At 37.6% G+C, this 461,373-nt stretch carries 411 protein-coding genes, 2 tRNA genes, 1 other RNA gene and 1 pseudogene (2 of these 415 running past the window's edge); 194 read left to right on the top strand and 221 right to left on the bottom strand.

The genetic code is table 11. From position 1 onward, the window contains the following. The 10 genes from P176_RS0116935 to P176_RS0116890 all read left to right on the top strand — a co-directional run. A protein-coding gene (locus tag P176_RS0116935; RefSeq protein ID WP_026755814.1) for an aldehyde dehydrogenase family protein crosses the window boundary here: on the top strand, positions 1–375 show its 3' portion. The gene continues 1,125 nt to the left of window position 1, outside the view; only the last 375 of its 1,500 coding nucleotides appear in the window; its start codon lies off the left edge, out of view; the stop codon is at positions 373–375. Positions 376–440: 65 nt separating this feature from the next. Then, the gene (locus P176_RS0116930) at positions 441–794 is read left to right on the top strand and encodes a DUF779 domain-containing protein (RefSeq protein ID WP_026755813.1); all 354 of its coding nucleotides are present in this window, start codon (positions 441–443) and stop codon (positions 792–794) included. 136 nt (positions 795–930) lie between these two features. Then, entirely contained in the window at positions 931–1,839 is a 909-nt protein-coding gene (locus tag P176_RS0116925; protein ID WP_026755812.1) for a hypothetical protein, read from the top strand. A gap of 99 nt (positions 1,840–1,938) precedes the next feature. Next, positions 1,939–2,613: a tRNA (guanosine(37)-N1)-methyltransferase TrmD gene (gene trmD / locus P176_RS0116920; RefSeq protein WP_026755811.1), complete on the top strand. Its 675-nt coding sequence runs from the start codon at positions 1,939–1,941 to the stop codon at positions 2,611–2,613. 192 nt (positions 2,614–2,805) lie between these two features. Then, complete coding sequence (rplS, locus tag P176_RS0116915; RefSeq protein WP_026755810.1) at positions 2,806–3,156, top strand: 50S ribosomal protein L19; 351 nt, start codon at positions 2,806–2,808, stop codon at positions 3,154–3,156. An 817-nt stretch (positions 3,157–3,973) separates the two neighbouring features. Next, positions 3,974–6,196 (top strand): NADP-dependent isocitrate dehydrogenase, encoded by a 2,223-nt coding sequence (locus P176_RS0116910; protein WP_026755809.1) that lies wholly within the window; start codon positions 3,974–3,976, stop codon positions 6,194–6,196. 99 nt (positions 6,197–6,295) lie between these two features. Continuing rightward, positions 6,296–8,650, top strand: a complete 2,355-nt coding sequence (locus P176_RS0116905) for a TonB-dependent receptor (RefSeq protein WP_156033251.1) — start codon at positions 6,296–6,298, stop codon at positions 8,648–8,650. A 4-nt stretch (positions 8,651–8,654) separates the two neighbouring features. Further along, positions 8,655–9,467 (top strand): DUF4249 domain-containing protein, encoded by an 813-nt coding sequence (locus tag P176_RS0116900; protein WP_026755807.1) that lies wholly within the window; start codon positions 8,655–8,657, stop codon positions 9,465–9,467. A gap of 51 nt (positions 9,468–9,518) precedes the next feature. Continuing rightward, positions 9,519–10,334, top strand: a complete 816-nt coding sequence (gene murQ / locus P176_RS0116895; RefSeq protein ID WP_026755806.1) for an N-acetylmuramic acid 6-phosphate etherase — start codon at positions 9,519–9,521, stop codon at positions 10,332–10,334. Further along, complete coding sequence (locus P176_RS0116890) at positions 10,327–10,560, top strand: DUF6095 family protein (RefSeq protein ID WP_026755805.1); 234 nt, start codon at positions 10,327–10,329, stop codon at positions 10,558–10,560. Before murQ ends, P176_RS0116890 begins: the two co-directional genes overlap by 8 nt. Before the next feature lie 9 nt (positions 10,561–10,569). Here the strand turns inward: P176_RS0116890 and glyA are convergent, their stop codons facing one another. Further along, a complete protein-coding gene (glyA, locus tag P176_RS0116885) occupies positions 10,570–11,844 on the bottom strand; it encodes a serine hydroxymethyltransferase (RefSeq protein WP_026755804.1) in 1,275 nt (424 codons plus the stop codon). Positions 11,845–12,080: 236 nt separating this feature from the next. Here glyA and fahA point away from each other — a divergent pair, with 236 nt between their 5' ends. The 4 genes from fahA to P176_RS0116860 all read left to right on the top strand — a co-directional run bounded on the left by fahA (position 12,081) and on the right by P176_RS0116860 (position 17,105). After that, positions 12,081–13,373 carry a fumarylacetoacetase gene (gene fahA / locus P176_RS0116875; RefSeq protein WP_026755803.1) on the top strand — a complete coding sequence of 431 codons (1,293 nt, stop codon included), beginning with the start codon at positions 12,081–12,083 and terminating at the stop codon, positions 13,371–13,373. A 65-nt stretch (positions 13,374–13,438) separates the two neighbouring features. Beyond that, positions 13,439–14,014: a non-canonical purine NTP diphosphatase gene (locus P176_RS0116870; RefSeq protein ID WP_026755802.1), complete on the top strand. Its 576-nt coding sequence runs from the start codon at positions 13,439–13,441 to the stop codon at positions 14,012–14,014. A gap of 256 nt (positions 14,015–14,270) precedes the next feature. After that, on the top strand, positions 14,271–16,127 hold the full coding sequence (locus tag P176_RS0116865; protein ID WP_026755801.1) for a DEAD/DEAH box helicase: 1,857 nt from the start codon (positions 14,271–14,273) through the stop codon (positions 16,125–16,127). Between the two features lie 195 nt (positions 16,128–16,322). Next, positions 16,323–17,105 carry a carboxypeptidase-like regulatory domain-containing protein gene (locus P176_RS0116860; RefSeq protein WP_026755800.1) on the top strand — a complete coding sequence of 261 codons (783 nt, stop codon included), beginning with the start codon at positions 16,323–16,325 and terminating at the stop codon, positions 17,103–17,105. A gap of 54 nt (positions 17,106–17,159) precedes the next feature. Here the strand turns inward: P176_RS0116860 and P176_RS0116855 are convergent, their stop codons facing one another. Both P176_RS0116855 and P176_RS0116850 read right to left on the bottom strand, forming a co-directional pair. After that, a complete protein-coding gene (locus P176_RS0116855) occupies positions 17,160–17,816 on the bottom strand; it encodes an RNA methyltransferase (RefSeq protein WP_026755799.1) in 657 nt (218 codons plus the stop codon). 177 nt (positions 17,817–17,993) lie between these two features. Next, entirely contained in the window at positions 17,994–18,833 is an 840-nt protein-coding gene (locus P176_RS0116850; protein ID WP_026755798.1) for a CHRD domain-containing protein, read from the bottom strand. A 122-nt stretch (positions 18,834–18,955) separates the two neighbouring features. Here P176_RS0116850 and P176_RS0116845 point away from each other — a divergent pair, with 122 nt between their 5' ends. Next, a complete protein-coding gene (locus tag P176_RS0116845; protein ID WP_026755797.1) occupies positions 18,956–19,636 on the top strand; it encodes an NAD-dependent deacylase in 681 nt (226 codons plus the stop codon). A gap of 228 nt (positions 19,637–19,864) precedes the next feature. Here the strand turns inward: P176_RS0116845 and mazG are convergent, their stop codons facing one another. Genes mazG through ruvX form a run of 4 tightly spaced genes read right to left on the bottom strand, consistent with a single transcriptional unit; the run spans position 19,865 to position 22,207 of the window. Then, complete coding sequence (gene mazG, locus P176_RS0116840; protein WP_026755796.1) at positions 19,865–20,638, bottom strand: nucleoside triphosphate pyrophosphohydrolase; 774 nt, start codon at positions 20,636–20,638, stop codon at positions 19,865–19,867. Positions 20,639–20,663: 25 nt separating this feature from the next. Further along, a complete protein-coding gene (locus tag P176_RS0116835; RefSeq protein WP_026755795.1) occupies positions 20,664–21,092 on the bottom strand; it encodes a DUF5606 domain-containing protein in 429 nt (142 codons plus the stop codon). 56 nt (positions 21,093–21,148) lie between these two features. Next, entirely contained in the window at positions 21,149–21,739 is a 591-nt protein-coding gene (gene def / locus P176_RS0116830; RefSeq protein WP_026755794.1) for a peptide deformylase, read from the bottom strand. Between the two features lie 54 nt (positions 21,740–21,793). Further along, positions 21,794–22,207: a Holliday junction resolvase RuvX gene (ruvX, locus tag P176_RS0116825; protein ID WP_026755793.1), complete on the bottom strand. Its 414-nt coding sequence runs from the start codon at positions 22,205–22,207 to the stop codon at positions 21,794–21,796. Between the two features lie 92 nt (positions 22,208–22,299). Here ruvX and P176_RS0116820 point away from each other — a divergent pair, with 92 nt between their 5' ends. The 3 genes from P176_RS0116820 (at position 22,300) to P176_RS0116810 (ending at position 25,341) form a co-directional block, all read left to right on the top strand. Continuing rightward, positions 22,300–23,118, top strand: coding sequence for a 2,3,4,5-tetrahydropyridine-2,6-dicarboxylate N-succinyltransferase (locus P176_RS0116820; protein ID WP_026755792.1), 819 nt, complete (start codon positions 22,300–22,302; stop codon positions 23,116–23,118). A gap of 97 nt (positions 23,119–23,215) precedes the next feature. After that, complete coding sequence (locus P176_RS0116815; protein WP_026755791.1) at positions 23,216–24,262, top strand: glycosyltransferase family 9 protein; 1,047 nt, start codon at positions 23,216–23,218, stop codon at positions 24,260–24,262. Further along, positions 24,262–25,341, top strand: a complete 1,080-nt coding sequence (locus tag P176_RS0116810) for a CDP-glycerol glycerophosphotransferase family protein (protein ID WP_026755790.1) — start codon at positions 24,262–24,264, stop codon at positions 25,339–25,341. Before P176_RS0116815 ends, P176_RS0116810 begins: the two co-directional genes overlap by 1 nt. Here P176_RS0116810 and P176_RS0116805 read toward each other — a convergent pair. Then, entirely contained in the window at positions 25,336–26,163 is an 828-nt protein-coding gene (locus tag P176_RS0116805) for a glycosyltransferase family 2 protein (protein ID WP_026755789.1), read from the bottom strand. The genes P176_RS0116810 and P176_RS0116805 overlap by 6 nt on opposite strands. 50 nt (positions 26,164–26,213) lie before the next feature. On the opposite strand from P176_RS0116805, the gene P176_RS0116800 reads away from it, so the two are divergent. Then, a complete protein-coding gene (locus P176_RS0116800; RefSeq protein WP_026755788.1) occupies positions 26,214–26,987 on the top strand; it encodes a glycosyltransferase family 2 protein in 774 nt (257 codons plus the stop codon). Here P176_RS0116800 and P176_RS0116795 read toward each other — a convergent pair. Both P176_RS0116795 and P176_RS0116790 read right to left on the bottom strand, forming a co-directional pair. Further along, complete coding sequence (locus P176_RS0116795) at positions 26,964–27,734, bottom strand: hypothetical protein (RefSeq protein WP_026755787.1); 771 nt, start codon at positions 27,732–27,734, stop codon at positions 26,964–26,966. The genes P176_RS0116800 and P176_RS0116795 overlap by 24 nt on opposite strands. Then, on the bottom strand, positions 27,727–28,536 hold the full coding sequence (locus P176_RS0116790; RefSeq protein WP_037349017.1) for a glycosyltransferase family 2 protein: 810 nt from the start codon (positions 28,534–28,536) through the stop codon (positions 27,727–27,729). Before P176_RS0116790 ends, P176_RS0116795 begins: the two co-directional genes overlap by 8 nt. 101 nt (positions 28,537–28,637) lie before the next feature. Between P176_RS0116790 and P176_RS0116785 the strand changes: the two genes are divergently transcribed. The 17 genes from P176_RS0116785 to P176_RS0116705 all read left to right on the top strand — a co-directional run bounded on the left by P176_RS0116785 (position 28,638) and on the right by P176_RS0116705 (position 52,832). Next, complete coding sequence (locus tag P176_RS0116785) at positions 28,638–29,753, top strand: glycosyltransferase family 4 protein (RefSeq protein WP_026755785.1); 1,116 nt, start codon at positions 28,638–28,640, stop codon at positions 29,751–29,753. Positions 29,754–29,761: 8 nt separating this feature from the next. Continuing rightward, on the top strand, positions 29,762–30,946 hold the full coding sequence (locus P176_RS0116780) for a glycosyltransferase family 4 protein (protein ID WP_026755784.1): 1,185 nt from the start codon (positions 29,762–29,764) through the stop codon (positions 30,944–30,946). Positions 30,947–31,009: 63 nt separating this feature from the next. Continuing rightward, positions 31,010–32,197, top strand: coding sequence for a UDP-N-acetylglucosamine 4,6-dehydratase (locus P176_RS0116775; protein ID WP_026755783.1), 1,188 nt, complete (start codon positions 31,010–31,012; stop codon positions 32,195–32,197). Between the two features lie 3 nt (positions 32,198–32,200). Further along, entirely contained in the window at positions 32,201–33,361 is a 1,161-nt protein-coding gene (locus P176_RS0116770) for a LegC family aminotransferase (RefSeq protein WP_026755782.1), read from the top strand. Between the two features lie 24 nt (positions 33,362–33,385). Beyond that, a complete protein-coding gene (locus P176_RS19725; RefSeq protein WP_197022181.1) occupies positions 33,386–34,123 on the top strand; it encodes a sugar phosphate nucleotidyltransferase in 738 nt (245 codons plus the stop codon). Beyond that, positions 34,120–34,680 carry an L-threonylcarbamoyladenylate synthase gene (locus P176_RS0116760; RefSeq protein ID WP_026755781.1) on the top strand — a complete coding sequence of 187 codons (561 nt, stop codon included), beginning with the start codon at positions 34,120–34,122 and terminating at the stop codon, positions 34,678–34,680. The genes P176_RS19725 and P176_RS0116760 overlap by 4 nt, the downstream gene beginning before the upstream one ends. A gap of 78 nt (positions 34,681–34,758) precedes the next feature. After that, the gene (locus P176_RS0116755; RefSeq protein ID WP_026755780.1) at positions 34,759–36,177 is read left to right on the top strand and encodes a CCA tRNA nucleotidyltransferase; all 1,419 of its coding nucleotides are present in this window, start codon (positions 34,759–34,761) and stop codon (positions 36,175–36,177) included. Continuing rightward, complete coding sequence (locus P176_RS0116750; protein ID WP_037349016.1) at positions 36,174–37,223, top strand: heme A synthase; 1,050 nt, start codon at positions 36,174–36,176, stop codon at positions 37,221–37,223. The genes P176_RS0116755 and P176_RS0116750 overlap by 4 nt, the downstream gene beginning before the upstream one ends. 30 nt (positions 37,224–37,253) lie before the next feature. Next, positions 37,254–37,772 carry a hypothetical protein gene (locus tag P176_RS0116745; protein WP_026755778.1) on the top strand — a complete coding sequence of 173 codons (519 nt, stop codon included), beginning with the start codon at positions 37,254–37,256 and terminating at the stop codon, positions 37,770–37,772. A 104-nt stretch (positions 37,773–37,876) separates the two neighbouring features. Further along, on the top strand, positions 37,877–41,824 hold the full coding sequence (locus P176_RS20140; protein ID WP_051605549.1) for a metallophosphoesterase: 3,948 nt from the start codon (positions 37,877–37,879) through the stop codon (positions 41,822–41,824). Between the two features lie 73 nt (positions 41,825–41,897). Next, entirely contained in the window at positions 41,898–42,380 is a 483-nt protein-coding gene (locus P176_RS0116735) for a DUF6702 family protein (protein ID WP_037349014.1), read from the top strand. After that, positions 42,373–42,945 (top strand): HupE/UreJ family protein, encoded by a 573-nt coding sequence (locus P176_RS0116730; protein WP_026755776.1) that lies wholly within the window; start codon positions 42,373–42,375, stop codon positions 42,943–42,945. The genes P176_RS0116735 and P176_RS0116730 overlap by 8 nt, the downstream gene beginning before the upstream one ends. 215 nt (positions 42,946–43,160) lie before the next feature. After that, on the top strand, positions 43,161–44,060 hold the full coding sequence (locus tag P176_RS0116725) for an ABC transporter ATP-binding protein (protein WP_026755775.1): 900 nt from the start codon (positions 43,161–43,163) through the stop codon (positions 44,058–44,060). Positions 44,061–44,130: 70 nt separating this feature from the next. Further along, positions 44,131–44,955 carry an ABC transporter permease gene (locus P176_RS0116720; RefSeq protein ID WP_026755774.1) on the top strand — a complete coding sequence of 275 codons (825 nt, stop codon included), beginning with the start codon at positions 44,131–44,133 and terminating at the stop codon, positions 44,953–44,955. A 137-nt stretch (positions 44,956–45,092) separates the two neighbouring features. After that, positions 45,093–48,533 carry a T9SS type B sorting domain-containing protein gene (locus tag P176_RS0116715; RefSeq protein ID WP_026755773.1) on the top strand — a complete coding sequence of 1,147 codons (3,441 nt, stop codon included), beginning with the start codon at positions 45,093–45,095 and terminating at the stop codon, positions 48,531–48,533. 8 nt (positions 48,534–48,541) lie between these two features. Further along, a complete protein-coding gene (locus tag P176_RS0116710) occupies positions 48,542–51,010 on the top strand; it encodes a T9SS type B sorting domain-containing protein (protein WP_026755772.1) in 2,469 nt (822 codons plus the stop codon). A gap of 43 nt (positions 51,011–51,053) precedes the next feature. Continuing rightward, complete coding sequence (locus tag P176_RS0116705; protein WP_037349012.1) at positions 51,054–52,832, top strand: gliding motility-associated C-terminal domain-containing protein; 1,779 nt, start codon at positions 51,054–51,056, stop codon at positions 52,830–52,832. Here P176_RS0116705 and P176_RS0116700 read toward each other — a convergent pair. From P176_RS0116700 to P176_RS0116685, 4 genes are all read right to left on the bottom strand, one after another. Continuing rightward, positions 52,826–54,103: a hypothetical protein gene (locus tag P176_RS0116700; RefSeq protein ID WP_026755770.1), complete on the bottom strand. Its 1,278-nt coding sequence runs from the start codon at positions 54,101–54,103 to the stop codon at positions 52,826–52,828. The two genes, P176_RS0116705 and P176_RS0116700, sit on opposite strands and share 7 nt — an antisense overlap. A gap of 87 nt (positions 54,104–54,190) precedes the next feature. Continuing rightward, a complete protein-coding gene (locus tag P176_RS0116695) occupies positions 54,191–55,138 on the bottom strand; it encodes a nitronate monooxygenase family protein (protein WP_026755769.1) in 948 nt (315 codons plus the stop codon). A gap of 84 nt (positions 55,139–55,222) precedes the next feature. Then, on the bottom strand, positions 55,223–56,455 hold the full coding sequence (locus tag P176_RS0116690; protein ID WP_026755768.1) for a class I SAM-dependent rRNA methyltransferase: 1,233 nt from the start codon (positions 56,453–56,455) through the stop codon (positions 55,223–55,225). 125 nt (positions 56,456–56,580) lie between these two features. Next, positions 56,581–57,315 (bottom strand): bacteriorhodopsin-like, encoded by a 735-nt coding sequence (locus P176_RS0116685; RefSeq protein WP_026755767.1) that lies wholly within the window; start codon positions 57,313–57,315, stop codon positions 56,581–56,583. Between the two features lie 110 nt (positions 57,316–57,425). On the opposite strand from P176_RS0116685, the gene P176_RS0116680 reads away from it, so the two are divergent. Further along, positions 57,426–58,334, top strand: a complete 909-nt coding sequence (locus tag P176_RS0116680) for a Brp/Blh family beta-carotene 15,15'-dioxygenase (RefSeq protein WP_037349011.1) — start codon at positions 57,426–57,428, stop codon at positions 58,332–58,334. Between the two features lie 995 nt (positions 58,335–59,329). On the opposite strand, the gene P176_RS0116660 is transcribed toward P176_RS0116680, so the two are convergent. The 8 genes from P176_RS0116660 to P176_RS20135 form a co-directional block, all read right to left on the bottom strand. Next, the gene (locus P176_RS0116660; protein ID WP_026755765.1) at positions 59,330–59,971 is read right to left on the bottom strand and encodes a peroxiredoxin; all 642 of its coding nucleotides are present in this window, start codon (positions 59,969–59,971) and stop codon (positions 59,330–59,332) included. A gap of 427 nt (positions 59,972–60,398) precedes the next feature. Further along, positions 60,399–63,455: a type I restriction endonuclease subunit R gene (locus P176_RS0116655; RefSeq protein ID WP_026755764.1), complete on the bottom strand. Its 3,057-nt coding sequence runs from the start codon at positions 63,453–63,455 to the stop codon at positions 60,399–60,401. Next, positions 63,456–64,298 (bottom strand): hypothetical protein, encoded by an 843-nt coding sequence (locus P176_RS0116650; RefSeq protein WP_026755763.1) that lies wholly within the window; start codon positions 64,296–64,298, stop codon positions 63,456–63,458. It abuts the gene before it with no gap. A 3-nt stretch (positions 64,299–64,301) separates the two neighbouring features. Further along, positions 64,302–65,387 (bottom strand): DUF3696 domain-containing protein, encoded by a 1,086-nt coding sequence (locus P176_RS19715; RefSeq protein WP_231481283.1) that lies wholly within the window; start codon positions 65,385–65,387, stop codon positions 64,302–64,304. A 66-nt stretch (positions 65,388–65,453) separates the two neighbouring features. Then, positions 65,454–66,608: a DUF262 domain-containing protein gene (locus tag P176_RS0116640; protein WP_037349009.1), complete on the bottom strand. Its 1,155-nt coding sequence runs from the start codon at positions 66,606–66,608 to the stop codon at positions 65,454–65,456. 43 nt (positions 66,609–66,651) lie between these two features. Then, positions 66,652–67,998 (bottom strand): restriction endonuclease subunit S, encoded by a 1,347-nt coding sequence (locus tag P176_RS0116635; RefSeq protein WP_026755761.1) that lies wholly within the window; start codon positions 67,996–67,998, stop codon positions 66,652–66,654. Further along, the gene (locus P176_RS0116630) at positions 67,998–70,346 is read right to left on the bottom strand and encodes a class I SAM-dependent DNA methyltransferase (protein WP_026755760.1); all 2,349 of its coding nucleotides are present in this window, start codon (positions 70,344–70,346) and stop codon (positions 67,998–68,000) included. The genes P176_RS0116635 and P176_RS0116630 overlap by 1 nt, the downstream gene beginning before the upstream one ends. Positions 70,347–70,631: 285 nt before the next feature. Further along, complete coding sequence (locus P176_RS20135; RefSeq protein WP_156033151.1) at positions 70,632–71,432, bottom strand: hypothetical protein; 801 nt, start codon at positions 71,430–71,432, stop codon at positions 70,632–70,634. A gap of 550 nt (positions 71,433–71,982) precedes the next feature. On the opposite strand from P176_RS20135, the gene P176_RS0116620 reads away from it, so the two are divergent. From P176_RS0116620 to P176_RS20470, 6 genes are all read left to right on the top strand, one after another. Then, positions 71,983–72,282, top strand: coding sequence for a hypothetical protein (locus tag P176_RS0116620; RefSeq protein WP_156033149.1), 300 nt, complete (start codon positions 71,983–71,985; stop codon positions 72,280–72,282). A 22-nt stretch (positions 72,283–72,304) separates the two neighbouring features. Further along, a complete protein-coding gene (locus P176_RS0116615; protein WP_156033147.1) occupies positions 72,305–72,538 on the top strand; it encodes a hypothetical protein in 234 nt (77 codons plus the stop codon). Between the two features lie 87 nt (positions 72,539–72,625). Then, on the top strand, positions 72,626–72,859 hold the full coding sequence (locus tag P176_RS0116610) for a hypothetical protein (RefSeq protein ID WP_156033145.1): 234 nt from the start codon (positions 72,626–72,628) through the stop codon (positions 72,857–72,859). Between the two features lie 1,313 nt (positions 72,860–74,172). Continuing rightward, on the top strand, positions 74,173–78,354 hold the full coding sequence (locus P176_RS0116595; RefSeq protein ID WP_026755756.1) for a T9SS type A sorting domain-containing protein: 4,182 nt from the start codon (positions 74,173–74,175) through the stop codon (positions 78,352–78,354). Positions 78,355–78,994: 640 nt separating this feature from the next. After that, positions 78,995–79,294 carry a hypothetical protein gene (locus P176_RS20475; RefSeq protein ID WP_156033143.1) on the top strand — a complete coding sequence of 100 codons (300 nt, stop codon included), beginning with the start codon at positions 78,995–78,997 and terminating at the stop codon, positions 79,292–79,294. 447 nt (positions 79,295–79,741) lie between these two features. Further along, positions 79,742–79,945, top strand: a complete 204-nt coding sequence (locus tag P176_RS20470; protein WP_156033141.1) for a hypothetical protein — start codon at positions 79,742–79,744, stop codon at positions 79,943–79,945. Between the two features lie 222 nt (positions 79,946–80,167). On the opposite strand, the gene P176_RS0116565 is transcribed toward P176_RS20470, so the two are convergent. Next, positions 80,168–80,770, bottom strand: a complete 603-nt coding sequence (locus P176_RS0116565; protein ID WP_026755754.1) for a YkgJ family cysteine cluster protein — start codon at positions 80,768–80,770, stop codon at positions 80,168–80,170. A gap of 1,240 nt (positions 80,771–82,010) precedes the next feature. On the opposite strand from P176_RS0116565, the gene P176_RS0116555 reads away from it, so the two are divergent. Further along, a complete protein-coding gene (locus P176_RS0116555; RefSeq protein ID WP_026755753.1) occupies positions 82,011–84,806 on the top strand; it encodes a T9SS type A sorting domain-containing protein in 2,796 nt (931 codons plus the stop codon). A gap of 802 nt (positions 84,807–85,608) precedes the next feature. Here the strand turns inward: P176_RS0116555 and P176_RS0116550 are convergent. The 5 genes from P176_RS0116550 to P176_RS0116525 all read right to left on the bottom strand — a co-directional run bounded on the left by P176_RS0116550 (position 85,609) and on the right by P176_RS0116525 (position 90,473). Continuing rightward, positions 85,609–85,884, bottom strand: a complete 276-nt coding sequence (locus P176_RS0116550) for a hypothetical protein (RefSeq protein WP_026755752.1) — start codon at positions 85,882–85,884, stop codon at positions 85,609–85,611. A 391-nt stretch (positions 85,885–86,275) separates the two neighbouring features. Next, positions 86,276–86,965, bottom strand: a complete 690-nt coding sequence (locus P176_RS0116540; RefSeq protein WP_026755751.1) for a response regulator transcription factor — start codon at positions 86,963–86,965, stop codon at positions 86,276–86,278. A gap of 14 nt (positions 86,966–86,979) precedes the next feature. Continuing rightward, complete coding sequence (locus P176_RS0116535) at positions 86,980–88,908, bottom strand: sensor histidine kinase (RefSeq protein WP_037349005.1); 1,929 nt, start codon at positions 88,906–88,908, stop codon at positions 86,980–86,982. A gap of 242 nt (positions 88,909–89,150) precedes the next feature. After that, complete coding sequence (locus tag P176_RS20795) at positions 89,151–89,279, bottom strand: hypothetical protein (RefSeq protein ID WP_026755749.1); 129 nt, start codon at positions 89,277–89,279, stop codon at positions 89,151–89,153. A gap of 246 nt (positions 89,280–89,525) precedes the next feature. Next, on the bottom strand, positions 89,526–90,473 hold the full coding sequence (locus P176_RS0116525; protein ID WP_026755748.1) for a hypothetical protein: 948 nt from the start codon (positions 90,471–90,473) through the stop codon (positions 89,526–89,528). A gap of 17 nt (positions 90,474–90,490) precedes the next feature. On the opposite strand from P176_RS0116525, the gene P176_RS20465 reads away from it, so the two are divergent. Next, positions 90,491–90,664: a hypothetical protein gene (locus P176_RS20465; RefSeq protein ID WP_156033139.1), complete on the top strand. Its 174-nt coding sequence runs from the start codon at positions 90,491–90,493 to the stop codon at positions 90,662–90,664. Between the two features lie 405 nt (positions 90,665–91,069). Here the strand turns inward: P176_RS20465 and dnaK are convergent, their stop codons facing one another. Then, complete coding sequence (dnaK, locus tag P176_RS0116515; RefSeq protein ID WP_026755747.1) at positions 91,070–92,986, bottom strand: molecular chaperone DnaK; 1,917 nt, start codon at positions 92,984–92,986, stop codon at positions 91,070–91,072. Between the two features lie 428 nt (positions 92,987–93,414). On the opposite strand from dnaK, the gene P176_RS0116510 reads away from it, so the two are divergent. Both P176_RS0116510 and P176_RS0116505 read left to right on the top strand, forming a co-directional pair. Then, positions 93,415–93,918: a hypothetical protein gene (locus tag P176_RS0116510; protein WP_026755746.1), complete on the top strand. Its 504-nt coding sequence runs from the start codon at positions 93,415–93,417 to the stop codon at positions 93,916–93,918. Between the two features lie 126 nt (positions 93,919–94,044). Beyond that, the gene (locus tag P176_RS0116505) at positions 94,045–95,472 is read left to right on the top strand and encodes an L-serine ammonia-lyase (protein ID WP_026755745.1); all 1,428 of its coding nucleotides are present in this window, start codon (positions 94,045–94,047) and stop codon (positions 95,470–95,472) included. A 71-nt stretch (positions 95,473–95,543) separates the two neighbouring features. Here the strand turns inward: P176_RS0116505 and P176_RS0116500 are convergent, their stop codons facing one another. Next, on the bottom strand, positions 95,544–96,017 hold the full coding sequence (locus tag P176_RS0116500) for a hypothetical protein (RefSeq protein ID WP_026755744.1): 474 nt from the start codon (positions 96,015–96,017) through the stop codon (positions 95,544–95,546). A gap of 106 nt (positions 96,018–96,123) precedes the next feature. Between P176_RS0116500 and panB the strand changes: the two genes are divergently transcribed. Continuing rightward, positions 96,124–96,942, top strand: a complete 819-nt coding sequence (gene panB, locus P176_RS0116495; RefSeq protein ID WP_026755743.1) for a 3-methyl-2-oxobutanoate hydroxymethyltransferase — start codon at positions 96,124–96,126, stop codon at positions 96,940–96,942. Between the two features lie 76 nt (positions 96,943–97,018). Further along, on the top strand, positions 97,019–97,717 hold the full coding sequence (locus P176_RS0116490; protein ID WP_026755742.1) for an RluA family pseudouridine synthase: 699 nt from the start codon (positions 97,019–97,021) through the stop codon (positions 97,715–97,717). A gap of 136 nt (positions 97,718–97,853) precedes the next feature. Here P176_RS0116490 and P176_RS0116485 read toward each other — a convergent pair whose 3' ends face one another. From P176_RS0116485 to P176_RS0116445, 8 genes and pseudogenes are all read right to left on the bottom strand, one after another. Next, positions 97,854–98,681 carry a sensor histidine kinase gene (locus P176_RS0116485; RefSeq protein WP_081820739.1) on the bottom strand — a complete coding sequence of 276 codons (828 nt, stop codon included), beginning with the start codon at positions 98,679–98,681 and terminating at the stop codon, positions 97,854–97,856. Between the two features lie 671 nt (positions 98,682–99,352). Further along, on the bottom strand, positions 99,353–99,874 hold the full coding sequence (locus P176_RS0116475; RefSeq protein ID WP_026755739.1) for a hypothetical protein: 522 nt from the start codon (positions 99,872–99,874) through the stop codon (positions 99,353–99,355). 83 nt (positions 99,875–99,957) lie between these two features. Then, the gene (locus P176_RS0116470; protein ID WP_026755738.1) at positions 99,958–100,809 is read right to left on the bottom strand and encodes a biotin-dependent carboxyltransferase family protein; all 852 of its coding nucleotides are present in this window, start codon (positions 100,807–100,809) and stop codon (positions 99,958–99,960) included. Beyond that, on the bottom strand, positions 100,802–101,536 hold the full coding sequence (gene pxpB / locus P176_RS0116465; RefSeq protein ID WP_026755737.1) for a 5-oxoprolinase subunit PxpB: 735 nt from the start codon (positions 101,534–101,536) through the stop codon (positions 100,802–100,804). The genes P176_RS0116470 and pxpB overlap by 8 nt, the downstream gene beginning before the upstream one ends. Before the next feature lie 11 nt (positions 101,537–101,547). Then, positions 101,548–102,282, bottom strand: a complete 735-nt coding sequence (gene pxpA / locus P176_RS0116460; RefSeq protein WP_026755736.1) for a 5-oxoprolinase subunit PxpA — start codon at positions 102,280–102,282, stop codon at positions 101,548–101,550. A 103-nt stretch (positions 102,283–102,385) separates the two neighbouring features. After that, positions 102,386–103,603 (bottom strand): Nramp family divalent metal transporter, encoded by a 1,218-nt coding sequence (locus P176_RS0116455; protein ID WP_026755735.1) that lies wholly within the window; start codon positions 103,601–103,603, stop codon positions 102,386–102,388. Further along, the gene (locus P176_RS0116450) at positions 103,596–104,714 is read right to left on the bottom strand and encodes a DUF2891 domain-containing protein (RefSeq protein WP_026755734.1); all 1,119 of its coding nucleotides are present in this window, start codon (positions 104,712–104,714) and stop codon (positions 103,596–103,598) included. The genes P176_RS0116455 and P176_RS0116450 overlap by 8 nt, the downstream gene beginning before the upstream one ends. A 173-nt stretch (positions 104,715–104,887) precedes the next feature. After that, positions 104,888–105,037, bottom strand: a pseudogene (locus tag P176_RS0116445) (ATP-binding protein); the annotation flags it as partial. Positions 105,038–105,137: 100 nt separating this feature from the next. Between P176_RS0116445 and P176_RS0116440 the strand changes: the two are divergent. Then, a complete protein-coding gene (locus P176_RS0116440) occupies positions 105,138–106,016 on the top strand; it encodes a hypothetical protein (RefSeq protein ID WP_026755732.1) in 879 nt (292 codons plus the stop codon). A 1-nt stretch (position 106,017) separates the two neighbouring features. Here the strand turns inward: P176_RS0116440 and P176_RS0116435 are convergent, their stop codons facing one another. Together P176_RS0116435 and P176_RS0116430 are read right to left on the bottom strand one after the other, a co-directional pair. Then, a complete protein-coding gene (locus P176_RS0116435) occupies positions 106,018–107,556 on the bottom strand; it encodes a YifB family Mg chelatase-like AAA ATPase (protein WP_026755731.1) in 1,539 nt (512 codons plus the stop codon). 113 nt (positions 107,557–107,669) lie between these two features. Continuing rightward, positions 107,670–109,016 carry a carboxypeptidase-like regulatory domain-containing protein gene (locus P176_RS0116430; RefSeq protein ID WP_037349004.1) on the bottom strand — a complete coding sequence of 449 codons (1,347 nt, stop codon included), beginning with the start codon at positions 109,014–109,016 and terminating at the stop codon, positions 107,670–107,672. Positions 109,017–109,222: 206 nt separating this feature from the next. Between P176_RS0116430 and P176_RS0116425 the strand changes: the two genes are divergently transcribed. Then, a complete protein-coding gene (locus tag P176_RS0116425) occupies positions 109,223–110,692 on the top strand; it encodes a DASS family sodium-coupled anion symporter (protein WP_026755729.1) in 1,470 nt (489 codons plus the stop codon). Here P176_RS0116425 and P176_RS0116420 read toward each other — a convergent pair whose 3' ends face one another. From P176_RS0116420 to P176_RS0116385, 7 genes are all read right to left on the bottom strand, one after another. After that, positions 110,693–111,676 (bottom strand): aldose epimerase family protein, encoded by a 984-nt coding sequence (locus P176_RS0116420; RefSeq protein ID WP_026755728.1) that lies wholly within the window; start codon positions 111,674–111,676, stop codon positions 110,693–110,695. It abuts the gene before it with no gap. Then, entirely contained in the window at positions 111,677–115,222 is a 3,546-nt protein-coding gene (locus P176_RS0116415) for a T9SS type A sorting domain-containing protein (RefSeq protein WP_026755727.1), read from the bottom strand. A 12-nt stretch (positions 115,223–115,234) separates the two neighbouring features. Continuing rightward, entirely contained in the window at positions 115,235–116,212 is a 978-nt protein-coding gene (locus P176_RS0116410) for a YheT family hydrolase (RefSeq protein ID WP_026755726.1), read from the bottom strand. A 110-nt stretch (positions 116,213–116,322) separates the two neighbouring features. Beyond that, entirely contained in the window at positions 116,323–118,194 is a 1,872-nt protein-coding gene (locus P176_RS0116400) for a CocE/NonD family hydrolase (protein ID WP_026755725.1), read from the bottom strand. A gap of 87 nt (positions 118,195–118,281) precedes the next feature. After that, positions 118,282–119,904, bottom strand: a complete 1,623-nt coding sequence (gene ade / locus P176_RS0116395) for an adenine deaminase (RefSeq protein WP_026755724.1) — start codon at positions 119,902–119,904, stop codon at positions 118,282–118,284. A 47-nt stretch (positions 119,905–119,951) separates the two neighbouring features. Continuing rightward, on the bottom strand, positions 119,952–121,271 hold the full coding sequence (tilS, locus tag P176_RS0116390) for a tRNA lysidine(34) synthetase TilS (protein WP_026755723.1): 1,320 nt from the start codon (positions 121,269–121,271) through the stop codon (positions 119,952–119,954). A 163-nt stretch (positions 121,272–121,434) separates the two neighbouring features. After that, entirely contained in the window at positions 121,435–122,739 is a 1,305-nt protein-coding gene (locus P176_RS0116385; RefSeq protein WP_026755722.1) for an anthranilate synthase component I family protein, read from the bottom strand. Between the two features lie 233 nt (positions 122,740–122,972). Here P176_RS0116385 and P176_RS0116380 point away from each other — a divergent pair, with 233 nt between their 5' ends. The 7 genes from P176_RS0116380 to P176_RS0116345 all read left to right on the top strand — a co-directional run bounded on the left by P176_RS0116380 (position 122,973) and on the right by P176_RS0116345 (position 128,706). After that, positions 122,973–123,569 (top strand): outer membrane beta-barrel protein, encoded by a 597-nt coding sequence (locus tag P176_RS0116380; RefSeq protein ID WP_026755721.1) that lies wholly within the window; start codon positions 122,973–122,975, stop codon positions 123,567–123,569. A gap of 368 nt (positions 123,570–123,937) precedes the next feature. Further along, entirely contained in the window at positions 123,938–124,579 is a 642-nt protein-coding gene (locus P176_RS0116375; RefSeq protein WP_037349002.1) for a hypothetical protein, read from the top strand. Between the two features lie 49 nt (positions 124,580–124,628). Further along, positions 124,629–125,990, top strand: coding sequence for a DEAD/DEAH box helicase (locus P176_RS0116370; RefSeq protein WP_026755719.1), 1,362 nt, complete (start codon positions 124,629–124,631; stop codon positions 125,988–125,990). Positions 125,991–126,065: 75 nt separating this feature from the next. Beyond that, complete coding sequence (locus P176_RS0116365; protein ID WP_026755718.1) at positions 126,066–126,848, top strand: S1/P1 nuclease; 783 nt, start codon at positions 126,066–126,068, stop codon at positions 126,846–126,848. Between the two features lie 323 nt (positions 126,849–127,171). After that, positions 127,172–127,426, top strand: a complete 255-nt coding sequence (locus P176_RS0116355; protein WP_026755717.1) for a type II toxin-antitoxin system Phd/YefM family antitoxin — start codon at positions 127,172–127,174, stop codon at positions 127,424–127,426. A gap of 1 nt (position 127,427) precedes the next feature. Next, positions 127,428–127,685 (top strand): Txe/YoeB family addiction module toxin, encoded by a 258-nt coding sequence (locus P176_RS0116350; RefSeq protein WP_026755716.1) that lies wholly within the window; start codon positions 127,428–127,430, stop codon positions 127,683–127,685. Positions 127,686–128,115: 430 nt separating this feature from the next. Continuing rightward, positions 128,116–128,706 carry a hypothetical protein gene (locus tag P176_RS0116345; protein WP_026755715.1) on the top strand — a complete coding sequence of 197 codons (591 nt, stop codon included), beginning with the start codon at positions 128,116–128,118 and terminating at the stop codon, positions 128,704–128,706. 135 nt (positions 128,707–128,841) lie between these two features. Here the strand turns inward: P176_RS0116345 and lpdA are convergent, their stop codons facing one another. Then, on the bottom strand, positions 128,842–130,242 hold the full coding sequence (lpdA, locus tag P176_RS0116340) for a dihydrolipoyl dehydrogenase (RefSeq protein ID WP_026755714.1): 1,401 nt from the start codon (positions 130,240–130,242) through the stop codon (positions 128,842–128,844). Between the two features lie 498 nt (positions 130,243–130,740). On the opposite strand from lpdA, the gene P176_RS0116335 reads away from it, so the two are divergent. From P176_RS0116335 to P176_RS0116320, 4 genes are read left to right on the top strand one after another with little or no spacing between them, the layout of a single operon-like run. Then, positions 130,741–132,666: a BatA domain-containing protein gene (locus P176_RS0116335; RefSeq protein ID WP_026755713.1), complete on the top strand. Its 1,926-nt coding sequence runs from the start codon at positions 130,741–130,743 to the stop codon at positions 132,664–132,666. Beyond that, positions 132,663–133,916 (top strand): dihydroorotase family protein, encoded by a 1,254-nt coding sequence (locus P176_RS0116330; protein ID WP_026755712.1) that lies wholly within the window; start codon positions 132,663–132,665, stop codon positions 133,914–133,916. The genes P176_RS0116335 and P176_RS0116330 overlap by 4 nt, the downstream gene beginning before the upstream one ends. 9 nt (positions 133,917–133,925) lie before the next feature. Next, positions 133,926–134,258, top strand: coding sequence for a membrane protein (locus P176_RS0116325; protein WP_026755711.1), 333 nt, complete (start codon positions 133,926–133,928; stop codon positions 134,256–134,258). Positions 134,259–134,266: 8 nt separating this feature from the next. Beyond that, a complete protein-coding gene (locus P176_RS0116320) occupies positions 134,267–134,914 on the top strand; it encodes an alpha/beta hydrolase (RefSeq protein ID WP_026755710.1) in 648 nt (215 codons plus the stop codon). 16 nt (positions 134,915–134,930) lie between these two features. On the opposite strand, the gene P176_RS0116315 is transcribed toward P176_RS0116320, so the two are convergent. From P176_RS0116315 to P176_RS0116305, 3 genes are all read right to left on the bottom strand, one after another. Continuing rightward, a complete protein-coding gene (locus tag P176_RS0116315) occupies positions 134,931–135,557 on the bottom strand; it encodes a LysE family translocator (RefSeq protein ID WP_026755709.1) in 627 nt (208 codons plus the stop codon). Positions 135,558–135,853: 296 nt separating this feature from the next. Further along, positions 135,854–136,624 carry a TIGR03915 family putative DNA repair protein gene (locus tag P176_RS0116310; RefSeq protein ID WP_026755708.1) on the bottom strand — a complete coding sequence of 257 codons (771 nt, stop codon included), beginning with the start codon at positions 136,622–136,624 and terminating at the stop codon, positions 135,854–135,856. Continuing rightward, on the bottom strand, positions 136,624–137,886 hold the full coding sequence (locus P176_RS0116305; protein WP_026755707.1) for a putative DNA modification/repair radical SAM protein: 1,263 nt from the start codon (positions 137,884–137,886) through the stop codon (positions 136,624–136,626). Before P176_RS0116305 ends, P176_RS0116310 begins: the two co-directional genes overlap by 1 nt. A gap of 153 nt (positions 137,887–138,039) precedes the next feature. Here P176_RS0116305 and P176_RS0116300 point away from each other — a divergent pair, with 153 nt between their 5' ends. Next, entirely contained in the window at positions 138,040–138,645 is a 606-nt protein-coding gene (locus P176_RS0116300) for a hypothetical protein (protein WP_231481281.1), read from the top strand. 28 nt (positions 138,646–138,673) lie between these two features. Here the strand turns inward: P176_RS0116300 and P176_RS0116295 are convergent, their stop codons facing one another. Continuing rightward, complete coding sequence (locus P176_RS0116295; RefSeq protein WP_026755705.1) at positions 138,674–140,197, bottom strand: GH3 auxin-responsive promoter family protein; 1,524 nt, start codon at positions 140,195–140,197, stop codon at positions 138,674–138,676. A gap of 171 nt (positions 140,198–140,368) precedes the next feature. Between P176_RS0116295 and P176_RS0116290 the strand changes: the two genes are divergently transcribed. Both P176_RS0116290 and P176_RS0116285 read left to right on the top strand, forming a co-directional pair. Then, positions 140,369–141,439 carry an endonuclease/exonuclease/phosphatase family protein gene (locus tag P176_RS0116290; protein WP_037349000.1) on the top strand — a complete coding sequence of 357 codons (1,071 nt, stop codon included), beginning with the start codon at positions 140,369–140,371 and terminating at the stop codon, positions 141,437–141,439. 12 nt (positions 141,440–141,451) lie between these two features. Further along, a complete protein-coding gene (locus P176_RS0116285; RefSeq protein ID WP_037348999.1) occupies positions 141,452–141,961 on the top strand; it encodes a DUF421 domain-containing protein in 510 nt (169 codons plus the stop codon). On the opposite strand, the gene bshA is transcribed toward P176_RS0116285, so the two are convergent. The 13 genes from bshA to P176_RS0116220 all read right to left on the bottom strand — a co-directional run bounded on the left by bshA (position 141,958) and on the right by P176_RS0116220 (position 155,467). Beyond that, positions 141,958–143,094, bottom strand: coding sequence for an N-acetyl-alpha-D-glucosaminyl L-malate synthase BshA (gene bshA / locus P176_RS0116280; protein WP_026755702.1), 1,137 nt, complete (start codon positions 143,092–143,094; stop codon positions 141,958–141,960). The two genes, P176_RS0116285 and bshA, sit on opposite strands and share 4 nt — an antisense overlap. 38 nt (positions 143,095–143,132) lie before the next feature. Next, entirely contained in the window at positions 143,133–146,051 is a 2,919-nt protein-coding gene (locus P176_RS0116275) for a glycoside hydrolase family 3 N-terminal domain-containing protein (RefSeq protein ID WP_026755701.1), read from the bottom strand. A gap of 131 nt (positions 146,052–146,182) precedes the next feature. Next, positions 146,183–146,668 (bottom strand): hypothetical protein, encoded by a 486-nt coding sequence (locus P176_RS0116270; RefSeq protein WP_026755700.1) that lies wholly within the window; start codon positions 146,666–146,668, stop codon positions 146,183–146,185. Between the two features lie 33 nt (positions 146,669–146,701). Next, positions 146,702–148,201 carry a PH domain-containing protein gene (locus tag P176_RS0116265; RefSeq protein WP_026755699.1) on the bottom strand — a complete coding sequence of 500 codons (1,500 nt, stop codon included), beginning with the start codon at positions 148,199–148,201 and terminating at the stop codon, positions 146,702–146,704. After that, positions 148,188–148,703 (bottom strand): PH domain-containing protein, encoded by a 516-nt coding sequence (locus P176_RS0116260; RefSeq protein WP_026755698.1) that lies wholly within the window; start codon positions 148,701–148,703, stop codon positions 148,188–148,190. Before P176_RS0116260 ends, P176_RS0116265 begins: the two co-directional genes overlap by 14 nt. Positions 148,704–148,706: 3 nt before the next feature. After that, positions 148,707–148,898 carry a hypothetical protein gene (locus tag P176_RS0116255; protein WP_156033137.1) on the bottom strand — a complete coding sequence of 64 codons (192 nt, stop codon included), beginning with the start codon at positions 148,896–148,898 and terminating at the stop codon, positions 148,707–148,709. Between the two features lie 302 nt (positions 148,899–149,200). Further along, positions 149,201–150,100 carry a hypothetical protein gene (locus P176_RS0116250; protein WP_026755696.1) on the bottom strand — a complete coding sequence of 300 codons (900 nt, stop codon included), beginning with the start codon at positions 150,098–150,100 and terminating at the stop codon, positions 149,201–149,203. Then, complete coding sequence (locus tag P176_RS0116245) at positions 150,097–150,888, bottom strand: (Fe-S)-binding protein (protein WP_026755695.1); 792 nt, start codon at positions 150,886–150,888, stop codon at positions 150,097–150,099. The genes P176_RS0116250 and P176_RS0116245 overlap by 4 nt, the downstream gene beginning before the upstream one ends. 99 nt (positions 150,889–150,987) lie before the next feature. Then, entirely contained in the window at positions 150,988–151,434 is a 447-nt protein-coding gene (locus P176_RS0116240) for a phosphoheptose isomerase (protein WP_026755694.1), read from the bottom strand. Positions 151,435–151,479: 45 nt separating this feature from the next. Next, positions 151,480–151,833, bottom strand: a complete 354-nt coding sequence (locus P176_RS0116235; protein ID WP_231481279.1) for a hypothetical protein — start codon at positions 151,831–151,833, stop codon at positions 151,480–151,482. A 3-nt stretch (positions 151,834–151,836) separates the two neighbouring features. Then, on the bottom strand, positions 151,837–153,174 hold the full coding sequence (locus tag P176_RS0116230; protein ID WP_026755692.1) for a (Fe-S)-binding protein: 1,338 nt from the start codon (positions 153,172–153,174) through the stop codon (positions 151,837–151,839). A gap of 14 nt (positions 153,175–153,188) precedes the next feature. Further along, a complete protein-coding gene (locus P176_RS0116225) occupies positions 153,189–154,151 on the bottom strand; it encodes an MlaD family protein (protein WP_026755691.1) in 963 nt (320 codons plus the stop codon). Between the two features lie 197 nt (positions 154,152–154,348). Beyond that, positions 154,349–155,467 (bottom strand): N-acetylmuramoyl-L-alanine amidase, encoded by a 1,119-nt coding sequence (locus tag P176_RS0116220; protein ID WP_026755690.1) that lies wholly within the window; start codon positions 155,465–155,467, stop codon positions 154,349–154,351. A gap of 124 nt (positions 155,468–155,591) precedes the next feature. Here P176_RS0116220 and P176_RS0116215 point away from each other — a divergent pair, with 124 nt between their 5' ends. The 8 genes from P176_RS0116215 to P176_RS0116180 all read left to right on the top strand — a co-directional run bounded on the left by P176_RS0116215 (position 155,592) and on the right by P176_RS0116180 (position 163,885). Continuing rightward, on the top strand, positions 155,592–158,375 hold the full coding sequence (locus P176_RS0116215; RefSeq protein WP_026755689.1) for a putative LPS assembly protein LptD: 2,784 nt from the start codon (positions 155,592–155,594) through the stop codon (positions 158,373–158,375). A gap of 56 nt (positions 158,376–158,431) precedes the next feature. Then, on the top strand, positions 158,432–158,812 hold the full coding sequence (locus P176_RS0116210) for a Rid family detoxifying hydrolase (RefSeq protein ID WP_026755688.1): 381 nt from the start codon (positions 158,432–158,434) through the stop codon (positions 158,810–158,812). A gap of 141 nt (positions 158,813–158,953) precedes the next feature. Continuing rightward, entirely contained in the window at positions 158,954–159,595 is a 642-nt protein-coding gene (locus P176_RS0116205) for a peptidylprolyl isomerase (protein ID WP_026755687.1), read from the top strand. Beyond that, positions 159,595–160,302, top strand: a complete 708-nt coding sequence (locus P176_RS0116200; RefSeq protein ID WP_026755686.1) for a 16S rRNA (uracil(1498)-N(3))-methyltransferase — start codon at positions 159,595–159,597, stop codon at positions 160,300–160,302. Before P176_RS0116205 ends, P176_RS0116200 begins: the two co-directional genes overlap by 1 nt. Before the next feature lie 61 nt (positions 160,303–160,363). Beyond that, the gene (locus P176_RS0116195) at positions 160,364–161,035 is read left to right on the top strand and encodes a DUF4159 domain-containing protein (protein WP_051605546.1); all 672 of its coding nucleotides are present in this window, start codon (positions 160,364–160,366) and stop codon (positions 161,033–161,035) included. Between the two features lie 35 nt (positions 161,036–161,070). Then, on the top strand, positions 161,071–161,571 hold the full coding sequence (locus P176_RS0116190; RefSeq protein ID WP_026755684.1) for a TrmH family RNA methyltransferase: 501 nt from the start codon (positions 161,071–161,073) through the stop codon (positions 161,569–161,571). A 34-nt stretch (positions 161,572–161,605) separates the two neighbouring features. Further along, positions 161,606–162,694, top strand: coding sequence for an AI-2E family transporter (locus P176_RS0116185; RefSeq protein WP_026755683.1), 1,089 nt, complete (start codon positions 161,606–161,608; stop codon positions 162,692–162,694). A gap of 9 nt (positions 162,695–162,703) precedes the next feature. Continuing rightward, complete coding sequence (locus tag P176_RS0116180) at positions 162,704–163,885, top strand: class I SAM-dependent methyltransferase (RefSeq protein ID WP_026755682.1); 1,182 nt, start codon at positions 162,704–162,706, stop codon at positions 163,883–163,885. A 17-nt stretch (positions 163,886–163,902) separates the two neighbouring features. Here the strand turns inward: P176_RS0116180 and P176_RS0116175 are convergent, their stop codons facing one another. Next, positions 163,903–164,445, bottom strand: a complete 543-nt coding sequence (locus P176_RS0116175; protein WP_156033135.1) for a hypothetical protein — start codon at positions 164,443–164,445, stop codon at positions 163,903–163,905. 77 nt (positions 164,446–164,522) lie between these two features. Then, positions 164,523–165,179, bottom strand: coding sequence for an endonuclease III (nth, locus tag P176_RS0116170; protein ID WP_026755680.1), 657 nt, complete (start codon positions 165,177–165,179; stop codon positions 164,523–164,525). A 45-nt stretch (positions 165,180–165,224) separates the two neighbouring features. Here nth and bcp point away from each other — a divergent pair, with 45 nt between their 5' ends. Continuing rightward, on the top strand, positions 165,225–165,680 hold the full coding sequence (bcp, locus tag P176_RS0116165) for a thioredoxin-dependent thiol peroxidase (protein ID WP_026755679.1): 456 nt from the start codon (positions 165,225–165,227) through the stop codon (positions 165,678–165,680). 106 nt (positions 165,681–165,786) lie between these two features. After that, on the top strand, positions 165,787–167,061 hold the full coding sequence (hutI, locus tag P176_RS19700) for an imidazolonepropionase (protein WP_051605545.1): 1,275 nt from the start codon (positions 165,787–165,789) through the stop codon (positions 167,059–167,061). Between the two features lie 77 nt (positions 167,062–167,138). On the opposite strand, the gene P176_RS0116155 is transcribed toward hutI, so the two are convergent. Further along, positions 167,139–168,020, bottom strand: a complete 882-nt coding sequence (locus P176_RS0116155) for a hypothetical protein (RefSeq protein WP_026755678.1) — start codon at positions 168,018–168,020, stop codon at positions 167,139–167,141. Positions 168,021–168,107: 87 nt separating this feature from the next. Between P176_RS0116155 and P176_RS0116150 the strand changes: the two genes are divergently transcribed. Continuing rightward, positions 168,108–169,157, top strand: coding sequence for a formimidoylglutamase (locus P176_RS0116150; RefSeq protein WP_026755677.1), 1,050 nt, complete (start codon positions 168,108–168,110; stop codon positions 169,155–169,157). Positions 169,158–169,201: 44 nt separating this feature from the next. Here the strand turns inward: P176_RS0116150 and P176_RS0116145 are convergent, their stop codons facing one another. From P176_RS0116145 to P176_RS0116105, 9 genes are all read right to left on the bottom strand, one after another. Further along, complete coding sequence (locus P176_RS0116145; RefSeq protein WP_026755676.1) at positions 169,202–169,693, bottom strand: hypothetical protein; 492 nt, start codon at positions 169,691–169,693, stop codon at positions 169,202–169,204. 154 nt (positions 169,694–169,847) lie between these two features. Further along, on the bottom strand, positions 169,848–171,542 hold the full coding sequence (locus P176_RS0116140) for a DUF998 domain-containing protein (RefSeq protein WP_026755675.1): 1,695 nt from the start codon (positions 171,540–171,542) through the stop codon (positions 169,848–169,850). A 157-nt stretch (positions 171,543–171,699) separates the two neighbouring features. Beyond that, a complete protein-coding gene (locus P176_RS20460) occupies positions 171,700–171,993 on the bottom strand; it encodes a hypothetical protein (RefSeq protein ID WP_156033133.1) in 294 nt (97 codons plus the stop codon). 29 nt (positions 171,994–172,022) lie between these two features. Next, positions 172,023–172,559, bottom strand: a complete 537-nt coding sequence (locus tag P176_RS0116130) for a hypothetical protein (protein WP_026755673.1) — start codon at positions 172,557–172,559, stop codon at positions 172,023–172,025. A 246-nt stretch (positions 172,560–172,805) separates the two neighbouring features. Beyond that, positions 172,806–174,041 carry a DUF6638 family protein gene (locus P176_RS0116125; protein ID WP_026755672.1) on the bottom strand — a complete coding sequence of 412 codons (1,236 nt, stop codon included), beginning with the start codon at positions 174,039–174,041 and terminating at the stop codon, positions 172,806–172,808. Further along, positions 174,041–174,619, bottom strand: a complete 579-nt coding sequence (locus P176_RS0116120; protein ID WP_026755671.1) for an NUDIX domain-containing protein — start codon at positions 174,617–174,619, stop codon at positions 174,041–174,043. The genes P176_RS0116125 and P176_RS0116120 overlap by 1 nt, the downstream gene beginning before the upstream one ends. A gap of 71 nt (positions 174,620–174,690) precedes the next feature. Next, positions 174,691–176,652: an AAA family ATPase gene (locus P176_RS0116115; RefSeq protein WP_026755670.1), complete on the bottom strand. Its 1,962-nt coding sequence runs from the start codon at positions 176,650–176,652 to the stop codon at positions 174,691–174,693. Between the two features lie 57 nt (positions 176,653–176,709). Continuing rightward, the gene (locus tag P176_RS0116110) at positions 176,710–177,756 is read right to left on the bottom strand and encodes a hypothetical protein (protein ID WP_026755669.1); all 1,047 of its coding nucleotides are present in this window, start codon (positions 177,754–177,756) and stop codon (positions 176,710–176,712) included. A gap of 148 nt (positions 177,757–177,904) precedes the next feature. Continuing rightward, positions 177,905–179,245, bottom strand: a complete 1,341-nt coding sequence (locus P176_RS0116105) for a hypothetical protein (protein WP_026755668.1) — start codon at positions 179,243–179,245, stop codon at positions 177,905–177,907. A gap of 184 nt (positions 179,246–179,429) precedes the next feature. On the opposite strand from P176_RS0116105, the gene P176_RS0116100 reads away from it, so the two are divergent. Continuing rightward, a complete protein-coding gene (locus tag P176_RS0116100) occupies positions 179,430–180,227 on the top strand; it encodes an MBL fold metallo-hydrolase (protein ID WP_026755667.1) in 798 nt (265 codons plus the stop codon). Between the two features lie 113 nt (positions 180,228–180,340). Then, positions 180,341–180,577 (top strand): hypothetical protein, encoded by a 237-nt coding sequence (locus P176_RS0116095; protein WP_026755666.1) that lies wholly within the window; start codon positions 180,341–180,343, stop codon positions 180,575–180,577. Between the two features lie 76 nt (positions 180,578–180,653). Here P176_RS0116095 and ettA read toward each other — a convergent pair whose 3' ends face one another. The 5 genes from ettA to P176_RS0116070 form a co-directional block, all read right to left on the bottom strand. Then, a complete protein-coding gene (gene ettA / locus P176_RS0116090) occupies positions 180,654–182,345 on the bottom strand; it encodes an energy-dependent translational throttle protein EttA (RefSeq protein WP_026755665.1) in 1,692 nt (563 codons plus the stop codon). A gap of 79 nt (positions 182,346–182,424) precedes the next feature. After that, positions 182,425–182,856, bottom strand: a complete 432-nt coding sequence (locus P176_RS20130) for a hypothetical protein (protein ID WP_026755664.1) — start codon at positions 182,854–182,856, stop codon at positions 182,425–182,427. Between the two features lie 77 nt (positions 182,857–182,933). Continuing rightward, the gene (gene aroQ / locus P176_RS0116080) at positions 182,934–183,350 is read right to left on the bottom strand and encodes a type II 3-dehydroquinate dehydratase (RefSeq protein WP_026755663.1); all 417 of its coding nucleotides are present in this window, start codon (positions 183,348–183,350) and stop codon (positions 182,934–182,936) included. Positions 183,351–183,429: 79 nt separating this feature from the next. Continuing rightward, the gene (locus tag P176_RS0116075) at positions 183,430–184,041 is read right to left on the bottom strand and encodes an OmpW family outer membrane protein (protein WP_026755662.1); all 612 of its coding nucleotides are present in this window, start codon (positions 184,039–184,041) and stop codon (positions 183,430–183,432) included. Positions 184,042–184,242: 201 nt separating this feature from the next. Next, on the bottom strand, positions 184,243–184,749 hold the full coding sequence (locus P176_RS0116070; protein WP_026755661.1) for an outer membrane beta-barrel protein: 507 nt from the start codon (positions 184,747–184,749) through the stop codon (positions 184,243–184,245). Between the two features lie 958 nt (positions 184,750–185,707). Here P176_RS0116070 and P176_RS20745 point away from each other — a divergent pair. Continuing rightward, entirely contained in the window at positions 185,708–185,893 is a 186-nt protein-coding gene (locus P176_RS20745) for a TM2 domain-containing protein (protein WP_231481277.1), read from the top strand. Between the two features lie 101 nt (positions 185,894–185,994). Here P176_RS20745 and P176_RS0116060 read toward each other — a convergent pair whose 3' ends face one another. Continuing rightward, positions 185,995–186,519, bottom strand: a complete 525-nt coding sequence (locus P176_RS0116060; RefSeq protein WP_026755660.1) for a porin family protein — start codon at positions 186,517–186,519, stop codon at positions 185,995–185,997. Positions 186,520–186,588: 69 nt separating this feature from the next. Here P176_RS0116060 and xerA point away from each other — a divergent pair, with 69 nt between their 5' ends. Continuing rightward, positions 186,589–187,503, top strand: a complete 915-nt coding sequence (gene xerA, locus P176_RS0116055) for a site-specific tyrosine recombinase/integron integrase (protein ID WP_026755659.1) — start codon at positions 186,589–186,591, stop codon at positions 187,501–187,503. Positions 187,504–187,511: 8 nt separating this feature from the next. Here the strand turns inward: xerA and P176_RS0116050 are convergent, their stop codons facing one another. From P176_RS0116050 to P176_RS0116030, 6 genes are all read right to left on the bottom strand, one after another. Next, positions 187,512–188,396: a pentapeptide repeat-containing protein gene (locus P176_RS0116050; protein WP_026755658.1), complete on the bottom strand. Its 885-nt coding sequence runs from the start codon at positions 188,394–188,396 to the stop codon at positions 187,512–187,514. A 76-nt stretch (positions 188,397–188,472) separates the two neighbouring features. Continuing rightward, positions 188,473–190,161 carry a C1 family peptidase gene (locus tag P176_RS0116045; RefSeq protein ID WP_026755657.1) on the bottom strand — a complete coding sequence of 563 codons (1,689 nt, stop codon included), beginning with the start codon at positions 190,159–190,161 and terminating at the stop codon, positions 188,473–188,475. 201 nt (positions 190,162–190,362) lie between these two features. Next, entirely contained in the window at positions 190,363–191,940 is a 1,578-nt protein-coding gene (gene rny / locus P176_RS0116040; RefSeq protein WP_026755656.1) for a ribonuclease Y, read from the bottom strand. Positions 191,941–192,062: 122 nt separating this feature from the next. Beyond that, positions 192,063–192,206, bottom strand: a non-coding RNA gene (gene ssrS, locus P176_RS20295) — 6S RNA. A 54-nt stretch (positions 192,207–192,260) separates the two neighbouring features. Continuing rightward, positions 192,261–192,554 (bottom strand): cell division protein ZapA, encoded by a 294-nt coding sequence (locus tag P176_RS0116035; RefSeq protein ID WP_026755655.1) that lies wholly within the window; start codon positions 192,552–192,554, stop codon positions 192,261–192,263. A gap of 20 nt (positions 192,555–192,574) precedes the next feature. Next, positions 192,575–192,865, bottom strand: coding sequence for a hypothetical protein (locus P176_RS0116030; protein ID WP_026755654.1), 291 nt, complete (start codon positions 192,863–192,865; stop codon positions 192,575–192,577). A gap of 180 nt (positions 192,866–193,045) precedes the next feature. Between P176_RS0116030 and P176_RS0116025 the strand changes: the two genes are divergently transcribed. From P176_RS0116025 to P176_RS0116015, 3 genes are all read left to right on the top strand, one after another. Beyond that, positions 193,046–194,731, top strand: coding sequence for a M23 family metallopeptidase (locus tag P176_RS0116025; RefSeq protein ID WP_026755653.1), 1,686 nt, complete (start codon positions 193,046–193,048; stop codon positions 194,729–194,731). Between the two features lie 11 nt (positions 194,732–194,742). Further along, complete coding sequence (locus tag P176_RS0116020; RefSeq protein ID WP_051605543.1) at positions 194,743–197,220, top strand: carboxypeptidase-like regulatory domain-containing protein; 2,478 nt, start codon at positions 194,743–194,745, stop codon at positions 197,218–197,220. A gap of 116 nt (positions 197,221–197,336) precedes the next feature. Further along, positions 197,337–197,705, top strand: a complete 369-nt coding sequence (locus P176_RS0116015) for a DUF2306 domain-containing protein (RefSeq protein WP_231481275.1) — start codon at positions 197,337–197,339, stop codon at positions 197,703–197,705. Positions 197,706–197,714: 9 nt separating this feature from the next. Here the strand turns inward: P176_RS0116015 and P176_RS0116010 are convergent, their stop codons facing one another. Beyond that, a complete protein-coding gene (locus P176_RS0116010; protein WP_026755650.1) occupies positions 197,715–198,860 on the bottom strand; it encodes a cysteine desulfurase family protein in 1,146 nt (381 codons plus the stop codon). 134 nt (positions 198,861–198,994) lie between these two features. Here P176_RS0116010 and P176_RS20125 point away from each other — a divergent pair, with 134 nt between their 5' ends. Beyond that, positions 198,995–199,912 carry a hypothetical protein gene (locus tag P176_RS20125; protein ID WP_051605542.1) on the top strand — a complete coding sequence of 306 codons (918 nt, stop codon included), beginning with the start codon at positions 198,995–198,997 and terminating at the stop codon, positions 199,910–199,912. A gap of 2 nt (positions 199,913–199,914) precedes the next feature. Here P176_RS20125 and P176_RS0116000 read toward each other — a convergent pair whose 3' ends face one another. Together P176_RS0116000 and P176_RS19680 are read right to left on the bottom strand one after the other, a co-directional pair. After that, complete coding sequence (locus P176_RS0116000; RefSeq protein ID WP_026755649.1) at positions 199,915–200,472, bottom strand: DNA mismatch repair protein MutS; 558 nt, start codon at positions 200,470–200,472, stop codon at positions 199,915–199,917. Next, complete coding sequence (locus P176_RS19680; RefSeq protein ID WP_037348994.1) at positions 200,472–200,666, bottom strand: hypothetical protein; 195 nt, start codon at positions 200,664–200,666, stop codon at positions 200,472–200,474. Before P176_RS19680 ends, P176_RS0116000 begins: the two co-directional genes overlap by 1 nt. 135 nt (positions 200,667–200,801) lie before the next feature. Here P176_RS19680 and P176_RS0115990 point away from each other — a divergent pair, with 135 nt between their 5' ends. Both P176_RS0115990 and P176_RS0115985 read left to right on the top strand, forming a co-directional pair. Continuing rightward, a complete protein-coding gene (locus tag P176_RS0115990; RefSeq protein WP_026755648.1) occupies positions 200,802–201,089 on the top strand; it encodes a DUF2752 domain-containing protein in 288 nt (95 codons plus the stop codon). 25 nt (positions 201,090–201,114) lie between these two features. Next, positions 201,115–201,453: a CCC motif membrane protein gene (locus tag P176_RS0115985; protein ID WP_026755647.1), complete on the top strand. Its 339-nt coding sequence runs from the start codon at positions 201,115–201,117 to the stop codon at positions 201,451–201,453. 75 nt (positions 201,454–201,528) lie between these two features. Here P176_RS0115985 and rocD read toward each other — a convergent pair whose 3' ends face one another. Then, complete coding sequence (rocD, locus tag P176_RS0115980; protein ID WP_026755646.1) at positions 201,529–202,812, bottom strand: ornithine--oxo-acid transaminase; 1,284 nt, start codon at positions 202,810–202,812, stop codon at positions 201,529–201,531. 221 nt (positions 202,813–203,033) lie between these two features. Between rocD and rlmD the strand changes: the two genes are divergently transcribed. The 3 genes from rlmD to P176_RS0115965 are packed head-to-tail and all read left to right on the top strand — an operon-like array spanning position 203,034 to position 205,759. Further along, complete coding sequence (gene rlmD / locus P176_RS0115975) at positions 203,034–204,446, top strand: 23S rRNA (uracil(1939)-C(5))-methyltransferase RlmD (protein WP_026755645.1); 1,413 nt, start codon at positions 203,034–203,036, stop codon at positions 204,444–204,446. 31 nt (positions 204,447–204,477) lie between these two features. Next, positions 204,478–205,038: a hypothetical protein gene (locus P176_RS20120; RefSeq protein ID WP_051605541.1), complete on the top strand. Its 561-nt coding sequence runs from the start codon at positions 204,478–204,480 to the stop codon at positions 205,036–205,038. Then, positions 205,010–205,759, top strand: coding sequence for a DUF6048 family protein (locus tag P176_RS0115965; RefSeq protein ID WP_026755644.1), 750 nt, complete (start codon positions 205,010–205,012; stop codon positions 205,757–205,759). The genes P176_RS20120 and P176_RS0115965 overlap by 29 nt, the downstream gene beginning before the upstream one ends. Before the next feature lie 48 nt (positions 205,760–205,807). Here P176_RS0115965 and P176_RS0115960 read toward each other — a convergent pair whose 3' ends face one another. Continuing rightward, on the bottom strand, positions 205,808–206,968 hold the full coding sequence (locus P176_RS0115960) for a class I SAM-dependent RNA methyltransferase (protein ID WP_026755643.1): 1,161 nt from the start codon (positions 206,966–206,968) through the stop codon (positions 205,808–205,810). 91 nt (positions 206,969–207,059) lie between these two features. Here P176_RS0115960 and P176_RS0115955 point away from each other — a divergent pair, with 91 nt between their 5' ends. From P176_RS0115955 to P176_RS0115940, 4 genes are all read left to right on the top strand, one after another. Beyond that, entirely contained in the window at positions 207,060–207,791 is a 732-nt protein-coding gene (locus P176_RS0115955; RefSeq protein ID WP_026755642.1) for a bifunctional 2-polyprenyl-6-hydroxyphenol methylase/3-demethylubiquinol 3-O-methyltransferase UbiG, read from the top strand. Continuing rightward, positions 207,791–208,465, top strand: a complete 675-nt coding sequence (locus P176_RS0115950; protein WP_026755641.1) for a ZIP family metal transporter — start codon at positions 207,791–207,793, stop codon at positions 208,463–208,465. Before P176_RS0115955 ends, P176_RS0115950 begins: the two co-directional genes overlap by 1 nt. A gap of 74 nt (positions 208,466–208,539) precedes the next feature. After that, positions 208,540–208,836: a DUF1456 family protein gene (locus P176_RS0115945; protein WP_369793778.1), complete on the top strand. Its 297-nt coding sequence runs from the start codon at positions 208,540–208,542 to the stop codon at positions 208,834–208,836. 60 nt (positions 208,837–208,896) lie between these two features. Beyond that, entirely contained in the window at positions 208,897–209,598 is a 702-nt protein-coding gene (locus P176_RS0115940) for a phosphoadenylyl-sulfate reductase (protein WP_051605540.1), read from the top strand. Positions 209,599–209,632: 34 nt separating this feature from the next. Here P176_RS0115940 and P176_RS0115935 read toward each other — a convergent pair whose 3' ends face one another. From P176_RS0115935 to sucC, 16 genes are all read right to left on the bottom strand, one after another. Beyond that, positions 209,633–210,214, bottom strand: coding sequence for a hypothetical protein (locus P176_RS0115935; protein ID WP_026755638.1), 582 nt, complete (start codon positions 210,212–210,214; stop codon positions 209,633–209,635). A 32-nt stretch (positions 210,215–210,246) separates the two neighbouring features. Further along, positions 210,247–210,651, bottom strand: coding sequence for a lipocalin family protein (locus P176_RS19670; protein WP_051605539.1), 405 nt, complete (start codon positions 210,649–210,651; stop codon positions 210,247–210,249). Positions 210,652–210,840: 189 nt separating this feature from the next. After that, positions 210,841–211,455, bottom strand: coding sequence for a hypothetical protein (locus P176_RS0115925; RefSeq protein WP_026755637.1), 615 nt, complete (start codon positions 211,453–211,455; stop codon positions 210,841–210,843). A gap of 10 nt (positions 211,456–211,465) precedes the next feature. Next, positions 211,466–212,008, bottom strand: coding sequence for a hypothetical protein (locus P176_RS0115920; protein ID WP_026755636.1), 543 nt, complete (start codon positions 212,006–212,008; stop codon positions 211,466–211,468). A 74-nt stretch (positions 212,009–212,082) separates the two neighbouring features. After that, on the bottom strand, positions 212,083–212,658 hold the full coding sequence (locus P176_RS0115915) for a collagen-like protein (RefSeq protein WP_156033131.1): 576 nt from the start codon (positions 212,656–212,658) through the stop codon (positions 212,083–212,085). Positions 212,659–212,780: 122 nt separating this feature from the next. Further along, on the bottom strand, positions 212,781–213,386 hold the full coding sequence (locus P176_RS0115910) for an autotransporter outer membrane beta-barrel domain-containing protein (RefSeq protein WP_081820737.1): 606 nt from the start codon (positions 213,384–213,386) through the stop codon (positions 212,781–212,783). Between the two features lie 46 nt (positions 213,387–213,432). Continuing rightward, entirely contained in the window at positions 213,433–214,101 is a 669-nt protein-coding gene (locus tag P176_RS0115905) for a hypothetical protein (protein WP_026755633.1), read from the bottom strand. 24 nt (positions 214,102–214,125) lie between these two features. Continuing rightward, positions 214,126–214,812: a hypothetical protein gene (locus P176_RS0115900; RefSeq protein WP_026755632.1), complete on the bottom strand. Its 687-nt coding sequence runs from the start codon at positions 214,810–214,812 to the stop codon at positions 214,126–214,128. 4 nt (positions 214,813–214,816) lie between these two features. Then, complete coding sequence (locus tag P176_RS0115895) at positions 214,817–216,094, bottom strand: OmpA family protein (protein ID WP_081820736.1); 1,278 nt, start codon at positions 216,092–216,094, stop codon at positions 214,817–214,819. Between the two features lies 1 nt (position 216,095). Next, complete coding sequence (locus P176_RS0115890) at positions 216,096–216,464, bottom strand: hypothetical protein (protein ID WP_026755630.1); 369 nt, start codon at positions 216,462–216,464, stop codon at positions 216,096–216,098. Between the two features lie 20 nt (positions 216,465–216,484). Continuing rightward, positions 216,485–216,988, bottom strand: a complete 504-nt coding sequence (locus P176_RS0115885) for a hypothetical protein (RefSeq protein WP_026755629.1) — start codon at positions 216,986–216,988, stop codon at positions 216,485–216,487. A gap of 20 nt (positions 216,989–217,008) precedes the next feature. Then, positions 217,009–218,265 (bottom strand): hypothetical protein, encoded by a 1,257-nt coding sequence (locus tag P176_RS0115880; RefSeq protein WP_026755628.1) that lies wholly within the window; start codon positions 218,263–218,265, stop codon positions 217,009–217,011. Between the two features lie 56 nt (positions 218,266–218,321). Next, complete coding sequence (locus P176_RS0115875) at positions 218,322–219,335, bottom strand: hypothetical protein (RefSeq protein WP_026755627.1); 1,014 nt, start codon at positions 219,333–219,335, stop codon at positions 218,322–218,324. Between the two features lie 2 nt (positions 219,336–219,337). After that, complete coding sequence (locus P176_RS0115870; protein WP_026755626.1) at positions 219,338–220,324, bottom strand: kelch repeat-containing protein; 987 nt, start codon at positions 220,322–220,324, stop codon at positions 219,338–219,340. A gap of 523 nt (positions 220,325–220,847) precedes the next feature. Then, entirely contained in the window at positions 220,848–223,769 is a 2,922-nt protein-coding gene (locus P176_RS20115) for a response regulator (protein WP_197022180.1), read from the bottom strand. Between the two features lie 399 nt (positions 223,770–224,168). Further along, positions 224,169–225,359 carry an ADP-forming succinate--CoA ligase subunit beta gene (gene sucC, locus P176_RS0115855; RefSeq protein ID WP_026755625.1) on the bottom strand — a complete coding sequence of 397 codons (1,191 nt, stop codon included), beginning with the start codon at positions 225,357–225,359 and terminating at the stop codon, positions 224,169–224,171. A gap of 215 nt (positions 225,360–225,574) precedes the next feature. Here sucC and lysA point away from each other — a divergent pair, with 215 nt between their 5' ends. The 5 genes from lysA (at position 225,575) to P176_RS20455 (ending at position 230,381) form a co-directional block, all read left to right on the top strand. After that, positions 225,575–226,780, top strand: a complete 1,206-nt coding sequence (gene lysA / locus P176_RS0115850) for a diaminopimelate decarboxylase (protein ID WP_026755624.1) — start codon at positions 225,575–225,577, stop codon at positions 226,778–226,780. Positions 226,781–226,877: 97 nt separating this feature from the next. Beyond that, a complete protein-coding gene (locus tag P176_RS0115845; protein WP_026755623.1) occupies positions 226,878–227,915 on the top strand; it encodes an AI-2E family transporter in 1,038 nt (345 codons plus the stop codon). 295 nt (positions 227,916–228,210) lie between these two features. Continuing rightward, on the top strand, positions 228,211–229,719 hold the full coding sequence (locus P176_RS0115840) for a PAS domain-containing sensor histidine kinase (protein WP_051605536.1): 1,509 nt from the start codon (positions 228,211–228,213) through the stop codon (positions 229,717–229,719). After that, positions 229,712–230,107, top strand: coding sequence for a response regulator (locus tag P176_RS0115835; protein WP_026755621.1), 396 nt, complete (start codon positions 229,712–229,714; stop codon positions 230,105–230,107). The genes P176_RS0115840 and P176_RS0115835 overlap by 8 nt, the downstream gene beginning before the upstream one ends. 124 nt (positions 230,108–230,231) lie before the next feature. After that, a complete protein-coding gene (locus tag P176_RS20455; protein ID WP_156033129.1) occupies positions 230,232–230,381 on the top strand; it encodes a hypothetical protein in 150 nt (49 codons plus the stop codon). Between the two features lie 3 nt (positions 230,382–230,384). Here the strand turns inward: P176_RS20455 and P176_RS0115825 are convergent, their stop codons facing one another. Together P176_RS0115825 and P176_RS0115820 are read right to left on the bottom strand one after the other, a co-directional pair. Beyond that, positions 230,385–231,440, bottom strand: coding sequence for a M23 family metallopeptidase (locus P176_RS0115825; RefSeq protein ID WP_197022179.1), 1,056 nt, complete (start codon positions 231,438–231,440; stop codon positions 230,385–230,387). Positions 231,441–231,540: 100 nt separating this feature from the next. Then, positions 231,541–232,944, bottom strand: coding sequence for a M20/M25/M40 family metallo-hydrolase (locus P176_RS0115820; RefSeq protein ID WP_026755619.1), 1,404 nt, complete (start codon positions 232,942–232,944; stop codon positions 231,541–231,543). A 152-nt stretch (positions 232,945–233,096) separates the two neighbouring features. Here P176_RS0115820 and P176_RS20110 point away from each other — a divergent pair, with 152 nt between their 5' ends. Both P176_RS20110 and P176_RS0115810 read left to right on the top strand, forming a co-directional pair. Beyond that, entirely contained in the window at positions 233,097–234,983 is a 1,887-nt protein-coding gene (locus P176_RS20110; RefSeq protein ID WP_026755618.1) for a histidine kinase dimerization/phosphoacceptor domain -containing protein, read from the top strand. Then, a complete protein-coding gene (locus P176_RS0115810; RefSeq protein ID WP_026755617.1) occupies positions 234,983–235,729 on the top strand; it encodes a LytTR family DNA-binding domain-containing protein in 747 nt (248 codons plus the stop codon). The genes P176_RS20110 and P176_RS0115810 overlap by 1 nt, the downstream gene beginning before the upstream one ends. A gap of 19 nt (positions 235,730–235,748) precedes the next feature. On the opposite strand, the gene P176_RS0115805 is transcribed toward P176_RS0115810, so the two are convergent. Together P176_RS0115805 and P176_RS0115800 are read right to left on the bottom strand one after the other, a co-directional pair. Further along, positions 235,749–236,381, bottom strand: a complete 633-nt coding sequence (locus tag P176_RS0115805) for a response regulator transcription factor (protein ID WP_026755616.1) — start codon at positions 236,379–236,381, stop codon at positions 235,749–235,751. Between the two features lie 70 nt (positions 236,382–236,451). Next, entirely contained in the window at positions 236,452–239,484 is a 3,033-nt protein-coding gene (locus tag P176_RS0115800) for a sensor histidine kinase (RefSeq protein ID WP_231481271.1), read from the bottom strand. Between the two features lie 468 nt (positions 239,485–239,952). On the opposite strand from P176_RS0115800, the gene P176_RS19655 reads away from it, so the two are divergent. From P176_RS19655 to P176_RS0115755, 8 genes are all read left to right on the top strand, one after another. Next, a complete protein-coding gene (locus tag P176_RS19655) occupies positions 239,953–240,693 on the top strand; it encodes a hypothetical protein (RefSeq protein WP_051605535.1) in 741 nt (246 codons plus the stop codon). Between the two features lie 21 nt (positions 240,694–240,714). Then, positions 240,715–241,473 carry a hypothetical protein gene (locus P176_RS0115790; RefSeq protein WP_026755614.1) on the top strand — a complete coding sequence of 253 codons (759 nt, stop codon included), beginning with the start codon at positions 240,715–240,717 and terminating at the stop codon, positions 241,471–241,473. A gap of 50 nt (positions 241,474–241,523) precedes the next feature. Next, positions 241,524–242,057, top strand: a complete 534-nt coding sequence (locus P176_RS0115785; protein ID WP_197022178.1) for a nuclear transport factor 2 family protein — start codon at positions 241,524–241,526, stop codon at positions 242,055–242,057. A 351-nt stretch (positions 242,058–242,408) separates the two neighbouring features. Then, positions 242,409–243,755, top strand: coding sequence for an MFS transporter (locus tag P176_RS0115775; protein WP_037348992.1), 1,347 nt, complete (start codon positions 242,409–242,411; stop codon positions 243,753–243,755). 89 nt (positions 243,756–243,844) lie between these two features. Then, positions 243,845–245,143 carry a DUF418 domain-containing protein gene (locus P176_RS0115770; RefSeq protein ID WP_026755611.1) on the top strand — a complete coding sequence of 433 codons (1,299 nt, stop codon included), beginning with the start codon at positions 243,845–243,847 and terminating at the stop codon, positions 245,141–245,143. Between the two features lie 4 nt (positions 245,144–245,147). Continuing rightward, positions 245,148–245,780 carry a DUF418 domain-containing protein gene (locus tag P176_RS19650; RefSeq protein ID WP_026755610.1) on the top strand — a complete coding sequence of 211 codons (633 nt, stop codon included), beginning with the start codon at positions 245,148–245,150 and terminating at the stop codon, positions 245,778–245,780. Continuing rightward, a complete protein-coding gene (locus P176_RS0115760) occupies positions 245,755–246,414 on the top strand; it encodes a DUF418 domain-containing protein (RefSeq protein WP_026755609.1) in 660 nt (219 codons plus the stop codon). The genes P176_RS19650 and P176_RS0115760 overlap by 26 nt, the downstream gene beginning before the upstream one ends. 46 nt (positions 246,415–246,460) lie before the next feature. Next, positions 246,461–247,765 (top strand): APC family permease, encoded by a 1,305-nt coding sequence (locus P176_RS0115755; RefSeq protein ID WP_026755608.1) that lies wholly within the window; start codon positions 246,461–246,463, stop codon positions 247,763–247,765. Positions 247,766–247,893: 128 nt separating this feature from the next. On the opposite strand, the gene P176_RS0115750 is transcribed toward P176_RS0115755, so the two are convergent. The 8 genes from P176_RS0115750 to P176_RS0115715 form a co-directional block, all read right to left on the bottom strand. Further along, positions 247,894–248,772, bottom strand: a complete 879-nt coding sequence (locus tag P176_RS0115750; protein WP_026755607.1) for a phosphate--nucleotide phosphotransferase — start codon at positions 248,770–248,772, stop codon at positions 247,894–247,896. Positions 248,773–248,795: 23 nt separating this feature from the next. Continuing rightward, on the bottom strand, positions 248,796–249,959 hold the full coding sequence (locus tag P176_RS0115745) for a sigma-54 dependent transcriptional regulator (protein ID WP_026755606.1): 1,164 nt from the start codon (positions 249,957–249,959) through the stop codon (positions 248,796–248,798). 2 nt (positions 249,960–249,961) lie between these two features. Continuing rightward, positions 249,962–250,798: a hypothetical protein gene (locus P176_RS0115740; protein WP_231481269.1), complete on the bottom strand. Its 837-nt coding sequence runs from the start codon at positions 250,796–250,798 to the stop codon at positions 249,962–249,964. A 138-nt stretch (positions 250,799–250,936) separates the two neighbouring features. Then, complete coding sequence (locus P176_RS0115735) at positions 250,937–251,857, bottom strand: mechanosensitive ion channel family protein (protein WP_026755604.1); 921 nt, start codon at positions 251,855–251,857, stop codon at positions 250,937–250,939. A 1-nt stretch (position 251,858) separates the two neighbouring features. Further along, complete coding sequence (locus P176_RS0115730) at positions 251,859–253,172, bottom strand: ABC transporter permease (protein ID WP_026755603.1); 1,314 nt, start codon at positions 253,170–253,172, stop codon at positions 251,859–251,861. Position 253,173: 1 nt separating this feature from the next. Beyond that, the gene (locus P176_RS0115725) at positions 253,174–254,103 is read right to left on the bottom strand and encodes an ABC transporter ATP-binding protein (protein ID WP_026755602.1); all 930 of its coding nucleotides are present in this window, start codon (positions 254,101–254,103) and stop codon (positions 253,174–253,176) included. Between the two features lie 379 nt (positions 254,104–254,482). Then, positions 254,483–255,616 carry a molecular chaperone DnaJ gene (gene dnaJ / locus P176_RS0115720; RefSeq protein ID WP_026755601.1) on the bottom strand — a complete coding sequence of 378 codons (1,134 nt, stop codon included), beginning with the start codon at positions 255,614–255,616 and terminating at the stop codon, positions 254,483–254,485. 51 nt (positions 255,617–255,667) lie between these two features. Continuing rightward, a complete protein-coding gene (locus P176_RS0115715; RefSeq protein ID WP_026755600.1) occupies positions 255,668–256,225 on the bottom strand; it encodes a nucleotide exchange factor GrpE in 558 nt (185 codons plus the stop codon). 152 nt (positions 256,226–256,377) lie between these two features. Here P176_RS0115715 and P176_RS0115710 point away from each other — a divergent pair, with 152 nt between their 5' ends. After that, positions 256,378–257,049, top strand: a complete 672-nt coding sequence (locus P176_RS0115710) for a YceI family protein (RefSeq protein ID WP_026755599.1) — start codon at positions 256,378–256,380, stop codon at positions 257,047–257,049. Positions 257,050–257,140: 91 nt separating this feature from the next. On the opposite strand, the gene P176_RS0115705 is transcribed toward P176_RS0115710, so the two are convergent. From P176_RS0115705 to P176_RS0115695, 3 genes are all read right to left on the bottom strand, one after another. Next, the gene (locus P176_RS0115705) at positions 257,141–258,049 is read right to left on the bottom strand and encodes a TIGR01777 family oxidoreductase (RefSeq protein WP_026755598.1); all 909 of its coding nucleotides are present in this window, start codon (positions 258,047–258,049) and stop codon (positions 257,141–257,143) included. Positions 258,050–258,278: 229 nt separating this feature from the next. Next, positions 258,279–258,968 (bottom strand): tRNA (5-methylaminomethyl-2-thiouridine)(34)-methyltransferase MnmD, encoded by a 690-nt coding sequence (gene mnmD / locus P176_RS0115700; protein WP_026755597.1) that lies wholly within the window; start codon positions 258,966–258,968, stop codon positions 258,279–258,281. A 3-nt stretch (positions 258,969–258,971) separates the two neighbouring features. Further along, positions 258,972–259,511, bottom strand: coding sequence for a DUF4920 domain-containing protein (locus P176_RS0115695; RefSeq protein WP_369793777.1), 540 nt, complete (start codon positions 259,509–259,511; stop codon positions 258,972–258,974). 81 nt (positions 259,512–259,592) lie between these two features. Here P176_RS0115695 and P176_RS0115690 point away from each other — a divergent pair, with 81 nt between their 5' ends. Next, positions 259,593–260,663, top strand: coding sequence for a branched-chain amino acid aminotransferase (locus P176_RS0115690; protein ID WP_026755595.1), 1,071 nt, complete (start codon positions 259,593–259,595; stop codon positions 260,661–260,663). Between the two features lie 88 nt (positions 260,664–260,751). On the opposite strand, the gene P176_RS0115685 is transcribed toward P176_RS0115690, so the two are convergent. After that, the gene (locus tag P176_RS0115685; RefSeq protein WP_026755594.1) at positions 260,752–261,138 is read right to left on the bottom strand and encodes a nucleoside triphosphate pyrophosphohydrolase family protein; all 387 of its coding nucleotides are present in this window, start codon (positions 261,136–261,138) and stop codon (positions 260,752–260,754) included. 152 nt (positions 261,139–261,290) lie between these two features. On the opposite strand from P176_RS0115685, the gene P176_RS20615 reads away from it, so the two are divergent. Both P176_RS20615 and P176_RS0115675 read left to right on the top strand, forming a co-directional pair. Further along, the gene (locus P176_RS20615) at positions 261,291–261,476 is read left to right on the top strand and encodes a hypothetical protein (RefSeq protein WP_026755593.1); all 186 of its coding nucleotides are present in this window, start codon (positions 261,291–261,293) and stop codon (positions 261,474–261,476) included. A gap of 305 nt (positions 261,477–261,781) precedes the next feature. Further along, the gene (locus P176_RS0115675; protein ID WP_026755592.1) at positions 261,782–263,107 is read left to right on the top strand and encodes a DUF5723 family protein; all 1,326 of its coding nucleotides are present in this window, start codon (positions 261,782–261,784) and stop codon (positions 263,105–263,107) included. Positions 263,108–263,348: 241 nt separating this feature from the next. On the opposite strand, the gene P176_RS0115670 is transcribed toward P176_RS0115675, so the two are convergent. Continuing rightward, a complete protein-coding gene (locus P176_RS0115670; protein WP_026755591.1) occupies positions 263,349–265,388 on the bottom strand; it encodes a dihydrofolate reductase in 2,040 nt (679 codons plus the stop codon). A 108-nt stretch (positions 265,389–265,496) separates the two neighbouring features. On the opposite strand from P176_RS0115670, the gene P176_RS0115665 reads away from it, so the two are divergent. The 3 genes from P176_RS0115665 (at position 265,497) to P176_RS0115655 (ending at position 267,799) form a co-directional block, all read left to right on the top strand. Then, positions 265,497–266,519 (top strand): SRPBCC family protein, encoded by a 1,023-nt coding sequence (locus P176_RS0115665; protein ID WP_026755590.1) that lies wholly within the window; start codon positions 265,497–265,499, stop codon positions 266,517–266,519. A 45-nt stretch (positions 266,520–266,564) separates the two neighbouring features. After that, the gene (gene crcB / locus P176_RS0115660) at positions 266,565–266,930 is read left to right on the top strand and encodes a fluoride efflux transporter CrcB (RefSeq protein ID WP_026755589.1); all 366 of its coding nucleotides are present in this window, start codon (positions 266,565–266,567) and stop codon (positions 266,928–266,930) included. A gap of 68 nt (positions 266,931–266,998) precedes the next feature. After that, positions 266,999–267,799, top strand: coding sequence for an ABC transporter substrate-binding protein (locus P176_RS0115655; RefSeq protein WP_026755588.1), 801 nt, complete (start codon positions 266,999–267,001; stop codon positions 267,797–267,799). Here P176_RS0115655 and P176_RS20450 read toward each other — a convergent pair. The 3 genes from P176_RS20450 to P176_RS0115640 all read right to left on the bottom strand — a co-directional run bounded on the left by P176_RS20450 (position 267,768) and on the right by P176_RS0115640 (position 270,156). Further along, positions 267,768–267,995 (bottom strand): Lacal_2735 family protein, encoded by a 228-nt coding sequence (locus tag P176_RS20450; RefSeq protein WP_197022177.1) that lies wholly within the window; start codon positions 267,993–267,995, stop codon positions 267,768–267,770. The two genes, P176_RS0115655 and P176_RS20450, sit on opposite strands and share 32 nt — an antisense overlap. Positions 267,996–268,476: 481 nt before the next feature. Beyond that, a complete protein-coding gene (locus P176_RS0115645; protein ID WP_026755587.1) occupies positions 268,477–269,448 on the bottom strand; it encodes a carbohydrate kinase family protein in 972 nt (323 codons plus the stop codon). Continuing rightward, positions 269,449–270,156 carry a DUF4197 domain-containing protein gene (locus P176_RS0115640; RefSeq protein WP_026755586.1) on the bottom strand — a complete coding sequence of 236 codons (708 nt, stop codon included), beginning with the start codon at positions 270,154–270,156 and terminating at the stop codon, positions 269,449–269,451. It lies immediately after the preceding gene. 210 nt (positions 270,157–270,366) lie between these two features. Between P176_RS0115640 and P176_RS0115635 the strand changes: the two genes are divergently transcribed. Then, positions 270,367–273,816 carry a methylmalonyl-CoA mutase family protein gene (locus P176_RS0115635; RefSeq protein WP_026755585.1) on the top strand — a complete coding sequence of 1,150 codons (3,450 nt, stop codon included), beginning with the start codon at positions 270,367–270,369 and terminating at the stop codon, positions 273,814–273,816. Positions 273,817–274,068: 252 nt separating this feature from the next. Here the strand turns inward: P176_RS0115635 and P176_RS0115630 are convergent, their stop codons facing one another. Next, positions 274,069–274,296, bottom strand: coding sequence for a CDGSH iron-sulfur domain-containing protein (locus tag P176_RS0115630; protein WP_026755584.1), 228 nt, complete (start codon positions 274,294–274,296; stop codon positions 274,069–274,071). Positions 274,297–274,772: 476 nt separating this feature from the next. Between P176_RS0115630 and P176_RS0115620 the strand changes: the two genes are divergently transcribed. Further along, positions 274,773–275,087, top strand: coding sequence for a hypothetical protein (locus tag P176_RS0115620; RefSeq protein ID WP_026755582.1), 315 nt, complete (start codon positions 274,773–274,775; stop codon positions 275,085–275,087). 470 nt (positions 275,088–275,557) lie between these two features. Here the strand turns inward: P176_RS0115620 and P176_RS0115615 are convergent, their stop codons facing one another. The 13 genes from P176_RS0115615 to P176_RS0115550 form a co-directional block, all read right to left on the bottom strand. After that, positions 275,558–276,145 carry a toll/interleukin-1 receptor domain-containing protein gene (locus P176_RS0115615; RefSeq protein WP_026755581.1) on the bottom strand — a complete coding sequence of 196 codons (588 nt, stop codon included), beginning with the start codon at positions 276,143–276,145 and terminating at the stop codon, positions 275,558–275,560. Next, positions 276,145–276,636, bottom strand: coding sequence for a TIR domain-containing protein (locus tag P176_RS0115610; protein WP_026755580.1), 492 nt, complete (start codon positions 276,634–276,636; stop codon positions 276,145–276,147). Before P176_RS0115610 ends, P176_RS0115615 begins: the two co-directional genes overlap by 1 nt. Positions 276,637–276,639: 3 nt before the next feature. After that, positions 276,640–278,082: an SIR2 family protein gene (locus P176_RS0115605; protein ID WP_026755579.1), complete on the bottom strand. Its 1,443-nt coding sequence runs from the start codon at positions 278,080–278,082 to the stop codon at positions 276,640–276,642. Between the two features lie 145 nt (positions 278,083–278,227). Next, complete coding sequence (locus P176_RS0115600) at positions 278,228–279,055, bottom strand: IS3 family transposase (RefSeq protein WP_026755578.1); 828 nt, start codon at positions 279,053–279,055, stop codon at positions 278,228–278,230. 23 nt (positions 279,056–279,078) lie between these two features. Continuing rightward, on the bottom strand, positions 279,079–279,462 hold the full coding sequence (locus P176_RS19645) for a helix-turn-helix domain-containing protein (protein ID WP_037348990.1): 384 nt from the start codon (positions 279,460–279,462) through the stop codon (positions 279,079–279,081). A 272-nt stretch (positions 279,463–279,734) separates the two neighbouring features. Next, entirely contained in the window at positions 279,735–280,346 is a 612-nt protein-coding gene (locus tag P176_RS0115590) for a hypothetical protein (RefSeq protein WP_037348989.1), read from the bottom strand. 218 nt (positions 280,347–280,564) lie between these two features. Then, complete coding sequence (locus P176_RS0115585) at positions 280,565–282,100, bottom strand: hypothetical protein (protein ID WP_026755576.1); 1,536 nt, start codon at positions 282,098–282,100, stop codon at positions 280,565–280,567. Positions 282,101–283,017: 917 nt separating this feature from the next. After that, positions 283,018–283,542, bottom strand: a complete 525-nt coding sequence (locus tag P176_RS0115580) for a hypothetical protein (RefSeq protein ID WP_026755575.1) — start codon at positions 283,540–283,542, stop codon at positions 283,018–283,020. Between the two features lie 187 nt (positions 283,543–283,729). Beyond that, positions 283,730–284,320 (bottom strand): hypothetical protein, encoded by a 591-nt coding sequence (locus P176_RS0115575; protein WP_156033121.1) that lies wholly within the window; start codon positions 284,318–284,320, stop codon positions 283,730–283,732. A gap of 772 nt (positions 284,321–285,092) precedes the next feature. Beyond that, complete coding sequence (locus P176_RS0115565; protein WP_026755573.1) at positions 285,093–286,562, bottom strand: T9SS type A sorting domain-containing protein; 1,470 nt, start codon at positions 286,560–286,562, stop codon at positions 285,093–285,095. Positions 286,563–286,850: 288 nt separating this feature from the next. Beyond that, on the bottom strand, positions 286,851–287,375 hold the full coding sequence (locus P176_RS0115560) for a hypothetical protein (protein WP_156033119.1): 525 nt from the start codon (positions 287,373–287,375) through the stop codon (positions 286,851–286,853). Positions 287,376–287,560: 185 nt separating this feature from the next. Next, complete coding sequence (locus P176_RS0115555) at positions 287,561–288,388, bottom strand: hypothetical protein (protein ID WP_156033117.1); 828 nt, start codon at positions 288,386–288,388, stop codon at positions 287,561–287,563. Between the two features lie 619 nt (positions 288,389–289,007). Next, positions 289,008–290,459 carry a S41 family peptidase gene (locus tag P176_RS0115550; protein ID WP_026755570.1) on the bottom strand — a complete coding sequence of 484 codons (1,452 nt, stop codon included), beginning with the start codon at positions 290,457–290,459 and terminating at the stop codon, positions 289,008–289,010. Between the two features lie 675 nt (positions 290,460–291,134). Between P176_RS0115550 and P176_RS0115545 the strand changes: the two genes are divergently transcribed. The 3 genes from P176_RS0115545 (at position 291,135) to P176_RS0115530 (ending at position 293,774) form a co-directional block, all read left to right on the top strand. Continuing rightward, positions 291,135–291,611 carry an Hsp20/alpha crystallin family protein gene (locus tag P176_RS0115545; RefSeq protein ID WP_026755569.1) on the top strand — a complete coding sequence of 159 codons (477 nt, stop codon included), beginning with the start codon at positions 291,135–291,137 and terminating at the stop codon, positions 291,609–291,611. Positions 291,612–291,998: 387 nt separating this feature from the next. Continuing rightward, positions 291,999–292,487 carry a hypothetical protein gene (locus tag P176_RS0115540; protein WP_026755568.1) on the top strand — a complete coding sequence of 163 codons (489 nt, stop codon included), beginning with the start codon at positions 291,999–292,001 and terminating at the stop codon, positions 292,485–292,487. 537 nt (positions 292,488–293,024) lie between these two features. After that, positions 293,025–293,774: a T9SS type A sorting domain-containing protein gene (locus P176_RS0115530; RefSeq protein WP_026755566.1), complete on the top strand. Its 750-nt coding sequence runs from the start codon at positions 293,025–293,027 to the stop codon at positions 293,772–293,774. 169 nt (positions 293,775–293,943) lie between these two features. Here P176_RS0115530 and P176_RS0115525 read toward each other — a convergent pair whose 3' ends face one another. Then, positions 293,944–294,387: a hypothetical protein gene (locus tag P176_RS0115525; protein WP_026755565.1), complete on the bottom strand. Its 444-nt coding sequence runs from the start codon at positions 294,385–294,387 to the stop codon at positions 293,944–293,946. A gap of 414 nt (positions 294,388–294,801) precedes the next feature. Between P176_RS0115525 and P176_RS0115520 the strand changes: the two genes are divergently transcribed. Beyond that, a complete protein-coding gene (locus P176_RS0115520; protein WP_026755564.1) occupies positions 294,802–295,314 on the top strand; it encodes a fasciclin domain-containing protein in 513 nt (170 codons plus the stop codon). 302 nt (positions 295,315–295,616) lie between these two features. Here the strand turns inward: P176_RS0115520 and P176_RS0115515 are convergent, their stop codons facing one another. Further along, complete coding sequence (locus P176_RS0115515) at positions 295,617–296,747, bottom strand: serine hydrolase (RefSeq protein WP_051605532.1); 1,131 nt, start codon at positions 296,745–296,747, stop codon at positions 295,617–295,619. 877 nt (positions 296,748–297,624) lie between these two features. Here P176_RS0115515 and P176_RS0115500 point away from each other — a divergent pair. Beyond that, positions 297,625–298,596, top strand: a complete 972-nt coding sequence (locus P176_RS0115500) for a bile acid:sodium symporter family protein (RefSeq protein ID WP_026755562.1) — start codon at positions 297,625–297,627, stop codon at positions 298,594–298,596. A gap of 66 nt (positions 298,597–298,662) precedes the next feature. On the opposite strand, the gene P176_RS0115495 is transcribed toward P176_RS0115500, so the two are convergent. The 8 genes from P176_RS0115495 to P176_RS0115455 form a co-directional block, all read right to left on the bottom strand. Beyond that, the gene (locus P176_RS0115495; RefSeq protein ID WP_156033115.1) at positions 298,663–299,130 is read right to left on the bottom strand and encodes a hypothetical protein; all 468 of its coding nucleotides are present in this window, start codon (positions 299,128–299,130) and stop codon (positions 298,663–298,665) included. Between the two features lie 126 nt (positions 299,131–299,256). Continuing rightward, positions 299,257–301,002 (bottom strand): serine hydrolase, encoded by a 1,746-nt coding sequence (locus tag P176_RS0115490; RefSeq protein ID WP_037348986.1) that lies wholly within the window; start codon positions 301,000–301,002, stop codon positions 299,257–299,259. Between the two features lie 204 nt (positions 301,003–301,206). Next, complete coding sequence (locus P176_RS0115485) at positions 301,207–302,070, bottom strand: DUF5694 domain-containing protein (RefSeq protein ID WP_026755559.1); 864 nt, start codon at positions 302,068–302,070, stop codon at positions 301,207–301,209. A gap of 105 nt (positions 302,071–302,175) precedes the next feature. Further along, positions 302,176–302,511, bottom strand: coding sequence for a hypothetical protein (locus P176_RS0115480; RefSeq protein ID WP_156033113.1), 336 nt, complete (start codon positions 302,509–302,511; stop codon positions 302,176–302,178). Positions 302,512–302,648: 137 nt separating this feature from the next. Next, entirely contained in the window at positions 302,649–303,992 is a 1,344-nt protein-coding gene (gene nhaA / locus P176_RS19640) for a Na+/H+ antiporter NhaA (protein WP_051605530.1), read from the bottom strand. A gap of 202 nt (positions 303,993–304,194) precedes the next feature. Beyond that, positions 304,195–304,659, bottom strand: coding sequence for a glycine zipper family protein (locus P176_RS0115470; RefSeq protein WP_026755557.1), 465 nt, complete (start codon positions 304,657–304,659; stop codon positions 304,195–304,197). Positions 304,660–304,891: 232 nt separating this feature from the next. Next, positions 304,892–306,988 carry an amino acid carrier protein gene (locus tag P176_RS0115460; RefSeq protein WP_037348985.1) on the bottom strand — a complete coding sequence of 699 codons (2,097 nt, stop codon included), beginning with the start codon at positions 306,986–306,988 and terminating at the stop codon, positions 304,892–304,894. A gap of 425 nt (positions 306,989–307,413) precedes the next feature. Beyond that, on the bottom strand, positions 307,414–307,719 hold the full coding sequence (locus tag P176_RS0115455; RefSeq protein WP_026755555.1) for an immunity 53 family protein: 306 nt from the start codon (positions 307,717–307,719) through the stop codon (positions 307,414–307,416). Positions 307,720–308,399: 680 nt separating this feature from the next. Here P176_RS0115455 and P176_RS0115450 point away from each other — a divergent pair. Further along, on the top strand, positions 308,400–308,942 hold the full coding sequence (locus tag P176_RS0115450) for a hypothetical protein (protein WP_026755554.1): 543 nt from the start codon (positions 308,400–308,402) through the stop codon (positions 308,940–308,942). Positions 308,943–309,083: 141 nt separating this feature from the next. Here the strand turns inward: P176_RS0115450 and P176_RS0115445 are convergent, their stop codons facing one another. Beyond that, positions 309,084–309,494 (bottom strand): hypothetical protein, encoded by a 411-nt coding sequence (locus P176_RS0115445; protein ID WP_369793776.1) that lies wholly within the window; start codon positions 309,492–309,494, stop codon positions 309,084–309,086. A gap of 102 nt (positions 309,495–309,596) precedes the next feature. Between P176_RS0115445 and P176_RS0115440 the strand changes: the two genes are divergently transcribed. Further along, on the top strand, positions 309,597–310,043 hold the full coding sequence (locus P176_RS0115440; RefSeq protein ID WP_026755552.1) for an Lrp/AsnC family transcriptional regulator: 447 nt from the start codon (positions 309,597–309,599) through the stop codon (positions 310,041–310,043). Between the two features lie 38 nt (positions 310,044–310,081). Here P176_RS0115440 and P176_RS0115435 read toward each other — a convergent pair whose 3' ends face one another. From P176_RS0115435 to P176_RS0115425, 3 genes are read right to left on the bottom strand one after another with little or no spacing between them, the layout of a single operon-like run. Beyond that, entirely contained in the window at positions 310,082–310,591 is a 510-nt protein-coding gene (locus P176_RS0115435; RefSeq protein ID WP_026755551.1) for a hypothetical protein, read from the bottom strand. Further along, on the bottom strand, positions 310,578–311,585 hold the full coding sequence (locus P176_RS19635; RefSeq protein WP_037349367.1) for a YpdA family putative bacillithiol disulfide reductase: 1,008 nt from the start codon (positions 311,583–311,585) through the stop codon (positions 310,578–310,580). Before P176_RS19635 ends, P176_RS0115435 begins: the two co-directional genes overlap by 14 nt. A 13-nt stretch (positions 311,586–311,598) precedes the next feature. Beyond that, positions 311,599–312,828: an MFS transporter gene (locus P176_RS0115425; protein WP_037348984.1), complete on the bottom strand. Its 1,230-nt coding sequence runs from the start codon at positions 312,826–312,828 to the stop codon at positions 311,599–311,601. A 247-nt stretch (positions 312,829–313,075) separates the two neighbouring features. Between P176_RS0115425 and P176_RS0115420 the strand changes: the two genes are divergently transcribed. Beyond that, positions 313,076–313,684 (top strand): DUF1684 domain-containing protein, encoded by a 609-nt coding sequence (locus P176_RS0115420; RefSeq protein WP_026755549.1) that lies wholly within the window; start codon positions 313,076–313,078, stop codon positions 313,682–313,684. Positions 313,685–313,702: 18 nt separating this feature from the next. On the opposite strand, the gene P176_RS0115415 is transcribed toward P176_RS0115420, so the two are convergent. From P176_RS0115415 to P176_RS0115385, 7 genes are all read right to left on the bottom strand, one after another. Next, entirely contained in the window at positions 313,703–314,542 is an 840-nt protein-coding gene (locus P176_RS0115415; RefSeq protein ID WP_026755548.1) for an alpha/beta hydrolase, read from the bottom strand. 135 nt (positions 314,543–314,677) lie between these two features. Continuing rightward, positions 314,678–315,007 carry an ATP-dependent Clp protease adaptor ClpS gene (locus P176_RS19630; protein WP_051605529.1) on the bottom strand — a complete coding sequence of 110 codons (330 nt, stop codon included), beginning with the start codon at positions 315,005–315,007 and terminating at the stop codon, positions 314,678–314,680. Positions 315,008–315,078: 71 nt separating this feature from the next. Then, the gene (gene prmA / locus P176_RS0115405) at positions 315,079–315,915 is read right to left on the bottom strand and encodes a 50S ribosomal protein L11 methyltransferase (RefSeq protein ID WP_026755547.1); all 837 of its coding nucleotides are present in this window, start codon (positions 315,913–315,915) and stop codon (positions 315,079–315,081) included. A 121-nt stretch (positions 315,916–316,036) separates the two neighbouring features. Then, positions 316,037–316,786 carry a triose-phosphate isomerase gene (gene tpiA / locus P176_RS0115400; RefSeq protein WP_026755546.1) on the bottom strand — a complete coding sequence of 250 codons (750 nt, stop codon included), beginning with the start codon at positions 316,784–316,786 and terminating at the stop codon, positions 316,037–316,039. A 354-nt stretch (positions 316,787–317,140) separates the two neighbouring features. Next, positions 317,141–318,217 carry an ABC transporter permease gene (locus P176_RS0115395; RefSeq protein ID WP_026755545.1) on the bottom strand — a complete coding sequence of 359 codons (1,077 nt, stop codon included), beginning with the start codon at positions 318,215–318,217 and terminating at the stop codon, positions 317,141–317,143. Between the two features lie 132 nt (positions 318,218–318,349). After that, on the bottom strand, positions 318,350–319,447 hold the full coding sequence (locus tag P176_RS0115390; protein ID WP_026755544.1) for a BT_3928 family protein: 1,098 nt from the start codon (positions 319,445–319,447) through the stop codon (positions 318,350–318,352). 55 nt (positions 319,448–319,502) lie between these two features. Then, the gene (locus tag P176_RS0115385) at positions 319,503–320,042 is read right to left on the bottom strand and encodes a DUF1599 domain-containing protein (protein ID WP_026755543.1); all 540 of its coding nucleotides are present in this window, start codon (positions 320,040–320,042) and stop codon (positions 319,503–319,505) included. 116 nt (positions 320,043–320,158) lie between these two features. Here P176_RS0115385 and pyrF point away from each other — a divergent pair, with 116 nt between their 5' ends. Beyond that, the gene (gene pyrF / locus P176_RS0115380; RefSeq protein WP_026755542.1) at positions 320,159–320,989 is read left to right on the top strand and encodes an orotidine-5'-phosphate decarboxylase; all 831 of its coding nucleotides are present in this window, start codon (positions 320,159–320,161) and stop codon (positions 320,987–320,989) included. A 55-nt stretch (positions 320,990–321,044) separates the two neighbouring features. Here pyrF and P176_RS0115375 read toward each other — a convergent pair whose 3' ends face one another. Further along, positions 321,045–322,448, bottom strand: a complete 1,404-nt coding sequence (locus tag P176_RS0115375) for a rhodanese-like domain-containing protein (protein ID WP_026755541.1) — start codon at positions 322,446–322,448, stop codon at positions 321,045–321,047. 270 nt (positions 322,449–322,718) lie between these two features. On the opposite strand from P176_RS0115375, the gene P176_RS19625 reads away from it, so the two are divergent. The 3 genes from P176_RS19625 to P176_RS0115360 all read left to right on the top strand — a co-directional run bounded on the left by P176_RS19625 (position 322,719) and on the right by P176_RS0115360 (position 327,749). Beyond that, entirely contained in the window at positions 322,719–323,171 is a 453-nt protein-coding gene (locus P176_RS19625; protein ID WP_051605528.1) for a response regulator, read from the top strand. A 79-nt stretch (positions 323,172–323,250) separates the two neighbouring features. Then, positions 323,251–323,685, top strand: a complete 435-nt coding sequence (locus P176_RS0115365; protein WP_026755540.1) for a hypothetical protein — start codon at positions 323,251–323,253, stop codon at positions 323,683–323,685. Next, positions 323,685–327,749, top strand: a complete 4,065-nt coding sequence (locus P176_RS0115360; protein WP_026755539.1) for a CheR family methyltransferase — start codon at positions 323,685–323,687, stop codon at positions 327,747–327,749. The genes P176_RS0115365 and P176_RS0115360 overlap by 1 nt, the downstream gene beginning before the upstream one ends. 47 nt (positions 327,750–327,796) lie before the next feature. Here P176_RS0115360 and P176_RS0115355 read toward each other — a convergent pair whose 3' ends face one another. The 5 genes from P176_RS0115355 to P176_RS0115335 form a co-directional block, all read right to left on the bottom strand. After that, positions 327,797–328,240, bottom strand: coding sequence for a response regulator (locus P176_RS0115355; RefSeq protein WP_026755538.1), 444 nt, complete (start codon positions 328,238–328,240; stop codon positions 327,797–327,799). Between the two features lie 179 nt (positions 328,241–328,419). Continuing rightward, positions 328,420–329,430 carry a helix-turn-helix domain-containing protein gene (locus tag P176_RS0115350; RefSeq protein WP_026755537.1) on the bottom strand — a complete coding sequence of 337 codons (1,011 nt, stop codon included), beginning with the start codon at positions 329,428–329,430 and terminating at the stop codon, positions 328,420–328,422. Positions 329,431–329,694: 264 nt separating this feature from the next. Next, positions 329,695–331,284: a PAS domain-containing sensor histidine kinase gene (locus P176_RS19620; protein WP_051605527.1), complete on the bottom strand. Its 1,590-nt coding sequence runs from the start codon at positions 331,282–331,284 to the stop codon at positions 329,695–329,697. Positions 331,285–331,388: 104 nt separating this feature from the next. Then, positions 331,389–331,829: a response regulator gene (locus P176_RS0115340; protein ID WP_037348982.1), complete on the bottom strand. Its 441-nt coding sequence runs from the start codon at positions 331,827–331,829 to the stop codon at positions 331,389–331,391. A 129-nt stretch (positions 331,830–331,958) separates the two neighbouring features. After that, positions 331,959–332,501, bottom strand: a complete 543-nt coding sequence (locus tag P176_RS0115335; protein ID WP_051605526.1) for an AraC family transcriptional regulator — start codon at positions 332,499–332,501, stop codon at positions 331,959–331,961. A gap of 248 nt (positions 332,502–332,749) precedes the next feature. On the opposite strand from P176_RS0115335, the gene P176_RS19615 reads away from it, so the two are divergent. Continuing rightward, the gene (locus P176_RS19615; RefSeq protein WP_051605525.1) at positions 332,750–333,187 is read left to right on the top strand and encodes a BLUF domain-containing protein; all 438 of its coding nucleotides are present in this window, start codon (positions 332,750–332,752) and stop codon (positions 333,185–333,187) included. A 132-nt stretch (positions 333,188–333,319) separates the two neighbouring features. Here P176_RS19615 and P176_RS0115325 read toward each other — a convergent pair whose 3' ends face one another. The 9 genes from P176_RS0115325 to P176_RS20740 form a co-directional block, all read right to left on the bottom strand. Beyond that, positions 333,320–333,733: a DUF6691 family protein gene (locus P176_RS0115325; RefSeq protein ID WP_026755534.1), complete on the bottom strand. Its 414-nt coding sequence runs from the start codon at positions 333,731–333,733 to the stop codon at positions 333,320–333,322. A gap of 3 nt (positions 333,734–333,736) precedes the next feature. Continuing rightward, complete coding sequence (locus P176_RS0115320; RefSeq protein WP_026755533.1) at positions 333,737–334,294, bottom strand: YeeE/YedE family protein; 558 nt, start codon at positions 334,292–334,294, stop codon at positions 333,737–333,739. Between the two features lie 66 nt (positions 334,295–334,360). Continuing rightward, complete coding sequence (cydB, locus tag P176_RS0115315; RefSeq protein ID WP_026755532.1) at positions 334,361–335,398, bottom strand: cytochrome d ubiquinol oxidase subunit II; 1,038 nt, start codon at positions 335,396–335,398, stop codon at positions 334,361–334,363. Between the two features lie 11 nt (positions 335,399–335,409). Further along, entirely contained in the window at positions 335,410–336,804 is a 1,395-nt protein-coding gene (locus tag P176_RS0115310) for a cytochrome ubiquinol oxidase subunit I (RefSeq protein ID WP_026755531.1), read from the bottom strand. A gap of 219 nt (positions 336,805–337,023) precedes the next feature. Further along, positions 337,024–338,352, bottom strand: coding sequence for an MBL fold metallo-hydrolase (locus P176_RS0115305; RefSeq protein WP_026755530.1), 1,329 nt, complete (start codon positions 338,350–338,352; stop codon positions 337,024–337,026). A 110-nt stretch (positions 338,353–338,462) separates the two neighbouring features. Beyond that, on the bottom strand, positions 338,463–339,263 hold the full coding sequence (locus tag P176_RS0115300) for a sulfite exporter TauE/SafE family protein (RefSeq protein ID WP_026755529.1): 801 nt from the start codon (positions 339,261–339,263) through the stop codon (positions 338,463–338,465). Between the two features lie 58 nt (positions 339,264–339,321). After that, the gene (locus tag P176_RS0115295) at positions 339,322–339,948 is read right to left on the bottom strand and encodes a Crp/Fnr family transcriptional regulator (protein ID WP_026755528.1); all 627 of its coding nucleotides are present in this window, start codon (positions 339,946–339,948) and stop codon (positions 339,322–339,324) included. 322 nt (positions 339,949–340,270) lie between these two features. Continuing rightward, positions 340,271–340,344: transfer RNA gene (locus tag P176_RS0115290), tRNA-Arg, on the bottom strand. Between the two features lie 129 nt (positions 340,345–340,473). Next, positions 340,474–340,623, bottom strand: coding sequence for a hypothetical protein (locus P176_RS20740; protein ID WP_026755527.1), 150 nt, complete (start codon positions 340,621–340,623; stop codon positions 340,474–340,476). 663 nt (positions 340,624–341,286) lie between these two features. On the opposite strand from P176_RS20740, the gene P176_RS0115280 reads away from it, so the two are divergent. Next, the gene (locus tag P176_RS0115280) at positions 341,287–343,266 is read left to right on the top strand and encodes an endonuclease (protein ID WP_026755526.1); all 1,980 of its coding nucleotides are present in this window, start codon (positions 341,287–341,289) and stop codon (positions 343,264–343,266) included. 84 nt (positions 343,267–343,350) lie between these two features. Here P176_RS0115280 and P176_RS20105 read toward each other — a convergent pair whose 3' ends face one another. From P176_RS20105 to P176_RS0115265, 3 genes are all read right to left on the bottom strand, one after another. After that, on the bottom strand, positions 343,351–345,225 hold the full coding sequence (locus tag P176_RS20105; protein ID WP_051605524.1) for a M56 family metallopeptidase: 1,875 nt from the start codon (positions 345,223–345,225) through the stop codon (positions 343,351–343,353). Positions 345,226–345,227: 2 nt separating this feature from the next. Beyond that, a complete protein-coding gene (locus P176_RS0115270) occupies positions 345,228–345,584 on the bottom strand; it encodes a BlaI/MecI/CopY family transcriptional regulator (protein WP_026755525.1) in 357 nt (118 codons plus the stop codon). A gap of 181 nt (positions 345,585–345,765) precedes the next feature. Next, complete coding sequence (locus tag P176_RS0115265) at positions 345,766–346,563, bottom strand: hypothetical protein (RefSeq protein WP_156033111.1); 798 nt, start codon at positions 346,561–346,563, stop codon at positions 345,766–345,768. Positions 346,564–346,763: 200 nt separating this feature from the next. Here P176_RS0115265 and P176_RS0115260 point away from each other — a divergent pair, with 200 nt between their 5' ends. Then, positions 346,764–347,711 carry a calcium/sodium antiporter gene (locus tag P176_RS0115260; RefSeq protein ID WP_026755523.1) on the top strand — a complete coding sequence of 316 codons (948 nt, stop codon included), beginning with the start codon at positions 346,764–346,766 and terminating at the stop codon, positions 347,709–347,711. Positions 347,712–347,911: 200 nt separating this feature from the next. Here the strand turns inward: P176_RS0115260 and P176_RS0115255 are convergent, their stop codons facing one another. Next, entirely contained in the window at positions 347,912–348,925 is a 1,014-nt protein-coding gene (locus tag P176_RS0115255; protein ID WP_026755522.1) for a glutamine synthetase beta-grasp domain-containing protein, read from the bottom strand. 232 nt (positions 348,926–349,157) lie between these two features. Here P176_RS0115255 and P176_RS0115250 point away from each other — a divergent pair, with 232 nt between their 5' ends. Together P176_RS0115250 and P176_RS0115245 are read left to right on the top strand one after the other, a co-directional pair. After that, the gene (locus P176_RS0115250) at positions 349,158–350,336 is read left to right on the top strand and encodes an AIR synthase related protein (RefSeq protein WP_026755521.1); all 1,179 of its coding nucleotides are present in this window, start codon (positions 349,158–349,160) and stop codon (positions 350,334–350,336) included. A 33-nt stretch (positions 350,337–350,369) separates the two neighbouring features. Beyond that, positions 350,370–351,320 carry a DUF3078 domain-containing protein gene (locus tag P176_RS0115245; RefSeq protein WP_026755520.1) on the top strand — a complete coding sequence of 317 codons (951 nt, stop codon included), beginning with the start codon at positions 350,370–350,372 and terminating at the stop codon, positions 351,318–351,320. Here P176_RS0115245 and P176_RS0115240 read toward each other — a convergent pair. Next, on the bottom strand, positions 351,317–351,607 hold the full coding sequence (locus tag P176_RS0115240; RefSeq protein ID WP_026755519.1) for a hypothetical protein: 291 nt from the start codon (positions 351,605–351,607) through the stop codon (positions 351,317–351,319). The two genes, P176_RS0115245 and P176_RS0115240, sit on opposite strands and share 4 nt — an antisense overlap. 112 nt (positions 351,608–351,719) lie before the next feature. On the opposite strand from P176_RS0115240, the gene prfA reads away from it, so the two are divergent. Genes prfA through P176_RS19605 form a run of 4 tightly spaced genes read left to right on the top strand, consistent with a single transcriptional unit; the run spans position 351,720 to position 355,286 of the window. Beyond that, positions 351,720–352,796, top strand: coding sequence for a peptide chain release factor 1 (gene prfA, locus P176_RS0115235; protein ID WP_026755518.1), 1,077 nt, complete (start codon positions 351,720–351,722; stop codon positions 352,794–352,796). 28 nt (positions 352,797–352,824) lie between these two features. Beyond that, positions 352,825–353,646 carry a dihydropteroate synthase gene (gene folP / locus P176_RS0115230; protein WP_026755517.1) on the top strand — a complete coding sequence of 274 codons (822 nt, stop codon included), beginning with the start codon at positions 352,825–352,827 and terminating at the stop codon, positions 353,644–353,646. 47 nt (positions 353,647–353,693) lie between these two features. Beyond that, a complete protein-coding gene (gene cdaA / locus P176_RS0115225; protein ID WP_026755516.1) occupies positions 353,694–354,476 on the top strand; it encodes a diadenylate cyclase CdaA in 783 nt (260 codons plus the stop codon). Between the two features lie 6 nt (positions 354,477–354,482). Next, positions 354,483–355,286 (top strand): DUF3667 domain-containing protein, encoded by an 804-nt coding sequence (locus P176_RS19605; protein ID WP_081820732.1) that lies wholly within the window; start codon positions 354,483–354,485, stop codon positions 355,284–355,286. Here P176_RS19605 and P176_RS0115215 read toward each other — a convergent pair. Together P176_RS0115215 and truA are read right to left on the bottom strand one after the other, a co-directional pair. Beyond that, complete coding sequence (locus P176_RS0115215) at positions 355,283–357,049, bottom strand: ABC transporter ATP-binding protein (RefSeq protein ID WP_026755515.1); 1,767 nt, start codon at positions 357,047–357,049, stop codon at positions 355,283–355,285. The genes P176_RS19605 and P176_RS0115215 overlap by 4 nt on opposite strands. A 6-nt stretch (positions 357,050–357,055) precedes the next feature. After that, positions 357,056–357,799, bottom strand: a complete 744-nt coding sequence (gene truA, locus P176_RS0115210; RefSeq protein WP_051605521.1) for a tRNA pseudouridine(38-40) synthase TruA — start codon at positions 357,797–357,799, stop codon at positions 357,056–357,058. 105 nt (positions 357,800–357,904) lie between these two features. Between truA and P176_RS0115205 the strand changes: the two genes are divergently transcribed. Continuing rightward, positions 357,905–358,396 (top strand): metallophosphoesterase, encoded by a 492-nt coding sequence (locus tag P176_RS0115205; protein ID WP_026755513.1) that lies wholly within the window; start codon positions 357,905–357,907, stop codon positions 358,394–358,396. A gap of 168 nt (positions 358,397–358,564) precedes the next feature. On the opposite strand, the gene P176_RS0115200 is transcribed toward P176_RS0115205, so the two are convergent. Beyond that, positions 358,565–358,975, bottom strand: a complete 411-nt coding sequence (locus tag P176_RS0115200; RefSeq protein WP_026755512.1) for a DUF4293 domain-containing protein — start codon at positions 358,973–358,975, stop codon at positions 358,565–358,567. A 222-nt stretch (positions 358,976–359,197) separates the two neighbouring features. On the opposite strand from P176_RS0115200, the gene rho reads away from it, so the two are divergent. After that, positions 359,198–360,934, top strand: coding sequence for a transcription termination factor Rho (gene rho / locus P176_RS0115195; protein WP_026755511.1), 1,737 nt, complete (start codon positions 359,198–359,200; stop codon positions 360,932–360,934). Positions 360,935–361,219: 285 nt separating this feature from the next. Here the strand turns inward: rho and rpsT are convergent, their stop codons facing one another. The 3 genes from rpsT to proS all read right to left on the bottom strand — a co-directional run bounded on the left by rpsT (position 361,220) and on the right by proS (position 363,195). Beyond that, positions 361,220–361,474, bottom strand: coding sequence for a 30S ribosomal protein S20 (rpsT, locus tag P176_RS0115190; protein ID WP_026755510.1), 255 nt, complete (start codon positions 361,472–361,474; stop codon positions 361,220–361,222). Positions 361,475–361,498: 24 nt separating this feature from the next. Continuing rightward, positions 361,499–361,570: transfer RNA gene (locus tag P176_RS0115185), tRNA-Glu, on the bottom strand. Positions 361,571–361,716: 146 nt separating this feature from the next. Then, a complete protein-coding gene (proS, locus tag P176_RS0115180; RefSeq protein ID WP_026755509.1) occupies positions 361,717–363,195 on the bottom strand; it encodes a proline--tRNA ligase in 1,479 nt (492 codons plus the stop codon). Between the two features lie 102 nt (positions 363,196–363,297). On the opposite strand from proS, the gene P176_RS20100 reads away from it, so the two are divergent. Beyond that, positions 363,298–364,284: a hypothetical protein gene (locus P176_RS20100; RefSeq protein ID WP_026755508.1), complete on the top strand. Its 987-nt coding sequence runs from the start codon at positions 363,298–363,300 to the stop codon at positions 364,282–364,284. 34 nt (positions 364,285–364,318) lie between these two features. After that, positions 364,319–365,836, top strand: coding sequence for an OmpP1/FadL family transporter (locus tag P176_RS0115170; RefSeq protein ID WP_026755507.1), 1,518 nt, complete (start codon positions 364,319–364,321; stop codon positions 365,834–365,836). Positions 365,837–366,294: 458 nt separating this feature from the next. Here the strand turns inward: P176_RS0115170 and P176_RS19595 are convergent, their stop codons facing one another. Beyond that, a complete protein-coding gene (locus tag P176_RS19595) occupies positions 366,295–373,029 on the bottom strand; it encodes a T9SS type B sorting domain-containing protein (protein ID WP_081820731.1) in 6,735 nt (2,244 codons plus the stop codon). A gap of 17 nt (positions 373,030–373,046) precedes the next feature. Beyond that, positions 373,047–373,523 (bottom strand): hypothetical protein, encoded by a 477-nt coding sequence (locus tag P176_RS0115160; protein WP_037348978.1) that lies wholly within the window; start codon positions 373,521–373,523, stop codon positions 373,047–373,049. A 238-nt stretch (positions 373,524–373,761) separates the two neighbouring features. Between P176_RS0115160 and folE the strand changes: the two genes are divergently transcribed. The 3 genes from folE to P176_RS20095 all read left to right on the top strand — a co-directional run bounded on the left by folE (position 373,762) and on the right by P176_RS20095 (position 382,635). Continuing rightward, positions 373,762–374,439, top strand: coding sequence for a GTP cyclohydrolase I FolE (folE, locus tag P176_RS0115155; RefSeq protein WP_026755505.1), 678 nt, complete (start codon positions 373,762–373,764; stop codon positions 374,437–374,439). 61 nt (positions 374,440–374,500) lie between these two features. Continuing rightward, on the top strand, positions 374,501–375,979 hold the full coding sequence (gene cysS, locus P176_RS0115150; protein WP_026755504.1) for a cysteine--tRNA ligase: 1,479 nt from the start codon (positions 374,501–374,503) through the stop codon (positions 375,977–375,979). Positions 375,980–376,530: 551 nt separating this feature from the next. Further along, entirely contained in the window at positions 376,531–382,635 is a 6,105-nt protein-coding gene (locus P176_RS20095; protein WP_081820730.1) for a LamG-like jellyroll fold domain-containing protein, read from the top strand. Positions 382,636–382,708: 73 nt separating this feature from the next. Here P176_RS20095 and hisS read toward each other — a convergent pair whose 3' ends face one another. Then, positions 382,709–384,079, bottom strand: coding sequence for a histidine--tRNA ligase (gene hisS, locus P176_RS0115140; protein ID WP_026755502.1), 1,371 nt, complete (start codon positions 384,077–384,079; stop codon positions 382,709–382,711). Positions 384,080–384,279: 200 nt separating this feature from the next. On the opposite strand from hisS, the gene P176_RS0115135 reads away from it, so the two are divergent. Together P176_RS0115135 and P176_RS0115130 are read left to right on the top strand one after the other, a co-directional pair. After that, the gene (locus P176_RS0115135; protein WP_026755501.1) at positions 384,280–385,515 is read left to right on the top strand and encodes an ABC transporter permease; all 1,236 of its coding nucleotides are present in this window, start codon (positions 384,280–384,282) and stop codon (positions 385,513–385,515) included. Between the two features lie 52 nt (positions 385,516–385,567). Next, entirely contained in the window at positions 385,568–386,479 is a 912-nt protein-coding gene (locus tag P176_RS0115130; protein ID WP_026755500.1) for a GyrI-like domain-containing protein, read from the top strand. A 53-nt stretch (positions 386,480–386,532) separates the two neighbouring features. Here the strand turns inward: P176_RS0115130 and P176_RS0115125 are convergent, their stop codons facing one another. The 4 genes from P176_RS0115125 to rpsF all read right to left on the bottom strand — a co-directional run bounded on the left by P176_RS0115125 (position 386,533) and on the right by rpsF (position 388,255). Continuing rightward, a complete protein-coding gene (locus tag P176_RS0115125) occupies positions 386,533–387,006 on the bottom strand; it encodes a DUF6495 family protein (protein ID WP_026755499.1) in 474 nt (157 codons plus the stop codon). Positions 387,007–387,142: 136 nt separating this feature from the next. Continuing rightward, on the bottom strand, positions 387,143–387,604 hold the full coding sequence (gene rplI / locus P176_RS0115120) for a 50S ribosomal protein L9 (protein ID WP_026755498.1): 462 nt from the start codon (positions 387,602–387,604) through the stop codon (positions 387,143–387,145). 13 nt (positions 387,605–387,617) lie between these two features. Continuing rightward, positions 387,618–387,914, bottom strand: coding sequence for a 30S ribosomal protein S18 (gene rpsR, locus P176_RS0115115; RefSeq protein WP_026755497.1), 297 nt, complete (start codon positions 387,912–387,914; stop codon positions 387,618–387,620). 2 nt (positions 387,915–387,916) lie between these two features. Next, the gene (gene rpsF, locus P176_RS0115110; protein ID WP_026755496.1) at positions 387,917–388,255 is read right to left on the bottom strand and encodes a 30S ribosomal protein S6; all 339 of its coding nucleotides are present in this window, start codon (positions 388,253–388,255) and stop codon (positions 387,917–387,919) included. A gap of 197 nt (positions 388,256–388,452) precedes the next feature. Here rpsF and P176_RS0115105 point away from each other — a divergent pair, with 197 nt between their 5' ends. Further along, positions 388,453–389,148, top strand: coding sequence for a LytTR family DNA-binding domain-containing protein (locus tag P176_RS0115105; protein WP_026755495.1), 696 nt, complete (start codon positions 388,453–388,455; stop codon positions 389,146–389,148). A gap of 390 nt (positions 389,149–389,538) precedes the next feature. Here P176_RS0115105 and priA read toward each other — a convergent pair whose 3' ends face one another. The 4 genes from priA to nadC form a co-directional block, all read right to left on the bottom strand. Further along, on the bottom strand, positions 389,539–391,992 hold the full coding sequence (gene priA, locus P176_RS0115100; protein WP_026755494.1) for a primosomal protein N': 2,454 nt from the start codon (positions 391,990–391,992) through the stop codon (positions 389,539–389,541). 36 nt (positions 391,993–392,028) lie between these two features. Next, positions 392,029–392,448: a DUF2147 domain-containing protein gene (locus P176_RS0115095; RefSeq protein ID WP_026755493.1), complete on the bottom strand. Its 420-nt coding sequence runs from the start codon at positions 392,446–392,448 to the stop codon at positions 392,029–392,031. Next, positions 392,441–393,409 carry a YihY/virulence factor BrkB family protein gene (locus P176_RS0115090; protein ID WP_369793775.1) on the bottom strand — a complete coding sequence of 323 codons (969 nt, stop codon included), beginning with the start codon at positions 393,407–393,409 and terminating at the stop codon, positions 392,441–392,443. The genes P176_RS0115095 and P176_RS0115090 overlap by 8 nt, the downstream gene beginning before the upstream one ends. Positions 393,410–393,483: 74 nt before the next feature. Next, positions 393,484–394,344 carry a carboxylating nicotinate-nucleotide diphosphorylase gene (nadC, locus tag P176_RS0115085; protein ID WP_026755491.1) on the bottom strand — a complete coding sequence of 287 codons (861 nt, stop codon included), beginning with the start codon at positions 394,342–394,344 and terminating at the stop codon, positions 393,484–393,486. 90 nt (positions 394,345–394,434) lie between these two features. On the opposite strand from nadC, the gene rlmH reads away from it, so the two are divergent. Beyond that, a complete protein-coding gene (gene rlmH / locus P176_RS0115075) occupies positions 394,435–394,908 on the top strand; it encodes a 23S rRNA (pseudouridine(1915)-N(3))-methyltransferase RlmH (RefSeq protein WP_026755490.1) in 474 nt (157 codons plus the stop codon). A 96-nt stretch (positions 394,909–395,004) separates the two neighbouring features. After that, positions 395,005–395,814 (top strand): transporter, encoded by an 810-nt coding sequence (locus P176_RS0115070; RefSeq protein WP_026755489.1) that lies wholly within the window; start codon positions 395,005–395,007, stop codon positions 395,812–395,814. A 6-nt stretch (positions 395,815–395,820) separates the two neighbouring features. On the opposite strand, the gene P176_RS0115065 is transcribed toward P176_RS0115070, so the two are convergent. The 3 genes from P176_RS0115065 to P176_RS0115055 form a co-directional block, all read right to left on the bottom strand. Further along, positions 395,821–396,453, bottom strand: a complete 633-nt coding sequence (locus P176_RS0115065; protein ID WP_026755488.1) for a 7-carboxy-7-deazaguanine synthase QueE — start codon at positions 396,451–396,453, stop codon at positions 395,821–395,823. 113 nt (positions 396,454–396,566) lie between these two features. Continuing rightward, positions 396,567–397,478 (bottom strand): AraC family transcriptional regulator, encoded by a 912-nt coding sequence (locus P176_RS0115060; protein ID WP_026755487.1) that lies wholly within the window; start codon positions 397,476–397,478, stop codon positions 396,567–396,569. Between the two features lie 9 nt (positions 397,479–397,487). Then, positions 397,488–398,522 carry an aldo/keto reductase gene (locus P176_RS0115055; protein ID WP_026755486.1) on the bottom strand — a complete coding sequence of 345 codons (1,035 nt, stop codon included), beginning with the start codon at positions 398,520–398,522 and terminating at the stop codon, positions 397,488–397,490. 359 nt (positions 398,523–398,881) lie between these two features. Between P176_RS0115055 and P176_RS0115050 the strand changes: the two genes are divergently transcribed. The 8 genes from P176_RS0115050 (at position 398,882) to P176_RS0115015 (ending at position 404,831) form a co-directional block, all read left to right on the top strand. Next, positions 398,882–400,420 carry a helicase HerA-like domain-containing protein gene (locus P176_RS0115050; protein ID WP_026755485.1) on the top strand — a complete coding sequence of 513 codons (1,539 nt, stop codon included), beginning with the start codon at positions 398,882–398,884 and terminating at the stop codon, positions 400,418–400,420. Positions 400,421–400,551: 131 nt separating this feature from the next. Further along, the gene (locus tag P176_RS0115045) at positions 400,552–401,109 is read left to right on the top strand and encodes a hypothetical protein (RefSeq protein ID WP_037348975.1); all 558 of its coding nucleotides are present in this window, start codon (positions 400,552–400,554) and stop codon (positions 401,107–401,109) included. 75 nt (positions 401,110–401,184) lie between these two features. Continuing rightward, positions 401,185–402,156, top strand: a complete 972-nt coding sequence (locus P176_RS0115040) for a YitT family protein (protein WP_026755483.1) — start codon at positions 401,185–401,187, stop codon at positions 402,154–402,156. Between the two features lie 2 nt (positions 402,157–402,158). Further along, on the top strand, positions 402,159–402,521 hold the full coding sequence (locus tag P176_RS0115035) for a cupin domain-containing protein (protein ID WP_026755482.1): 363 nt from the start codon (positions 402,159–402,161) through the stop codon (positions 402,519–402,521). Further along, the gene (locus tag P176_RS0115030; RefSeq protein WP_026755481.1) at positions 402,522–403,349 is read left to right on the top strand and encodes an alpha/beta hydrolase; all 828 of its coding nucleotides are present in this window, start codon (positions 402,522–402,524) and stop codon (positions 403,347–403,349) included. Positions 403,350–403,366: 17 nt separating this feature from the next. Further along, positions 403,367–404,122, top strand: a complete 756-nt coding sequence (locus tag P176_RS0115025) for a pseudouridine synthase (protein WP_026755480.1) — start codon at positions 403,367–403,369, stop codon at positions 404,120–404,122. Positions 404,123–404,215: 93 nt separating this feature from the next. Then, a complete protein-coding gene (locus P176_RS20610; RefSeq protein WP_026755479.1) occupies positions 404,216–404,401 on the top strand; it encodes a membrane protein in 186 nt (61 codons plus the stop codon). Between the two features lie 4 nt (positions 404,402–404,405). After that, positions 404,406–404,831 (top strand): VOC family protein, encoded by a 426-nt coding sequence (locus P176_RS0115015; RefSeq protein ID WP_026755478.1) that lies wholly within the window; start codon positions 404,406–404,408, stop codon positions 404,829–404,831. 23 nt (positions 404,832–404,854) lie between these two features. Here P176_RS0115015 and P176_RS0115010 read toward each other — a convergent pair whose 3' ends face one another. Both P176_RS0115010 and ffh read right to left on the bottom strand, forming a co-directional pair. Continuing rightward, entirely contained in the window at positions 404,855–405,736 is an 882-nt protein-coding gene (locus P176_RS0115010) for a bifunctional 5,10-methylenetetrahydrofolate dehydrogenase/5,10-methenyltetrahydrofolate cyclohydrolase (RefSeq protein ID WP_026755477.1), read from the bottom strand. A gap of 137 nt (positions 405,737–405,873) precedes the next feature. Next, entirely contained in the window at positions 405,874–407,205 is a 1,332-nt protein-coding gene (gene ffh, locus P176_RS0115005; RefSeq protein WP_026755476.1) for a signal recognition particle protein, read from the bottom strand. A 506-nt stretch (positions 407,206–407,711) separates the two neighbouring features. Here ffh and P176_RS0115000 point away from each other — a divergent pair. Continuing rightward, complete coding sequence (locus P176_RS0115000; RefSeq protein WP_026755475.1) at positions 407,712–408,227, top strand: RNA polymerase sigma factor; 516 nt, start codon at positions 407,712–407,714, stop codon at positions 408,225–408,227. Between the two features lie 8 nt (positions 408,228–408,235). Here P176_RS0115000 and P176_RS0114995 read toward each other — a convergent pair whose 3' ends face one another. Continuing rightward, complete coding sequence (locus tag P176_RS0114995) at positions 408,236–410,563, bottom strand: ATP-dependent helicase (protein ID WP_026755474.1); 2,328 nt, start codon at positions 410,561–410,563, stop codon at positions 408,236–408,238. A gap of 78 nt (positions 410,564–410,641) precedes the next feature. Further along, positions 410,642–412,213, bottom strand: coding sequence for a hypothetical protein (locus tag P176_RS0114990; RefSeq protein WP_026755473.1), 1,572 nt, complete (start codon positions 412,211–412,213; stop codon positions 410,642–410,644). 71 nt (positions 412,214–412,284) lie between these two features. On the opposite strand from P176_RS0114990, the gene P176_RS0114985 reads away from it, so the two are divergent. Together P176_RS0114985 and P176_RS0114980 are read left to right on the top strand one after the other, a co-directional pair. Beyond that, positions 412,285–413,841 (top strand): FMN-binding glutamate synthase family protein, encoded by a 1,557-nt coding sequence (locus P176_RS0114985; protein WP_026755472.1) that lies wholly within the window; start codon positions 412,285–412,287, stop codon positions 413,839–413,841. A gap of 59 nt (positions 413,842–413,900) precedes the next feature. Next, on the top strand, positions 413,901–414,422 hold the full coding sequence (locus tag P176_RS0114980) for a hypothetical protein (RefSeq protein ID WP_026755471.1): 522 nt from the start codon (positions 413,901–413,903) through the stop codon (positions 414,420–414,422). A 76-nt stretch (positions 414,423–414,498) separates the two neighbouring features. Here the strand turns inward: P176_RS0114980 and P176_RS0114975 are convergent, their stop codons facing one another. Further along, positions 414,499–415,410: a patatin family protein gene (locus P176_RS0114975; protein WP_026755470.1), complete on the bottom strand. Its 912-nt coding sequence runs from the start codon at positions 415,408–415,410 to the stop codon at positions 414,499–414,501. Position 415,411: 1 nt separating this feature from the next. Further along, a complete protein-coding gene (locus P176_RS0114970; RefSeq protein ID WP_026755469.1) occupies positions 415,412–417,418 on the bottom strand; it encodes a M1 family metallopeptidase in 2,007 nt (668 codons plus the stop codon). Between the two features lie 171 nt (positions 417,419–417,589). Between P176_RS0114970 and recG the strand changes: the two genes are divergently transcribed. Together recG and P176_RS19585 are read left to right on the top strand one after the other, a co-directional pair. After that, a complete protein-coding gene (recG, locus tag P176_RS0114965) occupies positions 417,590–419,692 on the top strand; it encodes an ATP-dependent DNA helicase RecG (protein WP_026755468.1) in 2,103 nt (700 codons plus the stop codon). Between the two features lie 24 nt (positions 419,693–419,716). Continuing rightward, positions 419,717–420,469: a hypothetical protein gene (locus P176_RS19585; RefSeq protein WP_051605518.1), complete on the top strand. Its 753-nt coding sequence runs from the start codon at positions 419,717–419,719 to the stop codon at positions 420,467–420,469. Positions 420,470–420,926: 457 nt separating this feature from the next. Here the strand turns inward: P176_RS19585 and P176_RS0114950 are convergent, their stop codons facing one another. Next, positions 420,927–421,454, bottom strand: a complete 528-nt coding sequence (locus P176_RS0114950) for a hypothetical protein (RefSeq protein WP_026755466.1) — start codon at positions 421,452–421,454, stop codon at positions 420,927–420,929. Between the two features lie 186 nt (positions 421,455–421,640). Here P176_RS0114950 and P176_RS0114945 point away from each other — a divergent pair, with 186 nt between their 5' ends. The 9 genes from P176_RS0114945 (at position 421,641) to P176_RS0114910 (ending at position 434,651) form a co-directional block, all read left to right on the top strand. Beyond that, positions 421,641–422,003, top strand: a complete 363-nt coding sequence (locus tag P176_RS0114945) for a S24 family peptidase (RefSeq protein ID WP_026755465.1) — start codon at positions 421,641–421,643, stop codon at positions 422,001–422,003. Next, on the top strand, positions 422,000–423,280 hold the full coding sequence (locus tag P176_RS0114940; RefSeq protein WP_026755464.1) for a Y-family DNA polymerase: 1,281 nt from the start codon (positions 422,000–422,002) through the stop codon (positions 423,278–423,280). The genes P176_RS0114945 and P176_RS0114940 overlap by 4 nt, the downstream gene beginning before the upstream one ends. A gap of 107 nt (positions 423,281–423,387) precedes the next feature. Continuing rightward, positions 423,388–426,219: an excinuclease ABC subunit UvrA gene (gene uvrA, locus P176_RS0114935; RefSeq protein WP_026755463.1), complete on the top strand. Its 2,832-nt coding sequence runs from the start codon at positions 423,388–423,390 to the stop codon at positions 426,217–426,219. A gap of 126 nt (positions 426,220–426,345) precedes the next feature. Continuing rightward, positions 426,346–426,513, top strand: a complete 168-nt coding sequence (locus tag P176_RS20445; RefSeq protein ID WP_156033107.1) for a lmo0937 family membrane protein — start codon at positions 426,346–426,348, stop codon at positions 426,511–426,513. Positions 426,514–426,667: 154 nt separating this feature from the next. Continuing rightward, positions 426,668–427,357: a TIGR00730 family Rossman fold protein gene (locus tag P176_RS0114930; RefSeq protein ID WP_026755462.1), complete on the top strand. Its 690-nt coding sequence runs from the start codon at positions 426,668–426,670 to the stop codon at positions 427,355–427,357. A gap of 40 nt (positions 427,358–427,397) precedes the next feature. Continuing rightward, positions 427,398–428,648 (top strand): hypothetical protein, encoded by a 1,251-nt coding sequence (locus P176_RS0114925; RefSeq protein ID WP_156033105.1) that lies wholly within the window; start codon positions 427,398–427,400, stop codon positions 428,646–428,648. After that, positions 428,645–431,482 (top strand): metalloprotease, encoded by a 2,838-nt coding sequence (locus P176_RS0114920; RefSeq protein WP_037348973.1) that lies wholly within the window; start codon positions 428,645–428,647, stop codon positions 431,480–431,482. The genes P176_RS0114925 and P176_RS0114920 overlap by 4 nt, the downstream gene beginning before the upstream one ends. 153 nt (positions 431,483–431,635) lie before the next feature. Then, entirely contained in the window at positions 431,636–434,047 is a 2,412-nt protein-coding gene (locus tag P176_RS0114915; RefSeq protein WP_026755459.1) for a thiamine pyrophosphate-dependent enzyme, read from the top strand. Between the two features lie 232 nt (positions 434,048–434,279). Then, positions 434,280–434,651 carry a DoxX family protein gene (locus tag P176_RS0114910; RefSeq protein ID WP_026755458.1) on the top strand — a complete coding sequence of 124 codons (372 nt, stop codon included), beginning with the start codon at positions 434,280–434,282 and terminating at the stop codon, positions 434,649–434,651. 78 nt (positions 434,652–434,729) lie between these two features. Here the strand turns inward: P176_RS0114910 and P176_RS0114905 are convergent, their stop codons facing one another. After that, a complete protein-coding gene (locus tag P176_RS0114905) occupies positions 434,730–435,560 on the bottom strand; it encodes an alpha/beta fold hydrolase (protein WP_026755457.1) in 831 nt (276 codons plus the stop codon). A 103-nt stretch (positions 435,561–435,663) separates the two neighbouring features. Here P176_RS0114905 and P176_RS0114900 point away from each other — a divergent pair, with 103 nt between their 5' ends. From P176_RS0114900 to P176_RS0114890, 3 genes are all read left to right on the top strand, one after another. Next, positions 435,664–436,143 carry a hypothetical protein gene (locus tag P176_RS0114900; protein ID WP_026755456.1) on the top strand — a complete coding sequence of 160 codons (480 nt, stop codon included), beginning with the start codon at positions 435,664–435,666 and terminating at the stop codon, positions 436,141–436,143. 83 nt (positions 436,144–436,226) lie between these two features. Then, complete coding sequence (locus tag P176_RS0114895) at positions 436,227–436,763, top strand: hypothetical protein (RefSeq protein ID WP_026755455.1); 537 nt, start codon at positions 436,227–436,229, stop codon at positions 436,761–436,763. Positions 436,764–436,921: 158 nt separating this feature from the next. Next, entirely contained in the window at positions 436,922–437,725 is an 804-nt protein-coding gene (locus P176_RS0114890; protein ID WP_026755454.1) for a hypothetical protein, read from the top strand. 43 nt (positions 437,726–437,768) lie between these two features. On the opposite strand, the gene P176_RS0114885 is transcribed toward P176_RS0114890, so the two are convergent. Then, a complete protein-coding gene (locus P176_RS0114885; protein WP_026755453.1) occupies positions 437,769–438,740 on the bottom strand; it encodes an IS110 family transposase in 972 nt (323 codons plus the stop codon). A 390-nt stretch (positions 438,741–439,130) separates the two neighbouring features. Here P176_RS0114885 and P176_RS0114880 point away from each other — a divergent pair, with 390 nt between their 5' ends. From P176_RS0114880 to P176_RS0114870, 3 genes are all read left to right on the top strand, one after another. After that, a complete protein-coding gene (locus P176_RS0114880; RefSeq protein ID WP_026755452.1) occupies positions 439,131–439,373 on the top strand; it encodes a type II toxin-antitoxin system ParD family antitoxin in 243 nt (80 codons plus the stop codon). Further along, positions 439,370–439,672: a type II toxin-antitoxin system RelE/ParE family toxin gene (locus P176_RS0114875; RefSeq protein WP_026755451.1), complete on the top strand. Its 303-nt coding sequence runs from the start codon at positions 439,370–439,372 to the stop codon at positions 439,670–439,672. Before P176_RS0114880 ends, P176_RS0114875 begins: the two co-directional genes overlap by 4 nt. Before the next feature lie 184 nt (positions 439,673–439,856). Continuing rightward, positions 439,857–440,291 carry a DUF1801 domain-containing protein gene (locus P176_RS0114870; protein WP_026755450.1) on the top strand — a complete coding sequence of 145 codons (435 nt, stop codon included), beginning with the start codon at positions 439,857–439,859 and terminating at the stop codon, positions 440,289–440,291. Between the two features lie 557 nt (positions 440,292–440,848). Here P176_RS0114870 and P176_RS0114860 read toward each other — a convergent pair. After that, positions 440,849–441,472: a trimeric intracellular cation channel family protein gene (locus tag P176_RS0114860; protein WP_026755448.1), complete on the bottom strand. Its 624-nt coding sequence runs from the start codon at positions 441,470–441,472 to the stop codon at positions 440,849–440,851. Between the two features lie 204 nt (positions 441,473–441,676). Then, positions 441,677–442,432 (bottom strand): RDD family protein, encoded by a 756-nt coding sequence (locus P176_RS0114855; protein ID WP_026756105.1) that lies wholly within the window; start codon positions 442,430–442,432, stop codon positions 441,677–441,679. 22 nt (positions 442,433–442,454) lie between these two features. On the opposite strand from P176_RS0114855, the gene P176_RS0114850 reads away from it, so the two are divergent. The 8 genes from P176_RS0114850 (at position 442,455) to P176_RS0114815 (ending at position 450,442) form a co-directional block, all read left to right on the top strand. Continuing rightward, complete coding sequence (locus tag P176_RS0114850; protein WP_037348970.1) at positions 442,455–443,435, top strand: stage II sporulation protein M; 981 nt, start codon at positions 442,455–442,457, stop codon at positions 443,433–443,435. Beyond that, positions 443,419–444,363, top strand: coding sequence for a hypothetical protein (locus P176_RS0114845; RefSeq protein ID WP_026755446.1), 945 nt, complete (start codon positions 443,419–443,421; stop codon positions 444,361–444,363). The genes P176_RS0114850 and P176_RS0114845 overlap by 17 nt, the downstream gene beginning before the upstream one ends. Then, on the top strand, positions 444,356–445,114 hold the full coding sequence (locus P176_RS20090) for a hypothetical protein (RefSeq protein WP_051605517.1): 759 nt from the start codon (positions 444,356–444,358) through the stop codon (positions 445,112–445,114). Before P176_RS0114845 ends, P176_RS20090 begins: the two co-directional genes overlap by 8 nt. Further along, positions 445,111–446,307, top strand: a complete 1,197-nt coding sequence (locus P176_RS0114835; protein ID WP_026755445.1) for a DUF4350 domain-containing protein — start codon at positions 445,111–445,113, stop codon at positions 446,305–446,307. The genes P176_RS20090 and P176_RS0114835 overlap by 4 nt, the downstream gene beginning before the upstream one ends. 2 nt (positions 446,308–446,309) lie before the next feature. Continuing rightward, a complete protein-coding gene (locus tag P176_RS0114830) occupies positions 446,310–447,401 on the top strand; it encodes a MoxR family ATPase (RefSeq protein WP_081820729.1) in 1,092 nt (363 codons plus the stop codon). Between the two features lie 81 nt (positions 447,402–447,482). Beyond that, positions 447,483–448,814 (top strand): DUF58 domain-containing protein, encoded by a 1,332-nt coding sequence (locus P176_RS0114825; protein WP_026755443.1) that lies wholly within the window; start codon positions 447,483–447,485, stop codon positions 448,812–448,814. A 122-nt stretch (positions 448,815–448,936) separates the two neighbouring features. Beyond that, on the top strand, positions 448,937–449,356 hold the full coding sequence (locus P176_RS0114820) for a DUF2141 domain-containing protein (protein ID WP_026755442.1): 420 nt from the start codon (positions 448,937–448,939) through the stop codon (positions 449,354–449,356). Positions 449,357–449,503: 147 nt separating this feature from the next. Next, positions 449,504–450,442: a LysR substrate-binding domain-containing protein gene (locus P176_RS0114815; RefSeq protein ID WP_026755441.1), complete on the top strand. Its 939-nt coding sequence runs from the start codon at positions 449,504–449,506 to the stop codon at positions 450,440–450,442. 37 nt (positions 450,443–450,479) lie between these two features. On the opposite strand, the gene P176_RS0114810 is transcribed toward P176_RS0114815, so the two are convergent. From P176_RS0114810 to P176_RS0114800, 3 genes are all read right to left on the bottom strand, one after another. Further along, a complete protein-coding gene (locus tag P176_RS0114810) occupies positions 450,480–450,677 on the bottom strand; it encodes a hypothetical protein (protein ID WP_026755440.1) in 198 nt (65 codons plus the stop codon). Positions 450,678–450,803: 126 nt separating this feature from the next. Then, entirely contained in the window at positions 450,804–451,601 is a 798-nt protein-coding gene (locus P176_RS0114805; RefSeq protein WP_026755439.1) for a TIGR00266 family protein, read from the bottom strand. Positions 451,602–451,717: 116 nt separating this feature from the next. After that, positions 451,718–452,173, bottom strand: coding sequence for a DUF4442 domain-containing protein (locus P176_RS0114800; RefSeq protein ID WP_026755438.1), 456 nt, complete (start codon positions 452,171–452,173; stop codon positions 451,718–451,720). Between the two features lie 143 nt (positions 452,174–452,316). On the opposite strand from P176_RS0114800, the gene P176_RS0114795 reads away from it, so the two are divergent. The 6 genes from P176_RS0114795 to P176_RS0114770 all read left to right on the top strand — a co-directional run bounded on the left by P176_RS0114795 (position 452,317) and on the right by P176_RS0114770 (position 457,508). Then, positions 452,317–452,763: a DUF4870 domain-containing protein gene (locus tag P176_RS0114795; RefSeq protein ID WP_026755437.1), complete on the top strand. Its 447-nt coding sequence runs from the start codon at positions 452,317–452,319 to the stop codon at positions 452,761–452,763. Positions 452,764–452,768: 5 nt separating this feature from the next. Continuing rightward, positions 452,769–453,317, top strand: a complete 549-nt coding sequence (locus tag P176_RS0114790) for a hypothetical protein (protein ID WP_026755436.1) — start codon at positions 452,769–452,771, stop codon at positions 453,315–453,317. A 185-nt stretch (positions 453,318–453,502) separates the two neighbouring features. After that, positions 453,503–453,838 carry a PadR family transcriptional regulator gene (locus P176_RS0114785; protein WP_026755435.1) on the top strand — a complete coding sequence of 112 codons (336 nt, stop codon included), beginning with the start codon at positions 453,503–453,505 and terminating at the stop codon, positions 453,836–453,838. Between the two features lie 10 nt (positions 453,839–453,848). After that, the gene (locus P176_RS0114780) at positions 453,849–455,717 is read left to right on the top strand and encodes a PspC domain-containing protein (RefSeq protein ID WP_026755434.1); all 1,869 of its coding nucleotides are present in this window, start codon (positions 453,849–453,851) and stop codon (positions 455,715–455,717) included. 119 nt (positions 455,718–455,836) lie between these two features. Then, positions 455,837–456,565, top strand: coding sequence for a head GIN domain-containing protein (locus tag P176_RS0114775; protein WP_026755433.1), 729 nt, complete (start codon positions 455,837–455,839; stop codon positions 456,563–456,565). A gap of 109 nt (positions 456,566–456,674) precedes the next feature. Further along, the gene (locus P176_RS0114770) at positions 456,675–457,508 is read left to right on the top strand and encodes a GIN domain-containing protein (protein WP_081820727.1); all 834 of its coding nucleotides are present in this window, start codon (positions 456,675–456,677) and stop codon (positions 457,506–457,508) included. A gap of 138 nt (positions 457,509–457,646) precedes the next feature. Here the strand turns inward: P176_RS0114770 and trxB are convergent, their stop codons facing one another. After that, entirely contained in the window at positions 457,647–458,624 is a 978-nt protein-coding gene (gene trxB / locus P176_RS0114765; protein WP_026755431.1) for a thioredoxin-disulfide reductase, read from the bottom strand. A 218-nt stretch (positions 458,625–458,842) separates the two neighbouring features. Between trxB and P176_RS0114760 the strand changes: the two genes are divergently transcribed. Beyond that, a complete protein-coding gene (locus tag P176_RS0114760) occupies positions 458,843–459,226 on the top strand; it encodes an arsenate reductase family protein (RefSeq protein ID WP_156033103.1) in 384 nt (127 codons plus the stop codon). Positions 459,227–459,318: 92 nt separating this feature from the next. After that, positions 459,319–460,356: an AraC family transcriptional regulator gene (locus P176_RS0114755; RefSeq protein ID WP_026755429.1), complete on the top strand. Its 1,038-nt coding sequence runs from the start codon at positions 459,319–459,321 to the stop codon at positions 460,354–460,356. 736 nt (positions 460,357–461,092) lie between these two features. On the opposite strand, the gene P176_RS0114750 is transcribed toward P176_RS0114755, so the two are convergent. Beyond that, a protein-coding gene (locus P176_RS0114750; RefSeq protein ID WP_026755428.1) for an SOS response-associated peptidase family protein crosses the window boundary here: on the bottom strand, positions 461,093–461,373 show its final stretch. Its footprint extends 421 nt past the window's final position; only the last 281 of its 702 coding nucleotides appear in the window; its start codon lies beyond the right edge, outside the window — the gene reads right to left on this strand; its stop codon occupies positions 461,093–461,095.

The following is a 461,373-nucleotide window of genomic DNA, read 5'->3' as shown; positions in this document are numbered from 1 at the left end:
TTCTATATCAAGCCCACCATCTTGGAAGGACATAATAAAATGCGTGTATTTCAAGAAGAAATTTTTGGTCCTGTAGTTTGTGTGACCAAGTTTAAAGATGAGGCTGAAGCCATTGAAATCGCGAACGATACCTTATACGGTTTAGGTGCTGGTGTCTGGACGAGGGATGCTCACCAATTGTATCAAATACCAAGAGCTATTAAAGCCGGTCGTGTTTGGGTAAATTGTTATCACACCTATCCTGCCCACGCGCCATTTGGAGGCTATAAAAAATCTGGTTTTGGTAGAGAAAATCATGTGATGATGCTTAACTATTACAGACAGACCAAAAACATGTTGATTTCTTATGACAAGAATAAACTAGGTTTCTTTTAGTAGATCGTAACATTAAGTAAGGCTGAATTTCTTAAAATTCAGCCTTTTTTTATAAATTTAAAGATATGAACAGAATAGAAATAACAGAAGCCGCAGCAGCGGTTGTCAGGGAATTAAAGGAAAAGTTTGGAGAACTTATTTTTCATCAAAGCGGTGGTTGCTGTGATGGGTCTGCTCCTATGATTTTTGAAAAAGAAGACATGTATCTTGATGAAAGTGATATTCTTTTAGGTCAACTTGAAGGTGTTAATTTTTATATGAACAAGGACCAATTTGACTATTGGAAACACACCCATCTTACCATAGATATTACAGAAGGTAGAGGCGCAAGTTTTTCTTTGGAAATCCCAATGGGACTTCGGTTTTTAATACATTCAAGATTGCTAACTACAGAAGAAAACCAAGCTTTAAATTCGTAAAAGTAAATTAGTTCATAGTTTTAAAATATAAAGCAGGACGAAATAAACAGTATATCCTATGATTTGATTCATTACCTTACTACAAGCAAACCAAACCATTAACTAATGCCCTCTAGATTTTTTTAAACTTGAGAAAATGTCCAAATCAAAAAACATCCTATCCCTAATCTTCAATGGACTTCTTTCTGAAAACACGCGTGGCAAAGCTGAAAAAACAATTCTGAATATAGCTATTGTCAGTTTCTTTGTACACCTAGCTTTAATTTATCTTTTAAAATTTGAGATTATTGAGTTCTCGTGGCAATCTGAGTTATTCAACAATCCCATTTCAGCAATTTATACACCGTTCTCGTTTATTCTAATATATGAGGTCTATCTCCTCATTTTCTACTTGCCGCAATCCTTCACAACTTACATTGTTAAACAATACGAAATCATTACACTAATCATCATTCGTAAACTATTTAAGGATTTGTCCGCTTTAGAACTGACTTCAAATTGGTTTGAAATTAAAGGTGATCTTCAATTTACCTATGATTTAATAGCGTCGCTCCTACTCTTCTTCTTGATATTTTTATTTCAAAAACAAGGAAAAAGAAAAATTGAAACAAATCCACAACTTGTTAATACCGTGGAAAGTTTTGTGAAAAAGAAAAAAATTATTGCCGTTATTCTAGTCCCATTATTCTTTGCAATGGCGCTTTACACGCTCATAAATTGGGCAACAGAAATTTCTATTGATACACAAGATTTACCCTCTTTTGAAAGCATCAACAATCTCTTTTTCGATCAATTTTTTACAGTATTAATTTTAGTTGATGTTGTGTTATTGCTACTCTCATTCTTCTACACCCATGAATTTCATAAAATTATTAGAAATTCTGGTTTTATCATTTCAACCATTTTAATTAGAATATCCTTTGGAGTTACAGGTTTAATCAACACCATTCTAATTGTGGTAGCAGTTCTATTTGGACTTGCCATCATAACGATTCATAACAAGTACGAAAAGGATTCCTCTCCCAACAAATTATTCAAAAATTGAGATTTCATTCATCCTTTTCAGATAAATTATTTTTTAGCATAGTATCTTCAAATGGCATTTACAGCAATTAAATTATCTTTGCCGACTTAAGACCTTAACATGCGCATCGATATTATTACCGTATTACCAGAACTACTTAAAAGTCCGTTTGAGGCTTCTATTTTAAAGAGAGCTATTGAGGCCGATTTAGTGAGTGTCCATTTTCATAACTTACGTGATTTTGCTACAGGAAACTACAAATCCATTGATGACACCCAATTTGGTGGCGGTGCAGGGATGGTGATGATGATTGAACCTATAGATAAATGCATTTCTGCATTGCAAGCAGAGCGAGATTATGATGAGATCATATACATGACGCCAGATGGAGAGCGATTAGATCAAAGTATAGCCAATCAAGTTTCCTTAAAAGAGAATATCATTATTCTGTGCGGTCATTATAAAGGCGTAGATCAAAGAGTTCGTGATAAGTTCATCACTAGAGAAATATCCATTGGCGATTATGTGCTTTCTGGAGGCGAATTAGGAGCTGCAGTCTTATGCGACGCCATTATTAGATTAATACCGGGTGTATTAGGTAATGAAACATCAGCACTAACCGATTCTTTTCAAGATGGATTACTAGCACCTCCAATCTACACCAAACCCAGGGAATATGATGGCATGAAGGTTCCCGAAGTGTTATTTAGCGGAAATTTTCCGAAGATCGAAAAATGGAGAGAAGAACAAGCCTATTTGAGAACCAAAGCACGGCGTCCCGATTTATTGGACTAGAACATCCTTAATAACATTCCAATTGAATTTGCGTTAATTGCAACGGGAAAGCAGAGGTTCTACTTTTTTGGAAATATCTATTTACCTGTTTGAAATTTCAATAAAAAGATTATATTTGCACCCAATTTCAGATTAACCTCTGGCGAGATACGTGAATGTTGATTTGAATAAACCATTTTAAATTAAAAGACAATGAGTTCTTTAGTACAATTTGTTCAAGACGAGTTTGTAACAAAAAAAGAGTTTCCAGATTTTAGTTCTGGTGACACTATTACAGTGTATTACGAAATTAGAGAAGGTGAAAAAGTACGTACCCAGTTTTTCAAGGGCGTTGTATTACAACGTAAAGGAAGCGGTACTACAGAAACATTTACCATTAGAAAAATGTCTGGTACAGTAGGTGTTGAGCGTATCTTCCCTATCAATTTACCTGCACTTCAAAAAATTGAAGTGAACAAGAAAGGTAAAGTCAGAAGAGCTAGAATTTTCTACTTTAGAGAATTGACTGGTAAAAAAGCTAGAATTAAAGAAGTTAGAAGATAAATCTTCAATCTATAAAATAATGAAGCCCTATAACATTACAAATGTTATAGGGCTTTTTTGATTCTAGTTATTAACTGTTGTTCATAAATATGGTTGATATAATGTTAATATCTAGAACGTTAAATTACATATACATTAGTAATTATTTAGTAAATTTATCAAACAATTATCACGACAAATGTTTGTTAATCAACAAAATTAATAAACGTGGTAGTTGGTAAAGAATCGTTCTTTATCATATTAATTGTTTTTCGAGATTAAATTGAATTGGTGTGAAAACAGAATTCAAAAAAATCATGACATCTTACTGAGACTTTAATATACTTAAAGATCAAGAAGATCGAAAGCCTTGAAGAAGTACTGGGAGTGTAAACGAACACGAAAAGGATGGGCAGTATCTTAAGGATATTTACAAATTGTAAAACTTTAAGCATATAAAGAAAAGCAGTTAACACCGAAACTTGGTTGTATCAGGTCAATACATTTTGAAAGTTACAAACAGTTTCACCGATTTAGCAGATCTCATCAAATAAGGTTTAAGACAGCGTTCTAAACCAATGATTAAAACAATCATTAATTTGAATAGAAAACTAAATCTAAAAAGCCATGTCAAAACAGTTTTTCTGTAGTGATATGGCTTTTGTTCTTTATACCATTAACGAAATATCCTTCAGTTTCCCTTATTTAAAGGCATAAAATCATAAAATGACCCTAAACCATAGTGTTTTCAGCTTCCTAAAACCACTCTGTTTTTGTATATTTGCAAGGCTAAAAAATTTAGCTTATTTCCAACAAACACCTTAAATTTTATAAATTCATGGCAAAAAAAGCTACGATAGTCTATACTAAAACCGATGAGGCACCAGCCTTGGCCACTTACTCCTTCTTACCAATAGTAAGGTCATTTACGCAATCATCAGATATTCATATCGAATCTAAGGACATTTCACTAGCCGGAAGAATTTTGGCTAACTTTCCAGATTTTCTCTCTGAAGATCAACGCGTCCCTGACGCTTTGGCGCAATTGGGAGATTTGGCAAAAAGTCCAGAAGCTAACATTGTAAAGCTTCCGAACATTAGCGCCTCTATTCCGCAGTTAAAAGCCGCAATAAAAGAATTACAAAAACAAGGTTTTAAATTACCAAACTATCCAGATGAGCCTAAGAACGATGAAGAAAAGGCTGTCAAATTACGCTATGAAAAAGTTAAAGGAAGTGCTGTAAATCCAGTGCTTCGTGAAGGAAACTCAGACAGACGTGCACCTAAAGCCGTTAAGAATTTTGCCAAGATGCATCCGCATTCTATGGGAAAATGGTCTGCAGATTCTAAAACTCATGTATCCACAATGTCTGAAGGGGATTTTGCTAGCAACGAACTATCTGTTACTTTAGATGAGGCTACTACAGTAAAAATTGTACATACCGATACTGATGGCAACAAGACTGTGCTTAAAGATAATCTAGAGCTTTTAAAAGGAGAGATTATTGATGGTACTATAATGAGTAAAAGTGCACTTCTAAAGTTCTTAGAAGCACAAATTAAAGATGCCAGAGATAAAGGTGTGTTATTTTCATTACATATGAAAGCAACAATGATGAAGGTCTCTGACCCTATTATTTTTGGTCACGCTGTAAAAGTTTTTTTTGCTGATTTATTTGAAAAACATGGCGACACCTTTAAAGAAATTGGTGTTGATGTGAAAAACGGATTTGGAAATCTTGTAAATAAGGTCAACGAATTGCCTGAAGCGCAACGTAAAGAAATAGAAGCTGACATTCAAAAGGCATTTGAACATGCACCTGATGTGGCTATGGTAAATTCTGATAAAGGAATCACCAATCTTCATGTCCCAAGTGATATTATCATTGATGCCTCTATGCCTGCAATGATTCGTACTTCAGGACAAATGTGGAACGCCAAAGGAAAACAACAAGACACTAAAGCAGTCATTCCAGACAGTAGTTATGCAGGTATCTACTCTGCAACGATCGATTTCTGTAAAAAACACGGTGCTTTTGACCCTACAACTATGGGAACTGTGCCTAACGTTGGTCTTATGGCTCAAAAAGCTGAGGAATATGGATCTCATGATAAAACATTTGAAATTCCTACAAACGGAAAAGTAGAGATTATTGATGCCTCAAACAAGGTGTTGATCGCTCATGACGTTAAAGAAGGTGATATTTGGAGAATGTGTCAAGTAAAAGATGCACCAATCCAAGATTGGGTAAAATTAGCAGTAAGCAGAGCAAGAGCTTCTCAAACCCCAGCCGTTTTTTGGTTAGATGATAAGAGAGCACATGATGTAGAATTAATCAAAAAAGTAAATACGTATTTAAAAGATCACGATACTTCAGGGTTAGATATTAGAATCCTGTCCCCTATAGAAGCTACAGAGTTTACTCTAGAGCGCGTTAAAGATGGCAAAGACACCATCTCTGTTTCTGGTAATGTACTGCGTGATTATCTTACTGACCTCTTCCCTATTCTAGAATTGGGAACCAGTGCAAAAATGTTGTCTATCGTTCCTTTGATGAATGGTGGTGGCTTGTTTGAAACTGGTGCTGGTGGTTCAGCTCCTAAGCACGTGCAACAATTTTTAGAAGAAAATCACTTACGTTGGGATTCTCTCGGAGAGTTTTTAGCACTTGCGGTATCTTTAGAGCATTTCTCTAGAGTGAATAATAATCCAAAAGCATTAATACTTTCTGAAGCATTGGATGACGCTACCGAAAAACTTTTATCTGATGGAAAATCGCCATCAAGAAAGGTTAACGAGCTAGACAACAGAGGTAGCCATTACTATTTAGCCATGTTCTGGGCAGAAGCCTTAGCAAATCAAACTAAGGATATGGATCTTAAAAATGAATTTGCGACCGTTTTTAGAGATTTCCAAGCGCATGAAGCTAAAATAACCGAAGAGCTTATAAATGTTCAAGGTCATTCTATGGACATTGGAGGATATTACTACCCAACCGAAGCTTTGGTTTCTAAAGCAATGCGACCTAGTGATACGCTCAATAAAATTCTTGGTGTGTAATTTAATTACCATTAATTTAACAACAAAAGCTCCATGTATTTATGGAGCTTTTCTATTTTTATTCAAATTTTTTCGATGAAAAATGTCTTTCAGTGTTTCATGGTTCTGGTGGTATTGCAAATGTCCAACCTGGTTCAAGCTCAAGAAAAATTTACGCTAAAGGGAAGCATTACAGACGCCGGAAGCAATGAGACTCTCATTGGCGTTAATATCATTGTTCCAGACCAGCAAACTGGCACCACTACCAATGAGTATGGCTTCTACTCCATCACCTTACCTCAAGGTGAATACAAAGTCGTTATTAGTTATCTAGGATACCAGTCGATTTCTGAAACCTTAATTCTCAATACCGATCTTACCAAAAATTATCAACTCGAAGAATCCAGCGAAAGCTTAGATGAAATTGTGATTACTGAAGATGTAGAAAAACTCAACATTCGCAAACCGCAAATGAGTGTCAATTCCATGTCGATCAACACCATCAAACAGATGCCAGTGGTCTTAGGTGAAGTGGATGTAATTAAATCCATCACTCTGTTGCCAGGAGTTACCAATGCTGGTGAAGGCTCTTCAGGATTTAACGTGAGAGGTGGCGCTGCAGATCAAAACCTAATCCTATTGGATGAAGCCACCATTTTCAATTCTTCACATTTGTTTGGTTTCTTTTCTGTATTTAATCCAGATGCCATAAAGGATATCAAATTGTACAAGGGCGGAATTCCTGCCAAATACGGTGGTCGGGTATCTTCTGTATTAGATATTTACCAAAAAGATGGTAATAGTAATGAATTTCACGTCAATGGTGGGATTGGCATTGTATCCAGTAGGATATTGGCTGAAGGGCCGATTAAAAAAGGAAAAGGTTCCTTTCTTTTTGGAGGTAGAAGCAGTTATGCCCACCTCTTTTTGCCCCTCTTCGATATTGATAATATTGCCTATTTCTATGATCTTAACACCAAATTAAGTTACCGTCTTAACGACAACAACAATATTTATCTCTCGGGGTATTTTGGAAGAGATGTGTTTAGTATTTCCGATTCTTTTGAAAACACCTACGGAAATACGGTTGTAAATTTTAGATGGAACCATTTATTTTCAGATAAGCTATTTTCAAATTTATCAGTAATTTACTCCGACTATTATTACGGACTAAATCTCAATTTCGTTGAATTTAAATGGGATTCAGGCATTTCAAATTTCAACCTAAAATATGATTTGAAACACTACATCAGCAATGATTTTAAGCTAGAATATGGCATCAACAGTATTTATTATAAATTTAATCCAGGAGACATCAAACCTTCTTCGGAAAGTAGCGGCATCAACCCCTTTAAGTTGACCGATAAGTACGCTTTTGAAAATGCCATCTATGTTGATGCAGAACACCAAGTGACCAATAAACTTGCCTTATCTTATGGTTTGAGAGTCTCTTCATTTTTAAGATTAGGGCAAGATGAACTCAATGTTTATGAAAATGATAATCCCATCTTCTTCAATAACGAACTTCAAATTTATGAAAAGGCAGATCCTATTGGCGAGGAGAATTACAAGAGAAGTGATATCATTGAATCTTTTGCCAATTTAGAGCCTCGGTTTTCTTTAGCCTATCAACTTAATGACGCCTCTTCAATTAAAGCCAGTTATAATAGAATGACGCAATACTTGCACCTTCTATCAAACACGACCTCTCCTACACCATTAGACATCTGGACACCTAGCGGTAAGTTTGTTAAGCCACAATTATTAGATCAAGTAGCCATTGGCTATTTTAGATCATTCAAGGATAATGCCTATAGCTTAGAGGTGGAGAGTTTTTACAAGAAAATCCAAAATAGAATCGATTATGTCAATGGTGCCGATCTTATTGCCAATAATGCCATAGAGCAAATTGTTTTAAATGGCAAAGCCAGAGCCTATGGTTTGGAACTATTGTTCAAAAAAAATGTCGGAAAATTTAAAGGCTGGTTTGCTTATACCCTTTCAAAATCTGAACAACAAACCGAAGGCCGTACTCCTGAGGAAACAGGAATAAACAATGGGGATTGGTATAACACTGCCTATGACAAAACACATGATATTTCTATAACCACAAGTTATGATCTCAATAAAAAATGGACGTTTAGTAGCAACCTGATATTTCAAACGGGACAACCTACCACCTACCCGAACGCACAATACGAATACAACGGACTTAATATCCCAAGTTACGAGGGCAGAAATTCTAGTCGGTTACCAGCTTATCATCGCCTAGATGTTTCTGCAACATTAAATCCAGATCCCGATTCTCAAAAGCGATGGAAAGGAGAATGGGTGTTCAGTATTTATAATTTGTACAACCGTCGTAATGCAGCCTCAGTTTCTTTTGGCGAAAACAGAGATACAGGTGCTAACGAAGCTACTCGTCTCTCTATTTTTGGAGTCATTCCGTCCATATCTTATAACTTTAAATTTTAAAAGCATGAAAAAATATAGCTTCATCTTATTATTGTTGTTGTCATTTTCGTGTGAAGATGTCATTGATGTTGATTTAAATACTGCGGAACCTAAATTGGTAGTAGATGCCTCCATTAACTGGCTTAAAAATACCGTTGGAAACGAACAAATTATAAAACTCACCCTTTCTGCTCCTTATTTTGATGCTGAAGTTCCTCCAGCAAGTGGCGCTGAAGTCTTCATAACCGATGGTAATGGCAATACTTTTCAATTTTCTGAGGAAGATCAAACAGGACGCTATAAAACACTTGATTTTATTCCAGAAATTGATGAAACCTATCAACTCACAATAATTTATCAAGGCGAAACATATACGGGCACAGAAACCTTAAAATCGGTTGTAGATATTGATTATGTGGAGCAAAATAATGACGGCGGTTTTTCTGGTGATGAGATAGAATTGAAAGCTTATTACACAGACCCTGTTGCGGCTCAAAACTATTATCTATTTGAATTTCTCAGTGATATTGTTGTCGTTCCTAATTTGGAAGTGTACGATGATGAATTCACAAATGGTAATCAAATTTTTGGTTTTTATACTGAAGAAGATCTAGAGTCTGGTGATGTTGTCACCATAAGAAACTATGGAGTTTCAGAGCGCTACTATGAGTTTATGTTCGTCTTATTACAACAAAGTTCTGAAGGTGGCGGCGGCCCTTTTGAAACTCAACCGGCCACAGTGAGAGGTAACTGTAGCAATCAAACCAACCCAGATCATTTTCCATTAGGTTATTTTAGATTATCTGAAGTTAGTGAGCTTTTATACACCGTAGAATAGACATTTGAACATATAAAATTTCATTAATTTTATAAATCTTAAAAAACAACCATGTCCTTTACCAAAACTACCGAGCAAGACTCAAACTACAACCATCTAGAGCAGATGAGCGTCAAAGAACTTTTGACCAATATTAATCAAGAAGATCAAACCGTTCCAAATGCCGTAGCCAAAGCAATTCCACAAATTGAAGCCTTAACCAAAGCATGTGTGGCACAACTCAAATTAGGAGGACGCTTGTTTTATATTGGTGCAGGTACTAGCGGTAGACTTGGGATTTTAGATGCTTCGGAATGTCCGCCAACCTTTGGAGTATCTCATGACATGGTTATTGGCCTCATTGCAGGCGGCGACACGGCCATTAGAAAGGCGGTTGAATTTGCTGAAGATTCTGAACTACAAGGATGGGAAGATCTCAAAAACCATCAAATCAATGCTAAGGATGTTGTGATTGGTATTGCCGCTTCTGGCACTACACCATATGTGATTAAAGCTCTGGAACAATGCAATGCAAACAACATTATTACAGGGTGCATTACGTGCAATCAAAATAGTCCCTTATCACATGTCGCCAAAAATCCCATAGAAGTTATCGTCGGTCCAGAGTTTGTTACTGGAAGCTCAAGAATGAAAGCTGGAACAGCACAAAAGCTTGTACTCAATATGATCTCAACGACGGTAATGATTCAAATGGGAAAAGTAAAAGGCAATAAAATGGTGGATATGCAACTTAGCAATCATAAATTGGTAAATCGTGGCGTTGAAATGTTGATGAGTGAATTGCAAATTGAACGAACTGAAGCTAAAGCATTGCTTAACAAATATAAAAACGTAAGAACTGCCATTCAAAATTATAAACATGCCTGAAACTCCAAGAACCGACAAAGATCTCTTAGTAAAAGGACTGAAAACCTTGGCGGGTTGTACAGCCCTAATGTTTATTGGTCCAACTCTAGCCTTCATCGCTATGAGCAATCAGGAAAAAATACTATTTATTCCATTGCTCATTATCGCCTTTATACTTTGTGGCCTAGCTATTTACCTAGGATTTAAAGGACTAAAGACGATAATGGACAGTATGTTCAATAAATAACTTGGTCTACTAAGCCGAAAATAAAGGCTTTTCGCTCATCATGGCATTGACTTGTTCTGCAATAGCCTCTAATTGTGTATCATCTTCATGATTGACTATAGCAGCATCAATAAATTCTACTATTTTAGTCATATCTGCTTCTTTTAAACCACGAGTAGTCACGGCAGCTGTTCCTATTCTTATTCCTGAGGTCACAAATGGGCTCTTATCATCAAAAGGCACCATGTTTTTATTAACAGTGATATCTGCTTTTCCTAAAGCTTCCTCAGCAGCTTTACCAGTGATATCCTTGTTTCTCAAGTCAATCAACATCATGTGATTATCAGTGCCGCCTGAGATTATCTTATAGCCTTTTGCTACTAAAGCATTTGCCATGGCATTAGCATTTTCTTTTACCTGTAACATGTAATGCAGGTACTCATCTGTAAGCGCCTCACCAAAAGCAATGGCTTTAGCTGCAATAATGTGTTCTAATGGGCCGCCTTGATTTCCTGGAAAGACCGCCGAATCTAAAAGTGACGACATCTTTTTGAGATTTCCGTTTTTTAGCTTTAATCCAAATGGGTTATCAAAATCTTTGCCCATTAATATTAGTCCGCCCCTAGGTCCACGTAATGTTTTATGAGTTGTAGTGGTTACAATATGACAGTGCGGTAACGGATCATTTAAAATACCTTTAGCAATGAGGCCGGAAGGGTGAGAAATATCTGCTAATAACAGTGCTCCAACGCTATCGGCAATTTTACGGAAACGTTCAAAATCAATATCTCTTGAGTAAGCTGATGCACCTGCAATAATCAATTGTGGTTTTTCGCGGGTTGCAATCTCTTGTATTTTATCATAATTCAATACTCCTGTTGCTTCATCAACCCCGTAAAAAGAGGGGCTGTACAATTTTCCTGAGAAATTTACAGGTGAGCCATGGGTCAAGTGACCACCATGGGATAAATCAAATCCTAAAATCTTATCACCCGGATTCAAAATGGCGGCGAATACGGCTGTGTTTGCCTGACTTCCAGAATGTGGTTGTACGTTGGCATAAGCCGCTCCAAAAAGCGTTTTGGCTCTATCTATGGCAATCTGCTCTACTTCATCTACTACTTCGCAACCGCCGTAATAACGTTTTCCTGGATAGCCCTCTGCATATTTATTGGTCAAAACTGATCCTGCGGCTTCCATAACTTGATCACTTACAAAATTTTCTGAAGCAATTAATTCTAAACCATTGATTTGACGTTCCTTTTCAGCAGCTATTAATTCAAAAATTTGTTGGTCGCGTTGCATATATTCTAATTTTAATATTTCCGAAGAAAATTTAGTGATTTGTCATTCTGTTAAACTTTAGCAAAAGTAAGAAATGTATCCTTGAAATAGTTTCCAAACGCTATATTTAGACTAACTTTTATGAGCAGGTTATCAACAGTAATATCAAGCCATTTTTTTAACATTATCCTGCCATCAGAATAAAAAAATTATGTAGGTTTGATAAGATTTAACGAACCAAACAAAAAACGCTAATTATGCCATTATCCGCTAATAATCCTGACAGAACATCTTGGTTGCATGTCGGTAAAAATTCAGATTTCCCCATACAAAACATTCCTTTTGGTGTGTTTTTAACACGTGACGATATTATTACCATCGGAACGAGAATTGGCGATACCGCCATTGATCTTGGTGCGTTGCATCAATTGGGCTATTTTGAAGGCATTCCGTTAACCGATGATATTTTTCTTCAAGATACCTTGAACGATTTTATAGCAGACGGCAGAAAGACTTGGCGTTTGGTACGTAATCGTATTGCTGAAATTTTTGACAGCAATAACACCACTTTAAAAAATAACATCAAGCATAAAGAGACCGTATGTTTTAGATTGGATGAAATCGAAATGCAATTGCCTGTACAAATTGGCGATTATACCGATTTTTATTCAAGCATTGAACATGCTACAAATGTGGGTACCATGTTTAGAGATCCAGATAACGCGCTTTTACCAAACTGGCTTCACATTCCTGTTGGTTATCATGGTAGAAGTAGCAGTATTATTCCATCTGGAATCCCTGTGCACAGACCACAAGGACAAACCATTCCTGCTGATAGTGATGAGCCCGTATTTGGCCCATCTAAATTAGTAGATTTTGAGTTGGAAATGGCTTTTATCACTACAGATGCCAATGATTTAGGAGAGCCAATCCCTGTTAACGAGGCTGAAGAATATATCTTTGGTTTAGTGTTATTTAATGATTGGTCGGCAAGAGATATCCAAAAATGGGAATATGTACCCTTAGGACCATTTTTGGCGAAGAATTTTGCCTCATCCATTTCTCCTTGGATTGTTACTTTAGATGCCTTGGAGCCTTTTAGAATAGAGAGTCCTAAGCCTATCAAAAAACAGCTGCCTTATTTACAATATAAAGGTAAAAAGAGCTACGACATTAATCTTGAGGTGTCCATTAGGCCAAAAGGCGCTAAAGAGACCGTGGTGTCTAGATCTAATTTTAAATATATGTATTGGAACATGTCTCAGCAATTGGCCCACCATACCGTGAATGGTTGCCCAGTTAACTCTGGAGACATGATGGGCAGCGGAACCATTTCAGGCTCAACCCCTGATACTTACGGATCTATGCTGGAATTGACTTGGAGAGGAGAAAAACCAATTACAATGAAGGATGGCACAGAGCGTAAATTTATTAATGACAATGATACCGTCATTATGCGTGGCCATTGTGAAAAAGACGGCACTCGCATAGGATTTGGAGAAGTGTCTACAGAATTGTTACCGATCTTCAATCCGAAGAAAAAGAAATAAATAGTAATATAAAAAAAGAGTTCAATAGACATATTGGACTCTTTTTTATTTAAGACCCTCTCTCCATGCAACTCGTTTTCGCCACTAATAACCACAATAAAATCAAAGAAGTACAATCCATGCTCCCTAAAGGGATTTCAATCTTGAGCTTAGAAGATATTGGTTGCTTTGAAGACATTCCAGAAACACAACCTACAATTGAAGGCAATGCCATACAAAAAGCCAATTATGTGACTTCTAAATACGGTTATGATTGTTTTGCAGATGATACAGGATTAGAAGTAGGATCACTCGATGGAGCGCCCGGCGTTTATTCCGCTAGATACGCTGGCCCTCAGCGTGACGCCAATGATAACATGAATAAATTGCTTGAGGCACTTCAAAATAAATCTAATAGATCTGCCCAATTTAAAACAGTAGTCGCACTGCATCTCAAAGGAGCTTTAACGCTGTTTACAGGAATTTGCCCTGGAGAAATTACTACGGAAAAACAAGGTGAAAAAGGTTTTGGCTACGATCCCATCTTTAAAGCTCAAGGTTATGATCAAACTTTTGCTGAAATTACACTAGAAGAAAAAAACACCATCGGGCACCGAGGGAAAGCGGTTAAACAATTAGTAGATTTCCTAAAGAATCGCTAACAAATTTCAGCTGTTAAATACACTGTATGGTCTTAAGATACTATCCGTAAAAGTTCCCTTTGTTTTTTATTGGCACAAGTTTAACGTTAATGACAATTAAAAGCGTATCTTTGCAACTTGAAAATTTCCGAAGGCTCGGAAATTTAAATTCCTCAGAGTGAGGATGTGTTCGCTAGAAGTTTAAGTGTTTAGTATGTCGATTCGCTTCTTTTGTAACACACAAAGATCATAATCGAATACATATACTTAAAAAAGAATGAACACATTCAAAGACTTGGGTCTTAATGAAGACCTATTGCGCGCTATTACAGATTTAGGTTTTGAAACCCCAAGTGACGTACAAGCAAAAGCCATCCCAATTTTATTAGAAAAGGAAACTGACCTTGTGGCTTTGGCCCAAACAGGTACCGGTAAAACGGCAGCTTTTGGTTTTCCTATGCTTCAAAAAATTGAAGTGGATAGCAGAACAACTCAAGGATTGATCCTCTCTCCTACCCGTGAACTTTGTTTACAAATTACCAATGAGCTTCAACTCTATGGTAAATATTGCAAAGGCTTAAATGTGACCGCTATCTATGGTGGCGCAAGTATCTCTGACCAAGCAAGACAAGTAAAGCGTGGTGCACAAATTATTGTGGCTACTCCTGGTCGTATGAAAGATATGATTAGCAGAAATATGGTGGATATTTCAAAAATTGAATACGCCGTATTAGATGAGGCCGATGAAATGTTGAACATGGGCTTCTATGAAGACATTACCGATATTTTATCTCATACACCTAAAGAAAAAAGTACTTGGTTATTTTCTGCAACCATGCCTAAGGAAGTGTCTAGAATTGCAAAAGATTTTATGCATGACCCAGTAGAAATTACAGTAGGTAATAGAAACGAAAGTACCAATCAAGTATCTCATGAATATTACTTAGTAAACGCAAGAGATCGTTATCAAGCGCTTAAACGTTTAGCAGATGCTAATCCAGATATCTTCTCTGTAATTTTCTGTAGAACCAAGCGTGATACTCAAAAAGTGGCCGAAAATCTTATTGAAGATGGCTATAGCGCTGGTGCCTTACACGGTGATTTGAGTCAAAATCAACGTGATTTGGTAATGAAATCGTTTAGAAATAAACAAATTCAAATGCTTGTGGCTACAGATGTAGCTGCGCGTGGTATTGATGTTGATGATATTACACACGTGATCAACTACCAATTGCCAGATGAAATTGAAACCTATACCCACCGTTCTGGTAGAACAGGGCGTGCAGGCAAAACTGGTGTATCTATCGTTATCGTTTCTAAAAGTGAAGTACGTAAAATCAAAAGTATTGAGCGTATCATCAAAAAGGAATTTGACAAAAAAGAAATTCCTGATGGAATGGAAATTTGCGAAGTACAATTAATGTCTCTTGCCAACAAGATTCATAACACAGAGATTAGCCCAGACATCGACAAATATCTCACAAGCATTAACGCGCTTTTTGAAGATACAGATAAAGATGAGCTTATTAAAAAGTTTTTCTCTGTTGAATTTTCAAGGTTCTTCAATTATTACCAAAAATCTAAAGACCTTAATGTTGACGATACTTCTAGAGGAAGTGATCGTGAGCCTTCTGGAGGCGGAAGTGGAGATGACAGCCGTTACTTTATAAACGTTGGTAAAAAAGATGGTTTCGATTGGATGAAACTGAAAGACTTTTTAAAAGAAGTTTTAGAACTAGGTCGTGATGACGTGTTTAAAGTAGATGTTAAAGACAGTTTTTCTTTCTTTAATACTGAAAAAGAAAACCAAGAGAAAGTCCTCAAGTTCTTTACAGACTATAAACATGACGGAAGATTTGTTAATGTAGAAGTTAGTGAAGATAAAGGCGGCAGAGGTCGTGGCGGACGTTCAGGCGGAGGCGGAAGACGACGTGATGGCGGCGGAGGCGGCGGCTTTAAGCGAAGACGTAGTAGTGACGATCGTCCAAAAGGCGAAAGACGTTCTTCTGGAAGACGCAGTGACTCTGGCTCTGGTTCTTCTTCTTCATCTGGTGGAGATCGACGTTCTTCAAGACGTACCGAAAAAGCTGGGGCATCTTTTGATAGACCTAGAAAATCAAGACGAAGAGACTAATCAATGTCTTTATTGAAATATAAAATCTATAAAACCCTTATGAATATTCTATTTATAAGGGTTTTTGATTGTATTACAATAGACGCTTTAAACAGAGAATGCCTAAAACACATTAAAGTTAATTTTTAGTCAAATTCATGTCCAAACTAACCATATAAACATAAGTTTAGTATTTTTATAAAAGAACGGTACTTTATGAAACACCTACTATCTATAATTTTTATTCTTAGCTTATCCTTTACAGTCTTTGCACAAGATGATAACACATCTGTGAAAGGCACTGTCATTGATTTAAGTACAGATCTACCAATGGATCGCGTCAATATCGTAAACCTCAATCAAGTGATTGGTACGGCTACTAATGACGAGGGTAACTTCGAGATTAATGCGAAAGTTAACGATACACTCCATTTATCCTATATTGGATACAAATCCATTAAAGTACGTGTGACCAATGACTGGATGAAGTTTGGTGAAACCAAAATCGGGATGACCGAATTGGCTTTAGCATTAGAAGAAGTGGTTGTCAATCAACTCAAGCTAACGGGTTATCTTGAAGTAGACGTTAAACAAGTACCCATAAAATCTAACTATAGATATAGCATTTCTGGTTTGCCAAATGCTGGTTACGAAGCTGGTGATAGAAGGCCTAATGCAGTAAGTAAAGTGATAGGCGCTATTTTTAATCCAGCAGATTTTTTACATAATATCTTCGGAAAAAAGCCAAACGAGTTACGTAAGCTGAAAAAAATGAAAGAAGATGATCAAATTAGAAATCTCTTGGCGTCGCGTTTTGATCGTGAAATGTTGATGGTGCTCTTACAAGTGGATCGCTTTGATCTTGATGAAATTGTAAACCAATGTAACTATAGTAAAGACTTTATAAACTCTGCCAACGATCTTCAAATATTAGATGCTATTAGCGAATGTTATGAAGAATATAAAATCCTGAATCGTAATAAAAACGGACGCATCTAAAAGCCGTAGTCTTTAGATGTAATGATATATTGAAGTCTTAATTTAAAAAGGGTTTTATGCATTTTCATAAAAACGCTCAATAATCTGTTCGTGGCTTTTAATCGTTTTTTTACACCAATCCAATCGTTTTTCCAACTGCTCTTCTGTTGAAAGCTGCCAAGGTAAATCACTTTGACGTAGCCTTGAAGTCACATCTTGTAATATAATTGCCGCAGATACCGAGATATTTAAACTTTCTGTAAACCCAACCATAGGTATTTTTAAAAAGGCATCAGCCTCATCAATCACTTCTTGTGACAGCCCTTCTGTCTCTCTTCCGAAGAAAAAACAGGACTTCTGTGTAAAATCAAAAGTACTCAGCGTTTGGTCGTTCTCGTGAGGCGTTGTTGCCACAATCTGGTAGCCCTGCTTTTTAAGAATCTGCAGCGCATCTTTTACCGTATGATGACGGTGCAAATCCACCCATTTTTGAGATCCCATCGCTATTTCTCCATCTATCGTTCTAGAGTTTTGCTCTTCTATGATATGCAAGTCTTGAATGCCAAAGACATCGCAGCTTCGCATCACCGCACTGGTATTGTGCAATTGATAAACATCTTCTGTAGCTACAGTAAAATGACGCGTACGGTTTGGAATAATCGTATTGAATTTTTCTATTCTGGAGTCTGTCAAAAATGTTTCGAGATGATGTAAAAGTTGGATATCGACCATAGGCATTAGACTATTTTTTTTAAGTACTGCATATTCCACAAAAGCGAAGGCCACTAAAAGCGCAGGCACTAAATGGCTTTATAGCACAGATTGCAAATTTCAGTCAAATTTCGGCATAAAAAAAATCTGATCAGAAAACTGATCAGATTTTTTAATTGTGTTTTGCTTAACTTAAGCTTAGTTGGCGTTTGCGCCTACGTTACCTTGAGCTGCTAAAGTCGCTAAATCATCAGCACTAAGGTGTACATTTACATAGCCATCTATGGTTAAGATGTCAGAATAACTTAGTGGTGTATTATCATTTAACATAGTAATGTTAGTGTAGCTTAATCCTGTTTCACCAACAACTGGAGATAAATCAACAATAATGTTTGGAGACATATCAGGATTTTCGGCACTTCCAGAATGGATGTGTGCTGGATGTAATCCTCCTTCAGTAGTACCGTCTAAATCAATAACTGAAAGTATTTCGCCATTTACTCTTTCACTAAAGGTCACCATACCACTTATACCATCAATATCAACGGTGTTAAGAGGATATGACATGCTATTAATCAATTCATTCTCTCCTATAAGACCTTGAGCAACTAAAGTTCCTAAATCATCAGAACTTAAATGAACATTAATATATCCGTCAAAATTGATAAGCTCATCGTAAGAAATAGAAGTGCCATCATCCAAAGTTGACTTTGTGATTGAACTAGATCCAGTAGTACCATCTACAGTACCTAAAGTAAGAGCAATCTCTCCTGCATCAATAGCATCTCCAAAATGAATATGGGCTGGATGCATTCCACCATCAGGTGTTCCTGTTAATTGTAATTCTATAGTTGTTGAAGCATCACTGTTTTCTATAAACGTGGCTGTTCCAGAAATTGATGGATCAGCAACAGAACCTAATTGATACGTTTTTGTTTCTCCTGTAGGGCCAATCACAATTGTATTATCGTCATCGTCACTACAATTTGTTAAAAATGCTAATGGTATTACCATTAAATAAGTGAATAATTTTTTCATTGTATAGTATATTTTTTAATTTGATCAAACTTAAGAGTAATCTTACACAGTTGTTGACTATATCGAGGTTGTTCTTGACGTAATAGCTAAACTGTTTTTTATTCTGAAAAAAATAAAAACTTATGAAGAAACATATTGTCGTTTTATCGGGAGCAGGCGTAAGTGCCGAAAGTGGAATTAAGACCTTTAGAGATGATAATGGGCTTTGGGAAGGCCATGATGTTATGGAAGTTGCCACGCCCGAGGGTTTCTCAAAAAATCCCAAACTAGTTCTAGATTTCTATAATCAGCGGCGGCGTCAACTGCTTAGCGTCAAACCCAACCAAGCTCATTTTGATCTCGCACAATTGGAGCATCAATTTGATGTGAGCATTATTACTCAAAATGTGGATGACCTTCATGAGCGTGCGGGTAGCTCTAAGGTGACCCATTTACACGGTGAGCTTCTAAAAGCCAGAAGCGTCGTAGATGAAAATGATATTCAAGATTGTAAAAAAGACATTGTTATTGGTGATGTATGCAAAAAGGGACATCAAATGCGACCCCATATTGTTTGGTTTGGCGAAGCTGTCCCCATGATAGACCATGCTATAGACATCTGCAGTACGGCGGATATTTTATTAATTATAGGTACATCTATGCAAGTGTACCCAGCAGCAAGCTTGATGCATTACGTGCCAGAACAAACGCCAACTTACTTTATTGATCCCAAACCTGCCATTGATAGTCACAATCATATCACCGTGATTGCAAAAAAGGCTACAGAAGGCGTAAAGGTATTCATGAACCTTATAAATTCTTAAGGTTGATAAAATTTTAAATCAATTACGAGGTAAAGTCCTTAAATAATAAAATCCTGTCTGTAAAAACAGACAGGATTTTACCCCTAACTAAACTAAATTTTAAACCTTAATGTGTCCGCTTAACTCCATCATTAAGATTACCTACTTATGATTATGAAACTGTGTAAGTTTCTATCTGCTTTATATACGTGGCTCTTTTTAATTTGGATTACGACAACTAAAAAAAAATTATATTTTTTTTGCCTCTTCCCAGTAAACGTCCATCTCCTCTAGGCTCATCTCAGATAAAGATTTTTCAATTTCTTTTGATTTTTGCTCTAAATATTGAAATCGTTTGATAAATTTTTTATTCGTACGCTCTAAAGCACTCTCGGGATCAATCTTTAAAAAACGTGCGTAATTGATCATTGAGAACAAGACATCCCCAAATTCACTTTCCATTCGTTCTTGATCACCTAAATCAACCTCGGTTTGAAGTTCTCGAAGCTCCTCCTCCACTTTCTCAAAAACTTGACGTGGTTCTTCCCAATCAAATCCAACGCCCGCCACCTTATCTTGAATGCGACTGGCCTTGACCATGGCAGGTAAACTTTTAGGAACGCCTTCTAAAACGCTAGTTTTACCTTCCTTTAATTTGAGTTGTTCCCAATTGCGCTTAACATCCTCTTCATTTTCTACGGTAATATCTCCATAAATGTGAGGATGACGGTCTACAAGCTTATCACAAATACTATGACACACATCTGCAATATCAAAAGCGTTGGCCTCACTTCCTATCTTAGAATAAAAAACAATGTGAAGCAACACGTCTCCAAGTTCTTTTTTGACTTCATCCAAATCATTATCTAAAATAGCATCACCTAACTCATAAACCTCCTCAATAGTCAAATGCCTCAAAGATTGTAGCGTCTGCTTTTTATCCCATGGGCATTGCTCTCGAAGCTCGTCCATGATATTGAGAAGCCTTTCAAAAGCCTTAAGTTGTACCGTTTTATCACTCATAATGTTTGCAATAATTTTAGAGGTCTTATTCTTCCTCTTCGCTTGCCGCTTTTTCAGAAGGCTCTTCTAAAGCATCTAGCATATCATGCTGCTGTAACAAGTTATACCATTGGATGATCTTCTTAATATCACTAGCATACACACGATCCTCATCATAATCTGGTAACACTTCAAAAAAGTATTCTTCTAATTTGATTTTGTCGTCTTTATGGCTAATGGAAGTTGCTTCTCCATTTTCTTTGTCCTTTATCTTCTTAAGAACAGATCGCAATGGCACCTCTTCCGTTAAGGTATAAATCGCAATTTCACTAAGAACGCTAACATTGCTTTGCATGTTTACGCTCACTTTTTTCTTGTCAATTAAAGATTCTGCAACAAAACCGCTTCTCGTGCGTGTTACAATTTGGTACAATCCTGGCTTTCCTGAGATGGAAAGAATATTATCTAAACTCATAGTACTGTTTAATTTATTCTGAAATCGTCTCTAAATCGATTTCTGTATGTTCTTAATTATCTTTTTTTCTTAAGCGCTGGAAATCGCATACGGTAATCAACATTTATTTTTCCTTTAGAAATGTTGGAAAGTCTTCCTTTAATTAATCGTTTTTTTAGACCCGAAAGTTTATCTGTAAACAGCACACCTTCAATATGATCGTATTCGTGCTGCACTACTCTAGCAATCAAACCGTCATAAACATCGGTATGCTCATTAAAGTCTTCGTCTTGGTATTTAATAGTGATTTTTGGCTGTCTAAAAACATCTTCACGAACATCTGGAATACTCAAACATCCCTCGTTAAATGCCCATTCATCGCCTTCTTCGGCCAAGATTTCGGCATTTATGAATGTCTTTTGAAACACCTTGAGTTGGGCCTGTTCTTCTTTTGTAAAATCATCATCTTCTGCAAAAGGTGATGTATCTACTAGAAATAATCGTATAGGTAAGCCAATTTGTGGCGCTGCTAAACCGACGCCAAATGCACCATACATGGTCTCTTTCATGTTGGCGATTAACTCGTCTAGCTTTGGATAATTTTTATCTATAGATGCTGCCTTTTTTCTTAAAACAGGATCACCGTAAGCTACAATAGGTAATGTCATTCTTGCTGAAATTTTCGCTTGCAAAAATACGATGTTTATTACAAATTGTACAATTTACTGCTGATTATATAAATAACTCTGTAGAATAATGGTGGCACTAATCTCGTCAACTAAAGCTTTGTTTTTTCTTTTGTTTTTTTTCAAACCGCTGTCAATCATTGTTTGAAATGCCATTTTTGAAGTAAAGCGTTCATCTACGCGCTTAACAGGGATATGAGGAATGGCCTTGTTCAATTTCTCTAAAAACTTCGCGATGGAGACTTCGCTCTCAGACAACTCAAAATTCATCTGTTTGGGTTCTCCAACAATAAACAACTCAACGTTTTCTTCCGAAGTATACGTTTTCAAAAAAGATAAAAGATCCTTTGTAGGAATGGTTGTTAGTCCAGAAGCGATAATCTGTAATTCATCTGTAATCGCAATCCCGGTGCGTTTTGTTCCAAAATCAATTGCCATAAGTCTAGCCATAACGGCAAAGTTAGGACTTTATAATTTTAGTGGCGAAGATTTACTCAAATGGATTATAACTTTATCTTTGTTTACAGAACAAAACAGATCGTATGAAACAATTACAACAGAATATAGAAAACGCTTGGGAAAATAGAAAGTTATTGACCAACGAGGTGACCATAGAAAGCATTAGAAGTGTTATTGACCTTTTGGATGAAGGTACGTTACGTGTTGCTGAGCCTGATGGCTCTGGCGGATGGAAGGTGAATGAATGGGTTAAAAAAGCCGTTGTGCTTTATTTCCCTATCCAAAAAATGGAAACTCTAGAGGCGGGTATTTTTGAATATCACGACAAAATTCCGTTAAAGCGTGATTACGCAAATAAAGGAATTAGAGTGGTGCCAAATGCGGTTGCTAGGCATGGTGCTTATATTGCTTCTGGCACTATATTAATGCCAAGTTACGTCAATATTGGTGCTTATGTAGACGAAGGTACTATGGTAGACACTTGGGCAACCGTTGGTAGTTGTGCACAAATAGGAAAAAACGTTCACCTTTCTGGCGGAGTAGGTATTGGCGGGGTTTTAGAACCTTTACAAGCTGCACCAGTGATTATTGAGGATGGTGCTTTTATAGGGTCAAGATGTATTGTTGTAGAAGGTGTTAGGGTAGAGAAAGAAGCGGTTTTAGGCGCGAACGTCGTGTTAACAATGAGCACCAAAATCATTGATGTTACGGGAGATGAGCCTAAAGAAATGAAAGGTGTAGTGCCTGAAAGATCGGTAGTGATCCCAGGCAGTTATACCAAAAAATTTCCTGCTGGCGAATATCAAGTGCCTTGCGCCCTAATTATTGGAAAAAGAAAAGAGAGCACCAACAAGAAGACGTCTCTAAATGATGCGTTAAGAGAATACAATGTGGCTGTTTAAAATGCCATTAGTATCGTTTAAATATTGAAAATTCCAAATTCTAAGACATCAACGGTGTCTTAGAATTTGGAATTTAACAGTGGTAATTTTAGTGTTCATGAAGATTCTCATCATTCAGCAAAAAATGATTGGCGATGTATTAACCTCCAGTATATTGTTTGAAGCTTTACGAGCAAAATATCCAACAGCTCAACTTCATTACGTCATTAATACGCCTACCTATCCCGTTGTTGAAAACCACCCTTTTATCGATAGGTTTTTAATGGTATCTCCAGACATTGAGAACAGTAAAAGGCATTTTTTTAAGTTTTTAAAGTCCATAAGAAAAGAAAATTATGATGTCGTTATAGATGTGTATGGTAAACTTGGTAGTGCGATAATGAGTCTTTTTTCTGGAGCTAAGATTAAAATCGCTTATCATAAAAGCTATACATCCTTTATATTCAATCAAAGCATCAGCCGATTGCATACCCCACAACACAAAGCAAGTTTGGCAATTGAAAACAGAATGCGATTGCTTGAACCCCTAGACATTGATTTCATACCCTATCAACCTAAAATTTACTTATCAGATTTAGAAATCAATAAGGCTAGAACCCTCTTGGAAACATCGAAGGTTAATTTACAACATCCTTTATTCATGATTAGTGTCTTGGGAAGTAGTGCTATCAAAACGTATCCTGCAACCTATATGGCATCATTGTTAGACGCTGTAGTCGAAACCAATCCTGATGCGCAAATTTTGTTCAATTATATTCCAAAGCAAAAAGAAAAAGCCCAAGAGATTTATGACGGTTGTGCTTCCCTGACCCAAAAACAAATATACTTTGACATTTTTGGTAAAAGTTTACGTGATTTTTTGGCTTTAAATGCCTGTTGTGATGCTACCATTGGTAACGAAGGCGGCGCTAATAACATGGCGAAAGCTCTAAACATACCAACCTTTACCATTTTCTCGCCGTATCTCAACAAGAAAAATTGGTTTGGAGAATTAGAAGAGGACAAACATACTGCTGTTCATTTATCAGATTATATGGATTATGCTCTTGCAGATGCGAAACAAAACCCAGCTGATTTCTATAGAAGGCTAAAACCAGAACTTATAATTCCGAAGTTAAAATCATTTATAAGACAGTTTAATTAATGCACTACAAATTTCTAATTTACATTTCTTACAGTTATGCCGTTCCTATTGGTAACCCTTTAGAAACTGAGATTCTCAGCCGCGATTATGACATCATGTGGTTTAGTGATTTAGAAGATGGTAAAAAAGCGCTTTCTCATAAAAGCAACCAACTCATAACCATCAATGAGGTTGTAGATTATAAACCTCATATTGTTTTGGCAGCTACAAATGATGTCCCAGACTTTATTTATGGACTCAAGGTGCAAATCTTTCACGGTTTTAATGCCGAGAAAAGACCAGAAGGAAAGAACTCATTTACACATTTTAGAATTCGAGGTTTTTTTGATCTTTACTGTACCCAAGGGCCAAGCACCACAAATGGTTTTAAGAAAACTCAAAAACAGCAACCTCATTTTGAGGTTAAGGAAACCGGCTGGAGTAAGGTAGACCCTCTATTTCCAATGGCTCTGCATCACGGAAGTGAGCAACCCACAATCATGATTGCGTCAACCTTTACAAAGCGTTTAAGTTTGGCCTATAGAGATGATGTATTTTTGGAAATTGAACGCTTATCTAAAAGCGATACGTTTAAGTTCATCATGGTGCTGCACCCTAAACTCCCAGATGATATTAAACTGAAATGGAAATCTTTAGACTCTAATAATTTCTCGTATTTTGACACAACCGATTTAGTACCCTTATTTAAAAAAGCAGATCTTCTTTTTGCAGATACCACTTCTGCCATTCAAGAATTTTTAATTCAGAAAAAACCTGTCGTCACCTTTAACCATACGTTTGACCATGATTATTTGATTAATGTCACTACAGCTCAAGCAATTGAAACAGCTTTTGAAGAAGCACTATCCTATCCGGAGGATCTCATTGCAAATATCTCAACTTTTGTTAATCAACTCCACCCCTATTTTGATGGTAAATCTAGTGCTCGTGTGATTGATACCTGCATTGCATTTTTGCATCAAGAAAAGAGTCATCTTAAAAACAAACCTCTCAATTTGATTAGAAAGTATAAAATAAGAAAACGACTCGGTTACTTCACGCTTAAAAGTTACAATACGCCTTTTACAATTAAATTATGAGTTTGGCTTGTTAATTCCATGATTGGTAAAACTGGTCCTGTTTTTCTTGGTGTCTTTTCTAATAGCCTTATTGAAGGCCTCTGAATGTTCATTTTTATAAGGCCGTTCATGGTGCAAGTGCAAACACACTAAACTATATCTCGCTTGTAAGAATTTAATACCATAATTCATGAGCCGTTCTCCAAACTCACGGTCTTCACCGCCATATTGCATGCGCTCATCAAAGCCATTGACAGCTAGGGCATCCTGTTTCCAAACAGAAGCATTCATACCATCAAAAGTTGCTTTTGTTGGGGTAAAGGTGTTTAGCATCCAGGCGCTCTTACCTTGAGCTATCAACTTGTTCATTTTAAAATGCTTTGGTTGTCCGCCTTCTACCAACCAACTCACGCTAAAACAATTTTGGGTTACAATATCATTTTTTGTAATGGCTTCGGAAATTTGAGCGTTCAGTTTAAAATAACCGCCAGACAAAGCACTTTTGGGACGTCTAAGCTGTATATGGCGTTCTACAAAATCGGCCCGTGCCATACAATCACCATCAGTAAAAATGAGATAACCTGCTCTGCTCTTAAGGATGGCCTTGTTCAGTATTTTAGTTTTTTGAAAGCCGTCATCTTCCTGCCAAACGTGAACAATGTCCAATTGTGAATTAGAAATAAACTGCTGGATTAAGATCTGCGTGGTCTCATTAGACCCATCATCTGCAATAATGATTTCGAAATCCTTGAAGCGTTGCTGCTCATAACTCCATAATACTTTTTCTAACCATTTAGGTTGATTGTAAGTACTGATGATTACAGAAGCTTTAAACTCTTTCATTGCCTCAAAAATAAGTATTTTTACCAACTCTAACACTTGAGTTTTTTAGTTTGAACCATCCAACAGGAAACATTTCAGCATTGATGATTACCTATAATGAGGTAGACCATATTGATGGTGTTTTGGACTGTTTGAATTTTGCCGATGAGATTATTGTTATTGACTCCTTTAGTACAGATGGTACTTTTGAAAAACTCGATACCACCAAAGGGGTCAAGGTCATTCAAAGAGCATTTAAAAATTTTGCAGATCAACGTAACTTTGCAATTGCACATGCTACAAACAAATGGCTTTTTTTTATTGATGCCGATGAGCGCTTAACAGAGGCCTCTCAAAAGGAAATTCAGGAGATTACAACAAATAATACCGCGCATGATGCTTATAAAATTCCTAGAACTTTTCTGTATCAAGAAAAGGTCATTCGGTTTAGTGGGCTGCAGACCGATCAGGTATTTCGATTGTTTAAAAACGGCACTGCAACCTATATTGAAGACCGATTAGTCCACGAAATTTTAGATGTCAAGGACAGTTACGGCGTACTTAAGCATAAAATGCTCCATTATTCATTTGCAAATCGAGAGAGCTACAAGCAAAAGGCAGAGCATTACGGACAATTAAAAGCAGAAGAATTATTCAAAAAAGGGAAACGTCCTAATGCCTTTCATTTCTACGTCAAACCTACTTACAAGTTTTTGAGTAATTATATTTTTAGATTGGGATTTTTAGATGGTAAAGCAGGTTATAGCATCTGCTATCTAAATGCTTATGGAGTTTGGTATCGTTATAAAACTTTAGAGCGATTATGGCTTGCGACGCCAAAATAGAACCTTATTTTTTAATCTTCTTCGTCTCCAAAAGCGTTCTTGAAAGTCTTGAGTACATTTCCACATTTTTGTAAAGACCATTTCCGAAGAGACATGCGCACATTTAGCATACTCATCACTCATTACAGCCACCATAGACTCATGAACGGTTAATTTTGCAAAGTTTTTAATTCGTAAATCGAGATCCATAGCGTGAAATTTCATGCGATTAAGATCCACTAAATAAAAATCGTAACCGTTCGGGGTTATTTTTATTAAGGTATTGCCTGGAGAATGATCTAAAAACTCTACGTTATTCTCATGTAATTTGTAGGTAAATCGAGTAAAGGCTCTTAAAATTTCCTCATGATTAGGATAATTGAGATCTTTCGTAAGCTCCCTGTAAGTGAGATCATAGTCCAAATGCTGACTAATGTAGTAGCTGTTTTTAAATAATAACGATGTTGTATACTCATAATAGGCTACTGGGTCTGGAGTGCCAATATTTAGAGATTTTAAGCGAATAGCATACTCAAAAGACCGCTGTGCTTTACTTTTTCTAAAAAAACGATAAGCGATTTGATTCACTACATTGGGAATACGAAACGATTTTACGTTAAGCGTTTTACCTTCTAATTGAAATAATTTGAGTGAATTTCGATCTTGATTGCCATAATCAGACCCTTTTTTATCAAAATTGGTAATGATGTCATCAAGAAAAGACTCGTGTAATCTATAAGATTCGTGTAGGCGTTTGGTTCTATTCATTTAAATATTTATCAATTCCGTTATCGCACCAAGAAGTCTTATGATCCCTTGCAAAGATTTCCATTTGATGATTTTCTTCTAATTTATCTTTTGGTTTGGCGAAATGATAAATATGATAGACAATAGCAATATTTTTTAAGCGTCTATTCATCAATCCGTAATTATGAAAACGTCTCCCCAGCTCGGAGTCTTCTCTACCCCAACCTTCAAAATCTTCATTATAGCCATTAACTGAAATAAAATCCTCACGGGCATATGACATATTACACCCTCTATTTCTCAAATTAAATTCAATACTAGCCTTATAGAACCTACTTAAAAAAGGTAGATGCAAGGCACGTCCTCTTTTTTTCAAGCCTTTAGACAGAAAATGATAGGTTACCTTTTGCTTACTAAAAATTGACTTTAGAGCATCTTTGTTAATGGAAACACGACTTCCTGAGAGATACGTTCCTTTTATTGCATAGCGTAAATGATCTTCTATAAAAGATGGATGCACTATACAATCACCGTCAATTTGAATGATATATTCACCACAAGCTTTAGCTATCGCCTTATTGAGAATCATCGATTTTCTAAAACCTTTATCTTCCTGCCAAACGTGATGTAAGGGGATTTTAAGTCTTGTTTTAAATTGATCTATTAGAAGTTTTGTTTCAGCACTTGAGCCATCATCTGCAATGATGATTTCGGAAGGCATCACCTTTTGATTTAGCACACTCTTAAGCACTAATTCTAGGGCTTCTTTCCAATTATAAGTGGAAATAATCAAAGAGGCTTTCAGATGTGCTTTAGAATTCATGAGCACAAAACTACAATTTTTAAAAATTGAACTCAAATATGTAGATCATGTTACTCCATGTTTTTTGATTAATTTGCATGCGATAAACGCCAATTACCATAATGAAGCTATTACAATTTACTGCTTCTCCTGTCTGGAGAGGTCATGAACAAAAAATCATTTATCTCTATGAGGCCTACAGAGACTATAACACCTTTGAAGACCAATACATTATCTGTGCAAAAAATACGCCTATTTACGATGTAGCTAAAGAGAAAGGAATGCAAGTGATTGGCTTTGATTTTAAATCTGAATATGATTTCAAATTTGCAAAAGCACTTTCAAAATTTGTTAGAGATAAAGATATCGATGTGGTTTTATTACATAACAGTAAAGCGCACACCTTAGCTGTATTAGCTCATAAATTTTTTAAAATGCCGGCACCGTTGGTTTTGTGCCGTACATTGATAAGACGCGTTGATACTAATATGCTTCGTAAATGGAAATACAATTATAAGGGCATCAAAAAAATTCTTTGTGTGTCACAGGCCGTTGTAGATGTTCTGAAATTTGCAGTGAAAGATCATCGCAAACTCAGTATTATAGGAAGTGTCACAGATCTGTCAAAATTTGAGAAGCAAGAACCTAATGGCTTGCTTAATGAACAATTTAATATTTCTAAAGAATTTAAAATCATTGGTAATATCGCTGCTTTTACAGGGTTCAAAGATCATTATACTTGGGTAGACGCCGTCGAAATCTTAGTAAATCGGCAACAGATTAAGGCCAAATACATACTAGTGGGCATTGGTAGTTTAGAAGAAGATATCAAAGCCTATGTAGCCAAAAAAAATCTAGACGATCATATCATTTTTACTGGTTTTAGAAAAGACATTCCTCAAATACTACCTGAATTTGATGTCTTTATGTTCACATCTAACAACGAGCCAACAGGTGGCGTTCTGTTAGAATGTTATGCCTGTAAAGTTCCGATTGTGGCGGCAAATGCGGGAGGAATTCCTGAGGTTATTGTTGATAAAAAAACTGGATTATTGGCAGAAGTTGGTAATCCAGAGGATTTCGCAGATAAAGTGGAGTATCTTATCAATAACGAAGCACTACAAAAGGATTTGGTTGAGAATGGATACCAATATTTAAAAGCTAATTTTACAAAAAATGTGATTTCAGCAAAATTCTATGATGCCCTTAAAGAGGTGACAACAAACTTCAAGCGTTAGTTTTAGTTATGAAAATACTATTTTTCACAAATGAATATTCACATCCAAAATTACCTCCAAATGGTGGAGTCGGTACTTTTTTTAAAACGATTTCGAAAGAACTTCAAGTTAGAGGTCATGATGTATACATATACGGATTCTCTAAAAAAAACTACCTCATAGATGACAACGGCATTGATGTTAGATTTTTTAAACAGTATTCAAAATCCAATCCTATTTCTGAATTGTTGAGATCTATAAGCTCTCGATTAGGTTATGAAACAATTACAAAATATTGGTTAAAGCAGGAGCGTATGTTTTTGGCTAAAAAATTAAAGAATTATGCCATTTCTAAAGATATTGACATCATACAATCTTTTACCTTTAACGGATTTACAGCCTATTGGGACAATAGCATCCCTTTAGTCACCAGATATCATGGATCTAGAGGGTTCTGGCATTTTTATTTAGATAAGCCAAATGATACTCTAAAAATCGCTATGGAAAAGCGAGCACTAGAAATTACCCCATATACTGTTGCAAATTCTCATTTTTCAAGTAATTTCATAAGAGATTACTATAAAGTAAATGTGGATACAGTCATTCCTAATGGAATCAATACCGATGTATTTAAACTACATAGAAATGTAAAAGTCATTCCCAAATCCATATTCTATATCGGGACTATTTCAAAAGCAAAAGGGGTTGATGATTTGGCTGAAATCTTTAATATAGTTATAGGGAAACACTCAGATGCAACGCTTCATCTTATAGGACGAGGAGAATCTTATTTTAAACATCTCGAACAAGACGTGTTATCCAACCAAGCACGAACTGCAACAACATATTACAGTCATGTTCCATTTGACAGCATTCCTGAAGCACTATCGCAGGCGTCGATTATAGCCGTGCCTTCAAAAGGAGAAACTTTTGGCTTCACAATTGTTGAGGCAATGGCTTTAGAAAAAGTCACCATAGTATCCAACATCCCCGTAGCAAAGGAAATTATTAACCACAAAGAAGATGGATTTATAGCCGAAGACAAAGATACCTTTTCCAAATACATATCCGATGTTTTCAACCATCCCGAAGCGTACGACGGTTTAAGAAAAAAAGCTCGGCAAAAAGTACTGGATAATTTTACTCAAGAGTTGATGACCAAAAGAAGTATTGAATATTACGAGAAAATTTTGAAATCTAAAGATAGACATTAGATATGAGCTCCCCACTTAACAATTGAGCTGTGTCTCAATACCTCTACAACAAAAAACGTTCCCATGGATATTTTGGAAATAATTGGAAGAGAAAAAAAGCTTTTTCAAAACGACATTGAATCATTAAAAGCAGAGCTATCTAAAACGGTTAGCACATCTAAATTTCTAGTGCTAGGTGGTGCTGGCTCAATAGGTCAAGCTGTGACCAAAGAAATTTTTAAACGAAATCCAAAAAAATTACATGTTGTCGATATTAGCGAAAATAACCTCGTAGAGCTGGTTAGAGATGTGAGAAGTGCTTTAGGGTATATTTCTGGTGACTTCAAAACGTTTGTCTTAGACATAGCATCTGAAGAATATGACATGTTTATTACAGAAGATGGCCAATACGATTACGTGATCAATCTGTCTGCCCTCAAACACGTAAGAAGCGAAAAAGATCCGTATACATTAATGCGATTAATGCAAGTCAATATTTTCAATACTGAAAAAACACTTCAGCAATCCATACAAAAAAATGTAAAAAAATACTTTTCTGTTTCTACAGATAAAGCTACAAATCCTGTAAACGTCATGGGAGCTTCAAAAAAACTTATGGAGATGTTGCTCATAAGTTACAGTAATGAGATACAAGTATCTTCAGCACGCTTTGCCAATGTGGCTTTTTCAGACGGATCATTGCTATATGGGTTTGAAAAACGCATCCTAAAGCAACAACCTTTAGTAGCTCCAAATGATATCAAACGCTATTTTATTACAGCTCAAGAATCTGGAGAGCTTTGTCTATTATCCTGTATTTTCGGTGACAACAGAGATCTATTTTTTCCAAAACTAAATAGTCAAGAACATCTAAAGGGTTTTCCAGCGATCACAAAAAGATACCTCAATACCATTGGATTTGCGGCCTTTGAATGTAAGACCGAAGAGGAAGCAAGACAATTGGTCAAAACGCTACCTAAAGAAGGCAAATGGCCTTGTCTATTTCCTGCAACAATCACCACAGGAGAGAAAGATATTGAGGCATTTTACACTGAAAATGAAGTTCTAGATCAAAAGCGTTTTGAAGATATTGGCATTATTAAAAAAGAATTTCAAAATCACAAAGCGACATTGGAGGCATTTTCTGAACAGATTTCGAAATGGAAAACCTCCCATAAGCGAAAAAAGCAGGAACTTATTAAAATATTCGAGCAGGCGATTCCTAACTTTACACACGATGAAAAAGACAATCACTTAGACCAGCAAATGTAGCGCATGTTTGAAGATAGTATAGCATTCATAAAATCAGAATATCAAGGCAAAGACAGCATACCTCTGCATGAGCCATTTTTAAGCGGTAATGCAAAAAACTATGTCAATGAATGTATAGAATCCTCTCATGTATCTTCTGTTGGCTCCTTTGTAAATCGCTTTGAAAACATGGTGGCAAAGTATACAAATGCCACCTATGCCATTGCTACAATTAATGGAACGGCTGCATTACATCTTGCTTTGATATTAGCCGGTGTTAACAAAGGAGATGAAGTTATTACCCAACCACTAACCTATGTTGCAACCGTAAACGCTATAAGCTACATTGGTGCACAACCAATCTTTATTGATGTCGAAAAAACAACCTTAGGTCTATCACCAGAAAAATTAGAACACTTTCTAAAAACCCAAACCACAGTAAAAAATGGGTGCTGTTTTAATAAAACCACAGGAAAGCAAATCAAAGCGGTGGTCCCCATGCATACGCTCGGTTTTCCTTCAAGAATTAATGATATTCTGGATGTATGTCAATCCTATCAATTGAAAGTGATAGAGGATGCAGCAGAATCACTTGGGAGTTTTTACAAAGATCAGCATACAGGCACATTTGGCTTATTGGGAGTTCTTAGTTTTAATGGCAATAAAACCATAACTACAGGTGGTGGCGGAATTATTTTAACCAACGATAAAGCCATAGCATTAAAAGCAAAGCATTTGTCTACCAACGCCAAAAAAGAAGATAGCTGGGGTTATGTTCATGATAGTATCGGCTACAATTATAGAATGCCAGCACTAAATGCTGCACTAGGTTGTGCTCAAATGGAAGAGCTAAATAACATATTACTTCAAAAACGAAGATTAGCGCAGCGCTATGCTCAATTTTTTAAATCTAAATCTATAGATTTTATCAAAGAACCTAAAGACTCTCACTCAAATTACTGGCTTAATGCTATTTGTCTAGAAAACATAGAGCAACGCGATCTTTTTTTAAGTGAAACCAATAGCGAAAACATAAAAACCAGACCTTTATGGCAATTGATGAATCATCTTGATATTTACACAACAGCTCAACAAGGAAACTTAGAAAATGCCATATGGCTTCAAGAACGTATCGTAAATTTACCAAGTAGCGTCGTTAATGTTAAAAATGAAGCAGCAGAATAAGAAAGCAGCAGCACTATGGGGAGTTTGAAAATTAAAGAAACATTAGACTTAGAGGTGGTGTTAATGGCTGGTGGCAAGGGAACAAGACTATTACCGCTTACAAAAGACACGCCCAAACCAATGCTCTTAATTGGTGATAAACCAATTCTTGAGCATAATATTGATCATCTAAGGTCTTTCGGAGTAAATCATTTTCACATCGCTGTAAATTATCTTGGACACCAAATTGAACACTATTTTAGAGATGGATCTCATAAGAAAATCGATATCTCTTATTTAAAGGAAACAAGACCATTAGGCACAATTGGAGCTTTAAGCTTGGAGAGTAGCTTTTATCACGATCATATTTTGGTAATGAATTCTGATATTCTTACGACCATAGATTTTAAAAAAATGTATGCTTACTATATCGAAAAGGACTGTGACCTCCTAATGGCTACAGTTCCCTTCAAAGTTGATGTTCCCTATAGCATCGTTGAAACAAAACAGCATAAAGTCAGCCAAATTATTGAAGAGCCCTCATTCTCCTATAATGTCAATGCTGGAATGTACATTTTCAAAAAGGAATGTCTCAAACATATTCCTCAAAACACATTTTTTCATACTACAGATTTTATTAAAGAACTACTTAATCAAGACAAAGACGTTCAAGACTATCCGTTCAATGCGTATTGGCTTGACATCGGTAAGCCCGAAGATTATAAAAAAGCCAATGAGGCTATCAAAACTCTAAATTTTAGACAAATCAATACGTTACCATGAATTCTCAAATCAATGAAGCGCTTAAGGTTTTAAAAAACGGCGGACTCATACTCTACCCAACAGACACCGTTTGGGGAGTTGGTTGTGATGCCACAAATGAAGCAGCCGTCAAAAAAGTCTATGAGCTTAAACAACGGGACGATTCCAAAGCACTGGTCTGCTTAGTGAACACACCAACCATGCTAGAAAACCATGTTAAGGATATGCCCTCTGCCATTTACAATGTGATTGAAGGTGCCACAAGACCAACAACCGTGATTTATGATAATCCGATCGGGGTTGCAAAAAATGTGATTTCCGCAGAAAACACCTTAGCGATTAGATTGGTAAAACACGCATTTTGCGAACACTTAATAGCAAAATTAGGCCAGCCCATAGTCTCAACTTCGGCCAATATTAGCGGACAACCCACTCCAACAATATTTGATGAAATAAGTGAAGAGATTTTAAAAGGTGTGGACTATGTCGTAAATTTGCAAAACGAAAAAACAGCATCAGCACCATCAACAATTATTAGGCTAGAAAAAGACGGTACCGTCAGTACAATAAGGGCTTAACATCAAAATATTAACCTCTAAATGTTGATACTATCTTTAGAAATCATGGTGTTGATGATCAGAATTTAGAAGATCGTTATGAATTATAAACAAGCGCTAAGCAACCCTATTTTCAAGATAATTTCGAACGCTGCCCAAGAGTTAGGTGTTGATAGCTATGTGATTGGTGGTTTTGTTCGTGATCATATCTTAAATAGAGGCGAACATAAGGATATTGATATTGTTGCTATTGGTAGCGGGATTGACTTAGCAAAGCAAGTCGCAAAAAACCTCCCGAACAAGCCCAAAGTTCAAATCTTCAAAACGTACGGCACAGCCATGTTGCGCTATGAGGATATGGATATTGAGTTTGTAGGAGCTAGAAAAGAATCGTATTTAAAAGATAGTCGAAACCCAATAGTAGAAAATGGCACCCTTCAAGATGATCAAAATCGTCGGGACTTCTCCATCAATGCTATGGCGTTTAGCCTTTCTGAAAATGACTTCGGAAATCTTCTTGACCCTTTTGACGGGATTAAGGATTTAGAAGACAAAATCATACGCACACCACTCGATCCAGATATCACCTATATTGATGATCCGTTACGCATGTTACGTGCCATTCGTTTTGCAACACAGCTCAATTTTAAAATTGAAGACACCTCCTTATCTGCAATCACCAAAAACAAATCCAGGATAAAGATCATCACCAATGAACGCATTGTGGTTGAACTTCATAAAATTCTAGAGAGCGAAGTACCGTCTATAGGATTTCTTTTGCTTGAAAAAACCGGACTATTACACTATATCCTTCCAGAACTGACCGCCCTTAAAGGTATTGATGAAAAAGAAGGCCAAACCCATAAAGACAACTTTTACCATACGCTTGAGGTTGTAGATAATATTGCAAAAAACACCAACGACGTTTGGCTCCGTTGGTCAGCGCTCTTACATGATATCGGCAAGGCACCAACAAAAAAGTTTAGTAAAAAAGTAGGTTGGACGTTTCACGGACATGAATTTGTTGGTGCTAAAATGGTATACCACTTGTTTAAACGTCTCAAAATGCCATTAAATGACAAGATGAAGTTCGTTCAAAAAATGGTACTTATGAGCTCCCGTCCTATCGTCTTATCTCAAGATATGGTGACGGACTCCGCCGTGAGACGCCTTGTTTTTGATGCTGGTGATTACATAGAAGATTTGATGACCTTGTGTGAAGCTGATATTACCACCAAAAATCCAAGACGTTTTAAAAAATACCATAACAACTTTAAGATTGTTCGTGAAAAGATGGACGAGGTCGAAGCACGGGACCATGTTAGAAATTTTCAACCGCCCATTTCAGGAGAGGAAATTATGGAAGCCTTTAATTTGAAACCCTCTAGAGCAATCGGCACCATAAAAGAAAAAATCAAGGAGGCTATTTTAGAAGGAGACATTCCTAACGAGCGTGAAGCTGCTTATGAATTGATGCTGAAGGAAGGTGAAAAATTAGGTTTAAAAGTAAATGTATGAACATTCAAAAAACATTCAGAAAGTCGGCTAAGGTAGCGTTGGTATTGGTCTACTTGGTCATCATCGCTGGTGCCGTTGTAAGAATGACGGGCTCTGGTATGGGCTGTCCAGATTGGCCTAAATGTTTTGGGTATTACATTCCTCCTACCGAGATTGAACAACTAGAATTTAAGGCAAACCATGAGTATAAGGAAGGAGTCGTGATTATCAAAAACGAGGCCTTATTGGTGGCGTCTAAAGATTTTAAGTCAGGCGTAGCGCTAGACCTATCCAATTGGGAAACGTACAACAAACATGATTACGCCCAATTTAATCCCACCCACACTTGGGTAGAATATATTAACCGACTCATTGGTGTACTCTCCGGGATTCCTATTTTACTCTTTACCATACTTTCGTTTTGGTTGTGGCGTAAAAACAAATGGCTCACTATCCTTTCCATAGCCACCGTTTTTGGGATGGCCTTTCAAGCTTGGCTAGGCAAAACCGTTGTAGACTCTAATCTTGCCCCTTATAAAATTACCATTCACATGGTCATGGCCATGGTGATTGTAGCTTTTATTCTGTATTTAATTTGTGCTGCAAAATCCACTTACAAAATGCAGTTGTACGATGTACGATTCAAAAAATTATTGGTACTGGCCCTAATTCTCTCTCTCGCTCAAATTGTATTGGGCACACAGGTGAGACAATATGTTGATGAACAAGTGAAAAGCATTGGTTATGTCAAATCCCAATGGCTTGATACGCCAACCATTAAATTTTACATACACCGCAGCATGTCTGTTTTGGTACTATTACTTAACGGCTGGCTTTGGTACCGCAATCGAAAATTGAATTTAAATTATAAAAAAATAAACATCTTGATGCTATGCATTCTTGCAGAAATAGCAACAGGCATTTTGATGTATTATTTTGATTTTCCGTTTTTATCTCAGCCAGCACACCTAGTGATTGCCACGATAATGTTTGGTGTTCAGTTTTATATCATTTTAGAGAGTAGGCACATTAATCGCTCGCAAAGGACTTCTATAGTTGAGAGTTAAATAGTATCTTTGCACACAAATTTTTTCAGGATGATTTACAGATTCAGAATCTTACTAGACACAGAAAAAGAAGAAGACGTTTTCCGCGATATCGAAATCAGGGAAACCGACTCTCTAGAAGACCTACATAATAGCATTACACAATCTTTTGGATTTGACGGTCTCGAGATGGCCTCCTTCTACGTGAGTAATGAGCAATGGGATCAAGGCGAAGAAATTTCAATGTTTGACGTGAGTGAAGGTCATGATACCATTCGTACCATGAGCGAAACCAAACTGAATGAGGTGGTAGATAAAACACAAACCAAACTCATTTATATTTATGATTTTTTAAGCATGTGGACCTTTTTGGTAGAATTGGCTGAAATCGTTGAAGAAGCTGAAGGTACAGATTACCCAAGCTTGATGTTTGTACATGGTCAAATTCCAGACACTGCCCCAGAAAAAGCATTTGAAGCAGAAAATTTTGATGATGATTTCAATGAGTTTGATGACGATCTCGATCTTGACGATTACGAAAGTTTAGATTTTGATGAGAATTGGAATTAGAGCAAGTGCTTTAACCATTATACAGCTTAATGTTTTAGTAACAATCCCATAATATACTATCGTTTTTTCAGAATTAGTTTTGCGACAATCCAAAACAAATTCTAATGAAAAAAACTACGCTTTCCCTCCTATTGTGTTGCATAGCATACCTCGGGGTTTCACAAACAATTAAACCATATTTACAAGCTGCAAAACCAAACTCCATCCATATCAATTGGAAAACCGATAATGGAACCAACCCTAGAGTTGAGTATGGGTTAACTCAAAATGATTTAAGCACCATTATTTACGGAGTCACGGAAAATTTAGAGCCTAAAGATTCAGACTACAGTACGCCTTACCATTATCACACGGTAAAATTAACAGATTTATTCGAAAATACAGGCTACTATTACAAAGTGTATAGTGGTGATACAGATGAATCTGAGATTGAATATTTCAAAACACCTCCTTCGCTTGGCGATAATTCTGGAACATTAAGGTTTATTGCTCTGGGAGATCATCAAATCATAAATTATCAAGGAGCACCTTACATGAAGTTCAATGAGCTTGTACAGGCTGCAAAATCTAAGGCAGAAGAGCTTTATGGCACTCCAATTGCTGATAATTTTAATCTCATTTTAAATGATGGTGATCAAGTAGACTTAGGAAAATTAGAGCATTACGAAAAAATACATTTTCAAAAATCAAGTTACTTAACTCCTAACTTGCCTATCATTACCGCTGTTGGAAATCACGAGACTTACGGCTCCTCTTATCAAAATGGAGGAATCCAATCTTATTTTGACCATTTTATACTTGATGATGAATGGACCTATGGTGGCATCAATTCTGGCACAGAACGATATTACGCTTATCAATTAGCTAATGTTCTGTTTTTAGTACTAGATACGGAGGCGACAACAACCACTCAAAAAGCTTGGGCTGAAAGCGTGATTGATTATGCCATTGCCGATTCAAATGTAGAATGGATTATTTCTATTGGACATCGACCATATCAAGCTGAGCAATATTCTAATGACTATTCGTCTTGGTTTGGTAATGATATTTTACCAAAATTGAAAACTACGGATAAATTTGTCCTTCATATTGGGGGCCACCATCATCTTTATGCTCGTGGTCAATTTGAAGACCATAATGCTTATCATATGATTTCTGGAGGTACCGCATGGCCTCAATATTGGGGAGACAGCAATAATGAAGACGATCGTGAAGAGACTCAAGGTAGTTGGTCAAATTTTGCATATCAATTAATTGAGATCAACAACGATACTGACGAAATTAATGTACAATCTTATACCATTGGCAGCTTAAATACTACCAAAAACAATGTGCTTCTAGATGAAATGCACTACAAAAGGAACATTAATGTACCCAACCAACCCAATATCATTAATGAATTTATAGAGCCCGTAAATCTTCCTATTACGCTCAACAGTTCTTCTTACGACAGCTCAACAACAGAAGCTCTAAACTCAACCCAGTTTCAAATCTCCTCAACAGAAAACTTCTCTATCCTAGAGCTTGATACCTTTAGACACGTTGATAATTTTTTTGGCCCTGAAGGTAGCCAAACAGATGAAACTATGAATATAGGTGAAGGCATGGAAATCTTAAATTATAACATCCCTGAAAATTTTTTAAATAATGGTATTTATCATGCACGGGTTAGACATCGCGATGAAAATTTAGGATGGAGTGCCTGGTCTGAGCCAATTTCCTTTGAAGTCGTAGGAAGCTTAGATGGTGAACCTGGTCTTTCAATAAATCAGGCATCTTATAATTTAAACGAACCTATTGAAGTCACTTTCTTAAACGGGCCTGGCGGTAATTTGGATTGGATAGGCATTTATCAAAATGAAATCGTTCCTGGTGAAAGTGGATCTGCCGCTTATCAATATACAAGTGGTGCCGCCAACGGAATAAAAACCTTCAATTTAGATACTAGCGGAATATTTTATGCCGGATTCTTTATTAATGATGGCTATCAAGAAATTGCAGATAGGGTTTACTTTTGGGTAGGTGCTGAGCCAATATTATCTTCTAACGAAATCATTTATGATCAAGGTGACGATGTCATCATTAGTTTTACAGATCATCCTAATAACGAATCTGACTGGATTGGAATCTATAAAGCAGGGATCCCAATTGGTGAGAATAATGAAATTATGAGATTGGATGTTGACACAAACTTAAGTCAACTCACATTCAGCAATCTACCCAGTGCTTACTATTACGCTATATACCATATACAAGATACCTATCTCACAGCTGGAGAATCAATCAATTTCCAAGTTGGAACAGAAATCGCTGTTATTTCAACTGAAAAAACAACCTTTTCTCAAGGAGAGCCAATCACTATAGATTTTGTGGATGGTCCTGCTATTGAAAAAGATTATATAGGAACCATTATTGATGATGGCCAAACCGCAGGTACAGACAACCTTTGGAGCTATAAATATTTTGGAGGACTTGCCAACGGAACAACTACCATAACTGGCACAGATTTCTTACAAGGAGGACCTAATCAACTGCCCGTTGTTGGAAGCTATTATTTAGCAATGTACACAAACGACAGCTATACACAAGTATCAAATGCCATAGCCATAACAATAACCGATGATCCTGCAATCTACATGGATGAAGTGATTGTTAATCAAAATGAACCGTTTACTGTAAACTTCGTGAACGCGCCTGGTAACAATACAGATTGGATTGGATTATATTTGGAAGGCCAAACACCTACAAATGTGACATCACAATCATATGAATATATTGATGGAGAAATCAATGGATCACGATCATTTACCTTATCTTCTGAAGGGGAACATTTTGCTGGTTTTTTTGAGAACGATGGTTACACAGAACTATCCGAAAGAATCGCTTTTACAGTAAGGCAAACCCCCATATTGAGTACTACTGAAACCATTTTTGAATCTGATGAAGATGTCATTGTTAATTTAGAAGCTGGAGGTTTAGCAAATGTTTCCGATTGGATAGGTATTTACCTTCAAGACGATGAGCCAAATCAATCTCATTTGATACAACGTATAGATGTACTTGCAACTCCAGAGATTTATAATTTCGGGATGTTCAGTGATGGTCTTTACTATGCCACTTATCATACAGAAGACACATTTCAGGAAGTAGGTGAGCGCGTTAACTTTCAAGTTGGAAATCAAGTGGCAACTTTAACCACTAGCGTTAACAATTTTTATATCAATCAACCTATTGCTTTCACATTTGCAAATAGCACTGGAGATAATGAAGATTTTATTGCTGTGTTTTCCGAAGGCAGCAATCCAACAGTTGATCCTTTGAGCACATTCTTAAATCTTAATTTACAAACTGACGGAACCATAACCTTAGATGGCTTAACAGGAGCTGAAGGTGAAGAAAATATCTTGCCACAAACCACTGGAAATTACTTTGCGGTCATTATTGACCCTACAACCGGGGATGAAATTTCCAATAGAACAAGCTTTACAATTAACGTAGGTCCTACTGTGAGCATGGACTCAGATGTGATTGAAACAGGAACAAATTTCTTGGTAAACTATGCCAATGGTCCTGGTAACACTACCGATTGGTTAGGAACCTATCTTGTAGGGCAAACACCTGGCGGGCCAACGTCTACAAGTTGGGAATATGTAGATCCTGATAACTTAAGTTCAGGAGTCAGAACCTTAGATGCCATCAACCAACCAGGAGACTACTTCTTGGCCTTTTTTGAAAATGATGGCTATAACGAAATATCTGAACGATTTTATTTTGAAGTCGTACCAACATTGAGTGCAGATGACGTTATTTTAAAAGATGGTGATCTCAAAATATATCCAAACCCCACAACAGGGATTGCATATGTACAACTGAAAGGTCAAACTATTGAAAACGTTCAGGTCTTTGATCAAAATGGTAAAGATCTTGATGTGAAATTTCAAATCAACAATGATAACGCAACCTTGAATTTAAGGTCTTTTTCAAACGGCGTTTATTTTGTTAAAGTCTCCTTTAACGGAACTTCAAAAACATTGAAGTTAGCTCTAAAATAAGAAAACACAATCACTCAAATTTAAAAAATGTCTCTATGGGTCCACTATAGAGACATTTTCTAATGTAATAGTTATGAAGAACGTCGTATTGATTTTTGTAGTTGTTTTCTTTTTTTCTTTTAAAGGGTACCACCCTTTAAAGATGACCTTTAGCAAAATGAGTATTGCTGATAATTATGTCTATTTAAAAACCAACTTTTTCGCAGACGATCTCTGCGCTCAAATAGAAAAAAAATACCGATTAAAACAAGCAGATTTTTCAACTTTACACTCAAATGGCACTTTGGTACTTCAAAATTACCTTAAAGAGCATTTAGTCATTTATCAAAATGATAAAAGCATTACTTTTGACATCGAGAATGTCTTTTATTCAGAAAAAAATTCAATTCTTACCGTAGAGACCAAAAGCCATAATATGATTGATAGTTTAACGTCTTTTTCTCTTAAAAATACAATATTTCAAGAAGTATTCTCGTCCCAAACAAACTCGGTACATTTTAAAACGAACAACAAACGCCATACACTTAGCAAAAAGCAAATAATATACAATGAGTGATATTTTATTCTATTTAAACGAAGGTGTCAATCACATTCTCGATCTATCTGCTCTAGATCACCTCTATTTTATCATTTCCTTTTGTTTACTCTACACCTTTAAAGACTGGCGTAAACTGCTCGGGCTCGTTACAGCCTTTACTCTTGGGCATTGCCTCACCTTATTTCTTTCGGGTTTAGAGTTGGTATCCATTAATTCTGATCTGGTAGAAACGCTGATTCCCATCACCATTTTGATAAGCTGTCTCAATAATTATTGGCTTATTTTTAAAGATAAAAGCAGCAACCAATCCTTAGGGATCACTTATGGTATTCTCTTAGCCTTTGGTCTTATTCACGGTCTAGGATTCTCCAATTACATCAAAATGATGCTGTTTGATGATGAGTCTATCGTATTACCGCTACTTGGCTTTAACATCGGGATTGAGTTGGCACAATTAATTATTATTGCTCTTTTCTTAGGGGTTATGGCATTACTAAGCTTGATCATGACACAATTAAAATGGGTCAGACTTACGGTAAATTCCATTATTGTGCTTTTGGTACTTTTGATGATGTTTGGCTAAATAACAAAATGCGAGCAATAGTTTTATTGCTATTATATTTACCGTTCCCTCCATATTTTCTAATCTATCGTGACATGTTTTAAACATCACTAATGATCAATGTTCTTAAGATTCTTCTTCTGAAATTTTAAATGTTGTAACAATTTACAATTCTACTCGTCGTACTTAAACGAACCATCCTGCTGATTGCTTTCAGCAGAAAAAACAATCACATTTTGGAATCTATACTAACCATCAACAACCTCACAAAGAAATTTGGTTACCTTACTGCCGTTAAAGACCTCTCCTTTACCATCAATAAAGGCAATGTTTACGGCATCCTTGGCCCTAACGGCAGCGGTAAGTCTACTACTCTCGGTATTGTCTTAAACGTCGTTAATAAAACCGAAGGGACTTTTCATTGGTTTGACGGCAACACCTCAACCCATGATGCGCTTAAAAAGGTGGGTGCCATTATCGAAAGGCCTAATTTTTACCCCTACATGACTGCCCAGCAGAACCTAAAACTGGTCTGTAAAATTAAAGGGGTTAACGAAATTAAGATTGCTGAAAAACTTCAAGTCGTAGGCCTGTTAGATCGTAAAGACCATAAGTTTAAAACCTACTCTTTAGGGATGAAACAGCGATTAGCCATTGCCTCTGCCCTATTGAACGACCCTGAAATCTTAATTTTAGATGAACCTACTAACGGACTTGATCCTCAAGGGATTCATCAAATACGACAAATTATAAAAGACATTGCCAGTAATGGCACTACCATTTTATTGGCATCGCATTTATTGGATGAAGTAGAAAAGGTATGCTCTCATGTTGTTGTACTTAGAAAAGGTCAAAAACTTTACTCTGGTCGTGTGGATGAAATGATCTCAAGCCACGGTTTCTTTGAGCTGAAATCACAACAGCATGCAGAACTCATTAAAGTGTTAGAAAGCGATGTTAATTTTGGAAACATTACCGTAGAGAACGAGTTAATAAAGGTCATTCTCAATGAACCCATGGATGCCACAACCTTCAACACCTTAATGTTTGAAAAAGGTATTGTGCTCTCCCACCTTGTCAAACGTAAGGAAAGCTTAGAAGAACAGTTCCTCAAGTTAACAGACAATCAAGACTAAATCAAATTATTAAAATCAATCACGTCATTTTTGAACGAATCCGTTCAGACGCCTCCTAATAACAACCATCATGCTACGATTATTACAACTAGAACTTCAAAAACTACTGCTCAATAGAGCCAGTAAGGTATTGATATTCATCTCTTTTATCTTGCCTTTTTTCGTCATCATCCTATCTTCTCTTAGAATTAATTTCTTCGGATTGTTCGTATTGGAATTAGGTCATTATGGCTTGTTCAATTTCCCAATCGTTTGGCACATCACTACCTTTTTTGCAGCACAGTTCAAATTCTTTTTTGCTATTGTAGTGGTCAGTATGATCGGTAATGAATACAGTAACAAAACCATCAAGCAGAACTTAATTGACGGCTTAAGCAAAAAGGAATTCATTCTTTCAAAATTTTACACCATCGTGTTCTTTTCCGCAGTGGCAACCGTTTTGATTTTCATCATCTGTCTTTCTATCGGTCTCTACTACTCAAGTATTAACGAGTTGAGCTTAATCTTTAGGGATACCGAGTTTCTGCTTGCTTATTTTATAAAGCTCGTTGGGTTCTTCAGTCTCTGCCTTTTCCTAGGGATGTTAGTCAAAAGATCTGCCTTTGCACTAGCCTTCTTATTCATGATTTTTATAGTGGAATGGATCATCTATGGGATACTCACTTGGCAAATCAATGAAGATACAGCCGATAAGATTCAGAATTTCTTTCCGTTAAAGTCCATGTGGAATCTCATTGACCAACCTTTTCAGCGCATTGCCATCTCAAAAATGCCAAATAGCCAAGAACTCATGTATGATTTTGGAGTGCACTGGTATGAGATTGCAATTGTACTATTTTGGACAGCCCTATTTATATTTTCGTCCTATAGATTATTAAAGCAGCGCGATTTATAATATCTTTAGGAACCTTTAGAACACTGTTTTAGCCAACCAGTTAATTAGCAGCTAGATATGTTTTTTAAAAAAATTGGTTATCAGGTTGTGATGCACGCTATGTTTTTAGAGTACTAAAGGAGATTGCGAGATATTAAATGAAAAAAAATAGTCTCTTATTAGCCTTCCTTTTTATTGTGGCTAGCTCAAGCTATGCACAAGAGGAAGCCTCATATTGGTATTTCGGCCAAAATGCGGGCTTACGGTTCAATGCCGCTACAGGCGGTGTTACAGCCATTACCGATGGACAGATTAACACCTTAGAAGGCTGCACATCTATTTCTGATACCAACGGTGATCTTTTGTTTTATTCGGATGGACGTACCATTTGGAACGCACAACATCAACCCATGCCTAATGCCAATTATTTTGCTGGCACTGGACTTCTGGGAGATCCTTCAAGTACCTCGTCAGGTCTAATTGTACCAAAACCTCAGGATCCTACAAAATTCTATCTCTTTACGGTTGATGAACCTCATCACGATAATGCCAATGTCTATCCCAATCAGTTTACAGGAATATACGCTGAAGGAGCAACAGTCCCTAGCGGAGATGACGGCTTCAATAACGGCCTCAACTATTCTTTAATAGATATCAATTTAGAAGATGGACTCGGCGATGTGGACCCTTTAGAAAAAAACATCCCACTTATTAGCTATGATATTAACGATCCTGAAGCTATAAAATACAAGTGTTCAGAAAAAATTACTGCTGTAAAAGCAGATGATTGCTCTTCATTTTGGGTCATTACGCACTTTGTAGATACTTACTACGCTTATAAAGTAGATATTAACGGGGTAAACACAGAACCTCAAATATCGGTTGTGGGTCCAGAAGTCCCTATTTCTGGATACCGCAGAAATGCCTTGGGCTATATCAAGGCGTCCCCTGACGGTACAAAATTAGCAGTGGCACATTTGGGCTTTAGCACACAACAGGGAACCGATGCGCCAGGAGGAGTTTATCTTATGGACTTTGACAATAATACTGGTACGGTTTCTAATTCTTTAGAACTCTACAGTCCGAGTATGGGAGATAGCCCTTATGGCGTAGAATTTTCCGCAGAAAACAAGAAAGTATATGCAACAGTAGATGGTGGTGCCAATGGAACTGGACCAAGCAGTGTACTGCAATGGAATTTAGAAAGTTCAGATATCCCTGGATCTATGGCCATCATCCATCAATCTAATGTGTTTTACGGTGGTGCACTTCAATTGGGGTTGGACAAACGCATTTACCGGGCGCAAGTCGATCTTTCTAGCCCATTTGTTACCGGGCGCTATCTTGGGGTGATTAATAATCCTGAAGCAGATGGCACCAGCGCCAATTATGACGCAACAGGTATATTATTAGACATTAGTGGGGGCTTGCAAAATACCACTCGTCTTGGACTACCGCCTTTCATTCAATCCCTTTTTAATAGCCAGATAGACATCATTCAAAATGGTATTAGTACCACAGAATTAAAACTTTGCGAAGGTGATAGTTACACCTTAATTGCAGAAGATGTCCCCGGCGGAACCTATGCATGGACCAAAGACGGCGTAGCGCTTACTGAAACGACGTTTGAACTTTTCGTAGATCAACCAGGCTTCTATGAAGTTTATATTGAACCCAACAATGGCGAATGTCCCATAGAAGGGCAAGCGGTTGTTGGTGTTTTTGAAATCCCCACGGCAAGTCCTCCTACAAATATGCTGGCCTGTGACAATGCCACAACCTCCACATTTGATCTGAGCTCCCAAGACGCTGCTATTTTAAACGGACAAAATGCTTCGGAATACACCGTTAAGTATTTTACTGAGCTTGACGAAGCAGAAAACGGCACCAATGAAATTACAACTGATTTTTCTAATACAGAGAATCCGCAGACCATTTACGCAAGAGTTGAAAACACCAATAGCCCCAACTGTTTTGACATTACCTCATTTGAAATAAGCGTTGTAGAACTTCCAACCATAGATCCATTACAAGAACGCACCATCTGTGATAATAGTCTAGATGGAAACACCTCAGACGGTATTGGCCTATTTGATTTGAGCGAGATAATTCCCGAAATTCTAAACACTCAAGAGCAGTTGGCATATACGGTGAGCTTTCATCCTAATCAGCAAGATGCGGAAGATAATCAACAACAACTAACTCTGCCGTATTATAATGTAACGCCTTATACGGAAACCATTGTGCTTAGAATTGAAAGTAACGGCAATACCAATTGCTTTCTAACCCGAGAGCTTACACTCAATGTGAACGATGTGCCAACAGCCAATGCCATCACCATCATTCAATGTGATGAAGATGGCATCCCCGAAGGTTTTACAACCTATGATCTAAATGATGTCATCAATGCTATTACCAATGGTGAAGATGACAGATCGGTCATATTCTACGAATCCGTATCCGATTTAGAAAACAACGAAAATGCTCTTGAAAGTAACCTCTTCGATAATTACCTTACCCCTCAAACACTTTATGTCTTAGTTACCAATACGCAAACTGGTTGTGCCAACATTGCAGAAATTACTCTAGAAATTAGTACAACGGCATCTAGCGACACCAGTTTAGAAGCCTGTGATGATGATGGCATTGAGGACGGTATTTATAATTTCGATTTAGAAGATGCTAGAGCATCGATTTTATTAGGCTTGTCTCCAGACTTAGAGGTCTCCTATTACCAAACTTATGATGAGGCGCTTTCTGAAAACAATCCCATTGCCAACAATTTCACCAACACCATTCCCTATGCACAAACCGTATACGCTCGGGTTGAAAACGCTAACGCCTGTTTTGGAATTAGTGAGATTGATCTTACTGTATTTGAATTGCCAAACATCATCACTGAAGAAGAAGTCTTTTATTGTTTAAACACCTTCCCAGAGACCATCACATTAGATAGCGGATTTATAGATGACATCCCCAACAACTATTATTACAATTGGTCTACCGGTGAAGACACAATTGAGATTGAGGTCAATACCCCTGGTGTTTATACCGTAAGGGTGACCTCAACCGATGGCTGTTTTAAAGACAGAACCATCACCGTATCTCCTTCAAATACCGCCACCTTTGTAGAGATAAACATTACAGATGCCACATCAAATAACAGCATTTCGGTACTGGTTTCTGGTGAAGGTACGTATCAGTATGCCTTAGATGATCCTAATGGACCGTACCAAGATAGTCCCATATTTGACAATGTGCCTTTCGGCTTACATACGGTTTATGTTCAGGATATAAAAAATGATTGCGGCATAATTGAAGAGCAAGTATCTGTTATTGGGTTTCCAAAGTTCTTTACGCCCAATGGCGACACCTTTAACCCATATTGGCAAGTCAAGGGCATTTCAGAATTATTCCAACCACAGTCACAAATTTTAATTTATGACCGTCATGGCAAGCTAATCACAGAATTAGATCCTTTGGGGCCTGGTTGGGATGGCACCTACAATGGCTTTAATATGCCTTCTAGTGACTATTGGTTCATGGTTAATTTAGAAGACGGTCGTACCTTTACAGGGCATTTTGCATTAAAACGCTAACCAAATCAATGATATCACACCAACGCATCCGTTCCAAATCTTTAGTATTCATTATTTTATATTTTTTATGTATGGCTTGGAGCTACGGCCAAGAACCAAACGACTGTCAAAATTCTGTGACCGTTTGTGGAAACTCTAGCTTTAGTTTAGATGTCAATGGCATCGGCACTCAAGAATTAAACAACTCCAACACCTGCCAAAGTCAAGAAAACAATAGCATTTGGCTAAAAATCAATATTGCTGCTTCTGGTACTTTAGGTTTTATATTAACACCCGCAAGCACCAATATTAATGAAGATTATGATTTCTTTGTCTTTGGTCCCAACGTCAGCTGCGGCAATATTGGGCAAGCCATTAGATGTTCCACCACAAATCCAGCAGCAGCCAACCAAGGCAATAACTTAACGGGATTGAATGCTACATCTACAGATCCAACTAATGGTCCTGGGGCAGATGGAGATAGCTTTGTAAGTCAATTGAATGTATTGGCTGGAGAAAGCTATTTTATAGTGATTGATAGACCAATTGGTAATAGTCCTTTTTCTTTAGAATGGACGGGAACCGCATCATTCCCAGACAATCCATCAAACCCTTTGATCACTCAACCAGAATCCACAAGCTTACCAGACCTCAACCTATGTGATAATGTGGCACCTTTTGACGATAATAGCACTCAAGTAGATCTTACCTCCTTAACCCAGGATATTGTTAATGGGGAATCTGATGTCACCGTAAGTTATCATGCGTCTGAAAGTGATGCCAACATCAATACCAATCCGTTAGGAACCATATTCAATACCAGTTCTGCATCACAAGACGTGTATATTAGAATTGAAAACACAACCACGGGCTGCTTTATCTTAAATGACTTCAGTATCCTCGTTGGGGCACTTACCAACTTTAACGAGCCAACGCTTTTTGAGGTCTGTGATGACTTGTCAGACGGTGATGCCAACAATGGCCAAAGCACCTTTGACTTTAGCACCAAAACTCAGGAAATCATCTCTGCCATCCCAGACATCAATTATGATATCTCTTACTTTTTAAGCCCAGCAGACGCGCAATCCAACTCTGGCGCACTGCCTTTAAACTATACCAATACCACCCCTACGCCTTTGGAGATTACTGTGCGTATTCAAGATAATGATAGTGGCTGTATTGGTTATACGGCCTTCGAGATTAATGTGCTTGACAACCCGACGGCCAATGACCTTTCCATTGTTCAGTGTGATGAAGACGGCATTCCCGAAGGATACACCACCTATGATCTTAACGACGTGATTGCAGATATTACTGATGGTGAAGATAACCGATCGGTGCGCTTTTACGAATCATTCGAGGATTTACAAAATAACGAGGACGTCATTGTAGATCATATATTTGAAAACTATATGAATCCGCAAACAGTCTTCGCTCTGGTAACCAATACTGCAACAGGATGCGTCAACACCGCCGAAATTACACTAGAAACCAGCTCTACCGCATCTAATGACACGTTTTTACAAGCTTGTGATGATGATGGTACCGAAGATGGCCTATACACGTTCAACCTTGAAGATGCAGAAAACGTAATCTTGTCTGGACTTCCTACCAATTTAGACATTGCCTATTACGAAACCTATGACGAGGCACTTACTGAAGACAATCCAATAGCCACCAATTTCACCAATACCATTACTTATGAGCAAACGGTGTATGCACGTGTAGAAAATGCCAATGCCTGTTATGGCATCAGCCGTATTGAGCTCACGGTGTTTCAACTGCCCAACATCATCACCCAAGAAGAAGTATTCTACTGTTTAAATACCTTTCCAGAGACCATCACATTAGGTAGCGGATTTATAGACGACATTCCCAACAATTATTATTACAATTGGTCCACCGGTGAAGATACGATTGAGATTGAAATCAACGAACCCGGAACCTACTCTGTAAGGGTAACCTCAACCGACGGTTGTTTTAAAGATAGAACCATCACCGTATCCCCTTCAAATACGGCCTCATTTGTGGATATTGACATCACCGATGCGACATCTAATAATACCATCTCTGTAATCGTCTCCGGTGAAGGCTCATATCAGTATGCGTTAGATAACCCTCAAGGCCCCTATCAAGACAGTCCGGTGTTTGACAATGCACCATTTGGTCTGCATACGGTGTATGTAAAAGATATTAAGAACGATTGTGGGATTGTAGAACAGGATATTTCCGTCATTGGCTTTCCGAAGTATTTTACGCCTAACGGCGATCAATTTCATCCGTATTGGCAAGTGCAGGGCATTTCAGAAGACTTTCAACCCGAAACCGAAATATTAATTTTTGACCGTACCGGAAAACTACTAGCAACGCTAAATCCACTTGGTAGTGGCTGGGATGGCAACTATAAAGGCAACCCCATGCCTACTAGTGATTATTGGTTTAAGGTGAATTTACAGGACGGTAGAACTCTTAACGGACATTTTACATTAAAGCGGTAATGATTTTTTTATGTAACTTATCCTCCCAATCAAGCACCCAATCATGAGGATGACCAAACTGTCCTTTCTTTTACTCTTAATAATAACCACCTACGTTCATGGTCAAGACATTGAACTGTACCAACAGTTTAACGGACGCTATGATTATACGGCTATTGGAAATACGTTGAACACCCTCGAAAATGGGCCTTCAACCAATTGTGTCATTTTTACCTCATCTTCCGCAGATCTTAATTTAAATCCAGGTGAAAACATTGTGGCCGCTTACCTCTATTGGGCAGGTTCTGGTCCAGGGGATTTTGACGTGCTATTAAATGGTGTACCCATTTCCGCAGAGCGCACCTTTAGTGATGCATTGGATGACGACCGCATCTTTTTTGCTGCCTTTGCCGATGTTACCCCTATTATTCAAGACGAAGGGAGCACCAATTATACCCTTTCAGAATTTGACCTAACCTCCATCATAAGTCCCTACTGCCCATCAGGCACCAACTTTGCAGGATGGGCCATCACGATCATTTACGAAAATGATGCCTTACCGCTCAATCAATTAAACGTTTATGATGGCCTACAGAGTGTCCCAACCAACTTGACCATCACCTTAGATAATTTAAACGTTTTAGACAATCAAGATGCCAAAATAGGCTTTATCGCTTGGGAAGGGGATTCTTCTCTTGCGGTTAATGAACAACTGTCTATTAACGGAAACGCCATAAGCAATCCACCGCTCAACCCTATAAACAACGCCTTTAATGGCACCAATAGCTTTACAGGGGCTAATGATTTGTACAATATGGATATCGACGTCTATAGCATTCAAAATAACATCGATATTGGCGATACCTCAGCGACCATCAGCTTGACGTCTGGTCAGGATTTTGTAATGATCAATAACATCATTACCGTTTTAAACAGCCAATTGCCAGATGCCACCATCACTATGGCGGATACTTTTGTCAATTGTGGAGACGATAGCATTAATGTAGATTATACGGTGTATAATTCCAACAGTACAGACCCGCTTCCTGCCAATACGCCCATCGCTTTTTACATCAATGGCGATTTAGTGGCACAAGCGTTCACTCAAAATAGTATTGCTATTAATGCTTCGGAAAATGGCTCGGTGTCGATTCTTCTACCAATAGATGTTGGAGATAGTATTACCTTAACTGCTGTGGTAGATGATGATGGTACTGGTGCAGGGGTTGTGGTTGAAAATAATGAAACTAACAATACCGATGCCCAAGTACTTCAACTTCTTGTGGCGCCATCATTACAAACCCTAGAGGGCGGAACAGCTTGTAATGAAGGCCTAGGTTCTGGAACCTTTGATTTAATAGCACTGTTAGACGCGCAAATTACCGTAAGTACAGACGTCTTGTTCTACGAAAGCCTTGCCGACCTAGAAAGCGCATCCTTTGATATTATAGATCCTAGCAATTACCTATCGCAGAGCAATCCGCAAACGGTGTATGCAAGAGTCGCTAATGAACCCTGTTATGACAGTTATGCGTTTGAATTGTCTGTAGAAAATTGTCCGCCCATTGTACCTCAGGGGTTTTCGCCTAATAGTGATGGCACCAACGATTGGTTCAACATCCAAGGGCTTTATGATGTGTTTGAAGCGCATGAACTTAAAATCTATAACCGCTACGGCACCCTCATCTTTGAAGGTGATAATAGTAAACGTTGGGAAGGTCTGGTTAATCGCGGACTCGATAACCACGGAAATTTAGTACCCGTAGGCACCTATTTTTATTTGCTTCAGCTAAACGATCCTAACTACAAAGCGCAGTTTGGTTGGGTGTACGTCAATTATTGATCGCCACATTCAAAACAACGGGTCAATGCTTCAGGAAAGCCCTTGTCTTCAGAACCTTTTAGAGGTTCATGCACCAGCCCTTGACGGTCTATTTCTTCTTTATATGCTTTGGCATAATCTACCAAATCCTCACGACGTTGCTTGAGCTTTTTAGTAATCGCTTCGGCATCTAACTTGGTAATTTGATCTGGCCACACTTTAAATGCATTGGCAATCACCTCATCCGTCAATAACTGTTGTAGTGCTTTCGCTTCCGAAGTAAAAAGCGCCATATCGGTATCAATTAAAAAGTAGCGGTCAAAGGGATAGACCAAGCCTTCCATAAAATCAATATCCTCATCATAAGGCCGCAGTCGAGGCACGAGGTAACGGCTACTCAGTATTTTGGGCAACACCCCATCATTACTAAAAAAGGCGTTATCACGATCTGCTGCAATGGGTCTAGCGATTTTTCGGTCACCTAGATCTTGTACCACCCAACCCCATTGTTTGGCATGTCGGTCCCAATCGCCTATCAAGAAGTCAAAGAGTCGGGCACGGATTACCGCACGCTTATCAACCGTCAACGCAGCTCCTAGTTCTTGTTTATGCTCTTGAAGATTATCGGTGTCTGCAATATCAAAGACATTGTCCAGATCGGTCCAATTATTAGGTCCCTTAGGCTCATACTCCAACAAAAACAACCGATCGCCAAAAGCATCGTTATACGTAGTTAAGCCAGGTTGTTTAGGTAAGAACACCACTTTAGGTCGGGTATGTAAAACATCTACAGCATCGGCCAAGGCTGCCGTTAAAATGGCTCCGTAAGGATGTTGCGCAGAAATTCCATCTACAATAACGTTCTCTAGTTTAAGGGTACGTGCAATCTCTGGAATTAATGGTGTGGGATCTTTATTGATGCTCCGCAACGTATACTCGGTACCAATGGAATCTTCTAGCTTTAGGGAATGGGTTTGGTGCCCTCCTCCCTCTTTTACAATGGTGACACCGCCATAAAGCGTATCTAAATACAACACCGGCACTACGGTTGGCGTTGCCCATGCATCTCGGTAATTATTGCCTTGCATAAAGCGCTTTACCAAACTGGCATCATAAATCGTACTGGCAGCCACCAACACGGAATCGTAAGTTTTAAAATCAACACCCTCTGCTGTCTTAGGTTCATAGAGCTGGCACTGCCCAAAGGTCTCATCGACGCCAGAGACCGACCAATACACCAGGCCAATAAACAATAATACAAATGCAAGAAGGAGTTTTAGAATTCGTTTCAAGGACAATACGATTAAAGTTCAATTAAAGGTATTACAAATTGCATAGGCGGTAAAGCCTAATCACAATTTTCTTTAACCATATAACGCTTAAACCGTCAAATGCTGAACAATCTTTCGAACGGGCAGAACGCCCTTTGTATGAGAAATACTTGGTCCTGCTACCCAAACCGTTTTATAGGTCGCTTGGGTGGCCGCCTTTTCTGTAGCTTTCATGCCTATGGAGAACCGAATCATCTTCACCCATTTCTTTAAGGTCTTGTTCTTATTAAGAATCCCTTCTATCCATGTCGCCTTGGTCCCAATTTTCTGAACGTATGGTGTATTGATGACAGAACAAGGGGTTCCAGAAATACGTTCGGTCATCACAATGTCATCGGCACCATAATCTACACAGGCCTGCTTGTACTCATCGGTGACTTCGGCTTCTTCGGAAGCAATAAACGGACTCCCCACGGAAACGCCTTCGGCACCATAGCCTAACATTTCATCCACATCGGCTTTACACCCCACACCTCCTGCAGAAATGACAGGGATAGACAAATGAGCGTTCAATTCTTTAATCAAATCTTCGGGGGATATATTCCCACGGTGACCACCCGCTTCGTTATTGACGGCAATGGCCGCATCGGCGCCTAGATCGTCCACTTTTTTCGCAAAGCGAAGGTCGGTGACATCACAAAACACCTTAATGCCTGCCGCGTGGGCACGCTTAATGGTTTCCTCAGGGCTTCCTAAAGAAGTGATGATAAAATCGCAACCTTCTTCACAAAGCACGGTGAGTTGGTCATCATATTTGATATTCGATTTATTGACAATCAAGTTAAACCCATAAGAGCCTCCGGGCACTTTATTAGCCTTGAGCTGTTGTGCCGCTGCTCTTAATTCTTCCAAAGTTCTATAATTAAGGGCGGGGATGCAACCTGCAATACCGCTATGCATCGCCTCGGTGACCATGGCCACATTAGACACCAAAAACATCGGTGCCATGATAATAGGATGGGTTATGCCAAGAAGTTGGGTTAATTTAGTGCTCATGCTTGTTCATTTAGTAAAAGTAAAGATACCATTTTTTATTATGCACGCATAAGGAAATCGTAACATCTCAACCCCAAACGTCCCTTATAAAAATTGGTAATACCCGCACTTTAAATAAGCCCCTTCTGCAAAACCGATAGGGTGATCAACATCATGCTGCGTTTTTTGCAGCACATCATACACACGGCCTGTGGCGGTAAGCACCTGGTCATTGATATCATAAAAAGCCTGTGCCGGGACTCTAGAGGAACAAGAAGCCAGTACCAATAATCCTTTTTTAGCGGTGAGTTGGGCACCAAGGTCTGCCAATTGTGCGTATTTCTTTTTGGCAAGCACCACTTCACTTTGTTGTTTGGCAAAACTAGGTGGATCAATCACCACCACGTCAAAGGTTTGTTCTTCGGAAATGAGCTGCGCCATGAGTTTAAAAGCATCACCAGCCAAAGTGTGATGTGCACCGGTATGCGCATTTAAAGTGCCGTTATATTTGGCAATCTCTAAGGCATGATGGCTTATGTCTACACTGGTCACTTCGGTAGCGCCATTGGCAAGAGCATGTACCGAGAATCCGCCCGCATAAGAAAACACATCGAGTACGGTCTTGCCTTTGCTGAGCAGTCCTACCTGCCTCCTATTCTCTCTATGGTCTAAAAAGTATCCCGTTTTATGGCCCTTGATCACGTTGGCCGAAAACTGCACCCCATGTTCCACAAAAGGCACTACCTCATGCTTTAAACTGCCATAGATCACGGCCCCATCTTCAAGCCCATGAGATTGGGACTGTTGTAGCCCACGACTCAAACGCATAACGACGGTCTCTACTTGAGAGACTTCAACCAAGCGTTCTAAAATCGTGTTTAAATAAGGGAGCCATATTTCAGAATAGAGTTTTACCACCAAGACCTTGTCATACACATCGGCAATAAGAGATGGAAAATCATCATTCTCACCAAAGAGTAATCGGTAACTGTTGGTATCGGTTTGCAATAACGGAAGCCGTTTTTGATAGGCCTGTTGCACTTTCCGAAGAAAGAAATCTGCGTCAATGCTTACAGGGTCTGAGGAACTGTAGATCATCTTGATGCGTATGGGCGAATCGGCATCATAAAGCCCAATCCCGATCATGGCATTTTTACGCTTTGCAAAAATAATGGCCAGATCACCAGTTTTAGCATCTGCATTAATCTTAACAATACTGTCTGAAAACACCCAAGGATGTCCCTGTTGTACGTAGTTTTCGCCTTTATAGGTGAGCTTAACAGCCAAACGCTTAGGTTTTGCTGGGGCTGAAATGCTTGTGGGAAGTGTAAAAGTCATGTGCAAAGGTGCCGATTTCTTATCAAACAGACGTCGCTGTTTCTATAGGCACTGCAAACATAAAAACAAAAAGCGTGACCGTTGGACATGGATCACGCTTTTTCAATCAACAAGAGATTAAAACATTATGAAGGGTTTGCCTCTTGTTTTTTAATGGCCAAGGCATAGATCACTAAACCAAAACCAATTTTATTAATGGCATCTGCAATGTTATACACCACATCTACACTACCAGAACCTATTAACGCTGTGTACCATCCTTCGGTACCCAACATGTAGCCTAATGGGTAAATGGCCCATCCTACCAATACAAACCAGCAAAGTAGTTTGTGAGAACGTAAAACGTCATCACCAGCGGCTTCAGCCAATTTCTTAGCACTTCCAAACCAGATTTCATAAACGATGTAGAAATACGCTGCACCAGAGATACCGCCCCAAAGAGCTGCAGCATCCATAAACACGGCTTCACCAAAGTAGCCTGTTACCAGCATAATAACCGATGCAAAGATCAATTTCCACATTAACGATTGTTTCGCGCCAGCGATTTTCAAGATTAAGTAGAACTCTACACACATTAATGGCACAGTCAGCAACCAGTCTACATATCTAAAAAAGGTAGGTGACTCGGCGTTGGCAAACCAGTAATCCCGCATGTAAAAATAGTGTACTGCTGCAATAAAAGTAATCAAACCAGACACTAAAATGGAGGTACGCCACTTACGGTCAAATTGACTTAAAGAAAGAAAAAAGAATGCCGAAGCAGCCATCATGGCCATACTTCCTACGAAAAAAGTAAACCCGACGTAATCTGTTGGATCCAATTTACTGGATACATCCGCAAATAGTAACATGTTTTTCATAATAGTTGAATTTAATTGGTAATTTTGTTTAGTTATTTTTTTATAAAGTTAAACAAAACTATTGATAATTCAATACTGAAAATGAGTTATTTTTACAACAACACTAAATCATGAGCATAAAATTTAGAAATATATCAATAATAGCGAGTTTCGTCTGTTTATGGCTATCGGCTTACCTCACGGCAGAGCTCGAACTATTATTGGGATTTTTTCTCATTCTCTCCTTCGGATTACTGCATGGCGCTAATGATATTGTGTTGTTTGATAAGGTCTCTAAATTTCAGTCAAAACTGCCCTACTTGCTCATTCTCGGCATTTATGTCTCTATAGTACTGCTTATCTTAATGCTCTTCCACTGGCTCCCTATGGTGGCGCTGGGTCTTTTTGTGTTGTGTAGTGCCTATCATTTTGGAGAACAGCACTGGACGCACAAGGTCATTGACACAGGCGCAACCATCAAGAACTTCTTTTATGTAGGCTACGGCCTCTTTATCATAAGTCTGCTTTTGCTTTTAAACAGTACTGAAGTGATGGGTATTGTAGAAGAAATTATTCAACAACCACTACCCGCTTCGGCGCTGAGCATGCTGTTTTACGCCGTAAGCGGTGTTTTTATAGCACTGAGTGCTTACCTCTTAATCACCGACCCAGACTTTAGGGACGGCGCCATCCTAGAACTGGTGTATCTTTTGGTGTTTGCTGTGATCTTTAAGGTCTCGTCCCTCATCTGGGGCTTTGCCATTTATTTTATCTTTTGGCATAGCCTGCCCTCCTTATATGACCAAGTGACCTTTATGTACCAGGGGTTTTATAAAGCCACGGTGCTGGCCTACGTTAAGAAAGCGCTGCCCTATTGGCTGATTTCTATTGTAGGCTTGCTCGGGCTGTACTATCTCTTCAAGGACCTTACCATATTCAACGCCTTATTCTTTTCCTTTTTAGCTGCGGTAACTTTGCCACATTCGTTATTGATTCATACGATGTTTCAGCGAAAGGACGGTTCTGTTAAGGAGCAGTGATCTAAAGAATCACTAAGCAAAACACAACAGACAAACCACAACCAATACCAAACACGAACCATCATCGCAACACAATTCCGACAACGTCGGAAAAGCGCTCGTCAGTATAAAGAACCATTTCCGTTAAGAATCGCTGAAACCTTGGAAGCGATTTAGGAAATGGGTCTTGGTTTCAATGGCGCAGTAAAGCCATTGAAAATACCTTCGAGCGTAAAAGCCTTTTTTGGTTCTTTTTTGGGCTCAAAAAAGAACATACAAATTAAGATTGCCCCACTCACCCCTCACTCGCAATGACTAACAGTTTAGCCCTTAAAGCATCACTAAGCAAAAACACAGCAGACAAACCACAACCAATACCAAACACGAACCATCATCGCAACAGCATTCCGACAACGTCGGAAAAGCGCTCGTCAGTATAAAAAATCATTTCCTTCAAAAATCGCTGAAGCCTTGGAAGCGATTTAGGAAATGGGGCTTGGTTTCAATGGCGCAGTAAAGCCATTGAAAATACCTTCGAGAGCAAAAGCCTTTTTTGGTTCTTTTTTTGGCATAAAAAAGAACATACAAATTAAGATTGCCCCCCACTTACCCCTCACTCGCAATGACTAACAGTTTAGCCCATAAAACATCACTAAGCAAAAACACAGCAGACAAACCACAACCTACATCAAACAAGAACCATCGTCGCAACAGCATTCCGACAACGTCGGAAAAGCGCTCGTCAGTATAAAAAATCATTTCCGTTAAAAATCGCTGAAGCCTTGGAAGCGATTTAGGAAATGGTTTTTGGTTTCAATGGCGCAGAAAAGCCATTGAAAATACCTTCGAGCGTAAAAGCCTTTTTTGGTTCTTTTTTGGGCACAAAAAAGAACATACAAATTAAGATTGCCCCCACTCACCCCTCAATCGCAATAACAAACAACACTTTACCACAAAAAAATCCCGCAACGATTTCAAGTTGCGGGATGATTTATAAGTGTTCTAAAAAAAGACTCTTAGTCCATATTTGGCTGAGGCGTTACTCTCAAATACGGTTTCACCTCCGTATGTCCTTTCGGAAACAACTTAGGAATATCGGCATCGGCCACTGAAGGCACAATCACACAATCTTCACCAGATTTCCAATTGGCAGGGGTTGCCACTTTATGGTAGGCCGTTAATTGTAAGGAATCTATGATTCTTAAGAGCTCATCAAAGTTTCTCCCAGTAGATGCAGGATAAGTAATGGTGAGCTTGATCTTTTTATCTGGACCAATCACAAATACCGATCTTACCGTATGTTGGCTGTCTGCATTGGGATGAATCATGTCATACAACTTAGACACCTTTTTATCTTCATCGGCAATGATGGGGAAATTCACCGTGGTATGTTGGGTTTCGTTAATGTCTTTTATCCAGCCTTTATGAGATTCTAGACCATCGACACTGAGGGCGATGACCTTGACGTTTCTTTTGTCGAATTCGGGTTTGTATCTGGCCACAGTACCCAGTTCGGTGGTGCACACGGGTGTATAGTCTGCTGGGTGCGAAAAGAGTATGCCCCATCCCTCTCCTAACCAATCGTGAAAATTGATCTCACCTTCTGTGGTTTGTGCTGTAAAGTTTGGCGCTTCGTCGCCTAATCTTAATGTACTCATAGCTTCGTTTGTTTTAAATTATAGAGTGTGCAATGGCACTTGCTGGCAGGTTACCCATAGGTGCTGATCACAATGGTATCGCCATTTCTATCAAGTGGATTGCTTTTGTTTTGTTGTGCTTACAAGATACTCAATTATCGGCGCTTGGGTGGTGCTGTTAACAGTCTTTAGTATTGGTTTTATGATTTTTTTTTGAAAAACATTAGATTTAGGGAACAATACTCCTCTAGCACTAGACCCGATGAAATTCTATTGATGAATCGCTTTCATAAGCCTGTTGAAGCTATAAAAATCGTTAGTGATTTGAAAAGGGTCATAGCCATGGGTATATAGTCATCAGCTGAATCAAATTGTGAGATAAGCTAAAACCTATGATGTTTTAAAGGAAGAGGGAAACTTTGTCTGTCCTAATTCAAAAATATAGCAACTACGAGGCGCTCGCCATCCGTTTCATGGTATCTAGAAAAGCTTGCTTAAAAGTATCGTCTTTAGCGTATAAACGATAAAGGTCCAATTCTTGTTTACGCTGCTTTGACATGACCTCATCCAATATTTTTTTAAAGGCTAAATCCTTGTTTTGTTGATCTGAGTTCTCGGCAACCTTAGATTGAAAATCAGGATGTGCTTGAATAGATTTTGTAAGATTAATAAATTTCACTCTTTGATCCTCTGGAGTAGCTTCCCAACCCTGAAACCAACGTTCATTAAAACTATTGATAATTAAATCTAAAGGATCTTGTTCTTCTTCGGATCCATGGGCTCCTCTTGGATTCGGGTTTTGAGGGGTTACTTCACTCTCTGTATCATCTAAACCAATACTTTGATTCAATTTTACACGTTCTAGACCATACGTCGATAAGTCTACCGACTCCAGTAGTTCATCCAAACCATCAATAGCATCTGGTTTTACGGTTAATTTTGGTATTAAGAATTTTAAAAACCAAAAAAGTTTTTCCCAATTCACAATTTCGTAAGGCATTATGGAAGCCATTTGGCCATAAATTTTGACAAACTGTTTGGCTTTAATTTTAAAGTCTGCTTTATCATCGTCTTCTAATTCTAGTTCATTTATAAAACGCTCTGCTGCTCTTTCTATGATGGGGCTCAATACTTGCGCATTCACCTTGTTGAAAAATAGTTCGTTAAAATGTTCTACTTCACTCCATTCATAAACGCCAACATAATCTAGTATGGTTTTTAACTCATGCAATACGTTTACATCTGTTGCTTCACTTAAAGAAGTTGCTGTGTAAAATGGATCAAATGAACTCTTTATGTCGTCTGTTGAGTTGAAAAAATCCAACACAAAAACATCTTCGGTCTTCTTACCTAATTTTGTTGCTGCTCTGTTTAATCGCGATAATGCTTGCACTGCCAATACGCCCTGCAATTTTTTATCTACATACATTGCACACAATTTCGGCTGGTCAAAGCCTGTTAAGTATTTATTAGCGACCACTAAAATTCTATAATCGTCTTCATCAAACTTATGCCGCGTGTCCTTTTCGGCAAAACCATTCATCTCGGCTTCAGTATACTCAATCCCATCTACTTTTTTTGTTCCCGAAAATGCAATGGCAATTTTAAAGGGATTGCCTTTATCTTTTAAAATACGTAGCAAGGATTGATAATAGCGAATAGCAGATTCAATACTTTGGGTTATAACCATTGCTTTTCCTTTTCCTTTGAGCTTCTTTTGATTTACTATTTTTGGAATAAAATGGTCGAGTATAATCTCTGCTTTTGTGTTGATAGTTTGCTGATGTTGCTCTACATAAGACCGTAATTTTTTCTGGGCCTTTGTTGAATCAAATAATGGATTTTCCTCTATAGATTTCTCTATTTCGTAATAACTCTTTAATGTAGTGTAGTTAGCCAACACATCTAAAATGAAACCCTCTTCAATCGCTTGTTTCATGGAGTATAAATGAAACGGTTTGAATTTACCTTCATTATCTTTTACTCCAAACTTTTCTAATGTAATTGGTTTTGGTGTGGCTGTAAATGCCAAATAACTAGCGTTACCACGCATTTTACGTGATTGCATGGCCTGAACTATTTTATCCTGTGCATCAGTTTCCTCTTCCTCATAAATTTGCTGTCCCATAGCTCTATTCATATTATCATGAGCAGAACCACTTTGACTACTGTGGGCTTCGTCAATAATAACTGCGAAACGCTTTTCACTTAGATCTGCAATCCCGTCGATAATAAACGGAAACTTCTGTATGGTAGTAATAATTATCTTTTTACCTTGTTCTAAGCTATCCCTTAATTCTTTAGAGGAATATGCTGGTGCTATGATGTTTTTTACCTCGGAAAAATCGGCAATGTTATCACGTATTTGTTTGTCTAACAATCGTCTATCAGTCACCACAATGACCGAATCGAACAAAGGCTGTTCTATCCCTTTACTACCAGGCACCGTATCGTTATCTGGATACGTTTCTATAAGTTGATAAGCAGCCCAAGTAATAGAATTAGATTTTCCTGAACCTGCAGAATGTTGAATCAAGTACGTTTGTCCTACGCCTTTTTTACCGGCGTCTTCAATAATTTTGCGTACCACATCCATTTGATGGTAACGCGGAAAAAATAAGGTTTTGGATTGTAGCGGGTCTTTCTTTTTGCCATCTAAACGCACAAAATGCTGAATGATATTTGCCAGACTTTCTCTGGTAAATACCTCATGCCATAAATAATTGGTGCGATGACCCATTTCACCTTTAGGTATTTCTGGATTGCCTTTCCCGTGTTTGTTTCCTTTGTTAAATGGCAAGAAAAAGGTGTTTTTTCCATCTAACTTGGTGGTCATAAACGCTTCGTCTGTGTCTACCGCAAAGTGCACTACGCAACGTGCAAATTGTAATAAAGGTTGTTTGGTATCGCGTTGGGTTTTGTATTGATGTTGTCCATGAACCCTTGCATTTTGTCCAGTCCAATGGTTTTTAAGTTCCATAGTGACTATGGGTAACCCATTAATAAACAATACCAAGTCTATTTCTTCTCTTGGGTTGTCTAAGCTATACCGCAATTGCCGCGTCTCACTAAAACGGTTTTGCTCAAAATGCTCTTTAACTTGCTTGCTGCTGCTCGCTAATGGTGATTCATAAAATAATACAAAATGCGCATCATCTACCTCCAATCCTTTTTTGAGCAGATGCAACACCCCATATTTTTTGATCATGCGATCTAAGCGATTTAGGATTTTTAATTTCCAGTCCCTTTGTTTTTTAAGCTTTTCTAGCGCTTCTTTTTGCGTACTTTCTAAAAAATTCCAAAAAAACTGTTCATCAATTGCAAAATGCGCATTGAAGTTTGAAGGTTGTCCAATATAATAGCCTTTACCTGTTCTGTATACCTCAGCGTCTTCGTTAACAGCATTAACTGAAAGGCCTTGGTTTTTGAGTTCTTCCAAACACGTACCAGTTAATGTTTTTTCTATCGCTGCCTCTAAGGCTTGTTCGTTGGTTTGGCTATACATTTAAGAATATTTTGTTGTGAGAATTTCTGCGATTGCATTTGTTTCTCTCATGTTTCTTCCTGTAGTTTGAACCCATAATGCATAACTTCTTGATGAATTGGTTAAGACTATTTCTAGGGTACCATCTTTATAGATTTTTCTAATGAATTTTTTACCGCCCCAATTTGTACCTCGCATTTCAACAACATAAGGGCTTAATTTCAGTTTATCTGCAAATGCCCGTAACTCGTCTTTACCATGATGGTCAGAAAAATGGATTTTTTTCTCACCGGGTTCTATATCTGTTTCTATAATTTCGACAACTCCTAATTTTTCAACAAACTCGGATATTACAGGTTGTTCAAACGACTCTCTTCTGGAGACGTTAAAGACATTTTGAACTAAACCTCCATCTTCATCACTTTCAATAATAATTGGAAGTGTTACTTCATCCCATAAAAACATAGAAGACAGACTGATACTTAATGTTTCGTAAAGATAAGCTGCAGCTAGACCGACCGTTTCTGTTTTTGGAACAGAAGGGTCAATGGATTCAAAATAATAATTAGAAGTTATATAATGTTCTTCCACTTCTTCATCCTCCTCATTGATGAAAGGACGGATTATCATACCATAAATAAAATTTCTATATAATTCTGGAACTTCCTTTTTGTGTAACCAATCGTAGAGCGAATAGTCATCGGCTAATTTTATGTTATTTGTATCATGATATGACCGAATATTTCTAAAATTTCTTTTTCGCGCTTCACCAACGGTTCGTGCAAAAAGTTCCATTTTCTTATTGGCCTCATAAATATCTCCAGAAAGCGGTTCGACACTTAACTCATTAAACAGCATCTCCATGAATTATAGTAATTTAGATAGCTGATTACTCCATTCATCCAGCAAATTATCTGGATATTCACTTAAAGTACCATGTTTGTCTATCTGAATGTCGGTCACCTTTGTATATTGTTCACTCGCATCAACAACCTTGTCATAATAGAATATCGCAATTTTATCTTTTGAAATATCAGCTTCTTTGACTGCAACCCTGATTCCATTGAGCACATGGTCACTATGGGTTTCAATAATTATTTGTACATCGTTCATAGCTGTTTTTGCAATAAGTCTTCCCAACTCCGCTTGTCCACGCGGATGTATATGAGATTCAGGGTTTTCAATGATGATTAATTGATTGGGTCTTGCTGTTAATAAGGCGGTAACCACTGGTAAGCCATAAGTAATACCAAAACCCACATTTTCTGGTTTGTAACGATTGGTGTTGCCGTAATTGGGTTGTTTGTAAACATATTCTAAAAGCACATATTCCGAAGAAATAGAAGTTGTTCTGATATTGATTCCTGGAGAGATTTCTCCCATCCATAAATTGACTTGATTGATGAGTGTGTTGTTGATGATATCCTTGCCTGTGGTCAAGTCTTTTGTGGTAGAATCTTTATGCAATAAATTCGAAAATATTATGTCGTCATTACCGTGAGTTTCGATATAATGCGCTGTAAATTCCCCATTAATACCCAGATTATTATCTGTTACTACATTTGTATAACTTTTAGAATATATGGATTTCGGAGCGTCTCTATTGGCGTTCAGGTATTGAAAATTATTGTTGAATAATGATTGTGTCTTTATACCTTCTAAACCTCCATCGCTATAACCATCTTTTATGTCCTTATTTTGAAAAACATCTGCATCAATTTTATAGTTGAAATTCATCGTATGGAAGTTGGCATTTTTAAACTTAATACCTATAGAAAGACCATCATCTTTTTTTGAATATTGATAAAGAGCATCCTTGGTTGTTCCGATTTTAACGTATTTTCCATTGAGCCTTAAGGTACCATATTGCAATTGATCAGACTGGCGAAGTGCAAGTAAAGCTTGAATAAATGATGATTTACCCATTCCATTGAGTCCCAACTCAAGGTTCAAATTCTTTAATTTGAAACATTTGTCTTTTATGGATTTAAAGTTTTTAAATCTAGCTGCTCTATCATTTTAATTATGAATTACGTGTTGTATCAATTCTTCAATTGTGCTATGCCGCTTTATAACTCTATTCCTATCTCCTGTTGAACTTGATAACGAAGTAAAAAATTCAGGGTCATGAGCCAGTTTCTGCTTTAATTCTTTTTTGAATACTCTTCCTTTTGCTTTTAACAATGCGCGTTCTTCATCCGATAACAAAGCAAACTGAGTTGCTATCGCATCAAACAAAGCTTTATTGATAGGTGGCAAACGTGGTTTATCGGTATAAATTTTTCTAAATGCTTCGTTCTTAAAAATGGTATGTGCAAGTTTCATTGACTTACTAAAATCATTTTTTATAGTTTGAAGTTCATTTTCAGTTAAATCATTTATACTCGCCATCGCCTTACTCATAAACGTATCTAAATCTGGCGTATAACTTTTATAGTCATACAGGTAAAAACCTAAAAACCGATTGGCAAAATCCCTATCCAGCATACGGTGGGTTTTAATTTTCCAATTGGTGGCGTTAAGAAACTCTTGATTCTTACCTAATTCAGCGATAAACGTGGCTGGTCGTCCCTGAAAAAGGGCATGTCTAATTTCTTGAGGCTCCAGCACCAATCCACCAGTATTGATACGCTTAAAGATATTGAACTTCACATCGGTAGGCGTCCCAGGCATAATTTTATAAATTACCACCTGCGATTCCTCAATGATACGCTGCAGATCATGGCTCAAATCGTCATAGGTTTTTCCGTTTAAATGGGTCAGGAACTCAAGGTTAGTTAATTTCAATTGCTTCTTTGGATCCTTAACCACGCAGAAATTACGGATACTGCTCAATCGCTGTAACCCGTCAACCACCAACCATTTGTTGTCGTCCGATGCATCAAAGAAAAATGCTGGCAGCGGAAACCTAATCAGTATCGATTCAATCAACCTACTTTGTTTTTCAATATCCCACAAATCGTCTTGACGCTGAAAGTAATTTTCAGTATTCATCTCAATGCTCTTGTGCTGTATACGTTTAATGAGCGTGTCAAGAGATGGTGTTTTAGTCTCGATGTTAATCTTAGTTGGATCAAAGGGTTTCTCCATCAATCCCAAAGATGCATCAATTTCTTCTACCTCTACAACCTCTTCATCTAGTTCTGGGTCTGTGTGTATCATATTATCTGACATATCTAATATCCTTTTTACAAATCTACAATATTAACGTGTTCTTTTAACACACCCTAACCTTACCAGTCACCACCCCATTTATTAAACTACTCTTAAACTCTTTCAACTTTTCTATTTCCTGCTGTTTTAAGCCAATAGCAGTTTCTATTTTTTTACAACTATTTTCTATATATCCTGAAATTTCTTTTTGTTCATTTTGACTACAGACAGGAATCTGTAAGTTAAAAAAAGCTTCCATATCAATACTTTCGACTGTTGCTGCTTGTTGCCTAACTTCTACTAATATCCTGTCATTATTTCCTTTAATAATTTTTTGAAAATATTCTGATAAAATTACATCATTGAAAATTAAACATTTAATATCTTGATTAATTGCCATATCTTTTTTTAGTATTGAAAGAGGAAATGTATGCTGAAGAATTCCTGACCTTGTAACAAAAATAAGAGCTCCTTTTGGTGCTACTTTTGAAGAAGAATGTGTTAGTCCTTTTTGAGATATTTCTCTAGCAGTTTTAAAAAGATAATCTTTCTTAACATCAACAGATGAAACCCAGGAAATACCTCCGTCCCAATAATCTAATTTATCTGTAGAGGGTGTTCCTCCACTAAATGACTTATTTAATAAATGCTTTATTCGCTTCACCTTCCAATGCTCAGGAATCTCACCAATCCACTCCACGCCAGAGTCTTTAAAGTTAACACTTTCATCTAAACCACGCGTGACTGCTTTGTGTATGAGAATTTGTTTACGTTCTTTAAGCAAGCTTATTTGATGCTCTTTGATGGCAATAGCCTTGTCTATTTTGGTGGTTCTATCGTCTAAAAATTGGGCTATTTTTGTTTGTTCTGGAAGTGGTGGAATTATAGCTCTAAAATTCAAAATTTTATTTTCAGATATTGTGTAAATCGTACTTCCTATTTTTTCGGTTTCTAATTGATGCTGAAAAACTCTAGAGACCAATTGATAGTAAAAAAAGTCTTTATCAATCTTGACGTTTTTCAAAATCAGAATTTGAGGGTTTATTGTTGCTTTCTCATTTAACTCTCTTACATAAGCAATTTTTCCAATTGATGCAGTTTTCACAATCAACAAATCTCCTTCTTCAACAATTATTTCGGGTGATTCGTAATATTTCTGCCAAGACAAATAACTAACTTTATCCCAAATCATATTAGATTCTCCCATATTGGAAGGACTTATTGTTACTGCTCCTTCACCTTTACTAACTAAATCATTAACTGTGTATCCTCTAAAACCAATTCTTCCATGAACAGTTAAAAAAGATTTAAGTTTTTGTAAACCCCAATTCAAAGGAATTTCACCCAACCATTCTACTCCAGAATCTTTATACTTCTCGTAACGTTGTACTTTATTTTCTACTTCTACCATTACACCAAGTTTAAAATTTCAGAAATTAAACCATCGCTTAGTTTTTCTAAGTCTCTAATATCTTTAATTACGTCTTCTATGTTACGCAATGGTGTATGCTTGTAAAAGTATTTGTTAAAACTAATCTCATACCCAATTTTAGTAGCGTCTAGGTTTATCCACGCTTCTGGTACGTGTGTTTGTACTTCGCGTTTAAAGTAGCTGTGTATGTTGTCTTTCAATGGTACGTTTTCGGTGTCGCGTAGATCACTTTCGGTTTCGTAGGTTGTGTACTCTCCTTTTTTAGAAGTCGCATAATACCCAAAGTCTGCTAAATCTTTTTCTTCGCAATCTAAATGCGTTAAGAGTTTGTTTAATTTATCACCAGATAGTTTTTCTACTTTTTTAATGACTTTTTCAGCCTCAGCATCGTACCAACTTACGGCGTTTAAAATGGCTTTTTTATCGCTTGCAGAAATATTTAGTTTTTGCTTTTTAATTTCAGTATCAACTAGTTTTTTAAACTCGTTAAAATCGGTATATTCGTCTTCACCAATGGCTTTTAACAACAACGTGCCTGTTTTTACTAAGTTAAAATGCTTTTGCCATGTTGCTGGCTTGGTCAGTTTTGTTTTATTAGCAGATGATAAATTTAACTCGTTTTTTTCGCACCATTCTAGCAATTCTTTTCCGTGTTCTTTGGTTTTGCTGTATATACTTCCCCCAAACGTTTCAAACGCATATTGCATCGGTTCTTGCAATACTCTGTCGTAACGTAAGGTTTCTATTCGTTGTGCCGTAAATTGTGCTTTTAAGCGTTTTGGTCTTTCTATAGTGGTTTTGAAATATCCAAAATCTTCATTGTCAAAAACCTGAGCAGAAATACCTTGCTCGCCTTCACGTTCTGCAACGCTCATGTTGGTATAGGTATTTACAATTATGCTAATGTGCTTTGTTGAGAACTCGCAATTTTTGTTTCCTAAGTTTTTACGCAGTTTTCTATACAATTGTCCTGCATCAATCAATTGTACTTTGCCTTTACGGTTAGCCGCTTTATGGTTACTTAAAATCCAGATATACGTGGTAATCCCAGTATTATAAAACAGGTTGTTTGGTAATTGCACAATCGCTTCTAGCCAATCGTTTTCTATAATGTGTCTGCGGATGTTGCTTTCGCCACCTCCTGCATCTCCTGTAAATAGGCTACTTCCGTTATGTACCGAAGCAATGCGTGTTCCTGTGGGACTTTGGGATAAGGCTTTCATTTTATCTACCATTTCCATTAAAAACAGTAATTGCCCGTCTGAAGATCTTGGAATGGCATCTGCTTCTTCTTCGACATTCCAATAATTTTTTAGACTGATTTGAAAACGAGGATCAATCACATCTTTGCCATCCTTGATATATTTTTGCTCACTAGACCATGATTTTCCGTACGGTGGATTGGATAGCATAAAATCGAACGACTTGCCTGCAAACTCGTCTGTAGACAATGTAGAACCAACTCTTATGTTTTCAGGGTTATTACCTTTAATCATCATATCACTTTTACAAATGGCGTAGGTTTCGTCGTTTATTTCTTTTCCGTATAAATAGACATCACCCATCGCTTTAATAGCACCTTCTTCGTCTTTTATAAAGTTCTGGCTTTCGGTAAGCATCCCTCCAGAACCACAAGCAGGATCATAAATAGTCATTACTGGTGGTAAATTGTCTTTTATGGGATCGAAGATAATGTGGGTCATTAAATCAATCACTTCACGCGGTGTGAAGTGCTCTCCAGCTTCTTCGTTATTTTCTTCGTTGAATTTTCTAATGAGTTCTTCAAACACATAACCCATTCCTAAATTAGAAAGCGCTGGTAATTTTCTACCTTCTGGATCTTCTTTCTCAAAAGGTGTTAAATTAATGTATGACGATGTAAATTTTTCCAACACATCTAACAACACATCTTTGGTTGCCATGTGACGTACCTGACTACGTAATTTAAATTTCTCAATAATTTCCTTCACATTAGGACTGAAACCGTTTAGATAATCTTCAAAATTAGCCTGTAAAATTTGTTGGCTGTTGGTTGCGGTATCTTTTAATTTTTGAAGTGTCCACGTGCTTACATTATAAAACACATAACCCGAAGCATCACGAAGTCCAGATTCATCCCATTCTGTGAACTTGGCTTCGTCACGTTGAAAGGCCAGTTCTTCTAAAACTGCGTCTTTTGTTGGTTCTAACAACGCGTCTAAACGACGTAATACGATCATTGGCAAAATAACATCACGGTATTTTCCTCGTACGTAAACGTCTCGAAGACAGTCGTCTGCTATAGACCAAATGAAGGATACTAATTTATTGTGTGATGATTTGTTCATTATAAAAAAGAATGTTTTTTGATGGATGGATTAAGCGCATTTAGGATGTAATCTATTCTAAAAATTAAGTCAGTTGGAATTTTAAAAGCGCTATTTATTCGAAAGGGAGTTTAAAGATAGAAAAACCATACCTAAAACCTAATAAAAAACGATAACCGTAAAAATAGACCGCTTCATACATATTAAAAGCATGTCAACAAAAATCCCGTAACAGTAAAACCATTACGGGATTCATCAAAATACAAAGCTAAAGGCCTACAGCTAAAAGCCTAAAGCAATTAACCATCAACCACCAACGGCAATTTTCATACAATGCCCTTGCGCAAGCTCATAGAGCTCACCGTTCACCATTTGGTAAAACACAATGGCAGTACCACCAAAAACAGCCGTGGTTGCCGGTACTGGACCTTGGGCAGAAAGATCTACCTCCAAATCTGTAGCAGCACCAACCATCCCGCCAAGCGCAATTGGGGCACTATAAATAACCCCTCCAATCCCATTAGGGCTGGCCTCAACAGGAACATAGGTTTTGGTAGCAGGATCCCACTCGTAATTGCTTACAAACCCAGCAGCTAATGCCAGTTTAAAATGGGTAGCGCCCTCTGGCCTTAATACATAAGTATCGCTATTAAAGTCGGGCACGTTCCAGGTCAACGTATCACGGTTGGCATTAAGAACAGGTGCAGGCGCAGGCGCATTAAAATGACTGTCAAATGGCTTTTTAATATTAAAGTTAAAGCCAACAAACGTGTCCAAATGGTCCACAAGACTTATGGCACGTTCACCACGCAGTCCTGCCCCACTCGCAACTACAGTACGCATCAAGCCAGTAACCCGGCTACTGATAAAGGTATCGGCAACCAAGCGCACAATACCGGCAAAAGATTCTCTAAAAGATTTGCCACAAACGGCAGAACCACCAAATTCGCGCATGTTTTCACGAGTACGCTTGTACGCAGGATCATTCATAATCCTGTTACGGCTCAAACGGTTTTTGGTCTTTATTAAAGACTCACCGTTTTTTCTGTAGAAGGTCAACCCATCAAGAGTCCCTTCAATTCTGATAAAGGAATTATTCTTTGCCATAATAAAGAAGTTTATGATTGTGCCGCCCATGGCATCCAATGGCGAACACAATCTGGTTTACTTCTGCGCCGTATAGACGCACGAGATCGAGGGCAAAATGGACCAATTAAAGGTTCATAAAATCGAATTTTACAAACAGCTGTAAGTCAAACATATAAAATATTTTTTAATTCGTAAATTATTTATTTTTAAGTATTTACATAAAAACCATTCAATTATGTATAATTTCTCATAAAAGACATAAAAATCAGATCCTTTTTTAAACAATTAGCGTACCAACCCGAATCCCAAATACAAATCTCATAAAAATGCAAACCACTGGTTTTATGTAAACTATAACCCAAAATAAGCAATCAAGCCTCATTAATCAAAAACACAACAGACAAACCACAACCAATACCAAACACAAACCATCATCGCAACACCATTCCGACGCAGTCGGAAAAGCGCTCGTCAGTATAAAGAGCCATTTCCGTTAAGAATCGCTGAAGCCTTGGAAGCGATTTAGGGAGTGTGCTCTGGTTTTAATGGCGCAAAAACGCCATTAAAAATGCCTTCGAGCGTAAAAGCCTTTTTTGGTTCTTTTTTGGGCACAAAAAAGAACAACACAATCAAAAGAAAGAAAAGGAATATCAAGTACAGATCATTAAGAGCGAGAAACGAGCGCAGCAATCCCACAAAATTTAAGCGAAGACATACCACACAGTCAAAAACAAACACCAAACAACAACCTCCATCGCAACATCATTCCGACGCAGTCGGAAAACGCGGACGTCAGCATATAGAGATCACTTCCGTAAAGAATCGCCGAAGCCTTGGAGGCGATTTAGGGAGTGAGCTTTGGTTTTAATGGCGCAAAAACGCCATTAAAAATGCCTTCGGTCGCAAAAGCCTTTTTTGGTTCTTTTTTGGGCTCAAAAAAGAACAGTACAATAAAAAAAGAAAAAGGAATAGTATCTATAGGTCATTGCGAGCAAGGTACGAGCACGGCAATTCCACACAATTTAAGCGAAGACACACCACACAGTCAAAAACAAACACCAAACAACAACCGCCATCGCAACATCATTCCGACGCAGTCGGAAAATGCGGACGTCAGCATATAGAGATCACTTCCGTAAAAAATTGCTGAAGCCTTGGAAGCAATTTAGGAAGTGAGCTCTGGTTTTAATGGCGCGAAAACGCCATTAAAAATGCCTTCGGACGCAAAAGCCTTTTTTGGTTCTTTTTTGGGCTCAAAAAAGAACAGTACAATAAAAAAAGAAAAAGGAATAGTATCTATAGGTCATTGCGAGCAAGGTACGAGCACGGCAATTCCACAAAATTTAAGCGAAGACATAACACACAGTCAAAAACAAACACCAAACAACAACCTCCATCGCAACATCATTCCGACGCACTCGGAAAACGCGGACGTCAGTATATAGAGCTCACTTCCGTAAAAAATTGCTGAAGCCTTGGAAGCAATTTAGGAAGTGAGCTCTGGTTTTAATGGTGCGAAAACGCCATTAAAAATGCCTTCGGACGCAAAAGCCTTTTTTGGTTCTTTTTTGGGCTCAAAAAAGAACAACACAATAAAAAACAAAAAATAAAACATTTGAAGAAGCAGGTTGCCATGCTAGTACCTCACTCGCAATGACCAACGGCAGTTTGATATTTCAAGCATTACTATCCAAAACAAAACCGACACACCAAAACCAACACCAAAGAAACACCTCCATCGCAACACCATTCCGACAAAGTCGGAAAAGCGCTCGTCAGTATAAAGACCCATTTCCGTTAAAAATCGCTGAAGCCTTGGAAGCGATTTAGGAAATGGGGCTTGGTTTCAATGGCGCAGTAAAGCCATTGAAAATACCTTCGAGCGTAAAAGCCTTTTTTGGTTCTTTTTTGGGCTCAAAAAAGAACAACGCAACAAGACATATGAAAAAGCATATTGCCACGCTCCTACCTCACCCGCAATGACCAACGGCAGTTGAACCTATCAAGCCTCATTAATCAAAAACACAACCGACACACCAAAATAAACACCAAACAACAACCACCATCGCAACACCATTCCGACAACGTCGGAAAACGCGGACATCAGCATATAGAGATCACTCCCGTAAAGAATCGCCGAAGCCTTGGAAGCAATTTAGGAAGTGAGCTCTGGTTTCAATGGCTCAGAAAAGCCATTGAAAATACCTTCGAGCGTAAAAGCCTTTTTCGTTCTTTTTTGGGCTCAAAAAAGAACAACACATCTAACAAATCACCCAAAGCTCATTCCCAGATCATCCTCAGGTCATCCTCAGTCCACCTATCGGTTTTTCTTACAGTAGTTTTTAGTACACTTCAAAACAAATCAAAAATTCGAACCCCTAAACCGCTCGGATCGCTGCTTTAGGCAATGGTCTAATGATGCAATCCCATGACATCTCTCATACTGCAAGGGGTTATACCATCTTACGCATGGAGTGTGCCCTTAGCCTTAAGATGTGCAAGACTAAATATCTGCTAAAGTGCATTTTTCTTTAAATGACTCATTAAGGGCGGTAGAGCCATGCTATACCCTTATCTGTTGGAGCATTATTGAAAAAGCTGAGGCTATAGTTTGCAGAGCCGCGCCTCTTAATGAAAGATATAACTTACATCTAATCGATTAAGTGCAAATAAATAGGTTTATTTACGATTTATATTTTTTTATAATCATTTTTTTAAATACTTTGCACCCCATTATTAGAACCCAAACCTAAACATTATGAAAAAATTTTTACTAGCTGTTGTCTTGATGCTGTGCGCATTAGGCAGTGATCGCAGCGTGTACGCACAAACCCTATCGGCAGGTGATATTGCTTTTATCGGCTTTCATCTGGACGATAATGATGGTTTTACTTTTATTACTTTAAAAGATATTCCAAGTGGGGAAGTCATTTATTTTACAGACCATAGTTGGTCCTATTCCTTTAACACTTGGCATAACAACACAGCGGATGCCCACTACGCTTGGACTGCTACCTCTCCGGTATCCATTGGCACCATCGTGACAGTTACCGAAACGGGTTCAGCAACCAATATCTTGTCGGCAACCACAGGTACCATGTCCAAAGAGACTGGGGGAGATTTTTCTTTAATACAGTCTGGCGACGTTATTCTTGCTTATCAAAGTACTACGGGTGCACAACCTGCGGCCACCAACGCCACGTTTTTAGCAGGCATTTATACGGATGACAACTTTGGCCATAACACGGATTGTGATGGTAGTCAAGGTTGGTATAACGGCACTCCTTGTGCTTCTGACTTTACCCCAGATGGTGAACTATCCAATAACTCAAATGCTTCAGGTATTCCGCCAGGATTGACCAATGGCGTTGATGCTGTACATTTATATCCTGCCCCAATTTTAGAGTCTGTTTCTGAAAATGATAATGGTAGATATACAGGTTCCTTAAATGGGACTGCGGATGCTATTAGAGCACTGATCAACGACAGAACCCAATGGGAGTTTGAAGATGATGCTAGCTACGACATTTCCCCTTCAAGCTATGCTACACCCAGTATCACGCCGTCTGGGCCTTCATGTACCATGACAGCCTCTATTACATCACAAACCAATATTGCTTGTAATGGTGGAGCAACCGGTTCTTTAACCGTTACACCGGCAGATGGCGCATCTCCTTATACCTATTTATGGGATGATGGTTCTGCCCAAACTTCGGCTACTGCTTCAGGACTTAGTGCCGGAACATATGAAGTAACAGTTACCGACACTAACGGATGTACTGCTACCGCCAGTGCAACTATAAGTCAACCTGCAACTGGATTAAGCCTTACACCGGCATCCCTAACCAACATCGCTTGTAATGGTGGAACAACAGGCGCGGCCACCGTAAACGCTGCTACAGGAGGAGCTGGATTCTATACCTACAACTGGACACCGGGCAACCCAACAGGTGACGGTACCACATCGGTATCAGGACTTAGCGCTGGTACATGGACCTGTACTGTAACCGATGACAACGGCTGTACTGCTAGCCAATCGTTTACCGTTACCCAGCCTACAGTGTTAAGCCTCACCCCTGCATCACAAACCAACATCGCTTGTAATGGCGGAACAACAGGTGCTGCAACTGTAAATGTTGCTACTGGAGGAGCTGGTGGATATACCTATAACTGGACGCCAGGAAACCCAATAGGCGACGGCACAACATCTGTCACAGGTCTTTCGGCAGGCACATGGACCTGTACCGTAACCGATGCCAATGGCTGTACCGCTAGCCAATCGTTTACCGTTACCCAACCTGCAGCGGCATTAAACCTTACCCCTGCATCACAAACCAACATCGCTTGTAATGGCGGTACAACAGGAGCTGCAGCTGTAAATGTTGCTACTGGAGGAGCTGGTGGATATACTTATAACTGGACACCGGGAAACCCAACGGGAGATGGCACAACATCTGTTTCAGGACTTAGCGCAGGCACATGGACCTGTACCGTAACCGATGCCAATGGCTGTACCGCTTCGCAAAGTTTTACAGTAACCCAACCTGCAGAAGCATTAAACCTTACCCCTGCATCACAAACCAACATCGCTTGTAATGGTGGAACAACGGGTGCTGCAACTGTAAATGTTGCTACCGGAGGAGCTGGTGGATATACTTATAACTGGACACCAGGCAACCCAATAGGCGACGGAACAACATCTGTCACAGGCCTTTCGGCAGGCACATGGACCTGTACCGTAACCGATGCCAATGGCTGTACCGCTTCGCAAAGTTTTACAGTAACCCAACCTGCAGAGGCATTAAACCTTACCCCTGCATCACAAACCAACATCGCTTGTAATGGTGGAACAACAGGTGCTGCAAATGTAAATGTTGCTACTGGAGGAGCTGGTGGATATACTTATAACTGGACGCCAGGAAACCCAATAGGCGACGGAACAACATCTGTCACAGGCCTTTCGGCAGGCACATGGACCTGTACCGTAACCGATGCCAATGGCTGTACCGCTTCGCAAAGTTTTACAGTAACCCAACCTGCAGAGGCATTAAACCTTACCCCTGCATCACAAACCAACATCGCTTGTAATGGTGGAACAACAGGTGCTGCAACTGTAAATGTTGCTACTGGAGGAGCTGGTGGCTATACCTATAACTGGACGCCAGGAAACCCAACAGGTGATGGAACAACATCTGTCACAGGTCTTTCGGCAGGCACATGGACTTGTACCGTAACCGATGCCAATGGCTGTACCGCTAGCCAATCGTTTACCGTTACCCAACCTGCAGCGGCATTAAACCTTACCCCTGCATCACAAACCAACATCGCTTGTAATGGTGGAACAACAGGTGCTGCAACTGTAAATGTTGCTACTGGAGGAGCTGGTGGATATACTTATAACTGGACGCCAGGAAACCCAACAGGCGACGGTACTACATCGGTCTTAGGTCTTTCGGCAGGCACATGGACCTGTACCGTAACCGATGCCAATGGCTGTACCGCTAGCCAATCGTTTACCGTTACCCAGCCAACTATATTATCAGCTAATACCGTTGTAGATGCCAATGCAACCTGTAATGGGGCAACGGATGGCGCAGCTACTGCAAGTGCAACAGGTGGAACAGCACCATACACTTATTCATGGAGTAACGCTGCAACAACCGCTTCAATAGTAGGCGTTGCAGCTGGAACTTATGATGTGACCATCACGGATGCTAACGGCTGTACCGATACCGCTAGTGTAACCATTACAGAGCCGGTTGCCCTAGTAGCTAGTGCCGTAGTGGATGCCAATGCGGCCTGTAACGGTGGCACAGGTGATGTGACCATTAGTATTGCCGGTGGGGTGTCCCCATTTGAATATACCATCAATGGAACTACCTATAGCGGTTTTCCTGATCCAACTTTAGAAGTTTCTGGATTGCCTGCGGGAACTTACCCCATCACCACCAGCGATGCCAACGGCTGTAGTGCCACAACCTCGGTAACCATTACGGAGCCGGTTGCCTTAGTGGCTAGTGCCGTGGTGGATGCCAATGCGGCCTGTAACGGTGGCACGGGTGAGGTCACCATTAGTATTACCGGTGGGGTGTCCCCTTTTGAATATACCATCAATGGAACTACCTATAGCGGTTTTCCTGATCCAACTTTAGAAGTTTCAGGATTGCCTGCGGGAACCTACCCCATCACCACCAGCGATGCCAACGGCTGTAGCGCCACAACCTCGGTAACCATTACGGAGCCAGTTGCCCTAGTGGCCAGTGCCGTGGTGGATGCCAATGCGGCCTGTAACGGTGGTACGGGTGACGTTACCATTAGTATTACCGGTGGGGTGTCCCCGTTTGAATATACCATCAACGGCACCACTTACAGTAATTTTCCTGATCCAACTTTAGAAGTTTCAGGATTGCCTGCGGGAACCTACCCCATAACCACCAGCGATGCCAATGGCTGTAGCGCCACAACATCGGTAACCATTACGGAGCCTGCTATTATAGACAATAGTGTTGTTCTAACCGACGGCGTATTGACAGCTAACGCCACTGACGTGACTTACCAATGGTTTGCATGTCCGAATACAGAATTGATTGGTGAAACCAATCAGAGCTTTACTCCTACAGCAGTAGGCGATTATAAAGTGGTGCTTACAAATAGCAATAGCTGTACCGTTACTTCGGAATGTATTACAGTGACCACTTTAGGCTTGAACCCAGTGACGCCTAATGCTTTGAAAGTAAGGGTATATCCAAATCCTGCTTCCGCTGAGATTCAGGTGTCTGGGTTGCAAACTACTGAAAGCTATAGTATTTATGACACTTTAGGTAAATTAATGCTGAAGGGCAATACCTCTAACAAAGCAGTCATCAATGTTCAGGATCTATCGAGCGGTATGTATTTTATAACCATTGGAAACCATGTCATCCGATTTATCAAAAACTAAATTATCAGTACATATCGCTTCAAAGGAGTATGTATTTAAAAAGCTTCGGGACCCCATATGGAGGTTCCGAAGTTTTTTTTATGGCAACCGTGAAGTATGAGTAGCGATAATTAGTTATTTGAAATACTACCACAAATTCAAAAACACAATAGACAAACCACAACCAATAACAAACACGAACCATCATCGCAACACCATTCCGACAGCGTCGGAAAAGCGCTCGTCAGTATAAAGAACCATTTCCGTTAAAAATCGCTGAAGCCCTGGAAGCTATTTAGGAAATGGTTCTTGGTTTCAATGGCGCAGTAAAACCATTGAAAATACCTTTGAGCGTAAAAGCCTTTTTTGGTTCTTTTTTGGGCACAAAAGAGAACAACAACATGAAAAAGAAAAAGGAATAGTATCTATAGGTCATTACGAGCAAGGTACGAGCACGGCAATCCCACACAATTTAAGCGAAGACATACCACACAGTCAAAAACAAACACCAAACAACAACCTCCATCGCAACACCATTCCGACAACGTCGGAAAATGCGGACGTCAGCATATAGAGCTCACTTCCGTAAAAAATTGCTGAAGCCTTGGAGGCGATTTAGGGAGTGAGCTCTGGTTTTAATGGCGAGAAAACGCCATTAAAAATGCCTTCGGACGCAAAAGCCTTTTTTGGTTCTTTTTTGGGCACAAAAAAGAACAACACAATAGAAAATAGAACATATGAAGAAGCAGATTGCCACGCTCTTACCTCACTCGCAATGACCAACGCCAGTTTGATATTTAGAGCATTACCAGGTAAAACAAAACCGACACACCAAAACCAATACCAAGCAACAACCAACATCGCAACAGCATTCCGAAGCAGTCGGAAAATGCGGACGTCAGCATATAGAGCTCACTTCCGTAAAGAATCGCCGAAGCCTTGGAAGCAATTTAGGAAGTGAGCTCTGGTTTTAATGGCGAGAAAACGCCATTAAAAATGCCTTCGTACGCAAAAGCCTTTTTTGGTTCTTTTTTGGGCACAAAAAAGAACAACACAATAGAAAATATGAAGAAGGAGATTGCCACGCTCGTACCTCACTCGCAATGACCAACGGCAGTTAGATATTTAAAATTACTATCCAAAACAAAACCGATACACCAAAACCAACACCAAGCAACAACATCATCGCAACACCATTCCGACAATGTCGGAAAAGCGCTCGTCAGTATAAAGAACCATTTCCGTTAAGAATCGCTGAAACCTTGGAAGCGATTTAGGAAATGGTTCTTGGTTTCAATGGCGCAGAAAAGCCATTGAAAATACCTACGAGAGCAAAAGCCTTTTTTGGTTCTTTTTTGGGCACAAAAAAGAACAGCATAATAAGAAAAGGAATATCAAGTAAAGATCATTGCGAGCGAGGGACGAGCGCGGCAATCCCGCACAATTTAAGCGAAGACAAACCACACAGTCAAAAACAAACACCAAACACCACCCTCCATCGCAACAGCATTCCGACAACGTCGGAAAACGCGGACGTCAGCATATAGAGCTCACTTCCGTAAAGAATCGCCGAAGCCTTGGAGGCGATTTAGGGAGTGAGCTCTGGTTTTAATGGCGAGAAAACGCCATTAAAAATGCCTTCGGACGCAAAAGCCTTTTTTGGTTCTTTTTTGGGCACAAAAAAGAACAACAGATACAACAAATCACTCAAAGATCATCCCCAGATCATTCCCAGATCATTCTCGGGTCATTCTCGGGTTATCCTCGGGTCACCTATAGATTTTTCTTACAGTAGTTTTTAGTACACTTCAAAACAAATCAAGAATTCAAAACCCTAAACCGCTCGTATCGCTGCATCAGGCAATGGCCTGTAGGCATAATACTGTAAGACTTCTTCAATGGCATGTTTCAATGCTTTGTTGATGGGTAGAATAATATTCCCCATATGGAAATCTATTTGGTTCAATTGCATGTAGTACTCTGTAAAGATGGGCACATAAAGCCCTTTGGAAATGGCCTCGGCGGTATCGGCATACCGTTCTGCCTGTCCTTCTTTAATGATCTTACAGGTGGCCAACCTGAGGTTGCCATACTTATCGGTATTGGCGGCAAAACCAAAGAGCCTGCAAATGAGTCCGCGGTATTTGTAATCGCTACAGCGCCCATGATCCAATTTGGTGAGTGGTGCATAAATAAAACAGGTGGCCGAATGGGTTTTGTTGAGTAGCGCGAGTGTGTTTTCTGCCTCACCGTTCAAAAAAAGATGAAAGGCCCAAGGCAAAAACTCTAAAGGCGAGGCCTCAATATCTGGATAGGTACAGCATTTGCCACAGCCTGCGACACAGCCTAGACCTGATGCTTGTTGAAACTGAGCGCTTTCTTGCTCTAATTGAAGAAACAGGGCTTCTACCAGTTCCACTCTTTGCACTATGGTCATGTATTTTTTAGGAAAGGTAGTCTTATTTTAGGCCGTTAGTGCAGGAATTAACTTATGGTTGGGGGAAAATTGGGGATGAGGGATCTGGGATGAAGTATATGGACGGAAGACCGAGGACGGGAGAGAAAAGTATTAAGTATAAAGTACTAAGTATTTAGTATGGCTGGGTGGAAAGATTAGTTATTAGGTATGAGGGATTAGGGATTAGGGATTAGGGATTAGGGATAAAGTATAAGGACGGGAGACCGAGGACGGGAGATGAAAGTATGAAATATAAAGTACTAAGTATTTAGTATGGCTGGTTGGGAAGATTAGTTATTAGGTATGAGGGATTAGGGATTAGGGATTAGGGATTAGGGATTAGGGATAAAGTATAAGGACGGAAGACCGAGGACAGGAGAAAAAAGTATGAAGTATAAAGTACTAAGTATTAATTATGGCTGGGTGGTGTAATTGTATTCAGGAACCTTTGTAAACACATATCCCTTTAGACCTTCTCTTTTTTGAGCTCATTTTATTTTTAACAATTATTTTTCGTAATACATCTAGGTCAATAGTACCCTTTATAAAAGTGAAACTTTCAAGTGCTACTGATAATTTAGAATTTTAGTTTTCTTGACCAATTGCTGTCTTTGTTAAAATAAAAAATAGAATGAAGAAATAAATAGAAATTGAAAAACGATAACATTTCAGAATATGATCGGTTTCGTTAATATTCAAACTCAATAGCAAGCAGCAAAGTAAACCATACCCAATACAATGTATATTACTGATTAGCAATTAGTAAATTGATTTATTAATTTTACGCCGTAAAGGTAGTACGGCATTTAGGGACAACCCTAAGTTATACAATGACGATTTTATTTATATCATAAAAAGGATGGAATACCTAATAAATCGTTAATGGTATCTAATAAAATATCAACTCATTACCCTAGGATCAAAATCCTTAACATTATTAATTACCCCCCCCCTTTTACTAACCAAGAAATACCAAATGAGATGATTGCAGTGGTTTCAAAATCAAACTTTTAATTTGAAGGTTAAAGACCATAAATCTGAAGTCATAACTATAAATCCATGCCTAAATTCAAACAATTGCCATATTAACGTTCACTTAATTTTACTAAGATACCCTCTAATAATTAGGCAAAAACGCGTATTAACAGTATTTTGCATTGTAACGGCTTTACATAAGTTCACCTGATTGCAATTTTTTTGAATAAAATACCTTGATTTAATGTTCAAATTATTATTCCTATTTTTCTTTTGGTCTATCTGTGCCATTGGGCAACAGCAATGGCCCTCTACCGCAGATTTCAACAACCCGGTTTCTGAAGACGGCTTTTTAATCCCTAGTCATAAAGCATCGTTTGGGTTGAATCAACATACCAATCGTGATATCGTTTATTTTACCGAAGTTGACGCCGTCCAGGAGGTTCTGGTCATCGGGACGACCGAAAGGGATTCTACCTTTAATGATATTTTGGTTACCAAACTTGATACCAATATGGTGCAACTCTGGCAAAAACGATATTCCTTGGGTACAGATTTGTCTTATGATGTTCCGATAAAACCTTATATCGATTCCGATAATAATCTAACCCTTGTTTGTCGAAGTCTAACAAAAAACTCCATTCGCAGTGGTTTGTTATATGTTATAAAGTATGATTCCCAAGGTAATCTGTTATGGGATGTCAATGTAGATGAATTTAACACCTCCTCCTACGATGATTATGAATATCAAAATTCATTTATGGATGAAACTGGTCATTTAAGAATTGTACAAACCAAGAATTACGACGTAGCACCACTGCAGCGTTTTCACTTTTATACTATATATCCTAATGGCGAAATCATTGATAGCTTCACCGAGGATAACCTCACGGAAATAGATCATATCAATTCAAACAGTTTCGACTATGAAGTTGCCTATTTCAATGGACATTACTACCTGAAATACAGAAAGGCCACTAGTATAGATAATGATTATGTATCAGAGCATTTTATCAAAAAATTCAATACATCTTCTATGGAAACCTATCAACTGGATGATATTATTGACCTCACCAACATCTACAATTTTAATGAAAGTAAAATGAAGATTGGTATTGATGGAGGTATCTATTTTATACAGCCGCAAACAGTGGGTAATAGTTTCGAAATTCTAAAATTGAATAGTAGTGGAGCTCTAGTGTACAATATAAATTCTGAAGTAGGTTTTGATAAGGAGATAATTGATGCGACCATAAATGGTGATGATAATCTTATACTATTTACCAACAGTAAACCCTCATCCTCGTCAGGTAACCTTACCTTCAATAAAACAGAGTATGATGATACTGGCAATATCGTTTTTAATGTTACCGTTGGGGACACTTACGTTGATGGTCTAAAATTAAATAATGAAGGGAAGGTTTTAGTATATTCAAATACAAACTTTAAATTGTTTAGTGCTACCTTGGAACCTCTCGGCCAATTTAACGGTAACTATGATGCTGTAAATGATTTCAATAGCCTTGATAATACCAATTTGGTTATTGGTAAAACTAATGCTTCAAGTATGTTTCCAGGCAGCTCCTTTCAAAGCCAGCAGGACATGGAGATTCATAAAATAGATGAAAATCAAATTATTAGTAGCTATACGTTTAGTGGTGAGGGTACCTCGAAAGCAAATAGACAAAAAATAATTCAGGACGGCCTTGGGAATTACATCGTGGCTTCCGAGGAAAAGTTAGGACCAGATGATTGGAGCATCACAAATCTTGCGCCTTTAAGAAGAACCCTCTATAAGTATGACAATGATTTAAATCTTATCTGGAGCCTTGTAATAGAAAACGCAATGGTAAGTGCCTACTCTCCAGACGACAAAAATTTTTTAATTGATGAGAATAACGATATCTATATCAATACAATGGCAAATCCCGATACTTTCGAGCTAATAAAGGTTTCCTCTGATGGAACGATTATTTATCAAGTACCGAGTTATAGAACAGCGAATATGTATTTTGACGAAAATAACAATATCAAAATAGTATCCCCGCCAGTATATAATTATGATTCAAATGTTAATGACACTAACATCTATACGCTTAGTATTGATGACGGCAGTTTTGTTGAAGAAAATGTCTTTCCCGGATTAGAATTTCTTGATCAGTTTAAAAACGCTGACAATGAATCTTACATTTATATGTTTACTAACAATGACGAACCCTATATAAAGATTTATAAAAATATGGCTTTGGAAATTGAGCAGGACTTATATACGGGTAGTAATTTTGGAAGTCTTAATGCACGGTATATTGACCATAGTGGAAATATCATCTTTTCTTCTTCTTATAATCAGATTAACGAAAAACTGTATCGTTTAACGCTTGATAATGTTTTTGACTATATTTCTACAAATGAAGGTGTGGCTAACATTAAAGAGATTAATAACAAAATCTTTACCTATCATTCTGATGACCATATTAGGATGTATGATTATGACTTAAATTTAGTAACCACCTCCACCGAAGAATTTTTAAACATGCCCATTTTTTTTGAATACGGGGCTTTTATTTTGGTCAATACCCCATTTAACAATAATGTGCGAGTGGTAGATGAAAATTGCTCAGTTGTGGATGAATTTCATATTCCAAGTAGTCTATTTACGCGTCATGCTATTATTGATTCCGAAGGCGATTTAGTTTTAACGGGTCAAAATGGTTATCATGTTGGAACGTTTCATCATTATGGCTGGGCACGTGGCTTCATTCATAAATATTCAAGCATAAAAAACACTCTAGGTACTATTAGAATCGAAAAGTCTCAAAATGACGCTGTCATATTCCCAAATCCTTCAAACGGAATAATTAATTTTCACAGTGTAAACCAAAGCATTCGACAAGTTGAAGTTTATGATATGACCGGAAGATTGATCAACTTCACCTTATCTACGACAATGAATGTTCAAAACTTACCAAACGCCGCTTATATAGCTAAAATTACACTTGGTAACGGAATAGTAGTAAATAAGAAATTTATTAAATATTAGCGCATTTAGAAATCTAACTTATGTCAATTCAAAAAATAGGCTCAGTTGCTTTACCATAAATATTGGAACCAAAAAGCTATTGTTCGTTTTCGCTCTCCCAGTTCTAATTATAATTTATCCAATTCCATTATATCTCTTAATTAAATAACAATAAGAAATGGATTCCAAAATTTGAGTCTACATCTAATAGTCGATGATTGGTCATTATTTCAAATTTTCCTTTGTGTTTCCTTTGCTTCTCCTTCGGGTCAACCCAGGGTTAGTTAATGATTTTTCTTACAGTGGTTTTTTGTGCAATTCAAAATAAATTAAGAATTCAATACCCTAAACCAAGCGTATTGCTGCATCAGGCAATGGTCTGAAGGCATAATACTGTAAGACTTCTTCAATGGCACGTTTCAAGGCTTTGTTGATGGGCTCATAAAGCCCTTTGGAAATGGACTCGACGGTATCGGCATACTGTTTGCCTGCCCTTTTTTAATGTTCTTACAGTTGGCCGAACGGTTTTGTTTTGAGCAGCGCAAGTATGATGAGGGATGAAGGATGAGGACGGGAGAAAAAAGTATTGAGTATAAAGTACTAAGTATTTAGTATGGCTAGGTGGGGATATTGGGTATTAAGTATTAGGGATGAAGTATAAGGACGGAAGACCGAGGACGGGAGAAAAAAGTATGAAGTATAAAGTACTAAGTATTTAGTATGGCTGGGTGGGAAGATTGGGGATGAACGAATTTGGAGCTTAGCATTGCTTTGTGTACTTAATTCTTAATTCTTAATTCTTGATACTTGATACTACATCCCATTACCTTGAGTTTACCAGCAATACGTTAAGCACCTCATTGGGCTTTATTTTGTGGTAAGGTGAATTGAGCAGCACCGCCAATCGATCTTCGAGATGGAGGATCTCTAGAGCGTACTTGTGCCGTTCGTCACGGTTCTTGGTGTCCGATTGTTTTTTCTTTAAATAGTTGAGCGCGCCTTCATAGTAGGCAATGTCCATAAGCCTAACAAACTGCTCTGCATTGAGGTTTGGGATGCCTGCGGACTTGACGATGGTTCTAATGTATTTGTAATGCATATTACAAAGCTACTCATATCTGTAGCAGAACCTTGCTTCTATTTGTAGCATGTTGATGACTTTGATGATTAGGAGCTGTTATTTCATTGATATCAATGCGGTTGAAGGAAGATCTAAAACTAAGCTAGAGCGGAAACTGGAGTTGCTACCAAAAAATAATCCCACCAACATAGCACAGTGGTGGGATTTTCAACAATAGCCCTCTATTATTATTTAGTAGCGTTTACTGTATTTAGCTATCAATACATCTTAGACAGACAAGTAAATGCTTGATTAAAGAACGCATTAAAATGGATGTTTTTTATGTAAAATGTTCTGAAACCCTCAATTTTGTTCTAAAACAAAAACTGCTCTTTTTTAGATTTTCCCTCTAAAACAGGGCTATACGCCGTTAGATGGCTTGATCTAAGTTAGTTGCGTAATTTTTGGAGCGTTTGAGCTCTACTCCGGCCAGTGTGACCTTAGCGGCTTCAATTTTCTCTATATATTTAGGGTTGATGGCCACACCTCTACTTATTTGTACGAGTGTGTTTTTGGGCATGAGCTCTAAAAAGGAGGTTAAAGAAGACCGTATTAAGGTGTTTTTGCTTTGGTAATGCAACTTTATATAGACATGCTCTGCTTCTACATAAAGTAATTCTGAAAGGTTGATGTTATAGGTGGTGGTGCCAATAGTGATGCTGGTGTAGTTGCTCTCGTTATCTCCCATATTATCAAAAATGATATCCATGGTCATTAACAAGGTGGCATGATTGAGCGGTTTGTTGATATAGCCCTTAGGGTGCAGTGCTTTTATTTTAGTTAGGGTATCTTCATCATTATAAGAGGTCATGAATATAAAGGGCAAACCGTAATTGGCATTGATGTACTGGGCCACATCAATGCCTGTTTTTTCTCCTGAAATCTTAATATCCAGAAGCACCATATCTACCTTGGTAGAGTCTAGAATGGCTTGAGCCCCTTTATAATCTATAGCAATGCCGGCGCATCTATAGCCATGCTTGAGCATGGCTTGTTTGAGTTGTTGTGCCAGTAAGACCTCATCTTCTACAATGAGGATGTTTTTTATATTTTTAAGCATGTTTGCAATCTTCTTTATACTTTGTGTTTTAATTTGATATGGTAAGATGAGCCGTAGCGTACCAACTTGCCATTAAGCTGCTCTACCATACTTTGAATGATGAAGCCCCCTAAACTTTCGCCCTTTGGTTTGTCTTCAAAATTATTTCCAGAGTCTGAGTACATCATAATGATCCACTCATTTTTGGACTCAATGCGCAGCTCGACGTCTAAAACCCCAACGGTTTCTGCATGCTCAATACTATTGCTCAAGAGCTCATTGATAATGATGCCCATTGGCAAGGCGGTATCAATGGTCACTTTAATGCGCTCTACCCACTGCTGGTAATTGATGGTTCTTGCTGAAATGCTTATGAGTGCGTTGGAGATTTTGTTTAGATAATCTTCCAGATCATAGAAGCTGCCCTCTATTTGCTGATCAGCATATACAAATTGCTCATGTGCAATGGCTATGGCACTGATGCGGTGCTCTAGGTTATTGAGTTTTTCGATGTAACGCGGATCTTCAAACTCTTCACTTTGGAATTTTATCAGACTAATGATGAGCGAGAGGTTATTTTTAACGCGGTGGTTGAGTTCTTTTAAGAGCATTTCGCGCTCTACTAATTTATCTGAAATATCCACTTTGGCTAACCGTAAGCGCTTTCTACTTCGGCCAATAACCACTAAACTTACAATGGAGATCGCACAGATGGCAATGGTAAAAATAGCGGTACTGAAGGCGAGTATAAACTTATTCTCATTTTCAATGGCTGATTTTTCGGCCCTACTCTGCCCGTCCCTGATTTTATCTACCTCAAAACGCGTAAGATCTACGTTGCGAAGACTTGCTGCTAATGAGTCGCGGATGCGATTGAACTGCTTTATCACTAATTCTGTTTCATCCCTTTGCCCCAAAGCATCCAAAAGCCGACCTTTCAATATAAAAAGATCATTTAACGTATTGATGGGCACTTTATTTAACCCGAGCTTAATGGCTTGATTGATATATTCTAATGCTTGATTATAATCTCCTTTTTCAAAAAAATGAGTGGCTATGTAATGATACGCATAAACTGAGGTATGTGTTTCCCAAACATCATAAGCGGCTGCTTCGCTCAAGAATAATTTTGCAAACTCTAAATGTGCTTGGGTGAACTGCTTTTTATACCAAAAATCATGCAATTGGATGTAATCTCTTATATAATTGCGGTATTCTTCTGGAAATCTATCTTTTACGTTTGAGTTGATAGACTTAAAGGCCTTATTACGGTAGTAGGTGACACTATCTGGTTGATTGAACTTATTATAAATTGAGGCTAAATCATTATTTAAAACCGCAAAACGAGTTGGCCCTAAAGTTAAAGAATCCTTTAGCAATTGATTGACATAGAAGTCTTTTGCTTCTTTGTAGTATCCTGCTTTTATTATAAGTTCTCCATAAACTTTATTTAGATTCTCTGGCTCTGTTTCATCATAGAAATTGTGAAGCGGCCCGAGTCTTCGTAATTCAGAAAATTGCTCGAGCATGCCCACCGTATTTCCAGAATAACTGTACCATTTGAAAATGGCCCAATAGACCTCTATGGCTCCCTTGGAATCCTTAAATCCTGGAATATCCAATAATTCATACAGGTAATATAGCGCGTCATCCCGATCTCCTAGCTCTAAATTGATGGCAACGATACTATGGTAAGCGCCAGCTCTTAAAAGGCGATCTCGGTCTGAATTGAGTTTGGATGAATAGGATTTTGCATGGGCCTCCATTTCTGCAAGATCTTCTTTTGAATAGCGTTTTAAATCTGGAACCGATTCAGGAACTACAGTGAAGTCTGGCGCCACGATGTAGGCATCCTCCAATGAAGTTTGGGCTTGAGTGAGATTTAAGCATAGCAGAAGTATGACCACGAAGATGGCGGTCTCTGGCAAACGCTTTATAAAGTCCCTCAATTTTATATCGTTCAAATTAGCAAGGTATGGCTAAGCCATTAGTATCTACAATTTTAGAATTATTAAAGTAAAATAAAAAATCAATTGTTCTAAAATTTCAATTTCTGTTCTAAAACGTAGTCGCTAAAGCCCCCAATTCATTACAATTATGGTATTTATACTTGCTAAATTTTTTAGGACACCTATCTAACCATCTCGATAATAAGTATTTAATTTTCCTACAAATAAAAAAACCTGCACCTCCTTAGCGTATTGGTCTAAAATACATAACCTAGAAGCCAATACAAGATCAAGAACACCACCACTACCCCAATACAGCCACATTTACCGCCACCTATTTTTTTTGCGCCCCAAGCCGCACCAATAAATCTTAACAACTTTTCCATACTCTTTTTAGATTGTGAATTCTGACCGTTAAAATTACTCTTGAAATTGGTATGCTATAGACTGTATTGCTGTAAAGAGGTGCTTTTATAGATTGACTAAAGTGATTTTTGCTATACTATAATGGCCACCGAAAGACTTTTACTTTACTGCCATAAACATTACAAATAAAAAAAACGCCACCATTCTCATGATTGCGCTCCTGTGCTGTTTTGGTGTTTGACTTTTTTCTGAAAAGTGATGCTTGGTTACTCTACCTCCACTAGCCTACTTACTAATTTCCATTGCCCATCCACATCAACACTCTCGGTGACCCTGATTTTACCTGGTCCCGATTTTTTAATGACATCGATCAATTTGAGATTTTTATGAACCTCAGTATTGATCTCCAGCGGCGGGGTTACCAACCTGCTATTTTTTACGTCAAAAATAAAGAGACGCTCAGTATTGGGCTTTAGGTCCCAAAACCCAATTTCATCGGCACCGTCCCCATTGAGGTCCTTGAGGTTCTCGAGTTGGGATTGGTAGACATCTTCTACTAGCACCGACTCCAACTCTGGATTGCTAAAGCGAATCACGCTATTGCAACCGCCTTTACAAATTACCCTGTTTTTACTCAATCCGTTATTAGAGTCTTTTGAGATGATGACGGGCGACTCTACACTGGCGTAGTCTGAGAGTCCGTCGCCATTAAAGTCACCATACAGCCTCGGATTCTTAGAAATCTGGGCATTGCGGATGCGTTCTTTTGGAAAGATGGGAGCCTCTAGATCTTCGGCACCAATCACGCCTTCTCTAAGGATTTTGAATTCCCCGTTTTTATATATCACAGCGAGGTAGCAGGAATAGGTCGTATTCACGTCTTTATAGCTTACCTTATTCTCAAAGGTGGCCAAAAAATTGCCCTCCTCTTCCACTATTTCTATCTGATCTCCTACAAGGGTTTGACGATAATCAGGAAAGTCTTCGAACAACAATTTTTTATCGGTTGCCACAATTTCCTTGGTACGTTCGGTATCGTAATATTCTACCACATCCATATACTGTTGCTTGAGGTAAGTCGCACGAATGGTGGTATGATTTTCGTTCCATTTAATTACAAATGCCTTGATTTGGTCTTCCTCTCTAGGATTGATCTCGTTACAACTGGAACATAGTACTAGGGCGAGTACTAGAATGACTGAAAAAATTCTCATTTAAAAATTGGGTTTGGGTGTACATTTCTGGTCTTAAAGATACTCATTTTAGAACTGGGTTTTTTGGGGTTGAGTACAAAGTAGTAAGTATTGAGTACAAAGTAGAGATGGGTGGAGATTGGGGATTATGGATTGGGATGGAGGACGGAAGACGGAAGACGGGAGACGGAAGACGGAAGACGGGAGACTGAGTACTAATGATAGTAAATTGGGGATTGGACTGAGGACCGAAGACGGAGGACGGAGGATCTTAGTATGAAGTAGTCAGTATTAAGTACACAGTAGGGATGCGTTGGAAGTTTGGCTATTGGAATGAGCAATTTGGATGGAAGACGGAGGACTGAACACAGAGGACGGAAGACTGGAGACCGAAGACGGAGGACCGAAGATTCTAGTATGAAGTAGCCAGTATTAAGTACAAAACAGGCATGCTTTGGAAGTTTGGTACAAGGTCCTACGTTTTTGGAATCGGTGGGCTTAAAATGTGAATCTATGAACAAAAAAAAGCGCAACCACTATTGTGATTGCGCTTTTGATAATTATTGTTGAAAAAGTGATCTTGGGACGTGATGCTCAAGATCGCTCTTTTCAATTACTTATTTCACTTCTTCGAAGTCTACGTCTTCAACGTCACTACTTTCATCTGCAGCTTGTCCTTTAGATCCTGCTCCAGCATCGGCAGATCCGTCTGGCTGTGCGCCACCTTGTTCTGCTTGTGCTTTGTACATTTCCTCAGATGCTACTTTCCATGCTTCGTTGATTTTCTCTAAAGCTGGATCGATCACTGCGATGTCCTTCGTTTCGTATGCTTTCTTCAATTCCTCTAAAGCCTCTTCAATTGGTTTTTTCTTATCGTCTGATAATTTATCACCAAATTCCTTCAATTGGCTTTCCGTTTGGAAAATCATAGCATCTGCTTGGTTCAATTTATCTGCAGTTTCTTTCGCTTTAGCATCGGCATCAGCATTTGCTTCTGCTTCTTGCTTCATTTTCGCGATTTCCTCTTCAGTTAAACCAGAAGACGCTTCAATACGAATGTCTTGTGACTTGTTAGTTGCTTTATCTGTTGCAGATACTTTGATGATACCATTGGCATCAATATCAAAGGTCACTTCAATTTGTGGTGTCCCTCTTTGTGCTGGTGGAATACCATCTAGGTGAAAACGACCAATTGTTTTGTTATCTGCTGCCATTGGGCGCTCTCCCTGCAATACGTGGATTTCAACCGATGGTTGATTATCTGCCGCTGTAGAGAATACCTGTGATTTTTTAGTTGGAATTGTGGTGTTGGCCTCAATCAACTTCGTCATCACATTACCCATGGTTTCAATACCTAAAGACAATGGTGTAACGTCTAATAACAATACATCCTTAACATCTCCAGTTAATACACCACCTTGAATGGCTGCTCCTAAAGATACGACCTCATCTGGGTTAACGCCTTTACTTGGTGCTTTTCCGAAGAATTTCTCAACCGCTTCTTGTACTGCTGGAATTCTTGTAGATCCACCTACCAAAATTACTTGGTCAATGTCACTCTTAGATAATCCTGCTGCTTTTAAAGCAGACTCACATGGCTCAATGGTGCGTTTTACCAAATCATTGATCAATTGCTCAAACTTAGAACGAGACAGGGTACGTACCAAGTGTTTTGGTCCGCTTGCTGTAGCCGTTACGTAAGGCAAGTTGATTTCGGTTTGTGCAGAAGATGACAATTCAATCTTCGCTTTTTCCGCAGCCTCTTTTAAACGTTGTAACGCCATTGGGTCTTTTCTAAGGTCGATGTCTTCATCTGCCTTAAACTCATCTGCCAACCAGTTGATGATTTTCTCATCGACGTCATCACCACCTAAGTGCGTGTCTCCATCTGTTGACAATACCTCAAATACACCGTCACCTAACTCTAAGATAGATACATCATGTGTACCACCACCAAAGTCAAATACCACTATTTTTTGATCTATTCCTTTTTTATCCATACCATAGGCCAAAGCTGCTGCTGTTGGCTCATTGATGATACGACGTACTTTTAAACCTGCAATCTCACCAGCTTCTTTAGTGGCTTGACGTTGCGAGTCATTAAAATACGCAGGCACAGTAATGACTGCTTCAGTCACATCTTGTCCTAAATAATCTTCAGCTGTTTTCTTCATTTTTTGAAGAATCATTGCTGATAATTCTTGTGGTGTGTATAAACGACCGTCCACATCTACACGTGGCGTATCATTATCACCTTTTACTACTTTATAAGGTACACGTTCTGCTTCATTTTTAGATTCAGAATACTTGTTCCCCATAAACCGCTTAATGGAGTATACGGTTTTGGTTGGGTTAGTTACAGCCTGTCTCTTCGCAGGATCACCAACCTTAATCTCACCGCCTTCAACAAAAGCAATGACAGATGGGGTGGTACGCTTACCTTCTGCATTTGGGATCACAACCGGCTCATTACCTTCCATTACGGAAACACATGAGTTGGTTGTTCCTAAATCGATTCCAATTATTTTACTCATAATATTATATTTTTAGTGTTTATCTGTTTCCTTGTGTTACTTCGGAAACGTGATGTTCAATTTATATTCGGTTAGTGAATGTCAATCATTATGCCACGCAAAAGAATATGACACGATGTCATAATACTTTTTCAGCTTATGACGGGATTACATCTAAGCCTCTAAAAAACAAGGCGCAGCAGGGCTGTCTCGTAGGTCTCCGATTTCATAATCTTATAAATCTGTCATTATTTTTTTTACTTTTATTTTGAAACCCACTAAAATTTGAATTCGTTTTCAACCACAGTATTTAATTTTTATATCTTCACTTCCTCAATGATGCGCTTTCCGTTAGGATGCAGCGTGACCTTTGGCACGTTGATTGTGAATAGCTCATAAACCCGCGAGCGTCCTTAACCTAATGGATCTTCGCCTTAAATCTTTATATTATGAAAAAACTGATGTACTTGGCCTTTGGCTTTGCTTTATTGTTTACTGCCTGTGAAGGCGATCCTGGACCTCCGGGACCTCCTGGGTTTAATGGAGTGGACGGCGGATTAATTGTATCTTCTGCTTTTGAAATTGTCATCGATTTTAATGAAGATAACGATTATCAATTTACTGAATCTTATGGATTTGACGTACTTCCGTCTGACGTTACCTTGGTCTATATTAGATGGGAAACTGATAATGGTCAAGATGTATGGCGCTTGTTAACACAGTCTGTACCTTTTGATGACGGCGATTTGGTCTATAATTATGATTTTACCCAGACCAATGTTCGTTTTTTCTTAGATGGCACCACTAATCTCAGCACCTTGGGCCCTGAGTGGACCGACAATCAAGTGTTTAGAGTGGTAGTAGTTCCTGCTGATAATGTTGACGGCATGGATTTCTCTGATTTTAATGTGGTCTCTGAAAGTTTACAACTCAACGATTTTGAGGTAAGATAATTTTTCAAGCTTACTTAGTAAAAGTCCGAAACATCATGTCTCGGACTTTTTTTATGGCTTCTTCTAAAATATGGAAGCAAAACCCTCACAAAATGTATCTTTGTGACCTCTAAAATAGCTTAACATATGGAATGTATCTCGGTATTTGATATGCTCAAAATTGGTATTGGCCCTTCTAGCTCCCACACCCTAGGGCCGTGGCGCGCTGGCGAACGTTGGATTGCGCAGCTCAAAAAAGCCAATCGGTTTCACAAGGTGGAGCGTATTAGCGTAGACCTTTATGGTTCTTTATCGCTTACCGGCAAAGGACATGCTACCGATTATGCCGTGCTATTGGGATTGAGCGGTGCCGACCCAGAGCGGATTCCCGTAGATACCATTGATGTGATTATCGCCTCCATTAAAAATACCAAAGTGCTGCTCTTTAATAATGAGCACCCCGTGACGTTTGATATGGCTACAGACATCGTCTTCCATAGAAAGTTTCTTCCCTTTCATGCCAATGCCCTCACCTTTACGGCTACCATTAACGGCCGGAAGCACAAAGAGACCTTTTACTCTATTGGCGGTGGCTTTGTGGTGCAAGAAGAGCGTAAAATCTCTAAACAGAACAAACATATTTTTTACTGCACCTTCCCCTACCCTGTAGAAAACGGTGTGCAGTTATTGAAATTTTGCGAACAGCTGAAATTGCCAATTTCAGGCGTGGTTTTAGAAAATGAAAAGTCCATTAGAGATCAAGAAACCATTGACTATGAACTAGAGCGCATTTGGAACACCATGTTAGAGTGCATGTTTGTGGGCTGCCATACCGAAGGCAATCTTCCTGGTGGTCTTAATGTAAGGCGTCGTGCCTATGATATTCACAAGACCTTGATTAGTGATGATTTGCCCTTTGAAGATCCGCACGAATGGATGGAAACCATTCGTTCTACAGAGGTCAAGTTTCGACAAATTCTAAAATGGGTGAGCTGTTTTGCGCTTTCCGTTAATGAGGTCAATGCGTCTTTAGGGCGTGTGGTTACAGCACCTACCAACGGTAGCGCCGGTGTGATTCCTGCAGTACTCATGTACTATTTGGTGATTGAAAACCATGAAGCCGATTTTGAACACATCAAAAAGTTTCTACTTGTGGCCAGTGAAATTGGCAGTATCTTTAAAAAAGGCGCCACCATATCGGCAGCTATGGGCGGTTGCCAAGCCGAAATTGGCGTGTCTTCTGCCATGGCCGCAGGGGCGTTGACCGAACTGTTGGGCGGTACTCCAGAACAGGTATTGGTTGCTGCGGAAATCGCCATGGAACACCATCTCGGGCTTACCTGCGACCCTATTGGTGGCTTGGTACAAATCCCGTGTATTGAACGCAACTCCATGGGCGCCATTAAGGCCATAAGCGCTGCAGAACTGGCTTTAGATACCGATCCTAAAAACGTAAAAGTGCCTTTGGATAAAGTCGTCAATACCATGTGGGAAACCGCTAAGGATATGAACACCAAGTATAAAGAGACTAGCGAAGGCGGTTTGGCAGTTGGAGTGAACATGAGTGATTGCTAGACTTCTGACACTCACTTACGAACGCCTAGTAACACTGTACTGTTTTAATTGGACGCCCCACAAGATTGGAACTACTCACAATCGTTATGGCGGGTATCTACCACATAGATGATGTTCCAAGTGCCTTCTTTGCCATCTGGAATATCATTGGTTTTGTATAACTGAAAAGAGTTGACGCCACAGTGGTGCAAGCTACCGCCAAACCAAAATTGATACGGCGTCCAGGCATGTGCCATGTTGCCATCGACCTGAATGTTGTAATTCAAAATTTTCTCTTCAAAAGATTGTGTTGCTGGTATGGCCAATATCGATTTTAGAAACGTATCAAAGTTTGTAGTGGTTAAACTGGAGGAGCCATCCTGTTGTTTGCCAACAGACTGCATCTTGATCTCTTTTGAGACGGCACTTAACATCAGCACACTATCCTGTTGGTGAAAGCCTTTAAAAAATTGCTGGATGGTTGCTTTTACTTCCGCCTCGGGAGCAGATTGGGAAAAGGATGCCCAACTGAGCAAGCATAGTACGGTAAGGCTCAATAATTTCATAGTTTTAAGATTTCAGTAGTGCTATAAATTTAGTGGTTTTAAGCCTTGATTTGGAACAAAGTTTCTGAAAATCTCTGTATTTTTACGGTTCATAAACGAAGACCGCATGAGTACCGCAAAAAAAGATTACAAACGAATCACTGTCAAATCCCTCGTGGAAATGAAACAGCGTAAAGAAAAGATCTCTATGCTTACCGCCTATGATTTTACAATGGCAAAGATTGTAGATAGCGCTGGTGTAGACGTGATTTTAGTGGGCGACTCTGCAAGTAACGTGATGGCAGGCCACGAAACCACCTTGCCTATTACCTTAGACCAAATGATCTATCATGCCTCTAGTGTGGTACGCGCTATAGAACGTGCTTTGGTGGTGGTGGATTTGCCCTTTGGAAGTTACCAAAGTGACCCTAAGGAGGCTTTACGCTCTGCCATTAGAATCATGAAAGAATCGGGAGGTCATGCTGTAAAAATGGAAGGCGGCAAAGAAATTAAGGAATCCATAAAACGCATCATCAATGCAGGAATCCCTGTGATGGGCCATTTGGGATTAACCCCACAGTCCATTTACAAATTTGGCACTTACACCGTACGTGCCAAAGAAGAGGAAGAAGCAGAACGCCTTAAGGAAGATGCCTTGATGCTGGAGCGGATTGGGTGCTTTGGGATTGTGTTGGAAAAAATACCTGCGTCACTTGCCGAAGAAGTCGCAAAAAGCGTCTCTATTCCTGTTATTGGGATTGGTGCCGGTGCCGGCGTTGATGGCCAAGTGCTCGTGCTACACGATATGGTGGGGATGACCTACGAGTTTCAACCGCGTTTTTTACGCCGCTATATGAATCTCTATGATGACATGACCACGGCCATTTCGCAATATGTAGATGATGTGAAAACTGTAGATTTTCCCAATAAGGAAGAGCAGTATTAGTATTGAGTACAACGCATTAAGTATCAAGAATTAAGAATTAAGAATTAAGAATTAAGTCTTTTTTACAACACAGCCTGTGACTAAAGTCCTTTCAAATAAAAGCAACCTCCAAGTACTTTACGAAGACAATCACATCATCATCGTCAACAAACGGGCAGGTGATATTGTACAAGGTGATAAAACGGGAGACAAGCCCTTGAGCGATGTTGTAAAAGGCTACTTAAAGGACAAATACAACAAACCCGGCAATGTGTATTTGGGCGTTGTACACCGATTAGACCGGCCAACTACAGGCATTGTGATGTTTGCAAAAACCAGCAAGGCCTTGCCCAGATTGAATAAACTATTTGCCGATAAAAAAGCAGACAAGACCTATTGGGCACTCGTAAAACAGCTTCCTGCAAAACCAGAGGATACCTTGGTACATTGGCTAAAAAAGAACCCTAAAAACAATAAATCTTACGCTTCTACCACGGCTACTGCCGATGGTAAAAAAGCGATTTTACATTATAAGCTCCTCAAGGCGCTAGACCATTATTTTTTATTGGAAGTCGCTTTAGAAACGGGACGTCACCATCAAATACGCGTACAGCTTTCCAGCATTGGCTCGCCTATTAAAGGCGATCTAAAATATGGTTTTGACCGCAGTAATAAAGATGCCAGTATTAGCCTACATGCGAGACAGTTGGAGTTTGTGCATCCTGTTTTCGACGAAAAGATACAGGTCGTGGCACCACTGCCAGAAGATGCGGTTTGGAACGCCTGTTTGGATTAACACCCCAAATAGGATAATCAACCCTAATTTTCAGCTCTTAAATTACCAAACCCTGAGTATTAGTTCTTGATTCTCAAATCTTGACTCCACAAAAACCAGTGAGATCAAGTCTAAACATTTCGTATTGATGATTCCCTTAATTTTCCTTCGGAAACGGATAAGCCAAACGCAGCGTTGTGCCTTCTTGAGGTGCAGACTTTAAGTGGTAATTGGCACCAATTAACACGGCTCGACTTTCCATATTGATCAAACCAGAGCCTTTTTCGGCAGAAACGGGATCAAAACCCACACCATCATCTGAAGCGGTAATCAGCAGTTGTGCTTCCTGAAAATCGAGCATTACGGTCATGCTTTCGGCCTCGGCGTATTTCACGGCGTTAGAAAAGAACTCCTGCAAGATGCGAAACAGTACCAGTTCATGCGGCCTGTGCGCTAATGGATGCGCATCCCCCTCAATCTCTAGCGTTGCGGTAGTAATAGACATGCGTTTAAGGCGGTTCAGCTCGTTTTGCAAACTGTCCACAAACCCCATATTCAACAAAACGTCGTTATTTAAAGATTTAGAGAGTGCCCTTACTTCCTCTAGACTGTCTGCAACAATTTTTGTGGTTTCCTGAAGCTTGCTTTGTGCCTCGGGATTGATCTTTGCGCCCAGCATACCCAACTGCATTTTGGCATAGGCAAGCAATTGCCCCACATTATCATGAAGCTCTCTGCCCACATGCTTTAGGGTTGCTTCTTGAATTTCGGTTTGCGTACGCGACATCTCAGCATCATAAGCCTTTTGCTGTGCGATTTTATCTAACAACAGCTTGTTTTTTCGCTTTTGAAAGGACACAAAAAAGATGATCACCATTACGGATAACATCAGCACCACAAAGGTCATATAACCGATTAAGGCTATTTCTTCCTCATTGATTATCCCCTCTTGGATAATGGATATAAAAAACCGAATATAAAACATGAATAGGTACAGATATTTATAGTTAACAGTAAAGACCTTCTAAACGAAACAAAATTAGTATTCATTGTATAAAAAAAGGAATCAAAAATAAACAAAGGAGTTACACATAAATACCAGAGCATCAAGGCTATACTTATATAAAATGCAGGAAGCTTATAGTACGTTAGCAACTGATCACTTCTTAATAACTCCACAAAATATAAAACCACATAAATGCAAATGGTAACCGTACCGAAAATGAAACTGTAAGGTAAGGATTTTACGAAAAAAGCATCTGTCACTATAAAAAACACGAAAGCAAAGCCACTGTAAGCTAGAAACACCGCTCTTATGATGGTTTTAAACACCCGAGAACTCATTAAATTTGAGTAAAACAAGCCCAACAGACCAATAGCCAAGAAACTGTAAATATTGTAAAGCCAAGTATTGGAACACAACACACTATTCTTTAAATCTATAAACCAATTTAAATCATAGTTGTTTAAGAACAAAAAACCATAAAGACCTAATAGCTCAATGCAAACCGTTACCCATAAATAATACACGAAAATTTTTACAACTGGATTATTCACTTTGGAAAGATAATAGCTACCCGAAAGCGCAGCTAATATCTCCATAAAACTTGTAACTATTAAATCAAAGTACAAAAGAAAAAAGTTGACGTATTATATTTATTGGGGATAGTTGGCACTAGGCGGCATACCACTTCCTCCATGATTCAATCCATCGGCCCCAATGATATCGTTATTGGGTCTACGCAATTGGTCCTCTTCAGCACCATCCGTATCTGCTGTATTGGCGTAACCCGTAGGCACCATAAACATGGTGGTATATCCCTCTCCCGTTGGGTCGTCAGGGTAGGCACCCAGATAAATACGTATGCCATTCATCGTGTAATTAAGGTTTGAAGCTTGGTGATCGGCATAATCTAAAAAGCTTTTTATCTCCTCTGTAGAAAACCAAACGGAGCGGTTGTCTCCTCCAGGACGTGTCACTATAGTGCTGCTAATTAACTGATATCTTGGGTCATAGGCTTGATCAAGCGTCATGGCATCCCTAGGAGTTATCAAACCACTTGGTGCCGGAGGCGTTGTGGGCAGCATCCCATCATCATCATCGTTTTTGCAACAAATCAAGTACATCGCTAGACAACCTAGCAAAAAGCCGAGAATCAATACTAAGATATTTTTCATTTTAGTTGGTTTTAAACATCTGGACTAATGTATTTAAAATTTTAACATTATCGGTAGTTCCATGACTTAAATTAATCATTTTCTTACTTACCCATCCATTTCAACCGAAATTGATCACCAATCTTCTTTTGAGACAGCCTATCTATGGCTTGCTCACTTAGCTGCAAAACTCTAGGATAGCCTCCCGTAGTTTGGCAATCTCTCATCAAAATCACCAACTGCCCAGAAGGCGTTAACTGCACTGTCCCCGGAAGTACCAATGAGGTGATACAGCTCTGTAATTCGTTTTCGAGCGTTTCATTGAGCTGGTAGGCCATGCGGTTGCTGTCTTTAGAAACACTGTAGCTTTGAGACATTAGGGTTTCGGCCTGCGTCTTACTGAGACGGCTAAATTCTGGCCCCGGAAAAACGGTTAAGGTTTGTGTATTAAAATGTTCGGGCGGTAGTTTTATTAGGGCTCGATTAGAAGCCTTCTCTTGCACGTTTTGATTAATTGGAAGCCGATCTCCTTTTTGTAGCTTAAATGCGGCTGTAATGTTTGCATATTGGCTTCTGCTGCCTAAAACAGTTTCGGTTCGGAATCCGCCAGCAATTGCCAAATACCCTCTGGCGCCATTGAGGCAAGGGCCTATGTGGAGCACATCGCCAGATTTGAAGCTCAGCGCCTTGTGTTGCTCAACGGGCCGCTCGTTAATCTTTGGCCCACTCTCTGCACCCGATAAGCAAATAACGGTGTCTTTGAGACATTTAAGCGTTGGTCCCAACATGGTGAACTCCAAGACCGCCGCATCCATAGCGTTATCTAAGATAAGGTTGGCCATCTTTGCCGAATACGCATCCATAGCCCCAGAGTGCGGTACGCCAAATTGCTGAACGCCCTTGCGTCCTAAATCCTGAATGCTATCATAAAGCCCAAGTTTTAAAATTTCAATCATAAAACACCTCGCTTTTTAAATGATACGTGCCTTGCTCCACGGCTTTAGATATGGCTTGATGGGTCTTGAGATCGATCTCATAACATTGCACCTTATCACCGGCCTTTGCAAAACAGGGCGGATTTTGGGTAGCATCAAAAAGCTGTAAGGGGCAATTGCCAATAAGTTGCCATCCTGCTGGGCTCGCATTTGGGTAAATGCCCGTTTGTGATCCGCCAATGGCAACCGCCCCCTTTTTGATCGCTGCTCTCGGTCTTTTTTTTCGTGGCATGTGAAGTGCTTCATCCAAACCTCCCAAATACAAAAAGCCGGGTAAGAAGCCAATGAAGTACACCGTGTAAATGGCTTGGCAATGCCGTTGAATGAGTTCGGGAATTGGCAATTGTTTTCCTTCGGAAATTTCAGCTAAATCCAACCCGAAATCCGCATGATAACATACAGGGATTTTCCAGAGTTGTTGCCTTTCTTTGTTGACTTCAACACGCTGCTCATACTGCTCTTTTAAGGCTGAAACTGCACTATTGAGGTTATCAATAGTGTTATGATAAATCACTAACAATGATTGATATGCATGGTTTACCTCAATAATTTGTTTAACACCATGATCAAGGAGTCTGTTTTTGAATGACAGCACATCTTTTAAGACGGCCTCGCTAATTTCGGGAGGCCATTGCACCAAGATAGCACGTTCGGAAAAGCGATGGTAGGTTAGGTTGTAATTGATCATGTTCTATGGTGCTATCTCGATGATTTCAGTGTTAAATGATGATCTAAGTAGTCTAAAATTTCTAGGGCATTTTGATGGTCTCCATGCACACAAAAGGTCTGCGCCTTGAGCTTCACCTCTACTCCATTTATGGTGGTAACCTGTCCTGTTTTCAGGATGTGGTTGACCTGTTCAAAAACCGCTTTAGGCTCAAGGATCAAGGCTTCTGGATTAGATCGAGAGACCAAACTCAAATCCTCATTATAATGACGATCTGCAAAAGCCTCAAACACGACTTCTAGACCGCTGGCCAAGGCCAATTGCGCTATCACAGACCCATAAGGCGCATAGAGCTTGAGACGAGCATCACAATGACTTACCGCCTTGATGACCGCTTGAGCCGTTTGCTCATCTTGAGCTGCCAGATTATAAAGTGCTCCGTGAGGTTTTACATGATTTAAAGACAAGCCTTCTGCTTCCGCCAAAGTCTTAAGTGTTTCTATTTGCGTGATGAGCGTTGCTGTTAAGGCCGACGGCAACAAATCCATAGGCTTTCTTCCAAAGTGCTCCCGGTCTGGAAAAGAGGGATGCGCCCCGACATGCACTTGATGTTGTTTCGCCAAACGCAACACCTTTACCATGGTTTGCGCATCACCCGCATGACCGCCACAAGCAATGTTGCAGGAAGATATATACGGCATGAGCTGGGCTTCATTATCGAGCCCTTCACCTAAATCACAATTAATATCTACTTGGTTGTTTTTCAATAGTATCACTTTGATATATATTTAGTGCATCTTTGTTATCATTCAATCGTTTCTAAACAATTAAGTGTCTGATTGTCAAAATATCAGATGACTTCAAATACTTTTAAAATACTTTTAAAATACTCTTCGCGCCTAAAAATATAGCGATTCCCAAGATAATAAAACCAAAACTGTTTTGAAGCTTTGTGTTTCTATAATCGCCCAAAACACTCACTTTGTTCATCACCCAAAGCAAAAAAGCTGCAATAATTGGGAGCAGCAATCCGTTGGCCACCTGGGCGAACTTAATGATTTCTATAGATTTAAAGCCAATAGACGAAAACAGAACCCCTAGCCCCAATACCAGCATCCAAACCATCCTAAATCGTCGGGATTTCATATGAGACTCCCAGCCCAAACACCCCGTTGCTACGTAGGCTGCAGCCAAAGGCGCCGTAATAGCACTGGTAATTCCAGCAGCAAAGAGCCCTAAAGCCAATACATATGTTGCAAAGGGACCAAAGAGCGGCTCGAGGCTTTTCGCCAAATCTGCCGCATTAGACACCTCAGCAACCCTTACAGCCGATGCCGAAATAATGATACACATAGAGACCAGACCTCCCAAAACCACAGCGACAATGGTATCTCTTTTGGCATATTTTAAATCGGATACCTGATGCCATTTCTCTTTTACCAAAGCGGCGTGTAAAAATAAATTATAAGGCACAACGGTGGTGCCCACCAATGCAATAACCGTTAGTATATTGGCTTCGGAATAGGTCGGAATAAAGATGCCTTTTAGAATTCCCGAAAGACTCGGCTTGGTCAACAGTGCCGTAATCAAAAAGGCCAAACTCATCAAAATAACGAGTGTCACCAAAGCACGTTCTAGGATTTTATAATTTCCTATATATAACAAGATGAAAGAAATAGCCCCTATTAAGACACTTAAAGGATTAAGTTGCGCTCCTGAGAGATGCCACTCCACATTCCCCGTAATGGTTTCCAAACCCAGCATGCCGCCACTGATATTTCCGGCTTCATAAGCAGCATTACCAATAACAATTGCCGAAATCAACAAGACCATCATCGCGACTTTAGCCAAGGGATGTGTTACTTGACTTCGAATTACCTCAGCAAGCCCTTTTTGAGTGACCAAGCCTAAGCGAGCAGACATCTCCTGGAGCACCACGGTAGCGATGATGGACAGCAACATTGCCCAAAGCAAGGCAAAACCGTCATTCACCCCTGCCAACGTGCAGACCGTTACCGTTCCCGGCCCAATAAAAGCCGCCGCAACCAGTGGCCCTGGACCAATATGCCTTAACCAGTGTTTACTCACCCGGCACGGAATTTAGCGCATAAATAGCGAAACTCCCCAGCCAATGTCCGCCCTCATAACTATCTCCCACCACATTAGGCAAGGCATAATTAATATGCTGGTTGGCTATATTTTGAAGATGCTGATACTCTGGGAGATCCTTAGCGATTTCGTTTAAACTCCAAGCCCGTGAAAAATTAACGCCATCTAAATGCACCAACTTGCCATCACTGCGGTCGCTCACTTCCCCTACAGACAGGGCAAAGTCTTTGTTTTTTAAATCGGGCAAAAACTGAGACAACCAAGATTTGAAGTCCGCTGTAGGAAGCACACGCTTCATAAGCGCAGCCTCTTCCAAACAGGGCGACAAGAAATCAAAACCACCCGGCTCCCAAGACATGGGACAGTCTTGATCGTTACTATAGAAATCCTTGGCACGCTGTTCAATCAACGCCTTTAACTCCTGTTTCTCTAAGGTTTTAGCATAATCATAAGCAAATGAGAGTCCGAATGCCGTATTGGGATGCTCTCCCACACGAATGGGGTATTTTAATTTTGGTAAGAACTCCAAATATTTGTCAACTACCAGCGCCGTTAGTGGCTCCAGATTACGCTCTAGCACTCTCGCTATCGGCGCATCCCAAGTATGCAGCTCTTCAGCCAATTTCAACAACCAAGCCCAGCCGTAGGTACGCTCGTAGCTGCCGTTGTAAGTCCCTTCAAAATAAGCAACCTCTGCCTTGATATGAGCTTCGGAAATGTTCTGAAGCAATAGGGTCTCAATGGTCTGACGCTGCTCTAACTCCGGAAATTGTTTGAGCAAGCTCACCAAACTCCAATGCCCATGAACCGCAGAATGCCAATCAAAACAACCATAAAAAGCAGGATGGAGCTGTTTGGGGGTTTGCAAATCTTCCGGCGAGCCTATGGTTTGATTGAGCTTATTGGGATACTCCGTTTGAATACAATCTACAGGAAGTTTCGATAAATTAGTTGCTTGTTCTAAATTGATTTTAGGTGTGTTGTGTGTTTCCACTTCAAGTACTACTTTATTATTGTCTTTTTGTTCTTTTTCCGAAGAATTACAAGCGAAGAGGCTTAGCAAGACGACAGACGCCAAGAGTTTTTTCATGTAAGGTTGGTTTTTTTATGGTCACTGATTGGTAAATATATCAAACCGAAATTAAAAGTGAGCTAAATCATTTCAGTCTTTACCAATCGGTTCATTCATTAGGAAGCTATTCGATAATCACATTGGAAGTCACATTAGCCCAACCACCCTTCCCGATCCATACTTCGGTTAATCACCTCCTTATCTATTAAAGGTTGGCGCATCATTTCTAAAACTTCCCTTTTAAACTTTGGCAATTCATCCAAAAACAAAAAACCACTGTGGAATATTGAGATTTCAACAGGTTGTGGATTGCTTCCCCCGACAACCAAAGCTACATTTTTGAACAAATTATTTGAGTGGATATTAAGATAATTAATCATAAAAATTTACATTTCAAAATACAGGTTTATATTTACACTTTATTTTTGAAATTATAAATATTTGATTATCAGAATATATTCATTAAATTCAATAAAACAAATTATATATTATTTAGGAGTGGAGATATTAAAAAAAACGTTAAACCAAATAAAAGAATATTTGCCATTAATAATTCTAATTCCAACTATGCTAGGCGGAGTTTGGCAAATGATAAATTTAATGAATTTGGATTTGACCTATATTAGATTTTTTTCCGTTTCTCAATTAGTTGCAGATGGTCTTTTTGTTTTGATACTCTTACCAATAATATGGGGGTTGCCAATCTTTTTGCTTTTTGTTATCTATAAGCTAAATAAAAAAGGATTTGGCACAAAGTCTACCTTCTTCTCAACATTAGCCATGAGTCTTATAATATTAATTTATTTTATAATTTTCATATATGAAATTCTTGAATTTGGGGGAATATTTAAGAATCCCTCTACTACAGAAACGTTAGTTTTAGTTGCTATACCTATAATTGCCTATTATTTATATAATTTTGATTACAAGTTATTAAAGTGTAAATCGTCAAATTGGAGAACTTTATTTACATCTATACTATTCATATATTCTAAAGTTACTCTAATTATTTCCATTGGTATATTTTTTTTAATCTCAATAAGATATATTAATAGTATATATATGAAAAATAGAATTCCTGAGAATTTTGTAAATACACAAATTTTTGAAAATAAAATGTATGAAAAATATAATTTATTAGTAGATTACTACCATATTGCATATTTCAACGACCAGTATATTTTTGTAAAGTACCATCCATATAAGATGATGCCACATTTCATTCCTCTTAACGAAGACTATTTCTACGGTGTTTTGGTGTTGAAAATAGATGATTTTTTTCCAACAGAAAAGTTTGAACTAATGAAGGATGAGCTTTGATTCATCCCAACCATCCTTCCCGATCCATACTTCGGTATTGAATGGCTTCGGAAATATGAGCGCCATTAATTACTTCGGCAGCCTCTAAATCGGCAATAGTGCGGGAGACCTTTAAAATGCGATCATAAGCCCTAGCCGATAGATTTAGACGCTCCATGGCCGTTTTTAAGAGCTGTAGTGACTGCTCATCCAGCTTGCAGTGCTTCCGCAGTTGCTTGGTGTTCATTTGCGCGTTGTAATGCACGTTTTGGGAGTCGGCAAAGCGTTGGGTCTGAATTTCCCGAGCCGCAGTCACCCGTTTCCTGATATCTACCGAGGATTCCCCCTTACGGTCATCAGACAATTTATCAAAAGGCACCGGTGTGACCTCAATATGAATATCAATACGATCTAACAACGGACCAGAGACCTTGCTTAAATACCGTTGCATTTCGGCAGGAGACGATCTTACAGGAGCACTAGGATCATTAAAATAGCCACCAGGACTCGGATTCATACTGGCTACCAGCATAAACGATGAGGGATAGGTTACTGTAAATTTAGCCCTAGAAATGGTCACCTCCCGATCTTCTAAAGGCTGGCGCATGACTTCTAGCACCTCACGTTTAAACTCTGGCAATTCATCTAAGAACAGAACTCCATTGTGCGATAATGAAATTTCACCCGGTTGCGGGTAACTACCACCGCCCACCAAGGCGACGTTGGAAATCGTGTGATGCGGACTGCGAAACGGACGTTGCGCCATGAGCCCTGTATGCTCCTTGACTCTACCAACAACTGAGTGGATTTTGGTAGTCTCTAAAGCTTCATGCAAGGTCATTGGCGGGAGAATGCTGGGCAAACGTTTGGCCAACATGGTTTTTCCCGCTCCGGGCGGACCAATTAAGATGATGTTATGACCACCAGCCGCAGCAATTTCCATACAGCGCTTGATGCCTTCCTGGCCTTTGACGTCACTAAAATCAAATTCTGGGAAATTGAGGTTTTTGTAAAATTCTTCTTGTGTATTGATGATGGTTTGCTCGAGCGATGCCCCTTTATCAAAAAAATCAATGACCTCCTTGATATTTTCGATGCCATACACTTCCAATCCGTCCACTATGGCAGCTTCCTTTGCATTTTGCTTTGGAAGAATAAAGCCCTTAAACCCCTCTTCCTTCGCTTTTACAGCAATAGGTAAGGCTCCTTTAATGGGCTGCACATTGCCATCTAAGGACAGTTCGCCCATAATGAGGTATTTCTCTAAATCTTCGGCCTGAATTTGATTGGTCGCTACCAAGATACCAATGGCAAGCGTGACATCATAGGCGGAACCTTCTTTACGTAAATCGGCAGGCGACATGTTGATGATTATTTTTTTACTAGGAATCTTAAAGCCATTATTTTGAAGTGCCGCAGCAATCCTAAAATTACTTTCCTTAATGGCATTATCGGGAAGCCCAACAAGATGATAGCCCACACCATTATCCACATTAACCTCAACGGTGATGGTCGTGGCTTCTACCCCAAATACTGCGCTTCCGAAGACTTTTTTAAGCATATGTCATTGATTTGCTTAAATGTAGCAATATTAGAGGCGAAATCATAATTTATGATATGAGGAATATTAGGGCGCCTGCTCTTTTCTGCTAAGGTCAAAAATTGCGGAGCACACTAGTTCGCCTCCATTTGAAATTGCTCTGTATCTAAAAAATTCAGGACATCAATTTTATATAATTGAGTTGAGGGTGTTACAGAATAATCGTCCTCAAAACAACCTCCAACAATATAGAGCGCCTCTTGGTCTGCAAGTAAATCTGCATCAACCACGCTTACCTTGATTTTATAATGTTTTAGGCTTTGGGTAGTGACATCATAAGTTAAGAACAGTTCTTTTTGATAGATATAGATTATATTGTTTAAATATGCCAACGAGGCGTTTTCTAGATTCATAGGTATGTCCACCAGGGTGGTCCATGTACTTGTTTCCAAGTCGTAGGATTGTATTGCTGACTTCTCTTTTTGACTCACCCTAAGTACCAATATCTTATCATTTACCAACACACCCTTGATCTCACCAGGCTGACTCAAACTTCCAAATTTGAACCATTTATCCGTTTTAGTATCATAGATATGCATGGCATCTGTATAGCTTTTCTCACCGCTATCACTCTGTGAAATTGACCCTCCAGCAGTAACGATATAATCACTAAACCCCAAAGATTCAAAATTAATAGCGTGATGTGAACTAGATGCTCTTGATGTTACTTCACCAGTGCTGATGTCATAAATTTCTATCGATTCTTCTAAAAGATCTTTCTTTTTATTCAACGACATCTTAATTCCCCCAAGCACATACAATTGATTACCAACAATACTTACATTATGATACGCTCTTTTTTCAAACTTATCTTTTTGAATGTCCCATGCATCTTTTTTGAGATCATAAATTTGCAAACTGCCATCAAACTGGTAGTAAAAAAAATTAAAACGCATCGCCCTTATTAACTGCGCTAGAGATGCTTGAGGATCCATAACGCCTTCCACAAAGGCTCTTTTAAGATTGTCATCTACTTTTTGCGCATTACCGGCAACAACATAAATTTTGTCGTTATAAAGAATCGATCCAAAACCGTGCACCCCTTTTTTGAGAGGTGCCAATTTCTCAAACTTCAGACTACGTCTTAGTTGCTTTTCTCCACTAATATAAACGTCATCCAGATCCTCTGTCTTTCTTAAAAGCTCAACTTTATAATCGCTTGCTTTCAATTGCGACAAAGACAATGATTTGGTGACGTACCCAATTATTGAAAACCTAAGCGTATCTGATTTTGAAATAATTTTTGATGCGTTGAACTCATACTTGCCATCAACGTCTGTTGCAACGCCTAGCGCTTTGCTTTTTAAATAGATGTTGACATCTTCTAAAGGTTCATTCGTGGCCGCATCAAAAACATATCCCACAAGGTTTTGACCATTGGAAACGCCATAAAAAAGAAAACATATCAAAAACAATCTCATAAAGATAGACTTAGGTTAAGCTCATAGACGCTAATTACATCTAAAGACTAAAGATAGAAAACAAAAGCAACAGCCACCGCTGCTTTTAATGAAACTTTTGAATTTGAGGGAAGCCATCTTTCGAATAGCCTTTCTCCCGAAATTAAATAATTGACAAAATATTGAACTAAAAATTTATATATCTTCGTTTTTCTAACTAAGATCTAATGAATTTTACCAAGCGTCTCGGTCTCATTTTAGGGCCCATTCTTTTCTTTTTAATTTTAAGCTTTTTTAGACCCGAAGGGCTATCGCCCCAAGCCAATGCCGTTTTAGCATCTACTGCATGGATTGCCGTCTGGTGGATCACCGAGGCCATCCCCATTGCCATTACCGCATTGCTTCCCATTGTACTGTTCCCATTATCTGGAGCTTTAGACCTGTCTACAACCACAAGTGCATTTGGCCACAAGTACGTCTTTCTTTATCTCGGGGGCTTTATCATTGCCATTTCTATTGAGAAATGGAACCTACACCGACGTATTGCCCTTAACATCATCAATATTATTGGTAGTGATGTGCGTAAAATTATTTTAGGGTTTATGGTAGCCACTGCCTTTTTATCTATGTGGATCTCAAATACCGCTACCTCTGTGATGATGCTACCTATTGGCGTGGCCATTATCAAGCAGCTCAAAGATAACCCCAACACCAAGGCTGATGAAAATCAAGTTTTCGGGAAAGCACTCATGCTCGCCATCGCCTACAGCGCCTCTATTGGCGGCTTAGGGACCTTAATAGGAACCCCACCAAATTTAGTGTTAGCCGGTGTGGTTTCTGATATTTACAACTACGAAATTACCTTTCTGCAATGGTTCATGTTTGGGTTCCCAATCTCTATCGTGCTCTTATTTATCTGCTGGAAATACCTCACACGTTTTGCTTTTAAATTTGAACAAACCGAGTTTCCTGGTGGCAAACAAGAAATCAAACGGTTACTGAAAACCTTAGGAAAAATAAGTTATGAAGAAAAAATGGTCTCCCTTGTGTTTGGGGTTACTGCGTTTTGCTGGATCACCCGGTCTTTTTTGCTGCAAGGGTTCTTGCCCGCATTAGATGATACGATTATCGCCCTGTTTTTTGCGATTGTTTTATTTTTAATTCCTTCAAAGGACAAAACCGAACGACTTATCAATTGGGAAGAAGCCGTGAAACTCCCTTGGGGCATCATCTTACTATTTGGCGGCGGTATGGCTTTGGCTCAAGGATTTGAGACCAGCGGATTGGCCGCTTGGATTGGAGGCCAGATGACCAGTTTTGCTGGCGTAACCACCATTCTACTTATTTTCTTATTGATTGCTGCCGTTAACTTTTTAACCGAAATCACGTCAAATCTCGCCACCACAGCCATGTTATTGCCCGTTTTGGCACCAATGGCCATAACAGTAGACTTACACCCCTTTGTGCTTATGGTTGGCGCTGCAGTCGCGGCCTCTTGCGCATTTATGCTACCTGTGGCCACACCACCAAATGCCGTTGTTTTTGGCTCAGGGTATTTACGAATTCCAGATATGGTGAGCAAAGGCCTGGTGATGAACATCATATCCATCATCATATTAACACTCTTTGTGTATTTTGTGCTTCCTGAACTTTGGGGAATTGCCGTAGAGGGATTCCCAGAAGCATTGCGAACCTAATTAAACCGTTTTAAAAGAGAATGTCGTTTTGTTTTCGTAACGGTCACCGGGCTCCAATAACGACGAAGGAAAAGCATCTTGGTTTGGCGCATCGGGATAGTTTTGGGCTTCAAAACAGATCGCCGGGTAAGCGGAATAGACCAAACCTTCCTTAAATGATAGGCTACCAAAGGTTTCTGGAGTAAATACAACTAAGGCAGGCTGATTGGTATCTACCGTCATTTCTATCCCTGTTTCTTCGGATATGAGCCTTGCACAGTCCTGTTGGGACGTTAAGATAAACGTATCGTCAAACCCCTTAAAGTCGGTTCTTCCTAATTTGGAAAGCACGCTTCTATCCATTTCAGAATCTATAGAAGTTAAGATCTTTCCTGTAGGAACCGTTTGAGAATCCACCTCAAGAAACTGATCGCTTTGCACTTGAAGCTGATGCCCCAGTACCGATCCTTTTCCGTTAAGGTTAAAATAGGCATGATTGGTTAAATTAACAGGTGTGGTACGATCTGTTTCTGCACGATAGGTGACGATGAGCGCATTGCTATCCAAAAGCTGATAGGTAACACTCGCTTTAAGATGTCCGGGATAACCTTCTTCCAAATGCGGACTCTCATAAGACAAGGTCATCATTGGATTATCATCCCTAACCACCGTATCAAAATCCCAATACCGTTTATCAAAGCCATCAAATCCGCCATGAAGGTGTATGTCTTGACGTTGCGTAAGCGGATAAAAAACGTGGTCTATCGAGAATCCGCCACCAGAAATCCTGCCGGCATAGCGCCCAATGGAACTCCCAAGACAGCGGTTGTCTTCCAGATAATCGCTTTTAACGTAATCTAATGGCGAAGACAGCCCCACCACAACCTCGGTCAAACTGTTTTGCTTATTAGGTACTTTTAAACTCAAGATGGTGGCTCCAAAATTGGACACATGGAGCTCCATACCGTTTTTGTTTGAAATGATGGCGGTTTTTAGGCTGGACATTTAGTTTTTTACAAATTTAACGACTTGCTTAGTTGATTCAGATTCAATATTTAGAAAGTAAATACCACTATTTAAATCTTCTACATTGATGATAGTACTAGAGGTCAAACCGCTGCGCTTAATAGATTTAAGTAATCGCCCGTTAACATCAACAATAGTGACATGGTTGATGCTTCGATTTCCCTTAACGGTCAAATCTGATTGCGCAGGATTTGGAAACACATTAAAACTATGAGTATTGACGTTAGTCAAAGATAAGGTTTCTACGATTTCGGTTGTTGCCGTATTGGTAATGATTGGAGGATTAAAATCAAAATAGATATCTGCAGTATTATAAAAAATATCTCCTAAAACCACATCGGCATTGGGCTTAATCTTGTAAGCAATAAAACCGTGAGAATTTGGCTCATCATTATTGCTATCAGGCAGATTGATATTATTAAAAACAAAACTCACTTCACTTCCGTTTAAGATCTCTACTCTACCTTCATGACTCATGGTTTCTAGCTGCATGGTCGTCCAATCTAGCTTATTGTCTAAACTATTTTCAACTCGTACATTGATTGCACTGGCCGTTCCTGTATTTTGAAAACGAATTAAATAATGCAAGTATTTATCTGCATCTTCCAAAAGAATTTGTTCTCCTTCCAGGCATTGGATATCGTTCGGGTCATAAGAACCTATGACGGTTTGCTCTATAGTAAAGGTATTATCATCTTCAGTTTCGTCTCCTGATAAGGGATTTATGGTTGCCGTAGACATTAAAATATCATTAATGCTTGTTGTTGGTGGTGCAAATACGTTAAAATCTAAATCTATAATTCTCGTTTCGAAAGGGTTTAAGTCTGTAAAATCGAAATTTAAAGTGCTTGCAGATTGCGACGTAATCGTTTCACTAGACGTTAGGAATTGTAGTTTAGAATCGTCAAACTCAAAAGAAATCGAACCACTTAGTTGAGTTGTACCAACGTTATTGTAAACTAATTGATGTGTTGTGTCGAATCCTGGTCTGGGTTCGTTTATTGCTGGGTAGATTGCGATATTTAGGTCATTTACTTCTATTAATTGCCCTACACTAAAGTCTATAGTATCTGTATCTCCAATTTCTGCAAAAAATGATTGTTGGGAAGCAGGTGTAAAGCTCATATATGAAGGTAAATTTAAAACAACACTTGTGAAATCACCTTGATTTACCGCTATCTGATAAGTACCATCTTGTTGAGAGAAGGTAGAGAAACTATCACTTATGTTAGTCGCATTGACCAATACATTAGAAATAGAAAAATTAGCAGAACCATAATTGTATGTAACAGTTCCATTGATTTCATTTCCTAAAACACCTAAGTTTTTAAACCAGGCTATTTTATCATCAAATGTTGATGCCGAAATTACATCAATGTCTCCATCATTATCAATATCATTGAGATTGACCACTTTGGCACCTTCTGCGTTAAATGAAATAATCTGCTCAGAACCAAATGAACCTAAACCATCTGTATTTTCATACCAAGCTATTTTATCATCATTTCGTGAAGCAGAAACAACATCTTTATCACCATCATTATCAATATCTTCTGCATAGACTGAACTAGCTTCATCTGCATTAGTGGTAATAATTTGTTCTGGACCAAAATCACCTAAACCATCTGTGTTTTCATACCAGGCTATTTTATCATCATTACGAGAAGCCGAAAGGACATCAAAGTCGCCATCACCATCAATATCTTCTGCAAATACTGATTCTGGACTAATTGCATTAGTAGTTATAATCTGTTGACTACCAAAATCACCCTGTCCACTAATATTTTCATACCAAATAATTTTACTATCACCGTAAGATGATGCTAACACATCAAAATCACCATCTCCATCTAAATCTTTTGCTTTAATTGATGTAGGACCGTTTACATCAGTTGCAATAATTTGTTCAGTACCAAATGTACCTTGCCCATCAATATTTTCATACCATGCAATATTAAATGATGATGCTAAAACAACATCTATATCACCATCTAAATCTATGTCTACACCAATAATAGCTCCGGGATTTTGTACACTATTTGAAATTATTTGTTCTGTTGAAAATTCGCCTTGACCGTTGGTGTTTTCGTACCATACAATTTTATTATCAGCATTAATAGAACAGAATATATCCATATCGCCATCAGAATCTAAGTCTGCACTAAATACTGATCCTGCACTACCAAAACCTACTGGAGCAGACACTATAGCTACAACATTTTGAGCGCTAAATTCTCCTAAGCCGTTAAGGTTTTCAAACCACGCAATCTTACCATCACCATAGGAAGATGAAATCACATCTATATCTCCATCACCATCAATATCAACTGATTGCATCGACCATGGACCTGATATATTTGACACAATCAAAACCTGTTGTGAGAAACTGCCCTCTCCATCTAAATTTTTATACCATGCAATTTTATCATCTTCTCTAGAAACAGAAATAACATCATTATCATTATCATTATCTAAATCTTCAGCAAAAACAAATTGTGCTTCATTTGCTTGATCTGTAATAACCTGTTCTCCTCCAAAATTACCTAATCCATTGGTGTTTTTATATAACACAATTTTATTCTCTGTTTCTGATGAAGATAGAACGTCAATATCTCCGTCGTTATCAATATCAATGGCAAAAACAGATTTAGCTCCATCAATATTAGTGGCAATATTTTGTTGCGTGCCAAAATCACCCAATCCATCTAAATTTTCAAACCAACCAACGGTGTCATCAAATTCTGATGCAAAAACCACATCATTATCATTGTCACCGTCTAAATCGGCAGAAATTATTCGTGCACCATTAATCGTCGTAGATATAATATTTTCTGAACTAAAAGAACCTAATCCATCAATGTTCTCATACCACGCTATTTTATCATCATATACAGATGAAGAAATTACATCTATGTCTCCATCATTGTCAATATCTATTGCATATACACTTTCAGCACCATTTGCATTAAGAGATATAATTTGTTGCGAACCAAATGTCCCTTGTCCATCAATATTTTCATACCATGCAATTTTATCGTCTTCTCTAGAGGCAGAAAGCACATCTATGTCTCCATCACTATCAAGATCTGCGGCAAAAACTGATATTGCAAAATTTGCATTAGTACTAATTATTTGTTGTGATCCAAAACTACCAAGTCCATCTGTATTTTCATACCATGCTATTTTGTCATCTGATAAAGAAGCTGAAAGCACATCAACATCACCATCATTATCGATGTCTACCGCAAAAACCGATCGTGCACTATCAGCATTTGTAGTAATTATTTTTTGAGAACTAAAATTGCCTTGTCCGTCAATATTTTCATACCACGCAATTTTATCGTCATCTGCCGAAGCTGACAATAAATCCATGTCTCCATCACCATCTAAATCAGCTGTAAAAACCGAATATGGCGAAGCAACGGAGTTTGAAGGACCGGTAATAACATTTTCCTCAAACCCAATCTGCCCAAAAGAAAACTGCAATCCAAAAACAAAAACTAGCGCTACGTATAAATTTTTCATATATCAAATTTTCTATTCTACTAAGAAACTATTTTTATGGGTATTTACAAATTCCCAAGCTCGCTTTTCGTTGTAGTAAATATTATTCATCTGAATAAACCCAACATGCCCCCCATATTTAGGCATTTCTAAATATAGATTGTCATTGTGTTTTGCCGCTTTTACAGGGTAACATTCTGAAGACAAAAAGGAGTCATTGAGTGCATTAATTATTAAGGTAGGCACTTCAATATTTTTTAAGAATTGTAAGCTGCTCGATTGCTCGTAATAATCTGCTGCATCCTTAAAACCATGGGCTTTTGCCGTATAAAACTCATCAAATTCTCTTAATGTTTTAATTGAAGCAATCGCTTTTTCATTTAGTTTTTCAGGAAAATGCTTCATTTTAACCCTGAGTTTATCTAAAAGGTGTTTTCTAAAACGAGTGGCAAAAGCCCTATTTTTCATTTTATGCAATTCGCTGGCAGAACCATCCAAAAACACAGGTACTGATACGGCAATCGCAGCCTTGATTTCTTTGGGCACTGCCCTGCCCTCGCCCAAGTATTTGAGTGTGATATTTCCGCCGAGACTCACGCCTTTTATATAGATGTTGGCGTAGCCTTTTTGCTGAATGCAATGCTGTACCACATCATCCAAATCATCGGTAGCTCCAGAATGGTAACTTCTATAAAACCTATTATCTTCACCACTACAGCCTCTAAAATTGACACAAACCGCATCAATCCCGTTTTGGTTGAACAATTTAGCCACACCGGTTACGTATGGGCGCTGTGCATGCCCTTCTAAACCATGCAATAAGATAATGACGCTATGAGATGGTTTTGAGGCGAAGCTCCAATCTAAATCGAGAAAATCTTTATCACGTGTCTCAATGCGTTCTCGCTCCTGTTTTAAGTTTACTTTTCTAACCAAACCCGAGTACACGGTGGCCATAAAGCCGTTTTTAAATTGGAACGGTGGTTTGTAGGTGGGTTCTAAAATTGGCATTGGTTCATGTATCGGTTGGCTGTGGCACTAGTTGGCAACAAGAGGTCAATGCTTTTTTAATGTGGTTTGAACCTCTTGTTCTATGTTCTTTTGAGTCTCTAGACAGCGCTTTAATTGGTTTTTAAAACTGAAAACTCAATAGAAGAATCATTATACACTTTATGAGTCTGGGTTTTAAAATCTTCTGCTTTTGCTTCGAAGATATTGTCTACATAGGTTTGTGGATTCACATCTATATAAGGAAAAAAGGTACTTTGTATTTGTATCTGAATTTTGTGTCCTTTTTTAAAGGTGTGACATACATCCTGTAATTTGATGTTCACTGCCGTTTTTTGATTGGGCACAAAAGGCTCTGGAGCACTCATATTGTTTCTAAAGCGCCCTCGCATGACTTCGCTGCGCACCATCATGTGGTAATTGCTTAGTTTGAGATGATCTTGCACATCTGCCGTATTTTCGGTATCACCAGGAAAAACATCAATCACCTTCACAATCCAATCGGCAGCAGTGCCGGTGGTTGCCACGTTTAGCTTGGCCATAATCTCTCCAGCTAAGGTGATCTCGTTCTCTAAAATCTCGGTTTCAAAGACCAAGACGTCTGGGCGTCTGGCGGCAAAACGTTGATCATCTGTCATAAACTTTCTTGGCGTAAACACCATTTTAACATCTTCGGAATACGGCACTGGCTTTTTAGGATCACTCACAAAGTCTGATGTGGCGATCATGCGGTTGGCCTGCTTGGTCAATTTTTGATAAGGCTGCATGAAGTAACTTTCTTTACTAGCGTTTTTTGGAGGCCATGTTTCAAAACTTACCCATTCTTTTTTACCGGTATCAAACATTTGGGCTTCTGGCAAGTCTAGCGCTTCCTTAGTATCACCTTTTAGAAAATGGTTAAAGAATTTGGTCTCTATGTTCTTTTGAAAACTATCAGAAATACTGTCTCCAAAATACATGTTTCCAATCACTTGTCGGTCAGACGTTCTAGCCCAATCGCCATGACTCCAAGGGCCGAAGACGACGATATTAGAGTTATTACTATTCGCTTCAATGCTTTTATAGGTTGAAAACGGACCATATAAATCCTCTGCATCAAACAATCCGCCAACAATCATGGTTGCAGGTTTTACCTTTTTTAAGTGCTGGATGATACCACGACTTTGCCAAAATTCATCATAATTGGGATGTGCTTTAATTTGATTCCAAAACACATTCTCATCACCATAATAACTGTTTAAATTACTTAACGGACCCGCATCTAAGAAAAATTGATATTGATCTTCGGTAGTTATCTCCGGAAATTGATACCAAGCCTCTTTCACAGGGGTCTCTTTCATATATCCAAAAACAGAAGTTGCTCTCCAATAACTCAGTAAAAATGCGCCATTGTGGATAAAATCATCAAAAAAGAAATCGCCTATACAAGCTTGCGGAGATGCTGCCTTAAGCGCAGGATGACCTGATAAAACTGAATAAGTGGCATAAAACCCTGGGTACGAAATTCCCCAAGTCCCTACCTTGCCGTTATTATTTTCAACGTTATTGACTAACCATTCAATAGTATCGTAAGTATCACTGGCCTCATCAAATTGTTTTCCTTTTTTATTGGGAATAAATGCTCTCATATTATCATAAACCCCTTCACTATTCCATCGGCCACGCACATCTTGATAGACCATGATATTGCCTTCTTTCATTAAATAGCGATTAGGACCTATGTTTTCCTTAAACTCACCTTCACCATAAGGCTTGCAGCTATAAGGCGTTCGCATCATGAGCATTGGGTAAGTTTGCGACCTGTCTTTGGGCGAATAAATTGTGGTGTGGAGCTTGATGCCATCCCGCATTGTAATCATGACCTCCTGCTTGGTGTAGTGGTCTTCAACATTATAAGTTTCTGTTTGTTGGGTGACCGCATCTTGAGCAAATACGGGATGTAATGTAAAGATTACAGCGAATACGTAAAAGTAAATTGTTTTCATAAGCTATTTTAAAACTATAAAGGTAACGATTGTTAGTTTGATTTTTAATCGGATGGGATTTGAGACGCTAATATCATGATACTTTTTTTAAACCTGAAGCGGTGTAAATCTAAATTCCTTACCATTAAACAGGCCTTTATCACTTAATTTCAAAGCAGGAATCACGAGTAACGCCATAAAAGATAAGGTCATAAACGGCGCTTTTAAAGTGCTCCCCATGTCTTTAGCCATTTGGTCTAATTGCGCATAGTGTTTGCCAACTGTGTGCCCATCTAAATCACTCATGATCCCGGCTACAGGAAGCGCCAGGCTTTTTTGCTTGGTAGGCCTTACAGCACAAATACCTCCTTGATGTTCAATGATGCGATTAACAGCCTTGCAGATCATCGCGTCAGACGTGCCCACCACAATAATATTATGCGAGTCGTGAGCCACTGAAGAGGCAATGGCACCCTCTTTTAAACCGAAATTTTTAATAAAAGCCACAGCAGGCGCTTTGTTTTGATAACGGTTGACGACAGCCATCTTTAAGATGTCGGTAGCGGTATTAGAAACCAGATACCCCTCTTTAATGGTCGCTTCTAAAACCAGTTCGCTAGTTACCAACTGTCCTTCTAAAGCCTCAATAACTCTTATGTTTTTATGTTCTGCGGAAATTTTAAAATCTATTTCCTTTTTTAAGTCTGTTTTAAAATTGTTAAGGTTTTCAAATGGGACTGATGTTACTAAGGACCTACCATTGTCACTTACCAATTCTCCGTTAATGTAGGTTTGCAATACCTCAAATTGTTTTAAGTCTTTGACAATGATGAAATCTGCCGGATCACCTTCCCTCAAATGCCCTACATCAAGACCATAATGGGCTATTGGGTTTAAACAGGCCACTTGCAGAATCTTAAAAACATCAATCCCCTTAGCCACTGCCCTAGCACATAGCTGGTTGATGTGCCCTAATACCAAATCGTCGGGATGCTTATCATCACTGCAAAACATCATGTTTTTATAATATTCTGGCAGCAGATCAATTAAGGCTTCAAAATTCTTGGCGGCACTTCCCTCTCTAATGAGTACTTTCATCCCTTTCTGAAGTTTTTCTAGGCCTTCCTTGTAGGTAAAACATTCATGATCTGTAGAGATGCCCGCATTGATGTATTTGGTAATATCATCACCCAACACGCCAGGCGCATGGCCATCTACAGGTTTGTTGTAGTGTTTTGCCCATGCTATTTTTTTAAGAACCTCAGGGTCATCAAACAACACCCCAGGGTAGTTCATCATTTCGGCTAAATATTTGATTTCTGGGTCTGCCAATAAGGCTTTAATGCCTTCAGCGTCTATAACCGCACCGGCAGATTCATAAGAGGTTGCAGGTACGCAAGATGGCGCTCCAAAATTGAATTTTAAAGGGACTTGCTTTCCGTTTTCAATCATAAAGCGTACGCCTTCAACCCCTAAAACATTGGCAATTTCATGAGGATCTGAAACCGTAGCCACAGTACCGTGATTCACTGCAATTTTCGCAAACTCACTTGGCACCAACATTGAACTTTCAATATGGATGTGCGCATCTATAAAACCAGGGATGATAAAGGTGTCTACATCATGCTCCTTTTCTGTAATAGCGACGATTTTTTCTTCGGAAATGGTCAGTTCTCCTTTAAATATGCGTTGGTTGTTAATGTCTACGATTTGACCTTGAATCTTTTTCATGTATGCTTTTATTCAGAAAAAATAAAGCTCTTAAACCGAGCCCTATTCTACTTTATGACTTTCATTTTTAAGATGTGCTTGGTGGCTTTCGTGACTTTAAAACGATCATCTGCTCGTCGCCCAAGGACCCAAACCACGTCTGTTGCAGAGCACAACACCCAAGTGTGTTCTTTCTCTACCAAGGATAATTTTTCGTCCTTAAAGAATTTACTAAGTTTCTTCTTCCCTTTCATCCCAAATGGTCGGAAATAGTCCCCTTGCTCCCATGGTCTTACGCTTAACGGGAACTCGAGTTTATCCTGATCTACAAAAATGCAATTGTCATGAGCTTCTCCAACACCTTCTACCTTTTCAAACACTAATGTGCCTATGGGTAATACGATGTTGTTATCATTTTTTTCAACAAGTAGCGTTGTTTGTGTTGCTTCGGAATCTTCTCGGGAGGTTAAAATGAGGTGCGTTCTGTCCTTAAGCAATCGGTGCGTGTCAGACAGTACATATTTACCCGATTGGGCATCAAGCAAAGCAACCACATCATCCCAAGCTGAAAAGCCGTAGGCCTTAAACATTTCATAGAGGTATGCTTTTGGGTTGTTGACTTTTTTAAATTCTGAAACCTTAAAATGTACTTGATGCTCATCCATGGTTTCAATAGCGCGTTTTGCTACCGCATTTAAGCTCTCTTCTACGATGTCTGCAGTATCACCTAGATTCTCTAAGGTTGTTTTAAAGTTTTCAAGAAGGTCACTGTTGAGGTCCTTTAGAATAGGAATGACTTGATGTCTCAGTTTATTCCGAAGGTATTTGTGAGACGCATTGCTGCTATCTTCTCTCCATTTCAACTGATTTGATCGGGCATAGGCTTCTAATTGCTCCCTAGAAAAGGGCAACAATGGCCTAACAAGTCTCTCATTGACTTCTGGAATTCCCATTAAACCAGTTAAACCGGTACCTCTGGTAAGATTGATTAGCACCGTTTCAAGATTATCATCGGCATGATGGGCGGTCAAGATGTAATCAAAACTTAAATCGTGTGCCAATTGAGAAAACCAGTCATAACGCAAGGCTCTCGCTGCCATTTGAATGGAGAGCTTTTGATTTTTGGCATAGACTTCCGTTTCGAAATGTTGTATAAAAAGCTCCACGTCAAGATGGTCTGCCAATTCTGAGACAAAGGCTTCATCTTCATCGCTCTCTGTTCCGCGGAGATTAAAATTACAATGGGCCAGAGCAAAGTCCAAGCCTAAACTATGGCACAACTGCGTGAGCACCACACTATCCAATCCGCCAGAAATGGCAATGAGCAGTTTGCTTTCTTCAAGAAAACTCAACTTCTTTTTTATATAATCTTCAAAACGATTGCGCACGTTTCAAAGTTATTGAAATTTGGATATTAAGTGGCGCTAAGTTGGTAAAATTAGAAAATGGAACTTGCAAGTGTGGTTGAGCTATTATTCAATGCTAAAAATAGTGCCTTGAGTTATGTTTCTGGTAAACACATCGCCTAAAATAAAGCAAAGTGGCATTTTCTTAAAGAACGGAACTGTTCTCCAAGACTTCGCGCATAGCCTTGGCTTTCAATAGACATTCCTCAAACTCTTTTTCAGGATCACTCTTAGAAGTGATGGCGCTTCCCACTGTATATGACACATAGTTCTCATAGGCATTATAAAGTATACTGCGAATCACCACACTAAAATCAAAATCGCCTTCTGGCGTGATGTAGCCCATGGCTCCAGAATAGAGTCCGCGCTTGCTCTCTTCTAAGGCCTCAATAATAGTCATTGCCGAGATTTTGGGAGCGCCGGTCATGCTGCCCATAGGAAACGTTGTTCGTAGCACATCAATGGGATGAACGTCTGGGCCTATTTGAGAGCTCACCGTAGAAATCATTTGATGCACCTGCTTAAAGGTATGCACCTTACACAACTCTTCTACAGTTACGGTGCCTTTGAGCGCTGTTTTGGAGAGGTCATTACGAACCAGATCAACAATCATTACATTTTCACTGCGTTCTTTTATATCTTCGGAAAGCTGTTGTTTCAGTAATTGATCTTCATTGGTATTTGAAGACCGCCTTGCCGTACCTTTGATTGGTTGCGACGCCACTTTTAAACCTTCTTTCTTGATATAGCGCTCAGGTGATGCCGACATTGCAAATTGATCATAATTCTTAAAAAAAGAGGCAAATGGTGGCGTAGAAATCGCATTGAGACTTTGGTATATGGCCAACGGATTAATTTCAGCTGCTTCTGCAAAAAACTCCATGCAAAAATTAGCTTCATAAATATCGCCACGATGAATGTGGGTGAGCATCTCCTCTACCTTTAAAAGATAATCCTGCTTTTTAATACGCGGCTGTATGTTGATGTTAGCCTTTGAAGCATGTTTCAGGTTTACCTCTTGTGCCTCAATAGCAACAAGATCTTGCTGCCATTCATCGGCCACGAGATTGAGATACTGTACTTCTAAAGTGTCTCCTTTTAAAAGGAAGAGTTTTTTGGGTTGAAAGAAAAACAGTTCTGGAAATTGGAGCCTGTCCTTATTTTTTGAGGCTAATTTTTCGACATCATTCTTTAAATCATAAGACAAATATCCAAAGATCCAATCTTTCGTAATCGTTTGAAATTCCTTTAACTGTTCAAATGCGCCATAGGCATCGGTTTGAATTACTGTGAGTGCATCTACCGCCAAAACAGCGTCATACTTTGAGTTCATCAGGTCATAAGCATTGCCATCTAACCACAGTACCTCATTGAACTGTTGGCTCCAAAGCAATAGGTTTTGCTTAAAGTTCTCAATGTTTTTAGGCTGATGAATTTGTACTGTCCTCAATAGAAAAATAATTGCTGCAATTTACCGAAATAAAAAATTGGGAGAAAGTTATTTCGACACTGAAGTATTTTAAAAAGGAATTTTTTTTGATTAATAATGTTTAGGCACAACTATTGATTCACAAAAAATTACTAACAAGTTAAACACTCTAATTATGAAAGTATCAATTACAGTAGTAATGTTTTTATTTACCAGCTTAATTTTTTGTCAAGAACAAAACGAAAATTTTTTAATTGAAAAAAGGCACATGGAATATTGCAGGTGATCTTAGTTTAAATCTGAGAAATGATGATGACAACAACAATTCAACTGATTATGATAACAACACCTTCAATTTTAGTATTGCACCTAAAATTGGATATGCGCTTAATGATAATTTAATTTTAGGTTTAGGTCTTTCTTATAATTACTCAAAATATGACAGAGAGATTATAAATGAATCAAATACGAATACGATTTTTTCGAAATCCAATTCTTACGGTATTCTTGCCTACGCAAAGAAGTTTCTTCCTGTAAGCAAAAAACTAGCATTGCATTTAGCTGCCGAAACTGGATTTTCAAGAGGCAATTCTAACTCTGAAAATACTAATACTGATTTTAATAGCGACACTAGAAGAGAAAACTTTTCTATCATTATAAGACCAGGAATAAATTATAGACTCACGAACAAATTTTTAGTGCACGCTAATTTTGGATCCCTCGGTTATAACAATATTAATGAAGAGTTTAATGCTTCTGATAAACCAAATACAGAAAATCGAAATAGTAATTCTTTTGGCTTCAATTTTAGTACATCGAGTCTCTACTTTGGATTCACAGTATTATTATAAAAAGCAATAATCATTTGTGTTAATAGCGTCAAAGAATATTTTTCTAGTAAATAAATATGCTAATCTCCTACAAGGTTTTTGAAACCTTGTAGGACAAAATATCACAAAATAAAAAATTTGAATTGTATATTTCCGAAAAATGAAATAACATGCTTACTCTACGTAACGACTACTTGCAAATCAAAATAAAACCTAGAAGGTGCTGAGTTGTGCAACATCACTTCGGTAAAAAATAAAACCGAATTTATGTGGCAAGCTAATCCTGAGGTTTATAGAACTCATTAAAATAGATGATTTCAGAGATTCTGTGTTAGACATCATAGCAAGCACGCTTTCTGAAAAAGAACATCAACCTAATGATCCTCAATATGATTTCGACTATATTTTTTCAATATGCCCAGCAGGATCTTACAAGTTATATTGAAGATGATAAAGACACTACCTCTTACAATTATCAAAACACCCAGGGCGTTCTTAGTTATTTGTCCTTAATGCCCCATTATCAAAATGACAGCATTACTGATTATTTTACTGAGGAAATATTAGACCAAAACGATAATTTATGGCTTAAAACCAATGCTGTAATAGCTCGAATCAAAAGTAATTTGTCCATTCAAAATGATGTTTTAGACAGTCTATATCAAAATACTACTTCAAGATTTGACGTTATGAAAGCCTATTATGACGTTGGAAAAATCTTTAAAATACCCAAGGTGTTCTTAGAAAAAGAAAATTTTGCGAAACTATCTATTGAAAACTATATGGAAAGTATAGTTGAATATGGTTATACCATATCCTTGTTAGGGAATATAGAAATTGATGGAGAAATTTATATTGGAGCATCGGCCAAATATTTGGGCGAAGAAAATGAATCTAAATCTTACACCCTAGCTGTTGGACCAATATACAATCCCACAGAAAAACAAGATCTCCTGCTTTACGAAGTGACTACAGATTGGACAGAAACCTCTGATAATTGGGAGTCCCAAGTTACCAGTATGCTAAAATAAACCTGATGAGTAGATAGTATTCGATAGTTTATAATAGTACTTTTGCCAAATGGAACAGCAACCCACCTTTCAAGACTTAAATCTCAACACGCCTTTATACAATGCTTTAGGCGATTTAGGTTTTGAGCGCCCTACCCCTATTCAATCGCAAGCTTTTAATGTTGTTGCCTCTGGCAAAGACATGGTGGGCATTGCGCAAACGGGTACAGGTAAAACCTTTGCCTACATGTTACCCATCTTAAGGCACTTAAAATTTTCTAAGCAAGAAAACCCAAGAATACTAATTCTTGTGCCAACCCGTGAGCTGGTTGTACAGGTCGTAGATGAAATAGAAAAACTGGCCGCATATATCAATGTGCGCGTCTTAGGTGTTTATGGTGGTACCAATATCAATACCCAAAAACAAGCAGTAGCACAAGGTCAGGATATTATTGTGGCCACACCCGGTCGGTTGTTTGATTTGGCCGTAAGCCATGTACTTCAATTAAAATCCATCCAAAAATTGGTGATTGACGAGGTAGATGTGATGCTTGATCTTGGTTTTAGACACCAGTTGCTTAACATTTTTGACGTTTTACCAGAGCGCAGACAGAATATCATGTTTTCTGCGACCATGACAGACGACGTTGATGCCCTAATTTCAGACTTTTTCATCAAACCAGAACGCATTACGATTGCGGTATCTGGAACACCGTTGCATAACATACATCAGGAACGCTATGACGTCCCTAATTTTTACACCAAGGTCAATTTGTTAGATCATTTGCTTAGGGATAAAGAAAGCTACCATAAAGTATTGGTATTTGTTGCCTTTAAAAAAATGGCCGATTTGTTGTTTGAATCTGTTGAGGCCCTATATCCTTCTGAAGCGTGTATCATTCATTCCAATAAGACCCAGAATTATAGATTGCGAAGCATCGAACAATTTAGAGCTGGAGAAAACAGAATTTTGATTGCTACAGATGTTATGGCTCGTGGTTTGGATATTGAAAATGTGAGTCATGTGATCAATTTTGATACGCCCAACTATCCAGAAAATTACATGCACCGTATTGGTAGAACAGGACGTGCAGAACAGCAGGGACATTCCATTACTTTTTCCACAGAAAAAGAACAGCCGTTTATAGAACTGATTGAAGCCTATATGCACGAGGAGATTGAGGTACTGGAGATTCCAGAAGCGGTTGAAATTTCTAAAGAACTTATTGCCGAAGAGCGTCCTCAAATAAAAGAGCGCAACAACCCCATCAAACCAGGTAAACATGATAGTGATGGTGAAGCCTATCATGAGAAAAAGGAAAAGAACCGAAAAGAGAATCTTGGCGGCAGCTACAAAGCCAAAATAGAAGCCAAGTATAAAAAACCAAAAACTCGTGGTGACAAAAATTATAACAAGCGGAACAAACGCTAATAACCACAGCATTGCTTTTATCTATTATTGATTTAAATGGAACCGTAAACTCAGTATAACCCTCAAATTTATAGTATGACCTCAAAACCTGTAATCCTATTACTTTTTATCTCATTTTTTTATGTGTCTCATGCCAATACCAATCCTACTTGGGGCAAAACGGGGCATCGTGTTGTTGGTGCCATTGCAGAGCAATACTTGGATAAAGACACCAAGAAACAGATCAACTTCTTATTGGGCCACCAGTCATTGGCTCTAACAGCAACTTATGCTGATGAGATTAAGTTTGACCATAGTTACGACCAATTTAAACCATGGCATTATCTCAATATGCCTTTAGACTCTACCTATGAAGCGGCCGATAAAAATCCTGAAGGTGATCTCTTTACTGGTATTAACTACTGCAAACAAATACTTACCGATGATAAGGCCTCCCAAACAGATAAAACCTTTTATTTAAAAATGTTGATTCATCTTATAGGCGACCTGCACCAACCCATGCATTTAGGTCTAAAAGAGGATCGCGGCGGTAATGATCTTGACGTGAAATGGAATTACCGAGATACCAACATGCATAGCGTTTGGGACTCTAAAATGATTGATAGCTATGATATGAGCTATTCTGAATTATCGGATAATGCATTTTTTCTTTCTAAAGCCGAAATTGAAGACCTACAAGAAGGCGACATTTTAGATTGGATTGCAGAGACCCACAAACTCACCAATGATGTCTATCAAAATGTTAAGGAAGGGGATCACCTAAAGTCTGAATATTCATTCAAATATTTAGATGTGGCACGGCTGCAAATGCAAAAGGCGGGCATTCGCTTAGCAAAAGTTTTAAACGACATTTTCTAAACAAAAAAAAGCGGAACAGATGTATAAAATTTCTGTTCCGCTTTTTTTTGTGAAATTTGTTTTATTCCATCTGTGATTCTGCCGATAATTGTGATCTCAAAATCATGATGCCAAGTCTTGAAATTAAAAAGACGAAGGATCCAAAAAGGACAGTGATAAATGAGACTTTAAGGAAAAACCATGATTGCCATTGAGGCAACATTACCTCAAGACCAGTTTTTGGGCGTCCATAGACCCTTTATTATTGCTTTGCAAGCTTTACGAAAAAAAATTGCCTAAATCATTTTTTGTACATATTTTTGTACATCATAAAATATAATATTATGCAAATAACAACTGTTTCTGATTTTAGAAAAGATATTAAAACGTACTTAGACCGGGTTGTAAAGAACTTTGAAACTTTAATTATAAATCGTGGAAAGGATTCTGGAATTGTAGTTATGTCTTTGCAAGAATACAATTCTCTGATGGCTACAAATCACGAATTGTCTTCTCGAAAAAATGAATTAAGATTAGATTCTGCAATTGACAAACTGAAAAACGGAACGACCTTTAATAAAGACTTAATCGAAAACTAAAATGAAGTATATTTTCGTTGATGAGTCTTGGGAAGACTATTTGTATTGGCAGAAGACGGACAAAAAAAAGCTAAAGAAAATAAATGAACTTCTAAAAGATATTGCTCGAAACCCTTTTGATGGAATTGGAAAACCAGAACCTCTAAAACACAAATACGCTGGATTTTGGTCGAGACGAATCGATAGCGAGCATAGACTAATTTATCAATACAAAGAAGAAGAAATATTAATTGCGAAATGCAGGTTTCATTACGACTGAAAAAATACTGCTGTCAGCTCCGTGTATAATTAATTGCTAGGTCATTGTGTACTCGGAAAATCCTACAGACTTCCCTCTGGTTTGTTTTCTTTTACTATTTTAGTTGCTAAACAAAGCAACTAACTATACACAATTACGATATCAGAGATCACTTCCTTTACCAATGAGCACATCACTATTACAGATAAAGCGCTCCCAATCAGCAGAAGTTTCAAGAAATCGGTATTGGCCTTTTTAGATAAATTTTAGGCAGGCTCAATAATCCGAAAAAAATTCCGTTAAACTAAAAGTGCTTCATTAGCACTGAGTTTTGAATCAAAATACTTAAATTCAATGGAAAATTTCGGTAAAAGGATTTAGAAGGGGCCAAGATCTTTTCACTGTGAATTGAAACTGCTATTTTAAAGAACAATTAATTACACGTCTCTGCATGTCACATCCATTACTTGATAGCATACCCAATCTCAAACCTTTTGATTATGAGACCCATCATGACGAGTTGCTTTTAAATAAAGAGTGGATCTTGGTCAATGGCATTGAAAAAAAGAAGGCGGTCTATGTCTTTAAAGAAGATAATGTTTTAAAAATCTCTGAAAAAGAAACCACCACAGAAACCTCTTGGACCATTGACATTAAAAATGTGTTTTCTATTCAAACCGAAGACGGACTCATCACTGTAAAAGCCTATTTTAAGGATGATGATGTATTGGTACTCAATCATCAAAACAAGACAGACATCGCCTTGTTTATTAATGAAAGTCATTATGAAGAGGAAGTAAATACCTTTGCAGATGTTCAAAAATTTCTAAGGGAAAAGTACCGTCAGAAGGTTACCAATCTTATTTACGATCACGAGTTTTATTATATAGAAAAGTCGAGAGAATTTGGCCCATTTACGGTTGAAGAGCTTGCAGAGAAAGTAAAACGTGAAGACATTAGCGCCTACTGTTTTGTAAGAGATATTAATGAAGATGATTATAGCAAACGGTTAAGGATTTGGGATTTAATTAAGGAGCTGTGAGCTACGCATGCCTTTATTTTAATAACATCTTAAATTACCAGCACTACGTATAAATTATATTAAGCCGTGTCTAAGCTGCTTTGAATAAAAAGATCCCGCAAAAGCGGGATTTTCATTTTATAATGGTGCAATTTTTTAAACGTGCAATGCTCTATCTTCGGTTGCTGCTAGCGCGGCTTCCTTGACCGCTTCTGCGTATGTTGGATGGGCATGAGACATTCTTGCGATGTCTTCTGCACTCGCTCTGTATTCCATAGCGGTGACACCTTCAGCAATTAAATCGGCACAACGGGCACCAATCATATGTACCCCTAACACTTCGTCAGTGTTTTTATCTGCTAAGATTTTTACAAATCCGTCAGTATCGCCACTCGCACGGCTTCTACCTAAGGCACGCATTGGGAATTGTCCCGACTTATAAGCCACTCCTTCTTCTTTTAATTCTTCTTCGGTTTTACCTACAGAAGCTACCTCTGGCCAAGTGTACACTACTCCTGGGATAAGGTTATAATCAATATGTGGTTTTTGTCCGGCAATAGTCTCCGCTACAAAAACACCTTCTTCTTCAGCTTTATGGGCTAACATGGCGCCTTTAATTACATCTCCAATAGCATAAATGTTCTTAACGCTTGTTTGTAAATGCTCGTTGACTTCTACTTGACCTCTATCGTTTAATTTTACGCCAGCTGCTTCGGCATTAAGACCATCTGTAAATGGACGTCTGCCCACAGATACTAAACAATAATCGCCTTTAAATTCTACTTCTTCACCCTTCTTATTGTCTGCTTTAACAATGATCTCGTCACCTTTACGCTCAACAGATTTTACTTTATGAGATACATTGATGTTGAATTTAGCTTTCTTAAAGACCTTAGTCAATTCTTTAGACAAGCCAGCATCCATGGTTGGGATGATACGATCCATATACTCTACCACCGTAACATCGGCACCTAAACGACCGTAAACTTGGCCAAGCTCTAAACCAATCACGCCACCGCCGATAACAATCATGTGCTTAGGAATTTCCTTAAGCTTTAAGGCTTCGGTAGACGTGATGATGCGTTCTTTATCTAAATCAATAAAAGGAAGATTTGCAGGTTTTGAACCTGTTGCGATAATGATGTGTTTTGCTTCAATTTCAGTAGCCTCTTTTCCGTCTATTTTGATATGGGTTGCATCTTTAAAGCTACCAACACCTTCATAAACGTCTATTTTATTTTTCTTCATCAAGAAATCAATACCGCCAGTAGTTTGGTCTACCACCGATTGTTTTCTTGAAATCATTTTTTCAAGATTGACTTTTACTTCTCCTGGAATCTCAATACCGTGCTCTTCAAAGTGCTTGACGGCATCCTCGTAATGGTGAGAAGAGTCTAAAAGCGCCTTACTCGGGATACAGCCCACATTAAGACAAGTACCACCAAGAGTAGAATATTTTTCAATAATTGCAGTACTCATCCCTAATTGCGCACAGCGAATTGCTGCAACATAACCACCAGGACCAGAACCTATAATTGCGACGTCGTAAGATTTCATATCATTTATGTTTGTTAAATTGTGATTTCTAAAGCGATTTGAAACGCTCTATTTTATTTTTTTATCGTTCTAAAAAATGTGTGTCACGTTATTTGGATACATCTTATTTGATAATTGATTAAAAGCACCGCTTTAAAACCATATGAAACACTCCCCACATCTGCTATAATTAAGTAAATGTGCTTTATCTTAATTATGGACCACAAAAGTACAATTTTGATTGTTTTTAGCCGAAGGATATATCGCGATTTTTAGGAGATTATAGAGATCTATTACGTAGTAATTATCAGGACGCATTTCCTTTCCTAAGGAATGTTCATCCAAAAGCTCATTTTAATTAAAACCCAAGTTTTGAATAGTACTGAAAGTTTGCACCATGTTTTCGCTTTGCATCCCATTTCCGAAGAAACCGCTTGTTAAATTTCTCAAAAGCAAACCGCTTTAATCGTTTAGCATTTTCTATATTTGAACCCACACCTAAAATCCCAATCCTTAGGAATGCAGTTTAAATATCCAGAACTTCTTTACGCCCTATTACTGCTCGTTATTCCTATCATTGTTCATTTATTTCAATTACGAAGATTTCAGAAAGTGGCGTTTACAAACGTTCAGTTTTTAAAACGTATTACCATACAAACCAGAAAGAGTTCCCAGCTTAAAAAATGGCTCACTTTACTCATACGCTTGCTATTATTAACTTGTATCATCCTTGCATTTGCCCAACCCTATTTCTCTAATACCGATACATTTAACACCAAGAACGAAACGGTCATTTATCTCGATAACTCCTTTAGCATGCAAGCTCAAGGTGCTAATGGGACGCTTTTAAACCGTGCCGTACAAGATATTTTAGAGCGTGTTGATGGTGACGATCCCATCTCTATTCTTACCAATACATCCAGCTTTAAAAACACAACGCTTAAAGCTATTAAAAATGATTTGATCGACCTTAAATACACTCCAAACCAACTTACTTATGAAGCAGCGCTTCTAAAAGGAAAGCAATTGTTTTCTGAAGACAATAGTGCCGTTAAAAATTTGGTGTTTATTTCTGACTTTCAACAAAAAGATGCTGAGTTTTCAAATCCTACCGATAGTTTGGTACGCTTAAGACTTGTAAAGTTAACACCCACCAATCTCAACAACATTGCGATAGACAGCACTTTTATTGCCAAACGTAGCATTGACAATCTGGAATTAGAGGTCGTTCTCAAAAATTTTGGCGATCCTATTGAAAACGTCCCCGTTTCGCTTTACAATAAGAATAAACTTATAGCCAAAAGCGCAGTAACACTAGACGGAAAGAATAGTGTGATTTTCACCATTCCCACCAACAGCGAATTTGATGGCAAAATTGCCATAGAAGATCCTAATCTTCAATATGACAACAGCTTATATTTTAATTTAGAGGAAACTGCTAAGATCAATGTACTCAGCATCAATGATGCTGATGATGCCTTTCTAAGTAAAATTTATTCTGAAGATGAATTTAGCTATACCGCAACATCTTTTAAAAATCTCAATTACAACAGCATTAATAATCAAAATTTGGTGGTGTTGAACGAACTGAATTCGGTTCCAAGTTCTTTAACGGTAGCTCTTAAAGCGTTTACAGACGATGGTGGCTCCGTTTTAATTATTCCTTCGGAAAACGCTCAAATAAGCGATTATAACGCCTTGTTCTCAAATTATAACCTAGGATCATTTAACGAACTAAAGGCTTCGGAAAAAATGATTACCGCTATTAATTTTTCGCATCCTTTACTCACCAATGTCTTTGATAAGCGCATCAGTAATTTTCAATATCCTAAAGTCAATTCCTTTTTTGATAATTCTGCCAATGCCACGTCCGCTATTTTGAGTTATGAAAACGGACAATCCTTTCTCTCGGGAATGGACCAAGCCTATCGCTTTTCCGCAGCATTAAATGATGATAATTCTAATTTTAAAAATTCGCCTCTCATCGTGCCCGTACTTTATAATATAGGGAAACAGAGTCTTAAAATGGGCGACCTGTACTACGAGATTGCTTCGGAAAATCGTATTGATATTCCCGTGACCCTAACCCAAGATGAGATCTTGTCTCTGGATGATGGCGAAAATTCGGTAATTCCGCTTCAGCGAACCTACGCCAATAAAGTAGCGTTAACTACGAATGATTATCCTGAAAAAGCGGGAATCATTTCAGTAAAAAATAATGAGCGTATTCTTAAGAATATGAGCTTTAACTATAATCGCAGTGAAAGTCAATTGCGCTATCTCAACTTAGAAAATCTAAATGGCGTAACGGTGAGTGATTCTGTAGCCACTGCCATTGATGATATAAAAAGTGCATCAAACGTCAATGAGCTATGGAAATGGTTTGTTATTTTTGCACTGATTTTTTTACTAATAGAACTGCTCATCTTAAAATTCCTGAAATGAACGTACTCATCACCTCTGCAATAATCGTTGATCCAAAAAGCGATTTTCATAATGAGACCGTTGATATTTTAATTGAAAAAGGAAAGATCACTAACATTGCCAAGAACATCAAAAACCCCAAAAACTACAAGGAGGTCACTTTCGAGAATCTTCATGTGTCTCAAGGTTGGTTTGATAGCAGTGTGAGTTTTGGAGAACCTGGTTATGAAGAACGGGAAACCATTGCCAATGGTCTGAAGACAGCCGCACATTCTGGTTTTACATCTGTTGCGCTTAATGCTAATACCAACCCTATTATTGATACCAGCTCAGACGTGGCTTTTGTAATGAATAAAGCCCAAGGGCAAGCGGTTAACCTCTACCCTATTGGCGCATTAACAAAACATAGTGATGGTGAGGATTTAGCAGAATTGTTTGACATGAAAAATACGGGAGCTGTTGCCTTTTATGACTATCAGCATCCCATTTCAAATCCTAATCTGCTTAAGATAGCCTTACAATATGCGAGCAATTTTGATGGCTTGGTGCTGTCTTTCCCGCAGGAATCAAAAATTAGTGGTTCTGGCGTGATGAACGAGGAAGCCATGAGCACCTCTTTGGGGCTAAAAGGAAATCCGGCATTAGCGGAAGCCCTTCAAATTGCAAGGGATCTGTTTATTTTAGAGTATACCGATGGGAAATTGCACATTCCTACCATTTCAACGTCAAAGTCTGTAGACTTAATACGCGCCGCAAAACAGAAGAACCTTGACGTGACCTGTAGTGTCGCCATCCATAATCTTGTGCTCACAGACCAAGAACTTCAACATTTTGAAACCAAATTTAAAGTACTACCGCCTTTGAGAACACCCTCAGATATTGAGGCTTTAATTGAGGGGTTAAAGGACGGTACCATTGACATGGTCACCAGTGATCACAATCCGATGGATATTGAACACAAGAAAATAGAGTTTGATTATGCTGCCTATGGCACCATCGGTCTTGAAAGTGCTTTCGGCGCTTTAAACAAAGTGCTTACGCTTAAGAAATCGGTTGATGTTTTAACAAGTGGAAAAGAACGCTTTGGAATTGCAAGATCGCCTATTTCAGTGGGTAATACAGCAGATTTAACGCTTTTTACACCTAACGGAAATTATACCTTTTCTAAAGAGCATATCGTATCGACTTCAACCAACGCCATTTTTGATGGAAAGCCTATGAAAGGTCGCGTTTATGGTATTTTCAATAACAATCAATTGATTTTAAATTAAATCCTATTCATGTCACAATCTGAAGGAAACTCTAATAAAATGCTTGCCATTGTTGCTTATATAACCATTATAGGCACACTGATCGCTTTTTTTATGAATCGGGAAAAACGGGATGAGCTCGTTTCTTTTCACATTCGTCAAGCGCTAGGACTTTGGTTACTTCAATTTATTTTGGGCTATTTTATTGGTGGTTTTGATAGTTGGATGATTACCACCTCCTTTTGGATATTTTTTATTGTTCTTTTTCTTTACGGCATCTTTGGTGCTGTGGCAGAAAAGCAGATGGCCGTGCCGGTTTTAGGCCCATTCTTTCAACGTCTTTTTAAATCTATCGGTCAATAACTTACTCTATGAATACAGCTTTACAATACATTACCAGACCATCGACATTAAAGGAAAATGCACCGCTCATCATACTATGTCACGGTTATGGCAGCGATGAAAACGATTTGTTCTCTTTTGCTTCAGAATTACCAGAGGAGCTTTTTGTGATTTCCTTGAAGGCTCCATACACCATGCAACCTTATGGCAACGCGTGGTACGCCATTAACTTTGATGCTGACCAAAACAAATGGAATGATGTTGAACAAGCCAAATCTTCTCGCGATGCCATCGCTGAGTTTATTGATTATGCCTGTGCAACCTACCCTGTAGATGCTAAAAATGTCACATTATTAGGATTTAGCCAAGGGACCATCTTAAGCTACGCTGTAGCCCTTACCTATCCTGAAAAAGTTAAAAATGTGATTGCACTTAGCGGTTATGTGAGTGAAGACATGCTCCCTGAGCAGTTAAATGATAAAGACTATTCTCACCTAGATTTTTACTGCTCTCATGGTAGTGTTGATCAAGTGATTCCTGTGGATTGGGCAAGAAAGGCACCCGTATTTTTAAATGCCCATGGTATTAAAAACACGTACTCAGAATTTCCTGTTGGCCACGGTGTTGCCCCTCAAAATTTTTATGATCTCAAAAGTTGGTTAGAGAAACGCATTTGATTTTTTTAATCTAAATTCACTTAAACCAAACAAAATAAATAAGATTACCAAGCCCCACCACTCCTGTTAAACACCCGATAATAAAATCCATTTTACCAGCGACATAGCTCAATTTGTCTTCAATTTTTGTAGCAATTGTAGCATACACCGAATAGGTAGTAAAAGAACCTGCAGTTGAACCGAATGAGAAGAAAAGGGCATTTTTAACAGAATATTCAAAATAATCCAAGCCTATTAAAAAAGAGATGGCCGTAAAATAAAAGGGTATTGCAAATGTATTTAACAGCGACATCCCAATACCATGGAAATAGGCTTTTGATTTCTCTATCTCCACCTTCTTTAATGTTTTATTGGATTTAAAATAAGACCAAAAGAAATAAGCCGACAATAGAATTAAGATGGCCGTCCCTATTTTTTGAATCGTTGTGATATATTCGGAATTCTCCATAAGAACATTGGCTAAGTAAGCCCCAAGATTCGCTTGAAAAAACAAAACCGTAGCAAATCCTCCAATAAGAAACAATGCAGCCTTTAAGCCACTTCTAAGACTGAATTTTACAACCGTAAGGTTTAAAAAGCTTGGTGAAATACTCCCTAAAGATGCAATGGCGAAGCCCAAAAGGACGAAGATAAATAAATTCATAGTTGGTTTAAAACACAAATAAACAACTTAAAGGCGTGCCAAGTTACTGCATTTAGAGATTACTGTGATTCAAACCGTATTTTAATCGAAATTCGGGTCCCAAATCAAAACTTGCTGATAGTGGTCCTTCTCAAATTATTGCTCATAAAATCATCATATTTTATGTAAAATTAAAGTTGCTTCCTTAGCAATATTAGCTTAAACCGTTTCACATGATATAAGCTTCGTTTTTCTATCACGCGTTTTTAATAGCATTTTAATCAAAACCTCTGCTTTGAATGTTTTATGATCAGTCCCTAATTTAATTTCTCGCTCATATATTTCCAGTAACGCTTAGGCACATGTTGAATGTGTAATTTCATGTTTTTTCGAGAGGTAATATTCACACTTTTAAAGTAATCTTGCCATAGTTTTTGGAACTCAAACTCTTGATTGGCAAAAATATTCTCATCCGTTTTTGTAAAATCAAAATCATCAGGGAAATACAAAGTGATGGTATCCACCTTATCTAAATCATAAAATAAACCAAAGCGTCTTTTAATATCATAAATCAGCCATTTTTGATCGGCGTAGCGTTTTTTAAAATGACTAGAAATCAAAGGCAGCACATTGAAGTCGGGTTCAATATTTGAAAAATAAATACCATCTTTGGTTAATTTAAATCGCACAAAAGCTTCCATACGGTGTTTTTCCCTCCCAACCATCTTCGCTATCTTGGAGATCTCTAAAACTGAAGCCTGTGAAAAATCATTGGCAACATTCGGGATATCGCTGAATATATATTTGATCATATTCAACAAAACATCCTCAACACCGTTCTTTTCGCTTAAAAAAGCATAATACAATTTATAGCTTTGTGACTTCCCTAATTTATTTTGAATTCCCTTCCAAACCCTATCGGCCTTTACATTCTCTGTAAGAATCTCTTCTTTCTCTGAAAACATACGCTCGGTACTGCTAAATTGGTTTTGTAGATATACATCCTCTAACTTATGCTCAAACACATAAAAAACGGCGGAAAGAAATCCGTCGAAAGTACCGTCATAAACCAATGTTTTATTTTGCATTAAGCGAACAAGTTCAATTGATTACTAAGGGTTTTTTGATATTTTGAAGTACTGTTTTGAAGAATCAGGCCTTTTATGCGCTCTGCTGTTAAATCACGACGTTCAAATTGGTTTGAATCGCAGACCATAAAAAATTTTGCCCGATTAAAAGCTATCCCGATTTTTTTAAGGTGATCCCAATTTAGTTTTCTAAAACGCCTAGCATTTATGATTTTGTAAACCGATTTCATTCCCAGTCCAGGGATTCTTGCCAACATTCTTTTATCAGCGGTATTGACATCAATAGGAAATTCATGAAGATTACGTAAGGCCCAACCCAATTTAGGGTCGATATCCAAGTCTAAATTTTGATGATTTTGATTTAATATCTCGCTTACATCAAAACCATAAAAACGCATGAGCCAATCTGTTTGATACAAACGATTTTCCCTTAGCATAGGAACGTCTGTTCCTATTTGGGGCAATCGGCTATCGTAACTTATAGGTACATAGCCAGAATAGTACACCCGCTTGAGGTTATAGGATTTATAAAAGAAATTAGAGGTCTGCATAATCTGAAAATCGTTCTCACCACTCGCCCCGATAATCATTTGTGTACTTTGACCAGCTGGAGCAAATTTAGGTGTAGACTTGATCACCTTCTTTTCAGATGCATTCTCGATGATATCATTTTTGATTTTTAACATTGGTTTGATAAAATCTTCCCTTTTTTTATCTGGTGCCAATCTTCTTAAACCAGATTCAGTAGGAATTTCAATGTTGACGCTCAATCTATCAGCATATAATCCTGCTTCGTGCATTAACTCATCTGATGCACCTGGTATAGACTTTAAATGAATATAGCCATTGAAATTTTCTTCAAGCCTTAATTTTTTTGCTACTGCAACCAAGCGTTCCATCGTGTAATCAGCACTCTTAAATATACCAGAACTTAAGAAAAGACCTTCAATATAGTTTCTTCGATAAAAATTAATGGTCAAGTCTACAACCTCTTGCACCTTGAATGCCGCTCTTTTGATATCGTTACTTTTTCTTGTGACACAGTAGGCACAATCGAAAATACAGTAATTGGTCAATAGGATCTTTAGAAGCGAAACACATCGACCATCTTCGGTATAAGAGTGACAGATGCCCATACCCGAAGCATTGCCCAATCCATTATTTTTATTAGCACGTTTGCTCCCACTCGAAGAGCAAGACACATCGTACTTTGCGGCATCGGCTAATATTTTTAATTTTTCTTGAGTACGCTCGAATGACATTTAGAGGAAGGGATTTATTCTTGAATGACTTAAAATTTCTAAGAATTGTAAAGATAAATTTTTAGAAGCCAACATATTGCCACCATTTGTAGTAAAACTAAGTTTGAGTGCGTTAAATTTGCAAATTATGATTTCCCCAAATAATAATCGCATATGAGACAATTAGGCCTACTGTTTTTCTCGATATTTATAGTCTCTATGACAAACGCACAACATACCATACCAGATTCGATAAATAACCACGTCACTACTGCGTTATCCTATTATCCTGAACTGGACAGTACCAATATTGAATTTAAATTCAAAAAAAATATCAAGAAGTCGACCATGCAGGCCAGGCCAACCTTTGGGAGTTTTTTCCGAAGTAGAAAGCATAGACGTTACGTGATTTTGATAAGTGAGAAATTTAAAATTTCAAACGAAGAATTTAGAACCCGAGATATCCCGAAAGATATCTTTATTGGATGGATTGGTCATGAACTAGGGCATATTATGGACTATCAAGACCGGGATAAGTTGAACTTGATCTGGTTTGGAATAAAATACGTGCTTTCTGACAATCATATTGTAGAAGCAGAACGAGCGGCAGACTCCTACGCCGTAAACCATGGCATGGAAGATTTCATCTTAAAAACAAAAGATTTTATCTTAAACCACGCCGAAATCACGCAAAGTTATAAAGATCGTATTCAGAAATATTATTTATCTCCTGAAGAGATCATGCACTTAGTAGAACAACGCGAAACGGAAGAAAAATAAAGTTTAGAACCGTCTGAATCCTTTTGGATTAGCCGTTTATAAAATCCTCCCACTCTGCAAACTTTTCTTCGTTCATCACACGCTCCATTTTAACTTGTCCGCCCTTTTTCTTATTTCTGGCATTCCAATCATAAAACAGATCAGGTGCTATAACAGTGACCTTCACTCCTTTTAAAGCCTTACTTCTAGCAACTTTATAATTTTTATTGGCAGACTTCAAGGCGTCGTCCAAAGCATTGGCTATTTTTTCTTCATTGGGTTGTTCAAGATCTGATCCTAAATACCAAAAATGATAGAACTCTCCATCCTCACCTCTTTTGGCGCAAATGGTATACTCCGTTATTTTGGCGTCAAATTGCTCTTCAAGCACTTTCATGGCATCATCCATCTTATTTACAGATAGTTGAGATCCAACAGTGTTTAAAAAGAATTTAGTACGTCCTGTAATTTTAATTTCTGCGCGCTCCACATCGGTAAACTTTATAGTATCACCAATAAGATAACGCCATGCTCCACTTACGGTACTAATAATTAGCACGTAATCTACTTCGGGTTTCACCTCTTTTAAAGTAATTGACGGCGCATCTGGCGCTAAAGATCCATCTTCATTAATGTACTCTGGCTTAAATGGCACAAATTCAAAATAAATACCATTTTCAGTATTCAATTGCATGGCGTCAGTTTCTGGTCTAATTTGAGTGGCGATATAACCTTCAGAAGCTAAATAAGTATCAATCACCGTTACCGGTTTACCCATTAAGGCCTGAAAACTCTTTTTGTAAGGACCAAATGCAACGCCACCAGAAGTATATACTTGTAAGTTTGGCCATATCTCATGGATATTATTTAAGTTATGGTGTGAAATCACCTTTTGAAGCATGAGTTCTATCCAAGAAGGAATACCGCTCAAGGCGCCAATATCCCATTCTTCAGCACGCTCAGCAATGCGCTGGACCCGATCATCCCAATCATCTATTTTAGCAATTTCCTCACCTGGCTTATAATAACCTCTAAACCAAGATGGGATTCGGCTTGCACTAATACCGCTAATTTCGCCTTCTAAGTGATCGTCGCGTTCTTCTAAATCGGTAGAACTGCCCAACATCATGATTTCCTTTTCGAAAAAATCGGGAGGAAGATCAAAATTTTTAAGCGCAAACACCTGCTTAATTCCTGATTCTCTAATAGCTTCAATCATCTCATCAGTAACGGGAATACGCTTACTGGTTTTTCCTGTAGTACCAGAACTTAAGGCAAAATAATGAGGAACACCTGGCCAGGTGACGTCGGTTGCGCCTTCATGGAGTTTATTCCACCAATTTGTATTTAAAGAATTGTAGTCAAAATAAGGCAAACGTTCAGCAAAAGCTTTAGGAATATCCTCTGCATCAAGAAGAGATTCAAAGTCGTAATGTTTTCCAAATTGTGTGGTTTTGGCCGTTTTCAGAATAGACTTTAACACTTCTTCTTGTACCTCATTATGATCGATATCTGGGGTAAGGGTGTCTTTTATATTGATAATCCCCTTTATTATATTTCCTAAAATTGCCATGTTATTTTTTTATAAAATTACTTTTTAAAAGTCATTTTTAATCTGAAATGCGAAAATTACCTCATCTGTACAGATACCATTACCAATATCGGCTAAAACATTGCCTCATATACGTTTTCGTCTTTTTTTAAATAGAATTATATCTATATTTAAACCCTAATCCCATCAAAATTGAAATCTAAAACTATAAAAAAAGCGCTTCAGATTTTTGGACTCATCGCTATCATTCTTACGCTGATGCCATTTGTAGCATTGGATTTTTGGTGGATAAGGGTTTTTGATTATCCACATTTGCAACTCACCTGCTTAACAACTGCCGCACTATTATTTTATTTTATAAAATTTGATATTAAAAATTATCGCGATTATATTTTTGTTATCGTATTAATAGGCTGCGTACTTTTTCAATTTGCTAAAATCTATCCATATACCTCTTTGGCCGAGTTTGAGGTTGCAGATTCTAACCCACAGCTAGAAACCTTTTCTATATACACCTCTAATGTGCTGCAAAAAAATGAGGAACACGACTTATTGGTGCATCAATTCAATCAATTTGATGCAAATATCCTGTTGTTTACAGAGACGAACACCGATTGGATGACCGACATTACTGCTGGTTTAGATCCGCAATATCAATACAGATCAGAAGTACCTCTTGATAACGCTTATGGAATGCTTATGTATTCCAAATTACCGCTCTTTGATACCCAAGTACATTACCTTGTTAGTGACAGCATTCCATCAATACATACAAAAGTAAAATTGAGCAGTAACGATACCATACAAGTGTATGCCATTCACCCAACACCACCGATGCCACAGGAAAACGCAATGTCAACAGATCGAGATTCAGAAATGATGATGATTGCCAAAATGGCCTTAGAATCCAAATACCCCGTGATTGTTATAGGTGATTTTAATGATGTTGCTTGGTCCCAGACCTCTGTACTCTTTCAAAAAGTGAGCAGGTTATTAGATGTAAGAAAAGGAAGAGGTTTGTATAACACCTATAATGCAGATAACATATTAATGCGTTGGCCCTTAGATCATATTTTCATTTCAAGTGATTTTAGATTGAAAAGCGTAGAAAAGTGCGAGGATGTAGGATCTGATCACTATCCTCTTTATACGCAATTAACTTATGAGCCAGAATTGAAACAGGATCAAACCAAACCCTACCCCTCAAAAGAAATTTTAAAGCGGGCCCAAGATCAGATTGATGCCTTTAACGAAAAGAAATAAAAACTTAACATTATGAAAGAATGGTTTACTAATTCTACAGAAAGTCTTTTAGCAATTGTTTTAACCGCAGTTGGTATTTATATTGCTTTGGTGGTGTTTACTAGAATAAGCGGCAAACGAAGTTTTTCTAAAATGTCGAGTTTTGATTTTGCGATTACTGTTGCTCTCGGATCTATAGTAGCTACAGTCACCATGTCTAAATCTGTGTCTTTAACCCAAGGTGTTTTTGGTTTGGGCATCATGTACTTTATCCAAATTATCGTAGCTCATGCGAGACGTTATAAGGTGGTAAGACAGGCTATTGATAATAAGCCAACTTTCTTAATGAAAAATGGTGAGGTGTTTTATGATAATCTCAAAAAATGCAAAGTGACAGAATCTGACATTAAAGCAAAGCTTCGAGAAGCTAATGTTATTCAACTTACAGAGGTAAAAGCCGTTATATTTGAATCTACTGGCGATATCTCTGTACTGCATGGTGCCTCAGACAAGGCGATTGATCAATGGATTATTGATTTTTAAAGCACTAAGCTTTTGCTCAACGTCTCTTTATAAATCTGTTCGTATTTTGGAACAATCTCAGAAATCCCAAATTTTTTGGAGGCTTCTTTTGCATTGTTCTTAAATGTTGATAATCTTTCGGTGTCCTCTAAAATGAATACAGCATTTTTCGCCATAGCTTCTACATCGCCAACATCACTTAAAAAACCGGTAACGCCTTCAATATTAACTTCTGGAATACCACCAGTATTACTAGAAATCACAGGGACTCCAGATGCCATTGCCTCTAATGCTGCCAGACCAAAACTTTCGGTTCGTGAGGGCAATAAAAACAAATCACTGAAACAAAGTATTTTATCAATTTCGTTACTATTCCCAAGGAATATGACCTTTTCAGCTATCCCTAATTCCTCAGCTAATTCTTCCGCTGGTTTACGTTCCGGACCTTCGCCTACCATCATTAACTTGGCTGGTAGTTTCTTTTGAATTTCATTGAAAATCCTAATCACATCAGGAATTCGTTTGACTTCCCTAAAATTACTAATGTGGGTTACAATACGTTCATCTTCACTCGCCATAAGCTCACGCTGACAATCGGTAAAATTTGGTTCGTGCTTTTTTAAATCTATAAAATTTGGAATGACTTGAATCTCCTTTTTTATTTTAAATAAACGCTCGGTATCTTCCTTCAGGCTTTGAGAAACTGAAGTGACGGCATCCGACTTATTAATACTAAAGGTTACGGCTGGTTTGTAGAAAGGGTGACTTCCCACAAGTGTAATATCTGTACCGTGTAATGTGGTCACAATGGGAACATTTAGGCCTTCTTCCTGCAACATTTTCTTCGCCATATAGGCTGCATAAGCGTGCGGAATGGCGTAATGTACATGCAGTATCTCTATTTTATGTAATTTGACCATGTCTACCAGTTTACTGGAGAGTGCCAATTCATAAGGTTGATATAAAAATAACGGATATTCTGGAACATTTACTTCATGAAAATGCACCTTACTCCCCAACAAATCCAAGCGTACTGGCTGGCTATAGGTGATAAAATGAATATCATGTCCTCTTTTAGAAAGTTCTAAACCCAATTCTGTGGCAACAACGCCGCTTCCTCCAAAAGTTGGATAACATACTATTCCTATTCTCATTTTATAATTTTAAGCGTGTTGATTATTCATTTTAAAAACTAATCCTCTATGGCTTCATAGATCAAGCGTTGAATATCTGTTCTGATATTCTCTTTTAACAGAAGATTCTGCCCAGCATTAGGATAGGTTCTATTTGCTAAAAATATGTATACAATTTCTTCTTCGGGATCTGCCCAAGCATAGGTTCCCGTAAAACCAGAATGTCCAAAACTAGTCATGGACACACAACCACAGGTTGGACCAGAATCTCCTAACTGAGGCTTATCAAAACCAACACCTCTACGAACATCCTTATCGCAATAATAGCAGGTATTAAACTTATCTATAGTTTCTGTCTTAAAATAACGCTTACCTCCATAATAGCCTTTCTGTAAATACATTTGCATGATTTTAGCGACATCATTGGCATTACTAAAAATACCAGCATGGCCACCTACACCATTTTGCATTGCTGCGCCCATATCATGAACATAACCCTGAACTTCTTGAAACCTGAAATAATCATCAATTTCTGTAGGAACCAAATTGGCATTGGTAAACATAGATGACGGATTATATGTGGTATAGTTAGCTCCCAAAGATTCATAAAAATGCTCTTGCACCAACTCATCTAAGGGTTTATCATAATACTCCTCAATATATTTTTTTAAAATGTAATAAGGCAAATCACTGTAACGGTAGCGTTTTGAAGACAATAAATCGGTATCCTTGATGATTTTCTGCATACTGTCTGGATAGTCCTTTCTAAGGTACATCTCGTCAGCCACTTTTATACTATATCGCAAACTCGGTATTTTACGGTAATATTCTGGATCTGGACGCTTCGTTTCAGCATCTAAAGTAGCCACGTAAAACGGAATCCATGGCTTGAGTCGCGCATAGTGCGATAACATTTCCTTTAAGGTAATATTTCTCTTATTGGAGTTGGCATATTCGGGCAACAGTTTAGACAACTTTGTATCTAAGGTAATCGCATTTTTCTCTACCAATTCCATCAATAACGGTAAGGTCGCCAAGATCTTAGTTAGAGAAGCCACATCATACATGTCTTCAAACTTTACGTCCTCATCACCATCGTAGCGATGCTTTCCGAAGTTTTTATTGTAAATCACTTTACCCTTTCTTGCTACCAGCAATTGAATACCAGGCGTCATTTCTCCATCTATTGCCTTTTGGGCTATAGAATCTAAGCGTCTCAATTTCTCTGAACTCATACCAACACTTTCTGGTATGCCATAACTTAAGGATTGTAATCCCGTATAGGTCACCCCATCTCCCAAGTTAAAGAATTCTCCAGCGGTAACAGGAAACTCTCCTTTTGCCGGAATCCCACCAAATAGAAGTTGCGCAGATTTTTCTTGTGCAATTTTACTATTTTGATAGCTCATCACCACACCTTCAATATTTTCTACAGTCAATAAATCATTTAGAGCGTAGGGTCTGGCAAAAATATCTAAAATAACGGTATTGGTTCTGGCAATTTCATAGAGCCATACCAATTCTTGATCTGTAAACTTATAATCTTGCCAAGGGTTGTCATTAGGTTTGTGCAAACCAACAATGACTGTATTATAATTTTGTAGGTTTCGCAATAGAATATTAAGCGACATACCTTCAATTTTGTGAACTTTAGTATATTTTTTTAGTTCATCATAAAAAACACTTCCACCGCCATCACCCAATTCTACGTAAGCAATTTTTTTGGTTTCTAAATGGCGTAGTGGTAGAATATCCGACTTGTTTTTTAAAACCGTAATCGCACTTTCCATAAGTTCGCTGTAAAGCAAATCATCTTCCAGTCGATTTAAATCCTCTACGAGATGTGCAGTCCCAATAGGCTGATAATTATCAAGACCAACCTTATATTTTGCCATTAAAATTTTCTTGACAGATTCTGCTAAACGTGCTTCGGAAATTTCCTTTTCCTGATATGCGGTAACTATTTTTTCAATGGCTTTAGGGACATCTTCGGAAATAAGCAAAACATCATTACCAGCCTTAAAGGCGGCAAGATCTATATCACCAGGAGTACTATAATTAGAGACACCTTTCATCTCAAGGGCATCTGTAAATATAAGTCCTTTAAATCCTAGTTCGTTTTTTAGGATATCGGTTACAATATGTTTAGACAAAGAAGATGGCACGCCTGGCATTGGCTCTAAGCTTGGCACATTTAAATGTGCGACCATCACACTAGACAAGCCTTCTGTAATCAATTTTCGATATGGAAATAGCTCTACCGAGTCGATGCGTTGTTCATTAAAGGCAATTGTTGGTAGGGTTTTATGACTATCACTATCGGTATCACCATGACCTGGAAAATGTTTCGCATTTGCCAAAACACCAGCAGCTTGCATGCCTTTCATAAAAGCAGAAGCCTTTTCGGTGACGTTGTCACGATCTTCTCCAAATGAACGGTTACCAATAATTGGATTTTCAGAATTGGTATTGATATCCACTACTGGAGCAAAATTAAAGTGTACGCCAAGACGCTTGCAATGCTCTCCTATATGATAGCCCGTGCGCTCTATGAGCTTTTGATTTTTTACGGCTCCTAAGGTCATGTTCCAAGGAAAAGCATAGGTAGAATCTAAGCGCATGCTTAGCCCCCACTCTGCATCCATACCTACCAACAAAGGGGTTTTTGAAATGGCTTGATAAAGGTTATTTAATTTTGCTTGTCTAACGGGACCACCTGAAGAAAAAATGAGTCCGCCAATGTGATAGTTATTGATTAAATCTGCCACCTCATTCTCATGGGCTTTGGTACTGTTAGAAAATGCTCTAACCATAAACAGTTGTCCTACCTTCTCTTCCAAGCTCATGGCATTGTATGTGCTATCTACCCATTTTTTTTGTAGAAATAAGTCATTCGCAGCCAAGGGATGGTCTGCAGTTTGACCAAACACTGGAAGTAAACTGAAATACAGAATAAATAAGGCAATGATATAACGCATAAAAAGGAATCTTGTTTGAAGTTCTTAAAGACAACTAACATTGTGCCAAATTAGTATATTTGGCAGGAAGATAAAATACTTTAAGAGAAGTTTATAAAGCCGTTACAACGGATATTAGTTAAGATAAGATCTTATTTTAAAAATCTAGAATGCCAGCTTTCGCTTGCAGGCACTTCCCAATTCTCTTTAAATTCTGCAATATTTGTTACTAAATTATTGAACACGATAGTGTTTTTTGAAACGGCCTTATCTTTTGCCATTTTCTTGAAATCCAAAAGTGTCTTGTAGGCTACAAATTCGCCTTGTTTGTATGACACATTCATCTTATCCATTAAATCCACTCCGTAATCCAATTCCAATTGTTGTATAAAACGCACAGAGGCATCAATACTGCAGCCGGTGGCATGGTTCAATTGCTGGTTTAGGGCAATCACAATAAATCGCTTATAAACGATGGTATGTCCTGCCTGTAGGTCTTTACCGTGCGCCGTCCATTGTGTAACAAATGCATCTAACTTATCCTGTATTTCACCAATTTCGGCATCAGTAAATGAACGATTGGCTTGGTATATCCACACTCGGGACTCTTCTGGTAGGGTATTAAAATCAACTAGCATAGCTCTTTCTTTTTCTAAGGCAAAAATACAATATTACATCCAATCTCTATCCTGTGATTCTACTCTATATAATAGTAAATTACAGATCGTTTTAGCATGAGCCGATTTGATATAAGGAATCGTAACATCCTTTGATGCTGTAGAGACAATGATAGATGCAATGTCTTGCTGTTTCTGAAAGAAAGTCTGCTGAAAACGAACCGATTGTATTTTATGGATCTCTAAAATATTGGTAACACTATCAATAAAACCACTCCCGATTGTAATGTGTTCTTCGGAAATAAGATAATAGGCCTTTTTATACTTATAGTGTACAAAAGTAAACATGAGCAATACTAAAGGTATATTTATCGCCCAGAAATAAGTTCCTAAGAAAAAATACGCTGGAATATTTAATAAAACAGCCAACACACTCAACTTCAACCAAAGTATGCGCTTGTAATAAAATTCTGGTTTTTGGCGTTCTGTAGTAGCATCGTATGCGCCTAGCAATCTATTAATAAGATAATCTAATTGAGATTTCTCTAGAGCCACTATGGCAAAATTTTTCTGCTGCTTCTTGTTCACCATAGCCTGTTTTACAGACAAGCGGTACAACCCGAAATAACGCTTAATGCGATTGGTCTTGACCTCTAAATTTTGAATACGGCTTGGCGTTAAACTTAAAGACATCTTATTGAATAGACCTTTATTGATCTCCACCGTCTTTTGGTGCTCTACCACCTCCAAATTAAAATTGACGACTACCGTTTTTACAACAGAAAACAACACCGAAACAAACAAGAATAATAGGGCAATAACAACGTTGGTGACTAGTAATCCAAAAAGAGCTTCATCATTAAAAATGGTTGAATTTTCAAACTGCTCCTCAATATGCAACTGTTTGATGTAATCTTTTGCCTCGTAATACAATCCAAAAATAAACGACACGATAATCAAGAAACTCTTCAAGTGATTTTGTGAGATTCCTTCTAAAAACAAGCGTTTCAAAGAGGCCCTAAAAAACACATCATCCTCAATATCTTCGGTTTCTGTTTGTGTGCCTTCGGAAACTTTATTTTTAGAGAACAACAGTTCTTTAAGTTGTTTGGCCTGTATTTTGTCTAATGCACTGATCTCTATTTCTGATTTATCATCGCCAGCCGTTTCAATATTTACCGAAACAACGTTAATGATTTGCTGGAGAAAATTCTGCTTTATGTAAACATTCTGAATTTTCGACTTCGGAATAATGGTATTGTCTTTATTTAAAATTCCTGTAGATAGATGGAAATCCTCGTTTTTGACGTAAAACTTAAAATTGAGATAGTTTAAAACTGAAATGATAAGAATAACGAGCAGTAAGCCGATAACAATGAGTACAATATTAAAAATACCGAAATTAGCAAAAGACTTTTTCTGAAAAATAGAAATCCCGAATGCGACAAAAAGCACAAAAAAGCTCTTGAAAAATTTGAATGTCTTGAAACCAAAAATAACAAGAATCCCTTTGGAAGATTGTCGCCTTGGCTGAGAAAAATCAGCTGTCACCATTCACCTTAGAACTTAAGAAATCGTTGATATAAGCGGCCTCATCTTCAGGAAGACCATGAATACTTAAATCACTACCAGATTCTCCCGCAGTGAAGATTTTAATAGATGCCAATTGAAATTGACGCGCTAACCATGACCGCGATTCCTCAATATGCTGAATTCTTGAAATAGGAACCGTAGTTAACTTATGAACAAGAAGGCCTTTAGAATAAATCACATCCTTCTCCCGGATGGCGTACTTTCTTTTATAAAATGCCAATACAGACACCACGATATTGCCAATAACAAAAATCGATAGGACTAAAAACAGATACCAGAAATAATCTAAAAAAAGAACATCATCTGCAAACCATTTCCCAAGAAATAAGGCGGTATAAAGTGCACCAAAAAGCAATATTTTATTAACGAGAATGACGTTTAAATACCGTTTTGAGATCGGTTTTAACACCACATCCTCTAAGTTAGGAATCGCTTCTAAGTCTATTTGTAGGTTGGTAAACATGCGTTATTTTTCTTTAGATAAAAAATAGTATTTCCTTGCTGCTCCGGTACTCGCAAAAAATAAAAACCAAAAGGGAAGGTAATTGGTATAGATGATTCCGTTTTTGAAATAAGTAAGCATCATCAAAATGGCTGACCATATTAATCCGTTGATCAATCCTGCTTTAAGAATGATTTTTGTGCTTGAGTTCATCATCTTATATTAGGTTATTCGTGACTAAGCTCTCTGAGACTTATGCTAAGGTTATTTTTTGCTTTAATTTAGAGCATAAAAAATAAAATCATCTGTTTTGTTTTTTATTACTTCGATATGCTAAGAACCCATAGAGCAGAAAACCAAAAATAAGAAATAATACTGTTCGAAGTAATGAAAATTCATTCTTGATAATGTAATAAAATACAGTAATTATAAGTGTTGAAAGAACCCCTCCGATGGTTGCAGCAAGAATTATTTTTTTTATATTAAGTTTCGATTTATTCAAATAAGGCTTTTTAAAATTAATATTTATCTATGGCCTCGAATACCCTAGGAGCAACATGAAGTTGGTCAAAACCCTTTCCGACCTCACCATATAAAATCTCGCTAGTTTCAGCATCAATCACTAAAATAAAGGTTAATGTTCTGAAGTTTATTATTTTGAAGTAGGCAAGACCTGAAGTCTTGTTCAATATAGCATCCTCTAACTCTTCAATTGTTGAAAATCGAAAATCGTGACTATATTTTTTCTTTAGCTTTTTTTCAGTATTAATTCTTTTTGGGATAGTGAGCTCAGTAAAAATTAATGTTTTACTTTGTATGCTTTTAGCGTTTTTATCTGATAAGTATTCCAATTGCTCTTTAGGTTGTAAAGACTTATTTAAATTCTGCGAAGCATAAAAGTTGATATGATTTTCAATCATATTTATTGCCTCTATATGCTTGGCCTGTAAATTTAAATATCGATCTAAAGATTGGTTAATTTTTTCATTTACCTTTTTTCCAAATTCTGAAAAATAATAACTCGCTGGGCTAAATTTGACATTAATTATTCCCTGTGCTTTATCTTCAGGAAAGAAGAATAAACTTAAACCGTCATCGGTTATTTTTTTTGTCATCCTTTTACCTGAAAATGTATCATCGTATTTGAAACTCGTATAAGTAAGAAAAAAATTATTCTTATCTTCCTTTAAAGATTTGATTTCTGAACTTTTAATAAATTCAAAATCAGTTAAAGTCCACTCTTCTTGGATAGTTTCCTTTAATAAATTATTGTTGTAATTTTCCTCATCAATAATTACATGGAGTTTTTTAGTTTTTAGTTCATTCATCAACTCGGAATTTGAATTTCCAAATTGCGCAAATAATTTACCATTTAACAAAAGGGCAACTATAATGATACAGTATATTTTCATTTTCATAAATCTTGAGCATTAGCGATTAATTCGGCAATATCCATTACCGCAATTTCGCTTTCTTTTTCTTTATTCTTAACACCATCAGTCATCATGGTATTACAAAACGGACAACCTGCAGCAATAATTTCGGGTTGTGTTTCTAAAGCTTGTTCTGTTCTGGCAATATTCACTTCTTTATCACCAAGCTCGGCGTCCTTAAACATTTGAGCTCCTCCAGCACCACAACAAAGTCCACGAGATTTACAACTCTTCATTTCGATCAATTCGGCATCTAGCTTTCTAATAAGATCGCGAGGCGCTTCATAAACGTTATTCGCTCTTCCTAAGTAGCATGGATCGTGAAATGTAATACGTTTTCCTTTAAATTTTCCACCTTCAATGGTGAGGCGACCATCTTCTAATAAAGATTTTAAAAATTGCGTATGGTGCATCACCTTATAATTACCCCCAAGCCCTGGATACTCATTTTTAATGGTATTAAAACAATGCGGACAAGCGGTTACAATGGTCTTAACTTCATAGGCGTTAAGCACTTCTATGTTTGTAACGGCCTGCATTTGAAATAAAAATTCATTCCCAGCGCGTTTTGCAGGATCACCTGTACAACTTTCTTCGGTTCCTAGAACAGCAAAATCTACCTTCGCTTTATTGAGTAATCTCACGAAAGCTTTAGTGATTTTTTTAGCTCTATCATCAAAACTTCCAGCACAGCCTACCCAAAATAAAACTTCAGGTTGTTTTCCTTCTGCCATAAACTCTGCCATCGTGGGTACTCTCAGTTGTTCGCTCATATGGAGTGTATTAATTTAAATAGTGTTGTTTCTAAATAGCCTAGCTATTACAAGTAGACGCTTTGAGAAACTTAGGATTTAATATTCTATTGAATTGATTTAGTCGTGATGGCCATCATCAAATACTTCGATGGTCACATTTTTATTGACTAAATCTGTAAATTTCCCTTGGTAACGTGTGGCTTTCACCAAATGGTTGTCTATCCAATGGTAATTTCCTCCTCTAGGTTTGCCCATCAAAAGGGAATGAAATTTAAAACCATGTTTTTTAAGCCAAGCCTCAGTTACCTCACGGTGATCTTCGGTTCTTGAGGTAAAAAAACAAATCATATGTCCTTTATCGTACCATTTATTACAGGTAGCCAACGCATCTGGATAAGGCTCGCAAGTTGACATGCGCTCTGGCTCTTCATTAGGAACATCTTCTGTAATGGTCCCATCAATGTCAATAAGGTAATTCTTAACGCCTTTTGGTAGCACCGGACTTACCTTCTCTCCACCTTCAACCTTGTCGTGCAATAATTTATCTGCTTCTTCTCTTTTCATATTCTCTTTCCGCAGCAACGGAACGTTTTATAATTAGACTTCGATTTAATTATCAATAGTATGTATTTCTTCAATGGCTGCAAAATCTGATTTTGCAATACGTATAAAAACAGCTAGTTTTTTCTGGCCGTCCTTCATTCTATTGTCTGGACTGTAACGATCATTGTAGGAACGTCTCACGGCCTCGTCTCCTATGGCTTTTGACTGTGCTTCGGAACAGTAATCACAAAGTACTTTTAACAATTGAATGTTCTTAAATTCGTTGTTCTTATATTCTATCAGCGTGTATGCCTTAATTTGTAAAGAATCTTGACGAAAGGATTGCCCTTGAGACAAAAAAGCACACATGAAAAGCATCATTAAAATCGCATATTGATATGTTTCTTTTAAGTAATGCATGGGTTATGCTTCATTTTTCCAATTGAGACGATCCATTTGATTATATGGCCAAGGCGCACCATTGTTCTCTACATTGGTCATCATATTATTAAGCTCCATTGGTGCAGCACTTTGCTCCATGACCAAGTACTGTCGCATTTGCATGATAATATCCAAAGGACTAATACTTACAGGACAAGCCTCTACACAAGCGTTACAACTGGTACACGCCCAAAGCTCTTCGGTAGTAATATAATCGTTTAATAGTTGTTTGCCGTCGTCCTTAAAAGCGCCTTTGTTGGCATCTATATTTTTTCCTACTTCCTCAAGACGATCACGGGTATCCATCATGATTTTTCTAGGCGATAATTTTTTACCGGTTTGGTTGGCAGGACATTCACTCGTACATCTACCACACTCTGTACAGGTGTAAGCACTCAATAAGTTAACCCAACTTAAGTCTTGGACGTCACTGGCTCCAAATTTGGCAGGCACATCTGCTTCGTCTTCAGTAGCAGGATCGGGTGCTGCAAATGGATCAGCATCAGGATCCATCATTAATTTTACCTCGTTGGTAACCGCTTCTAAATTCTCAAACTGCCCTTGAGGCTTAACTCTTCCGTAGTATGTATTTGGAAAAGCCAATAAAATGTGTAAATGTTTTGAAAAATAGAGGTAATTCAAAAACACCAAAATTCCTAAGATATGTAACCACCAGGCTGTGCGCTCTACAATAATTAATGTAGCGTTAGAAAGACCATCAAATAATGGCAATAAATACTGACTTATAGGAAATGAGCCTGCGGTGGCATAATGGTCTGCACCATTAAGTTGTAATTGTAAATCGGCACCATTCATGGTTAGAAATAGACACATGAGCACTACTTCAAAATACAGAATGATATTTCCATCTGATTTAGGCCAGCCTTTAAGATCTTTACTGATAAACCGTTTAATTTTAATGACATTTCTCCGTATCCAGAATACGATGACAGCCACCAAAACCAAAAAGGCTAGAATTTCAAAAGAGCCAATTAAAACATCATAGGTAAAACCTAGTGGAGCGAAAATACGGTGAGTGCCCAATAGCCCATCAATCATAATTTCTAGCACTTCAATATTGATGACCACAAAGCCAACATAGACAATAACGTGAAGAAACCCTGCAATAGGTCGCGTAACCATTTTACTTTGACCTAGCGCAATACGGGCCATATTCTTCCAACGCTGTGACTTATCATCACTTACATCAACAGTTCTACCGAGTTTAATGTTTCGTCTTAATTTTTTGACATTAAAAGCAAAATAGCCTAAGCCTGCGATAAGAGCAATAGCAAATAAAATCTGTGGTAAGTAAGCCATATAAGGTTGGTTTATTAGTCTTCTTCTTCAATTTCGTTACCATCAGCATCATAGCGTTTTGGCTTTTTACCGAAGACTGAAAAATGAACATAACGTTTCGGATTAAGTTTTAAATCCTGAAGTAAATCTTCCATTTGTTTGGCGGCACCTTCGAGATTGTCATACAATCCTTCGTCTTTAAGTAATTTACCAATAGTACCTTCTCCATTTTCAATATTAGCAATTAATTGGTCAAAACTTGCCACTGTACCTTGAAGTTCTTTTACAGTTTGAGCTAATCTTAAGTCTGCCAAACTATCAGAAAATTTAGAAAAATTATCTGAAGTATTTTCAAAATTACTTATAGTAGACGCTAATTTTTCTTGATTGCCATCCATAAACTTGTTTAAGGTGGCCGAAGTTGTTTTGAAAGCAGCAATAGTTGCAGCTAAATCTGCTATGCTGGTTCTAAGATTTGTTTTTGTGTCTTCGTCAAAAATCTCATTGACATTTGTTAATAATGAATCTGCATCAGTCATTACAACTTCAATTTTTTCTTGAAGTGGTGTTAGACGCTTATTGACCAACTCTGTCAAACCAGCTTTAGTTGTAGCTGTAAGATAATCTCCAGACTCAGCCGTAGGAGCACCATCAAAAACAGGAATAATTTCAATACCCTTACCTCCTATTAATCCTAGATCTTTAAGCTCTGCTTTGCTATTCTTAGAAAATTCATAGTCATTTTCAATCATTATCTTGACCAAAAGCTGCGCGCTGCCATCGCCTTTAAAGGTGATGTCCATAACTTTGCCTACGTTAAAACCACTAATCGTTACTGGTGTCGATGGGGCAAGACCTTCAACATTATCATAAACGGCATAGTAGATTCTTGAATCGTCCAAGAGATTTTCTCCTTTAAGATAATTGAATAAATAAACAAACAGAACAATCCCTGATATCACCAGTATTGCCGTTTTTACTTCTCTTGAAATTTTCAAAATCTTTTATATTTGATTAAAACAAAATTAGGAATAAATCTATTGAACTAGTTTAAACTTTTTAGATTTTAGACAAAATTATCGCAATTGAGTTCAACTAAAGTGCATTTGGGTTGGATATTCGATAAACGGACCGCAAAAGAACGCATGCTTCTTTTCTATAGAACAACTCAATCAGCAATACGTTTTAAAGTATATCAGTTAGATGCAGATTTTAAGGCCTCAGAAAGATCAATAAGCTCACCATCTTTGGTAGCCACTATAAAAGCACTCTTATAGCCTTTCAATTTAGCTTGAAGTTCTAGACGCTTTACCTCTGTATAATCTGAAGTTTGACCAAAATAATATTTATAAAGCGATCCTATCTTTTCTCTAGAGATAGCATCTAAACCATTAAAGTTATAGGGTTTAGGGTCTAACTCCTTAGAACTTGCCGCTATCTGAACCTTAAACATGATGTCATTAAATACTTGCGGTTGCTCTTCAAGCGCAGCTTCCACTTGGTTGGCGTTTTCTTGATAAATCCCTTCACCAATATTCATATCCAACTGCTTTTTATAAGCTAAAATCGCATCTGTAATAGATTCTGCCATTTTTGCTTGTCCGCTAAGCGAATTCAGAAAAGCGCCTTCCTTATCATAGGTTAAAAAACCTGTCTCTACCAAAACGCTTGGCATATACGTGTTGTGAAGCACCCAAAAACCGGCTTGTTTTACACCTCTACTTTTTCTTTTATGTCTATTTTGAAAGCTATCTTCAATAGATCGTGCCAGTCTAATACTTTGATCTAGATATTCCTCTTGAATTAAGGTAAGACCAATTAACGATTCTGGAGACTTTGGATCAAAGCCTTCATAATGCTTTTCATAATCAGACTCTAAGAAAATTACCTCGTTTTCTTTTTTAGCTATTTCAAAGTTACGTTGGTTGGCATGCAAACCCAGTACAAAAGTTTCAGTACCATTGGCAGCAGAATTATGGGCATTACAGTGCACAGAAACAAAAAGATCGGCATCAGCGTCATTCGCTATTTTTGCTCTACCTCTTAAAGTCACGAATTTGTCTGAATCTCTAGTGTAAATGACTTGAATCCCTTTATTTTCTTTGAGGGCATTACCTACGGCTAGCACAATTTTAAGTGCAATTTCTTTTTCTCTGTAACCACTTCCAAGGTTTCCCGAGTCATGGCCGCCGTGACCAGCATCAAGAACGACCACAAACTTGTCTTTCGATTTCTGAAAAGCTTCGGCAGGTGTTAAAAAACTAATAAATGTTGTAGCAACTAATACTAATATAAAGTTGAGGGACGTTTTCATAAAGGAGTTAACGGTTTTAGTTCTCGGTTTATTTTATAACGCTTTCAGGTATCACTTTCTCAAAAAAAGATCATCGTTACAAATAGATTCAATTATAATTTAATCATAAAAAATATATGTAAGTTTGGCATTTCAAAAACCGAGCCATACTTTAGCAAAAATACATTTAAAAGCGTTGCAGACAAAGAGCTTTCACATACTTTTGGCCCTAAGTTTTACCATGTTTATCAACATGTTTTGCTTCGCACAGGACCTGCCAAGATCTCAAGAACCTATCAAAGCGGTATCTGCATTTGATCCTATTGAGCCTATGCCAATAGCGCAAGACAGTATCGTTACACCGCCACTAAACATTAAGTTGGCCGACAGTATCAAAAACGACTCGCTTCCGAAGAAAAAAGAATTTCTCACTGGCACGGTCAATTACAAGGCTCAAGATTACGTCACGCTTAATCAAAGACTTAATCAAACGACACTTTATAATAAAGCAGAAGTAGATTATGGGGATATGAATATCACCTCTGGAATTATTGTGATAGATCATACCAAAAACCTCGTTTATGCCGGAAGATTAAAAGATTCTGCTGGTGTTTATACCCAAGCCCCTATTTTTACTCAAGGTGCCAATAAAATAGAACCCGACTCTATTATATTTAACACCGAAACTAAAAAGGCACTCATCTATAACTCTAAAACAGAACAAAGCGGAGGTACCATTATCTCCGAAATCACTAAAAAAGAGAATGATTCTGTATTCTTTATTAAAAACGGTCGTTATACCACTTCAGAAAACTTAGACGACCCAGAATACTATTTTCTGATGAGAAAAGCCAAGGTGGTTCCTGGAAAAAAAGTGGTCACGGGATTGACCAATTTATTTATATATGATGTGCCAACACCTATTGGGTTGCCCTTTGCCTATTTTCCAATGTCAAAAAAACAGACCTCTGGAGTGATCATCCCAACCCCTGGACAAAGTTTAGGAAGCGCAGATAGAGGCTATAATCTTCAGAACGGTGGTTATTATTTTGCGATAAGCGATTACTTTGATCTGGCTGTTCTGGGGGATTATTACACCAACGGTAGTTACGGGTTACGATTTGAAAACAGTTATGCACTTCGTTACAAGTTTAGAGGAAATTTGAGCATTCGATATGAAAACTTAATCAATAGTGAACGGGGATTTCCTGATTTCTCAAAATCTACTATCTATAACATTAGATGGTCACATAGTCAAGATGCAAAAGCCAGCCCGAGTTCACGATTTTCGGCATCGGTAAACTTGGGAAGTAGCCGTTATTTCCAACAATCCATCAATCAAGTGAATTTGGCGCAGACCCAAAACAACTCCTTAAACTCATCGGTCTCCTATTCAAAAACGTTTCAAGGCGAACCGCAAGTAAACATGAGCGTTACTGCAACCCACAGTCAAAACACAAATACTCAAGTGGTGAATATGACCTTACCTACATTTCAAGGTAGTGTCGGTCGAATTTTTCCTTTTGCCCCAAAAGTGGGAACCAAAAAAGGCATTATTGAAAACATCAACTTACAATACAACGTTAGGGCAGAAAACAGAATTCAAACCACTGACTCCTTGTTTTTTAAACCAGGCATGTTTGATGGTGCAAAAGTTGGAGCGGTACATTCTGTGCCTATCACCACCAATTTCAAAGTATTTAAGTATTTCAGCATGAGTGCCAGTAGCAATTTAGAGGAAAATTGGACTCTTAATACGGTTAGAAAGTTTGGTGATGAGGAAGGTGATGTGGTAACTGAAGAACTTGATGGCTTTGATCGTTTTTTTACCTATAATCTGAGTACAAGCATTGGTACAACGGTTTACGGTATGTTCGATTTTGAAAAGAAAGGCAAAGATCCTAAAATTCAAAAAATTAGACACGTCATGCGCCCATCGATAAGCTACAACATTAATCCTGCTTTTGATGAATACTACGACACCTTTGAAGTTATTGATGCCAATGGTACTACAACGGGAGATTTGAGAAGAGAAGACTATACAAGATTTGAAGGAGCGCTTTTTGGAACGCCAAACAAGAACTATTCGAGCTCAATGGGACTTTCCTTAGGCAATAATTTTGAAGCCAAAGTAAGAGATAAAGACAGTACTGCTACAGAACCTAAAAAAGTGATTCTTTTAAATAATCTTAATTTTTCTACCTCCTATAATTTTGCAGGAGACTCACTGCGCCTTAGTCCGGTTCGTATGTCTGGTGGGACACAGATTTTTGACAGCAAAATGAGCATTAATTTTGGGGCGACCTTAGATCCCTATGCGCTTAACAACAACAATCGAAGAATTGATCAACTCAACATTAAAAATGGCGGAAGTTTGTTTAGACTAACCTCGGCTAATCTTAACATGAGTTATGCTATTTCCAGTGAATCTTTTAAAAAAGAACCTGATAGCGATAATGGCAGGCAAGAATCTTTAAGGAGTGGTGGACGAGATGATGACCTCTTTGGTAAAACTCAGGATTTTGCAGATCAACGGCTTTCAGACACCGAAGATGAAGATCCTAAAGAAGACAAACTTTCTGAGTATTATAACTATTCCATACCTTGGAACCTGAACCTGATGTTTGCGGCAAACTACAGCAATGCAGCAAGGCAAAACCAAATTACCAATACTTCTTTGATGTTTTCTGGTGATGTGGAACTGTCTCCTAGATGGTCTGTTGGCGTCTCTTCTGGTTATGATTTTGTAAATGCAGGATTTACACAAACCCAATTTCGTTTTGAACGCGACCTGTTAAGTTGGAGAATGAATTTTAGCTATGTTCCTTTTGGGCGATATGCACAATGGAATTTCTTTATTGGGATTAAATCTAGTCTGTTAAAAGACTTGAAATACGACAAACGAAGACAGCCAGACCAACAGTTATAATAAAAATTGTTTTTAAACGTCGTCACTATCGAATCATCACTTAAATCACGATACTTATGAAAAGCATAATCAACACTAAAAAAGCACCAGAACCGATTGGTCCTTATAATCAAGCTGTGTTAACTGGCAATATGTTATTTACTTCTGGCCAGATCGCCATTAATGTAGAAACGGGAGAACTCGTGCTAGACTCTATTGAAGCAGAAACCAAACAAGTGATGGACAATTTAAAAGCCGTTCTTGAAGCTGCCGATATGACTTTTGAAAATATAATAAAAACCTCTATTTTTATAAGTGACATGAACAACTTTGGTAAGATCAATGCCATTTATGCTACTTATTTTAATGCACTTACGGCACCCGCAAGAGAAACGGTTGAAGTGGCCAATCTCCCGAAATTTGTGAATGTTGAGATTAGCGCTATCGCTGCGAAATAGTTAATCAACTTGTTATAAGCAGTTTAAAAACTGAATTTCAAAGTTATTAACAGTGATTTCTTAAAAACTTAAAGACATGGCTTCAACTTACTATAGCTATCCTTTTAAATTTGTTATTACAATAACCAAAAACCCTACATCATGTTTAAAACCCTACTATTTGCTGCTTGTTCTCTTACAGCATCTTATTCCTTTTCTCAAGCAGACCTCTTTGAAAAATCATTAGATTCTATTCAAACAGAAACAGACGCCCAACAGTTTCTTGAAAAGAATAAATCTGCCAAAGGCAAAGTCATTACATTTAATAAAGAAAAACACCATACGCGTTTAGCCAAGGAGCTTTTTAGTATGAGTGTTGGCGGTAAAAAGTTTGATAAAAACAGTCCGCAACGCACCTATTACAAGGTCATCGATAAGACCAGCACGCCTTACTATAAAGCAAGTTGCATTTACCTAGACGGAAATGAGACAGACCTGAATCAGATCAACGCCACCAGAAACAACATCATTTCTAAATATAACAAAGGATTTAAGTTTTCAGATTTGGCACGTATGTATTCTATGGATCAAACCGCTAAAAAAGGAGGTGATCTCGGTTGGGTAACTCAGGGCGACTTACCAATAGACATTGAAACGCAACTTTTTTCTGGAGACTATCACACCAATGATATTTTTACTGTAGATATTCCTGAGCAAGAGGCCTATTATGTGGTGGTATTAACCCAAGACAGAAAGCTCATAGAGGAAGTAAAAGTGCTTAAAGTGACTGAACCCCGACTGTAATGCAATTATTCTATAATGCTGATCTTTCAGAAACGGATACCTCGTTTGTCTTTTCAAAAGACGAAAGCAGGCATATTGTCAAAGTCTTAAGAAGATCTACTGGAGATCTACTACAAATTACAAATGGTAAAGGCTGGCTATTTTCCGCGGAAATTACAATGGCAACCATAAACCATTGTGAGGCCAAGATCATTTCCGCAGCATTACAGCCTAAACATCCGTACCAACTGCACTTAGCAGTAGCTCCTACTAAAATGAACGACCGTTACGAATGGTTTTTAGAAAAAGCTACGGAAATAGGCATTGACAGTATAACGCCCATAATTTGCGAGAATAGCGAGCGTCGTGTAATCAAAAAAGACCGTTTTGAACGCATCATACAATCGGCCGTCAAACAATCGCTTCATTGCCATATGCCGGTGTTAAACGATGCTTTGCCTTTTAAGGAATTTATTGAACAACATCATGATGCACATAAATTTATTGCGCATTGTGAAGACACCAAAAAGATTTCGCTCAAAAGTCAATTACAACCGCGGCAATCTATTTTAATTTTAATTGGACCAGAAGGCGATTTTAGCGCTTCAGAAATTGAAACCGCATTGGCTCAAAGCTTCAAGCCCGTAACTCTTGGAGATACACGCTTAAGAACAGAAACAGCAGCCATTGCTGCCTGTCATTCGGTTGCTTTTGTAAATCAAGAGTAAAACCAATATAAATAACGTTAAAAGGATGTGTTTCATAAAGCCAAAGTTTTATTTTTGGGATATGACGAAGAACTCGATTTGTTTAAGACCACGCAACGCCCTTTTTATACTTCTTTTTAGTTTTGCTACACTATTTAGCACTGCGCAAGACTTAGCAGTAGTAAAATACAAAGGCGGTGGTGATTGGTATGGAAATCCAACCTCCATTCCAAATTTGATCACGTATTGCAATGCCAATATCAACACGAAGATGAAGGCTAAACCTGACGTTGTAGAACTTGGTAGCACAGATATCTTTCAATATCCGCTGTTACATCTTACCGGTCACGGCAACGTATTTTTTAGCGATGAAGATGCCGAAAACCTACGCAACTATTTACTTTCTGGAGGATTTATACATATTGATGATAATTATGGAATGGCACCTTACATCACGAAGGAACTGAAAAAAGTATTTCCTAATCAGGATTTGGTAGAATTACCCAAAACACACCCTATTTTTAGCAGTGCTTATGATTTCCCAGAAGGATTACCAAAAATTCATGAGCACGATGGTAAACGCGCTCAAGCGTTTGGTCTTTTCGATAAAAGTAGACTCATCGTGTTATTTACTTTTGAAAGTGATCTTGGTGACGGATGGGAAGACACAGAAGTACATAATGATCCTGCAGAAGTGAGAGAAAAAGCACTCAAAATGGGCGCCAATATTGTAAAATATGCTTTCGAGAATTAATCTGCTCAACAAAATTCTTTAGGACCTCATCTCTCATGCAGCTCAACCACTACAACAGTAATTTTAAAAAGAAGCAATTTCCAATCACTTTGGTGTGTGACAATGTTACCAATGCACCAAATGTGGGCAGCCTTTTTAGAACTGCTGATGCCTTTGGTGTAGAGCACATCATTTTTTGCGGGAGCGCCATCCCCAGAGGTAGAAAAATGACCAAAACTTCCAGATCTGCAGAGAAAGCTGTTAATTTTCAAGAAATTGAGCATATTGAGAACGCCATTACATACTTAAAATTGAAGGGATACTATTGTGTTGCCTTAGAAATCACTTCTAAGAGTTCCAATTTAATGTCCCTCACATTTCCGAAGCAAAAGCCCTTAGCATTAATTATTGGCGATGAAAATTTTGGCATCTCTCAAGCGGTTTTAGATGCTATGGATCATGTGGTACACATCGAAATGTTTGGTCAAAATAGTAGTATGAATGTGGTTCAAGCAACCAGTATTACTTTATATGAAATGACAAAGCAACTTAGCTGAAGTCTTTTTATATTTACACATCAACAACCAATCCATGACTTCTAAAACTATTGCCAATGGAATTTTAAGGGCTTTTGGCACCATAGTGCTTATTGCAGTATTGATATATCTGCTTTATGAAATTCAATCTGTAATTGTTTACATTGTTATTGCCGCTGTTATTTCTCTTATTGGTAGACCTGTCGTTATTTTTTTAAGAAAGCGTTTAAAATTTAGCAATATCTTGGCGGTTATAAGCACAATGCTTCTTATCATTGGGGTATTAGCCGGTATGATTAGTTTATTGATTCCGCTGCTTATAGAACAAGGGCAAAACTTATCGCTCTTAGATATTGAGTCCTTAAAAACTAACATTGAAGATCTTTACCTGCAGTCTGTCGATTTTTTACAAATCAATCAGATTGACGCCGAACAGGCCATCAAGGATTCCAAGGTTCTTTCTAATTTAGATTATGGGATTATTCCCGACTTTCTTAATAGTCTTGTCTCTGGACTAGGCAGTTTTAGTATTGGTTTAATGTCTGTACTCTTTATCGCTTTTTTCTTTCTTAAAGATTCTGGTTTGATGCAACAGAGTATTTTAGCTGCCGTTCCCACAAAAAATGAATTGAAAACAAAACGATCTATTCATAAAATTTCAGCACTATTATCTCGGTATTTTGTGGGGCTCTTTATGCAGTTGTTTATCATCTTTTTAATTTATATGGTTGGGCTCTTGATTGTGGGTGTTAAGAACGCCGTAGTCATTGCATTTCTTTGTGCTCTCATAAATATCATCCCGTATTTAGGGCCGTTGATTGGTGCTTTCCTGATGATCTTTTTAGTGATGACCAATAACTTAGGCGCAAGTTTTAGTGACATTATTCTACCCAAGATGCTGTACACGCTTATTGTCATTGGAGTAGGTCAACTCATTGATAATTTTTTTAGCCAACCATTTATATTTTCGAAAAGTGTGAAATCCCACCCCCTAGAAATCTTTTTAATCATCATTATTGCTGGTTTGCTCTTTGGAGTAGTTGGCATGATTGTAGCCGTACCAGCTTACACAGCCATTAAAGTGATTTTAAAGGAATTTTTATCAGATTATAAATTTGTAAAAAAATTGACCCAAGGACTTTAATCTTACATTTTGAACCTTTCCATTTTAAATACCGACGTCCAGAATTTTATCAACGAGCACCTTGATACAGAAATCCCAAAACTATTATTTAAAGGGACGCATTTTGAAAACGTCACTACTTTGGAGCTTATTGAACAGATTGAAGCCAAAAAGAAATCTCAATTAAAGTTACCGTCTTGGTTTGCTTCTGAAAACGTTTATTTTCCAAATAAACTTAATATTGAACAAACCTCGTCAGAACAAACTGCAGAATACAAGTCCCAATTAATCAAGGGTAAAACCCTAATTGATATCACTGGAGGATTTGGAGTAGACAGTTACTATTTTTCGAAACAATTTGATGCCGTTGTACATTGTGAAATTAATACTGAATTGTCAAAAATTGCTCAGCATAATTTCACACAACTTCAGGCTAATGGGGTTACAACAGTTTGTAAAGATGGCATCTCTGCATTGCAGCATCTTGATCAAAAATTTGATTGGCTTTATGTAGATCCTTCGAGACGTCATGATAGCAAGGGGAAAGTGTTTTTCTTAGAAGATTGTTTGCCCAATATTCCAAAACATCTCGATGCTATTTTTGAGCATACTCAAAACGTCGCCATTAAAACGTCGCCACTTTTAGATCTGAGCGTTGGGATTAAAGAACTGAAATTTGTAAAATGCATTCACATCATCGCCGTTGACAATGAGGTTAAAGAATTACTTTGGATTTTAGAAAAAAACAATACAGCTCCAATTGAAGTCAAAACGGTAAATCTCAAAAAAGTAGCATCTGAGTTTTTTTCATTTAAGTTAAAAGATGAAGCCTCTTGCGAAGTTCAATACAGCCTGCCACGCTCCTATTTGTATGAACCAAATGCGGCTATCCTAAAATCTGGCGCTTTTAAATCGGTTTCAGATGTACTAAATCTAGATAAGTTGCACCAGCATTCTCATCTCTATACAAGTGACCAATTGGTTGAATTTCCGGGCAGAAGCTTTAAAATCAAATCTGTTTTATCTTACAATAAAAAGGAATTTAAAGCTACCGGGATTAAAAAGGCAAATGTGACTACAAGAAATTTTCCTGATACCGTACAGCAGATTCGTAAAAAATTAAATATTAAAGATGGTGGAACAGACTACCTCTTTTTTACCACAGATTTAAATCAAAAAAACAGCATCATTAGTTGCGAGAAGATCAATTAAAAAGCTGCCAGATTTCCTTATTTTGCTGAAAAGAGCACGTCAAGATAGTTACTTGTAGATAAATATTCTATCCTCATGTTTTCAAGATAGTTAATGACTTTGTCTTTATACGGATGATCCTCTAGCAGACAATTTTTAAGTGCCTCATCATAAACATTCAACACCAAGTACCAATTGCCTTTTCTTGAAACATATTGGCCTTCAAAAAGCCTTGAATTACCAGAACCATCGCGTTTTGCATCAATAAGAACTAAGGGCACATTAAGTGTTTTATCTGAAATCTCAGCCTCTTGGTAAGATAAGAAAAAGGTTTCTCCTTCAATTTGAAAGGGCGTATTTAAATCTACGTCTAAATCATTTAATTGAAACTTGGTATTGATGTAATCATAAAACTCATAGGCATCCTTTGGATCTTCAAAAATAAAAGACGTCTCTCTTGGCAATTGCCGTTTAAACTTTTTGGCCACCATGATTTTGTGACTTTCAATTTTGGGAGCAATACGAACAGGAACACAGGACATAAAGCATAATAGCAGAACGATAGTAGTTATTCTTTTCATGAATGGCTTTTATCTTAGCTATCAAGAATTATACCATTACATTTCTTTAACTCTAGAAAGCAAATGGTAAGCTTAGTTTATTTTTTACCCTTGTGATAGGCTTCTAATACAGATTTTCTCCCCACGGTAGACGTGATAAGATCTTTACTTAGATCCCAGCCGCGTGCCGGCGAATACTCTCTGCCGTACCAAATAATTTGAAGATGCAAGTCATTCCAAAGCTCCTTAGGGAATAAACGTTTTGCATCCTTTTCGGTTTGCACTACGTTTTTTCCGTTGGTCAAATTCCATCGATACATCAGTCTATGAATATGCGTATCTACAGGAAACGCAGGGATACCAAAGGCTTGAGATAAAACCACGGCTGCTGTTTTATGGCCAACTGCGGGCAGTGCCTCTAAAGCTTCGTAGATTCTTGGTACTTTTCCGTCATGCTGTTCTATCAATATTTTAGAAAGTCCGTAGATGCCTTTACTTTTCATTGGAGACAGACCTACTGGCTTAATAATCTCTCTAATCTCTTCCGCAGAGAGCTTTACCATATCATAAGGATTATCGGCCTTAGCAAAAAGTAGCGGCGTAATTTGATTGACCCGAACATCTGTGCTTTGAGCAGACATTAGTACCGCAATGAGCAAAGTATAGGGATCTTTATGATCTAAAGGCACAGGTATTACAGGATATAACTCTTTTAACGTATTAATAACAAATTCTACCTTTTTCTGCTTAGTCATTAATTGTATTTTTAGGATATTAAGTTTCAAACAAAAATAACGAATATGACACAATTAAAGGCAGGAGATAAAGCTCCAGATTTTACAGCAACAGATGAGCAAGGACAGACCCGATCACTTTCAGATTACAAAGGAAAAAAATTAGTGGTTTTCTTCTATCCTAAAGCAAGTACGCCTGGTTGTACAGCAGAAGCGTGTAATTTAAATGATAATTATGAACGCTTTAAATCTAAAGGTTATGACATTCTAGGTGTAAGTGCAGACAGCGAGAAAAGACAATCTAACTTTAAAAATAAATACGATTTTCAATATCCGTTATTGGCCGATGAAGACAAAGAAGTCATTAATGCATTCGGCGTTTGGGGACCAAAAAAGTTTATGGGCAAAACCTATGACGGCATCCACAGAACAACCTTTGTTATTGATGAAAAGGGAATTATTGAAGATGTGATTACTAAAGTAAAAACCAAAGATCACACTGCACAGATTTTAACAGAGTAACCATACGTTCTACGTAACGTACCTAAAACAGCAATCTGAGAACTAGTGACTGTCCATTTTTTATAAAACGGATAATTTTGGTACTTTTATCAGATAACACTTTACTATGTCCTTACTTATTATCAATATCAAGCAACTCGTACAAGTACGTGAAACAAATGTAACCGTCGTTAAAGGAAGTGACATGAAAACACTTCCCATTTTGGAAAATGCATATTTACTTATAGACCATGATACCATAGTAGAATTTGGAACCATGGAAGATTATGTAGACATTGACGCCGATGAAGTTATTGATGCCACAGGAAAAATAGTCATGCCTGCTTGGTGCGACTCTCATACCCATATTGTTTATGCAGGTGATAGAACCTTAGAGTTTGTAGATAGAATTAACGGATTGACTTATGCTGAAATTGCCAATCGCGGTGGTGGCATTCTCAACTCTGCAAAGATGCTTCAAGATACATCAGAAGACAAATTGTATGCACAAGCCTCAAAACGTCTTAAGGAAGTGATCGCTATGGGCACTGGCGCCATTGAAATTAAATCTGGCTACGGACTTACTGTTGAAGCAGAACTTAAGATGCTGAGAGTCATCAAGCGTCTCAAAAAAGAATTCCCGGTATTAGTGAAGGCTACGTTACTTGCAGCACATGCACTTCCTGAAGCTTATAAAAACAACAAAACTGGTTTTGTAGACCTGATTATTGAAGACCTGATTCCGAAGGTAAGTACACAAAACCTTGCTGAATATATTGACGTTTTTTGTGAGAAAGGTTACTTTGACCTTGAAGATACCAACCGCATACTAGAAGCCGCTAAAGCATACAGACTAACCCCTAAAATACACGTCAATCAATTTAATGCTTTTGGAGGCGTGGCTTTGGCCGTAGAACATAAAGCGCTTTCTGTGGATCATCTGGAAGAACTTAATGATCAAGATATTTCTGCCTTAAAAGACAGCGATACGATGCCTGTTGCTTTGCCTTCATGCTCATTTTTTCTAAGTATTCCTTATACACCCGTAAGACGACTCATGGACGCCGGCTTACCTGTGGCTTTAGCTACAGATTATAATCCTGGGTCTACGCCTAGCGGAAATATGAATTTTGTAGTGAGTACGGCTTGTATTAAAATGAATATGACACCAGAGGAAGCCATCAACGCGGCGACTATTAATGGTGCATATGCCATGGGAATTTCTAATCAATACGGTAGTATTTGTAGAGGGAAGAAGGCGAATTTGGTGATAACTAAAGCCATTCCTAATTACCAACATATTCCTTATGCCTTTGGCAATAACCATATTGACACCGTAATCATCAACGGACTCATTTTTGAAAATGAAGACACCCTCAAAAAGAACCGAGCGTTAATATAAAATCCTTTTCAGGTTGAACATAAAAAAACCCCAAGCGTTGCTTCTTGGGGTTTTTACTATAAAATAATAGTGGTTTTTTATCTCAATGTAAATTCTGAAGACGAAATCAAATCTTTTTTATTAAAAACATTTACAATATAACGTCCTTCTTCAAACTCATCACTTGGCGCAACAAACTCACAAATGTTTAAGTTTTTATTTTCGTAGTTAAACTTACTCACCACGCTGTAGTTAAGCACCTTATTATCAAATTCTATTTGCTCATTAGCACCTAATACATTATTACTAGGATCTAGTACTTGAACATATAGTTCTTTATCACCTGCACCCACCAAGGTGTTTTTTGCTATGGTAAAACAAATTCTAATTTTGTCACTACGTCTTGCTCTCTCTGTTGGGATCAATTTACCAGAGCTCCTTTCAATCACTCCAAAGCCTTTTAAATCAACAGTCTGCAAAACCGCAGCATTCTCAACTACTTGAGATAACTGTGTGTTTTGTACCAATAAAGAATCGCTAAACACATTACGTTCTGCCAATTGCGTATTTGTACTATCCAAAGAGGTTGCTAAAAGAGAGTTCTCTACCTTCAGTTTTTCGTTTTCGGTCAACAAAACGTCCATTTCTTTTTGAAGGGATAAAAATTTCTTTTTGTAACCCCACAAACTGTTAACGCTATTCTGTGATACCTTAAGAGAATCCATTAAACCCATGATGCGCTGCTTGGCTTCTACTAAATCTTGATTGGCCTGTTCATTTTCACCAATAGCCACATCATATTGCTTAGCCATGGTATTTAAATCTGACATGACCTGCTGCTTTTCCTTTTCTAAAACAGCTTCATTTTCTTGCTTCTCATTATACAGTGATAACGTATAGAAGGCCGTTCCTAAAAATAGAACTACCAAAATACCTACCGCTACTTTTAAGCCAGTACCTTTATTACTTGAATTTTCCATAAGTTGATTGTTTTTTAGTTTTTGTTAAACTTAATAATTAAATTGACTAGTATTCGAGACGCTCCAAAGTAATGAAATTTTATTAAAATGATCCATCTAACACCCTTTACATCGACAAACTGCAGTCAGCTTACCAATAAACGGCCCAAAGAAACCAAATTTGGAGAGCGCGTTCGCGTCCTTTCCAATCATCCTACCTCTATATACGAACAACTGCTAAAATTAGACGTGACGTATGTTATTTTTGGAATTCAGGAAGATATCGGAGTTTTCGCAAATCTCGGTAAAATCGGTACTTCAAAAGCATGGCAATCTACAATTAAAATTTTGTTAAATACACAAAATAATGACTACAATACAGCCATTAAAACTCTGATTTTAGGACACTTAGAATTTAATGATTATCAAGAACAACTCAAAACGATGGATCCATCGTCTAAATCAGATTTGAAATTAGCCAGGAAGTGGGTTGAGACCATTGATATTCATGTCAACCATTTAGTGTCAACCATTGTTAGCGCTGGTAAAATTCCAATTATTATTGGAGGCGGACATAACAATGCCTATGGAAATATTAAGGGTACAGCACTTGCTCTTAAAAAGCAATTAAGTGTTATCAATTTTGATGCGCATCATGATTTTAGAGCTGAAGAAGGACGTCACAGTGGCAATGGCTTTTCTTATGCCTATAATGAAGGTTTCATTAAAAAATATTTTGCTTTTGGCCTCCATGAAAACTATACTTCAGAAGCAATTTTTAAAAAATTAAATGCTAAAGTTGGGGTGGCCTACAATACGTTTGAAACTATAGCCATACGTAAGGAGCTTTTACTTAATGATGAAATGGAAACTGCCCTAGAACACTTAGGCGAGGGTCCTTTGGGTATAGAAATAGACTGTGACGCTATAGCAAAAACCTCTAGTAGCGCAATGACACCAAGTGGGTTTTCAACCTTACACGCCAGGCGCTTTGTTCATTTTTTTGGATCTCAAAAAAACACGAAATACCTTCACATTTGCGAAGCTTCACCAACAGCTGAAAATGAAGGTCAAGTAGGGAAACTTATTTCCTATTTAATTACAGACTTTATAAGAGCTCATTCTCGAGATCATATTTCTTCGGAAGAAACGTCTTAATAGAAAGTTTATCTTTGGGGTCAACACACTTCAACTGAATTTAATCAACTATTTGTATTCCAAAAAATCTCAAGTTCTTTGCAGTAGTAGTGTTCGTCCTCACAAAGAATACTTAAGGTTTCAATGATCAGTTGGTTTAATTCTGCATCCTTTGGATTAATGTTATAAGCCAATTTAAATTCAGTATAAGCGCCCTTGTACTTATGGCTTAGAAGTCTTGATTTTCCTGAGTCCACTAAAAAGATAAAAGCGCTGTTATTACTGTTTTTAATGTTTCGAACTTTTTCCTTTTCAAACTTATTAGAATAAGATTCAAATTTATTATAAAAGATACTAAATACAACAACACTAATAACTACTGCTATAATAACAATGAAACTATTGAATCGACTGCTTTTTTTAGAAGGCTGAAGTTTGAAGCTTGCTCTATATAGTGGAATGCTATTACGTGATTTGGACCGTGATCTTTTGGAAAACGCTTTTCTGGGTCTTTGTTTGTAAACCCCACTCGACTTACCAAAACCCAGATATCCCATAAAAGACTTTATCTATAGGTATCGTTTTTGAGTATCGTGTTACAAGATTTACCGATAAATGGATCCAAACGGACTATTCAAATCACATAAAATCCTTTTGAAGTAAACCGTTTGAACTTAAATCTTAGAAAATGCAACTTAGATTTGCAGAGGCTTACTGGGTATTGACTCCCTTGAGAGAATCCAGTTGTCTTTGTAGGCGTTGAATTTCCTTATCGTTTTGATTTTCGATAGGGATGGCCGAAATAGAGTCCATAGTCTGCTGAACATCCTTATCTTCCAACTCCTCTTCGTAATAATACCCTATACCTTCACTTGTGCGCCAAGCTTCATTAAGTTGATCATAAACTTCTTTATCCCAAGTACTCGGATGCTTAACATCTATCCAAATCACATCTCTATATTCACTATCTATTAGCGCCAAATCTGGTGTAGCAGAGCCATCAAATTGTCCAGCCGCAGTATCCCGTATTGCAGAGATTGTTCCTAAGAAAAACAAACGTTTACGGCCTGCAATATCTTTAATGTAAGGTCTAAATTCTACAGGTTTATTTACAGACCAATCAAACTCCTTACGAGATTCAATAACTTTTAGAGGCATTGCAGAAACTCCCGCGTACCCTTCTTTTTTAGAGGCGTGATCGTAATAATAAAGTTTGTCTGTACCGTCAGCAGGTATAAATACACTGTAAGTTAAACTGGTACGCTCTGCTCCCACAGGCTCTAGACCAAACCAATGGTAGAGTCCGCTGTAGGCATCATTCTCGGCACCCGCAAAATCAAAATCGGTGACAAAGGGCTGTTGATTTTGATCATCAGGCAGATTGGGAATTTTAACCGCCGTTTCCATATTCCACGGTAACGGATCGCTAAAACCACCTAAAAATTTCAAGGATTCTGCCTGAAGCCTTGATACCTTCTCCGCAAGTGTGTTTTGCTTAGTTAAGTAAGGATGGTTTTTCATCTCTTCTGGAGCAATATAAGTTCCCATACCTATGGCGATACGCTCTAGATAATCATTAAAATCATGTGCTCCACTTTCAATCACCATCACTCCTCCAAAACTTGGATAGGGGAAGAAAAACCCTTTCCATTTAATCAAACTCACCACTTGCACCCAATTTCCTTGGTCATTTTTCATGTAGTAAGTATCACTAGGCTCATAATTGAGCAGCATCCACGGATTAAATCGTTGTACCACTGCATTATAAGTGTTCCGACTAAATTTTAAAGATTCTCCTATTGAGAAGGTTACAGGAATTCTGTTTTCCGCAGAAAAACGAGGAAATGGTGTGGTGCTTGAAACAGAAAACACCTCTTCTGTATTATCACTTATTTGCTGTAAGGTATATTTTTCTGAAGGCTGAATGGCCATGGTCCATTTATTTTGATCATCCACCCTAACCAAATGAGGCAGAGAGACATCCTTTGTTTCTCCAACACTTTCATTTGCCATAGAAAAAATATTACGAAGTGGCTGAATGCGTTCATTTTGAGTTAGAGGCAATTCATTAATTTCAACCCTATTGAGATTATTAAAAACGTTATAAGTCTTCATATAATCGTAAAGTTTTAAATGCCACCCCACAGCATAAAGAAGCGCAAAAAAACCAATGAGTAACGCCAAAATGCCCAATCGTTTACCTGTACTCGGCGAACTTCTAAAGCTTCTAAGACCAAAAAAGAGCACCAAAGCACTTACTAAGATTACAAAAATATATTTGCGCACAAATAGTAAAGCGGGTTGATAGTCATCTCGCAATATAAACAAGGCTATCACCACAATCAAAATCAACAAAACCGTAATGACTTTTTGCTTCTTTCCCTTATTCCAATAGGTCTTAATCATTTACTTTTAAATTTTATTAAATGTCTTTAGGCGTCTTACTATTAAGTATATATTGACTATTTTAAAATAATAATACAACATATGAGGTAGAGTACTTTCAATCAATACTTAAGCGATTACAATATTCTTAATAGAAAGGATTCCTTCTTTACAATTGTCATTTTTTAACTAATTTTTGTTTACGTTTTAATGCTCTTTTTCTGGCATGGTAGCGTTTACTTCTAAAAATCATAACGATTAAGCTTAAGATAATGGCAACAAGCACTGCAATGGGTAGCATGTTATCAAACTTCCAGATATTTTGAAAGTCACTAAAATAGAGTTGCAAGGCAAGTAGCATAAAAGCGATACCCAATAAAAAATACCTGAAGTATCGCCGGTACTTTTTCTTCTTAAATTTGGTTTTCTTCTTTTCGATCGTTGTGGACATAGCAATTGATTGGTTCTGCATAAGTTTTGGTTTTTTTGGTTGAAGATGTCTTACATAAGGCCTTTATCCTTTAAGCGCTCTCGTGCTGATTTTTTGTTAGGATCTGGCTCATTTTTTATTTCTTCTTTGGCTTCTTCTACGGCCTTATTATCTTTATTTTTTAAATCTGCATACATTTCTTTTCCTTTTACAAAAACGTCATCAAACCGATCTTCTAAAGTTTCACTTTGTGTTTCAATGACCTCTGTAGATTTTAATACGAAATCGGCAATATATGTACCTATCAATGTCCCAAAAATTACAGAGCAAAATGCAGAAAGTCCTTGATAATTAACAAGAACCTGTAAGGGTGTTAGAAATTCAATAACTACCGCTATCAATAAGAAGAAAGAGACTACAAAGAGAAAGCGGGGTAAAAAAGAGCGTTGATAGATAAATCCTTTTTTACTGGTAGATTTCATCTGTAGCGCTTTACTATTCACCAATTTATTTAATAATCGATAGGCTCCATTTCCGTTAGATTCTCTCCAATAGAGGAAAATTCCAAATAAAATAGCAGCAATAAATATGACAATTTCAAGTCCCATAATTTATAACTTTAGAAGTTAGCACCTAATTAGTAAGTCGTATGCTATAAAAGTTACACCTAATTAAGTTCTGTTTAATTCAAATATGATGGCAACATCGGTAAACACTCTAATTTTTTTAAAGATATAAAACTTGAACAATCAAAGAGCACTTTTTTAGCTTCAAAAAACGATTTTTTCGCAAAAATAAAGGTCTATTTTTGAGATTATCACAATATAAATGTAGGAATAATCTTAAAAAACAACTCAAATATAGGATTTAATCTGCTCAATCGCCCAGTCTTTCAAGGATTCGTCCCAAGTATCATAAGCTTTGTAGAACTGCAGCTTGTCATACCAATACAAAAAGAGGACGTCCTTTGCTGAAATATTCATTAATAACTTCCAGATCAAATCCTGATGTTTGGGATGTAGGCTCGAATGTGGTTCATGCATTGCTTCAAACAGGTCGTTGTCTACAATATCTGCAATTTTAAATTGATTACTCGTTTCTAATTTTTCGAGATAACGCTCAACGCTCATTACCCGTTTTCTTGTATCAATATCCATTTTATTGAGATAACTTTTAAACAGCAATTGATCGTTAAGTATATCTTTTATAGGATGACTGGTATCTTTTAAATATTGGGCAAACATAAATTTTTTAATCCGCTCATAGCGTGCTTCTTTAACAACATCTTCTAAATCATAAGCAATAATGATATGATCACGTAGCTTTTCCATAAGCTCTGGTTGTGATATATGAAAGATAATTACGTCTTGAAGGGTATCTTTTATGGCTTCCTTATACCATTTCATATCCTCAAACACAACCATGGGCGCAATAAAATCGCGCAGTACATAAACACCTCCAAATGATTTGGTGTAAAAGGAGTTTGTTTCAAATTGTAGCTCTTCTAGGGATAAATCTCGAGTTCGTAGATCGCCATATCTTCTGGCAGATTCCAATAATTGAGCATGAAGCCCCTCATCAATAAAGTTATTACCTCGTTTAAATTTATCAATAAGCTGCAGTTGTGTTTCCCGTACGTTGTCAAGATTGTCAATAAGGTGAAATCTTATGGTTACGTTTTTATATTTTAAGACATCTAAGGGCTCATAAAACGCATCGATCTTTTGATCAAAATCTATGCAAATGGCGGAATCTCTAGTAATGTCATTAATTTTACTGCCATAGGTTTTAAAAATAAGCGTCATCATGTCCCTATCAAACGTATGAAAGGGCATGTATAATGGTTTTTTATGTTGTAGCGGAGTAATGATAATGGCGTGCGGATTAGACTCTCCGTTACATAAATAATAGGGTTCTCCTTTCTCTTCGGAAATTTCTGGGCTCCAGCCCATGCCGTCAATAGAAAACTTCTCAAGTTTGGTTTCAGAAAACCCTAGCTTCTTGAGGCATTTGTTGTAACGTTCTACCAACTTTCCTGAAATGGGAATAAGTTCACTTAAGTATAAGTTTGCCGCTTTTAATTTTTGCATTACAGTAGCTTATGAATTTGTGCAAATTGAATCAACATGATGGTTTTGGCATCGATAATGTCCTTGTTATCAATCATCTTTAACACTTCGGAAATATGCAATTCCATGACTTCTATTTCTTCGTTTTCGCTCTCCAATCCGCCACCCGTGTCAATTTTCATGGCATCGGTATATTCCGAAGTAAAAAGGTATAATTTTTCAGTCATGGCTCCAGGTGACATATATGTTTCCAGAACCAGCGACGCACTATTGATCTTGTAGCCTGTCTCCTCCTCAACTTCTCTGATAATACACGTTTCAGGATCTTCATTTTTATCTAATGCTCCGGCACAAACCTCAATGCTCATGCCCTCTTCTTGATTGTTCTCGTAGGCTGGCATTCGAAACTGCTTGGTTAGAATAAGGGTTGATTTCTCCATGTTGTAGAGTAAAATAGCTGTCCCATTTCCGCGGTTATAGCACTCTCTCGAAATCCGTTTCCAAGAGCCGTCATCAAACTGATAATCGTAATCAATCCTGTTTAAAGTAGCCCAATCATTAGACAGTAAATGGTGTGTTATATTTTTTAATCTTTGCATGCGTTGTTTCTAAATTATTACGGTGCGTTTAGAACTTAAAAGAAATTGGATTCTCCTTTTATGTCAAAACGCTAATATTGTTTTCCAAACTGACTTTTTGCTTCTAGCTCAACGTTGAGTTGATTTACCCTAGCCTCGACCTTACGTTTAAAATCGGTATCTGCAATGGTGGCCACATTGTCTAAATAACGCACCACTTCTTGCCGTCTAATTTCAGAAAAATTTAAACCTTTCATATTGGCGCGCATCAATTCCTGTAGCATGCCAAATTTGGTGTCATAATCCTTCTTAAAGTAGATGTCTGGATTTTCAAACCAATATTCATCCAAATCAAAATCGGTTAATCTTAATGAAATCGCACTTTGAATGTTTCGCACATCTCGAGAAGAGAAAAACGGAAAGACTTCTTGAACCTCTTTATACAAATTGGCATAAAACAAATGTTCGTTGGCATTGTATTGCTGATCTACCGTGTTATAAACTTGTTTCATACGCTCCTCGGTAGGCTTATTTACCACCTTTAAGATCTCTCCCATATTCTTGGCCAAACCTTGATTCTTTAAATAGTCATAATTTTCAGGCCCTTCCATATTTACAAAATTGGGCATGGTCTCCTCAAACTTACGCCACCATAAATGATCTTGATCTAAAAAATCATGCTCGTTCCTTGCACCATCAATTTTAAACCGCCCTTGTACTCTTGATATCACGGCTTTATCTAACATCTCGGGAAGATTTGTAAATAAACCAATAGAACTATTGCCGTAGTTTACAGCATAGGCGCCTTCGGTATATCTCAAAAACACGCCAATCACTTCTTTCACTCCTGCGGAAACACCCTGTGCGGTACGCTCTTGCAGATTATTTTCAGCGTCATCAATAGGAGCAAATATCAACTTAGATGGATCTTGTAAGGGCTTCATCCAATCCACCATCTTTTCGGCAGAACCACCTTGAAAGGTTGAAATCAGCGTATCTGGCATAGGATGGAACAAAAACGGAATGTCTAAGTTATCGCAGTGCTCTTTTAACCTTGTAGCAATGGCCGCAATGAGCATACTTTTTCCTGTTCCAGGAATACCGTAACCCATAAACACTGGCATAAACCCGCCAAGTTCTTGAAACGGATTTTTCTTAGCTGTAAAATCATAGCTCAATAGACGCTCGGTTAAACGGCGTGCAAAGTGTTTGGCATCTCTGTTTCCAACAATTTGATCGAATCTAATCTTATTAAATTCTACACTTTTGGCTGCTCCTTGAAATACATTGTCCCAGCCTGAAATGGCAAATTCACTTTTCTCTAATTTATAAGTGCGGTCAACAATGGTTTCTGTATACTCCAAACTGCTTTTACGCATTTGAATCTCAGCGATGAGCGCTTCAAAATAAACAACGCTAAAATCAATGACATCCTTATCGGTTTTAATGATCTCGGGGTGTCCCAAATATTTATCAAAGTAAAATAAGGCACAGGAAATTCCTTTTAAAGGCGACATTAGCGACACTTCTGGAAGCCCTGCGAACTTGTTGCGCATCACACTCAAATCATCGGAAGCTATTGGTTTTAAGTCATGAAGAATTTTATACGCTGTAGAAAACAATTGAAACGCCGTTGCGGTTTGCATCTTACTTTCGTATTCCCGCTTTCCGGAATTGTCTAATGCCGATTTGTTCTCACTTAAACTCGAAAGTCCTGAAGCATCATAATAACTATCCTTAATCCAAATCCCTAAAGTAATCCCTTCTTGCACCGCATAAAGCATTTGATTTAAGTACAAGGGAATGGCAATGGACTCTGGCAATAAACGTTTTTTAAGCTCTAAAATTGTTTTTGAAACCGAGGTCGCTTCTGCTCCGCCATTACCTTTTGCTCTGGAGAGATACAGTAGAATGGATTCATCTTTAGCATCCTTATCCTTACTTTTTGCACGTTGCCCTTGCTCCCACTGTACACTTTTAATGTAAGAGGTCGCTTCATCACGAAGCATATCGAGTTCATTTTGTTTTATGGGAAATGTTGAGTTATGTTCCATCGTTAAGTTTTTAGTTTAGACAAACCGAATGCTCGATTTGAGTAGGTCAACTGGTATTTAATTTTTAAGATTCAAACTCGCCACCTCAAACGGTGCTTTCGCTAAACGGTTCATGATTTCTGGAGTTTTACTATACAGCAGTTGAATGATACGGTGTGGTGCAAAAACATAGTTGTTTTTTAAAACCGTATCCCAGTTTTGAAGCGTTTGTTTACTAAAGTAATTCCCTTCTTTAAATTCACTTTTTGAGTATACCTCATCGATTTTTAGAGATATGGCAAAAGATTCTAGAGGAATTTCCTTTTGGGCGATGCTTTTTAAAATAGCATGTGTAATGTCGTTCTCGTCCTTTGCAAAAACATTATGAAATGGTCCAAGATCAATGCGTTTGATGTATTTGGGTTTCACGTCTGCTAATTTCCGATCAATTCCGTAGGCCATGGTATCTAAGTCCATATCGCGATCTGCTGCGTTTTTCAGTACCTCATAAATCCCTGGCCGATCTGCCTCCATAGACTTGCCATCATAATCAAAATACATAAAGCAGACAAAGGGTCTGTTATGCGATACGTCATAAAAACTCCAACTGGTCATATACGCTCCTGCCGCACCTTGCGGAGCCTCAATAATTTTGCCTTGTACAAATCTGTTAAAAATATATTTCTGTTCAACAGAGGTGTAGTATACAATTGAAGCCGCTTGAAAGAGCTTATCCTTTTTAATGGGCTCCTTTTTCCGAAGCAGTTGTTCTAAAAATTCATCTTGAAGTTGCTCAACCGATTTCAATTTATGCAAATAATTTTCACGTAAGGCTAAATCGTTAAATAGATAGCGAAACTCTAAATAATTTGGAAATCCAGAATCGGTAAGATCCACCTTCATGTTGTCCTCGTCGTCATACATGTATTTCACGCGCATGGCCTCAATGGAATATAGTAACAAATCGCAATATTGTTTAAACACAATAAGTTCTTGTTCTGTACAAAGTCGATGCTTTTGAACGCTTACAATTAATTCCTTCAATACGAAATCGACCTTTTTGTGATAGAAAACATATTGCTCTTTAGAATCTAAAATTGCGGAATCTAATGGCGTTACGATCATGATTTAAATTATAAACAATTAGCTGATACCTCTTGTTAAGACTTAATAATCAAACAAGTTTAAGACTATAAATAAATTTAAAAGCGAAAGCGATTGTTAAACTACTTCCGCTTTAAGTGATGTATCAAATGGTGAAATAAAATTTCTATTAGCTCAGTAAATCCTCACTATCTGCTCCTTTTGCTGGTGTAGCTTGAGGTGCTGTGCCTGCAGAAGGTGCATTGGCATCTGCCTTATAGTAATCTTCAAAGATCTCTTTCATATCAATACCATAACGTTCAGCAAAGTTCTTTTGAATATCAACATCTTTCGCTCTAATTTCTTGTAAAGCTTCGGCATAACTACTGTAGACCCCTTGCATCACTTTTTCGTGTACAGGAATATTATCCATCATTTCTTGACGTGCTCTGGCACTTGCTGTATGCATAGATGCTAAGGTTTCTCCTATATGCTCATCGGTTTTAACACCGAGATGCTCTAGAATGGCAGCGAATTCTTGATCGGTTCTAGCCTTAAGCGCCACCACGTAACCATCGTAATATTTGAGACGTTCCTCGGTATCACTCTTCAGTTTTGCGCGATGCGTTTGTAAATTACTTCTTAGTGAAGTCAACACCTTAATGGTTAAGTTATGCTTGTGTACAAAACTATCTTTAGAAGCGGCCAACGTTGTATAGGCGTTTTTAAGTCCTTCTAATTCTTCTACTTCCTGCTCCAAACCAGTAACCTTGCCAATGGCTTGTGCATAATCTGCAGATTGCTTGTCAACAATCTCCTCCAAGGCTTGACGCGCTTGTTTGAGTGCTGCATATTTTTCTTCTAATTTAGCTTCAACCTCTTTTTTCTTCTCTAAAGCTCTTGTGTGATTTTTTGTGGCCTCAACAATTGCGGTTTGCAGTTTATCTTCTACTTCCTTGATTTCTACTTCACGATTTTTTAATCGGGTTACGGCGGCTTGGGATTTAAAACTCAGCTCGTTTAACAAGGTTTGCACATCGGCATTTTCAATTCGGTCTTGAAACATCGATTTGGCTTTGTTATCTGCCGCATCTCTATCTTTTTGTGCGTTTTGCAATTCTTGCTCTGCCTCCTTGATTTTACTTTTTCTTCCCCAGAGATTATTCCACCAGGTATCTGGTTTTGCTTCAGCATCTTCTAATTCTACCTTAGCACGCTCTAGACGCTTGATGGCATCATCAATTACCTTTTGCTCATTAGCATTAAGTGAAGAAAAGTTTTCAAAGAGAATGCCGACTTCATCTTGATAATCGGTTAAGTCCTTAATGGCATCTAATAGGGTTGTTCTATCCTTTTCAGCCATATGAACCACATCATCTAAAGTGGCATTCAATATTTTCTGACGACTTTCGGGATCATCTTCTTGTGCTAGTTTGGATTTCATGGTGTCAATGGCTTTACCCCAATTGACATCTACCTTTTCACTTTTTTCGTTGGTATTGGTTTCAAGTAAATCAAAATCGTCAGACATGTTGTGCTATGTATTTTAGTTGAACAATTATAGAATGGACAAGCAATTTCGATAAAAAATATCGCAAAAAAAATTATTAAGTGTCCAAATAATAAGTAGAGAAACTTAATTATTTGTTACAAATTTTAAAGAATAATGAATTGTCACTATCTTTCCATATCATTTAAAACACTAACTAATAGCTATGAAAACGAATTTACTTTTACTTATGTCTTGCATCACATTAATGACCTCTTGTAAGTCTGATAAAAAAGATAACGTGAGTCAGGATATGACATCAGATGCATCTAGCATGACCAAACAAGAAGAAACCACACAGAAATCGCTTGAAATTTCTCCTATTTCTCATGCCACAATGGTATTGACCTATGGTGACAATGCTATTTATGTAGACCCTACAGGCGGAAAAGAAGCTTTTTCTGAATATACAAGTCCAGAAATTGTAATGCTTACCGACATACACGGTGACCATTTAGACATCGAAACCTTAAAGGCCTTAGATCTTTCGAAAGCTACAATTGTAGCTCCACAAGCTGTAGTAGATCAGTTTCCTGAAGATTTGAAATACGGAACACTTACCGTTATGAACAATGGCGACACCAAAACTGTAAATGGATATACTGTTGAAGCGATCCCTATGTATAATTTACGTGAAGAAGCTTTAAAGTTTCATACTAAAGGCCGTGGTAATGGTTATGTGGTAACTCTAGGAGATGATCGGGTATATATTTCTGGAGATACAGAGGATATCCCAGAGATGCGTAATTTAAAAGATATTGACATTGCTTTTGTATGCATGAACTTACCTTACACTATGCCAATTGAAAGTGCTGTAAGCGCTGTTTTAGAGTTTAAACCTGCTAAAGTCTATCCTTACCACTATAGAGGTACAGAAGGATTGAGTGATGTTGATAAATTCAAAACACTTGTGAATCAAGGCGATGAAAGTATTGAGGTTGTACAACTCAATTGGTACGAATAAGTCCTTAAAACTTAACTATAATTTGTTCTTAGGCCGATAACTTTTTTAAAGCGAAGTACTTGGCGTTTAAAATAAAAGTGTATATTTGATTTGCCCAAGTAAAAATCTAAATCATGATACCTACATTCAAAATCGCAAATTTCGCTCTTGTGAGTACCACTCAACTGACTATTGTACTTATTGTAACTACCGTTGTTTTTGCTATTTTTATAGGAGTAGCGGTGATTAAAATGTTTAAACTGAAAGCAGAGAATAAACGTTTATTAGACAATAGCGCATTTAAGAAGAAAAATGATCAGGCCTATCGTGATTTTACAGAAGGACATCTCTACGACAATACAAACAGCTAAACAAAACACACTCTATTATAAAAAAATCCCGCGAAACAGTTGTTTTGCGGGATTCTTCATTTAAACTAAAATGCTATTAGCGCACCAGTTTTTTATATTTAATACGTTTTGGCATAATATCACCACCCAATCTCTTTTTCTTGTTTTCCTCATAATCTGAGAAACTTCCCTCAAAGAAATAGACCTGGCTATTACCTTCAAACGCAAGAATGTGCGTACAGACTCTATCTAAAAACCATCTATCGTGAGAAATGACAACAGCACAACCTGCAAAATTTTCCAGACCTTCCTCTAAAGCTCTTAACGTATTTACATCAAGATCATTGGTAGGCTCATCTAGTAGTAACACGTTACCTTCTTCTTTTAAGGTCATGGCCAAATGTAAGCGGTTACGCTCTCCACCAGATAGTAATTTTACGGTCTTATTCTGTTCACTTCCAGAGAAATTAAAACGACTCAAGTACGCTCTAGAGTTCACCTGCTTTCCTCCCATCATCACCAACTCTTGTTCATCGCTAAAGTTTTGCCAAATTGATTTTTCAGCATTGATATTGGAATGCGCTTGATCTACATAAGCGATCTTTGCTGTATCACCAACTACAAATTCACCTTTTTCAGGAGTTTCCTCTCCCATAATCATTCTGAAAATTGTGGTTTTACCAGCTCCGTTAGGACCAATCACTCCTACAATTCCCGCTTGAGGCAGGTTAAAGTTGAGATCTTCATATAATAACTTATCTCCATAGGCCTTACTCACACCTTTGGCCTCAATAACATTGGTTCCTAAGCGCGGACCATTTGGAATATAAATTTCAAGTTTTTCATCCAATTGCTTTTGATCTTGACTCATCAGTTTATCATAGTTATTCAAACGGGCCTTCTGTTTGGTTTGACGCCCTTTTGCTCCTTGACGAACCCATTCTAACTCTCTTTCTAAAGTCTTTTGACGTTTGGAAGCTGTCTTGCTCTCTTGAGCCATACGCTTAGATTTTTGGTCTAACCATGAGCTATAGTTTCCTTTCCAAGGAATCCCCTCACCTCTATCTAACTCTAAAATCCAACCTGCAACATTATCCAAAAAGTACCTATCGTGTGTTACGGCGATAACCGTCCCCTTATATTGTGCGAGATGATGCTCTAACCAATGTACAGATTCTGCATCTAAGTGGTTAGTAGGCTCATCTAAAAGTAATACGTCTGGCTCTTTCAACAATAAACGACACAAAGCCACTCTACGGCGCTCTCCCCCAGATAATACTTTAATTTTTTTATCGCCCTCTGGAGTTCTTAAGGCATCCATAGCAATTTCTAATTTGGTGTCTAATTCCCAAGCATTTGCAGCATCTATTTGATCTTGAAGTACAGCCTGACGGTTCATCAGTTTTTCCATTTTATCAGGATTGCTATAGACTTCCTCTAAACCAAATTGATCATTAATACTATTGTACTCATCTAAAATAGCGACGGTTTCCGCAGCACCTTCGCGTACAATGTCCATAACTGTTTTCTCTTCATCCAATTGCGGCTCTTGTTCCAAATAGCCCACTGTGTAACCTGGAGCAAAGACAACGTCTCCTTGATAATTTTTATCAACCCCTGCTATAATTTTTAATAAGGTTGATTTTCCCGAGCCATTAAGACCTAGAATACCAATTTTGGCACCATAGAAAAAACTGAGGTATATATTTTTAAGTACTGGCGTATTTGCTGATGGAAATGTCTTGGTAAGTCCAGACATTGAGAAGATGACTTTTTTATCGTCGCTCATGAGTTATGTGTTATAAGTTTTTACTTGTAATTTCTTGAGGTAAAGATATAAAAAATGGATGTTGTAAAGCGGGATCTCTTTAGAATCTACAACCGATGCCAAAGAATAATCCATTTGGAGCAAGCACCACAAACCCTAAGGTATATTTGATATGGAAATCAAAGGTAGGCGACATGTTATAAGACGCACAAACGTCTCCACGCACTTTGAATTTATTGGTAAAAAAATCGAAAAAATAATTAAGACTAGGACCTACCATGAGATTCAAATCTTGTGCAACAGTATATTTAGCATAAATAGGGGCATTCAAAAATCTAAAATCATTGAGTCCGATATAGAGCAGTTCTGGCTGAATCGATAAAAAATCATCAATTTCAAAATCTAGAAAAGCGCCACCGTAATAGCCGGTTTCCGATTGAACGTTTGGACCAAAGTTGGCTTGTTCTACCTTAAAAAAGGTAAGATTGAGCCCACCTTTAATACCGAAATCTACAGATTTAGCTTGTGACATACTTAGTTGTATGCAACATAAATATAGCGTTATGGCGTAAAACAGCGTTTTCAAGATCTTTAGTTCATCTTTTATAATTATAGAAAACTATGAATGGCCAGTTCATAACTTTGTAACCCAAACCCCAAAATCACGCCTCTAGAGTTTGGAGAAATATATGAATGATGTCTAAACTCTTCTCTTGAGAATGTATTGGAAATATGAACCTCTACCACAGGAGTTTCGATGGCTTTAACGGCATCACCAATTCCAACAGACGTATGGGTATAAGCCGCTGCATTTAGAATAATACCATCATAGCTAAACCCTACTTCTTGAATTTTATCTATGAGTTCTCCTTCTATATTAGATTGAAAATGCTCAATCTTAACCTCTGGATATTTTTTAGCAACCGTCTCAAAAAAGTCTGTAAAAGACATGTTTCCGTAGATATTCGTTTCTCGCTTTCCTAATAGGTTTAGGTTGGGACCATTTATAATCATCAATTTCTTCATAAGCTAAAGATATTAAAAAATGAACATAAAAAAACCGAAGCATTAAAGCTTCGGTTTTTTTAAATTATTATTTTGTGTACTACAAAAAGAAAGAAAATCCTAAACCTACGCCAAGCGTGTTCGATTTATTTTCAAAATCGCTCTCTTCTTTATTTTTTAAATTTGCATTTAAATATTCCACACCAAGATTTAAAGCTACTGAGGTGTTAATAAAATAAGCGACTCCTCCTTGACCTTTAATTACTAAACCACTAAACTTGGTTATATCATCGTCAGATCCAGTAGATAAATACCCAACTCCAGCTCCTAAATATGGTCTAAAGCTGCCCTCTCCAAAAAAATAAGTTGCATTTGGAATTGCCGCAAAAGTAGTCCCTTTGAATTCAACATCAAGTCCATCAAATTCTTCTTCAGTTTTAGTGCTAGAAAATAAAAGATCTAATCCAATGGCTAAGTTATCCATAACAAAATAGTTTGCACTTGGGGTAATTGAAACTGTTGAAACTTTAGAATCAACACCAACATCTTGACCGTCAAATTCTGCTGTTGTTTTGTTAGCTGCAAAAGTAATGCCCGCATCTGCACCAAAGAACCAGGTACCTTTAGTTGTTTTACTTAAGTTCTCCTCTTGAGCACTTAAGTTTGTTAATCCAAAAACCGCAATTGCAGTCATAAATAATAGTTTTTTCATACCAAGTAGTGTTTTGTTAAGTTTATTTAGCGATAAAAGTAGATATGTTTTATAGTATTTTATAAAAGAAAAGCTGTTATATTAAATTTTAATATATTTAAAATAAAACAAGATAGATATTATTTAATAAGACAGTATTTCATAAAAAAACCGATAAAACATATATTTTATCGGTCGTAAATTCTTTAGATTAGAGGTGGATTAAAACCCAAATTCAACTCCTAGAGAAACAATGTCAAAAGATCCACCTTCAACACTTACTCCTCTGTAAGCAGCGACAATATCTAGTGATTCACTTACTCCATATTGCAGTTTAGGAGCATAATAAAATCCCCCATCATTACCATCGTTAATTCCTACTGCATATCCAATATCAGCGCCAATAGTGAATGACTCTGAAACATTAAATCTTCCCGCAGCTCCTATTGGAAGAAAACTAATATCTTGAGCCTCACTTTCAACTTCAAAGTCTCCGATAGAAACAGATTGATCTTCTCCAAAAGAATGAGAAAAACCTATAGCTGCGCCAGCCTCAAACTTATCAGAAACCTCCCACAAATAATTGACATCTAGTAAAACACTAAAAGTTGCAAAATCACCGGCATCACCGATTGGTAATCCCGCACTAGCACCTACATTAAATTCTTGCGCATTGACGTTAGTCAATCCAAATACTGCAATAGCAGCACATAACATTAATTTTTTCATAATAAAAGAGTTTTTAAAAATTGATTAGTGCAAACTAAAAACATTTTTTCCTGAAATGAAAGAAAAATCTCTAGGTTATTAACAATTTTATAAACATTTATCAATAAAGAGCTGAATATCAAAGATAAAAATACTAAGGTTATCAACAATTAAATACTAATGCCAAGTGCTAACTGAAATTATTTTTTAAAAAATTTAAAAGGTCTCTTCTTCTCTATTGAGATTGGTAACTGCTCTAAGCCCATTCTCACCATCACTAATATCTACAATGGCCGTATTGGTAACAATAGCACCTTTAGAGGTTACCGTAATCTTAATGATTGTTTTTTTGTGGATAGTGGCACCTCTAACAAATAAGGTATCTTGGTAACCTTATAATTACTCAAGAGTCTGTTATTATTGATATTAATAGAAATAATATCTCCATCTTCTTGACCTCCATCAAAAAACTTAAGGATTACCGTATCTGCTTTAGAAAAAACACTCGAATTTGAGATTTGAACAGTACATTGTTTTTGTCCTTATCTAGAATTTTTAAACCTTTTGCTTTCTCTTTTATACGGTCATGTACCTAACTTGATCTCTTTGTTAACCAGCTCACTTTTTCAACCCGTTTGTCTATATTCTCAACAGAATTCAAGTAAATCCTATCACTGATGCATTCTTGACTATCAGACTACAGAACCTTAAACCCGCTTTTAAAGTAAGGCGCCTTAACAATCTTACAAGAAATCTTTGCTGAATTCTAGACTTTGACAATGCCCACAAATTCACTGTTGTCTTGAACAAAAATGTGTATCGAAGTAAACACAAATAAACAGAGTAGGATATATCCTGATGTCAATGTTATTGCTACTATCCTTTAAAAATTATAAATCGGACGTAGATAAAATTAAAACTTTTACTTACGTTTTTGTTCTTTGTAACGGCTGTATCTTTTAGCTACGCGTCGTTTCCTGTGAAAAGAACTGCTGCAACAGTTATTGAAAATGTAGAGGCTTCTCAAAGTTCTGACATTAATGTTGCATCTGGTGAATTTTATTCTCCTGCGGCAAAAGCTGGAGACGACAAATGGGTAGCCGTTGCTCTATTGGTATTTCTTTGGCCTTTTGCAGCTCACAGATGGTATTTGGGCTTTAGTTGACTTAATCAATATCCTTACCGATAATTATTAAAAACTCACATTATTTAAGAAGCCCTCTACTTTAAAAGTGAGGGCTTTTTTTTGGTCTTATCTCAAGTCCACTAGTTAAACATATACCCAATACTCACTTGGAAGGTCCCTAAATTTGTATCAAATGTTTCATTACTTGCGAGGTTGGCAATACCAATATGATATCTTAATCCAAAAAGCAAACCAATATCAGGCAATTCGTAACCACCTCCTAGGGCTAAGCCAAAATCAAAGCCTTTGGTATTGGCATCTACCACCTCATCTGCCGAAACCCTTATACCAAACTGCGGACCAGCCTCTAAACTGAAGCCTTCTAGAACGTAATACTTTGCAACTCCAATAATTCTTATAAAGTTAGCATTAAGGTCTTCTGAACCCTCTCCAGAATAAAGCAATTCAGGTTGCACATGGAAGGTTTCACTTATGGGAATGTCAGCCAAGGCTCCAATATGGAAACTGGTTCGGCCATCAGCAATGACATCTCCTCCAAATTTAGAGAAGTTCACTCCTGCTTTTGCTCCAAATCGAACGTCTTGTGCCTGACTCATTAAAGACATAAATAATACTGTGGTTACTAATACAATGGATGTTTTCATTTTTTTGAGTTTTTAAAAATTTATATTTGTGATGATATTGGTTACACTATCCTAAAGAACAATCCTCATATGCTTTGGCCACAAGCTCTAAACGATTATAAATACTATCTCAAAATCGAAAGAGGTCTGTCTACAAACTCTGTGAACAATTATGAGTTTGATGTTCTTAAATTGATATCGTATTTAGAAAGAAATGTCATCACTAGTTCTCCAATAAAAATTGATCACGAGATCATTCAAGGGTTTATTTATGAGGTTTCAAAATCACTTAATGCCAGATCCAGAGCTCGCTTGATCTCTGGACTCCGCAGTTTTTTTGATTATTTAATATTTGAAGATTACAGGGAGACCAATCCTTTAGATTTGATAGAGTCGCCCAAAATTGGCAGAAAGCTACCAGATACCTTGAGCATTAAGGATATTGATCATTTGATTTCTGCTATAGATTTGACACGCACCTTTAATGGCGTAAATATTGGAGAACGTAACAGAACTATTTTAGAAACACTTTACAGTTGCGGACTTAGGGTGAGCGAACTCATCAACCTTAAAATATCTGATCTTTTTTTTGACGAAGGCTTTATCAAAGTCACTGGCAAAGGCGACAAACAGCGCTTTGTCCCTATTAATCATACCACTCAAAAATTGATATTAATTTGGATGGATATTAGAAAACACATGTCTATAGATGCTAAATATAATGACACGCTTTTTCTGAACAATAGGGGTAAGCAACTCACTAGGGCTATGATTTTTACGATAATCAAGAATTTAGCAAAAGCAATTAACCTCAATAAAACGATTTCTCCTCACACCTTTAGACATTCTTTTGCGACGCACTTATTAGAAAACGGCGCCGACCTTAGATCCATTCAACTCATGCTGGGTCACGAGAGCATTACCACTACCGAAATTTATATGCATTTAGACAGGTCGCATTTAAAAGATACACTTCTTAAATTTCATCCTAGAAAAGACAGCTGATAAACAGATTACTTTGAATAGGGTAGTTTTTGAGTTGAACTATCGATATCTGGCGTTTCAAAGAGAAAATAAGCATCCTTTAAATTTATAGATGATTTCACTTCAGCCTTATTAAAACGTACCATTCCTAAAAAACGAGCACTATTAAAATTGACTGTATGACTATTAGTGTTGACAAAATCAAAATCTTGAGCAAAAATCGCATAGCTAAATTCCGCTTTACCTTTAAATTCAGCATAATTAAAAAACACTTTACCCCTACAATCTATGAGGGTGAAATCTGCATACTTAAAAAACTTACCTGCACCAAATTGTAGTTCAGAATTAAACAATGCATTCTGAAAGCTAATTGCATCATAACATTCTACACTCATAAAATTACTTTTTTGATTGAAAAATGAATTTTGAAATCGCGCTGGCCCCTCAAAGATACAGCCATTAAAAAATGCATTTTCATGGCAGTTTAATTCTTCAAAGTTGCCTTCTACGCGAAAGGTGGATCTCGTGAAATCCGTTCTTCCATAGATGCTGCTTCCCCTAAAATTGACAGTGTCTTTAAAAATACAATTTATAAAAGATACGTTTCCTCCAAAACTAGCCAATACAGTACTTCCGTTTTGTATTGTTTTAAAAGCAGTGACTGGCTTATTAAAAATGCAGTTTTTAAAAGTGATTCCTGAATTGACCTTTACCTTATAAATACCTTCACTTATCAAATGCTTATCTAAAAATGAAGTAAAATCAATACGCTCATTAAACGTCTCATTTTCAAAATAAACAGGCTGATCATTCTTTATAAGGGCTTTCATACTCCTATTCTCTTTGGTTGGAGAATTTGGGGTTGCGCAAGACAATTGTATTAACGCAATCCATACCATAACAAATGGTTTCATACTTTTAGTTCTTATGATAATGCTTCAAGACCTATAAAAATTCACTAGCATAAGTCTTGAAGCATTAGAGATGAGATTACTTTTGTTTTCCGTAGTAGCTATCTTTAGACTGTTGGATATACTCGTTAATTTTAGTATCGATATGTCCGTTTTTAGTTTCTTTTTTAATAAATTCTAAGATTTCCTTTTGAGTATAGGCATTTTTAAAATCATCAGTTACTACTGTTTGATGACTATTAGTCTTCAAATTCTGAAAATTAGGCGCTTCGGAATTTAAAAATTTAAATTGGCTAGCGCCATCGGTGCTAATATTCACTTCTTGAGAAGATCTGGAACTGTATCCGTTTTCAAAATATTTCGGATCAATTGTTGTATAAAAGAGATTGTTCATTTCATCTTGTTCGTCAAATTTATCTTCAGCATCAGCAATCAACACCAAATAATAATATCCAGATAATTCAGGCATATAGTAGGATCTTACTTGGCTTTCCAATCCCCATGCCGTTTGAGTAAAACTAGAGCCCGAAGGAATAGAGAGATTAAAAACACAGTTATAAGCTGTTGGGCAATCGTACGTATTTGCAGCGATTGACGTATTAAATTGATCATAATAAATGACTCCGTAATCATTTGCATCAAATGCATTAAAATATATGTAGTAGATGGACCAATCAGAATTTGGCGACGCCGCTTGGTTTCCAATATTATAAATATTAAAATCAATTGCTCTTTCATTAGGGATACCACTAAACTGAGCTGTAGAATAATCTGCAAAAATCCAAGGCGCTACATCAACACCGCTTACATTTGGATCTGTATTATCTGGTGGCGTATTATCGCCACCCTCTTGATCTGAAGCAATAAACAGAGGTTTGTCGCCATCAAAGCTTGTACAAAATTCATTGATCATATAATTATAATCTATCCAAACATAGCCGTTATCTCCCCAAAAATCGCCCCATGAGTTGATCACCTTAAATGCACCATTAGCACCTTTTGAATCATCATATCCAGCAATAACCATGGCGTGGTAGGCGTGTTGACCAACATTGTTATAGGAGGTACTAGAAGACAAAACAACATCACTATTCCAGCTCATAAAATTATCTGCTAATTTAGCACCGAGAATAACAGGAATATTATTGGCTAAATTTTGCTTGATACTCTGAGTGCTCGCCTCTATTTTTCTCCAATACTGTATTTTATTTTCATTAGCCTCTGTCGTCCAATTAGATTGAACATTACTGCTAGAACAATCTCCCAACGTACTATAAGGAACGGTTTGCATCGTGGCTACCCCTCTATCCTGAAGTAGAGAAAGTGCATCTGAAAAATTAGTACCGCTACAATTTTGCCCCTTTTGATTATCAGGAATTGCAGTAAATAGATCTTTGGGACTAAATTGGTTACTAGGGGAAGCTAATTGTGATGTGGAAAACCCATTACTCATTCCGTTTAAAGCGGTCTTAATATTATAACCTACTGCCCAAGACACACATGTTCCATACTGACCTTGATCTCCTATTGGAGGAAATTTAGGAACCAGATCTACCGAAGAAGGTAAGTTGGTATTACCAAAACTAAAATTGGTTGATGCAGGAATAGCACCCAAATCATCTTGACCGTTCCAACCTAAAGCATATTCTAATTCAGGATCGGGATTGTCTGGTTCATTAGGATTGTTGGCGTCTTCATTGTCGCAACTGACACAAAAAATGAATTGTAAAGCGAGGGAAACCGACAGAAAGTAATTGAATCTTTTCATGATTAATGAATTAATAGTTAATGTTGAATGAAAATTTGTCTTTAATTTTCTTAAACATCGCAGTCTATTGAACATGTCATCATAAAAAAGTTCTCATTTCAAAAAAAAAGCAGAATCATTTTAATCAAGTCTGCTGAGAACAGCACAAAAAAAAATCCGGTACAATACCGGATTTTTATTGAACTTCTATAATTGATATTTCTATTTGGCGATGTTGACAGCTCTAGTTTCTCTAATAACGGTCACTTTAACCTGACCAGGATAAGTCATGTCTGTTTGAATTTTTTGAGAAATCTCAAATGATAATGTTGCCGCTCTCTCATCGGAAACCTTTTCGCTTTCTACCATAACACGCAACTCTCGTCCTGCTTGAATAGCATAAGCTTTGTTAACCCCACTAAAACCGAAAGCAACATCTTCCAAATCTTTCAATCTTTGAATGTAACTATCCAATACTTGGCGTCTTGCTCCTGGTCTTGCTCCTGAGATCGCATCACAAACCTGAACGATTGGCGATAACAAGGTGGTCATTTCAATTTCATCGTGGTGCGCTCCAATGGCGTTACAAACCTCAGGCTTTTCGCCATGTTTTTCAGCCCACTGCATTCCTAAAATAGCATGAGGTGTTTCCATGTCTGCTTCAGAAGAAGGCACTTTACCAATATCATGTAAAAGACCTGCACGTTTTGCTAGTTTAGGGTTAAGCCCTAATTCTGCAGCCATAACGCCGCAAAGTTTAGCAACTTCACGAGAGTGTTGCAGTAAATTTTGTCCGTAAGAAGAACGGTATTTCATACGCCCTACCATCTTAATCAATTCTGGGTGAAGCCCGTGAATACCAAGATCAATAACCGTACGTTTTCCAACTTCTACGATTTCTTGTTCGATTTGTTTTTGTGTTTTACCAACAATCTCCTCAATACGTGCTGGGTGAATTCTACCATCGGTCACTAATTTATGTAGGGACAATCTTGCAACTTCACGACGTACAGAATCAAAACAAGACAGAATAATAGCCTCTGGCGTATCATCAACAATAATTTCGACACCTGTAGCAGCTTCAATGGCACGAATATTTCGTCCTTCGCGACCAATGATTCGTCCCTTAACATCATCAGATTCAATATTAAATACAGACACACAGTTATCAATAGCCTCCTCGGTACCTATACGCTGAATGGTGTTGATGATAATTTTTCTAGCATCTTGTTGGGCGGTTAATTTCGCTTCTTCCAGCGTATCCTGAATGTAACTCATAGCATCGGTCTTAGCCTCGCTTTTAAGTGATTCTATCAACTGCGACTTAGCGTCTTCTGCAGATAGGCTTGAAATGACCTCAAGTTGCTTAATCTGGCTTTTATGCGCTTTATCAATTTCTTCTTTTTTCTTATCTAGATATTCTATTCTGAAATCGTAATCTTTATTTTTAGCTTCTAAACTTTGATTATTCTTTTTGTTTTTCGCTAATTCACTAGATAATTGAGACTCTTTATCTCTTATACGCTTTTCAGCATCGGCAATTTTTTTATCTCGGGAGTTAATGACTTTCTCATGCTCAGACTTCAACTCAATAAATTTCTCTTTTGCTTGTAATATTTTATCCTTTTTTAGCGATTCACCATCACTTTTGGCTTGTTTTAGAATGGAAGCTGCTTCATCTTTAGCACTCTGTATGAGTTTTGAAGCGTTATTTTTTTCTAATGTTTTGGCAATAATATAGCCTAGACCTATGCCTAGAACCAATCCTGCAACAATAAATGCAATTGTACTTATATCCATGATATTTAGTTAGTTATATTAAATCAAAGCTAGCAACGGTTGTTACTTAATTAATCAACAATGCGCTTTAAATTGTTGATTTTTTTATACAAAAAAGCCTACACCAGTTTAGAATTTTGCATAAACTCCTTAAAAACAAGTTTAGGGCTAACAAGCTGATCAAAAATCTGTCCTAAAAAAAAGTACCGAAACAAGTTCGATAGCTTATAATTGACAGCCCGATTTTACAACTTAAACTCACCCTTTTTAAAGAATTAACGTTGAGTTTATCAAATATAAATAACTAATGTAGGCAGTAACCTTTTTTATTTTAAAGAACGCTAAGCGGTTAAATGATCGTGAAGTAGCTGATTTAAAGACTCTAACTTTTGCTCTACTTCTTCACTTACATTTGCTTTATCTATTGTTTTTTGTTCTACTTGAGATGCAAATTGCAATGCGCACATTGCCAATACATCTTGTTTATCTCGAACAGAATAATTTTGCTCAAATTGACCAATCATTGCCTCAATTTTTTTTGCTGCGCTTCGCAGCCCTTCTTCTTGGCTTGGTGCTATCGTCAATGGATAAACCCTATTTGCTATAGATAGCTTTATTTTTAATGGATCTGCCATTGATTATGTTGTCTAAACTACTATTCAGATAATTGAGCAATACAATGATCAATATCTCTTATTAATGTGTTTATTTTGAGCTTTGTTTCTCTGTTATTATCGCTACTGCCAAGTAACGAATTTGCCATCTTGAGTGCATCGTATTTTTCAACCCAAGCATCTAACTGCTGTTGTTGTTCTAGACTTTTTAGCTCTTGATGTGCCAAATCCTTAGATAATCTATCGTTGGTTTGCTTTAAGACTTCCATCTTATGAAGCAACTTGCTGATTTTATTTTCTAGGGAATCAACAATATCCTCAATTTTACTCATGGGCAAATTTCAATACTGCAAAAACAAAGTTAACATACCTAATCAAAAATCACAATTGTTTTATCATAAAATTTGATTTATGCAGTTATTGAATTATGTATTGATCCAATCCCTTCTTTTATGCAATCGTCATTTTGAAGATAATATTGTTATTGATACTTTAGCAGTCTACTAAAATCTATGAAATACTTTCTATTACTTCTCCTTTGTTTTCAGTTTCATACTGCCCGAGCACAGTATCCACAAGATTATTTTAGGAGTCCGTTAGATATTGATTTGGTGCTTGCCGGCACATTTGGAGAATTGCGTTCCAATCATTTTCACTCTGGATTAGATATCAAGACCCAACAGCGTACTGGCTTAAATGTTTATGGCGTTGCAGATGGCTATGTAAGTAGAATTAACATTTCGCACTATGGTTACGGAAAAGCGCTTTATATCACACATCCAAATGGCTATGTGAGCGTCTACGCGCACCTTGACAAATTTTCACCTACCATTCAAAAATACATCAAGGATTGTCAATACCAAAAGGAAAGCTACGAGGTAGAGATGTTCCCTGCTCCTACTGAGCTTCCCATTTCAAAAGGAGACTTAGTGGCTATTTCTGGAAATACCGGAAGTTCTGGCGGACCCCATTTACATTTTGAAATACGTGATAATTCAGAGCGCCCAATAAATCCACTTCTTTTTGGCTATGACGTTGCCGATACGAAAGCACCTACCATTTCTTCAGTTTATGCCTATCCAAAAGACAGAAATGCTCACGTTAATCAATTAAAAACGAGAACAGAATTACGCTTGATCCCTAGTAACAATGGCGATTATTCTGTAGAACCAATTGAAGCACATGGAGACGTTGGTTTTGGGATTGAAAGTGTAGATCAACTGGATTATGCCCCCAACAAAAATGGTGTGAGCAATATTCAAACCTTCTTTAATGGTTTTAAGAATTTTGAAATAGACTTCAAGCGTTTTAGCTTTTCAGAAACCAAACATCTCAATCGCTATATTGATTACGAAATTTATAAAACAGATTACGATCGCATCCAAAAATTGTTTGTGCAACCCGGAAACAGCTTGAGTATGTTTCAAGATGTTCAAAATGAAGGCTATCTTAAAATCGAAGATAGCACAGACGCAGTGTACCGGGTTCGTGTTCAGGATTTTAAAGGCAATGAAACTTGGTTAAACATCCCAATTAAAGGAAAAGCACCAAAAGAGATTCTCGAAAACTATGAGCTCATGCCCAATCAATACATTAAGGCGAATGAAAATAACACACTAGAAGAAGGTAATATTTCCGTAAATTTTTATCCGGAGACTTTTTACGAAGATTTCCATATTGATTTTAGTGTAAGAAATGACACCCTAAGGTTGCATAAAGACGTGATTCCTTTAATGAAAAATTTCAGTATCCAGTTTGACATTAGTAATTATGCCGATGGAGACAAAAACAAATTGTTTATTGCACAGCTTCATGGTTACTATCAAAGACCAAGTTATCTCAACACAAAACGATTGGGCAATAAATTATCGGCACAGTCAAAAACCTTGGGTACTTTCGCCTTAGCTACAGATGATACAAGCCCAAAAATAACGCCTTCAAACTTTCGTGATGGCCAATGGCTAAGTAAATTTAATGAGCTTAAACTTAAAATTAGTGACGATCTTTCTGGCATTAGTAATTACCGTGCCACCATCAACGGCAAATGGATTCTCATGGAATATGAATACAAGAACAGTACGTTGACCTATAATTTTGACTATCAAATTAGCACCGATACCGAAAACAAATTCAAACTCATCGTTACCGATAATGTAGGAAATAGTTCTACATTTGAAGCGACCTTCTTTAGAAAGTAAACCCAACCATCTTGAAACAAGCACTTCACCTCTTCATTGTTCTCTTTTGCTTTTCTTTCTTCGGAAATGCGCAGCGTGCCACTATTAAAGGCGTTATTTTAGACGATGACCAAATGCCAATTGCCAATGCGAGCATCATTGCTGGCTTAACAGGAACCACTTCTAACGAGAATGGGTTTTATGAGTTAAAAATCCCCATAGATCAAGACATTACCGTTAGTTTTACACATATCTCCCACCAGAAGGTTGAAGCTGTTTTCAATCTCAAAAACGGTCAAACCATTGAGTTTAATCCTGTGATGAATAAACAGGTTGAGCAAATAGCCGCCGTAGTCATCAATACCAATACCCGTCAAAAAGTGGACGGCGTTACCACCATAGCTCCAGAAGTACTTCGTACCATTAAAGGCGCACAGCCCGGGGTTGAAAACATCTTAAAAACACTTCCAGGAGTTAATATTTCCAACGAATTAAGTACCCAATATTCGGTTCGTGGCGGAAATTTTGATGAAAATTTAGTCTATGTCAATGATATCGAAATCTATCGTCCTTTCTTGATTCGGTCAGGACAACAAGAAGGATTAAGCTTTGTCAATACCGATTTGGTTCAAAATGTTGAATTTTCAGCAGGTGGATTTCAAGCCAAGTATGGTGACAAACTCTCCTCTGTTTTAGACATTACTTATAGAACGCCTATTAATTTCGGCATACGTGCAGAAGCCAGTCTCTTAGGAGGAAGTATAGCTGCAGAAGCGGTGAGTAAGGATTCAAAATTTTCAGGTATTGTAGGACTGCGTTATCGGGATAATAGCTTATTTCTAAATTCTTTAGAAACTGAAACCAATGTGGTCCCCGTTTTTGCAGATGCACAAACCTATTTGACCTACAAGTTTAGTGATAAGTTTCACTTAAATTTCCTCGGAAACGTCTCGCTCAATAAATATAATTTTAAACCTCAGAATAGACAGACCAACTTTGGCACCATTGACGAGCCTGTAGCGCTTTTAGTGTTTTATGAAGGCCAAGAGAAAGACCGCTATTTCACGAATTTTGGGGCTTTTAAAGCAAATTATTTTGCTTCTGAAGATTTGACCTTGAAGTTGATTGCTTCTACCTATCACACTACCGAACAAGAGTATTTTGACATCTTGGCCCAATACCGTCTCGGTGAAGTGAACAGCAATATAGGTGACGAGAATTTAGGAGAAGTTGAATTTTCAGAAGGTATAGGTTCTCAATTTACGCACGCCCGAAATGATTTGGATGCCATTATCGTAAACGTGGAGCACAAAGGAGATTATAATTTAAAGGATGATAGTACCTTAGAGTGGTCTGTTAAATACACGCATGAAGATATTAGAGACCGTTTGATTGAATGGGAAGTGATTGATAGTGCCGGATTTTCGGTAAGACCTCCAATCTTTGACACCCCAAACAATCAACCTTATGAGCCTTTTGAAGGTCCGCTAGTGGCGTTTCAAAATGTACGCGCTACCAACGGTGTTCAAATTGACCGCCTGCAAGCCTATGCACAATGGAGCAAGCGAGATATGTTAGGAAACAATGAAGTGTTTTACAATGCAGGTGTTAGAGCACACCAATGGAATGTCAACAGTGATATCCCAAATGAAAACGGTGTGTCTTCAAGTAGCCAAATTGTGGTGAGCCCGAGAGCTCAGTTTGCTATAAAACCAGATTGGGAAAAAGACATGCTTTTTAGAATTGCTGGTGGGTTATATTATCAACCGCCTTTCTACAGAGAACTTAGGGATTCTTCGGGCATAGTACAACCAGACGTTAAAGCTCAAAAATCGGTACATCTTGTAGTTGGCAACGAGTATAGCTTTAAGCTTTGGGATAGACCATTCAAATTAGTATCAGAGGCTTATTATAAAAGTTTATCAGATGTGAATCCTTATACTTTAGAAAATGTCAGAATTCGGTACCGTGCGAGAAATAATGCCAAAGCCTATGCTTACGGTCTTGATTTAAGACTCAATGGTGAATTTGTGCCAGGCACCGAAAGTTGGTTCAGTTTTGGTTACCTCAAAACAGAAGAAAATATTGACGATCGTGGCTACATTTCTAGGCCAACAGACCAACGCTTAAAGTTTGGGATTCTCTTTCAAGATTATGTGCCCAACATTCCAGATCTTAAAATGTATCTCAATTTAGTGTACAATACTGGAGTTCCTGGTGGTTCACCGAGTTATGCCGATGTTTATGACTATCAAACCCGACTTAGAGATTACAGACGTGCCGATTTAGGCGTCTCTTACGTCTTGGTAGATCCTAATAAAACCTATACTCAAAGTTGGAAACAGTTTTTCAAGGAGCTCACACTTGGCGTAGAGATCTATAACATGTTTGATGCTCAAAATACAATTTCAAATACTTGGGTGCGTGACGTGTATAGTAAAAGACAATTTGCAATTCCCAACTATTTGACGCCCCGGGTATTTAATGTGCGCTTGAGCACAAGGTTTTAGGGCACTCGTTTCGCTTCAGAAGATTTGCAATTTTCTTTTCAGTGTTTTAGCTTGAAATGATTACATTTATTTAGAACCTTCAACTACATATAAGCAAGATGGATTATAAAACGCTTATGTTCATTCATCTGTATACGGTATTTCCTGCCTTTCTTTTGGGCACTATCAGTTTATTACTCAAAAAAGGAACACGATTTCACAAAACCATTGGAAGAATTTACATGGTGTTGATGTTATTTACAGCTGTAGTCACTTTATTTATGCGCGCCCATGTTGGCCCTACCCTTTTTAACCACTTCGGGTGGATTCACCTCTTTAGCTTTTTGACTATTTGGACGGTACCCACAGCCTATCTCGCCATTAAGAGAGGAGATGTTAAATCACACAAACGCAAAATGCTGTTGCTTTACTTTGGGGCAATTATTATAGCAGGAGGATTTACCTTTTTTCCTGGTCGTTATTTACATTCCGTATGCTTTGGGTAGCACTTAAACCTAAGATTGACCAAATTCAGTCAACACTTCCACGACATAATCTAGATCTTCTTTGGTATTAAAACTACTGAAAGAAAATCGCATCGATGGGCGTAACTGTTGCTCTTCATCTAAAATTTCAGCAAGAACATGAGAGCCCTTGGCGCTCCCACTTTGACAGGCACTACCTTTAGAACAAGCGATTCCTTTTAAATCGAGTTGAAATTGAAGAAGCGCTGTTTTCTCGGCAGGAAATGGCAAACACACATTGATCAAGGTATATGTACTTTGATCATGATCTGCACAAATGCCATTAAAATGAACCCCAGGAAGATTCTTTTCTAATTGATCAATAAAATAGGCTTTTAAATCTGCAACGTAGGCTTTTTCTGTTTCTAGATGATTATAAGCTATTTCTAAAGCTTCATCCATACCTACAATATTGTGCACACACTCTGTACCAGCTCTCAAGCCTCGTTCTTGTGACCCACCGTGTATCGATGCCTTAAGTCCGCTATTTTTACGAACAAAAGCAAATCCAACACCTTTAGGTCCATGAAATTTATGGGCGCTAGCTGCCATATAATCTACAGGAATCTCTTGTAAGTCCATTTTGAAATGTCCTACAGATTGCACGGTATCGCTATGAAATAAAGTGTTATGAGACTTACATAATTTAGCAACGCGCTCTATATCCAAAATGTTTCCAACCTCATTATTAATGTGCATTAAAGACACTAATTTTTTATTTGAAGACTGAAGCAATTGCTCTAAATGATCGTAGTTAATATGACCATTTTTTTCAATCTGCACGTAGCTTACTTTAATACCGAATTCTGCCTTGAGTTGATCAATGGTATGTAAAATAGCATGGTGCTCAATTTTTGAACTGATGATTTCAATAACCCCTAAATCACGTACAGCACTTCGCAACACTAAATTATCTGCTTCAGTACCACCAGAGGTAAAAACAATTTCAGATGCTGAAACATTAAAATGCGACGCAATACGCTTTCTTGACGCTTCTATTAAGGATTTGGATTGCCTACCAAAGCTGTGGGATGATGATGCATTTCCAAAGTTATTTCTCATAACTTCTTGCATCTTATCAATAACTTCCTCACGCATTTGTGTGGTGGCTGCACTATCTAAATATACCGATTTCATACTAAACATTAATCTTGGCACAAAGATGCAATTTTCCATTCAGTTTTAAAACTGATTTCCCTACTCATAAATAATTTGTTAATGCCAGACCTCTCATTAAGGAATTCTCTTATTTTTGCTTCAAACCATGTACAATGAAATACCTACTTTTCTTTTTATGCTTAACCACATTACTTTATTCTTGCGATGATGGCGATGTAATTGATGTAGAACTCGATTTTCAAAGAGACCTTGAACGCTGTGGAGATGACGACGGTGACACCTACATTCTATATGAAACAAAAACAGATCCCAGTGAATCTGTGTCTTTGCTATTTCCTGTAGCGGGAAATAGAGATATTTTCAACCCAGCATCGAATAATTCTCAAAAGGTTTTAACCATAAACGGCAGTTCCATTCGTTTCAATTATAGAAGCTATGATGGTGATCCAGACGCACTGATTTGTCAAGTTTTACCAGATCCCGGAGTGAGTATTATTTCAGACTACGAAGCCGCAGCTGGTGCCGTGGCGACATTTACAACCACATTTGAAGATGATGATAACGATGGAATCCCTTCCGATCTTGAGGGCAGAGGACTTCAAGCTGAAGATGGGTCTTACCCAGATGCCATAGATACTGATGGTGATGGCCTACCTGATTATAAAGATGCTGATGATGATAATGATAACGTTCTTACCATAAACGAAGTTGTTGAAATTGATGAAAATGGTGTTTTAATAGCTTTAGATACAGATGAAGACGGCACCCCTAACTACTTAGACAACGATGATGATGGTGATGACGTAATGACCAAAGATGAGGACGAAAACGGAAATTTATCTTTAAATGATGATTTTGATGAAAATAGTCCAAACATTAACACGCCCAGATACTTAGACCCTCTGGCAACTGAGCCTTTCCCTCAAGATGATCTAATATTTACTCAGTTTACACGAAGCCTAAATATCTTTGTTGTAATTAGTAATGCGAGTATTGAAATTTTAAACACAGACGAAATTATTCTAGGGACTTATGAAATGACTAGGCCATTACCAATTCCAGAAGAATAACGTTAAGATCCTTTTGTGTTCTGAAAAATATAAACTTCAGTAGCACCTAAACCATATTTTTGGTAATCTGCCGCGTAAAACTTAAGATCATCGTAGCGCCCAAATAGGTAATCCAATTCCATTTTTAAAACCCCTTCCCCTACACCGTGAATAAACACGACTTTTTGAATACGGTTTTTAATGGCAAACTCTAATTTATGACGAGCAGTATCCAACTGTAAGCTGAGCATCTCATGATTGGTCATGCGCCGATTTGATGTGGTGATTTGATGAATGTGCAAATCTACCTCCATGGCAGGAAGATTACGTTCTTTTGGTTTTGTCCGATTTGAGGTACGCTTTTTATGTTGTTCTTTTTCTTCTAAAACAGCTTCTAAATCGGTATGTTCAAAAATTGAATGCCCTAAAGGTTGCTCTTTAATAAGATCTTTGGAAGCGAACTCCATATCAAACCCGTCTGAAGTTTCAATCAATACTTGATCTCCGGTAACACGAGTGACATGCCCCTTGATATCATCATCTAAAACAGAGACAAAATCCCCTTTTTTAAAATCTGCCATTATTCTGATTCATTCGGTTTTTGATCATCATTTTTACTAGGAATACCTCTTGATATCCTGTAAACTCCCACCATTAAAACTACGATGCCTCCAATGAGCACGTATTGATTTTGCTCTTCTTGAGCATTAGCATAGATTGCCACTACAGCGCCAATTACTATTAATAAATAATTAATCGTTTTATTTAATTTCATCCTACAAATTTATGCATGTTCGAAATTATACAAATTTTTAATCACACCGTAAATTAATCTAGACAAATCAATTGATCTCATTAAAAATATACAATTGGAAAGAATTATTACATTTGTTCCATCTAATTAGATCTCATGATAGCTCCAGAAGATTACATGCTCCCTTGTCTCAATAAAAAGCTCTTTGGCTTAGATTGTATGGGCTGTGGCATGCAACGATCTCTTGCTTTCATCTTAAATGGTGATTTCATCGCTGCTTTTCATATGTATCCTGCTATCTATAGTTTGGCAGCTTTGTTAGGTGTGATTACCTTAAATTACTTCAAGAATTTTAAGTATGCCTATAATATTATTATTATTTTGGCTGTGGTTAATGTCATTCTCATTTTGGGTAATTTCATATACAAGACCTTTTTCAACTAAACAATCAACTTAACAATCAAAAAAAATGGAACAACAACAGCAACAATTACAAAACTCAACCCTGATTTTAGTATTAGGAATTTTATCTATAGTGACCTGCTGTTGCTATGGAGTTATAGGCATCGTCTTAGGTGTCATCACCTTAGTTTTAGCTCAAAAAGCTACAAAACTATATGCCGAAAATCCAGAATTATATACAGGCTTTCAAAACGTTAAAATTGGAAAAATTTTAGCAATTATTGGTCTTTCCTTAAGTGTAATCTATTTACTATTTGTGATTTGGATGGTTATGACTTTTGGATGGGAAACGCTACAAGATCAAGAATTAATGCAAGAACGAATGCAAGAAATGATGGGGCAATAACCCTTTCTTTTCAACATCAAAAAAGCCTCAGTGCATATTAGCATTGAGGCTTTTTTTTATAAGAATCTATAGGATTTATTCTATTTCAAAGTCCTTCAACGTTTTTGTAATAATTGTAACACAATCTAATAACTCTTCTTTGGTCATGACCAAAGGTGGTGCAAAACGAATAATATTACCGTGAGTTGGCTTCGCTAGAAGTCCGTTGTCACGTAAAGCCATACAGATATTCCAAGCGGTTTCACTTTCTTCATCATCATTGATTACAATGGCGTTAAGCAAACCTTTACCTCTTACCAATTTTACTATAGAACTGGTCTCAATATATTTATTGATTTCACTTCTAAAAAGTTCTCCTAATTGAAAGGCGTTCTCAGCAAGATCTTCATCCCTTACAACTTCAAGCGCTGCCATAGCAACAGCTGCCGCAATAGGATTTCCTCCAAATGTGCTCCCGTGATTTCCAGGTCTTATCACATTCATAATAGCATCATTTGCCAGCACCGCAGAGACAGGGTAAGCACCTCCTGATAGGGCTTTTCCTAAAATAAGGATATCGGCTTTTACTTCTGGAGTGCCAGAACAGTTTTTATCTACACAACTACAGTTTCCGCAAGTTGCTAATAAACGCCCCGTTCTTGCAATACCTGTTTGAACTTCGTCGGCAATAAAGAGTACATTGTGCTTTTCGCATAATGCTTTTGCTTCGGTAAGGTAATTATCACTTGGTACATAAACACCAGCTTCTCCTTGAATAGGCTCTACCAAGAATCCCGCAATGTTTGCGTTATTTTCTAGGGCAGACTCTAAGGCTTTCAGATTATCATATTCTATTTTGATGAAACCGTCGGTATATGGTCCAAAATTCTTTCTAGCCACAGGATCATTACTAAAAGAAATGATCGTAGTTGTTCTTCCGTGGAAATTATTTTCACACACGATGATTTCAGCTTCATTTTCGTGAATACCTTTAACTTCGTACGCCCATTTTCTACAAATTTTCAAAGCCGTTTCTACTGCTTCTGCGCCTGTATTCATTGGAAGCAATTTGTCATAATGAAAGTATTCTGAAGCAAATTTTTCATAAGGCCCCAACATGTCGTTATGAAATGCTCTTGAGGTTAAACTCAAGGTTTTTGCTTGAGCCATCATGGCATCTACAATTTTGGGGTGACAATGTCCTTGATTTACTGCGGAATATGCCGATAAAAAATCATAATATTTTTTACCTTCTACATCCCACACAAAAACGCCCTCACCTTTACTCAATACCACAGGTAATGGATGGTAATTGTGCGCACCGTACTTGTTTTCTAAATCGATCGCTTCTTGCGATGTTAACTGGTCTAAAACAGCCATTTTAATAAATTTTTTAAGTTACAATCCATTGAAAAATGGATCACTAAAATGTCCATTCCTTCTATACCTTTATTCTTCCAGACTGATGTTTACAGTAGTACATGCGTTGTTATCAATCGGAAAAGCAGCGTGGGAGAGAAATCATCCCTAAGGGTTTGCAAAATACTGAATCTTAACCAAAATTTAGAAGGTTTTCATAGCAATTATTCTATTTTTGCCAAATGTCAAGACGAAATAACAAGCGGCAAGTTTTTGAAGAAATAGAGGTGATTGATGCCGGCGCCAAAGGAAAAACTATTGCCAAAGCACCAGATGGCAGAGTCATTTTTATATCAAACGCCGTACCAGGTGATGTTGTAGATGTGCAGACCTTCAAAAAAAGAAAGGCTTACTTTGAGGGCAAAGCGGTACATTTTCATAAGCGTTCCGAAAAAAGAACCGAGCCACAATGCCAACACTTCGGCGTTTGTGGTGGCTGTAAATGGCAAGATATGGCTTACGAGTTTCAATTGGAATACAAGCAAAATGAAGTGACCAATAACCTACAGCGTATTGGACATTTAGACCTACCAGAAGTCACCCCTATTTTAGGCTCTGCGGAACAGTATTTTTACCGCAATAAAATGGAATTTTCTTTTAGCGATAGCCGATGGCTTACTCAAGAAGAAATACAGTCTGATGAAAATTTAGGAGATCGAAATGCTCTAGGGTTTCATATCCCTGGCATGTGGGATAAAATTCTGGACATTGAAAAATGTTGGCTGCAGGCAGACCCTTCAAATGCCATTAGAAATGAAATCAAGACTTTTTCTATAGAAAATGGTCTAGATTTTTTTAATACAAGACAACAAACTGGATTATTAAGAACCTTAATGATCAGAACGTCTTCAACTGGAGATATCATGGTTGTTGTTCAGTTTTTCAAAGATGACCAAGCTAAGCGTGAGCTTTTACTAGATTTTGTAGCAAAGCGATTTCCGCAGATCACTTCCTTACAATACATCATTAATGAAAAAGCCAATGACACCATTTATGATCAAGAGGTGATTTGCTATAAAGGTGAAGATCATATCTTTGAGAAAATGGAGGGCTTGAGGTTTAAAATTAATGCCAAGTCATTCTATCAAACCAATTCTGACCAAGCCTTTGAACTCTATAAAATCACCCGCGATTTTGCCGACTTAAAAGGAGATGAAGTGGTTTATGATTTGTATACGGGTACGGGTACCATTGCACAATTTGTTGCAAAACAGGCTAAGAAAGTCATTGGAGTAGAATCTGTGCCAGATGCCATTTTAGCCGCCAAGGCCAATGCACAATTAAATGGAATTGAAAACGTTGACTTCTATGTAGGAGATATGAAAACTGTTTTTAATTCTGAATTTATAGCCAAACACGGTCAGCCCGATGTAATTATTACTGATCCGCCGAGAGATGGTATGCATAAAGATGTAGTGCAACAGTTATTAGATGTTTTACCTAAAAAGATTGTTTATGTGAGCTGTAATAGCGCCACTCAAGCGAGGGATTTAGCCTTAATGAAAGAGCAGTATACCATTATAAAAACCCAGGCTGTCGATATGTTTCCTCAGACCCATCACGTCGAAAATGTTGTTCTTTTAGAACGAAAATAAGTACCAAATATTAAATGAATCCTTGTAAATCTTGAACTTTAAAAAAATCCATTCCTATTTTATTTTAATTGCCGTATTCGTGGCATTTCTAATAACGGGTAGCTGTGAACGAGATGATATTTGTTCTAATGACACCTCAACCACGCCTCGCTTATTTATAGAGTTTAGAGATATTAATAATCAAGATGAATTAAAGCCCGTGAGGCGTTTACGAGTTATTGGTATCGATGAGGCTGGTGTACCTATTGATACGCTTAGCATAGAAGAAACCGACCCTTCATCTGTGTTATTGCCTTTGCGTGTATTAGAACAAGGGACTTTAACGACAACACGGTATATTTTAGAGAAAAATTCAGATTTGGCAGATGATGATGACGACACTACAAATTCTGAACAAGTTATTATTGAAATAAGATGTACTGGAAATTTTGTTTATGTGTCAAGAGCATGCGGTTATAAAAGTGTGTTTGATTTTGGCTTAAATGGCAGTTTTATTATAACAAATAATCCTGATAATTGGGCTTTGAACTCTGAAATTGTTAATGATTTTATAGAAAACGAAGATGAAGCACAGGTATACATCTATCATTAGCATTGTTCTGATGTTGCTGATTTCAGCAGCTTCAATGGCGCAAACCGACGACAAAGAAGTGGTTAATGATACATTGATCTATAAACAGAACTATGGTTTAAGGCTTGGTGCCGACGTTGGTAAATTGATACGCTCCTTTGTTGACAAGGATTATACAGGTTTTGAGGTCACTGGTGACTACCGACTCTCAAAATACCTTTATTTGGCTGGCGAGCTTGGCACTGAGGAAAAAACCATAAGTACAGATTACCTAGACGTTACAGCATCTGGAAACTACTTTAAAGCTGGCGTAGATTTAAATTCTTATACTAACTGGCTAGACATGCAGAATATGATTTATTTTGGAGGACGTGTTGGTGTAAGCTCCTTTAGCCAAACCCTCAATAAATTCACGATTTACGACACCAATCAATCCTTTTTTGACAATCCTTATACCGAAACACCAAACGAAGAATTTAAAGGCCTATCTGCTATTTGGGCCGAACTTATTGTAGGCATTAAGGCAGAGCTCTTTAGCAACCTTTATCTTGGCCTAAACATGCAAATTAAGTCTAGAATCTCTCAAGATCAACCTGTAGGCTTTGAAAATCTATACATCCCTGGATTTAACCGAACCTACGACAGTGGTAGTATTGGCATAGGCTTTGGATATAATATTTCTTACCTTATCCCTATTTACAAAAAAGATAAGAAGGTTGTAGTTGAAAAAGAAAAGAATTGAGATCTAAACGTGTTCAGTTCGTTTAGAGCCACTCACGATTGGCCTGTCTCAATCATCTTGGTATTTTGCTTTCTTACTTCCTTCATACATCACATATTTTACAAGTCTGGATTCTAGTTTCGCATTGAATACATGAATTTTTCTTGATGGTCTCAAGCCCACGTGCTTTAAAGCTTCTAAGTTAGAGGTTATAAACCAAGCATCTGTGCCTGGATAGCCTTGCTTGAGCGTATCTCCAATAGATTTATAAAAACTCTCCATATCAATATCCAAACGCTCACCGTAAGGTGGATTAAATAGAATATGTAGTTTATGGTCTCCTGCTTTTTCGGTTGTAAAGAAATCTTGTCTTTCAATGCTTATAAATTCCTCCAAGTGCGCATTCTTCACATTGTCTTTAGCCTTAGCAACAGCGCTAGGAGCTGTATCATAACCAATTATTTTATGATGAAAGTCTCTCGTTTTATTCAAAAGCGATTCTTCTATTTTCTCAAAAAGATCCACATCCCAATCCTGCCAACGCTCAAAAGCAAATTCTTTACGCATCAAATTTGGTGGGATATTACAGGCAATCATGGCCGCTTCTGCTAAAATGGTACCACTACCACACATCGGGTCCATAAAGTCGCACTGGCCGTCCCAACCAGAGAGCATAACCAAACCTGCTGCCAATACTTCATTGATTGGAGCGATGTTGGTAGCAGTTTTATACCCGCGTCTATGCAAAGATTCTCCAGAAGAATCTAAAGATATCGTGCATGTATTTCTATCAATATGCACATTGATCTTTAAATCAGGAAATCTTAAGTCTACATTGGGTCGCTCACCCGTGGTGTCTCTAAATTTATCAACAATGGCATCCTTTGTCTTTAAAGCGACGTATTTTGAATGTGTAAACTTTTCAGAATGCACCGTAGCATCTACCGCTAATGTACCAGAGGATTTCATGTATTTTTCCCAAGACATTTTATACACTTGGTCATAAAGGTCTTGTTCATCCTTGACCTTAAAGGTCTTAATGGGTTTTAGAATCTTGATTGCCGTTCTAAGCGCAAGATTACATTTGTACATAAAGCCAAGATCACCCTCAAAGCTCACATTTCTCACTCCTTTTTTAATGTGCATTGCGCCCAATTGTAGCAATTCACGTTCTAATAAATCTTCAAAACCAAATAAGGTTTTGGCAACCATCGTATAATTATTCTCCATCTTCTTAATCTAATAGATTGTAAAAATAAAGTATTTTTGTGGCTTGCAGGGCGAAATGAAAACGGTATTGCTCTGTTCTTACGAAACGATTATGGCAAAAAGCACTAAACAATGGTATAGCTCATGGTTTGACACCCCATTTTATCATCTCCTTTATAAAGATAGAGATCATGACGAGGCCCAATTGTTTATGGATAATTTGACCAATTATCTCAATCTACCCGAACAGGGTAGCATTTTGGATTTAGCCTGTGGCAAAGGCAGACACGCCTTATATCTCAATTCTTTGGGATATGACGTTACCGGTGTTGATTTATCTAAAAATAGTATTGACTATGCTAAAAATTTTGAAAATGAGTTGCTTCATTTCGAAGTTCACGACATGTGCGTGCCTTACCATAAAACCTTTGATGCCGTATTTAACTTGTTTACCAGTTTTGGCTATTTTGAAAATGAGGTTGATAATTTGAAAACCATCAAAGCCATTCAAGCAGATATCAATGAGTTTGGCTTTGGTGTGATTGATTTTATGAACGTGAATCACATTATAGAAAATTTGGTGCCAGAAGACACCAAAACTGTTGATGGCATTGATTTTCATCAAAAACGTTATGTCAAAGATGGATACATCATCAAAGACATCTCTTTTATTACAGAAGGTGAATCCTATCAGTTCCAAGAACGTGTTAAGGCATTGACACTTTCAGATTTTGAAACGTTGTTTGAGGAAGCGGGTGTATATCTATTAGATGTGTTTGGCGATTATAAATTAAGAAAATTTCAAAAAAACGCATCAGAACGTTTAGTAATGATTTTTAAATAATGAAGTCTTATCTATTACCTATTCTAGCTGTTGGGCTGGGCATTCTCTTGGCCGTCTTAACAAAAAACACCAAAACCAAAGCCACTAAGTTGATATTGTCTTTTAGTGGCGCGTTTTTATTAGCACTTACGTTTTTTGATCTACTCCCAGAGGTATATGAGCATCTTGAGGCCAAGACCATAGGTCTTTACATAATGGGTGGTATTTTACTGCAAATTATCCTTGAGTTTTTCTCAAAAGGTGCCGAGCATGGTCACCTCCACATCCATAGTGATCATAAAGCATTTCCTTGGTTGTTATTTATTAGCCTTTGCATCCACAGTTTTCTCGAGGGCTTCCCCATACATGATCACAATGATATGGTTTACGGTGTGTTGGTTCACAAAATACCCATTGCGGCTTTAGTATCTGCTTTCTTACTGCAGTCTAAATTCACAAAATTACAAATTGCCGTGTTTTTGGTTATTTTTTCAATTATGACTCCACTAGGGACATTATTTAGCAATACCACAGATTTAAGTGTGGCATTATTGACAAAAATCAACGCTTTGGTAATTGGTATTTTTCTACACATCTCTACCACCATCCTTTTTGAGACTGGCGAAGGTCATAAATTTAATCTGTCTAAATTAATTGCTATTATCTTGGGAGTGGCCATTGCATTCTCTATTTAAACACACTATTATTTTGTGAAATTTAGTCTTAAAACTGAACTTGAAATTGGCTTGTACACCAAGTGTCGTTGGTTTTGACTATTTTTGAAGCTAATTTAGGTTTAGACATGACCAATAACGATATTTTCAAGAAATTAAGGGTAGCTCACAAATTGCGTGATGACGATATTATTAAGATATTGGAATTAGTTGATTTTAGAGTCACCAAAAGTGAACTTAATGCGCTTTTTAGACGAGAAGACCATCCTAATTATATGGAATGCGGAGATCAAATCTTAAGAAATTTTCTTAATGGATTAATCATTCATTTAAGAGGACCTTTACCAAAAAAGCAAAAAGCAAAGCCTAATTTGCCGAATCCTAAAAAATAGAGCGTTGCTCTTTACGTTATAAAAATACAATGTAAATTGCACGCTGATTTTACAAGCCCAATGCTCGAAACCTCTTCCGAAAACAAAGTGATTCCTAATATTTCAGATGCTGAAATCAAGGCACTTAACAAAAAATACAAATCGCTCTCTGCAACCCAAAGAATAAAGCAACTCTACCAGGACTTCGATGTTATTGACGTGATGTTAACGAGTTCTTTTGCCGCAACCTCTGCTTTTTTGTTGAAATTGTTTTCTGAAATCAATACCGAACAAACCGTTTTTTTTATTGATACTGGCTATCATTTTGAAGACACTTTAAAATACAAACAAGCACTTACTGAACGTTATGGTCTTAATGTAAAATCCATTAGTGCTCTTAAAGAAGAGCATGACTTTACTTCAAAAGACGAAACTTGGAAAAAAAATCCTGATTTTTGTTGCTCAATCAACAAGGTAAGACCATTAGACATTATCAAAAACCAATATAAAGTTTGGGTTTCTGGGCTTATGGATTGGCAAAGTGACCATCGCTCTACTCTAGATATTTTTGAGTTGAGAGGTGAGATCCTAAAGTTCTACCCCTTATTGGATGTTACCAAAGAGCAGCGTGACGCCTATATTGAGGAGCATGACTTGCCATTTCATCCATTGGTAGCCAAAGGGTATAATTCCATAGGCTGTAAGCACTGTACCGTTCCCGGTGAAGACCGAAGCGGTAGATGGAACAACAGTCCTAAAACGGAATGTGGACTTCATTTATAATGTGTTTTCACATTCCGTAATGAGAAGTGTATTTCTAGTTCTTCATAAAAATCATCCAATCCCACTCAGCTGGATCACCAACACCAACACTTGGGGTGTATAAAAACATTTGAATTTTAGCTTCTGGATTAGCGTCTCTATACGTTTTTACCAAAGCCAAATCATCAATCGCGTTCCAAATAGTACTGAGGTCCATGTCTTCAGGATAATACGCAAATTCAGAATACATTACATTTTCAAATTGGTCTGCTACGGGAAGCTCTATGGCGTCTTCCAAAGTACTAAAATTAGCAGGTGATTCTATTTCCAAAGGATATTGCACTTCTCCTAAACCCATCCATACTATAGTACCATCAAATAACAGTGTATTGGAGTTGGCCGAATACAATTGAATGCCTCCAAAATCTCCAGGTTCTTGATAGTTAGAAGTGACGTCAAAATCTGCAATAGGCTCGTTGACCATAATTTCTTTACCGCCCTCAAACACTTCATTCAAAAAATCGACCTTGAGCATCAAAACCGTATCGTTCTGGCTTTCTGGCATTGGTGGATCTATGATCTCTTTTGAACAATTAAAAAAAAGAACAGTGATTAAAAGTAATAGAATTGGTTTCATAATAGTTGTGATTTAAAGGTTTGACTTATGTATTAGAGTTTTATGTATTTTTCTTGACAGGCTTCAATACAAGGAAAGCTCAAAATCAATCGCGCGTTTTCCATATTAAAAGATGTCAAAAACTGTTGATTAGAGCAGCCTTCGCCACTTATGGTGCTATCACTTTCCGAATAAGTGCCGGTTGTGACTTCTCCTGTTGTTGTAGAAAAGCCACAAAGGCTTCCGTTAGAAGCAACTGTTCCGTCGCTTTCAAAAGATATCGTTTTATCACTATCCACAGTCATAAAATCACCACTACCATCACCAGGATCTGCATAGATTTCTATGAGCTGCCAAGTGCCTAATAATTCTGAGGTCTCTTGGTTACTATTGTCGTCATCATTTGAACAAGAGGATAATACCAACAAGCAAGTTAAAACGATACAAATGGATTTCATAATTAGTGCTTTTATAGATTAGATACAAAAAAGTTCAAAAGGTTGCTTTAAAAACTAAAAAAAAGTCCTTTTGATCTCGATAGCAATCGAAATCAAAAGGGCTTTTATATAATTGTAATTCTTAAGACAGTATTAAGCTAGCACTTGCTGAACTTTATCTGCTGCTATTGCGCAGCGTAGTCCATTTCACTAATCGTTCAATAGTAATTTCATGTCTTTCTCCAAATCTGAATACCCTACATTTTTGAAATTTAAGTCGGTTACAGATATTTTGGCATCAGCAGGGTTAGCGAGTAAATTAGCCTCCCAGCGTATTGGCAAATCCACAACTTTTGCACTTCCTTCAGCCACATCTCCATCAAGGGTAACTGTTCCGGAGAGGCTTGCTTGGGGATACTTATCTGACATTTCAGGCGATAAAACGTAATAAGCATTTAAAATGCCAACAGAATTATTTGGGACTTTAATTTGAAAATCTGCTGCGATAAGCGCCATGCTTCCAAGATCATACGTCAAGGCGATATACTCTTTACCTTTATCCAATTGTTTGGTAAATGTGAATCGCGCTTCTCTTGCACGACGTTGTCTGTTTAAGTCAACAAGACCTGATGCCTTTGTATAACTCCAATCTCTACCATTGATTTTACATAGAAAAACATCTTTCGATTTTGTTTCGTTTGTGGTTTGTTTTAATGCTACTGCACTTGAGGGCTTTTTGCTATGAGTAATAGTTGCATCACTTTTTTTATGATTACAAGACCCTATTGAAAAGAGAAGTATGACTGCTATGATGGTGTTTTTCATTTTAATGGATTTAATTTGGAAGAGTGATGACTTCTGTATCAAAATCCCCTATAAATATGGAAAGATCGGCCGTTGTGGTATTTGAGTTATTACTCTCACCGCCAAAATCTCTCACGTAAAACGTGAAACTTGTAGAAACGTTTTCTCCATTTGGTTTGAATGACCCCAATAATATATTACCCGTCAACGCATTATTTCGGTCACCTTCCCAATCCACATAAAAGCTAAGTCCAAAAAACGCTTGCGTCCAAGGTTCTGCTGGAAAAACCGGATCGTTATCAAACTCGATATGCTGTGCATCATAACGCAGTGTGGTATGTTCAACACCTCCATTATCTGCACTACTAAAGAGCATCTCATATCTGGCATCATGTTTTAAATTGAGTTGTAAATTTTCTAAGTCATCGTCTTGGCTAAACGTGCGGTCAAAGCCATCACCAGTTACCTTAAATGAAAAAGAGGGTGGATCGTTGTCAACTTCGGGCACATCGGTATCACAAGCTATAAATATCAAAAACAATAGAGTAAGCATTGAAAATTTAAAAGGTTTCATCTTTATAAGTTTTAGTGTTAAAAAAAAGACCGCAATTTCCCGTCTTACAAACAGTACATTACGGTCTGGACTAACTATTTGTTGGTTAAACCGTAATAGGTCAGGACTGCATCATAATCTGAAATGTCCACATTTGCATTTTTCAGCTCTAGCAATATGTTTTCTTTAGAGGTGCTACCTGATGTTGCAGATCTTCCCGAGGTATTTGATGTACTTTCAATAATGACGACTTTTAATTCATTAAGATCGCCTGCATTAATGTTATAACTACTACCATCAAACCTATCAACAAAGTCCAAAGAATAATTTTCTGAAGATATAAATACGGCGATACTAAAATCAAGATAATCTCCTATTGCAGGTAACGGAAGAGAGGTATTATTACTAGGAACAACATATCCTAAAATAACGTCATTTTCTAAAACATTTGCTGTAATTTCAGGAACAAATTGGTCATGATAGGTGCCATTTACTGAGGATATATCATATGTTAAAAAGCTTACATTGGCATTGCCATTGGCCCCATCGGTTCCAGCAGGTCCCTGCTCTCCAGGAGCGCCGTCATTACCGTCTTCGCCAGAACAGGATAGCGCAAATACGGCAACGAGTGCCATTAAAAAAAGTTTCGTGTTTAAAATTAGATTTTTCATATTAGTAATATTTAATAGTTTATGATTCTCTGTGTTTAAAGCGGACTCTTGATATTTAGTTTAGAAATTAGATTTAAATTGTTAGGCACTTCAACTGTGACAATCCAGATGATGCACTAATTCTAAAAAAAGCCGGTGATGCCAATATTCAGAAAAATAGAGGATAGACTTTGTTTATAATCTGATGGGGCGTCTTCTGGATTAATATCTTCCCAAGAATAATTAATAGATGGCTCGACAGCTATGTGATCGCCAAGAAAAAACGCATACCCTGCTCCTATTCTAAATCCAAATGAATTAGACTTCATATCTGATTCTAAACCCGGTAGCGTATCGCCTCCAAATGATGTTTTTGTAAAGCCTATACCAATAGCTGCTTCGGCAAATAGGTTATTTTCGAAATAATAACGTGCCAAAGGCGTGATCCCAAAACCTGTAGTTGTTATTTCTTGTTCGCCAAATAAATCGTCTCTTGTTTCTTTGTTACTACTTACTACTAAACCTAAACCAACCGCTAGATTATCTGAAATAAAATAGCCAGCACGTGGCATAAAATCAATAGAGAACGAATTGGAAGAGTCATCTCCCACCTTATTGGTGGTCGAAAAAATACTGGCGCTGCCATTTGCAAAGTAGCTACCCTTGGTTTTAGCGTTAAAATCATATTCTTGTCCCTGGGCTAAGCTGGACATAAAGACTAATGCAAAAATTGTGATTACTGTTTTCATTTGTTTAAATAGTTTTAATGTTGATTAATTGTTAATGATGCTTTAGTTATTGAATACTTTGTAGAATACTCTTGGAAACCAGGTTACCATTTGCCTTTTTGGTTTCTTCCTTGACCATGCCGATACCTTGTGAAATCCATTGTGTGGTATAGTAGGTTTTAGATAGTCCTACTTTTATGGTATTGGCAAACGTGATCACGTAGCAGTCAAAAGTGCCCGCGGGGACAGTAATTGATTCTTGACGCACGACCTTTCTATCGGTCATCGTTACGGTTGTACTCATATTAATCATACCTGCGTCTACCTTCATAAACACCTCTCCATCTGGCAAGGTTTGATCTACAGACAGTGTATTTGGAAAACTCATACCATTCCCGCTTATGGTGTATTCCATATTTTGGTATTGTTCCATCATGGCGCCAGAGACCAATGCTTCGGGTTCTAAGGTGGTTGTTCCTCCTTCACATTTCACCTTAAATGTCCCAGAGAAAATAGGGTCGCCATCGTCATCTTTCAAGGTTGAACTTAAGGTCATTTGGTTAGCTGATGCTTCCGTTATTTTAAACTCTGAAATGGTAGAGAGCCGATCGCGTCTATCAAACTGATGGATGGTAAATGTTGTTCCTATTTCCGAAGGATAAAATGGAGAGCAATTGTTTTGCGCAGCCAGCTGCATGACAGCAACTAAGATTATAATGTTTAATACGGTTTTCATATTGTTGATTTAATTGTTTATAGTTCAGAATTCATACGCGATAGCATAATCAATACCCTCTCCACCCCATTCATCAAAAGATTCAGCTAAAACGATATTATTATTGGCATCTCTAACCGTAGTAAATGTGTAAGTGACTCCACTGAACACGTATTCCATTGTTGCAATTTCATGTGCTGAAAAAAGATACACAGCATATGGAAAAAATTCGGTTGAAATTAAGAGCGCTGGTTGAAATTTAAGATTGGCAAAGGGGCCAGGGATGTTTACATAGGTTATGGCGCTACCATTAAAATCTACGACCATGTTTTGCTCATTACTACTAAATACAGCACTATTTAAACTATATGTACCGTTAGAATAAGACACAGGTATCAGCTCACCACTATCTTGAATGGTAATGCTTGTAAGGATGTCACCATCGTAAGTCATCGTATAAACATCGTTTTCACTATAATCTATTATCTCATTAATTAACCCATTTGAATTGTACTCCAATTCGAAAGAAGCAAAAGGTGCTGTAATCGAAGAAATACGGTTGTTGGTATCATAGGTAAAATCAATTTCTACTGCGGCCCCACTAATCTCTGTAAACGCGATGGTACTTGGAAAAAAGCCCATTTGCGGTTCAGGGTTGCCATCGTCATCGTTGTTGCAACTTAAAACCGAAAAGGATATTACTATCAGAAAATGTAGACTTAAATTTTTCATGTGTTTATAGTTTTATAAATTCTACACGTCTATTTTGTGCTTTACCTGCTTCGGAAGTATTCTTTACTATCGGATCATTTTCTCCCTTACCTTCAGTTTGCATGCGTTTTTCGGCAATACCATATTGAAAATGCATGGCTTTTTTTACTGAAGCTGCTCGTTGTTGTGACAATATCAAGTTGCTACTGTCATCTCCATCGCTATCGGTGTGACCTATAATAGCAATGTTGACCTCTGGGTTTTGCTCTAAAACGGATGCGATCTCGCGTATAATCGCAAAAGATGATGGTAAGATTTTATCGCTTCCCGATTCAAACTGAATGGCGTTAGTGGATAACTTGCCCTCGGTCAATAATTTGCTACGGTTATCCTCGCCTGCACTGGCCATTTTAAAATTAGAAATATAGACTTCGTCTTTACCAAATTCGTCACGCAAGGATAGCGTTTGTAGCTTAAAGGTCATTTTGCCTTCTGGGACCAATCTTGGAATGTCAATCAGTTTGTTCTCATTCATCCAAATCCGCATACGGGATTTGTTGATAGCTATAGAAATATGCGATTGCCCGTCTATGGCCTCCCGATAATCCTTACCTATTTTATTCCTGAAAATACGTTTCCCATTTTCATTTTTTTCAACCACACCTTGAGATTCTATAAATTGCGACGGCGATAGTTCTACCATGGCAAATGATTTTGGTTTGCCAAAGCGCTCGGTATCTTCGAGGAGTAAGTTGATCCTAGAACTAGAACTCGTTTTTTTGTCAAGTCCAGTTACCAGCAGATCGAACTCTATTGTATAATCTTCTGGCGGTGCTTTGTCGAGAATAGGAACATAAGTGGAATTGCCTCCCAATCGCAACCATTTAACACCATCTATAATCACCAGTTCTCCGCTACCATTAGTGTCCCAATTTGCAGGAAAGTCTCCTGGATTCTCTTTAGAAAAACGATCGTCAAAGATGCTAACATTACCTGGCTCAAAATCTGGGGCACGGTTGATATCTCTTTTAGTTGACGCTTTAGAAACCTCTTCACTTTTGGGATTAGGTTCTCCCTTTTTACTTCTATTTTTTCTTTTGCTTTTTTTATTGCCCTTTTTATCAAAAACACTATCCAATGCTTGGTCGGTCTTTTTTTCGCTCTCGCGTTCCACACGTCTTTCAACTGTGCGCTCTGCAGCTTTCTCAGCTTTTTTAGCGAGTTTCTTAAAAATTTGAGCGTCAACAGTTGAGCAGTTCATCAAAACTGCCAGTATAAAAATTACTTTTAAGATCTTCATCATTTTAGTTTTTAAGTTCTTCTTTCTGGGCTTCCTTAAGCTGTTTGGCAAATACTTGTCCTAAAGAGTCCTTCTGCTTTTCTGTAAGTGTTTTGCTCTGTAGATAATATTGATTTCTCAATTTGGTTTTTTGTTCAGGTGGTAAATCCAATTGTTCCAAAAGTTCTAAATAGCCAATGGCTTTTCCGTCCGGATTTCCACTTAAATCTGAACCAAAAACTTTAGTCAGGCTCTTGGTCTGTAGATCCATATAATTGTCATTGGTTTTTTCCGATTTGCTTTCTTTTTTCTCATTCTTTTTTTCGGTTTGTGAAAAGGAAATCTGCATGGTCAATAGGGCAACCAATAATAAAAGTGTGCTTGAAGTTTTCATATATATTCAGTTTTAAATGTTTAATTTACAGCTTCCCATTCAACGAATATGAATTCATTGAGCGGTGAGATTCTGGTCTGTAATTCAGTAACGCGCTCCCATAAAAAATCATTTGGGCTTACACTCCAACCAAGTACCATTTCGTCAAGATCAAATTCATCATTCCCTTGAATTTCAAGACTATCGGTTGAACGGTGTATATTGCCGTCTGTATTGTAGGTAACCGCCTCAATGGTCAATTGTGCATTGGATAAACCCAGGTTGAGTACTCTTAATTTACCAAGACGTCCATCGCTGGTTTTGTAAAGCAGTACTTTACCATCGTCCCAAAGAACCCCAGTATCGTTAGTACCATTTAAGGTAAGGCTCGCCATGGTGTTTTCCATGGCTGCAATGTCACTTGCTGCAAGTGTTTCAAAGCTTAATAGTGCTTCTGGGCTTTGAGCATTGTCATCATCTGAATTGCAACCTAGCAGAAAGATTGATGCAGTTATTGCCATTATAATATGTTGTAATTGTTTCATAACTTATTTTTTATAATTATTTATTCGAAGACCCAAACGTCATTTTTGTGCCCTGTAAAATCGTATCCGCCGATGATAAATATTTTATTGTTAAATACTGTTGACGTATATCCAGACCTAGACGAAAAGGGCACATTCTCAACCGCTAAAGTCCAGTTATTACCATCTGTTGTGTGCCAAAGGTTATTGCTACCACCAATCGATCCAGGGCCAAAGACCCATAATTTGTCATCTAAAACAACACTAGTTGACTTTGAATTCGTTGAAAAGGGAGCATTATTTGAAGACTCGACCCAATTGACACCGTCTGTTGAGGACCAAACGTCTGTAGCGTAATCTGTGTTCGAAAGTAAACCGCCAATAACCCACATCTTATTGTCAAAGACGACTAATGAATGGTATAATCTAGTAGAGAATTGCGCACTTGCTGTTTCCAAGGCCCAATTGATACCATCTGATGAAGACCAAACATCATTGTTCAGTGGATATCCACCTCCGACGACCCATATTTTATCGTTAAACACTACTGAAGAATGACCTGATCGACCAGTAAACGGTGCGGCACTGGTTACTAAGGACCAATTAGAACCGTTTGATGAACGCCATACATCGCTATCATAAATCACTAATCCCGACTGCCCGCCTATGAGCCAAAGTTCATCATCAAAAACAATGGTAGAAGGGGAACTTCTACCTTCAAATACCGTATTGTTATTTTTTAAGGTCCAGTTTTGCCCATCGTATGAAGTCCAAACATCATTTAAATCTGTAAAGAGAAAGCCATCGTCTCCATGTATAACATAAAGTTCATTTTCAAAAACTATCGTGTTATGATTTTCTCTTGCTGAGAACCCAGCGTTTTCAACTAGAGGCGTTGAACTTATGCCTATGTTACGTGTCGTAAAACTAAAGGTCTCGCTTTCGGTGGTATTCCCAAAAGTATCCGTAGCACGTATTTTCCAATAATAGGTCGTAAATAATTTTAGTCTGTTCGAAATAGTTACCGAGTTGCCAGAGATGTTTGTTTCAGCAATGGTAGTAGGTTGCATTTCCGAATCTATAATTAGGCTATAACTTATCTCATCATTTTCAGGATCTATAGCATCGTTCCAGCTAAATGTAGGGAACAATCCTACCTCAATAGCTCCATTGGTAACACCAATAAGCTCGAAGGCTTCTGGCGCCAAATTGGATGAACCATCATCATCATTTTTACCACATCCAAAAAGGGTAATAATGAGTAATATTAGTGCTGATTTAATTTGTATATTTTTCATTATTTTTTGCTTTATTTCAATTTTTAATACCGTAGTATGTATAGAAGAACAGTTACTTAATTTTTTACTACAAACACACTATTTACAGTTGCATACGAAGAATTCTGTGTTAAGGAGGACTCAGTACCATTGAACCATAATTTTACATTTTGTCTGGAATTTGCATCTTCAGTTCCAATGATATACACATCGTTGTCCAAAACATAAACCGCCTTGTATCTTAAAGAACTTGTATCATCAGAGACGAACGTTTCCATTCCATTTAGCCATAATCTAGGGACATCAACACCACTTTCTCTTTCATATCCAACGACATAAAAAGCTGTTCCCAAAACATAAACCGAAGAGGCAATTGCATTATTGATCCCATCGGTCAAAGGGATTTCTATCCCATTATTCCATGTTTTGGCGACTTTAAATGTGCCATTAGATTCGTATCCTGTAGCATATACATCATTGTCCCATACAAATACAGACAATGCTTCAGCGTGATGAAGTCCATCTGTTAATGGCATAGCAATACCATTTTTCCAAATTTTAGCTATATCTACAGAATTTTGCGTTTCAAATCCAGCTACATAGACGTCATCACCAGAAACATAAACTGAATGGGCAAATGACCGATTAGTACCATCGGTCAAAGGAATTTCGATACCATTTCTCCACAATTTGGCATTACTGGACTCACTTCCGGCGACATACACATCGCCATCAGAAACATAAATTGAATTGGCCAATGCATTATTTGACCCATCGGTCAAAGAAATTTCTATACCATTTTTCCATAGTTTAGCCACTTCATTTGTTCCATTATATTCGTAACCTGCGACATAGATATCGGTACCCGCAACAAATACAGAAGTAGCTTCAGAATAGTTGGTACCATCTGTAAGTGGCGTTCCTACACCGTTTTTCCAAAGTGTTGCAACTGTTCTTAATCCATTGTCATCAAATCCTGCGACGTAAACGTCTGTTATTGTATTAACAGCATCAGTATCAGAATCCTTGTTGCAAGCTGTTATAATAACTAGAAGAACTAACAGCGTTAGTCGTTGAATAGACATTTTCATAATCACGGTGTTATTTGATTAATACTTCTTATTTTCCCGGTAAGCGGCCATGAGCCTCCCAAACTACCCTCGCGACCACCCCACAAGTAGATTTCACCAGCATAATTTAGAGCAGCATGATCATAAAGGCCGATTGTGGATGTGAGCGGTGTATATTCAAACCAGTTGACCATATCCTCGCTATACCATAATTCACCTATTGGAGCGTTATTGATCCCACCGGCAACAAATACCTTTCCTTCATAAACAGTGGCAGTATGGGAGTTACGGGGAGAAAAAACCGTATTGGTTGCTACTTGTGACCATGATATACCATCGCTACTTTTCCAAATCTCATTAAATTTGGTACTGGTGTGAAAACCACCTAAAACATAAAGTTCGTTGTTGAATACGACAGCTTCAAAATCTTCCCTGGATGGAAATGCATTACTCGTTTCCTCTTCCCAAAGCACACCATCTGCAGAAGACCAAACCACTGTCGCACTAACACCATCTTTGATGAGATAGAGCCTGTTGTTAAACACAACAACGCTGTGATAGGAGGCCGCCAAATATGCTGGTGAATCGGTTGCCAAAACCCAAGTTTCCCCATCACTGGAATACCAAACATCCTCTAAAAACGTATTTGTATTGTCTATGCCACCAATTAACCACATCTTCCCATCAAAAACGGTAAGCGTATGGTTAGATCGTGCCTCAAATTGATCGTAGGTTACAGACTCCCAGGCGATACCATTGGCACTTCTCCAAACTTCGCTAATTCTTTCTCCGCCACTATAGGCGTTGTAACCGCCCGTTGACCAAACGTATCCGTTAAATTCGACCATGGCATTCTCGGCAAAGTCTCCTATTTGGTCTTGTTGGGTATGCTCTGTTAGTTCCAAGGTTAATGTATTGACGGGATCATCGCTTGTTGTGTCATCATCGGCATCACAGCTAAACAATAGTGCTGTCAAAAATAGGATTGGTAAACATGTGAGTTTTTTCATTTTTTCAAGAATTGAATGGATTGGATTAATTCGTTTTGGTTTACAATTTTGAGTTCATATATTCCAGGTTCAAGATGACGCGTATTTAAAAAAATGATGCGACTTGGCATTTTAGGGAGTGTGCCTTGTAGGATGCGTTTTTTTCTTTTCATCAAAAATTGCCATTCTATAGAACTGGAATATTGTTGCTAGAACAAAGAAATCAGGAAAGCATCATTCTAGCTATCAACTATGTAACAAAGGCTTGATGATATGTAACAAGCTACTGTATACGGGGGGTTGTGCGTAGATAATTATTTGTTATTTAAGATGATAACTAGAACCAACGAAGGTAATTGACTGCGTTTTGAAATAGTAAATTTTATGTTTTGTCTCGAGACAAGAACAATCGAAGATTCATTTTTAAGATTATAAATAATATGTTCTATTTCGATTTTAAATAGACATATGTATTCAATGTAATTACATGAAAAATCATATAATAACTTGAAGAATAACTAATAGAGAATTATTTGAAAACCTTTTAAGAAGATTTAGAAAAATCTGTAGGTGAAACTCCATAATGCTCCTTAAAACATTTGGTGAAATAAGAGTGGTTATTGAAACCTACCGAATATCCAATCTCAGAAATATTGGCATCAGATTTTTTCAGTAAGGAGGCAGCGAGCTTAAGGCGTTGAAATCTTATAAACTCTGTAGCGGTTTTACCTGTAACTGCTTTTAATTTTCGGTGCAGCTGCATTCTGCTCATATGAAGCGCTTTTGCAAAACTTTCGGCATTAAAATCTGATTCTACCAATTGTTCATCAAGAACCGTTTGTAAGTTTGTAATAAATTGTTCATCTACTGAGTTGATGGCAATATCTTTGGGCATTAATATGACCTCTTGGCTAAACCGATCTTGAAGTTTTTTACGATTTTCGAGTAAATTATCTACCGTAGCTTTTAATATTTTGGTATTAAACGGTTTTGTAAGATATGCGTCTGCACCCGTCTCGAGACCTATCAATGTGTTTTCATCGCCAGCCTTAGCAGTCAACATCACCACAGGGATATGGGATGTTATAGGATTGATCTTGCATTTTTCGGTAAATTTTAAACCGTCCTCGTTGGGCATCATTAAATCGGTAATAATCAGGTCTGGCACCTTTGCCAAAGCGACCTTCAAACCTTCAAATCCGTCAGATGCAGTTATTACTTGAAAACGCTGCTCAAAAATTGATTTGATGTAGGTTCTTAGATCTTCATTATCATCAACGATGAGCAAGATGGGTTGATCTAAATCTTCAGTGTGTTCTGATTGCTCATTTTTTTGCTGAAAAATCGCTTCATTAACGACATGTTCTTCTACATCATTTCGCTGTTGCATTCTAAAATTCTCAAAACTTGTATCTAAAGCAGTAGGCTGTGAGACGATTTCTTCGGCTAAAAAAGCATTTTCGTATACAGGAATCTTAAATACAAACCTTACATTCTCTTTTGTACTCGTGGCTGCGATAGTGCCTTTATGGCGTTCTACCAATTCTTTTGTAAGCGCTAAACCAATGCCAGTGCCCACAGCATTTCCGTTTTCCGCAGTACTGTAAAAGCGGCTAAAAATATGATTCAATTCTGTTTCTGTAAGTTGAATGCCAGAATTCTGAATACTAAATTCTAATTGTTTTTCCTCAGAAACATTAAGATCGATTTCTATCTCGGCCTTAATGGGGCTGTACTTAATAGCGTTAGAAATAAGATTGCAAATAATTTTCTCCAAAACATCGGCATCAAACCAAAAATGCGCATTGGATATAGATGATTTATAGTTGAAGCTTTGCTGATGTTTTTCTGCTTGATAGGAAAAAGAAGACAAGAGTGCATCGAGAAACGTTTTTAAATTATTGTCCTGTACGTTTAGTTTAAATTGACCTGATTCTAGTTTTGAAAGATCTAAAATTTGATCAACCAAGGTTAAAAGTCTTATCGCATTTTTCTTGGCAATTTTAAGATTGGCCTTTTCTTGTGTGCCTAATTGTTCTTTCTCCAATTGATCATCGATTGGCCCTTGAATTAAGGAGAGTGGTGTTCTAAACTCATGAGAAATATTTTCAAAAAAACGAGATTTAGCACTATCTAATTCCCGCAATTTATCATTGGTCTTTCTTCGATTTCTATACAAAACGAAAATAAAAATCCCAGCTAAAGATGTTAAGGCAATACCTCCAAGCAAGACACTACGCTGACTCTTTTGCTTTTGTGCTTCGAGCTCACTTTGTGATCTCAAAAGAGCTATTTCCTGTTCCTTTTTCTCGGTTTGATATTTAGCGTCAATTTCAGTAGTTAACTTTTCGCTATTTAATAAATTTAAGCTATCATTTAAAATGAGGAGTCTCTCATTTGCTTTAAAAGCATTTTCATAATCTTTGAGACCTGCATAAGCTGTTTTAAGGCCTTCGGAAATTTCTTTTCTCTCCCTAAGATAGTAATCAGTACCTTGTGAAGGCGCTGTAGATAATGCCTCCTCAAAAAAAGAAATGGCCATTTTATAATCCTTCAGTTTTAAAAAATAGACACCAGCACTAAATTGAATGGCATTGGTGCCGAACCTATTAAATCCTTCGGTTTTGGAAATTTCGATTCCTTTATCCAAATAGAATTTTGCCTCTTTTAATTGATCTTCATACGTGAAACAGAGAGCCAGTTCACTGTAAATTTCAACTAATTTATTCGGCATCCCAAACGATTCATAAAAAGGTAATACCTTTTCAAGGTTCTCAATAGCAGCCTTGTAATCTTTTTTATTACTATAGTAACTAGCCTTTAGTCTAATAGAATTATTAAAACCCGCTTCATCATTAAGCTCCTTATGAACCAACATACTTTTATCAAGATATTTAAGTGCTTTATCATTTTTTAACTCTGTGTAAATAAGTGCGATATTTTCGTATGCAAACGTGAGGTTAGAACTTTTACTTTGGTTTACCGTATGGAGGGAATCGATTTTTAAATAGTATTTGAGCGCATTAGAATAATCATTTTTATTGAAATGAATATTTCCATTAACAACAAGAGCAGATGATAAAACCTCTGCATCACCCGATAATTTTGCCTCCTCCAATGCCAATTTGCCATAGACCTCATAAGCTTCAAAGTCTGGAACTGCTCTACTCAAAATAGCTAGTTTGCGATACACATCTGAAGTCATCTTATGATCACCAGATAACTGCACCAATTTCAGTGCTTTTTTTACGAGTAAAAGACAACTATCGGTTTGGGAGTTATAATAATAATATGTAGATCCTAGGTTATAAGCATTTATGGCAAGCTCATTATCTTTTGTTCTCTGTGCGATTGCCAAAACTTTATTATTGTAGACCTTTGCAGAGTCCATACTCTTTGTGAGATAATACCTAATGATGAGATTGAGATTTTCATATCGTTGTAAATCTGTCTTAGAACCTGACAATTCAAGTTTTAAGGAATCTATTTTGACTGGTTCTTGTGCGTGAACATTGTATAGAAAAAAAGACAGTATTAGGTAGAAGCACATTCTCATAAGTCTCAAATTTGAAGGTAAGGTACTAATTATTATACATATACGTTCTTAATAATAATCATGTATGTATTAAAGTGACGCTTTTTGAGATTAATTGATAAGCACCTTACTATTCAGGACAAGATATCAAGCTAGCTAAATGTATTTCTAGTTAGATTTCATTTAAGAAATCGAGTGTGAGGTAACGTTATTAAAAATGAAATCCATAGTGTAAAGAACGCTTAAAAATTGAAAACAATAAGGCAAATAAAAAGACCTGCCAGATATTGAAAATCTGACAGGTCTTAATGTATGTATTTAATTACAGTATTAAGCTAGCACTTGCTGAACTTTATCTGCTGCTTCTTGAAATTCTGTTGCACTCATGACATCAAATCCAGAGTTGTCAATCAATTCTTTAGCGATATCTGCATTGGTTCCTTGAAGACGCACAATGATTGGCACCTCAATAGTTCCCATGTTTTTATAAGCATCAATAACGCCTTGGGCAACACGATCACAACGAACAATACCTCCAAAGATGTTAATCAAAATCGCTTTAACTGCAGGATCTTTCAAAATAAGCTTAAAGGCCGCCTCTACTCTTGCTGCATCGGCAGTACCACCAACATCCAAGAAGTTAGCTGGCTCACCACCGGCTTGCTTGATCAAATCCATTGTTGCCATTGCAAGACCCGCTCCGTTTACCATACAACCCACGTTTCCGTCTAGGTCTACATAGTTAAGTCCAACTTCTTTGGCTTCAACCTCAATTGGGTTTTCTTCACGTAAGTCACGTAGATTGGTGTAATCTTTATGACGGAATAATGCGTTATCATCAATGGTAACTTTAGCATCTACGGCTAAAATTTTATCATCACTTGTTTTTAAAACCGGGTTGATTTCAAATAAAGAAGCGTCTGATTTATCATAAGCGGTATAAAGCGCATGTACAAATTTGGTCATGTCTTTAAATCCAGCACCAGAAAGCCCTAAATTAAAGGCAATACGACGTGCTTGAAATGGCATAAGACCTACAGAAGGATCTATTTCCTCATGAAAGATCAAATGTGGTGTCTCTTCAGCAACCGTCTCAATATCCATACCACCTTCGGTAGAATACATGATCATGTTTTTTCCTGTTGCACGATTTAAGAGCACAGACATATAGTATTCATTTGGCTCACTATCACCAGGATAATAGACATCTTCTGCTACTAAAATTTGGTGTACTTTTTTACCTTCTGCAGATGTTTGAGGCGTTACCAAATTCATCCCGATAATCTCTCCAGCAATTTTTTCTACTTCTGTCAAGTTTTTTGCCAATTTAACGCCGCCGCCTTTACCGCGTCCTCCAGCATGTACTTGTGCTTTTAAAACGTGCCAGCTTGTGCCTGTTTCAGAAGTTAACTGCTTTGCAGCTGCTACCGCTTCATGAGCATTTTGTGCAACGATACCGCGTTGAATGCGCACGCCAAAACTTGCCAATATGTCTTTACCTTGATATTCGTGTAGATTCATTTGTTTTTAAGATTAATATGGTTGTACTCCGGTAAAGTTTCCGAAGTAGTGAATGAGCAACAAAAATAAACATACTAAAAGTTTTTACCAATAAATTTCCATTGAGTTTAATGAGAGTAAGAACTTCAACAATAAAACGCTTAATTTTTAAGGATTTCTTATCAGTTTGCTTAAAAAAAGCACTTAATTTTGCGCCTTAATTTAAATTTAAAGAAATGGAACAAAACACCTTATTACAAATTGCAAAAGACTTTGGAAGTCCTGTTTATGTTTATGATGCTGAAAAAATCAAATTTCAGTATAAACGTTTAACCTCTGCATTTGATAAGGTGAAACAGTTGAAGTTGAATTACGCGGTGAAGGCCCTGTCTAATATTTCGGTATTAAAATTATTCAACCAACTGGGTTCTGGCCTGGATACTGTCTCTATACAAGAAGTGCAATTAGGGCTCAAGGCTGGTTTTAAGCCTGAGCAAATTATTTTCACTCCTAACGGTGTCTCTTTAGCGGAAATTGAAAAGGCTGCTACATTGGGCGTCCAGATCAATATTGACAACCTTTCTGTTTTAGAACAGTTCGGGACACGTCATCCAAAAACACCGGTGTGTATTCGTATCAATCCGCACGTGATGGCTGGAGGAAACACTAATATTTCTGTAGGTCATATAGATAGTAAGTTTGGGATTAGTATTCATCAAATTCCGCATTTATTACGTATTGTAGAAAATACTAAAATGAATATCAACGGGATTCACATGCATACGGGAAGTGATATTTTAGATATTGATGTGTTTCTATATGCTAGCGAAATTCTTTTTGATACTGCTAGAAATTTCAAGAATCTGGAGTTTATTGATTTTGGATCTGGATTTAAAGTGCCTTATAAAACTGGCGATATCGAAACCAATATAGAAGAACTTGGAGAAAAACTATCTCAACGTTTTAATGAGTTTTGTAAGTCATACGGTAAGCCATTAACCTTAGCGTTTGAACCGGGCAAATTTCTGGTGAGTGAAGCAGGCTATTTTTTAACTAAAGTGAATGTTGTTAAGCAAACGACCTCTACGGTTTTTGCTCAAGTAGATTCTGGGTTTAATCACCTCATAAGACCAATGTTATATGGCTCTCAACATGAAATTATCAATATCTCAAATCCTGAAGGCCGTGAGCGTTTTTATTCTGTTGTAGGTTACATTTGTGAAACCGATACTTTTGCGAATAACAGGCGCATTAACGAAATTAATGAAGATGACATCTTAGCTTTTAAAAATGCAGGGGCCTATTGCTACTCAATGGCCAGCAACTACAACTCTCGCTATAGACCATCAGAAGTGCTTTGGCATAAGGGAGAAGCCCACCTTATAAGAAAGCGAGAAACTTTTGATGATATTGTGCATAATCAAGTGGAGATTGAGATCTAAGTCCGAATTTATTTTTTGGAATAGATTAACAATTTTCTTTTTTGGATAGGCGCTAGTCGTAAATTCGATGTAATTTGATTTAAAATTTAAAATGCACATGCCACAAATAGCACCTAAGATTATTCGTCAAATATTTATCCTGATACTCATTGTTTTAATGGGTTGCTTGATATTTAGGGAAATGCTACCCTATTTGAGCGGTATTTTAGGTGCTATTACATTCTATATATTGTTAAGAAAGTTTATGGTGGCTTTGGTAAAGACACACAAATGGAGGCCTTCTGTGGCTGCATTATTATTGATGACCGCTTCCTTTTTCGTGATTCTAATCCCACTTACAGGCTTTGTTTTAATGCTGGGAAATAAAATCACTGATGCTGTCAAAAATAGTGAGAAAGTGGTGACCGCTCTTAAACACCAAGTGAGTATTATTGAAGAAAGTACTGGTATGGATGTCAATTCGTCCATAGACACCAAATCAATTACATCTTGGTTATCCGAAAATCTTCAAACCATGGCTGGCGGTACATTTAACATCTTTATCGCTATTGGTTTAATGTATTTTATGCTCTACTTTATGTTGACCAATAGAAAACAATTGCGTCATTCTTTACGTGAGTATATCCCGATGAACACTGATAGTATTAATCAAATAGGTAGAGAAGTACAAGCTATGGTGAAGAGTAATGCTGTTGGTATTCCTCTAGTGGCTTTAGCACAGGGCATTATTGCCTTAATAGGCTTTTTTATATTTGGTATCGAAGACCCTTTCTTTTGGTTTGTAATAGTGACTATAGGCTCGATGATTCCTTTTGTAGGAACATTGATTGGTATCCTACCAGTATTTATTCTTGCACTATCTAGTGGAGATACGTTTCAAGCTTGGGGTGTTTTAATTTATGGATTTGTGGTTGTTGGCTCTACCGATAATATCATACGTTTATACGTGCTTAAGAAGCTAGATAATGTACACCCATTAGTAACCCTATTTGGAGTGATTGTAGGTGTGCCACTCTTTGGGTTTATTGGTCTTATTTTTGGCCCCCTACTCATCAGTCTTTTTATGGCTTTAGTAAGAATTTATAAGGAGGAATATGGCAAAACGTTAGCCCAAAAGAGTGAAGAACATATTTAAATTTAGAAAATTTTTAAAAAAATTAATTATTCTAATTTCAAACACAAATTCCTTTAAACCAATATTTTAATTTAACATTTATTTAAGAACTGATGACTATCCTTTTGTTTTTTGGTAATTTTCAACGTCTAAATTTGCATTTTACCGAATATTAAAGCTATATTTCTCTAGATTTTTAATCTATCTTAAATTTTTAACAGGTAATTAATCCAATTCATTGATAGCTATTAGTTAATCACCTTATACTTTTTAAGATTCCAAATTCATTGACTAATATACCTAAATGTAGTAACCTATGGATTCAATAGAACATTTTATTCTATCCTCGGAGGAGAACCCTCCAAACACTAAAAAAATCACATTTCTGAATTCAATTCAAGATTCCATTGCTATTGGATCTTGGGAGGTTGATCTCGAAAAAACAAAGGTGATATGGAGCAGCATGACCAAAACAATACATGAAGTAGATGATGACTTTGAACCCAAATTTGATGGAGCCATAGATTTTTTCCCAGAAGGAAAATATCGAGATCGTATTCTTGATGTATTTGAAAGAGCTGTAACTCTTGGCGAAAAATATGATGTTGAACTTCAATTTTTATCGGCTAAAAAAAATTTGAAATGGGTAAGATCCGTCGGTTATCCAGTATTTGAGAATGGTAAGTGTGTTAAAGTAAAAGGTGTCTTTCAAGATATTACTGAAAGTAAAAATAGAGCAAATGAAGTTTCTTTAAAAGAAAAGCAACTTCGAGCTACTTGGGAGAGCTCTCCAAATGGTATGGCCATTCTTAATTTGGATGGAAGACTTGAAACTGTAAATAAGAGTTTCTGCCGTCTTTTAGAATATACCGAAAATGAATTGAGAGCTCTTTATTTCAACGATCTTATTCACCCTGAGGATCTGGTCAATAGAAAATCAGAAATCGAACATCTCATTTCCGGTAAGCTAGATTATCGTCAGAAAGAGAAAAGGATGATCACAAAAACCGGTAAACTTATATTTGTCCTATGTTCATCCTCTGTTGTTCGCGATACCGAAGGGAAAGCCTTGAACATGATCATCAACATCGCAAACATTACACAGAATAAGAAAGCAGAAGATGAAATTAAAATGCTCTTAAAAACCACTGAGCAGCAAAATATGCGTTTGCTTAATTTTGCGCACATTGTTTCCCACAACCTGAGATCCCATACCGGAAATCTAGAAATGTTATTGAATTTACTAAAAGACGAATTCCCAGAAGCAACAAGAAACGATTATTTCCCTTTGATAAATGACGCGGTAAATAATCTAAGTGAGACCATTTCGCATTTAAACGAAGTATCTACAACTAATACTAAAAATCATGAATTAGAATCTCTCAATTTATTAGAATATACCAATAAGGCCATTAGCAGTATTAAAGCATTAGCTATAGAAACTGATGCAAATATTATCGTTGATATTGATAAAGGGATATCAATTTTGGGGATTCCTGCCTATCTCGACTCGATATTACTTAATTTTTTAACCAATGCTATCAAATATCGAAGACAAGATGTAAAACCGATTATTGAACTATCTGCTAAAAAGGAAGATAAACTCATCAAGTTTAATATAGAAGATAATGGTTTAGGAATTGACCTTGAACAGAATGGCCATAAACTCTTCGGAATGTATAAGGTATTTCACAGACATGATGATGCTAGAGGTCTTGGGCTATTTATAAGTAAAAATCAAATTGATGCCATTGGCGGCTCGGTAGAAGTTAAGAGCGAAGTCAATAAAGGCACAACATTTTCAATCTATTTTCAATATGAGTAAAGTTGATTTGACCTGTATCATAGATGATGACCCTGTATTTATATTTGCGGCCAAACGTGTTTTGAACATTTCAGAATTTTGTAAAAATTTTACTGTTTTTAATAATGGACAAGAAGCGATTCAAGCGCTTAAACCTATTATTCAATCTGGCAAAGAGGTTCCTGATGTCATTTTACTTGATCTCAACATGCCTATTATGGATGGATGGCAATTTTTAGATGAATTTATCAAAATCAAATCTCCTAAAAAACTGCTGCTTTATATTGTAAGCTCTTCCATTGATCCCGCAGACTTGAAAAAAGCAAAATCTTATGAGCTTGTTAGTGATTATATTATTAAACCAATCACTAAAAAATCGGTTGAAGTTATTACAAGATCATTTGATTAACAAACTCTAATATTCAGATAAATTTCTTATCGTTTTATTCCCTTCGGAAATTCAACACATTGGTCTTATAAATTATTTAACATTTTTCTAGTCCTTACTTCGTAAATTGAAACAAAAACAGTTTATGGGAACTAAAGGAGAATTTTGGTCACACAGAAAGCCAGCAGATATGCACGATGACGGTGTTCATTTTAATAAAGAGCAATTAGCAAAAAAGAAAGCTAAAGAATTACAGAAAAAGGAAAGTAACAAAAACAATTCCGAAGAAGAATAAAGATCAATTCCGTTCTAAAATCAAAGATTCGTGCATAAAACCCTCTAAACTATCATTGATTTGGAGATGAAACCAATCTCCTACTTTGCTTAAAATTTTAAGCGGTACGTTTGGACCTAAATCCTTTATTTTTTCATTAGTAACGCCATCACCAACTCTTAATTCATTAATCGCTAAACGGGTTTTACCTTTTTTAAATACGGAACCGTTGTTTGGTTTAGGACGTTCCGCCTCTTTTACAAATGGCAATGGGTCTATTGCGCCTGATTTGGTATATATGCCAAAATGCAAATGCGGACTTGTGGTTCTCGCATTACCCGTATTACCAACAAAACCTAGGGTATCTCCTATTGTCACTCTATTACCTCCAGTTACATTTATACTGTCTAAATGTGCATAATATAAAGACTGGCCAAAAACACCATCTCGCAACCACACTTGTTTACCTCCCAGGCCCCTATTACCAGTATTGGTAATAAATCCGTCTGTTACAGCAATCACAGGAGTACCTCGACTTGCAAAAATATCAATCCCCTTATGGGAGCGTTTACCACCTGCTCTAGTTGCTCCCCAAAAACTTTGAATTGCCGAATTCCCTTTACCACTCACTGGAAATAGAAATGTAGGTTCCCTATAAATAGCAATATGAAATTTTAATGCTGCACTTAATGCTGGTGTGATCACCAACTTATAATTTGAGTTTTCAGATACTGAGAAATCTAAAGTATTCACTCCCGGTTCATTTGAAACCAACGGATTCTCCGCTATAGTTGAATCGTTTTCAATAGCAAAAAGATCAATCAACAATTGTAGACTATCTGCACTAACCTCTGAAGCAACTTTTAAGCGCTCTCCTCTCTTTAAAGCTAAGACATAAGATAAGGTCTTAAAATCAACAGAATCTGTCTCCGCAACTAGCGAAACCGGTAAATCAATTTTTAAACCGTTGGATTTTGATAACGTGAGATTTAAATTGTAGCGTTTAAATAAGGAATCATGATCTTTTAAATCTCTTTCAAAAACAGTTCTAGCAGAAGGTTTTGCTATAGCATCTGACACTTTTTGAACTTGTTTACAAGAAGCAAGTACCACTAAAATGAAAATATATTTTAATCGACGTTTCACATGGTTACTAAAGCAGAAACCATACCACAATTAGTTAGTCTTTAATTTGGCTTTCATTCGGAATGCTATCTGTACCATATTTATCAATTAAATACACAAGAGCCGTCATAGAAGCGGCTCCAAGCTCTAATTCTCGTTTGTTTACCGCGTCAAAAGTATCGTTACTGGCATGATGGTAATCAAAATAGCGTTGTGAATCGGGGCGTAAACCAGCTAAAACAATAGTGTTATCTTTTAAAGGTCCTACATCTGCCCCACTACCACCTTGTTCAAAATAATGAATTAGATAAGGTTTAAAGAGGGGTTTCCAGCTTTCAATTTTTGAAAACATGAGGTCGCTACAGTCAAAGCTAAAGCCTCTTGGCGTAAAACCACCTGCATCACTTTCCAAAGCGAAGATGTGTGTTTCGTTTTTTGATTTTGCCACTTCGGCGTATTTATTTCCACCGCGCAATCCATTTTCTTCATTCATAAACAATACAGCCCTGATGGTACGTTTCGGTGTAATACCACTGGCTTTCAATAATCGTAATACATCCATAGATTGCACTACTCCTGCGCCATCATCATGAGAACCATCACCTAGATCCCAAGAATCAAGATGGCCACCCACAACAATAATTTCATTAGGAAATTCACTTCCCGTGATTTCCCCAATAACATTGTAAGATTGCACGTCTGCCAGTTGTTTACAATTTTGACTAAAAAAGAAATTAATATTCTTGTTAAGTGAGAGCATTCCGCTTAAGAGTTCTGCATCATTGGTGCTAATGGCAGCAGATGGAATGCGCTGACTATTTGGTAAATCGCCGTAAGACATGGTTCCGGTATGCGGAAAATCATCCATTCTCAAATTCATAGACCTCACAATAACGCCTACTGCGCCGTATTTCCCTGCTTCCATAGCGCCACTGTAACGCTGATCTACACAACCGCCGTAAGCTTCAAACGTTTGGATAAGATCTGCCTGCATTGGTCTATTGAAAAACACGATTTTACCTTTGATATTTTCTTCACCTAAAGCAGCAAGATCTTCTAGCCCCTGCACCTCTATCACTTTCGCCTTAATACCGCCATTAGGCGTTTCAATTGAACCGCCCAAAGCGCAAATATTAACACTGGTTGTTTGACCAGGAGACGTTTCTATATAGGCAAATTCTGGAGCGCCCCTCACCCATCTCGGTACCATGACCGGTTGCAACCAAACCTTGTCTAAACCTAATTTTTCAAACTCTGCCTTTGTATATTCTACTGCCTTTTCGGCATTTAAAGAGCCAGATAAACGTCCTCCTATTTGATTGGAAAGATGATCTAACCATTGATAGCTCATTCCGTCAGTCAGCGATGTGGTATATATTTTTTTAAGGTTATCCGCATCAGTTTGAGCAAAGGTCAATGCAAAAATTAAGCTTGCTACAACGGCTAAAGTATATTTCATAAAAAGAGGTTTTCAAAAGACTTTAAATATACTACTTCTTAAACTTCAATTTGAGCTGTTCGAGAAGTAAAACCGTACGACTGTAAGACACAAACATATTTTAACTATATTTAACAGTTCCCAAAGTCTTTTTTATCAGCCTAATAAGACTTATGCTTAAATTATTCACAACTTTTCTTGTTCTTTTTTCTCAAGCATATTCCTATGGTCAAACGGAATCCATAACCCAAAATCCAGATCAATTTAAACGTATAGACTTAGACTCCTGTTTATCTTGGATGCAACAGCATTACACAAGCAATACGGATCACTTTTTAAAGATTGGAATTCAAACCCTAAAGCGAGCAGAAAAAAAACAGAACGATGAGTCCATCGCAAAAATTCATGAAACGATGGCTGATTGGCACGGTTATCACGGAATTTTTTCGCCAGACTCTGTTGTTTATCATTCAGAAAAAGCTCTTGGGTATTATAAGAGTTCAGGTAATGATTTAAAAGTTGCAGATACTTATAGAGCATTGTCTATAGATTACATGAATACTGGTGAGCTTGATAAGGCGCAAAGCGCGCTCTTTAAAGCAATTCCTCTTTATGAAACGCTAGATGATGAAAAAGGTCTGGGAAGCGCGTATCGATGTTTGGGAGTATTGTACAGGGTAATGGAAGATTTCGAGAAATCGATAGACTATACTCAAAAAGCCGTTATTCTTTTAGAAAAGACAAAAGATTATGCTTCTGTAGCCATTGCTCAATTTAACCTTATTATTAGTTACGGAGAACTAAACCAGTTCGAGGAGGCCTATAGGGCGGCCGATTATTGCATTGATCTTGTAAACACCAAAGTTCCAGAAGAAATTTTTGTTCCCATTAGAGCGCATTCCTACAGAGGGGACGTCTATTTAAAAGCATTGGATTACACCAATGCATTGAAAGATTTTATCTGTGCTTGGGAATTATGTAAATCTCATATTGGCGAACAGCGTTGTGCAACCTACCGTACGGAAATTGGTCAAATTTATCTGCTTCAAAAAGATTACAAAAAAGCGCTAGAACATTTAAGTATTGGTGTCAATGCTTATGAAGACAAAGGTCAAGAAGGCCTTATTATTCCATATCGCAATTTATCTGAGACCTATGCCAACTTGGGCGATTTTGAAAGCGCCATGAATTACAAGGACAAGGCCAACAACAATGTCATCAAAGTTTTAGAGGATAAAATTTCTAATCTTGAAACAGAAGCGATCATTAAATATGAGACTGGTAAAAAAGATGAAGCCCTAATTGCGCAAGCGGCTTTGTTATCTCAAAAATCAAAAGTACAGCAACTTATTATTGCCATTGCTAGTTTATTGGCAATACTATTATTGACCTTATTCTTCTTTTTCAACAAAAACAAAAAGAAAACCCAAATCATCAAAGCTAAAAGTGACGAGAATGAATTGTTGTTAAAAGAAATTCACCATCGTGTCAAAAACAACCTAGAGATGGTAAAAAGCTTAATTGCTTTACAATCTGCCCAACTCGATGATCCAGCCTCAAAAGAGGCCATGCTCGCCAGTCAAAACCGAGTGCAATCCATGGGAATTATTCATCAAAAACTGTATCAAGGAAACAACTTAGGAAGTATAGAAATGAAAGATTATTTTATCAATCTTGGTGATGGTATACTCGATACATTTAACAAAGAAGATAAAGTAACTATTGAATGCGCCATGGAACAACTGGAATTAGATGTTGATACCGCAGTGCCAATAGGTCTTATTGTAAATGAACTTTTAACCAATGCCTTAAAATATGCATTCCCAAAAGATGCTGTAGGTATTATTAAAATTAGCCTCTCGCAGACCTCTTCGGAGACTTTAGACTTAAATGTATCTGATAATGGGATAGGAAAAATTATTGATTTAACAACACAAGGTACGGGCTTTGGATCTCAGCTCATCAAACTATTAACCTTACAACTGGATGGTAAAATGACAGAGGAAATTAACCGTGGCACTAAAGTGTCTTTTCAATTTAAAATGAAAAAAGCAGCCTAATGCTAGAACCTATTAAGATTTTAATTGTAGAAGATGAAATGATTATTGGTGCTCATATTTCTTTACAATTAACCATGTTAGGTTACGAAATAGTAGGCATTATTCCCCGTGGTGAAGAGGCCTTACTTCACTTTAAGAATAATCGCCCAGATATTGTTTTGTTAGACATTCAACTTAAAGGCCGTTTAGATGGTATTGAGACCGCTATTGCCATGCAGAAGGAATATAATGTACCCATCATCTATTTAACTGCCAATACCAATGATGACTATTTTAATAGGGCAAAATGTACAAATCCCTTCGCCTTTATATCTAAACCCTTTAAAAAATTAGATTTGCAACGTGCTATAGAATTAACTGTAAATCACATTCAAGAGCACCAATTAGAAGACAATAATCTAAGTCAAGTTCATCAGAGCTCTCCTTTTCTTTTGAGCGACTGTATATTTGTTCGCCATCATGAAAAGATGCTAAAGGTTTACATAAAAGATATTTTCTATATCGAAGCCGAACGAAATTACTGTCGTATTTATTCAAAAGGCAAGGAATATCTTTTAGTAATGACTTTAAAGCAAATGGATAAAAAACTACCTGAGAGGCATTTTCTTAGAGTACATCGATCATATATTGTAAATCTCTCCCAAATAAATGAAGTGGCTACAAGTCACATTGTCATAGAAAAAAAAGCAATCCCTGTAAGTAAATCTTTAAAAGAAGAGCTGCTAAAAAGGCTTCATACTATCTAGCGAAAAACATAGAGAAACTTTAAAGATCATCATCGTACGATTTTCTAATAAGTTCTGCCTTGCTATTAATATTTAGAGCTTTATAAATGTTCTTAATATGGCTGCGTACCGTATCAATAGAAACAAACAAATCATCGGCAATCATTTTATAACTCTTTCCATCAACGATACCTTTTACAATATCTTGTTGCCTATCTGTTAAAACAGAAAGCTTAGAGCGCTTTTTCGCATATTGATTCACGATTTTTCGCGCTATTGACGGAGACATGTAAGAGCCGCCTTTATAGACCACCTCTACTGCTTCTAGTATTTTTTTTAAAGGTGTTTTTTTAGAAAGATAGGAACAAGCACCAGCGCACAGGGCTTTAAAAATACTCTCATTATCCTCAAACGTGGTTAGCATCACAATATCGGTGTTAGGGCATTGGTCCATAATTAAGGGGATCCCCTCTATACCAGACATTCCTAAGAGATTAATATCCAATAAGATCACATCAATGTGATCTTCACTAGCCTTTTCTGTTTTTAAAAAATCTTCAACCGACGATGACAAATGCAAACAGCGCACGTAGTCTTGAGCTTCAAAAAAAGTGTTTAAACTGTCTTGAACCAAGTGATCATCTTCAACTATGGCAAGTTTTATGAGCGACAATAGAATCGGTTTTGATTATAAAGTAAATTTAGCATCTTTAGCAAATAAATCAATCACATAAGGATGTGGTTTATAAGTTGAAAGGCAATCTTAAAATGACACCAAATCCTTTTTCTTTTTCAAAACGAAGTTGTCCGTTTATCTTTTCAGCACGAAGCGCCATGTTAGATAGTCCTAAACCCGTATATTTTAAGCAAGGTGTATTGGTCCCATTATCTTTTATAGAAAGCTCGCAACCTTTATTGATATTGGAAAAACTCACATTGACTTTTGTGGCATTTGCATGCTTTAGACAATTGGTCAATGCTTCCTTATAGATCATGAATACATTTTGTTTAATCTCTGCCGGAAGTTTTTTATTAGGATTGATGATGGTAGATGCCTCTATATTGAAAGCAATATCCATTGGCAAAAGAAGCTCTTCGGCCAATTCTTGCATGCGTTCTATTAAATCATCAACGGTGCCACGCCGGCTATCGATGCTCCAAACCAAGTCTCGCATTTGTGAGACAGCACTTCTGCTAATTGTAGCTATTTTTTGAAGTTTAAACTTATCGGCCTCATTAGCATTGATTTCTAATAATTCAGTTTGCATGGCCAAGCCCGAAAGCATCGACCCCACATCGTCATGCAGATCACTAGAAATCTTTGTGCGCAAACGCTCCATGGCAATCACTTGATTGAGACGGTATCGAAATACGGAATATCCAAATAATATGGCAGCACATAGCGCCGAAAGAATAAACCACCAGGTTTTATAAAATATCTGTTTTACTTTAATAGGTATCGAGAGCATGGCAGCACTTTCGTTCCCTATAGCATCTGTTCCTTTTACTTTTAAAACATAATCTCCAGCAGGTAATTTATTATAACGAATACTCGCTTTATGACCTTGATAAAACCATCGGTCTTCATACCCTTCTAAGGTAGTGCTATAGGTGCTCTTTTGATTATTAAAAAAGCTAGGCATTGTCCAGTCTAATTGAAAATATTGATCATATGGTGAAATCGTCAATTCTGTAAATTTATTGTGGCTGTAATCTGTATTGAAACTACTTTTGTTTTTACTATTATATCCAGAAATCCCTAAAAATCGCAACTGCGGAGGCTCTGATGTTTTGAAAACATCATCAGGTTTAAAGACATTTAAACCGTTCATCCCGCCAAAATAATAGTTGCCTTGACTGTCTATCAAACAAGACGAATAATTACATTCATTATGGGATAAGCCATCTTCAGTATAAAAGTTTTGAAACAACTCCGTTTGCTTATCAAAATAAGAAATACCATTGTAAGTGCTTATCCAAAGATTGTCCTTTTTATCCCTTAGAATCCCTGTCACATTATCATCGGCCAAACCTTGTGCCTTACTGTATTTTTTTATTGTTGTACCATCCTTAGAAATATGATTAAGGCCGCCTCCATAAGTGCCAATCCATAAACTGCCATCTGAGTCTTCATCTATAACTAAAATATTATTCTTTGAAACACTGGGGTTTGTGTATATGGAATACGTCTCCTCTATACTACCATTTAAATTTATCTTTAATAGGCCACTGTTTTGTGTGCCTACCCAAATCATATCTTCAGTTTTGCTTTGAAAGAAATAAGCCAGATCAGAAACTTCATCAAATTCAAAATCATCCGAAAACACGGCTTCACTTTTTTCTGTTTCAGGATCAAACAGAAGCAATCTTGATAGGATGTAGCCAAATAACAACCGACCGTCTCTAAGCCTTATCAATGGATTAGGACCATAAACCTTAAGATTAGGGATAAATTGATCGTAACTCACTGTTTCTCCTGTTTCCAAATTGATCTTGTACATGGTTTTTCCAACGGTAAATACATGAGTTTTGGCTTTATTGAAAACAAAAAAACTGCAGGCATAATGCAGTTCTATTTTTTCATTACTCTCAGCATATAATTTGAGTGTATCAATTTTACCGGTCACATCTTGGGAAAATAAACTGTTCTTATTTTCGCAATGTGCATAAATAGTACCTTGATGGTCCTCAAACACACCTCGCATGCTATTTCCCCAACCCGATTTACTAGACTTAAATACATTTTTGAACATCTGGGTACCGGTACGTATTTTAAAGAGTCCGTTATCAGTTGCCACCCACAGTAAATTGCTGGCATCTATGAAAAGACTATTTATTTTGGTATAGTCAAAATGGTCAAGAAGTTTATCGGTATAATCTACAAAGTCCTCTTGCGGACTCATGCGATACAAGCGTTGTTGACCGGCAAACCACGTATAGCCCTCTTCATCTTGAATGGCATGGCCAAACTCATTATCTACATCAAGAATTCTTTCAGAACTTTGATTTTCTTCATTTAAAACATAGATACCGCCATCGTGAGGAAAGTAATAATGTCTGTTGTTGCAATCAAAAAAAGAGGCTACAAAATGCATCTCAGAACCATGCCACTCATAATTTCCCAAATCATAAAATGCCAATAAGGTTCCATCAATATGATACTTTAAGTTACCATTTGGGGTACTCCACCATAAAAACCCTTCTGAATCTTGAGACAATCGACTAAAACCTTTGTTGATTCTAGAAATTGATGCCATGACCTCAAATTTACCGTCTTTATATTTCTGAAGATACTGTTTAGGCTTATCTGCTTTAGTTGACCAATAATCTTCGGTAATTATCCAGATAGCACCATCTTCTACCTTAAGAACCCCAAGAACCTTTCCTTTTATACCATCTGGCTCATTGTATGCTGTTATAGAATCTGTCGGCAAATGCAATTTAAAGAGATCTTCATTCGCCATAAACCACAAAGCATCCTCGTCTTTGTCAAAAACCATTGTAGAAGTAAACAGCTCTTCTTCAATAAAAAAAGGATTTTTTTTATCGCTGTTGTAGACCTTAAAATTATAACCATCATAGCGATTAAGACCTTGAGAGGTACCGAACCACATCAGACCAGAATCGTCTTGGGCTATCGCTCTAACATCTCGAAAATTAAGTCCATCGGCCGTAGTTAAAACGTCTATTTGAGACAGGTTTTGGGCAAAGAGCATCCCTATCTGCAGAAAAAAAAGCAAAATAAACCTAAAACTATTAGAGTTATAAATAGGCATGGATGTATTGTAAATAGCTGGCTAATTACCAAATATACAAAAAGATAGCCTTAAAATATCACATGAAGATGTGATTGACGCGATCCATTGTTATGCCTAATTTGGACCATATTAAAAATTGACTTTTAACCAAGTATAAATTCAACCAAGCCCAACCCTACCTAAAACCTAGACCTAGTTTATTTATAGTAATGCACAATTCTGAGTTCATTTTTTTGAAAAGCAATTGAAACTATAATCACGTCATCCATGGTTTAACATCTGATAAAAATCGAAGACCGCCATAAAGAGAGACGCTTAAAATAAAGGCCAACTCCTACAAATTACCCCATCTACCTAAACGATATCGATAACTAAATCTAATGATTGGGACACCATCCCTGTGTGTTCGTCCTAATTGAGTTTGTTAACAATGTTATTTTATATAAACTAGATCACTATTAATTAACCATTTAAATACAATCTATTATGAAAACTTTAAGACTAACAGTATTTCTAATTTTGGTGCTGATCTTAGCGCCAACCTCGGCACAATCTCAGGATCAAGAATCTTTTATTTTGAACGTCACAGAGTTCACTATAAAATTTGGACATGACACGGACTTTACAGACGGTGTGAAAAAATGGAACAAATGCTACAAAGAAAATAACGGAACAAAAACTTGGAATGTGTGGCATCGCCTTCAAGGTAAAGGTAACGTCTATGTAATGGCCGGAAGAATGAACAACTGGGCCGAAATGGACGAAAAGAATCCTGCAGCCGCTGCTTGCCGCGCCATTGCGCTAGAATCTATTACGCCTCATATTGAAAGTTCAGAATTCAATACCACGAGATCTATGCCAGACATTAGCCTTAAGACAGATTTAGCTGAAACCAACGTGATATGGACAACTAGTTTTATAGTGAATGATGATGTCGCTTTTAATGAAGTCGTTAAAGAAGTTACAACTACCATGATGTCTAAGGACAAAACCCGAGGAGGTTATTGGTACAGAGTTATGGGCGGAGAGGGTACCGACTATTTTGTATCGTCGCCTTATAAAAACTTTGCAGATATGGACGTTGATCGAGACGGGGTTTGGAAAATGTATGAAAGTGTTCACGGCAAATCAAAAACCGAAACTGCTCGTAAAAAACTGAGAGACTCTTGTGATCGTATTTGGGACTATGTCTACACACTAGAAAGCGACTTGAGCTATACGAATTAATCGAAATAAAACATAACTATAATGAGAACACTTAAAACTTTCGTATTCACGCTGACACTAATGTTAGCCATACACTTTAATAATGACGCGCAACAATTATTTCATGTTCATGAAGATGTTGTAAAACCTTCTATGACTTCAGAATATGAAGACATCTTAAAAGAACTCTTTAAAATTATAGAAGACAACCCTATTGAGGATTTCAACATGTTAACCCTTCGTGGCTATAACAACCACTATTATTATATAGAGCCCATCAACTCTATGGCCGATTTAGACAAACCGTCTCCTTTGGCTTCTTTAGCAAAAACTGCTGGCGAAGAAAAGGTCATGAGCATCTTAAAACGTATGGACAAATGCTACGATGTAGAAAAAGACTATATCATTAAATTGAACAATGAGCTGTCTCACATGCCTGACGGAATGACGCAAACTCCTGAAGGAGAAAACTACAGAGAGCAATACAAGATATATTATACGCCACAAAACAGGAGCATGATGAAAGAGAAAATGAAATCTGTAAAAGACATGTTTATTACGAAGAATTCAAAAATGCACTACAGAGTTTATGAAAGTGGCTTCGGAACAGAAGCAGAATTCTATTTGGTATCCATCTCAGCAAAAGACGAATCGGATATGGCGACAAAATCAGAAATCCACGAAAAACTTCTGGGAGAGGACGGAAAGAAAATGATGTTTGATATGTTTCAGACTACGCTTAACATTGAAGAAATTGAAGGAGAAATACGTCCAGATTTAAGTTATAACTCAAAAAAATAATTAACCAATACCTGCAAGCAAGACACTTGCAGGTTTTAAATTTCAACCAAATGATTAAAAATATATTCTTATTCGTCATTGCCGTAAGTCTTTTTACAAGCTGTGAAACCAAAGACAAGCGTTACACTCAACAATCTCCAGAAATTGACACCGTCAAGCAGCTCATAAGTAACTACAACAACAAAAATTACGATATCAGCATGTATGCAGATACCTCAAAAACAAGTTACAACATGTATCAAAAATCACTGACTCCAGAAGAAACCATAGCATACCATAAGGCCAATGATCACATATATGCTTCCCGAGGTTTTATAGAGAAAGATCAAGAGTATGAAATGGTAGTTACCGATGATGGCAAAACCTGGGTTAACTTTTGGTCTGATTGGAAGGGAACGCTCGCTGGAAACAATCAAGAGATCTTTATACCAATACACCTCACCTATCAATTTATAGATGGTAAAATTGTAAGAGAATCCGGTTATTGGAATGCATCCCAAGTGATGCTGGCACAAGAAAAGATAGAAAAAGATGCAGCTGATATGAGTGATATTGAGGACACTTCTGAAACAGATGCAAACTAACATGCTTTCGAAATATTTAAAACAACTACTCCCCACTATTTCGAAAATGGAGCAGTAGCATTACAATTTAATTTAGCAGGCAGATACAATTTTTGTGGAGAGGATTGAGACCATCTTTTATTTGGAGGTTTTTAGTTTTATTGGTTAATAAATTAAATCACCTAGTCTGATTGTCGAGAATCTGCCTGTTTTTTTTAAACAAACAATCGAAAAAGTACTTTTTTGAGCTTTTAAGAATTCGTCATGTATTAAGCGCTTAACTCAACGGCTCTATAAATTATCAACCCTTCAAATACATAATCAGCACAGTGATATAAGCAAGAATAAAAATCTAACTAAACCAACCAGCACATGTCTAGATTAAAACTGAGCAGTAATCTCACCGATAATGCCTTCACCCGGTACTTTACATTTTCAGCATTATATATTGCACAGGGCATTCCCGAAGGGATAACGTTTTTTGCCATTCCTGCATGGTTAGCCATGAATGATAAATCGGCTTTAGAAATAGCATCATTTGTAGGTGTGATTGGCATTCCTTGGAGTTTTAAAATCATTATAGCCCCACTGATGGATCGTTTTACGCTTTTAGATATGGGAAGAAAACGACCTTGGGTTATTTTCGGACAGCTAGGTCTTATTCTTAGTTTTTTAAGCATTGGTTTTGTACCTGATCCATTGAATAACATGTCCGGCTTAATGACTGCTGGCTTTTTTATAAGCTTTTTTGGAGCGTTTCAGGATGTTGCCACAGATGGTATGGCGGTTGACGTGATTCCCATAGATGAGCAAGCCAGAGCAAATGGTTTAATGTGGGGTACAAAAATCATGGGCACATCGTTATCACTCGTTGCTGGTACGGCACTTATGAATGCGCTTGGCTTTTCTTTTGCCATTTCCTCACTTTCAATAGCGGTGGCCATAATCATGATTGTTCCTATCTATTTTAGAGAGCGTCCTGGAGAAAAACTAATGCCATGGACTACAGGTAGTACCTCTGCAGATTCAAAACAGACCCAACTTAGAAGTTGGTTACAGATTATTAAAAGTCTTTACAGAGTCGTTAGACTAAAGTCAAGTATGGTATTTGCCATTGGCGTATTTGCAACAGGCTGTATGTTTGGTCTTGTAGACACATTGATGCCCATTTTTAGTATCCAAGAGTTGGGTTGGACAAATGCTTACTTCTCAAATGTATTCTCTGTTACATCGATTATTGGGGGATTTTTAGGAATGTTTATTGGAGGGTATTTGGTGGATTGTTTTGGTAAAATCAAAATGCTCACCTTTTATCTTTCCGTAACGGCCGTCCTTATTACTTGCTTTGCTTTCATCACTGACTTATGGACCAACACATTGGTCATGTATGCCTTCATTCTCGTGTATTATACCTTAGCCACATTTTTATGTATTGCCATTTTTGCATCGGCCATGCACTTATGCTGGAAAACCGTAGCCGCCACTCAATTTACCCTTTACATGGCTTTATCCAATATGGGCAGAGCATCTGGAGCCGCCATATTAGGAGTTATAAAAAGTAACTTTAATTGGGAAATCGTTTTTCTTTTTACAGCAGCAATGCCCATTATCATGCTTGTGCTTATTCAGTTTATCAATTTTGATAAACATCGGGTTAAGGTGGATAGTTTCGTGATTTTAGATCAAACCTTAGTGGCTCCCCAAGTCATAAAAGATTGACCGTATAAAATTCATTTTAAAATTCTTAAGGATGTCTATCAGCAGATAAACACTACAGTTCAAGATAAAATAACTAAAACCAAGGCTTTATGAAAACTACTGCTACCTCCTTAACGCCCCTAAAGGCACTTGATCGCATCCATTCTATAGATATCATGCGGGGCATTGTGCTCTTCGGAATTTTATTAATGAACATTAATGGCATGGCGCTGGCCCATGCTTACGAAGACCCAACAGCCTCTGGAGGAGCCACCAGCTGGGATCTTTACACTTGGATGACTACAAACATGGTCTTTGAGGGCACGATGCGCGCCCTTTTCTCGCTCTTATTTGGAGCAGGTATGTTTATTCTTTTAAATCGGTTGGAAACTCGAGGTGCAGGCCTAAAGGCTGCCGACATCTATTTTAGACGGTTAATGTGGTTGTTGCTGTTTGGCCTTATCCACTCATACCTTTTACTCTGGACTGGCGAAATTTTATTTAGCTACGCCCTTATGGGTTTCTTGGTCTATTCCTTCCGGAATTTACCGCCAAAAACATTAATAAGTATTGCCTTGGTTTTATTTTCAATAGGCACCATTTGGAATTATGCCGAATACAATTCCGCTAAACAATTAACCGAAGACATGGTTTTAGTAGAGCAATATCAAAGCGACGGAAAAGCCCTTACTGAAGACCTAAAAGCCTCAGAACTTATGTGGAATGAATTACAGCAAGAACGATCTCCAGAAGCTATTACAGCATATAATGCAAATATGCAAAAAGGCTATTTTGATGTGGTTGCCTTTTTAGCACCCATCAATATGCATTTTGAAAAACACTATTTATACCGTTATGATGTATGGGACATATTGAGCATGATGCTTTTGGGTATTGCTTTTTTTAAACTGAACATCCTTTCTGCAGTCAAATCTTATCGCTTTTATTTTATCATGATGATTATTGGTTACACCGTTGGATTTAGTGTCAATTATTACGAAATACAACTGATTATTGATCATGACTTTTCAATGTTAAGTTTTGCTAAATCCAATATCTCTTATGACTTGGGGCGTGTTGCTGTTGCTATGGGACATATTGGTCTTATTATGCTATTCTGCAAATCGCCAATCTTCATCAGGTTAAAAGTTGCACTTTCTAATGTTGGTAAAATGGCGCTTACCAATTATGTCATGCATTCCATTTTTGCGCTGTTCCTATTTACAGGCGCAGGCTTTGGACTCTTTGGTGAGTTTCAACGTCATGAATTACTGTATATCGTTTTCTCTATTTGGATTTTTCAATTGATAACGAGTGCTATTTGGCTCCGTTACTTTCACTTTGGACCTCTTGAGTGGCTCTGGCGTAATTTAAGTTACAACAAAAGACACCCTATAAAAAAAGAATAAAATTATGGTACAGCATCAACAAAACCAGCTTAAACCGCTTCAGCAAGAACAACGCATTCATTTTTTAGATATCTTAAGAGGCCTTGCCATAAAATTCATTTTTATGGCGAATATTTTATTTTTTTCAGGAGCGTTCTTTATGGCTCCTGAAAACAGAAACTCAAATTTCGTTTTAGCGTCAGATGACCTACTCTCTTTTGTATCATACCTGATCATTGATGGGAAATTCTACTCTATTTTCTCGCTGCTCTTCGGGATAGGTTGCTTTGTACAATATCAAAAACTTCAAAAGCAGGAAAAACCATTTGCACCATTTTTTAGACGACGTATGTTTTGGTTATTGGCCTTTGGATTGATTCATTTGGTTGGCTTTTGGTTAGGAGATATCTTAACCTTATACGCGCTTTTGGGTTTTGTGATCATTCCGTTTATAAACGTCTCAGACAAAAAATTACTCAGCTTCGCCTGTGTTCTTATCCTATTGCCCATACTCAATTGGCTCCTCATTTATTATTTTGGGGTTGATTACCCACATTACCTTTTTCAAACCAGTACAGAGATCTGGTCCTACTACGGTTTTCCTCAATCAGAATGGCAGGGAAAAACCTATAATGACATTCATATTTCTATTGCTTAATGAGCATTGGGGAGACTTTTTTAAAATGAACTTTGGTAACACCTTTACCCGTATTGGTTTTATTTTAGAGGAAGGCCGCCTCTTTAAAGTATTTGGAATTTTCCTCATAGGTATTTGTGCTGGCCGCCATATTCGTAATCATCAGCTTTTAAACAACGCTCCGTTTCTCAAACGCATCGCAATTTTCGGATTACTTTTAGGTTTGCCAATGAGCGGATTGAGAGCTTACATAGAGTTGATGTTAGCACCCTCTCAACTTAATAGTTTTCTAATTACCCTGACCTATGCTCTTGGCACAGTTCCTTGTGCGTTGGGCTATGCCGCTCTTATTGCGCTTATTTACAGAAACAAACCTCATCTTCTACAATGGATTGCTCCTGCTGGCAAAATGGCATTTACCAACTACATTTTACAAACGGTATTTGGCATTGCATTTTTTTATAAACTCGGGCTAGGGCTCGCCGGAGAATTTGGTTTCACCGTAATTATGCTCATTGCTATGAGCTATTTTTTAATGGAAGTGCTCTTTAGCACCATATGGCTCAAGTATTTTAAATATGGGCCTTTAGAGTGGTTGTGGCGTCAGTTGACCTACGGAAAACGTCTGCAAATTTCTAAAAGTAAAGCCTTATGAAAGCCTCATCAATCCATCGTGATTTAGAAACAGAACAGCAAAACTCATGAAACCAAAAGAAGAGCATTTAAAACGGACCATTGGCCTATTTGGGCTATCTGCTAACATCATCAATATTGTTATTGGCGCGGGTATCTTTGCCTTACCGGCCATTGTTGCTTCTAATATGGGATCTGCCAGTATTTTAGCCTATCTCTTTTGCGCACTCTTAATTGCGCTCATCATGCTCTGTTTTGCAGAGGCTGGAAGCAAAGTGACCAATACAGGAGGCGCTTACACTTATATAGAAACAGCCTTTGGTGATTATGCTGGTTTTTTAAGCGGTGTGTTTTCTATTGCCTCGACGCTTTTTGCAGATGCTGCTGTGTCAAATGCCTTGGTAAATTTAGTTGCAGATGTGTTTCCTATTTTCGAAAATCCGCTCATGCGCTTGCTCTTTTTGCTAATACTCTTCTTCGGCCTTATTTATACCAACGTTATTGGCGTAAAGCAAGGCATGGGTCTTGTAAAGTTTAACACCCTTGCCAAACTCATTCCCCTGTTAATTCTGGTTACTTTGGGGTGGCATGCGGTTACTTTAGAACATCTTAGTATTGAAGCACTGCCCGATTTTAAGACCTTAGGTCAAACCTCGCTGGTGTTGTTTTTCGCTTTTTTAGGCTCTGAAACCGGACTTATTGTTGGAGGTGAGGTCATTAATCCTAAACGAAATATCCCAAAAGCTATTTTTATAAGCATCTCCTTCGTCGCTTTACTCTACATCTTGATTCAAACGGTTTGCCAAGGTATTCTTGGAGATGACTTGCCTAATTTTGAATCTGCTCCCCTAGCTGAAACTGCAAAGATTGCCTTTGGAGCGTTTGGTTTTGTATTACTCATTGCTGGCGCCGCCATTTCTATGTTTGGGAACATGAGCGGCTCCATTCTGAACAGCCCAAGAGTAGTGTACGCTTTAGCAAGAGATAAAGTGATCCCCATAAAGGCTTTGGCTAAAATTCATCCTAATTTTGCGACACCCTTTATTTCCATCATCATTTACGGTGGTGTTGGCTTTGTCATTGCCGCTACGGGAACTTTTGAGCAGTTGGTTATCATTACCTCTAGTTCAACGCTATTGATCTATTTAGGCGTGGTACTATCTGTAATTCGACTTCGGAAAACTCAAAAATCGAAAGAAGGAGAATTTAAAATCCCTGGCGGACTCTTGGTCCCAATAGCATCCATTGGGATCATCCTCTACTTTTTATCATATCTTACGGTAAACGAAATGTTAGGTACAGCCATTTTTGCTGCTGTCATTAGCCTTGTATTTATGATTAATAAGAGCCTTCAAAAGCGACGTTTAAAATAGCATGATCCGATCGGCAGTTCTTACTAAAACACGACTTTAGATTGCTGTTTAAAGCACTTGATAAACATTTCAAGACTTATGTGAATGAGATGCAGACGATTTCCGAAGCAAGATCAAAAGAAAAAAACCTAATCGTCTTTAAGCTGTTCTCTATAGCTATCTATATTAGCTTTAACTTCTGGCTCTAGTTCTGGTTCCTTGATATCTTTATAAGCGGTTAAGGTATCGTACAAAGTTTTAGCTACAATGTATCGGGCGGTAGGCTTATCGTCTGAAGGAATGACGTACCACGGCGCATGAAATTTAGACGTTTGGTTAATTGCATCCTCATAACACTCTTGATAGCGATCCCAAAGTTTTCGTTCTTTAAGATCTCCTGGAGAGAACTTCCAGTTTTTTTCTGGTTTATCCAAACGACGTAGTAACCTACTTTTCTGTTCGTCTTTTGAAATGTGAAGAAAAAATTTAAACACTATGGTACCGTTCTCTGCAATGTGTTTTTCAAAATTATTGATTTCCTCAAAACGCTTGGCCCAAAATGCACCATCAATGTCTTCAACCTTATTAATATGTGGTAAATTTTCTCCCAAGATATACTCTGGATGTACACGAGTGACCAAGACATTTTCGTAATGTGTTCTATTAAAGACCCCAAACTTGCCACGAGCTGGCAAAGCGATGTAATGGCGCCAAAGGTAGTCATGCTTTTTTTCTAGATCTGTAGGCACTTTAAAACTATGTACGACTACGCCTCTACTATTAAAATCTTTAAACACCTCGCGGATCAAGCTATCTTTTCCTGCGGTATCCATGCCTTGAATGCAAATTAAAACGGCATATTTGGCATGTGCATAAATGGTATTTTGAAAATCTCCCAGGTCTTCTCTAATGTCTTCGAGTTCCTTTTCAATTTTCTTTTCATCGGCATCAAGATCATATGTCGTTGACATATCCTTAAGCTGAATGGGTGCAGTGACTTTAAAATCTGCGGTATTAATGGTTTTCATAGTATCGACTTTTTAAGGGTGCTTTACTTAGAGGCAAACATATTAACATCAGACTCACTTACTTCTGGTTCTCCAAGAATAATGAGACGTTCCACTACGTTTCGAAGTTCTCGAATATTACCCGTCCAGTCATATTCTTGAAGCATTTTAGTGGCTTTTTCTGAAAAGTTTTTCTTAGCCGTTCCTTGCTCTTCAGCAATTTTACTCGTAAAATAATCAATGAGTAACGGGATGTCTTCACGCCTATCGTTTAACGCAGGCACTTTAATAAGAATTACTGCCAATCTGTGATAGAGGTCTTCTCTAAAACGGCCTTCGGAAATTTCAGTTTTTAAGTCTTTATTGGTAGCTGCAACCACTCTAACATCAACCTTAATGTCTTTATCATTACCAACCCGCTGAATTTTATTTTCTTGTAATGCTCGTAATACTTTAGCCTGAGCCGAAAGGCTCATGTCCCCGATTTCGTCTAAAAAAATAGTTCCGCTATTGGCAGCCTCAAATTTTCCTGCGCGGTCTTTTACCGCACTTGTAAAGGCTCCTTTAACGTGGCCAAACAATTCACTTTCTATAAGTTCTGAAGGAATGGCAGCACAATTGACCTCAATTAAGGGGCCTTTAGAGCGTTCACTTTTTTGATGTAACCAATGGGCCACCAACTCTTTTCCGGTACCATTAGGTCCTGTAATCAATACACGAGCATCAGTAGCCGCAACCTTTTCTATCATATCCTTGATATGGGCAATGGCATCACTGTCCCCTATCATTTGGTATTTCTTGTCTACTTTTTTCTTGAGCATCTTGTTCTCAACGACCAAGGTTTGGGTATCAAGTGCAATTCTCACCGTATTGAGTAATCTATTTAAATCTGGCGGTTTGGATATGTAATCAAAAGCGCCCAAACGCATTGTATTTACAGCAGTATCAAGATCGCCATGGCCAGAGATCATCACCATGGGTGTTTCTGGCTTTATCTTTTTTGCAGCCTCTAGGACTTCAACGCCATCCATTTTAGGCATCTTGATGTCGCAAAGGACCAGGTCGTAATCTTCTTTTTTTATTTTTTCTATCCCTACAAGACCGTCTTCTGCCTCGTCAACTTCATAGCTGTCATTTTCCTCAGAAAGAATCTTTACTAACACGCGTCTAATGGCGGCTTCATCTTCTATTACTAATATTTTTGGCATTCCTAAATTTTTAATTTTATTCCTGTTCTAAAATATACGGTATTTTTATCTTCTATGGTATAAATATCTTCTCTGTCATTATCTCTTAACCTATAATCATTAGAAATGGTGTAAGCTACGTAACCATAGTACAAGATATGTTTTGTAAAATAATGCTCATAACCCAACCCTCCAAGCACGGTGGTCATAGAAATGTTCTCGGCAACTTTACCATTGACCACCTTATTGCCTTGAATATTTGCAAAAAAGTTATCTAAGGTCACGAAGGCCTGCAAATGGTTTTTATCATCAAATTTATAACGAATATTTGTTTTTGGAACACCCAGCGTATAGGTCCAATCGGGATGAAATTCTCGGTAATAATTGATGATAGGTAATGGAAAGTTTCGTCCTGGAGTGGTTGAATATTCTAGACCTAAAATCAAGCGGTCCGGTTTTTTACCGTCTTCTCTGTTTTTTGTTCTATCTCTAATGGCATACAAGTTTCCAACGTAGATGTAATCATCAGACTCCAACGTAGTCTCAAAATTAGACTGCAAACGCATTCCTAGTTTTGCCGCATAAATCCATTCGCCTTCCGTTCTATGCAAATACCCTATAGAGCCTTCAATACGTTGTACAGAATTTAAATCATCTGTTGTAAATGGTACATTATCCAACTCTAGGCTGGTATAGCGGTATTCTCCCCCAATAATAATGTAATTGTTCTTTTTAAACTCTAATGGCAATTGAAATAAGGTTCTAAACCTACTCACAGAATTCCCTGTATTATTGTTGGGTACATTTAGATATTCAATTCTGAACAAGTCTGAAGTTTGAGCGAAAAGCCCGTGTCCCATCTGCATTATGAACATAACACATAGGATCTTGAAAAAATTTTGGGTCATAAAAAAACGAATTAGTACTGTTGTTAGGGTTTTAGTTAAATTTAGTACTGGTTGGTTGGTTTAAACTTTTGGTTTTCAATAATAGAGCTGTCATTGTTCTTCGGAAGACCTCATCCGTAATTGAATGTTTTGATCTTCTCTTTGAATAACATGAACATCTCTCTGAGGAAATGGTATGGTGACGTTATTTTCCCTGAATAATTTATCAATTTCAAAACGAATGTCACTCTTTGGAAATTGTGCCTTAAAACTATCGCCTATGGTAAATACGATTTTAAAATCTAACGAGCTCTCCCCAAAATTGGTGAAAACAACCGTTGGTTTTGGCTCGCTAATAACGTCTGGATGAGAGTTAGCAGCCTGTAACAATAATTTTTTAACCAATTGCACATCACTGCCATAGGCCACACCTACTTCTACATTTTCTCGAGTAAGCGTGCCATTCTGTGTCCAGTTGTAAAGACTGTTCTCTAAATACAAATGGTTGGGGATTACCAATACTTTATTATCTATGGTAACCGCTCTGGTGGTTCTTAACTTAATCTCTTCAACACGGCCAACTTTGCCTTCTATTTCAATAATATCGCCTACATGCACCGTTTGATCTACCAATATAAAAATACCCGAAATGATATCTTGAAACAGTGTTTGTAGCGCCAAACCAATACCAATTAATAATGCGGCAGATGCGGCAAAAACAGCGGTGACGTTAACGCCTACCGTATGAAGTGTGATGAGTAAAATAATCACGTAGACCAACCACCTAAAATAACCGAAGACAACCTTGAACTTTTTCTTGTCTTCTAGAGGAAGTTTTCGAGTGATGATTCTTAATATAAATCGCAGTAAAATAGTGGTTACAAATATAGCCGTAGCTACAATGAGCAAATCGAATAAAGACACACTAATATCTTCACTAAAGTCAATATGTTGGTTTAAAAACCCTCTGGTTTTTTCCCAAATGGAACTTTCAGTAATCTTCTCCTCTATTTTTTTTAAATCCTGCGTCATTTTAATATTTAATCCACTTATACAGCTCTTTGTAGCTCGGTTTTTTTCCGTACATCAAAATACCAACACGATAAATCTTGGCTGCAAACCATACGGTTAACGTAAATGTACCAATCAAAATTGCGAAACTCAATACTTGTTGCCATAACGGCACACCAAACGGAATTCTCATGAGCATGACTACAGGTGACGTAAATGGTATAAATGAAAATACCGTAGAAACCGTACCATGCGGATCTTCTATTACTGTAAATACACCTACATACACCGCTAAAATAAGTGGCATAATGATAGGCATCATAAATTGCTGAGTATCTGTTTCATTATCCACTGCTGCACCCACAGCTGCATACAGCGAACTGTAAAGCAAATAGCCTCCAATAAAGAAGAACATAAAAGCAGTGACTAAATTGGCTATTGGCAAGTTGAAGAAGGATTGAATTCCCAATTGAATCTCATTGGCCATTTCAGGGTTCTCCATCGCTTGTTTCATCATATCCTGTTGTGGCGTCTGCAACTCTGTGATACTAATACCAAAGATCGCAGTTAAAACAAATACCAGTATTCCTCCAACTATAACCCAAATGGCAAACTGTGTAAGACCTGCCAAAGAGGTCCCGATGATCTTACCCATCATCAATTGAATTGGTTTTACTGAAGAGATAATCACTTCAATGATTCTGCTGGTCTTTTCCTCTATCACGCTCCTCATGATCATATTTCCGTAGATAATAATGAACATAAACAGCAAATAGCCGGCAGCGCCACCAAAAGCCAATTTCAAGACATTATCAATTTTTGAGGTTTTCTCTCCGGTAAAGGTTTCTTGAGCAATCACCACATCGGTCTTAGAGTCTCTAATTTTCTGTAAATCCACCCCATCAGACTGCAGCTTCGTATCTGATAGTTTCTTTTCTATTTTACGTTCTAAGCCAGAGATAATCGACAAGGATGGCGATTCATCTGAATAAAATCGAACGTTCTCAACCACCTTAGCGCTATCTGCACTCTTCACAATGTGCAGTAATCCAAAATTCTCCTGAGCCTTTACTAAGGCTTTAGCATTTTCTAGATTGGTACCGCTTAATATCGTGTATGTGGTTTCTTCGGTATTTTCAAATACATCACTCAAAATACCCGTTTCATCTAAGACCGAAATGGTTCGTTCTGTATCGTTGTTGAGTTGGGAAAGATAAGCGACCAAGGCAACAAGAGCCACCATGACCAAAGGACTCACAAAGGTCATTATGATAAAGGCCTTGTTACGTACTTTGGTAAGATATTCCCGTTTTATAATTAGTGGAAGATGGTTCATTCTAACTGTTTTTTACAGATTGTATAAAAATGTCATTGGCACTTGGGATCACTTCTACAAAATGATTGACCTCTGCTCTTGAGGTTAAAAACCCTAACAAATCATTCGATTTATCGGTGTCTTTAAGCTTGATATTTAGTTTTAAATCATCGTTTAGATTTCTAAAGGTTGCGGGTAATACGGCAAACTTTTCTTCAATGGCCCTAGTTACAGCCTCTGCATTTTCAGTTTTTAGACCCACCTCAAACGTATTGGTTTTAAATTGCCGCTTCACATCTGTTAATCGACCATCTAATATTTTATTAGACTTATGAATGAGTGCAATATGATCACAAAGCTCTTCTACAGACTCCATACGGTGTGTAGAAAAAATGACTGTAGCGCCCTCATCTCTCAATTGCAAGATCTCATCTTTAATAAGATTTGCGTTTATAGGATCAAAACCAGAAAATGGCTCATCAAAAATCAATAGTTTAGGTTGGTGCAAAACCGTAACGATAAATTGTATTTTTTGTGCCTGACCTTTACTTAACTCTTGAATCTTCTTGTTCCACCAATCTCCAATATCCAATTTATCAAACCAATATTTTAAGCGGTCTTTAGCCTCTTGCTTGGTAAGTCCTTTTAATTGGGCAAGATATAGTGATTGCTCCCCGACTTTCATAGACTTATACAAGCCACGTTCTTCGGGTAAATATCCAATATTTTGAATGTGTTCTGGTTTGAGAGGTTCCCCATCCAAAATCACACGACCAGAATCTGGCATGGTGATTTGATTGATGATCCGTATTAAGGTGGTTTTACCAGCCCCGTTGGGACCAAGCAAACCAAATATACTACCTTTTGGTACTGAAATGGACACTTGGTTTAAGGCTTTAAAATCTCCGAAGTTCTTGGAAACGTTATCAGCTACTAACAGGTCGTGAGTCATATACGAATTGGCGTTTAAATTTAATCATTAGCGCGTAAAGATAGGAATGTTGATGTGCTTTGATGCGCTAATTCAACTAAAATTTTAATCGCAATATGTAGCACTTATTTAAAGCGATTGAAGCTTCTGTCATTATTTTGAGTCCGAAAAAAAATAAAAGATAAGAATGTTTAGAATCGAAAACCAAACCCTTCACTATACGAATTGCTTGATAAGAAACCAAAACACAACTCCCTGATTAAAAATGCGATATGACCTAAAAACAAAACCCACCCTTAACTAAATAAGGATGGGAAAAAATTGCTATGAAAAAGAAAAATTATCACTAATAAGAATTAGTGATAATCAAATATAGTATTTTTTATTAAAATAGCACCTTCTAAGAAAACATATCTTTTACTTTTTCAAAAAAGGACTTATCGCTACTTTCAGGTTTTGGGTCAAAGTGCTCATTGTCTTTCATACGCTCAAAAAAGTCTTTTTGTTCCTTATTGAGTGTCTTAGGAGTCCAAACATTGACGTGCACTAACAAATCACCGCTTCCGTAACCGTTTATGCTAGGAATCCCTTTTCCGCGTAAGCGTAAAATTTTACCAGATTGCACTCCAGTTTCTACCTTGATTCTCACCTTACCAGTTACCGTATCAATTTCTTTAGAGGTCCCTAAAACAGCGTCTGGCAAACTCACGTAAAGATCATAATGTAAATTATCTCCTTCTCGTTTTAGCGTGGCATGCTCTGTCTCTTCAATAACCACTAACAAATCTCCAGAAATACCATTACCTGGTGCCTCATTACCTTTGCCTGTTACCTTAAGCTGCATGCTATCTACTACTCCTGGTGGAATTTTTACTGAAACCGTTTCCTCTTGAACTTTTAATCCTTGAGCGTCAGCATCATTTGGTTTTTTATCAATACTTTGACCAGCGCCTCCACAAGTTGGACAAGCAGATGCCGTTTGCATACGTCCTAAAATGGTATTGGTAATTCTTGTTACTTGACCAGAGCCATTACAAGTTGAACAGGTTTTATAGGTTGTGCCCGGTGCCTGAACTTTACGCTTTACTTTTATCTTTTTCTCAACGCCATTGGCAATCTCTTCTAAGGTTAACGCTACTCGAATTCTGAGGTTACTTCCTTTAACTCGTCTTTGACCACCGCCAAAGCCGCCGCCAAAACCAGAGAATCCGCCGCCGCCTCCGCCGCCAAATGCACCACCAAAAATGTCACCAAATTGGCTGAAGATGTCATCCATGTTCATGCCACCGCCGCCAAAGCCGCCGCCGCCTTCAAAAGCTTGATGTCCAAATTGGTCATATCTTGCCTTCTTGTCAGCATTACTTAAAACTTCGTAAGCCTCTGCAGCCTCTTTGAATTTTGTCTCAGCTTCATTATCATCAGGGTTTTTATCTGGATGGAACTTAATGGCCATCTTTCTATACGCCTTCTTGATCTCTGCTGCCGAAGCACTTTTATCTATACCTAATATTTCGTAATAATCTCTTTTTGCCATAATCGCTTTTTACGTTTTCCTTCAAAGAAAAACCTGTTTTGTAAATCGTTTTTATTTGCCAATAACCACTTTAGGATAACGGATGATCTTTTCTCCTAATTTGTAGCCTTTCTCAACAACGTCAACGATTTTTCCTTTCAAACCTTCTTCGGGTGCTGGTATTTGCGTAATGGCTTCATGAACGTCGGCATCAAAGGTGTCTCCTGCACTTAATTCAATTACCTGTAATCCTTTTTGGTTTAAGGTATTGAGCAACTTATTATAAATTAAAAGAACACCCTTACGCATTTCTTCTGCCTCTTTATCTTCTTCAATGTGCAATAATGCACGCTCAAAGTCATCAAGAATCGGCAACATTGCCACTATTACATCTTGGCTTGCTGTTTTAAATAAATCAATACGTTCTTTTGAAGTTCTTCGTTTATAATTTTCAAACTCTGCAAACAGACGCATGAATTTATCCTTTTCTTTTGCAAGGTCTTCATGCAATTGCTCTTCTATGGTCAATTCTTCTGCTGCTTCAAAATTATCGTCGTTTTCTGTTGACGTCACATCTTGATTTTGATCTTGAGTGTCGTCTAAAACCTCATCTTTATCTTTATTACTCATTGCTTTTAACTTTAATCTTTGTTCTTCAAGTTGGCAAAAGTACTGCCATTATTATAATAATGTCAAAATGTCACCAAAATAATTGATGTTTTTTGAGATTGTTTTTTCATTGCTTATTTTTGTACCTAACCCTATTTAAACAACTAATGAACATGAAAAAAACATCTCTACAATTATTACATGTATTGATCATCGCTTTAGTGATGACCAGCTGCCAGGAAAAAGCAGAAAAAGCGAACACTAGCGATGCAGAAGCTGCGGCTGTTAGTGAAAGCACTTCGGTGAATTATACTGTCAACGTTACCGATTCTCAAATAGAATGGAAAGGCTTTAAACCAACCGGTACCCATACTGGGACTATTAAAATAGATAATGGCAACCTTACTGTTGACGATGGAAGATTACAAAGTGGCACCTTTGTAATTGACATGGAATCTATTGAAGTTACCGATCTTGAAGGAGACGATAAAATGAGTTTAGAATCTCACCTTAAAGGTACTGTTGAAGGAAAAGAAGGCGACTTTTTTAACGTGAACCAATTTCCTGAAGCTACTTTTGAAGTGACTAGCACAGAATCTTTAGCTGCTGGCAAAAGCAGATTGTCTGGAAATCTTTCTATGAAAGGACAAAAGCACAACATTTCTTTTCCTGTGACCATTTCAAATGAAGATGGTGTTATGAAAATTGAAAGCGAGCCCTTTACCATTGACCGTACGCAATGGGGTATCAATTATGGATCTAAGTCTGTTTTTGACAACTTAGGAGACCAATTCATAAACGATGATATGGAATTGAAAATCATGATTAAAGCTAAAAAAGCATAATCATTATAGACAGACCAATAAAAAGCCACATGACATCTCATGTGGCTTTTTTGTTTTATAAAAATTTACTGTTATAGGTGTTTTTAACCATTTAATACAAATCTTTAATTGCGGCTTCCAAATGATGAAATGTGAAATCAAATCCGGCGTTTTCAATTTTATTAGAACTCACACGCTGACTTTCAAACAATAAAATATGCATTTCTCCCAAGACCAATTTCATAGCAAACTCAGGAATATTGGGCAGTAATAAAGGTTTATCTAAAACACTGGCCACAATTTTGGTGACCTCGGTATTGGTGACCGGGTTTGGAGCAACACCATTGTAGATGCCTTCTAAATTATTTTGAACAGCATAAACAAAAAGCATTGCCAAATCCTTAATATGAATCCAAGATTGCCATTGATCGCCACTGCCAAAAGGGGCTCCAGCTCCAAGTTTTATGGGTTTTACCATTTCGGGCAATGCACCTCCTTGATCTGAAAGCACCAAACCAATTCGAATCTTAGCCACCTTTAGACCAATCTCACTAAACTCATCTACGGCAGCCTCCCATTTTTCAACAACATCTCCTAAAAATGAGGATGATTTGCCTTCAAAGTCCTCTTCGTAATAATTGGTAATAGAATCTGGATAGATTCCAACAGCACTGGCTGACACGATGTGTTTTACAGGATAGTTGTGTTTTTGAATCGTTTCCTTTAGAAGTTGAGCCGTTTCTGTTCTACTGCTAATAATTTCTTTTTTATAACTACTGGTCCATCGCTTAGAGATGGTTGCCCCCACCATATTGATGATGGCATCTACGCCTTCTAAACACTTGTCGTCAATTATTTTTTGATCTGGATCCCAATAAAATCCTTTATAACGCTCTTCTGTGGATAGCTTATCTTTTGATGTGGTGAGGTAATATACCGCAATATCATATTGGTGACATACCCTCACAATCTCACTCCCTATCATCCCCGTAGCTCCGGTTATTAATACCTTTTTTACCATATCTCAAAGTTAGTGAAATGCCAAGGCATAGACGATCTAATTAATAAGGGTTTAACTATATTGAAGCACCCCCAACACTAATAAGCCCTTCTAACTTCTGCCTCTTGTGAGTTTTACGTTCTGAAAAGATGCATTTTGCTCACTCCGCTTTAGATGAATGCACCTCAAAAAAGATGCATTTTGCTCACTCCGCTTTTGCTGAATGCACCTCAAAAAAGATGCATTTTGCTCACTCCGCTTTAGATGAATGCTTCGTTGCTCTCAGCATTTCTCGTTTTCCAGGAGGGCCTGGCAAACGTTCTACCAAAAAACCGACACTCTGCATGGCGCGTCTAACGCTTCCTTTTGCACAATAAGTGCTCAGCACACCACGCTCTCTTAAAGCATCAAACATGATCTTAAATACAGATTCGTCCCATAGTTCAGGTTGCACCCTCGGGCCAAAGGCATCAAAATAAATGACATCAAACCTATCTTTTTCTGAAATGTCCTTAAACAGTTTCTGCTGTTTGTGGAGCGAGAATTCTTCGGAAATGCTCGTCTTTTGATTCCAAGCGCTCTCATGAAGTGCCTTAAACACATTCGCATCGATCTCTAATTGGTCTACATAATTGAGTTGTGCTAATTCTTCCGAAGCCACAGGAAAGGCCTCTACACCAACATAATCCACAAGTTGACCAGCACCTAATGCGGTTTCATAGGTAAGCATCGCGTTTAAACCTGTACCAAAACCAATTTCCAATAAGTGCAACGGACCGCTAATAGCTGGCTCTGATTGACTTCTAAAAAGAAAACCATGCTTTATATAAACATGGTTTGCTTCTTGTATGGCACCGTGAACAGAATGGTATTGCTCGTTCCATTCTTCAATTTGAATGGTAGATGATCCATCTGCCGTAGTGATGATGTTTCGCTTCAAAATTTACTCGGTTTTTAAGAGTACCCCATCCGCTTCAAATGAATACGTGATTTTAGGTTCGGTAATTGCTGCAATTTCTTCTGCAGTAGCACCACCATCTTCAGCATAATGTCTTTGCTCATCAACCGGTACTTCATTAACAAAGGCCTTACCATTGATAATAACGTTTTTTCCTTTACTGTCTTTTGGCATAAAGAACCCGTAGTCTTTAAATTTTACCATGGCCTGTTCGCCGTTTTCCAAATCTACTTTCATCCAGCATCCTTTTGCTTGGCACACATCGTCAATTTTTGTCATTACTTTGACCTCCATAGAGTCTCCAACGGTCATACTTTCGTATTTTGCGGCCAATTGATTTGCAGAAATGGCGTCATTTTCGCTAATTTCTTTACCAAAAGAAGCATAAGCCATCTCTTCGGCCTGTGTTGTTTCTTCAACAGGTTGTTTCTCTTCTTCCTTACAACTCGCCACTGTAGCTGCTAATACTAATAAAATCAATAGGTATTTCATTGTAATATTATTGAACGTTTTTAATGGAGTCAAAATTACATTTTTTTTTGACAAACAATACTTTTTGTAAACCACCATAAATAACTATTTTTGCAAAACTAAAGATATACTCAAATGTCAAACACTACAACGTTTTCGTTACATATTGAAAAAGCAAAGGAATCACGCTTATCCACTGTTGATTTTACTGATCTTCCTTTTGGAAAAACCTTTACAGATCACATGTTTTACTGTGATTTTATAGATGGCGCATGGCAACAACCTAAGATTGTGCCTTATCAAGCCATGACCATAGATCCTTCGGCTCGTGTGTTTCATTACGGACAAGCGGTCTTTGAAGGCATGAAAGCATATAAAGATGAGGATGGTAATGCCTTTCTTTTTAGACCAGAAGAAAACTTCAACCGTATCAATAAATCTGCAGCGCGTTTAGCGATGCCTGAGTTTCCTAAAGCCTACTTTTTTGAAGGATTGACCACTTTATTAGATATGGATAAAGATTGGATCAAGCCAGGTGTAGGTAACTCCCTTTACATACGTCCATTTGTAATTGCTACAGACTCTGCCATAGCAGCAGCGCCTTCTGAAAATTATAGATTCATGATTATCTGTTCTCCAGCAAAGGCCTATTATAAAGGAACAGTGAAAGTACTTATTGCCGAAAAATACAGTCGTTCTGCTAACGGTGGTGTTGGTTTTGCTAAAGCCGCTGGAAATTATGCAGCACAATTTTACCCAACCAGACTTGCACAGGAAAAAGGCTACCAACAAGTGATTTGGACCGATGCAGATACGCATACGCTTTTGGAAGAAGCAGGAACCATGAACGTCTTTTTTAGAATCAATGACACTTTAATTACAGCACCTGTAAGTGACCGTATTTTGGATGGTGTGACTAGAAAAAGTTTGATCCAATTGGCTAAGGACAATGATCTAGACTGTGAAGTAAGACCTATTAAAGTTGATGAAATTGTTGAAGCTTCTAAAAACGGAACGCTTAAAGAAATATTTGGTGCAGGTACAGCGGCTGTGATTAGTCCTATTTCTGCTTTTGAATATAAAGATGAAATGCACGAGTTACCAGAAATCAATGACGCCTCTTACTCAAGTGTTCTAAAATCAAAAATGCTTGCCATTCAGCATAATTTAGCTGAAGATAAAAATGGTTGGAGATACGAGATCTAAGGATTACGATCTGATCTAGATATGAATTTAAAAAAATTCCAAATCACAAAGTACTTCAACTTTGGATTTGGAATTTTTTATTTAGAATCTAACTCTTTAAAATACTTTCAATATTTGGCTTAAAATAATTGGGCCCTTTAAGCACTTTACCATCTTCTCTGTAAATAGGTGCTCCATCGGCTCCCAACTTGCTCATGTTGCTGCGTTGTATTTCGTCAAACACTTCATCTATTTTATGTTGTAAACCATGCTCTATAATTGTGCCGCAGAGAATGTAAAGCATATCCCCCAAAGCATCTGCTACCTCAACAAGATCGTTGGCATTAGCTGCTTCTAGATATTCTTCATTTTCCTCTCGCATCAATTTATAGCGTAACATATTTTTATCAAGACCTAAGTCTGCTTTTGGTGCCTCTAAATATCCTATTTTAAAGGCTGTGTGAAATTGCTTTACGGCTTCTGTATACTTTTTCATAGTTCTGTTTGAAAGGTTTTGCTTGTTCAAATTAGGAATCACTATTTAAATTATTATCATTTATGTGATTTCTAACGTATCTTTGACATCCCGATGCGTGTCGTTAAAAAATGCTATTTTGGGATTGTTTATTTTCGTTTAAAATTAGTAATATGTTCAGTAAAGGTCAATGGATTTTTGGTATTTTATTTGCCATCGTTTTTATTATTGTCATGATTATTTCCTACCGCAAAGACCTGAAGTTGCATAAGCGTTACTATAAAGGCAGTGTTTGGATCTTAATCGCCTTTATATCTTTTCTATTGATGATTACGGCCATTAAATTTGTATTCGTATAAACTCGGTTCTTCGAGTTTTTTAGGTATTGGTCTAAAATCTCCTTCCTATATTTATTTTTTCAGTTATCTTTTTCTTCTAATCATTTGGTTTATCGCTTTGTACTTAAACCGATTATAGTTTAAGCGCGCTTGTTTTATCTATGCTTTAACTGGTGCTTTTTTGCGTCATAGGGTGGTATTTTAAAAATGAGTATGCCATTTCCATTTTAAAATTTGAAATAGCATAAGGCATTGATTATTAAATCGTTGATAACGTGATTTTATCAGGCACACCAATTAACTAACCATAAATTAATACTACCCTTATGAAACATTCTTTACCGCTAATCCTACTTGGTCTTCTGTTCTATAGCCTCAATTTCAGCGCTCAAAACTATACTGGCAACACGGTTGACAATTACTCCGGAATTAATGGCGCTGTTTACAATCCCTCAAATATTGTGGGTACTAGTTTTAGAGCCGATGTCAATTTGATCTCGGTAAGTGCTTTTGGAGGCAGCGATTACTTTGGCATAAACCTGAGTGATATTTTAAAGTCTGATGGCGGTTTTGATATTGAAGAAGATTCTGAACGTTTCCCGACCAACTCTAACAATTTTATTTTTAGTGCCGATGTCCTTGGACCTTCGTTTATGTTTAATCTTAATAAAAAAAGCAGCATTGGAATCATTACCCGGGCCAGAGGATTTCTCAACCTAAGAGGTATTAACGGCGAACTGTACGAGACCGTAGTAGATGACTTTGACTCTGACAATGACTTTGATTTTGACTCCTCTAACCTTGCGGGTACCATTCACGTTTGGGGAGAAATTGGTCTGACTTACGGTCGTATTTTAATGGACAAACAACAGCACATGCTTAAAGGAGGCGTTACCTTAAAATATTTACAGGGCGCCGGTGGTCTTTTTATAAGCAGCCCAGGATTACAAGGGCAATATACTGCTGCCACTGAAAACTTAACATCTCAGGGCTCTCTTAACTTTGGTACAACGAATGATTTTAACAATAACGATGTTGAATTCAACAACCTTACATCCGGCTTTGGTTTAGATCTTGGCTTTACTTACCAATGGCATCCCAACAAAGATGATGAAGACTCGAGGTATTACCAAGATCCTTACAAATTAAAAATTGGCGTCTCAGTGACCGATATTGGGAGCATCAATTATAAGGATGCCGATGTTAGAACCTATGATATGAATGCCTCTGTGAGCACCGCCACCTACGATGAGGATATTGAAGAATTTTTAGATAACAACTATAACAATGCTGAAACCGGTGAAAGCTTTAAATTGAATCTTCCCACTGCCCTGCATGTGTTGGTGGACTATCGTATTACAAAGAAATTTTTAGTTAGTGGTCAAGCGAGTTTGTCTTTAGTAAAAGAAAACAATGAACTGAGTAATAGCATTATTAATACAGTAACTGTGATGCCCAGACTAGAAACAAAGTGGTTTAGTCTCTTTGCCCCTTTAAGTGCTAGACAATATGGCGATGTGGCCTTTGGAGCAGGCTTTCGATTAGGCCCACTGAGCATTGGATCGGGATCGGTTTTAAGTAATTTGTTATCAGACAGTTCTAAAACCACAGATGTATTTGTTGGGCTTAAGATTCCTGTGTATAGAAAATAAGTTTTAAAGCTATGACGAGTTCTGGTCCATACACCGAAGTCCAGAGATCTGAAAATAAAACTGATGTGATGACATTTTCCACATACGGAGATGTATAGAAAACCAGTTATTTTGATCCTACTATTACTTTCATTATATCATTTCTATAAGCTTAAGAAAAGAGCAACTTAGCCATTATGTCATAAAAAAGGACACCCTTCGGTGTCCTTTTCTTGAGCTTTATCTAGATACTATTGGTGTTCTAGTTTTCTTCTGGTAAAAATCCAAAGTTCTTGCTGTAGTCTAACATCTGACCGTCAAAACTATCAGGTTGAGTTACTTTGACTCTGTAAAGTTCTCCATTTTTATCAAATTCTGGTACTAAAACAGGGTTTACAAATCCGCTATACGGTGGCGATGTAAATTGTTTGTTACGCTCTAGTACTTCAGAATGAATAGCTTGATCTACTTTTACACCGTAACCCTCTACCAAATCTTCAACAGCTTGATAATCGCCTTCAGATTTGATACGTTGGGTTTCTCTTAATAATTGACCAAATAAGTCGTGTAATTTCTCATAATCGTTGATATTGAAATAGGTCTTTCCATCGCGGGTTACTTTTTCAATCACGTTATCTGCTTTTCCTTTCTCATAGGCCCAAGCAGAGACCCATTGGCGGTTTCTCATGTGTGCTTCTTCAACATCATCGCCCAAATTTAAACGAATTAATTGTGTCATGAGTCCGTTTCTAATGTACCCATCATAAGCTGCTTTACCAACCGATTTCCAGTCGTCCACTAACCCTAGCTCTTGCAATTTTGGACTGTATAAGTAATAAAGTCCTACTAAATCGGCACGACCTTCTTCTAAAGTAGAAGCATAATTTTTTAAAGTTTCCTTGGTTTCACCAACTCCTGGGTTCAATTGTCCGGAAGCATGACCAATCACTTCATGTAATGCAGTATGCAACTTATCGGCCACTTGACCATATTTCTCCTCTAATTCTAGTTCCTCTTCATCATTTACAAACTCTTTTAATCGGCCTGTAGTTCCTGCATTGTTATAGGCATTGATGATATTGCCTAAGGATACTGATTTACTCCCCACAGCAGCTCTAATCCAGTTGGCATTGGGCAAGTTCACACCAATAGGTGTGCTTGGTGATGCATCTCCAGCTTCGCCAGCCACATTTACCACTTTGTAAGTGACGCCTACCACATTTTCCTTTTTATGCTCATCCATTAAAGGAGAGTTATCTTCAAACCATTGTGCGTTTTTAGACAATACTTCCATCTTTTGAGACATGTCAAAATCCTTGATCTGAACGATCGTTTCATAAGATCCTCTGTAACCCAATGGGTCGTTATACACTTCAATAAAGCTATTGATGTAATCAATATTTCCATCGGTTGCTGCGGTCCAAGCTTCGTTATAATCATCCCAAGTTTGTAGATCGCCCGTTTTATAATATTGAATTAATAAACCTAAAGCATCAGCTTGCTTTTTATTTTCAGCAACATCTTTTGCTTTTTCAAGCCATTTGATAATTTCGTCAATAGCTTCGCCATATAAACCTCCAGACTTATAGGTTAATTCTTTAAGCTCACCGTTTTCTTTAACCAGTTTAGAGTTTAAACCATAAGACAATGGCTTTTCTGGATTTGGAGATTGCTTCGCTTTGTAATATGAGGCTACATCAGCATTGCTCACGTTTGGTCCGTAAAAATTTACTGCGGAAAGCCCTACGTTGTCCACCCCTTTTGCTTGATTGACTTTTTTGGAATCCTTGTCATTAAACAACACATCAAAAGCTTCCCCTTCTAAAGTGGCATCGGTATCTGCCAAGAGTTGCTTTAAGTATTCCGAAGAAAACCCAGGCTTCATCTTATCATTAGAATAGTGATGGTGAATTCCGTTTGAGAACCACACGCGTTTTACATACGTTTCAAATGCCTTCCAATCTTCTGTGGACTTATCACCATTATAATTGGAATATATTTGCTCTAAGGCTTTTCTAATTTTAAGGTTATGTCTGTAATTTTGATCCCAAATGATATCACGACCAGACAAGCCTGCTTGGGTTAAATAATACACGAGCTTTTGCTCTTTTAAGGTTAGATTTTCCCATCCCGGAATTTGGTATCGTAAAATCTTGATATCAGCAAACTGCTCTACGTTATAGTCAAACTCTTCCTGTTCTTCGACCATAGCAACTTCTTCTGTTTGCGCTTTCTTTTCCTCGTCACAGGAAAACATAAAACCCGCAACTAGAGCGAGCATAAAAACGGACTTCAATTTCATGAAAAATGATTTAATAGTTGTCTTACAAATGTACGTAAATATTACACATCTGTTAAAATTGATTATCTTTGGTTACCTATTAATCATCAATCGCTATCCGCCTTTATCATGAAAGTATTTAAATACGTATTCTTTCTTATTCTTATTGTTATTATTGGCTGCGCCATTTATATTGCCGTACAGCCAAATAGCTTTGAATTTAGTCGCAGTCGCGTAATCAATGCCCCTGCTCCCGTAGTGTTCAATACCGTAAATGATTTTGAAGAATGGCCTCGATTCTCTCCTTGGATGGAACAAGACCTTAAGGCGCAAGTTACTTATGATGACAAGACCGTTGGTGAGGGTGCAGGATATTCTTGGAATGGCGATGTACTTGGCGTGGGCAGTATGGAGACCGAAACGGTTGTACCGTACAAATCTATTGCACAACAGATTCATTTTGTAGAACCTTTTGAAAGTACCAGCGCCATTGATTGGACGTTTGAGCCTGTGGATCATGGTACCAAAGTGACTTGGAGCATGAAAGGCAAGCAAGATTTTATGACCAAGATGTACGTTGCTTTTGCTGGAACTATAGAGAAAAACACGGCACCAGATTTTGAACGCGGCCTTTTTAAATTAGACAGTATCACTCAAGCAGATATGAAAGCTTATACCATAAACATAGAAGGCATTACCCAACACAGTGGTGGCTTTTATCTTTACACTACCGCTTCTGTAAAAATAACGGATTACGAGTCAAAAATGCAAAGTCTCATGCAAAAAGTTGGTGGGTATGCCCGAGCCAATAACATTACCATTGCTGGAAATCCATTTGTAATTTATCATACTTGGGACAAAGACAATAATGCGGTGCTATTTTCCTGTTGTATTCCTACCAGTTCTAAAGTCATTTCTTCGGAAAGTGATATTCTCACCGGTCAGTTAGAGCCCTTTAAGGCCATAAAGACAACATTAAAAGGAGATTATACCAACCTCAAAGAAGCCTGGGACAGTACCATGGATTATGTGAGCCAATACCGTTTGACCCAACCCGAAGGCGCCGTTAGACTTGAATCTTATGTTACAGATCCGGCATCTACTCCAAATCCTGCCGATTGGATTACAGAATTGTATCTTGAAGTAGAATAAATACCTCAGTGCTTTTAAAAGTGCAAGAGCGATTAACGTATTAAAATGAAACAACTCATCCTGGTTTTTATTGGCGGCGGTTTTGGTAGTGTTTTGCGGTTTCTCTTAGGGAAATTCTTGAACAATACCGAAAATGGCATCCCCTACGGTACCTTTGCCGCAAACATTTTGGGGAGTCTGCTCATTGGTCTCATTTTAGGATGGGCCGCTAAGAGCGAAACCCTAAGCGCTAATCAGACCTTACTATTAGCCACTGGATTTTGTGGAGGCTTTACCACATTTTCTACCTTTGCCTATGAAAACCACGTCTTTTTAAAAACTGGAGATTTTGGAGCATTCGCCATCTATACCATTGCCAGCTTTATTGTAGGATTCTTAGCCGTGTTTTTCGGGATGTATCTCGCTAAATAAAGATGCATTGCTGTAGGTTTATTTGACCAAAAAAAAGAGAAAGTATTAAATCTTTTAAATTAACTGTTTTGAAATTTACCGTAAAAGATCAACTTCAAAGATCTGTTATTCTCAAAGAGCGACCTCAACGTATTGTATCGTTAGTACCTTCACAAACCGAACTTATTGTAGATCTGGGTCTGGAAGTAGCCTTGTTAGGAGTTACCAAATTTTGCGTACATCCTACTCATTTACTTAAAGACAAAACCATTGTTGGCGGTACAAAGCAAGTCCACTTTGATCGTATTAAAGCCCTAAACCCCGATGTGATTCTTTGTAATAAAGAAGAAAATACCGAAGCTATGGTTTCAGAATTAGAAACCATAGCTCCCGTTCATATTAGTGATGTTGGCAACTTAGAAGATGCCTTAGCCCTGATTACAATGTATGGCGAGCTCTTTAAGGTAGAAGATAAGGCCAAGGTACTTGTTACCAAAATTAAAGCAAAGCAACACGAGTTGGACGCCTATCTTAATGGCGTCCCTTCTCGCAGCGCAGCCTACTTTATCTGGAAAAAACCTTGGATGGTTGCAGCAAGCCAGACCTTTATTGATGCCATGTTAAGATGCAATCATTTTGAAAACGTCTTTTCACATAGCACACGCTATCCTGAAATCACCTTGGCTGATCTCAAAAAGAGACACCCAGAGATCATTTTATTGTCTAGTGAGCCTTATCCGTTTCAACCGAAACACGTACAATCCCTACAGGCTCAATTTCCTAACAGCAAAGTGCTTATTGTGGATGGTGAGGCCTTCTCTTGGTATGGCTCAAGACTCCTAAAAGCCTTTGACTACTTTAAAATGCTGCATCAAGATCATTTGAGTTAGACCCTTTGATATTTAAAATGCGTCGTTTTAATTTAGACGCTTCATAAAATAAGGTATCACTCAAACTCACATCACTTTGCATCACGTTGTACGCTTGCTCCATGAACTCATGGTAATTGCGCTCTAACTCTTTTAAAGAAAACATCTTTCTTAAATTAGGCGTCTTTTTTCCTACTCTACAAAAATGTGCATTCATATCCATTGGTTTTATTCCACTATATACGACGTAAGCCTACTACTGAGATTATGGCCTTAGGTTAAATAAATGTGAAATAAAAAACCTTGACGCATCACAAAAAAACTGTTTATGAGTCTATAAACTTTGCTTTGAGCCTAGAAGGACGGCGTTACTTTATATAATCATTGGTTCTCCCTACGTGGATCGTGATTAGCTTATTCACTACCCCGCTAAAAAAGCGGGGTTAGTTCAACCGATCAGACCATCTGCGCACTACGTGCTTGATGGTCTGGGGTTTCACTAAAAAAACAAAGATCGACCTCTGGCAAGGTCGATCTCTTAAACTAACTTTCTAATTCAATTAAAGAATGAAGTAATATTCTTTTTACTAACAGTACAAAGATGCAACATTGGTAAACTACTCATGTTACCTAAACATTAGCTTTGTATTAAGAATGTCTTAATCTCAGTTTTAAGAAGCTCTCTATGATAAGTTCTTCTAAAGGTAATTCTTGGAAATAATGGCTTGGGTGTCTTCTAAAGATTTGAATACATCAAAACCCTTGCCCTGGGTTCTTAATGCACCTAAAGTGTTGGCGTAATGCGCTGCCTTGATGGGGTCGTTAAAACGAGTGAAGCCGTAAGCCAGACCACCTGCAAACGAATCGCCGCAACCCGTCGTATCAATCACATCTTGAACCGGTACCGATTTTACGAAATGCTTGACCACCGTTCCGTTTTCCTTCGTATAAATATTACAACCCCTAGAATCTAAAGTGACGTATAAATATTCTACCCCAGCGTCTAGAATGTAAGCCGCAAAATCATCTAAGTGATCGGTTTGGTTTTCGTCATAAATGCTTTCATCGGTATAATCCCGATCAAACCAGCAGCAGAGGGATTCCTCCAAATTCATCTTAAGCACATCAATATAAGGCAACCACTCTTTATGATCTTGCCAGTATTTTCGTAGGCGTACTCCATCAGAAGTGACGTAGGTGGTTGGTCCGTGCGCATCAAAAATAACGCGTGCCTTACTTTTAGCCTTAATCAATTTTAAACTTTCGAGCGTGATTTCGAAGTCGGTAATGGGCACAAACACAAAGCAATCGGCATCTAAAAATGGGGTCACATCTTCCGCGGAAATGGGACTCATGTTGGCCACCTGTTTTTCTAGCCTGTTGTTTTGGTCTATAAAATTAAGCTCAATAATGGTCCCTCGGTCTTGTTCTGAAGACAAACCGTTGGTATTGATGGCTGGGTAATGTTTAAAAAGTTCCTTAATGGCAGGCGCCTCCGCTTTGTGGATGTTCGCAATAGGGATGACCTCACCATGCCCCTCCATTAATCTGGCTAAAGCAATGGTGGGATGCGTTACGCAACCATATTTTAAAATGGTTTCGTTTTTATGCGTTTTTATGGTATCCTGAGGGATAGGGCCTACAACGGCTATTTTAAACTGTGATGTCATCTAATCTTGTAAAGCAAATACTTTTTTAAGCAACTCGGTTCCTCTAGAAGACACTTTGGTTCTAATGTCTTTTTCTTCTACGGCAATCATGGTATACACCCCTTTTAAAGCTTCTCCCGTAACATAATCTGTTAAATCTGGGTTGACGTTATTGGTAAAGGGGATGGCATTGTATTTTGTAATCAGGTTGGCCCAAATTTGATCGGCCCCCACTTTGCTAAATGAGTTGTTGATGACCGGCTGAAACTTAGCATAAAGCGCTGTTTGCGTTTTAGCCGTTAAGTATTGGGTAGCCGCATTGTCATCTCCCAACAAAATGTTTTTGGCATCATTAAAGGTAATTTCCTTTACCGCATTTATAAAAATTGGGGTGGCCTCCCCTACGGCATCTTCTGCGGCGCGGTTGAGTACTTTTAAGCCTTCATCTGCCAAATTGCCCAAACCGATATCTCGTAAAGCTTTGTCTACCTTTTGCAATTCTTCGGGCAAGAGGATCTTAACCAATTCATTTTTATAGAACCCGTCTGTTTGGGTCAATTTGGCGACTTGTTGATCAATCCCTTGATCTAGCGCTTGGCGTAACCCTGCAGCAATGTCTGTATTGCTCAACACCCCTGGGCCTTGTGGCAATTGGTTGGCAATATCCTGTAACTCTGCACATGCGGTTACATTTAAAATAAGAACCAAGGCAACTAATCTCTTTATCATTTGAAGTATTTATGTGTATGTAACAAATATAGAAATTTAAAGATGAATTCTTTTCTTTTTCATTTGGCATCCTTTTTTGTCTTGATTTTGATGAAGATGCCCTAAAATGGGCTTATTTTAGAAGATAACCCCTTATATAATGTTCACAAAACCTTCTATATTTTTGAATAATCCGTAAATTCGCAGGACTAATACACTAGATCATTACGAATGAAGCAAGTTGCACCCTATACCCCAAAACATAAAGTAAGAATCGTTACCGCCGCCTCCCTATTTGATGGCCACGATGCCTCTATTAACATCATGCGCCGTATCATACAATCTACTGGCGTAGAAGTGATTCACCTTGGGCATGACCGCAGTGTTGAAGAGGTGGTGAATACTGCCATTCAAGAAGACGTGAACGCTATTTGTTTGACCAGCTATCAAGGTGGGCATAACGAATACTTTAAATACATGCACGATTTACTAAAAGAGAAAGGTGCCAGCCATATCAAGATCTTTGGTGGTGGCGGTGGCGTGATTCTGCCTAGTGAAATCAAGGAGCTGATGGATTACGGGATTGACCGGATCTACTCCCCAGATGATGGTCGGGAAATGGGGCTACAGGGCATGATCAATGACTTGGTACAACAATCTGACTACGCCATTGGCGATACCTTAAACGGTGAATTTGATATTCTGAAAGATAAAAACCCAAGAGCGATTGCTCGGGTGATCTCTTCTGCAGAGAACTTTCCTGAGGTGGCCAAAGCCACGCTCGATAACATCCATACCAAAAATAAAAGCACCCATACCCCTGTTTTAGGGATTACCGGTACTGGAGGTGCTGGTAAGTCGAGTTTGGTAGATGAACTGGTACGTCGCTTTTTAGTGGATTTCCCTGAAAAGACCGTGGGGATTGTTTCAGTAGATCCTTCAAAACGCAAGACTGGCGGCGCGCTTTTGGGCGACAGGATTAGGATGAATGCCATTAATAACTCTAGAGTGTACATGCGTAGTTTGGCCACGCGCCAATCTAACCTAGCACTTTCCAAATACGTGAACGAGGCGGTTGAAGTCTTAAAAGCGGCAGAATATGACCTCATCATCTTAGAAACCTCTGGGATTGGACAAAGTGATACCGAAATTATTGAACACAGTGATGTCTCGCTCTACGTGATGACTCCAGAATTTGGTGCTGCCACACAGTTGGAGAAGATTGACATGTTGGACTTTGCCGATTTGGTAGCCATCAATAAATTTGACAAGCGCGGTTCTCTAGATGCCCTTAGGGACGTTAAAAAACAGTACATGCGCAACAATCACCTTTGGGATATCCCTCAGGATGAGCTCCCCGTATTTGGTACCATTGCCTCACAATTTAACGATCCCGGGATGAACACCCTCTACAAAGCCATTATGGATAAGATTGTAGAGAAAACCGAAGCCGACTTAAAGTCGACCTTTCACATTTCCGAAGAGATGAGCGAAAAGATCTTTGTGATCCCGCCGTCCCGTACCCGATACCTTTCGGAGATTGCAGAAAACAACCGTGCTTACGATAAAACCACCGACGACCAAGTGGAAGTTGCCCAGAAACTGTATGGTATTTATAAGACTTTAGAATCTGTACTAAACAAAACACCTGTGCTTGACAAGGCTGGGATTGAGAGCGACTCTATTACGGTAGATGCCAGCACCGCTCCCGAAGGTATAGAAAGCACTAAGGATTTTGTACGCTTGTTGGTGAGTGAATTTGACCGTGTCAAACTCAATCTGGACCCTTATAATTGGGAAGTGATTATGGGTTGGGACGAGAAAGTGAACCGTTATAAGAATCCTATTTATAGCTTTAAAGTACGTGATAAAGAGATTAAGATTGAGACCCATACCGAGTCTTTATCCCATAGCCAGATCCCGAAAGTGGCCTTACCAAAGTATCAGGCTTGGGGCGACATTTTAAGATGGACCTTACAGGAGAATGTGCCGGGAGAGTTCCCGTATACCTCGGGGCTCTACCCTTTTAAACGCACCGGTGAAGACCCTGCGCGTATGTTTGCTGGAGAAGGTGGCCCAGAACGTACCAACAGACGTTTTCATTATGTGAGTATGGGCTTGCCTGCCAAACGCCTTTCTACCGCTTTTGATAGTGTGACGCTTTACGGTAATGACCCTGACCTTAGACCCGATATCTACGGAAAGATTGGAAATGCCGGCGTTTCTATCTGCTGTTTGGATGATGCCAAGAAACTCTATTCTGGTTTTGACCTTGCCAATAAAATGACCTCTGTGAGTATGACCATTAATGGGCCTGCACCGATGTTATTAGGCTTTTTTATGAACGCCGCTATTGACCAACAGTGCGAACTGTATATTACAGAACACGGTCTGGAACAAGAGGTGGACGATAAAATCACTGCCATTTATAAAGACAAGGGTATTGAGCGCCCCCGCTATAACGCCGAACTCCCAGAGGGGAACAACGGTTTAGGACTGCTATTGCTTGGGGTTACCGGTGACCTGGTATTGCCTAAAGACGTGTACCAAGACATCAAGGCTAAGACCATTGCCCAAGTGCGTGGGACGGTGCAAGCCGATATCTTAAAAGAAGACCAAGCCCAAAACACTTGTATTTTCTCTACAGAATTCGCCTTAAGATTAATGGGTGATGTGCAAGAGTACTTTATAGAAAACAACGTGCGTAACTTTTACTCGGTCTCTATTTCTGGGTATCATATTGCCGAGGCTGGCGCCAACCCGATCTCGCAATTGGCCTTTACTTTGGCCAATGGCTTTACCTATGTAGAATACTACCTCTCACGCGGGATGGATATTGATAAGTTTGGCCCTAACCTGTCCTTCTTTTTCTCTAACGGGGTAGATCCAGAATACGCGGTGATTGGCCGTGTGGCCCGTAAGATTTGGTCTAAGGCCATGAAGCAAAAGTATGGCGCCAATGCCCGTGCCCAGATGTTGAAATACCATATTCAAACGTCTGGACGTAGCTTGCACGCCCAAGAAATTGACTTTAACGATATTAGAACCACCTTACAAGCACTGTATGCCATTTACGATAACTGTAACTCGCTACACACCAATGCTTATGATGAGGCCATTACCACGCCAACGGAAGAGTCTGTGCGCCGTGCGATGGCCATACAGTTGATTATTAATAAGGAGCTTGGTTTGGCCAAGAATGAGAACCCGATACAGGGCTCATTTATTATTGAAGAGTTGACCGACTTGGTAGAAGAAGCCGTGCTGTTGGAGTTTGACCGTATTACCGAACGTGGTGGGGTGCTTGGTGCCATGGAAACCATGTACCAACGCAGCAAGATTCAAGAAGAGAGCTTGTATTATGAAACTTTAAAGCACAATGGTGACTTCCCTATTATTGGGGTGAACACCTTTTTAAGTTCTAAGGGATCGCCTACTGTGGTGCCCTCGGAAGTGATACGTGCTACCGAAGCCGAGAAGCAAGACCAAATCAAGACCTTGGAAAACCTTCATGAGGCCTTTAAGAATGATATTGCTGCGGTGTTGGACGATGTGCAAACGGCGGCCATACACAACGAGAATATCTTTGCGGTGTTGATGGAAGCGACCAAAGTCTGCTCTTTGGGGCAAATCACCAACGCCCTGTTTGAGGTTGGTGGGCAGTACCGTAGAAACATGTAAGCAGGACACCGCGATTTTGATTTCAAAGAGCTCAAGTGCATCGCTTATCCTGTCATTTGGTGGGATCTTAAAACTAAATACTGAAAAAAGTCCCGTTACCTGCGTATACGGGACTTTTTTATGTTTTATGGAACACCAGGGTATGCTATGCCGTAGCCCCGAGTATGATACGGGTTTGATACGGGTTAGACACGGCTTTGCTACGGGTGAAACCCCTGTTTGGTATGAGGTGTTTAGGGTTGACTCTGGTGTTTACCTCGCCTTCATTGGTGGTAAATCAAAGGCTTTGGCATCGTGCTCAAAATGATTGCGGTGTGCGCCATCACAAAAGGGTTTGTTATTGGACAGACCACAACGGCAAATGCCTAAAACGGTTCTGCCTTGTAATCCATAGGCGTTTCCTTGGGCATCTACGATTTCAAAATCGCCTTCTACTTTTACAGACCCATTACTATTAATGGTCAATTTTGTTTTGCTCATGTTGTTGTTTTTATTAGGGACAAAGTTGGGCTATTTTAGGTCTCGTTTTTTAGATTTTATAGAAAATATTGGCTTAGGGATTCTATTTAAAGTGGGTATAAATAATAGTGGTTATTATAAAGCCCATGCTTTGACGCCCTCTATCGAGGTGTTTTATATGGAATTTGTATGTGATGCTGATAGCACTGCCATATCCCCTATTTGTTTTTGTTTGGAATTATTTTAGTTGTCTGGGTTTACTGTTGACAGGTTTTTATTGAGGACTTGCTTTTGACAGCTTACTGTTGATGGTTTACTTTTGACGGTACTCTGTTGATGGCTTACTGTCGACAAATTATTGTTGGCGACTTACTGTTGAGGGCACTCGTTGCAAACGAGCGCTAGCGAGGCAATATTATCAACAATTGTTAATTCTATAAAAATGAGAGTATTAAATTATTAAATATCTTTGACTCATAATTTTAAACTAAAGGCTTATGAATACTTATTTTAAGGAAATTGAAAACAGCAATTATTATACAGATTTATACAACAGCATAGGAAGGAAATTATCCAATGGAAACTATTATTCGTGTAACAAGACTTATAATCCAAATCATTCAATTTTAGATAATGGTAGAAATTTTGATTGTAAAGTTATTGTTGATAATATTTACGATGTAAAAACTAAAGAATTGATTTACAGGGTTGAAAGGCACCTTGGAAATAATACAGATTACTTTACGTACGAAATATTTAATGTTAAATTGAATCATCAGGTAGAATCAATACCGATTTATATTGAATATTGAAAATTGAAATTCAATTTTTTTACTTTAGGAATGGTTTAATCTATATGTATTAAACATCTGCTCTATAATATAAATCTTCATTGGATGTTTGCCTATTGTCCTTCGAAGTACGTTTGGATTACCTACGGGTGAAACCTAGGTAACTATAGGTTTACTGTTGACGACTCACTGTTAACGGCACTCGTTGCAAACGAGCGCTAGCGGGGGTTTTGCATTTTCTACTGATAGCACCAAAATACAAACTATTTGTTTTTGTTTAGAATCATTTTATTTGGCTGGGTTTACTTTAGACGGATTTATATTGAGGACTCGCTTTTCACAGCTTAGTGTTGATGGATTACTGTTGACGGCACTCGTTACAAACGAGCGCTAGCGGGGGTTGTCCGCTTAAAATAAATGTAGCTAAAAACATCGAATATCGATTAAGTAATTAGCCGCAATTGGCCATACGCATTGTTGGCGGTAGTACTTTATCTTTTCAGCCAATCCTCAATTTTCGTATAATAACTCGTTCCATCTTCATTCCTTGGTGATATAACATAATATCCTTCATCAAAATATCCTCCAATTCGTCTTGATACGGAATTTCTACTTACGTATTCAATTCTTGGATAGATTTGTAGGTATTCATTACCCGAAAAACTGAAACCATCATCTCTAACAGGAAATAGTGCAATATTTCTATCAAATTTATGTGAATCTCCAAATCCTAATTCCCAATTGCACCATTTTGAATTAATTGCTCCTTCTGTTGCTAAAAAAATAAACTTATCGTTTTCTTTTATTTTTAGTTTAATTCGAGTGGCAGTTTTTCCAGAAGTAGTTTTAGGCATACCTTCATCAAGCCAATCAACATAAACATTTACATTAATTTTTTTCAAAAAAGAAATGACACTATCTAATTCTTTTCTTTCATCGTGCTTGTGTGATAAAAAAATTGTGGTTTTTCCAGTTTTACTTTCTGAAGAAAACTCATTTAGACTTTCCGTTACTGCTTTTGAAAAATATCTCGTTGAGTTTCTAAACTCATAAAGTTGTGATTTACTTAGAACGCTCATTAGTTATTTTTCCTTATTTCTATGGCTTCTTCAATCCAATCTTCAATATTCTCCTTAATGTAACTATATACATTAGTGCTCGTTTTGTATGGTGGATTATAACATTTTACTACTGATGATAATTTTTTTGAACCTAAAGTAAAATGTTCAAATGGATTATTTCCTTTGTTGGATTGTTCTCCATTACTATTTTTTAAATTGTGAATATTAATACCTAACAGTCCTTTTTTTTCTGTCCAAGCTCGTTCTATTTCGTAGTCAATCCATTTCCTTTTTGCCGTATCCTGACCAACCAAAACAATAACACAAGATTTACCTTTCATATTGTCATTAATCCATTTTTTGATTGCAGTTGCTCCACCATTTGTAACTTCTTCCCACTTATTAGCTGTTACAACCTTGTTTCCTTCTATTTTGCCTATACTTCTAACAGTTGATGCTCTCCAATTATCAGGTTTGTAATGAAAGCTTGTAAATACGTTTCTTGCCATAGTTTATTTGTTTATTGTTTTTAATAGTTCTATAATCACTTTCAATTTTTCCGACATTGAAACCTTATCGTCTGCTAATTTTTTAAGATACGGTAAAACAACTTTTGGTTTTTGATAATATTTATCGGGTTGCTTTAAGATTGTTTCAAAAATTGTTTTTGAAGCATAGTTGGTAAAGGCTATTGGAATGCATATATTTCCATTATGATGTGAGATTTCAAATTCACGAATTACACCATTTGCTTCAACAATTTTGCCCTCTTTTAATTTGTTTCCGAAAACAAAAATTGATATTCCACTCAGAGAAATCATTTTTTGTCTATAATCCTCCCACAATTCAGGAAGTTTTTTATTGCCAGATTCAAACTGAGGGAAAGGTTTTAAAATCAACTGACTTTCAGAATATTTTGAAGGTTTCAAATAAATCGCTTCTAAAGCTCCATTAATTACAGAACTTCCAATGCCCCAGCCAAAACCGTTAATAATGCGATAATCTTGTTCAATTATTTTTCTTGATAGTTTATGGATAAAACCTAATGCTTGATTTTTTTCAATTGGGTCATATACTTCTGCACTACCAGAGATAAATAATGTTTTCTTCTTGTAACGATTTTCAATTTCTTTGAGGATTTCTGTTATCTCGTTATAACTTTCAATTATTAGTGATTTAATTCCATAACGTTTTAAATCGTTTATAATAAGTGTTTGTTTCTTAGTATTGTAATCTAATGTAGCTTTATCTGGATTATTATTATCACTTAGAACGTGTTTCTTTACAAAGCAATAGTGTTGTCTTTTTTGTTCTCTGTATCTAAAATTTAGTCGACTCAGTACGTAATCTAAATTTGGGTCTGTAAAGCTGAAACCTATAAATAAAAAGGTTTTAGTTGTTAATTCGCCTGTAAGTGTATTAATGTATGGTTCGTGAGTTCTGTGATAATCTTCGTATTGTTCTTTTGTTAATATAGCTTCTGAAGGATGGTTTACATCTCCGTGCATTTTATAAATAACAATATCTCGTTTAGGTTTTGTAGTGAGTAATTGATTATTACTATATTTTACATCAACTACTTTATTTTCATTTTGGAATGCTTGTTCAATAAGTTTGTCATAATTTGTTGTCCAAACTGATGATAGTGGGAGACGAGATATTATTTGATGATTCTCTGTTTCTTCAACATTCTCGACAAATTCTTCAAGTATTTTTCTGTTAATTTTAGAACGAGTTCGATTCTCATTTACGTGATATTGGGCTAATGATACAAGGTCTGTTTCATTTGATATACTAAGTCCGAGGTCTTGAGCAATTTCATCCATTAATTCTGACCAATTTACATAACCTGCAGGTATTGATAATCCTGCACCTGCAAATATGGAAGCACTGCCTTCATTTAAATCTTTGACAAAATCTTTGATAAAAATTTCTATTTCATTCTTGAATTCCATATGTTTCTTGTGTTCTGTCTTGTCCTGAAATAGGTTGACCATTTTTTGGGTTAAAAAGTCATTATAAATGTCTAAAATTTACAGGGAACATTGACAACTTTTTTCAAATAATTCCCTTCGGGTTTTAAAAAAGTTGCCAACATTCCTAGGCCGTTTTCTTTCTGTATGACCTGTACTTTATTGGGTTGTATTTCTTGTGGATACATTCAGGTGTTTCGAGCCCCAGGCTCCAATGGATTCTTTGCTGGTTGTATATCCGTGTTGCCTGTTTCATGATTAGCCTTGCGATATCTACGCTCTTGATTGTTTTCTTGAGTCCGAACTCATACTTGAGTATCCCGTTTATCCTTTCTGCCACTGCGTTCTCATAAGGGTCATACTGCTGGGTTGTGCTAAGTATAAAGTTGTTTTTCTCTGCAAAATCAGTGAACTCTGGACAACAGTACTGTATGCCCCTGTCCGAGTGGTGAATGATGTTCTCGTGCTTGAATTCCATGTTCTTTATGGCCATGTCCAGAGCCTTTACGACCAATGTGGCCCTCATATTGTCGTCCAATGCCCAACCCATTAGTTTCTTAGAGTAGGCATCTGTTACCAGTGCCAAATAAGCGTGACCGTCATCTGTTTTTATATAGGTTATATCGCTGACAAATACCTGTTCGCTATGGGTAATTTCCAAGTCTTTTATGAGGTTTGGAGATTTGTATAACAGATGTTTGGAGTCTGTTGTAATATGATAGCGTTTGTTTTTTTTGATCAGCATTCCATAGGATCTTAGTAGGTCGAACAATGCATCTCTTCCCATTTTTATGTTGTTTTCCCTAAGTTCGCTCCCAATGTACTTGATCAATTTTCTACAACCTGATCTATAGTGGATCTTTCTTTTCTGACGCACAAGGTCCAGGACTGTTTGATCTCTTTTTTCTTTATCATGATTTGCCTTTAGACGTTTATAGTACGCCTGTTTGCTTATCCCGAAGCATTGATAGAGCCATTTTACCTTGTAAGGTCTTTTCTCTTTTTCTCTATCTCTTTTACTAATGCTTCGGGCAAGTACTTTTTTGAGAGATGCTCTCCCGTAACGTTTTCAAAGTCAGCTATCACGTCCTGTTGGAAGTCCTTGACGAACTCAAGTTCCTCGATGCGCTCTTTAAGTTTTTTGATTTCTTGGTTTTTACTCATTGTATTGGATTTGTTCTCGAAGTTACTCAATTTCTTGATCCAATACTCAATGGAGCTTCTGGGAATATTGTACTTGTTTGCAGCGTGATTGACGGAGGTCTGTCCGTTTGCAATTTCGTCAATGATGGAAAGTTTCAGGTCGAAACTTATTTTTTGGTACTGTTTTTTTCGGCAGGAGCCATTCTTTGGTGTTTCCATAGTGTACTAAAAGTGTTTAATTTTTAGTCAACCTATTTTAGGACGAGAGTTTCCTTTGTATTACCGCCAACGGTTGTGTATAAGAATAGTAGGGCAGTTAATGAGCGCAAACCATTCGGTTGAACACAAGCCGAATTTTTAATTTTTTATTATTATCTTTTTTTCTCAATAAGCCAAATTTAAAAATTTGGCAACTTCGCAAATGTGACATTACCATTAGGTTAAGCACTCATTGCCCTATTATTTTTATACGTTGTTGTAAAACGTTATTTTCAGAACTTGATGTCCGAAATTTTTTCATCTTTATAATATAGTTGGTATACTAAATTAGTATTCTTTGCTAACAACGTAAAGAACAACTCGCCAGTAAATTTTTTATATCTCGTTTGTCCAAAATATAGAACGCTAAGGTTTGGATTTTTTTTTGTTCCAAAATTTACCGGTATTTCAAAATTCACGTACCCATCAATATCATAATCATTAAAAATGTCTTTTTCAGACTTATCGAATGGTGGTCCATAATTTATTGGATTACCCTTTTTATCAAATAATTCAGTTTTTCGGTAAGGGATTAATTCAGGAGACCCTATGAAACCAGTATATCCTTTATAATCAGCTAATCGATATCTAATTTTGTTTTCTTCGTCTATTAGGGAAAACCCACTTAGTCTGGTTTTATTATCCTTTGGGGATTTTATTTTCGTTTTAATCATCACTTTTCTTAACTCGTCACTTTTGACTTTTAGCTGTCGTATCCCAACAACACTAACATTATCAACCAATTTGGATTTTTTAATTTCAATCTCAATATTGTCTTTTGTCGTCATTTGAGAAAATGATGCTATTGATATTAATAATATTAAAACTTGAGTAATTTTCTGCATTTCTATTTTTTAATGTTTTACAACGGTTTTGTATATGGCTCGTAGCGTACAAATTAGCAATTACCTTTCGGTTGAGCACGAGCCGAATTTTATAATTTTCTTATTATCTTTTTTCTCAATAAGCCAAATTAAAAAATTTGGCGGACTTGCAAATATGTCTTAAATTCGATTAAGCAACTAATTAGCTATGAGCTATATACGGTGTTGTACCCAGTTTTTTATTCGCTGTAAATTGTTAGTTCGACATCTCTTTTGCTATATTCTAAAACAATAATTTTGTTATTTTTTTTCCATTTTTGTTTAGTACTATTTTTGTCCGTTTGCAAGTCGTTAGGTTCTCCTAATTTGCCTTTGAGGTAATCTGAAATCCAATCAAATTTTTGTTTGTAAAGTGTTTCTTCCATTTCGCTATTGTTCATTGAAGCAACAACATCTTTAATACTTTGATTTTTGTTTCTGTTTTTTCCCCTTTCAAATTTCACTAACTCTATTTTCTTTTCGTCTTTTGAATAGTAATATATTGTTAATAACCTTAATTCTTTACTCTCAATTTTTCTATAAATTCTTGGCGTATTAACATCTCGACCATCAAGTCGATAAGTTGAAATTTTATGTTTTTGGGTAATATCCGTTGCATTTATCTCTTGCTCAACTTTGTCTATTTGGGTTAAAGTCAATGAGCTAAAATTTGAATAATAATTGTCAAAAGTATTTTCAACCCATTCATTCATTTCATTTTCGCCAAATACTGGTTCTTTATAAATATTGTTGAATTGGGTGACTTTAAAATCATTTTTGTTAATTTCTATAATTCCGTAAACAGAATCCTTGTCTGTTCGGAATTGAACAGATTGAAAGTTGTTATTTTGAATTGGGTTTCTTGTATCGTAATTCCATTGAAAAGGTCTGATTATAGATTTAAATTCGTAAAATGGAACTAACGTTTTGTTTTCTATTGTTCCAATTTTGGTTGAAATACTGTCTTTGTACAAATGGTAGAGTTTCTCGTTTGAAATGAATGATGTTGCTATTGAGAAAGTTGGGTTGAAATAGTCATTATCTTTGTATTCAAATATTACTTCCGCTCCATTTGTAGAATAATTCCCTTCTCTTCGATAACTATTTTCAAGGTCAGCAACAGCTTTTTTATAATCGTAGGGCTCCTTACTTTCATCCAACTCTGTTGGGTCTTTAATTTTCAAAACGGATATACCTGTTGTTAGATAATAATGGTTATTTAACTTATTGATTACTGGCGATGTTGCGCCAATTTCATATTGTTTACCCGTTTGTTTGTCTTTGAACCAAGTTACGCCACCCCATTCTCCAAAATCGAGAGAATAAACAGAATAGTCTTTATCATCGTAATATAAATCAATTCCTTTTTTTGTTTCTATCCAAGTGTTATTTGTTTGGTCAAGATAAAAAGAGTTGTGGTCATAATATTCCGTTGTAAATATTGTATCGTTCTTGATGTACAAATCGTAATAAAAGGTTTGAAGTTTTTTTGGAACATCAATTTGAGATTTTATTTTACCGTCTTTATCGAGAATGTAAAATTGATGATTAGAACCTGAACTAAATTTGTCATTGTCAGTTTTAAAGTAACAATAAAAATTATCGTTGTATTTCAGCCAAGGTCCTGGACTTCCAGGAATATTAATTTCAACATTTTTGATATTCACATTCAGTTCTTGAGGTTGGCAAGAAGCTGTTATAAATGTCAAAATTATTATGTGAATTACGGTTTTCATAAATTGGGTACAACGTGTAAGAGTATAATTAGTTGCGTGTCTATTGCACTAAAATAGTAAAAAGAAACAGCATTAAGGCTAAGCGTCAATTTTCCGAATAGTAGAGACCTAGCAATTAATTATACGCAGTGTTAAATACTTTAGCGACACGTGTTGTTTATCAGGATCAGTTATGCCGTAGAGATTGGACAATAACTATCGTCAAAAGCTGAACGACCGAAGGGAGTTCTGCTTTTACCGTTGAAAGGAAAAAAGCGGCTCACATTTCGAGCGGCTTTTTTGCCACGTATCGTTCTCGTAAGGATTACCCAGTGCTTAAATTCCGTAAGAATTGAATCCGTAATAATTCCGCGACATTAATATTCCGTAAGAGTGGATTCGGTAAGAGTTGATTCCGCAATATTGAAATTCCAAAAAGTTGATCATCAAATTATGGCTTTTGATTCAGTTCAGTTTGAAGTCCGTAACGTTTTAAACATCGGCTGTAAATTTTAATTTTCCGTGGACAATTAGACTAGTAATAACGATTTCGGAGCTATTGTATTTAACTCGTTATATCCCATTAAATCTCACTGTTTGTATGGTCAGCTTCGGGATAAGTCAACCTATCAATTGAAATCTATATCCTTATCTATATCCTATTTTTTCTAAAATTTGAGTCTCAAAAAAGTTATCTAGATCAAAGGTCGAGGGTTTTAAATGGATTGGTTTGGTTTGGTTTTCAGTATTATATTCTACAAGAAACTAAAAATACATAACATAACCTATACGTAGATCTACGTATATTTTGAGCGCAGCTGTTAAGGCATTAAAAGATTGGATTTGAAATGGGGTCGATAGCTTCTATTACAAATAGTTGTTGACCATCTCTTTAAAAAAGAACAATAAAAAAAAAAACAAAAAATTCTATTTTGCCTTTAAGGATCTATTCCCACTTCCCCACTATAACTTCCTAAAATCTCAGTACCATCCCAACTAAAATTATAATCAATATCAATTTGGATAATATCGCCCTCAGCATTATAACTTACTGAGTTTACTTGAGCAGCACCAGACAAATTACTACCATTAGAAGTAAAAGCCAAATCTTCTCCAAACGACACAAAAGCGCCATCGACTTTTTCAATGTCTTTTGTAAATTCGATGACACTGCCCAATGCATTTCCTGAATAGGTACCAGGAGTTAATTGGTCGCCCGTGTATCTCAAATCAAAGCGCCCTCTGTTTTCTAAAAAAGAGGCTAAAGATCTATCTGTTGAAGAAAAAATCAATACTTCAATAGGGCTTCCACTACCTCCAGAAGTTGAGTACGCAAAATCTGTGGCATAATTAACGCCATTCACCTTAAAGCCATTTGAGTTATAAGCTGAATCATCATCTGATGAACAGGAGAGGATTGATAAACCAATTACAATGCCTAGTATTACCTTTAGTTGTTTCATTGAATACGCTTTTAGTTTAATTTTTTTGTTCGTTATATCTACTATAATCTAACGATCTCGTATATCCGTCATTTACGGGCTAATATACACAGGCTTTTCGGTTCAATACTGGTTTTGGGAATTTCGCTTGCATACTGACGTAGTCGAATCCGCCGTAATTGCTATTATACATTGTTGTGTAGCGTTATTATTTTCCACCTATTTTTTCCCCTTCTTTTGCATTCAATTTGACTTCACTTAAATAACTCAATATTTTTCCTTTTGAGTCTACATTTCCGACATATCCAAATTCTGGCGAATAATAGAGAACATATTCTTTAGCTTTTTCTTTGTTTCTATTAGTTAATTGTTTGCAATTAACTGTTATACAATTTATGTATTTTTTTGCTGGTGTTTTAAACTTTTTGTCTTCCGCTATTACTTCATAACTCCAACTTTTATCATTTTCCGTCCATTTGTCTCCAAGTTTTGGGTTTACAGGTAGAACTATTGATTCTTCTAATGTTTTTTTGTCAATGTGATAATAGTTTTCAGTTCCTTTTCTGTAATAAGTCGTGTCAACATCGCCCCAACCATATTTTCTGTATTTCACATAATATTCTTTGTCAGCTATAATTTCTTTGTTATTATCAAAAGACTCAAAATAGTAACTTTTTCCATATTTATAGTACTTGGCACTACTTGAATTCTCAAATAGGCTTATGTATCCATCCATTTTAATTTGAGTGAATGAAAACATTGTTATTGATAAAATTAGAATTCCAATTATTTTTTTCATTTACAGTATATTTTTAAATGCTACACAACGCGTCAAATCCCATTAAATCTCACTTTTTGTATGGTCAGCTTCGGGATCAACCAACCTAGCAGTTGAAAGCCGTATCGCTTTTCTATACTCTATTTTACGGAAATTTGATATACGAGATGTATTTTTCATTAAGATATGGGTCTTGAAAAAGCACTATACATCAAAGGTCGAGCGTTTTAAATGGATTGGTTTGGTTTACAGTATTATATTCTACAAGTAACTAAAAATACATCATATAACCTATACGTAGAACTACGTATATTTTAAGGATGGTAGAATGGGGACTGGGGGATGGAATTGTGCTTTAGCTAAGAGCTGTTACTTCTTTTTTAAATCCCTTATAATAATTGCTATATCGGTAATAATTAAAGTGCAACCCACGATTATCAAACCAAATCCCGCAAATAATTGCTTACCACTGATATAAGAACTATCCCAATTTTGATAATTATCAATCATGTGAATTCCTCCATATATCATAAGGATACTTGAAGGATAGATTATCAAACGGGTTAAAAAGGTTTTAATGATTTTTATTTTTTTGTTAATCCTCTATAGCTGCTTGTTATAAATGAAAACTTGGTATTTCTTCTAATTTAGGATAACTCTTTTGACATGAACGTTAGCTTGATTTTAATCAATAATGTAATGGTTTACTTCAAATATATTAGCAGATTCCTTAGCACTATTGATATAAAAAACGCTAAACTTATAGACTTTAATTTAAAATGAATTTACAGTACTATTCTAAAATCAATTTTTTAGAAACTTTTCCTTTGTTTGTTTCCATTGTTACTATGTATAACCCAGACACTAAATTTGAAGTATTTATATTGGACTCTTTAGATGTTAAAAGCAACTGACCTATATTATTGTAAATACTGACACTTTTTAATTTGATGCCACTTTCTATTTTAATTGTGAATTGATCTTTTGCTGGGTTAGGATATAAACTAAACTGCTGGTGTACAAATGAGTCTGTCGTTAATACAGAGCTTAAATTATATACTCTTACATGTCCTGAATCTGTGCCATTTCCATCATTAAAAAATGCCCCTATTGCTAGTATGGAGCCATCTGAAGATAAATCCACAGTATTACCTGATAGATCACCTGCTGCTTCACCATCTATATCATTGCCTATTTGTGTCCAACTACCTGAGATATTTTGATACACACGCACATGACCTGAATCTGTTCCATTTTCATCATTATTAGAGGCGCCTATTGCCAGAACAGACCCATCAGAAGATAAACTTACAGAACTGCCTGATTGATTATCCATTGCTTCGCCGTCTATATCGGCACCAATTTGAACCCAATTATCTGAAATGTTTTTATAAGCACGTACATGTCCTGAAACTGACCCATTACCATTATTATATTGTCCACCAATAGCTAGGACAGAACCGTCTGAGGATAAACTTACCGATTGTCCAAATTTATCGCCTGCTGCTTCACCATCTAAATCGTTGCCTATTTGTATCCAACTATCTGAGATGTTTTTATACACCCGCACATGCCCTGAGTCTTCACCATTACCATCGTTATTTGGGGCACCAATAGCTATTACAGATCCATCAGAAGATAAACTTAGGGCATCGCCTGAGAGATCGATTGCAGCTTCACCATCGATATCAGCTCCTACTTGAATCCAGCTGTCTGAGATATTTTGATACACACGTACGTGGCCGGAATTTGGTCCATTACCATCGTTATTTGAGGCACCTATAGCTACCACAGAACCATCTGAGGATAAGCTTACGGCCTCGCCTGAAAAATCACCAGCTGCTTCACCATCTATATCAGCACCTATTTGGATCCAACTACCTGAAGTGTTAGTATAAATACGTACATGACCTGAGTTTGAACCGTTCCCATCATTAGAAAATGCTCCTATAGCCAACACAGAGCCATCTGAAGATAAACTTACGTCTATGCCTGAGACATCAAAAGTTGCTTCTCCATCGATATCATCACCTACTTGAACCCAAGTGTTTGAGGTGTTGGCGTATACGCGAACGTGTCCTGAATTTGAACCATTTGAGTCATTTCGCGATCCGCCTACAGCCATGACCAATCCATCGGCAGATAGGCTTACTGAGGTTCCTAATCTATCACCAGCAGCTTCTCCATCAATATCGGCACCTATTTGTATTTGACCAAAGCCTAATATTGGGAGTAAAATAATAAGTAAAAAAAAATCTTTCATGACGTTTTATTTTAAAAGCACAAAATAGAGCGTTTAAATTAAAATAATCAACATTTTTTTTATTAAATCGGGATGAACATTGAATCTATTATTTCAAACTCTAGTGCAAGTAAGTTATTTATAAAAACCTGAATTTGATATACGTAGAACTACGTCTATTTTGAGCGCAGCTGTTGAGCGATTAAAAGATTGGGTTTGAAATGGGGTTCGGTGGCTCTTTTTACAAATAGTTGTTGACCATCTCTTTAAAAGAGACATTCAAAAAAAACAAAAAATTCTATTTTGCTTTTAAGGATCTATTCCCACTTCCCCACTATAACTTCCTAAAATCTCAGTACCATCCCAACTAAAATTATAATCAATATCAATTTGGATGATATCGCCCTCAGCATTATAAGTTACGGAGTTTACTTGAGCAGCACCGGACACATTAGTGCCATTAGAGGTAAAAGCCAAATCTTCTCCAAACGATACAAAAGCGCCATCGGCTTTTTCAATGTCTTTTGTAAATTCGATAACACTGCCCAATGCATTTCCTGAATAGGTACCAGGAGTTAATTGGTCGCCAGTGTATCTCAAATCAAAACGCCCTCTGTTTTCTAAAAAAGAAGGTAAATATCTATCTGTTGAAGAAAAAATTAATACTTCAATAGGGCTTCCACTACCTCCAGAAGTTGAGTACGCAAAGTCTGTGGCATAATTAACGCCATTCACCTTAAAGCCATTTGAGTTATAAGCTGAATCATCATCTGATGAACAGGAGAGGATCAAGCAACCCATTAAAATACCTAGTATTATTTTCAGTTTTTTCATTGCATAACGTTTTCGTTTATTTTTTTTAGTTCGTTACGTCTACTGTAATGCAACGTAATTGTGTATGTTTAGTTGTGTTGGTAAGCAACTCAAACAATAAAAGAAAACGAACTAGATAGAAATCGGTAGGATTTTCCGAGTACGCACTAGCCAAATCAATTTATTATACACAGTGTTATAAAACATTATTTTTTATACATCCAATCATCGCTAAAATAGCCGTAACTATAAACAGTAGTTTTGTCATATTCAGTCGCAAAATTTTCTACTTTATCTCTTTTCAAAGTTCCAGTTAAAACAGCATTGGCTTTTGCATTTCCTTCTCCGATATTAGCATTTAGAATTGGTTCCAAAATATTTATCACATTTTTATTCTCATTGAATTCACAAATTTCTCTAATAACAATAACCTGTCTTATTAAGGGTCTATCTTTCTCTTTTAATCTCGCTACTGCATCTGTATATCTTTTTGTGGTATTAATTCCATCGTAGGCGTCACGGATACTGTCTTGTATTCCACCAGTCATAGTATAGGTTTCTATATAAGCTTTAATTACAAGAGAGTTTTTCAGGGCTTTTTCAAAATCGTTTTTTATTTGAAGTTTTGCATCAGCACTTATTTTCTGCTTTTTCAATTCAGCATTCAAGCCAGCAACAATTTTGGTCAGATTGTCTTTTTTCAAGTCATAATCTATTTCAGTTTTTTCAATATTCACTTCATTGCTATCTAATTCTAAAACACTATAAGTATTGTGAAATATATTTTTTCGAATATCAGCACTTCGACCCAATCCAGCATATTTTCCTTTCCCAGAAACATTTGGTCGTTCCTTTTTATAGTTTCTGTAAGTTGGTGTTGCAGAACCAAAACCTGTAGCTCTACAATCGTAATCTGCGCTACTGCCACATATTTTTTCCATTGGAACTTTCTTTTCACTAATCAATATTGTCTTACAACTTGCAAGAAGACTTATTGAAAGAAGCAGTAGGATTGTTTTAAACTTGTTTTTCATATAGATTGTTTTGGTCTTGATTATTACGTCCTACAAGTAACTAAAAATACATATTATAAGCTATACGTAGAACTACGTATATTTAAGCTCTTTTTTAATGAAATTTGTAGTAAAAATCTTAAAAACAAGGTTTTACGGCTCTAAACGTTGGTTTTTGCTGCTATAAAATGAAACTATTAGAAAACTAAACTGAGTTCAAAAAGATGAAGTGGTATTTCGCAATGCTGTATAAGAAAATACTAGGTTAGATATGTAGTTCTCATAGGAATTGTCAACCTAGGAATTGACAAGGTCGAAGTTTTGGAATGATTGGTTGATCTCGGGCATCACTTTTTCAAGTGACTGCAAATAAACCACATAAACTATACGTAGATCTATGCGTATTTTGAGGGTGGTGGATTAGTAGTTGAGGATAGAATTTGGGAGTGTGCTGTTGTTGTATTTATTTGTAGATTTTGGCCACTCCTAACGTAATTACATAATATGAGCAGCTTGATTGATTTAGCTTCTAGCTTTATAAGTACACCCCATATAGAAAATATAAGAGGGTTTTAAGAGGTAGTTGAGAACAGATAGTTACGGAGAAATATGTGTTAGCATCGGGGCCTTATTATTTCTATTAGCGACTTTCGTTTTTGAGTAATTGCGTCATGTGTTTTATGGCATAAGCCAAGAGATCTTCTTTCTCACTGACATAAACATCTGGTGCAATACCGTAAGGATCAATAGGGTTTTCTTTAATATCGGGTGCGCGGTAGGACGTAGGATATGCCACCGTAAAACACCCTAAGTCTAAATGAAAGCCGTTAAAGCCATCGACAACCCCAGCCGTATTTTGACCATAGACGACCACTTTATCACTTTGATTGACGCGATATACAAAGGTTTCACCAGAGCTATAGACCTCCTTATCTGTTAAAACAATCACCTTTTTGGGGCCATTGTAAATAGTGTCTGCCGTAAACGTCCATTCTCCTGTTCCTTTAAAATAAGCAGTCCCTTTATTTTCTACAAACATCTGGTATTCCGTTTTTTCTTTCTCTGCATATTCTTCAACAGTTAAACCATTGGAGGCCGCAAATGCATTTATGAGATGTTCTGTGTTATCCTCACTAAGCCAAAACCCGTTGGAGGGTAAGGTGATAGGACCGGTTAAGAGGTAAGGAAGAACTGGAAAATAAGTGGCATCACTCCCGCCAGTATTTCCTCTTATATCAACCACCATAAAATCAGATTTTAAAATCTTGTCGTGATTTGCTTTCATGATGCTATCTACATATTCTGGTTCAACAGAATAAAAATCTGGCAGTCTTAGGTATGGTATTTCATCAATATAACTTATATGAAACTCATCGTATTTAAGTTCAATCTCGCTAAGTTGCTTCTTGTTCTCTACTTCTGGCCATAGCTTTTCCCATTCGCCTATCTCCTCTATTTCAAGTACGCCATAATCTTTTTGTACACCAGAGGTACTTTTTACCGTATGATTGCCCATCATATAGTTGATTTGATAGGAGGTGCCAAAATTTGAATACAGTTCAAACTTAACTTGCCCTTTTTGCCAATTGGTATTGCTGCTTTCTAGTACAACCCCAACAAAATCTCTTTTCGGCTTACTATGATTCTGACTTGGCATAATGGCAACAGTATAGCTGCCTCTTTTCCAAATTCCTAAAAGCGGATTGAGATGATAGGCTTGTTTTTTATAATTGTCCCTGAATTGCGCTTCAATTACCTCTACATTCTCCATATAGGGCTCACTAACTTGGTTATCGGAATCAAGAATATAATTATGTCCATCTCTGAAGAATTGAAGATACTGCTCAAGAACCTTTTTACAATCCCTTAAACTGGTGCTTTCATTTGCCCTGTCTCGAATTATCGCTTTGTGTGCATTGTACAGATCTCTGTTCTCGGTGGTGACTTTGTAAACAAATAATGAATAATTTTCTTCATATGCCTTTACAGCCTTTTCATATACTTCAATGCACTTGCAATCTTGAGCCTGTACGGGATGTATTGCTGCAATAGTCACAAAGAAAAAGAATAGGTGTTTTAGAAATGTGTTCATTTGTGTAGTTGTTTTAGTCTTTTATTACATTGTCAATTGGCTTTTGGCCAACCTTAAGAGGAGGTTCTGTTGTTACAAAATCATTTATGATACCTACCAAATATTAGGAAAACGTAGATCAAAGGAATTAGAAACAGAGCTGCTGCATCTGTTCTGGGTGGTATGTGTTGAGCAGATCTCTTAATCTGGCGATCATATGGATTCCAAGGTAGGCTATCAATACTATGCAATCCCCTTATTCTTTTTAATTTCAGTTTTTCCAATTACGCACAACAGGCTTGTATATGGTTAGTTGCGTTATTATGCAACTAAAATAGTAAAAGAAAAGAAACCGCAGGCAGCACTATCTGATCTTTTGAGTAAATTGGGATTACGAACGCCATCTGGACATACGGAAAGATGAACTCTGGATGTTGTAGAGGCAAACGATTATCTATGTGTATTATAAATATTGTAATTGTCATGTCCTATTTTATCTTTAAAATGTCAATTTGACACTTATTTAGGTTAAAAACGACCATAATTCTGAAAAATTGACACTACAATAGCTGATTTCCTTAAAATTGGTAGGGAAATCTATCATGAATCTATTTTGGTATTTTTTTTGTTTTATAGCTAGCGAAATCGATAGGGATTTCAAATTTGAAATAATGTTTAATTTAAAATTTTGTAATTATGAGCAATTTAGTTAGTGTTCCTAAAAACGGAAGTTTAGCGAACAATAATTCAAATCAAAACTTCCCAACCTTATCAAATTGGATAGACGATATCTTTAATCGAGATCTGCCCTCAGTATTTACATCAAACTTCAATACTGGAATGACATTACCAAAAGTAAACATCAAAGAAACCGCTGATGCTTTTATTGTAGAAATGGCAGTTCCTGGTCTGAAAAAGTCTGATTTCAATATTGATATTGACAATCAATTATTATCAATTTCTACAGAGACAAAGGACGAACATGAAGCCAAAGATGCGCATTATACCCGTAGAGAATTTGGTTACTCTTCTTTTAAAAGAACCTTTACTCTGCCTGAAAGCGTAGATGATGACAAAATTAATGCGAGTTATAATGAAGGGATTTTGAACATTCTCTTACCTAAAAAAGAAGAGGCTAAACAAAAGCCCGCACGAAGCATTAAAATTTCATAATTGATTCACTTACTTTTTTGATTGAAATATCAGCTATTTGAAAGGAGACTGAGCGATCAGTCTCCTTTATACTACAACATTGTTTAATCTCTATATTTTAATAGGATGCGAAGAAAGTTTAAATCTGGAGATTGGGTAAAAGTTAGAGGAAACCTTGCCGCTCTAAAAAAGCATGTTTGAAATAGGTTACAAAGAAAGATTTCATATTTGGCATGATTGATCATGACAGGTATTAGGAATGTGTTTGGACTAAAATGGCAAACAACAATCTCGAGTATTGTATCAAAATACGTTGATTAAAACGATAGAAACCGGTGATTTGTTCACCAGCTTTTTAAAAAGATCAAAAAGTGAGTTCCCAAGTGAGTTTAACTAAAACCTAAAGTGATGAGAACACCATTTTTATTAGTTATAATTGGGTTGTTGGGTGTGAGTTGCAACCCTCAATCTCATGACATCAACCCTTCGAAAACCAAGGAAAGTCAAGACAACATAGTTGAAACACCCAAGGGCAATTGGAAAGTAGATAAAACTTATGATGACAATGGGAATTTAATTAAATATGACAGTATCTATTCTTGGTCTTCTGATGGCAACTACGACAAGCTATCACCGTTTGAGCGCGATAGCCTGATGCAAGCTTTTAAATCAAGATTTTTTACTAGTTTCTCAAGATTTGAAAATGATGGGTTTGACCCTATTTTTTCTAATGATTCCCTTTTTAGCCAACATTTCTTCAATGACGATTTTTTTGGAAGTGATTTTGGTTCAGATGTTATGGCTATTGATAAAATGAGGCAACAGATGATTGCAAGGCAGCAAGCATTTTTAGAAAAGTATCAGTCAGAATTCTTGAAACCTGAAGACGAAAACTAAGTGGTTTTCGTCTTTTTTTGTAATGTGAGTGCCGCTTCATTGTGTGTTGTACTAAAGGTAATTGTGTCTTTTCAATTTGGGATGGTTAACTGATTTAAACTGAAAACACATAATTAATGCTACACGGCGTTTTAAACTGGGTTTTATTCAATAATACCATTAAAAGTCTTGGATTCATTATATACTGTAATTCCGAATAGATTTCATTTTAAAATTCCGACAGCCTTAAATTCCTTTTAAGACTGACCAAAATGAGATGTATCATGATGTTTCGTTTTTACTTTTTTTCCAACGCGTTATATCCCCAAATGAATCATCTTTAAGGTTCATTATTTTAAAACTCATATTGAGTTGGATTGCATTACCGTAAGTAATACCTAGACGCTCGTATTTATGATATCCTTTGTGATTTTTAAGACATGAGATGATTGAAATTATGATTATTCCATTATTGTAAATGATTTTGGGTTTTGATTGACATCTAGTGACCATTTTATTTATATTTAGAGCTAAATACTCACTAAAACCACAAAAACCATGAGAAAAATTACTTTTACAGTTCTTACCTTATTTCTATTTGGAAATGCTTTTTCACAAGCCCCTATTTTTGATCCGTCTATGACCGTAACTGGATATTTAACAATTAATTCGCCGTCATCAGAAGGGATTGATAAAATTATTGACGGAAACATTACCACAAAATTTTTAGATTTTGATGAAGATGATGGTGCTGGTTTTATTGTAGACTTGGGAGGGACATCAGAGTTAGCCCAATCTATAGATATTACAACGGCTAATGACGAACCCACAAGAGACCCAACTTCAGTTGAAATTGCCGGTTCTATAGATGGTACTAATTTCACCAGTATTGCCACGATTGATATTCCTTGTATAGAAGACCGATTCTTTACTAGAACTTTTGATTTTGACAATACAAATCCTTATTCCTATTACAGAATTAATTTTATTCAAGAATGCAATAATACGGCTAGTATGATTCAAGTAGCAGAAGTTCAGCTATTCGATGCTCCTCAACTAAGTGCCCATACTTTTGAATTAGAACAACAGTTTCGTATTGTGCCAAATCCAAGTCATGGCATTTTCAAAGTAAGCGCGCCACAAGACCTAGTTATAAAAAATGTATCAATTTATGACGTTACAGGAAAATTGGTATTAGTAGCTCATGCAGAAACAGAAGTCAATGCATCAGAACTTGCTAAGGGCTTGTACCTGGTGAAAATTTCATCTGAGATTGGAACTATCTCGAAAAGGATAGTTATCGAGTAAGCCCAGCGTCTGAATGTCTTTAATTTTAAAGATCTATAAGCATTGCGCCTGCCTCTTGGCAGGCGCAATGCTTATATGTGGTCCTGATTGCTGCATCCAGAGGTTTGAGTTTCGTTTTCTGAGTATCAAAATCTTATCAATTTCAAAAGCAATTTAGCAATAGTTTTGACTAATCAAATGCTTCGTCATAAACGTAATTAATCATTCCCTCTGTTATGATAATTTCATTTCCATCCACTACGGTATGTCCAGAAAATGTCGCACTAAAACAGGAATTTGTGTTAACCGTAACAGTATTTTGAAATGCTTCTTGAACAAAATCAATATCTTGATAGCTTCCATCTTGAAAATGTAAATAATTAAACATTTCAATAATGTTTGTTCCTGTTTTTTTGTATGGAAGTTTTATAATTATAGCATATGAATCCTCCTGTGTTTGCGTATCTGCTGTATATAGCCATAAACTTAAGGTATGACCAGAGCCGTCGCTATCTAAGTCAATTCCTCTTCCATTAACGTCAAATTCCTTTACTTCTCCATTGATTTCCATAGAAATGATTTCAGTTAGCGGACAGCGTTCGGTCTCATCATCTTTTGAACAGGCCGTAAACATAATAAATTGATAAAAAGGATCAATGCATATCGAGTGTTTCTCATTACTTGTAATTTTTTAAGTGTTGTTCCCAACACAATTGTATGCAGTAGGTTGGTTTGGCTAGCAACTAATTTAGTAAAAAAAAACAAACCAATGGCTAATCTTAAGGATTTTACAACTACAAAAAGACCGAGCAAAACCAATACCTAACGAACAAGTGAATAAGGCGCGATGTTGCACGTTTATAAATTCTTGTTTATCTGTTTCAAATTTTATTCTTTCTGGGGAGCTATAGATATACTTTATTTTGTTTTTAAGAGATAAAGTCTCATTGTATTGAAATACAATTTGTTTAATAAAAAGTTAAATAAGTTAAACAAAGCGAAATGAGCCTTATCTTTAAACCTATACAAACCACTAAAAACAAAAATTATGAAAAAGTTAGTACTTATTTTAACCATTAGTATGAGCCTCACCTTATCACAAAATGCCACTGCTCAAGAAACAATAGTAGATGTAGCCGTTGGAAACGAAGATTTTTCAACCTTAGTCACTGCTTTAAAAGCGGCAGATTTAGTTGGTGCTTTACAAGCCGAGGGTCCGTTCACGGTTTTTGCTCCAACAAACAAAGCTTTCGAAAAAATTGATTCGAAAACATTGAGCACTCTGCTAGAAGAGAAAAACCAGAAAGCATTGGCCAATATATTAACATATCACGTTATATCTGGTAATATCACTGCAACCGACGTTGTAGCTGGTTTAAAGAAAGGAAACGGCATAGTAGAATTAAAAGCATTAAATGGCGAAGTTCTAACCGTAGTGCAAAAGGATGAAAAGATTTGGTTAAAAGACGCCAAAGGAAATTACAGTGAAATTATAGCTACAGATGTAAAAGGTAGCAACGGTGTAATTCATGTGATAGACACTGTAGTAATGCCTAAGTAATTGGGAATAATTTGTTATGAAAAAGAAAAGCCTCGATCATTCGAGGCTTTTTTATGATCTCATTTTTTCCAAGATTCTAGATTGTTTAGATCCAGTGATTTCTACAAAAATCTAGGTTTTCATCAACGGTTGCCCATCCTGAAACACATCTAACTCTTCATAAATAGTTGTAATGTCATCAACGCTATTCGTGAGGACAAACGAACCAAAATAAAATCTGAAGGATTTATCTGCAATAAGCAAACCGAGTAATTTTGCTAGGTGATGTCTCGGCTAATGAGAAACGATATCGCCCAGCCCATTTAGTTTTCAATGATATCTTTGAGTAGTTTCTTTGCCGTTTTACTTAATTCATTCGGAGTTTTAGGCCCACTATGGTTTGTGATAATGGATATTCCTAAATTATACTTTGGAAAAATAAACAACCAATTTTGAGTTCCAATTGTACCGCCGTGGTGATTGTAGGATGTCCCGAATTTATCATTCCAAATTCTCCAGAAATATCCTAATTTTAAGGTTTTCCCTTGTTCGAATAAGACCTTATGAGATTCAGAGATTATGGGGTTTTTGCTATTCAATTGCAAATCGATATAATGCATCATATCGATGATTGTCATCTTTGCGCCACTTCCCGTTGCCCAAAGCCTATTGAGCTGATTGGGTGAAAACGATGTGTTATCCATCCAATAGCCACGGACAAGTTTTGCATTTTGTGCTTTGTTTAATTCAATGGCTGTATCGACCATTCTGTAATCTGTTAGAAAACTTTCTTTAAATAATTGATCAATAGTTTTTTGGTAGACTGTTTCCAAAATAAATCCAATCAACTCTGCTCCTGCGTTGGAATAAGAATAGTTTACTCCTGGCGCTTCTGTTATAGACACCGTCTTCAAATCTCTTAGAAATTTTTGCTTGTCGTATGATTGTTCCAATTCAAGATAGGCATTAGGTACGTTTTCATTAAGTTTTTCAAACACACCGTTCATTTTCATAGGCAGAAACATTGGCAATCCACTTGTATGTGTGAGCAAATGCTTTATGGTAATGGGTTTGCCCATGTAATTTAAATTTGAATAATCACCTGGAAGAAACGTATTGATGTCGTCATCCAATTTTAACTTTTCTTCCAGCACAGCTCTAGCCACCAAATACCCTGTCATTGTTTTAGTAACGGAACCTATTTCGTAAATCGTCTCGTCAGTTGGTGGATTGGATTTGCCTTTTTCAATTTCCCCAAAGTGTTGGGTGTACATTTGGCCATCTTTATAAATTCCGATAGATACCGAGGTGCGATTTTTGTTTTTCAGAAAATTGCGACCATTTTTCTGAATCGCTTTTAAAATATTTTCTTCAGAATGCTCCTCTTGAGCCCAGCATTTACTACTGGAAAAAGCTGAAATAACGATAATGGCAATACCTAAAAAATATTTCATTTTCTTTTAAAAAATTCAATCAAAAATCAAACCACTTTCTACTGATACTGACAGCTTTTGGTTGATGTTCATATGTTGGCAACTACGTATTTGCGCAATTCATCATCCTCAATATTTGGCAACTAGTAAATGTGTTTTTTCTCTTTCAGTTAGGTCCTTGTCGACCGTAACATCTCAGACTCAAAAAAATTATAGGATGATTTTTGAGCGACGTGTATAAGTTATAAAATTTATACTGAATTTTATGAATATAATGCCAAGTATAGCTCAGGCCTTTCACGAGTGCTTGAGGGATGAGCAATGGAGCGCGCTGGGCTAGCGTTGTTAAATCATTAAGTATTTACATTGCTAAGGATAATAAAAACGGTTTACACAAATATTGGCAATGGCTAATGTGGCTTGATCAGACTATTGTCTATCAAATACTTAAGTAAGACATTGATGTGTTTAGACGTATTTCTTTTCTTGAGATGCGTTTGACAACCGGCTTTTCTTTAATAGCCACGATTTGCGATAATCAATATAGGCCATAATTATTTGACCTCTATCTCATATTTGAATGATTGGTCTTTTCTATTCGTAACAATGATATTATAATTGCCTCTAATAAGAACGACATATGAATCCATAGATTTATTTTGAAGTTCAATTATATCTACAGGAATTGCATTTTTAATATTTTCACCTTTTTTATAGGCTAATACCATAATGGGATCGTCTATTTTCTTATCTCATCTCAATTGAACTATGGGAATTATTTACATTTGCCCGGGATGAGATCCTGTTGCTCATATGATCGTGTGAAGATTACTGATTTGTATGATCTCATCTTTTGCGGTTTTACCACAGCGCTTTTATTTAGCTTATAGAAAAAAGTATGCACATAAAGTTTGATAAATTTATAATGGCGATTATAATGGTGATCATTATTGCCTATGTGTTCCCACAATGGGGTACAGCCGATAGTGCGGTTCCTATCAACACCATTAGTGCGATAGGAATTTCCTTGATCTTCTTCTTTTACGGGGTGAAATTGAGTCCGTCAAAATTGAAAGCCGGACTTTCAAACTGGAAATTACACTTGCTAATACAGACGTCTACCTTCCTTCTCTTTCCCTTATTAGTACTGATATTTAGACCTCTAATTGAAGACGAGGCGCAAGAAACCATCTGGTTGGCATTTTTCTTTTTGGCAGCCCTCCCCTCTACCGTAAGCTCCTCTGTGGTGATGGTATCTATCGCCAAAGGGAACATTCCGGCTGCTATTTTCAATGCCAGTATCTCAGGGATTATCGGTATTGTGCTTACTCCACTTTGGATGGGACTGTTTGTTCATGACGCTCAAACTGATTTTGATTTTACAGCGATTTACACCAAACTTATCGTGCAAATTATTTTACCGGTTGTGGTGGGCATGCTCATGCAGCGCTTTCTAGGTGATTTTGTGCAGCGACATAGCAGTAAATTGACCTTGTTTGACAAAAGCATCATCTTGCTCATTATCTATAAGAGTTTTGCAGAATCTTTTTCAGAACGGCTGTTCAGTTCGGTTTCGGTTTTAGATTTGCTAGCTTTATTTGGAGGTGTATTAGCTTTGTTTTTGATGGTGTTTGTTACCACAGGCTTTTTTTCAAAGCTGTTAGGCTTCAGTATAGAAGATCGAATCACTGCTCAATTTTGTGGTACTAAAAAATCATTGGTTCATGGAACCGTATTTTCAAAAATACTGTTTGGCAATATGGCGGCTTTGGGGTTAATTTTACTCCCCTTGATGCTTTTTCATGCGTCTCAGATTATGATCATTAGTGCCATTGCCTCAAAATATCAAAAACGCCAAATGCTGGAATAAGAAATGGATTTCATATCAATGCTTTACAGTTGGATTCAATTTTAAAGTCTTGGTTTTAGATTATCATCATTCATTCGTTGTGATGACAAAAATGATCAAGGGTGTATTTCCAATATTTTTTATGGCATGAAAGCCCTGACCTCTTACGGTTGTTATGTTTCCTTTTTGTATGCTGAACGATTTTTCGGTGGCCTCCTCATGTGCTTTTTCTAGGTATTCACCATGACCCTCCATAACCACATATAATTCTTGTTCTTTTCTTGGTCCGTGCGTATGAAAACCAACCGAATCTTGAGATGTTGGCAGTATCATATAGGCGCCAATTCTATTATTCACCAACTCCTCGCTCGAAAACATTTGCAACAGATACACCGCACCGTCACCCCCATACATATTGGGCCTTTTGTCATATTGCATGACCTTTCTCGGTGGTTTGCCAAAATGAAAGGTATTGAGACTTAAATATTGTGTTGTGATCGAATTGATATAGGCCAATTCAGTTTCGGATAAGGGCTCTCTTTTTGATGAATTCATATTGTTCAAATTGTTGTTAAATGTGTTTCTATAGCTTTTATCAAGTGATCCTGTCATCAAAAAAATCAGCAGAAATCCAAGTACCGTCTAGACTACTCATTTTAGAACTCCGTTGATTTTGAAATTTTATTTATACGGAATTTCCCTGAACCACTCCCAAGGCATATGACTGTTCGAGGTTGTATATTCCAATAACTCTTTATAAATGGATGCGGTGTTTTCAGAATTACTCATAATTAAAACGCCATAGCCCTTTTCTGGAAAAATAATTGAATAATGATGAAATCCAGAACCCCTACCTTCTTTAAAGTAACCTACGCCATTAGGCGTTTTGAGGTATCCCCAGCCTAAACCATATCCCAACTCAATATCTTTATAGGTATCTGCTTGAGCATGTACATCATCTATAATTTGTGATAATGGCTTGATTTCGGTCTGCGGACTGAACATTTGACGATAAGATTTCTTACTAATGATTTCCTTATTGAGAACCGCTCCTAAAAATCTAATATAGTCTTCAAATGTTGTTTCTAATGTGCTCGCTGCTCTTGGCTCATTATCCTTGTCTTTATTGTAAATTCCACCATTTTTAGCATAACTGATAGCAAAATCATTCTCAAATCTATCTTTCCACTCGTAAGATGAATTTTGCATCCCTAAGGGTTCAAAAATAATTTCTCGGGCCAATTGTTCCAATCCTTTACCAGTCAATTTCTCTAAAACTACCTGTAAATAGACAAATCCTTCTCCACTATAATTATAAATTTCACCAGGTGCTGTAAACACTTGTAGTTTTTGGTCTTGCGACCTCCAATTTTGAAACCCCGATGTGTGATTCAGACACATTCTTGCCGTAATTTGACTATACAAGGTATCGTTTTTTAAATCTGAATAATCATCGTGCCACCGTGTTAGTGGCTCATATTCATGTATCTTTTTGGGTAGATAGGATTCTAAAGGTGTATCCAGTTCAATGACTTGATCTTCCACCAATTTCATCACGATGATACTAAAAACGGCTTTACTGAGAGAAGCACCGTACATATTGGTTGAATCTGTAAGCTTGAGCTGTTTCTGAACATCTTTATAGCCCACGCTATGTTGATATACCTGCTGATTATTGCTAAAAATAGCCAATGATGAACCTTGTACTTGCCCCTGTTCTACAAGATGATCTATTTTATGAGATATTGAATCCTTAATAATTGTACTACCGTCAATACGTGTGACCAAATTGTCAGACTTTGGTGCACAACTGTTTAAAGTGAATACTCCCATAAGTATGAGGAGCCCTTTTAATGCTGATGAAGGTTTATACCTTAGGAAAGGAATTGATAGCGGATAAAAACATTTTTCTTTTTTAATGACATAGATAATATTAAAAATCACAATACAAATACAAATTGGCACTGTTGCTATAAAAATTATAAAACCCCATTTCTCAATAGTCATTAAACTAACAAAAGAAAGAAGAACGAGTAATAATGCCGTAATTTGAAAGTTGATGACCTTAATGCCCTGATGATCATAGATTGGGTTATCCTCTCTTTTATGGATCCATACAAATAGAGGAAGTAAAACATTACACAAAGGAATAAAAATTCCTAAAAGCGGAATGGCGTGAAGTAATAACAACCACTTTTTCTTGATATTCTCTTCCTTTGGATTGCATAACGGAAGCAAATCACTAACCTCAACATCCAGAGCTGCAGCCAAAAGCTTAATAGTATTGAGATGGGGATTGGTTTCAGATTTTTCTATACGCTGTATTGTACGTACCGTAACATTTGTTTTAAGAGCTAATTCTTCTTGAGAGAGTCCTTTACTTTTTCTTTGGTACTTGAGTCTTTCGGCAAGTGATTGATCAGTCATGTTTTTAAGTTTTAAATGATGATACAAATGTACCCTTTAGCACTTGCCTTTCTTACGACATTTAGATGTCATGTAGGTGTCATTACCCTAAAAATCAAGTGTTTTACAGCAGTTTCACGATGATTTTAGGGATTTTCAATCTTGATCTGTTGAAATTGAGTTGTATCTGCATATCTTTTAAAAGAAGATTCAAATTAAATTACTTTAATCTAAGTAATCAGAAATGTCCCTAACATTATATCTAGAGTTATGCTTGAGTAAATCCATTAACACACCAATGTGCAATTGACCCATTATTAAAATAATTCGTTTTGAGTTTTGGTCTAATTGCGTATTCAAAATATTTGAATAGATCTTTAAATTTCTATTGTAAAACAAAGTGATGTACTCAGCCCCAATGTATCTATTATCAATACTTCCAATGTCGACCGTATTGGTTCCATTTTCCGAAAATTCACCCTCAATCACATACGCAGGCAAATTAAAAAGAGCGTTATAAGAGAGATTTATCATCTCAGGCTGATTCATAATTTTGATGTATTCATAGATGGAGAGACTATCCTTTTGAACACTTTTCTTTAACGGACGGGCGATGTTGATTAACGCTCCCAATCCATTTTTAAAAACATCAATGTTTTTACCAGAATCCAACAATGACTGTGAGGTAGATTCGTAATGATCAATGCCAAACACCCTATTGAGTTGTAGCATTCGGGCCAATCGAAATCCCACTTGAAAAGTTTCAGATGCTCCATTTTCAATATTAGAAAGTTGGATATTACCTTTAACAAAAGACCGGTACAAACTGTCCAAGGTCTTTTGTTCACTCGCTTCTTTTTCCACCAAGATCATATCTGCTGCAAATGACTTTAACTTTTCAGTAAGCAATATGATCTCCTTTTGCTTTTTTGAGCTGAAAATATCAGATGTTGCGGTACCATTATCCATTTGGCTTAAATGATCAAAACCTACCAAGAGAATATCAATTTTTTCATTGTCTTGAGCCGATGCCTTATTTGCAATGATTATCGTAAAAATGAAGACTAATAGTATGGTTTTAATAGTCATTTGTATTATGGTTAGCATTTAACATTATAAATATTTGTTGCTTTGTCGACCTAAAAAATATAATTAAAATGATCATAATATCACTGCTTTTGAAAGCTTAGCGAATTAGATCAAGGTATTATCGGTACCAATTTCATCAATCAATTCAGTAGGGGTTTGATGGTTTTTCTTCCATTTTTTTTCTAAATATTTATACAACAGATAGCAACTCAAAAGACCGAAAGGAATCATAAATACGCCAAACAGCGTATCATCAAAAGTGTCTAAATATCCAGGATTTAAAATTTCCATAGTAATGCCAAAGGCTATACTAAATATTGCGATGCCGCCATAATAGACGACCACACCTAAAATTGCAAATCCCCACGGGCTCTTTTGATACTTTTCAGCCAATCTATAAAAATACTTGCCAATCCAATACAGTAATATTAATCCAAACATGCTGCTTCTTTATTTATTTATGTCATTTATTTACACACTCTTATCGTTTCATTAGTAATCTAAATGTATAGATTTTATACTATTTATATATCGTACACGCTCAATTAAACCTACTACTATTTGGTTTTAGGTGAATTTTAGTCCTCTTCTGGGGTATTTCCAAGTCCTAAAGTACCGCCTTCAATAGCCTCAGGTTGTTTTGTACTTCTATAAAGTATGTAATATCCTAAAGAGCCACTCACTAGAGAGGCCATCAAAATTCCCATTTTAGCATCTTGAAGCAAGGTAGCGTCATTAAACGATAAGTTGGCTATAAACAAAGACATGGTGAAGCCGATGCCGCAGAGTAAGCTCACTCCAAACAACACCTTCCATATGGTTGGGGATGTTGGCATGTCTTTATAGAAAAAGGTCAATAAAATCCAAATGGCGAATAAAATACCCAAAGGTTTCCCTACAAATAGTCCTAAAATAACGCCCCAGGTAATCGTGGTTTGGAAGGCCTGACCCAATACTTCGGCATCCATAAAAATACCAGCATTTACAAAGGCAAACAGCGGCATGATAAAAAAGTAAACAGGATCGTGAAGTTTTCGCTCCAAACGCTTTAATGGAGCTTCCATTTCGCGTTGGGTTTTTTCTAAATAATAGTGTGCCTGGCCAGTGGTGTAGGCCAGTGTCTCATCTTTGGCTTTCTCAAACAGACGAAATCCCTTATTTGCAAAATCCTTGATTTGTTCTAATTTCCATTCTCGATGTAACGGTATCGTAAACGCCACAATAACCCCAGCGATTGTAGCGTGTATTCCCGATGCTAATATGGCCCACCACAGAAAAAAACCAACAAAAAGATAAGGTGTGAGCCTATTGACCTTGCGATAATTAAACAGCAAGAGCACCAAAACACAGATACCAGCAATACCTAAGGCTGTCCAGTTGACTTGATCTGTATAAAAAATAGCGATGATGAGTATGGCTATAAGATCATCTACCACAGCAATGGTGGTTACAAAAACCTTTACCCAAGATGGTACGCGTGATCCTAGAACTGCAATAATCCCGATAACAAAGGCAATATCGGTTGCCATAGGAATGGCCCAGCCATCGATATACTGTGTATCTTGATTTAAGATCCAAAATATCAATGCGGGAAAAATAGCACCGGAAATAGCAGCAACTACAGGGAATATGGCAGAGCTGAATGCGTTAAGTCTCCCAAATTTAAGTTCTCCCTTAATTTCAAGACCCACCAACAGAAAAAACAAGGCCATCAACCCGTCATTAACCCAATGGTGAATCGATTTTGAAATATTCAAATTCTCAAATCCCAAGGTAAATTCCAGTTCCATAAAATGATGGTAGCTATGCCTTAAAGGCGTATTGGCGACAATCAATGCTGCAACCGTAGCTAAAATGAGTAGAATTCCCGTAGAGGCATCCTTTGCGAAAAACGTTTTGAGGTGGGTGGTAATGTTTGGCATGAAAGCGTTATCGTTGTTTTTTTTGAAATTAGCTTTGTTAGAATGATGGCGCTAAGGATAAAAACTAAATTACAAAATAGGATTTAAACGCTAAACTTTATATGTAATAAATCCAGTGTTGACAAAAGACCTCTGTATTTTTATTTTTATTGAATGACTTCACTTCATTATTTAAAAAGATGTGCTTTGTAATCTTCTGCGCTTAATACTTTATTTCTAAGTCCAATTGACGGCCTTCTTCTCTTGCTTTTTCGTCCATTTTTGACCCTAAAGCCATTCCAAACACCATCCCTATAGGTAAGCCTAGTGCTATAAGTCCCATATTGCCAATAATCGCTCCAAAAGCTGCACCTAATGGTATTCCAAAAACAGCCATTCCAATTGCTAACCATTTATTGCGATAATGATTTTTAGGGACCAACTTCAGCTCTTTTTCGAGTTCTTGTATGACGGCCGTTTGCGATGTTTTAAGTAGATTCCTGAAAGGTTTCTCATCTTCCGAACTACTATTGACTTTGGAAACGGCGGTATTTACAAAATTCACGATGTGGTCGGGAAGTTCTCTTTTTTTTAATTCTGAAATTAAAGTTTCAAATTGAACAAATGCTCTCGCTATCTTTAAGTTTTCGTTACTGTCTTGTCTTTGTTTGAGTGCTATAATTTCCATAGTATCTGAGTTGATGAACAGTCCCTTTTATATCTTCATTGGGTTTGATTTAGCTATACCAAGAGCAAAATCATTCAGGATCAAGACTACTGAAAACAAACTGAAAAACAGTCAAAAAAAATTCTTTTTTAACTTATTTGACCAATCCTCTTTTAAAGGTTAAAAAAACGATCTAGAACTTTCAAAAGCGCTTCGGAAAATGGCCTTATTGCTAAAGCGTTCTGTTTGATGATTATTCTGGATCTGGCTGGGCTAAGGTTCCTGCTTTTTTCTTCTCAAAATAGTGGGCTAAATCCTTTCTAACCTCACCTGATAAGATATATAAGCCAATCATATTGGGAACAGACATGGCTAAAATCATCATATCTGAAAAATCTAGCACCGCACCTAAACTTACTGAGGCGCCAACCACTACAAAGACCAAAAATATAATTTTATAAGTCAATTCAGATCTATTCGTTTTTCCGAAGAGATAGGTCCATCCGCGCATACCATAGTAAGACCAAGAAATCATACTAGAAAAGGCGAATAAAAACACTGCTATGGCTAACACATAAGGAAACCAAGAGATGACCGACCCAAAGGCATTGGCTGTTAATTTAACACCTGTAACCCCAGGCACCTCGTGCATCCCTGTAAATATCAAGACTAAGGCCGTAAGCGTACATACCACAACGGTATCAATAAAAGGTTCCATCAACCCAACAAACCCTTCTGAAGGTGCATTATGGGTTTTAGTGGCACTATGAGCAATGGCGGCCGAACCAACACCTGCCTCGTTAGAGAAGGCGGCTCTTTGAAAACCAATGATTAGCACGCCTATAAAGCCTCCTTTTAAGGCGCTGGAATTTAAAGCTCCATTATAAATTGCAGAAAATGCGGCACCAACGTTGCCAAAGTTCATACCAATTATGATTAATGCTGCAATAACGTAGACTATGGCCATGACAGGAACCACTTTTTCAGTGACCTTGGCAATACTCTCAATACCACCAATAATGACAATGCCCACCAAAACAGCTAATCCGATCCCGAACCAAAAGCCCAGACCTTCGAGCACTGAAAATTGAGACGCCATAATTTCAAAAGACTGGTTAGATTGAAACATATTGCCTGCTCCAAAAGAAGCACCAACACAAAGCAGCGCAAAAATTCCCGCTAGAGCCTTCCCTAGCCACTTAATGTTTCGTTTTTCAAGTCCGTATTGTAAATAGTTCATTGGTCCGCCAAAAATCTTACCATCTGCTTTAATCTCTCGATACTTCACCCCAAGCGTACACTCTACAAATTTAGAGGACATCCCAAGAAAGCCTGCTAAAATCATCCAAAACGTTGCACCAGCTCCTCCAATGGAAATGGCTACGGCTACACCTGCGATGTTTCCTAAACCAACTGTTGCAGAAACCGCAGTAGATAAAGCTTGGAAATGAGTAACTTTTCCTGGAGCATCGGGATCACTATATTTTCCTTTGGCAAGATCTATAGCGTGTTTAAAGCCACGAATATTGATAAAGCCCATTCTAAACGTAAAGAAGGTCGCTCCAAAAATCAACCAGATCACAATAAAAGGAATTCGGTTTTTACGAACCTCTCCATTTGGATATAACAGTGGTTGTTCTTCATCAAAAGAAATGCTTGCAAAATATTGTGCCCCTTGCTCAATTAAATCTTTAGTGTTGTTTGGGCTAAAAATGACATTGCCTTCAGCTACATTAAAATTAACTGTACCAGCTGCGGTTGCCTTGGCTGTTACCACTGCACCATCGGCTATTGAAATAATGGCGATATCGTCACCGTCTTTTACCAAGGCGCCGTCTTTTACCAATTTCTTTTTTAAAACAAAGGTACTATCCGTAGTTGCCGTCCACAAAGGCGTTTTGATCATCTCCTTTTCGGTATACACAACAGGATCATAGAGACCTACTGCAGCAAAAGGATCCCAAAACAACACGTCACTCATGACCTCAACTATAGGGCTGAACTTTGCATTAAAATTCTCGGTAATAGAGCTGGCCTCTATCGTCATGGATTTACTCACTTGACGATTTTGAGCATCTGAGACAGTCACTGAATGGGCGACGCCTTCAATTAACCCATTCGCTTTAGACGCACTTAAGGGTGTGTCTTGATCAGACCATTGATAGGTATAGGGTGGATTCCCACCTTTGACCGTTACTTCGATTTGCCCGTCATTAATGGTACTGGTAGGATTTATAAGTTCAATGTCAATCGCTAATTCTTCTTGTGGTTGACCTTCTTGCGCTTTTAAACTAAGAACAGAAAAGGTGATTAGAATAGAAAAGAGTATTGATTTTAAAACGTGGTTCATAGATAACAAAAAAGTTAGGTAAAAACTGATTTTAATTTTGAATTTCAGTAGGCTCGATAAAGGTGATTGAAACCCCTTTTATGCAAATTCGGCAGAACTCCGAATGGGATTTGGATACTAAAGCAACTAAAAAACGCTTTGATTTTTTTCAAAAATAGTAATAATATCAGGCACCTCCAATTCATTAAGGCCTAGTCTCTGGCGCAATAGAACATCTGACACCAAAACTTAGCCCATTTGGGCGTTATCTTTAGCTTATGTTTTAATCTGTTTTTTAAAAAAGAACCCTATGAATTTCAAGAAACTTATAGTAAGGTCTTAACTCTAACTATTTGATTTTAATACCAAATAAAAGTTTTAAAAACTGCTAAAATAGAAGGGTAATTGGTTAATGAGGTAAGAGAAAAAACGATGTGCTCTAGTGCCTATTCGTTTCTATTTTCAATGGTTTCTATCATCTCTTTAAAGAGACCCAATAAAAATTCAAGCTTACCGGCATCTCCTGCAGCAATAAACTTTTGATTTTCAATTTTTACGCCATACCAATCTTGAGCTCCTTTTTGGTTATGAATGGGTCTTAAGTTGAGATTGGCTACAGACGTATTGGAGATGTCAATTTCCACTTCCCAACCTGGATTATCCAAGGTGGTTATTTGGATGCCCTCTCCCTTTTCCCAATCGCCATCACAATTAGACTTAAACCAACCTTGTATCCAGTCTAAAATTTCCATCTGTAAGAAGCTATTAAAGTTGAGGCGTTATAAGGTTATCACCTATTCCGTTTGGGTTTTTCGGCAAAAGCGTCAAAAGTACGAAAGTCAGTATTAAGATGTATAGGATTAGCGCATCGTAATTGGTTTTTATTTTTAAGAATCGACAACTGTAGTGGTATCTTTTAGTTTTAAGGTTCAGATAAGGGTTTACTTGGATACTTAGAACTTAAATGTATTGGGGGCATTGTATATAGTATTCTGTCAGCACTTACGCATCGGTTTTAATTCACCGTTGTGCGCAAACTAAACTCATACGCAAGGACAAACGGATACTGGACACATAGATTTAACTAATAAAATCGATCTGATTCCTTTTTATAAATTGAAATTTTTTTCAAGGAAAACTTGAAATATCAACATACAAGCACAACACATTCCAATTCTCGCTCTTAAAGTGAAAAAGAAATTCACTATTCAATCTTTATCTGTAAGTATTAGTCAAAAACAGTAATAAAATCTGCTAACATTCCTATTATAGCTTCTATAAATAATAAATCAAATAAGCCGATGAAATACAAAAATCAAAGACATCTAGTGGGATTTTGTAGCTCATAATGTAAATAAACGAAAAATTATTGCTTTTGTTCTTTCAATATCCCTAATTTGCGCGCCAACATAAACCAACAAAACATAATCAAATGAAAAATTTAAAATTAATTGCCTTATTTGCTTTAGCACTTAATCTAGTCACTTTCTCTTGTAATAAAGATGATGATGGCGGTGACGACTCAAGCTCAAGTTCAGAAAACAACATCACGATCGACGGGACAGAATTTGAGATTGAAACGGCTATTTTAGAAGAATGGGGAATAAATGAAGATGGAAGTTATGACTGGGATGTTACCTTATTCTCGGATGGAGTTGAAATAGACGCTGCCAACAGCACTATTACCGGAACAGGAGCTGCTATCTATTTAGATTTAAATACTAATAGTGAAACGGGTCTTGTACCTGGAACCTATACTTTTGCCAATGAAAGAGCAGAATTTACTTGGGTATTTGCAGAGGCAGTTACTAATTTTAATTTTGAAACTGAAAACGGAGAATCTTTCAACGCTGTTAGTGGTACTGTAGTTATTACGGGATCTGGTAACAACCAGGTTATAGTAGCTAACCTTGAAGATGAAAATGGGAACGCCATAACCGCTTCTTATAAAGGCAGTTTACAGATGATTGATTAACTCATTTTATCTACATGATATAAAGTTAATTTAGCTTAGTATAACTAAAACCTCAATATGATTAGATCTATTGAGGTTTTTTATGCTGTGTAGTAAGACTTTTAATTTAAAAAATATAACTATCTATTCTACTCTAAAAAATCAAAGCGTCAACATCCAATGCCGCTTCAACTTTCTAAATTTACGCAACTCGTTTCTAAGAACGGGTAGATAATCTCTCCCATTACTATTGCAATGCTCTAACCTATTGCAATTGAGATGTAAACGTTGGGTCAAGCGTTCCAAAGACGCCAAATGCATATTCTTTTTTTCAGAACAGCGCTCTGCCTGTGCCTTTTCAATTTCTGGTGCTAATGATTCTGATTGTTGTATAATATCTCCAGAGAAGTAAATGTGCTCATCCTCGCGACCGTCGGGATGTAAATACGATAGATCTTGGTTGATGTAAGACGAAATACTACGGGACAAGACAATAATATCCATAGCCTTTTGATAAATAGGCAGTTCAGATAAATGGGAGGTCATGTTGTAGCTCATATCTTTTGGTAGCAAGGGTAACAAATTTAGTAACAAGCAATGACAACTTACTTTAACTATTAAAGCAAAATTGTATATTTGATTTAAATATTAATTTTTATTTTAAAAATACTTTAAATGCAAATTGACACCCTCCATTGGAAAATTTTAAAATGTCTCCAACAAAACGCCAGACAGTCTAATGCTGAAATCGGAAGGCAAGTTGGGATTAGCTCTCCAGCGGTCTCCGAACGTATTAAAAAAATGGAGGATGCTGGCATTATAGAAAGCTACAACACGCTTATAAGTCCGTTTGCCGTTGGCTACCAACTCAAAGCCCTCATTACATTAAGAGCTTTTATGGGCATGTTAAAACCTTTTTTAGAAAAGGTAAAAACCTACGACGAAGTGATCAATTGCTATCGCATTACTGGTAATGAAAATATTGTGATGGAAGTAGTACTAAAAAACCAAAAGCATTTAGAGACCTTTATTGACCAACTCATTGTTTACGGTGAAACCAAAACACAAATTGTACTGTCTCGTGTAATTAAGCACAATGAAGTCAAACCGCTGAGCAAATAACTGCTCTAATGTAAGAGCTACCGAAAGAAGCCTTGTCACTAATCGTCGGAAAAATCGTCGGAATCGAAAGGCAGGTCCCCATCGGGATCTGGATCATCATAATTAACGCCTGGTGGATTAAAAAGTCCCCAACGATCGGTAATGTAATGCCACTGGTCAAAAGATTTTACCCACTCTGCAAAAAGTACTCTGAACTCCTCTACTGCATCTCTCAAGAGGTCGAGATATTCTACGTCTTTAAATCCGTGCATTTGAATGCCACGAGCATCTGTAATTAACTCTCTCGCCGACTTTCTGATAATGGCAGCATTTTCCATACGTATGTCGTACAGCATTTCCTCACTTGCTGCACCCGCAATCTTTGCAGGAATTATAAGCGAATTATCACGCATGTAATTCACGTTGCATTGTATCATTTCGGCTTCAATTTCCTTTTCAAAATCAATTTCAGATGCCTCTACAGCTTCGGCGATATGATCTACCAACTTTTGGATCTCCATTGCTTTTTTAAAGATGGGCAGTTTCTCCCATTTTTCAAATAGTCTCATGTTGCTTTTTATCTTCTGCTACGTTTTGTGTTGCCTTGCTTTCAAGGTGATCGACAATCATTTTAGCATGAATTCTTGAATTCTCTATAAACCATTTATGGGTTTCCATCCCGCCACAGATTACACCTGCCAAATACAAGCCCTTTACATTGGTCTCCATGGTCTTATCATCATAGGTTGGGATGTGTTTCTCGTCTTCAGAAAAGGTCACTCCTGCTTTTTTCAAAAATTGAAAATTGGGCTTGTAACCCGTTAGTGCAATCACATAATCGTTATGAAATGTCTCATGCCCTTCAGGAGTTTTTATAGTGATGTCATGATCTCGAATCTCTGTGATTTCCGAATCAAAATACGCCTTGATACTTCCTTCCTCAATTCGGTTTATGATGTCTGGTCTTACCCAGTACTTTACACGTTCTCCTATTTGAGACCCTCTTACTACCATAGTCACATTTCCGCCTTTACGATAAATCTCAAGAGCAGCATCTACAGACGAGTTACTTGCGCCAACCACTACAATATCTTGAAGGGTATAAGGATGTGCTTCTTTGTAATAATGAAATACCTTTGGAAGCGCTTCCCCTTTTACATTCAACAGATTGGGAATATCATAAAAGCCGGTAGCGATTACGACATTATGTACCATGTATTGGTTTTTATCAGAGTTTACATGAAAGCGATCGCCTTCTTTTTCTACGGAAAATACCTGCTCGTACAAATTGATTTGAAGTGTATTAGAGGTCGTGACTCTCCTGTAATATTCTAAAGCCTCATTTCTGGTGGGTTTTGGATTATTACTGATGAAAGGAATCTTATCAATTTCTAATTTTTCCGAAGAGGAAAAAAAGGTCATGTTCAACGGATAGTTGAATAATGAATTTGTTAAAGCTCCTTTCTCTAGAACCACATAATCGATATTTCTCTTTTGACACTCTAGGGCACAGGCTATTCCAATAGGGCCCGCACCAATAATGATTACCTCTTTTTCTATCATGCGCATTGTCTTTCTAATTTTGAGATACTTGCTTTAAGTAGCTTTTTAAAACGATTAATAAAAATACACAAATGCCTGCTAAAATCGTCATGAAATACCAGGTGTTGTTAAAACCAAACCTGCCTATAAGTTGCAGCCCTGAGTTATGTCCGAAAATATGGGAGATTGAAAACGAAATGCTGTATAGCGCCATGTACTCTCCTTGATTTCCTTTTTTAGCACGAGTTAAGGCAAATGCGTTAGAAAACGGAAAGGTGATCATTTCGCCAAGGGTCATAAATAACATGCCCACAACGATAATACCCATCCACCCTGTTAGATTGAGCACTACAAAGCTTAGTCCCGTCATTATGGCTCCAAAAAGCATGAGTCCTGTTTGGGTATATCTTGAACCTTCCAACCATTTGATGAGCGGCATTTCCAATAGAAAAATCAAAAACCCATTGAGGCCCAAAAGCAGTCCAATTTCCAGTTCGGTCATTGATTTTTCTTCTTTATAATAAATAGGAACAGTAGAAAAATATTGCAAGAATATCACCCCAAAAAGTACCATTACCACTAAAAAGATAAGAAACGCTTTATCCTTGTAAGCACTATCAGGCGTTTCGTTTTTAACCACATCTAACACCTTCGCTTTCTTTGGACTCAGCGTATACAGCAACACGATACTGGCCAAAGCACAAGTGATGCCATCTACCCAAAAGAGTCCGCCATAACTCATGGTTGTAATAATGAGTCCGCCCACTGCAGGACCCGCCGAGAACCCCAAATTAATGGCCAAGCGAATCAAAGTGAGTGATCTGGTCTTATTTTCTGGCTTACTGTATGCACTTAAAGCCACAAACATTGCAGGACGAAACATGTCTGCAAAAGCCATCACAACAAAAATACCAAAGCAAAATGTATAAAAAGTTGTCATGAACTGCAGCAATACAAACAAAATTCCCGTGGCAAATAAGCTAAATGCCATCACTTTGTAATACCCAATCTTATCGGTTAATTTTCCTCCAAACCAAGATCCTGCCACAGACCCCAAACCAAAAGCAGACATGATCCAGCCCACATCGTTGAAAGAGAAACTTAAGCTATTGGTTAGGTACAGGGACAAAAATGGAATCACCATAGTGCCTGCTCTATTGATCAAGGTGATCAAGGCAAGCCACCAAACTTCTTTAGACAATCCGGTGAACGCATTATAGTACGGAATCAGGATTCGGTTACGGATGACATGTAAAGGTTTCATTTTTGATGGGTTGATTGTTTTGGTTGGTTTATAAAAGAAAAAAGTCCTATGCTTGTTGGCATCGGACTTTTTAGTATGTGATAGAAAACGTTACGTTAACACCAGATATAACATGCCCGACACCTAAAAATAGATGCTGTTCTTTGAGTATATTTGACGTAACAATTTTGCATGATCGCGTTTAAATGTGCTCCAAAATTATGAAAAATTTGTTTATGTTGTATTTTTGAAATCAAATCCTTCACCAATGAAATTCCTATTAATTGCCTTGCTCCTAGTATTTACTGTTAGTTGTGCCCAAGAAAAAAAACCAATTTTAGGGGATACTCCCTTTCAAAAAGAACTAAATGCCGAATATAAAGATGCTACAACGTCGCCTTTAAAGAAGAAAGATCGTGAGCATTTTGAAGGTCTCGTTTTTTTTGCATTTGATTCTGCCTTTGTTGTGACGGCCTCAATCGAACGCACTCCAGACTCTAAGTGGTTTAAAATGAAAACAACAACAGACCGTTTGTCTCAAGAACGGGTGTATGGCATTTTAAATTTTGAACTTAAGGGAACAGCTTACCAATTAGAGCTGTATCAAGGCCAAGAGTTGATGACCAAAGAAGGATTTGAAGATTATTTATTTCTACCGTTCTTAGACAATACCAATGGCGATAGCACTTATGGAGGCGGACGTTATATTGACCTCAGTATCCCTGAGGGTGACACCCTAATTGTTGACTTTAATACGGCTTATAATCCTTACTGCGCTTATAATGAAAAATACTCTTGCCCAATTGTACCGCGACGTAATTATTTAGATACCGATGTCACTGCGGGCGTCAAGAAATTCCATAAATCAGAGGAGTGATCTGTTAATTTAAAGTGCTTACTGTTTTTCCAATAGCGACTTAGTTATTGCCTTGACTTCGCGATAGAGTAATGGAAATGCAGGATACATCATTTGTACATGGTTACAGCCATCCATTTCATAGATGCGAACCTGCTTGTGACCGACAATCTTCATCATACGCATCATATAGGCGTTTTCTTCATACCTACCAAGCAACTCCAACTCTCTATCTCCAGTGATAATTAGCATTGGAGGTGCATCTGCTCTTACATGATACAGTGGCGCCATAGCGTCAATAATGGGTTGTTCTCCGGGAATTCCCATCTCCTTTCTTATAGTGAAATGTGTAATGGCATGGCCAGAAAACGGGATTAACCCTGCAATTTGATTGGCATCTATATTGTGAGCCGCTAAATAACGTTGATCCAAGCCCACCATATAAGCCAGATAACCTCCAGCAGACATTCCTGAGACAAAAATTAGCGAGGTATTGCCTCCATAGTTTTCAATGTTCTTAAAGGCCCAACTTGTTGCCGCCGCAGCGTCTTTAATACAATCTGCCCCTTTGACATTTGGTGAGAGCCGATACTCTACTCCAACAATAGCAACTCCTTTATCTTTAAGGTATTCCGGGATTTCCCTATTCCCGCCAGTTAAGCCTCCACCATGAAACCAAACAATTGTTGGGAAATTCTTAATGTTGGTAGGGTAATATAAATCTACAACGCACATGCTGTTCATGTACGCATCAGCTTTCATCTCATTTGTGCTATAATATGGGATGTCTGTTTCTGTTATATATTCAATCTTGTTTTGGGCAGAAACACTTGCGATGAAGATCACGAGGATAGTGATGAAACACAGTTTAGTTTTCATTATTAGCTTGGCTTTTTAAAATTGAATAGGCACATCTAGTAAAGCGCTACACCAATATTTTGGTACGCACATCACAACATGCTATTATAAACGTAAAGATTAAGTGCTGGCTAGAGCATTTATAAAATGGATGCGCTATACAATCTCTGCACTCAACCCCGCTTCCAGTAGCATGGAGCATCGTGGTTCAAGATCATCATAGCTTCCCGTCTTAACGGTGCATTTACCTTTATAATGTACAATAATAGAACATTGCTCAGCCTGTTCTGGCGTATGCTCGCAGGCGTACATTAAGGTATCGATGACATGGTCAAACGTGTTGACCTCATCGTTAAAAAGCACAATTTCATTGAGCGGTTGCTCTAAGGTATCTAAAAGAGTTTCTTCTTTTACCTGTTCTTTTGTGCTGTCTCTAAATTCTTCGGAAACTTGAAGAAGGTGAGCATATAGGTTTTCAGAATTCATATACAACTACTTTTTTTTTGTTCGTCAGATTTCTAGACTAGCTTCGAAATCATGACATTAAAGATAACGAATTATTTTTCAAACTTTAAAGCTACCCAATGGTTTCGTTCTAAAGTTTCAACGCGATTTAGATTGTATTTATTACATTCGGCTTCAATAATTGGAATATCTTCATTGTAAAATCCACTTAAAAATAGGAGTCCGTCATTGTTTAAAGCCTTCGCATAAACCTCCATATCATTTAGTAAGATATTTCTGTTGATATTCGCAATAATCACATCATAATGCTTACCCTCTAAGAGCACTGCATCTCCCTCTAAAACGGTAACCTGTGCGCAATTGTTGCGTTCGGCATTTTCTAAACTATTTAAATAGCACCAATTGTCATAATCAATAGCATCTATGGGTTGTGCGCCTTTCATTTCGGCTAGAATGGCCAAAACACCAGTGCCACAGCCCATATCCAATACCTTTTGATTTTTTAAATCGGTATTCAAAATATGCTGAATCATCATGTGGGTGGTTTCATGATGCCCTGTCCCAAAACTCATTTTTGGTTCTATTATGATATCATACTCTGTTTGGGGTTTCTCGTGAAAAGGCGCACGCACGGAGCACCTGTCATCTACAATAATGGGATGAAAGTTCTTTTCCCATTCACTGTTCCAATTGGTTTGTTCAATTTCCTCTAAAGTAAAACTGATTTTGAATTCTGATGACTTTAAGATGTCAACATCCTCTAATATGGCATCATGCCACTCCTCTTTTTGAATGTATGCAGAAACGCCTTCTTCAGTTTCTACAAAACTCTCAAAACCAGCCGCACCTAATTCTGCAATTAAAATATCGGTTGTTGGTTGTAGGGGTTCTACCTTAAAATAATAGCCTAGATATATAGGGTTTGACATGGTATTTATAAGCATTAGAATTTAAAAAAAGTGTCCCTAGAGCTTTGTTCTGCTGAGAACAAAACCGTCTAGTTACACTTGATATCTTTATTTAGTGATTAACGTCTGTAACGTTATGATATTAAAACGCGTTGACAATGGCATAGAAATCTTCTGCTTTTAAAGAAGCACCTCCTATGAGTCCGCCATCAACATCTGGCTTGCCAAAAATCTCTTTAGCATTGTTGGGTTTTACGCTACCACCGTAGAGAATAGATACGTTGTTGGCAACGGTATTTCCATATTTGTTAGACAAGGTCTTTCTAATGAAGGCGTGCATGTCTTGTGCTTGCTCTGGGCTGGCTGTCTCTCCTGTACCAATAGCCCAAACTGGCTCGTAAGCTAAAACAATATGCTCAAAAGCATCTGCATCTAAGTGAAACAATGCATTTTTAATTTGACTCTCTACCACAGTGGCTTCATTACCAGACTTACGGTCTGCCAATTCTTCGCCAAAGCAGAAAATGACGCGCATATCATTAGATAAAGCGGCATCTACTTTTTTAGCCAAGGAGGCATCTGTCTCATTAAAATAAGCACGTCTCTCACTATGACCTAAAATCACGGTTTTAATACCAATACTTTTAAGCATGCTTGCACTTACCTCACCAGTATAGGCTCCATTTTCAGCAAAATGCATGTTCTGTGCAATCACTTCAATATCGTCCTCTCGCACTGATTGAAATGCATGCCACAGATTAGTAGTTGCTGGGGCAATCATCACCTCTGCATCTGAAGTTTTGCTTTGTTTTTTTAAGTCTGAAACCAAATCTTCGGTTTGTGCCAAATCATTGTTCATTTTCCAATTTCCTGCTACAATATGTTTTCTCATGTGGATTGCTTTCGTTTTTTAGTTCGTATTTATTTTATCAGTGCTTTTATCTTTAAACCCTAAACCTTGATGGTATTAAGTTAGTTAGGCACTTTCTCTTTTGCTATTGAAATTAGGACTCTAGAAACCTCATATAAGAGTACATGCTGAATAATGTGTCACTATCAAAACCTCATCTTCATCTGATATTGTCTAAGAGGTTATAACTTTTGATATCCTTGTTCTAAGCTTTAGTGTGATTTTTCAAAGATAAAAACAAAAAGACAATTTTTGGGTTGTCTTTTTGTAATGCTTTTGATTTTGGGAAACTTTTAATACCATTACTGCTGAAAGGAATATAAAAGAGGCACTATGCTATTCTAATTTCACTTTAGGGTCTAGCCAGCCATAGATCACATCTACCAAAATATTGATGACTATAAACAATAATGCAATAACCAATACAGATCCCATAATCACGGGAAGGTCTAAGGTATTTAATGCATTTACAATTTCTTTCCCTAGGCCATTCCATCCAAAAATATACTCAACAAAAACGGCACCTGCCAACATGGAGGCGAACCATCCCGAAATTGCTGTAACCACAGGATTTAAAGCATTTTTAATAGCATGTTTTCTAATCACTTGAACATCACTCAATCCTTTGGCTCTTGCCGTTCTAATATAATCTTGATTGAAGACTTCTAAAAGAGAGTTTCTCATCAGTTGGATGACTACGGCCAACGGACGAATGCCAAGCACCACCGCTGGTAGAATCAAATTTTCCCATTGAATGTGCATCTTTTCTCCAAAATCATCCAACTCATAGAGACTTCCGGTCATTTCGAGATGGGTATATTCGTGTAGCACATAACCAAAAAACCATGCGAATAAAATGGCACTGAAAAACGATGGGACACTCATCCCAAGCGTACTAAAGATCTGGATGGTTTTATCAATCCACTGGTCTTTGAATAATGCCGATAGGATTCCGAAGAAAACCCCTAAAATAATCGCAAGTGTAATGGCAGATACCGCCAAAACTGCAGTATTAGGGAGCGTTTCTCCAATAACCTGAGATACTTTTTTGCCTTGTTTGGTAAAAGACTCCCGCAAATACGGATACTTGATAACCGTAGTGGTTTCTCCAATAGTAAACAGCTGTGCTGCGGTATATTTGCCTTTGTCTAAATGTGTGTAATCTTTAGTATGGGTAGAATGGAACGATAATGGAGATAAATCGTTTAAATAATAAAGGTATTGTGTTGAGATGGGTTTATCAAAACCATATTTGGCCTTCACTGCTGCAATTTGTGCGCTGTCTTCATTTTGCCCAAGCATCATTTGTGCAGGATCTCCTGGCAAGACATTAAACAGAAAAAAGATTACGGTATTTACCCCAAAAAGGGTGAGTAGCGCGTAAAATAGTTTATTAAGAAAATAGCTAAACAAAGTTTATCATGTATTTATTATCAAAACGTAAGCGCATTCACCTAAACAGATGGCATCTACAACTGATGGCTGTGAAAAGGTTTCAAAATTAACAGAACGACCAAAATAAAATGAACTCTAGCTTAACGGCTATTAAAATTCTAAATCATCAATATCGTTCCAATGTACTTTTTGAGTTACAGTCCCTTTTTCTAGCACTAAAACACCTGGGTTGGCTCTCACTATGGTCTTTAATACTTTTTCATCACAGAGATAAAAATCAACATCTAAGTCATAAACACTTTTTACTTCCATTTTTTTAGCATCTCCGGAAGCGGTTAGGCCAATGACCTTATATCCGTTTTTCTGAGCAAGATCTGTCATGGCTTTCAATTTTTTAAATCCGTCTACTTCTGCTTTTTCAAGACTGTAGGAGACGATCATTACCAGTTTTTCTTCTTCTAAAAATGCCTGAGTCAAGTCTTCATCTTCAGATTCAATAGAAAAATCCTGAATTTTAGGCACATCACCTTCCTCTATGGTTTCGGTGTCAACACTTATAATTTTGTCATAGCTTTTGGGACCCCGACCGTCATCTTTGAGTGTTTTTTCTTCCCCATCCTCTGTCGTATAGGTCCAAACATACTCGGTTACCGGTTTTTGAGCATCTGGTGGCAACTTCATGTTCTCCTGTAAATTGGCGCCAACATTATAAGCTCTAAAATCAAATACTGGTAAATGCATCAATACATAATACCCAAATCCTAAACAGACCACAAAACTCAATAGCGCAGTGATGGTCAAAGGAAACTTCCCTAAAACCGGCTTGATATGGCGTTTACCTACAAATAAGATCACAATCATAACGAGCAATACGACATCTTTCCAAAAGGACTCCCAAGGGTCTAGTTTTAAGAAGTCACCAAAGCATCCACAATCTTTTACCTTTTCAAAATAAGCTGCATAAAAGGTCAAGAATGTAAAAAAGACAATCATGGCCAATAAGCTCCAAACCGTAAATTTGGGTTTATAACCAATAATAAGAAACACGCCTAAAACCACTTCAAAAACCACTACAATTACTGAAATACCTAAAGCAAAAGGCATTAAAAAAGGGATATCTAAAACGTCGTAACTAAAGTATTCCTGTAATTTATAAGAAAAACCAATGGGGTCGTTGAGCTTGATAAAGCCGGAGAAAATAAACAGGGCTCCAACCAGTAATCGGCAAATGTTTACGATTGATTTCATGAACAAGTTTTTATTTTTATAATTGATTTACTCTAGAGATTTGTAATGCGATACATTACTGTTGTTCTATATGAATTAGGGCAAAGACCGAATAATTGATCATGTCTTGATAATTGGCGTCAATACCTTCACTTACTAAGGTTTTACCAGAATTATCCTCAATTTGCTTAACTCTCAATAATTTTTGCAGAATAAGATCGGTTAAACTGCTTACACGCATTTCGCGCCAGGCTTCACCATAATCATGATTCTTATCCAACATCAATTGCTTGGTTGTGGCGATCTGTTGATCATATAGTTTTGTAGCCTCCTCTACCGAAAGATCTGGTTGCTCCACCACTCCTTTTTCGAGCTGGATTAAGGCCATGGTGCAATAATTAATGATTCCAATAAACTCACTGACTTCGCCTTCATCTACCCTTCTCACCGCATTTTGCTGCAAACCTCTTATGCGTTGGGCTTTTATAAAAATCTGATCGGTAAGGGAAGGTAACCTTAAAATGCGCCATGCGCTTCCATAATCGGACATTTTATTTAGAAATAGACTTCTACATTTTGCAATGACATCGTCATACTGTTGGGAGGTATCCTGCATTGAACCGTTTTATTTCTGTAAATTTCGCTTAAATTGTTCAGAGTTCAAAGTTGAACCTTCCAAATTCATTATTTTTTACGGATTTTTGCAAAGACAATCAAAACGTAAAAAACGACGTGACCACACAACAACTTATTGACCAGATTCATAAAAAGAAATCGTTTCTATGTATTGGATTAGATACCGACATGGAAAAAATCCCAGAGCATCTCTTATTAGATGAAGACCCTATATTCGCTTTTAACAAGGCCATTATAGATGCTACACATCATTTGTGTGTGGCCTATAAGCCAAACATCGCCTTTTATGAAGCACACGGATTGGCCGGTTGGAAAGCTCTGGAGCAAACCATGATGTACCTCAACATCAAACACCCAGAAATTTTTACTATTGCCGATGCAAAACGTGGTGATATTGGCAATACCAGTAATATGTATGCGAAGGCCTTTTTTGAAAATTTAAACTTTGACAGTATTACAATTGCACCATATATGGGTAGAGATTCTGTTGAGCCTTATTTAGACTATAAGGATAAGCATACCATCTTACTGGCCCTCACTTCTAATCCTGGATCTTTTGACTTTCAAGTAAAAAAAGGAAAAGGCCGAAGTGTTTACAAACGTGTATTAAAACGCTCTCAGCAGTGGAAAAACTCTAAAAACCTCATGTATGTGGTTGGTGCCACACAAGCGAAATACCTAGAAGGTGTGCGTAAAATTGTGCCCAACTCCTTTCTCTTGGTTCCCGGTGTTGGTGCCCAAGGTGGTAATCTGCAAGAGGTGTGTAAATATGGAATGACAGATCATGTTGGTCTTCTCATCAACTCCTCAAGAGGGATCATCTATGCATCACAGGGAGAAAATTTTGCCGAAGTTGCAGCTGAAAAAGCTTTAGAACTTCAAAAAGAGATGTCTTCTATCTTAGAAGCCCAAAAGAAATCATCTTAGTCATAACTCCTCTAAAGTTGAAAACCATCAATTTTAGAGGAGCTTTTTTATAAGATCATGAGGTTGCCTCTACAAATTCTGAAGACGGTAAATTGGTCGTTTTAATGGCTCCAAAACCGCCAGCAACGTCCACAAGTTTATGAAAACCTCTGGATTTTAAAATGGAAGCCGCAATAACACTGCGATATCCACCGGCACAATGAATGTGATATACCTTATCTTTTGAGATATCACTCATCTTCGAATTGATATAGTCTAATGCAAAATGTTGAGCGCTTTGTAAATGCTTCTTGGCATACTCGCCATCACGACGCACATCAAGAATGTGAATGTCCTTACTTTTTAGTCTTTCAGCAAACGTTTCCGCAGAAATAGAATCTAGCGTTTCTACTTCTCTACCCGAAGATTTCCAAGCGGCCATACCTCCTTCTAAATACCCTAAGGTATTGTCATATCCTACTCGGGACAAACGCGTTACTGCTTCCTCGACTTTTCCTTCTGGCACTACCAATAATATTGGCTGTTTTAAATTGGTGATTAATGCCCCTACCCATGGCGCAAACTGTCCGTTAAGTCCTATAAAAATAGCATTGGGAATATGCGCTCCAATAAAATCACTTTGTGGTCTTACATCTAGCACCAAAGTTCCTTCTTGATTTGCTAGCGCCTCAAACGCTTCAGGATTTAAAGGCTTATTTCCTGTTTTCAATACTTGCTCAAAACTATTGTAACCTGTTTTATTGATCATGGCGTTCTTTGCAAAGTATTGAGGTGGCGGCGCCATCCCATCCAAAACCTCTTTAACAAATTCTGCTTTGGTCATATCTGCCCTTAAGGCGTAATTGCTTCTTTTTTGCTCGCCAATAGTTCCCACGGTTTCCTTGCTCATGCTTTTTCCGCAGGCAGATCCTGCACCGTGAGCAGGATATACAATCACATCATCTCCTAATGTCATTATTTTTTCACGAAGCGAATCAAAGAGCATTTCGGCCAAATCTTCTTTGGTTAAATTAGATTTGATGGCTAAATCTGGACGACCAACATCACCTAGAAACAAGGTGTCACCAGAAAAAATAGCGTGGTCTCTTTCGTGTTCATCTCTAAGAAGGTAGGTGGTAGACTCTAAAGTATGTCCTGGAGTGTGCAACACTTTAATACTAATATCTCCTAATTTAAAAACCTCGCCGTCCTTAGCCTTATAACTCTCATATTCGGTTTCTGCTCCTGGACCGTAAACGATTGTTGCTCCAGTTTGATTGGCGAGATCTAAATGACCAGACACAAAATCTGCATGAAAATGCGTTTCAAACACATACTTAATTTCGGCATTGCTTTCCTTTGCTTTTTCTATGTAAGCCCTTGTTTCTCTGAGTGGATCAATAATGGCGAACTCTCCATTAGATTCTATATAATAAGCACCTTGCGCCAAACAGCTGGTGTAAACTTGTTCAATTTTCATATAAGCTATATATCGTTACCGTTTTTTTGGAGAACTCTGCAAAGATAACAAGTCTTGCGTTTTTCTTAGGAAGAAATTAGATTGTTATTTCAACGTCCGTAGCTCTAAAGCGAGTAAAGACGGATGTATTTTTTATTTAGAATTGATTTAGGACTAAAACTTAATGCATTTGCATCATTGCATAACGATAGCTGTTGCTACCTTGAACATTATTAAAACCTTATGTGACTTAACCTTTGTCAATCGAAATAAACCCTAAAATCAAATTGTATGGCAACTGATGATAATAAACAATTAGAGCTTTCAGTTTATTTGGCAGATGATGATAAAGATGATCAAGATCTATTTAAAACTGCCCTATCTGAAATTAATCCCAATATTAAACTCCGTCTATTTATTAGAGGAAAAGATCTCATTGCTGCTATGAACAGCGAAACACAGAAACCGGACCTCATCTTCTTGGACCTTTATATGCCGATTATGGACGGTGAGTCCTGTTTGAAAGAGATTAAAACAAATCTTAAACAAAAACACATTCCTGTTATCATTTATTCTTCGGAATTTGATCTAGACCGCATCGAAGATTTGTTTGAATTGGGTGCTGATGGTTATTTAAAAAAGCCATTTTCATATGATGATTTAATAACATCACTAGAAAAAATATTACCGCCTTCCAATACATATGGGAAGGATGATTTCTTCAAACGTCAAATTGTAGCCTAACCTCCTACGGTTTTTATTGGCGCTGTTGTTATAACAATTAGCTCTGTAATACTAAGGTTAGAAACGTAAAATAAGAATAATGACTACAAATTTTAGAACTTTCATCATTGGCACCTCACCAAGAGGGAAAACAGCCATGACTGAAAAGCTAAAATCTATCCCTAAAACAGTTAGTGCAGTATTTGTGGCTGTTGTTCAAAGTATTTTTAATGTTTCTACGGTATCCGAAGAAACTCTTCTTTCTGAATTTGAGACATCAGGTATTGATACCCATCCTTGCTATGTTAGGCATTGGTCTACCAAAGATGCTCTATTGAAAAGTCAAGATGAATCTTTAGAAAAGGCTATACGGTTAGCGATGCGCTCTGTAGAGAAAAAGACAACACTTATAAATGACATGGTATCAAAATATACAAGAGATGGTTTAAAGAAGTCACAGGTCTATTCAGATAAAATTTCTGAAGTTTCAAAACATATGACTAAATTGAACAATCTACCACAACTAATTGATTAATGGAAAAACCAACAAGCAGTTCATTACAAACAAATAATCTTTATGTAGTAGGCATTGGCGCCTCTGCGGGCGGCCTTGATGCGCTATCAAAACTTCTATCTGTTTTCAACGGATCTGAATCTAAGTTTTGTGTAGTAATCGTTATGCACCTTAGCCCTGATTACAAAAGTGAATTAGCCGCGATACTTCAAAAGCGTTGCAAATGGTCTGTTGAAACCGTTACCAATAACGTCAAACTTGAACCAAGGCATATCTACGTGACCCCGCAGAATAAGGATATTCATATCAATAATGATTTTTTAGTTTTAGATGAGCTTCCAGAAAATTATTCATCCGCACCATCCATTGACGATTTTTTTACATCACTATCAAAAGCCAAGGCAAGACATGCCATTGGGATTGTGCTTTCAGGCTATGGTCACGACGGATCTAAAGGGATTGAGGCCATAAATGAAAACAAAGGTTATACTATTGCCCAATTACCAGAGACCGCCGAGCATAAAGACATGCCAGCTTCTGCTATTGAAACTAATAAAGTAGATGCCATATTACCTGTAGAGCAAATGTTTGATGAAATCAATCAATACATTCATAACATCAAGGCCATTTCTGAAAGTGATAGAGGCCCAAAGAGTATCGACGCCATTTTTGACCTATTGGAGAAAAGATCTGGCACCGATTTTTCGTTGTATAAGCCCTCTACCATTATGCGACGTATTAATCATCGCATGGCCAATCTTCAAATCAAATCGCTTCCAGACTATTTTACAATAATCAAGAACTCACCCAAAGAGTTAGACATTTTGTTTGAAACCGTTCTTATTGGTGTGACCCAATTTTTTAGAGATGAAAAAGCTTTTGAGAATTTAGAAAAAATTTTAAGAAGTTATCTTGAATCGAAAAACGCTGGAGATTCCATTAGGATTTGGTGTGTGGGCTGCGCTACAGGAGAAGAACCCTATTCTATCGCTATTCTTTTAAATGAAATTTTACAAACCGATATCAACAAATATCAAGTTCAAATTTTTGCTTCAGATATCGATGAGAAAGCACTAAATATTGCTCGACAAGGATTTTATAAAGCAGAAAGTCTAGAGAATATTCCTCAAGAGTTAATTGAAAAATATTTTGAAAAGAGAAACGGCAGTCATTACAAGATCAAAAAGTTGATCAAACAATACACCCTTTTTACAAGACATGACATTTCGAACGACCCTCCCTTTGTGAAATTGGACCTTGTTGTTTGTAGAAATTTATTGATTTATTTTAACAACAACTTACAAAAACAAACCTTTCAAATATTTCATTACGCGCTACGACCTAAAGGGCTACTTTTTTTAGGAAAATCTGAAAGTGTAGGCGTTACAGCAAATTTATTTTCTAAAATTGGTCCCAATAAACTATTTGTAAAGACAGAAGCCACCTTGGATTATGATCTTAAATTTTCAAGATTTCGATCTTCTAGAGGTAATAGCCATTTAAATAATAATAACAACCAACGTAACAACATGTCTATTGTTGATGTTGCAAAAGAAACTTTGTATTACAAATACGAACACCCTTTTGCTATTATTAATGGTAGTGCCGAGATTAAAGAGACGAATGGTAGTTTAAGGCTGTATATAGAAATTAGTCAGGGTAGCATGAACGCCAATCTCTACAAAATGGCAAACCAAGAATTTGTGGTAACTATAAAAGCTTTGCTTGCACAAGTTAAAAAAACTGGCGTACCTCATAATAGTAATACCATAAAGTTTGAACTTTATGATAATGACCATTTTGTAAAAATCAGAATTGCTCCATTAATTTACGAAGTGTCCAGTATCCAGTATTATTTGGTCGTTTTTGAGAAAGTTGAAGCTGAAAATCAAATTTTAGATTTAGAAAAAAAGCTGGGAACTTCAGATTATGTGGACCTCAGAATAAGAGAGCTCGAAGACGAGTTAGAGGCCACCAAAGAACATCTTCAAATTTTTACTGAGGAACTCGAGGCCAATAATGAAGAGTTACAAACCATTAATGAAGAATTACAGTCTGCTAATGAGGAACTTAAATCCAGTAACGAAGAATTAGAAACTGGGAACGAAGAATTACAATCGGCAAATGAGGAGCTCAACACCGCAAACAACGAGTTGCGCATTACCAATGAGATGCTTATTGAAAAAGAGAAAGAACTTCAAGAAGAAAAGGATATTAGTGAGCGCAATGCCTCTATATATAGAACTATTGCAGAAAGTATCCCCAATGGCTCTGTAGGAATCTTAAACCAAAATTTCGAAATTGAATATATCAGCGGAAAAATATTTGATCATTTAGAGATTAAACCCCAAGATATGATTGGCAAATCCATGCCTGAGCTCAACCCGTTTCCTATATATACAAAAAAACTAAGGCAATTATGCGAAGACACCCTAAACGGAACACCTGGAGAACTTGAGGTGCGATACTACGAACGTTATTTCTGGATACAAACCACATTAATAGAGCTGCCACATGAGGACGATCAATTGATTCTTTATCTTAGCCAAGATATTACCAAAGAAACTAAGGACAAAATCAAACTACAAACTACCTTAGAAGCCACCAATTTGGTTGTGGCAGAATATGATTTTATTGAAGACGTCATCATCCCAAATAAAGCCGTTTCTGAAATCTTAAACATTTCGCATAAAGGCCCTTTAAAATTATCAGACATTCGTAATAAAATTCATCCTGATGATGTGAAGCGCGCTAAAAAGCAGCTGAAAAAGTCTATAAAATCTGGAGAGCTTGATTTTGAATTACGTCTTATTGTGAATAATGAGGTTTATTATTATCGCATTATCGGAAGAATTTTGACAGATATTAATAAGAAGCCACAAACGTTGATTGCCTCTGTTGTAGATATCACCAATGATAAAAAATTGTACAATCAATTGCTAGAAAGCGAGGAGCGCTTTAAGAGAATAGCAGATGTGGCCCCTATGACTATTTGGATATTTGACAAAGACCACAATTGCACATTTATTAATAAGGCTTGGTTAGATTATACAGGTTGTACAAGAGAAGAAACCATGGGTCAAAAATGGATTCATTTTATTCATCCGGAAGATCAAGAACCTGCAATGCAAAAGTATCTCAATGCTGTAAAAGAACAAGAAGAAGTAGAAATTCAATTCCGGGTAAGAGACAAGCATGGCAATTATGGCTGGTTTCTAAGTAGAGCACAACCTTTAAAATCTTCTAACGGTGAATTTGAGGGCTATATCGGATCTGTAACTAATATTTCAAGAGAAAAAGATTATTCAGAAAAGCTCAAGTTCTTAGTTGCCGATAAAACAAAAGATCTTGAAACCTCTAATAATCAGTTAGTTAAAATTAATATGAATTTGGAGTCATATGCGCATATTGCTAGTCATGACCTGCAAGAGCCCATTAGAAAAATAAGAACGTTTAATTCCTTAATTCTTGAGCAAAAAAATGATCCTGAATTTGTAGAAAAATACGCGAGTAAAATTGACTCTTCAGCCAAGCGTATGACCGATCTTATAAGGGATATTTTAGATTATAGCAAGTTGACTTCCATTACAGAAAAAATGGAAAGAATTGATTTAAATGCTGTTCTCGATGAGATCAAAAATGATCTTGAACTTTATATGGAAGAGCATGATGGCACAATTGAGAGTGATGATTTGGGGAGCATAAGAGGTATGCAAGGTCTTGTGGTACAATTATTTTCTAATTTAATTAAAAACGGTATTAAGTATAATAAGAACTCTCCTAAAATCATTGTTTCTGCTACTGATGTTAATGGAGAAGATTTAGCCAACCATCATAATGCAAATCCAGATTCAACCTATAAAGCGGTTACATTTACTGATAACGGCATTGGTATAGATTCTAGTCAATTTAAGAATATATTTGCGCCTTTTAAAAGGCTTCACTCAAGATCTGAATACTCTGGAACTGGGATAGGACTAGCCATATGCAGACGTATTGTAGAACTTCATGAAGGCTTTATAGAACTCGATAGTGAAATTGGCAAAGGGTCAACATTTAGAGTATATTTTCCTCAAAAAGAATAAAATAATACTATAAAAAAAAGAGTAAACTATCAGTCAATTCTAACTTGTTATGGCAGTAAGACAAAATTTAATTCGTCCAATTTATTACAAGGATTGGTCCAATCGGTATCAAAAATTTTGTGAAGCACATCTTTTAGACCAGTAAAGCTATATGGTTTTTGAATAAAACCATTGGCCCCTAATTGGTAACATTTAGCAATATCGCCTTGACTATTAGAGGTTGAATACATAATCACGCAAAGTTCATCGGGGCACCAACGTTTTCTAATATCTTTTAAACACTCAAAACCATTTTTCTTAGGCATGTTGATGTCCATAAAAAGCATATCAGGCTTGTCATTTTTCGCTTCAAAGTAATTTATTAAAGATTCTCCATGCTCAAAAGTCTTAAGCATAACGTCTAGATCAATGCCATTACAAGCCGCCTCGAAGAACTCACGGTCGTCGACATCATCATCAACCAAAAACACGTGAAAAGGGATATTAGCCATAGTTTTGCAAATATCTCACAAAAATATGAATAAATAACCTTAAACAAGACAATACCTCAAATTCAGCATTTCATTTGCAGCATTGCTCAATGAAGTGCTGATTAATAGGTACTAAAACAAGATCTTAAAGAGCTGGACTTACAACTACTCTTAATAAAAGAGAGTTGCCAACTCTGATATTATGCCGATGGGGCCTGTCTACAATGTTCTAAATAATATTTTGGTGTACAATTGTAACGTTTTTTGAAAATCTTAGAAAAGTAGCTTCTACTGGTAAAACCTATTGAATATACTATTTCTGAAATATTTAAATCTCCAGCTTTAATTAAACGTTCCGCAAGTTCTATACGTTGCTTTCTTATATAATTGGTTGCCGTCATACCTGCCAAAACCTTAAAGCCTTCTTGTAGCTTGGTTGCCGAAACCCCATATTCCCTGCACAAATAGTTGACACTGTATGGGTATTCTGGCTTAAAGGCAATGGCATCAATGGCTGCCTGTATTCTTAAAAGCTCACTTTTAGACAACCAGGTCGACGTCTCTTGTTGATTTGCCATGTCACGTTGGTGATGCATAAGCTCTAATGCTAATGTAAAGTGAACAATACTTTTAATTAACAATTTTCGCACCACGCCAATTTGCTGAACGTTTCTTATTTGAAGTAACTGCTCTTTAATCTTAAGATTAAACGTCCCGTGATATTCAAACCTCTCTGATCCATCGTTGGTTAAAAACTGATTGAATAATTTATGATTGAGCAACATATCATCTACAGAAAGGTTCTGCTCCTTTTCTAATAAATTTACCTTAATTACGGCGAAGTCTGTTTTCTCATCGTTCCCTACGTACAGCCTTAGACCCGCGTCATTACTTCTTAAAATTACAGTTTGTAGTTCTTGAACCGTTTGACGTTCTAAGGCTTTGTCTTTCCAAGCATAATCTAAATTTCCTTCTAGACAATACACAAAATATAACACAGAGGAAGCATCACTATCCAACTCCATCACCATTTTCTCTACTAATTCAAAACTATATTCTGAATATAAAATTCCTGCACCCACATCAACAGAGATGGCCCTGCCTTTTCCATGGTCATTTTGAAACTGTAAAATACGGTCGCCTTCTAATCTAGAAATACTACCCCCTATTTTTTGATTTAATATATTAAGTTGTTGATGCTTGGAATCCATAATATTAGTTTTAGTTGGTTTTTAAGGAACAGGTCCTTAATTCTTTATGTCTAAATCCAAAATAGATGTGAATCCGATATGACAATTTAAATAATGCCATGGTCTCAAATGAAAGGAGTTGAGGGATATACCTAAAATAAAATTAAACTTGAAGCAAAGGTGTAGAAAATAACGAATACATCCGTTATACAATTTTAATATTCTGTTGTACAATTACAATTTAAGGAACAGAAACAACAGAATGGCAATATGTTTTGATGAATTTTATTTTGAAAAAGGAAGATAAACAGTAAAGACAGCCCCTTCGCCCAAGATACCTTTGCCATTAATCCTGCCGTGATGTGAAGTCACTATTTTTTGACAAATGGAGAGCCCTAAACCAGAGCCTGGATAATCAGATCTCGTATGCAATCTTTTAAAGATTTCGAAAATTTTATCTTCATATTTTGAGTCGAAACCAATACCGTTGTCCTTAAAGGTAATTTCCAAATATTTTGAATAGTCAGGATTCAAGGAGCTTTCAATATCAGTATGAGATAACACCTGACATTCTATTGTGATAATTGGCCTTACATTCGGTTTTCTATACTTAATTGAATTTTCAATAAGATTACTGAAAACCTGCTCTAACTGAAACTGAATGCCTAATACGAAAGACAGATCATTGTTTATGATTTGAACATCATTTTCAGAGATTCTCTCAGCCAAATCTTCCTTCACATTTTCCAACACCACATTTAAATCGACCTTAGATGGTTTATTTTCAATTTTTTCAATCTTTGAATAGGTCAAAAGATTAGAGATCAAATCACGCATTCTTTTAGCTGAAGTATTTACCTTATTAAGCGCTTCAAATCCATCTTTACTTAAAATATCCCCTTCTTGCTCGGTAATGCGACTAATAAACATTTGTATTTTCCGCAATGGTTCCTGGAGGTCATGACTGGCAATCCTATTAAAAGATTCTAGATGATCATTGGTGCGTTTTAGCTCCATGTTTTTATAACGGAGTCGTTGCTCCTCATTCTTTTTTTTGGTAAGGTCGGTCAACACCCCTACCAAATACCAATCTCCATCACGCTTATAAAATTCTCCTACAGAATTAACCGTCTTAATTTTTTTACTTTTTGTAATGATACGGTAGGTAGACTCTAATTTTGTTTTTTCATCAAAGATTTCTTTATGATATGCCTTAACTCCTGACAAATCATCTGGATGAATGAACTTATAAAACACTTCTAGCTTAGGTGTGAAATCTCCTGGTTCAAAACCTAAAATCCTAAAAGCATTATCAGAGTAATAAAGCAAGTTCTTAGTAAGATTAAGCTTGTAACTCCCAATATTTGCAACATATTCGGCTTTAGATAACAAATTATTTTTGACATTGTGCTCTAACTCAAATTCTTTTTCTTTGCTAATGTCTTTAGAGAACACAACTACACCTGTATCCAATTTTATAACACGTGAGGCAAACCAAAATTCCTCTTTACCAAAAACGTAACGTTTTTTGAACTCTCTAGGCTCTGCCGTTTTTTGACAGATAATGAGCTCTTCAAAAACGCCATTATTGAAATTTTCTGGATAATAGACAGACATTTTATTGCCTATAACATTAATGGGTTTTTCACCTACAACTTGTGTACAGTGTTGGTTAACATATTCAATCTTAAAATCAATAATATGGTCTTCATCATTAACTATAGGTAGAAAATAGCTTATTACGCTATTGCTACTGTCCATAACTCGTCGCGTAAAAGAGCGCTGCGCATCAAGCTCATCAATCTTTTCTAGTAAGATAGACTTAGAGTTATCTTCATACTCATTTACCAAGCTATTGGGTTCTTTATTTTTCAATTTGTTGTCACTAATTTACATTCTACTTAACCTCAAATATCTATCAAAAACATTTTGATTATCTGTGGGATCTTAATAAAAAAATCCATTTGCGAAAGAATCTCTTAAATTTTTAATAGGAAATTTTCCTTTTTAAAGTCATTGGTATGATAGGTCCAATTAGTAGTGATCACCTGCTTTAGTGCATTCTTTAAATCGGGAAAGGTCGTTGGCTTATTCAAGTAAATATTAGCGCCTTTATTGAACGTATCCTCTATATCTTGCTCAGAGGAAGATGTAGAATAAATGGCAATGATGGTGTCTTTATGATCTTCCATTTTTCTAATTTCCTCTAAGCATTCAAAACCGTCCATCACTGGCATATTTAAATCCAGAAAAATCAAGTTAGGGGCCTCTTCCTTATGCTCTTTCAAGAAATCAATACATGACTGTCCATCTTCGACTTGTTCAAGTTTCGTATTCATATCAAGACCATTCAATGCGTCTGAAAAAAAACGCCTGTCATCCTCATCATCATCCACTAATAATATTCTCAATGTTTTCATAATTATATTTATCAATAATATTTAGTCAATTGACTAAACAGTTCAAAATTAAAATGTGCAAAAATATCTTATTAATTTGTAATAGCCCGAATTATTTTTTTTTGCGTGGCAACTCATTTAATGATGCTCCTATTTTCTATTATCAATTAATTTTAAATATTGGGATACTGTAAGCCCTGTGACGTTTTTAAATTGCCTAGACAAATGTGAGGTACTGCTATAATCTAAATCATTTGCCACCTCAGCCACGGTTTCCCCGGTATTCATTAACAACTCTTTTGCCTTCTCAATTTTCAAAAATATATAAAATTTTTCTATTGAAGTAAAGGTCTCATTTGAAAACAGTTTAGACAAATGTGCATAATTATAACCCAATTTCTCTGAGAGCACCACTGAGATTTTCTTTTTACGCAGTGTTTTATTGGCCACAATCATTCTCATACAATCCTTGATCTGTTCCACTAGATTATCTGTATGTTTTTCAACCACTTTTATGGCGTAAGGGGTGAGATCTTCCTGTAGTTTTTGTAATTGATCGCTAGTGATGTCTTTTGACATCACGACTTGCCCCATGCCTATATTATCATAACTAATGCCATGGTCATTAAGGATTTTATCTATAATACGCTCGAAAATATTTTGAGGGTTGTAAAGAAAATCAATGCGCTTCAACTTAAATACCGTTTTATCACGTTCTTGAACAGAATTATTATTTATAAAGACGTAGCTAATATAAAGTAAATATTATCATCTTCAAAAGATTATAATTTTGAGAACTTTGCTTTACAACCAAGCTATAATCATCAATATTTATAAGCTTAAAATCTCCAAAATTGTCAGTCTCCAATTCAATTCTTTTAATCTAGAATTCTAAATATTAATATCTTTGGCATCCAAAAAAATATAGAAATTGCTGGATCATGCATACACTTTCATACGAATCTAAAGCGTCAAAACCATTATCTACAGTTGAAATGGAGAAACTTTTAGAAGAGGCTCGAGCTAACAACAACAAACAAGATATTACAGGTTGTCTTATCTATTACATGGGTACCTTCATGCAAGTTCTTGAAGGTGAAAAAGAAATTATAGAAGCACTTTACGCTAAAATCAAAAAAGACGAACGGCATACAAATGTCCAAATGTTTTCAAATGACAGTATTGATTTGAGAACATTTCCCAATTGGGGCATGGCCTATTACCCAATTGATCAAAACAATACTTCTAAAGCTGAATTTGAGCAATTTAAAAGAAACTTAATGTTACTGTCTGATCTTACGTTTCCTAATAATCCTACGGCACTTACCTTTTGGAAGCGAATGAAATTTTTAATTTCAAGTCCGCCTGACATATTCTAAGGCCATAACATAAGAGGCTAGACAGAAGTGTGATTAGCAACATTTACTTTGAGTCTCACATCTTAATATGATCATAAAAATGATTACTGTACACTGTATTGCGTTTTCACCCCAAATAATGAGTTTTAACTATTAATGCGGCAAACGGTTTTTTACGATACCGTAGAGAAAAGTCCCCAGTAAGGCTCCAAAGATCACGATAAGAATAGACGGATATCCTGCTCCTAAAAGTACATACATGGGCCCTGGGCAAGCTCCTGAAAGCGCCCAACCCAATCCAAAAATGATACCTCCAATAAGATATCTTGCGATACTTTTTTCTTTAGGGCGCAAAGACATTTGTCCTCCATTAATAGGTTTTACATTCATTCTTTTAATGACCTTAACTCCTATAACCCCTATCACTAGAGCCGAGCCTATAATACCATACATGTGGAAACTTCCAAATTGAAACATTTCATATATACGAAACCATGACGCTGCTTCAGATTTAAACATGATTATTCCAAAAAACATACCGATTACTAAATAGGTGAAATAGCGCATAACTTAAAAGATTAAAGGAAATATGAGATGAATCATTACTAGCCCACCAATAAAAAAACCGATAACCGCAATGAGTGAAGGTAATTGTAAATTACTAAGACCTGAAATAGCATGACCAGAAGTACAGCCGCCCGCATATCGCGCTCCAAACCCCACTAAAAGTCCTCCAATTAAAAGAACAAATATTGTAAACGGATCTGAAAGATTTTCGGTCGCAAATAATTCTGTAGGTAGATAAGCTTGTCCTGTACTTTCAATGTTATAGTCTTCAGAAAGTTGCTCAGCCACATTTGGGTTAATGTCCATGGTAGTATTAGACATATAAGTTGATGCCAAAAAACCGCCCAAAATGGCGCCTAAAACTACCATTAAGTTCCAACGTTCGGCTTTCCAATTGAACTTAAAAAAATCTGAAGCTTTGCCTGCTCCTAGTGCAGCACAGGCAGTACGCAGGTTAGAGGACATTCCAAATTGTTTACCCACAATAAGCAGTACAAACATGACTAACGCAATAAGTGGTCCGGCCACATACCAAGGCCAAGGATCATAAATCCAATTCATAAGATTTTATTTTAATGCAAATATCTAGGTTTCGTTACAGCAAAACGGTAACAAATGTTACAAAAGCTAATAACTATGATCGTCCAATCTTACTTTGCCTGCAAAGGTCTTGTAAACAAAATACGTATAGCCCAATACCAATGGCCCTCCTATAGCCACCATGGTCAAGCTTATTCCTAAGGATTTATCAGAAGAGGCTGCATTATAGATGGTGATGCTGTTTTTGGGGTCTATTGTAGAATAAAGTAAGGTTGGATACAACTCAATTGCAACCAGAACCATCAACAAAGAAATGGTTAATGCTGAAAAGAAAAAGGCATGATGAAATTTCTTTTTACTTGCCAATCTAGGAATATTGGCAATACTTAAAAATGTGAGCACGGGAATAACAAATAAAACAGGACTCGCTTTAAAATCATCACTCAAATGCGGAATGTAGATTAGTGTATAGAGCGTGGTAATTGAAAAGCATACAATAAACAAAATGATGCCCTTTTTTAGTAACCCTTCTAATTTATCAAATAGTTTTCCTTCGGTTTTGAGCAATAAATAAATAGCGCCGTGAGTCATAAAAAGAAATAAGGTGGTGAACCCTGTTAGAATGGCATAGGGATTTAAAAAGCCTAAGAACGGACTCCCGTCATATTCTAAATCTGGTCCTATGGGTATGCCCTGCAATACATTGCCCAATACCACGCCCAACAAAAAAGCCAGCATGATGCTGCTCACACTATAGGCAATATCCCACATTTTGCGCCACCATAACATCTCTTCTTTACTTCGGAATTCGATAGCGATGGCTCGAAAAATGATGAACATTAGAAATAACATAAACGGAATGTACATGCCTGAGAAAAATGTACCATACATCACGGGGAATCCTGCAAAAAGCGCTCCGCCACCAATAACTAACCACACCTCATTACCATCCCAAACGGGACCAACGGCATTGAGGGCCACTCGACGACTCAATTCTTTCTTAAAGAACAAGTGCCAGGCGCCTGCTCCAAAATCAAATCCGTCTAAAATAGCATAACCTGAAAAAAGGCCTCCTACAACCAAAAACCATAATGTGGGATAATCGATACCAAAAAGCGTTTCCATAATTTAATTGTTTAGGCGTTAATGGTTTTAGAAACTTCATCTGCGATCTCCTCGGTCAAAGGTCTTTCGGTTTTGTCAGCATCTTCGTCATTATAAGGACCGTGTTTTATTTTCTTGTTTAGGAGGTATAAAAACAAAAATAAGAGCAAGGCATAAATAAAAAAGAACATGATCAATGAAAACACAATTTGGTTGGCTGTAACCGCTTGAGAAAATGCTTCGGAAGTTCTTAAATGCCCATAGACCACCCAAGGTTGCCGTCCCATTTCCGCAGCAAACCAACCGACTTGGTTTCCTATTTGGGCAAGGATCACAGAAAACACGAAGGTTTTTAAGAGCCATCTGGTTTTAAATAATTTCTTACGCCACCACAAATAACAGGCATATACCGTTAATGCTATAAAAAACATCCCTATCGCAATCATGATGTGATAAAATTGAAATACCGCGTTTATTTGGCCTGGTCGGTCTTCTTTAGGGAAGGCATTGAGCCCTGTTATTGGTGCATCAAAATCTTGATCAACCAAGAAAGAGAGTCCGCCAGGTATTTTTAAACCCACCACTTCCTGACTCTCGTCATCTACCCAACCAAACAAGTACAAATCTGCAGGTGCACTTTTCTCATAATGCCCTTCCATTGCAGCCAACTTCGCCGGTTGATTTTGGGCCACACCGTCTGCCGAACTGTGACCTGTGACCAATTGCGCCAAAGAAAATACGGTAGCAACGGTAAGTGCTATTTTAAATGCCATTTTTGAGATTTCAACAAAACGGCCTTTAACCAAATAATAAGCGTGAACACTTAGCACCAAAAAAGCGCCTGCCAAAAACGCGGCAAACCAAGTGTGCGTAAGCCGGTCTACACTTGAAGGATTAAAAACCATGGCCCAAAAATCTGTAATTTCTGCTCGAGCGTTCATCCCTTCTCCAACAATATGATACCCTGCAGGCGTTTGCTGCCAGCTGTTAGCAACAACAATCCATACTGCAGAAAACATAGAACCCAAAAACACGCCTATGGTAGCCACTAAATGCACCCAAGGTTTCACCCGGTTCCAGCCAAAGAGCAAAATTCCTAAAAACCCACTTTCTAGAGCAAAGGCAAAAATACCTTCGGCGGCAAGTGCGCTTCCAAAGATATCTCCTACATATCGTGAGTACGTGGCCCAATTGGTGCCAAACTCAAACTCCATAACAATACCGGTAACAACGCCTATGCCAAAGGTAAGTGCGAAAATCTTAGTCCAAAATTTAGCAAGAATATGGTATTTTTCATTTTTTGTCTTAATCCAAAGACTTTCAAAAATTACCATTATTAAACCTAAGCCAATGCTTAAAGGTGGATAGATATAGTGAAAGGCGATTGTAAAAGCGAACTGTACTCGAGCAAGAATTTCGGTATCCATCTCTTAGCTGTTTTGATTGATACAAAGATAAGAAGAACCCAACTCTTAGCTAAATTGAAAGCTAATTAAACGTTGGCAAATAGTCGGTTTTTTGCTTCTGAAACACCTCCCTTTTTTATTTTTTCATCTGAAACTATTTTTATGAAAAAACCATCCACTTTACCGATGTAAAATGAATGGTCTCAACTGCTATTCCATAGGGTTATGGGAAGGTTATTTTTATTGAAACTGACTCACAGCTTCACTTAAATCATAGACTAGTGCATCCTTCAAAACGTTCTGTACAATACTGCTTCCGGCAGCACTGCGATATCCACCTGCACAATGCACAACGATAGGCTTGTTCGTTGGAATTTGATTTGCCGTTTCGCGTAACTCATTCAATGGATGCTCAAGCGCATTTTCAAAAAACTTCCCATTATTGATTTCACTTTGATTGCGAATGTCAACAATAGTATAGTTGTCTGGGTTATTTTTAAAATCCTCCAGGTCGAGTTTTGCTGTACGTTTCATCTCTTGGTCTAAAAGCGTTATGACTTGCTTGAGTTGCTTTTCATAACCGATTTTGGCTATACGGTGCAGTAAGGCCTCTTTATTTTCTTTATGATCTATGACCAAGGTGAATTGATCTTCAGGTTTTACGATAGACCCTAACCAAGTTTCAAATTTTGATGTTTCAGACACCGCTTGAATATTAATACTCCCTTTGAGATGCCCCTTTTTAAAAGTAACTTCATCACGCATATCTATAATTAATCCTTCGGCAGTTGTATTTTCAGTAAATGGAATAAGATCAATTGACGACTTTAAATGAGCAGCTCCAGTCTTGTTGGTGTCTACATCAAACCCAAAATAATGAGGTATAAATGGCTGCCCGTCAAGTATGGTTTCCATAAAAGCTTCTTTAGATTGTTTTTTGAAAGCCCAATTATCATTACGCTCATTTCCGAGTGTGCTGCTCGCGGCATCGCTCAAATTCTTACCACAAAGAGAACCTGCGCCATGTGCTGGATAGACAAGCGCATCATCTGGCAAATCAGTGAATTTAGTTGTAATCGACTCGTACATCATTTCGGCCAATTCTTCGCGTTTAGCTCTCATGTTGCCTGCTTTTTCACGCAAATCGGGTCGACCTACATCTCCAATAAACAACGTATCTCCCGTAAATAACGCCGTGTCTTTTCCGTCTGTTGCAATTATCGTAATACTATCTGGCGAGTGGCCAGGTGTATTTAAAGCTTTTAATGTGATGGCTCCTAATTGAATTTGATCACCTGAGTCAAATGAATGGTGTGGATAATCGGCACCCAATTTTTCGCTATTATATATGGTAGCATTTGTATGGTTATAAATCTCTAAATGAGAGCTCACAAAATCGGCATGAGGGTGTGTTTCTATTACCGCTACAATTTTTGCATTGTTCGCTTTCGCAAAAGCATAGTATTGCTCTGGATTTCGTTCTGGGTCAATAACCGCCATTTCACCATCGCTCACAATAGCGTAAGAAAAATGTGCAAGTGGCTTATATTCAAATTGTTTAATAGTCATAATATTTAATTTTTTATAAAATTAATAAAGAATGAAGTGCTATAGTGTAACCTTTGATACCCAACCTAAAAAAAGTAACCGATAGATGCATTGAGATGCAACAAAAGATCTTAGCTGAAAAGTTCCTTGTAAATGATATAGATCCCCATCACCAGTACAAACCATCCAAATGCTTTTTTAAGCCGTTTGCCATCAAAAAATTTATTGAGCCAAATGCCTATAAAAATCCCTATTATAGACAGCACTGTAAATAAAAACAGGAATGACCAATCTATTGTTATGTTTGAAATATCACCTGTAAAGCCAATTAAGGAATTGATTGCGATTATAAAAAGTGATGTTGCCACTGCTTTTTTCATCGGTAGTTTTGCCAAGATGACTAAAGCCGGAATAATTAAGAAGCCGCCACCTGCACCTACCATACCCGTAATAAAACCAATTACGATACCTTGAATAACCAATAAGGCATGATTCGCCGGATTTAGAGCGACCTGTTCTTTCTCTGGCTTTCTGTTTCGAATCATGGTTACAGATGCCAAAAGCATAATGATGGCAAAAAACACCATAATGGCCAAGCTCTTTGTAATTAGTAAACCGCCAATTGAAAACAGCTGTTCAGGAATTGCCGGTATTATAAATTTTCTAGTGACAAATACCATGACAAGTGCAGGGCCCGCAAATACAAAAGCGGTTTTAAAAACAACCAGATTTTTTTGCATATTGCGTAAAGCGCCTACCAATGCAGAACTTCCCACTACAAAAAGCGAATATGCTGTAGCTGTAACAGGATTAAGGTAAAAGAAATACACCAATACAGGAACCGTCAATATGGAACCTCCTCCTCCAATAAGCCCCAACACGACCCCTACTAGAAGCGCTCCTATATATCCTAAAATCTCTATGATACTCATTATGGTTTAAATATGCTACAAATGTATAGAACCGAAAAAGAACTCTAAGTAACCAATGTTACAAGACTTCAACAAAACTGCGGTGAAGTTTTATTTTATGATCCTTTTCCATCTTTTTGAGAAGTCTAGAGATAACCACTCGACTTGTATGAAGGTCACTCGCAATATCTTTATGAGTGGTATAAATGTGTTTACTGTTTAAGATTTTTATTTTCTGGTCCAGATAATTTTCCAAACGCTCATCCATATTATTGAATGCGATGTTATCAATACTTTCTAGCATTTCCATCATTCTGGCATGGTAACTATTGAACACAAAATTACGCCAAGATTTATACGTGCTAGACCATTCTTCCATTTTAGCAATGGGAATCATTAAGAGTTTTGCCGATGTTTCGGCAACAGCGTGAATTTCACTTTTTGTATGCCCAAGACAGCAGGTCATGGTCATGGCACAGGTGTCTCCCTTTTCAATATGATACAATAGGAGTTCGTCTCCTTCAGAATCAGGACGCATGATCTTTATACTTCCCGAAAGCAATAAAGGCATCGATTTGATATACTGCCCTGGTCTTATCAAATCTTCACCTTCGGGTACTTCTAAAAGCAGCCCTACTTTATTGATTTCGTCAATGAGCGCTGGCTCAAATAGAGATCCGTAATTCTTCTTAAGGTCTTCAATCATTTTTAAGTATTAAAAGTGCATGAAGATAAAAAAGGAATGTCGTCAAATAAAATTTAGCGACTCTTAAACTGAAAAATAAGTGATAGGTTATTGTTTTAGAAATAGGAAATAGAATAAGCGTAGACATTATGAAGCTAACTAAAACAAAAAATCCATCTACCGTGGAGAATGGATTTGATTTTTTTAACTCGACTCGATTGCTTCGGATCCCGTCAACTTACGTGCTTTTTTACCACAAAATACGGTATAAAACAAACGAACGCGCTAATCTAGCTAAAGTCTATAAATAGAAAAAGCCCTGTAAACAGGGCTTTTAAGCTAGTGACCTCGACTGGATTCAAACCAGTAACCTCTTGAGCCGTAATCAAGTGCGCTATTCAGTTGCGCCACGAGGCCTTTATGTAATTCCGAAACAACAAAAAAAGACTGCTATTTCGGGGTGCAAATATATTTCTTTTCCCAACAATCACAAAACAAAATTAGTCAAAACATTAGTGAAGGTATTTCTTTTGATAAAAAAACAAGCTACAAGGCTCTTTTCGTTACATAAACTCGCCATCCTATCACTGCCATTTGCAGTTGACTCGCCTTACTTAAATCTAATTGCTGCTTTGAATAACTAGGCAGTATGACCTTATTGAGTTTAGCAAGTGCTCTGAACAATCGTTTTTTCATAACTATAAATTCACATCATGATTTATAAATGTAACGGTTTTATAGCTTCTCTGCAACTGTTACTGCACGACAAATGCAGAACCTTCTTATTTACATAAAGCGGATTCCACATTGTTATCGAGTTGGTTAAACCTCCTTCGATTTACGATCATTCGTTTAGCTAATTATAAACAGAATATCGATTAGTAGTTTTGCTAGTGTCATCATTGTCTTTGGATTTAAAGGTTAATTATTGATTAAATTTTGGTGTCTTTCATTAATGAGTTTTCAATATAGAAAGCAACACCTTATGTTTCCAAGAGATCAGATCAGATTCTATGAATTTGAATACGAAATCATAACTAAAAATACATACTCTATTTCAATATTTTATACATATCCTTCAAAAAAGTTAATATTTGTAATATTATTTTATATTTATTGTTTCATATTGAAATAAATATAGAGGGTTTTTAAAGGGTATTTTCTAAACCAAGGGCCAATTTGTCTTTAAATAGTCGCTTTTACGCTATTCTATCTTTTCAGATTTTAATTTTTAGAGATGGCGCTACTCCCAAAGTCATCTTTAAAAATGAGAAATACAACACGCCAGAAATAACCTTTTGATAACTCCGTAATCTTAAAATAACGGCCGAGAATATTACTTTTATAAAAAAATCTGAGATGAAATTAGCCTTACAACTGTTTATCCTCTTCTGTTTTACAACGAGCTTATTTTCTCAAGTAGTCATCAATGAACTCGACTGTGATACTCCTGGTGTTGATGACATGGAATTTATTGAGCTCCTCTCCGAAAATCCAGAAACCCCTCTTGACGGTTATATTCTCGTGTTTTTTAACGGATCTTCTTCAGGGATGAACTCTAGTTATTTTGCCTTAGACCTTGATGGCTACGTCACCGATGTTAATGGATTATTGCTCATTGGCAGCAATGCTGTGAGTCCTGTACCTCAGCTTTTGATTGCTCCAAACACATTTCAAAACGGCCCAGATGCGGTAGCACTGTACCAAGCCGATGATCTTGATTTTCCTGAACAAACGCTGGCCACTATTGAAAATCTTGTAGACGTGCTGCTTTACGACACCTCAGACCCAGATGACGACGATATGATTGCTATTTTTAGTGCAGATCCAAGATTTGCAAGCATAACACAAATCAATGAGGGACCAGGCAATAACACAAACTCCATACAACGTTTTGTTGATCTTGACGGTAACGTTAGCTACACCTCCACCACTCCAACACCTAGACAGCTTAACGATGGTAGCGGCATTGTACTTAATGGTATTAGTATCTCAGTTGCTCAAGAGCAGTATGAAGAAGGCGACAGCTTTGAGATTAGCTTTACTTCTGAAATTCCTGTTACAGAACCTTTAAATTTCAATATTCTTTTCGACAACAATGGTTTCAATACCACCGATTTTATTGGGAACACCGCCATTAGCATCCCTACAAATGAAACCTACGCATCAACTACCATTACCCTTGTTGATGATAGTGAAGATGAAGGAGATGAAGTGACCGAACTACGGTTCGAGAGCTTACCTTCAGGATATTTGGCCTTAAATAACAATCTCCAAATTAGAATTGTAGACAATGATTTTACGATGGCAAATTTTGGCACCCCCGTAAATCCTACCTTCGGAAATGTAACGAGCACACAACCTTCTGGATATTATAACACGCTCGATCAATTGGCAGATGATGACCTTCGGGAAGCGTTGCAAAACATTATTGCAAATCCTGACATCGTAAGAGCACAAACCTATGCCGATATCATTGACATTTTAAAATCTGCCGATCAAAACCCCTTAAACAGCAACCAAGTGTGGTTGGTGTATTCTGAAGAAGGACGACCAAAACTAGATTTTCAAACAAGCTCCAACAACCAAAACAAATGGAACAGAGAACATACCTTCCCAAGATCTAGAGGTGGCTTTTATGATATAGAGGAAGATGGCATTGCGGATGGTCCCGATGTATTTTGGAGTACCAAAGCCGATTCTTTACGCCATGGCAACTCTGATGCTCATGCCTTACGCGCGGCAGATGCCATTGAAAACAGCACCCGTAATAATCTGCATTATGGGCAATATACTGGTCCAGAAGCAACTCAAGGCAGTTTTTATGGCGACGTTGCTAGAAGTGTGCTCTATATGGAAATTAGATATAACGGACTTCAAGTTGTCAACGGGTTTCCTGAAGGCACAACAGGAGCACTTGGAGATTTAGCAACCTTATTGGATTGGCATAGAAACGACCCGCCCGACGACTTTGAAATGAACCGAAACAATCTGGTTTATACTTGGCAGTTCAATAGAAACCCATTTATTGATCAACCTGAATTAGTAGAATATCTTTGGGGAACAAACGTTGGAGATATTTGGAATCAAGAATTGAATGTTACAAAGTTTGATGCCAATGCAATTCGTCTATACCCAAACCCTACAACAGACAGCATTACCATTAACGGACTTGACGCCCAAGCAAACATCAGTGTGTTTTCAATAGAAGGCCAATTTTTAAAATCTTTCATTTACAACAAAGAAGCTACAATCCATTTAAACTTACCGAGCGGAATTTATCTTTTAAATATTTCTTCGGAAAATAAACAAACCGTAAAAAAGATTGTCATCAACTAACAACAGTGACTTTTACTATAATCAAAAACCCTTCAGTATTATTAATACTGAAGGGTTTTTAGATGTAATGATTTCCGAAGGTATTTAATCATCAATAGCGCTATTCCCTTTGGGATTCGTTCTAATAATTACCGCACCATTACTCCCGTTGCTTCCAAATCTTTGAACGGCCTCAACACCATCTAAAACTTCTACAGAGATAAAATCATCTTTATCAACAGTTTCGAGCGTACTGTAAGACACTTTTTTTCCATCTAAAATGAATAAAACTTCAGCTATATTTTCTCCAGAAATCTTGAATTGACCATCTGCATCTCTATGCACTATGATTTTGTCCTTAACCTTTGCATTGGCTATAGATAGAAAGTTTTTAGTGGTTACAATTAGTGCACCGTGCTTCGCTTTTTCTCCATAAGCATCTATGGCCTGCTGTCCTCTCAATACAGTTATCGATTCGATCTGGCTAGGAGCAAAAAGCTGCATGACACTCAATGACGATTCCTGACCATCCAAAATTATTAGAGGATCCTGCACTTGTAATCTATTTGGTTGTTGCTGTCCGTTTTCTAAAGCATTTATGTTCGTAAAAGTACCGTCCTTACTAATAGTTCCCGAAAGGTTCTTAAGTGTTTTTGTAAATAAAGAATCAGATATTTTAGAATTTATCGCTTTAGGAGTGACAGTACCAGCCGAGGTTGATGTCTTTCTTACTTTAGTGGTATCGCTATCTTCTGTGTTTTTATTTGGAGTATTTGCTTTTGAATTTTTAGTGGTTTCTATTTCTGAATTCTCAATATTACCCACCCCAAACTCATCTTGAGATTGCTCAAAATAAAATGATGATATAGGATTTGAGCTATCAAGGTTATATGTAGCACTATTGCCTTGAGATGTAAATACAGTGTTAATCGCAGTGATTTCACCTTGGGCATTACGCTTAAGTCGTTTGTAAGTGAATGAAATGTTATTGACTTGCAGATCTTGCTGTATTTGTTGTAAATCTGCATCTGTCAAATCTTTGTGAAATGTGACCTTTACAGAGTCTTCTTGAAACAGGTTCAGAGCATCATGCGGGACGTTATTTGAATTAGTTTCGACGTAGATGGTTTCTGTATTAAAACTCATCATAAAAAGTACGATAAACGGAATGGCGAATACCAACTTCATCTTATGTATCGCTTTTGATTTTGATTGGTGTAACATGACGATTCGTTTTTTGATTAATGAGGTATAAAAGGTATTTGTAAGAGACAACTCTTGATTTGACAGTGAGGTTTTAAGCAACACCTTCTGGTAGTCTCCGTTTTCAAATGAAAGGCTCTGTGCCTCAGCATCTGCAATAAATTCTAAATTTTGGCGCATTTCTTTTCTATACATCCAAATCACGGGGTTAAACCAGAACAACAAACAGCACAATTGCACTAATACAATATCTGCGGAATGCCATTGACGTGCATGAACCTTTTCATGATTGATAATATGCTCTAAATCTTCAGCGTTGAACTGACTGGGATTATAGACAATTCGATTAAAAAATGAAAAAGGCGTTACGTTGAGAGCGGTTTCGTAAACCCTAAATTGACCAACCGTTATTAATTTGGTCGCCTTAAACAGCTTGCGTAGAGAGAAGAGCGCCAGCAGCAATCGTAATAAAAAAAACACCATACCAGCGACATACACCCAAGAAAACGCTTGGATTACGTCAAAAGGCTCCTCCGTGATTTCTATTGGACTATTGTAAAGCACATATGACATGGCTTTTGGCGTGATAGACGACAGATCAAAAGAATTGACCTCAACGTATATAGGAATAAAAATGAAAGGCAAAACAATGGATGTGAGTAAACCTGTAATCAAAAACCAACGGTTAGATTGAAAAAAGGTCTCGCGCTGCAAAAACAGAAAATAGCAGATATAGAAAATAGCTAATAGGGCCGAAGATTTTAATAGATAGTCCATAATTACTTGTTTTTCTCTATTAACGCTATAATCTCCTTAAGCTCATCAACGCTTATTTTATCTTCCTTAGCAAAAAAGGACACCACACTTTTATAAGAGCTATTAAAATAACTGTCTATCGCATTGCTCATAAAGCGTTTTTTATAGGCTTCTTTAGGAACAATAGGGTAATATTCGTGGGTTTTACCATAGGCCTTATGTCCTACGTAGTTTTTCTCTTCTAGATTTCTAATGATGGTCGAGAGCGTGTTGTAATGTGGTTTATCATCCATTTCTGCTAACACATCTTTTACAAAAGCGGTCTCCAATCGCCACATGATGTGCATGATCTCTTCTTCTTTATTGGTAAGTTTCTGCATGATTATCAGTGTTTTAAACTTTAAATCAAATGTATAACTATTTTTATAGTTATACAACTAATTAAATAGTTAATAAACTACTTCTTTCGTTACAAATAAAAGCGACCGGTATATGAGATATTACTAAATATCAAAAAAGACACGCTTGTAGGTGTCTTTTAGAAAGAAAAAATTGTTTTTTTTAGTGCTTAGTTGTCGCTATTATGGCGCCGTCTCTTGCTTTGTTACCATAAACGCTAATGGCTATTTTTGGTTTTAAAACATCTACAGCATCCAACAGATCTTTTTTAGCCAATGCATTTAAGGTTTTAAAATCTGAAATTTTACCGTCGATCACTATGACCTTCTTCTTAGTGACGTCTTCACTAAATTTACAGGTCGTCTGTCTGTTATTATGCGTTTCATCAAAGAGAAAGGCAAATCGATCTGATCTTGCATTCTTAAAACTAAAATTCTGCATCATGCGTTCCTTGATTTGATCTATGGTCAAGGAATCTCCTTCAAAGAGAAACATAGAATGCGGATTATTAAAGTAGCGATTAGCATCATAATCTTCAGACTCAGAAAAAGCGCCTTCCTTTTCAACTAAAGCATCTTCACTAGTAGATTTGTTAGTTAAATCATTGTCGTCATCAACATACAGCTTGGCATGACGTCTTCCAAAAGCGATATGATCAATAGGGATGTTACTTAAAAATTGTGAAGTCACGGTCTTGCCATTCTTATCTGTCAATGTAATGTTCAAGCCAATAATTAGATGCTCACCGTTTCTTTTGATATCCTTAAAATTGGCAACAATACCGTAATCTGCCAACATCAAATTGATATCCTCAAGATTGAGCATAGTGGTTGCAGCATCAATGGTAATATTCACGTCCTCAATATTATGAAGTGTAGACTTGCTATCTTGTTGTGCCAACAATTGACTTGGCAATAAAAGTATTGCCCAAAGCGCAATGCTGCTTAAAATGTGTTTCAAAAATAGATTTACATTCATATAAATCGTCTTAACTACCAATTACAAAATTAAGATCTTAAATATTGCTTGAGCGCATTTTAGATAAAAATTAAAAGACACTTCAAATGGAAGTAACTTAAATGATATGTCCAAACTTCAATTTATACTATCTTCGCATTGTCAAATTAACCATCTATCACGGTTTTTAAAACGAGTATTTCATGAGTATATTTTGGATTATCTTAGGGTTGATTCTATTAGTCATTGGTGGCGAGTTTTTAGTGCGTGCCTCTGTTGCTTTATCCTTCAAACTTAACATTTCAAAAATGGTCATAGGGATGACGGTGGTGAGTTTTGCCACTTCAGCCCCCGAATTATTAGTGAGCTTAAACGCGGCGCTTGCAGGATCTCCTGCAATTGCTTTAAACAATGTTATTGGCTCTAATATAGCCAACATTGGTTTGGTATTGGGCATCACAGCACTCGTGAGTTCTATTTCTGTAGACCGGTCTTTTTACAAGCTCAATTGGCCGGCCATGCTCGTGTTTTCTATTTTACTTTATTATTTTTTATATAACGATAACCAACTCACTGCGCTAGAGGGCATCTTTCTTTTTGTGGGCTTGATTGCTTTTTTGATCATCTTGATTCGTTCCGCAAAAAAAGAAGTAGCCTTAGAAGAAGTAGATGAAAGCTTAGCGGTAGTTTCTAATTTTAAAATGACCATTTGGCTGCTTATAGGGGCTGCAGCTTTATATTTTGGCTCAGAATGGTTGGTAGATGGCGCTAAAGACCTTGCCATTACCCTTGGGGTTAGTGATGCTGTTATTGCCGCTACGGTAATTGCAATTGGCACTAGCGTTCCAGAATTGGCCGCATCGGTCATAGCAGCCGTAAAACAAGAAAAAGCCTTATCACTGGGTAACTTGATCGGCTCTAATATATTTAACATCGGCTCTGTTTTAGGCCTTACCTCTATGGTTAAAACTATAGAAGTTACAGATGCCAGTATTTTAAACAGTGATATTTTGTGGATGCTTGGTTTTGCGGTGGTTTTGTTACCATTGATTCTTATTCCGAAGAAATTGGACATTGGTCGTTTCAAAGGATTTTTTCTGGTTGCAGCTTACGGCGTTTTTCTTTTTCTTGCCTTTAGGTCCCAAGTATAATTCTAGCAGGTAAAATAAGCTCCCGCTATAGTTTTTTCTTCGGAAATTGGAGCGCTTCAAATCCTTCAGGCATCAACACTACCGGTTCTTCTCTTCTATGTTAAGGCATCAACTGAACTATGATGACCACAAAAGTTAGGGCATAAAAAACGTCCCTCAATAATGAAGGACGCATTTTTATCTTTGATAATAGCGATAATCTAGCTAATATTTGCGGATTTCACCGTCTTAACGATACGTCCTGCAATTTTATAAGGATCGCCATTTGAAGCTGGACGACGATCTTCTAACCATCCTTTCCATCCTTTCTCAACCGTAATGATTGGGATACGAATAGAAGCACCACGATCTGAAACCCCATAACTAAAGTCATGGATAGATGCTGTTTCGTGCTTACCGGTTAATCGCTCATCATTAAACTCACCATAAACAGCAATATGCTCTTTTACAACAGGTCTAAACGCTTCACAAATTTTCATATATGTTTCTTTGTCTCCACAAGTTCTTAACACAGAGTTTGAAAAGTTAGCGTGCATCCCAGAACCATTCCAATCTCCCTTAACAGGTTTTGGATGGTATTCAATGTAATACCCGTACTGCTCTGTTAATCGATCCAATAAGTATCTCGAAATCCAAATCTCATCACCTGCTTTTTTTGCACCTTTAGCAAACAATTGGTATTCCCACTGGCCAGAAGCCACCTCTTGATTAATACCCTCAAAGTTTAAGCCTGCGGCAAGACATAAATCGGCGTGCTCTTCAACAAAACCTCTACCGTGTGTATGACGTCCACCAACAGAGCAATAATACATACCCTGTGGTCCAGGATATCCTCCAATAGGGAAACCTAAAGGCAATTGGGTGTGCTTATCCATAATGAAATATTCTTGCTCAAACCCGAACCAGAAATCATTATCATCATCATCAATAGTAGCACGTCCGTTAGACTCGTGTGGGGTTCCATCAGAATTCAAAACCTCTGTCATTACCAAATAGGCATCATCTCTTGCAGGATCTGGATAAATGGCAACAGGCTTCAATAAACAATCTGAAGATCCGCCCTCAGCTTGCTTTGTTGAACTACCATCAAATGACCATACCGGACAATCTTCTAGCTTTCCGCTAAAATCTTCTTCTATTTTGGTTTTACTACGCATATTTTGGGTTGGCTTATAGCCATCTAACCAAATGTACTCTAACTTAGATTTACTCATGTTGTGCTTTAATTTATATAAGTGAAGTATACAAAATTATTACTTTCTGTCACTAGGCAAAATATTGGTTATGAATTTAGTGAAATTTTATCAACAATAACGTTTGCGTGAGAATGTGATCAATTTTGGGTGTTCTGATTGTCAAATCTGCAACGCAAAATCGAGAAATGAGCAGCATCTGTTCTACTTAAATATCAATACTATTGTTATTTTTGTGGCTTAATTTCCAATCATGAGTAAAGACATCAGCAAAAGATATGCCCAAAGAGGGGTTTCGGCCTCTAAAGAAGATGTGCACAATGCCATTAAAAATATCGACAAAGGACTTTTCCCGAAGGGATTTTGCAAAATTGTGCCTGATTATTTGACTAATGATGATGATTATTGTTTAATCATGCACGCTGACGGCGCAGGTACAAAATCCTCTCTTGCTTACATGTATTGGAAAGAAACAGGAGACTTATCGGTTTGGAAAGGCATTGCCCAAGATGCATTGATCATGAACATTGACGACCTCATTTGCGTTGGTGCCACAGATCATATCCTATTATCCTCAACCATTGGAAGAAACAAAAACCTGATTCCTGGAAAAGTAATCTCTGCCATTATTAATGGTACAGAAACCTTGATCAACGATCTCAAATCCCACGGCGTGACCATTCATTCCACAGGAGGAGAAACCGCTGACGTTGGTGATTTGGTGCGCACCATTATTGTAGACTCTACCGTAACCGCACGATTAAAAAGAAAAGACGTTATTGATAACGCCAATATTGCATCTGGAGATGTTATTGTAGGCTTAGCAAGCTTCGGGCAGGCCACTTACGAAACCGAATATAATGGCGGCATGGGCAGTAACGGACTCACCTCTGCGAGACATGATGTGTTTCATAAGTATTTAGCCGAAAAATATCCTGAAAGTTTTGATGCGGCCGTTCCTGAAGATTTGGTCTATTCTGGACAAACAAAATTAAAAGACACGGTTGACGGTTCTCCCATTGATGCCGGTAAACTGGTGCTCTCTCCTACCCGAACTTATGCGCCAATTATTAAGGCCATTCTTTCAGAATATAATTCAGAAGATATTCATGGTATGGTACATTGCTCGGGCGGTGCACAGACCAAAATTCTTCACTTTATAGACCGTTTACATATTGTCAAAGATAATATGTTCGAAATCCCGCCGTTATTTAAACTAATTCAAGACCAATCTAAAACGGACTGGAAAGAAATGTACCAAGTTTTTAATTGCGGCCATCGTATGGAATTGTATGTTAACCCTCAAGTTGCAGAAGCCATTATTAGCATTTCAAAATCCTTTAACGTGGACGCCAAGATTATTGGACATGTTGCTCCTTCCGAAGAAAAGAAATTAACAATTAAAAGTGAATTTGGCATTTTTGAATACTAGTGCCAATTGATTTTCCCTAAACTTTAAACACCAATGAGACTAGCTGTATGCATCGCGATGATGCTGACATTTCAATGTTTTTATTCTCAAGCCGACTCTACAACAACCAAAAGAAAACTATTCAATTGGACCCAAACCAACAAAGCTGGTCTAGACATTAGTGAAGTGACTTTTGTAAATTGGAATGCCGGTGGTAGCAATTCAATTTCGGCGTTGCTCACCATGATTTCCAGTCTTGACTATAGTGACAGCTATTATAAGTGGAAAAATAGTGCCCGCATGCGCTATGGGATTAATAAGCAAGAAGAACAAAAGTTAAGGAAAACTGAAGATGAGCTCGAACTGATCTCTACCATAGGTTATAGAAAAGATACCATAACCAATTGGTACTACTCTGGTCGTTTCAATTTTAAAACGCAATTTACAGACGGTTTTCAATATCCCAACCGAGATGTCCCCATTTCTAGATTAATGGCGCCAGGCTATTTGTTTTTAGGAGGTGGTGCTGAATATGGTAAAAATCTTGAGAAGTTCTCAGTTTATATGTCTCCTTTAACCTTTAAAGCCACTTTTGTTTTAGATGAAACCTTAGCAAATGCCGGTTCGTTTGGTGTGGAGCCAGCAGTTTTAGATGAAGAGGGAAATGTTATCATAAAAGGCGAAAATGTAAGGACCGAAATGGGAATCCTCATAACCAACTTCTACGAAAAAGAAGTCTTTGAGAACATTGCAATAAGACACAACCTCAGCCTTTACACAGATTACCTTAAAGATTTTGGTAATATTGATATTGACTGGGAACTGGTTTTTAACTTTAAGGTAAACAATTATGTAAAGGCCACCCTAGGCTCTCATATTCGTTATGACAATGACATTAAAATCTTAGAGGAAAGCAACGATGAGACAGAAACCGAACTTGTTGAGAAAGGTGCTAAAGTGCAATGGAAACAACTTCTAGGAGTTGGTGTGGTTGTTGATTTTTAGATAAACCCCTTAACCGCCATAAAAAAGGAGATCGTTAATAGGGAGTCGAAAATAAAAAGCGTCATAAAAAACTTAATGTTAGACACGCCGCTAATTTTATAAAAGCCCAAACGCTGCCTTACTTTTCTATCACTCAACATCAACCACAACAAGAACACCAAAAACAGTTTGATCGATACGGCCCAAACAAGATTTGGCCGAATGGCCATAATCACCAAGGTGATCATAAAAGAATAGACGCCCAGAGGTCTGTAGTAGTTGAATATGGATCTTATTTGCCTTCGCATAAAAAAGATAACGTACAACAGTGCCAAATTATTTTTGTTGGATGGTGCTATTTTCAATGCCAAGCAAATCCATAAATTATCGTATTTTTGAATCCAATATTTTAGAAGATAGATGTTAGAGAAACTCCAAATAGTGAAACAAAGATTTGATGAAGTCAGTGACCTCATCATACAACCCGATATTATTACAGATCAAAAGCGCTATGTATCCCTTAATAAGGAATATAAAGACTTAAGATTACTCATGGACAAACGTGAGGAATACATTGAACTTACAGACAACCTAAAGGAAGCTGAAAGTATTATTTCTGAGGGTGGTGATCCTGAGATGGTAGAAATGGCCAAAATGCAATACGACGAGGCTAAAGCAGGAATCCCTGTCTTGGAAGATGCAATTCGCTTTTTGTTGATTCCTAAAGATCCTGAAGATTCTAAAAATGCAGTGGTCGAGCTACGTGCAGGAACAGGAGGCGATGAAGCCAGTATTTTTGCCGGAGATTTGTATAGAATGTATACCAAATACTGTGAAAGTAGAGGCTGGAAAGTGGATACTGTAGATTATAGCGAAGGCACCAACGGTGGCTTTAAAGAGATTCAGTTTGAAGTTACTGGAGAAGACGTCTATGGCACCCTCAAGTTTGAAGCCGGTGTACACCGTGTACAACGGGTACCACAAACCGAAACCCAAGGCCGTGTGCATACCAGTGCAGCAACCTGTATGGTGTTTCCTGAGGCTGAAGAATTTGATATTGAAGTAGATCCTAAAGATGTTCGTGTAGATTATTTCTGCTCCTCTGGACCAGGCGGGCAATCTGTAAACACCACCTACTCTGCAGTACGATTAACGCATGAGCCTACAGGTTTGGTAGCGCAATGTCAAGATCAAAAATCTCAACATAAAAACAAGGAAAAGGCTTTTAAAGTACTTCGTTCTCGACTTTACGATCTAGAATTGGCCAAAAAACAAGAAGAAGATGCAGCCAAACGTGGTAGTATGGTATCTTCTGGAGATAGAAGTGCCAAGATTAGAACTTATAACTATTCTCAAGGCCGAGTGACCGATCATAGAATTGGGCTAACCTTATATGATTTGCAAAATATCGTTAATGGAGATATCCAAAAAATCCTTAACGAGCTGATGCTTGCCGAAAACACAGAGAAACTTAAGGCCAGCGACGAGTATCTATAAATTCATACTTCGGAAATATTAAGTTAAAATGACCATCAATTGTAAAGGACAACTCATCAATTTGAGCGCACCAAAGGTGATGGGCATTTTAAATCTTACGCCAGATTCGTTTTACGATGGTGGCCGCTATAACAATCAAGATGAAATCCTACAGCAAACAGAGAAAATGCTGCACGATGGCGCTACCTTTATAGATGTGGGTGCCTATAGTTCAAGACCGGGAGCTGCTCATGTTTCAGAAACAGAAGAATTAGAGAGAATACTTCCGGTTCTCCACATGTTGCTCGAGAGCTTTCCTGAGATTTTGATTTCTATTGATACCTTCCGAAGTCAAGTTGCAAAAGCTTGTATCAATGCAGGAGCGTGCATGATCAATGATATTTCTGCAGGTCATCTGGATAAAGCCATGCTCAACACCATTGCGCAATTAAATGTGCCGTATATCATGATGCACAGTCGTGGTACACCTCAAACCATGCAACAGCTTACAGATTACGAAGATTTGGTAAAAGACATCCTTTTCTATTTTTCTGAACGTATAGCAAAAGCCCGTAAGTTAGGTTTGGTTGATTTGATCATAGATCCGGGATTTGGATTTGCAAAAACCATCCCACAAAATTTTGAACTCCTCCATAAACTAGAGCTTTTACATATGGCAGAACTCCCTATTTTAATAGGGCTCTCTAGAAAATCGATGATTTATAAAACCTTAAATACCACTTCGGAAAAAGCGCTTAACGGAACAACCGCCCTTAATATGATGGCGCTACATAAAGGAGCGCATATTTTAAGGGTTCATGATGTTAAAGAAGCCATGGAGTGTATTAATCTTAGCTCTGCCCTCAATTAATTTTAGAATGCTGTTTATTTTGCTAAATTTACGAAAACAGTATTATCTTGGATAAATTCAAATTTTGGGATTTCGGCATCATCGATTTTATTGATGTTTTTTTAGTCGCCATCCTACTCTACTATATTTACAAACTCGTTAAAGGCACTGTTGCCATTAATATTTTTATTGGGATTATTGTGGTCTATCTCGTGTGGCGACTTACGGATTTTCTCAATATGTTTATGCTTCACCGTGTTTTTGACGGATTCATCAACGTGGGAATTATTGCCCTAATTGTTGTTTTTCAACCTGAAATAAGAAAATTTCTGCTCATGCTGGGCTCAACAAATTTGAGTGGTCGCGGTAAAATTTTTAGTAAACTTCGATTCCTAAAAACAGAGAGTAAAAGCGAGAATGATATCATTGCCATTATTTCGGCCTGCGATAAAATGTCGGAAAGTAGAACAGGAGCGCTTATTGTATTGGAACGAAATAACAGTTTAGATTTTTTGACCAATACGGGAGACGAGATGAACATCAAGGTAACACAACCCATTATTGAAAGTATCTTTTTTAAAAATAGTCCGCTTCACGATGGCGCCATCATCATAGAAAATAATGTGGTTAAGGCTACACGGGTTATTTTACCCGTGAGTAATGAGCGTAACATCCCACAGCGTTTTGGGCTAAGACACCGAGCTGCCATTGGTATTACTGAAAAAACAGATGCTGTGGCATTGGTGGTTAGCGAAGAAACGGGACAGATCTCTTATCTTAAAAGCGGTGAATTTGTTATGTTTGACGACATTCAAGAATTAACCTCAATACTTGACGAGGACTTATCTTAATAGGTGATGCATTGTAAAAACTGCCATAGCCAACTACCTTCTAACAGTGACTACTGCAACCTTTGTGGTGGGAAAGTGATAAGAAACCGACTAACTTTTAAAAATCTTTTTGAACATTTTACCGAAACCTTTTTCAACTACGATAATAAATTGTTGCGCACATTTATTGACATGTTCAAAAAGCCAGAAGTTGTAATTGACACTTACGTTCAAGGTGTGAGAAAACGGTATGTCAATCCTGTGAGTTTCTTCGGTATTATTTTAACTATAAACGGATTAAACATTTTTATAATAAGTAAATTCTTTAAAAAATATCTTGATGCATCTCAAATGATGGGAAATATCGCTTCTGCTGAAAATGAAGCTACGAGAAAAATCATGTCAATCACATCAGATTTTTCTTTAGAATATGGTTCTCTCTTTTTTTCGCTACTTATACCGCTTGCTGCATTAGTTGGCTTGATCGTTTTTTACAATAAGAAATATAATTATACCGAGCATGTAATACTGTATCTCTATAGCATGTCTGTGTACTCTATACTCTCAGTGGTTTTTGGCCTTCTTGTTTTATTGACCTTACCAAATAAGTATATGTCTTTCGCTATTGTGATGTACATTTTCATTTTTGTTTACCACTGTTATATCTTTAAGCGCTTATTCAATTTAAGCATAAAACAGCTTATCCTAAAAATTTTACTATTTTCAGTAGTGTTCTTTTTCTTTTACATCGGTATTTCAATACTTGTCACAATACTGCTGTTTCTCACAGGTACTTTGAATTTAGAGGATTTTGTTCCGAAGAAAAACTAAACCGCCTCTGCTCTCAAAAATTGAACTTCGTAAAGATTCCGATAATACCCATTTTCTACTTGAAGCAGCTCTTTATGAGATCCTCTCTCTACAATTTGACCAGCATCCATAACTAGAATTTGATCGGCCTGCTGTACTGTTGCCAAACGATGCGCAATAACGATAGACGTTCTGCCTTTGGTAATCTTATCTGTAGCATCTTGAATCAACTGTTCAGAATAGGAATCTACAGAAGATGTAGCCTCATCCAAAATTAAAATGCTAGGATTGGTTACGTAAGCTCTTAAAAAGGAAATCAATTGACGCTGTCCAGAAGACAACATTACCCCACGCTCTTTGACGTTATAATGATATCCATTGGGCAAGCTCATAATAAAATCATGAATGCCAATGTCTTTAGCAGCCTGCATGACATCCGCTTCAGAAATGCGCTCATCTTTAAGCGTGATATTATTTAAGATGGTATCTGCAAATAAAAACACATCCTGCAACACTACTGCGATTTGCGCTCTTAGAGATTTTAAGGTCATACTTTTAATATCGGTCCCGTCAATATATATGGTCCCTTTTTGGATATCATAAAACCGGTTCAGTAAATTGATAATGGTCGATTTACCTGCTCCAGTAGAGCCAACAATAGCAATGGTTTGGCCGGCCTCTACTTCTAACGAAATCCCTTTCAGCACTTCTTCATCGTCCACATAAGAAAAATACACATCATTAAACTTAATATCTCCCTTAAACTCTGAAGCCTCTACAGTCCCAACATCATCAATTTGAGATGTGGTATCCAAAACCTTAAAAACACGGTCTGCTGCAACCATACCCATTTGTAAGGTATTGAACTTATTGGCAATTTGATTTAAAGGCCTAAACAACATCGGTACAAACATGATAAATGCAAACAAGTCTCCCTCTGTTGCAGTATTACCTACAAACACCATTAATCCACCAACCCAGATGATGGTTCCTAAGGTAATAGATGATAACAAATCGGCAATTGGAAAAAACACAGAGTTGTACCAAACGGTTTTTAACCAGCCCTTCTTGTGACGCTCATTAATGGCCTTAAATTTCTTTAATTCGGTAGCTTCTCTTGTAAATAATTGCAAGATTTTCATTCCCGTTATACGTTCTTGAACAAAAGAATTGAGATTGGACACTTCATTTCTTACTTCCTCAAAAGCACGTTTCATGTACTTCTGAAAAATCTTGGTAGCAAAGAGCACAATTGGCATGGTCACAAATGCAATCATACTCAGTTTCCAATTGATATAAAACATCACACCACCAACAACCAACATTTTGAGAACGTCACTAAAAATCATAAACAAACCTTGACCAAAGATGTCTGCAATACGTTCCATATCTGTCACTGTTCTTGTAATTAGCACACCTACCGAAGAGGAGTCATAATATTTCATTCGAAATCTCAAGACATGGTTATATAATTTAACACGAATATCCTTTACTACAGATTGCCCTAACACACTAGCAAAGTATATAAACAGCAACTGACTCACGACTTCCAATACAAGAAGTGCTATCATGACAATGATCAAAAGCATAAAGCCGTCATAGGCTTTAATTGCCACATGTTGATCGATAGCCCTCTGCAATACTAATGGCCGTAATGCGCCAAAAGCAGCAAGACCTATCACACAGATTAAAGATCCTACAAAAATAGATTTGTAAGGATGAATGTATTGTAGCAACCTTTTAAACAAGGTTAGGTCAAACGCTTTTTTCTTTTGTTTCTCCATGTGTATTTAATCTCGTTTTATGGAATCGGGATATCTTATATCTGTTAAGTACAGACCGTGTGCTGGTACAGAAAACCCTGCCTCGCTCCTATCTTTTGACGTAATAATTTTATGCAAATCCTCAACATTTAATTTACCGACGCCTATTTCAATAAGCGTTCCTACAATTGCTCTAACCATATTTCGTAAAAAACGATCGGCTGTGATCTGAAAATGAAGCTCATGATCCTTCACGTACCACTGTGCTTCCATAATTTTACAATGATACGTTTTTACATCTGTATTTGACTTTGAAAAACATTGAAAATCCTTATACTGAAATAGGATTTTACAGGCTTCATTCATACGATTTATATTCAAATCTTTATGAAATGAAAATGCAAAGTGCGTATTAAACACATTTTTACGAACCGAAATCTTATAGATATAACTTCGGCTTTGTGCATTGAAGCGCGCGTGGGCATCTTCTTTTACCTCAAAGAGATCGTGAACAGCAATATCCACTGGCAATAATGAATTCAGTTTAAAAACCAGTGCTTCTGGCAATTGACGGTCAACATCAAAATGGGCAAACATTTGCGACGCGTGAACTCCGGCATCTGTTCTACCTGCTCCAAAAACAACTATCGTTTCTTGTAAAATAGTCGATAAACTTTCTTCTAAGACCTGTTGTACAGAGATTGCATTGGGTTGTCTTTGCCAACCGTGATAAGCACTTCCGTTATAGGATAATTCGATAAAAAATCTCAATGTAATCCGTTACTTTTGTAAGCTGTAAAGATAACTAGAAATCCCTTTTAAAACCGCAGCAGTTTTAAAAACCAATCGTTTCAATTTAACTTCTAAAACAACACCTTGAAAAAAATTCTCTTACTTTCTGATACGCACAGTTATATTGATGAAGTCATTTTAAAATATGTGAAGCAAGCCGACGAAGTATGGCATGCTGGAGACATTGGAGATTTAAAGGTAACAGATGCCATTAAGGCTTTAAAACCGCTAAGAGCGGTATACGGAAATATTGATGGCACAACGGCAAGAGCAGAATTTTCTGAGAACAGCAGGTTTCTATGCGAGGATGTGGAGGTGTTTATAACGCATATTGGAGGCTATCCACCAAAATACAATATGAGAACGCGAGATCTCATTAAAGCACATCCACCGCGACTATTTATTTGCGGCCATTCACATATCTTGAAAGTGATGCCAGATAAACGCTACAACTTGATCCACATGAATCCTGGAGCCATAGGAACTCATGGTTTTCATAAAGTGAGAACTATGATCAGGTTTACGATTGATGGTAAAAAAATTGAGAATTTAGAAGTTATAGAGTTTCCGAAGTAGTTGTTCTTAAAGCATCAATCTGGTATTCATTTTAACTATATCAAGAGTAAGATGCACTTCATCTATAGTTGGACATATGCTTCGCTTTTAAAATTTCAGAAAAAACCCAAAAAAAAACCCGGGATCTTCACCCCGGGTTCACGCACTAAAATAATTAAGATTATAGGTTCATCGTAATCGATCCACAGATTTTACAAGATCTTCATCCTTTTTTATGGCCTTGTTGGCCAAAACCAACAACACGATAGATAAAATAGGAATAAAAATCCCAACACCTTTCTCCGAGATATCACTCTCTCCAGGTGGCATTAGCAGTTGATAAACAAATATGCCTAACAAAATAAAGTTTAATATGATATTAAGACGTCCCAATACAAATTGAAACTTCCTTTTTTTATAATTAAAAATTGAAATTATGGATAGCAATGCAGAACCTAGAAATAAACCTAAATACAGCATGTCATCCATAGCATAAACGGCAACCTCCTTACTATTGGTCCATAGATGGAAAACGAAAATCAAGCCAGCAGATGCCACTGCCGCCAATAATAAATAAACCGTTTGTATGCGTTGAATCATTCTAATCTCCTTAATGGAGGGACAAAATTAATAGTTTCTTTTTGAAATTGACTTCAAAAATTAAAATAAAATCGTATTATTGCAGTAACAGAACTGTTATCAACAGCATAACAGATTGTTAATCTTCAGATTTATTTCAAATTTTTCCCACAAATTTTAGGTTCCAGAAAAGTTAAGAAACAAATCCATTTCAAAGAATAAACTTAATTAGTAATTACATACATGTTCGAAATTTCCGAATTAAAAGCAAAAAAGCTTCCTGAACTTCAAGGCATAGCTCAAAAACTAAATGTGCCTAAGTACCGCACAATGAAAAAATTGGACTTGGTATATCAAATATTAGATCTCCAAGCGGCCAATCCTGATAAAGTCAAAAGTGAAGTTATTGAAGCGGATAGTCCCAAAGAAACTGCGTCTACAGACACTGCTTCTAAAAGCAATGATGATAGCAAAAAACCAGCTCCGCAGAAAAAACCAAGACAGGCGAAACCAAGAACTCAGCCCAAGAAAGAAGATAAGACTTCTCAGCAAAAAACGGAGCCAACCGATAAAGATGGAAATAATAACGGACCAAGCAAAGCTAGTCCAGAGGAGAAAAAGGACACCAGATCAAATCATCCAAAATCTTCGAACAGCTCCAACAATCAAGATAAAAGGACTTCTAATCAAAACGATAATAAGTCTAAGCCAAATCCGCGCCCGAAGAATTCTAACGATAACAAAGGAAATTCTCGCTCAAAGGATGGCAATACCAACTCTAACAGCAGCAATAATAACAACAATAACCATAAAAATAACGGCAATAAGGATACCCGAAACCGTTATAGAGAACCTGATTTTGAATTTGATGCCATCATCCAAAGCGAAGGTGTTTTAGACATTATGCAAGATGGTTATGGCTTTTTAAGATCTTCTGATTACAATTACCTATCCTCTCCTGATGATATTTATGTATCACAATCCCAAATACGTTTATTCGGTTTAAAAACCGGAGACACTGTTTTAGGTCATGTGCGTCCTCCAAAAGAAGGAGAAAAATATTTCCCGTTAATTCGTGTGAGTAAAATTAATGGTCAAAAACCTGAAGTGGTTAGGGATCGTGTTTCTTTTGAACATTTGACACCTTTGTTTCCACAGGAAAAATTCAATATCGCTGAAAAGCAAAGTACCATTTCAACACGTATCATGGATTTGTTCTCTCCTATTGGAAAAGGACAACGTGGTATGATTGTGTCTCAACCAAAAACGGGTAAGACCATGTTATTAAAAGATGTGGCCAATGCTATTGCAGCAAATCATCCTGAAGTCTATCAAATGATTTTATTGATAGATGAACGCCCTGAAGAGGTCACAGATATGCAACGTAATGTAAGAGGTGAAGTTATTGCCTCTACCTTTGATAAAGAGGCACACGAGCATGTTAAAATTGCTAATATCGTATTGGAAAAAGCAAAACGTTTAGTAGAATGTGGTCATGATGTTGTGATTCTTTTGGATTCTATCACACGTTTGGCCCGAGCTTATAACACCGTACAACCTGCTTCTGGTAAAATTTTAAGTGGTGGTGTTGATGCCAACGCACTGCACAAACCAAAACGATTTTTTGGTGCCGCTCGTAACATTGAGAACGGTGGATCTTTAACCATCATTGCAACAGCACTTACAGAAACTGGTTCTAAAATGGACGAAGTGATCTTTGAAGAGTTTAAAGGTACAGGAAACATGGAACTACAATTGGATCGTAAAATATCGAACCGAAGAATTTTCCCTGCTATTGATTTGACCTCTTCAAGTACAAGAAGAGATGATATTTTACTTGACGAGACCACCATTCAAAGAATGTGGGTGATGCGTAAATACTTAGCAGACATGAATCCAGTAGAAGCTATGGAATTCATTAATGATCGCTTTAAGCAAACAAAAAACAACGAAGAGTTCTTAATATCCATGAATGGATAAAAAGCGCCTCAAAGCTTTATAAACAAGAAAGTCCTTGATATTGATATCAAGGACTTTTTTTTTGATCCAACCACATCTTAGAAGGACAACCGATGAGATTTGCAACAATGAATCCTCCCGTCTTTTAAAGAGCTACAAGCCGCTTTGATACAGTTGAACACATCTTGATATAGACAAACACTAAAACCTTATGAAACGGATTTTAAACAGCTAAGGATGCAAGCAAAAAAACCTCTCCGTTATGGAGAGGTTTTCTAATTTTTAATAAAAGAATAAGATATATCCTTATTTCAAGGTCGCAACGTGCTTAGCCAAATTTGACTTTAAGTTGGACGCCTTGTTATCATGGATAACATTTTTCTTAGCTAACTTATCAATCATAGATACTACCTGAGGTAAAAATTCATTTGCCTCTTTAGCAGATTCCATATCGCGTAACTTTTTGATAGCCCCACGAGTAGTCTTGTGCTGGTATCTGTTGGTTAAGCGCTTAGCTTCGTTGCTTCTAATTCTTTTTAATGCTGACTTGTGATTTGCCATTATTGTTTTTCTAATTAAATATTGTAGCCCGTAGGGGAATCGAACCCCTCTTACCAGGATGAAAACCTGGCGTCCTAGCCGATAGACGAACGGGCCATTTGTTAGTAATATAATTCTGAAAGTTTCGTTTTAAATAACTCTATTTTCAGATTTCAAATGAACTAGCAATTCCTCATTGCGGATGCAAAAATACAACTATTTTTAAATGTTGCAATAGTTAGCTAATTTTTTTTTTAAAAAATTTAATAAGCTTTTGCAAAAAGCACTCGCTGAGTCGATGGCTTCCCACTGTAAACACAGATACCATCTTCCTTTTTATTGTCCATAGGGATGCATCTAATCGTTGCTTTTGTCAATTCCTTAATCTCTTTTTCAGTCTCTACAGTACCATCCCAATGCGCAGATACAAACCCTGTTTTTGTGTTTAAAACCGCTTTGAATTCCTCAAAATCATTCACTTCAGTGATATGTTCATCTCTAAAGGACAAGGCTTTTGAGAAAAGTTCATCTTGAATGGTCTTCAATAAGGCTTCCACGTTCTGCTCTAACCCTTCAAAGGAAACAATTTCCTTAGAAAGCGTATCTCGCCTCGCTAGCTCCACTGTATTATTTTCAAGGTCTTTTGGTCCAATCGCTATTCGCAAAGGCACTCCTTGAAGCTCGTGCTGTGCAAATTTAGCTCCGGGACGGTGTGTTGTTCTACCATCAAACTTACAGCTTACCCCCAAAACCTTAAGGGCGCTGATTATAGAATTGGCTTTTTCGGTAATAGTCGCCAATTGCTCGTCATTTTTATATATAGGTACAATCACCACTTGAGAAGGCGCCAAATTTGGAGGTAATACCAGACCCTTATCATCACTATGCGTCATGATTAAAGCGCCCATAAGACGTGTAGACACCCCCCAAGAGGTTGCCCAAACATATTCTTGCTTGCCTTCATTGTTCGCAAACTTAACATCAAAAGCCTTGGCGAAGTTCTGACCTAAAAAATGTGATGTTCCTGCTTGTAGCGCCTTTCCGTCCTGCATTAACGCTTCAATACAATACGTTTCTACTGCACCTGCAAAACGTTCACTTTCAGATTTAAGACCTTTTATCACTGGAATAGCCATAAACTGCTCGGCAAATTCGGCATAAATACCATTCATTTGTTCTGCCTCTGCAATAGCTTCCTGTTTTGTTGCATGTGCCGTATGCCCTTCTTGCCATAAAAACTCCGCAGTTCTTAAAAATAATCTGGTACGCATTTCCCATCTTACCACGTTAGCCCATTGATTAATCAACAGCGGCAAATCTCTATAACTCTGTATCCACCCTCTATAAGTGTTCCAAATAATGGCTTCACTCGTTGGTCGCACCACAAGCTCCTCCTCTAACTTTGCTTCGGGATCAACTCTTAGCTTTCCTGGGTTATCAGGATCATTCTGTAATCGATAATGGGTTACAACAGCGCATTCCTTAGCAAAACCCTCAGCATTTTTTTCTTCAGCTTCAAAAAGACTTTTCGGTACAAATAATGGAAAATAGGCATTTTGATGCCCCGTTTCTTTGAACATTCTATCTAATTCCGCTTGCATTTTCTCCCAGATTGCATAACCATATGGCTTGATAACCATACAACCCCGTACTGCAGAATTTTCAGCGAGATCGGCCTTTACAACCAATTCATTGTACCATTTGGAATAATCTTCACTTCTACTTGTAAGGTTTTTGCTCATTGTTAAGGTTTTGGCACAAATCTTGTGACTATGTTAAATAGGAAAATAGTTCGACAAAACTAACTATTTTTGTTATGTTCAACAATAAAAAAAGAGAGAGACATGAAGATCAGAAACTACATACAGAAGAAATTTACATTTTTTATGGCACTTGGCTTCACATTTGTTTTAGCCTCTTGTGGTTCTTACCAATACGTTGGCTACTCCAATGATGGTATTTACGAAGAGGATGAAGTCGTTGTTTATGAAGAAGCAACTCCAGCCGCCACGACAGAAGTCGGCGACAATTCATATTACAAAAATTATTTTGCTGAGAAATCAAATCAGTATGAAGACATCCCTCAAGACGAGAGCGTGATTTTTACAGATATAGAATCTTATTCTAGCGATTATGACGAAACCTTAGAAGATGAAGAACAGGTAGGTTATGCTGGATGGGGAGCCGCTAATGAAAACGTTACGGTTAATGTTTATGACAACGGATGGAATAATTTTGGCTGGAATGCAGGTTTTGGTTACGGTTATGGTTGGAATAACTGGGGATGGAATAGACCTTGGGGATGGAATAACGGTTTCGGTTGGGGATGGAATAACTGGGGCTACAACGTAGGTTGGGGATATGGATACAATTCATTTTGGTGTCCGCCTGGATATTATGGTTATAACAACTACTACAGAAATAACTCACGAAGAGGATACGCCTATAATACAGGCAGAAGAGGTAACGCAAATTCTGTATTGAACAGAGGTAATACGGTTTCAAGAAGATCGTCTGCCACTAATTCTCGTAGAAATGCAACCTCAAACACTACAAGAAGACGTTTTGATTCTAACGTTACACGATCTAGATCAAGCCGCTCTTCAATACGTTCATCCTCTACTAGAAGCTCTTCTAATGTAAGAAGTAGAAGCAACCGAACGCGAGTATCTACACCTAGAAGAAGTTCTTCTCCTTCTGTGAGAAGTTCTAGATCTTCATCTAGAAGTAGTTCGCCTTCAGTAAGAAGTAGTAGAAGTAGTTCATCTCGATCATCTGGCGGAAGCTCTAGATCCTCAGGTGGTGGCTCTTCTAGACGTGGAGGCAGATAATAACAGCACAAGAGTATTTATTTAAAAAATTAGTATGAAAAAGTTAAGTTTACTATTCATAGGTATATGCGCTATGACTCATAGTTACGCTCAGGAAATTTCTGATGCTGTAAGATATTCTCAAGATGAAATTCAAGGCTCTGCTCGATTTAGAGCTATGGGTGGTGCCTTTGGAGCATTGGGAGGAGAAATGTCTGCAGTAAGTTTGAATCCTGCAGGGTCAGCTATTTTTAATAGAAGTCATGCCTCATTTTCGCTATCGAATCTCACAGTCAATAATGATGTCTCTTTTTTTGAAGGGAGAGGGTCGTCATCAGAGTCTAAATTTGATCTCAATCAAGTCGGTGCCGCGTTTGTATTCAATAATACTGATGAAAACTCACCTTGGAAAAAATTCACCTTGAGTTTTGCCTATGATAAAACGGGTAATTTTGATAACAACTGGAGTGTTCGTGGAACAAATACGCGCTCTATTGATAATTATTTTTTGTCTTATGCTGAAAATTTAAGATTAGATGAAATCTCGGCATTTGAAGATGAAACATTAGGCCAAGCTTATTCTGAAATAGGATCTTTTTATGGCTACGGAAACCAACAAGCATTTTTAGGTTATGAATCTTTTATTTTAGAGCCTGATGAAGATACAGACGCCAATACATCTTACACCTCAAATATTAGTGGTGACAGATTTAACCAAGGGTATTCTAAAGTTGAAACTGGATATAACGGAAAAATGAGCTTTAATGCAGCCACTCAATATGGAGAACATCTTTATTTTGGTCTTAACTTGAATGCACACTTTATAAGCTATGAGCGATTTTCAAATTTTACCGAATCTAATTCTAACGAAAATTCTTTAGTCACTAATGTAGATTTTGAAAATTCATTGTTTACAACAGGAAATGGTTTTTCTTTTCAATTAGGAACCATTATTAAGCTAACTAACGATTTAAGAGCTGGATTAACATATCAATCTCCAACATGGTACACCATAGCTGAAGAAACTACACAATATTTATCTACAGTAATAAGTGACGATCTGGGTACAGATAACATTGTGATAAATCCAAACATCATCAATATTTTTCCTGATTACAAATTACAAACGCCTGGCAAAATTACCGGAAGTTTAGCTTATGTCTTTGGAACTAAAGGCCTTTTAAGTTTTGACTATTCTAGAAAAGACTATTCTAACACAAAATTCAAGCCTACTTCAGATTTGTTTTTCTCAACTCAAAACAGCACGATGAATGACATACTCCAAGCTGCAAATACCTATAGAGTTGGTGGTGAATATCGTTATAAGCAAATAAGTTTTAGAGGTGGTTATCGTTTTGAAGAAAGTCCTTATGTGGACAACACGTTTTATGGAGATCTCACAGGGTATTCTTTAGGTCTTGGATATAGCTTCGGTAGCACGCGATTAGACTTGACTTACGACCGTTCGGAAAGAACGATTGACAACCAGTTATTCTCTAGGGGACTAACTAGCCCTGTAACCTTAGATAATACAAACTCTAACATTACATTATCCTTAGGATTTGATTTATAATCTGAATTTATCACTCATGCTGATAAAATAAAAAAGTGCCTAGAGATGATCTAGGCACTTTTTTTTATTGAGAAATATCTTCTTGTAAATTGTAGTAAAACGTCATGAAACAATGAGCTTCATACTATTACCATTCTTTCTAAGTTTCCAAATCTAATCTGTAGAAGCATTTCAAATGACCCCATCGCCTTACTAACACTTAGCATTGCCTCTTTCTAATTTCTTTAAATGGTTTTCTACTAACAGATAAATATAGATATAAAACCAACCTAACCTAAAAAAACCATGCCTCCACTAGCCTATTGAGATAATCAATAAGCAATGTTTTAAGAACAAAGCTATGAGTATGGTATACCTAACTATTGACTTCTCTATCTGAATAAAAAAAAAGTGCCTTCTCATTGTAATATGAGAAGGCACTTTATCAATTATTTTCTATTTATACTATATCGGCATCTTTACCTTTTCAGTGTAAAGTGCGCCTTGAACTCTTTGCTTGTGCCAGTGTTCGGTTCCTGATACTCGACAACGAACCAGTAGTCGCTGTTTGGCATGGCGCTACCGTTGTAGCTACCGTCCCAACCTGCACCTGTAGGGTCCAGCTGCTTGAGCAGTTTCCCAAAGCGGTCAAATATAAAGATTTTTGCGCTGCCCTGCGCACTTATCCCCGCAATGTTCCACGTGTCGTTGTAACCGTCACCGTTGGGCGTGAAGAACGCCGGGTAGTCCAGTACCGTCACCGTGGTGCTGGCAAGGCCACAGCCGTTCCTGTCCCTGGCCGTCAGCTCGTGGTCCCCAAGGGACACGTCACTGAACACGGGACTGTCCTGCCATGGGCCGCCGTCAAGGCTGTACTCGTAGCTGCCGTCACCGGCCACCGTGACCTCCACAACGTGGAGATCTGCAAAGCCATCGGTGAGCACCTCGGCGCTCACGGCCGGGGGACCGCTCTCGATCACCTCCGCCTGGTCATAGCCCACACAGCTGGTCACCAATGAGGTCGATACGTCCGTGACGCTCACCCCATAGATGCCCTCCGCTCCAGGCATATAGCTGCCCCCATCGGCACCGGCTATCACCGTGCCGTTGAAGGTCCACTCAAATTCGTAGTCAGGTGCCGTAAGCCCGGTATCCAGTACCGGCGCACCGATCACCTCCGTGCCGTCCGTGCCCACGCAGAGCACATAGCTGTCCTCCAGGTCGAACGATGGCATCGGGTTCACCTGCAGGGTCACCGGGGCGACCGCATAACAGATCGAGCTGTCCGTGCCATCGGCCGCCTCTGTATCGTTGTCGACACGTGCCCAGATCACCTGTGGGTTCACAAGGTTCTCATAGAGGAACGGCAGGGGATCCTGACCGAGCGCGGCATCCGCCTCGCTCGCATAGTAGCTCACCGTATAGCTCGCCGGGTCCTGCCCGTCGAGCACCTCTGCCTGCACACTGCCCGGGACAAGGTCCGCCACGTCAGTGACCGGCGTCAGGTCGAACTGTGCGCTGTCGTTACCTGGGTCCCCGTCAAACTCCATTTCATCATCACAGGTCTCATAGAGGATATCCGCCATGTCGGCGTTCGCCGCGGCGCCCTCCTGTACCTCGATGTTGAAGCTCAGCGTGCTGATCGAGCAGCCCGTATCGTTATTGGTCACCGCAACAAAGATCTGCTGTGGGTTGGTCACGTTCACATAGGGGCTCACAAGGCCGTCCTCAAGGTTATCGGCGTCCGCCTGGTCAATATGGTAGCTCACCGTGAACAGCGCAGGGTCCTGCCCGTCGAGCACGTCAAGGTCCCTATCGCTAAGGAAGAACGGCGCAAAGCCGTCCGTCGCAAGCTCACAGGCGATCAGGTCATCAACTCCGCCTGCTGGCAGTGCCGGGAGCGGGTCCACAGAGATGGTCTGCTCCACTACCGTGTAGCAGCCCGTAAGGTCATTGGTCACCCTGGCGTAGATCACCTGTGGCGTGGCCGTGTTCTCATAGGCCGTCGGGTCCACTATGGCATTCGTGCCCTGGTCGGCATCAAAGGCCGTGGTGTGGTAGCTCGCCGTCACGTTGTCCTCACCGTTGATCAGCAGCGACTCGTTGAGCGTCAAATCGAACGGTTCCTGGAGGTCACCGGGCGCGGTATCGTCACAGAGCACAAGCTCGGGAAGGTCCGTGGTCGGCGTCGGGTTCGGCAGCACGCGGATGGTCAGCGTGGTAATGTCCGTACAGCCCGTATCGGTGTCCGTAACCACTGCGTAGAGCGTCTGCGGATTGGCCGCGGCGCCGCCAACGGTCGTGTTCGTATAGGCCGTAGGGTCCGCTATCGCACCTGTCTGGCCATTTGCCTGGGCAAGGGTCTCATAGTAGGACACGCTCCAGCTGCCCTCACCGCCGGTGATCTGCGTGTCGCGCACCGTAAGGTCGAACACCGTGATCTCATCGGCAATATCGTCGTCGCAGAGCTGTAGCGGTGCGGGCAGTACCGCGACCGGTGGGAGCTCCACACGGATCTCGAACTGCCCCGTATCGGCGCAGCCATTGGCACTGCCAACAAGCCTTACGTAGATCGTCTGGGGGTTCGAGGTATTGGTATAGGCCAGCACGTTCGCTATAGGGGCACTGCCCGTCTGGGCCGCCGCAGCGCTCACGTGGTAGGTCAGTATATAGTCCGCGGCGGACTGTCCGCCAAGGATCTCGGCGTTCTTGGTCGTAAGGTCGAACTGTGCAAAGCCATTGGCATCGGTATCACAGATCACGTAGTCCTCTATCTCCAACGGTACCTCGGGCGAGCCGAGCACGCGAAGGGTGAGCGTACGTGAGGCGCTGTAACAGCCCGTCACCGTGTTCTCTGCCCTGACGTAGACCACCTGCTCGTCCATCACGATGTTCTCGTAGGGGCTGGTCAGTGGGTTCTCGCCGCTATCGGCGTCGCCCTGGGTCTCGTGGTAGGTCACCTCCACATCGGCCTCTCCGCCGATGATCGCGTCCGTGCGCTGTTCAAGGTCGAAGCTCGCAAAGCCGTCGTTGTCCCCGTCGCACACCTCGATGTCCATCGGCGCTACCGGCGATGGGATCGGGTTCACCCTGAGCAGGAGCGTCACCGTGCTGGTACAGCCCGTAACATCGTCCGTTGCCAGTACATAGACCGTCTGGGGGTTCTCTGTGTTCTGGTAGGGACTGGTGATCACATCGGTGCCGGTATCGGCGCCCGCCTGCGTCGCATGGAAGCTAAGGCTGATCCCGGTCTGGCCACCAAGTATCGTGTCCGTCGCGTCCTCAAGGGTGAAGCCCTCGACCTCGTCCCCGGAAGAAACGTAGTCGCAGAGCTCCAACGGAGCGGGCTGGGTAAGCTCGGGAAGGCCGTTGACCACAAGCTCTAGGGTCGTGAGCTTGTAACAGCCCGTGGCGTTGTCCTCTACCCGGACCACCAAGGTCTGGGAAAAGGGCTCTATATTGGTATAGTTAAAGGGGTTCAGTATGGCGTTCTGGGGAACGTTCGCATCGGTGGCGCTCAAATAATAGCTCACCGTGTAGAGCGTCTGGTCGTCAAGGTTCTGTAGGATCTCCTCCTCTTTCACCGTAAGGTCGAACTGCGCGATCCCGTCACCGGAGGCATCGTCACAGACACCCAGTGGGGTCGGTGGCGTGGCGCCGAGCTGTGGCGTTGGGCTCACCACCAACTGCAGCTGCGTAAAGCTCGCACAGTCCGTGGCGATCGTACCGCTCTCAACCCGTACATATAGGGTCTGGGTGTTGATCACGATGTTGCTGTAGGGGCTCGTCACCGCGTTCACACCGTTCTGCGCATCGACAGAGGTCTCGTGGTAGGTCACCTCAAGACCGGCGTCGCCGCCCGTGATCTCGCCATCGCTCATCGTAAGGTCAAAGGTCCCGAAGCCATCGCTGTCCGGGTCACAGAACTCAAGTGGTGATGGGGCATTGGCCACAGGGGCCTGCTCAACCGTGAGCACAAGCTCAGTCGTGTCAAAACAGCCCGTAGTGGAATCCTCAACCCTAACGTAGACCGTCTGGCCGTTGGACTCGTTCTCGTAAGGGATATCCAAAGCGTCCACACCGCTCTGCGCATCGGAGGCAGTGAAATGGTAGCTCACCGTATAACCTGGGTTACCTCCCGTGATCTCCGTGTTCTTAAGTGATAGATCGATCAGAGTGATACCGTCAGGGGTGCCGTCGTCACAGACCTCCAAGGGGGTAGGGACAGTCAGCTCTGGTTGTGCGAATACGGTAACTGTTTGCACCGTTGTGGTCGGGCAGTCCCCGTTGGTCGTATAACTTACGGTATAGGTGGACTCATAATCACCGTTGGTGATGGTGCCCGTGGCCGTATCAATGGTCGCCCCATCCAAGGGAGCGGAATCGAACGCAAAGGTCCCGCCGTCCATACCGGTAACAATGGCTGTTGCTCCATCACATGTTGGGAAGAGGCTAAAGCTGGAATCGTCCTGGTCAAAAATGGTCACTAGCACCGTTTGTGTATCGGGACAATTGCCCGCGGTGGTATAGTCTACATTATATGATGCTCCTGGTATCACATTGGAAAGCTCTCCAGTTATAGGATCAACGAGTGCTTCACCAAACGGCTCAGAACCGGGATCGGTATTGAAGGAGAATGTGCCGCCAGTGTCTCCCTGTATGGAGGCTATAGCGCCGTCACAATCTGGTGTATAAGTAAAACTTGCATCTTCCGCAGAGAAAATGGTAACCGTCTCTTGAGCGGTTTGGACACAAGGACCAGCGGTTGTGTACTCCACAGTATACGTAGTGTCGGGAACCCCGTTTGTGATTGTTCCTGTTGCTGGATCAATTACAGAACCGTCAGCAGGGTCTGCAACAAAGGCAAATGTACCTCCGCTATCTCCCATAAGAGTAGCCGTCGCTCCTGTACAATTTGGTTCTAAACTGAATGATGGATCATCCGCAGGGATAATGCTAAAGGTTTCAATGCTGGAATCTGAACAAACTCCAGGTGTTGTATATTCAACATTATAAGTTGTTCCCAAGCTACCGCCCGTGACGGTACCAGTATTTGCATCAATAATGGCGCCATCGCCAGGTTCTGGATTGAAACTGAAGCTACCTCCAGCTGTACCCTCTATTGAGGCTGTCGCACCATCACAAGTTGAAGTCAGGGTGAATGTAGCATCATCTGCTAATAATACCGTAAACTGTTGTTCTGTGCCTGGAATACAAGATGTTGCAAAATCATAGAATATAGTATAGGTCGTATTTGAAACACCATTGGTAACAATTCCAGTATTAGCATCAATAGTAGCGCCATCTGTAGGTTGAGGATCTACAAAACCAAATACACCACCAACATCTCCCAGAATAGTCACCGTAGCGCCATCACATGTTGCAGTTGCTGAAAAACTTGTATCAAAAGCCTCTCCTACTAAAATAGTTTCAATGTCATTTAAGACAACAGTACATGTTGCTGAAGATACATCTATAAGATTAAGAACCTGATTAGACGGAGGTGGTGATGTTATGGTAATAATACCAACACCAGAACTGTCTAACAAAAGTGTTTCAGTAGCACCCGAATTCAGTGAATAGCTAATTGTGGTATCTGGTGTTCCCACAATATTAAAAACAGCATTCTCACCTTCGCAAATTTCATCATCTAAAGGAACAGCATCTGCAGTAATCTCTTCTTCCATCGTGATACATACCTCCTCAGTATATTCACAACCAAAATCATCAAATGCACGGTAAGTATAACAATATTCTCCAGCCGCAGTTGGAGCAACAGTAATGACATTTCCTGTGACATCTGTTATGGTTGGATCTGGATCCCAAGCCTCGGAAGTAATCACAGGTGTAAATGACAGTTCTGGAGGTTGAATATTGGGGTCAAAATTCAATCCCCAAGAAAAAATAAAACCATTATCAGAAAATAAGTTATCCGTAATTTGAATACACCAATCTCCATTTAAGGGGCTTCCTAAGAGAGAGGTGAAAGATTCTTGTGGTAAATAAGTTCCAGGAGTTATTGCATTTCCAGTTCCCAAATTTGTAGTTGGTCCATTTACTAGAGTTGTGGTGCCTGACGAAGAAAAACAATAATCGGCTCCAACCCCAGGATTAGGATTAGCATCATTATCAATTGGTGCACCTAAAAAAGTACTACCACCACCGGGATAATCTTTTAGTGTAGCCGATTGTCCATTAGGACTAACTATAACAATTTCTAAATCACCTAAAAAGGAATGCTCCATATTAAGACAAATCTGTATCAATTGATTTACATCATCCAACGTTTGATTAGAATCATAACAGTCAACTGTGATACACGTTTGATAAAAAGCTCCATTACCATCTGGCAAAAATGTCACACCACTTACTGGAGGAGTACAGTCATTAACAAAAGGCACAGCATTAACCACGCCTTCAATAGTTGTTGTTTCGCCAAAACATAAGGTATCATCAACTGCAGCTGTTCCCTCGAAATCAGGTTCAGTAGCCACTTGGATAACTTGGTTAATTAAATTTGTATTCGAACAACCCAGAGGATCTGTACTTGTATTTGAATCTCTTACGTTTAAGTTTGCTATATAAACTCCTGGAGTATCATAAGAAACAGTTGCTGTTTGACCTGTCTGAGTCGTTCCATCTCCTAAATCCCACTCATAAGTTGCACCAGAATTATCAAATTCAAAATTACCGCTTCCTATTAAAGTAATTTCCTCATTAGGACACACTCTTATATAACCTTCACTATTAGGCTCAGGAGTTGATGAATCCAATTGAGAGGTTATCGTTTGACAAGGCGTAAAACATGAAATATCAGCCGCCCATCCCGTTGTACTCCCGGCATCATTTGATACAAATTGAATGGTTATACATCCCGAACCATTGTTTGCAGTTGCCACTGTATAAGGAGGTACATTGGCTCCATCAAAAGTACCAAATACTGGACTGGCTGTACTATCACCATTATATATGGTCATAGTATCTGCACCTAGTTGCGTGCTAAATACAGTAAAATCTAATTGAATTAATTGCCCTGGGTTTTCAGGACAAATAGTAAAAACAAGATCTTCATCGTTAGAATACGTTCCTGCAGGCCCTCCTGAATCATAAAATGTACCTGAACAGGTATTTATTGTTCCATTTTCCATGAAAAATTCTTGAGAAAAAGAACTGTAGGCAATCAAAAATATTAAAAAGGGTAATACTCTTTTCATAGGGAAAGATTATAGGATTAATTATTGAATTGAGATTTAACTAAAATATATTGATTGGTATTATCTATTCTATAGATATGATTACCAATTGAATTATAGTTAAATAAATATTTTAATGGATTAAAAGTTTCTATTGAAACCGTATCATCTCTTTTTAATCCTGAGACGTAATAATTAAAGAGCGGTACTTCTGAAAGTAACTCACAGTCTTTTTGATCCTGAGGATTCTGAACTGTTATAAATTCAATCCTATTACGAAGAATATTTTTGATATCCTTTAAACGCTGAGGCTTGCTTAAAACATATTTTTCAGCCTTATCGCCGTAGACCTCTTTAATTTTAGATAATTCAGAACTACTTAAAGGTGCTGCAATATTTTCAGCATAATTAACAATTTGCGACTCGCGATGTTGACTTTGGCTTTGTGAAAAAGAACAGGTGATGACAAAGAAGATTAATAGCGCTGTCAAAAATGGGCGTAATGTAAAGTTCATAATGATTAATTAAGTTTTGGTTGCGGAATTTAACCATTTCCTAACAAATGTTATTGATCCTGTTGTTAAATTGGATAAATGGTGCGAGGATTCCGATTACAGGTATATAACAGTTCTCATCAAAAAACTCCTACCCTTAAATTTCATTTTGATTTTTGCGTACCTTTGCATCCTTATTAAAATTAGAAATGCGCCTCGCCTTTGTAAAATTGCAAATCGCATTCTTATGTTGAGCTATATGAAAATTGAAGATAACATAACAGATATTGAAGCTGTTGGGGACAACCACATTGGAACATCGAGTGATACACCATTAAGAACAGATGCTTTTGACCTTACAGATGCTGAGAAAATAGAACGTATTAAAAAGGACGTTCACCATATTATGGAAACGCTTGGCCTTGATTTAACTGATGACAGTTTAAAAGGGACTCCTAACCGCGTTGCCAAAATGTTTGTAAACGAAATTTTTGGCGGATTACATCCCAACAAAAAGCCAAGTGCCTCTACATTTGAAAATAAATACAAATATGGAGAGATGCTTGTAGAAAAAAACATCACGTTATATTCTACCTGTGAGCACCATTTATTACCTATAGTAGGTAAGGCACATATTGCCTATATCTCAAGTGGTCACGTCGTGGGCCTTTCTAAAATGAACCGCATTGTTGATTATTTTGCAAAACGCCCACAAGTTCAAGAACGTCTTACTATTCAAGTGGTTAGAGAACTTCAAAAGGTTCTCAAAACAGAAGATGTTGCCTGCGTGATCGATGCTAAGCACCTGTGTGTCAATTCTAGAGGAATAAGAGATGTTGAAAGCAGCACGGTAACCTCAGAATTTGGCGGAAAATTTAAAGACAAGGAAACCAAACGTGAGTTTCTGGACTATATAAATTTAGACACCGCTTTTTAAGTGCTAAATTTTCCGAAGCAATAATAAAAATAGTAGTTTTGAACGTCTTAACGTCATCATCATGTCTTTGTATCAAGAACAATCCCTAAAAATATATAATACGCTTTCTGGTCAAAAGGAAACCTTTACTCCTATTGAAAAAGGCCATGTAGGCATGTATGTTTGCGGACCAACGGTTTATAGCAATGTTCACTTAGGAAACGTGCGCACCTTCATGTCTTTTGATATGGTGTTTCGCTATTTGAAGCATTTGGGCTACAAAGTACGTTATGTTAGAAACATCACAGATGCAGGACACTTGGAAAATGATGCGGATGTTGGTGAAGATAAAATAACAAAAAAAGCACGTCTTGAAGCTATTGAACCTATGGAGGTTGTGCAACGTTACACCGTTGATTTTCACAACACGCTCAATACCTTCAACTTTTTGCCACCAAGTATAGAACCCACAGCTACAGGCCATATTATTGAACAGATTGAACTGGTCAAGACCATTATTGAAAATGGTTACGGTTACATTGCCAATGGATCTGTCTATTTTGATGTACACAAATTCAACGAAACCAACGACTACGGAAAGTTGAGCAAAAGAAAGCTTGAGGATTTAATTCATAATACGCGCATACTAGACGGGCAAACCGATAAGCGGAATCCGCAGGATTTTGCACTTTGGAAAAAAGCAGAACCACAACACATTATGCGCTGGCCATCTCCTTGGAGCGATGGTTTCCCTGGTTGGCATTTAGAATGTACCGCTATGAGCACAAAATATTTGGGAGACCAGTTTGACATTCATGGTGGTGGTATGGATTTAAAATTTCCACACCACGAGTGCGAAATTGCGCAAAACGAAGCTGCTAAAGGTCAATCTCCTGTCAATTATTGGATGCATGCCAATATGCTAGAGTTGAACGGGCAGCGTATGTCAAAATCTACCGGCAATATTGTAAATCCGGCAGAGTTGCTTTCTGGCAAAAATGAGTTTTTTAGCAAGGCTTATTCGCCTAGCGTTATTCGGTTTTTTAATGCCCAATCTTCTTATCGCAGTGTTTTAGATCTCACTAATGACGGACTCTTAGCTAGTGAGAAAGGATTTCACCGTCTTATGGATGCTATTAACATTTTGGAGGAACTACAACCGGGAACAGCTTCCTCAATGGATGTAGCAGCATGGAAGCAACATTGCTATGATGCCATGAATGATGATTTTAATTCTCCCGTTCTTATTGCGCATCTTTTTGAGGCCGTTAAGTTGATCAACCAAATGAAAGAAGGGAAATCAAGCCTCACTCGGGAAGATTTAGATCTTTTTAAGAACACCTTGCATAGCTTTACTTTTGATATTCTAGGCCTTGTCAACACTGCTGTTACTAACACCGGTACCGATAAGTTGGCTGCTGCGGTTGAACTTTTAATTGATTTACGCCAACAGGCACGTGCCAATAAGGATTTTGCACTTTCTGATAAAATCAGAGATCAGTTAGCTGAAAAAGGCATTCAATTAAATGATGGTAAAGACGGTACGACCTTCTCTTTTTAAATATATAGATGTTGCTGAAAATCTTATAAATACACTCGATGTCAATGAGATAGATCGACATGCTATTGATCAGAATTTTCTCAAATTAAATTTCTAAGAACTCAATTTATTTAAATCTTATTGCATTTTATCGGATTTTTATTGCACTTAATAGGTTTTATATCTATATTGCCCCTATAAAACACTTCCCTCGCTTTAAAAACATCTTAAAACGCTTCAAAACAGATTAATATTTCATCTCTAATACCTTATTTTTCAAATTGAGTGAAACTCATCTTTCAAAGAAACAATAAGACTAGTTGAAATTTCCTTAATTGGAATACAGAAAAGAAGCAGAAGTATCCAAATCATTGGTACTTCAAAACAAAAAAGTGATTTTATCCAAAATCACTCCTCCTTAAGCACTTACATAGAAAATAAACCCCAATAGAACTATAATTCAGGTTTTTTTGTCATTTTTTTACACTTTATCGGATTTTTATTGCACTTAATAGATTTTTTTATATATTTGGCCATTATAACCACTCCCTCAAAACCAAACCAATGCCAAAATGCTACGAATCAATCTTAATTTCAATTTCAGAAACTTAACCTGTTTAAGTATCCTTTTACTTTCACTCCATAGTTTCGCTCAGGACTTCTCAATCAGACACATTCAAGACGATGTACCCAGAAACGGGAAAACCTACACGAATTTTACACCAGTGTCCTCCACTAACAATGCTTTTGTTCTAAACAACAACAATCGAAAATCGCATGCTGGGGCTATTGGCTCCAATGCAAATTTAAGCGGCAGAGATATGGCAGGAGCTGTGCGGTTAACAAACACATCTACCTTGAGTTTATATAGAGAACCTAATTCTGTTAATACCAACTCAAAATTTAGTAGCTCTATTATTGAATATACGGGACCAGTAAATGGTCCTAATGAGTTTAGAGTTCGTGGACGGTATACCGTCTCCTTAAATGGTACGAATAATAATGTCTTACAAAGTGTTGGGGGGATTTCCAATTGTAATAATGTCATTCCTTTTATTACAGGCATTATAAATAGTTCTGGAAATTCTGGGGCAGATTCCGGAACAGCTATCGCTTATATGGAAAATAATGGTGCTTTGAGAGTGCTCAAAGGATCTAACGGCAATAACGTAACCGTTTATATTACGGTTGTAGAATTTACTGGAAGTAATTGGAATGTACTTCATGGTAATTCAGGAAGTACGGGCTCAGATTCAGGCACTATTACATTAAGATCAAACCCATATGGTACAAATGGTACCGGAAATACGGCTAATGTTTCTGATTGGAGCAACGCTATTATATTTGATCAACATATTGGAGATACCAATGCAAACGGCGCTGACGAAGCCATTTCAGATCATTGGCCTCTATTTTATCCCGGCTCTAACAATCAAAGGGTTAATTGGCTATTTAATTCAGATCATGACTCTAATGGTAATAATCGTCATTTTGTTCACGTATTAAACAACAGCGAGTTAAACGTGACGAGGTTTCAAAATTATAGCAATTCAGAAAATGAAAGCACATTAAATATCACAAGCGCCGGATTAACAACTATAGATCAGGCCTTGATTGTTGGAACATCGGTTACAAATGGTAGTGGCACAGCCTATGGTAGAGGTTGGAGAAACTACTATTTAAAGTCTACAACACAAGCGGCTCATTGGGCACATCGAAGCGGGAATAGTATGTCTCATGAATTACAAATTATTGATTTTTCAAATTCAAGCGCTACTAACTGTAGTGAGATTGTTAGTTCATTTACTTATAATGAAAGCTTTGAAAGCGGTATTGGCCAATGGACTCAAAACAATACCAATGATAACGCAGATTGGGAAAGAGAAGCTGGGGGAACGCCATCTGGAAATACCGGCCCATCAGCACCTGCAGATGGAAATTATTACATGTATATAGAAGGTTCTTTCCCATACAATAAAACCGCAATTTTTGAAAGTCCGTGCTTTGATTTAAGCGGAATGTCTAATCCTGAATTCTCTTTTAGTTATCATATGTACGGCGCAGATATTGACGCACTTTATCTCGAAGCAAGCACAGACGGCCTTAACTTTAACACGACCCTATGGTCTCAAAATGGTCAAGTACAAAACTCCAGTTTGGACTCTTGGAATGAAGTTAATATTAATTTATCCTCTTATTCTGGTCAAACATTGAAATTGAGATTTCGAGGCATCACCGGAGGTTTTTACGCCGCAGATATGGCTATCGATAAAATTGCGCTCATAAATGCTGCTCCAGCAGAACCAGAAATAGACGTCAAGGGCAATAACCTATCCATTTCAAATGGGGACACCACGCCAACACCTGCAGATGGAACCGATTTTGGGACACATGATGCAGGTAATTCCCTGACCCGCAGTTTCGCCATTGACAACTTGGACCAGGGCGCACTCGACATCTCATCGATCAGCTTATCGAACACGACCGACTTCTCGATCGTGGCACCGCTCTACTCCTCTCCAGTACAGGCCAATGGCAGCACCACCTTTACGGTACAGTTCAATAACCTGGGAAACAGCATATCCTCATCCACAGTGACCATCCTCAGCAATGATGCCGATGAAGGCTCCTATACCTTTACCGTTAGGGGTGAGTCCAAGCAACTGTTCTTTGACAGTGACAATGATGGCGTTTTTGATAATGTGGATATTGATGATGACAATGATGGTATCCCAGACGCCATGGAGGAACTTGACTGCAAGAACTCGAACATCTCCATAAAGAGCAGTTACAAGATCCTTAACGAGACCTTTGGTACCGGTGGAAGAACGACCATAAACACCACCTACAATGCCACAACCTCCTATTTCTATGAAGATGGCTCAGACCCCGCAAACATCAGTGGTTCTGATCTGGGTGATGGTGAGTACACGGTCTTCAACAGGATCAGCAACGGGGACGGCATCAACAACACGCCCTCCCAGGACCTCGCCTCATGGGCAGAGACCAACTGGTACATCGGAAACGATCATACCCCCGATGACACCAATGGCAGGATGGCAATCTTTAATGCCTCTTATGATCCCGGCGTGTTCTATACCGCACATATTACGGGCACCCTACCAAACGTACCCACCACTTACAGTTTTTGGGTACTCAACCTCATCCCTGTCTCTGGAGCGACAAATGACAAAGCCCCGGATATCCTGGTCGAGTTCAGGGATTCCGACAACAACCTCCTGCACTCCTTCTCTACGGGTCAGATCCCACGATCAATCAATGGAGATCCAGATGCAAGCTGGCACAACTATACGTCACAGCTCACCCTGAACGTATCTGAGTTCAATGTCTTTTTCATCAACAATGAAACCGGGGGCGCAGGAAATGACCTGGCCATAGACGACATCTCATTTGTACAATCGCTGTGCGATACCGATGGTGATGGCATCTCCAATATTTTTGACCTCGACTCCGATAATGACGGCATCCCCGATGCGGTAGAGGCAGGATTTGCAGCCACCACCAACGGCAAGGGCTATATCCAAAACTTTACCGATACCAACGGCAACGGCATGCAGGATGCCATGGAGGGCCTAACGGTACTGGATACCGATAATGACGGCATCCCAAACTACATCGATCTGGATAGTGACAATGACGGCATCTTTGATGTGGATGAGTCCGGTGCGGGCAACAGTGCCGACCCCCAGTTTCAAAATGGCGATGGCGACATCGATGGTGATGGGGTTGGTGATGGACCAGATAGCGACAATATTAGAGAGACCGACTCTGACTACGATGGCGTCTCAGAATTTTTTACCGACGGTATCTTGGATGTCTTTGACTTTTTCAGCGGTGATAGTTTCAACAGTGCCTACGGCAACAACAATCAAGGGCTCGGAAATGTCAATTATGTCCTGGACAGCGATTCTGATGGCATCCCGGACTATATGGATACCACATCAAACGGAAGCACCTTTGATATCTCAAAAACACTCTACGCTGAGCTTGATGCCAATAACGATGGCGTGATAGATGATACCAACGACACCGATGGTGATGGCATCGTGGACCTTTTTGACACCGATAACACTCTGTTCGGTTCTCCTCGAATGATAAACAAAAAGCTGTTGCTCTATTTTGATGGCAGAAACGACTACGTGGAGGACACCCCGATTTTCGGGGGCGCCAACGAGGCCACCATGATGTGCTGGATCAAAGTAGATCCCGGAGCTTCGGGCAATCAGTATATTATCGGGCAGGATGGCATAAACCTCAGGTTCAACAATAACGATCGGATCTATGCCAGGGTCAACGGGTATGCATTGCAGAGTGCCGTTGTACAAAAGAATCAATGGATCCATATTGCGATGGCCTATAGCAATACCAAAAATACCATGGAACTTTATGTCAACGGGGAACTGGTGGCAGATCGTGATGTCAACGGAGCCATCAATAACGACACGACCCCTTTCACCATGGGCAAACGTGCCAACACCAACCTCAATTACTTTCATGGCAACCTGGATGAGGTAAGGCTCTTCAACAAGGCGCTCTCTGAGGACGAGATCCATAAACTGGTCTATCAGGAGATCGAGAACAACGGTGGTACCGTTAGGGGAACTGAGGTCCCACAGGACATCACGGATTTTGTAGACCCCACCAATGAAAGCACACTGGACTGGTCCACATTGGAACGTTATTATAGGTTTGATACCTACAGAGGTGATATTGTCGATGACCTTAGCACCGCAACAGTGGATGTTGGCAGCGGCGCACGCCTGCACAACATCAAGGTTCTTGAGCTGCAATCTGCCCCAATGCCATTTGTCACAAGGCAGGGTGGCAGTCTAGAGACGGCCATTTCCTCAACAGCAGAGGGCATAAACGGCATGGATGCCGTTAACTATGACTGGTCCATAATTAAGGTAAAACACGTTGGTGTGACCTATAATGCCAGTCAAAGACACCTTGCGCTTTTTATTGATGAAATGGATGAGGAAGGAAGTCCCATAGAATTTAGCGTGACCGATGACTCGGAACTGAACGTGAGCTGGTACTTAAAACTGGACGGCACCATTGACCTGGAAGGGGAATCCCAACTTGTACAGGGCCTCAACAGCTATCTGGACCCTTCAAGTGCGGGCAAGATAGAGAGAGACCAACAGGGCACAGCAGATACCTACACCTATAACTATTGGTCTTCTCCAGTTGGCGCACAAAATTCCACCTCCAACAACGGTAATTACACCATAGCTGGCGCCCTTAAAGATGGCACAGATCAAAACAATCCATTAGATATCAATTTCGTAACATCTTATAATGGCACGTCAACAACACCTGTTGGAGTTTCAGACCGCTGGCTTTATAAATATAACAACTTACCAAATAACGACTACTCCGCTTGGCAAGCCATAGACCCAAATACAGACATGCTTGCCGGTGAAGGATTCACGATGAAAGGACCAGGTACTGGTGGGGTTTTTGAACCTCAAAACTATGTGTTTTCAGGAAAGCCAAATAATGGTGATATTTCGTTAAACATAAACGCTGGAAATGAATATTTAGTGGGTAATCCTTATCCTTCTGCATTAGATGCCGCTCAATTTATTTTAGACAATGGGCCAACCATAGATGGCTTATTGCCAACAATGACGGGAACTGTTTATTTCTATGAGCATTGGGGAGGTGGTTCTCATGCCTTAGCAGATTACCTAGGCGGCTATGCTACTTATAATTTATCTGGATTTTTACCTGGAATTTACATAGGTACCACAATCCCGAATGTATCCCTAGATGAATTCCCTCTAAAAATATCTGGTAGATATATTGCCGTAGGTCAAGGATTCTTTGTGACTTCAGAAAATGATGGCGTAATTAATTTTAACAATGGTCAGCGTGCTTTTCAAAAAGAAGAAATTGGATCTTCATTATTCTTTAGAAATGCTGAGACTTCTCAACCTTCGTCACAAGCAGATACGACAACTAATTTTGATGAACGCATGAAGTTTAGAATCAGTTTTAATTCTGTTGGAGATTTACACAGGCAACTCCTACTTACCATAGACGATAATGCCACTGTAAATGCAGATTGGGGTTATGATGGAAAGTACAACGAAACGCAAATTGATGACATGTTCTGGATGATTGATTCTGAAAAATACAATATTCAAGGAAGTAATACCGTATCTGATGGTGTCACATACCCGTTAGGAATAGTATCTCACGAAGACGGATTAAATACCATTGGTATTGACGAATTGGAAAATGTTCCAAGTGATATAAATATCTACATTCACGATCTTGAGAACAACACTTACACAAATTTACGTGACTCCAATTTTGAGTTTTTTATAAGTGCAGGTGAACATTTAGATCGATTTGAGTTAACCTTTGCCGATGAAGATGAGACGCTTGATACTCAAAATAATATAATTGATACCGTTGAGGTCTTTTACACGAATACGTCTCAGAGTATCGCACTTTACAATAAAAACTTACTATCCATAAAAACCTTTGCGCTTTTCAATATGATGGGACAACCTATTATCACGTTTAACAACATTTCAGATCGGGACTATTCTGAATACCCAGTTAAGAACCTAAGTACTGGCACGTACATTATTAAATTAGAAACCGTAAGCGGTTCGGTTTCTAAAAAAATTATTGTGCAGTAGTACGCTAAGCTAGACCCAAATCTACATGGATCTTAACTAAAATGGACCCTAACCTTGTGTTAGGGTCTTTTTTTTATGACAGTTTACTTATCAAAGTTTCTAAGGAAACCTGTTCTTGATCTCCCGTTTTCATGTTTTTAAGCGTGAATGTATTGGAGGTCATTTCAGACTCGCCCAACAAAACCACAAAAGGAATCTCTCGTTTATTAGCGTAGTTAAATTGCTTGATGGTTTTTTTGTTATCGGGAAAAAGTTCCGCAGAAATGTGATGCGCTCGAAGCTGCTTTATCGCTTTTAAACTTGCCATGGCCTCTTGATCTCCAAAATTGATGAACAACACCTTCACCCCATGACTTACCGTTTCAGGAAACAGATTGAGCTCTTCTAAAACCAAAGCAATACGATCTAAACCAAAACTGATGCCTACACCGCTCACATCCTTCAATCCAAAAATACCAGTAAGATCATCATAACGACCACCGCCACCAATAGAACCCATAGCCACGCCTTCTGGAGCAGAAACTTCAAAAATGGCACCCGTATAATAGTTGAGTCCGCGCGCAAGTGTCACATCCAATTGTAAGCTTGCTGTGTGCAACCCTAAAGTACAAATTGCAGTGTTGATAAACTCTAACTCTTCGATACCCTTTTTTCCTTCTTCGGAAGTATTTAGAATCGACTTTAATTCTTCAATCTGAGAACCAAAATCGCCTTTTAATCTAAAAAGGGGCTGCAATTTATCGATGCCCGAAGGCAAAATGCCTTTGTCCAGCATTTCTGCCTTGACCTTATCCTCTCCTATTTTATCCAATTTATCAAGCGCTACGGTAAAGTCAATCAACTTGTCTTGTGCGCCAATAACTTCGGCAATACCAGATAGTATTTTTCTATTATTAATTTTAATAGTGACACCTTCAAGTTTTAAGGCCGAAAACACCGCATCATAAAGTTGGATAAACTCTACTTCCTGCCATAAAGAGGTACTCCCAACAACATCGGCATCACATTGAAAAAATTCTCTAAAACGACCTTTCTGCGGACGATCGGCACGCCAAACCGGCTGTATCTGGTAGCGTTTAAATGGAAAATCAATCTCATTTTGATGTTGTACCACATAACGCGCAAACGGTACAGTGAGGTCGTAGCGAAGGGCTTTTTCTGAAATACTCGACGTTATTTTAGTTGAATCTTTTGCATGATAATCCGTATCAGCAACTTTACTCAAAAAATCGCCACTATTCAATATCTTAAATATCAACCGATCACCCTCGTCACCATATTTTCCCATTAAGGTTTCAGAATTCTCAAAACTGGGCGTTTCTATCGGCTGAAAGCCAAAACGTTCAAAACGTTCTTTAATGGTTTGTATGATGTAGGTTCTTTTAGCAACTTCAAAAGCGTTGAAATCTCTTGTTCCTTTTGGTATGCTCGGTTTTTGTGCCATGTCTTTTCTCCGTAAAAACGAAAATTATTATGTTATGCTGCCATCTCAAATTTCCGTAGAAATAGAATGGCCTCTATATTGATCTCTTTTGCACAAAAATATTATAATTTAAAGAGCTAAACCCATCTAATTTTAAATTTGTGGTAACTTTATGGAGGCTTTTGAGTCTTATGATACACAAGCGCCATTAAAATCATTTTATGTTTTCATTAGTAAAGGAAAATATTTACATCGCCTTTGACGCGATTAGAAGTCAACTGCTACGCACCATTCTTACCATTTTGATTATTGCCATAGGCATCACTGCCTTAGTGGGGATTTTAAGTGCCGTTTCGGCTTTGGAGAACACCATTTCGAGCGACTTCTCTTCAATGGGCGCCAACACCTTTAACATTCAGCGTTACGATTTCAACAATCAGCGCGCTAACGATAATGAAAAAATCAAGCCTGTCATCAGCTACAGGGACGTTAAGACCTTTAAAGAAGATTATCAATTTCCGTTCACCAAAACCTCCATTTCGTTTGTGGGCACAGCAACGGCCGAAGTTAAATACGATAATGAAAAGACCGATCCTGAAGTTCAAGTTTACGGGGTTAATGAAAATTTTATCACCAACTCTGGCCTAGAAGTAAAGCTGGGTAGAGATCTTAACTATTTTGATGTTGAGAATAGCAATTCGGTATGTGTGATTGGCAGTGATTTGAGAAAAGCATTACTTAAAGATGTCAACCCCTTAAATAAAACTATTAGTATAAGAGGCGCTAAATTTAAGGTCATTGGGGTGCTCAAAGAAAAGGGCGCCACGTTTGGGAACAATCAAGATCTTAGGGTTTTGCTACCATTACAAAAAGCGAGAACCATTTTTACCAACTCAAACATCAACTACAGTTTAAGCGTTAAAACAGACAAAAAAGACATGCTAGAAGGTGCTCAAGACGAGGCTATCTTACTCTTTAGAAATATTAGAGGCTTACGACCGGTTGAAGACAACAACTTTGGGATAGAACGCAGCGACGACCTTATCAATAGAATTGGTGCCATTACAGGGATTCTATCTACTGTGGCCTGGATTGTAAGTATTATCACCATTTTTGGCTCTACCATTGCGCTTCTCAACATGATGCTGGTATCTGTCTCTGAGCGTACCCGAGAAATCGGTGTTCGAAAAGCCTTAGGTGCCAAGCGCGCTACCATTGCATTTCAATTTTTTATAGAAACCATTATCATTGGGCAGTTGGGTGGTGCCGTTGGTATCATCTTAGGGGTTTTAGCAGGTTGGGGCGTTTCGGCAGCAGCAGGATTCGATTTCACAACACCTTGGTTGGCCATGATAAGCGCCGTGATCATCACTTTTATAGTGGCCGTTTTATCTGGATTAATGCCCGCCATTAAAGCGGCGAAACTAGATCCTGTAGAGAGTTTAAGATATGAATAAGCGCAACCTTTTTAAACAGCATTCCATTTACTGATTAACAGCGCTCTGCCAAATGACAGCATCCTCAACAGCCCATCAAAAGAGAATACACCAAGTACTTGATTATATTGAGGCTCATCTAGAAGACAATTTATCGTTAGAGACACTTTCTGGACTTACTCACTACAGTCCGTTTCATTTTCATCGCATCTTTAAAATGGTTACAGGAGAAACTCCTAATGGCTATGTCAAACGAAAGCGTATTGAAAAAGCGGCTTCTGTGTTACTTCGGAAAAAGGACATCACGATTTCCGAACTTTCATTTCGATATAGTTTCACGAGCAATTCTTCATTTACCAGAGCTTTCAAGTCTTTTTATGGTTTGAGTCCGACTGATTTCCGAAGAAAGAGCAAAGGAACCTATAGCAAGATTAGTCAAATGAATCGCAAGAACGGACAAGCGATCACCAAATTTGATGCCTATGTTTGCACCACTAATCCACTGCAAAAAGACATTTTAATGACCGATCACATTTCAGTAGCAACTAAAAACCCTATCTCATTTGTTGGCATTCCAATTATTGGCAAGCACAACTCAAACCAAGCTTTTGAAAAACTGTTAAATTGGGCTGGGTCCCGTGGCCTTTTAAGAACTCCCAACTTTAAAATGGCAAGTATTTTTTACGATAGCCTAAAAATTACCAGTGAAGCAAACGTAAGGATGAGCGCAGGACTTTTAGTAGAGCAACCTGTAGAAATGGACGACACGGTAGCTATGGTTCACTTTCCAGAAAGCAACTATATTATTGGACATTTTGAAATTGGCATGGATCAATTTGAAGCGTCTTGGACGTCTTTATTTATGTACATGAATGCCAATGGTTATAAAAAGACAGATCAGCCCGTTTTTCAGCTGTATCATAATAATTACAACGAACATCCCGAGAAGAAATGTATTGTCGATTTATATATTCCCGTGACCTAGCGCAGTTGGACCTTGTAATTAAAGACCGCTAGGCTTTGCCATTGCATTAGAGACTATTTGCTTACTAATTTCTCAAAGTAGTTGTACAATTCTCCTTTTGTAATGTTAGCGCCCTCTTGAATGAGTTTGAACTTATCTACTCCTTTATCTTCAGAATATTCTTTTTTAGCCGTAAAAAACTCGACATCATCAGACAATAGGTTTTGCCTGAACCAATCGTAACCTTCGGTTGTGGTAATATCGATATCCTCTTTCTTAATTTTAAGTGCAATCAACCTCATTTCCTTTTTAGCGCAATGAAACAAATGCATTTGCTGTGGAGAAATGTGCTCTAAATATTTTACTTTAGACAAGACCCCCTCCCAAATCAAGTCGCTAAACACGTCTAGCTCCTGCTCTGCCGTTTCAGGTGTATTGGTTTTGATGTCTTCCCACTCTTCTGCTGTAATGGATTGAGTTGCTAAGAAATTTATGAACTCTTGTTTGAGCTCTTCAAACTGCTCTTTGGTGAGTCTAGAATATTTCATGAACGCGGATAATTTTGTATGTTGTACTCGTGAATCCATTCTAGCTTGAACCAGAATAAAGATTCGTGAACATTGTGGTTATGAAAAAAGCCCCATTCCTAAAGGATTGAGGCTTTTAAAATGTTGTGCTTATAAATTATGCTTCTGCGATAACTTCAAAAGTTAAATCAACAGTTACAGAACGGTGCAATCTAATTACAGCATCATACTGTCCTAGACGCTTAATGTTACCACCAGTAACAGCGATAAATTTCTTATCGATATCATGACCTTCATTCTTAAGCGCGCTAGCTAAATCCATATTGGTAATAGAACCAAATAATTTATCACCAGCAGTTGCTCCTGTACCAGCCTTAGCAGTTAATTTAATATCTAGAGTCTTAAGCGCTTCTGCTGTTTTTTCAGCCTCAGCGATAATTGTTTTCTCTTTGTAAGCTCTTTGTCTTAAGGTTTCTTCTAATACTTTTTTAGCAGAAGAAGTCGCCATTACAGCTTGACCTTGAGGAATTAAAAAATTTCTACCATAACCGTTCTTTACTGTTACAATATCGTCTTTAAATCCTAAATTATCAACGTCTTGTTTTAATATAAGTTCCATAGTTATTGGTGTTTTATTTTAATAAATCCCCAACATAAGGCATTAAAGCCAAATGACGAGCGCGTTTAACGGCAACAGATACTTTTCTTTGAAATTTCAAAGATGTTCCTGTTAAACGTCTTGGTAAAATTTTACCTTGTTCATTAACAAAGCCCATAAGCCAATCTGCGTCTTTATAATCTACGTACTTAATACCAGATTTTTTAAAACGACAGTATTTCTTAGCTTTGGTCGTGTCTATATTTAACGGTGTAAGATATCTGATCTCTCCGTCTTTCTTTCCTTTTGCTTGTTGTTCAATTGAAGACATAGTTACGCTTTTTGTTTATCTCTGATTCTTCTTTTTTCAGCCCAAGCAATAGCGTGCTTGTCTAAACTTACCGTTAAGTAACGCATAAAGCGCTCATCACGTCTAAATTCCAACTCTAGTGGGCCAATGGCTTCTCCATCTACAGTGTACTCAAATAAGTGGTAAAATCCACTTTTTTTGTTTTGGATTGGGTACGCCAATTTTTTCAGCCCCCAATCTTCTTTGGCTACCATCTTAGCTCCTCTAGAAACAAGAAAATCTTCATATTTCTTTACTGTTTCCTTTATCTGGTCATCAGATAAAACGGGATTTAAGATGAAAACAGTTTCATAATGATTCATATAAACTTATTTTACAATTAAAAATGCGTGCAAAAATAACTAATTATTCTATATTTGACAACCTTTTTCAACGCTAAATTTAAGAGCTATATCTAACCCATTAGAAATGTTAAAAAACACACTTTACCGATGTTTTTTGGTTTTTGTCCGAAATTTTTGTAACATTGTCGATATCTTAACCTAAAATTAATAATGTTATGACTTTAAACTGTGTAGTAGTTGATGATTCTGCAATTCAGCGCTTGTCCATTGTAAAGTTAATTGAGAACCATTCCTCACTTAACCTCATTGCAGAATACAGTAGCGCGTTAGAAACCAAAAATGGGCTAAACACCCATAAAGTTGATTTGATCTTCTTAGATATTGAAATGCCTGTTCTTAATGGCTTTGAATTGCTAGACGTACTAAACAACAAACCCCAAATTATTTTTGTTACCGGTAAAACCGAGTATGCATTTAAAGCTTTTAATTATGATGCAACGGATTACCTTCACAAACCCATCACCAGAGAACGTTTTAACCAATCTGTAGAAAAGGCTGTTGAGCAGCATAAATTGAAATTAGATTTCAATGAAACAGATGGCGAACACATCTTTGTAAAAAGTAACCTTAAGAAACGTAAAGTTTATATTAAGGACATTAAATGGATTGAGGCTCTTGGTGACTACGTGAAGTTAGTTACTGAAGAAAACAGCTTAGTGGTGTTATCCACAATGAAAGCGTTTGAGCATGAACTGCCAGAAGGCAAGTTTTTAAGAATTCATAAATCCTATATTGTCAACCTAGATAAGGTCGATCGCTTCAATAGTAAAAATGTTGAAGTTGGCGCATACGAAATTCCGTTGAGCCGAAACAAAAAGACTCAATTGGTTGATGCACTAAATAACATTTAAGATACTGCCACAAACCAAATCTTTACTATAATATAGACAAAAATCCCGCCGCCCCAGCGGGGTTTTTCTTTTTTAGGCATACGCCTCAAGTAAATGCTTTTAGTATTGGTCTCTTAGCGGAGACGTCATTTTTTTTAAAGACTGTGCTAGGAGATTATAAGTCGACCGAGATTCACCAACTAAAGACAATGGCAGCAACCATGCATTTTCAATCTAAAAACGATATGAACGAGTTGATTAAATTTTTCGGAAACCTTGGTGATTCATGATTCCGCAAAAACTTGCAGAAGCATTCAATCAGGACATTTATAAACGGTATTTCCTATTCATGATCCCGCTAAAAAAGCGGGATTAATTTGATGACGAAATTTGTTCCAAATTTCTATCTCATTAATAATTATCAACATTAAGGATGATACGAATTGGTCTAAAGTCTTTGACGCTTAGAAAACTGATATTAATTTTTGAAATGGCCTCTTTAGTTTTGCCCAACGATTGTTTTGGCGGGATCTTCACCAAGATATGCTTGAGGTACTGATTTCTTATGCGTGCTACAGGCGGAAACTCTGGTCCTAAAACATGTTCTCCAAAAACGGTCCTTAAAGATCTTGCATACCAATCTGCACCCACATTGACCTTTTGATAGTCTTTATGTTTTAGGGTAATTTTGATCATCCGGAATATTGGTGGATATTTATAGATACGCCTATCCTCCATCTGCTCCTCGTACATTTGCTTAAAATCGTTGGTAGAGACCTGTTGCAAAATACGATGGTATGGATTATAAGTTTGAATCAGCACTTTACCTCGTTCTTTAGTACGACCTGCCCTACCAGAAACTTGGGCCATTAAATGATAACTGCGCTCATGTGCTCTAAAATCTGGAAAATTAAGCATATTATCCGCATTCATAATGCCCACTAACTTAACGTTTCTAAAATCTAGCCCCTTGGTAAGCATCTGAGTTCCTACTAAAATATCTATTTCTTGCTGCTCTAAGGCGGTTATTATTTTTTCATAACCATATTTTCCTCGTGTGGTATCTAGATCCATTCGGGCCACCTTATGGTCTGGAAAGAGTACCTTAGCCTCTTGCTCGATCTGCTCTGTACCAAAACCCTTAGAATCAATCTCTGGACTGCCACAAGCTTCACAGCTTTTGTGCATGATGGTATTATAACCGCAGTAGTGACAACGCAATTGGTTTTTATACTGGTGAAACGTTAAACTGACATCACAGTTTGGACATTGCGGGGAGTGCCCGCAGGTATTACATTCTACAATAGGCGAAAATCCACGTCTATTTTGAAAGAGGATCACTTGATGCTGCTCTTTCAAAGTGTCTTCAATTTCTGTGATAAGCCTATCGCTAAAATGCCCTTTCATTTGTTTGCGCTTTTGCTTATCCTTAATGTCAATCAATTCTATGTCGGGCATCAACACCTCATTGAAACGATGGTTCAATTCTACCAAACCGTACTTTTGTTGCTGTACATTAAAGTAGCTTTCTAAACTTGGTGTGGCAGAACCCAAAAGGGTTTTGGCCTTAAAAAGAGCCGCTAGAACAATAGCTGCATCTCTAGCATGATATCGTGGTGCTGGATCAAATTGTTTATATGAAGTCTCATGCTCTTCATCTACAATGATTAAACCTAGATTTTGAAACGGCAACAACACACTGGATCTTGCGCCAAGAACAATTTGAGCATTTTCGGCATTGGCCAATACGTTGTTCCAAACCTCAACCCGTTCGTTGGAAGAATATTTACTATGAAACACCGCCACTTTTTGACCAAAATAGGTCTGTAAGCGGTCTACTAATTGTGTTGTTAGAGCAATTTCAGGCAAAAGATAAAGCACTTGTTTGCCTTGAGCTAACTGCGCCTCGATGAGCTTAACGTAGATTTCGGTCTTACCAGAGGAGGTGACCCCATGAAGTAAGGTGATGTTTTCGTTTTTAAAAGATTCGGAAATTTCCGCTAGGGCTTTCTCTTGATGTTCATTTAAGTGTTTTGAGGCTTCGTTTTCATCGCCATCATATTGTACACGATCGATTTGTATATGGTATTCTTCAAAAACACCTTTATCAATTAAGGTTTTTATAATGGATGAGGACGCGTCACTTTCTGAAGACAGATCAGACACCTTAATCGGTTTTTTTGTTCTTGCAGACACCGAGAACATAGTCATTACAACATCCCTTTGTTTTGGCGCTCTACTTAAGTCATCCAATAACTCGTGTAATCCTTTTTCCGAAGTAAACCTAGGTGACAACTTCACGTAGCGCACTAATTTAGGCTTGTATTTTTCGTAAATCTCTTCTTGAACGTTGATGACTTCTTTTTGCAACAGTCTCTTGATAATTGGAAGCACGTTTTTCTTATCCAAAATAGACATCAAATCCTGAATCTTTAGAGATGATTGATGTTGGAGTGCCTCAAAAACCACGAACTCATCATCTTCAAGCTCTAAATCGTTGATCTGGGCCTCTGTATTTTTTGTAATTACAGTTTCACTTTCTAAGATAAAACCATTTGGTAATGCAGCGCGCATAACCTCACCTGTGCTACAGAGGTAATAGTTTGCAATCCAGTTCCAATGTTTGAGTTGAATTTTTGTGACTAAGGGCTCTTCATCTAAAATCTGATGAATTTGCTTGGCTTCGTACACTTGTGGTGCGTTGTTGTGAATGGTCTCAACAAGCCCTGTGTAAATCTTACTTTTACCAAAAGGAACAGACACGCGCATCCCTGGCTTAAGAAATTCTGCCTCTGCCATGGTTATAGCGTAAGTAAAACTCTTTTCTAAAGGGATTGGCAGTATGACGTTGATAAAGTAACTCAGGACAAAGGGGTTTTAAGAGTGCAAAATTAAAGGATGTTACTCTTCTACCCTAATCCAATATTGTGTTCTGTAAAAAAAGGCAACGTAGCCTCTTACTTGTAATTTATCGTCCTCTAATTTCAAACGGCAGTCGTAAATTTTTCCGTTTTCGGGATTGGTGATGGTGCCGTTTCGATAAGCCTCATCTTCGTATTCCATGTTTTTGATGATATCCATGCCCAACACCAGCCTGTCTTCATCTACACCTTCGCAATCAATGCACCTCACATCTTGTTTGGCTTCATTAAAAATCTCGATCACCTTACCAAAAATTTCACCGTCCTTTTCATAAACCTCAACAATAGATTTAGCTATTCCAGAATTATCATCAATGGTCTTCCATTTTCCAACGATATCTTGGGCATAACTATTAAAACTTAGAAGCTGTACGAGTATTAGGATTGCAATTTTAGTCATTGTCATTTTTTCTTTTTAAACGTCTTATTGTCGCATTTAGTTCAAAACCTAGCAACAGTAAATTTGAATTCAACCAGAGGTAAAACAGCAAGATCAGCAGGGCACCAATGGAACCATATAATTCATTATATGTTGAGAAATATGTAATATATAGCCCGAAAAGATACGAAAATACTATGATCAATATGGTAGTTAATAGTGCTCCAGCCGAAAAAAAGCGGGAATGCCTTCCCTCCTTTGTCCCAAAATAATAAATGGTTGCCGTTGCAAAATAGAGCATGGTTATAAAAAAGGCATATTTGGCCAGCTCATACCATATCACAGATCCATCTTGCGTATTAAAGCCCTGCCTTTCAAAAGCTTCAAGCAATTCTTTAACCACATAAATTTGAAAATATCCCAGTACCACAATGGTCACTATTAATAATACCACCAAAATTAGCGCCACTCCTAATGCGTAGAGGTATTGCTTTAAAACATTTCTTGTAAGCTGTTGATGGTATGAGCTTTCAAATCCTGAAAAAAGCGAGTTCACGCCATTTGCCATTAAAAGCAAAGACAAGACAAATACTGTAGAGACTAAGCCTGCAGTGCCATCTTTGTAGATGTTCTGAAAAATATTATCGAAAAAAAAGTCTGAAGTTTGTGGCGGTAAAATAGAATTGAGAAAGGAACGGAATTCTGCCTCAAACCCTTCCACAGGGATATAAGGAATGAGAATAATAACAAATAACAGAAAAGGGAAAATAGCCGTAAAAAAGCTAAATGCAATGGCACTTGCTCTAGCTGTTAAAGCCCCTTTAATGACACCTCTAATATAAATACGCATAAAATCATAGAGCGTCAAGCCCTCTAGAGCAGGTAGTTTTATAAACTTAAAGAGCTTGATGATATGTTTAAATACAGGAGCTCTTTCTAGTTTATGCTCAACAATATCCTCTATGTTTTCTTCTGAATTCAATATGTTCTGTTCAGTAATTTGGGTAAATAATGAAAGACATGGTCTCTTTGACTAAAAGTAAACTTATAGAACGACTATTCTACGGCTTTTAAGCTCAAATCCATATTATATACTGAATGTGTCAATGCTCCAGAAGAAATATAATCTACGCCACATTCTGCATATAATCGTAACGTCTTTTCATTGATGCCTCCCGAAGATTCAGTTAAACAGGTATCGCCAATAAGCTTAACAGCGGTTCTTGTATCCTCATAATTAAAATTATCAATCAAGATGCGGTAAACGCCTTCGGCTTGTAAAATTTCCTTGATTTCATCAAGACTTCTCGCCTCAACAATAATTTTCAAATCGCGTCCGGTAGCTTTCAAATAGTCTTTGGTTTTATGGATGGCTTTAGTGATGCCACCTGCAAAGTCAATATGATTGTCCTTTAGCATGATCATGTCATACAAGGCAAAGCGGTGATTCTCGCCGCCACCTATCTTAACTGCCCATTTTTCTAAAGCTCTAATTCCTGGAGTGGTCTTTCTGGTATCAAGTATTTTTGTACCTGTCCCTTCCAATAGATCTACAAATGTTTTGGTTTTAGTGGCAATAGCACTCATACGTTGCATGGCGTTAAGCACTAAACGCTCTGCTTTTAAAATAGACTGTGATGCCCCTTCCACATAAAAAACAATGTCGCCATATTTTACTTGAGCCCCGTCTTCTATGCGTGTTTCAACCTTCATGTCTTTGTCGATATGGCTAAAAACCTGCTTTGCAAATGCCACACCAGCGATAACGCCTTGATCCTTTACCAACAATTTTGCTTTGCCCATGGCATCTTTAGGAATGCACGCCAATGAGCTATGGTCACCATCACCAACATCTTCTCTAATGGCATTAGCGATTATAAGTTCTATTTCTTTATGGAATTGTTCTTCTGAAATCATAATGTCTGTTATTCTTGTAAAAATACGGATTGCATGATAAAAAAAATCAAATCCCTATTTACAAATTCTAAAAAAGGATAACTTTGAGGCATGACAATTAAACTTCTGGCCATTGGTAAAACCGATAATAAAGACCTTCAGTCTCTTATAAACGACTACCAGAAACGTTTGGGATTTTATGTGAAATTCGATTTTGAAATTATACCAGATCTCAAAAAAGTTAAAAACCTTAGCGAAGATCAACAAAAGCAAAAAGAGGGTGAGCTCATTCTCAGTAAATTGCAACCTACAGATGTGTTAGTATTATTAGATGAAAACGGAAAACAGTTTGATTCTGTTATGTTTTCAAACTATCTTCAAAAGCACATGAACTCAGGAATCAAACAGTTGGTTTTAGTTATTGGAGGGCCTTACGGTTTTTCATCTGACGTCTACCAAAAGGCAAAAGGAAAGCTCTCCCTTTCTAAAATGACGTTTTCACACCAAATGATTCGCTTATTTATCATCGAGCAATTGTACCGTGGTTTCACCATTCTAAAGAATGAGCCTTACCATCACCGATAACAATCTGTAATGTTTTTAAAAATAAGGAGACAAAAACTGAAGTCGTCCTATTTCCGTAGATATCAAGTAGATCATTTACTTTAAAACTTTATTGAAATGTTATCAAGATATATCGCACTATTTGTTTTGTTTTTACTGTCTTCGGAAGGATTTTCTCAAGGAAAAATTGATGGATTTTACCGTGGTCAAGGAAATCTTACCACCGTTTTAGGTTTTGGTTATGAAGACAATAGGAATTATTTGATAGGTCGTGAACCTTCTGATCTTAGCCGAAGTACGAGATATTTGTCGCTTTTTGCATCATATGGTATCTCAGATAATATTGATGTACAGACATCTATACCCTATATAGACAATGAACGTTCTAGCAACTTTCAAGACCTGTCGCTTTTTGCAAAATATCGGTTTTTGAATAAAAGCACCTCAAAAGGTAATTTTCAACTCAGCTTTGGATTAGGCTTTTCTACTCCTCTAAGTCCTTATGATGTTGGTGGTCTTTTCGATATTGGACAGCGCGCAACCATTTTAGACACAAGAATTTTAGCGCATTATCAGTGGCATACACAATGGTTTGTAACTGCACAAACCGGATTTTCTTATAAGTTAGAAGAAGTTCCCAATAGCATTCCTGTTGCCATAAAAATAGGAAAAGCAGCCAACCGTTGGTATTATGATGTGTACTATGAGCATCAATACACTTTTGGCGGCATCGATTACAGAGGAACCCCAAGACCTCAAAACTTTAGGGAATTAGGAGTAGATTATCATAAAATTGGGGCAACACTGTATCGAAAGATCTTTGGTAATTTTGGCACTTATATAAGTTACTCCCACATTTTTGCTGGCAGAAATGTTTTTCAAGGCCCAAGTTATGGCCTGGGACTCGTGTATGATTTTAGAGAGTAATTCTTATTAAGGAATATTCAAATACTTGTGTGTTTGTAGAGAGACTTTCCATTTAGGATTCGCCATGACATAGTCCACAATTTTAGGCACAACCTTATCGCGTTTGCTCCACTCTGGTTGCAGATATAAAATACAATCGCCATTTACTTTTGCGGCTTGCTCTTCGGCAAATCTAAAATCGTCATTATTAAAGATGATGACCTTTAGCTCATGAGCTTTAGCATACACCTCTTCTGTAGGCAGTTTCATTTTTTTAGGAGATAGGCAAATCCAATCCCAAGTACCCGTTAATTTATAAGCCCCAGAGGTTTCTATATGTACTTTTAAATGTTTCTCTTTTAATTGCTTGGTCAACTCAGTCATGTCCCAAGTTAATGGCTCTCCTCCTGTCACTACAATGGTATCGCTATATTTAGCGGCATTTTCTACAATTTTTGAAGTTTCTGTTGGAGGATGTAATTCTGCCAACCAACTTTCTTTAACGTCACACCAATGGCAACCCACATCACAACCGCCAATTCTTATAAAATAAGCCGCTGTTCCTTTGTGGAATCCTTCGCCTTGAATGGTATAGAATTCTTCCATTAAGGGCAGTAATAAGCCCTTATCAATCTGTTCCTGTTGTTCACTTCTCGTCATAGGCCGCAAAGGTATTAATTAGTTGGGAGTAAATGGATGGCCTATGTTTGAAATTTAACCTAAAGCATTTTTTTATAATGAATTTTTAGCGGTTATGATTTTCAAAATAAAGATCAATTAAATGAATTTCTGTATTCTAAAGGCGACACATCCGTCTTGCTCTTAAATAATCTATTGAACGATTGCGGATGTTCAAAACCAAGTTGAAAGGCAATTTCGCCAATCGACTTTGAAGTTGTCGTTAAATATTCTTTTGCCTTTTCAATGAGTTTAGAATGAATATGCTGTTGCGTGTTTTGTCCTGTAATTGTTCTTAGCATATCACTTAAATAATTTGCGGAAACGTTCATTTCCTCGGCAATGCTTTTAACTGTGGGTAATTTGGATTCATTATTTTCATCGAAATATTTCGATAGCTTACTTTCAAAATTGGCGAGCAAATCGGTACTCGCCATTTTTCTTGTGATAAATTGCCTATTGTAAAACCGGTTGCAGTAATTGAGCAATAATTCAAGATTTGAAACCATCACATCTTGACTATACAAGTCAATGGTTGAATTGTATTCGTTTTGAATATTTTGGACTAAATTTTCTATGGTCTGTTCTTCTTTGCCTGAGAGGTGCAAAGCCTCGTTTACGCCATAAGAAAAGAAACCATAGTGTTTAATGCCCTTTGATAATGCATAATTTGCAATCAAGTCTGGATGGAACACTAACGACCAGCCCTCTTTATTTCTTTCGCCTTTTTCGTCAATTGTCAACACTTGGTTTGGAGAAAGAAAAGACATGGTGCCTTCGTCAAAATCGTAATGACTTTTACCATATTTGAGTTGACCTTGAAAACTTTTTTTGATCGTAACATTGTAAAAGTTAAGCACCATTTTTTGTTTCCCTAAATCTATTTGTTCTCGTTCTTGCGAATGGTCAATCAACGTAATCAAAGGATGTGTCGGTTTTGGTAATCCTAAAATCCGATGCAATTCGGTTATTGAGTTTATGATTTTCGGTCTGTTAGTATGTTCCATATGTATTAGTTACGATAAAAAATCTTGTCCGCTACTTCTGTCCGCAGTCATTACTTCTACAACATTTTTTGGATACTCAATGGATAATGCACTTACCGCTTCCAATAGTTGTAATTCTTCTTCGGTAAATTCAATAGCAACCGCTTTGAGGTTGTCTTGAAGCTGTGTCATTTTTGTTGCGCCAATAATAATACTCGAAACAACTGGTTGGTGCAATAACCAAGCTAAAGCCAATTGAGCGACTGAACATCCTTTTTGCTCTGCCATTGGAAAAAGAACATCTAAAACATCAAATGCTCTTTCTTTATGGAAAGGTTCAAAAGGGAAATCGTTCAAACGTCCTTTTTCGTTGTTTCCGTCTCTTTTGTATTTTCCAGTCAAAAGTCCGCCACTTAATGGGCTCCAAACTAGTAATCCTACTTTTTGATCTTGCAACAGAGGTACCATTTCTCGTTCCAAATCTCTGTTATCAAGCGAATAATTCGCTTGCAAGGAAGCAAATTTTTCTAAATTGTTATAGGTGGAATGTCCCAATGCTTTCATAAGATGCCAAGCCATAAAATTACTTGCACCAATGTAGCGAACTTTTCCACTACGCACTAAATCGTCTAAAGCTCTTAACGTTTCTTCGATTGGTGTTAATGGGTCGGAAGTGTGCAATTGGTAAAGGTCTATATAGTCGGTATTCAATCTTTTTAGACTTTCATCTACTTGCTGAATGATATGTTTTCTGGACAAACCTCTGTCGTTTTCGCCTTTCCCCATGCTCCCTCTTACCTTCGTTGCCAAAATGAGATCATCTCTTTTTATCGAAAGGTTTTTTATTGCTTTTCCAATCATTAGTTCTGAAAGTCCTTCAGAATAAATGTTTGCAGTATCGATAAAATTTACGCCTGCATCCATTACAGTTTTTATTTGTTCGTCAACTTCTGCTTGGCCTAAATCGCCCATATAGCTGAAAAATCCTTTTCCGCCATAATTCATGGTTCCCAAACATAGTGTTGAGACTTTTAATCCTGTATTTCCTAAAACTTTGTAGTTCATTTTTAATCGTTTTTGTTCAGTGCAAAGAACTCCGTTTATCAAAAACAAAATGTAACTAGATTCAGTTGTCTTGTAACCGAAATGAAGATTTTAACCAAATTTTGGTGGCTTGCACAGACTTTTTTTACAATTACTGGCGCCGACATCTAAAATAATACGTTTCTCTAAAGTAGATAAAAACAAATTGGGGTTCTTTAAAATGAGATTCTTAAGCCAATGGACACGATTTATAAATAGTCAAAAACTCAAGATAGGTCTCGCATTTACAAAAAGACGCTCATTTCCGAAGAAAAATCAGAGCTTATAAAAGGCATTTCATACTTGACAAATTTGCCTATTTTTATGCAAATTTTCAACTTATGAGCAGACGCGACGATTTTGTCAAGATGATTACTGAAGGAAATACGAGCAAAGGCGACTTCATTACTTTAGGGGCTGCCATGCTTGATGGTGAAACGTTGACCAATACGTTTGTAAACGTGCCATTAAAAACAATGAACCGACATGGTCTTATTGCTGGCGCAACGGGTACTGGTAAAACAAAAACTTTGCAAGTGCTTGCTGAAAACCTAAGCGAAAAAGGAGTTCCCGTATTGCTTATGGACATCAAAGGCGATCTTAGTGGCTTGGCGCAACCAAGTACAGGTCATGCCAAGATTGACGAGCGTCATAACAGCATAGGTTTACCATTTACCGCAAAAGGCTTTCCTGTTGAAGTCTTAACACTTTCTGAGCAAAATGGTGTAAGGCTTCGTGCTACAGTTAGCGAATTTGGCCCCGTGTTACTCTCTCGAATTTTAGATGTCACCGAAACACAAGCAGGCATCATTGCCGTCATTTTTAAATATTGTGATGACAATAAATTACCGCTGTTAGACTTAAAAGATTTTAAGAAAATATTACAATACGCCACCCAAGAGGGCAAAGATGAGTTTACCGATGCCTACGGCAGAATCTCAACGGCCTCAACCGGAGCCATTCTTAGAAAAATAGTTGAAATTGAACAACAGGGCGGTGACTTGTTTTTTGGCGAAACATCTTTTGAAGTTGATGATCTTTTAAGAGTAGATGATGAAGGTCGTGGTTATATCAATATCATAAGACTCACCGATATTCAAGACAGACCAAAGCTATTTTCTACTTTTATGCTTAGCCTTTTGGCTGAGATTTACTCTACCTTTCCAGAGCAGGGCGATAGCGGAAGACCTGAGCTGATCTTATTTATTGATGAAGCGCACTTGATATTTAACGAGGCCTCAAAAGCCTTGCTGAGCCAAATTGAAAGCATCGTCAAACTGATAAGAAGTAAAGGCGTCGGGCTGTATTTTGTAACGCAAAACCCTACTGATGTCCCCGAAGCAGTGCTGGGTCAGTTGGGCTTAAAAGTGCAACATGCCTTAAGAGCATTTACTGCAAAAGATAGAAAAGCCATTAAACTGACTGCTCAAAATTATCCAGATAGTGACTTTTACGATACTACGGAAATTTTAACTTCTCTGGGTATTGGTGAAGCTTTGGTATCTGCCCTAGACGAAAAAGGAAAACCGACACCGCTTGCTGCTACCATGATGCGTGCACCAATGAGCCGGATGGATGTGTTGACCTCTAACGAATTATCTGCACTCATTTCAACATCTAAACTCGCCAAAAATTATAACGAAACCATAGATCGGGAGAGCGCTTATGAAATGCTAAATAAAAAAATTGAGTTAGCAGAAGCCGAAGAAGCAAAAGAAAAAGCGAGACAAGAAAAGGAGGCTCTTGAAAACGCAGAGCGTAGTAAAAAAAGTACTTCGTCAAGACGAAGCAGTAATAGGCAAAATCCGCTCATCAAAGTACTCACCAGCCCTACCGTAATAAGAAGTGTTCTGGGGATCTTGACCAAAATGCTAAAATAAAATTCACCGTAAAGAAGCGTTGTTTTATTCGATATTAAAACGGTATCAAATTGTCGAAAAACAAGGCCCTTAATGCTTTTAAATAATCTATAATACATAACTTAAATTTTTAAATCCCTAAATACTAAATCATGATTAAAAACACTTTTCTTTTTATAGCTCTATTCCTTTTTATTGTAAGCTGCTCTTCAGACAAATCGCAAGATCCCTATGAAATTAACAAGCATCATATTGGTCTCCTAACAGATTCTACCCAAGTTAAGGACTTGGATATGGTGTTTGCAAATGACTCTGTTGTAAAATCAGCAAATACAGATGGCTTTACAGGAGAAAACCGAGATTTTGAGGTTTATGACAAAACAGGACATAAGTTATTAGTGCTCACCCCTAAGACCGCAAGGGATTCCTCATCGGTTATACAGAGTGTGATGATTTTAGATAAGCAATTTAAGACCGATAAGAATATTTCTAACATCAGTACTTTTAAAGAGATTCAGGATAATTATAAGATTTCAAAAATCAATAATCTTATTCGTACTATCGTAGTCTCTGTAGATGAGATCAATGCTTCCTTTACAATTGATAAAAATGAATTGCCCGCTAATCTTAGATTTGACATGGATATGAATATCGAAGCTGTACAAATTCCTGATAACGCAAAAATCAAATATTTTATGTTACATTGGTAATTATAAGCCATCATCTTTTAATACTTCCAAAATTAAAGCGCGTGTGAATGACATATGGGCAATATTGAAATTTCTATGAATCCCATTATTTCCAAATTACTTTTCGATATTGCCAGGAAGCGTTTTGAAAAAACAACACAGCAACCTGTTAAATCTGAAACCCAGATTAGGCCCTTGATCAATAGTCTTGAGGTCGAGATTAGGCATGCCATCAAAGAGTACTTCCTTATTTTGATTGGTGTATTTTCTGCAGGTTTCGGTCTAAAAGGGTTTTTACTTCCTAATGATTTTATAGATGGCGGCGCTACGGGCATTTCGCTCCTTATTGAAAACCTAACGTCCATCTCTTTGGGGTTTCTGTTATTGGTGGTGAATATTCCGTTCATTTTACTAGCCATAAAGACCATTAGCAAGAAATTTGCATTGCGCAGCATTGTAGCTATTTCCCTTTTAGCGGTGGTCGTTCATTTTGTAGAATACCCTGTAATTACGGAAGACAAATTATTAATCGCTATTTTTGGAGGCTTTTTTCTGGGTTTGGGGATTGGTTTGGCCATGCGTGGCGGAAGCGTTATTGATGGCACCGAGGTACTCGCCATTTCTTTAAGTCGAAAGCTGGGCATCACCATAGGTGACGTTTTACTACTCATTAACATTGTAATCTTTTCATTTGGCGCTTACGTCCTGTCTATAGAAACTGCACTTTACGCCATACTTACCTATTTGGCTGCTGCAAAAACGGTAGATTATGTGGTAGATGGTGTTGAAGAGTATATTGGCGTGAGTATTATTTCAGAATTTCATGAGGACGTCAGACTCATGTTGACCGAAAAAATGAGACGCGCTTGTACAATTTCTCCGGTAAAAGGAGGCTATAAAAATGAAAAAGCACATTATGACAGATCATTGATTTATATTGTCATGACCCGATTAGAGTTGCCAAGGCTCTATACCGAATTAGATAAGATTGATAAAAATGCCTTTGTCATGACTTCTGTAGTAAAAGATTTAAAAGGCGGAAGAATAAAAAGAAAACCCTTAAAATAAAAATGAAACCATACATCATACAGAACAGTCCCTTTGTAGTACCAACCGATGACGGCAAAGTTATCAATGAACATTTTGGGTTGGCTACAGATGGCAATAGCGCCATAAGTATTGCACAAATGAAAGCACCTGCTGGTTGGAGTGAACCTTTTCAAACACCAGAATTTGATGAGTTTACATTTATAGTTAAGGGTAAAAAACAGTTCATTATTGGTGACGATGAAATTATTCTAGAAGCTGGACAATCCATAAAAATCCAAAAAAACACACGCGTTCAATATTCAAATCCGTTTACCGAAGTCTGTGAGTATATCTCTATATGTACACCAGCATTTTCAATGGAATTGGTAAACAGGGAATCTTAAATGAAACAGGTTATTGCAAAAATTCTCGGGGGGTTTATCAATGTTTGGGCATTTATTTCGGCAAAAAGTGCTGCTAAAATGTCCTTAAAACTGTTCTCATCACCAAGACGGATCTCCATTAAAGAAAAGCAAAAAGATTTTCTAGAAACTGCTTTTATTGAAGACGTTGACTTTGGAAAACACAGCTTAAAAACCTATCGTTGGTTGGGTAAAAAAGAAACCATATTGCTGGCCCATGGTTGGGAAAGCAATTCCTTTAGATGGAAAAGCCTGATCCTTAAACTCAATGAGTTGGATTATAATATAGTGGCACTAGATGCTCCCGGCCACGGCTACTCCAGTGGAAGACGTTTCAATGCCATTCTCTATGCCGATTGTATCCACGTAATTGCTAAAAAATTTAGAGCTAATATCGTGATCGGACATTCGGTTGGTGGTATGGCCACGGCGTTTTTTCAACATAAATATCAGATGGAATCGGTTACAAAACTCATTCTCTTGGGAGCACCTTCAAACTTCTCAGGAGTATTCCACAGGTATGTTGATATGATGGGCTATAGCAAGCGCGTTGCCAAAGCAATGGACCAATTAATTTTGAAAGAGTTCAATTATCTACCCGAACATTTTAATGCCGCTAAATTTTCCGAAGTTATCACTGCGGAAGGTTTAATCATTCATGATAAAACAGATAGAATCATCCCTTACAGCGATGCTGAGGATTTTAAGGCTTTTTATAAAAAATCTAAATTGATCACTACCGAAGGGTTTGGACATGGCTTAAAAAATGTAGAAGTAGACGAGCATATCATCAACTTTATTAACGGATAGTTTCGTAATTTTGAGCTATGGCAGAAGAACTGAAAAGAATCAATAAATTTCTAAGTGAAGCGGGCTATTGCTCCCGTCGTGAAGCAGATAAACTCATCACTGCAGGACGCGTTACCATTAACGGTGTAGTCCCAGAAATGGGAACAAAAATAACAGCGTCTGACCAAGTGCAGGTAGACGGCAAACCCATTGTAAATACTAAAGAAGATTTTGTATATCTCGCCTTCAACAAACCTGTGGGCATTGTTTGCACTACAGATACAAGGGTTGAAAAAGACAACATCATTGATTATATCAATTACCCAAAGCGTATTTTTCCAATAGGTCGATTAGATAAGCCAAGTGAGGGACTCATCCTTTTAACAGACGATGGAGACATTGTCAACAAAATATTAAGGGCCAGCAACAACCACGAGAAAGAATATATCGTCACGGTAGATAAAACCATTTCACAAACCTTTGTACAGCGTATGGCTGGAGGGATTTATCTAGAGGACCTAGATAAAACCACTAAGACCTGTGAGGTTAAAAAAATAGACTCGCATACTTTTAGTATTATTTTGACCCAAGGTTTAAATCGACAGATTAGGCGCATGTGTGAGTATCTAGATTATGAGGTACAAACACTGCAACGTGTGCGTATTATGAACATCTCATTAGACATGCCTCTTGGTGAATATCGAGAGCTCACCAAATCAGAGTTTGCAGAACTAGAGCAGTTGCTAGAAGACTCCACAAAAACATTTGAGGCTAGAAAGAAAAAGAGAACGTAATTTTTTTCTGTTAAAAAAAGCATCAAAAAAGAACATCTTTGATTTTTGAATGTCTTAATATCGCTCATTAATTATCTAACTAACTTTATAATTATGATTAAGATATTATCATTAGTGCTTACCATTGGAGGTATGATTGCGTTAATCTTAGGTGTTCTAGGCATCTTTGGAAATAATGTTGTTTCACTAAGCCCATGGGCACTTACAATCTTAGGAGTGGTTTTTTTCCTTTCTTGTGTGTCTATGCTTAAATACCGTAAAGATAAACCCGCAGAATAATAGTATGAGTCAAATAATTTCCCCATTCCATATTGCCATTCCTGTTCATAATTTAGAAGAATGCCGTAAATTTTATCGTGATATTCTCAAGTGTGAAGAAGGCAGAAGTAGTGAGCATTGGGTAGATTTCAACCTATTTGGGCATCAATTGGTCGTACATTACAAACCCAAAACCGAAGACCAACTACACACTAATACTGTAGATGGCAAATCGGTACCCGTGCCTCATTATGGGGTTGTTTTACCTTGGAATGATTTTCAAAATTTTGCGGATCAGCTCAAAGCAGAAGGTGTCAACTTTGTGATAGCGCCTTATATTCGTTTTGAAGGTGAGGTTGGCGAGCAAGCCACAATGTTCTTTTTAGATCCTGCGGGAAACGCTTTAGAGTTTAAAGCGTTTAAGGACATCGATCAGCTCTTTGCTAAGTGAGTATTGCTTCTAACTTAAACGTGTTATTTACCCATGCGCTGCTCTCTAGCGAGTAAGGTGTTTTTTAGCAACATGGCAATTGTCATGGGTCCCACACCACCCGGAACCGGCGTTATGTAACTTGCCTTTTTACTTACATTTTCAAAATCAACATCGCCTGTAATTCTGTAGCCCTTCGTGGTAGAATCGTCTGGAACTCTTGTAATGCCCACATCAATAATAACCACGTCATCTTTTACCATTTCTGCTTTCAAGAAATTAGGTACTCCCAGTGCCGAAATAATAATATCTGCTTGAGAGGTAATCTGGGTGATGTTTTTAGTATGGCTGTGGGTTAACGTCACGGTAGAATTTCCAGGAAACCCTTTACGTCCCATCAAAATACTCATTGGTCTTCCAACAATGTGACTTCTTCCTATAACGACTGTATGTTTCCCTTTGGTCTCTACGCCATAACGATCCATTAATTCCAAAATACCAAATGGCGTTGCCGGTATAAAAGTGGTCATATCTAAAGCCATTTTTCCGAAGTTCTCAGGGTGAAATCCATCTACATCCTTACTAGGATCTACGGCCATCAATACTTTTCTGGTGTTGATCTGCGGAGGCAATGGCAATTGAATGATAAACCCATCGATGTTATCATCTTGGTTGAGTTCTTCAATTTTATCCAAAAGCTCAATTTCACTGGTGGTATTAGAAAGACGCACCATAGTAGACTCAAATCCAACACGCTCGCATGCACGAACCTTACTTCCAACGTACGTTAAACTCGCACCATCATTTCCAACAATAACCGCGGCTAAGTGAGGCACTTTTTCACCTTTCTCCTTCATCTTATCGACTTGGTCCTTGATTTCGTTTTTAATGTCGTTGCTTACTTTTTTTCCGTCTAGTATGGTCATGTCTATATCGTTTTCAGTTGAAATCTTAAATATGGAATGTTATGTTGGCTGTATGTATATACTGTTCTGTTGCAAAAATTTAAGGAAATCGTTTCATAAATCCTTGCTACGAACACCTGTTTTAAAAAACACGATGGTTAACGCATTCCGCCTTTCATGGCTTGCATCATGGCTTTGCCTTTTCCACCTTGCATCATCTTCATCATCTTGCTCATTTGGTTAAACTGCTTTAAAAGTTGATTTACTTCTTGCACTGAAGTACCAGAACCTTTACCAATTCTTTGCTTTCTTCTAGAGTTGATCACGGATGGGTTAGAGCGTTCTTCTGGCGTCATACTATGAATGATAGCTTCAATTCCTTTAAAAGCATCATCATCAATATCCACATCTTTCATCATCTTACCTGCTCCAGGAATCATTCCAATAAGGTCCTTCATGTTCCCCATTTTCTTGATCTGTTGAATCTGCTTTAAGAAATCATCAAAACCAAATTTGTTTTTGGCAATTTTCTTCTGAATTTTTCTTGCTTCTTCCTCATCATATTGTTCTTGAGCACGCTCTACAAGAGACACGACATCTCCCATCCCCAAAATTCTGTCGGCCATACGAGATGGATAGAACACGTCTATCGCTTCCATCTTTTCACCAGTACCAATAAACTTAATTGGCTTATTGACTACAGATTTAATGGATATTGCTGCACCACCGCGCGTATCACCATCTAATTTTGTTAAGATAACACCATCAAAGTTAAGGATGTCGTTAAAGGCTTTCGCCGTATTTACAGCATCTTGACCCGTCATAGAATCTACAACAAAAAGCGTTTCCTGTGGCTCAATGGCTTTATGGATATTAGAAATTTCTTTCATCATCGCATCATCAACCGCTAAACGACCGGCGGTATCTATAATAACGACGTTGTAGCCTTTAGCCTTAGCGTGAGCAATACCGGCTTGCGCAATGGCTACAGGATCAGTATTTCCTTTATCACTATAGACCTCTACTCCTATTTGATCTCCTACAACGTGTAATTGATCAATAGCCGCAGGACGATAAACGTCACAGGCCACAAGTAAAGGTTGCTTTGTTTTTTTATTTTTTAAGTAGTTTGCTAGTTTACCAGAGAACGTGGTTTTACCAGAACCTTGAAGCCCAGACATCAAAATCACACTTGGGTTTCCTGATAGATTGATACCCTCTGCATCACCACCCATCAACTCGGTAAGCTCATCCTTAACCAGCTTTACCATCAGCTGTCCTGGCTGAAGACTGGTCAAAACGTCTTGACCCAATGCTTTTTCCTTAACCGTATTGGTAAAATCTTTCGCTATTTTAAAGTTAACATCGGCATCTAAAAGCGCACGTCTCACTTCTTTAAGGGTTTCGGCTACGTTAACTTCCGAAATACTACCGTGACCTTTTAAAACGTGTAAGGCTTTATCTAACTTTTCACTTAAATTATTGAACATGCTTCTTAAAAATTTTAGAACTGCAAATTTAACGATTTGCAGCGTATTTATAAAGATTAGGATTGAGAAATAATTGGTTATTAGACAGACATAGAAGATATTTGTCTATAGCGGTAAAAGATTTGATCTGTAATGTGTAAAGATTAACAATAATGACAGATACATCAAAAGCTCACTAAATTGTAAAAAGCGTTCAAATGAACCGTCTTCAACATTTTTGAAAGAAAATAGAGTTCGGGAATCACGATCCCACTAAAAACAGAGAAATGAGCTCAACTCATGCACTTTAAACTTTTTAAAAATACTTAAAGCGAAAATTTTACAAAAAAAAAGGATTGCCTTACCAAGCAATCCTTTTACAATTAACTAAAAACTAAAACTAACAATTCAGAATTTACCTTCCCTCATCTGAATGTTGACTTTGTTATATAACAACTAAACTCTAAAAACTCCTACCCCTAAAGTTTCCGAAGTTATTTATACCTTAGCCCTGCTATTTAAAATCCATGTCAAAATCCCTCAAAGACCATATATGCGAGGAACAGTTGTTCGCCGCTATTTTTAAAAAACACGCAAAAGATCTGCATGATTTTCTATATTATAAGTTTGGGCAGCAACTCAATCCTGAAGATCGCATGCAGGAAGCTTTCGTAAAACTATGGGAGAATTGTGCAAAGGTGACCCCTTCTAAGGCAAAAAGTTTTTTATTTACTACCGCCAATAATTTGATGCTCAACGCCTATGCTCACCAAAAAGTGGTACTCAAACATCAAAAAACAAAACCAAATCACAGTACAAACATTACTCCTGAATTCGTCCTCGAAGAAAAACAATACCGTAAGAAACTAGAATTGGCCATTGCCAATCTCACCGAAGCACAACGGGTCGCCTTTTTAATGAATCGCGTAGAAGGGAAACGTTTTAAAGAAATTGCAGAACTTTTAGACATCTCAACTAAAGCTGTTGAGAAGCGTATTTATGGTGCCTTAAAAAAATTACGGGAACAAATTGATGAAATTTAAATATGACCTCAGCCTAAAACACTCAATTTAGCGAATCTCAACAACAGCTTTTTAACACCGCCATGTTCAAAATTGATTTCGGCCTTAACATCGGCACCTTTACCTTCAATTTTCAAAACCTCTCCTTTTCCAAAACGGGAATGCTCCACAATATTACCTTGAGCCAAATTGCCATCAAATAGATTGGTGTCAAAATTATTTTCATTGGCTGCTCCACTTTTCTTAACCGGCTTTAAATTTTTGGGCGCTACAAATTTTGGAACTTTAGCTTCAGACTTGCGTTTTATTGGTTTTTTAAACCGAATTCTGTTTGGTTCTACATCTCCAAAAATATCTGCGCTCAACATCGGGTTTTGACGCGGATCATTAACAGGCGTCTTCACATCTAAATATTGCTCATCTATTTCTTCTATAAAGCGGCTTGGCTCTGCATCTATTAATTTACCCCAGCGATATCTCGATAAGGTATAGGTAAGGTAAGCTTGTTCTTCGGCACGGGTCAAGGCCACATAAAACAACCGGCGCTCCTCCTCCAACTCACTTCTGGTATTCATACTCATGGCACTTGGGAAGAGATCTTCTTCCATACCCACAATATACACATGAGGAAACTCAAGACCTTTAGCCAAGTGAATGGTCATTAAAGCCACACGATCATCATCTCCTTTATCATTATCAAGATCTGTTGCCAAGGCTACATCTTCCAAAAATTCGGCAATAGAACCTGTTGCATCGGCTAATTCTCTTTGCCCTTCAACAAAATCTTTCATACCATTGAGTAGCTCCTCAATGTTTTCCAAACGTTGAATATCTTCTGGTGTTGATTCTTTATTATATTCCCTAACAATACCTGTCACTTTTGTGACTTCTTCTGCCAATTCAAAGGCATTAGAATTTTGACTGGTCACTTGAAAGCGCTCAATCATGGTCACAAAATTCTTTAATTTGGTACGTGTACCACTGTTCACATTGACTTCAGTCTTGTCAATGTGTTTCATCACCTCAAAAATGGAGCGATTATAGCCATTAGCTGCTACCACTAATTTATCTATCGTGGTTTGACCAATACCTCTCCCTGGAAAATTGATGACTCGCTTTAAGGCTTCCTCATCACTAGGATTGATAACGAGACGCAAATAAGACAGAACATCCTTGATTTCTTTACGTTGGTAAAATGAGAGTCCGCCATAAATACGATACGGAATATTACGTTTCCGAAGCGCATCTTCAATAGCTCGAGATTGTGCATTAGTTCTATACAACACCGCAAAATCATTATCTTTTAATTGGCCTTGCATTTTGTTCTCAAAAATAGAACTTGCCACAAAACGACCTTCATCACCATCGGTCATCAAACGATTGACGATGATTTTTGGACCTTCATCATTAGCCGTCCAAACTATTTTATCGAGCTTGGTCTGGTTCTTATCAATAATCGAGTTCGCAGCATTGACGATATTTTTGGTGGAACGGTAATTTTGCTCCAGTCGAAATACCTTAACGTCGTCATAATCTCTTTGGAAATTTAAAATATTGTTGATATTCGCACCCCTAAACGCATAAATACTTTGCGCATCGTCACCAACAACGCATATATTTTGAAAACGGTCTGACAGTGCTCTTACAATCAAGTACTGAGAATGGTTGGTATCTTGGTACTCATCTACCAAAATATATCTAAATCGGTCTTGATACTTGGCGAGCACATCTGGATAACGCGTCAAAAGCTCATTGGTTCTTAAAAGTAAATCATCAAAATCCATTGCTCCAGCCTTAAAACAGCGGTCCACGTAATTTTTGTATATCTCACCAAGCTTGGGACGTTTGGCCATGGTATCGGCCTCAATCAATTCGGGATTTTGAAAATACGCTTTAACAGTAATCAAACTGTTTTTATAAGAGGAAATTCTAGAGCGTACTTGTTTGGTCTTGTATACCTCTTTTTCAAGTCCCATTTCCTTTATGATAGCAGCAATCAATTTATCGGAGTCTTGCGTATCATAAATTGTGAAATTGCTTGGAAAGCCCAATTTATCGGCTTCAATACGAAGGATTTTAGCAAACACCGAGTGAAAAGTGCCCATCCATAAATTTTTTGCCTCACTGGCTCCAACAATCTCGGCAATCCTACCTTTCATCTCTCGTGCGGCCTTATTGGTAAAGGTTAAAGAAAGAATGTTGAAGGGATCAACACCTTGACTCATTAAATAAGCAATACGAAAGGTTAAAACTCTCGTTTTACCAGAACCTGCTCCTGCAATTACAATCATGGGACCATCTTTTTGCAAAGTGGGTTCCAATTGGGCGTCATTTAACTGACTTAAGTATTTTTCCATAGACTTTTCAAAAATATAATACTCCCCAGCTTAATGCAAAAGCATTCGCTTAAAGTTATAAACGGTTTTAAACAGTAGTTAATCTTTCTTTTTACCAGAGCCCGTCATTGCAGATTGCAGACCACTTTTTGCATTGATCCAAACGTAGTTAAATATCGACTTTGTTTTATTGCGCTCAATGTCGCTAGAACTACCATATCGATAATCGCTGTCTTTTTGATCACTAGATTTGGCCACCAATAAGTTAACGAGGCCAGAAAGTAACTTGTTCTTTTCCCTACCATCCTTTTGAAGAATGACGATATCAAATTCGTCATAATCTGTTTTCAAATCTACGTGCGATTTATTATTATTTCCGTCAATGGTAAAATAGGTCTTGATCAACTCGCCCTCTAATTTGATATTTAGATTAGGTTTCATAAACGCATTAAGGTCTTCGGCATGGAGCATGCCTAATCGCGCTTTAAATGTAAAGCGGTCATTGACATCGTTGACATCAAAATTCCAATCAATTTCAAGCGGTGTGCTTTTCATAAAGGTGGTATTGATATCAATTTTAGTAAGCTCCCCTTCACCATAAGTATTTCCTAGGTTTGTAATAGTAGCGTCCAATTGCTTAAAATCCAATTGCCCTGCAGAGTTGCCTGGTTTCACTTTTTCTTCATAAACAATAGTGCCCTTATTAATTGAGATTTCTTGAATATCTAAGTTAAACTTGAGATTACGCAACATTTTACTGTACAACGCTTTCTGTGACATCTCATCTGCCAATAATTTATCCCGATAAACCTCTAACTTAGGTTGGTCTAAAATGATTTTTTTACTTCGGAAATCAAACACTGAGTCTTGATGAAACCCAACATCCTGTCCTTGGAATTCTATGGAAGGCATCACCAAATCAAAATGATCACGCTCTTTATCAATCAAGGTCGATAGCTTTTCTTTAGAATATGTTGTCTGTAATTTCAAGTTAGAGAATGTAGAATGCTCCTTGGTAATAGCAATCGCACCAACACTCAAATCATCGTAAGGATTCACTCGATATTTAAGGTTTTTGGTTTGTATTGATAGTGCTTTAAAGTCCATTGGTACTTTAGAGGCCATCGTCTTTGAATTGACCTTAAGCTGATCTAAGCTAAGATTCAAGGCTTCTGTCTTAAAAATCAAGGAATCTGTTCCATATTGAAATACCTCTATATCTGCCTCGGAAATTTCAAAATTCTGAACTTGAATTGCTTTTTTGAACTGTTTTTGAGCAGAAGTATTATACGAACTTTCGCTTATTTGATCATTGTGATAGTAGGTCATTTTTGGCGATACAAATCGGATACTTTCAATAGCGATTGTATCATGAACCAAATACGTCCAATAACTCAAATCTTCTACTGCAACAGTTTTCAGTTCAACCCTTGCATTGACTTCTCCCGTAGTCTCACCTTTAATGGTTAAGACGGGGTTAACGAGCGTCAAATTTCCGCCTAAAATATTGAGGTCAAAATCATCGTATTGCAACTTGATATGAGACGGTAATTTTTCAACCATTGCTTCAAATTTGCGATTCGCAACATCATCTGCAATAAAAAAAACCGCTATAATGAGCACTACAATACCTCCCAGTATCAGTGCTATTTTCTTAGTTCTACTGTTCATGTTATAAAGATAATCTTTCGGGCTAATGACAACAATTTATTTTAAATATCTTTACGCTCAAAGAAAAAATTATGGATACGGTTTTAGACTTTTTATCAAACATATCATGGTGGATGTGGATTCTCATAGTGTTGCTAATCGTGGCAATACGGGATGTTTTACAACGCCCCCACACCATTAGTCACAACTTTCCTATTGTGGGACATTTGCGATATGCCCTGGAGAGTATTGGCCCAGAGTTGCGTCAATATCTTGTAGCCAATAATAGAGAAGAGTTGCCTTTTAATCGTATCGAACGTGGTTGGGTATATGCCTCTTCAAAAAACGAAAATAATTACGAGGGTTTTGGTACCGATCGCGATATTTACGCCCATCAACATTTATTTGTAAACAATGCCATGTTTCCTTTTAAAATGAAGCAAGGCCACCCAAACGAAACAGACAACTCATTTTTACCTTGCGCTAAAGTGATTGGCGCTTATCATAAACGCGAAAAACCCTTTCGTCCAAAATCTGTTATCAACGTCTCCGCCATGAGTTACGGTTCTTTATCGGCCAAGGCTATTGAATCTTTGAACAAGGGTGTTAAAATTGCAGGAGCTTACCACAATACCGGCGAGGGTGGATTGTCTCCCTATCATAAAAATGGCGGTGATGTGGTTTTTCATTTTGGCACTGGATATTTTGGAGTAAGAACCGAAGACGGCAATTTTTCTATGGAAAAAATGAAGCAACTTGTTAAAGACAATCCTTTTATAAGAGCCATTGAAGTGAAGTTATCCCAAGGTGCAAAGCCAGGGAAAGGTGGGGTGCTTCCAGGTTCGAAAATCAGTAAGGAAATTGCTGAAATTAGAGGTGTTGAAGTCGGTAAAACCGTATTATCTCCTCCAAACCATAAGGCTTTTTCAACAATTCCCGAGATGGTACAGCTCATCGAAGACATCGCCAGAGAAACCGGATTACCAGTGGGCGTAAAAGCTGCCATTGGTAAACTAGGACAATGGGAAGAGCTAGCCGACTACATGCTCAAAACGGGCCAAGGACCAGATTTTATAACAGTAGATGGTGGCGAAGGCGGTACCGGTGCAGCTCCTCCGAGTTTTGCAGACCACGTTTCTTTACCTTGGGTTTATGGGTTTGGAGACCTCTACAAATTATTTAAAAAGAAAGGCCTTGCCCAACATATCGTTTTTATTGGCAGCGGGAAACTTGGCTTTCCTGCCAAAGCTGCTATGGCCTTTGCTATGGGAGCCGATTGTATTAATGTTGCCCGTGAGGCCATGATGAGCATTGGCTGCATCCAGGCGCAAGTGTGCCACACCAACCGTTGCCCAAGTGGTGTTGCTACTCAAAACAAATGGTTACAACACGGTATTGATGTACCCTTAAAATCAGAACGTTTGGCACAGTATTTTAAAACCTTTAGAAAAGAATTGATCGAAATCACCCACGCGGCGGGCTATGAGCATCCTTGCCAATTTACTATGGATGATATTGAAGTAAATGTGGATGATCATAATTTATCCAAGGAATTGAGCAATACCTATCACTATCATAAAGTTCCAGTTCCGTTTACATCAATGCAAGACCTTAAGGATTGCATGCATTTAGGCGGACACAAAGTCTAAATTTCTTAACTATTCGCTAGAAAATTATTTAAGTTTACAGCCCAAAAGCATAACAGGTCATGGAAGACGATATTTTATCCCTCTTATTTTACTGTATCCCAGCAGCAATTACTGGAGCAGTAGCATACTACTTCTTTAAGCAATATTCTGATAATGAGAATCAGAGACGAAATTTTCAAATAAAAAAAGAGCTCCATCAGCAGGCGCTTCCGTCGCGGTTGCAAGCTTATGAACGCTTCTCATTATTTTTAGAGCGTACAAAACCTACAAAATTAGTGGTAAGAGTAGCTCCAACCTCAACCAATAAAGAAGATTACGAAAGCCTCCTTATTGCGAGTATTGAACAAGAGTTTGAGCATAACCTTGCACAACAAATTTATATTAGTGATGATTGTTGGAGCATTATAGTCACTGCCAAAAATGCAACCATTCAAATGATTCGGAAATCGACGATTTCAGAAAAAGTAACGTCTGCAGACAAATTACGTGAAGTCATCTTAACCGATATGATGGACAAACGTGCTCCAGGAGATGCTGGATTGGCTTTTATAAAAGACGAAGTTTCTAGTATTTGGAGTTAAGTTTATTTTATCAAAACAGAAACGTTTTGTTTGCTGAGCAAGTTTCTGTTTAGCTACTTCTGGGTATTTCAAAAAATTATTCTGTACCGGCATTCAACTGGCTATGCTCTTCATTTTTGAGCTTGGCATGAGTAAGACCGCGCTCCCACCATTGTGTCATTTTATCTTTTTTGAAAATAAGCGAATTGGTGGTTAGCACCGTTGGAGTGTAGTAAAAATTAATAATCGCATTTTGATTGGTGGCTACAAATTTCCCAATCCTAATGTTGCTGTTTTCAATTCTATCCAACATAAAGGCAAACATATTGGTGAGCAATGAGAAGGCATTTATAGAGGGCATTCGGTTAAATACCGTCACCTCAGTTTGCAAAACAATGGCATCTACAACCGTGGCACCACGTTTAATGGCTTCTTCAATGGGAACCATAGAGCCAAGCCCACCATCAGCATACTCGCAACCATTTTTTTTCACTAAAGACATAAATGGTGTGTAATTACAGGAAATCCAAACCCACTCACAAAACTCTTCATAATCCAGTTCTTTTATAGACTTATACTCTACTTCATTAATAGATAAGTTTGAAACTGTTACCACAACATCCAATGCGCTTTCTTTTAAAGTTTCAAATTCATCACGTAATAGCGTTTCCTTAATTAGCGATTTTAAATTATAACTTTCTCCAAAGGTCTTACTGCCTTTTAAAATATTCCGAAGCACATTAAAATGATTGATCCCAATCGTCTCGACGCCTTTTTTCTTTTTAATAATAAAAGGGCAAACGCTAAAAATGGAGTTTTGATCGACATTGGTATAGACCTCTTTAATTTTCTGGACTTTTTTTAAGGCCAAGTGAGACACCAACAAACTGCCCGTAGAGGTGCCTATAAAAATATCGTAGTGGTTTTGTTTGTTCTCCACTAAATATTGGGCGACGCCTCCTGCAAAAGCGCCTTTACTTCCTCCTCCAGATATCACTAATGCTCTCATCTTATGATTTGATTTTAAGTTTTGCTTCGGAAATAAGCATTTTTAAATTTGGGTCCGCTTCAAGTTCGGCGATCAGATTTTTAGCAAATTTCGAAAATTGCCAAACATGGTGATGGCTTGCCTCAATTAAACTTGATAGGGATGGTTTATCCCATGCTCCTAACAATTTCAAATAGTTAAAGGCATTCATGCGCGCTTCAAAATGTTGATCTGGCAATGAATACCCAATAAGTTCTTCTAACACCGCTTGTTTTTGATCTGTTTGATATTCTAAAGTATTTAGGTGGAGCGCGAGCCAAAGCAAACGCACGTTCTTATCGTTGAATCCCATGACGGTTTTGGTCTTCTCTAAGTACTTTACACGCTCTTCTGGGAAGCTGGCCCATAAATTATAAAGTGCATTTTCAATGGTGAGATACGACTTATCATTCAGCAAGGTCTCGTATTTTGATTTAAGATCTGGAGAGATGGTTTGCACATATCTGGAGATGGCCTGTCTCACTTCCAGACTAGTAGCAAAGACCTCAGCTTCAACATGATTTGGCATTTGAGCAATGACCTTGATTTTTGCCTTATCGGAAATATTAGACACAAGATAATCCTTACATTTTTGAGAAAATACTTCGCAATTAACACCAAAATAGGTGCTCATAAATTCGGAAACTTTTAAACTTTTAACCATAGCATCTTCGGGAAGTGTGATCCCCGTAAGCCAATCGGCTTCAAATTGTGAGAGATCAAAACCACTGGCCTGCTCCACTTCCGAAATAAAATCTTGAGTCTCTACATTAGCATAAGCGTTCTTCTCTAAATACTGTTTTACTGCCAATTGAAATGCAGAATCGCCTACCTGCTCCCGCAATATATGAAGTGCCCAAGCGCCTTTTTTATAAAAGGTGGTGCTACTTGATTTTGGATTGAGCAAGGCAGTGCTTTCGCCAGCTTCTTCTTGAGCAATCAACTCTTGTGCATACTCAAACAATTGCCAATAATAATGGTCTTCTCCAAAAACAGAACGCTCAGCTAAAAGTGCATAATACGTTGCAAAGCCCTCTTGCAACCAATGGTGTTCTCCAGAGCTTGCGGTTACATCATCACCAAACCATTGATGAGCGAGCTCATGGGCATTTACCGTAATGTAATTTTTATCGTTAAATCCAATGGAATCTACCACAAAACTATCTGAAAAAATGGTGAGCGTGCTGTTTTCCATTCCTGAATACAGAAAATCTTTTACAGGAACTTGCTTATAATTTTGCCAAGGAAAAGGTACACCAATCTCTTCTTCCAAAACATCAAACATTTGTTTAGAATACCGATAGGTTGGCTCTGCTTTTAAGGAATCTTCAGGATAAAAATAGTAAGATAAAGGGATCCCGCTTTTTGAAGTCTCTGTTTGTTTATGATACTTGCCTATAGCGAGAGCCACCAAATAACTTGGCATAGGCTTTTGCATATCATAAGACCATATGGTATTTTGCCCATCTTCTATTTTATCCATCAACTTTCCATTAGCGATAACCTCAAAACCGCTGGTGTAAGTGATTTTTAAATCAAACTCAATCTTATCGTTTACATCATCAATACTTGGCAGCCAGTTGCTGGTGTATTTTCCTTGGCCCTGCGTCCAGATCTGATCTTCAATAAAGTAGAGTGCTTTTGATGGGCTGGCACTGTAATCAAACGTCACAACGTATGTTTGCTTCGCTTTGAATGGATGCATCAGCCATAGTTTTTGATCGTCGACTTTTGACAACATTGTCAAACTTTGATCATCTTTTATATAATTTACAGGCGTAGTCAACTTAAAGTTTTTGGCATCTAGATAAATTGAATCGGTCGATTCTAAAATCTCAAAGGTCAACTTAAGTGCTCCATAAACCTGTTGGTCTTGATTTGCAAAAGACAGATATGCCTTGATGCTTTTAAAATCAACACGTTCGGTTTGTTGAGCGCTCACATTTCCGAAGAAAAAAAGTAAACATAAAAGGTAAAAGACTAGTTTCATTATTTGGGTATTGCAAGAATGTCACCAAAATACAATAAAACGATTTATTGAGGAAGCAGGTTCAAGGGATTACTTTTGAAATGTACACGAATGTCACTCTCAAAAGATAACCTTAGGATAAGACTGTTTTTTGAATTCCTGTCTTCGTAGGAATTCAGTAAATTCGCAAATATGAGTACCAACCTCCAAACACCTATCGATTACCTTAAGGGAGTTGGCCCAAATCGGGCCGATTTGCTACGCAGTGAATTGGGGATACATACCTATCAAGACTTAATCAACCTCTTTCCCAATCGGTATTTAGACCGCACGCAATACTATAAAATCAACCAATTAGAACGTAATAGTGCCGAGGTTCAAATTATTGGCAAAATCACAGGGTTTAAAGAGATTGCTCAAAACAGAGGCAAACGCTTGGTGGCAAGATTTCAAGATGATACCAGCAGTATGGAGTTGGTTTGGTTTCGTGGTCAAAAGTGGATTAAGGAAAACGTGAAATTGAATGTGCCTTACGTCATCTTTGGAAAGGTTAATTGGTTCAATGGTCTTTTTAGCCTGCCTCATCCCGAGATGGAGTTACTGAGCAGTCACGAACAAAACCTGAGGTCGGCCATGCAGCCGGTGTATCCTTCTACCGAAAAACTCTCTAACAAAGGCGTGACCAATAAAGTGCTCAATACGATCATGCAAAATCTCTTTTTAGAAACCAACGGGCGTTTTGTTGAAACACTGCCTTCGGGTATTCTTTCTGAGTTGAAATTGCTCTCTAAAAGCGAAGCCCTTCTCAATATTCATTTCCCCAAGCAACAAGATCTTTTGGCGAGAGCCGAATTTCGATTAAAGTTTGAGGAACTATTTTACATCCAAATTCAGCTTATTTTAAAGAACCTTATTCATAAATCGAAAATCAAAGGGTTTAATTTTGATTCGGTCGGGACCTATTTCAACACCTTTTACAAACACCATTTACCGTTTGATTTGACCAATGCCCAAAAGCGTGTTTTAAAGGAAATTAGACAAGATTTGGGAAGCAATGCGCAAATGAACCGCTTGCTACAAGGAGACGTTGGCTCGGGCAAAACCATTGTGGCTTTTATGAGCATGCTCATGGCTTTAGACAATAATTTTCAAGCCTGTTTAATGGCTCCTACGGAAATTTTAGCCATACAACATTATCAAGGTTTAAGCGAACTGGCTGAGAAAATGGACATCTCTATCGCGCTACTTACAGGTTCTAGCAACAGGTCGCAACGCAAGATCATTCATGCCGATTTGGAAAGTGGTGCCCTCCATATTTTGATAGGTACACATGCCCTTTTGGAAGACAAAGTGAAATTTCAAAATCTGGGACTTGCCATTATTGACGAGCAACATCGGTTTGGGGTGGCACAACGTTCTAAACTTTGGGCTAAAAACACCATTCCGCCACACGTTCTCGTGATGACTGCAACGCCCATACCCCGCACTTTAGCCATGTCTGTTTACGGCGATCTGGATATTTCGGTTATTGACGAGTTACCTCCAGGGAGACAAAAAATCAAAACAGTACATCGGTTTGATAAAAATCGCTTGAAAGTGATGCGATTTATGCGCGATGAAATCGAAAAAGGACGTCAGATCTACATCGTTTATCCTTTAATTCAGGAAAGCGAAAAAATGGATTACAAAGATTTAATGGATGGCTATGAAAGTATTGTAAGAGAATTTCCGCAGCCAAAATATCAAATCTCAATTGTGCACGGACAAATGAAACCGGCAGACAAAGACTATGAAATGCAGCGTTTTGTTAACGCACAAACACAAATTATGGTGGCCACTACGGTCATTGAAGTTGGGGTAAATGTTCCAAATGCCTCGGTAATGATCATTGAAAGTGCAGAGCGGTTTGGTTTATCGCAATTGCACCAATTGCGTGGCCGTGTGGGTAGAGGTGCCGAGCAGAGTTATTGTATCTTAATGACGGGACATAAACTGAGTCAGGATAGTAAAGTGCGTTTAGAAACCATGACCAGAACAAGCGATGGTTTTGAAATTGCCGAAGTCGATTTAAAGCTACGTGGTCCTGGGGATATTATGGGGACGCAACAGAGCGGAGTGCTTCATCTAAAAATTGCTGACGTTATCAAGGACAAGGATATTTTGCAAAGCTCTCGGTTTTACGCCAAACGTATTCTTAGCGCAGATCCTACTTTGGTTCATCCTGACCATAAGGTCGTTTTACAAACCTATCGTGCTTTAGGAAAGTACAAGAACATTTGGAACTACATTAGTTGATACTTAAATCATAAAAAACCAACCATGGCAAAGCCAACAAAAATTCTGAAAATCATTGGTGGGATCATCGTTTTCTTTACGTTGCCCACCCTCCTTCTTTTTCTATTCATGTACCTCAAATATAATGAAGCGTTACCTCAAGGTACAGAAGGTGCTCAAGCAGATGCTCTGGCCACAAAAATGCTTGATGCTTTGGATGATGAGGCCTATCAAGCCACTAACTATATCGAATTTACATTTAAAAATCGCCATCATTACGAATGGGATAAAGCCAACAACACCTGTGCTGTGTTTTGGAAATCTTTTAGAGTCGAACTTGATTTAGCACATACAAACAACTCTCAAGTATTTGTAGCCGACCAAAAGTACGATGGAAAAGAAAAGCAAGACTATATAAAAAAAGCGACCGATTACTTTAATAACGATACGTTTTGGCTGGTAGCGCCTTACAAGGTTTTTGATGACGGGGTAGAGCGTCGCTTGGTAAATACCGAAGACCATAAAGATGCCCTTTTAGTGACTTACACCTCTGGCGGCTCCACCCCTGGAGACTCCTACTTATGGCATTTAAATGAAAAAGGAATGCCCCAGAGTTTTCAAATGTGGGTCGATATTCTGCCCATTGATGGTCTTGAAGCCTCTTGGAATGATTGGACCATAACCGAGACCGGTGCCAAATTACCCACCTTTCATAAGTTCTTGTTTTTAGGTCTGGAGATTGGAGATCTAAAAACTGATTCTTCTGAAAATGAAGACCATAAACGTAGGTTCAATTAAAGCTATAACTGCATAATTTGGACATTTGCAAGAGATAGAATGAAACTATGGATTGTGTCTGATACTCTAAAAAAACGACAACAGATGAAGGACATTTTTAATTTTACCTACGAGTGTCTCCTGTATCTCTCCAAAATTTCAGGTTTCACGTACAAGGAAATCAATATTATAATTTGGTTTATAATCTTGCCTTTATCTTGGACCCTAATGATCGATAAAATAAAAGGTAAGAACATTTACTGTTTTAGTTGTTTTTATGCCATTATCATAATGACCGTATTACTCATCTCCGATTTTTCTAATTTGTCAAAAACGTTATTTAATAAGTCTGCTGATATGTTAAGAAGTTTGCATGTGGTTGGGGCTAATTACACCGTGTCATCTGTAGTTATATGCTTATTTATACCTTTAATTTTCTATATAATCCTAATAAAAAAAGCATATTTCAGCAACAGAACTAACTAGATTTCTGTCCCACAAACTGTTGGGTTTTCAGTTTAAACAACACATTAAAAGACGTTAAACTTCCATAACTTCTAGTAAGGTATTGTTGAAGATCAATCTTCTCCTGTTCATCTAAGTTTTTACTGGCATTGATTTTCTGCTCCATAACACGCAATCGATCGCGCACCATGGTAATTTTATGGAAGAAACTGTCTATAGGCAACTCTTTGCCTTGAAGCGTGGTATCTCCCGGTTCTAAAATCAATTTCCCGCCTTTCCATTTATCGGTAATTGGTACCACCTCGCTGACATCGCTCCATCGTTTTAAAATATGTACCAAACTACTTTCAACCTCCGCAAAGCTCACACTGTCTACCTCATCTTCGCAAGCCTCAATCACCTCAAAATCGCTGTCAATCTCAATGGTTTCTAGTCCGGCCTCTATAAACGTGACCCAATAATGTTTTGAAGTGACATTGGTTACGACGCCTTTTCCAAATTCGCTATGGTGTATTCTTGAACCTATTCCTAGTAATTGCATGATTTCAAATTTTAAGTCCTACAAGTATAGTAATTGATTTGAAAACCACAAATGGAAAATGAACTGTAAGCCTAGAATTAACATTTTTTAAATAACTACAATTTGTAGTATTTAAAACTATTAATTGTAGCATTGGTTATTTTAGGTTAAATTCGGCTCGTTAATAGCTCTAAATTTTAATGTCCTATGAATAAATACACCGTAAGCCCCGTTGAGCGTTCTTCTAGAAATTATCGCGTACAGCGACCTACTCAAACAGGATTCTCCAGTCCTGCCACACATTATTCTGAACCCGCCATCGATTTAAACGAGGTTTTGATAAAAAACAAAAATGCTACGTTTTATGTAAGACTGGCCGACGATAGCTTTATGGACTTTGGCATTTGTAGAAATGATGTGCTCATCGTTGATAAATCCATTCCCGCATCTAAACACTACTTGGCCTTGATTATTACCGACGGTGAGTTTAAGGTAGAACGACTTAAAGCACAAACCACATACGAAGTTTGGGGCATTATTACCCACATTATAAAATCAGTATTGTCATGATAGCGCTGGTAGATTGCAACAGTTTTTATGCCTCTTGCGAACAAGTGTTTCGTCCCGATCTAAAAAACAAACCTGTTGTGGTACTGAGCAATAATGATGGATGCATCATTGCCGCCAATGCAGAGGCCAAAGCATTGGCACACATTCCCATGTTTCAGCCCGTATTTAAAATTAAACAGATTCTTGAGGCCAATAATGTGGTGTGTGTTTCGTCTAACTACACACTGTATAGTGACATGTCTCGTCGGGTGATGGACACGCTTAAATTATTTTCACCCAAGGTTGAAGAATATAGCATTGACGAAAGTTTTGTAGACTTATCGCATTATGCTGATGAAGACTTAGAACAAATTGCAAAAGACATCAAGAACACCGTCTATCAACATACAGGAATCCCTGTAGGCGTTGGTATTGCCAAAACAAAATCGCTCTCAAAATTAGCCAATAGATATGCTAAAAAAAGCGTCGCAAACAAGGGGACTTACGTGGTTACTTCGGAAGAAAAACGCATCGAACTCCTTAAATACATTGCCATAAAAGATACATGGGGCATTGGCAAGCAACATGCCAAGCGCTTACAAAATGCAGGAAAACATACGGCTTATGATTTTGCTGAAATGCCAGTTGCGTGGGTACGCAAGCAAATGACTGTTATTGGCGAACGTTTATGGCGCGAACTCAATAACGATATTTGCCTTCAATTGACCACCGCTCCAGATCCTAAAAAAGGCATCGGCACGGCAAAATCCTTTGGTTATAAGCTTACCGATTATTCTCTTATTCAAGAAGCATGTAGTTATTACGTTTCCGAAGTTGCAGACCTCTTACGGCAACAAAAAAGTGCTGCTACCAAAATTGAAATTTATTTAACCACAAACTACCACAGTGACTCTGATAAGCAGTATAAAAACACCATTGTATTGACGTTAGATCAGCCAACCAATAGCACCATCCTCTTAACAAAGACGGCGCTTAAAGGCCTGAAAGCTATTTTCAAAACGGGCTATCGCTACAAAAAAGTAGGCGTGAATTTAATGGGATTGGTGCCAGAGCATCATATCCAAACCAGCTTGTTTCAAGACAGCTCAGATGTTGCAGATGACATCTTAACCCAACTCATGGATGAGATGAACGGTAAATTCGGTAAAAACAAAATTAAATTGGCCACAGTTGGTAATCGCGAGAAAGAATGGGCGCTCATTAAAGAGCATCGCAGCCCAAGATACACCACACAATGGAATGAACTGCTTACTATTGGCAGCAAAACCAAGTCCTAATAAAGCCCTAATCCTCTTCTTTTGAGCAATCCTCTTAACTATCAATTAACAACAGAAATCCTTACCTTTGCAACTTTGTTATTCAAAAGATAATTTCAGCAGTATTTATGAGCAAATTTGAGGATGCCATTGAGGTAAAAGGAGCGAGAGTTCATAACTTAAAAAACATTGATGTTACCATACCCAGAGAGCAATTGGTGGTCATTACAGGACTTTCTGGTAGTGGGAAATCTTCTTTGGCTTTTGACACCATTTATGCAGAAGGCCAGCGGCGTTATATAGAAACCTTCTCGGCCTATGCACGTCAGTTTTTAGGTGGTCTAGAGCGTCCAGACGTTGACAAGATTGACGGCCTTTCTCCTGTAATTGCCATTGAGCAAAAAACAACGAGTAAATCACCGCGCTCCACAGTGGGCACCATCACTGAGATTTATGATTTTTTACGTCTGCTTTATGCGCGTGCCAGTGATGCATACAGCTATAATACTGGCGAAAAAATGGTAAGCTATAGCGATGAGCAAATCAAAGAGTTGATTAAAGAAAGTTATCAAGGCAAACGCATTAACATCTTGTCTCCGGTAATTCGCTCTAGAAAGGGACATTATCGTGAACTTTTTGAACAAATTGCAAAACAAGGCTTTGTAAAAGTAAGAACCGACGGCGAAGTTAAAGACATTGTCAAGGGCATGAAGTTAGACCGTTATAAAACTCACGATATTGAGATTGTCATTGACCGACTCAAAATTGATGACACTGCTGATAACGATAAGCGACTCTCTGAAACCATTAACACCGCCATGTATCATGGTGATGATGTGCTTATGGTGCTGGATCAAGACAGTAATGAAGCACGTTATTTTAGTCGAAATTTGATGTGCCCAAGTTCTGGCATCTCCTACCCCAATCCTGAGCCAAATAACTTTTCGTTCAACTCGCCAAAGGGCGCTTGCCCTACCTGTAATGGTATTGGCACCTTATATAAAGTGAACGAGACTAAGATTGTTCCAGATGACAGTCTTTCTATTAAAGCAGGTGCTTTGGCACCTCATGGTCCACAAAAAAACAGTTGGATCTTTAAACAATTTGAAACCATTGCCCAACGGTTTGATTTTAAACTGAGTGACCCCTATAAAGACCTTCCGAAGGAAGCGAAACAAATGATCATGTATGGTGGCAATGATAAATTTACTGTAGAAAGCAAAACACTTGGGGTAACCCGAGAGTATAAAATAGATTTTGAAGGCGTTGCCAATTTTATAGAAAGCCAATATGAAAATGCAGACACGACCTCGTTGAAAAGATGGGCAAAAGAATATATGGACAAGGTAGAATGTCCAGATTGTGAAGGCTCAAGGCTAAGAAAAGAATCCCTTTACTTTAAAGTAAATGGACTTAATATTGCCGAATTAGCTCAAAAAGACATCGTCGATTTAGCAGACTGGTTTCAAAACTTAAGCCAACACTTAAGCAAGACCCAACTTCAAATTGCCGAAGAAATCATTAAGGAAATCAAAAACCGCTTACAGTTTTTACTTGATGTCGGATTGGATTACCTCTCGCTCAACCGCGGTTCTAAATCACTTTCTGGTGGTGAGGCGCAGCGTATTCGTTTGGCAACCCAAATTGGATCTCAATTGGTTGGAGTACTCTATATTTTAGATGAGCCAAGCATTGGTTTACACCAAAGAGATAATGAAAAGCTTATCAATTCTTTAGTTGCACTGCGTGATATTGGCAACTCGGTAATTGTTGTTGAGCATGATAAGGACATGATTGAACGTGCCGATTATGTTATTGATATTGGGCCCAAAGCAGGTAAGTATGGTGGAGAAATCATCAGCATAGGGACACCAAAGGAGTTATTGACCCATGACACCCTAACTGCAGATTATCTTAATGGAAAGAAAGAAATCCCAGTGCCTAAAGAACGACGAAAAGGAAATGGAAAAAAAATAACACTTAAAGGATGCACCGGTAACAATCTTAAAAACGTATCCATAGATCTACCTTTAGGCAAAATGATAGGTATTACAGGGGTCTCAGGAAGTGGAAAATCGACCCTAATTAACGAGACGCTCTATCCTATAATGAACGCCTATTATTTTAATGGGGTTAAAATCCCAATGCCCTATAAAAGCATAAAAGGGCTAGAGCATGCCGATAAGGTTATTGATATCAATCAAAGTCCAATAGGGCGCACACCCAGAAGTAACCCGGCAACTTATACGGGAACCTTTAGCGAAATACGAAGTCTGTTTGCTAAAATCCCAGAGGCCATGATTCGTGGCTATAAGCCCGGTCGTTTTAGTTTTAACGTAAAAGGCGGACGTTGTGAGACCTGCCAAGGTGGTGGACTACGCGTTATTGAGATGAATTTTCTCCCAGATGTTTACGTGGAATGTGAAACCTGCCAAGGCAAACGCTTTAATAGAGAGACCCTAGAAATTAGATACAAAGGAAAATCCATTAGTGATGTGCTAGATATGACCATTTCCGAAGGTGTCGAGTTTTTTGAGCATATCCCAAAAATCCATAAAAAACTTAAAACCATTAAAGATGTTGGCTTAGGCTACATCACGCTCGGTCAACAAAGCACCACCCTTTCTGGTGGTGAGGCGCAACGTATTAAACTGGCAACAGAATTAAGCAAACGCGATACGGGAAACACCTTTTACATTTTAGATGAACCTACAACGGGGCTCCACTTTGAAGATATTAGAGTCCTAATGTTAGTGCTTAACAAATTGGTTGATAAAGGCAATACCGTTTTAATTATAGAGCACAATCTTGATGTTATTAAAATGTGTGACTATATTATTGATATAGGATATGAAGGTGGTCAAGGCGGCGGAAAAGTAGTAGCCAAAGGAACTCCTGAAGAGATTATTAAAGACAAAAAAAGCTACACGGCAAAATTCTTAAAAAAGGAGCTCAAATAAGGTGAAATTGGAGATTTGACACCAATGCGTCCTTTTTTCAAATAATTGTGTGTTCAAAAGCATTTAAACTAGAGATTCATCAAGTAAATGTTGTAAATTTATTCTCTAACCTTAAAACAATCAATTATGAAGGGTATTCTTTGGCTTGTAGCAGTCATCTGTATTATAGTATGGCTACTAGGATTTTTAGGCGTTGTTCCAGGACTTGGAACTAGCAGTTTAATCCACATTTTATTGGTCATCGCGGTGATCGTTATTTTATATAATATCATTTCTGGACGACGACCATTATAAGAAACGTCAATTTTTAAACGATACTAAAGGTAGGCCAAATGGTCTGCCTTTTTTTATTGAGAATCTACACATTTTAATAGCTATTTTTTAACATTTCTTCTTGTCAATTGCCTTATTTTTGTGATTTTGCGAACATAATAGACTTAGAATATATATGAGAAAAGAACAGAACCACAAAGGATGGAATGAGATCAAAACCAATGACAGTTGGGCCATATTCAAGATTATGGGAGAATTTGTTAATGGCTATGAAAAATTAAGCAAAATAGGACCATGTGTTTCTATTTTTGGTTCAGCAAGAACAAAACCTGATCATAAGTATTATAAATTAGCAGAAGAAGTGGCTACCAAAATTGTTGCCCATGGCTATGGTGTTATTACTGGTGGAGGTCCAGGTATCATGGAAGCCGGTAACAAAGGAGCACACATTGCAGGAGGTACTTCGGTTGGACTTAATATAGATCTACCTTTTGAACAGCACGATAATCCTTACATAGATAATGATAAGAGTTTGGATTTTGATTACTTTTTTGTAAGAAAGGTGATGTTTGTAAAGTACTCTCAAGGTTTTGTAGTCATGCCTGGAGGTTTTGGCACATTAGATGAGCTCTTTGAGGCCATCACACTGATTCAAACCAATAAAATCGAAAAATTTCCAATCATCTTAGTCGGTACAGACTTTTGGGGCGGTCTTATGGAATGGATTAAAACAACGCTCCTAGAGGCCAACAATAACGTGAGCGCTAAAGATCTAGATTTGATCCACGTTGTAGACAGTGCCGATGAAGTTATTGATATCCTCGACCAATTTTATAAAGAGTACGGTTTAAGTCCAAACTTTTAATATTTGTCTTCCCTAATTTATTACGATGCTTAAAAAATCGATGTTCTTGACCTTTGCTTTATTGCTCGGTCTTCAACTAAGCCATTCCCAAGAGAATTTCAAATTGATGTTTTACAATTTGCTCAATTTTCCTTCGGAAAACGCCGTTCCTAATCGACTTCAGTATTTAGAAGTAATCATGGATGATTATAGACCAGATTTATTTATGGTGTGTGAACTCAATACCGAAGATGGTGCCAATACCATATTGAATTCCCTTCAATTGATCAACTCAAATTACGAGCGCGCTGTGTTTCAAACCAATTCTTCAGATGATGCTATTGGAGACTATAACGACTTGCAACAATTGCTCTATTTTGATAGCAGCAAATTTAGTTTAGAAAGTCAAGACATTGTTTCCAGCATTTATAGGGACTTTAATCATTATCAGTTACTCTTAAACAGCACAACCCAAAATAGTAACCCGGTGATTTTAGATGTGATTGTTTGTCATCTTAAAGCCTCAAGTGGTGACACCAATGAGCAGTACCGGTTAGATATGATTGAGGACTTAGAAACCTATTTAGACACTTTTCCCTCAGATAGCAATGTTGTACTCTCAGGAGATTTTAATATGTATAATGGTAATGAGCCATCGTTTCAAGAATTAATTTCAACAAGCAATAACATTACGTTTGTAGATCCCGCAAATAGCATAGGATACTGGCATAACAATACGAACTACATTGATGTAATGACGCAATCTACCCGTACTCAAGGTAATCTTGGAGGATCTAGCGGAGGGTTTGATGATCGCTTCGATTTTATTTTAACATCACAAAACATGTTGACTAATCCTCAACTTTCGTTTGTGGAAGATAGCTATCAAGTGTATGGCAACAATGGTAATATCCAATGTTATAATAGTTCTATAAATTCCTCAAACTGTTCTGGATCTGATTATTCTTTTGATATAAGAAATGCACTATACAATTTTAGTGACCATTTGCCCGTTACCATAGAACTACACACCAATCAATCATTAAGTACCGGTTCATTTACCAGTACTACATCTTTGGCTATAAAAGGATCAAATGTCGTTGATGGTCAATTACAATTTCGTAATACAAATATGGAAATTGTAGGCCAACCTACAACGGTTTACAATAGTTTAGGCCAACAAGTAAAAACCATAATGATTAATAATACGTTATATACCAACATGGATACATCACAATTGGCAAACGGGTTGTACTATTGTGTTTTACCTTATACGAACCAACAACCCTTAAAATTCATAGTCGCGCATTGAAACTAAACGATGGTATTTTAATATGTTTATTGGTCTTTACGAGCCTTTCATTTTGTCAAAACAGCATTGACATTAAGGCCAGTTTAGACGTTCAGCAAAAAACCATAGCCGTTTCACAAAACATACGGTATCAAAATACATCTCAAGATACTTTAAATACCATCTACCTCAACGATTGGAACAATGCTTATTCCACTAAAAAAACACCACTTGCCAAACGCTTTACCGAAGAATTTAATGACAAGTTCCATTTCGCAAAAAGTGAGCAACGGGGCTACACCACTATTACCGATTTAAAAGACGACTTGGGTAATTCTTTAAATTACAATACTACTAAAGCCTTTCCAGATGTGGTTGAAGTCAGTCTCAAACAGCCGTTATTACCCAATAGCTATTACGACCTTTCCATTACCTACAACATCGTGGTCCCAGATGACACCTTCACGGGTTATGGTATAAGCGAAGATTTAAATTTTCACCTAAAATATTGGTACCTCACCCCAGCAGTGTATGACGGTAAGTGGGAAATTTACAGCAATAAAAACTTAGATGATCTCTATGTGCCACCATCTGATATGACTATGGAAATCACATTTCCCCTAGGCTATCAATTGGTATCAGAATTAAATACAACCAATATTAAACAGACCACCAGTGGACAAACCTATTCTCTAGAAGGAAAACAACGGGTCAATACCATCCTAATTCTCAACAAACGATCTGATTATAAATTTGTACAGACCGATGATTTTACCATCATGTCTAATGTAGATGCCAAAGGGATTTCTCCAGAAGAGAAAGCATTGATTACAGATAAGATCACCAGATTTATTACAGAACAATTAGGAGCTTACCCGCACGAACGCTTATTGATTACCAATAATGACTATAAAAAAGACCCCTTGTACGGTCTTAATCAGTTACCCGATTTCATCAGACCTTTTCCCGATAATTTTCAATATGAGTTGAAATTGCTCAAAACTGCTCTCAATAATTATCTCGAGAACACCTTAATCATCAACCCAAGAAAAGATTATTGGCTGCGTGATGGTATCCAAATCTATTATTTAATGAAGTATGTGGAAGATAATTATCCAGATACAAAACTCATAGGGACCCTGGCCGACATTTGGGGAGTGCGATCTTTTCATGCTGCAGATTTAAAATACAACGATCAGTTCAACCTATTTTACATGCAAATGGCGCGTACCAATAGAGACCAAGCCCTAACCACATCAAAAGATTCTTTATTAAAATTTAATGCGAATATCGCCGGAAAATATAAAGCAGGTATCGGCTTACGCTATTTGGATGATTTTGTTAATTCTGGTGTTGTAGAAACACAACTCTCGGAGTATTTGAGAAATCATAAATTAAAGGTGACCAACTCCCAAACCTTTGAAAATGAATTAAAAAAGAACACCCCAAAAAATATCGATTGGTTTTTTACGGATTATATCAATACCCGCGCAAAAATCGATTTTAAAATTGATAAGGTTGTCAAAACCAAAGATTCCATTAAGCTCACCATTAAAAACAAGCGCGACAACCAGATGCCTGTATCGCTCTTTACATTGGGAAATGACTCTATCCTTTCCAAATCTTGGGTAGAGAATATTAGTCATCTTAAAACAGTAACTATTGCCAGAGATAGCATTGAAAAATTAGCGCTCAATTATGATAATACCATCCCAGAATTTAATCTAAGAGATAATTACAGATCATTAAAGGGCTTTTTATTTAACAACAAGCCTTTTCAATTTCGGGTTTTTAAGGACGTTGAAGACCCTTATTACAACCAAATTTTCTTAATGCCCTTAGTAGAGTTCAATAACATTTACGACGGACTTACCTTAGGTGCCAAATTTTATAACAAAACCTTACTTAGGAAACGTTTAAACTATAAATTTTCGCCCCAATATGCCACCAAATCAAAATCTTTTACTGGTGGTGGATCGGTTGGCTATACCCACAATATCGAAAATCAAAATTTATACAATATTAGTTACGGCTTTGGAGCGAAGTACAACGCCTTTGCCGAAGACTCCTTTGTAACAGTCTTAACACCAAGTCTTTCTTTTGTTTTTAGAAACGATGACGATTTTAGATCAAATGAAAGTCGACTCTTGAATTTTAGATATTTAAGCATTTCGAGAGACTTTAGCGATACTATTGTTTTAGATGATTTTGACGAGCCAGACTATAGCGTACTTAACGTAAGGTATGTGAAATCAAACCCAGGATTGGTGAATTTCTCAAAATGGTTTTACGATCTGCAGTTTGCCCAAAAATTCGGGAAAATCTCTTTAAACTATGAATATAGAAAACTCTCTGAGACCAACCGCCAATTTAATTTTAGAGTATTTGCAGGATCCTTCTTATTTAATAAAACCGATGCCAACTCTAACTATTTCAGCTTTGCTCTAGATCGCCCTACAGATTACCTGTTTGACTATAATTACTTGGGGCGCTCTGAAGACACTGGGATTTATAGCCAACAGATTATCATTGCAGAAGGTGGTTTTAAATCAAAACTAGATACGGCGTTTGCCAACCAATGGATGGTGACCAGTAATGTAAGTACTACCATTTGGAAATACATAGAAGGCTATGGCGATATTGGACTGCTTAAAAATAAGAGCCGTAATCCTGCCTTTGTTTATGATTCTGGAATTAAAGTAGACTTGGTTACCGATTATTTTGAATTGTACTTCCCCGTGTATTCCAATCTTGGTTGGGAAATAGCCCAGCCCAACTATGACCAGAAAATCAGAATTAAATTCACCCTTGATCCGGGTGCATTATTAGGCCTATTTAGACGAAAGTGGTATTAATGAATTCTTAACAGAAATTCAATTTAATCCCTGATTTTGATTAATATATCAGAAATGAAGATTTTTTTTGCTATATTCTCAAAATTATAACAAACTACAAGGTTGTAATATTTCCGAACTTTCGTTAAATTTGCGAAACACCATTTCCACACTATGCAGACAGAACCTAAAACTACCGAAGACATCACTTTTGAAGATTTTAAAAGTGAAATATTGAATGATTACCGAATCGCTATCACCAGCAGGGAATGCAGTCTTTTAGGTCGTCGTGAAGTTTTGACGGGTAAAGCAAAGTTTGGAATCTTTGGTGATGGTAAAGAGCTGCCACAGCTGGCCTGGTCTAAGGTCTTTAAAAAAGGCGATTTTCGTTCAGGATATTACCGCGATCAAACCTTTATGATGGCGATTGATCAATTAAATATTGAGCAATTTTTTGCCGGATTATACGCACATACCTCTTTAGAAGCAGATCCTATGAGTGCAGGACGACAAATGGGTGGCCATTTTGGCACGCACAGTCTTGACGATCATGGCAATTGGAAAAACCTTATGGAGCAGTACAATTCTAGTGCTGATATTTCTCCTACAGCGGGTCAAATGCCAAGATTACTTGGTTTGGCACAAGCCTCTAAAATTTATAGAAACGTCAAAGGCATTGATACTTCAAAATTCTCTAAGGATGGTAATGAAATTGCCTGGGGAACTATTGGTAATGCTAGCACAAGCGAAGGTCTGTTTTTTGAGACCATTAACGCCGCTGGGGTTTTACAAGTCCCCATGGTCATTAGTGTTTGGGATGACGATTATGGCATCTCGGTGCATGCCAGACACCAAACTACAAAAGAAAACATTTCTGAAATCTTAAAAGGATTTCAACGTGATGAGCATGGCAATGGTTATGAGATTTTAAGGGTTAAAGGCTGGGATTATAACGCTTTGGTAAACACTTACGAAACGGCCGAAAAAATAGCACGTGAAGAACATGTACCGGTATTAATTCATGTTCAAGAACTCACGCAACCTCAAGGCCACTCCACTTCTGGGTCTCATGAGCGTTATAAAAGTAAAGAGCGATTAGATTGGGAAACAGAACACGATTGTATCTCGAAAATGAGACAATGGATGATTGCCAACAATATTGCTACGGAAGAAGAACTCGATACCATTGACAAAAATTTAAAAAAGAGCGTAAGAGAAGGCAAAAAAGCCGCTTGGAATGCTTATTTAGAACCTATTCTAGCAGACCGCTCTGAAGCTATCAAATTATTAAAGCCACTTGCAGAGAAAAGTACAAACAAGGCATTTATCACCAAAATCATCAATGATTTAGAAGATATTAAAGAGCCTATTAGAAAAGATATTCTTTCCAGTGCCAGACAAGTATTACGTTATGTGGTTGGTGAAGGTTCTGAAGAAAAGTTAAAATTGCAACAATGGATTACCGCTTTTATGGCACGTATCCAACCAAAATATAGTTCTCATTTACATAGTTCGTCTGATAAAGCTGTTGGAAACATTGTTAACGTACCGCCAACATATTCTGATAAAGCAGAGGAAGTAGATGGGAGAATCATTATAAGAGATAATTTTGATGCCATCTTTAACACCTACCCAAATGCCTTGGTGTTTGGTGAAGATTCAGGAAATATTGGAGATGTCAACCAAGGCTTAGAAGGTCTTCAAGAAAAATACGGAGAGTTGCGAGTTGCTGATGCCGGTATTCGTGAAGCTACTATTCTGGGTCAAGGGATTGGTTTAGCAATGCGTGGCTTGAGACCAATTGCCGAGATTCAATATTTAGATTACTTAATGTATGCCCTTCAAATTATTAGCGATGATTTGGCTACGCTTCAATACCGTACAAAGGGCAGACAAAAAGCACCATTGATTATAAGAACTCGAGGACATCGCCTTGAGGGAATTTGGCATTCTGGATCCCAATTAGGAGGGATTATCAATTTGGTTCGTGGCATCCACGTCTTGGTACCAAGAAATATGACTAAGGCCGCTGGTTTTTACAATACGCTTTTAGAAAGTGATGAGCCTGCCCTCATTATTGAATGCCTTAACGGCTATAGACTCAAAGAAAAAATGCCCAATAATATTGGCCGATTTAAAACACCTATTGGGGTTGTTGAAACGGTTAAAGAAGGAAATGACATTACTTTAGTCTCTTATGGATCAACCCTAAATATGGTTGCTAAAACCGCTAAAGATCTTATGGAAGTTGGTATTAATGCCGAGGTTATTGATGTACAATCCTTATTGCCTTTTGATCTTAATCATGACATCGTGAAAAGTCTCGAAAAGACCAATCGTTTATTGATTATTGATGAAGATGTGCCTGGAGGTGCTTCCGCTTATATTTTAAATGAAATTTTAAACACACAAAACGGTTACCGTTTCTTAGACAGTAAGCCACAAACCATGACGGCTAAACCACATCGCCCTGCCTATGGTACCGATGGTGATTATTTTTCAAAACCTTCAAATGAAGATATTTTTGAAAAAGTATATGAGATCATGCACGAAGTAAGTCCTGAAGATTTTCCAAAATTGACATAATCTATTGGATACGATGGTTTCCGAAGATGAACAGCATGGGAAAGCATTACAAAAAATAAAATAGCATCTATTTAAAAAGATCCAAAGACAACTTTGGATCTTTTTTTTATGACCACAGCAACACATATTATATTTATATTTATCCCATGAACTCCGCAATTTGATGACTTTTTATTTTGTGAAAAGCCAAGACATCTTGCTAAAAACCTTAACCAATTAATCTTTTACAACGATGAAAAAGAACTTTAATGACCTTGCACTTTTACTATTACGTTTGGGCTTTGCCGGTATGATGCTTACGCATGGCATCCCTAAATTAAGCATGCTCTCCAATCCTTCTGATTTTGCAGATCCGCTAGGGGTTGGTGCTACGGTCTCTTTAATTTTAACCCTTATAGGTGAGGTGGTCGCTCCAATTTTTATCATCATTGGGTTTAAGACTAAAATCGCCGCTATTCCCGCGTTCATTACCATGGGTGTAGCCGCATTTGTGGTGCATGGTGCAGATCCGTTAGGCAAGAAAGAGCTGGCGCTTCTCTATTTCTTTGCCTTTATTGTGATCTTCTTGGCAGGACCAGGACGTTTTTCTATAGATCGGAAATAACAGTTATAAAAGAAAGCACAAAAAAATCCAGTTCTTGTAACAAGAACTGGATTTTTTTGTGACATGATTTAAAGAAGATCACTTCTTCAAGAAATCAATTAGAAGTGTATTGAGTTCTTCACTATGGGTAATATTCAACCCGTGAGGCGCTCCTTTGATAATTTCAAATTGATTATCGGCAATATGCGCTGCAGCTTGTTTTGCCGAAGTTTCGATTGGTACAGTTGCATCAGCATCACCGTGTACAATAAGTGTAGGTTTATCTACATTTTTTAACTCTGGTCTAAAATCAGTATCCATCCAAGCCTTAGCCGTTTCTATAGTTGCTCTGGGTGAAGCATGAGAAGCAATGATGAAATCATAATCTAAAATCGCCTGACTTACGCGGTCTTTATTATCATCATAATTATAGAATCCTTTACTAAATTCTTTTAAAAATCCTAGTCGATCTGATTCTAACGCGTCCTTAATACCTTCCAAATCTTTCTCTGGAACACCATCTGGGTTATCACTCTTTTGTTTCACCAACGGAATGATACTACTGATTAATGCTGCTTTTGCAATTTTATCGCTTCCATAGTCTGTAAAGTAGCGTACCACTTCGCCACCTCCCATAGAGAATCCTACAAGCACCACATCTTTTAAATCTAGCTCTTCAATAAGTGCATTTAAATCTGTAGTTAAAGAAGAATAATCGTAACCATCCCAAGGTGCAGAAGAAATCCCAAAACCACGACGGTCATAAGAAATACAACGGTAACCCGCTTCTACGATTTTCCAAACTTGCTGCTCCCATGATTTTCTACTCAAAGGCCATCCGTGGATTAAAATGACAGGTTGCCCTTTTCCGTAGTCTTCATAAAAGATATCTACTGGTTTGCTTTTGCTTTTGTTTGTTATAAATGGCATAATAGTTTATTTTTAAATTCATTATCAAGATACCCTTAAACAAGCCCAAGCCTTAACGCTTTTAGATTAAGTTTTGGTTCAAATCATAATAGACTGTTTGCCCATGAAAGCCGTTTCTGTAGTTACTATAAGAAAAGAATTAAAATTTAAAACCAAAGACGAATTAGAAACGCTCTGCCTGAGACTCTCACGTTTTAAAAAGGAAAATAAGGAGTTGCTCACCTATCTTTTATTTGAAGCACACGATGAGGAAGGTTATATAGAAACGGTAAAAGCCGAAATAGATGAACAGTTTGAGGAAATCAACACCAACAATTTCTATTACATCAAGAAGAGTGTGCGTAAAATTCTTAGAAATGTAAAAAAGTACATTCGTTACTCCTTGAATAAAGAAACCGAGGTGGCACTGCTACTCTACTTTTGTAAACGTTTAAAAATGATGCGTCCGTCCATCTCTAAAAATACAACCTTAACCAATCTCTACGGCCGCAATGTAGAGGCTGTAACAAAAAAAATCTTAAAACTTCACGAAGATTTGCAATATGATTATGGAGAGGTCTTGAAAGACCTTAACGATTCGTAAAAAGCCCTTAAATATTGGTTTATCCCTCAATTATAATGTTTTAACGGTTATATTTGAGATATAACGAGTTGTACAACATTTAAATGACCATCGCAAAAAAAATAATATTCGGAATTTTAATCTTAATCGTACTATTCATAGGCTGGATTATTTTTGGATTATTTGCAGAGGATTATGAAGAAGCAGAATTTTATAACATTGAAATTCCTGATAAATTAAACTTTGAAAAACCTGTTGAATTTCTGACAAATCAACAAATAGATTCTCTTGAAAAAATAAAAGTTAACAACGAAAAAATTATCATAATTGGAGACGGTTATAGTGGTTATGATTTTTATATGTGGCATAAACCTACCGAAAAAGGAGAAATTTATATTAAAGCGTTCGAATTGACTCAAAATATTCGGTTATCACAAGAAAAATTAACAGAACGCACTCAAAATAAAATAACTGATTTAAATAATAAATTCAATTTGTACAAAGGAAGTTCAGTTATTTACGAAGGAACCTTTTCAAATTTTTATCCTACTCGATTTGAATTATGGTTTAAATCCGAAAGTTCCGGAATTGAAAAAAAACTGACTGAAAAAAATTATGTAATCGATGGTTGGGATAGATAAAAAACGTTGTACAACAATGTATAACCGCAATTACGGCGGATTTGACTACGTCCGAATCCACTCAGAATTGCAAAGGTCAGTGCTAAACCGAAAATTAACGGATATTAACCCGTAACTGACGGTTATACGAGACCGTTGTCTATAATTAAAACCTAAATATGCTAACAAAAGAACTATTCGAAGATTATTCCTTATTTAGAAAATTTGAACCATCTGATTTCCAGCCAGAAGTAAGATCTTGGAAGTACGTTTCTATTAATATGGAATGCAAAGTCTGCAATTCTAAACAGACTTTTAATATGACTAGTGATTTTTTTAGTGACTATCCAAACGACAACAATGCTCTTGCCCAAAACAGAGTATTTGACATTAGATATTTATGTCAATCTTGTAAAGATTTTGAACGAAGATTTTTTGTCTACGTAAGTGAGGATTTGAACACTATTTATAAAGTTGGACAATATCCTGAATGGGAAATTAAAATGGACAAAAATCTTGAGAAAACACTTCACAAACATTCTAAAACTTTTAGAAAAGGGCTTGTATGTGAATCCCAAGGATATGGAATTGGTGCATTTGCTTATTATCGTAGAATTACAGAAGACATAATTGATGAGCTATTAGAATCGATTACAGACCTTATAGATGTAGATAACCAAACTGAATATAAAGAAGCTCTCGAAAAAACCAAACAAACAAGAGTTACACAAGAAAAAATAGATTTAGTCAAAGACTTATTACCTTCTATTTTAAGACCAAATGGAATGAATCCTTTAGGAGTTTTACACAGTCAATTGAGCGAAGGACTTCACGCAGAATCCGATGAAGCCTGTTTGGAAAATGCAAATCACATAAAGAGTATTTTGATATTTTTAATAAATCAGATTATACAAAGTAAAGAGTCTGCTAAAGGATTCACTGAAAGTATGAAGTCCTTATTGACAAAAAAAGCGAATAAATAACTATAGCAACAAAGTACTGTGGTAAAAAACAAGTAAAATTCCATTAATTTCTCACTAGCGTACTCTTATATTCCTGATCAAATACCAGACCTGATTTAGCTATAGCAAATGCTTGTTTCAACAGCTTATTGCAGACCGCTATTAGCGCAAGTTTTTTACTCTTTCCCTTAGCGACGATCCGTTCATATATTTCCCTACAGGCCCTGTTGTATTTACAGGCATTAAAACTGCACATGAACAATAGATTACGTAGTTTCTGATTTGCCATTTTACTGATTCGGCTACGTCCATTTACACTGCTTCCACTTTTTCTGATCACCGGTGTCAGACCTGCGTAACTGCACAGCTCACCTCCACTTGTAAAACGCTCAAAGCCATCTGTAAGGACAACCAGCATAACAGCTGTTTTGTTCCCGATCCCAGGTATCGTTTTCAAGCGTGTCAGAACGTCTTGGTGCTCTTGTTTGACCAAGGCCAACAGTTTCTCCTCCAAGGTTCCTATCTCCTTTTGGACCTGCTTCAAACTCCGCTTCAAGGAACCTGCAACTGCCTTACTTGGGTTGCCCAAAACAGCTTCTCCATGTAATTTGTTTTTTAGCATGGTGCTCTGTTTTATATATACGGAAAGCAGCCTGGTCATTTGCAGGCATTCTCTCTGGTGACCTGAATTGCCTTTCCAGATTCTCAGCTCCACCTGTTTTGCATACTCACATATGAGCCTGGAATCACTCTTGTCGGTCTTGACCTTTGACAGCTTCATCTGAATAAAACGCTTTACCGACAATGGGTTCTCTACCGATAACCTTATACCGGATTCAAGTAAAAAATAAGCCAACTGATAATGGTAATAACCCGTAGCCTCCATAACGCAATGGCTCTGTTGGCCCAAGAGCTTTACAAACTTCTTAAAGCCGGAAGTGTTGTTCTTAAACTGATGATGATTGCCATCGGAATCCGTAACGTCAAAAACCAGGTGGCTGATGCCAATACCAAAATATTCAATATCTTTATTCATAAGAAAATGATTGTGGAAAGGACAATCTACGCGAGTTCCAACGACTTGAAATCGAGGTCTAAAAGCCTCATAGAACTGTACGGAATCTGTGTAGAAAAGAGAGGGGGTTTCCAATGTTGACGAAGTCTTAAGCTTCTGCGTATAAAATAACCTTGATCCTCTCTTTTGTTCTTTCTGATTTATAACCTAATTTAATAAAATGCTAACTTAAGCCGTATAAAATTAATTGCTAGTTCTAGCCTATTTACGAAAGTCCTCGCGGACTTTCTATCTGTGATTTATTTGCTAACTTTAGTGTTTAAAACACGCCACTAATCATACACAAACACGTTGTGTGCAATTTGGCTACGTTACCAAGATTTGGTATATTTGAGTAAATTTATAGCTAAAATGGGAAAAAACACTTCAATATCACTCGGAAATCATTTTGAGGATTTTATCAGAGAAGAAGTAAATTCTGGTAGATATGGTTCGGTTAGCGAAGTAATTCGTTCAGCACTACGTTTGTTAGAACGTGAAGAAAAAAAGGAAAGAGAACTGATTAAAGCTCTCGAAGTTGGAGAAAATAGCGAATTTGTTGAAAATTTTGACCCGAAACAAAACCTGTCTGAATTACATCGTCAACACTTATGAGTAAAAACAAATATCGAATAAGCAAACAAGCTATTGATGATTTAAATGATATTTGGATTTATACTTTTCACAAATGGTCTAAAGAACAAGCTGATAGATATTACGACTTAATAATCGGAGAGATTGAATTTATTGCGGACAACTATCTGATTGGAAAATCCGCAGAACAAACTCGAAAAAACTATCGAGTAACTAAAATCAAATCTCATCTGATTTATTACAGGAAAGTCGAAAATGAAATTGTCGAAATCGTTAGAATTTCACATCAGAGAATGGATATCAAAAAACGACTGAAATAAAAAACGGTACACAACAATTGCTATAAGTAATTGCTTGATCTCGCCTATTTCTGAAAATCCTCATGGATTTTTAGTTTGTATGTACTTGAATAGTTAACCGCTAAACCACGCAACTACTCGTAGTCGAGACCGTTAGTAGGCATTGTGAAACAGCCATATCACATATATAAAAACTATAAGAGAAATGACAAAAAATAAGACATCTGAAACGGAAGTAGATGTTCTTGATTTTATAGAATCATACGTTGAAAATGAACAGAAGAAATCTGATAGTTTTAAATTAATAGAATTAATGCGTGAATGGTCAGGTTTTGAACCAAAAATGTGGGGACCAACAATTATAGGTTTTGGAAGCTATCACTATAAATATGCTAGTGGTCATGAAGGCGATGCTCCTTTGTTAGGTTTCTCACCACGAAAAGCACAGTTTTCACTTTATGTCTATTCTAAAACAGAAAAAAGCGATACTCTTTTGAAAGATTTAGGAAAATTCAAAATGGGGAAAGCCTGTATTTATTTCAAGAAACTAGATGACATAAATATTCCAATTGTGGAAAAACTAAGCATGGAAACAATCGCATATCTCAATGAATACCATGAGTGTTCCTGCAGAAATTAACAACGAATAGCCAACACTACATACATTTAATTGATAGTCATTAGATTATTTGCAAAATGATATAGATAAACCTTTGGTTTGTTTTCTTTTTCTATTCATAGTTATTCATTACAAACTAAATAAACACGTTGTATGAACACAAAAAAAATACACGATTATCACTTAAAGAACATCTCATTATCCAGACGCTTTTGAAAAAATAAGTCCAAGTTTTTCATAGCCAAAAAGGTCAATCGCTCGCCTTCTACCGGTTTTTAAACAATAACTCAAAAATTTTCTTGAATGCTGCGTTTGTTGTTGATTTTAGAAAAAAATCTTTAATTAATTACGAAAAGAGCTCTGATATAGAAATCAAATCTTCTGGCAATTTTGCTTTTGGCATAGGTTATAAATACAACAATAAATACAGTGTTGAATTAAGGCATCAAACCAGTAGAGATCTTTTGAATTATGCAGGTTGGAGATCAAATTACGTTGGAACTTCAATCATAGTTGGCTATACCCTATTTTAATTATAATTTAAAACATCAAGATTGCTGGATGCCTACAGACTATAACTAAGCTGCAAGGTCATCACCAGTCTTGTACAAACTTGGCAGGCTAATCTTAAATTTAACCGCCAAAAGTCTGGTAGCGATGACTACTGCTCCTGCAACTACAAAGATGAAGTTGTTGTCTGCTACAAATTTCCGAAGTAAAAAATAGGTCATGCCTCCTAATATGCAAGCCGTGGCATAGATCTCCTTTCTGAAAATTACAGGAATCTCATTACAAAGGATATCACGAATTACACCACCAAAACAAGCGGTCATCGTACCAAGTGCAATGCAAATGATAGGGTGCAAACCAGCAATCAAAGCAGTTTCAATACCAACCACAGTATAAAGACCAATCCCAATAGTGTCAAATAAAAACAAAGAGGTTCTCAAATACGCTATTTTATTCCGAAGCAAAACAGCAAAAGCAGCAGATCCGATAATGACGTAAACATAGGTCATATTGGTCATCCATGACACAGGCTCTATACCAACCATAACGTCCCGTAAAGAACCACCACCAACAGCGGTAACAAAGGCGATAATGAGCACACCAAAGGCATCCATTCTTTTATCTAACGCTACCAAAACGCCTGAAATCGCAAAGGCTACCGTTCCTAAAATATCTATAATTTGTATAAACATTTGATCCTAAAAATTTAAATTTAGTTCGCACTAAAATCTAGGTTACAAAACTACAGAAAGCCTAAAAGCTTAGCTCAGATTTTCTTAACATTTTAAAACAAGAAAACAGCTTAAAATTGAATCTGATATGTTGTGAAATAGCAACCTATGCTTGAAATAAATAGTAATTCTGAAAATGTAGAAGTTAAACCTAAAAAGAAAACCTTACATGTTTTGGGTGTAGTAGTTGTAGTCTTTTAAAATAACATCAATAAACTGGATGTCTTCTTCATTGTAGTCTTTGATACCGACCACCTCTACAATTTTCTTCCGAAGTTTAATCAACGTCGCATAATCTTTAGAAGCCCTAGCCCGCACAAACGTTTCTTTAATAATTCGGGCATCATTATCTGAAAGCTTTATCACATTAGGATAAGTGGGTATATAATCTTCACCCAACTCCTCCAAAATAGTATGGCTAATGGTTACCTTATTCTTAAGGGTTATCACCGAGGTCCCTGCCGTCATATCACCCAATCGCTGATTCTTGTCACTAGATACAATGGTAATTAAAGCCACAACAGGGCCAAACAGCGGACCTAATAGATTTAAGTCAATAATTCTGAAAAACCAACGAATCATATAATCTGCCAAAGAGGCTTGATAACCATCAATCTTAACCACCTTTATTTTTATAATGCGCTTACCAGGGGTTTGCCCATCCAAAAACGTTTCAAATAGCAACGAATAAAAGACCACAGGCAAATAAAAACTTACGTAAATAGCAATCTGAGACCACTGGTCCATATCGCTCACCATATCGTCGATATGAAATAAATTGAAGACCAATTGATACGTTACCACCACATAAGCAATCTTAATAATAATGTCTATTACAAAGGCCAAAATGCGCTCTCCAACGCTAGCAGCGATGAAATTTATATTCACATTTTGAGTGGTGTTTATTTGTAACTCTACCATTTATTGCTTTAATTTGGAAGCTATGAGAGAAGTTGCGTTTATTAAGCAAAACAAAGAAAAATGGCTCAGTTTTGAAAAGGCCATTTTTGGCAAAACGCTTAAAAATCCAGACGAACTTGCTTCGCTTTACATTCAATTGGTCAACGACCTATCCTACGCTCAAACTTACTATCCCAAAAGTAAAACAATTCTTTATTTAAACAACTTAGCCGCAAAGGCTTTTCAAAAAATTTACAAGACCAAACGCGAGGACACCAATAGATTCCTGCATTTCTGGAAGATAGAAGTCCCCATGATTGTTTATGAATACCGAAGATATGTATTGTACGCCTTCATTATTTTTTTAAGTTTTATGGCCATAGGTGCTGTTTCTGCAGCTTATGACGATTCTTTTGTGAGATTGATTTTAAGTGATGGCTATGTGAATGAAACTTTAGAAAACATTGAGGCTGGAGACCCCGTTGCGGTTTATAAAAGTGGTAGCAATTGGGGTAGTTTTATAGGCATTACACTTAATAATCTATATGTTGGAATTAAATCTTTTATATTCGGGGTTTTTGGAGGTTTGGGAACAGGCCTGGTCATGATGTACAATGGCATTATGGTAGGAGCCTTTCAATATTTCTTTTATCAAGAGGGCGTTCTTTGGGAGAGCGTTCGAGGGATTTGGATCCATGGCTCTATGGAAATCTTTGCTATTGTTATTGAAGGCGCTGCAGGACTTATACTTGGTGCCAGCATTCTGTTTCCAAAGACATTTTCTAGACTCACCTCTTTTAAAATGGGCGTTAAAAACGGCGTCAAAATTTTAATAAGCACCTTCCCGTTTACCATCGCGGCTGGTTTTCTAGAAGGTTATGTAACACGCTACTCCAACGTTATGCCCAACTGGCTATCGGTAGGTATTATCTTAGTGACGCTTAGCATGATCTCATTTTACTATCTTGTTTATCCTTTTATCTTAAACGCTAAACTTAAAAACAACCATGCAGCAACTTTATAAGTCCAGAGACTTTGGTGCTCTTTTTCAAGATACATTCGCTTTTGTAAAAGCCAATGGAGGACATCTGTTCAAGAACTTCTTTGCAGTTAATGGCATCTTCTTGTTAATTTTAATGGTCTTAGGCTACTTCTTTACAAAATTCTATTCAGATGTTGTTTTTGGAGGTTTAATAAATGGAAACGCATCTGCTATTGATGATTATATGAATGAGAATGCGGGACTCTTCATTATACTCGTGCTTATTTTTATAATTGTAGCGCTCATTGCTGGTATAATTTCTTATGCGTATCTCCCTATTTATTTGAAATTATATGAAGAACGTGAGGGTAACCATTTTGGTGTCAATGAGCTCATTTCAGCTTATAAATCAAACATCGGTAAGCTATTTATCTTTTTAATCTGTGGGATTATTTTAATCATTCCTATAATAATTATAGCAGGGATTGTAGGATTTGTACTTACCATAACCATAATTGGAATATTGGCTTTACCTCTCCTTATTGGTGCTATAAGTCTATTTTATCAAATGTCTTTGATGGAATACATTAGGGGTAAACGAGGCATTTGGGATTGTTTTGGATATTCTTGGACACTCTTGGGAACTAAATTTTGGGTTGCTGTTGGATCTGTGGGCATTTTTTATGTCATGAGCTATATTGTACAAAATATTATAGCCATCATTCCTTATATCTTCGGGATGGTGAGCCTTTTTACAACCATTGAAGATGGTACCGCGCCCGATTCTCAAGATATTGGGGCAACCATGACGGTCATAATGTTGGCCGTTTTTTTCTTGACGTTTTTAGTAAGCTCGGTGCTTAACGTTATCACTCAACTCAATCAAGGTATGGTATTTTATAGTCTTAAGGAAGACAACGAAAACATCAATACCAAAAGTGTCATCGACCAAATAGGTACGGGTGAGTAATTTCCTTAAACGATATATCGCAATTTTACTCTTCGGAACGTCAGCACTGTTAAATGCGTCTAGTTTAACCGAAAGCGTTAGAGCACCAAGGCTTCAAGACTCCTTATACTTTGATAACGAGCCCATAGATAAGCGAAGCTATGACGATTTAAAAGCGAAATACAGTGATGATGATTTCATCTATGAGCGCAGTGTCGATCAATCTGGTTGGTGGACGCGGTTTAAGCAATGGCTTAGCGATATTTTTAAAGATCTTTTTGATTTAAACTCCGATGCGAAAGCCTCTGATTTCACCGATCTAGCCTTAACGATTTTTTACGTTGTTATTTTTCTTCTAGTTGTCTTCTTTATTGTAAAGGCCATCATCAATAAAGAAGGGAAATGGGTCTTTGGGAAATCATCAGATAAAAGTATTATTCCCGTTACAGATCTAGAAAATAATATCCATGTCACCGATTTCAGTACTCTAGTTGAAGAGGCAGAAGGCAGCGGCAACTACCGTTTAGCAATTCGGTTTTATTATTTATGGTTATTAAAGGCACTTTCCGAAGCAGAACTCATCGATTACGATGTTGAAAAAACCAATAGCGACTACTATTACGAAATTACTTCCGAAGCCACTAAAAAAGAATTTTCATATACCTCATACCTCTATAACTACATTTGGTACGGTGAGTTCGATATAGATGATCTGCAGTTTCAAAGGGCCAAAAAAGCATTTACCAGATTCTTAAATACCATAAAAGTATGAGCAGGACCCTAAAAATATACGTTGGGTTACTAATTCTACTTTTTTTAGGCATCATTGCTGTGGAGTTCTCAACACCACCACCAATTAACTGGCAGAAAACCTTTAAAGAAACCCATAAGATCCCTTATGGCACTTTTGTGTTTTACAATGAACTTCATACGTTATTCCCAGACAGTAAGACACAGGACATAAAGGTCACCCCTTACGAATACTTTGATGACTATTACAGTTGGGAAGACAGCTCATATCTTACAACCGGTAATTATATTTTAATAGATGAATATCCTAACTTAGACAATAGCTCTGCTCAAGAACTCTTAGATTTTGCCTCCCACGGCAATGACATTTTTATTTCTGCGAATTACTTCCCCATTCGGTTACAGGACTCCCTCAAATTTGAAACCGAAAATGCTTTTGATTTTAAAGGTAAGGCTGAGCTCTATTTTTCAAATCCTAGTTTAAAAAATGATTCTATATCCATAGAAAAGGGATTAAGTAATATTTATTTCTCTTCGGTAGATACGCTATACACCACGGTTTTAGGACAGCAAAAGTTTGCAGACTCTACCCACGTCAATTTCATCAAGGTCAACTGGGGCTCTGGTCGTGTGTTCTTACATTTGCAACCCATTGTATTTACCAATTACCACCTTCTTAAAAAATCAAATGCAAAATATGCAGCTGGAGTAATGTCTTATCTTAATGACGATACCATTTATTTTGACTCTAGAAATAAAACCACAAAAGATCTCGGTGATTCACCAATGCGCTTTGTGCTAAGTCAACCTGCACTGCGCTATGCTTGGTATCTGGCTTTAATTACCATTGTATTATTTATGATTTTTAATGCCAAAAGGCGCCAACGTGTGGTTAAGGTGATAGAACCCTTAAAAAATACAACGGTTGATTTCACAAAAACCATTGGTAATCTTTATTACGAAACAAAAGATCACAACAATCTCATTGAGAAAAAAATAAAATATTTTTTAGAGTATATTAGACGTGTTTACTATCTAGACACGCAAACTTTAGATGAAAAGTTTATTAAAAACTTAGCTCAAAAAGCGAATAAAGAACAAACCGATATTAAAAAACTCATTAATCAAATTGTATATTTAAGAAGCAAGGCCGACTGTAACGAAGCCGACTTGTTAAGATTAAATACAGCAATTGAAGATTTTTACACCCAATAGATATGGAACATTTAGATAACAACCAAAATGAGGACTTAACCCCTAAGCATACAGAAGATCATTTGGAAAAATTACATTCTGAAACGTCAGAATCTCAAGAACAGTCTCAAACTGAAAACGCTGACCTAAGTTTTGAAAATCGCATTGACCTTAGCGAATTGCAAAAAGGGATTGCACTTATCAAAAACGAAATTAGCAAAGTCATTGTTGGTCAAAAAGGAATGATAGACATGCTTATTGCCTCTATCTTGGCAAACGGACATTCCTTGATAGAAGGCGTACCTGGTGTCGCTAAAACCGTTTCTGCAAAACTGTTGGCCAAATCTTTGGATATTGGCTTTAGTAGAATTCAATTTACACCAGATTTAATGCCGAGTGATATTCTGGGAACTTCTGTATTTAATATGAAAACTACCGAATTTGAGTTTAAAGAAGGCCCTATATTTTCTAATATGATTCTTATTGACGAAATCAACAGAGCGCCTGCAAAAACACAAGCAGCATTATTTGAGGTCATGGAAGAACGTCAGATTACCATAGATGGTAACAAGTTTAAAATGGAATTGCCGTTTATCGTTTTGGCCACACAAAACCCAGTGGAGCAAGAGGGCACTTACCGACTACCAGAGGCCCAATTAGACCGTTTTTTATTCAAAATTGATATTGATTATCCTAACGTAGAAGAAGAAGTAGAAATCTTAAACAGAGAGCAAAATTTAAAAGGAATTTCTAAAACCGATCAAGTTACTGCACACCTAAGCAAAGCACAGATCAACGATTTTCAGGCCTTGGTGACGCAGATCAAAATAGAAACACACTTGATGAGGTACATTGCAGATATGATTGTAAACACGAGAAACAATCCTTTTCTATATCTAGGTGCATCGCCAAGAGCCTCTATTGCCATTTTAAAAGCCAGTAAGGCCTTTGCGGCAATGGACGGCCGTGACTTTGTAACTCCAGAAGACATCAAAAGATCTGCCGTGCCAGTATTGCAACACCGCGTCATTGTAACTCCAGAACGTGAAATGGAAGGCGTTACCACAAAACAAATTATCAAACAGATTATTGAAGCGGTAGAAATACCAAGATAAGAGGTTAGTGACATCCCGAAAATCAACTGAAAAGAAACGTCAACAACATCATAGTGTTGCATTTTTATATTGAAAACTCTAGTGAAACGTATTAAACCTTTCTACATACAAAATCGATTTTTCTACGCCTGCATTGGGCTAATGATACTTTTTGTGCTCAGTTTTGTGTTTCCAAGATTATTCAATATTGTTAAACTATTGCTCCTTTTACTAGCCACGCTCACCATTTTGGACACGATCATCTTGTTCGCTGCCAAACGCGGTGTGGTGGGCAAACGCCTATTACCAGAGAAATTCTCTAACGGTGATCAAAACCCGATACACTTAGAAATTTCAAATTATTATACCTTTAACGTCAATGTGACTATTATTGACGAAATCCCTGAACAATTTCAAGTTCGTGATTTTAGCATTCTTCGGAAATTGGATGCCTCGAGTACCTCCCAAATGGCATACGAGTTACGTCCTGTAGAACGGGGTGAATATCACTTCGGAAAATTAAACATTTACGTGACCTCTGTTTTTGGTTTTGTGGCGAGACGCTTCACTACAGATCAGAATGCCATGATCCCCACCTATCCCAGTTTCATGCAATTGCGTAAATATGGCTTGATGGCCATTAGCAATAATTTACATCAATATGGCATCAAAAAAATCAGAAAGATTGGCCATACCATGGAGTTTGAGCAAATTAAGGAATACGTTCTAGGTGATGATTTAAGAACGATCAATTGGAAAGCCACTGCAAAGCGCAATCAATTGATGGTAAACCAATTTCAAGATGAAAAATCACAGCCCATTTATTCAGTTATAGATAAAGGCCGTGCCATGAAAATGCCATTTGATGGACTTACACTAGTAGATTATGCCATCAATGCAGCTTTGGTCATCTCAAACGTAGCCTTAAAAAAACAAGATAAAGCCGGTATTTTAGGATTCTCTAAAAAGGTAGAAAATATTGTTGTAGCCGAACGCCGTACCTCGCAAATGAATCTGATTTTAGAAACGCTTTATAATGTGAAAACAGATTTCTACGAAACAGACTTCAGTAGGCTCTATGCCGACGTTAAACGTCATATCAAACAGAGAAGCCTGATGTTACTCTACACCAATTTTGAAACGCTTGACGGGCTGCACAGGCAGATTCCGTACCTAAAAGGTATTGCTAAAAATCATTTGCTAGTGGTAATCTTCTTCAAGAATACAGAACTCAACACTTTAATTTCAGGAAAGGCAGAAACTGTGCAACAAGCTTACGATAAAGTGATTGCCGAGAAATTTGCATATGAAAAACGATTGATTGTTAGTGAGCTTCAAAAATACGGGATCCAGTCCATCTTGACCACACCACAAGATCTTACCCTAGATACCATTAATAAATATTTAGAGATTAAAGCAAGAGGATTGATTTAACACCTCAAAAATTGACAGTCCAACCTAAAAAAATCACAGTTCAGTAGTTTCGTTTAGGTAAAGTTTTACTTTCAGAGGATATTTGATTCATCGAAAGACAATAACCATTAAATCAAAATCTCATGAAAACGTTACTTCTATCTTTAGCCTTCGCCTGTATCTCTCTATTAGGATTCTCTCAAGATGAAACCGGACAAACCTTAACCGTTACCTTAGAAAATGCCAAAAATGATAATGGCTCCCTTTTATTTGTACTTCACTCAAAAGACACCTTTATGAAAACAGGTGGAGTTGATAGCAAAACCAGCAAAATCACTAACGGCAAGGCAACCATCACTTTTGAAAACGTTAAACCTGGCGAATATGCCGTCATGGTACTTCATGACGAAAACGATAACAAACGTATGGATTTTGAGTCTAACGGCATGCCTAAAGAATCTTACGGGCTATCCAATAATCCCAGAAGTTTTGGCCCACCACGATACGAGGATGCTAAATTTGATGTCTCTGATGAAGATTTAAGTTTAGCCTTAAGATTCTAAATAAATACAATTTCAATGACCACTTTACAAAATCCAGAATTTTTGAATTCTGGATTTTTTCATTTACATGCATTTAAACTATTATTAACACAAAACACTATAGTTTTTATAAATAGTATTGATAATTTTGCAGGTATATTTTAATCTATGACCATAACACAACTTCATTATGTTTTAGCTATTGCTGAACATAAAAATTTCACCAAAGCTGCCGAAAAATGTTTCGTGACACAGCCAACCTTGAGTACACAAATTCAAAAATTAGAAGATGAGCTCGACATTCTTATTTTCGACAGAAGTAAAAAACCCATTGAACTAACCGATGTTGGTCGTAAGATTGTACATCAGGCCAAAAATATTGTAGATGAGTCTGATCGTATTCAAGATATTGTAGACCAGCAAAAAGGATTTATTGGTGGAGAATTTAAGCTGGGCATTATCCCAACCGTTATGCCAACGTTATTGCCGATGTTTCTCAAGACCTTTATTAAAAAATTTCCGAAGGTAAAACTCAAAATTGAGGAGCTCACCACCGAAGAAATCATCACTAGAATTAACGACGGACATTTAGACGCCGCCATTGCCGCAACTCCGCTACAACATGATATTATTAAAGAGCGCGTGCTGTACTACGAACCTTTTGTAGGATATGTACCAAACGATCACCCGTTATCACAATTAACTAAATTAGATGTAAGTGATCTCGATCTCAACGATATTTTATTATTAGAGGATGGCCATTGCTTTAGAGACGGTGTCATCAATTTATGCAAGGCACTCAATGACTCACATAATGACAACTTTCAATTAGAGAGCGGGAGTATTGAAACCCTAATCAAGCTTTCAGACGAAGGTTTAGGCATGACGCTTTTGCCCTATCTTCATACTATGGATCTTAATGATAAGATGAAGTCGCAATTAAGACATTTTAATGAACCCTCCCCAGCGCGTGAAGTGAGTATTATTTATCACAAAAATGAGCTTAAAATGCAAATCATAGATGCACTTCATAACGTGATCTCTGGTATTATTAGAGGTGCTATTGCGTTTCAAAATGTAGAGATCGTAAGTCCTTTACCAAAATAGCAAGTATAAAAAAAGCGACCCGAAGGTCGCTTCTTTTTTATGGTTTTAATAATATTAAACATTGATCCAATTCAGGGTTCTGTAGTATTAAAGACTTGATATAAATCTTAAGCTCTTCAATTTCATAAGGTAGTAAGCGTTGAAGTGCTTTTTGTAATTCTCTACAGAACAATGTAGAATCAAAACTGACTTTATTAAGTACAGTCTTGGTATACTCGAACATTGCTCTTGCCATTTTTTTTAGTTTTGGTTAAATAAAAGTAAAATTCAACGATAGGCAAACGGTTATTATTCTCGTTAAATGTACTAAAAAATCTGATAAAATGTTAAACAGGTCTAAACTTTAACAGCCAATAAATTCTTAAAATCGATTGTCGCCGTCCAATAAATCTCCTAAACCACCGAGCACACTACCTTCTCCCCTGCTTTTACCTCCTTTTGGTATAGATGCCAAGATTCTACCGGCTAATCGACTGAAAGGCAAGGATTGGATATAGACCGTACCAGGTCCTTGTAGTTTTGCAAAGAACAAGCCTTCACCTCCAAAAATGGTGTTTTTAATACCGCCTACAAATTCAATATCATAATCGATGTCTTGTGTAAAGCCTATAATACAACCTGTATCTACTTTTAAAGTTTCACCAGGTTGCAACACCTTTTTCGCCATGGTGCCACCGGCATGTACAAAGGCCACCCCATCACCTTCTAGTTTTTGCATGATAAACCCCTCTCCTCCAAAAAGACCACGCCCTAATTTTTTTGAAAATTCAATACCAACACTAACACCTTTAGCAGCGCATAGAAATGCATCTTTCTGGCAAATGAACTTCCCTCGAAATTCTGTTAAATCTACGGGAATGATCTTTCCAGGATACGGAGAAGCAAAAGACACGTTTCGTTTTCCAGTGAGCGTGTTGTAAAAAACAGTCATAAACAAACTTTCTCCAGTTAATATTCGTTTTCCTGCCCCAAGTATTTTTCCGAAGAAGCCAGAATCACTTTGGGATCCATCACCAAAAATGGTTTCCATTTTAATGCCGTCGTCCATCATCATAAAACTACCCGCTTCAGCAATAACGCCTTCTTGTGGGTCCAATTCTATTTCGACGTATTGCATTTCTTCTCCGTAAATTCTATAGTCAATTTCGTGTGATGTCATAATGATTTTGAGTTTTGATTGTTCGATATATTGGTTGCCCTATGTTAGATTTTGTTACAAAAAACAGGTCATAAAGACTAAGAAATTTTATTTTGAGCGCTTTACAATAAACACCATTAAGCTTTCAATTTTAGGGTCCATTCAAAATTAAACTCCGAAACTTTAATACCTTCTTCATTAATACCAATGCTAGAAAGCCAAACGGTTTGTCCTTCTTTAGTGGCAATTGCTTTGGCTATCACCTCATCAATAGCATGACCTTGATTGCAGGTAAACGAAATTCTCCCAATTGCTTTTTTAGTAAATGACGCATTGTTATTGGCAACCAACATCGATATATTTTTACCGCTTTCTTTTATTTTTTTCATAACTAAAGCACCCGTGGTAAGCTCTGCAGCCATTCCTTGAACTGCCCAAAACATAGATTTAAACGGATTTTGATTAATCCATCTAAACTTTACGGAAACTAAACATGTGGTATCATCTATAAACTTTGCTCGAACACCACAGAAGTAAGCCGCAGGTAATTTTACCAATAAAAAAGCATTTAATTTTCTAGCAGTGACAGTCATTTTCAAAGTTGTTTCAGCTAAAATATCGAAAATTATTGGATCCTCAATTTGTTAACAAATTGTTAATTTTTAGTACTATGTGTAACATAATACCTTTTTTTAGACATATATTTGTATAAGAAAATACTATATCCTTTTTAATCATGATAACCAACCATCAAAAAAATATTGCCACTTTTATTCACCTGTCTACCTTTTCAAGGTTTCTAGTACCTTTAGGAAATTTTATTGGGCCTATTATTTTATGGACCACAAATAAGGAGAAATCTGAATTTATAGACCAACATGGAAAGCAAGCCATTAATTTTCAAATTAGTATTTTGCTCTACACGCTCATTATTGGCATGCTGACCATTCCATTTTTTATTTTCAAATTAGCAAGTGGTCTCGATTTTATAGATTGGAACGGGTTTCATGATTTTCATTTAAATATTGGAAAGCCTTCCCCCCTACTTTATATCACAGGAGGACTAGGGTTTTTAGCTGTAGTAGGCTTTATTCTTGAACTCATATTTATAGTCATTGCGAGCTTAAAAGCTAGAGATGGTGAATTGTATCAATACCCTTTGACCATCAATTTTTTAAAATAAAGCTCATGAATCAAACAACCATGTCAATTTCAGTAAAATATGTTGCCTACTGTTTGCTTGCTGTATTTATTACTTTTTTCCTACATGAGGCTGCACATTTTATTACGGGAAATAGTCTAGGCTACAGTATGTCGATGACCCTAAATTCTGCTGGTTTATTAGATGGTCAAGTTTATCAACAAGAATGGCATCAGCAAACCGTAAGTATTGCTGGCCCAATATTTACAATTATTCAAGCGATTGTGTTGTTCAGTATTTTGACGATAAAAAACTTAAAAACTTGGTACCCCTATATTTTTACAGCCGCTCTAATGAGAACTATGGCCAGCGTAATAAGCTATTTAACATTAGCCAACGATGAAGCAAGAGTTAGCCAATGGTTAAATATTGGAAAAATGACGCTCCCAATACTTGTAAGTGTCTTTTTAATTTTTCTTGTAATTAAAGTCACGCTAATCTATAATATATCTTGGAAATTTAACACAGCCACTTTTTTTATAATCAGTTTGGGCATTAGCCTTTTGGTATATACTAATCAACTTATTTTCAAATAAATAATTCGTCATAACTTTTAAATAATATCATCAATCAAAAAGCGAATAGAATCATAAATCGTAAAAAAATCATCCGCGGCTAAATGCTTAATTTATTAGCACAAAATTTTAACAGTATCTCATCAGTCTGTTATAAACAAAGCCGTCGATTGATTATACTCGATTTAAAAAATCAAAATGAACACATGAAAATAGAAAACACAAAAGCGCAGATGCGTAAGGGCGTTTTGGAATATTGCATCCTCTCCGTGCTTAGAGATGAAGATGCCTATGTTGCAGAAATCCTTGAAACGCTTAAAGATGCCAAGATGCTCGTAGTAGAGGGTACCATTTATCCGCTATTAACACGACTAAAAAACGCAGGTTTACTCAACTACCGTTGGGAAGAATCCACATCTGGTCCACCACGAAAATATTATGGCCTTACAGAAACAGGGCAATTATTTCTAAAAGAATTGAATACTACCTGGACCGAACTACAAAACGCAGTCAATCTCGTCACCAGACCTAAAAAACAATAAATCCAAACCAATGAATAAGACAGTCAACATAAATTTAGCAGGAATGTTCTTCCATATAGATGAAGACGCATACCTCAAATTACAGCGCTATCTTGAAGCTATAAGACGTTCATTTACAGATTCTCAAGGACGTTCTGAAATCATAGCAGATATTGAGGCTCGTATCGCCGAGCTCTTTAATGAGCGCGTGCAAAACGAAAGACAAGTAATTGGTGTTAAGGAAGTAGATGCCATTATTACCATCATGGGACAACCAGAGGACTATTTGGTTGATGATGATATATTTGAAGATGAACCAACTTATGCACATCACAAGTCATCGTCTTCCAAGAGCACATCGACCTCATCCAAACGTCTCTTTAGAGATACAGAAAACTCCTATGTAGGTGGCGTGTCTTCTGGTCTAGGTCATTACTTTGGAATTGAACCGGTTTGGATCCGTTTGATATGGATTTTACTCATTTTTGGTGCAGGTACTGGAGTATTGCTTTATATATTACTTTGGATTCTTGTCCCAGAGGCTAAAACCACGTCTGAAATATTAATGATGAAAGGTGAGCCTATTAATATCAGTAACATTGAAAAGAAAATCAAGGATGGCTTTGGTAGTGTTTCCGATCATGTAAAAAAAAACGTTGATTTAAAAAAGCATGGTGACAAAATCAAAGAAGGGTTTGAGCATGTTAGCGATAGCATTTCCGAAGGTGTAAAACGTGCCGATTTTAATAAACAAGGGCAACGCATCAAGTCTACGTCAACTAACTTTTTTGAAACTCTGGGGAACATCATCTTATTTTTCTTTAAGATTTTTGCTAAGTTTTTTGGTATTGCGCTCATCATTTTTGGTGCCGTACTGCTATTAGGTTTGATCATTAGTTTATTTTCATTAGGGAGCTCCTCGTATTTCCACCCTTGGTGGATGGACTACCCTGATGCGCTTAACACCACAGGAATGCCAATTTGGTTAGGTGGGCTCATTCTATTTACCTTTTTCGGAATTCCTATTTTCTTTATTGCGTATCTCGGACTTAAGATTTTAATCACCAACTTAAAATCCATAGGCAAAGTTGCAAAATTCACGCTCTTAGGATTATGGCTTTTTGCATTGTTCGCTATCATTTTTATTGGTGCTAAGCAAGCCTCATTTTTTGCCCTAGAAAATTCTGTTGCTATAGATGAACGTTTGGATATTACCACAAAAGATACCTTATCTATTAAGATGTCCAGTTTTGAAATGAACCGAATGAGCAGCTCAGATTATCGCAATCGTGCGTTTGAAATTACTTACGATCAAAACGACGATAAGGTGATTTACTCTAGAAACGTACATATTACTATAAAATCTACAAAAGATTCAACAGCAACCATTAAAGTAATCAAAGAAGCTAAAGGAAGAGACTTTATTGAGGCCAGACAGTCTGCAGAACTTATTCAATATAAGTATGAGTTAAAAAATAATCAGTTGCTATTAGACAACTTTTGGCTTACTGATTATGACAACAAATACTTAGATCAATATGTAAATGTGATTGTGTATTTACCAGAAGGCAAGGTGTTTAAAATGAATGACAACACGCGCTCTTATCTAAGTCACCACAATTCTAACGGCAGTATCATTAACTTCGGAAAAGTTGGCAACTTACTAAAAGTTCTTGAAGATGATATTGAATGCTTCGATTGCGATCTGGAAGATGATTTCAAAATCAACGTTGATATAGAGGATGAAGATGGTAGCATTAAAATAGACAGCACTGGTATAGAAGCTCGAGCTAAGGACAGCTCTGTTAAAGTAGATAGCCAAGGGGTAAAGGCAAAGTCAGAATCGGTTAGAGTAAATATCGATAGTAACGGCATAGAAATTACTACCGACGATGACTAACAATTCATCAATATAAAATGACGGCTCAGCTCTTCTAAATTGATAATCTCTAAAAATTACAGAATATTTGAGCCGTTATTATATCACTAATCACATCATCAATCAAAAAACGAACAATCATGACTACTATTGCTAAATTCACCATCACTTTAATTTTAAGCCTTCTATTGGTCTCTTGTAATTTCGATGCTAATTGGAACACAGGCACCAAAGGCAATGGAGAGGTGACCTCCGTTGAAAGACCCTCAACGCAAATTTTCAATAAAATAGAAGCTAGCCGAGGTCTAGATGTTTACATCACCCAAAATGATGTCGCCTCTATTAGGGTTGAGGCAGATCAAAATCTTCAAGATCTCATAACTACAACTATTGAAAACGGTGTTTTAATTATAACTACCAAAGAAAATATTGGTTCTGCAACATCTAAAAAAGTATTTGTAAACGTTAAAGAGCTTGAAGAAATTTCTGCTAGCAGCGGAAGTTATATTTACGGAAACAATACAATTACTTCAAAAAGCCTAAAGTTAAATTCAGCCAGCGGCGCAGATATTGAATTGGAGCTAGATGTCACACATTTATCTTGCTATGCCTCTAGTGGGAGTGATTTAAAGGTTTCTGGAAAAGCCAACGAGTTTATAGCAAAAGCAGCAAGCGGAAGTGACATCATTGCTGGTGATCTATTGAGCAATACCTGTAATGCCAGTGCTTCTAGCGGTGCAGACGTCACAGTCAATACAATCAAAAAATTAACTGTAACTGCAAATAGTGGTGGCGATATTACCTACCATGGCAATCCAGAATTGTTAGAAAAAAACGGCGTTACCTCAGGCACGGTTCGTAGAGAATAAGCCGTACTTTAGCTGCCGTAAAACCTATAGATTTAAGGCCATTTCAATTGCAAAACGCTTTTGGGATGGTTTTTGTATTATATTTGTTTTAATAACTTAACCCAACATTATGAGAAAAACCTATGTTTTCCTTATCATCGTTCTACTGTCTTCTTATAATTCTATAGCCCAAGAATTAGAGAAAGTAAAGGGTGACCGTAACCTTACCATCAGGCAAACTCCTGTGGATGAATTTTCTAAGCTTGTCGTTGGAGAAGAATTTGAAATGGAACTCTTTTACAGCAAAACACCTTCCGTAGAAATAGAAACCGACGATAATTTACATGAATATATTGCGATAGAAGTTATTAATGGCATCTTGACATTAAAGACCACTCGAGAGCTAAGAGCAAAGGACATGAAGGTGAAGATCAACTATGGGGACACCTTTAGTGATATTGAAGTTTTTGGTGATGCAGAAATACGCTCCTTGACGTCTCTAGAGCTAAAAAACGCTAATATTAAAGCCACAGGTTCATCCCGAGCGTATCTTAATATCAAATCAGATACATTTAAATTTGTAGGTCTTGAAAAAGTGAAAGCACGTTTAAACGTGACCGCCACGTCTGCAATAATAGAAATGAGCGATAATGCTAAAGCAGACGCGTTGATCAATGCTACAGAAATCAAGGCTGATCTCTACCAACGTGCCAATGCAGATTTTGAAGGCACCGCCGTAAACCTTGCTGTAAGGGCCGATAATAATGCGCAATTCAACGGTAGAAATTTAACCGCAAAAACATGTACGGTTATTGCCGAAATAGCAAGCGATGTTTATGTAGAAGTGACAGATCAAATTACCATTGAAACCTCTGGGAGTAGCGAAATTTACCTCTACGGAAATGCTAAAATCTTGATCAATCGTTTTACAGATACCGTTAAGTTAGAAAAAAAAGAAAAATAAGTTGAGCCCGTGACAGCGGCTCCAGTTGGTTCGTCTCAGAAAATACGTATTCTGATGATCCCTTTTAAATGTAGAAACAAAAAATCCGAAGCTTAATAACTTCGGATTTTTTATATACTGATTTTATACAATGTTATATTAATACTGCGGCGTAACGAACTCAAAGTCCGCATCCTTCGCCGCCAAGTAGCGTTCAGCATCTAAAGCAGCCATACAACCTGTACCTGCAGCAGTAACTGCTTGACGATATACGTGGTCTGCGGCATCTCCACATACAAATACCCCTTCAATATCGGTTTTGGCAGTACCTGGTTTGTTAATGATATAACCCGTCTCATCCATTTTAAGATATTCCTTAAAGATGTCTGTATTTGGCTTATGACCTATCGCCACAAAAAATCCTGTAGCTGGAATTTCCCATTTCTCGTCGGTTTGATTGTTAAACACCTTCACACCGGTTACTACTTGACCATCACCAACCACTTCATCAGTTTCGGTGTTGAACAAAATTTCGATATTTTCAGTTTTCTTGACTCTGTTCACCATAATTTTTGATGCTCTAAACTCGTCACGGCGCACCAACATAGTTACTTTTTTACAAAGCTTAGAAAGGTAATGTGCTTCTTCACAGGCGCTATCTCCTGCTCCAACAATAACCACTTCTTGGTTTCTGTAGAAAAATCCGTCACAAACAGCACATGCCGAAACACCGCCACCCAATTTGAGATATTTTTGTTCAGATTCAAGACCTAAATATTTTGCAGACGCCCCTGTTGAGATAATGATGGTATCACAATGAATTTCTTTGGTTTCGTTCACCCAAACCTTATGCACATCTCCAGAAAAATCTACCTTAGTGACCCAACCATCTCGCACATCTGTTTCAAAGCGTTCGGCTTGTTTTTGAAGTTCGATCATCATTTCTGGTCCCGTGATTCCGTTTGGATATCCAGGAAAATTTTCAACTTCGTTGGTTGTGGTAAGTTGACCACCTGGCTGAGAACCTTGATATAATACGGGTTTCATGTTTGCTCTAGCAGCATATATTGCAGCAGTATAACCAGCAGGGCCAGAACCTATAATTAGACACTTAACGTGCTCGATATTATCAGACATAATTACTGTAATTTTAGAATGCAAAAGTAAGCATTTTGAGGCAAAACTCACAGTAGACTTATCAACAGCATTAAAACCATCCTCAAAATTTCAAATCCAAAGCGTTTTCAAAGCAGATAAACTTTCTGCTTTTTGAGACAAGTATTTTCAGCATTTAAATATACTTTTATACCTTTAGATAAAAACAAGCCATGTCAATCATTTCAACCCACAAAAACATGATTAAAATATATTATAGTTCGGAGTCCTCAATTGGAAAACAAACCTATGGATACGTTAACGCTTCTTTCAAAGATCTTTTAGCTATTGATGTCACCAAAAGCAATGTGACTGGAACACAATGGAAAGATCTAGCAGAGCATTTAAACATTTCTATATCTGATTTGGTGGATAAAGAGCATCCTATTTTTACCGAAAAATATGATAATACAGCCGATTTAGATGAAGATGGATGGATCAAGGTTTTAGATGCAAATCCAGAAGTGCTCAATTATCCTATTGTAATTATTGGAGATGATTATTTTCATATTAAAAATCCTTCTGATATAGAAAAACACCTCGACCCGAATAGTGAAGGTATTGACGAAAAAAAACATATTTAATTATTTTTTAGTTGGAATTTGAACAGATGCTTTTTAACATTTAAACCAAAGCATCCTTTTCGATTCGATAAGTTATTTTTAATAACCAACCCATGGTAAAATCTTTTAGCCTAAGAGATAATGAGGCTACCAATATTATTACATCCATTGCTGATGATCTCAAAATCACACCCGATATTGTTGGTCTTGACTTTTGTTTAGAGCTACCACAAAAGCTAGGTCATGGTTATTTTAGAGCTGTGAAATTTTCTCACGGTCTTTCTGTTCTAGAAGCCAATGTGAGTATGAAGACTGATTTCGAATTGAGCTTTGAAGAAATTGACACCAACCCATTGGTGATTTTATTCAATATGGCCGATCAAATCACGATCGACAGTACTAAATACAATAAAAAAAACAAAATCGCGAAACTTCATTGTACGATCTTTTCAACAGGAACCCTAAACCATCATACTTTAGGATTCTCTAAAAACCAAATGAACAATTTTTTTGCGCTTATTATAGACAGAAAATCATTTGAAACTAAGATGGATATCATCTCGAATGAACTTCCTGACATTTTTAGGAAAGTGTTTAAAGACGTAAATGGAGTGAACAGTTTTGAGCACTCCAGTTATTTTTCTTTAGAAATCGCTCAGTTTATTGAAGAATTTAGACATTGTGCGCTAGATAGTTTTATGAAACCGATGTTTTTAGAAGGTAAAGCCTATGAAATATTGACATTTCAGCTTCAGCATTTTAATAATAAGGATGATGATGATTCTCCAAAAAAATTACTTAGGAGATCAACTATAGATAAAATTGAAGCAGCAGTAGATGTTATTGATAGCGAACTTGATGTTACCATCAATGTTCACGCTCTCGCTAAACGTGTAGGTCTCAACCAGACCACTTTACAAAACGGATTTAAAAATCTGTTTCAAACTTCCGTGAATGATTATATCAAAAACAAAAGACTGGACAGAGCAAAAATATTGATGGAAACTTCTGATTTAAATATTACCGAAATCACTTATAAAATAGGTATCAATAGTAGAAGTTATTTTTCAAAATTATTTAAAGACAAATTTGGAATAGCACCTAGCGCCTATATGACGCAATATAGAGCTGCAAATTCTAAAACCGGATAGATAAGCCTGTTAGAAGTGTTATGCAAGACGCATTTTTAACCCAATATAGATATTTGCAATATTGAGGATTATAATTTATAGCCTATTTTGCTACATGTTTACGCTACACTGATGATGAATGGTTATCATTTTATTTTTTTGTAACCCATCTCTTTTTCCAGTTTGATATTCTGCAAAAATTTAAGGAAGGCGTTTTGAGTATAACTTATAAAAATTGATGATAGCAAAGAGCAATCTATTTTTAAGCATTTGCAATCTCAAATAAATGTGAAATTTAAATTTCTAACGGGGAAGAACTCTTACACTTCATATTGAAACTCGGAATCGGTGGAATGCGGTTCATAATTTTAAACAGAGGGATGTCGCTGTTAGATATTGACGCCATCTTTGAAATGAATGTGAAGCTAATCTTCGGATCTTGCACCCAGTCCAAATCAATTTATTTAAAACTCATTTAGAGGATTGCCTCATGTCATCTTGGCCATGCAAATAAAAGAATGTAAAAACTTCTGGTAAGAAAATAATTTTTCTGACGAACGTTCTGTAATAATTTAAAAATATATAGTGATGCTGAATATATCGAACATCATTTAGCGAAACACGTCACCATCAAAAACTTGGGCATAGTATCTGGTTGAAGTCCTCCTAAATTACAATTAAGATTTAAGCTACGATATTCAAAATTAAATTATAAAGAATGACAATGGCATATAAAGAACAGCTAAAACGGTTGGTTTTAAGAGTCTGTAATTAACGAAGTATAGGTAACAGGATCTAGGATGTTATCGTAGATGATATTGTTTTTGTAAAATTCTTTAGCAATGGTATGAGATTTCATATCTAAAGTATCAAAATCATCTTGACCATTACAACTCAAGGGCGTAAAATTAGGTCCTAACCAGTCTGATATATGATCGACATTCATAACCATGGGCATACTATCACTTATATTATGAATGTTTTTTATAAATGAATTTGCCTTTTTCAAAACCAAACTACATGTAACAAAACCATCAT

This window comes from Sediminibacter sp. Hel_I_10 (assembly GCF_000688335.1).
In the GTDB taxonomy this organism is placed as follows: domain Bacteria; phylum Bacteroidota; class Bacteroidia; order Flavobacteriales; family Flavobacteriaceae; genus Psychroserpens.
This window is presented reverse-complemented; position numbering and strand designations above follow the sequence as displayed.

Coding starts and splice junctions, on each gene's coding strand:
- P176_RS0116930 (WP_026755813.1), top strand. CDS start 441: ATGAACAGAATAGAAATAACAGAAGCCGCAGCAGCGGTTGTCAGGGAA.
- P176_RS0116925 (WP_026755812.1), top strand. CDS start 931: ATGTCCAAATCAAAAAACATCCTATCCCTAATCTTCAATGGACTTCTT.
- trmD (WP_026755811.1), top strand. CDS start 1,939: ATGCGCATCGATATTATTACCGTATTACCAGAACTACTTAAAAGTCCG.
- rplS (WP_026755810.1), top strand. CDS start 2,806: ATGAGTTCTTTAGTACAATTTGTTCAAGACGAGTTTGTAACAAAAAAA.
- P176_RS0116910 (WP_026755809.1), top strand. CDS start 3,974: ATGGCAAAAAAAGCTACGATAGTCTATACTAAAACCGATGAGGCACCA.
- P176_RS0116905 (WP_156033251.1), top strand. CDS start 6,296: ATGGTTCTGGTGGTATTGCAAATGTCCAACCTGGTTCAAGCTCAAGAA.
- P176_RS0116900 (WP_026755807.1), top strand. CDS start 8,655: ATGAAAAAATATAGCTTCATCTTATTATTGTTGTTGTCATTTTCGTGT.
- murQ (WP_026755806.1), top strand. CDS start 9,519: ATGTCCTTTACCAAAACTACCGAGCAAGACTCAAACTACAACCATCTA.
- P176_RS0116890 (WP_026755805.1), top strand. CDS start 10,327: ATGCCTGAAACTCCAAGAACCGACAAAGATCTCTTAGTAAAAGGACTG.
- glyA (WP_026755804.1), bottom strand. CDS start 11,844: ATGCAACGCGACCAACAAATTTTTGAATTAATAGCTGCTGAAAAGGAA.
- fahA (WP_026755803.1), top strand. CDS start 12,081: ATGCCATTATCCGCTAATAATCCTGACAGAACATCTTGGTTGCATGTC.
- P176_RS0116870 (WP_026755802.1), top strand. CDS start 13,439: ATGCAACTCGTTTTCGCCACTAATAACCACAATAAAATCAAAGAAGTA.
- P176_RS0116865 (WP_026755801.1), top strand. CDS start 14,271: ATGAACACATTCAAAGACTTGGGTCTTAATGAAGACCTATTGCGCGCT.
- P176_RS0116860 (WP_026755800.1), top strand. CDS start 16,323: ATGAAACACCTACTATCTATAATTTTTATTCTTAGCTTATCCTTTACA.
- P176_RS0116855 (WP_026755799.1), bottom strand. CDS start 17,816: ATGGTCGATATCCAACTTTTACATCATCTCGAAACATTTTTGACAGAC.
- P176_RS0116850 (WP_026755798.1), bottom strand. CDS start 18,833: ATGAAAAAATTATTCACTTATTTAATGGTAATACCATTAGCATTTTTA.
- P176_RS0116845 (WP_026755797.1), top strand. CDS start 18,956: ATGAAGAAACATATTGTCGTTTTATCGGGAGCAGGCGTAAGTGCCGAA.
- mazG (WP_026755796.1), bottom strand. CDS start 20,638: ATGAGTGATAAAACGGTACAACTTAAGGCTTTTGAAAGGCTTCTCAAT.
- P176_RS0116835 (WP_026755795.1), bottom strand. CDS start 21,092: ATGAGTTTAGATAATATTCTTTCCATCTCAGGAAAGCCAGGATTGTAC.
- def (WP_026755794.1), bottom strand. CDS start 21,739: ATGACATTACCTATTGTAGCTTACGGTGATCCTGTTTTAAGAAAAAAG.
- ruvX (WP_026755793.1), bottom strand. CDS start 22,207: ATGGCTAGACTTATGGCAATTGATTTTGGAACAAAACGCACCGGGATT.
- P176_RS0116820 (WP_026755792.1), top strand. CDS start 22,300: ATGAAACAATTACAACAGAATATAGAAAACGCTTGGGAAAATAGAAAG.
- P176_RS0116815 (WP_026755791.1), top strand. CDS start 23,216: ATGAAGATTCTCATCATTCAGCAAAAAATGATTGGCGATGTATTAACC.
- P176_RS0116810 (WP_026755790.1), top strand. CDS start 24,262: ATGCACTACAAATTTCTAATTTACATTTCTTACAGTTATGCCGTTCCT.
- P176_RS0116805 (WP_026755789.1), bottom strand. CDS start 26,163: ATGAAAGAGTTTAAAGCTTCTGTAATCATCAGTACTTACAATCAACCT.
- P176_RS0116795 (WP_026755787.1), bottom strand. CDS start 27,734: ATGAATAGAACCAAACGCCTACACGAATCTTATAGATTACACGAGTCT.
- P176_RS0116790 (WP_037349017.1), bottom strand. CDS start 28,536: ATGAATTCTAAAGCACATCTGAAAGCCTCTTTGATTATTTCCACTTAT.
- P176_RS0116785 (WP_026755785.1), top strand. CDS start 28,638: ATGAAGCTATTACAATTTACTGCTTCTCCTGTCTGGAGAGGTCATGAA.
- P176_RS0116780 (WP_026755784.1), top strand. CDS start 29,762: ATGAAAATACTATTTTTCACAAATGAATATTCACATCCAAAATTACCT.
- P176_RS0116775 (WP_026755783.1), top strand. CDS start 31,010: ATGGATATTTTGGAAATAATTGGAAGAGAAAAAAAGCTTTTTCAAAAC.
- P176_RS0116770 (WP_026755782.1), top strand. CDS start 32,201: ATGTTTGAAGATAGTATAGCATTCATAAAATCAGAATATCAAGGCAAA.
- P176_RS0116760 (WP_026755781.1), top strand. CDS start 34,120: ATGAATTCTCAAATCAATGAAGCGCTTAAGGTTTTAAAAAACGGCGGA.
- P176_RS0116755 (WP_026755780.1), top strand. CDS start 34,759: ATGAATTATAAACAAGCGCTAAGCAACCCTATTTTCAAGATAATTTCG.
- P176_RS0116750 (WP_037349016.1), top strand. CDS start 36,174: ATGAACATTCAAAAAACATTCAGAAAGTCGGCTAAGGTAGCGTTGGTA.
- P176_RS0116745 (WP_026755778.1), top strand. CDS start 37,254: ATGATTTACAGATTCAGAATCTTACTAGACACAGAAAAAGAAGAAGAC.
- P176_RS20140 (WP_051605549.1), top strand. CDS start 37,877: ATGAAAAAAACTACGCTTTCCCTCCTATTGTGTTGCATAGCATACCTC.
- P176_RS0116735 (WP_037349014.1), top strand. CDS start 41,898: ATGAAGAACGTCGTATTGATTTTTGTAGTTGTTTTCTTTTTTTCTTTT.
- P176_RS0116730 (WP_026755776.1), top strand. CDS start 42,373: ATGAGTGATATTTTATTCTATTTAAACGAAGGTGTCAATCACATTCTC.
- P176_RS0116720 (WP_026755774.1), top strand. CDS start 44,131: ATGCTACGATTATTACAACTAGAACTTCAAAAACTACTGCTCAATAGA.
- P176_RS0116715 (WP_026755773.1), top strand. CDS start 45,093: ATGAAAAAAAATAGTCTCTTATTAGCCTTCCTTTTTATTGTGGCTAGC.
- P176_RS0116710 (WP_026755772.1), top strand. CDS start 48,542: ATGATATCACACCAACGCATCCGTTCCAAATCTTTAGTATTCATTATT.
- P176_RS0116705 (WP_037349012.1), top strand. CDS start 51,054: ATGAGGATGACCAAACTGTCCTTTCTTTTACTCTTAATAATAACCACC.
- P176_RS0116695 (WP_026755769.1), bottom strand. CDS start 55,138: ATGAGCACTAAATTAACCCAACTTCTTGGCATAACCCATCCTATTATC.
- P176_RS0116690 (WP_026755768.1), bottom strand. CDS start 56,455: ATGACTTTTACACTTCCCACAAGCATTTCAGCCCCAGCAAAACCTAAG.
- P176_RS0116685 (WP_026755767.1), bottom strand. CDS start 57,315: ATGAAAAACATGTTACTATTTGCGGATGTATCCAGTAAATTGGATCCA.
- P176_RS0116680 (WP_037349011.1), top strand. CDS start 57,426: ATGAGCATAAAATTTAGAAATATATCAATAATAGCGAGTTTCGTCTGT.
- P176_RS0116660 (WP_026755765.1), bottom strand. CDS start 59,971: ATGAGTACATTAAGATTAGGCGACGAAGCGCCAAACTTTACAGCACAA.
- P176_RS0116655 (WP_026755764.1), bottom strand. CDS start 63,455: ATGTATAGCCAAACCAACGAACAAGCCTTAGAGGCAGCGATAGAAAAA.
- P176_RS0116650 (WP_026755763.1), bottom strand. CDS start 64,298: ATGGAGATGCTGTTTAATGAGTTAAGTGTCGAACCGCTTTCTGGAGAT.
- P176_RS0116640 (WP_037349009.1), bottom strand. CDS start 66,608: ATGTCAGATAATATGATACACACAGACCCAGAACTAGATGAAGAGGTT.
- P176_RS0116635 (WP_026755761.1), bottom strand. CDS start 67,998: ATGGTAGAAGTAGAAAATAAAGTACAACGTTACGAGAAGTATAAAGAT.
- P176_RS0116630 (WP_026755760.1), bottom strand. CDS start 70,346: ATGAACAAATCATCACACAATAAATTAGTATCCTTCATTTGGTCTATA.
- P176_RS20135 (WP_156033151.1), bottom strand. CDS start 71,432: ATGGCAAAGAATAATTCCTTTATCAGAATTGAAGGGACTCTTGATGGG.
- P176_RS0116620 (WP_156033149.1), top strand. CDS start 71,983: ATGCCTTCGAGCGTAAAAGCCTTTTTTGGTTCTTTTTTGGGCACAAAA.
- P176_RS0116615 (WP_156033147.1), top strand. CDS start 72,305: ATGCCTTCGGTCGCAAAAGCCTTTTTTGGTTCTTTTTTGGGCTCAAAA.
- P176_RS0116610 (WP_156033145.1), top strand. CDS start 72,626: ATGCCTTCGGACGCAAAAGCCTTTTTTGGTTCTTTTTTGGGCTCAAAA.
- P176_RS0116595 (WP_026755756.1), top strand. CDS start 74,173: ATGAAAAAATTTTTACTAGCTGTTGTCTTGATGCTGTGCGCATTAGGC.
- P176_RS20475 (WP_156033143.1), top strand. CDS start 78,995: ATGCCTTCGGACGCAAAAGCCTTTTTTGGTTCTTTTTTGGGCACAAAA.
- P176_RS0116565 (WP_026755754.1), bottom strand. CDS start 80,770: ATGACCATAGTGCAAAGAGTGGAACTGGTAGAAGCCCTGTTTCTTCAA.
- P176_RS0116555 (WP_026755753.1), top strand. CDS start 82,011: ATGTTCAAATTATTATTCCTATTTTTCTTTTGGTCTATCTGTGCCATT.
- P176_RS0116550 (WP_026755752.1), bottom strand. CDS start 85,884: ATGCATTACAAATACATTAGAACCATCGTCAAGTCCGCAGGCATCCCA.
- P176_RS0116540 (WP_026755751.1), bottom strand. CDS start 86,965: ATGCTTAAAAATATAAAAAACATCCTCATTGTAGAAGATGAGGTCTTA.
- P176_RS20795 (WP_026755749.1), bottom strand. CDS start 89,279: ATGGAAAAGTTGTTAAGATTTATTGGTGCGGCTTGGGGCGCAAAAAAA.
- P176_RS0116525 (WP_026755748.1), bottom strand. CDS start 90,473: ATGAGAATTTTTTCAGTCATTCTAGTACTCGCCCTAGTACTATGTTCC.
- dnaK (WP_026755747.1), bottom strand. CDS start 92,986: ATGAGTAAAATAATTGGAATCGATTTAGGAACAACCAACTCATGTGTT.
- P176_RS0116510 (WP_026755746.1), top strand. CDS start 93,415: ATGAAAAAACTGATGTACTTGGCCTTTGGCTTTGCTTTATTGTTTACT.
- P176_RS0116505 (WP_026755745.1), top strand. CDS start 94,045: ATGGAATGTATCTCGGTATTTGATATGCTCAAAATTGGTATTGGCCCT.
- P176_RS0116500 (WP_026755744.1), bottom strand. CDS start 96,017: ATGAAATTATTGAGCCTTACCGTACTATGCTTGCTCAGTTGGGCATCC.
- panB (WP_026755743.1), top strand. CDS start 96,124: ATGAGTACCGCAAAAAAAGATTACAAACGAATCACTGTCAAATCCCTC.
- P176_RS0116485 (WP_081820739.1), bottom strand. CDS start 98,681: ATGTTTTATATTCGGTTTTTTATATCCATTATCCAAGAGGGGATAATC.
- P176_RS0116475 (WP_026755739.1), bottom strand. CDS start 99,874: ATGAAAAATATCTTAGTATTGATTCTCGGCTTTTTGCTAGGTTGTCTA.
- P176_RS0116470 (WP_026755738.1), bottom strand. CDS start 100,809: ATGATTGAAATTTTAAAACTTGGGCTTTATGATAGCATTCAGGATTTA.
- pxpB (WP_026755737.1), bottom strand. CDS start 101,536: ATGATCAATTACAACCTAACCTACCATCGCTTTTCCGAACGTGCTATC.
- P176_RS0116450 (WP_026755734.1), bottom strand. CDS start 104,714: ATGAAAAAACTCTTGGCGTCTGTCGTCTTGCTAAGCCTCTTCGCTTGT.
- P176_RS0116435 (WP_026755731.1), bottom strand. CDS start 107,556: ATGCTTAAAAAAGTCTTCGGAAGCGCAGTATTTGGGGTAGAAGCCACG.
- P176_RS0116430 (WP_037349004.1), bottom strand. CDS start 109,016: ATGAGATTGTTTTTGATATGTTTTCTTTTTTATGGCGTTTCCAATGGT.
- P176_RS0116425 (WP_026755729.1), top strand. CDS start 109,223: ATGAATTTTACCAAGCGTCTCGGTCTCATTTTAGGGCCCATTCTTTTC.
- P176_RS0116420 (WP_026755728.1), bottom strand. CDS start 111,676: ATGTCCAGCCTAAAAACCGCCATCATTTCAAACAAAAACGGTATGGAG.
- P176_RS0116415 (WP_026755727.1), bottom strand. CDS start 115,222: ATGAAAAATTTATACGTAGCGCTAGTTTTTGTTTTTGGATTGCAGTTT.
- P176_RS0116410 (WP_026755726.1), bottom strand. CDS start 116,212: ATGCCAATTTTAGAACCCACCTACAAACCACCGTTCCAATTTAAAAAC.
- P176_RS0116400 (WP_026755725.1), bottom strand. CDS start 118,194: ATGAAAACAATTTACTTTTACGTATTCGCTGTAATCTTTACATTACAT.
- ade (WP_026755724.1), bottom strand. CDS start 119,904: ATGAAAAAGATTCAAGGTCAAATCGTAGACATTAACAACCAACGCATA.
- P176_RS0116375 (WP_037349002.1), top strand. CDS start 123,938: ATGATTTCGACTATATTTTTTCAATATGCCCAGCAGGATCTTACAAGT.
- P176_RS0116370 (WP_026755719.1), top strand. CDS start 124,629: ATGGAACAGCAACCCACCTTTCAAGACTTAAATCTCAACACGCCTTTA.
- P176_RS0116365 (WP_026755718.1), top strand. CDS start 126,066: ATGACCTCAAAACCTGTAATCCTATTACTTTTTATCTCATTTTTTTAT.
- P176_RS0116355 (WP_026755717.1), top strand. CDS start 127,172: ATGCAAATAACAACTGTTTCTGATTTTAGAAAAGATATTAAAACGTAC.
- P176_RS0116350 (WP_026755716.1), top strand. CDS start 127,428: ATGAAGTATATTTTCGTTGATGAGTCTTGGGAAGACTATTTGTATTGG.
- P176_RS0116345 (WP_026755715.1), top strand. CDS start 128,116: ATGTCACATCCATTACTTGATAGCATACCCAATCTCAAACCTTTTGAT.
- lpdA (WP_026755714.1), bottom strand. CDS start 130,242: ATGAAATCTTACGACGTCGCAATTATAGGTTCTGGTCCTGGTGGTTAT.
- P176_RS0116335 (WP_026755713.1), top strand. CDS start 130,741: ATGCAGTTTAAATATCCAGAACTTCTTTACGCCCTATTACTGCTCGTT.
- P176_RS0116330 (WP_026755712.1), top strand. CDS start 132,663: ATGAACGTACTCATCACCTCTGCAATAATCGTTGATCCAAAAAGCGAT.
- P176_RS0116325 (WP_026755711.1), top strand. CDS start 133,926: ATGTCACAATCTGAAGGAAACTCTAATAAAATGCTTGCCATTGTTGCT.
- P176_RS0116320 (WP_026755710.1), top strand. CDS start 134,267: ATGAATACAGCTTTACAATACATTACCAGACCATCGACATTAAAGGAA.
- P176_RS0116315 (WP_026755709.1), bottom strand. CDS start 135,557: ATGAATTTATTTATCTTCGTCCTTTTGGGCTTCGCCATTGCATCTTTA.
- P176_RS0116310 (WP_026755708.1), bottom strand. CDS start 136,624: ATGCAAAATAAAACATTGGTTTATGACGGTACTTTCGACGGATTTCTT.
- P176_RS0116305 (WP_026755707.1), bottom strand. CDS start 137,886: ATGTCATTCGAGCGTACTCAAGAAAAATTAAAAATATTAGCCGATGCC.
- P176_RS0116300 (WP_231481281.1), top strand. CDS start 138,040: ATGAGACAATTAGGCCTACTGTTTTTCTCGATATTTATAGTCTCTATG.
- P176_RS0116295 (WP_026755705.1), bottom strand. CDS start 140,197: ATGGCAATTTTAGGAAATATAATAAAGGGGATTATCAATATAAAAGAC.
- P176_RS0116285 (WP_037348999.1), top strand. CDS start 141,452: ATGAAAGAATGGTTTACTAATTCTACAGAAAGTCTTTTAGCAATTGTT.
- bshA (WP_026755702.1), bottom strand. CDS start 143,094: ATGAGAATAGGAATAGTATGTTATCCAACTTTTGGAGGAAGCGGCGTT.
- P176_RS0116275 (WP_026755701.1), bottom strand. CDS start 146,051: ATGCGTTATATCATTGCCTTATTTATTCTGTATTTCAGTTTACTTCCA.
- P176_RS0116270 (WP_026755700.1), bottom strand. CDS start 146,668: ATGCTAGTTGATTTTAATACCCTACCAGAAGAGTCCCGAGTGTGGATA.
- P176_RS0116265 (WP_026755699.1), bottom strand. CDS start 148,201: ATGGTGACAGCTGATTTTTCTCAGCCAAGGCGACAATCTTCCAAAGGG.
- P176_RS0116260 (WP_026755698.1), bottom strand. CDS start 148,703: ATGTTTACCAACCTACAAATAGACTTAGAAGCGATTCCTAACTTAGAG.
- P176_RS0116255 (WP_156033137.1), bottom strand. CDS start 148,898: ATGATGAACTCAAGCACAAAAATCATTCTTAAAGCAGGATTGATCAAC.
- P176_RS0116250 (WP_026755696.1), bottom strand. CDS start 150,100: ATGAAAATGAAAATATACTGTATCATTATAGTTGCCCTTTTGTTAAAT.
- P176_RS0116245 (WP_026755695.1), bottom strand. CDS start 150,888: ATGAGCGAACAACTGAGAGTACCCACGATGGCAGAGTTTATGGCAGAA.
- P176_RS0116240 (WP_026755694.1), bottom strand. CDS start 151,434: ATGAAAAGAGAAGAAGCAGATAAATTATTGCACGACAAGGTTGAAGGT.
- P176_RS0116235 (WP_231481279.1), bottom strand. CDS start 151,833: ATGCATTACTTAAAAGAAACATATCAATATGCGATTTTAATGATGCTT.
- P176_RS0116230 (WP_026755692.1), bottom strand. CDS start 153,174: ATGGCTTACTTACCACAGATTTTATTTGCTATTGCTCTTATCGCAGGC.
- P176_RS0116220 (WP_026755690.1), bottom strand. CDS start 155,467: ATGAAAACGTCCCTCAACTTTATATTAGTATTAGTTGCTACAACATTT.
- P176_RS0116210 (WP_026755688.1), top strand. CDS start 158,432: ATGAAAAGCATAATCAACACTAAAAAAGCACCAGAACCGATTGGTCCT.
- P176_RS0116205 (WP_026755687.1), top strand. CDS start 158,954: ATGTTTAAAACCCTACTATTTGCTGCTTGTTCTCTTACAGCATCTTAT.
- P176_RS0116200 (WP_026755686.1), top strand. CDS start 159,595: ATGCAATTATTCTATAATGCTGATCTTTCAGAAACGGATACCTCGTTT.
- P176_RS0116195 (WP_051605546.1), top strand. CDS start 160,364: ATGACGAAGAACTCGATTTGTTTAAGACCACGCAACGCCCTTTTTATA.
- P176_RS0116190 (WP_026755684.1), top strand. CDS start 161,071: ATGCAGCTCAACCACTACAACAGTAATTTTAAAAAGAAGCAATTTCCA.
- P176_RS0116185 (WP_026755683.1), top strand. CDS start 161,606: ATGACTTCTAAAACTATTGCCAATGGAATTTTAAGGGCTTTTGGCACC.
- P176_RS0116175 (WP_156033135.1), bottom strand. CDS start 164,445: ATGAAAAGAATAACTACTATCGTTCTGCTATTATGCTTTATGTCCTGT.
- nth (WP_026755680.1), bottom strand. CDS start 165,179: ATGACTAAGCAGAAAAAGGTAGAATTTGTTATTAATACGTTAAAAGAG.
- bcp (WP_026755679.1), top strand. CDS start 165,225: ATGACACAATTAAAGGCAGGAGATAAAGCTCCAGATTTTACAGCAACA.
- hutI (WP_051605545.1), top strand. CDS start 165,787: ATGTCCTTACTTATTATCAATATCAAGCAACTCGTACAAGTACGTGAA.
- P176_RS0116155 (WP_026755678.1), bottom strand. CDS start 168,020: ATGGAAAATTCAAGTAATAAAGGTACTGGCTTAAAAGTAGCGGTAGGT.
- P176_RS0116150 (WP_026755677.1), top strand. CDS start 168,108: ATGATCCATCTAACACCCTTTACATCGACAAACTGCAGTCAGCTTACC.
- P176_RS0116145 (WP_026755676.1), bottom strand. CDS start 169,693: ATGGGATATCTGGGTTTTGGTAAGTCGAGTGGGGTTTACAAACAAAGA.
- P176_RS0116140 (WP_026755675.1), bottom strand. CDS start 171,542: ATGATTAAGACCTATTGGAATAAGGGAAAGAAGCAAAAAGTCATTACG.
- P176_RS20460 (WP_156033133.1), bottom strand. CDS start 171,993: ATGCAGAACCAATCAATTGCTATGTCCACAACGATCGAAAAGAAGAAA.
- P176_RS0116130 (WP_026755673.1), bottom strand. CDS start 172,559: ATGGGACTTGAAATTGTCATATTTATTGCTGCTATTTTATTTGGAATT.
- P176_RS0116125 (WP_026755672.1), bottom strand. CDS start 174,041: ATGCAAAAATTAAAAGCGGCAAACTTATACTTAAGTGAACTTATTCCC.
- P176_RS0116120 (WP_026755671.1), bottom strand. CDS start 174,619: ATGCAAAGATTAAAAAATATAACACACCATTTACTGTCTAATGATTGG.
- P176_RS0116115 (WP_026755670.1), bottom strand. CDS start 176,652: ATGGAACATAACTCAACATTTCCCATAAAACAAAATGAACTCGATATG.
- P176_RS0116110 (WP_026755669.1), bottom strand. CDS start 177,756: ATGATCGTAACGCCATTAGATTCCGCAATTTTAGATTCTAAAGAGCAA.
- P176_RS0116105 (WP_026755668.1), bottom strand. CDS start 179,245: ATGTCTGACGATTTTGATTTACTTGAAACCAATACCAACGAAAAAAGT.
- P176_RS0116100 (WP_026755667.1), top strand. CDS start 179,430: ATGAAAACGAATTTACTTTTACTTATGTCTTGCATCACATTAATGACC.
- P176_RS0116095 (WP_026755666.1), top strand. CDS start 180,341: ATGATACCTACATTCAAAATCGCAAATTTCGCTCTTGTGAGTACCACT.
- ettA (WP_026755665.1), bottom strand. CDS start 182,345: ATGAGCGACGATAAAAAAGTCATCTTCTCAATGTCTGGACTTACCAAG.
- P176_RS20130 (WP_026755664.1), bottom strand. CDS start 182,856: ATGTCACAAGCTAAATCTGTAGATTTCGGTATTAAAGGTGGGCTCAAT.
- aroQ (WP_026755663.1), bottom strand. CDS start 183,350: ATGAAGAAATTGATGATTATAAATGGTCCCAACCTAAACCTATTAGGA.
- P176_RS0116075 (WP_026755662.1), bottom strand. CDS start 184,041: ATGAAAAAACTATTATTTATGACTGCAATTGCGGTTTTTGGATTAACA.
- P176_RS0116070 (WP_026755661.1), bottom strand. CDS start 184,749: ATGAAAAAATTAATGTTATGTGCTGCTATTGCAGTATTTGGATTGACT.
- P176_RS0116060 (WP_026755660.1), bottom strand. CDS start 186,519: ATGAAAACATCCATTGTATTAGTAACCACAGTATTATTTATGTCTTTA.
- xerA (WP_026755659.1), top strand. CDS start 186,589: ATGCTTTGGCCACAAGCTCTAAACGATTATAAATACTATCTCAAAATC.
- P176_RS0116050 (WP_026755658.1), bottom strand. CDS start 188,396: ATGAAACCATTTGTTATGGTATGGATTGCGTTAATACAATTGTCTTGC.
- P176_RS0116045 (WP_026755657.1), bottom strand. CDS start 190,161: ATGAAAAGATTCAATTACTTTCTGTCGGTTTCCCTCGCTTTACAATTC.
- rny (WP_026755656.1), bottom strand. CDS start 191,940: ATGGATATAAGTACAATTGCATTTATTGTTGCAGGATTGGTTCTAGGC.
- P176_RS0116035 (WP_026755655.1), bottom strand. CDS start 192,554: ATGGCAGATCCATTAAAAATAAAGCTATCTATAGCAAATAGGGTTTAT.
- P176_RS0116030 (WP_026755654.1), bottom strand. CDS start 192,865: ATGAGTAAAATTGAGGATATTGTTGATTCCCTAGAAAATAAAATCAGC.
- P176_RS0116025 (WP_026755653.1), top strand. CDS start 193,046: ATGAAATACTTTCTATTACTTCTCCTTTGTTTTCAGTTTCATACTGCC.
- P176_RS0116015 (WP_231481275.1), top strand. CDS start 197,337: ATGTTCATTCATCTGTATACGGTATTTCCTGCCTTTCTTTTGGGCACT.
- P176_RS0116010 (WP_026755650.1), bottom strand. CDS start 198,860: ATGAAATCGGTATATTTAGATAGTGCAGCCACCACACAAATGCGTGAG.
- P176_RS20125 (WP_051605542.1), top strand. CDS start 198,995: ATGAAATACCTACTTTTCTTTTTATGCTTAACCACATTACTTTATTCT.
- P176_RS0116000 (WP_026755649.1), bottom strand. CDS start 200,472: ATGGCAGATTTTAAAAAAGGGGATTTTGTCTCTGTTTTAGATGATGAT.
- P176_RS19680 (WP_037348994.1), bottom strand. CDS start 200,666: ATGAAATTAAATAAAACGATTAATTATTTATTAATAGTAATTGGCGCT.
- P176_RS0115990 (WP_026755648.1), top strand. CDS start 200,802: ATGATAGCTCCAGAAGATTACATGCTCCCTTGTCTCAATAAAAAGCTC.
- P176_RS0115985 (WP_026755647.1), top strand. CDS start 201,115: ATGGAACAACAACAGCAACAATTACAAAACTCAACCCTGATTTTAGTA.
- rocD (WP_026755646.1), bottom strand. CDS start 202,812: ATGGCTGTTTTAGACCAGTTAACATCGCAAGAAGCGATCGATTTAGAA.
- rlmD (WP_026755645.1), top strand. CDS start 203,034: ATGTCAAGACGAAATAACAAGCGGCAAGTTTTTGAAGAAATAGAGGTG.
- P176_RS0115965 (WP_026755644.1), top strand. CDS start 205,010: ATGAAGCACAGGTATACATCTATCATTAGCATTGTTCTGATGTTGCTG.
- P176_RS0115960 (WP_026755643.1), bottom strand. CDS start 206,968: ATGGAGAATAATTATACGATGGTTGCCAAAACCTTATTTGGTTTTGAA.
- P176_RS0115955 (WP_026755642.1), top strand. CDS start 207,060: ATGGCAAAAAGCACTAAACAATGGTATAGCTCATGGTTTGACACCCCA.
- P176_RS0115950 (WP_026755641.1), top strand. CDS start 207,791: ATGAAGTCTTATCTATTACCTATTCTAGCTGTTGGGCTGGGCATTCTC.
- P176_RS0115940 (WP_051605540.1), top strand. CDS start 208,897: ATGCTCGAAACCTCTTCCGAAAACAAAGTGATTCCTAATATTTCAGAT.
- P176_RS0115935 (WP_026755638.1), bottom strand. CDS start 210,214: ATGAAACCAATTCTATTACTTTTAATCACTGTTCTTTTTTTTAATTGT.
- P176_RS19670 (WP_051605539.1), bottom strand. CDS start 210,651: ATGAAATCCATTTGTATCGTTTTAACTTGCTTGTTGGTATTATCCTCT.
- P176_RS0115925 (WP_026755637.1), bottom strand. CDS start 211,455: ATGAAAAACACCATCATAGCAGTCATACTTCTCTTTTCAATAGGGTCT.
- P176_RS0115920 (WP_026755636.1), bottom strand. CDS start 212,008: ATGAAACCTTTTAAATTTTCAATGCTTACTCTATTGTTTTTGATATTT.
- P176_RS0115915 (WP_156033131.1), bottom strand. CDS start 212,658: ATGAAAAATCTAATTTTAAACACGAAACTTTTTTTAATGGCACTCGTT.
- P176_RS0115910 (WP_081820737.1), bottom strand. CDS start 213,386: ATGAAAACAGTAATCACAATTTTTGCATTAGTCTTTATGTCCAGCTTA.
- P176_RS0115905 (WP_026755633.1), bottom strand. CDS start 214,101: ATGAAAACCGTATTAAACATTATAATCTTAGTTGCTGTCATGCAGCTG.
- P176_RS0115900 (WP_026755632.1), bottom strand. CDS start 214,812: ATGAAAAATTTAAGTCTACATTTTCTGATAGTAATATCCTTTTCGGTT.
- P176_RS0115895 (WP_081820736.1), bottom strand. CDS start 216,094: ATGATGAAGATCTTAAAAGTAATTTTTATACTGGCAGTTTTGATGAAC.
- P176_RS0115890 (WP_026755630.1), bottom strand. CDS start 216,464: ATGAAAACTTCAAGCACACTTTTATTATTGGTTGCCCTATTGACCATG.
- P176_RS0115885 (WP_026755629.1), bottom strand. CDS start 216,988: ATGAAACAATTACAACATATTATAATGGCAATAACTGCATCAATCTTT.
- P176_RS0115880 (WP_026755628.1), bottom strand. CDS start 218,265: ATGAAAAATATACAAATTAAATCAGCACTAATATTACTCATTATTACC.
- P176_RS0115875 (WP_026755627.1), bottom strand. CDS start 219,335: ATGAAAATGTCTATTCAACGACTAACGCTGTTAGTTCTTCTAGTTATT.
- P176_RS0115870 (WP_026755626.1), bottom strand. CDS start 220,324: ATGAAAAAACTCACATGTTTACCAATCCTATTTTTGACAGCACTATTG.
- sucC (WP_026755625.1), bottom strand. CDS start 225,359: ATGAATCTACACGAATATCAAGGTAAAGACATATTGGCAAGTTTTGGC.
- lysA (WP_026755624.1), top strand. CDS start 225,575: ATGGAACAAAACACCTTATTACAAATTGCAAAAGACTTTGGAAGTCCT.
- P176_RS0115845 (WP_026755623.1), top strand. CDS start 226,878: ATGCCACAAATAGCACCTAAGATTATTCGTCAAATATTTATCCTGATA.
- P176_RS0115840 (WP_051605536.1), top strand. CDS start 228,211: ATGGATTCAATAGAACATTTTATTCTATCCTCGGAGGAGAACCCTCCA.
- P176_RS0115835 (WP_026755621.1), top strand. CDS start 229,712: ATGAGTAAAGTTGATTTGACCTGTATCATAGATGATGACCCTGTATTT.
- P176_RS20455 (WP_156033129.1), top strand. CDS start 230,232: ATGGGAACTAAAGGAGAATTTTGGTCACACAGAAAGCCAGCAGATATG.
- P176_RS0115820 (WP_026755619.1), bottom strand. CDS start 232,944: ATGAAATATACTTTAGCCGTTGTAGCAAGCTTAATTTTTGCATTGACC.
- P176_RS20110 (WP_026755618.1), top strand. CDS start 233,097: ATGCTTAAATTATTCACAACTTTTCTTGTTCTTTTTTCTCAAGCATAT.
- P176_RS0115810 (WP_026755617.1), top strand. CDS start 234,983: ATGCTAGAACCTATTAAGATTTTAATTGTAGAAGATGAAATGATTATT.
- P176_RS0115800 (WP_231481271.1), bottom strand. CDS start 239,484: ATGCCTATTTATAACTCTAATAGTTTTAGGTTTATTTTGCTTTTTTTT.
- P176_RS19655 (WP_051605535.1), top strand. CDS start 239,953: ATGAAAACTTTAAGACTAACAGTATTTCTAATTTTGGTGCTGATCTTA.
- P176_RS0115790 (WP_026755614.1), top strand. CDS start 240,715: ATGAGAACACTTAAAACTTTCGTATTCACGCTGACACTAATGTTAGCC.
- P176_RS0115785 (WP_197022178.1), top strand. CDS start 241,524: ATGATTAAAAATATATTCTTATTCGTCATTGCCGTAAGTCTTTTTACA.
- P176_RS0115775 (WP_037348992.1), top strand. CDS start 242,409: ATGTCTAGATTAAAACTGAGCAGTAATCTCACCGATAATGCCTTCACC.
- P176_RS0115770 (WP_026755611.1), top strand. CDS start 243,845: ATGAAAACTACTGCTACCTCCTTAACGCCCCTAAAGGCACTTGATCGC.
- P176_RS19650 (WP_026755610.1), top strand. CDS start 245,148: ATGGTACAGCATCAACAAAACCAGCTTAAACCGCTTCAGCAAGAACAA.
- P176_RS0115760 (WP_026755609.1), top strand. CDS start 245,755: ATGACATTCATATTTCTATTGCTTAATGAGCATTGGGGAGACTTTTTT.
- P176_RS0115755 (WP_026755608.1), top strand. CDS start 246,461: ATGAAACCAAAAGAAGAGCATTTAAAACGGACCATTGGCCTATTTGGG.
- P176_RS0115750 (WP_026755607.1), bottom strand. CDS start 248,772: ATGAAAACCATTAATACCGCAGATTTTAAAGTCACTGCACCCATTCAG.
- P176_RS0115745 (WP_026755606.1), bottom strand. CDS start 249,959: ATGCCAAAAATATTAGTAATAGAAGATGAAGCCGCCATTAGACGCGTG.
- P176_RS0115740 (WP_231481269.1), bottom strand. CDS start 250,798: ATGGGACACGGGCTTTTCGCTCAAACTTCAGACTTGTTCAGAATTGAA.
- P176_RS0115735 (WP_026755604.1), bottom strand. CDS start 251,857: ATGACGCAGGATTTAAAAAAAATAGAGGAGAAGATTACTGAAAGTTCC.
- P176_RS0115730 (WP_026755603.1), bottom strand. CDS start 253,172: ATGAACCATCTTCCACTAATTATAAAACGGGAATATCTTACCAAAGTA.
- P176_RS0115725 (WP_026755602.1), bottom strand. CDS start 254,103: ATGACTCACGACCTGTTAGTAGCTGATAACGTTTCCAAGAACTTCGGA.
- dnaJ (WP_026755601.1), bottom strand. CDS start 255,616: ATGGCAAAAAGAGATTATTACGAAATATTAGGTATAGATAAAAGTGCT.
- P176_RS0115715 (WP_026755600.1), bottom strand. CDS start 256,225: ATGAGTAATAAAGATAAAGATGAGGTTTTAGACGACACTCAAGATCAA.
- P176_RS0115710 (WP_026755599.1), top strand. CDS start 256,378: ATGAAAAAAACATCTCTACAATTATTACATGTATTGATCATCGCTTTA.
- P176_RS0115705 (WP_026755598.1), bottom strand. CDS start 258,049: ATGGTAAAAAAGGTATTAATAACCGGAGCTACGGGGATGATAGGGAGT.
- P176_RS0115690 (WP_026755595.1), top strand. CDS start 259,593: ATGTCAAACACTACAACGTTTTCGTTACATATTGAAAAAGCAAAGGAA.
- P176_RS0115685 (WP_026755594.1), bottom strand. CDS start 261,138: ATGAAAAAGTATACAGAAGCCGTAAAGCAATTTCACACAGCCTTTAAA.
- P176_RS20615 (WP_026755593.1), top strand. CDS start 261,291: ATGTTCAGTAAAGGTCAATGGATTTTTGGTATTTTATTTGCCATCGTT.
- P176_RS0115675 (WP_026755592.1), top strand. CDS start 261,782: ATGAAACATTCTTTACCGCTAATCCTACTTGGTCTTCTGTTCTATAGC.
- P176_RS0115670 (WP_026755591.1), bottom strand. CDS start 265,388: ATGAAATTGAAGTCCGTTTTTATGCTCGCTCTAGTTGCGGGTTTTATG.
- P176_RS0115665 (WP_026755590.1), top strand. CDS start 265,497: ATGAAAGTATTTAAATACGTATTCTTTCTTATTCTTATTGTTATTATT.
- crcB (WP_026755589.1), top strand. CDS start 266,565: ATGAAACAACTCATCCTGGTTTTTATTGGCGGCGGTTTTGGTAGTGTT.
- P176_RS20450 (WP_197022177.1), bottom strand. CDS start 267,995: ATGAATGCACATTTTTGTAGAGTAGGAAAAAAGACGCCTAATTTAAGA.
- P176_RS0115645 (WP_026755587.1), bottom strand. CDS start 269,448: ATGACATCACAGTTTAAAATAGCCGTTGTAGGCCCTATCCCTCAGGAT.
- P176_RS0115640 (WP_026755586.1), bottom strand. CDS start 270,156: ATGATAAAGAGATTAGTTGCCTTGGTTCTTATTTTAAATGTAACCGCA.
- P176_RS0115635 (WP_026755585.1), top strand. CDS start 270,367: ATGAAGCAAGTTGCACCCTATACCCCAAAACATAAAGTAAGAATCGTT.
- P176_RS0115630 (WP_026755584.1), bottom strand. CDS start 274,296: ATGAGCAAAACAAAATTGACCATTAATAGTAATGGGTCTGTAAAAGTA.
- P176_RS0115620 (WP_026755582.1), top strand. CDS start 274,773: ATGAATACTTATTTTAAGGAAATTGAAAACAGCAATTATTATACAGAT.
- P176_RS0115615 (WP_026755581.1), bottom strand. CDS start 276,145: ATGAGCGTTCTAAGTAAATCACAACTTTATGAGTTTAGAAACTCAACG.
- P176_RS0115610 (WP_026755580.1), bottom strand. CDS start 276,636: ATGGCAAGAAACGTATTTACAAGCTTTCATTACAAACCTGATAATTGG.
- P176_RS0115605 (WP_026755579.1), bottom strand. CDS start 278,082: ATGGAATTCAAGAATGAAATAGAAATTTTTATCAAAGATTTTGTCAAA.
- P176_RS19645 (WP_037348990.1), bottom strand. CDS start 279,462: ATGGAAACACCAAAGAATGGCTCCTGCCGAAAAAAACAGTACCAAAAA.
- P176_RS0115590 (WP_037348989.1), bottom strand. CDS start 280,346: ATGCAGAAAATTACTCAAGTTTTAATATTATTAATATCAATAGCATCA.
- P176_RS0115585 (WP_026755576.1), bottom strand. CDS start 282,100: ATGAAAACCGTAATTCACATAATAATTTTGACATTTATAACAGCTTCT.
- P176_RS0115580 (WP_026755575.1), bottom strand. CDS start 283,542: ATGAAACAACTAAAGGTAATACTAGGCATTGTAATTGGTTTATCAATC.
- P176_RS0115575 (WP_156033121.1), bottom strand. CDS start 284,320: ATGAAAAAAATAATTGGAATTCTAATTTTATCAATAACAATGTTTTCA.
- P176_RS0115565 (WP_026755573.1), bottom strand. CDS start 286,562: ATGAAAGATTTTTTTTTACTTATTATTTTACTCCCAATATTAGGCTTT.
- P176_RS0115560 (WP_156033119.1), bottom strand. CDS start 287,375: ATGAAAAAACTGAAAATAATACTAGGTATTTTAATGGGTTGCTTGATC.
- P176_RS0115555 (WP_156033117.1), bottom strand. CDS start 288,388: ATGAAAAACAAGTTTAAAACAATCCTACTGCTTCTTTCAATAAGTCTT.
- P176_RS0115550 (WP_026755570.1), bottom strand. CDS start 290,459: ATGAACACATTTCTAAAACACCTATTCTTTTTCTTTGTGACTATTGCA.
- P176_RS0115545 (WP_026755569.1), top strand. CDS start 291,135: ATGAGCAATTTAGTTAGTGTTCCTAAAAACGGAAGTTTAGCGAACAAT.
- P176_RS0115540 (WP_026755568.1), top strand. CDS start 291,999: ATGAGAACACCATTTTTATTAGTTATAATTGGGTTGTTGGGTGTGAGT.
- P176_RS0115530 (WP_026755566.1), top strand. CDS start 293,025: ATGAGAAAAATTACTTTTACAGTTCTTACCTTATTTCTATTTGGAAAT.
- P176_RS0115525 (WP_026755565.1), bottom strand. CDS start 294,387: ATGTTTACGGCCTGTTCAAAAGATGATGAGACCGAACGCTGTCCGCTA.
- P176_RS0115520 (WP_026755564.1), top strand. CDS start 294,802: ATGAAAAAGTTAGTACTTATTTTAACCATTAGTATGAGCCTCACCTTA.
- P176_RS0115515 (WP_051605532.1), bottom strand. CDS start 296,747: ATGAAATATTTTTTAGGTATTGCCATTATCGTTATTTCAGCTTTTTCC.
- P176_RS0115500 (WP_026755562.1), top strand. CDS start 297,625: ATGCACATAAAGTTTGATAAATTTATAATGGCGATTATAATGGTGATC.
- P176_RS0115495 (WP_156033115.1), bottom strand. CDS start 299,130: ATGAATTCATCAAAAAGAGAGCCCTTATCCGAAACTGAATTGGCCTAT.
- P176_RS0115490 (WP_037348986.1), bottom strand. CDS start 301,002: ATGACTGATCAATCACTTGCCGAAAGACTCAAGTACCAAAGAAAAAGT.
- P176_RS0115485 (WP_026755559.1), bottom strand. CDS start 302,070: ATGACTATTAAAACCATACTATTAGTCTTCATTTTTACGATAATCATT.
- P176_RS0115480 (WP_156033113.1), bottom strand. CDS start 302,511: ATGTTTGGATTAATATTACTGTATTGGATTGGCAAGTATTTTTATAGA.
- nhaA (WP_051605530.1), bottom strand. CDS start 303,992: ATGCCAAACATTACCACCCACCTCAAAACGTTTTTCGCAAAGGATGCC.
- P176_RS0115470 (WP_026755557.1), bottom strand. CDS start 304,659: ATGGAAATTATAGCACTCAAACAAAGACAAGACAGTAACGAAAACTTA.
- P176_RS0115460 (WP_037348985.1), bottom strand. CDS start 306,988: ATGAACCACGTTTTAAAATCAATACTCTTTTCTATTCTAATCACCTTT.
- P176_RS0115455 (WP_026755555.1), bottom strand. CDS start 307,719: ATGGAAATTTTAGACTGGATACAAGGTTGGTTTAAGTCTAATTGTGAT.
- P176_RS0115450 (WP_026755554.1), top strand. CDS start 308,400: ATGAAAAATTTAAAATTAATTGCCTTATTTGCTTTAGCACTTAATCTA.
- P176_RS0115440 (WP_026755552.1), top strand. CDS start 309,597: ATGCAAATTGACACCCTCCATTGGAAAATTTTAAAATGTCTCCAACAA.
- P176_RS0115435 (WP_026755551.1), bottom strand. CDS start 310,591: ATGAGACTATTTGAAAAATGGGAGAAACTGCCCATCTTTAAAAAAGCA.
- P176_RS19635 (WP_037349367.1), bottom strand. CDS start 311,585: ATGATAGAAAAAGAGGTAATCATTATTGGTGCGGGCCCTATTGGAATA.
- P176_RS0115425 (WP_037348984.1), bottom strand. CDS start 312,828: ATGAAACCTTTACATGTCATCCGTAACCGAATCCTGATTCCGTACTAT.
- P176_RS0115420 (WP_026755549.1), top strand. CDS start 313,076: ATGAAATTCCTATTAATTGCCTTGCTCCTAGTATTTACTGTTAGTTGT.
- P176_RS0115415 (WP_026755548.1), bottom strand. CDS start 314,542: ATGAAAACTAAACTGTGTTTCATCACTATCCTCGTGATCTTCATCGCA.
- P176_RS19630 (WP_051605529.1), bottom strand. CDS start 315,007: ATGAATTCTGAAAACCTATATGCTCACCTTCTTCAAGTTTCCGAAGAA.
- prmA (WP_026755547.1), bottom strand. CDS start 315,915: ATGTCAAACCCTATATATCTAGGCTATTATTTTAAGGTAGAACCCCTA.
- tpiA (WP_026755546.1), bottom strand. CDS start 316,786: ATGAGAAAACATATTGTAGCAGGAAATTGGAAAATGAACAATGATTTG.
- P176_RS0115390 (WP_026755544.1), bottom strand. CDS start 319,447: ATGAAATCAATCGTAAACATTTGCCGATTACTGGTTGGAGCCCTGTTT.
- P176_RS0115385 (WP_026755543.1), bottom strand. CDS start 320,042: ATGCAGGATACCTCCCAACAGTATGACGATGTCATTGCAAAATGTAGA.
- P176_RS0115375 (WP_026755541.1), bottom strand. CDS start 322,448: ATGAAAATTGAACAAGTTTACACCAGCTGTTTGGCGCAAGGTGCTTAT.
- P176_RS19625 (WP_051605528.1), top strand. CDS start 322,719: ATGGCAACTGATGATAATAAACAATTAGAGCTTTCAGTTTATTTGGCA.
- P176_RS0115365 (WP_026755540.1), top strand. CDS start 323,251: ATGACTACAAATTTTAGAACTTTCATCATTGGCACCTCACCAAGAGGG.
- P176_RS0115360 (WP_026755539.1), top strand. CDS start 323,685: ATGGAAAAACCAACAAGCAGTTCATTACAAACAAATAATCTTTATGTA.
- P176_RS0115355 (WP_026755538.1), bottom strand. CDS start 328,240: ATGGCTAATATCCCTTTTCACGTGTTTTTGGTTGATGATGATGTCGAC.
- P176_RS0115350 (WP_026755537.1), bottom strand. CDS start 329,430: ATGGATTCCAAGCATCAACAACTTAATATATTAAATCAAAAAATAGGG.
- P176_RS0115340 (WP_037348982.1), bottom strand. CDS start 331,829: ATGAAAACATTGAGAATATTATTAGTGGATGATGATGAGGATGACAGG.
- P176_RS19615 (WP_051605525.1), top strand. CDS start 332,750: ATGCATACACTTTCATACGAATCTAAAGCGTCAAAACCATTATCTACA.
- P176_RS0115325 (WP_026755534.1), bottom strand. CDS start 333,733: ATGCGCTATTTCACCTATTTAGTAATCGGTATGTTTTTTGGAATAATC.
- P176_RS0115320 (WP_026755533.1), bottom strand. CDS start 334,294: ATGAATTGGATTTATGATCCTTGGCCTTGGTATGTGGCCGGACCACTT.
- cydB (WP_026755532.1), bottom strand. CDS start 335,398: ATGGAAACGCTTTTTGGTATCGATTATCCCACATTATGGTTTTTGGTT.
- P176_RS0115310 (WP_026755531.1), bottom strand. CDS start 336,804: ATGGATACCGAAATTCTTGCTCGAGTACAGTTCGCTTTTACAATCGCC.
- P176_RS0115305 (WP_026755530.1), bottom strand. CDS start 338,352: ATGACTATTAAACAATTTGAATATAAGCCACTTGCACATTTTTCTTAC.
- P176_RS0115300 (WP_026755529.1), bottom strand. CDS start 339,263: ATGAGTATCATAGAGATTTTAGGATATATAGGAGCGCTTCTAGTAGGG.
- P176_RS0115295 (WP_026755528.1), bottom strand. CDS start 339,948: ATGATTGAAGACCTTAAGAAGAATTACGGATCTCTATTTGAGCCAGCG.
- P176_RS20740 (WP_026755527.1), bottom strand. CDS start 340,623: ATGAAAAAACGATTGTTCAGAGCACTTGCTAAACTCAATAAGGTCATA.
- P176_RS0115280 (WP_026755526.1), top strand. CDS start 341,287: ATGAAATTAGCCTTACAACTGTTTATCCTCTTCTGTTTTACAACGAGC.
- P176_RS20105 (WP_051605524.1), bottom strand. CDS start 345,225: ATGGACTATCTATTAAAATCTTCGGCCCTATTAGCTATTTTCTATATC.
- P176_RS0115270 (WP_026755525.1), bottom strand. CDS start 345,584: ATGCAGAAACTTACCAATAAAGAAGAAGAGATCATGCACATCATGTGG.
- P176_RS0115260 (WP_026755523.1), top strand. CDS start 346,764: ATGAGTATATTTTGGATTATCTTAGGGTTGATTCTATTAGTCATTGGT.
- P176_RS0115255 (WP_026755522.1), bottom strand. CDS start 348,925: ATGAGTAAATCTAAGTTAGAGTACATTTGGTTAGATGGCTATAAGCCA.
- P176_RS0115250 (WP_026755521.1), top strand. CDS start 349,158: ATGAGTAAAGACATCAGCAAAAGATATGCCCAAAGAGGGGTTTCGGCC.
- P176_RS0115245 (WP_026755520.1), top strand. CDS start 350,370: ATGAGACTAGCTGTATGCATCGCGATGATGCTGACATTTCAATGTTTT.
- P176_RS0115240 (WP_026755519.1), bottom strand. CDS start 351,607: ATGCGAAGGCAAATAAGATCCATATTCAACTACTACAGACCTCTGGGC.
- prfA (WP_026755518.1), top strand. CDS start 351,720: ATGTTAGAGAAACTCCAAATAGTGAAACAAAGATTTGATGAAGTCAGT.
- folP (WP_026755517.1), top strand. CDS start 352,825: ATGACCATCAATTGTAAAGGACAACTCATCAATTTGAGCGCACCAAAG.
- P176_RS19605 (WP_081820732.1), top strand. CDS start 354,483: ATGCATTGTAAAAACTGCCATAGCCAACTACCTTCTAACAGTGACTAC.
- P176_RS0115215 (WP_026755515.1), bottom strand. CDS start 357,049: ATGGAGAAACAAAAGAAAAAAGCGTTTGACCTAACCTTGTTTAAAAGG.
- P176_RS0115200 (WP_026755512.1), bottom strand. CDS start 358,975: ATGATTCAACGCATACAAACGGTTTATTTATTATTGGCGGCAGTGGCA.
- rho (WP_026755511.1), top strand. CDS start 359,198: ATGTTCGAAATTTCCGAATTAAAAGCAAAAAAGCTTCCTGAACTTCAA.
- rpsT (WP_026755510.1), bottom strand. CDS start 361,474: ATGGCAAATCACAAGTCAGCATTAAAAAGAATTAGAAGCAACGAAGCT.
- proS (WP_026755509.1), bottom strand. CDS start 363,195: ATGAGCAAAAACCTTACAAGTAGAAGTGAAGATTATTCCAAATGGTAC.
- P176_RS20100 (WP_026755508.1), top strand. CDS start 363,298: ATGAAGATCAGAAACTACATACAGAAGAAATTTACATTTTTTATGGCA.
- P176_RS0115170 (WP_026755507.1), top strand. CDS start 364,319: ATGAAAAAGTTAAGTTTACTATTCATAGGTATATGCGCTATGACTCAT.
- P176_RS19595 (WP_081820731.1), bottom strand. CDS start 373,029: ATGAAAAGAGTATTACCCTTTTTAATATTTTTGATTGCCTACAGTTCT.
- P176_RS0115160 (WP_037348978.1), bottom strand. CDS start 373,523: ATGAACTTTACATTACGCCCATTTTTGACAGCGCTATTAATCTTCTTT.
- folE (WP_026755505.1), top strand. CDS start 373,762: ATGAAAATTGAAGATAACATAACAGATATTGAAGCTGTTGGGGACAAC.
- cysS (WP_026755504.1), top strand. CDS start 374,501: ATGTCTTTGTATCAAGAACAATCCCTAAAAATATATAATACGCTTTCT.
- P176_RS20095 (WP_081820730.1), top strand. CDS start 376,531: ATGCTACGAATCAATCTTAATTTCAATTTCAGAAACTTAACCTGTTTA.
- hisS (WP_026755502.1), bottom strand. CDS start 384,079: ATGGCACAAAAACCGAGCATACCAAAAGGAACAAGAGATTTCAACGCT.
- P176_RS0115135 (WP_026755501.1), top strand. CDS start 384,280: ATGTTTTCATTAGTAAAGGAAAATATTTACATCGCCTTTGACGCGATT.
- P176_RS0115130 (WP_026755500.1), top strand. CDS start 385,568: ATGACAGCATCCTCAACAGCCCATCAAAAGAGAATACACCAAGTACTT.
- P176_RS0115125 (WP_026755499.1), bottom strand. CDS start 387,006: ATGAAATATTCTAGACTCACCAAAGAGCAGTTTGAAGAGCTCAAACAA.
- rplI (WP_026755498.1), bottom strand. CDS start 387,604: ATGGAACTTATATTAAAACAAGACGTTGATAATTTAGGATTTAAAGAC.
- rpsR (WP_026755497.1), bottom strand. CDS start 387,914: ATGTCTTCAATTGAACAACAAGCAAAAGGAAAGAAAGACGGAGAGATC.
- rpsF (WP_026755496.1), bottom strand. CDS start 388,255: ATGAATCATTATGAAACTGTTTTCATCTTAAATCCCGTTTTATCTGAT.
- P176_RS0115105 (WP_026755495.1), top strand. CDS start 388,453: ATGACTTTAAACTGTGTAGTAGTTGATGATTCTGCAATTCAGCGCTTG.
- P176_RS0115095 (WP_026755493.1), bottom strand. CDS start 392,448: ATGACTAAAATTGCAATCCTAATACTCGTACAGCTTCTAAGTTTTAAT.
- nadC (WP_026755491.1), bottom strand. CDS start 394,344: ATGATTTCAGAAGAACAATTCCATAAAGAAATAGAACTTATAATCGCT.
- rlmH (WP_026755490.1), top strand. CDS start 394,435: ATGACAATTAAACTTCTGGCCATTGGTAAAACCGATAATAAAGACCTT.
- P176_RS0115070 (WP_026755489.1), top strand. CDS start 395,005: ATGTTATCAAGATATATCGCACTATTTGTTTTGTTTTTACTGTCTTCG.
- P176_RS0115065 (WP_026755488.1), bottom strand. CDS start 396,453: ATGACGAGAAGTGAACAACAGGAACAGATTGATAAGGGCTTATTACTG.
- P176_RS0115060 (WP_026755487.1), bottom strand. CDS start 397,478: ATGGAACATACTAACAGACCGAAAATCATAAACTCAATAACCGAATTG.
- P176_RS0115055 (WP_026755486.1), bottom strand. CDS start 398,522: ATGAACTACAAAGTTTTAGGAAATACAGGATTAAAAGTCTCAACACTA.
- P176_RS0115050 (WP_026755485.1), top strand. CDS start 398,882: ATGAGCAGACGCGACGATTTTGTCAAGATGATTACTGAAGGAAATACG.
- P176_RS0115045 (WP_037348975.1), top strand. CDS start 400,552: ATGATTAAAAACACTTTTCTTTTTATAGCTCTATTCCTTTTTATTGTA.
- P176_RS0115040 (WP_026755483.1), top strand. CDS start 401,185: ATGAATCCCATTATTTCCAAATTACTTTTCGATATTGCCAGGAAGCGT.
- P176_RS0115035 (WP_026755482.1), top strand. CDS start 402,159: ATGAAACCATACATCATACAGAACAGTCCCTTTGTAGTACCAACCGAT.
- P176_RS0115030 (WP_026755481.1), top strand. CDS start 402,522: ATGAAACAGGTTATTGCAAAAATTCTCGGGGGGTTTATCAATGTTTGG.
- P176_RS0115025 (WP_026755480.1), top strand. CDS start 403,367: ATGGCAGAAGAACTGAAAAGAATCAATAAATTTCTAAGTGAAGCGGGC.
- P176_RS20610 (WP_026755479.1), top strand. CDS start 404,216: ATGATTAAGATATTATCATTAGTGCTTACCATTGGAGGTATGATTGCG.
- P176_RS0115015 (WP_026755478.1), top strand. CDS start 404,406: ATGAGTCAAATAATTTCCCCATTCCATATTGCCATTCCTGTTCATAAT.
- P176_RS0115010 (WP_026755477.1), bottom strand. CDS start 405,736: ATGACCATACTAGACGGAAAAAAAGTAAGCAACGACATTAAAAACGAA.
- ffh (WP_026755476.1), bottom strand. CDS start 407,205: ATGTTCAATAATTTAAGTGAAAAGTTAGATAAAGCCTTACACGTTTTA.
- P176_RS0115000 (WP_026755475.1), top strand. CDS start 407,712: ATGTCAAAATCCCTCAAAGACCATATATGCGAGGAACAGTTGTTCGCC.
- P176_RS0114995 (WP_026755474.1), bottom strand. CDS start 410,563: ATGGAAAAATACTTAAGTCAGTTAAATGACGCCCAATTGGAACCCACT.
- P176_RS0114990 (WP_026755473.1), bottom strand. CDS start 412,213: ATGAACAGTAGAACTAAGAAAATAGCACTGATACTGGGAGGTATTGTA.
- P176_RS0114985 (WP_026755472.1), top strand. CDS start 412,285: ATGGATACGGTTTTAGACTTTTTATCAAACATATCATGGTGGATGTGG.
- P176_RS0114980 (WP_026755471.1), top strand. CDS start 413,901: ATGGAAGACGATATTTTATCCCTCTTATTTTACTGTATCCCAGCAGCA.
- P176_RS0114975 (WP_026755470.1), bottom strand. CDS start 415,410: ATGAGAGCATTAGTGATATCTGGAGGAGGAAGTAAAGGCGCTTTTGCA.
- P176_RS0114970 (WP_026755469.1), bottom strand. CDS start 417,418: ATGAAACTAGTCTTTTACCTTTTATGTTTACTTTTTTTCTTCGGAAAT.
- recG (WP_026755468.1), top strand. CDS start 417,590: ATGAGTACCAACCTCCAAACACCTATCGATTACCTTAAGGGAGTTGGC.
- P176_RS19585 (WP_051605518.1), top strand. CDS start 419,717: ATGGCAAAGCCAACAAAAATTCTGAAAATCATTGGTGGGATCATCGTT.
- P176_RS0114950 (WP_026755466.1), bottom strand. CDS start 421,454: ATGCAATTACTAGGAATAGGTTCAAGAATACACCATAGCGAATTTGGA.
- P176_RS0114945 (WP_026755465.1), top strand. CDS start 421,641: ATGAATAAATACACCGTAAGCCCCGTTGAGCGTTCTTCTAGAAATTAT.
- P176_RS0114940 (WP_026755464.1), top strand. CDS start 422,000: ATGATAGCGCTGGTAGATTGCAACAGTTTTTATGCCTCTTGCGAACAA.
- uvrA (WP_026755463.1), top strand. CDS start 423,388: ATGAGCAAATTTGAGGATGCCATTGAGGTAAAAGGAGCGAGAGTTCAT.
- P176_RS20445 (WP_156033107.1), top strand. CDS start 426,346: ATGAAGGGTATTCTTTGGCTTGTAGCAGTCATCTGTATTATAGTATGG.
- P176_RS0114930 (WP_026755462.1), top strand. CDS start 426,668: ATGAGAAAAGAACAGAACCACAAAGGATGGAATGAGATCAAAACCAAT.
- P176_RS0114925 (WP_156033105.1), top strand. CDS start 427,398: ATGTTCTTGACCTTTGCTTTATTGCTCGGTCTTCAACTAAGCCATTCC.
- P176_RS0114915 (WP_026755459.1), top strand. CDS start 431,636: ATGCAGACAGAACCTAAAACTACCGAAGACATCACTTTTGAAGATTTT.
- P176_RS0114910 (WP_026755458.1), top strand. CDS start 434,280: ATGAAAAAGAACTTTAATGACCTTGCACTTTTACTATTACGTTTGGGC.
- P176_RS0114905 (WP_026755457.1), bottom strand. CDS start 435,560: ATGCCATTTATAACAAACAAAAGCAAAAGCAAACCAGTAGATATCTTT.
- P176_RS0114900 (WP_026755456.1), top strand. CDS start 435,664: ATGAAAGCCGTTTCTGTAGTTACTATAAGAAAAGAATTAAAATTTAAA.
- P176_RS0114895 (WP_026755455.1), top strand. CDS start 436,227: ATGACCATCGCAAAAAAAATAATATTCGGAATTTTAATCTTAATCGTA.
- P176_RS0114890 (WP_026755454.1), top strand. CDS start 436,922: ATGCTAACAAAAGAACTATTCGAAGATTATTCCTTATTTAGAAAATTT.
- P176_RS0114885 (WP_026755453.1), bottom strand. CDS start 438,740: ATGAATAAAGATATTGAATATTTTGGTATTGGCATCAGCCACCTGGTT.
- P176_RS0114880 (WP_026755452.1), top strand. CDS start 439,131: ATGGGAAAAAACACTTCAATATCACTCGGAAATCATTTTGAGGATTTT.
- P176_RS0114875 (WP_026755451.1), top strand. CDS start 439,370: ATGAGTAAAAACAAATATCGAATAAGCAAACAAGCTATTGATGATTTA.
- P176_RS0114870 (WP_026755450.1), top strand. CDS start 439,857: ATGACAAAAAATAAGACATCTGAAACGGAAGTAGATGTTCTTGATTTT.
- P176_RS0114860 (WP_026755448.1), bottom strand. CDS start 441,472: ATGTTTATACAAATTATAGATATTTTAGGAACGGTAGCCTTTGCGATT.
- P176_RS0114855 (WP_026756105.1), bottom strand. CDS start 442,432: ATGGTAGAGTTACAAATAAACACCACTCAAAATGTGAATATAAATTTC.
- P176_RS0114850 (WP_037348970.1), top strand. CDS start 442,455: ATGAGAGAAGTTGCGTTTATTAAGCAAAACAAAGAAAAATGGCTCAGT.
- P176_RS0114845 (WP_026755446.1), top strand. CDS start 443,419: ATGCAGCAACTTTATAAGTCCAGAGACTTTGGTGCTCTTTTTCAAGAT.
- P176_RS0114835 (WP_026755445.1), top strand. CDS start 445,111: ATGAGCAGGACCCTAAAAATATACGTTGGGTTACTAATTCTACTTTTT.
- P176_RS0114830 (WP_081820729.1), top strand. CDS start 446,310: ATGGAACATTTAGATAACAACCAAAATGAGGACTTAACCCCTAAGCAT.
- P176_RS0114820 (WP_026755442.1), top strand. CDS start 448,937: ATGAAAACGTTACTTCTATCTTTAGCCTTCGCCTGTATCTCTCTATTA.
- P176_RS0114815 (WP_026755441.1), top strand. CDS start 449,504: ATGACCATAACACAACTTCATTATGTTTTAGCTATTGCTGAACATAAA.
- P176_RS0114810 (WP_026755440.1), bottom strand. CDS start 450,677: ATGGCAAGAGCAATGTTCGAGTATACCAAGACTGTACTTAATAAAGTC.
- P176_RS0114805 (WP_026755439.1), bottom strand. CDS start 451,601: ATGACATCACACGAAATTGACTATAGAATTTACGGAGAAGAAATGCAA.
- P176_RS0114800 (WP_026755438.1), bottom strand. CDS start 452,173: ATGACTGTCACTGCTAGAAAATTAAATGCTTTTTTATTGGTAAAATTA.
- P176_RS0114795 (WP_026755437.1), top strand. CDS start 452,317: ATGATAACCAACCATCAAAAAAATATTGCCACTTTTATTCACCTGTCT.
- P176_RS0114790 (WP_026755436.1), top strand. CDS start 452,769: ATGAATCAAACAACCATGTCAATTTCAGTAAAATATGTTGCCTACTGT.
- P176_RS0114785 (WP_026755435.1), top strand. CDS start 453,503: ATGAAAATAGAAAACACAAAAGCGCAGATGCGTAAGGGCGTTTTGGAA.
- P176_RS0114780 (WP_026755434.1), top strand. CDS start 453,849: ATGAATAAGACAGTCAACATAAATTTAGCAGGAATGTTCTTCCATATA.
- P176_RS0114775 (WP_026755433.1), top strand. CDS start 455,837: ATGACTACTATTGCTAAATTCACCATCACTTTAATTTTAAGCCTTCTA.
- P176_RS0114770 (WP_081820727.1), top strand. CDS start 456,675: ATGAGAAAAACCTATGTTTTCCTTATCATCGTTCTACTGTCTTCTTAT.
- trxB (WP_026755431.1), bottom strand. CDS start 458,624: ATGTCTGATAATATCGAGCACGTTAAGTGTCTAATTATAGGTTCTGGC.
- P176_RS0114760 (WP_156033103.1), top strand. CDS start 458,843: ATGATTAAAATATATTATAGTTCGGAGTCCTCAATTGGAAAACAAACC.
- P176_RS0114755 (WP_026755429.1), top strand. CDS start 459,319: ATGGTAAAATCTTTTAGCCTAAGAGATAATGAGGCTACCAATATTATT.